Source organism: Paenibacillus sp. FSL L8-0638 (assembly GCF_038593075.1).
In the GTDB taxonomy this organism is placed as follows: Bacteria; Bacillota; Bacilli; order Paenibacillales; family Paenibacillaceae; genus Paenibacillus; species Paenibacillus polymyxa_D.
Window position 1 is genome coordinate 1,914,084 of the sequence record NZ_CP151960.1, and the last position, 461,373, is coordinate 2,375,456.

425 protein-coding genes, 1 tRNA gene, 1 other RNA gene, 10 pseudogenes, 3 CRISPR repeat arrays and 2 other annotated features (2 of these 442 running past the window's edge) are annotated in these 461,373 nt (G+C 45.4%); of the genes and pseudogenes, 360 read left to right on the forward strand and 77 right to left on the reverse strand.

Annotated elements, in window-relative coordinates; genetic code table 11:
* Positions 1 to 106, forward strand: partial view of a DUF3906 family protein gene (locus MKY35_RS08730; protein WP_013309710.1) — the 3' portion only. 104 nt of this gene lie to the left of the window's left edge; the window shows 106 of its 210 coding nt (coding positions 105–210); the start codon falls outside the window, past its left edge; the stop codon is at positions 104 to 106.
* Here the strand turns inward: MKY35_RS08730 and MKY35_RS08735 are convergent.
* From MKY35_RS08735 to MKY35_RS08750, 4 genes are all read right to left on the reverse strand, one after another.
* Positions 103 to 1,473, reverse strand: coding sequence for an MATE family efflux transporter (locus MKY35_RS08735; protein WP_342446144.1), 1,371 nt, complete (start codon positions 1,471 to 1,473; stop codon positions 103 to 105). The genes MKY35_RS08730 and MKY35_RS08735 overlap by 4 nt on opposite strands.
* 196 nt (positions 1,474 to 1,669) lie before the next feature.
* Positions 1,670 to 2,848, reverse strand: a complete 1,179-nt coding sequence (locus tag MKY35_RS08740; protein WP_342446145.1) for a putative glycoside hydrolase — start codon at positions 2,846 to 2,848, stop codon at positions 1,670 to 1,672.
* Positions 2,849 to 3,064: 216 nt separating this feature from the next.
* Positions 3,065 to 3,253, reverse strand: coding sequence for a hypothetical protein (locus MKY35_RS08745; RefSeq protein WP_080658605.1), 189 nt, complete (start codon positions 3,251 to 3,253; stop codon positions 3,065 to 3,067).
* 172 nt (positions 3,254 to 3,425) lie between these two features.
* Entirely contained in the window at positions 3,426 to 4,247 is an 822-nt protein-coding gene (locus MKY35_RS08750; RefSeq protein WP_342446146.1) for a YitT family protein, read from the reverse strand.
* Between the two features lie 325 nt (positions 4,248 to 4,572).
* On the opposite strand from MKY35_RS08750, the gene MKY35_RS08755 reads away from it, so the two are divergent.
* The 4 genes from MKY35_RS08755 (at position 4,573) to MKY35_RS08770 (ending at position 8,003) form a co-directional block, all read left to right on the forward strand.
* Complete coding sequence (locus MKY35_RS08755) at positions 4,573 to 6,162, forward strand: DEAD/DEAH box helicase (protein ID WP_029516709.1); 1,590 nt, start codon at positions 4,573 to 4,575, stop codon at positions 6,160 to 6,162.
* Between the two features lie 223 nt (positions 6,163 to 6,385).
* Positions 6,386 to 7,147, forward strand: coding sequence for a DUF624 domain-containing protein (locus tag MKY35_RS08760; protein WP_342446147.1), 762 nt, complete (start codon positions 6,386 to 6,388; stop codon positions 7,145 to 7,147).
* Between the two features lie 58 nt (positions 7,148 to 7,205).
* Positions 7,206 to 7,400: non-coding RNA, 6S RNA (gene ssrS / locus MKY35_RS08765), on the forward strand.
* Positions 7,401 to 7,610: 210 nt separating this feature from the next.
* Positions 7,611 to 8,003 (forward strand): DUF1499 domain-containing protein, encoded by a 393-nt coding sequence (locus MKY35_RS08770; RefSeq protein ID WP_013309718.1) that lies wholly within the window; start codon positions 7,611 to 7,613, stop codon positions 8,001 to 8,003.
* Between the two features lie 92 nt (positions 8,004 to 8,095).
* Here MKY35_RS08770 and tpx read toward each other — a convergent pair whose 3' ends face one another.
* The gene (gene tpx, locus MKY35_RS08775; RefSeq protein WP_029516711.1) at positions 8,096 to 8,614 is read right to left on the reverse strand and encodes a thiol peroxidase; all 519 of its coding nucleotides are present in this window, start codon (positions 8,612 to 8,614) and stop codon (positions 8,096 to 8,098) included.
* Between the two features lie 119 nt (positions 8,615 to 8,733).
* Here tpx and MKY35_RS08780 point away from each other — a divergent pair, with 119 nt between their 5' ends.
* Together MKY35_RS08780 and MKY35_RS08785 are read left to right on the forward strand one after the other, a co-directional pair.
* Positions 8,734 to 9,357 (forward strand): rhomboid family intramembrane serine protease, encoded by a 624-nt coding sequence (locus tag MKY35_RS08780; RefSeq protein WP_029516712.1) that lies wholly within the window; start codon positions 8,734 to 8,736, stop codon positions 9,355 to 9,357.
* Positions 9,358 to 9,454: 97 nt separating this feature from the next.
* Positions 9,455 to 10,393, forward strand: a complete 939-nt coding sequence (locus MKY35_RS08785) for a LysR family transcriptional regulator (RefSeq protein WP_340955079.1) — start codon at positions 9,455 to 9,457, stop codon at positions 10,391 to 10,393.
* A gap of 88 nt (positions 10,394 to 10,481) precedes the next feature.
* On the opposite strand, the gene MKY35_RS08790 is transcribed toward MKY35_RS08785, so the two are convergent.
* The gene (locus MKY35_RS08790; protein WP_023988023.1) at positions 10,482 to 11,153 is read right to left on the reverse strand and encodes a zinc metallopeptidase; all 672 of its coding nucleotides are present in this window, start codon (positions 11,151 to 11,153) and stop codon (positions 10,482 to 10,484) included.
* Between the two features lie 42 nt (positions 11,154 to 11,195).
* On the reverse strand, positions 11,196 to 11,627 hold the full coding sequence (locus tag MKY35_RS08795) for a MerR family transcriptional regulator (protein ID WP_049816952.1): 432 nt from the start codon (positions 11,625 to 11,627) through the stop codon (positions 11,196 to 11,198).
* A gap of 295 nt (positions 11,628 to 11,922) precedes the next feature.
* On the opposite strand from MKY35_RS08795, the gene MKY35_RS08800 reads away from it, so the two are divergent.
* The 4 genes from MKY35_RS08800 (at position 11,923) to MKY35_RS08815 (ending at position 16,009) form a co-directional block, all read left to right on the forward strand.
* A complete protein-coding gene (locus MKY35_RS08800; protein ID WP_029516714.1) occupies positions 11,923 to 13,326 on the forward strand; it encodes an ammonium transporter in 1,404 nt (467 codons plus the stop codon).
* 48 nt (positions 13,327 to 13,374) lie between these two features.
* The gene (locus MKY35_RS08805) at positions 13,375 to 14,457 is read left to right on the forward strand and encodes a DUF294 nucleotidyltransferase-like domain-containing protein (protein WP_342446148.1); all 1,083 of its coding nucleotides are present in this window, start codon (positions 13,375 to 13,377) and stop codon (positions 14,455 to 14,457) included.
* The gene (locus MKY35_RS08810) at positions 14,454 to 15,191 is read left to right on the forward strand and encodes an exonuclease domain-containing protein (protein ID WP_342446149.1); all 738 of its coding nucleotides are present in this window, start codon (positions 14,454 to 14,456) and stop codon (positions 15,189 to 15,191) included. The genes MKY35_RS08805 and MKY35_RS08810 overlap by 4 nt, the downstream gene beginning before the upstream one ends.
* A 173-nt stretch (positions 15,192 to 15,364) precedes the next feature.
* Positions 15,365 to 16,009, forward strand: a complete 645-nt coding sequence (locus MKY35_RS08815; protein ID WP_342446150.1) for a TlpA disulfide reductase family protein — start codon at positions 15,365 to 15,367, stop codon at positions 16,007 to 16,009.
* A gap of 39 nt (positions 16,010 to 16,048) precedes the next feature.
* On the opposite strand, the gene cimA is transcribed toward MKY35_RS08815, so the two are convergent.
* Positions 16,049 to 17,665 carry a citramalate synthase gene (gene cimA, locus MKY35_RS08820; protein ID WP_069011086.1) on the reverse strand — a complete coding sequence of 539 codons (1,617 nt, stop codon included), beginning with the start codon at positions 17,663 to 17,665 and terminating at the stop codon, positions 16,049 to 16,051.
* 292 nt (positions 17,666 to 17,957) lie between these two features.
* On the opposite strand from cimA, the gene MKY35_RS08825 reads away from it, so the two are divergent.
* The 3 genes from MKY35_RS08825 (at position 17,958) to MKY35_RS08835 (ending at position 21,331) form a co-directional block, all read left to right on the forward strand.
* The gene (locus MKY35_RS08825; protein ID WP_029516719.1) at positions 17,958 to 19,238 is read left to right on the forward strand and encodes a DNA polymerase IV; all 1,281 of its coding nucleotides are present in this window, start codon (positions 17,958 to 17,960) and stop codon (positions 19,236 to 19,238) included.
* A 158-nt stretch (positions 19,239 to 19,396) separates the two neighbouring features.
* On the forward strand, positions 19,397 to 19,639 hold the full coding sequence (locus tag MKY35_RS08830) for a ferredoxin (RefSeq protein WP_013309730.1): 243 nt from the start codon (positions 19,397 to 19,399) through the stop codon (positions 19,637 to 19,639).
* Between the two features lie 267 nt (positions 19,640 to 19,906).
* Positions 19,907 to 21,331, forward strand: coding sequence for a L,D-transpeptidase (locus MKY35_RS08835; protein ID WP_342446151.1), 1,425 nt, complete (start codon positions 19,907 to 19,909; stop codon positions 21,329 to 21,331).
* A gap of 27 nt (positions 21,332 to 21,358) precedes the next feature.
* Here MKY35_RS08835 and MKY35_RS08840 read toward each other — a convergent pair whose 3' ends face one another.
* Complete coding sequence (locus MKY35_RS08840; RefSeq protein WP_023988033.1) at positions 21,359 to 21,505, reverse strand: hypothetical protein; 147 nt, start codon at positions 21,503 to 21,505, stop codon at positions 21,359 to 21,361.
* 218 nt (positions 21,506 to 21,723) lie between these two features.
* Here MKY35_RS08840 and MKY35_RS08845 point away from each other — a divergent pair, with 218 nt between their 5' ends.
* From MKY35_RS08845 to MKY35_RS08855, 3 genes are read left to right on the forward strand one after another with little or no spacing between them, the layout of a single operon-like run.
* Positions 21,724 to 22,818 carry a quinone-dependent dihydroorotate dehydrogenase gene (locus tag MKY35_RS08845; protein ID WP_029516721.1) on the forward strand — a complete coding sequence of 365 codons (1,095 nt, stop codon included), beginning with the start codon at positions 21,724 to 21,726 and terminating at the stop codon, positions 22,816 to 22,818.
* A 34-nt stretch (positions 22,819 to 22,852) separates the two neighbouring features.
* Positions 22,853 to 23,665: a GTP pyrophosphokinase family protein gene (locus MKY35_RS08850; RefSeq protein ID WP_023988035.1), complete on the forward strand. Its 813-nt coding sequence runs from the start codon at positions 22,853 to 22,855 to the stop codon at positions 23,663 to 23,665.
* Positions 23,666 to 24,235: a DUF309 domain-containing protein gene (locus MKY35_RS08855; RefSeq protein WP_039270022.1), complete on the forward strand. Its 570-nt coding sequence runs from the start codon at positions 23,666 to 23,668 to the stop codon at positions 24,233 to 24,235.
* 85 nt (positions 24,236 to 24,320) lie between these two features.
* Here MKY35_RS08855 and MKY35_RS08860 read toward each other — a convergent pair whose 3' ends face one another.
* Complete coding sequence (locus MKY35_RS08860; protein WP_039270024.1) at positions 24,321 to 24,848, reverse strand: thioredoxin family protein; 528 nt, start codon at positions 24,846 to 24,848, stop codon at positions 24,321 to 24,323.
* A 163-nt stretch (positions 24,849 to 25,011) separates the two neighbouring features.
* On the opposite strand from MKY35_RS08860, the gene MKY35_RS08865 reads away from it, so the two are divergent.
* Entirely contained in the window at positions 25,012 to 26,676 is a 1,665-nt protein-coding gene (locus tag MKY35_RS08865) for an RsmB/NOP family class I SAM-dependent RNA methyltransferase (RefSeq protein WP_342446626.1), read from the forward strand.
* Complete coding sequence (locus MKY35_RS08870; protein ID WP_069011089.1) at positions 26,673 to 27,455, forward strand: pseudouridine synthase; 783 nt, start codon at positions 26,673 to 26,675, stop codon at positions 27,453 to 27,455. Before MKY35_RS08865 ends, MKY35_RS08870 begins: the two co-directional genes overlap by 4 nt.
* Positions 27,456 to 27,580: 125 nt before the next feature.
* Here MKY35_RS08870 and MKY35_RS08875 read toward each other — a convergent pair whose 3' ends face one another.
* Complete coding sequence (locus MKY35_RS08875; protein WP_342446627.1) at positions 27,581 to 28,762, reverse strand: GGDEF domain-containing protein; 1,182 nt, start codon at positions 28,760 to 28,762, stop codon at positions 27,581 to 27,583.
* A 205-nt stretch (positions 28,763 to 28,967) separates the two neighbouring features.
* Between MKY35_RS08875 and MKY35_RS08880 the strand changes: the two genes are divergently transcribed.
* On the forward strand, positions 28,968 to 30,092 hold the full coding sequence (locus MKY35_RS08880) for a glycosyltransferase family 4 protein (protein ID WP_029516727.1): 1,125 nt from the start codon (positions 28,968 to 28,970) through the stop codon (positions 30,090 to 30,092).
* Here MKY35_RS08880 and MKY35_RS08885 read toward each other — a convergent pair.
* Positions 30,089 to 31,195 (reverse strand): membrane protein, encoded by a 1,107-nt coding sequence (locus MKY35_RS08885; RefSeq protein WP_029516728.1) that lies wholly within the window; start codon positions 31,193 to 31,195, stop codon positions 30,089 to 30,091. The genes MKY35_RS08880 and MKY35_RS08885 overlap by 4 nt on opposite strands.
* Positions 31,196 to 31,335: 140 nt before the next feature.
* On the opposite strand from MKY35_RS08885, the gene MKY35_RS08890 reads away from it, so the two are divergent.
* The 5 genes from MKY35_RS08890 to MKY35_RS08910 all read left to right on the forward strand — a co-directional run bounded on the left by MKY35_RS08890 (position 31,336) and on the right by MKY35_RS08910 (position 33,853).
* Positions 31,336 to 31,941: a DedA family protein gene (locus MKY35_RS08890; RefSeq protein ID WP_039270030.1), complete on the forward strand. Its 606-nt coding sequence runs from the start codon at positions 31,336 to 31,338 to the stop codon at positions 31,939 to 31,941.
* 84 nt (positions 31,942 to 32,025) lie between these two features.
* The gene (locus tag MKY35_RS08895; protein WP_039270032.1) at positions 32,026 to 32,598 is read left to right on the forward strand and encodes a xanthine phosphoribosyltransferase; all 573 of its coding nucleotides are present in this window, start codon (positions 32,026 to 32,028) and stop codon (positions 32,596 to 32,598) included.
* Positions 32,599 to 32,699: 101 nt separating this feature from the next.
* Positions 32,700 to 33,044 (forward strand): hypothetical protein, encoded by a 345-nt coding sequence (locus tag MKY35_RS08900; protein ID WP_007429850.1) that lies wholly within the window; start codon positions 32,700 to 32,702, stop codon positions 33,042 to 33,044.
* Between the two features lie 140 nt (positions 33,045 to 33,184).
* Positions 33,185 to 33,406 carry a hypothetical protein gene (locus MKY35_RS08905; protein WP_342446152.1) on the forward strand — a complete coding sequence of 74 codons (222 nt, stop codon included), beginning with the start codon at positions 33,185 to 33,187 and terminating at the stop codon, positions 33,404 to 33,406.
* 117 nt (positions 33,407 to 33,523) lie between these two features.
* Positions 33,524 to 33,853 (forward strand): carboxymuconolactone decarboxylase family protein, encoded by a 330-nt coding sequence (locus tag MKY35_RS08910; RefSeq protein WP_013309744.1) that lies wholly within the window; start codon positions 33,524 to 33,526, stop codon positions 33,851 to 33,853.
* A 141-nt stretch (positions 33,854 to 33,994) separates the two neighbouring features.
* On the opposite strand, the gene MKY35_RS08915 is transcribed toward MKY35_RS08910, so the two are convergent.
* Positions 33,995 to 34,531 carry a hypothetical protein gene (locus MKY35_RS08915; protein WP_342446153.1) on the reverse strand — a complete coding sequence of 179 codons (537 nt, stop codon included), beginning with the start codon at positions 34,529 to 34,531 and terminating at the stop codon, positions 33,995 to 33,997.
* 222 nt (positions 34,532 to 34,753) lie between these two features.
* Here MKY35_RS08915 and MKY35_RS08920 point away from each other — a divergent pair.
* From MKY35_RS08920 to MKY35_RS08930, 3 genes are all read left to right on the forward strand, one after another.
* A tRNA-Leu gene (locus tag MKY35_RS08920) sits at positions 34,754 to 34,838 on the forward strand.
* Between the two features lie 177 nt (positions 34,839 to 35,015).
* Positions 35,016 to 35,528, forward strand: a complete 513-nt coding sequence (msrA, locus tag MKY35_RS08925; protein ID WP_342446154.1) for a peptide-methionine (S)-S-oxide reductase MsrA — start codon at positions 35,016 to 35,018, stop codon at positions 35,526 to 35,528.
* 124 nt (positions 35,529 to 35,652) lie between these two features.
* Positions 35,653 to 36,588, forward strand: a complete 936-nt coding sequence (locus MKY35_RS08930) for a divergent polysaccharide deacetylase family protein (protein WP_342446155.1) — start codon at positions 35,653 to 35,655, stop codon at positions 36,586 to 36,588.
* Here the strand turns inward: MKY35_RS08930 and MKY35_RS08935 are convergent.
* On the reverse strand, positions 36,563 to 37,324 hold the full coding sequence (locus MKY35_RS08935; protein ID WP_340931893.1) for an N-acetylmuramoyl-L-alanine amidase: 762 nt from the start codon (positions 37,322 to 37,324) through the stop codon (positions 36,563 to 36,565). The two genes, MKY35_RS08930 and MKY35_RS08935, sit on opposite strands and share 26 nt — an antisense overlap.
* A 208-nt stretch (positions 37,325 to 37,532) precedes the next feature.
* On the opposite strand from MKY35_RS08935, the gene MKY35_RS08940 reads away from it, so the two are divergent.
* A complete protein-coding gene (locus tag MKY35_RS08940) occupies positions 37,533 to 37,724 on the forward strand; it encodes a YqzE family protein (protein WP_029516735.1) in 192 nt (63 codons plus the stop codon).
* 102 nt (positions 37,725 to 37,826) lie between these two features.
* On the opposite strand, the gene MKY35_RS08945 is transcribed toward MKY35_RS08940, so the two are convergent.
* The 4 genes from MKY35_RS08945 to MKY35_RS08960 all read right to left on the reverse strand — a co-directional run bounded on the left by MKY35_RS08945 (position 37,827) and on the right by MKY35_RS08960 (position 42,884).
* Positions 37,827 to 39,083: a hypothetical protein gene (locus MKY35_RS08945; RefSeq protein WP_342446156.1), complete on the reverse strand. Its 1,257-nt coding sequence runs from the start codon at positions 39,081 to 39,083 to the stop codon at positions 37,827 to 37,829.
* Between the two features lie 58 nt (positions 39,084 to 39,141).
* On the reverse strand, positions 39,142 to 40,092 hold the full coding sequence (locus tag MKY35_RS08950) for a YqhG family protein (RefSeq protein ID WP_342446157.1): 951 nt from the start codon (positions 40,090 to 40,092) through the stop codon (positions 39,142 to 39,144).
* A 1-nt stretch (position 40,093) separates the two neighbouring features.
* On the reverse strand, positions 40,094 to 41,908 hold the full coding sequence (locus tag MKY35_RS08955; protein ID WP_342446158.1) for an SNF2-related protein: 1,815 nt from the start codon (positions 41,906 to 41,908) through the stop codon (positions 40,094 to 40,096).
* Positions 41,909 to 42,044: 136 nt separating this feature from the next.
* Positions 42,045 to 42,884 carry a helix-turn-helix transcriptional regulator gene (locus MKY35_RS08960; RefSeq protein ID WP_023988057.1) on the reverse strand — a complete coding sequence of 280 codons (840 nt, stop codon included), beginning with the start codon at positions 42,882 to 42,884 and terminating at the stop codon, positions 42,045 to 42,047.
* Positions 42,885 to 43,047: 163 nt separating this feature from the next.
* Here MKY35_RS08960 and fabF (MKY35_RS08965) point away from each other — a divergent pair, with 163 nt between their 5' ends.
* The 3 genes from fabF (MKY35_RS08965) to MKY35_RS08975 all read left to right on the forward strand — a co-directional run bounded on the left by fabF (MKY35_RS08965) (position 43,048) and on the right by MKY35_RS08975 (position 46,382).
* On the forward strand, positions 43,048 to 44,286 hold the full coding sequence (fabF, locus tag MKY35_RS08965; RefSeq protein ID WP_029516739.1) for a beta-ketoacyl-ACP synthase II: 1,239 nt from the start codon (positions 43,048 to 43,050) through the stop codon (positions 44,284 to 44,286).
* Positions 44,287 to 44,579: 293 nt separating this feature from the next.
* Complete coding sequence (locus tag MKY35_RS08970) at positions 44,580 to 45,533, forward strand: YafY family protein (RefSeq protein WP_039270185.1); 954 nt, start codon at positions 44,580 to 44,582, stop codon at positions 45,531 to 45,533.
* Between the two features lie 108 nt (positions 45,534 to 45,641).
* Positions 45,642 to 46,382: a zinc ribbon domain-containing protein gene (locus MKY35_RS08975; RefSeq protein WP_342446159.1), complete on the forward strand. Its 741-nt coding sequence runs from the start codon at positions 45,642 to 45,644 to the stop codon at positions 46,380 to 46,382.
* 86 nt (positions 46,383 to 46,468) lie between these two features.
* Here the strand turns inward: MKY35_RS08975 and MKY35_RS08980 are convergent, their stop codons facing one another.
* Positions 46,469 to 47,704 carry an MFS transporter gene (locus tag MKY35_RS08980; RefSeq protein WP_342446160.1) on the reverse strand — a complete coding sequence of 412 codons (1,236 nt, stop codon included), beginning with the start codon at positions 47,702 to 47,704 and terminating at the stop codon, positions 46,469 to 46,471.
* Between the two features lie 195 nt (positions 47,705 to 47,899).
* On the opposite strand from MKY35_RS08980, the gene MKY35_RS08985 reads away from it, so the two are divergent.
* From MKY35_RS08985 to MKY35_RS09000, 4 genes are read left to right on the forward strand one after another with little or no spacing between them, the layout of a single operon-like run.
* On the forward strand, positions 47,900 to 48,487 hold the full coding sequence (locus MKY35_RS08985; RefSeq protein ID WP_342446161.1) for a TetR/AcrR family transcriptional regulator: 588 nt from the start codon (positions 47,900 to 47,902) through the stop codon (positions 48,485 to 48,487).
* A gap of 21 nt (positions 48,488 to 48,508) precedes the next feature.
* Positions 48,509 to 48,901 (forward strand): hypothetical protein, encoded by a 393-nt coding sequence (locus tag MKY35_RS08990; RefSeq protein ID WP_342446162.1) that lies wholly within the window; start codon positions 48,509 to 48,511, stop codon positions 48,899 to 48,901.
* A 32-nt stretch (positions 48,902 to 48,933) separates the two neighbouring features.
* Entirely contained in the window at positions 48,934 to 49,524 is a 591-nt protein-coding gene (locus MKY35_RS08995; RefSeq protein ID WP_342446163.1) for an O-acetyl-ADP-ribose deacetylase, read from the forward strand.
* Positions 49,525 to 49,543: 19 nt separating this feature from the next.
* Complete coding sequence (locus MKY35_RS09000) at positions 49,544 to 50,104, forward strand: GrpB family protein (RefSeq protein WP_342446164.1); 561 nt, start codon at positions 49,544 to 49,546, stop codon at positions 50,102 to 50,104.
* Positions 50,105 to 50,281: 177 nt separating this feature from the next.
* On the opposite strand, the gene MKY35_RS09005 is transcribed toward MKY35_RS09000, so the two are convergent.
* Positions 50,282 to 51,466, reverse strand: coding sequence for an aminotransferase class I/II-fold pyridoxal phosphate-dependent enzyme (locus MKY35_RS09005; RefSeq protein ID WP_342446165.1), 1,185 nt, complete (start codon positions 51,464 to 51,466; stop codon positions 50,282 to 50,284).
* A 43-nt stretch (positions 51,467 to 51,509) separates the two neighbouring features.
* Positions 51,510 to 51,748, reverse strand: a binding site (T-box leader).
* 189 nt (positions 51,749 to 51,937) lie between these two features.
* On the opposite strand from MKY35_RS09005, the gene MKY35_RS09010 reads away from it, so the two are divergent.
* Positions 51,938 to 52,546 (forward strand): DUF1349 domain-containing protein, encoded by a 609-nt coding sequence (locus MKY35_RS09010; RefSeq protein WP_342446166.1) that lies wholly within the window; start codon positions 51,938 to 51,940, stop codon positions 52,544 to 52,546.
* Positions 52,547 to 52,641: 95 nt separating this feature from the next.
* Positions 52,642 to 53,352: a DUF1361 domain-containing protein gene (locus tag MKY35_RS09015; RefSeq protein WP_342446167.1), complete on the forward strand. Its 711-nt coding sequence runs from the start codon at positions 52,642 to 52,644 to the stop codon at positions 53,350 to 53,352.
* A 56-nt stretch (positions 53,353 to 53,408) separates the two neighbouring features.
* On the opposite strand, the gene MKY35_RS09020 is transcribed toward MKY35_RS09015, so the two are convergent.
* Positions 53,409 to 54,338, reverse strand: coding sequence for an ArsR family transcriptional regulator (locus MKY35_RS09020; RefSeq protein ID WP_342446168.1), 930 nt, complete (start codon positions 54,336 to 54,338; stop codon positions 53,409 to 53,411).
* A gap of 508 nt (positions 54,339 to 54,846) precedes the next feature.
* Here MKY35_RS09020 and MKY35_RS09025 point away from each other — a divergent pair.
* From MKY35_RS09025 to MKY35_RS09075, 11 genes are all read left to right on the forward strand, one after another.
* The gene (locus tag MKY35_RS09025; RefSeq protein ID WP_029516750.1) at positions 54,847 to 56,190 is read left to right on the forward strand and encodes a sugar ABC transporter substrate-binding protein; all 1,344 of its coding nucleotides are present in this window, start codon (positions 54,847 to 54,849) and stop codon (positions 56,188 to 56,190) included.
* A 93-nt stretch (positions 56,191 to 56,283) separates the two neighbouring features.
* Complete coding sequence (locus MKY35_RS09030; RefSeq protein WP_013309768.1) at positions 56,284 to 57,174, forward strand: sugar ABC transporter permease; 891 nt, start codon at positions 56,284 to 56,286, stop codon at positions 57,172 to 57,174.
* Positions 57,175 to 57,201: 27 nt separating this feature from the next.
* Positions 57,202 to 58,044 carry a carbohydrate ABC transporter permease gene (locus MKY35_RS09035; protein ID WP_029516751.1) on the forward strand — a complete coding sequence of 281 codons (843 nt, stop codon included), beginning with the start codon at positions 57,202 to 57,204 and terminating at the stop codon, positions 58,042 to 58,044.
* Between the two features lie 80 nt (positions 58,045 to 58,124).
* A complete protein-coding gene (locus MKY35_RS09040) occupies positions 58,125 to 59,510 on the forward strand; it encodes an arabinan endo-1,5-alpha-L-arabinosidase (RefSeq protein ID WP_342446628.1) in 1,386 nt (461 codons plus the stop codon).
* A 40-nt stretch (positions 59,511 to 59,550) separates the two neighbouring features.
* Positions 59,551 to 60,522: a family 43 glycosylhydrolase gene (locus tag MKY35_RS09045; protein ID WP_342446169.1), complete on the forward strand. Its 972-nt coding sequence runs from the start codon at positions 59,551 to 59,553 to the stop codon at positions 60,520 to 60,522.
* Positions 60,523 to 60,757: 235 nt separating this feature from the next.
* The gene (locus MKY35_RS09050; RefSeq protein WP_342446170.1) at positions 60,758 to 61,102 is read left to right on the forward strand and encodes a DUF3024 domain-containing protein; all 345 of its coding nucleotides are present in this window, start codon (positions 60,758 to 60,760) and stop codon (positions 61,100 to 61,102) included.
* A 328-nt stretch (positions 61,103 to 61,430) separates the two neighbouring features.
* Positions 61,431 to 63,539, forward strand: coding sequence for a class I SAM-dependent methyltransferase (locus tag MKY35_RS09055; RefSeq protein WP_342446171.1), 2,109 nt, complete (start codon positions 61,431 to 61,433; stop codon positions 63,537 to 63,539).
* Positions 63,540 to 63,748: 209 nt separating this feature from the next.
* Complete coding sequence (locus MKY35_RS09060) at positions 63,749 to 64,399, forward strand: hypothetical protein (RefSeq protein WP_342446629.1); 651 nt, start codon at positions 63,749 to 63,751, stop codon at positions 64,397 to 64,399.
* Positions 64,400 to 64,490: 91 nt separating this feature from the next.
* Positions 64,491 to 64,916, forward strand: coding sequence for a VOC family protein (locus tag MKY35_RS09065; protein WP_342446172.1), 426 nt, complete (start codon positions 64,491 to 64,493; stop codon positions 64,914 to 64,916).
* A gap of 162 nt (positions 64,917 to 65,078) precedes the next feature.
* Positions 65,079 to 65,552, forward strand: coding sequence for a MarR family transcriptional regulator (locus MKY35_RS09070; protein ID WP_342446173.1), 474 nt, complete (start codon positions 65,079 to 65,081; stop codon positions 65,550 to 65,552).
* A gap of 156 nt (positions 65,553 to 65,708) precedes the next feature.
* Positions 65,709 to 66,950, forward strand: a complete 1,242-nt coding sequence (locus tag MKY35_RS09075; RefSeq protein ID WP_342446174.1) for an MFS transporter — start codon at positions 65,709 to 65,711, stop codon at positions 66,948 to 66,950.
* Positions 66,951 to 67,019: 69 nt separating this feature from the next.
* Here MKY35_RS09075 and nrdF read toward each other — a convergent pair whose 3' ends face one another.
* The 3 genes from nrdF to nrdI form a co-directional block, all read right to left on the reverse strand.
* Entirely contained in the window at positions 67,020 to 67,985 is a 966-nt protein-coding gene (gene nrdF, locus MKY35_RS09080) for a class 1b ribonucleoside-diphosphate reductase subunit beta (RefSeq protein WP_029516760.1), read from the reverse strand.
* Positions 67,986 to 68,204: 219 nt separating this feature from the next.
* Positions 68,205 to 70,289 carry a class 1b ribonucleoside-diphosphate reductase subunit alpha gene (gene nrdE, locus MKY35_RS09085; protein ID WP_342446175.1) on the reverse strand — a complete coding sequence of 695 codons (2,085 nt, stop codon included), beginning with the start codon at positions 70,287 to 70,289 and terminating at the stop codon, positions 68,205 to 68,207.
* On the reverse strand, positions 70,276 to 70,635 hold the full coding sequence (gene nrdI, locus MKY35_RS09090) for a class Ib ribonucleoside-diphosphate reductase assembly flavoprotein NrdI (protein ID WP_016819181.1): 360 nt from the start codon (positions 70,633 to 70,635) through the stop codon (positions 70,276 to 70,278). The genes nrdE and nrdI overlap by 14 nt, the downstream gene beginning before the upstream one ends.
* A 406-nt stretch (positions 70,636 to 71,041) precedes the next feature.
* On the opposite strand from nrdI, the gene MKY35_RS09095 reads away from it, so the two are divergent.
* From MKY35_RS09095 to MKY35_RS09105, 3 genes are read left to right on the forward strand one after another with little or no spacing between them, the layout of a single operon-like run.
* A complete protein-coding gene (locus tag MKY35_RS09095; protein ID WP_069011357.1) occupies positions 71,042 to 71,404 on the forward strand; it encodes a DUF2500 domain-containing protein in 363 nt (120 codons plus the stop codon).
* A gap of 39 nt (positions 71,405 to 71,443) precedes the next feature.
* Positions 71,444 to 72,004 carry a GNAT family protein gene (locus MKY35_RS09100; RefSeq protein WP_342446176.1) on the forward strand — a complete coding sequence of 187 codons (561 nt, stop codon included), beginning with the start codon at positions 71,444 to 71,446 and terminating at the stop codon, positions 72,002 to 72,004.
* Between the two features lie 2 nt (positions 72,005 to 72,006).
* Positions 72,007 to 73,230 (forward strand): MFS transporter, encoded by a 1,224-nt coding sequence (locus MKY35_RS09105; protein WP_342446177.1) that lies wholly within the window; start codon positions 72,007 to 72,009, stop codon positions 73,228 to 73,230.
* A gap of 71 nt (positions 73,231 to 73,301) precedes the next feature.
* Here the strand turns inward: MKY35_RS09105 and MKY35_RS09110 are convergent, their stop codons facing one another.
* Positions 73,302 to 74,993: an ABC transporter substrate-binding protein gene (locus MKY35_RS09110; protein ID WP_342446178.1), complete on the reverse strand. Its 1,692-nt coding sequence runs from the start codon at positions 74,991 to 74,993 to the stop codon at positions 73,302 to 73,304.
* Positions 74,994 to 75,273: 280 nt separating this feature from the next.
* Between MKY35_RS09110 and MKY35_RS09115 the strand changes: the two genes are divergently transcribed.
* The 6 genes and pseudogenes from MKY35_RS09115 to MKY35_RS09140 all read left to right on the forward strand — a co-directional run bounded on the left by MKY35_RS09115 (position 75,274) and on the right by MKY35_RS09140 (position 81,343).
* Entirely contained in the window at positions 75,274 to 76,341 is a 1,068-nt protein-coding gene (locus MKY35_RS09115; protein WP_039270191.1) for a LacI family DNA-binding transcriptional regulator, read from the forward strand.
* Between the two features lie 205 nt (positions 76,342 to 76,546).
* Positions 76,547 to 79,099 (forward strand): glycoside hydrolase family 2 protein, encoded by a 2,553-nt coding sequence (locus MKY35_RS09120; RefSeq protein ID WP_342446179.1) that lies wholly within the window; start codon positions 76,547 to 76,549, stop codon positions 79,097 to 79,099.
* Between the two features lie 199 nt (positions 79,100 to 79,298).
* A pseudogene (locus MKY35_RS09125) lies at positions 79,299 to 79,442 on the forward strand (sugar phosphate isomerase/epimerase); the annotation flags it as partial.
* Between the two features lie 235 nt (positions 79,443 to 79,677).
* The gene (locus MKY35_RS09130; RefSeq protein ID WP_342446180.1) at positions 79,678 to 80,418 is read left to right on the forward strand and encodes a DUF1361 domain-containing protein; all 741 of its coding nucleotides are present in this window, start codon (positions 79,678 to 79,680) and stop codon (positions 80,416 to 80,418) included.
* A 63-nt stretch (positions 80,419 to 80,481) separates the two neighbouring features.
* Positions 80,482 to 80,685 (forward strand): YwbE family protein, encoded by a 204-nt coding sequence (locus MKY35_RS09135; protein ID WP_013309792.1) that lies wholly within the window; start codon positions 80,482 to 80,484, stop codon positions 80,683 to 80,685.
* Positions 80,686 to 80,710: 25 nt separating this feature from the next.
* Positions 80,711 to 81,343 carry a DUF2238 domain-containing protein gene (locus MKY35_RS09140; RefSeq protein ID WP_029516769.1) on the forward strand — a complete coding sequence of 211 codons (633 nt, stop codon included), beginning with the start codon at positions 80,711 to 80,713 and terminating at the stop codon, positions 81,341 to 81,343.
* 135 nt (positions 81,344 to 81,478) lie between these two features.
* On the opposite strand, the gene MKY35_RS09145 is transcribed toward MKY35_RS09140, so the two are convergent.
* Both MKY35_RS09145 and MKY35_RS09150 read right to left on the reverse strand, forming a co-directional pair.
* Positions 81,479 to 82,648: a glycosyltransferase family 1 protein gene (locus tag MKY35_RS09145; RefSeq protein ID WP_342446181.1), complete on the reverse strand. Its 1,170-nt coding sequence runs from the start codon at positions 82,646 to 82,648 to the stop codon at positions 81,479 to 81,481.
* Between the two features lie 93 nt (positions 82,649 to 82,741).
* Complete coding sequence (locus MKY35_RS09150) at positions 82,742 to 84,046, reverse strand: MFS transporter (protein WP_342446630.1); 1,305 nt, start codon at positions 84,044 to 84,046, stop codon at positions 82,742 to 82,744.
* A gap of 205 nt (positions 84,047 to 84,251) precedes the next feature.
* Between MKY35_RS09150 and MKY35_RS09155 the strand changes: the two genes are divergently transcribed.
* From MKY35_RS09155 to MKY35_RS09175, 5 genes are all read left to right on the forward strand, one after another.
* Positions 84,252 to 85,283 (forward strand): aromatic acid exporter family protein, encoded by a 1,032-nt coding sequence (locus MKY35_RS09155; RefSeq protein ID WP_175405266.1) that lies wholly within the window; start codon positions 84,252 to 84,254, stop codon positions 85,281 to 85,283.
* Between the two features lie 356 nt (positions 85,284 to 85,639).
* Positions 85,640 to 88,018 (forward strand): RNA polymerase recycling motor HelD, encoded by a 2,379-nt coding sequence (gene helD / locus MKY35_RS09160; protein WP_342446182.1) that lies wholly within the window; start codon positions 85,640 to 85,642, stop codon positions 88,016 to 88,018.
* Between the two features lie 153 nt (positions 88,019 to 88,171).
* On the forward strand, positions 88,172 to 90,013 hold the full coding sequence (locus tag MKY35_RS09165; RefSeq protein ID WP_342446183.1) for an adenine deaminase C-terminal domain-containing protein: 1,842 nt from the start codon (positions 88,172 to 88,174) through the stop codon (positions 90,011 to 90,013).
* 125 nt (positions 90,014 to 90,138) lie between these two features.
* A complete protein-coding gene (locus tag MKY35_RS09170) occupies positions 90,139 to 90,720 on the forward strand; it encodes a Crp/Fnr family transcriptional regulator (RefSeq protein WP_342446184.1) in 582 nt (193 codons plus the stop codon).
* Positions 90,721 to 90,803: 83 nt separating this feature from the next.
* Positions 90,804 to 91,145, forward strand: a complete 342-nt coding sequence (locus MKY35_RS09175) for a darcynin family protein (RefSeq protein ID WP_342446185.1) — start codon at positions 90,804 to 90,806, stop codon at positions 91,143 to 91,145.
* A gap of 141 nt (positions 91,146 to 91,286) precedes the next feature.
* Here the strand turns inward: MKY35_RS09175 and MKY35_RS09180 are convergent, their stop codons facing one another.
* Entirely contained in the window at positions 91,287 to 92,135 is an 849-nt protein-coding gene (locus tag MKY35_RS09180) for a copper amine oxidase N-terminal domain-containing protein (RefSeq protein WP_342446186.1), read from the reverse strand.
* A 242-nt stretch (positions 92,136 to 92,377) separates the two neighbouring features.
* Here MKY35_RS09180 and MKY35_RS09185 point away from each other — a divergent pair, with 242 nt between their 5' ends.
* Both MKY35_RS09185 and MKY35_RS09190 read left to right on the forward strand, forming a co-directional pair.
* Positions 92,378 to 93,652 (forward strand): ABC transporter substrate-binding protein, encoded by a 1,275-nt coding sequence (locus tag MKY35_RS09185; RefSeq protein WP_029516777.1) that lies wholly within the window; start codon positions 92,378 to 92,380, stop codon positions 93,650 to 93,652.
* A 33-nt stretch (positions 93,653 to 93,685) separates the two neighbouring features.
* Positions 93,686 to 95,389, forward strand: a complete 1,704-nt coding sequence (locus tag MKY35_RS09190; RefSeq protein ID WP_342446187.1) for a methyl-accepting chemotaxis protein — start codon at positions 93,686 to 93,688, stop codon at positions 95,387 to 95,389.
* 94 nt (positions 95,390 to 95,483) lie between these two features.
* Here the strand turns inward: MKY35_RS09190 and MKY35_RS09195 are convergent, their stop codons facing one another.
* Positions 95,484 to 96,758, reverse strand: coding sequence for an oligosaccharide MFS transporter (locus tag MKY35_RS09195; RefSeq protein WP_342446188.1), 1,275 nt, complete (start codon positions 96,756 to 96,758; stop codon positions 95,484 to 95,486).
* 517 nt (positions 96,759 to 97,275) lie between these two features.
* Between MKY35_RS09195 and brnQ the strand changes: the two genes are divergently transcribed.
* Complete coding sequence (gene brnQ, locus MKY35_RS09200; RefSeq protein WP_165147695.1) at positions 97,276 to 98,634, forward strand: branched-chain amino acid transport system II carrier protein; 1,359 nt, start codon at positions 97,276 to 97,278, stop codon at positions 98,632 to 98,634.
* Positions 98,635 to 98,649: 15 nt separating this feature from the next.
* On the opposite strand, the gene MKY35_RS09205 is transcribed toward brnQ, so the two are convergent.
* Entirely contained in the window at positions 98,650 to 99,570 is a 921-nt protein-coding gene (locus MKY35_RS09205; protein WP_340955142.1) for an AraC family transcriptional regulator, read from the reverse strand.
* Between the two features lie 181 nt (positions 99,571 to 99,751).
* Between MKY35_RS09205 and yicI the strand changes: the two genes are divergently transcribed.
* A complete protein-coding gene (gene yicI, locus MKY35_RS09210) occupies positions 99,752 to 102,076 on the forward strand; it encodes an alpha-xylosidase (RefSeq protein ID WP_342446189.1) in 2,325 nt (774 codons plus the stop codon).
* A gap of 144 nt (positions 102,077 to 102,220) precedes the next feature.
* Here the strand turns inward: yicI and MKY35_RS09215 are convergent, their stop codons facing one another.
* The gene (locus tag MKY35_RS09215; protein ID WP_342446190.1) at positions 102,221 to 103,174 is read right to left on the reverse strand and encodes a serine hydrolase; all 954 of its coding nucleotides are present in this window, start codon (positions 103,172 to 103,174) and stop codon (positions 102,221 to 102,223) included.
* Positions 103,175 to 103,446: 272 nt separating this feature from the next.
* Here MKY35_RS09215 and MKY35_RS09220 point away from each other — a divergent pair, with 272 nt between their 5' ends.
* Positions 103,447 to 105,165, forward strand: coding sequence for a HAMP domain-containing methyl-accepting chemotaxis protein (locus MKY35_RS09220; protein WP_342446191.1), 1,719 nt, complete (start codon positions 103,447 to 103,449; stop codon positions 105,163 to 105,165).
* Between the two features lie 90 nt (positions 105,166 to 105,255).
* Complete coding sequence (locus MKY35_RS09225) at positions 105,256 to 106,566, forward strand: MFS transporter (protein WP_342446192.1); 1,311 nt, start codon at positions 105,256 to 105,258, stop codon at positions 106,564 to 106,566.
* A 93-nt stretch (positions 106,567 to 106,659) separates the two neighbouring features.
* Here the strand turns inward: MKY35_RS09225 and MKY35_RS09230 are convergent, their stop codons facing one another.
* From MKY35_RS09230 to fsa, 3 genes are all read right to left on the reverse strand, one after another.
* Entirely contained in the window at positions 106,660 to 107,859 is a 1,200-nt protein-coding gene (locus MKY35_RS09230) for an MFS transporter (protein ID WP_342446193.1), read from the reverse strand.
* A 1-nt stretch (position 107,860) separates the two neighbouring features.
* Positions 107,861 to 108,316, reverse strand: a complete 456-nt coding sequence (locus MKY35_RS09235; protein WP_340885056.1) for a MarR family transcriptional regulator — start codon at positions 108,314 to 108,316, stop codon at positions 107,861 to 107,863.
* Positions 108,317 to 108,516: 200 nt separating this feature from the next.
* A complete protein-coding gene (fsa, locus tag MKY35_RS09240) occupies positions 108,517 to 109,164 on the reverse strand; it encodes a fructose-6-phosphate aldolase (RefSeq protein WP_013309811.1) in 648 nt (215 codons plus the stop codon).
* Between the two features lie 218 nt (positions 109,165 to 109,382).
* Here fsa and MKY35_RS09245 point away from each other — a divergent pair, with 218 nt between their 5' ends.
* Entirely contained in the window at positions 109,383 to 110,060 is a 678-nt protein-coding gene (locus tag MKY35_RS09245; RefSeq protein WP_039274835.1) for a CBS domain-containing protein, read from the forward strand.
* Positions 110,061 to 110,082: 22 nt separating this feature from the next.
* Positions 110,083 to 110,703 (forward strand): TraX family protein, encoded by a 621-nt coding sequence (locus tag MKY35_RS09250; RefSeq protein WP_342446194.1) that lies wholly within the window; start codon positions 110,083 to 110,085, stop codon positions 110,701 to 110,703.
* A gap of 91 nt (positions 110,704 to 110,794) precedes the next feature.
* On the opposite strand, the gene MKY35_RS09255 is transcribed toward MKY35_RS09250, so the two are convergent.
* The 3 genes from MKY35_RS09255 to MKY35_RS09265 form a co-directional block, all read right to left on the reverse strand.
* A complete protein-coding gene (locus MKY35_RS09255) occupies positions 110,795 to 111,793 on the reverse strand; it encodes a polysaccharide deacetylase family protein (RefSeq protein WP_342446195.1) in 999 nt (332 codons plus the stop codon).
* A 119-nt stretch (positions 111,794 to 111,912) separates the two neighbouring features.
* The gene (locus MKY35_RS09260; protein ID WP_342446196.1) at positions 111,913 to 115,608 is read right to left on the reverse strand and encodes an amino acid adenylation domain-containing protein; all 3,696 of its coding nucleotides are present in this window, start codon (positions 115,606 to 115,608) and stop codon (positions 111,913 to 111,915) included.
* 147 nt (positions 115,609 to 115,755) lie between these two features.
* Positions 115,756 to 117,525 carry a methyl-accepting chemotaxis protein gene (locus tag MKY35_RS09265; RefSeq protein WP_342446197.1) on the reverse strand — a complete coding sequence of 590 codons (1,770 nt, stop codon included), beginning with the start codon at positions 117,523 to 117,525 and terminating at the stop codon, positions 115,756 to 115,758.
* Positions 117,526 to 117,993: 468 nt separating this feature from the next.
* Here MKY35_RS09265 and MKY35_RS09270 point away from each other — a divergent pair, with 468 nt between their 5' ends.
* The 10 genes from MKY35_RS09270 to MKY35_RS09315 all read left to right on the forward strand — a co-directional run bounded on the left by MKY35_RS09270 (position 117,994) and on the right by MKY35_RS09315 (position 126,390).
* Positions 117,994 to 118,464: a GNAT family N-acetyltransferase gene (locus tag MKY35_RS09270; protein ID WP_342446198.1), complete on the forward strand. Its 471-nt coding sequence runs from the start codon at positions 117,994 to 117,996 to the stop codon at positions 118,462 to 118,464.
* A gap of 60 nt (positions 118,465 to 118,524) precedes the next feature.
* Entirely contained in the window at positions 118,525 to 119,193 is a 669-nt protein-coding gene (rpiA, locus tag MKY35_RS09275) for a ribose-5-phosphate isomerase RpiA (RefSeq protein ID WP_039274825.1), read from the forward strand.
* The gene (locus MKY35_RS09280; protein WP_029514767.1) at positions 119,193 to 119,642 is read left to right on the forward strand and encodes a VanZ family protein; all 450 of its coding nucleotides are present in this window, start codon (positions 119,193 to 119,195) and stop codon (positions 119,640 to 119,642) included. The genes rpiA and MKY35_RS09280 overlap by 1 nt, the downstream gene beginning before the upstream one ends.
* A gap of 199 nt (positions 119,643 to 119,841) precedes the next feature.
* Positions 119,842 to 120,303: a MarR family transcriptional regulator gene (locus tag MKY35_RS09285; RefSeq protein WP_029514766.1), complete on the forward strand. Its 462-nt coding sequence runs from the start codon at positions 119,842 to 119,844 to the stop codon at positions 120,301 to 120,303.
* 192 nt (positions 120,304 to 120,495) lie between these two features.
* Complete coding sequence (locus tag MKY35_RS09290; protein WP_342446199.1) at positions 120,496 to 121,560, forward strand: cobalamin-dependent protein; 1,065 nt, start codon at positions 120,496 to 120,498, stop codon at positions 121,558 to 121,560.
* Positions 121,561 to 121,609: 49 nt separating this feature from the next.
* Positions 121,610 to 123,325 carry an ATP-binding protein gene (locus tag MKY35_RS09295; protein WP_342446200.1) on the forward strand — a complete coding sequence of 572 codons (1,716 nt, stop codon included), beginning with the start codon at positions 121,610 to 121,612 and terminating at the stop codon, positions 123,323 to 123,325.
* Positions 123,326 to 123,380: 55 nt separating this feature from the next.
* Positions 123,381 to 124,634, forward strand: a complete 1,254-nt coding sequence (locus MKY35_RS09300; RefSeq protein ID WP_342446201.1) for an MFS transporter — start codon at positions 123,381 to 123,383, stop codon at positions 124,632 to 124,634.
* A 19-nt stretch (positions 124,635 to 124,653) separates the two neighbouring features.
* A complete protein-coding gene (locus tag MKY35_RS09305; RefSeq protein WP_039274819.1) occupies positions 124,654 to 125,208 on the forward strand; it encodes a nucleotidyltransferase family protein in 555 nt (184 codons plus the stop codon).
* A 43-nt stretch (positions 125,209 to 125,251) separates the two neighbouring features.
* Positions 125,252 to 125,674, forward strand: coding sequence for a GNAT family N-acetyltransferase (locus MKY35_RS09310; RefSeq protein WP_342446202.1), 423 nt, complete (start codon positions 125,252 to 125,254; stop codon positions 125,672 to 125,674).
* Between the two features lie 71 nt (positions 125,675 to 125,745).
* Positions 125,746 to 126,390, forward strand: a complete 645-nt coding sequence (locus tag MKY35_RS09315) for a GDSL-type esterase/lipase family protein (protein ID WP_342446203.1) — start codon at positions 125,746 to 125,748, stop codon at positions 126,388 to 126,390.
* Between the two features lie 102 nt (positions 126,391 to 126,492).
* On the opposite strand, the gene MKY35_RS09320 is transcribed toward MKY35_RS09315, so the two are convergent.
* The 4 genes from MKY35_RS09320 to MKY35_RS09335 all read right to left on the reverse strand — a co-directional run bounded on the left by MKY35_RS09320 (position 126,493) and on the right by MKY35_RS09335 (position 129,792).
* Positions 126,493 to 127,170, reverse strand: coding sequence for a tetratricopeptide repeat protein (locus MKY35_RS09320; RefSeq protein ID WP_342446204.1), 678 nt, complete (start codon positions 127,168 to 127,170; stop codon positions 126,493 to 126,495).
* A gap of 172 nt (positions 127,171 to 127,342) precedes the next feature.
* A complete protein-coding gene (locus MKY35_RS09325) occupies positions 127,343 to 127,714 on the reverse strand; it encodes an iron chaperone (RefSeq protein WP_342446205.1) in 372 nt (123 codons plus the stop codon).
* 244 nt (positions 127,715 to 127,958) lie between these two features.
* Positions 127,959 to 128,489 (reverse strand): GNAT family protein, encoded by a 531-nt coding sequence (locus MKY35_RS09330; protein ID WP_342446206.1) that lies wholly within the window; start codon positions 128,487 to 128,489, stop codon positions 127,959 to 127,961.
* A 268-nt stretch (positions 128,490 to 128,757) separates the two neighbouring features.
* On the reverse strand, positions 128,758 to 129,792 hold the full coding sequence (locus MKY35_RS09335) for a stalk domain-containing protein (RefSeq protein WP_342446207.1): 1,035 nt from the start codon (positions 129,790 to 129,792) through the stop codon (positions 128,758 to 128,760).
* A gap of 253 nt (positions 129,793 to 130,045) precedes the next feature.
* Here MKY35_RS09335 and MKY35_RS09340 point away from each other — a divergent pair, with 253 nt between their 5' ends.
* A complete protein-coding gene (locus tag MKY35_RS09340; RefSeq protein ID WP_342446208.1) occupies positions 130,046 to 131,197 on the forward strand; it encodes an iron-containing alcohol dehydrogenase in 1,152 nt (383 codons plus the stop codon).
* Positions 131,198 to 131,292: 95 nt separating this feature from the next.
* On the opposite strand, the gene MKY35_RS09345 is transcribed toward MKY35_RS09340, so the two are convergent.
* Positions 131,293 to 131,958, reverse strand: a complete 666-nt coding sequence (locus MKY35_RS09345; RefSeq protein ID WP_342446209.1) for a TetR/AcrR family transcriptional regulator C-terminal domain-containing protein — start codon at positions 131,956 to 131,958, stop codon at positions 131,293 to 131,295.
* A 177-nt stretch (positions 131,959 to 132,135) separates the two neighbouring features.
* Between MKY35_RS09345 and MKY35_RS09350 the strand changes: the two genes are divergently transcribed.
* From MKY35_RS09350 to MKY35_RS09370, 5 genes are all read left to right on the forward strand, one after another.
* Positions 132,136 to 133,257 carry an NADH:flavin oxidoreductase gene (locus tag MKY35_RS09350; protein ID WP_342446210.1) on the forward strand — a complete coding sequence of 374 codons (1,122 nt, stop codon included), beginning with the start codon at positions 132,136 to 132,138 and terminating at the stop codon, positions 133,255 to 133,257.
* Between the two features lie 211 nt (positions 133,258 to 133,468).
* Positions 133,469 to 133,891: a MarR family transcriptional regulator gene (locus MKY35_RS09355; RefSeq protein WP_342446211.1), complete on the forward strand. Its 423-nt coding sequence runs from the start codon at positions 133,469 to 133,471 to the stop codon at positions 133,889 to 133,891.
* Between the two features lie 72 nt (positions 133,892 to 133,963).
* Positions 133,964 to 134,545, forward strand: a complete 582-nt coding sequence (locus MKY35_RS09360) for an NAD(P)H-dependent oxidoreductase (RefSeq protein ID WP_342446212.1) — start codon at positions 133,964 to 133,966, stop codon at positions 134,543 to 134,545.
* A 387-nt stretch (positions 134,546 to 134,932) separates the two neighbouring features.
* The gene (locus MKY35_RS09365; protein WP_029514750.1) at positions 134,933 to 135,370 is read left to right on the forward strand and encodes a winged helix DNA-binding protein; all 438 of its coding nucleotides are present in this window, start codon (positions 134,933 to 134,935) and stop codon (positions 135,368 to 135,370) included.
* 21 nt (positions 135,371 to 135,391) lie between these two features.
* Positions 135,392 to 136,222: a DegV family protein gene (locus MKY35_RS09370; protein ID WP_341039236.1), complete on the forward strand. Its 831-nt coding sequence runs from the start codon at positions 135,392 to 135,394 to the stop codon at positions 136,220 to 136,222.
* A 76-nt stretch (positions 136,223 to 136,298) separates the two neighbouring features.
* On the opposite strand, the gene MKY35_RS09375 is transcribed toward MKY35_RS09370, so the two are convergent.
* From MKY35_RS09375 to MKY35_RS09385, 3 genes are all read right to left on the reverse strand, one after another.
* Positions 136,299 to 136,934: a hypothetical protein gene (locus MKY35_RS09375; protein WP_342446213.1), complete on the reverse strand. Its 636-nt coding sequence runs from the start codon at positions 136,932 to 136,934 to the stop codon at positions 136,299 to 136,301.
* 211 nt (positions 136,935 to 137,145) lie between these two features.
* On the reverse strand, positions 137,146 to 138,372 hold the full coding sequence (locus MKY35_RS09380) for an MFS transporter (protein WP_342446214.1): 1,227 nt from the start codon (positions 138,370 to 138,372) through the stop codon (positions 137,146 to 137,148).
* A gap of 69 nt (positions 138,373 to 138,441) precedes the next feature.
* Entirely contained in the window at positions 138,442 to 140,469 is a 2,028-nt protein-coding gene (locus tag MKY35_RS09385) for a beta-galactosidase (protein WP_342446215.1), read from the reverse strand.
* Between the two features lie 138 nt (positions 140,470 to 140,607).
* On the opposite strand from MKY35_RS09385, the gene MKY35_RS09390 reads away from it, so the two are divergent.
* The 9 genes from MKY35_RS09390 (at position 140,608) to coaD (ending at position 147,620) form a co-directional block, all read left to right on the forward strand.
* A complete protein-coding gene (locus MKY35_RS09390; RefSeq protein ID WP_029514745.1) occupies positions 140,608 to 141,444 on the forward strand; it encodes an AraC family transcriptional regulator in 837 nt (278 codons plus the stop codon).
* Positions 141,445 to 141,637: 193 nt separating this feature from the next.
* On the forward strand, positions 141,638 to 143,455 hold the full coding sequence (locus MKY35_RS09395; protein WP_029514744.1) for an APC family permease: 1,818 nt from the start codon (positions 141,638 to 141,640) through the stop codon (positions 143,453 to 143,455).
* 138 nt (positions 143,456 to 143,593) lie between these two features.
* Positions 143,594 to 144,712 (forward strand): acyltransferase, encoded by a 1,119-nt coding sequence (locus tag MKY35_RS09400; RefSeq protein ID WP_342446216.1) that lies wholly within the window; start codon positions 143,594 to 143,596, stop codon positions 144,710 to 144,712.
* Between the two features lie 171 nt (positions 144,713 to 144,883).
* Positions 144,884 to 145,516, forward strand: coding sequence for a hypothetical protein (locus MKY35_RS09405; RefSeq protein ID WP_342446217.1), 633 nt, complete (start codon positions 144,884 to 144,886; stop codon positions 145,514 to 145,516).
* Entirely contained in the window at positions 145,509 to 146,024 is a 516-nt protein-coding gene (locus tag MKY35_RS09410; RefSeq protein ID WP_342446631.1) for an accessory gene regulator B family protein, read from the forward strand. Before MKY35_RS09405 ends, MKY35_RS09410 begins: the two co-directional genes overlap by 8 nt.
* Positions 146,025 to 146,029: 5 nt before the next feature.
* Positions 146,030 to 146,152: a cyclic lactone autoinducer peptide gene (locus MKY35_RS09415; RefSeq protein WP_023988155.1), complete on the forward strand. Its 123-nt coding sequence runs from the start codon at positions 146,030 to 146,032 to the stop codon at positions 146,150 to 146,152.
* A 57-nt stretch (positions 146,153 to 146,209) separates the two neighbouring features.
* Entirely contained in the window at positions 146,210 to 146,422 is a 213-nt protein-coding gene (locus MKY35_RS09420) for a hypothetical protein (RefSeq protein WP_134903519.1), read from the forward strand.
* A 42-nt stretch (positions 146,423 to 146,464) separates the two neighbouring features.
* Positions 146,465 to 147,106, forward strand: coding sequence for a 16S rRNA (guanine(966)-N(2))-methyltransferase RsmD (rsmD, locus tag MKY35_RS09425; RefSeq protein ID WP_029514740.1), 642 nt, complete (start codon positions 146,465 to 146,467; stop codon positions 147,104 to 147,106).
* Positions 147,099 to 147,620 (forward strand): pantetheine-phosphate adenylyltransferase, encoded by a 522-nt coding sequence (coaD, locus tag MKY35_RS09430; RefSeq protein ID WP_013309846.1) that lies wholly within the window; start codon positions 147,099 to 147,101, stop codon positions 147,618 to 147,620. The genes rsmD and coaD overlap by 8 nt, the downstream gene beginning before the upstream one ends.
* Here the strand turns inward: coaD and MKY35_RS09435 are convergent.
* Positions 147,583 to 148,866, reverse strand: coding sequence for a nucleoside recognition domain-containing protein (locus MKY35_RS09435; protein WP_342446218.1), 1,284 nt, complete (start codon positions 148,864 to 148,866; stop codon positions 147,583 to 147,585). The genes coaD and MKY35_RS09435 overlap by 38 nt on opposite strands.
* A 197-nt stretch (positions 148,867 to 149,063) precedes the next feature.
* Between MKY35_RS09435 and MKY35_RS09440 the strand changes: the two genes are divergently transcribed.
* Complete coding sequence (locus MKY35_RS09440; RefSeq protein WP_342446219.1) at positions 149,064 to 150,095, forward strand: S16 family serine protease; 1,032 nt, start codon at positions 149,064 to 149,066, stop codon at positions 150,093 to 150,095.
* Here MKY35_RS09440 and MKY35_RS09445 read toward each other — a convergent pair.
* Positions 150,085 to 151,320: a nucleotidyltransferase gene (locus tag MKY35_RS09445; RefSeq protein WP_342446220.1), complete on the reverse strand. Its 1,236-nt coding sequence runs from the start codon at positions 151,318 to 151,320 to the stop codon at positions 150,085 to 150,087. The two genes, MKY35_RS09440 and MKY35_RS09445, sit on opposite strands and share 11 nt — an antisense overlap.
* A gap of 356 nt (positions 151,321 to 151,676) precedes the next feature.
* Here MKY35_RS09445 and MKY35_RS09450 point away from each other — a divergent pair, with 356 nt between their 5' ends.
* From MKY35_RS09450 to MKY35_RS09595, 30 genes and pseudogenes are all read left to right on the forward strand, one after another.
* On the forward strand, positions 151,677 to 152,195 hold the full coding sequence (locus tag MKY35_RS09450) for a DUF177 domain-containing protein (RefSeq protein ID WP_342446221.1): 519 nt from the start codon (positions 151,677 to 151,679) through the stop codon (positions 152,193 to 152,195).
* 186 nt (positions 152,196 to 152,381) lie between these two features.
* Positions 152,382 to 152,555 (forward strand): 50S ribosomal protein L32, encoded by a 174-nt coding sequence (gene rpmF, locus MKY35_RS09455; RefSeq protein ID WP_007429979.1) that lies wholly within the window; start codon positions 152,382 to 152,384, stop codon positions 152,553 to 152,555.
* A gap of 281 nt (positions 152,556 to 152,836) precedes the next feature.
* Entirely contained in the window at positions 152,837 to 153,433 is a 597-nt protein-coding gene (fapR, locus tag MKY35_RS09460) for a transcription factor FapR (RefSeq protein WP_039274761.1), read from the forward strand.
* A complete protein-coding gene (gene plsX / locus MKY35_RS09465; protein ID WP_342446222.1) occupies positions 153,417 to 154,409 on the forward strand; it encodes a phosphate acyltransferase PlsX in 993 nt (330 codons plus the stop codon). Before fapR ends, plsX begins: the two co-directional genes overlap by 17 nt.
* 8 nt (positions 154,410 to 154,417) lie before the next feature.
* Positions 154,418 to 155,407, forward strand: coding sequence for a beta-ketoacyl-ACP synthase III (locus MKY35_RS09470; RefSeq protein WP_029515009.1), 990 nt, complete (start codon positions 154,418 to 154,420; stop codon positions 155,405 to 155,407).
* Between the two features lie 81 nt (positions 155,408 to 155,488).
* Positions 155,489 to 156,433: an ACP S-malonyltransferase gene (gene fabD, locus MKY35_RS09475; protein WP_029515007.1), complete on the forward strand. Its 945-nt coding sequence runs from the start codon at positions 155,489 to 155,491 to the stop codon at positions 156,431 to 156,433.
* Positions 156,434 to 156,483: 50 nt separating this feature from the next.
* Positions 156,484 to 157,233, forward strand: coding sequence for a 3-oxoacyl-[acyl-carrier-protein] reductase (fabG, locus tag MKY35_RS09480; RefSeq protein ID WP_039274753.1), 750 nt, complete (start codon positions 156,484 to 156,486; stop codon positions 157,231 to 157,233).
* A 108-nt stretch (positions 157,234 to 157,341) separates the two neighbouring features.
* Positions 157,342 to 157,575 carry an acyl carrier protein gene (locus tag MKY35_RS09485; protein WP_007429985.1) on the forward strand — a complete coding sequence of 78 codons (234 nt, stop codon included), beginning with the start codon at positions 157,342 to 157,344 and terminating at the stop codon, positions 157,573 to 157,575.
* Positions 157,576 to 157,803: 228 nt separating this feature from the next.
* Positions 157,804 to 159,042, forward strand: coding sequence for a beta-ketoacyl-ACP synthase II (gene fabF, locus MKY35_RS09490; RefSeq protein WP_342446223.1), 1,239 nt, complete (start codon positions 157,804 to 157,806; stop codon positions 159,040 to 159,042).
* 12 nt (positions 159,043 to 159,054) lie between these two features.
* A complete protein-coding gene (gene rnc, locus MKY35_RS09495; RefSeq protein WP_029515003.1) occupies positions 159,055 to 159,753 on the forward strand; it encodes a ribonuclease III in 699 nt (232 codons plus the stop codon).
* 255 nt (positions 159,754 to 160,008) lie between these two features.
* Positions 160,009 to 163,578 (forward strand): chromosome segregation protein SMC, encoded by a 3,570-nt coding sequence (gene smc, locus MKY35_RS09500; protein ID WP_322251966.1) that lies wholly within the window; start codon positions 160,009 to 160,011, stop codon positions 163,576 to 163,578.
* Between the two features lie 38 nt (positions 163,579 to 163,616).
* Positions 163,617 to 164,633 (forward strand): signal recognition particle-docking protein FtsY, encoded by a 1,017-nt coding sequence (gene ftsY, locus MKY35_RS09505; protein WP_025721714.1) that lies wholly within the window; start codon positions 163,617 to 163,619, stop codon positions 164,631 to 164,633.
* A gap of 165 nt (positions 164,634 to 164,798) precedes the next feature.
* Positions 164,799 to 165,449 carry a hemolysin III family protein gene (locus MKY35_RS09510; RefSeq protein WP_061832005.1) on the forward strand — a complete coding sequence of 217 codons (651 nt, stop codon included), beginning with the start codon at positions 164,799 to 164,801 and terminating at the stop codon, positions 165,447 to 165,449.
* Between the two features lie 166 nt (positions 165,450 to 165,615).
* The gene (locus tag MKY35_RS09515) at positions 165,616 to 165,984 is read left to right on the forward strand and encodes a putative DNA-binding protein (RefSeq protein ID WP_029514999.1); all 369 of its coding nucleotides are present in this window, start codon (positions 165,616 to 165,618) and stop codon (positions 165,982 to 165,984) included.
* Between the two features lie 51 nt (positions 165,985 to 166,035).
* Positions 166,036 to 167,412, forward strand: a complete 1,377-nt coding sequence (gene ffh, locus MKY35_RS09520; protein ID WP_069011393.1) for a signal recognition particle protein — start codon at positions 166,036 to 166,038, stop codon at positions 167,410 to 167,412.
* 66 nt (positions 167,413 to 167,478) lie between these two features.
* On the forward strand, positions 167,479 to 167,751 hold the full coding sequence (gene rpsP / locus MKY35_RS09525) for a 30S ribosomal protein S16 (RefSeq protein ID WP_013309862.1): 273 nt from the start codon (positions 167,479 to 167,481) through the stop codon (positions 167,749 to 167,751).
* 23 nt (positions 167,752 to 167,774) lie between these two features.
* Complete coding sequence (locus MKY35_RS09530; RefSeq protein WP_013309863.1) at positions 167,775 to 168,005, forward strand: KH domain-containing protein; 231 nt, start codon at positions 167,775 to 167,777, stop codon at positions 168,003 to 168,005.
* A 98-nt stretch (positions 168,006 to 168,103) separates the two neighbouring features.
* The gene (rimM, locus tag MKY35_RS09535; protein WP_013309864.1) at positions 168,104 to 168,619 is read left to right on the forward strand and encodes a ribosome maturation factor RimM; all 516 of its coding nucleotides are present in this window, start codon (positions 168,104 to 168,106) and stop codon (positions 168,617 to 168,619) included.
* Positions 168,619 to 169,437, forward strand: a complete 819-nt coding sequence (gene trmD, locus MKY35_RS09540; protein ID WP_340955197.1) for a tRNA (guanosine(37)-N1)-methyltransferase TrmD — start codon at positions 168,619 to 168,621, stop codon at positions 169,435 to 169,437. The genes rimM and trmD overlap by 1 nt, the downstream gene beginning before the upstream one ends.
* A 224-nt stretch (positions 169,438 to 169,661) precedes the next feature.
* Positions 169,662 to 170,006, forward strand: coding sequence for a 50S ribosomal protein L19 (rplS, locus tag MKY35_RS09545; protein ID WP_010346403.1), 345 nt, complete (start codon positions 169,662 to 169,664; stop codon positions 170,004 to 170,006).
* 101 nt (positions 170,007 to 170,107) lie between these two features.
* Positions 170,108 to 170,734, forward strand: a complete 627-nt coding sequence (lepB, locus tag MKY35_RS09550) for a signal peptidase I (protein WP_025721709.1) — start codon at positions 170,108 to 170,110, stop codon at positions 170,732 to 170,734.
* 86 nt (positions 170,735 to 170,820) lie between these two features.
* Positions 170,821 to 171,681 (forward strand): ribosome biogenesis GTPase YlqF, encoded by an 861-nt coding sequence (gene ylqF / locus MKY35_RS09555; protein WP_220027637.1) that lies wholly within the window; start codon positions 170,821 to 170,823, stop codon positions 171,679 to 171,681.
* A 209-nt stretch (positions 171,682 to 171,890) separates the two neighbouring features.
* Positions 171,891 to 172,538, forward strand: a complete 648-nt coding sequence (locus MKY35_RS09560; RefSeq protein ID WP_081112524.1) for a ribonuclease HII — start codon at positions 171,891 to 171,893, stop codon at positions 172,536 to 172,538.
* Between the two features lie 91 nt (positions 172,539 to 172,629).
* On the forward strand, positions 172,630 to 174,756 hold the full coding sequence (locus MKY35_RS09565) for a DNA ligase (RefSeq protein ID WP_342446224.1): 2,127 nt from the start codon (positions 172,630 to 172,632) through the stop codon (positions 174,754 to 174,756).
* Positions 174,753 to 175,052: an EscU/YscU/HrcU family type III secretion system export apparatus switch protein gene (locus tag MKY35_RS09570; RefSeq protein WP_023988176.1), complete on the forward strand. Its 300-nt coding sequence runs from the start codon at positions 174,753 to 174,755 to the stop codon at positions 175,050 to 175,052. The genes MKY35_RS09565 and MKY35_RS09570 overlap by 4 nt, the downstream gene beginning before the upstream one ends.
* Positions 175,052 to 175,435 (forward strand): YraN family protein, encoded by a 384-nt coding sequence (locus MKY35_RS09575; RefSeq protein WP_039274735.1) that lies wholly within the window; start codon positions 175,052 to 175,054, stop codon positions 175,433 to 175,435. Before MKY35_RS09570 ends, MKY35_RS09575 begins: the two co-directional genes overlap by 1 nt.
* Positions 175,436 to 175,590: 155 nt before the next feature.
* Positions 175,591 to 176,142 carry a nitroreductase gene (locus tag MKY35_RS09580; RefSeq protein WP_342446225.1) on the forward strand — a complete coding sequence of 184 codons (552 nt, stop codon included), beginning with the start codon at positions 175,591 to 175,593 and terminating at the stop codon, positions 176,140 to 176,142.
* Positions 176,143 to 176,478: 336 nt separating this feature from the next.
* Positions 176,479 to 176,667 carry an ATP-binding protein gene (locus MKY35_RS09585; protein ID WP_039274732.1) on the forward strand — a complete coding sequence of 63 codons (189 nt, stop codon included), beginning with the start codon at positions 176,479 to 176,481 and terminating at the stop codon, positions 176,665 to 176,667.
* Between the two features lie 1,155 nt (positions 176,668 to 177,822).
* Entirely contained in the window at positions 177,823 to 178,041 is a 219-nt protein-coding gene (locus MKY35_RS09590; protein WP_322252093.1) for an EscU/YscU/HrcU family type III secretion system export apparatus switch protein, read from the forward strand.
* A 160-nt stretch (positions 178,042 to 178,201) separates the two neighbouring features.
* Positions 178,202 to 179,839, forward strand: a pseudogene (locus MKY35_RS09595) (YifB family Mg chelatase-like AAA ATPase); the annotation flags it as partial.
* 279 nt (positions 179,840 to 180,118) lie between these two features.
* On the opposite strand, the gene MKY35_RS09600 reads toward MKY35_RS09595, so the two are convergent.
* Entirely contained in the window at positions 180,119 to 180,547 is a 429-nt protein-coding gene (locus tag MKY35_RS09600) for an organic hydroperoxide resistance protein (RefSeq protein ID WP_013370662.1), read from the reverse strand.
* A gap of 147 nt (positions 180,548 to 180,694) precedes the next feature.
* On the opposite strand from MKY35_RS09600, the gene MKY35_RS09605 reads away from it, so the two are divergent.
* The 103 genes from MKY35_RS09605 to MKY35_RS10115 all read left to right on the forward strand — a co-directional run bounded on the left by MKY35_RS09605 (position 180,695) and on the right by MKY35_RS10115 (position 286,793).
* The gene (locus MKY35_RS09605; protein ID WP_342446226.1) at positions 180,695 to 181,165 is read left to right on the forward strand and encodes a MarR family transcriptional regulator; all 471 of its coding nucleotides are present in this window, start codon (positions 180,695 to 180,697) and stop codon (positions 181,163 to 181,165) included.
* Positions 181,166 to 181,503: 338 nt separating this feature from the next.
* Positions 181,504 to 182,664, forward strand: coding sequence for an ADP-forming succinate--CoA ligase subunit beta (gene sucC / locus MKY35_RS09610; protein WP_029516982.1), 1,161 nt, complete (start codon positions 181,504 to 181,506; stop codon positions 182,662 to 182,664).
* A 49-nt stretch (positions 182,665 to 182,713) separates the two neighbouring features.
* Positions 182,714 to 183,643: a succinate--CoA ligase subunit alpha gene (sucD, locus tag MKY35_RS09615; RefSeq protein ID WP_342446227.1), complete on the forward strand. Its 930-nt coding sequence runs from the start codon at positions 182,714 to 182,716 to the stop codon at positions 183,641 to 183,643.
* Positions 183,644 to 183,870: 227 nt separating this feature from the next.
* Positions 183,871 to 184,989 (forward strand): DNA-processing protein DprA, encoded by a 1,119-nt coding sequence (gene dprA, locus MKY35_RS09620; RefSeq protein ID WP_342446228.1) that lies wholly within the window; start codon positions 183,871 to 183,873, stop codon positions 184,987 to 184,989.
* A 353-nt stretch (positions 184,990 to 185,342) separates the two neighbouring features.
* The gene (gene topA, locus MKY35_RS09625) at positions 185,343 to 187,445 is read left to right on the forward strand and encodes a type I DNA topoisomerase (RefSeq protein WP_039274721.1); all 2,103 of its coding nucleotides are present in this window, start codon (positions 185,343 to 185,345) and stop codon (positions 187,443 to 187,445) included.
* A gap of 27 nt (positions 187,446 to 187,472) precedes the next feature.
* Complete coding sequence (trmFO, locus tag MKY35_RS09630; protein ID WP_342446229.1) at positions 187,473 to 188,813, forward strand: FADH(2)-oxidizing methylenetetrahydrofolate--tRNA-(uracil(54)-C(5))-methyltransferase TrmFO; 1,341 nt, start codon at positions 187,473 to 187,475, stop codon at positions 188,811 to 188,813.
* A 26-nt stretch (positions 188,814 to 188,839) separates the two neighbouring features.
* On the forward strand, positions 188,840 to 189,382 hold the full coding sequence (gene hslV, locus MKY35_RS09635) for an ATP-dependent protease subunit HslV (protein ID WP_013309881.1): 543 nt from the start codon (positions 188,840 to 188,842) through the stop codon (positions 189,380 to 189,382).
* Between the two features lie 36 nt (positions 189,383 to 189,418).
* A complete protein-coding gene (hslU, locus tag MKY35_RS09640) occupies positions 189,419 to 190,819 on the forward strand; it encodes an ATP-dependent protease ATPase subunit HslU (protein WP_029516987.1) in 1,401 nt (466 codons plus the stop codon).
* Between the two features lie 409 nt (positions 190,820 to 191,228).
* Positions 191,229 to 191,636 (forward strand): flagellar basal body rod protein FlgB, encoded by a 408-nt coding sequence (gene flgB / locus MKY35_RS09645; RefSeq protein WP_013309883.1) that lies wholly within the window; start codon positions 191,229 to 191,231, stop codon positions 191,634 to 191,636.
* A gap of 6 nt (positions 191,637 to 191,642) precedes the next feature.
* The gene (gene flgC, locus MKY35_RS09650; RefSeq protein ID WP_029516988.1) at positions 191,643 to 192,095 is read left to right on the forward strand and encodes a flagellar basal body rod protein FlgC; all 453 of its coding nucleotides are present in this window, start codon (positions 191,643 to 191,645) and stop codon (positions 192,093 to 192,095) included.
* A 39-nt stretch (positions 192,096 to 192,134) separates the two neighbouring features.
* Positions 192,135 to 192,449, forward strand: a complete 315-nt coding sequence (fliE, locus tag MKY35_RS09655) for a flagellar hook-basal body complex protein FliE (RefSeq protein WP_029516989.1) — start codon at positions 192,135 to 192,137, stop codon at positions 192,447 to 192,449.
* A gap of 35 nt (positions 192,450 to 192,484) precedes the next feature.
* Positions 192,485 to 194,068 carry a flagellar basal-body MS-ring/collar protein FliF gene (gene fliF, locus MKY35_RS09660; RefSeq protein ID WP_023988187.1) on the forward strand — a complete coding sequence of 528 codons (1,584 nt, stop codon included), beginning with the start codon at positions 192,485 to 192,487 and terminating at the stop codon, positions 194,066 to 194,068.
* An 11-nt stretch (positions 194,069 to 194,079) separates the two neighbouring features.
* The gene (gene fliG / locus MKY35_RS09665; protein ID WP_013309887.1) at positions 194,080 to 195,096 is read left to right on the forward strand and encodes a flagellar motor switch protein FliG; all 1,017 of its coding nucleotides are present in this window, start codon (positions 194,080 to 194,082) and stop codon (positions 195,094 to 195,096) included.
* Positions 195,089 to 195,925 carry a FliH/SctL family protein gene (locus MKY35_RS09670; RefSeq protein WP_342446230.1) on the forward strand — a complete coding sequence of 279 codons (837 nt, stop codon included), beginning with the start codon at positions 195,089 to 195,091 and terminating at the stop codon, positions 195,923 to 195,925. Before fliG ends, MKY35_RS09670 begins: the two co-directional genes overlap by 8 nt.
* A complete protein-coding gene (gene fliI / locus MKY35_RS09675; protein ID WP_342446231.1) occupies positions 195,912 to 197,231 on the forward strand; it encodes a flagellar protein export ATPase FliI in 1,320 nt (439 codons plus the stop codon). The genes MKY35_RS09670 and fliI overlap by 14 nt, the downstream gene beginning before the upstream one ends.
* A 10-nt stretch (positions 197,232 to 197,241) precedes the next feature.
* On the forward strand, positions 197,242 to 197,685 hold the full coding sequence (gene fliJ / locus MKY35_RS09680; protein ID WP_029516992.1) for a flagellar export protein FliJ: 444 nt from the start codon (positions 197,242 to 197,244) through the stop codon (positions 197,683 to 197,685).
* 47 nt (positions 197,686 to 197,732) lie between these two features.
* Entirely contained in the window at positions 197,733 to 198,716 is a 984-nt protein-coding gene (locus MKY35_RS09685) for a kinesin (RefSeq protein ID WP_342446232.1), read from the forward strand.
* A 26-nt stretch (positions 198,717 to 198,742) separates the two neighbouring features.
* Positions 198,743 to 200,206 (forward strand): flagellar hook-length control protein FliK, encoded by a 1,464-nt coding sequence (locus tag MKY35_RS09690; RefSeq protein ID WP_342446233.1) that lies wholly within the window; start codon positions 198,743 to 198,745, stop codon positions 200,204 to 200,206.
* Positions 200,207 to 200,225: 19 nt separating this feature from the next.
* A complete protein-coding gene (locus MKY35_RS09695; protein ID WP_318626667.1) occupies positions 200,226 to 200,759 on the forward strand; it encodes a flagellar hook capping FlgD N-terminal domain-containing protein in 534 nt (177 codons plus the stop codon).
* Positions 200,756 to 201,136, forward strand: coding sequence for a TIGR02530 family flagellar biosynthesis protein (locus tag MKY35_RS09700; protein ID WP_039274704.1), 381 nt, complete (start codon positions 200,756 to 200,758; stop codon positions 201,134 to 201,136). Before MKY35_RS09695 ends, MKY35_RS09700 begins: the two co-directional genes overlap by 4 nt.
* A 103-nt stretch (positions 201,137 to 201,239) precedes the next feature.
* The gene (locus MKY35_RS09705; RefSeq protein WP_029516997.1) at positions 201,240 to 202,058 is read left to right on the forward strand and encodes a flagellar hook-basal body complex protein; all 819 of its coding nucleotides are present in this window, start codon (positions 201,240 to 201,242) and stop codon (positions 202,056 to 202,058) included.
* 60 nt (positions 202,059 to 202,118) lie between these two features.
* On the forward strand, positions 202,119 to 202,343 hold the full coding sequence (locus MKY35_RS09710; RefSeq protein ID WP_013309896.1) for a flagellar FlbD family protein: 225 nt from the start codon (positions 202,119 to 202,121) through the stop codon (positions 202,341 to 202,343).
* Positions 202,340 to 202,813, forward strand: coding sequence for a flagellar basal body-associated FliL family protein (locus MKY35_RS09715; protein ID WP_023988194.1), 474 nt, complete (start codon positions 202,340 to 202,342; stop codon positions 202,811 to 202,813). Before MKY35_RS09710 ends, MKY35_RS09715 begins: the two co-directional genes overlap by 4 nt.
* 43 nt (positions 202,814 to 202,856) lie before the next feature.
* Positions 202,857 to 203,855 (forward strand): flagellar motor switch protein FliM, encoded by a 999-nt coding sequence (gene fliM, locus MKY35_RS09720; protein WP_029516998.1) that lies wholly within the window; start codon positions 202,857 to 202,859, stop codon positions 203,853 to 203,855.
* Positions 203,845 to 205,155 (forward strand): flagellar motor switch phosphatase FliY, encoded by a 1,311-nt coding sequence (gene fliY, locus MKY35_RS09725; protein WP_165147592.1) that lies wholly within the window; start codon positions 203,845 to 203,847, stop codon positions 205,153 to 205,155. Before fliM ends, fliY begins: the two co-directional genes overlap by 11 nt.
* Before the next feature lie 29 nt (positions 205,156 to 205,184).
* Entirely contained in the window at positions 205,185 to 205,550 is a 366-nt protein-coding gene (locus MKY35_RS09730; RefSeq protein WP_010346372.1) for a response regulator, read from the forward strand.
* Positions 205,551 to 205,562: 12 nt separating this feature from the next.
* Complete coding sequence (locus MKY35_RS09735; protein ID WP_029517000.1) at positions 205,563 to 206,096, forward strand: flagellar biosynthetic protein FliO; 534 nt, start codon at positions 205,563 to 205,565, stop codon at positions 206,094 to 206,096.
* Positions 206,093 to 206,848, forward strand: a complete 756-nt coding sequence (gene fliP, locus MKY35_RS09740; RefSeq protein ID WP_013309901.1) for a flagellar type III secretion system pore protein FliP — start codon at positions 206,093 to 206,095, stop codon at positions 206,846 to 206,848. Before MKY35_RS09735 ends, fliP begins: the two co-directional genes overlap by 4 nt.
* 37 nt (positions 206,849 to 206,885) lie before the next feature.
* Positions 206,886 to 207,155: a flagellar biosynthesis protein FliQ gene (fliQ, locus tag MKY35_RS09745; RefSeq protein WP_007430038.1), complete on the forward strand. Its 270-nt coding sequence runs from the start codon at positions 206,886 to 206,888 to the stop codon at positions 207,153 to 207,155.
* 10 nt (positions 207,156 to 207,165) lie between these two features.
* A complete protein-coding gene (gene fliR, locus MKY35_RS09750; protein ID WP_342446234.1) occupies positions 207,166 to 207,951 on the forward strand; it encodes a flagellar biosynthetic protein FliR in 786 nt (261 codons plus the stop codon).
* A complete protein-coding gene (flhB, locus tag MKY35_RS09755; RefSeq protein WP_039274693.1) occupies positions 207,951 to 209,063 on the forward strand; it encodes a flagellar biosynthesis protein FlhB in 1,113 nt (370 codons plus the stop codon). The genes fliR and flhB overlap by 1 nt, the downstream gene beginning before the upstream one ends.
* A 23-nt stretch (positions 209,064 to 209,086) precedes the next feature.
* Entirely contained in the window at positions 209,087 to 211,120 is a 2,034-nt protein-coding gene (gene flhA / locus MKY35_RS09760) for a flagellar biosynthesis protein FlhA (protein WP_016820963.1), read from the forward strand.
* On the forward strand, positions 211,117 to 212,559 hold the full coding sequence (flhF, locus tag MKY35_RS09765; protein ID WP_342446235.1) for a flagellar biosynthesis protein FlhF: 1,443 nt from the start codon (positions 211,117 to 211,119) through the stop codon (positions 212,557 to 212,559). Before flhA ends, flhF begins: the two co-directional genes overlap by 4 nt.
* The gene (locus tag MKY35_RS09770) at positions 212,556 to 213,443 is read left to right on the forward strand and encodes a MinD/ParA family protein (protein ID WP_342446236.1); all 888 of its coding nucleotides are present in this window, start codon (positions 212,556 to 212,558) and stop codon (positions 213,441 to 213,443) included. Before flhF ends, MKY35_RS09770 begins: the two co-directional genes overlap by 4 nt.
* A 30-nt stretch (positions 213,444 to 213,473) precedes the next feature.
* Entirely contained in the window at positions 213,474 to 215,024 is a 1,551-nt protein-coding gene (locus MKY35_RS09775; protein ID WP_342446632.1) for a chemotaxis protein CheB, read from the forward strand.
* Between the two features lie 33 nt (positions 215,025 to 215,057).
* Positions 215,058 to 217,154 carry a chemotaxis protein CheA gene (locus MKY35_RS09780; RefSeq protein WP_342446237.1) on the forward strand — a complete coding sequence of 699 codons (2,097 nt, stop codon included), beginning with the start codon at positions 215,058 to 215,060 and terminating at the stop codon, positions 217,152 to 217,154.
* Positions 217,155 to 217,216: 62 nt separating this feature from the next.
* The gene (locus tag MKY35_RS09785; protein WP_007430046.1) at positions 217,217 to 217,678 is read left to right on the forward strand and encodes a chemotaxis protein CheW; all 462 of its coding nucleotides are present in this window, start codon (positions 217,217 to 217,219) and stop codon (positions 217,676 to 217,678) included.
* A 3-nt stretch (positions 217,679 to 217,681) separates the two neighbouring features.
* Positions 217,682 to 218,308: a chemotaxis protein CheC gene (locus MKY35_RS09790; RefSeq protein ID WP_029517007.1), complete on the forward strand. Its 627-nt coding sequence runs from the start codon at positions 217,682 to 217,684 to the stop codon at positions 218,306 to 218,308.
* Complete coding sequence (locus MKY35_RS09795; RefSeq protein WP_010346358.1) at positions 218,301 to 218,798, forward strand: chemotaxis protein CheD; 498 nt, start codon at positions 218,301 to 218,303, stop codon at positions 218,796 to 218,798. The genes MKY35_RS09790 and MKY35_RS09795 overlap by 8 nt, the downstream gene beginning before the upstream one ends.
* 2 nt (positions 218,799 to 218,800) lie before the next feature.
* Complete coding sequence (locus MKY35_RS09800) at positions 218,801 to 219,214, forward strand: hypothetical protein (protein ID WP_029517008.1); 414 nt, start codon at positions 218,801 to 218,803, stop codon at positions 219,212 to 219,214.
* A 14-nt stretch (positions 219,215 to 219,228) separates the two neighbouring features.
* Entirely contained in the window at positions 219,229 to 220,017 is a 789-nt protein-coding gene (locus MKY35_RS09805; protein ID WP_013309911.1) for a FliA/WhiG family RNA polymerase sigma factor, read from the forward strand.
* Positions 220,018 to 220,061: 44 nt separating this feature from the next.
* Positions 220,062 to 221,471, forward strand: coding sequence for a FapA family protein (locus MKY35_RS09810; RefSeq protein ID WP_342446238.1), 1,410 nt, complete (start codon positions 220,062 to 220,064; stop codon positions 221,469 to 221,471).
* An 82-nt stretch (positions 221,472 to 221,553) separates the two neighbouring features.
* Entirely contained in the window at positions 221,554 to 221,874 is a 321-nt protein-coding gene (locus tag MKY35_RS09815; RefSeq protein ID WP_342446633.1) for a hypothetical protein, read from the forward strand.
* A gap of 41 nt (positions 221,875 to 221,915) precedes the next feature.
* Positions 221,916 to 222,548, forward strand: coding sequence for a hypothetical protein (locus MKY35_RS09820; protein ID WP_342446239.1), 633 nt, complete (start codon positions 221,916 to 221,918; stop codon positions 222,546 to 222,548).
* Complete coding sequence (locus MKY35_RS09825) at positions 222,545 to 223,192, forward strand: endolytic transglycosylase MltG (protein WP_342446240.1); 648 nt, start codon at positions 222,545 to 222,547, stop codon at positions 223,190 to 223,192. Before MKY35_RS09820 ends, MKY35_RS09825 begins: the two co-directional genes overlap by 4 nt.
* Positions 223,193 to 223,445: 253 nt before the next feature.
* Positions 223,446 to 224,144, forward strand: a complete 699-nt coding sequence (rpsB, locus tag MKY35_RS09830) for a 30S ribosomal protein S2 (protein ID WP_013309916.1) — start codon at positions 223,446 to 223,448, stop codon at positions 224,142 to 224,144.
* Between the two features lie 130 nt (positions 224,145 to 224,274).
* Positions 224,275 to 224,925 (forward strand): translation elongation factor Ts, encoded by a 651-nt coding sequence (gene tsf, locus MKY35_RS09835; protein WP_013309917.1) that lies wholly within the window; start codon positions 224,275 to 224,277, stop codon positions 224,923 to 224,925.
* A 120-nt stretch (positions 224,926 to 225,045) separates the two neighbouring features.
* Positions 225,046 to 225,774: a UMP kinase gene (pyrH, locus tag MKY35_RS09840; RefSeq protein WP_013309918.1), complete on the forward strand. Its 729-nt coding sequence runs from the start codon at positions 225,046 to 225,048 to the stop codon at positions 225,772 to 225,774.
* Positions 225,774 to 226,328 carry a ribosome recycling factor gene (frr, locus tag MKY35_RS09845; protein ID WP_029517013.1) on the forward strand — a complete coding sequence of 185 codons (555 nt, stop codon included), beginning with the start codon at positions 225,774 to 225,776 and terminating at the stop codon, positions 226,326 to 226,328. Before pyrH ends, frr begins: the two co-directional genes overlap by 1 nt.
* A gap of 84 nt (positions 226,329 to 226,412) precedes the next feature.
* On the forward strand, positions 226,413 to 227,180 hold the full coding sequence (locus MKY35_RS09850; RefSeq protein ID WP_029517014.1) for an isoprenyl transferase: 768 nt from the start codon (positions 226,413 to 226,415) through the stop codon (positions 227,178 to 227,180).
* A 17-nt stretch (positions 227,181 to 227,197) separates the two neighbouring features.
* Positions 227,198 to 227,989: a phosphatidate cytidylyltransferase gene (locus tag MKY35_RS09855; protein ID WP_029517015.1), complete on the forward strand. Its 792-nt coding sequence runs from the start codon at positions 227,198 to 227,200 to the stop codon at positions 227,987 to 227,989.
* A 145-nt stretch (positions 227,990 to 228,134) separates the two neighbouring features.
* Positions 228,135 to 229,274: a 1-deoxy-D-xylulose-5-phosphate reductoisomerase gene (locus MKY35_RS09860; protein WP_342446241.1), complete on the forward strand. Its 1,140-nt coding sequence runs from the start codon at positions 228,135 to 228,137 to the stop codon at positions 229,272 to 229,274.
* Positions 229,275 to 229,380: 106 nt separating this feature from the next.
* Positions 229,381 to 230,652 (forward strand): RIP metalloprotease RseP, encoded by a 1,272-nt coding sequence (gene rseP, locus MKY35_RS09865; RefSeq protein WP_039274668.1) that lies wholly within the window; start codon positions 229,381 to 229,383, stop codon positions 230,650 to 230,652.
* A 51-nt stretch (positions 230,653 to 230,703) separates the two neighbouring features.
* On the forward strand, positions 230,704 to 232,152 hold the full coding sequence (proS, locus tag MKY35_RS09870; protein ID WP_029517018.1) for a proline--tRNA ligase: 1,449 nt from the start codon (positions 230,704 to 230,706) through the stop codon (positions 232,150 to 232,152).
* Positions 232,153 to 232,356: 204 nt separating this feature from the next.
* Positions 232,357 to 236,673, forward strand: coding sequence for a PolC-type DNA polymerase III (locus MKY35_RS09875; protein WP_342446242.1), 4,317 nt, complete (start codon positions 232,357 to 232,359; stop codon positions 236,671 to 236,673).
* A 311-nt stretch (positions 236,674 to 236,984) separates the two neighbouring features.
* Positions 236,985 to 237,446, forward strand: a complete 462-nt coding sequence (rimP, locus tag MKY35_RS09880) for a ribosome maturation factor RimP (RefSeq protein ID WP_029517020.1) — start codon at positions 236,985 to 236,987, stop codon at positions 237,444 to 237,446.
* A 101-nt stretch (positions 237,447 to 237,547) separates the two neighbouring features.
* Positions 237,548 to 238,645, forward strand: a complete 1,098-nt coding sequence (nusA, locus tag MKY35_RS09885) for a transcription termination factor NusA (RefSeq protein ID WP_013309927.1) — start codon at positions 237,548 to 237,550, stop codon at positions 238,643 to 238,645.
* A gap of 23 nt (positions 238,646 to 238,668) precedes the next feature.
* Positions 238,669 to 238,977, forward strand: a complete 309-nt coding sequence (locus MKY35_RS09890) for a YlxR family protein (protein WP_007430067.1) — start codon at positions 238,669 to 238,671, stop codon at positions 238,975 to 238,977.
* Entirely contained in the window at positions 238,970 to 239,293 is a 324-nt protein-coding gene (locus tag MKY35_RS09895; protein ID WP_322156797.1) for a ribosomal L7Ae/L30e/S12e/Gadd45 family protein, read from the forward strand. The genes MKY35_RS09890 and MKY35_RS09895 overlap by 8 nt, the downstream gene beginning before the upstream one ends.
* Positions 239,286 to 241,841 carry a translation initiation factor IF-2 gene (infB, locus tag MKY35_RS09900; protein WP_342446243.1) on the forward strand — a complete coding sequence of 852 codons (2,556 nt, stop codon included), beginning with the start codon at positions 239,286 to 239,288 and terminating at the stop codon, positions 241,839 to 241,841. Before MKY35_RS09895 ends, infB begins: the two co-directional genes overlap by 8 nt.
* 20 nt (positions 241,842 to 241,861) lie before the next feature.
* Positions 241,862 to 242,212 carry a 30S ribosome-binding factor RbfA gene (gene rbfA, locus MKY35_RS09905; RefSeq protein WP_010346342.1) on the forward strand — a complete coding sequence of 117 codons (351 nt, stop codon included), beginning with the start codon at positions 241,862 to 241,864 and terminating at the stop codon, positions 242,210 to 242,212.
* Positions 242,213 to 242,263: 51 nt separating this feature from the next.
* A complete protein-coding gene (locus tag MKY35_RS09910) occupies positions 242,264 to 243,241 on the forward strand; it encodes a bifunctional oligoribonuclease/PAP phosphatase NrnA (protein ID WP_342446244.1) in 978 nt (325 codons plus the stop codon).
* Positions 243,238 to 244,176 carry a tRNA pseudouridine(55) synthase TruB gene (truB, locus tag MKY35_RS09915; RefSeq protein WP_342446245.1) on the forward strand — a complete coding sequence of 313 codons (939 nt, stop codon included), beginning with the start codon at positions 243,238 to 243,240 and terminating at the stop codon, positions 244,174 to 244,176. Before MKY35_RS09910 ends, truB begins: the two co-directional genes overlap by 4 nt.
* Before the next feature lie 169 nt (positions 244,177 to 244,345).
* Positions 244,346 to 245,284, forward strand: a complete 939-nt coding sequence (locus MKY35_RS09920) for a bifunctional riboflavin kinase/FAD synthetase (protein WP_342446246.1) — start codon at positions 244,346 to 244,348, stop codon at positions 245,282 to 245,284.
* Positions 245,285 to 245,416: 132 nt separating this feature from the next.
* Positions 245,417 to 245,686 (forward strand): 30S ribosomal protein S15, encoded by a 270-nt coding sequence (gene rpsO / locus MKY35_RS09925; protein ID WP_007430074.1) that lies wholly within the window; start codon positions 245,417 to 245,419, stop codon positions 245,684 to 245,686.
* 214 nt (positions 245,687 to 245,900) lie between these two features.
* Positions 245,901 to 248,003 carry a polyribonucleotide nucleotidyltransferase gene (pnp, locus tag MKY35_RS09930; RefSeq protein ID WP_039274655.1) on the forward strand — a complete coding sequence of 701 codons (2,103 nt, stop codon included), beginning with the start codon at positions 245,901 to 245,903 and terminating at the stop codon, positions 248,001 to 248,003.
* Positions 248,004 to 248,232: 229 nt separating this feature from the next.
* Entirely contained in the window at positions 248,233 to 249,237 is a 1,005-nt protein-coding gene (locus MKY35_RS09935) for a polysaccharide deacetylase family protein (RefSeq protein WP_342446247.1), read from the forward strand.
* 66 nt (positions 249,238 to 249,303) lie between these two features.
* Positions 249,304 to 250,569 carry a pitrilysin family protein gene (locus tag MKY35_RS09940; protein WP_322251982.1) on the forward strand — a complete coding sequence of 422 codons (1,266 nt, stop codon included), beginning with the start codon at positions 249,304 to 249,306 and terminating at the stop codon, positions 250,567 to 250,569.
* Positions 250,547 to 250,993, forward strand: coding sequence for a dUTP diphosphatase (gene dut, locus MKY35_RS09945; RefSeq protein ID WP_013309936.1), 447 nt, complete (start codon positions 250,547 to 250,549; stop codon positions 250,991 to 250,993). Before MKY35_RS09940 ends, dut begins: the two co-directional genes overlap by 23 nt.
* Before the next feature lie 184 nt (positions 250,994 to 251,177).
* The gene (gene dpsA / locus MKY35_RS09950; RefSeq protein ID WP_029517030.1) at positions 251,178 to 252,077 is read left to right on the forward strand and encodes a dipicolinate synthase subunit DpsA; all 900 of its coding nucleotides are present in this window, start codon (positions 251,178 to 251,180) and stop codon (positions 252,075 to 252,077) included.
* Positions 252,074 to 252,667 (forward strand): dipicolinate synthase subunit B, encoded by a 594-nt coding sequence (locus MKY35_RS09955; RefSeq protein WP_029517031.1) that lies wholly within the window; start codon positions 252,074 to 252,076, stop codon positions 252,665 to 252,667. Before dpsA ends, MKY35_RS09955 begins: the two co-directional genes overlap by 4 nt.
* A 134-nt stretch (positions 252,668 to 252,801) precedes the next feature.
* The gene (locus MKY35_RS09960; protein ID WP_342446248.1) at positions 252,802 to 253,839 is read left to right on the forward strand and encodes an aspartate-semialdehyde dehydrogenase; all 1,038 of its coding nucleotides are present in this window, start codon (positions 252,802 to 252,804) and stop codon (positions 253,837 to 253,839) included.
* A gap of 23 nt (positions 253,840 to 253,862) precedes the next feature.
* Positions 253,863 to 255,080: an aspartate kinase gene (gene dapG, locus MKY35_RS09965; protein WP_039273594.1), complete on the forward strand. Its 1,218-nt coding sequence runs from the start codon at positions 253,863 to 253,865 to the stop codon at positions 255,078 to 255,080.
* A gap of 39 nt (positions 255,081 to 255,119) precedes the next feature.
* The gene (dapA, locus tag MKY35_RS09970) at positions 255,120 to 256,001 is read left to right on the forward strand and encodes a 4-hydroxy-tetrahydrodipicolinate synthase (protein WP_029517033.1); all 882 of its coding nucleotides are present in this window, start codon (positions 255,120 to 255,122) and stop codon (positions 255,999 to 256,001) included.
* Positions 256,002 to 256,350: 349 nt separating this feature from the next.
* Positions 256,351 to 258,030 carry a ribonuclease J gene (locus MKY35_RS09975; RefSeq protein WP_013309942.1) on the forward strand — a complete coding sequence of 560 codons (1,680 nt, stop codon included), beginning with the start codon at positions 256,351 to 256,353 and terminating at the stop codon, positions 258,028 to 258,030.
* Between the two features lie 229 nt (positions 258,031 to 258,259).
* Positions 258,260 to 259,108 (forward strand): ATP-dependent Clp protease proteolytic subunit, encoded by an 849-nt coding sequence (locus MKY35_RS09980; RefSeq protein WP_029517034.1) that lies wholly within the window; start codon positions 258,260 to 258,262, stop codon positions 259,106 to 259,108.
* The gene (locus tag MKY35_RS09985; protein ID WP_023988229.1) at positions 259,105 to 259,317 is read left to right on the forward strand and encodes a YlzJ-like family protein; all 213 of its coding nucleotides are present in this window, start codon (positions 259,105 to 259,107) and stop codon (positions 259,315 to 259,317) included. The genes MKY35_RS09980 and MKY35_RS09985 overlap by 4 nt, the downstream gene beginning before the upstream one ends.
* A 103-nt stretch (positions 259,318 to 259,420) precedes the next feature.
* Positions 259,421 to 262,099 carry a DNA translocase FtsK 4TM domain-containing protein gene (locus tag MKY35_RS09990; protein ID WP_342446249.1) on the forward strand — a complete coding sequence of 893 codons (2,679 nt, stop codon included), beginning with the start codon at positions 259,421 to 259,423 and terminating at the stop codon, positions 262,097 to 262,099.
* Positions 262,100 to 262,325: 226 nt separating this feature from the next.
* Positions 262,326 to 263,177, forward strand: a complete 852-nt coding sequence (sleB, locus tag MKY35_RS09995) for a spore cortex-lytic enzyme (protein ID WP_342446250.1) — start codon at positions 262,326 to 262,328, stop codon at positions 263,175 to 263,177.
* Between the two features lie 160 nt (positions 263,178 to 263,337).
* Positions 263,338 to 264,618 (forward strand): pitrilysin family protein, encoded by a 1,281-nt coding sequence (locus MKY35_RS10000; protein ID WP_342446251.1) that lies wholly within the window; start codon positions 263,338 to 263,340, stop codon positions 264,616 to 264,618.
* A 2-nt stretch (positions 264,619 to 264,620) separates the two neighbouring features.
* The gene (locus MKY35_RS10005; protein WP_165147547.1) at positions 264,621 to 265,901 is read left to right on the forward strand and encodes a pitrilysin family protein; all 1,281 of its coding nucleotides are present in this window, start codon (positions 264,621 to 264,623) and stop codon (positions 265,899 to 265,901) included.
* A gap of 20 nt (positions 265,902 to 265,921) precedes the next feature.
* Positions 265,922 to 266,689: a 3-oxoacyl-ACP reductase FabG gene (fabG, locus tag MKY35_RS10010; protein ID WP_029517039.1), complete on the forward strand. Its 768-nt coding sequence runs from the start codon at positions 265,922 to 265,924 to the stop codon at positions 266,687 to 266,689.
* A 102-nt stretch (positions 266,690 to 266,791) separates the two neighbouring features.
* Positions 266,792 to 267,046, forward strand: coding sequence for a DUF3243 domain-containing protein (locus MKY35_RS10015; RefSeq protein WP_013309950.1), 255 nt, complete (start codon positions 266,792 to 266,794; stop codon positions 267,044 to 267,046).
* Between the two features lie 227 nt (positions 267,047 to 267,273).
* On the forward strand, positions 267,274 to 268,047 hold the full coding sequence (locus MKY35_RS10020; RefSeq protein WP_013370747.1) for a DUF3388 domain-containing protein: 774 nt from the start codon (positions 267,274 to 267,276) through the stop codon (positions 268,045 to 268,047).
* A 30-nt stretch (positions 268,048 to 268,077) separates the two neighbouring features.
* Positions 268,078 to 269,154 carry a RodZ domain-containing protein gene (locus MKY35_RS10025; protein WP_342446252.1) on the forward strand — a complete coding sequence of 359 codons (1,077 nt, stop codon included), beginning with the start codon at positions 268,078 to 268,080 and terminating at the stop codon, positions 269,152 to 269,154.
* An 84-nt stretch (positions 269,155 to 269,238) separates the two neighbouring features.
* Complete coding sequence (locus tag MKY35_RS10030; RefSeq protein ID WP_342446253.1) at positions 269,239 to 269,403, forward strand: hypothetical protein; 165 nt, start codon at positions 269,239 to 269,241, stop codon at positions 269,401 to 269,403.
* 144 nt (positions 269,404 to 269,547) lie between these two features.
* Positions 269,548 to 270,039: a YajQ family cyclic di-GMP-binding protein gene (locus MKY35_RS10035; protein ID WP_013309953.1), complete on the forward strand. Its 492-nt coding sequence runs from the start codon at positions 269,548 to 269,550 to the stop codon at positions 270,037 to 270,039.
* A gap of 209 nt (positions 270,040 to 270,248) precedes the next feature.
* Entirely contained in the window at positions 270,249 to 270,836 is a 588-nt protein-coding gene (gene pgsA / locus MKY35_RS10040; protein WP_013309954.1) for a CDP-diacylglycerol--glycerol-3-phosphate 3-phosphatidyltransferase, read from the forward strand.
* 95 nt (positions 270,837 to 270,931) lie between these two features.
* On the forward strand, positions 270,932 to 272,200 hold the full coding sequence (locus tag MKY35_RS10045) for a competence/damage-inducible protein A (protein WP_342446254.1): 1,269 nt from the start codon (positions 270,932 to 270,934) through the stop codon (positions 272,198 to 272,200).
* Positions 272,201 to 272,442: 242 nt separating this feature from the next.
* On the forward strand, positions 272,443 to 273,504 hold the full coding sequence (recA, locus tag MKY35_RS10050; protein ID WP_023988239.1) for a recombinase RecA: 1,062 nt from the start codon (positions 272,443 to 272,445) through the stop codon (positions 273,502 to 273,504).
* A gap of 195 nt (positions 273,505 to 273,699) precedes the next feature.
* Positions 273,700 to 274,449: a RecX family transcriptional regulator gene (locus tag MKY35_RS10055; RefSeq protein WP_342446255.1), complete on the forward strand. Its 750-nt coding sequence runs from the start codon at positions 273,700 to 273,702 to the stop codon at positions 274,447 to 274,449.
* Between the two features lie 374 nt (positions 274,450 to 274,823).
* Positions 274,824 to 276,368 (forward strand): ribonuclease Y, encoded by a 1,545-nt coding sequence (gene rny / locus MKY35_RS10060; RefSeq protein ID WP_013309958.1) that lies wholly within the window; start codon positions 274,824 to 274,826, stop codon positions 276,366 to 276,368.
* Between the two features lie 77 nt (positions 276,369 to 276,445).
* Positions 276,446 to 277,240: a TIGR00282 family metallophosphoesterase gene (locus tag MKY35_RS10065; protein WP_013309959.1), complete on the forward strand. Its 795-nt coding sequence runs from the start codon at positions 276,446 to 276,448 to the stop codon at positions 277,238 to 277,240.
* Between the two features lie 129 nt (positions 277,241 to 277,369).
* The gene (locus MKY35_RS10070) at positions 277,370 to 277,630 is read left to right on the forward strand and encodes a stage V sporulation protein S (RefSeq protein ID WP_007430104.1); all 261 of its coding nucleotides are present in this window, start codon (positions 277,370 to 277,372) and stop codon (positions 277,628 to 277,630) included.
* A 122-nt stretch (positions 277,631 to 277,752) separates the two neighbouring features.
* Positions 277,753 to 278,820 (forward strand): membrane dipeptidase, encoded by a 1,068-nt coding sequence (locus tag MKY35_RS10075; protein WP_342446256.1) that lies wholly within the window; start codon positions 277,753 to 277,755, stop codon positions 278,818 to 278,820.
* 167 nt (positions 278,821 to 278,987) lie between these two features.
* Complete coding sequence (locus MKY35_RS10080; RefSeq protein WP_342446257.1) at positions 278,988 to 280,076, forward strand: low temperature requirement protein A; 1,089 nt, start codon at positions 278,988 to 278,990, stop codon at positions 280,074 to 280,076.
* Between the two features lie 142 nt (positions 280,077 to 280,218).
* The gene (locus tag MKY35_RS10085; protein WP_342446258.1) at positions 280,219 to 280,791 is read left to right on the forward strand and encodes a phosphate propanoyltransferase; all 573 of its coding nucleotides are present in this window, start codon (positions 280,219 to 280,221) and stop codon (positions 280,789 to 280,791) included.
* A 299-nt stretch (positions 280,792 to 281,090) separates the two neighbouring features.
* Complete coding sequence (gene miaB / locus MKY35_RS10090) at positions 281,091 to 282,644, forward strand: tRNA (N6-isopentenyl adenosine(37)-C2)-methylthiotransferase MiaB (protein ID WP_029517045.1); 1,554 nt, start codon at positions 281,091 to 281,093, stop codon at positions 282,642 to 282,644.
* A gap of 81 nt (positions 282,645 to 282,725) precedes the next feature.
* Positions 282,726 to 283,178 (forward strand): YlbF family regulator, encoded by a 453-nt coding sequence (locus tag MKY35_RS10095; protein WP_023988245.1) that lies wholly within the window; start codon positions 282,726 to 282,728, stop codon positions 283,176 to 283,178.
* A gap of 122 nt (positions 283,179 to 283,300) precedes the next feature.
* Entirely contained in the window at positions 283,301 to 283,723 is a 423-nt protein-coding gene (locus tag MKY35_RS10100) for a PaaI family thioesterase (protein WP_029517046.1), read from the forward strand.
* 65 nt (positions 283,724 to 283,788) lie between these two features.
* A complete protein-coding gene (locus MKY35_RS10105; protein ID WP_023988247.1) occupies positions 283,789 to 284,577 on the forward strand; it encodes an NUDIX hydrolase in 789 nt (262 codons plus the stop codon).
* Positions 284,578 to 284,644: 67 nt separating this feature from the next.
* Positions 284,645 to 285,211: an isochorismatase family cysteine hydrolase gene (locus tag MKY35_RS10110; RefSeq protein ID WP_029517047.1), complete on the forward strand. Its 567-nt coding sequence runs from the start codon at positions 284,645 to 284,647 to the stop codon at positions 285,209 to 285,211.
* A 118-nt stretch (positions 285,212 to 285,329) separates the two neighbouring features.
* Positions 285,330 to 286,793, forward strand: coding sequence for a nicotinate phosphoribosyltransferase (locus MKY35_RS10115; RefSeq protein ID WP_023988249.1), 1,464 nt, complete (start codon positions 285,330 to 285,332; stop codon positions 286,791 to 286,793).
* A gap of 66 nt (positions 286,794 to 286,859) precedes the next feature.
* Here MKY35_RS10115 and MKY35_RS10120 read toward each other — a convergent pair whose 3' ends face one another.
* Positions 286,860 to 287,375 (reverse strand): MogA/MoaB family molybdenum cofactor biosynthesis protein, encoded by a 516-nt coding sequence (locus tag MKY35_RS10120; RefSeq protein WP_342446259.1) that lies wholly within the window; start codon positions 287,373 to 287,375, stop codon positions 286,860 to 286,862.
* Between the two features lie 261 nt (positions 287,376 to 287,636).
* Here MKY35_RS10120 and MKY35_RS10125 point away from each other — a divergent pair, with 261 nt between their 5' ends.
* The 3 genes from MKY35_RS10125 (at position 287,637) to MKY35_RS10135 (ending at position 291,324) form a co-directional block, all read left to right on the forward strand.
* Positions 287,637 to 287,966 carry a four-helix bundle copper-binding protein gene (locus MKY35_RS10125; protein WP_342446260.1) on the forward strand — a complete coding sequence of 110 codons (330 nt, stop codon included), beginning with the start codon at positions 287,637 to 287,639 and terminating at the stop codon, positions 287,964 to 287,966.
* Positions 287,967 to 288,043: 77 nt separating this feature from the next.
* Positions 288,044 to 288,300 (forward strand) — a binding site (T-box leader).
* Between the two features lie 62 nt (positions 288,301 to 288,362).
* Positions 288,363 to 290,093: an arginine--tRNA ligase gene (argS, locus tag MKY35_RS10130; protein WP_342446261.1), complete on the forward strand. Its 1,731-nt coding sequence runs from the start codon at positions 288,363 to 288,365 to the stop codon at positions 290,091 to 290,093.
* Between the two features lie 262 nt (positions 290,094 to 290,355).
* Positions 290,356 to 291,324: an S-layer homology domain-containing protein gene (locus MKY35_RS10135; protein WP_322251991.1), complete on the forward strand. Its 969-nt coding sequence runs from the start codon at positions 290,356 to 290,358 to the stop codon at positions 291,322 to 291,324.
* Positions 291,325 to 291,448: 124 nt separating this feature from the next.
* Here the strand turns inward: MKY35_RS10135 and MKY35_RS10140 are convergent, their stop codons facing one another.
* Together MKY35_RS10140 and MKY35_RS10145 are read right to left on the reverse strand one after the other, a co-directional pair.
* A complete protein-coding gene (locus MKY35_RS10140) occupies positions 291,449 to 293,533 on the reverse strand; it encodes an ABC transporter ATP-binding protein (RefSeq protein ID WP_342446262.1) in 2,085 nt (694 codons plus the stop codon).
* Entirely contained in the window at positions 293,533 to 295,290 is a 1,758-nt protein-coding gene (locus MKY35_RS10145; RefSeq protein WP_342446263.1) for an ABC transporter transmembrane domain-containing protein, read from the reverse strand. The genes MKY35_RS10140 and MKY35_RS10145 overlap by 1 nt, the downstream gene beginning before the upstream one ends.
* A gap of 583 nt (positions 295,291 to 295,873) precedes the next feature.
* Between MKY35_RS10145 and MKY35_RS10150 the strand changes: the two genes are divergently transcribed.
* Positions 295,874 to 296,176, forward strand: a complete 303-nt coding sequence (locus MKY35_RS10150; protein WP_039273555.1) for a HesB/YadR/YfhF family protein — start codon at positions 295,874 to 295,876, stop codon at positions 296,174 to 296,176.
* A gap of 133 nt (positions 296,177 to 296,309) precedes the next feature.
* On the opposite strand, the gene MKY35_RS10155 is transcribed toward MKY35_RS10150, so the two are convergent.
* From MKY35_RS10155 to MKY35_RS10165, 3 genes are all read right to left on the reverse strand, one after another.
* The gene (locus MKY35_RS10155) at positions 296,310 to 296,822 is read right to left on the reverse strand and encodes an ADP-heptose synthase (protein WP_342446264.1); all 513 of its coding nucleotides are present in this window, start codon (positions 296,820 to 296,822) and stop codon (positions 296,310 to 296,312) included.
* 115 nt (positions 296,823 to 296,937) lie between these two features.
* On the reverse strand, positions 296,938 to 297,381 hold the full coding sequence (locus tag MKY35_RS10160) for a DUF441 domain-containing protein (RefSeq protein WP_039273550.1): 444 nt from the start codon (positions 297,379 to 297,381) through the stop codon (positions 296,938 to 296,940).
* Positions 297,382 to 297,403: 22 nt separating this feature from the next.
* On the reverse strand, positions 297,404 to 298,375 hold the full coding sequence (locus MKY35_RS10165; protein ID WP_342446265.1) for a YpdA family putative bacillithiol disulfide reductase: 972 nt from the start codon (positions 298,373 to 298,375) through the stop codon (positions 297,404 to 297,406).
* 294 nt (positions 298,376 to 298,669) lie between these two features.
* Here MKY35_RS10165 and MKY35_RS10170 point away from each other — a divergent pair, with 294 nt between their 5' ends.
* The 3 genes from MKY35_RS10170 (at position 298,670) to MKY35_RS10180 (ending at position 301,264) form a co-directional block, all read left to right on the forward strand.
* Positions 298,670 to 299,266 (forward strand): metalloregulator ArsR/SmtB family transcription factor, encoded by a 597-nt coding sequence (locus tag MKY35_RS10170; protein ID WP_342446266.1) that lies wholly within the window; start codon positions 298,670 to 298,672, stop codon positions 299,264 to 299,266.
* Positions 299,267 to 299,745: 479 nt separating this feature from the next.
* On the forward strand, positions 299,746 to 300,843 hold the full coding sequence (rsgA, locus tag MKY35_RS10175) for a ribosome small subunit-dependent GTPase A (RefSeq protein ID WP_342446267.1): 1,098 nt from the start codon (positions 299,746 to 299,748) through the stop codon (positions 300,841 to 300,843).
* Between the two features lie 82 nt (positions 300,844 to 300,925).
* Entirely contained in the window at positions 300,926 to 301,264 is a 339-nt protein-coding gene (locus MKY35_RS10180; protein ID WP_342446268.1) for a L,D-transpeptidase, read from the forward strand.
* Positions 301,265 to 301,382: 118 nt separating this feature from the next.
* On the opposite strand, the gene MKY35_RS10185 is transcribed toward MKY35_RS10180, so the two are convergent.
* The gene (locus MKY35_RS10185; RefSeq protein WP_342446269.1) at positions 301,383 to 302,402 is read right to left on the reverse strand and encodes a flagellar motor protein MotB; all 1,020 of its coding nucleotides are present in this window, start codon (positions 302,400 to 302,402) and stop codon (positions 301,383 to 301,385) included.
* A 216-nt stretch (positions 302,403 to 302,618) separates the two neighbouring features.
* Here MKY35_RS10185 and MKY35_RS10190 point away from each other — a divergent pair, with 216 nt between their 5' ends.
* Positions 302,619 to 302,768, forward strand: a complete 150-nt coding sequence (locus tag MKY35_RS10190) for a hypothetical protein (RefSeq protein ID WP_023988262.1) — start codon at positions 302,619 to 302,621, stop codon at positions 302,766 to 302,768.
* Positions 302,769 to 302,898: 130 nt separating this feature from the next.
* Here MKY35_RS10190 and MKY35_RS10195 read toward each other — a convergent pair whose 3' ends face one another.
* Positions 302,899 to 303,138, reverse strand: coding sequence for a hypothetical protein (locus MKY35_RS10195; protein ID WP_013370782.1), 240 nt, complete (start codon positions 303,136 to 303,138; stop codon positions 302,899 to 302,901).
* Between the two features lie 389 nt (positions 303,139 to 303,527).
* On the opposite strand from MKY35_RS10195, the gene MKY35_RS10200 reads away from it, so the two are divergent.
* From MKY35_RS10200 to cmr6, 18 genes are all read left to right on the forward strand, one after another.
* On the forward strand, positions 303,528 to 303,848 hold the full coding sequence (locus MKY35_RS10200; RefSeq protein WP_029517061.1) for a hypothetical protein: 321 nt from the start codon (positions 303,528 to 303,530) through the stop codon (positions 303,846 to 303,848).
* 67 nt (positions 303,849 to 303,915) lie between these two features.
* Positions 303,916 to 307,911 carry a type VII secretion protein EssC gene (essC, locus tag MKY35_RS10205; RefSeq protein WP_342446270.1) on the forward strand — a complete coding sequence of 1,332 codons (3,996 nt, stop codon included), beginning with the start codon at positions 303,916 to 303,918 and terminating at the stop codon, positions 307,909 to 307,911.
* 16 nt (positions 307,912 to 307,927) lie between these two features.
* A complete protein-coding gene (locus tag MKY35_RS10210; RefSeq protein ID WP_029517063.1) occupies positions 307,928 to 308,770 on the forward strand; it encodes a hypothetical protein in 843 nt (280 codons plus the stop codon).
* Between the two features lie 5 nt (positions 308,771 to 308,775).
* On the forward strand, positions 308,776 to 309,312 hold the full coding sequence (locus MKY35_RS10215; protein WP_029517064.1) for a WXG100 family type VII secretion target: 537 nt from the start codon (positions 308,776 to 308,778) through the stop codon (positions 309,310 to 309,312).
* A gap of 247 nt (positions 309,313 to 309,559) precedes the next feature.
* Complete coding sequence (locus MKY35_RS10220; RefSeq protein ID WP_013309990.1) at positions 309,560 to 309,835, forward strand: WXG100 family type VII secretion target; 276 nt, start codon at positions 309,560 to 309,562, stop codon at positions 309,833 to 309,835.
* A gap of 201 nt (positions 309,836 to 310,036) precedes the next feature.
* Positions 310,037 to 312,082 (forward strand): hypothetical protein, encoded by a 2,046-nt coding sequence (locus MKY35_RS10225; RefSeq protein WP_342446271.1) that lies wholly within the window; start codon positions 310,037 to 310,039, stop codon positions 312,080 to 312,082.
* 84 nt (positions 312,083 to 312,166) lie between these two features.
* Positions 312,167 to 312,919, forward strand: coding sequence for a vWA domain-containing protein (locus MKY35_RS10230; RefSeq protein ID WP_013309992.1), 753 nt, complete (start codon positions 312,167 to 312,169; stop codon positions 312,917 to 312,919).
* 12 nt (positions 312,920 to 312,931) lie between these two features.
* Positions 312,932 to 313,768 carry a hypothetical protein gene (locus MKY35_RS10235; RefSeq protein ID WP_342446272.1) on the forward strand — a complete coding sequence of 279 codons (837 nt, stop codon included), beginning with the start codon at positions 312,932 to 312,934 and terminating at the stop codon, positions 313,766 to 313,768.
* A gap of 257 nt (positions 313,769 to 314,025) precedes the next feature.
* A complete protein-coding gene (locus tag MKY35_RS10240; RefSeq protein ID WP_342446273.1) occupies positions 314,026 to 314,835 on the forward strand; it encodes an SDR family NAD(P)-dependent oxidoreductase in 810 nt (269 codons plus the stop codon).
* 245 nt (positions 314,836 to 315,080) lie between these two features.
* A CRISPR array of direct repeats spans positions 315,081 to 315,379; the repeat unit is 32 nt; unit sequence GTCGCACTCTATACGAGTGCGTGGATTGAAAT.
* Positions 315,380 to 315,499: 120 nt separating this feature from the next.
* The gene (locus MKY35_RS10245; RefSeq protein WP_342446274.1) at positions 315,500 to 315,685 is read left to right on the forward strand and encodes a hypothetical protein; all 186 of its coding nucleotides are present in this window, start codon (positions 315,500 to 315,502) and stop codon (positions 315,683 to 315,685) included.
* A gap of 11 nt (positions 315,686 to 315,696) precedes the next feature.
* A complete protein-coding gene (locus tag MKY35_RS10250; protein ID WP_342446634.1) occupies positions 315,697 to 316,023 on the forward strand; it encodes an ATP-binding cassette domain-containing protein in 327 nt (108 codons plus the stop codon).
* Positions 316,024 to 316,398: 375 nt separating this feature from the next.
* On the forward strand, positions 316,399 to 317,346 hold the full coding sequence (locus MKY35_RS10255; protein ID WP_342446275.1) for a DUF6602 domain-containing protein: 948 nt from the start codon (positions 316,399 to 316,401) through the stop codon (positions 317,344 to 317,346).
* A 38-nt stretch (positions 317,347 to 317,384) separates the two neighbouring features.
* Positions 317,385 to 318,320, forward strand: coding sequence for a type III-B CRISPR module RAMP protein Cmr1 (cmr1, locus tag MKY35_RS10260; protein ID WP_342446276.1), 936 nt, complete (start codon positions 317,385 to 317,387; stop codon positions 318,318 to 318,320).
* Positions 318,320 to 320,011, forward strand: a complete 1,692-nt coding sequence (gene cas10, locus MKY35_RS10265) for a type III-B CRISPR-associated protein Cas10/Cmr2 (protein ID WP_342446277.1) — start codon at positions 318,320 to 318,322, stop codon at positions 320,009 to 320,011. The genes cmr1 and cas10 overlap by 1 nt, the downstream gene beginning before the upstream one ends.
* On the forward strand, positions 319,998 to 321,152 hold the full coding sequence (locus tag MKY35_RS10270; RefSeq protein ID WP_342446278.1) for a type III-B CRISPR module-associated Cmr3 family protein: 1,155 nt from the start codon (positions 319,998 to 320,000) through the stop codon (positions 321,150 to 321,152). Before cas10 ends, MKY35_RS10270 begins: the two co-directional genes overlap by 14 nt.
* A 15-nt stretch (positions 321,153 to 321,167) precedes the next feature.
* Positions 321,168 to 322,154, forward strand: a complete 987-nt coding sequence (gene cmr4, locus MKY35_RS10275; protein WP_342446279.1) for a type III-B CRISPR module RAMP protein Cmr4 — start codon at positions 321,168 to 321,170, stop codon at positions 322,152 to 322,154.
* Positions 322,147 to 322,596 (forward strand): type III-B CRISPR module-associated protein Cmr5, encoded by a 450-nt coding sequence (gene cmr5 / locus MKY35_RS10280; protein ID WP_342446280.1) that lies wholly within the window; start codon positions 322,147 to 322,149, stop codon positions 322,594 to 322,596. The genes cmr4 and cmr5 overlap by 8 nt, the downstream gene beginning before the upstream one ends.
* A complete protein-coding gene (gene cmr6 / locus MKY35_RS10285) occupies positions 322,593 to 323,492 on the forward strand; it encodes a type III-B CRISPR module RAMP protein Cmr6 (protein WP_342446281.1) in 900 nt (299 codons plus the stop codon). Before cmr5 ends, cmr6 begins: the two co-directional genes overlap by 4 nt.
* Positions 323,493 to 323,912: 420 nt before the next feature.
* On the opposite strand, the gene cas6 is transcribed toward cmr6, so the two are convergent.
* A complete protein-coding gene (cas6, locus tag MKY35_RS10290; RefSeq protein ID WP_342446282.1) occupies positions 323,913 to 324,794 on the reverse strand; it encodes a CRISPR system precrRNA processing endoribonuclease RAMP protein Cas6 in 882 nt (293 codons plus the stop codon).
* A gap of 104 nt (positions 324,795 to 324,898) precedes the next feature.
* Positions 324,899 to 325,266: a CRISPR direct-repeat array (repeat unit 32 nt; unit sequence ATTTCAATCCACGCACTCATGTAGAGTGCGAC).
* Between the two features lie 287 nt (positions 325,267 to 325,553).
* Between cas6 and MKY35_RS10295 the strand changes: the two genes are divergently transcribed.
* The 7 genes and pseudogenes from MKY35_RS10295 (at position 325,554) to cas2 (MKY35_RS10325) (ending at position 335,025) form a co-directional block, all read left to right on the forward strand.
* The gene (locus MKY35_RS10295; RefSeq protein WP_342446283.1) at positions 325,554 to 326,633 is read left to right on the forward strand and encodes a Wadjet anti-phage system protein JetD domain-containing protein; all 1,080 of its coding nucleotides are present in this window, start codon (positions 325,554 to 325,556) and stop codon (positions 326,631 to 326,633) included.
* Positions 326,618 to 328,165: a replicative DNA helicase gene (locus MKY35_RS10300; RefSeq protein WP_342446284.1), complete on the forward strand. Its 1,548-nt coding sequence runs from the start codon at positions 326,618 to 326,620 to the stop codon at positions 328,163 to 328,165. Before MKY35_RS10295 ends, MKY35_RS10300 begins: the two co-directional genes overlap by 16 nt.
* Positions 328,152 to 328,916, forward strand: coding sequence for a DUF6063 family protein (locus tag MKY35_RS10305; protein ID WP_342446285.1), 765 nt, complete (start codon positions 328,152 to 328,154; stop codon positions 328,914 to 328,916). Before MKY35_RS10300 ends, MKY35_RS10305 begins: the two co-directional genes overlap by 14 nt.
* A complete protein-coding gene (locus MKY35_RS10310) occupies positions 328,894 to 333,324 on the forward strand; it encodes a chromosome segregation ATPase (protein WP_342446286.1) in 4,431 nt (1,476 codons plus the stop codon). Before MKY35_RS10305 ends, MKY35_RS10310 begins: the two co-directional genes overlap by 23 nt.
* Positions 333,325 to 333,916: 592 nt before the next feature.
* Positions 333,917 to 334,154 (forward strand): annotated as a pseudogene (gene cas2 / locus MKY35_RS10315) (CRISPR-associated endonuclease Cas2).
* Positions 334,155 to 334,478: 324 nt separating this feature from the next.
* Positions 334,479 to 334,724, forward strand: a pseudogene (locus MKY35_RS10320) (subtype I-C CRISPR-associated endonuclease Cas1); the annotation flags it as partial.
* Between the two features lie 10 nt (positions 334,725 to 334,734).
* Positions 334,735 to 335,025 (forward strand): CRISPR-associated endonuclease Cas2, encoded by a 291-nt coding sequence (gene cas2, locus MKY35_RS10325; protein ID WP_023988276.1) that lies wholly within the window; start codon positions 334,735 to 334,737, stop codon positions 335,023 to 335,025.
* A 587-nt stretch (positions 335,026 to 335,612) separates the two neighbouring features.
* Here cas2 (MKY35_RS10325) and MKY35_RS10330 read toward each other — a convergent pair.
* Positions 335,613 to 335,879 carry a hypothetical protein gene (locus MKY35_RS10330; protein ID WP_342446635.1) on the reverse strand — a complete coding sequence of 89 codons (267 nt, stop codon included), beginning with the start codon at positions 335,877 to 335,879 and terminating at the stop codon, positions 335,613 to 335,615.
* 284 nt (positions 335,880 to 336,163) lie between these two features.
* Between MKY35_RS10330 and MKY35_RS10335 the strand changes: the two genes are divergently transcribed.
* Positions 336,164 to 336,973 (forward strand): hypothetical protein, encoded by an 810-nt coding sequence (locus tag MKY35_RS10335; RefSeq protein WP_342446287.1) that lies wholly within the window; start codon positions 336,164 to 336,166, stop codon positions 336,971 to 336,973.
* A gap of 399 nt (positions 336,974 to 337,372) precedes the next feature.
* On the opposite strand, the gene MKY35_RS10340 is transcribed toward MKY35_RS10335, so the two are convergent.
* Positions 337,373 to 337,525: a hypothetical protein gene (locus MKY35_RS10340; RefSeq protein ID WP_342446288.1), complete on the reverse strand. Its 153-nt coding sequence runs from the start codon at positions 337,523 to 337,525 to the stop codon at positions 337,373 to 337,375.
* Between the two features lie 212 nt (positions 337,526 to 337,737).
* Here MKY35_RS10340 and MKY35_RS10345 point away from each other — a divergent pair.
* The 3 genes and pseudogenes from MKY35_RS10345 (at position 337,738) to MKY35_RS10355 (ending at position 341,445) form a co-directional block, all read left to right on the forward strand.
* Positions 337,738 to 339,221 (forward strand): annotated as a pseudogene (locus tag MKY35_RS10345) (PLP-dependent aminotransferase family protein).
* A 108-nt stretch (positions 339,222 to 339,329) separates the two neighbouring features.
* Positions 339,330 to 340,259, forward strand: a complete 930-nt coding sequence (locus tag MKY35_RS10350; RefSeq protein WP_342446636.1) for a D-alanine--D-alanine ligase — start codon at positions 339,330 to 339,332, stop codon at positions 340,257 to 340,259.
* Position 340,260: 1 nt separating this feature from the next.
* Complete coding sequence (locus MKY35_RS10355; protein WP_342446289.1) at positions 340,261 to 341,445, forward strand: aminotransferase class I/II-fold pyridoxal phosphate-dependent enzyme; 1,185 nt, start codon at positions 340,261 to 340,263, stop codon at positions 341,443 to 341,445.
* A gap of 482 nt (positions 341,446 to 341,927) precedes the next feature.
* A CRISPR array of direct repeats spans positions 341,928 to 342,361; the repeat unit is 32 nt; unit sequence GTCGCACTCTATATGAGTGCGTGGATTGAAAT.
* A gap of 360 nt (positions 342,362 to 342,721) precedes the next feature.
* On the opposite strand, the gene MKY35_RS10360 is transcribed toward MKY35_RS10355, so the two are convergent.
* The gene (locus MKY35_RS10360) at positions 342,722 to 343,558 is read right to left on the reverse strand and encodes a copper amine oxidase N-terminal domain-containing protein (protein WP_342446290.1); all 837 of its coding nucleotides are present in this window, start codon (positions 343,556 to 343,558) and stop codon (positions 342,722 to 342,724) included.
* A 334-nt stretch (positions 343,559 to 343,892) separates the two neighbouring features.
* On the opposite strand from MKY35_RS10360, the gene MKY35_RS10365 reads away from it, so the two are divergent.
* Positions 343,893 to 344,153 carry a MerR family DNA-binding protein gene (locus MKY35_RS10365; RefSeq protein ID WP_029517068.1) on the forward strand — a complete coding sequence of 87 codons (261 nt, stop codon included), beginning with the start codon at positions 343,893 to 343,895 and terminating at the stop codon, positions 344,151 to 344,153.
* 701 nt (positions 344,154 to 344,854) lie between these two features.
* Here MKY35_RS10365 and MKY35_RS10370 read toward each other — a convergent pair.
* On the reverse strand, positions 344,855 to 345,829 hold the full coding sequence (locus tag MKY35_RS10370; RefSeq protein ID WP_029517069.1) for a stalk domain-containing protein: 975 nt from the start codon (positions 345,827 to 345,829) through the stop codon (positions 344,855 to 344,857).
* A gap of 1,092 nt (positions 345,830 to 346,921) precedes the next feature.
* On the opposite strand from MKY35_RS10370, the gene MKY35_RS10375 reads away from it, so the two are divergent.
* Complete coding sequence (locus tag MKY35_RS10375; RefSeq protein ID WP_039273521.1) at positions 346,922 to 347,692, forward strand: SDR family oxidoreductase; 771 nt, start codon at positions 346,922 to 346,924, stop codon at positions 347,690 to 347,692.
* A gap of 136 nt (positions 347,693 to 347,828) precedes the next feature.
* On the opposite strand, the gene MKY35_RS10380 is transcribed toward MKY35_RS10375, so the two are convergent.
* Positions 347,829 to 349,037: a helix-turn-helix domain-containing protein gene (locus tag MKY35_RS10380; RefSeq protein ID WP_342446291.1), complete on the reverse strand. Its 1,209-nt coding sequence runs from the start codon at positions 349,035 to 349,037 to the stop codon at positions 347,829 to 347,831.
* A 610-nt stretch (positions 349,038 to 349,647) separates the two neighbouring features.
* Here MKY35_RS10380 and MKY35_RS10385 point away from each other — a divergent pair.
* Positions 349,648 to 350,223: a sigma-70 family RNA polymerase sigma factor gene (locus MKY35_RS10385; protein WP_342446292.1), complete on the forward strand. Its 576-nt coding sequence runs from the start codon at positions 349,648 to 349,650 to the stop codon at positions 350,221 to 350,223.
* The gene (locus tag MKY35_RS10390; protein WP_342446293.1) at positions 350,213 to 351,283 is read left to right on the forward strand and encodes a hypothetical protein; all 1,071 of its coding nucleotides are present in this window, start codon (positions 350,213 to 350,215) and stop codon (positions 351,281 to 351,283) included. The genes MKY35_RS10385 and MKY35_RS10390 overlap by 11 nt, the downstream gene beginning before the upstream one ends.
* Positions 351,284 to 351,697: 414 nt before the next feature.
* Here MKY35_RS10390 and MKY35_RS10395 read toward each other — a convergent pair whose 3' ends face one another.
* On the reverse strand, positions 351,698 to 351,886 hold the full coding sequence (locus tag MKY35_RS10395) for a hypothetical protein (protein WP_342446294.1): 189 nt from the start codon (positions 351,884 to 351,886) through the stop codon (positions 351,698 to 351,700).
* A gap of 1,556 nt (positions 351,887 to 353,442) precedes the next feature.
* Here MKY35_RS10395 and MKY35_RS10400 point away from each other — a divergent pair.
* The 10 genes from MKY35_RS10400 to MKY35_RS10445 all read left to right on the forward strand — a co-directional run bounded on the left by MKY35_RS10400 (position 353,443) and on the right by MKY35_RS10445 (position 363,413).
* Entirely contained in the window at positions 353,443 to 353,727 is a 285-nt protein-coding gene (locus tag MKY35_RS10400; RefSeq protein ID WP_322252000.1) for a hypothetical protein, read from the forward strand.
* Positions 353,728 to 354,200: 473 nt separating this feature from the next.
* Positions 354,201 to 355,085: a copper amine oxidase N-terminal domain-containing protein gene (locus MKY35_RS10405; RefSeq protein ID WP_342446295.1), complete on the forward strand. Its 885-nt coding sequence runs from the start codon at positions 354,201 to 354,203 to the stop codon at positions 355,083 to 355,085.
* A gap of 122 nt (positions 355,086 to 355,207) precedes the next feature.
* Positions 355,208 to 356,086: a copper amine oxidase N-terminal domain-containing protein gene (locus MKY35_RS10410; protein WP_342446296.1), complete on the forward strand. Its 879-nt coding sequence runs from the start codon at positions 355,208 to 355,210 to the stop codon at positions 356,084 to 356,086.
* A 969-nt stretch (positions 356,087 to 357,055) separates the two neighbouring features.
* On the forward strand, positions 357,056 to 357,946 hold the full coding sequence (locus MKY35_RS10415) for a copper amine oxidase N-terminal domain-containing protein (protein ID WP_342446297.1): 891 nt from the start codon (positions 357,056 to 357,058) through the stop codon (positions 357,944 to 357,946).
* An 86-nt stretch (positions 357,947 to 358,032) separates the two neighbouring features.
* The gene (locus MKY35_RS10420) at positions 358,033 to 358,947 is read left to right on the forward strand and encodes a copper amine oxidase N-terminal domain-containing protein (RefSeq protein WP_342446298.1); all 915 of its coding nucleotides are present in this window, start codon (positions 358,033 to 358,035) and stop codon (positions 358,945 to 358,947) included.
* A gap of 55 nt (positions 358,948 to 359,002) precedes the next feature.
* Positions 359,003 to 359,869: a protein tolB gene (locus MKY35_RS10425; protein ID WP_342446299.1), complete on the forward strand. Its 867-nt coding sequence runs from the start codon at positions 359,003 to 359,005 to the stop codon at positions 359,867 to 359,869.
* An 857-nt stretch (positions 359,870 to 360,726) separates the two neighbouring features.
* Positions 360,727 to 362,145: a helix-turn-helix domain-containing protein gene (locus MKY35_RS10430; RefSeq protein WP_342446300.1), complete on the forward strand. Its 1,419-nt coding sequence runs from the start codon at positions 360,727 to 360,729 to the stop codon at positions 362,143 to 362,145.
* A 303-nt stretch (positions 362,146 to 362,448) separates the two neighbouring features.
* Positions 362,449 to 362,616: an aspartyl-phosphate phosphatase Spo0E family protein gene (locus MKY35_RS10435; protein ID WP_318627071.1), complete on the forward strand. Its 168-nt coding sequence runs from the start codon at positions 362,449 to 362,451 to the stop codon at positions 362,614 to 362,616.
* Between the two features lie 112 nt (positions 362,617 to 362,728).
* Positions 362,729 to 362,923, forward strand: a complete 195-nt coding sequence (locus MKY35_RS10440; protein WP_322252094.1) for an XRE family transcriptional regulator — start codon at positions 362,729 to 362,731, stop codon at positions 362,921 to 362,923.
* 115 nt (positions 362,924 to 363,038) lie between these two features.
* Entirely contained in the window at positions 363,039 to 363,413 is a 375-nt protein-coding gene (locus MKY35_RS10445; protein WP_049827672.1) for a DnaJ family domain-containing protein, read from the forward strand.
* A 64-nt stretch (positions 363,414 to 363,477) separates the two neighbouring features.
* On the opposite strand, the gene gluQRS is transcribed toward MKY35_RS10445, so the two are convergent.
* Entirely contained in the window at positions 363,478 to 364,473 is a 996-nt protein-coding gene (gene gluQRS, locus MKY35_RS10450) for a tRNA glutamyl-Q(34) synthetase GluQRS (RefSeq protein ID WP_342446301.1), read from the reverse strand.
* A 313-nt stretch (positions 364,474 to 364,786) separates the two neighbouring features.
* Between gluQRS and hrpB the strand changes: the two genes are divergently transcribed.
* The 5 genes from hrpB to MKY35_RS10475 all read left to right on the forward strand — a co-directional run bounded on the left by hrpB (position 364,787) and on the right by MKY35_RS10475 (position 371,165).
* Positions 364,787 to 367,315 carry an ATP-dependent helicase HrpB gene (gene hrpB / locus MKY35_RS10455; RefSeq protein WP_342446302.1) on the forward strand — a complete coding sequence of 843 codons (2,529 nt, stop codon included), beginning with the start codon at positions 364,787 to 364,789 and terminating at the stop codon, positions 367,313 to 367,315.
* Positions 367,316 to 367,434: 119 nt separating this feature from the next.
* Positions 367,435 to 368,022: a general stress protein gene (locus MKY35_RS10460; protein WP_307350046.1), complete on the forward strand. Its 588-nt coding sequence runs from the start codon at positions 367,435 to 367,437 to the stop codon at positions 368,020 to 368,022.
* Positions 368,023 to 368,291: 269 nt separating this feature from the next.
* Positions 368,292 to 369,464: an acyltransferase gene (locus tag MKY35_RS10465; RefSeq protein ID WP_342446303.1), complete on the forward strand. Its 1,173-nt coding sequence runs from the start codon at positions 368,292 to 368,294 to the stop codon at positions 369,462 to 369,464.
* 315 nt (positions 369,465 to 369,779) lie between these two features.
* Complete coding sequence (locus tag MKY35_RS10470; protein ID WP_013310011.1) at positions 369,780 to 370,142, forward strand: helix-turn-helix transcriptional regulator; 363 nt, start codon at positions 369,780 to 369,782, stop codon at positions 370,140 to 370,142.
* Between the two features lie 18 nt (positions 370,143 to 370,160).
* The gene (locus MKY35_RS10475) at positions 370,161 to 371,165 is read left to right on the forward strand and encodes a Gfo/Idh/MocA family oxidoreductase (protein ID WP_029519037.1); all 1,005 of its coding nucleotides are present in this window, start codon (positions 370,161 to 370,163) and stop codon (positions 371,163 to 371,165) included.
* A 114-nt stretch (positions 371,166 to 371,279) separates the two neighbouring features.
* Here the strand turns inward: MKY35_RS10475 and MKY35_RS10480 are convergent, their stop codons facing one another.
* Entirely contained in the window at positions 371,280 to 371,849 is a 570-nt protein-coding gene (locus tag MKY35_RS10480; protein ID WP_342446304.1) for a TraR/DksA C4-type zinc finger protein, read from the reverse strand.
* A 144-nt stretch (positions 371,850 to 371,993) separates the two neighbouring features.
* On the opposite strand from MKY35_RS10480, the gene MKY35_RS10485 reads away from it, so the two are divergent.
* From MKY35_RS10485 to MKY35_RS10515, 7 genes are all read left to right on the forward strand, one after another.
* Positions 371,994 to 372,371, forward strand: coding sequence for a DivIVA domain-containing protein (locus tag MKY35_RS10485; protein ID WP_023988297.1), 378 nt, complete (start codon positions 371,994 to 371,996; stop codon positions 372,369 to 372,371).
* Positions 372,372 to 372,468: 97 nt separating this feature from the next.
* Complete coding sequence (locus MKY35_RS10490) at positions 372,469 to 372,903, forward strand: Rrf2 family transcriptional regulator (protein ID WP_342446305.1); 435 nt, start codon at positions 372,469 to 372,471, stop codon at positions 372,901 to 372,903.
* 24 nt (positions 372,904 to 372,927) lie between these two features.
* Positions 372,928 to 373,428 carry a metallophosphoesterase family protein gene (locus MKY35_RS10495; protein WP_342446306.1) on the forward strand — a complete coding sequence of 167 codons (501 nt, stop codon included), beginning with the start codon at positions 372,928 to 372,930 and terminating at the stop codon, positions 373,426 to 373,428.
* A gap of 35 nt (positions 373,429 to 373,463) precedes the next feature.
* Positions 373,464 to 373,790 (forward strand): (2Fe-2S) ferredoxin domain-containing protein, encoded by a 327-nt coding sequence (locus MKY35_RS10500; RefSeq protein ID WP_342446307.1) that lies wholly within the window; start codon positions 373,464 to 373,466, stop codon positions 373,788 to 373,790.
* Positions 373,791 to 373,920: 130 nt separating this feature from the next.
* Positions 373,921 to 374,199, forward strand: coding sequence for a hypothetical protein (locus MKY35_RS10505; RefSeq protein ID WP_342446308.1), 279 nt, complete (start codon positions 373,921 to 373,923; stop codon positions 374,197 to 374,199).
* A gap of 106 nt (positions 374,200 to 374,305) precedes the next feature.
* Positions 374,306 to 374,908 (forward strand): nitroreductase family protein, encoded by a 603-nt coding sequence (locus MKY35_RS10510; protein ID WP_029519044.1) that lies wholly within the window; start codon positions 374,306 to 374,308, stop codon positions 374,906 to 374,908.
* Between the two features lie 235 nt (positions 374,909 to 375,143).
* Positions 375,144 to 376,067 (forward strand): NAD(P)/FAD-dependent oxidoreductase, encoded by a 924-nt coding sequence (locus MKY35_RS10515; RefSeq protein WP_342446309.1) that lies wholly within the window; start codon positions 375,144 to 375,146, stop codon positions 376,065 to 376,067.
* 10 nt (positions 376,068 to 376,077) lie between these two features.
* On the opposite strand, the gene MKY35_RS10520 is transcribed toward MKY35_RS10515, so the two are convergent.
* Complete coding sequence (locus MKY35_RS10520; RefSeq protein ID WP_342446310.1) at positions 376,078 to 376,407, reverse strand: hypothetical protein; 330 nt, start codon at positions 376,405 to 376,407, stop codon at positions 376,078 to 376,080.
* 142 nt (positions 376,408 to 376,549) lie between these two features.
* Positions 376,550 to 376,870: a helix-turn-helix domain-containing protein gene (locus tag MKY35_RS10525; RefSeq protein WP_007430161.1), complete on the reverse strand. Its 321-nt coding sequence runs from the start codon at positions 376,868 to 376,870 to the stop codon at positions 376,550 to 376,552.
* Positions 376,871 to 377,160: 290 nt separating this feature from the next.
* Here MKY35_RS10525 and zwf point away from each other — a divergent pair, with 290 nt between their 5' ends.
* The 8 genes from zwf to MKY35_RS10565 all read left to right on the forward strand — a co-directional run bounded on the left by zwf (position 377,161) and on the right by MKY35_RS10565 (position 385,118).
* Positions 377,161 to 378,663 (forward strand): glucose-6-phosphate dehydrogenase, encoded by a 1,503-nt coding sequence (gene zwf, locus MKY35_RS10530; RefSeq protein WP_342446311.1) that lies wholly within the window; start codon positions 377,161 to 377,163, stop codon positions 378,661 to 378,663.
* A 54-nt stretch (positions 378,664 to 378,717) separates the two neighbouring features.
* Positions 378,718 to 379,611 carry a phosphogluconate dehydrogenase (NAD(+)-dependent, decarboxylating) gene (gene gnd / locus MKY35_RS10535; RefSeq protein ID WP_029519049.1) on the forward strand — a complete coding sequence of 298 codons (894 nt, stop codon included), beginning with the start codon at positions 378,718 to 378,720 and terminating at the stop codon, positions 379,609 to 379,611.
* A gap of 156 nt (positions 379,612 to 379,767) precedes the next feature.
* Complete coding sequence (locus MKY35_RS10540; protein WP_342446312.1) at positions 379,768 to 380,442, forward strand: SOS response-associated peptidase; 675 nt, start codon at positions 379,768 to 379,770, stop codon at positions 380,440 to 380,442.
* Between the two features lie 380 nt (positions 380,443 to 380,822).
* Positions 380,823 to 382,031, forward strand: coding sequence for an MFS transporter (locus tag MKY35_RS10545; RefSeq protein ID WP_342446313.1), 1,209 nt, complete (start codon positions 380,823 to 380,825; stop codon positions 382,029 to 382,031).
* Positions 382,032 to 382,086: 55 nt separating this feature from the next.
* Positions 382,087 to 382,533, forward strand: coding sequence for an OsmC family protein (locus tag MKY35_RS10550; protein WP_028542408.1), 447 nt, complete (start codon positions 382,087 to 382,089; stop codon positions 382,531 to 382,533).
* 69 nt (positions 382,534 to 382,602) lie between these two features.
* Positions 382,603 to 383,688: a lactonase family protein gene (locus MKY35_RS10555; protein ID WP_342428803.1), complete on the forward strand. Its 1,086-nt coding sequence runs from the start codon at positions 382,603 to 382,605 to the stop codon at positions 383,686 to 383,688.
* A 591-nt stretch (positions 383,689 to 384,279) separates the two neighbouring features.
* Complete coding sequence (locus MKY35_RS10560; RefSeq protein ID WP_023988309.1) at positions 384,280 to 384,435, forward strand: hypothetical protein; 156 nt, start codon at positions 384,280 to 384,282, stop codon at positions 384,433 to 384,435.
* A gap of 173 nt (positions 384,436 to 384,608) precedes the next feature.
* A complete protein-coding gene (locus MKY35_RS10565) occupies positions 384,609 to 385,118 on the forward strand; it encodes a hypothetical protein (protein ID WP_342446314.1) in 510 nt (169 codons plus the stop codon).
* 140 nt (positions 385,119 to 385,258) lie between these two features.
* Here the strand turns inward: MKY35_RS10565 and MKY35_RS10570 are convergent, their stop codons facing one another.
* A complete protein-coding gene (locus MKY35_RS10570) occupies positions 385,259 to 385,885 on the reverse strand; it encodes an FMN-dependent NADH-azoreductase (RefSeq protein ID WP_342446315.1) in 627 nt (208 codons plus the stop codon).
* A 291-nt stretch (positions 385,886 to 386,176) separates the two neighbouring features.
* On the opposite strand from MKY35_RS10570, the gene murI reads away from it, so the two are divergent.
* Positions 386,177 to 386,980, forward strand: coding sequence for a glutamate racemase (gene murI, locus MKY35_RS10575; protein ID WP_342446316.1), 804 nt, complete (start codon positions 386,177 to 386,179; stop codon positions 386,978 to 386,980).
* A 95-nt stretch (positions 386,981 to 387,075) separates the two neighbouring features.
* A complete protein-coding gene (locus tag MKY35_RS10580; protein ID WP_342446317.1) occupies positions 387,076 to 387,942 on the forward strand; it encodes an aminoglycoside phosphotransferase family protein in 867 nt (288 codons plus the stop codon).
* Between the two features lie 563 nt (positions 387,943 to 388,505).
* Here MKY35_RS10580 and MKY35_RS10585 read toward each other — a convergent pair.
* A complete protein-coding gene (locus tag MKY35_RS10585; RefSeq protein ID WP_342446318.1) occupies positions 388,506 to 389,519 on the reverse strand; it encodes a LacI family DNA-binding transcriptional regulator in 1,014 nt (337 codons plus the stop codon).
* 318 nt (positions 389,520 to 389,837) lie between these two features.
* On the opposite strand from MKY35_RS10585, the gene MKY35_RS10590 reads away from it, so the two are divergent.
* From MKY35_RS10590 to MKY35_RS10610, 5 genes and pseudogenes are all read left to right on the forward strand, one after another.
* The gene (locus MKY35_RS10590) at positions 389,838 to 391,226 is read left to right on the forward strand and encodes a glycoside-pentoside-hexuronide (GPH):cation symporter (RefSeq protein WP_342446319.1); all 1,389 of its coding nucleotides are present in this window, start codon (positions 389,838 to 389,840) and stop codon (positions 391,224 to 391,226) included.
* 432 nt (positions 391,227 to 391,658) lie between these two features.
* Positions 391,659 to 391,817: pseudogene (locus MKY35_RS10595) on the forward strand (metallothiol transferase FosB); the annotation flags it as partial.
* A gap of 77 nt (positions 391,818 to 391,894) precedes the next feature.
* Positions 391,895 to 393,289: an MATE family efflux transporter gene (locus MKY35_RS10600; RefSeq protein WP_342446320.1), complete on the forward strand. Its 1,395-nt coding sequence runs from the start codon at positions 391,895 to 391,897 to the stop codon at positions 393,287 to 393,289.
* Positions 393,290 to 393,482: 193 nt separating this feature from the next.
* A complete protein-coding gene (locus tag MKY35_RS10605; RefSeq protein WP_342446321.1) occupies positions 393,483 to 394,463 on the forward strand; it encodes a S8 family peptidase in 981 nt (326 codons plus the stop codon).
* A gap of 149 nt (positions 394,464 to 394,612) precedes the next feature.
* Entirely contained in the window at positions 394,613 to 395,098 is a 486-nt protein-coding gene (locus MKY35_RS10610; protein WP_039273453.1) for a tetratricopeptide repeat protein, read from the forward strand.
* A 156-nt stretch (positions 395,099 to 395,254) separates the two neighbouring features.
* On the opposite strand, the gene budA is transcribed toward MKY35_RS10610, so the two are convergent.
* Positions 395,255 to 396,001 (reverse strand): acetolactate decarboxylase, encoded by a 747-nt coding sequence (gene budA, locus MKY35_RS10615; RefSeq protein ID WP_029519072.1) that lies wholly within the window; start codon positions 395,999 to 396,001, stop codon positions 395,255 to 395,257.
* Between the two features lie 163 nt (positions 396,002 to 396,164).
* Entirely contained in the window at positions 396,165 to 397,874 is a 1,710-nt protein-coding gene (alsS, locus tag MKY35_RS10620) for an acetolactate synthase AlsS (protein ID WP_342446322.1), read from the reverse strand.
* Positions 397,875 to 398,393: 519 nt separating this feature from the next.
* Between alsS and uxaC the strand changes: the two genes are divergently transcribed.
* The 3 genes from uxaC to MKY35_RS10635 all read left to right on the forward strand — a co-directional run bounded on the left by uxaC (position 398,394) and on the right by MKY35_RS10635 (position 402,487).
* Positions 398,394 to 399,818 carry a glucuronate isomerase gene (gene uxaC, locus MKY35_RS10625; RefSeq protein WP_342446323.1) on the forward strand — a complete coding sequence of 475 codons (1,425 nt, stop codon included), beginning with the start codon at positions 398,394 to 398,396 and terminating at the stop codon, positions 399,816 to 399,818.
* Between the two features lie 176 nt (positions 399,819 to 399,994).
* Positions 399,995 to 401,395 (forward strand): MFS transporter, encoded by a 1,401-nt coding sequence (locus MKY35_RS10630; protein ID WP_029519077.1) that lies wholly within the window; start codon positions 399,995 to 399,997, stop codon positions 401,393 to 401,395.
* 87 nt (positions 401,396 to 401,482) lie between these two features.
* Positions 401,483 to 402,487 carry a LacI family DNA-binding transcriptional regulator gene (locus MKY35_RS10635; protein WP_029519078.1) on the forward strand — a complete coding sequence of 335 codons (1,005 nt, stop codon included), beginning with the start codon at positions 401,483 to 401,485 and terminating at the stop codon, positions 402,485 to 402,487.
* A gap of 99 nt (positions 402,488 to 402,586) precedes the next feature.
* Here MKY35_RS10635 and poxB read toward each other — a convergent pair.
* A pseudogene (gene poxB, locus MKY35_RS10640) lies at positions 402,587 to 404,310 on the reverse strand (ubiquinone-dependent pyruvate dehydrogenase).
* 314 nt (positions 404,311 to 404,624) lie between these two features.
* Here poxB and MKY35_RS10645 point away from each other — a divergent pair.
* The 4 genes from MKY35_RS10645 (at position 404,625) to MKY35_RS10660 (ending at position 409,246) form a co-directional block, all read left to right on the forward strand.
* Positions 404,625 to 406,118, forward strand: a complete 1,494-nt coding sequence (locus MKY35_RS10645) for a tagaturonate reductase (protein WP_342446324.1) — start codon at positions 404,625 to 404,627, stop codon at positions 406,116 to 406,118.
* Positions 406,119 to 406,135: 17 nt separating this feature from the next.
* Positions 406,136 to 407,635 (forward strand): altronate dehydratase family protein, encoded by a 1,500-nt coding sequence (locus MKY35_RS10650; RefSeq protein WP_342446325.1) that lies wholly within the window; start codon positions 406,136 to 406,138, stop codon positions 407,633 to 407,635.
* A 125-nt stretch (positions 407,636 to 407,760) separates the two neighbouring features.
* Positions 407,761 to 408,207, forward strand: coding sequence for an acetyltransferase (locus MKY35_RS10655; protein ID WP_342446326.1), 447 nt, complete (start codon positions 407,761 to 407,763; stop codon positions 408,205 to 408,207).
* 181 nt (positions 408,208 to 408,388) lie between these two features.
* Positions 408,389 to 409,246: a DNA-binding protein gene (locus MKY35_RS10660; protein WP_165147354.1), complete on the forward strand. Its 858-nt coding sequence runs from the start codon at positions 408,389 to 408,391 to the stop codon at positions 409,244 to 409,246.
* A 245-nt stretch (positions 409,247 to 409,491) separates the two neighbouring features.
* On the opposite strand, the gene MKY35_RS10665 is transcribed toward MKY35_RS10660, so the two are convergent.
* Positions 409,492 to 410,382, reverse strand: a complete 891-nt coding sequence (locus MKY35_RS10665; RefSeq protein WP_342446327.1) for a hypothetical protein — start codon at positions 410,380 to 410,382, stop codon at positions 409,492 to 409,494.
* A gap of 253 nt (positions 410,383 to 410,635) precedes the next feature.
* Here MKY35_RS10665 and MKY35_RS10670 point away from each other — a divergent pair, with 253 nt between their 5' ends.
* From MKY35_RS10670 to MKY35_RS10695, 6 genes are all read left to right on the forward strand, one after another.
* Positions 410,636 to 411,598 carry an ABC transporter permease subunit gene (locus MKY35_RS10670; protein WP_342446328.1) on the forward strand — a complete coding sequence of 321 codons (963 nt, stop codon included), beginning with the start codon at positions 410,636 to 410,638 and terminating at the stop codon, positions 411,596 to 411,598.
* Positions 411,599 to 411,612: 14 nt separating this feature from the next.
* Positions 411,613 to 412,500, forward strand: a complete 888-nt coding sequence (locus MKY35_RS10675) for a carbohydrate ABC transporter permease (RefSeq protein ID WP_029519089.1) — start codon at positions 411,613 to 411,615, stop codon at positions 412,498 to 412,500.
* A 26-nt stretch (positions 412,501 to 412,526) separates the two neighbouring features.
* Positions 412,527 to 414,173: an extracellular solute-binding protein gene (locus tag MKY35_RS10680; protein ID WP_029519090.1), complete on the forward strand. Its 1,647-nt coding sequence runs from the start codon at positions 412,527 to 412,529 to the stop codon at positions 414,171 to 414,173.
* A gap of 46 nt (positions 414,174 to 414,219) precedes the next feature.
* Positions 414,220 to 416,184 carry a sensor histidine kinase gene (locus MKY35_RS10685; RefSeq protein ID WP_342446329.1) on the forward strand — a complete coding sequence of 655 codons (1,965 nt, stop codon included), beginning with the start codon at positions 414,220 to 414,222 and terminating at the stop codon, positions 416,182 to 416,184.
* Positions 416,156 to 416,944, forward strand: a complete 789-nt coding sequence (locus MKY35_RS10690; protein ID WP_342446330.1) for a response regulator — start codon at positions 416,156 to 416,158, stop codon at positions 416,942 to 416,944. Before MKY35_RS10685 ends, MKY35_RS10690 begins: the two co-directional genes overlap by 29 nt.
* Positions 416,945 to 417,075: 131 nt before the next feature.
* On the forward strand, positions 417,076 to 417,888 hold the full coding sequence (locus MKY35_RS10695) for a DUF3891 family protein (protein ID WP_029519094.1): 813 nt from the start codon (positions 417,076 to 417,078) through the stop codon (positions 417,886 to 417,888).
* A 104-nt stretch (positions 417,889 to 417,992) separates the two neighbouring features.
* Here MKY35_RS10695 and MKY35_RS10700 read toward each other — a convergent pair whose 3' ends face one another.
* The gene (locus MKY35_RS10700; RefSeq protein ID WP_023988334.1) at positions 417,993 to 418,130 is read right to left on the reverse strand and encodes a hypothetical protein; all 138 of its coding nucleotides are present in this window, start codon (positions 418,128 to 418,130) and stop codon (positions 417,993 to 417,995) included.
* A 255-nt stretch (positions 418,131 to 418,385) separates the two neighbouring features.
* Here MKY35_RS10700 and MKY35_RS10705 point away from each other — a divergent pair, with 255 nt between their 5' ends.
* The 13 genes from MKY35_RS10705 to mnhG all read left to right on the forward strand — a co-directional run bounded on the left by MKY35_RS10705 (position 418,386) and on the right by mnhG (position 435,248).
* Positions 418,386 to 419,531 carry a glucose-1-phosphate adenylyltransferase gene (locus MKY35_RS10705; RefSeq protein WP_340885165.1) on the forward strand — a complete coding sequence of 382 codons (1,146 nt, stop codon included), beginning with the start codon at positions 418,386 to 418,388 and terminating at the stop codon, positions 419,529 to 419,531.
* A gap of 23 nt (positions 419,532 to 419,554) precedes the next feature.
* Entirely contained in the window at positions 419,555 to 420,658 is a 1,104-nt protein-coding gene (glgD, locus tag MKY35_RS10710; RefSeq protein ID WP_029519097.1) for a glucose-1-phosphate adenylyltransferase subunit GlgD, read from the forward strand.
* A gap of 45 nt (positions 420,659 to 420,703) precedes the next feature.
* Positions 420,704 to 423,157, forward strand: coding sequence for a glycogen/starch/alpha-glucan phosphorylase (locus tag MKY35_RS10715; protein WP_342446331.1), 2,454 nt, complete (start codon positions 420,704 to 420,706; stop codon positions 423,155 to 423,157).
* Positions 423,158 to 423,347: 190 nt separating this feature from the next.
* A complete protein-coding gene (locus tag MKY35_RS10720; protein WP_342446332.1) occupies positions 423,348 to 423,899 on the forward strand; it encodes a DUF2062 domain-containing protein in 552 nt (183 codons plus the stop codon).
* 210 nt (positions 423,900 to 424,109) lie between these two features.
* Positions 424,110 to 426,785 carry a YhgE/Pip domain-containing protein gene (locus MKY35_RS10725; RefSeq protein ID WP_342446333.1) on the forward strand — a complete coding sequence of 892 codons (2,676 nt, stop codon included), beginning with the start codon at positions 424,110 to 424,112 and terminating at the stop codon, positions 426,783 to 426,785.
* 407 nt (positions 426,786 to 427,192) lie between these two features.
* Entirely contained in the window at positions 427,193 to 428,167 is a 975-nt protein-coding gene (locus MKY35_RS10730) for an aldo/keto reductase (RefSeq protein WP_307350153.1), read from the forward strand.
* A gap of 596 nt (positions 428,168 to 428,763) precedes the next feature.
* Positions 428,764 to 429,405: a universal stress protein gene (locus MKY35_RS10735; protein ID WP_190299157.1), complete on the forward strand. Its 642-nt coding sequence runs from the start codon at positions 428,764 to 428,766 to the stop codon at positions 429,403 to 429,405.
* Between the two features lie 47 nt (positions 429,406 to 429,452).
* Entirely contained in the window at positions 429,453 to 432,311 is a 2,859-nt protein-coding gene (locus MKY35_RS10740; protein ID WP_342446334.1) for a Na+/H+ antiporter subunit A, read from the forward strand.
* Between the two features lies 1 nt (position 432,312).
* Positions 432,313 to 432,648, forward strand: a complete 336-nt coding sequence (locus tag MKY35_RS10745) for a Na(+)/H(+) antiporter subunit C (RefSeq protein ID WP_134902158.1) — start codon at positions 432,313 to 432,315, stop codon at positions 432,646 to 432,648.
* The gene (locus MKY35_RS10750) at positions 432,645 to 434,120 is read left to right on the forward strand and encodes a Na+/H+ antiporter subunit D (protein ID WP_342446335.1); all 1,476 of its coding nucleotides are present in this window, start codon (positions 432,645 to 432,647) and stop codon (positions 434,118 to 434,120) included. The genes MKY35_RS10745 and MKY35_RS10750 overlap by 4 nt, the downstream gene beginning before the upstream one ends.
* A gap of 6 nt (positions 434,121 to 434,126) precedes the next feature.
* A complete protein-coding gene (locus MKY35_RS10755) occupies positions 434,127 to 434,603 on the forward strand; it encodes a Na+/H+ antiporter subunit E (RefSeq protein ID WP_328802504.1) in 477 nt (158 codons plus the stop codon).
* On the forward strand, positions 434,603 to 434,896 hold the full coding sequence (locus MKY35_RS10760; protein ID WP_342446637.1) for a Na(+)/H(+) antiporter subunit F1: 294 nt from the start codon (positions 434,603 to 434,605) through the stop codon (positions 434,894 to 434,896). The genes MKY35_RS10755 and MKY35_RS10760 overlap by 1 nt, the downstream gene beginning before the upstream one ends.
* Complete coding sequence (gene mnhG / locus MKY35_RS10765; protein ID WP_342446638.1) at positions 434,880 to 435,248, forward strand: monovalent cation/H(+) antiporter subunit G; 369 nt, start codon at positions 434,880 to 434,882, stop codon at positions 435,246 to 435,248. Before MKY35_RS10760 ends, mnhG begins: the two co-directional genes overlap by 17 nt.
* 420 nt (positions 435,249 to 435,668) lie before the next feature.
* Here mnhG and MKY35_RS10770 read toward each other — a convergent pair.
* Positions 435,669 to 436,113, reverse strand: a pseudogene (locus MKY35_RS10770) (multidrug resistance efflux transporter family protein); the annotation flags it as partial.
* Between the two features lie 139 nt (positions 436,114 to 436,252).
* Here MKY35_RS10770 and MKY35_RS10775 point away from each other — a divergent pair.
* Positions 436,253 to 437,440 carry a GTP-binding protein gene (locus MKY35_RS10775; protein ID WP_322252036.1) on the forward strand — a complete coding sequence of 396 codons (1,188 nt, stop codon included), beginning with the start codon at positions 436,253 to 436,255 and terminating at the stop codon, positions 437,438 to 437,440.
* Between the two features lie 5 nt (positions 437,441 to 437,445).
* Here MKY35_RS10775 and MKY35_RS10780 read toward each other — a convergent pair whose 3' ends face one another.
* Complete coding sequence (locus MKY35_RS10780) at positions 437,446 to 438,306, reverse strand: LysR substrate-binding domain-containing protein (RefSeq protein WP_322252037.1); 861 nt, start codon at positions 438,304 to 438,306, stop codon at positions 437,446 to 437,448.
* Positions 438,307 to 438,438: 132 nt separating this feature from the next.
* Between MKY35_RS10780 and MKY35_RS10785 the strand changes: the two genes are divergently transcribed.
* The 5 genes from MKY35_RS10785 to MKY35_RS10805 all read left to right on the forward strand — a co-directional run bounded on the left by MKY35_RS10785 (position 438,439) and on the right by MKY35_RS10805 (position 442,535).
* Positions 438,439 to 438,768 (forward strand): antibiotic biosynthesis monooxygenase, encoded by a 330-nt coding sequence (locus tag MKY35_RS10785; RefSeq protein WP_013310063.1) that lies wholly within the window; start codon positions 438,439 to 438,441, stop codon positions 438,766 to 438,768.
* Positions 438,769 to 438,846: 78 nt separating this feature from the next.
* Complete coding sequence (locus tag MKY35_RS10790; protein ID WP_342446336.1) at positions 438,847 to 439,866, forward strand: ATP-binding cassette domain-containing protein; 1,020 nt, start codon at positions 438,847 to 438,849, stop codon at positions 439,864 to 439,866.
* Positions 439,863 to 440,678 (forward strand): ABC transporter permease, encoded by an 816-nt coding sequence (locus tag MKY35_RS10795; RefSeq protein ID WP_029519108.1) that lies wholly within the window; start codon positions 439,863 to 439,865, stop codon positions 440,676 to 440,678. Before MKY35_RS10790 ends, MKY35_RS10795 begins: the two co-directional genes overlap by 4 nt.
* A gap of 61 nt (positions 440,679 to 440,739) precedes the next feature.
* Positions 440,740 to 441,414 carry a response regulator transcription factor gene (locus MKY35_RS10800; protein ID WP_342446337.1) on the forward strand — a complete coding sequence of 225 codons (675 nt, stop codon included), beginning with the start codon at positions 440,740 to 440,742 and terminating at the stop codon, positions 441,412 to 441,414.
* Entirely contained in the window at positions 441,411 to 442,535 is a 1,125-nt protein-coding gene (locus MKY35_RS10805; protein WP_342446338.1) for a HAMP domain-containing sensor histidine kinase, read from the forward strand. The genes MKY35_RS10800 and MKY35_RS10805 overlap by 4 nt, the downstream gene beginning before the upstream one ends.
* Positions 442,536 to 442,623: 88 nt before the next feature.
* Here MKY35_RS10805 and MKY35_RS10810 read toward each other — a convergent pair whose 3' ends face one another.
* Positions 442,624 to 443,493, reverse strand: a complete 870-nt coding sequence (locus MKY35_RS10810; protein ID WP_322252041.1) for a DUF421 domain-containing protein — start codon at positions 443,491 to 443,493, stop codon at positions 442,624 to 442,626.
* A gap of 272 nt (positions 443,494 to 443,765) precedes the next feature.
* Here MKY35_RS10810 and MKY35_RS10815 point away from each other — a divergent pair, with 272 nt between their 5' ends.
* From MKY35_RS10815 to MKY35_RS10910, 20 genes and pseudogenes are all read left to right on the forward strand, one after another.
* Positions 443,766 to 444,035 (forward strand): glutaredoxin family protein, encoded by a 270-nt coding sequence (locus MKY35_RS10815; protein WP_029519113.1) that lies wholly within the window; start codon positions 443,766 to 443,768, stop codon positions 444,033 to 444,035.
* Positions 444,036 to 444,064: 29 nt separating this feature from the next.
* Positions 444,065 to 445,405, forward strand: coding sequence for an LLM class flavin-dependent oxidoreductase (locus MKY35_RS10820; RefSeq protein WP_342446339.1), 1,341 nt, complete (start codon positions 444,065 to 444,067; stop codon positions 445,403 to 445,405).
* Between the two features lie 17 nt (positions 445,406 to 445,422).
* Positions 445,423 to 445,953, forward strand: a complete 531-nt coding sequence (ssuE, locus tag MKY35_RS10825) for an NADPH-dependent FMN reductase (RefSeq protein ID WP_342446340.1) — start codon at positions 445,423 to 445,425, stop codon at positions 445,951 to 445,953.
* Positions 445,954 to 446,060: 107 nt separating this feature from the next.
* Positions 446,061 to 446,951, forward strand: a complete 891-nt coding sequence (locus MKY35_RS10830; RefSeq protein ID WP_342446341.1) for a LysR family transcriptional regulator — start codon at positions 446,061 to 446,063, stop codon at positions 446,949 to 446,951.
* 160 nt (positions 446,952 to 447,111) lie between these two features.
* Entirely contained in the window at positions 447,112 to 447,963 is an 852-nt protein-coding gene (locus MKY35_RS10835; protein ID WP_342446342.1) for a transporter substrate-binding domain-containing protein, read from the forward strand.
* 76 nt (positions 447,964 to 448,039) lie between these two features.
* Positions 448,040 to 448,819 carry an amino acid ABC transporter permease gene (locus MKY35_RS10840; RefSeq protein ID WP_342446343.1) on the forward strand — a complete coding sequence of 260 codons (780 nt, stop codon included), beginning with the start codon at positions 448,040 to 448,042 and terminating at the stop codon, positions 448,817 to 448,819.
* Complete coding sequence (locus MKY35_RS10845; protein WP_342446344.1) at positions 448,816 to 449,526, forward strand: amino acid ABC transporter permease; 711 nt, start codon at positions 448,816 to 448,818, stop codon at positions 449,524 to 449,526. Before MKY35_RS10840 ends, MKY35_RS10845 begins: the two co-directional genes overlap by 4 nt.
* Positions 449,523 to 450,275 carry an amino acid ABC transporter ATP-binding protein gene (locus MKY35_RS10850; RefSeq protein WP_342446345.1) on the forward strand — a complete coding sequence of 251 codons (753 nt, stop codon included), beginning with the start codon at positions 449,523 to 449,525 and terminating at the stop codon, positions 450,273 to 450,275. Before MKY35_RS10845 ends, MKY35_RS10850 begins: the two co-directional genes overlap by 4 nt.
* 15 nt (positions 450,276 to 450,290) lie before the next feature.
* Complete coding sequence (locus MKY35_RS10855) at positions 450,291 to 451,307, forward strand: LLM class flavin-dependent oxidoreductase (protein ID WP_342446346.1); 1,017 nt, start codon at positions 450,291 to 450,293, stop codon at positions 451,305 to 451,307.
* 56 nt (positions 451,308 to 451,363) lie between these two features.
* A complete protein-coding gene (locus MKY35_RS10860; RefSeq protein ID WP_342446347.1) occupies positions 451,364 to 452,521 on the forward strand; it encodes an amidohydrolase in 1,158 nt (385 codons plus the stop codon).
* Positions 452,521 to 452,664, forward strand: a pseudogene (locus tag MKY35_RS10865) (dockerin); the annotation flags it as partial. The gene MKY35_RS10860 and the pseudogene MKY35_RS10865, both read left to right, overlap by 1 nt.
* Before the next feature lie 160 nt (positions 452,665 to 452,824).
* A pseudogene (locus MKY35_RS10870) lies at positions 452,825 to 453,076 on the forward strand (hypothetical protein); the annotation flags it as partial.
* 250 nt (positions 453,077 to 453,326) lie between these two features.
* Positions 453,327 to 454,262: an ArsR family transcriptional regulator gene (locus MKY35_RS10875; RefSeq protein WP_342446348.1), complete on the forward strand. Its 936-nt coding sequence runs from the start codon at positions 453,327 to 453,329 to the stop codon at positions 454,260 to 454,262.
* A 198-nt stretch (positions 454,263 to 454,460) separates the two neighbouring features.
* Positions 454,461 to 456,185: an ABC transporter substrate-binding protein gene (locus tag MKY35_RS10880; protein ID WP_342446349.1), complete on the forward strand. Its 1,725-nt coding sequence runs from the start codon at positions 454,461 to 454,463 to the stop codon at positions 456,183 to 456,185.
* A 107-nt stretch (positions 456,186 to 456,292) separates the two neighbouring features.
* Entirely contained in the window at positions 456,293 to 457,246 is a 954-nt protein-coding gene (locus MKY35_RS10885) for an ABC transporter permease (protein WP_322252053.1), read from the forward strand.
* A 15-nt stretch (positions 457,247 to 457,261) separates the two neighbouring features.
* The gene (opp4C, locus tag MKY35_RS10890; protein ID WP_029519128.1) at positions 457,262 to 458,188 is read left to right on the forward strand and encodes an oligopeptide ABC transporter permease; all 927 of its coding nucleotides are present in this window, start codon (positions 457,262 to 457,264) and stop codon (positions 458,186 to 458,188) included.
* Positions 458,189 to 458,201: 13 nt separating this feature from the next.
* Positions 458,202 to 459,185 (forward strand): ABC transporter ATP-binding protein, encoded by a 984-nt coding sequence (locus MKY35_RS10895; protein ID WP_342446350.1) that lies wholly within the window; start codon positions 458,202 to 458,204, stop codon positions 459,183 to 459,185.
* Positions 459,178 to 460,146: an ABC transporter ATP-binding protein gene (locus MKY35_RS10900; protein WP_342446351.1), complete on the forward strand. Its 969-nt coding sequence runs from the start codon at positions 459,178 to 459,180 to the stop codon at positions 460,144 to 460,146. Before MKY35_RS10895 ends, MKY35_RS10900 begins: the two co-directional genes overlap by 8 nt.
* Positions 460,147 to 460,410: 264 nt before the next feature.
* Entirely contained in the window at positions 460,411 to 460,680 is a 270-nt protein-coding gene (gene rpsN, locus MKY35_RS10905) for a 30S ribosomal protein S14 (RefSeq protein WP_028542369.1), read from the forward strand.
* A gap of 246 nt (positions 460,681 to 460,926) precedes the next feature.
* Positions 460,927 to 461,373: the 5' end (the start) of a cation diffusion facilitator family transporter gene (locus MKY35_RS10910; protein ID WP_039273395.1), read on the forward strand. The gene runs 546 nt beyond the window's last position; only the first 447 of its 993 coding nucleotides appear in the window; it begins with the start codon at positions 460,927 to 460,929; its stop codon lies beyond the right edge, outside the window.

Genomic DNA, 461,373 nt, shown 5'->3' on the forward strand with positions numbered 1-461,373 from the left:
GGAGAGACACTTTCTATATCCTCCCAAGCTGAACGAAGTGGCTATTGTGGAGAAAAAACGAATAACTTTAGGCGCAGCATATGTAATCGAGACACGCAAAGGCTAAATAGCCTCTGCGTGTTGTTTTTTTTCGGAGAAACGACGTTGTACTTTCACCAAACGCCAGAGCAGTAAAATAGCGCCTACTGCCAACCCTGTAATCAAACCGATCCAGTAGCCGTAGGGCCCCAATGAAGTCCAGCGTGCCAGTATATATCCTACAGGAAGCCCAATGACCCAATAGGATAGGAATGTGAGCAAAAAGGCTGGATTAACGTCTTTATACCCGCGTAGCGCTCCTTGTGTAGGTGTAGCGACAGCATCAGATATCTGAAAGAAAATCGCATAGATTAGAAAATGCTGTGCCAATTGAATGACCTGCGGATCGGTGGAGTAAAGTCGAGCGACCTGTTCACCCCAGATAAACAGTACAATAGCTGTAATCAGTGATAGACCTACTGCGCTGCTGATGCCCATTACACTATAAGCTTTGGCATCCCGCGGCCGAGTAGCTCCTGTTTCATAGCCAACCAGAATCGTAAGTGCCATGCAAATGCTGAGTGGAATCATATACAACGTAGATGCAAAGTTCATCGCTGCCTGATGTGCGGCTATGGTAGCTGTATTATAGCTACTCATGAAGAGAGTGACGGCTGAAAAGACGGCAGTCTCAAAAAATATTGCAAATCCAATCGGTACTCCAATCTTGATGAGCTCTTTCAAAGCACTAGCAGCAATCCCGTATATTTTGCTGAAGATTCGGTATTCGGCAAATATTTTTCCCCGATGCGCAGTGATACCAGCGACCAGCATAATGATCCAGTAGGTGGTTGCCGTTGCCACCCCGGAGCCTACACCTCCCAGACGCGGAAAACCCCAGTTCCCATAAATAAGTAGATAGTTCAACAAGACATTGATGGGTAACGACATGAGCGTAATTAACATCGTAAAGCGGGTTTGTCCCAATGCATCCATAAAGCTTCGGAGCACCGTGTAGGCAAATAGAGGCACAATTCCGAAGGCCATGGCACAAAGGTAGTACAGAGCTACATTATGAACTCTCAATTCAAGATTCATACCATTTAGAATAGGCTTGACCAAAATGATGCCAACAATCAAAACGACCATGGATAGGGCAAGAGAGAGCCAAAGTGCTTGAATGACATAGTAGGAGACTTTATCTTTGCGCTGTGCTCCCACTAATTGAGATACAATAGGTGTGATAGCCATAAGTATTCCGTTAAGGCCTGTTTGTACAGGAATCCACAGACTTACTCCAATGGCTACTCCAGCCAGATCGGCAGGGGAAAAGTGTCCCGACATATTCGTATCGAAAAAAGTCATGGCAGATAGTGCAAGCTGGGTAATCAGGATAGGGAGCAAAATGTATAAAAGCTGCTTCCATTTCTGCCCCGTTGTTGAAGTCAATTGCATTTTTGTTTTCCTCATTTACTAGGGATTGAATATTCGTATGTATCATAACATGTAAGTATTTATTGTAAGGGATACCGCCACATTTGAACAGTAATAAAAAAGACTGCACCCGTTCGCCAAACAACGGGACAGCCTTCGGAAAAATTATATAATTTCTAAATTTCGTATTAGATAACGAGAAGTCCGGAGGGATAAATTATTTGTAAGTTACTCCGCTTGAATAGCGGTTTGTGGCATTCCAGAGTAAATATTCATCCACTTTCATATCCTTAAGCGCTCGAATTTGGTCCTCTACTTGAGTTTTTCCATACTTAGCATAATGTCCGCTTCCTAACCAACTTGCAGTAAAATCCTGGATCCAAGGACGAATAATTGGCTTTAGCTTGCCCGTCGGATCTAGCTTTTTGTGTGTATCGGCCATGGAGCCTTTAATCGTCTGGTAGGGATTCTTATCAGGGTCTTTTACACCGAACCAGCCTGTGGTGTAGTGACTTGGATAAACCATGGGTGAAATGACATCCACATTTTCGGAAATTTTAGTGAAATCCTGCCCGATTCCCTCCGCAGCAGGGACAGATGCAGCATATCCGAAAATATCTACGGATACTCGTACACCTAATGGAGCAAGCTCTCTGCGGGCATATTGTACGAATTCAGCGACTGCATCCGAGCGGGATTGATCTGATTTGGTATATTTCAGCTTGTCTGCTCTTTTCTCAAAGCCTTCGGGGAAACGTACATAGTCAAATTGAATTTCCTTAAAACCAAGTTTGGCTGCTTCCTTAGCGATGGCTATATTATAATCCCATACTTCTTTATTATAGGGATTGACGAACCCGTCTCCCTTGTCGTTTTTCCAGACAGAGCCGTCAGGATTACGGAAAGACATCTCGGGATTTTTGTTGGCCAGTACCGTATCTTTAAATACGACAATACGAGCAATCGGGTAAACATTATGCTTTTTCAATCGGTCCATCAAACCGGAAATATCCCGAATGAATTTTTGCGGCTTGCCCAATTTGAGCAGCTCGGGATTGGTCGTTGGATAAGTGATATAACCTGCATCGTCTTTAATATCAATAACCATGGAATTGAGCTCTGTCTTATCAAGCAGTTCAAGCAGCTGGGCCATACGCGAACCGCCTGCGCTATAAGCTGTGACATAGATGCCCTTGATAGCAGGAGTCGTCGGTTGTGGGTCAATTTTAACCGGAGGATTGGAGGCATCCACCTTCATCTTATTGTGCTGAGCCTGAATCATGGCGCTGCTAATTGTTGTTGCCACCGTATCTTTTACATTTGGAGCGTTGGCTGACTGGTCCCCGTTTCCGCCTATCCCCATCGCCAATAGCATAATTGCCCAAATCATATTCATTTCCTAACTCTCTCCCTTATGGATGTCACTTACCTGATTATACGTAAAGTTATGTATCGAAAAACAACACGCTTGTAACTTATACTGGAATCATCAGGCACAGTCTTACATGATTAACCCAACTTATGTTCATTGAATCCATAAAAATGCATAAATAATGCCGCTCTCTTCGCAGTTGTAGATGCAACCGGAAGAAGCGGCACTTGGTAAAGAAATTTATTGAAGATAATTATTGTCTTGATGCTCGCAAATACTGTACTGAATAATTTCTAGCGCATCCGTTGGCTTGAGTATGGACATCCCGTCCCGAAGCACAATCATCGAGTTCAGCTCATCCTTTTTGAGAGAAGGGAGCATTTCCGGGTACCATCTTAAGACAATGTCGGACAGTTTTACCGTTTCCATTTCCACAAAAATCACCCTTTCCTGCTCGGAATCATTCCAAAAGAATCATTCAATACGATTCGGAAAAGCAAAGTGCCTGTGAAATAGCAGGTAAAGCTGGTCTTTATATACTATGGGAACAGCGCACATATAGTGTACCACAGAAACTGTATTTTGACACTTGGGTTTGTGCTTATCTTCGGCGAAATGAACCCATCACCCCAACCGTTTCCACAATATTGACAAAAGCAGAAGGGTCCACCTCTTTAATGATCCGTTTTAATTCAACTAGCTCATAGCGTGTCGTGACAGTCATCAGCATGTCCTTTTCGGTATGTGAAAATGCGCCTTCAATTTTTATTTTGCTAACACCGCGTGGTGTGGTTAACATCCGCTCCAGTAGCTTGTCGGTGTGTTCTGTAATAATGTAGACGGTAATCTTCGTGTGACTGACATAGATTTGATCTAACACTTTGCCAGTCACAAAAATAGATAGCATCGACGCAAGTGCAATATTCCAATCATCGTTCAAATATCCTGCTGCAAGAATGACCAGTCCATTCATGCCAACAAGTACAGTTCCTACGGGGAAGTCACGATAACGAGTGACGATGGAACCGATAATGTCAAAACCGCCCGTAGACCCCCCTACCCGAAAGGAAATTCCTACTCCAACGCCGATCATCACTCCTCCAAAAACGGAGGCTAGCAGGGGGTCCGACACGACAGATCGCACCGGCACTAAGGCCAAAATCCATGTTGTAACGACAACGGATAAAATGCTCAGGCTAATAAAACGCTTGCCTAAAATAAACCAGCCTGCAATAAGCATCGGGATATTGATAATAAAATACATCGCGCTGATATCAAATTTTGTGAAGTAGCCGATTAACATGGAAAGCCCAGCTACTCCTCCGCTCAGCAAGTGGTGTGGCACGAGAAACAGATTAAAACCGCATGCAATGGCAGCGGCTCCAAGAATGACAGTTAAGCAGTTTAACACCATTTTTAACAACTTATTTTCACCTCATTTAAATTATACGAGAAGCAACTTGCTGGTATTCATGAATTGTTCTGTGCTATAATGCGATGTGGATATTCTTGAGTAGGGACCTATGTCCAGAGAAACACTTAAAATTTAAACTGTTTTAAAAAGGATAAATTCGTTTAAGATGTATCGGATAGGTTCCCCAAATTCATTACAGAAAGATGCAGTTATAGGTCTAAATAAACTGTCACTGTATTGGGGAAAACTTATACAATAATATCGCTACTTAAGAATACAGACAACATTGTGGATTGTCCACCACATCCACCATTAAGAAGGAGTTTGAATAAATTTGACGACATTTGCAGAATTTGATCTTGAACCGAAAGTAATTCAGGCGATTACAGAACTGGGTTTTGAAGAAGCAACACCAATTCAATCGCAATCCATCCCGATTGCACTACAAGGCAGAGACATGATTGGCCAAGCCCAAACAGGTACGGGTAAAACTGCTGCGTTTGGTATTCCGCTGATCAACAAAATTTCTAGAAGCGACGAAAAAATCAGAGCTCTGATCATGGCACCAACACGTGAGCTTGCTATCCAGGTAGCTGAAGAAATCGAAAAACTCTCCCGTTTCAAAGGTCTTCGTACTTTGCCAATCTATGGTGGACAAGATATCGTACGCCAGATTCGCGCTTTGAAAAAGAAACCTCAAATTATTATTGGTACGCCAGGACGCTTGCTTGACCATATTAATCGTAAAACCATCAAGCTGGAAGATGTAAACACAGTTGTTTTGGATGAAGCAGATGAAATGTTGGATATGGGTTTTATGGAAGATATTCAATCCATTCTGAAGCAAGTTCCAGACGAGCGTCAAACGATGCTTTTCTCGGCTACAATGCCTCCTAATATTAAAAGATTGGCTGAACAATTCCTCAAAAATCCTGAGCATGTTTCAGTTATTCCTAAACAAGTTAGTGCTCCACTGATTGATCAGGCCTATATCGAAGTTCCTGAGCGTCAAAAATTCGAAGCATTGAGCCGTTTGATCGACATGGAATCCCCAGAACTTGCTATCGTATTTGGCCGTACCAAGCGTCGGGTAGACGAGTTGGCTGAAGCTCTGCAAAAACGCGGATATTCTGCAGACGGTTTGCATGGTGACTTGTCTCAAAACCAGCGTGATGCTGTAATGCGTAAATTCCGTGACGGAAGCATCGATGTGCTCGTAGCGACTGATGTAGCTGCCCGCGGTTTGGACGTTTCCGGCGTAACTCACGTTGTGAACTTTGACCTTCCGCAAGATCCAGAAAGCTATGTTCACCGTATTGGACGTACTGGACGTGCAGGTAAAGAAGGGGAAGCTTGGTCTTTCGTAACGCCTCGTGAAATTGACCATTTGCACTTTATCGAACGTGTAACTCGTCACCGCATTCCACGCAAGCCGCTTCCAACGTTGGCTGAAGCTCTGGAAGGCAAACAACGTATCATTGCTGAACGTCTCCTAGAGGCTGTAGAAAGCGGCGAGCTGAACGAGTACAAAGGTTTGGCTATTCAAATGCTGGAACAATATGATTCTGTACAACTTCTCTCCGCAGCTCTGAAACTGATGACTGGTGAGAAGAGAGAAGCATCGATTGAGCTGACTCCAGAAGATCCGATCCGTGCAAAACGTCGTAAACCAGACGTGCGTTCTGGCGGTCGCAAGCCTTCCAACTACAGCGGTCGCAGCAACGGTGGTTACAATTCCAATCGTTCCGGTGGTAGCGGCGGTAGTGGCAGCAAAGGTGGATATGGCGGTTACAACCGTGGCAAAGAAGGCGGTGGCTACAACCGTGATTCCGGAAGCCGTTACAGTGGAGATCGCAAACCACGCCCGAGCAGCAATGGGGAAACTCGTCGTCCTGCAAGACGTGAAGATTCCTCTTCCGAATAAGAAATGAAATAATGAAAAGTCGAAGCAGATGAAGCTTCGGCTTTTTCGTTATGATTGAATCAGTATGTATGAACCTTTTAGCAATCTGCTTTAATGAGGCACTTATTGATTTCACTGGCGCATTAGGGCTGAAATACGGTATGATATAGCCAAGAGCCGGAATTTATAGGCATAGCAACATGAGTCTTGGAACTGCCAAGGCTTGCGGAGGGAGAGACTGACATTGGAGTTTAAAGGAGCTATGGGTGGTATTTACCGCCTGACCGAGTGGATTACCCGACTGGCGGCTACAAATTTGTTATGGGTGTTATGTTCGTCGCCTTTTGTATTCTGCCTCATACTGAAACTACTTGTAATGAATCAGAATTTGGCTAATGAATCTTTACAAATGAATTGGGCGATGGCTGTTTTGGCACCGCTTACTTTATTTCCAGCCACATCGGCTATGTTCACAGTGGTTCGCAAATGGGTAATGGGGGATACCGATACAGGCGTGTTTCGTACCTTTTTTAAAGGGTACAAAGAGAACTATAAGCAGAGTCTGATCGGGGGTATCTTTTACACGTTACTGTTTGTCATCATGTATGTGGATTATACCGTATATATGACACAACTCAGCAACTTGCAAATCGTGGGCGTAATTATGCTCATTCTTATCATTATTTTGCTTGTGTCTATGTTTAACTTCTTTTCGATGGTGGCTCATTATCATATGTCTACCGGACAAATTATCAAAAATGCGGTTTTACTGACACTGATTCGACCATTCCGTGTATTTTCCACCATGCTCGGTAGCGCCATTGTTATATTTATCGGAGTCAAATATCCTGTGCTTTTCTTATTCTTCATCGGTAGTGTAGTTGCCTGGTTCGCTTTCTTTAATTTTTATGGAACATTCCTTAAAATGCAGGATCAAATGGAAAAGATGAAGCAGAAAGATGAAGATACGGCAAGCATTGAAGACAAGAAAAGTGATAACCTCTAAAAATAAAACATATTTCTCCTAGCATTTACTTTCTGAGTGAGAAGCGCTATAATAAGGTCACATCCTGCGATGCACGTTACGGTCATTTGTTGTTTTGAACCAATGACAATGTCTAGGGAGATCTATACGGATGAATAGCTGAAAAGCCCTGTCAATTCCTGACAAGGGGACTTCAAAAGTTTATTCTGCGGTCACCCACCTGCTAAAGCAGGTTCAGAAGACGCTATGGTCGGACGGCATCGGCGGGTACTCCAAAGATAATGAATACACTCTGTTCATGCTTCTTGCAGAAACAGGGTGTTTTTTGTATGCAACAATGTTAAACTAAGACATGAGGTACTAAGGTCGCATACCACAGGTATGGTCGGTTAACTTTTTGTTGTTTAACGTTTTATAAAGCGCTTGCAGCAAAAAAACCGATGTGCTGCATTATGGCAACGATTATCGTGAAGGAGGAAATGTCTTGTCGTTGAAGAGGACTCTGGTAGGGATTGTGCGCAGCCAAGAAGGTACAAGCGACCGGGTCAAGGACCCCCAAATGAAGACACGCTATTATAACTTATCGAGAGACAAGGCTTGGGAAGAAGTATCATCTATTCTAAAAAAAATTCCTGGCTACAAGGTTCTTCATGAGGTAGCATCCGTAGGTGAAATTACGTTAGAGAAGCGAACGGCGTTCGGTAGAACCGTCGACATTACCGTTTCCATATTGTCTGTCTCACCAGTTCGGAGTGCGGTGGATATTTATTCTGCTTCACGCGGATCGCTAGGGGACTTGGGCGCGAATTACCGCATCATTTTGCAACTGTTCGCTGTGATTGACAAGAAGCTGTCTGCTCATAAGGTTGTGCAGTGATTGTAGATGTGTGAGCAGTGATGTGGCAGACAAACGTCAAAAAAAGCGAGGAAGGCAACCCTTCACTCGCTTTTTTAATATGCTGTCTTGATTTAGACAAGTTTTTTCACTGCTGCAATCGCTTGGTCATAGTCAGGGTGTTCGGACATTTCGCTCAAGTATTCTACGTAAGCAATTTTGTCATTTTGATCAATCACAAAAATAGCTCTATGATCCAAATGGAATTCCTTGATGAACACACCATAAGCTTCGCCAAAGGAATGATCCTTATAGTCGGACAGTGTCAATACGCGGTCAATACCGGCAGCACCGCACCAACGAGCTTGAGCGAAAGGCAGATCGACGCTGACAGTCAGCACCACGACTTGATCCCCAAGGGAATCAGCTTCCTGGTTAAAACGTCGAGTCTGTGCGTCACACACACCTGTATCCAAAGAAGGAACAACACTGATCAGTTTGACTTTGCCTGCAAAGTCTTGGAGCGTAGCTGCTTCTAACAGGTTTTTCTGTAATTTGAAATCAGGTGCCTGATCTCCAACCTTCAGTTCAGGACCTAAGAGTGTCAAAGCATTGCCTTTAAAAGTAGCAGCTCCTGTACGTTCTTGTGCCATATGTAATAGCCTCCTTGGTTTTTAGCATTGGTTATCGTTGCCGAAATCTATTATAATCTTTTATAAAAGACATTGTCCAATTTGAATAAGGTGGAGACACCCATGAAGGAAGGATTGCCTTGATTTTTTTACGTTATGAGAACTGGAAAAGTTATTTGCGGTTTTACCCAGTAACCTGTCTGATTTTGCTCATCAATATTGTGATGTTTATTGTACTCACCGTACAGGGTGGATCGGAAAATAGTTTGACGCTGATCCGATATGGAGCTTTGATTAATGAGGCGCCATTCACCGATCAACTGTGGCGATATGTATCAGCCATGTTTTTACATGCAGGGTTTGATCATCTTCTGTTCAATTCCTTTGCCATACTCGTCTTCGCTCCTCCGCTGGAGCGTTTGCTGGGGTCCTTCCGCTATGTGTTATTGTATCTGGTCACGGGTATTGTAGGGAACATACTGTCCATTGCCCATTACAACATGGTGGCGGAAACGACAGTCTCTGTAGGAGCCTCAGGAGCGATTTATGGCATCTATGGGGCGTTTCTGTACGTTGCCTTGTTCCAACGTTCCTTGATGGATGATGCTTCGCGCAAAACGCTGTACACGCTGCTTGGGTTTGGTATTTTGTTTTCTTTTGCTGTAGCGAACATTAATTGGACCGCTCACTTTGGGGGATTACTCAGTGGATTTTTCATGTATGGATTATTGATTAGATTGACTGGCCAGCGCAAACGCCACTAAAGACAGTTTTACCGTAAGTTAGCAGGGAAGAAAGAGGATGATGTTCGATTGACGTCTTCTTCCGGATGTTGAAAAACAGATTGGAGCGAATATCGGAGTGGAATTACGACAGTTACAATACTTCATGAAGGTAGCGCAAAAAGAACATGTCACTCAGGCAGCCGAGGAGCTACATGTGGCGCAATCTGCGGTAAGTCGGCAAATTCATCAGCTTGAAGAGGAGCTGGGAGTTAATCTTTTTATGCAAAAGGGTCGCAATTTGCAGCTTACGCCAGTGGGACAGCTATTTTGCAAACGGGTTGAGACGATTATAAAAGATCTAGAGCGAGCTGTTTTGGAGGTCCATGAGTTTTTGGATCCTGAGGGGGGCGAAATCCGCATCGGTTTTCCGCACAGTTTGGGGATTCATCTTATTCCTACGGTGGTGGCTGAATTCCGAAAGCGGTATCCCAATGTTAAATTTAGATTTAAACAGGGGATGTATCCGAGTTTAATTCGTGATGTGTTAGCGGGTGAGGTGGACTTGGCTTTTGTATCTCCTTTTCCGGATCGTCATGATCATGTGGAGGGGGATGTGGTGCTGACCGAGGAGCTGTTTGCTGTTCTCCCGCCCAATCATCCTTTAGCTACGGCCAAACATATCACGCTGAGTCAGCTTAAAGGAGAAAAATTCATCCTGTTCAGAGATGGATATTCGTTACGTCCGATTGTCTGGCAGGCTTGTCTGGAGGCAGGATTTACGCCGGATATCGCTTTTGAAGGTGAAGAGACAGATACGATTCGCGGATTAGTTGCGGCTGGTATGGGAGTCAGTCTTTTGCCTGAAATGGCGTTGTTTCAGACCAACCCGCTTCAACCTGCAAGAGTGTCAATTGTTGACCCAGAAGTCACGAGAACTATAGGCTTGATTCATCGCAAAGATGACAAGCTACCATTAGTTGCAAAGTCATTCCGGACTTTTTTGTTGCAATATTTTGGCCTTAAAGGTAGTGTTGCTACTCCGAGTGGAAGTGCAAAAGCGGATTTAGGACAGTGAGTATAGCTGATTGGTTTTAGATAAAGAAAAAAGGTTGTTCTCTACCGTTAACTTGGTAGAGGAACAACCTTTTTTGCAACACAAGCAATTAATCCCGGCTGTTGAAGATACCGATTAAGCGGATTAGTTCCAGCAAGGAAACAAGAGCTGCAGCCACATAAGTTAATGCAGCAGCATTTAATACTTTGGCTATACCCCGTTCTTCATCACTACGGATAAACCCTTCGGAAACCATAATTTCTCGGGCCCGGTTGGAAGCATTAAATTCAACCGGTAATGTAATTAATTGAAAAGCAACAGTAGCCGAGAAAAAGATAATACCCAAGCCAATCAGGTTCGTGTAGCTGAATAAGAAACCGGCAATCAGCAGAAACGGTGCAATCCCGGAAGCAAAGTTTACGATCGGAAAGATCCGGTGACGGAGTGCCAGCATGGGATAATGCTCTTTATGCTGAATGGCATGACCAACCTCGTGACAAGCTACGGCAACTGCGGAAATGGATTTTTCATAATAAACGGGCTCGGACAGCCGTACGACTCTTTGCATTGGATCATAATGGTCAGATAACGCACCAGGTACTGGTTCAATAGGCACATCATGCAAACCATTGCGATCTAGCATATGCCGAGCTGCATCATAACCGGTCAACCCATTTTCATTTGGGACATCAGACCATTTATTAAAAGTACCTTTTACACGGAATTGCGCCCATAAGGATAATCCGAACGCAAGAATAATCAATATATACATACCCATCATAAAGCAACCCTCCAATATTGTTCGTCATACTAGCCCGGGTATCTACATCATAGAACTATGCTCCAGCAGATACTTCAGAGCTTCGATACAAGCGGCGCTTTGTGGTAGTAGACCAGTAAGCAACTTGCGCGCTTGAACGGGCTTGAGCTGCCCCAAGAGAGGTTGTAGTTCATTGACTTCACGTTCTAGACGCTGCATGTGCATCTCCAGACTCGTTAGTTTGTCAGTGACGTGCTCTTCCCCCGCAACCGAGTTCCATTTAATCAGTGTCTGTCTGATTTCCTCTAGGCTATACTTCTCTTGTTTCATTTGGTTAATACGTTCAAGCCTGTTTAAGGTTTCATCATTATAGAGCCGATAATTTTTCAATGATCGTTCTTCAGGTGTGATCAAACCAAGCTTTGTGTAATAATCAATAGTTCGTTCGCTGACACCAGCCGTCTTGGCTAGCTCACCAATTCGATACAGCTTCATATCCCCATCTGTCTTCACCTCGCGCTCTTCGTTCAACCTTCAATATTAGCATTTGCAAACGGAGTGTTTATAAAGAATATTTTACATGATTCCCAACCATACAGTCAAACGTTATGCTTTTATTTGGACAGAAACAACCTACTTTTATAGTTAGTAAATATGACATGTAGTGTTTGAAACCCTATTTTTTTAACATAATAAAAAAAATCTTGTCAACTTTCATGTATTCTGATTATAATGACAATAAGAATTTCATGAAATGTAAAGAAACTTAACATTCGAGGGAGTGGGCTTCATGAGAAAAAAGTGGTTAGTTGTATTATTGGCCATGCTGACAGTATTAGCTTTTCCGGTAGGTGCGTTTGCTGCTGACGGTCCGACGAATATTCAACTTCAAGCCGGGCTAAACACGGCCTTTACGTTCTTGGCATTTATACTTGTATTTTTTATGCAAGCGGGATTTGCATTGCTGGAGGCAGGCTCGACACGAATGAAGAATGCGGGTCATGTCGCTGGTAAAACGATTCTCACCACGGGTGTTGCGGCTTTGTCCTTCTGGGCACTTGGATTTGGATTCGGCTTTGGTAATGATGGCGGAAACGGATTTATGGGACTGACGGGTTTCTTCATGAGTGGTACGGATGCGGCTGCATCGTTTGATGCTCTCTCAGGTCTGGATGTTCCGATTACAATTATGTTTTTGTTCCACTTTGCTTTCGCTGCGGTATCACTTTCTATCGCATGTGGAGGGATGGCAGAGCGTGCAAAATTAAGTGTATACATTATTTTCGGTATTTTGTTCTCCATCGTGATCTATCCGGTTGTAGCTCACTGGGTGTGGGGCGGTGGATGGCTTGGTAAGTTGGGGATGCAGGATTATGCCGGTTCGACAGTAGTCCATTTGACAGGCGCTACGGCAGCACTCGTCGCTACCCTACTGCTCAAACCGCGTCTGGGCAAGTTTAATAAAGATGGCAAGCCGAACATTATCCCTGGTCATAACCAGGTGTACTCTATCTTGGGTGTTATTATTCTCTGGTTTGGTTGGTTTGGGTTTAACCCGGGTAGTGCTGTATCGGCTATGAACGACGGATTCTTTGGATATGTGGCCTTGACAACCAATATTGCTGCTGCGGCAGGTGGGGTTTTCGCTTTGCTCGTATCCTGGATGGTATATGGAAAAGCAGATATTCCTGCTATGCTAAACGGTGTGCTGGCGGCTTTGGTTGCTATTACTGGTTCTTGTGCCTTTGTAGCACCTTGGGCGGCATTGGTCATTGGTGCAGTTGCAGGGATCGTTACTTTCTTCACAGCGCAATGGTTCGAGCGTGCAAGAGTAGACGACCCGGTATATGCTTTCTCCGTGCACGGTGTTGCAGGGATGTGGGGCGCGGTGTCCACAGGGTTCTTCGCTACTCCTGAGCTTGTAAAAATAACTGGTGTAGGTCAAGCGGGTCTGTTCTATGGTGGTGGATTTACCCAATTAGGAGTACAGCTGCTTGGACTGATTGGCACTTTGGCTTTCGTGTTCGTCATTTCCTTCATTATTCTGGGTGCGATGAAAGCGATTATGGGTATTCGCGTTACAGAAGAGGAAGAAACAATGGGATTGGATATCAGTGAACACGGTACGTACGGCTATCCTGAGCAAATGAAGTTGGTTGCTGAGGCTGAAAAGCGTTCTGGAATTGTGAACTAATATGTAAAATATAAAGAACCAGTATGGATGAGCGGAGGAGATGGAAGTATGGAACTGCAAAATATGGCCCCTTGGGTGAGTTCCGCCGAAGCGATTGATCATGCAGATACACCTGAATCGCTAAGGCAGGCCAGGGTCGACTCTCAAAAATGGCTGCTGGCTTCTCAAGCCTCCGCTCCGTTATCAGACTGGTTACAAACGGCGAATGAAATGCATGACCGCATCGCGGCCAGAGCTGTACAAATGTGCGAAAAAGGGATGGTTGAGGATGGCTTCGGCCCTCCTCCCGTCCCTTACGCATTTATAGCCTTCGGAAGCATGGGGCGCTCGGAATCAACGCTGTGGAGTGACCAGGATAACGGTATGATTATCAGTGACATAATATCTGCCGACAAAGAATTATATTTTAGAGAGTTTGGTCGCAAAGTGTCTGCGATGTTAGAGTATTTGGGATATCCCAAATGTGAGGGGAAAGTAATGTGCTCGGAGCCGTTGTGGCGTCAAACATTATCTGAATGGCAAAAACAGCTAACAAAATGGTCGGACGATTTTGCTTGGGAGCCGATCCGTTATCTGATTATCTCGTCTGATATGAGGCATATCGCTGGAGATGAACGACTATCTGCAAACTGGAAACGAAGTTTTTATGAATTGTTCCGAATACATCCTGATTTACCCTCGGCGGTACTTAGGAACACGGTGAGGCATAAAGCGACACTTAATATTTTAGGTCAGGTTGTTACCGAGCGCTTCGGTGAGCATGCGGGCGATTTTGATGTGAAATACGGGTTGTACATTCCGCTGGTGAACGCAGTCCGTTTTTTGGCGTTGCAACATGGTGTAGAGGAAACCTCCACCTTCAAAAGGCTCAGTCGTCTCGCATCACTGGAAGCGGCACCGTTGCCTTTACTCGATGCTTGCGAGCGTGCCTTTCGGATTGCGCTTCAGCTACGAATGGCTACACCAGTGAAGGAGAATGATGGATTGCTGGTCAGCAATGGCTACCTGGCTGTAAAGCCGCTGAAACAAGGTAAAGGCTGGCATGAGTTGCGCGAGGCGCTTTCGACGGTACGACGGCTGCATCGTGCGTTGCAAAGGCAGTTGCGATTTATGGAAGGGAGAAGGTCATGAAGGAACCAGCGCAGGGAAGTGGCTTCTGGAGCGCTCTCCGCAGAGGAGGAGTGCCGTCTGCGATCGCATCTGTAATGGGGGCTCCTACGGCTCAACAGATGGCGTTTATTCGCTCCTTAACCCGGGAGCAACGGCGCTCTGAAGTATTGCGGACCCCGCTGGATCGTTTGGAAACGGTAGTTTTTGATCTGGAGACAACGGGATTTTCAGCACAGCATGGAGATGAGATTTTATCGTTCGGGGCGATTCGGGTTGTCGGGGACATGATTATGGAAAAAGAGCAGTTTTATACGCTTGTTAATCCACGGACTGTGATTCCTGAGTACATTACCGAACTAACTGGGATTACCCGGGAAATGACGGATGAAGCTCCACCACTTATGAATGGACTGCACGACTTTATGTCCTTTGTAGGTGGGCGAGTACTTGTAGCACATGCTAGTGCTCATGATAAGGCCTTTTTGAATGCTGCGTTATGGAAAACATCTAAAGTTCAATTGACTCATCGTGTTCTGGATACGATGATGCTTGCCAAATGGCTTGAGCCACAGCAACATCAAACCTACAGTTTGGATGAATTGTTGACCTCCCAATCCATTCCGATTGAAGGGCGGCACCATGCGTTAGAGGATGCGAAAATGACGGCTAAGCTGTGGGTAGCTTATGTTCAGGAAATGTTGAAGCGTAATGTGACCAATTTGGCAGATGTCTACGCGCATTTAAGTCATGCCTGATTCAGTGCAAGGCATAGCATTCATATACACATCAAAACAGCAAGTTCGCGATTTCGTGGGTTTGCTGTTTTTTTTTGCGTCCTGTTCAGATTTAGAAGGTTAGAGCTGGGAACAGTATGGGCATCCTATGGAGAAGGTAAGGGCCATTCAGATGAAAGACAGGTGATAAGACTGTGAAAAAATTTCTTTTCATCAGAGCGATGATTATACTGGTTGTGGTTGGGGCTTCATGGGGAGTTATTGCAAACACAACTTATGCAGCAACCCTGTCCATGAAAAATGCACCCTTAAAAGAGGGGGATGGTAGAGAAAAACTTGAAGCTGAGAAAGAGGTAGAGGCTGAAACAGATGCGGTAGAGGTAATGAAAAAGATAAAGCCTGGTCAACGGCTTCCTTCTATGATTTTAAAGGGGTTAAACGGCAAGACCTACGATGTAGGGGCCACGCGCAATAAGGCTTTGGTTATTAGCTTTTGGGCTTCATGGTGCGATCCGTGCCGATTAGAAGCGCCTATGCTGAATGAGTTGTATAGTAAGTACAAAGATGATGTAGATGTGTATGGTATCAATGTAACTCGTTATGATCGATTGGAGGATGTACAGAAGTTTTCCCGCTCTTTGGATCTCCAGTTTCCCATTTTACTTGATGAGCAAGGAGTATTGTTTGAACGAGTTGGAGGGGTGGCTTTTCCAACTCATGTAATGGTTGATCCTCATGGACAGGTCAGCGAAATCATCATCGGCATGCTCAGTGAGCAGGAGTTGGAACGCAAAATAGAAACTCTTCAAAAAAAGAAGGTGTCTTTGGGAGCCGAGTAGACCGCCAAAGGCACCTTATAAGCTCATGCGAGCAACTGATTAATGATTAACTAATCCATGATGAGTAAGCTCTGACTGATCGTTTGTTGGAGTTGGTGCTTCCAACAATGCGTAACGGAAGCTGTCCAAGAGAGCTTCCCAGCTGGCTTCAATTACATTTTCGGATACGCCTACGTTACTCCAGACGTCCTCGTAATTTTTAGACTCAATGAGCACACGTACCTTGGCGGCGGTGGCATCCTTTTCGTCAAGCACACGTACCTTGTAGTCGGCCAAATGCATGTCCCGCAAAGCAGGGAAATATTGAGAAAGAGCCTTGCGGAGTGCGTTATCGAGCGCGTTGACAGGACCGTTGCCTTCAGCTGCCGTATAGACACTCGTCCCTGCGACATTCAGTTTCAAGAATGCCTCGGATACGACCGGGCGACCGGCTGTTTTCTCTACCAGCACTTTGAAGGACTCAAAAGAGAACATTTCCTTCACTTCACCACCTGCTTCACGAATGAGCAGTTCCAGCGAAGCGTCCGCGCCTTCAAACTGGTATCCCTGATGCTCCAGTTCCTTGATGCGGCTAATTACGCCACGTGCCTCATCACTGGATGGGTCAAGGGTGATGCCCAGCTCTTGCGCTTTGGATACCACGTTGCTTTGCCCGGCCAGTTCGGAGACCAAGACCCGCTGCTTGTTCCCCACAAGTTCAGGAGCGATGTGCTCATAAGTTCGCGAGTCGCGCAGAATGGCTGACACATGAATGCCCCCCTTATGGGCAAAAGCTGCATTGCCAACATAAGGCTGGTTCACAGGCATATTGACGTTGGCGACTTCACTCACAAAGCGGGCTGTATTGTGGAGTTGACTTAACTTCTCGGTATCTAGACAGTCGTAGCCCAGCTTAAGCTGCAAATTAGGAATGACGGAGCACAGGTTAGCGTTACCGCACCGTTCACCGTATCCGTTGATAGTACCCTGAACCTGCCTTGCGCCTGCTTGTACAGCACTTAGAGAGTTCGCTACTGCCAATTCGCAGTCATTGTGTGTATGAATACCCAACTGTGACCTCGTTATCTGGCTTTGCAGCATAGTGACAATTTCCTGAATCTCATGCGGCAGGGTACCGCCGTTTGTATCGCACATCACGAGCCAATCCGCGCCTGCTTCTTCAGCTTTTTTCATAACGGCCATTGCATACTCGGGATTGTTTTTATATCCGTCAAAAAAATGTTCGGCATCAAAAATAACCTCCATGCCCCCTTGCTTTAAAAAGGCGATGGAGTCATAAATCATAGACAGATTTTCCTCCAGTGTCGTCTGTAAGGCAGTGTGTACATGAAAATCCCATGATTTACCCACAAGTGTAGCAGCCTGAGCGCCGGATTCCAGAATTCGTTGCAGATTGACATCCTGTGCTGCGATGCTATCTTTGCGGCGCGTGCTGCCGAAGGCGACAATCTTTGCCCGAAGGCCCAGTTCTTGTACCCGTTTGAAAAATTCGATATCCTTGCTGTTGCTTCCGGGAATCCCGCCTTCAATATAATGAACACCGAGATCATCGAGTTTTTTGGCGATTTTCAATTTGTCATCAGCAGACAAGCTAATTCCTTCTCCTTGAGTGCCGTCTCGCAGCGTTGTGTCAAAGATAGAAATAGCGGTGGACATGAGGGACTCCTCCTTTGCGGATTGCTCAGATTGGTGATATTCTGCTTTTTTAAGCACATTAATTTAGTTGTTTAACGCTTAAAAACAGGAAAGCGTTAGTTTGTCGTGTTCGTATGTTAGTCGATTATATCAACTTATGACTTCAATTGTAATATATAATTATCATTTTTAGCCGCAAAACCTTTATTTTTTATGTAAAATAGAAATGGTACTTAAGGGTATCTCAAGTGTAAAATCAAAACACATATTCCCGCGATGACGGGTGAATTTACAGTTAAAAGAAGGGTTGAGCATGAAAGATGTCAGTGCTTATTATCCGGTTGGCGGGCGAGTTATTCTGCATGTGGATATGAACGCATTTTATTGTTCCGTTCATGCCGCGGAGGAGCCGGAGAAATATGAGGGACTACCTACCGCGGTGGCAGGCAGTAGTGAGTTGCGCAAAGGTGTAATTGTAACCTGCTCTTATGAAGCCCGACGATTGGGCATTTCAACAGGAATGGTCGTTCAGCAGGCTCGCCGGATCTGTCCACAGCTCATCGTAATACAGCCTGATTTTCACTTGTATCGTCGTTATTCCAAAGCATTTATGAGCATTGCATATTCGTATACGCCTATGCTGGAAGCAACTTCAATTGATGAGTGCTATCTGGATATTTCTGGATCCAAACAGTTTGGAACACCTATGGAAATTGCTGAGGAAATCCAGCGCAGAGTAGAAGACGAACTGGGTCTGCCCTGTTCCATTGGAGTTGCTCCCAACAAGTTGCTGGCCAAAATGGCCTCTGATCTGAAAAAACCGCGCGGGATTTCTGTTCTACGTTTGCGTGATGTACCCAACATTTTGTGGAACCTACCTTGTGGTCAATTGTTTGGTGTGGGCCGCAAAACGGCAGATAAGCTTCTACAAATGAACATTCGCACCATTGGGCAACTGGCTAAGGCTGATGAACATATGCTGGTTGGGGTATTCGGTGTGACGGGTTCGTGGTTAAAATTGGCTGCTAACGGGATTAATCATTCTCCAGTCAGCACTGAGCGGGAGCCAAACAAGTCTATCGGCCACACGACCACCCTACCTATGGATGTGGTCAAACTGGAAGAAGCCCAACGGGTACTTCTTAACATTAGTGATCAGGTAGCCCGGCGGCTTCGACGACACGGTATGCTGGCAGGAGGTATACAATTGACGATTCGGACGCCGGATATGAAGACCTTTACGCGTTCTCAAGTCAGGAGCACTCCTACGGAAAGTGCAGAGGACATATATAAGGAAGCTTGTGCGTTATATCGTCGCCATTGGGGAGAAGATAAGCCTGTGCGCTTGCTGGGGATTACGCTACAGCAGCTTATTCCAAAGGAGGAAGCGGCCGTTCAAATGGATCTATTTGAATACCAGGATCAGCCCAAGAAAGAAAGCTTATTGAAGACGATGGATGCACTTCGCGACAAGTTTGGCGAAAATGCAATTTTGACCGCTGGGATGCTGGGAGATGATCCTTCGGTACTTCTTCGCAACTCCAAGTTGCGCGGAACTTCGCTGCAAAAAGACAATCTACCAACTCCGGAGTGAACTTTTGGATAGATTAGTGCAAGCAGAAGCTTACGTTATAAGCATTTTTTACATGAAGGATAAAGGAAAATAATTTGTAATAATATTGGGTTTGTATTAATATGTGAATAGAATGCAAAAGCTGGTTTGTTTGATTGTATAGGAGGAAGAGAAAAGTTATGGCTAAATACACTTGGGTAGAAAAAGATACATGCATTGCTTGCGGAGCCTGTGGCGCTACAGCACCAGACATTTATGATTATGATGATGAAGGTTTGGCTGAAGTGATCTTTGAAGGGGATGCAAACCAAGGCATCAAGGCGATCTCAGAAGACCTGTTTGATGATATGCAGGATGCTTGTGACGGTTGCCCTACGGATTCCATTAAAGTAGCAGACGAGCCGTTCAATAAAGAAGGTTAAGCGTAGGCTTCTTTGATAGGCACAGCACCGACAGTTCCCTTCGCCGTATAACGGTGAAAGTAAGCTGTTGGTGCTGTTTTTTTAGGTTATAGAATGGTTCAGCGGAGCTGAACCATTCTATAACCGCAAGAAAAACTTCTGCCAAGCGCGGTCTGGCTTCTGTGAAAGTACGTCGATAGACGTTTTTCTTATGTGCTGTCCATCAAGTCTATTTTTACCGATATACATAATAGGAAGTATGCAAGATTACACGATCAGGAGGATCCGATGAACCATTCGCCTCATCTTAAATCGTATGTGAAAAAACACCCTGATAATAAAATGGCCTGGTATTTACTCGGCAAAGAGTATGAGAGCAGCGGTCAGGAGGGCAAAGCAAATTATTGCTTCAATCGCGCAGGAGAAGTGTTCGAAGCCTTCGAGCATAAACAGATTCCGGCAGACGTATGGATGGAATATCAGGATAAACTGGTTCAGATGTCCAAGGAGAAGGAGCGAAGAACGGCTCGAACACGTCACCTGTTAACTGCGTTAATGGTACTACTGCTCATATGGGTTCCTTCAGCTAATTCACCGAGACCTTCAAATGAGAATACATTTGATCCATTCGGAACTGAGCAGGCAGCAATTGATAATATTGAAGTTACGAAAGTGGCCACTGCTGACCCGAAGGAGATGGCCCAGATCGGTGTGGTTGGTGGTGTGTTTACGGCCCAAGCTCGAAAAGGGAGTGGTGCTGGAACGGGACTTACTGATATGTTGGCTAAGACTAGCCGACTGCCGTCCAAGACTACGGTGTTGGGCATGGAGCAAGGGGGCTCGTGGCTGCTCTGGAGAGAGGGCATGAAACCATTACTTAGTGTACAGAACAAAGGAAACGGTGGATTAGCTGTTCAGTCTTACGACGCTGCTGCGTGTGCTTGCAAGCCGCCAGACAGTGAAAATCTTCGCAAAGCAGGTCTAAAGTGGGCTGCTGGACAGGAGGAATTAGCTGTGCTGAATAGCTCCATGCGTGCTTTTCGCTCACAGCATCAACGTCTTCCCCAGAGTCTTGATGAACTGACTCGAGACTTTCCTGCTAACACGATGTATGGTACGACAGACGGGATGAAGAAGGCTTTTACACCTATGCGTAATTTACTTGCTTCACCAGGAAAGGGAACAGGGAAGCCAGTAGATTTAGACGCAGACTTGTCGGCCGAAAGCAGCCCACTACTGGCATCGTCATTGCACGGAAGACCTTTTCTGGGGCAACCGCTGCGAATTGTAGTGGACAAATCCAAGCATAGGCTCGCCCTGGTAAGTGGCAATGTACTTATTCGAAATTATCCTATCGGTTTGGGTGGAGAAAGAACACCAGAAGGGAAATTTGTGATTACCGATAAAGTAGTAAATCCGAACGGCAAATCCAACGGTGAGTTTGGCAGCCGTGGAATGCAACTGTCTGCAACGAATTATGCCATTCATGGCACGAACGAGCCGGACAGCATTGGCAAAAATGAGTCTTTGGGTTGCGTCCGAATGGGTAAAGAGGATGTGGAGGAATTGTTTGCACTCGTACCTTCGGGTACGGAGGTAGTCATTGGTAACGGCGGATTGCCTGATCAAGTGCTTGTGCCTGGTTCTCGATTTACAAGTGAGCCGCAGCATGACCAGACGAATCCCCGCAAAACCTATCACTGGCTAAATTAAAATTTTGATGCTATTGCTACTTGGTGTTTAACGATTTCCTGCTTGTGCTAAAACAATGACCAGAATAATTACAATGATGAGGAGAACAAAGCTGACGGCGGTCCATACAATCGCTTTCTTGTTCACCTCATCCTTTTTCTTTTGCAGACTGGGCGGCTTGCGCTTGGTCTTCATATCAGCAATCCCTCTTTTCTAACGAGCTAAGGTCTTGTCTTACTATGTCCATTGTAAATGGTTTGATTATACATTTTCAATGACATCTCCATGACAACTGAATTGTTCTGATGTTGCACCTCGCAAATTACTTTCTTTTTGGTATGGAAAAAGCTAAACTATTTTGTAGAGATGTTTTTTTAGGATTGTGCAAGGGCATAGAACGGAGTGGATGAATCGTGTTGTATCGAAGGATTGCGAAACCTGTTTTTTTTAAAATGAGTCCAGAAACGGCCCATCATGTAGTCATTGACGGTTTAAAACATGCGGGCTCACTTCCTGGTGGAGCAGCGACACTGCGAGGAATGTACGGAGTCAAGGAAACGGAGGATCTTGCCGTTGATCTGTTTGGCATTCATTTTCCCAACCCGATTGGACTGGCTGCAGGACTGGATAAAAATGCAGAAGCGGTTACTGGTTTTTCTTCCATCGGGTTTGGATTTATGGAAGTGGGAACGGTGACACCTGTGGGACAGCCCGGTAACGATCGGCCACGTTTGTTCCGACTGCCTCCCGATGAGGCATTAGTCAATCGGATGGGCTTTAACAATCTGGGTGCTGAGAGCATGGCGAAGCGTCTGGCTGCACTCAAACATCGACCTGTTCCGGTCGCAGTTAATATCGGCAAAAATAAAATCACGCCCAATGAGGATGCTCATAAGGACTATGAAAAGTGTATTTCCGCACTGTATCCGTATGCGGACTTCTTTGTAGTGAATATTAGCTCGCCGAATACGCCGGATTTACGAAAGCTCCAGCATGGTGATGAACTGAAGTCGTTATTGGAAGCGGTTCGGGCAGAGATGGGAGTCCAGGCGAAAAAGTATGGCAATGCCAAGTCTGTACTGGTTAAAATTGCGCCAGATGTATCGGATGAGGAATTGGAATATATGACAGATGCGATTGCTGCCAGTGGAGTAGACGGCATTATTGCGACCAATACAACGATATCCAGAGCTGGTTTGACGCACCGAAATGCGAGTGAAACAGGAGGGCTGAGTGGTAAGCCGCTGCGTGACCGTTCCACAGAGGTCATCGGACGGGTGTACCGCCAGACGGAAGGTAAGCTTCCTATTATCGGATCAGGCGGTATATTCACGAGTCGTGATGCCTATGACAAAATTAAAGCAGGCGCAAGTCTGATTGAAATTTATACAGCATTGATCTACGAAGGGCCGGAAGTAAATAGAGCTATACATGCTGGCCTGCGTGAGCTGCTTCGAAAGGACGGCTTTAGACACATTACCGAGGCTGTTGGTGCAGATCACAGATAAAAAAGTGTTGTCGGAAGAGACAGGAGGTACGGGGATGGACGGAAGAGACTGGGGAACATTTTTACTGCCATACGATCAGGCGGTGGAAGAGCTTAAGGTCAAGTTCAAAACAATGCGTGCGGAGCTGAAAAAGCGCGAAGAATACGCTCCTATCGAATTCGTAACCGGACGGGTTAAAAAAATATCAAGCATCCTCGATAAGGCGAAGAGATTACAGGTTCCTTCTGATCAGCTGGAGACGGGAATCGAGGATATTGCAGGCATTCGCATTATGTGTCAATTTGTAGAGGATATTCGGCGGGTGGCCGAATATATCAGAAGACGTAAGGATTTGACCGTACTGTATGAAAAGGACTATATCACCAATTATAAAGACAGTGGCTATCGCAGCTTTCATATGATTGTGGAGTATCCGGTTCAGACAGCAGTCGGGCTGAAAATCGTGCTGGCAGAAATTCAAATCCGTACTTTGGCTATGAATTTTTGGGCAACCATAGAGCATTCTCTTAGCTATAAGTATCGTGAAAGCTTGCCTGATAATATGCGCACACGGTTGAAAAAGGCAGCTGAGGCAGCCTTTGTATTGGATAATGAGATGTCTTCCATGCGTCTTGAAATATTGGAAGCGCAGAAAAAGTTCGAGGATGAAGCCAATATCGTATCCAAAGTGCTAACAGGCATGCATCGGCTGTATTTCTACCATAAGATCAGTGAAACGATTGATGCGCAGCGCAGATTTAATGAACTGTGGGAACGGCACGACATGGAAGGAATCAAGCTGCTTCACGATGAGGTCAAAGAGATGCTAGAAGCCTCTACCAAGGAAGAAGACAGGGATGAGTATTAAATGGCACACCTTTCCTACGAACCGCTGTACGTGACTTATTTGGTATACTTCAATCGGGATCGGGATTACTTTGAATGTCATGAGGTACTGGAAGAGCTGTGGCTTAAGCTGGACCGTGACCCTGTATATAAAGGTTTGCTGCAAGTTGCTGTAGGGCTGTATCATTTTCGGAATGGTAACTATCGTGGTGGACATATGATGCTGGATAGTGCGGTCCACCGGTTGGAGCATGCTCCTTCGCAGGCGCTGGGCATTAATATGGTGAAGCTGGTGGAAGAGGCGCGCATTTGCGCTCGTCAGCTTGCTGAAGCTGTTATGACCGGCACGGAAGAGCTTCAGCAACAACCGCCGGTTTATCGGGATATGACGATTGAAATCGTCGAGCCCGGGTTGCGCCGGGCCGTGGAGAAGGCATCGTCGTCTATTCCGGTCAACATTCCGCAGCAAAGAGGTCCTCGGCGTGGGGAAAAGCATGAGCAGCGTCAGCAGGCGCTGGAAGCTTCTATTAGGCGAAGACAGGCCGCTGGCGGCTCAGGTTCTGTCTCAGCGGAAACGAAGGATGCACCTTGAGTTTGAAGCGCATGATAAGCAAGCAGCCCGATCCGTTTCATGAGGATCGGGCTGCTTTATCGTTTTCAGGTGTGTGAAGGTTTGCCTAGGAGGTTACGTTCTTTTTATATTTCTCAAAGAAGGCTTTGAAATCGTCGAGTGTGTATCCATTGTCCGAAGGATTTTCCTTCAACCCGCCTACCATACGTTCCTTTTCCACGCCTTTTTCGTAATAAATGAGCGTAGGGGTATACTCAATCTTATACTTGTCCCAGCCATCCTCATACTCACGCAGGTTAAATTCGTGCATCGTGATGTTCTCCTGCTTGCTCAAAGGCAAGAGCTTGGGAGTAGTGGCGCGGCAATGCACACAGTCGGAGGCGAAATGATAGACGAAAAAGTTTTCCTTTTTGTCAATTTTGCTCTGTAAATCTTCCGGCTTAATAATTTGCTGATAGTTCGGGTCATTCAGCAGCTCTTGAGTAGCAGGATTTAACGAGGCTGTGGAAACGCCATACAGCTTGTTTTTAGTGCCTGAATTTAAAGCGAGCAGCACACCAATCAAAATGACCAGCACAACAAAAAAGCCGATGACAGGTATAAGCTTTTTTTTGTTGGATTTTTGTGCGTTCAATGCAATCTCTCCTATCAAAATTCAAAATATGCAGCTATGAATCTTATTATTATACAACATTACATCTTGTAGTGAAAGTTTGTAAATCACACGGATATTGCGGGATAACAGGTTGAATATGGTACAATAAAATTTATTTTAAAAGGACAGGATGATTACGATTATGGGTGTACAGCTCCCCACAGCATTTGTAAAGCGCATGGAGCAATTGCTCGGCGAAGAATTTGAAGCATTTATGACTGCCTATGACCACACGTCCCATGCCGGGATTCGCGTCAATACATTAAAAATTCCGGTAGAGGACTTTAAGAAACGTTCTCCGTTCGAACTGCGGCCGATTCCGTGGTGTGCCACGGGTTTTTATATTCCGCACGGTACAAAGCCGGGATTACACCCTTACTACCATGCGGGGCTGTACTATGTACAGGAACCGAGTGCAATGTCTCCGGTTGAGCTGCTCAATGTAGCTCAGGACGAAGCTGTATTGGACTTATGTGCTGCACCGGGCGGGAAATCGACCCAAATAGCTGCCAAACTACAAGGAAGCGGCGTATTGGTGACAAATGATATTAGCGCGGACCGAACCAAAGCGTTGGCTAAAAATGTGGAATTGTACGGTGTGCGTAATGCCGTGGTACTGAATGAAAGCCCGGATCGAATCGCCGATGCCTTTCCACATTTTTTTGACAAGATACTAATTGACGCACCTTGCTCGGGAGAAGGTATGTTCCGCAAGGATGAGGACATGGCAAAACAATGGGAAACGCATTCGGTAGATAAATGTGTAGTCATGCAACGGGACATTTTGCGTGTAGCGGCCTCAATGCTGAGCGCAGGAGGGAGAATTGTCTATTCGACCTGCACCTTTGCGCCAGAAGAAAATGAAGGAATGATCGCAGAATTTCTGGAGGCTCACCCCGATTTTGACGTAGTCCCTGTTTCATCAGAAGCAGGCTTTGCACCAGGCCACCCGGAATGGATGAGTGAAGAGGTCGCGTCAGCATACCCCGAGCTGCGGGGAACAGCACGCCTTTGGCCGCATCTCGTAGAGGGAGAAGGCCATTATATCGCTGTATTGCAGCATCAGGGGGGGCATGCCGCTGCGATAGAAGATCACACTGAATCGGAGGATTTGACTCCGTTTGAGGACAAAGATGATAGGGCATTGAACATAGATGCAGCGTATCCACGGAAGAAGCCGTTTTTGTCCGTCAGGGAAGCGCAGACGCCAAGCCGTCAAGGAAGACTTGGAACTGGTGAGCCTAAACGAAGTGGAAAAGGAATGGACGGGAAATCCGGTAAAGGAAAGTCCGCACGCGGCTTGGGTGGCAATAAGTCCCGTTCTGGCAAAGAAAATGTAAAATCCGCTGTACGCTCCCCACAGGATGTGCTGGAATCCTATCACCAATTTGTGAAGGAGCAGCTGGAAGTGTCTTTTACAGGCTATACGGTGGTTTATGGAGATCGCATTTATCAGTCGCCACTGGCATCACATCGTTTGGACGGCCTTAAAGTGGTGCGACCAGGCTGGTTTATGGGTACTGACAAGAATGGTCGCTTTGTGCCTTCACACCCGCTGGCGGTGGCATTACGCTCTTCAGAGGCGGTTAGAAGCATCAATCTCTCCAGTTCAGATGCTGAGGCCATCCGGTATTTAAAAGGTGAGACCTTGTCCATCCCCGTTGAGAGAATGGCACTGCGGAACGAAGTCCAGCCCAAAGGCCATACTCTCGTGTGCATTGATGGTTATTCGGCTGGGTGGGGCAAATGGCAGGATGGCATGCTCAAAAATGAATACCCTACAGGCTGGAGGTGGACATCGGTATGAGTGGAAAAGGGAGACAAACGCAACGTTTGGATAAAGTTTTAACCCATATGGGATATGGCACCCGTAGTGATATCAAGCGACAGGTGAAGCAAGGGATAATCACGGTAAACGGGAAGACCACCAAGGATAGTGGCTTACAGGTTCATCCATACCAGGATCAGATTGAAGTGAACGGGGAACGTGTTGTTTTTCGGGAGTATATTTATATCATGCTGCACAAGCCACCAGGTGTCATCTCTGCAACTGAAGATACAAGGGAGCGGACGGTACTGGATTTGCTGAGTGCGGAGGAACGACATTTTGAGCCTTTTCCAGTAGGACGTTTAGATAAAGATACAGAAGGACTATTGTTATTGACCAACGACGGTAAGCTAGCGCATGAGCTACTTTCTCCACGGCGGCATGTTCCTAAAACGTATGAAGCTACCGTGTCGGGTCATGTCACGGAGGAGGATATTCTTCAATTTACAGCAGGAGTGGAACTGGATGATGGGTATGTTACCCTTCCCGCACAGTTGACTATTCTTCGCCACGAACATCCGTACCAGGCAGATGGAGAAGTCATTTCCTATATTTCGCTTGTCATCCATGAGGGTAAATTTCATCAAGTGAAGCGTATGTTCGAGGCGGTTGGTAAAAAGGTGACCTATTTGAAAAGAACGGCCATGGGACCATTGAAGCTGGATGAACAGCTTCCACTGGGCAGCTATAGAGAGCTGACTAGTGAAGAGCTGGCATGGATCGGCCGGGATATAGCATCTGCAACGTCAGAAGTTTGACGGGTAGATTAAATATAAATGACGCACAGGCTCTTATGAGATTCCTGTGCGTCATTTTGTGGTATAGGCAACCAGACAGAGAATTATTCAAACTCAACTTTTTACAACGAATCGCAGTTTGCAATTTATTGTGCGCGTGCTGCCCGACTTTTTTTCACTTCGGCTGCTGTATAAGCTGTAACCTTGTTTTTACCTGTCGTTTTGGATATGTACATCGCTTGATCGGCCTGCTTGACCAGTTCATCCGGGTTCATTTCCTTCTTCACTGTACTGTGTCCGACACTGATTGTGACAATGCTTTCCTCCGCGACCCGCTCGCGGATACGTTCTGCGACATGTCCAACCTTGGCACGTCGATCCACAACCATTGCGACCAGTTCCTCGCCACCATATCGTCCGGTCAGTCCGATTTCATCCAGTTCATCCTCCATAATCTGTGCCACCTGTTTGAGTACTTCATCGGCACGAGCATGACCCTGCGTATCATTCAGCTTTTTGAAATTGTCAATATCGCAAAAAATGACCGACACGCGGATTCCTTGATCCATATATCGCCGTAGTCGTCCTGAAAAATATTTGCGGTTATATAGCCCTGTCAGGCCATCGGTGATGGAAGAACGGTAAATCCTTTGGAGCAGCTCCACAATCCGTTCAAACAGGATGAGGAATAACGTAGTGTAGTACAGCAATGGTAAAAATGACATATATAGGACTGTGTTTGACCTGCCAGCTTCTTCAGGGATATCATTTCGCAGCCACAAATAGCCGACCCAGAGCAAATACATGAATAAGCCCGCTAGATACTTCTTTGGCTGTCCGATTCGTGGGGTGATAAACACAAGGCTCAGTATAAGCACCAGTACTCGATAAAATAGAGTGAACCCAACCAGTTTCGCTGCGCTGATCCAAGCGGGCAACAAACCTGCTGTCCAGGCAGTAACAGGCAATATCAATAACGCACCCAGCAGTAGCAAGGTCCATGTCTGCACACGTTTTAGCTTCCGGTATAGTTGAAATACGGCGGCATTGATGAGTACGAAGGCAGACGCCTCCAGTACATTTTTCCACACGGTTCCTTGGAGTTGCATCTTGCCTCCGCCTGCTGAATAGAGATTCATGGCTTCATATGTCATAATAATAATAGCGGCAACTGAAAAAAGGATATAGGCTTTTTTTCGTTGTCTGCTATATATGATCACGCACATCAGTGCCATCATGAGTATAATATACAAACCGCAGGCTGCACTTACGGCCTCGGCCAGAGATGGGAAACCCAAGGTTCCCGATAAGGACAACAACGTCAACATCACCGACTCCATTTGCAAAAATAGTCAATCTATTGAACGGATGATATCGTTCCGATACAATAGACAGGATTTATCCCATTTAAAATGTTATAATTTTCTTTTGTGACTAACATTTATTCTCAATATATCATCTTTCAGAAAATCCGGAAACCTATACATACATCTGTGATCCGGGCAGTTTAATGCTTGAAAGGGGAAGCACGTCATGAAATTGCTACAGGCTCTCTTTTTCCCACCCGAGCAACCGGGAGGTGTTTCATCCATGATTCCATATCTGCAAGAGCGATTTACATCCCCCCGTTGGGAAATGGAGCTATTTTCAATCCCTAAACGGATTCGTAACAAGGGTAGGGACGAAGTAATTTTTGATACCTTTGACTGGACGAGATATGAACAATATCCAATCGTTCAAAAATATATTCAGACGTACCGTGACTATTTGTGGTGGACCCGGCTTCGTATTCAGAAGCCCTATGACCTCATTCATGCTCATCACCCCATTGCCGGGATTGCTATGAAAACTGTTTTTCCTGACATCCCGCTTGTACAGACGATTCACTCTTCCTATGAGAAGGAGTTAATCCTAAACGGGAAAATAGAGGAGAACGGGCCTGAACACCAATTCTTGGTATCACTGTACGGGGAAATGGAGCAGAAGGCGGATCGCCTGATAGCGGTATCTCATTCTTTTCAGCATTATTTAACTCCTTACGTTCAGAATCCGCAAGACATTGCAGTCATTCCGAATGGATATGATGAGAAGCGCTTCAAGCCCATTCCACACGAAAATGAAGTGACACAGCTCATAACCGTTTGCCGCCTTGTTCCGGCGAAAGGATTGGATATTTTATTGCGGGCCTGTGCTGAACTTAAAAAAAGAAATATGGAATTTGTGCTTCATATTATTGGAGATGGCCCGGTTCGCCCTGAGCTGGAAGAGATGGCGCGAGAGCTCGATATATACCATGAGACGATTTTTTATGGATATACCCTTCATCCAGAAGAGTTTATGCCTTTCTTTGATGTATTTGTTTTGCCTTCTCGAGCGGAGGCCTTTGGTTCGGTATTTGCGGAAGCAGCGTTGAGTTGTCTGGCATTGGTAGGCACAGAAGTGGGAGGAATACCGGAGCAGATTGAGGATGGGGTCAATGGTCTGCTCGTGCCACCCGACCATCCGAAGGCACTAGCAGACGCATTAGAAAAGGTCATCGCTGATCCTGCCTATCGTTATGAGTTGGCTAGATCTGCCTGCGATAAGGCTAAATCAAGCTATTCTTTGAGTCGAGCGGTTAACGAGTTGAAGAAAATGTATTTGAAATTTCCACACTAACCATGACGAGTATCACCTGGTTTGGGATCAGAATGCCGAAGGCTGGAGTGAGGACGTGAGGAACGGAAAGGTCTCCCGCGTCCTGCCATGATCAGTTTACTAACCCACATCAGACTGAGCATCCCGAAAATAGGATAAAGAACAGATAACAGTGAGCTAAAGCCGAACTGACTGATTAAAAAACAGGTGAGCATAATGAATAGTGTGATGAGCTTGGGCGAAATTTGGACATGCTGACGAATTTGCAGACTGACTCCGTAAATGTCGGCCACAAAGGTACTGAAGATTTCCATGAAAATGAGTAGAATGTATATGATTTCGACAAAGGCACCCAGACGGTAAGCAATGCTTCCCATAGGGATTTCAAATTGCTGAATACCCGGCATATGTGCTGACATGGCAAAGTGTGCAGCCATCAGCATAAACCCGACACCAACTCCGCCCAAAACTCCGCCCCAGCGGATGGTTCTTCGGGAAAAGGTTTGGCTGCCAAGTGGTACAAGCACGGCTTGGGCCATAGTTAGGTTGAAGGACGTGTACAGCAGTGGAGAGAGCAAGGTTCGAAATGTACTGTGATCTGTCGTATTCGTAATAAAACTCTGAGGATTGGGCATGGAGAGCGTGCTGTGAACGAGCAGAAGAGACATGATGATCATCAGAGGGACAACCACGGTGTTCATGTGTAAGATGGCTTTAATGCCTTTACTTAGCAGCAAATAAGTACCAATCAGTGTAATAAGCAGTCCGGTTTGGTAATGCAGGTGAAGGTGCTCTACAAAAACAGAGCCGGCTCCTGCCAGCATGACACTGTTTACGCCAATCAGCACGATGAGCGTGAACCAGCTAATCCATTTCCCGGCATTGGCGCCAAAAAGATGTTTGTTCAGGTCCTCGTAGGATTTGGCTGAAATATCATGAGCGATCAGCATCATTTTCGTACCCAACCATACAAATATGATTGTGGACAGCATAATAGTGAGAGTAGCCCAACGACCATACTGCGTAAAAAATTGCAGAATTTCTTGTCCGGTAGCAAATCCGGCACCGACGATTGTACCGATGTATGTAAAAGCAATCTGAAAAACATGAATATTACGTTTCATCCCCAGTCCCTCCTTGCCTGCTTGAATAACGCTGCAGCGAGCATATAATACAAACTATGTTCAACTGAAATAGGACATGACTGGATGAGACTGAAAATAATTAAAGTGAATTAATGAATAGCTTGACGGGAGCGTAATTTATGGGTCAAATCCTTGCATGGATACTGGAATACGGATATTTGGCAATGTTCGGCTTGCTTGCACTTGGAGTAGCAGGTATGCCGATACCCGACGAAGTGCTAATGATCGCCTTCGGCGGGCTCGTGTCTCAAGGGCACTACAACTTCATTGCTGCACTGGCAGTCACATTTTTCGGTAGTATGACGGGTATGATGCTTAGCTACACACTAGGGCGTCTGCTGGGAAAACCACTTTTGCATCGATACGGAAAATGGGTGAGGCTTACGCCTTCTAGGATTGCCTCTTCTGAAAATTGGTTTGGGCGCTATGGTACCTGGGGAATCCTGTTCGGATATTTTGTCCCCGGCTTGAGACATGTATCCTCATATCTGGCAGGTACAACCCGTCTAGGCGTTTTTCGCTATATCTGTTATGCATCAGCAGGAGCTTTGCTGTGGTGCGGTACATTTTTGGGGATTGGACATGCGGTGGGCATGCATTGGGAGCAGGTGGCGAAGCTAATGGAGAAGGTGACGCATCGGGTAGGGCTGGTCGTTATTCTTTTAATTGTTGTGGGAGGAATCACCGTATGGTTCTGGAACAAGCGTAAAAAAAATGTCACATGACCGCATGGAAAGCAGCTATAGCTTGAAAGCGGCGGGTGAAGTATGGTACTTTTACCGCATAGGAATGCCGTGGGAGGTCATGTAATGGAAGTATTAAAGGAACGAATTATAAATGAAGGCGTGATTGCATCAGATCAGGTACTGAAGCTGGATGGTTTGCTTAATCACCAAGTTGATCCAGAATTGACAATGGCAATGGGACGAGAGTTCGCAGCACGTTTCCGGGAAGAGAAGATTACCAGAGTAGTGACCGTGGAGTCCTCAGGTATTGCCATCGGGTTTGCGACAGCTTTGGAATTGGGTGTCCCGTTGGTATTCGCTCGTCGTAAAAAGACCCTACTAGCTGATCCAGACGCGCTGTGTGAACGCGTACCTTCGTTTACTAAAGGTATTGTTACGGATATTATGCTGTCTCGTCAATTTATTCACGAAGATGATCGTGTTCTTTTCATTGATGATATTATCGCTAATGGTGATGCGGCGCGAGGCATGGTTAAAATCATTCAACGCTCCGGAGCTGAGTTGGTTGGATTCGGTGTCGCGGTGGAAAAAAGCTTTCAGGCCGGAGCGAGAACCATCCGTGAGCAGGGTATTCGTGTAGAGTCATTGGTCAAAATTTCGTCGTTAGCGGACGGTAAGATTGAGTTTGCTGAATAGTAACAATTCAAAACTCCTGTTCCTTATTTCTAATAATAACCTTTGCATGAGCTTCAATTTCGCTTATAATATAGTTAAGGTTTTGGAGAGGAGGCAGCAACATGGGGAAAGAACAATTAACCGAACAGTTTTTTCTGGAAAAACTGGCAGCGGCTAAAGTACACTTTGAGCGTGCCTTGGATTGTAAGCATACGGAATTTGACGATTTGTATCCCTATATGATTGAACATCCTCAGTTTTTTTGGTATAAACGCTATGTGGCCTGGTCTGAGTTGTTGACGTTGGTTAACCTATGCGAAGAATTGTCCTTCTCTTGGAAAGAAGAATTTACTGCTCACCAAGTGGAGTATGTAGATCAGCGAGTGTTGTCTGCACAAGTGCTGGACTTCTGGTACGAGAAGAACGATACAAAAGAACATGATCACAGTGTAAATCAGTCGGGATAATTTGTCGCTCTGTTGGCAATCCATATAAGTAGTAAGTGAGAAGAGACCTAAATGATTCATTTAGGTCTCTTTTTAAACTTTTTCATGCATAGAATCATGGTCGCTGTGTTATTAAAAAAGTGTATAAGGAGGGGACAAGGATGATTATGGACGAAGAATTGGATGCTTATCGACTCTCCGGTGAAAAGGTGCGTGTCGTACGCGATGGATTGGAGACCAACGATGTTGTTGGCATTGTACTGGCATGGGATGATGAACAGGTGCTTATTCGCCGCCAGAATCGACGTGTGGTCAAATTGGATCGCAGCTATACATATCAGCCGTTCAGCGAGCCACGTCACAATTCGATAGATCTGGATTAGGAATGGGTTCCAAATGGGTGTTGGATAAAAATAACTGGGTGATTCATTAGGCATACAGAAACTCTAAATCGGACACAGTAATGAAGGAAAATCCAACAGAGAGGACGTGCTGTGTCAATGACGGTTATGGACGAAAAAGTACATGCATATAAGGATCAAATCAGCCATTTGGAAGATCAGTTGCCCGAGGTAGTTCATGCATATCATCGCTTTACCGGAGAGTGCTTTCAAGCCGGCAGCTTAGATGAGAAAACCAAGCAACTGATTGCACTAGGCATTGGCTTATTTGCCAACAATGAAGTATGCACGTTTTATCACGTAGACGAGGCGCGGTCCAAAGGAGCTAGTGATCAGGAAATTATGGAGACCATTGCTGTAGCCGCAGCGGTAGGTGGAGGACATGCTCTAAGTCAAGGGGTTACGCGTGTACAGAAGGCGTTGCAATAAAGCGAATCATTAATAGATATGCTTATGCTTCATCTTAGCGGTTATAGATCGATCTGGATATATGATGGATATGGAAAGGAGCTTCCGAGCACAGTTGGTGTCTGCGGAAGCTTTTTTTTTTGCGTGTTTATTGTGCGGGGATTATGCTCTTCTGCTTGCGGCAACAGCAGCGGGGCGAGACGTTTTACGCTTATAGGCCAAAGAGGATGTAACCAAACTTCGATCAACGATGCGTAGGGGGTTGGAAGTTGAATTGTTTGGTAATTCGGCGCGATGTTTCTCTAGTAAAGGAAGGGCAGCTGTATGGGGCATAGAGGTTGAGAGCCCCAGATATGCTCGCATCCGCTCATACATTTCTTTGCGGAATGCTGGCATTGCCATACTGAACTGCTCTTTATTGCCTTTACTTATATAGGTGGCGTGAACGCCGGAGGGGTTTTGTTGTATGTCCAGAACATGAATGTGATATTTATTAAATTCATGTTTTACTTCAGACAGTAGGATTCCGGTACGATCTACACCTGCGTTAACCATTTCGACATAAAGATCAGGGGTTTTCAGCATACCGCTTTCTTCAAGAATTAGGCTGTCCCGCTCAAATACTTTTTGAATAAAGGTAAGGAGCAGATAACTTTTCACAAGAGACCATTCATGCTGAGTAGTATCCAAAGAGGTCATTACCATTCACCGCCTTAGGAAAATGTGATGATAATTCATAAACAATTGAAGAAAAGGAACGTTTATTCCTGAGAACTTATGTTCTTATTTTAGTTTATTATTCCTTTTTTATCAAGAGGAAATTAACGAATATAAAAGGTTTGACATCTTGATATGTGCATGGTATGATCTATCTTGTCGCTAAGAAAGATTGATCTTTCGAGGATAAACGATAATTTATATGCGGTCGTGGCGGAATTGGCAGACGCGCACGGTTCAGGTCCGTGTGGGCTAACCCCCCGTGGAGGTTCGAGTCCTCTCGACCGCATCCATTAGAAAAGGTCTATAGAATTGCTCTCGTAGCAGTTTTAGAGACCTTTTTCTTATATTTCTGGGGATTTGCTCATAGTTTAAGCTGAACACGTTTCTTGTCTTCACGCAAACTATGGATTTCCAGATATGATAGAAAATTTTATGATGAAGTTATTGAAAGGTTGGATGTAAGATGGAGAAAGCAACTTTTGCAGGTGGGTGCTTCTGGTGTATGGTGACTCCGTTTGAAGAGCAGCCGGGCATTCATGGCATTGTGTCAGGATACACTGGAGGAACGATTCCCAATCCCACCTATGAGCAGGTTAAAACAGGAACTACAGGTCACTACGAGGTGGTGCAGATTACGTTTGAGCCTGAGCTGTTTCCTTATGAAAAGCTGCTCGAATTATATTGGCCACAAACAGACCCTACCGACGGGGAAGGTCAATTTCAGGACCGGGGCACACAGTATAAACCCGCAATTTTTTATCATACAGAGCAGCAACGTGAGCTTGCGCAACAGTCCAAGGAGCAGTTGGCACAAAGTGGACGCTTTGATAAGCCAATTGCAACGGAGATCCTTCCGGCTTCGATTTTTTATCCAGCAGAGGTTTATCATCAGGATTACCACAAGAAAAACGTGAAGCACTATAAGGAAGATCGGGCTCAATCGGGCCGTGATGAATTTATTGATAAGAACTGGTAAGCGGCTTTAACATACGTTTTTACGCACGATAAGGCAGATTAAGGAGTATTCCATGGTCTGCCTTATACATATTTAGACGAGGTTACTCACACAATGAAGGGACAGAGAAGGAGGCTGACCCGCAATGAGTACACGACGGAAGCTGCACATGAGAAATATAATAAAAAAGGCTTTAAAGGAATCTCGCGGTCGGAAAGAGCCAGCTTATGTACCTGTATTCCATTCAAGCTCCAAAATGCGAAGAACCGTAGTACTCTGTATTTCGGTATGCATGTTATTCATGGTCTGTAGTACTGGTGTTGCAGAAGCAATAGACAAACAGGACGAGTCGCAAAGGATGGTTGCTGTCATTATTGACGATCTGGGAAACAATATGAAAGGGACTGAGCGAATTTTAAATTTACCCGTTAAGATTACCGTTGCTGTGATGCCTTTCCTGCCTACTACCAAGCAGGACGCTATGGAAGCGCATAAGCGTGGTCATGACGTCATCGTTCATCTTCCAATGGAGCCAAAACAGGGAAAGCCCGAATGGCTTGGACCCGGAGCAATTAAGGCTAATATGACGGATGATGAAGTACGCGCTAAGGTGACAGCAGCCATTAAGGATGTTCCTTATGCGATAGGGATGAACAACCACATGGGTTCCAAAATTACTTCAGATAAGCGCATTATGTCCATAGTTCTTGATGTTTGTAAGGAGCATGGACTATTTTTTGTCGATAGCCGTACTAACTATTGGTCAGTGGTGCCTGAGCTTGCCGCTAAAAAGGGAATGCCACCGGTACGCAATGATGTTTTTCTGGATGATGTCCATACCCTCTCCCATGTGAATCGGCAACTTACAAAAGTGTTTGAATGGCTGGATGAGCACAACACCTGCGTAACGATTGGGCATGTCGGCGTGTCGGGCATATACACATCCTCCGCTCTTCATTCGTCGGTTCCCAAGCTAAAGGAGCAGGCCAAATTTGTGGGTATTAGCGATTTGGTGCGAGCTGTATGGGGATGGACGGGAGACCCAGCCACCAACACTACCAGGCCGTCAGATGCGCAATAATGCCTTCGGCAATAGCTCCTGCAATGCTTTTTTGACCACGATCCTCAGAAAGCATAGCTCTGTCCTGTTCGTTACTTATAAATCCGGTTTCCACAATGACAGCAGGGTGCTGGATTTTATTCAAAAGATAAAAGGGTTTTCCGTACACTGTTTTTCTATTCATGCAAAATAAGCGGTTTAATGAATGCTGAATCCGTTCAGCTAACAGATAGCTGCTGCCTTCATCCTGATACAGCACAATGGGTCCCCGTTTTTCGGCACGTTTGGTCCAATTGACATGCAGGCTTACAACCAAAGCGGTGGGCAGTTGTTCTGTTAGGCTTTTACGTTGGGCGAGGTCTTTAAGATGCCGGGATTTGGACTGTAGCCAACGGTTGTCGTCACTCAGTGCGTAATCCTTGTCCCGATTCAGAACAGCAGGATATCCCTGGGATCGTAAAATCAAGTACAGCTTTTGAGCAATGGCGAGATTGATGTCTTTTTCCAAAATTCCTTTGTGACTTGCTCCACCATCCACACCGCCATGGCCTACATCAATCAGGACAACGGGCTTAGCAAAAGCGTGATAGGACGAATGTACGTTGGGCGGAACATCTGTATACTTGTTCGGTTCGTTACTTTTATCGTCGGGCTGAGCAGCTATATAGGTAAATGGGGCAAATACAGCACTGCAAAGGATGCATAGACTCAATCCCAGCCTTGTCAGCCCTATCTTGTTTAGCTTTTTATTCCGCACGTTCTATTCCTCCAGTGGACGAATTAATTATTTACTGATTGAAGATAGTATGTTCCATTTAAGGGAAACCATGCATAGTTATTCCCACAGGGGTTAGACCTTTTGGAAAATGAGCAAGCTAGTTTTATCTGCACCTAACGTGTAAATCCGATATTTCCAAGCAACGTAAATGGAAAGGATGGGCGCAGATTGAAGGAGGTCATGGAGGATGGCGAAGAGTGACGAACTGGTGACGTATATTACGCAGCGGATTGTTCGCTATATGGAAACGCCGCGTGATGTTCGGCGCAGTCAAAAACAAGCCAGAGAGCCGTGGGGGAGTAAATGGTTTGGCATGTTGCCTCTCGCTCTGAAAATGTGGATGAAATCCACACGCAGAGGGCGAAGGGAGCGACATTAAACTCGCCAAAGAGACCACAAGAGGCATAGGGTATGCCATTTTGAGGTCTCTTTTTATGTTGTAGGGATTATTCCGAATCATTATCATGTTTCTTTATTATAACTAGGAGTCCAAACGATAGAATTCGCCAGCTGACAATAACTTTTTTAATGGTACAAATCGGGAAAGTCCATGATGGTAGGTTAACGCATATAAATTGGGTTGGGACGGATGATCTGGGGATGTCCAGGACTGATACCCACTAATGGATAAGGGACCTCCAAAGGCAAAATTGATACCTGTGGCAGAAAATATAATACGCGGCGAAATACTCAGTGTATCCATAAATTGGCCTGTGTTACGGACGGAAAGCTTTTGCTTGGGTTGAAGCCACCCCAGGTCGTCATAGGGATCGAAAGGAGCAGACGAGACCGTAACCGCCTGCGCCTGTGTTTTCAAAAAGGGAACAGATGAAGAGAATACGTTGTTCTGAAGCTTATGTTTCCAACTCCCATCTGTCACTTCTACAGGTAACGGATCGCCAGTCACAGCATCAATACATATTTCGCTGCCTGTAGAGGAACGGACCAGCCAGTAGGCTAGTAGTGGTTCCTCATACATAGGTGTGATTTGCAGCTTGTCGATAGATGAAAGATCAGTATCTGTGAACGACACCAGGGATTGACGAAGTACATCCATACTATAAGGCCCACCCGGGCCATTCCCGTATTCGTTGAGTTGATATAAGCCTTTTGAGTCTGATCCGATAATCAGATAGCCGATATATTCTCCCGCACGGTTTACTTGAACAAGCCAACTATGGGTTCCAGGTCCGAGCGGATGATAGCTAAGCTCAGCATCTTTCCACGAGGCAAAAGGGGGCTGCGAAGATAGGGATTGCACTGTGTTGTTCGCAGCCTGTTTTACGTCTGCGGGCACGCCTTGCTCCTCAGTAGGAAAACTTGCAGAAACGTCACCCGGGGAAGAGGTAACCGGACTCGTGGAGTTCAATGGAGGAACCCACGAGCTTTCGTTGTAGAGAGACACCGAGTTTAAATTGTTGCTTTGTGCGACTGAGGGAGCCGCATGAATGGAAGCGAACGGACAGACTGCGGACAGGCCGATCAGAACTGCTGCGATCATACCTATGCTATAGTGCCCGGAATGACTCTTCTTCAATGGTATCCACCTTTCTGTCGGCTTGATTGCCCGACGGAGGCATTCTTTTTTATCCAGCATACAGCCTGTCCCATAAAAAGACTGCTGCACCTTGTCGGCGTAAATGTCATATCCAGGTTCGCTTTTTGCTGTCGATACATAGGGGACATGTTTAACCAAACTTGTGGTTACAGCAGCGGAAACTGATGTAGGCTGAAGCAAGATGTTACAAGCTGACGATATTTCTGCAATTCTCCTGCGAAGGAGCGAGAGATATCGGTTACCGCAGATGAAATATCCCGCAGTTAATGGCGGATACGAGTACCTTTGGCTCATATTGCCATACCATTTCTTTACGGCGGGCTTGATGCTGCTCGGATATGGCTTCTTTTTTTTCCTCTTCCTCTTTCTGCTCCTTGATTAGATCTTCGTAGTAGTGGTCAATGACCTCCAATTCCTCGCGCAATCGTTCCTTCGCCTGCTCAGCCCAACCATAATCTTGCTGACGGAGTTGTTCAGTGAGGTAGCTTTCAAGCGAGGTGGAAGCTTCCGGGACAGATAGCTTGGCAGGCTGTACATGCATATTGCCCGCCAGAAGCGGGCTGAGCTGTCGGGTTTCGAGCATGGCGCCAAAATCGGTTACAATGGTGCCGCTTTTGAGCGAAATACCTAGCCAATGAAGTTCCTCACGCTTCAAATCGCAAGCGAATTCAATTTTATAGCAGATGCTGAGCCAAGCTTCATAGACTACGGGAGAGCGGGCAGACAACTGACGGGCATCAGGCTGCTCAAACAAATAAACATATTTTCCTCCATCTCGTGCGGCTTCAAAAATTTGGTGCAGCCGACGGCTTCCATATCGAAGCTCCTCCTGCAAAATACGTCCAGGTCCCAATTGTGGTAATGTCGGTACATGACCGAAGTAACGCCCCATGACCTGATCTTGTACTGCGTTGCCTGATACTGGAGTTGGTGGCGTATGATCTGCTAAACGTTCCTGTTCTGTGCGATAGGCTTCCGCATCAAAGATGAAAGTGAAGGACATCGTCTGCGCTGGAACGCCAGTACGCTCTACGTATCCCCAATAGTAGGGGCGGTTTGTTAAGGCTTTATCCGCTTCTGGAGAAAGCTTGACGGTTACATGGTGGGGTGACCTCTCAATGACACTGCATCCGGTAGCTTCCAGATAGGTGTGGACAAAACGCTGGACTTGCTCTGCATCCATGGTCAAACTAGCGACCTCCCTTCACACTGCGTCGAGCTTTACCCGGAGGAACCGTATTGCCTGCTAAGCCTAATAAATCCTCGGTGTTTGGCTGGTCTGTGCGCAGTTGTTCCATTTCCTGTTTGATGGAATCCAGCGAGTGGCCCAGCTTTTGCATTTTTTTGCGAATTTCATCATCGCTACTGGATTCAAGCATAATTTTATACAAACTTTTTTCAATGGATTCTTTCTTCTCAAACTTCTCCAGAATAACGTCCAATCCGCCAATGACCATCTCAAACATATTTATTTTTTCATGCAGCAGATGTAGGATATGCTCCTCAATCGTTCCGGTTGTGGACAAGTTGAAAATATTAACATCATGCGTCTGTCCAAGTCGATGCACCCGTCCGATCCGCTGCTCCACGCGCATGGGGTTCCACGGTAAATCGAAGTTAATCATATGGTGACAAAATTGCAGGTTAATGCCTTCACCACCCGCTTCGGTGGCAATCATGACCTGAATGCGCCCACGGAACAGATCCATCATCCAATCCTTGCGTCCACGGTTCATACCGCCTCGGTAAGGAACAGCAGATAGGCCACGGTCACGGAAATAGTTCAGCAAATACTCCTGTGTGGCTCTGTATTCTGTAAAAATGATCACCTTTTCGTTCATCTGACGGATAAGCTCGAGCGTCTTTTCTGCTTTGGAATTGGCCTTGATCGCTTTAATGTGTGCAACCAAATCCCAGACACGATCGCGTAGGGGAGAGTCTGGAGCCATTTTTTTAGACAAATTGACCAGCGTCACGAACACAGCGTCCCGGCTACTGCACACTTCCCGTTGAAGGGTAACGAGAGACAGCATGCTACTTAAATTTCCGCCATTCGCCTGGTATTGCTCTTTGACAAAAGAGGTTACCCCATCGTACAGCGCTTGCTCTTCCGGCGAAAGTTCCAAGTGAATATTGGAAACATTTCGTTTGGTGAATTGAACTGGGCCTTCTCCGCGACGATTGCGGATCATGACTTTAGACAGCTCATCCTTGAGCTGATCTTCATTTTTGGGCAGACGTTTATCTACAACAAAGTTGGCTGAAAAATCGCCATGTCTTCCCAATTGACCGGGCTTGAGCAGTGTAATCAGGTTAAACAGCTCAGACAGATCGTTTTGTACAGGTGTCGCTGTCAGGAGCAAACAATATTTTTTACGCAGCTTCATAATGAACTGGTAGTTGGATGTCTTTTTATTTTTCAGCTTATGGGCCTCGTCTATAATGAGCAGGTCATAATCGGTATCTAGCAGGATGTTACTATGGGGCTCTCGCTTGGCGGTATCCATAGAGGCCACGACAACCTCGGAAGACCAAGAATACGCTTTTTTCTGGGCGACAGCGGGAATACCGAATTTGCTGTTCAGCTCACGCACCCATTGTAGGACCAGGGATGCGGGTACAAGAATAAGCACTTTGGAAGCCAGCCCGCGAACCAGATATTCCTTTAGGATCATTCCAGCTTCGATCGTTTTGCCCAGGCCGACTTCATCGGCAAGAATAGCACGTCCGGACATTTGAAACAGTACCTTCCGAGCGGTATCCAGCTGATGGGGTAGTGGAGTGAGGTCTTGCAAATGCTGTAGACATTGAAGCTCATCGAAGTTCGGCACCAGTTTGACTTTTTCTGCCTCAATGGCCAGCTGATACAGATTCCAATCTCCCCAAGGGCCGCCTTTGCGTAGGCGTTGGTCCAACTCATCCTGCCAGCTTCGATCAAATTGCACCGGAACAGGCAGTGGCGCTTGATTGTGTATGTGCGGGGAACTTGTCGATTTGGCTTTCATGATGATTCCCTCCCTCCTGGTAGTAGCACAGTTGAAGCTCTTGGTTCTGTCACATATGTGGCATCTATTTTTGCACAGATCGTAGATGTAGTATGGACGGAAAATGATATCTTCATAACAGGAGGGATGAAATCCTTTAGCTGCCTTCCATTAACTTTTGGAGTTTGCTCTCCGTTGAGGTTTGCGCATTGGGGGTGTAGATGCTGCAACGGAGATCAACACTGCCTTGTACCTGAAGAGAAGTTAGGTCAAATAGCATTTTGCCAGCCTTCGCATGACGAAATTCAATGAGCACCTCCGGTGCAGAGCTTACTTCACTCTGATTCCAAAGCTCGTTAAACTCCGGGTAGGCCTGGCTCATATTTTGTATAAATTGTGCATACCAGGGATCTGTCACGTATTGCCCGTAATAAGCGCGGAAAATAGCAAGGAACCCCTTTACAAAGTGTTCCCAATTCACAGCTAGACTTTTAAACTCCTTTTTGGTGAATAGCAGTTCAATCATATTGCGTTGCTCATGTGGTAGCTCGGCAAAATCCATAAAAACATGAGCAGCAGCGGCGTTCCAGCCGACAATATGACAGCGCCGATCTGAAATAATAGCAGGGCAGTAGTGCAGCTCTTGTACGATCTTTTGCAGAGAGGGGGAAATGACGGCTTGCTCTGCAGGAGCAGGAAGGCTGTGAGACCCAGCCTCGATCGCCAAATCATACAAATATTTGCGCTCGTCTGTGTTCAACTGCAATGCGGCAGCAATAGCATCCAACACAGAGGCGGACACCTTAATATCTCGTCCTTGCTCCAGCCAGGTATACCAGGTCGTACTGACACCAGCCAGCTGAGCGACTTCTTCTCTGCGCAAGCCTGGTGTTCTGCGACGTGATCCTTGGGGGAGACCGACCATATGTGGGTGTAGGCGGGCTCTTTTTGTTTTTAGAAAAACAGATAGTGCTTCCAGACGTGCTTCCGTTTTCATAGGTATTTTCTCTCCATTCAATGAGTATATCCGAAGTGAGCCAATAAGGCGTGTACTATAGTAGTGTTCATTATACCAGGATAAACAAACACTTGTAATAGGATAAGACGAGGGTAAAATGAGGATTATAAGTAAGTCACCGAGCAGGAGGAATGAATAGCTTATGCAAAGAGTAGTGATAACAGGTATGGGTGTCGTTTCCCCACTGGGTAATGAAGTGGACACGTTGTGGAAGAATTTGCTGGAAGGCAATTCAGGTATACGTAAAATTGATACATTCGATGTGTCCGATTTGAAAGCACAAATTGCTGGACTGGTACAGGATTTTGATGCAGAAAAGCAATGGGGACGTAAAGATGCTAGACGAATGGATCGGTTTACTCAGTTTGCACTATATGCGGCAGAGCAAGCGCTCAAGGATTCCGGTCTGGAACTGGATCACACCGATTTGGAGCGTGTCGGTGTTTATGTGGGATCGGGAGTCGGCGGTTTGGATACGTTGGTGGACAATGTAGATGTACTGCTACAGCGTGGACCGGGCAGAGTTAGCCCGACGCTGGTACCCATGATGATCTCAAATATGGCTGCTGCTCAAATTAGTATCGCGTTTGGAGCGATGGGACCTACGCTTTCCCCCGTGACGGCTTGCTCTATTGGGAATACAGCAATTGGAGAGGCGTTTCGGACGATTCGTACAGGAGATGCGGATGTCATTTTTGCCGGTGGAGCTGAAGCAGCGGTGTCCCGATTGGCCTTGGCAAGTTTCGCTAATGCAACAGCCTTGTCAACACGTAACGAGGAGCCTTCGATAGCAAGCCGGCCGTTTGATCAAGATCGTGACGGTTTTGTCATGAGCGAAGGAGCAGGCATCCTAGTACTGGAGTCGCTGGAGCACGCTACCCGGCGGGGAGCGGAAATCTATGGTGAGGTCATCGGTTATGGAGCGAGTTCGGATGCTTATCACATGGTTGCACCGCATCCCGAAGGAACCGGAGCTTACTTGGCGATGAAAGCGGCCCTTCGTTCGGCTCACATCTCCCCGGAAGAAGTGGACGTGATCAGTGCCCACGCAACGAGTACAGCTGTAGGGGATACCGCTGAAACTTTGGCAATCCACAAACTGTTTGGCGACTATGCCTATCAGATTCCGGTTACTGCGAATAAGTCCATGCTGGGTCATATGCTGGGAGCTGCGGGCGGGGTCGAAGCGATTGCGCTTGTGCAAAGCCTACGGGAGGGCATCATTCCACCAACGATGCATCTGGACAATCCGGACCCGGCTTGCGATCTGGATTATGTGCCTCACGAAGCGCGCAAGGCTCTACTAAATATTGGGCTATCTAATTCTTTCGGTTTCGGTGGTCATAATGCGGTCATTGTGCTGAAGCGCTACGAATCATAATTTGTAAGGAGTTATTGAAACCTCAGGCATTCTATTCGGCTGGATAGAGTACCTGAGGTTATTTTAATTGAAGAATAACAGATTCATTTTAGATCCGGATTTTGCTAAATTCGATACTAGTCGCTCCGAAGTGCAAGATATAGACGAACTAAACCATTTCGATCTATATCTTGTTCATTGAAAGTCGCTCATTGGATTTTTGCTAAATCCCAAGATAAGAGATAGAGTAAGATGAAGGAATACGATGAGGAGTTCATGGCTTATTTTTATTAATGGTGAAAGGTTTTGAAAAAATGAAAATTGACCGATTGCTTTCTATCGTCATTTTGCTGCTAAAGAAAAATAGAATACAAGCGAAGGAACTGGCTGATTTATATGAGGTTTCGATCCGGACGATCTATAGAGATATTGAAGCGATTAGTATGGCAGGTATTCCGGTGGTGACTTATCAGGGAGCCAATGGGGGGATCGGCTTGATGGAAGGATACCGCCTGGATCGCAGTATGTTGACGGATCATGATGTCAAGGACATTGTAATGGGGCTGCAGAGTTTGTCCTCGTCGTTGGGCGGCCCGAATGTGTCGCGGTTACTTCATAAATTTGAAAGTATTATACCAGAGTCTGGGAAAGAGCAATTTAGTGTCCATACCACACAGTTTATCGTCGATCATTCGGGATGGGGAAATCGGGCTGCGCAGGAAGGCAAATTGATAAAGGTAAAAGAAGCAATGAGCCAAGCGCGCACTGTCGCCTTTACCTATCGAAATGCGGGGGGAGCCATTACAGAACGGAATGTTGAACCGCATACGCTCGTTCTGAAAGGACAACAATGGTTTGTATATGCATATTGTCCCGATAGGGAGCAGTTTCGTCTATTCAAGCTTTCCCGCATGAGTGACCCTGTGGTTACAGAGACCGTTTTTGCTCGCAGGGATCTTTCTTATGAAGTGTTGCCGTGGAATGAGGGGCGGATGGAGGTATCCAGGGCCGTACAACCATTTACGCTACAATTTAACCGTAACTCAAGGCATCTGGCGGAGGACTGGTTTGGCGTAGAAGCATTGACCGAGCAGGAGGAAGGGATCTATACGGTCTCGGTCCCGTTTCCTGAGGATGCATGGGCGTACGGATTTATTTTAAGCCTGGGACCGGATGTGGTTGTCAAAGAACCAGCCCATTTGCGGGACAAGATTCATAAGATGGCGCTGCGTATTGCGTCTAATTACGAAGAAGTTCGGGAATCATAAAGGAATTTCTTAGATTAAAGTAAAACAAACCTGACCCATAGTTGTCAGGTTTGTTTCGTTATACTGGTGGCATACCTGATATCAGATAGCGAAAGGGGATTTACGAGGATGGATAAAGCTTGTCAAAGTTGTGGGATGCCGCTGGAGCATGAGGACCAATATGGAACGGATGCACAACATCATAAAACGGATGAGTATTGCAAGTATTGTTACAAGGAAGGCGAATTTGTACAGCCTGAATTGACTATGGAGGGGATGATTCAGCAGTGTGTGCCTATCCTGGTAGAAGAGGGGATGCAGGCAGAAGAAGCGATTTCGATGCTGCGTAATTACCTACCGCATTTGAAAAGGTGGAGGTCTTTAGAGGATACAGAGCTTCAACTTGATGGACCCATTCGGGAGGAAAACCGAGGTGAAATCCATTTAATTGGACTAAAAGCACGTACAAATAATCAGAAGGAACAAACATCTCACGGGATCATTCCAAACATGTGGGAACGTTTTTGGAGCGAGGGTGTGCCAGGTCGGATCAGGGGGCATGAAGGATCTGCTTCCGTCTATGGTTGCTATACTGACTATGAAAATGGAGCTTTGGGTGAGTATACATTCTTTATCGGGAAGGAAGCGGCTGTTGATTTCCAAACTCCTGACGATCTTGAAGAACTTGTCATTCCGGCTGCGCGCTATGCTATTTTTCAGGCTACTCAGGAACCCTCTTCTGTCTTCCGTGTATGGCAGACGATTTGGGCGTGGGCTGCCGCGGGACAAGGGGAGCGGACATACACAGGTGATTTTGAAGTGTATGGCAGTCCTGATGAACCTGTTTTGATTTATATCGCAATCAAGTGATGATTTTGTCGTGACAGAAGAGAACCACCCGGTCATTGTCGTGGACCCGGCGGTTTTTTCTGATTCAATCAATAGCATTCTCCCCGTCAAGTTGAACGTCGGGTCACAGCCCAAAAGATGAGAGCCAGAGCACTGACACCAGCTCCTAATAGACACACCCCGTTCCATCCGGCATAGATGTACATATGAGTGGAAGCAATAGCCCCGGTGGCGCTACCGATGGAATAAAATATCATGTAGCCTGCGGTAAGTCGGCTTCGTGCCTCAGGGCGAACGTTGAAAATCAAGCTTTGGTTGGTGACATGTACAGCCTGTACGGCCAAATCCAAAAGTATTACGCCAAGAACTAAAGCAAACAAAGAATGCTCGGTGTAGCGGATAGGTAACCAGGACAGCAGCAATACAACTAGTGCGATACCTGTCGTCCGTTGTCCCAAGCCTTGATCAGCAAGACGCCCTGCTCGTGCTGCTGCTAATGCTCCGGCGACTCCAGCCAGGCCAAAGGCTCCGATGGCTGTATGTGAAAGAGATAGAGGCGGGGCACTGAGAGGTAACACAAGCGAAGTCCACAATATGCTGAATGCCATAAAAATGAGCAATGCAAGGACAGCGCGAATGCGTAGAATTCGTTCTTGCACGAACAACAAGATAACCGATCGGAGCAGCTGCGGATAGGAAAGTGTCGCACTCGTGGGTTCGTTCTTTGGCAACACCCGCAACAGAGCTACAGCCATAAACAGCGTAAGTATAGCAGAAACAAGGTAAACTGAACGCCAGCCTGCCAGATCAGTTAATACACCGGCCACGGTTCGTGCTAGCAGAATGCCGATAACGACTCCACTGGTCACCAGACCTACGACCTTCCCCCGTTCAGTCGGATTAGCCAAGGTAGAGGCGAAAGCCACGAGTGTTTGAGTAACTACAGCCAGCAGTCCAACCATTGCCATTCCCATAAGTAGTATTGTACGAGTAGGAGCAAAGCTAACCACGCTTAATGCCAGCACGGACAGTAGCATTTGCCCAGCAATCAGCCGCCGTCGATTCAAAAGATCGCCAAGCGGGACGAGCAGCAATAAACCCAATGCATAACAAATTTGCGTGATGGTAATGACCATGCCTACCGATGAGTGCGTAATGCCAAATTCATTTGCCAGCGCATCCAACAGTGGCTGTGCATAGTAAATGTTAGCGACAGCCAGCCCGCAGGCTATGGCAAATAGGAGTGCCACAGATCGGGACAGGGAGGGAATGGGGGCTGTTTCGGTAGCATTTGCTACTGTTTGATGAGGGAAGAGTACCGCTTTTTCTTCTGACGTCTTCATTTTCAAATACCACATCGCTTTCTATAAGTTACATACCGTTAAGTATAATATACCGATTGGTATGTAATTAATTTAGGTCAATATAACTCGTGCATATATGTTATGTCAAGAGTTTATCCTGTACATATTTGACAGTTCCTTTTCGTAATCATACAATCTTAATATACTGAACGATACGAAAAGAAGGAGCTGCTTATGGTTCGACCACGGGAATTTGATGAAGATCAAGCGTTGGATGCAGCGATGCAAATTTTTTGGGAAAAAGGATTCGAGGCTACCTCTTTAAGCGATTTAACCTTCAAAATGGGAATTCAGCGTCCTAGCATTTACGCTGCTTTTGGAGACAAGAAGCAATTATTCGAAGCCGCGCTGCGCAAATATACGCAATCTCATGCAGCTTGTGTAAGGGCTAAACTGCAAAATAGTTCATCTGTAAAAGAAGCATTTTACAATTTTTTTGGAGGAGTGGTGGCAGAAGAGTACGAGGAAGGACCCAATAAGGGATGCTTTTGCATCAACACGATGGTAGAATTAGCCCCTCATGATGAAAAATTCGAAATTTTAACTAGAGAACATCAAATGTATCTTTCTGCTGTCTTTCAGGAGACCCTCGAACGTGGTATTCAATCTGGGGAGCTTGAGGCGACTATGGATGCACGGGCTTTGGCGCATATGTTGGTCTCTTTGTTAATCGGGATTACCGTGATGATGAAATCACGCCCAGAGCGTTCTTTTGTGGATCATGCGGTTGCGACCGCACTTATGTTGCTGGATGGGAAATAGAGATGAAGGGAGGTAGCGTGGATGCCACAGATAAAGGCCGTTCAAACCCCGATTGGAGTATTGTATGGACGAGATGCGATCTATTTGGACCATGTGCATATGAATTATTCGAAGAAGGAGCTGATTTTAAAGGGAGAGATTAATGGGGGGCTGGCAACGGAAGCAGCAGATGATTTTGTGCCCTATGAACTGATATTTACAGAAGTCTACTACTTCAACATGATTGAATTGGACGTCGCTTTGCACATGTCTGAACGGGAATATACGCAGGGCAGCAGCTTTGATGAGCTTATAGATACGCCGTTATTAGCTACAATAGCAAGCGCACGGGGGGGAAATCTAAAGCACTATATGTTGAAAACCTATGACGATATAGTAGAAATTGCCTGTAGAGACTATAAGATGACTATATAAACGAGTTGATTTTTAGAAGAGGAAGAGGAGCAATGGATACCCAAATTGAACTATTAAACGTGACAATACGTGTGATGCAAGGGGATATTACCCGTTGTAAGGCGGATATTATTGTCAATGCAGCCAATACAAGCTTGCTGGGTGGCGGTGGCGTAGACGGCGCAATTCATAGGGCTGGCGGTCCGGCTATCTTAGAAGATTGTGTAAGTATCAGAAACAAGCAGGGTGGGTGTCCCGTAGGAGGCGCGGTCTATACAACAGCTGGCAAGCTGGATGCCCAATATGTTATTCATACCGTCGGCCCTGTGTGGAATGGTGGCGACCATCGGGAAGAGGAGCTATTGGCGAAATGCTACCATAATGCACTCCAATTAGCTTTAAAACTGAATGCACGAAGCATTTCCTTTCCGAATATCAGCACAGGCATCTACCGTTTCCCGAAAGAAAAGGCGGCGGATATTGCTATACAGGAAGTGACACGTTTTGTACGTGAACATTCGGCTTTGAATGAGATTATTTTTGTTTGTTTTGATGCGGAAAATGCTCAGTTATACAGCCGTAAGTTACAAGATGGTGTTAAGGATATTCAAAAAGATACAGTTGAAGAGAGAATACATGAATAGAAATTAGGGGGGATCATGAATGCATGAGGAGCAAAACCAGGAACATTGGCCGGTGTGGGCTACGGAGCCTGTAAAAATAGTGAATCCTGATCCTGCCTGGTCAGAGCAGGGCCTAAAGATCATTCACCAGTTGCGGGAGTTATTACTGCCGTTTAAGGTGACGGAAATCGAACATATAGGAAGCACGGCAATTCCCAATCTTTCCGCTAAGCCCATTATTGACATAATGGCAAAATTAGAATCTTGGGATCAACTGGAACAGATCGTGTCTACTTTACAACCAGCAGGCTGGAACTATGTTCCGCCTGAATTGGACGGTCGGGAATGGAGAAGATTTTTGGTTAAAGTGGAACAGGATCAAAGAAAGGGACATCTGCATCTCATACTGAAATCTGATGAGCATTGGGATCGGCAGCTATTGTTTCGGAACCGACTTCGTGAACAGCCTGAGCTGATTCAGCAATATGATGTATTAAAAAGGCGGCTGGCGATAGAAAATCAGCATGATCGTGAAGCGTACACGGATGCCAAGACTGATTTTGTGCAAAACGTTCTGAATACCGGACATCCTAAAGATTAGGACGACCGGACCTCCCGGGTACTTTCCGACCAAGCGCCGAAATCTCCGACATTTGTTATTGCCGTGTAGGGGAATGGCCGGAAGGCTTGCCAGCACACCAGAAAAAGCTTATTCAGAAGCTGTTACAGTAGGGTTCATTCAGTACTCATGTTCATTTCAAGATGGGAAAAATCGCATTTACAGGCGCTTCAAAAATGCGCTAATGCGCTCCAAAGCCATTTCCAACTGATCTCGCGATGATGCATACGAGCAGCGGATAAAGCCCTCGCCGCCTGGGCCAAATGCGGAACCGGGTACAGTAATGACTCCTTCTTCTTCCAGCAACCGCTTGGCAAACTGCTCTGAGTTTAACCCTGTGTGCATAATGGAGGGAAAAGCATAGAAGGCACCGTTTGGTTCGTGACATGGCAGTCCTGTCTGACATAGGCCTTCAACGAACCATTTTCTACGCAGATTGTAGGATTCCATCATACGATCTTTTTCCCCCAGCCCATTACGTAAGGATTCAATAGCGGCAATTTGCCCGATAATAGGAGCGCACATGGCGGTATATTGATGAATCTTCAGCATAGCTGAAATCAACTCTCTGGGGCCACACACATAGCCGACCCTCCAGCCTGTCATCGCAAATGCTTTGGAAAAGCCGCTGATGAGCAGAGTGCGCTCTTTCATGCCCGGCAGAGCAGCGAAGCTTACATGCTTCTGTCCATAGGTCAGTTCAGCATAAATTTCGTCTGATATGACGACAAGATTATGCTCCTCAACCAGGCGGGCAATCGGTAGCCAATCCTCATAGGTCATCACCCCACCCGTTGGATTATTCGGGTAACAGAGAATAAGCACTTTGGATCGTGGAGTCAGCTTGGCTTGAAGTGCCTCAGCTGTCAGCTTGAACTGCTGATCCGCAGAGGTTTCAACCGTTACGGTATGTCCTCCGTTCAGAAACGTGATGGGCGAATACGAAATATAACATGGAGCCGGAATGAGTATTTCATCGTGTGTTGAGATGAGGGCGCGTAATGCCAAATCTAGGGCTTCACTGCTGCCAATGGTAACCATGATTTCATCTGTCGGGTTGTAGGATGTGTTGAAGTTGCTCTCCAGATACCCGGCAATCTCCTCACGAAGCTCAGGAAGACCGGCATTTGGTGTGTAAGATGTTTTGCCATTTTCCAGTGCTGTGATACAGGCCTTTCTGACATGTTGAGGGGTTACAAAGTCGGGTTCACCGACACCAAGCGATACAATATCTTTTCTGCCTGTACTATATTCGAAAAACTTACGGATACCTGAAGGCGGCATTTCCCGTACAGCTGGAGTCAAAAAATCGGTTATAGATACTACTGTCGATACATTTGTCATGATGATTTCCTCCTTTTTGAAAAACAAAAAAACCCGCCCCTGTAAAAGGGACGAGTTTATACCCGTGTTACCACCCTAGTTTCATTCCATAGGAAATGACACTCTGTTCACGTATCCATCAATACGTGTTCCGGTTAACGCTGGAAAGGCGGCAGAGCTTACTTCAGGTTCAGCCCGCTTCTCAGAGATGGCGTTCGGCTACCCTCGGAATGTTGGCTTTCACCTGCCCCAACTCTCTGCAAATCCGCTGTATAGCTTACTCGTTCTCGTCATTGAAATTTGTTACCGTATCAAGTTAGGTGTAATTATAAGCACAACATTTCAGGATGGCAAGTCTTTTTTTCATAAACTTTAAAGACATATCATCATTATTGACGACTGGAAAATAACGTATATAGTGGTATCAAGGGGATTGTGCCCCAGATTTCAATGTGTTATATGACTATATTGCCAGAGAGGAATGGTATCCATATGAACGTATTTGAACGCTTTAGCGGTGAAGTTTTGCCGGCGGATTGGAGCTGGATCAATGAGCCGACAGAATGGAGATTTGATGATACCAAGTCTTTGCAAATTTTTGCACCTTCACAGGCAGATTTCTTTAGGGATCCGTCCGGCGTAGCGACTAAATCGTCCGCACCCTTTTTGCATACAACGCTTCAAGGTGATTTTACAATATGGACGAGGGTTCGTGTTGATATGAAGCAGCCTTATGATTCAGGATGTTTGATGATAATGGCGGATGATACCCGCTGGGCTAAGCTGTGTTTTGAATATTTCGAAAACACTCCATCTATTCTTAGTGTGGTCACTCGGGATACATCTGATGATTGTATATCTGGGGCGATGGACGTGTCCAATCCGTATTTACGAGTGGCACGAGCTGGAAATTGTTTTGCATTTCATTATTCATCAGACGGTCAGCATTGGAAGCTGGCGAGATATTTTGGTATGAATGTTCCTAACCAGCTAAAAGTCGGAGTTGTTGCTCAATCCCCGGTGGGGGAGGGCTGTGCTGTTACCTTTGATGCCTTGACGATAACAAACCATGTACCCGAGGACATACGAAACGTGGAGTAAACAGACAAAGGCCCTCTCTCTTAATATGAAAGCGTTATAAAATTAGGATTAGAAAAGACGTATATACGCAACTCAGGCAGGAGGTAGATGGAAACTTGCTGTTAAGAAGGAAGGGTTACAAGCTGCCCAGTTTGTTGGGAGTGCTGCTTGTAGCTACGTTGGGCTGTTTCGGACTCATTATGTATTTGCAGTCCACAAGCGGAACGAGGATATATCAATTTCTGTATTGGGATATATTCCTGGCCTGGGTTCCGGTCTTTATCACTCTCGGCATGATGGCTTTATCCAGACTGCGAAGTACAAAAGTGAGGAGTATTCTTTTATTTTTCTCTTCAATTGTATGGTTGTTTTTTCTGCCGAATGCTCTCTATTTGGTGACTGAGTTACTCCATGCGTTTCGTTTTTACGATGTGAATCCTGATACACGTTTTTGGTTGAACACTCAATTTTGGTTAATCTTATTTACGTCTTTTTCAGCAGCAGGGCTTGGCCTTTTTCTTACATGCCTTTGTGTATTGGTGATCCATCATATGCTAAGGAGGATTTGTTCAAAGGGGCTCGCATGGGCTGTAGTTTTGGTGTTGTTGTGGCTGGACAGCATAGGCGTATATATAGGCAGATTTGCTCGCTGGAATAGCTGGGATGTGTTGTTGCAGCCACTGGTGCTCCTTACGGATATTTGGAGATGGGGAGTATATGCAGGACCTAGACTTCATTTGCTGTCCTTTTGCTGGCTGGTGTTTGGGATAGCAGTCATTTTTTATTTATTGATCTATATCTCTTTAAGTGAGGATCAGGATGTTTAGGCCGAGGACATGTATTCCATGAATACAGGCTTCGGCCTATTTTTACATGTGGCGAGTCAGGAGTTGGCGCTGTCCTCCCCATGCACATCGTAAAGCACGCGCACAAGCAGATCCTGACTGAAATTCCCGAATCTTTTGCCAAAAATAGTGAGTCCTCCTTTGTTTTCTGATTCATCGGTTACAGATAAACGGAGTGTAATGTCGCTTTTATAGTTAAGGTTAATATCATCTATTGTGACCTCGGAAATGCGGCACCCGTCAATGAAGCTGCCTTGCTGATTGATGCGAATTAATTTGAGCATACCATATTGATTCAGATGCGGTGGCCACCAATCTGGATTGAGAACCCCCGGCACTTCTCCAAAATCTCCGGCGCTGGTCCAGTGCCCAATAGGGATACCGTTAATGTGAAAACAAATGTCGGAGGGATATTCCTCACAATAGCAGGGTGCTTCTGAGCCCAGTTCTGCGGAGAATTGAATTTCTTTAAAGGATTGATTCGCTTTCAGATAGTTGGGGATACGGTATTCCAAAAAGCCCTCAGCCATCCAGATCATTTCCGACTCCAGCCGCCCGGGATCTGCAAAATAGCGTGGATCATCAAAATCGCCGATAATGCTGTCTCGGGTCACCAATCCACAAGTGGGGGACGCTTGATAGTTACTATAATGACCTACGCGAATCTCAACCTCATACACATTTTTTTGTTCTCTAGTGCGCAAATCTACCATCAGCTTATCCTTGTTCAAATAGCACATTTTTCGGGTGCCGTGCTTGCCGCTCACGGTATTGATCTCCACAAGGCCGCATTCTTCCAATTTTCGAATATGCATTGTAATGGTACCGTTGCTCAAATTAAGTTTGTTAGCAATGTCATTCATACTTTGTCCCTGGTAGGCAAGTAACTCGAGAATTTGAATGCGGATTTCTGAACCCAGTGCTTTAAAAATATCTAATCCTGACATTAAGTCCTTAATATAAATCATAGCTATAGACCATCCTTATCTATAAAAATTGTGATGTAAGCGCTTATATATTTACTTTGATTTATGTTAAAATAAAATCAAAAAGAAGTAAACTGCTTTTTTGTAAATTTTTTTTACTAAATAAAGAGGGGAGCAAATTAAACTCCGAATTAAGAATTACTTCAAAAATAAATCGTATTTAAGCTTTATCACTGATTATTTCGATAAAAGTTAACTTAAATACGATTTAATTTTGCTTTCCATGTTACTCTAATCTATGTTTTATAATTATTTAAAAAGATTGAAAAATACATTGACGAACCGAGGAAAGGCATGCTATATTTTGTTTGTAAACGAATTCATTATTGATAAAGTAAAATGTTAATTATATGGCACATGAGAGGGATGATAATCACAGCGGCAATCAACAACGGGTTGTGTACCGCACAGTTAAAGATTAGGCCGAGTGGTATGAAGTTATTTTAACACTAAATGTATGCGGTTTCATTTAAATTTAGGAGGGGTCGCGTTGATAAAGAAAAAAGGTTTTGCAATAACAATGGTTGTTCTGTTGTTAATGGTGGCTGCACTGGCTGGTTGTAGTGGGGGAAGTTCCAGTAGTGATGGAAGTAAGGAACTGACATTCATGTTCCGTGGTGGCACAGATGAACAAAAGGCTTATAAGGAAGTAATCAAGAAATTTGAAGAGGAACATCCTGGCGTAAAAGTTAAAATGGTCGTGACGGCAGCGGATCAATATGCTACAAAGCTAAGAGCCGCGATCACAGGAAATAATCTTCCAGATATCTTTTACTTTGCCCCTGGAGATGTGAAAGCTTATGTAAACAGTGGGGTATTGAAGAATCTCACTCCTTACATTGAGAAGAACAAGGATATTAAACTGGATAACATCTGGAAATACGGTATAGATTTGTATCGCTATGACGGTAAAATGGCCGGTCAAGGAGATATTTACGGTATGCCGAAGGACTTAGGTCCATTCGCACTCGGCTACAACAAAACGATGTTCGAAAAAGCGGGCGTTCCATTGCCTGACAAAGACAAACCGTATACATGGGATGAATTTATCAAGGTTAGCCAAGAGTTGACCAAAGATACCAATGGTGACGGCAAGCCAGATCAATACGGTACAGGCTTTAACGTTCAGTGGGCATTGCAAGCATTTGTATGGAGTAATGGGGCTGATTGGCTGGATGAGAGCAAAACTAAAGTAACGATTGATGATCCGAAATTTGCGGAAGCGCTTCAGTACTTTGCTGACATGCAAAACAAATATAAAATCACACCTGGTATTGAACAATCACAAACATTGGACACATACCAACGTTGGATGAAGGGCGAAATGGCATTCTTCCCGGTAGGTCCTTGGGATATGAGTACATTTGAAAAACTGCCATTCGAATATGATTTACTGCCGTTCCCAGCCGGATCGACTGGCAAATCAGCAACATGGATCGGTTCTCTGGGTATCGGCGTTTCCTCTAAAACAAAATACCCGGATGAAGCTGTTGAACTGGTTAACTATCTGACGACTTCTAAAGAAGGAATGAAGCAGCTCGTAGATGCCAAGGTACAAATTCCGAATCTGCTGGACATGGCTGATGAATGGTCCAAAGATACGAAAACCAAGCCTAACAATAAACAAGAATTTATTGATATCGTAAATGACTATGGACGCTCATTACCAGGCAACTATACGTATAATGCAGAATGGTACGATATTTTCTTCACAGATATTCAACCTGTGCTGGATGGTAAAATTACGGCGGCAGATTATGTGAAACAAGAACAACCGAAGATGCAGAAACTGCTGGATAAAGCGGTGGAGCAAGAGAAAAAATCACAGAAATAATGCGTAAATAGAGGAAAAAAGGATGATGTTAGTGGCTGAATATCATGCTGCTAACATCATCTTCATTCCAAATTAGAAACAGAGGTGAGCCCTGTGATAACCAAATCTAATCTCTACCGCAAAGAGAAGGTATATGGATACTTATTTATTCTTCCACCTATTCTCGGTCTGCTAATCTTTACGTTATTCCCGTTTGTCTATTCATTATACGGCTCTTTTACAGACTGGGACGGATTGGGACAAATGAACTTTATTGGTCTCGACAATTTTAAAGATTTATTTAGCGATGAGCTCTTTTATAAATCGATGTACAATACTCTTTTCTTAATGCTAGGTATTCCAATCGGTCTTGTACTAGCTTTACTGCTGGCACTAGGTTTGAATCGCAAGATTCCAGGTACGACAACATTTCGTGTGATTTACTATATCCCGGTTATTTCTTCGTTGGCTGCCGTTTCTATTATGTGGAACTGGGCATACAACGGGGACTATGGTTTGGTGAACCAATTCCTCGAAATATTCGGTATTAAGGGTCCTAACTGGCTAATGGATAAGGATACGGTCAAACCGGCCTTGATTCTCATGACCGTCTGGAAGGGTCTCGGATATACGATGCTGCTATATTTGGCAGCCCTGCAAAGCGTATCTCGCTCTTATTATGAAGCAGCAGAGCTAGATGGAGCTAGCGGATTCCAAATGTTCCGCAATATTACATGGCCAATGGTGAAACCAGTAACTTTTTTCCTGGTCGTAACTAATATCATTGGTGGTTCGCAAATCTTTACTGAAATGAACATTATGACACCTACAGGGGGTCCGGAATACTCATCCGCCTCAATCGTCTTTTATATTTGGGATAAGGCATTTAAAAACCTGCAAATGGGATATGCCTCCGCGATGGCTATGATTCTCGGCATCTTCATTTTTATCGTAACTTTGATTCAATTCAAAATGAATGAAAAATCGTCCTTTGATGGGGATTGATTTTCGCGGAAAGGAGTGAGTCTGATTATGTCCCATAGTCAAAAAACGAAAGTTACCAATATCATTATCTTTATTGCACTAGCGATTGGAGCGATTGTGATGATCGCGCCGCTGCTTTGGATGCTGTCCACTTCAGTGAAAGAAAAGCAGGATGTCTTTGCTCTTCCACCAGTATGGATACCAGAGGTGTTCCAGTTTGGCAAGTATAAGGAAATTTGGGAAGCAGGGCCTTTGTTAAGCGGGATCAAGAACAGCGTGATTGTGGCTGTAAGTGTTACCGTTGTAGGTACCTTTACATCCAGTGTGGCCGCTTTTGCATTTGCTAAGCTGAGATTCCCTCATAAAAACAAACTGTTTTTGGCACTCATCGCATCCATGATGATTCCATATCCAACGGTTATGATTCCACAGTTTATGATGTTTTCCAAACTTGGCTGGGTCGATACACTTTTGCCTCTGATCGTTCCGGGTTTGTTCGGAAATGTAGTTATGATCTTTTTCCTGCGGCAGTACTTGCTTAGTGTACCGGATGCCATTATCGAAGCTGCGAAAATTGACGGAAGTTCTTATTTCCGACTCTATTCGTCGATTACGTTCCCGCTCATTAAGCCAGCAGTTGCGGCACAGCTTATTTTATGGTTCATGGGGATTTGGAACGATTATTTGGCACCGATAATTTACTTGAACTCACCAGAGACGCAGACACTGCAACTGGTTATCGCGAATTTCAATGCGACTTACGCCATTCAGACGGACTATCCGCTTATAATGGCAGCATCAATAATAGCCTTGTTACCTGTACTGATTATATTCTTGATCTTCCAGAAACAAATTATTGAATCGGTTGCTATTTCGGGTGTCAAAGGTTAATTGACACTTGGAGGGTACGCATGAATGATGTAAGGCAGTTACAATATGTAATGGGTAAAGGAAGGAGGAGAATAACAGTTATGGTTATGCTGCTCATGCTGGGTCTATCTGGCTGTGGGGATAACACTCCGGACCCTGTGTATCCGCAGGCTCCGCCTCCCGATCACTTGTATGATCAAAGTACGATTAACGATGAACAGCGCTGGACCATTAACAATGCACATGACCCGGCGATTATCAAAACAGATCAAGGCTATTATGTCTACTCAACGGATGTAAAGACAGGTGGAGAATTGAGACCCGGTGTCATGGTACGCAAATCGACTGACCTGATTCACTGGAACTGGGTTCAGTATGCACTCCCCGGCATTCCAAAGGAAGCAAAGGTGTGGTCATCGGCAACCAATCTGTGGGCACCGGACATCATCAAGATGGGTGATACCTATCGGATGTATTACTCTGCTTCTACCTTTGGTAGCACACGGTCTGCGATCGGATTGCAGACATCCAGCTCCCCGGAAGGCCCTTGGAAGGATGAAGGGCTGGTCGTTAAAACGGAAGAGCATGACAAGCTGAATGCGATTGATGCCAATCCGGTGCTGGATGCAGAGGGTAATCCATGGATGGTATACGGCTCTTTTTTCGGCGGTATTTATATTACACCGCTTGATCCCCAGACTGGAAAGCTCAAAGAATCTGGCTATGGTAAAAATATCGCTGCCAGAGATCGGGCAACTGAGGACGGTGCTGTAGAAGGACCTTACATTGTGTACAATCCAATGTTCCGTAAATACTACTTGTTCGTCTCGTATGATTCTTTGTTTGAGGACTACAATGTTCGCGTTGCCCGTTCAGATTCTATCACAGGCCCTTATGTGGACATGAATGGACATGATATGGCAGATACCAGCTATTTGCCTCAATACGAGATTGGAAACAAGGTATTGGGAGGTTATCGGTTCAGCGAAGGAGAAGGCTGGGTTGCGCCAGGTCACAATTCTGTCCTGAAGGACGGTGCGGATTATTATATTGTACATCATGCGCGAGGAGAAACGGACAAGAGCTGGCCGTACCTGCATGTACGCAAAATATTGTGGACGACAGAGGGCTGGCCGGTCGTCTCCCCAGAGCGCTATGCCGGCGAAAAGGAGCAGGATATACCCAAAAGGCTATTATCCGGCAACTGGGAGCGCATCGTGATAAAGCAGGAAATAGACGGCCAGGTGGAAGCTGAACCGCTCCGTCTAGAAGATGGAGGGCGGGCAACCAGCGGTTCTCTTGAAGGTCACTGGAGCTTTGATGGCAGGCGTACTCTAACAATAGATTGGAGCAATACATCCGAAGGAACTAAGGAAGAATTGTTATTGCTTCCTTCATGGGACTGGGAGCTCGGTCGCCATACTCTAATTTTCACGGGTATGAATGAAAAGGGAATTTCCATTTGGGGAAAGCGTATCAGCGATTAATTGTATGAACTACATATTACACATAGAGGAGAGAATAACCATGAATCAAACTGTACCCTTTAATAATCCGGTCATTGAGCAACGGGCAGACCCTTGGATTTACAAGCATAGTGACGGATACTATTATTTCACCGGATCTGTGCCAGAATATGACCGCATTGAGGTTCGACGAGCAAGTACTATTCAAGGCTTGAGTACAGCAGAGCCTGTCGCAGTGTGGCACAAATATGAAACGGGCCCGTTAAGTGCGAACATTTGGGCACCGGAAATTCATTATATAAACGACAAATGGTACATTTATTTTGCAGCAGCTCGTACAACAGAAACGAAGGAAGGCCTGTTCGACCACCGGATGTTCGTGCTTGAAAATGATTCAGCTAATCCTCTGGAAGGGGAATGGGTGGAAAAAGGACAGATCAAAACCCGTTGGGAGACGTTCGCTCTTGATGCGACAACCTTCCAGCATAATGGAGTTTTGTATTATGTGTGGGCTCAGAAGGACCCTGACATCGTCGGTAATTCCAATCTGTATATTTCCGAAATGAGCAATCCATGGACGTTGCGCGGTGAGCAGGTGATGATCTCCACTCCTGAATATGATTGGGAAATCATCGGTTTTAAGGTGAATGAAGGAGCAGCGGTTCTGAAACGGAACGGGCGGATCTTTATCAGTTATTCAGCTAGCGCCACAGACCACAATTATTGCATGGGTCTGTTGACGGCAGATGAGAATGCGGATTTACTTGATCCGAAATCATGGACGAAATCACCTGAGCCGGTATTCTGCACCCATGAGGAAACAGGACAATTCGGGCCAGGTCATAACAGTTTTACGGTTGCTGCTGACGGTAGTGATGTTATCGTATATCACGCCCGGAATTACAAGGAAATTACGGGCGACCCGCTGTATGATCCGAATCGTCATACACGTGTTCAGCCGTTCAACTGGAAGGAAGATGGAACACCTGATTTTGGTATTCCAGTACCAGATGGCGTTTCTGTTAATAAATAAGCGAAATCTATTATAGATGGTTAACGTGCCGCACAGCGGGACTGTAACTTTCTAGAAATCATAGGGGATTATGATTCGGCTGCATATAACAAGAGTAATAAGATATCTTCTGAGCCTTCAGGCTGGAGGATATCTTTTTGCTTTTGGGACGGCATGAAGGACTCTTTTCAAAAACTTCGATTTCTGCTATATTTAAATCGTAATATTTACGAATTGATCAAGGGGTGGAAATCTCGTGAACGAACGGATTGATCCGTTTACCGTTAAAAAGGTTGAATACCTGCTGAATGGCTATATTGCGCTAAAGGTGCCAGGCTACGTGCGTTCTGACGTGCGGCTCATTTATCAAATAGAGGATAACTGTTTGATCTTGACGGAGGAAAGGCCTTCTAATGAAACTGAGTTTTGGAATCGCACGGACATTGTCCAATTTCGCTGGGAAGAAAATCATTGGCATGTATATGCCCGGCAAGAAGCTGAAAGCTGGCAGCGTGTAAAAGAGATTGCACCTAATCCGTGCTTTGAAGAACAGCTCGAACAGGTAGAAATAGATCATGCAGGTATTTTTTGGACAGGTTAACGAAGTCTAGAATGATAAGTTTGGAAGATGGAGGTAGTGGGAGTCGTGTCGTTAAACTGTATATGGAAATAAACAGGCTGACCGTAATTCCTTATATGGAAGTTACGGTCATTTGTTTTGTCTGATGTGGCACTGTCTAGTGCACTTGAGGGTTATGTATGCGTTTGGAAAGTATGTCAAGCGGTTGATTGATACAAATGTTTAATATTTTCCACGAGGTGGAAGTTACAAATGTATGGTAAAGTGTAGTATATACAAGGTTTTAATCCAAATGTCTTATTCAAAGTCTCCTGTGCATACCGAATCCGAATCACACGAGGTGAGAAAAATGTTGCAATCGTTAAAAGCCATTGCTAATTACAGGAAAGAAAATGATCTGGCCTGGGATACACCGACTTGGTTAAAGCTGCTTGTTTCGGCTGAGGAGCGTATTGTAAATTTGGAACGCATTCGATCTATAGGTGAGTTAAAGGATGCCAATCCTGTACTGGATTACGTGGAGCGTACGTTGCTTATTTTGGACGGACTTCCATTGTCATTCTGGGTTAAAGAGCTACTGGAGGATGTATTGGTATGGTCTGAGACAGCCAAAGGAGGCACAGTCCGCGAACGGCTACGCTGGCAGCATGAGGGTATTAATTTATTTGTACATAATATCGGATCCTCCCAACTGTATGTCAGACAGGCCCAAGCGGAGTCCCCTGCTTACCCGCGCAATAGCATGACCCGAATTCTGATTGAGACGCATGGATTGATCGGGCAATATATACGGGGGGAAATTCCTTTTGCTGAAAATCGACTGCTGCTTGAAATTACTCGTAAGGGCTGGCTAAGCCCTGAGGAACTGGAGCTTGTTTTACGGGCCCTGAACGAGTGTATTATCGCCGGGGTGGAACCTGTATTATGGGATCAAGTACGCAGTGAAGTGGAGCAGCTGATCGGCTGGATTGCATGGGATAACGCACCTGTAGTCTGGAGTGTAAAGGAGCGACTGGAAAGATTACGGTCGGTTTCCATTCATGAAGGGGAGCCGTTCGAGCAGGCTTACACAGAACTAGAGCGGGAGTTGAATGTAGAGAAGGCGCTGGCTCCGTTGGAGAATCGGACACTTTGGTATGTAGAATCAGCTTTGCAGGATTTTTCACTTCAAGAACTGGTAAAGGTATTTTTACTCACATTAAGGGATGGCACAGGGCAGGAACAGCCTGCGACCGTTCGCCATATCAGTTTCGAATCGCTCATGAATACGATGTACTATGACTATCGTGGTGTCAAGAAAATTAACGTATATAAAAAACGAATGATAGAAAAATATTTAAGTGCACTGTCTTGGCAGGACATTTCAAAAGGAAAACGGAAGCATAATCCTCATTTGAGTGTGATCGTGGAGCATAAAGAGGAGCTGCCGAGTACTGTATTTTTTAATTTTGTATTTTCATCTGCGGCTGAGAAACTGATTGACTTTTGTATTGAGGCAGAAAAAACGCCTCTGTATGACAAAGCAGTCCTGCTGCTGTTCGATCTGTTCGGATTACGGCGCGATGCGTATGATCGCTTTCACAATGAGGAAACGTACCTTACAGATATGAACCAGACCGTAGATTACAAAAGGGTCATTTTATATTATGTGACTGGAACCCGCATACTGGATATTGGACCCGGCGGGGGCGTACTGCTGGATCTGATCGAACAGGAAAGACCAGATGCGAAGCCATTAGGTCTTGATATTTCTGTAAATGTCATTGAGGCACTTAAACGTAAAAAGCAATTGGAGCGCCATCGTTGGGATGTCATCAAAGGGGATGCGCTTCAGTTAGAGGAATATGTGGAAACGGGGAGTATGGACACGGTCATCTTCTCTTCGATTCTTCACGAGCTCTATTCCTACATTGAACGAGATGGGATTCGGTTCAATCCACAAACAGTGGAGGCAGCTCTGCAGAGCGCCTATCGTGTGCTTGCCCCCGGCGGGCGTATCATCATTCGTGACGGGATTATGACCGAACCAGTAGAGCAGCGCAGACGAATTCGATTCTTGGAGCCGGATGGAATGGAATGGCTGATACGGTATGCGCAAGATTTTGCAGGTCGCCACATTGAAATAGAGCGTGTGGGGGAGCATGAGGCTGTTTTACCAGTGAACGATGCGATGGAATTTCTCTATACCTATACATGGGGAGCGGAAGCCTATGTGCATGAAGTGCAGGAGCAGTTTGGTTATTTTACCCCGTCACAGTATGAAGAGTGTATTCGTAGCACACTTGGATCACAAGCGATTATCCGCGTGAGCCGCCACTATTTACAGGAGGGCTATGCCGAGGCGCTGTCCAGACGTGTTGAGTTCATGGATGAGCAGGGCCAGCAGGTTTCTTTGCCAGACAGCACCTGTCTGATCGTGATTGAGAAGCCGAATAATAGGGTTGGAGTTGCTGAATGATTTTTAAATTGAACAAGAGAATGCCTTCTGATTTGTGCCAAGCACGATTAGAAGGCATTTTTTAGAAAGCTATGCATTCAAATATGACCGTGCAGCGTATACCGAAGCCAAAGGACCATTCATTCGGCAGGTGGTTGAGCGAGCGAAGCTTGAAAGATATAGGTAGGGACAGATGAATTCTTAGTACGCATGAACAAAGTGGGGGAATGATGAAGAATATGATGCTTGATGCACAGCTAACGCCGAATGGTTTAAAAGACAGAATGCTACTACTGTCAGCGCTGGACATTATATTGTCTCCAGAAGATTGGTTACGCACGTATCGTATGCAGTCTGAATGGTCTGGTGATGTGTGCCTGGGTGAGGTAAACAATGGCGCTGGAGATACGATTCATATGCTATGGACGGGTGAAGGTGTGCTGCTGAAGGGGTTTGACCATGAATCCCCTGTAAGTCCTCATGCGAGAGACGAATATGAAGTCTGGCCGGGCATATATGACGGTGTGCCTGATGATATGATGGAGCTTTTGGAAGATGAAGCACTGGAGAAAGAGGACGTTACCTTTTGTATGTGGAGGGAAGCGGGAGATAAAGAGTGGCGTATGGGCAACGCGAACTTTCCTGAGGGATATGACGATGGCTCATCCTTTTTGTTGGGGAAAATTATAGTTACACCGGAGGAATATCAGGATTGGGCTGAGAGTTACTATGAGTTGCCGATCTCTCTAGGGGTGGTAAGCCAGATTTTCAACGGCGTTCCGATCACTGCACAGATGATCTCTGCGCTTTATCCACAGCGTAACGTTACGGAAGCGATAAAGGAGCTAAAGCAGCTTGGCGTTCAAGTGCATGAAAGCTAAGAATACAGATTTGTTTTTCTTGACAAGTTTTGTATATAATACAGGAGAAATGCTGGGTTAACCACCTCGAATTAAAGGAGCTGTGTTGAAGATGTCCAAACGTTTGATTCCTTACATCACGATGGATGGAAATGCAAAAGAAGCAATCGAATTTTATAAAGAGGCATTGGATGCTCAACTGCTTTTTATTCAAACCTTTGGGGAAATGCCGGAAAACCCCGATTTTCCCATTCCCGCAGAGGTCAAGGAACGTGTGGGACATGCTACCCTTAAAGTGGGTGAGACAGAGCTCATGTTTTCTGATACCTTTCCCGGGTCACCGTTTAGCCGCGGGAATCAGGTGAGCATCTGTATTACAACCGATAGTGTGGAGCAAGCTCAAAAAATGTTTGATGCTCTACAGCAAGGAGGACAGGTGGGAATGCCTTTGCAGGAAACCCATTTTAGTCCAGCTTATGGGAATGTAACAGACAAGTTTGGCGTCACTTTTCAAATGTTCACTGAGGCTCGGTCTTAAGAAATGTAAAACGGCTCGATTCCGCTACTTTAGCGATCTGGCCGTTTTTTTATTGCGTGTATGTCCTCGTGCTTAATTCAATAATTATTTAATATTGTTGAAATAGAAACAAAAATATACTATATTGTATTGTTAATGCACCAACGGGTGGGAGGACAGGCCATGAACAAAGAAGAACAGGTCATAGTGGGTTTCAGGGACTTATATAACAAGATGGTTTGGCTTAATAAAGATAAGATGGAAGACAGCCTTAAGGGTTATAAGCCTTCTGAAGTACATTGCATCGAATACATTGAAAGAAATGTAGATTCCAACGTAACAAAACTTGCGGAGTCCCTTTATATGACTACCGGTGCCATAAGTAAAATAACTAAGAAGCTTATAAAAAAAGGCATTATCGAAAGCTACCGGAAGCCGGATAACAAGAAAGAAGTCTATTTTAGGCTTACTGAGGAAGGGAAAGTAATCTATAACATCCATGAGGAACTGCACAAAGAGTTTCAAGAGCGGGATAAAGCCGTATTTGAGCAGGTAACCGAAGAACAATTTAACAGTATGATTAGCTTCTTGGAAAAGTATAGTAGGCATTTGGATGCAGAAATAAAGAAACAGGGTATAGATATTAAGACGGAATAAATTTGAATAATGAAAATCAAACCATAGGCAGCCGGGCTCTATTGAGAACGGGCTGCATTTTTTTTGTTATTATTTTGTTGCTGAGGAAGCAAAATTGTGATACGATGTTTTTGCTTCCGAGGAAGTAAAAAATAAACCTTTAAGGGGAGAAATGAAGTGTTCAAATGTAGATCACACAATGAACAGAACACAGAACAAACCATAGATAAACACGCTTTAATATTCGGCCTTATCTCTGTATTTCTTTGCGGAATAGGTTTCAGTATCATAACACCTGTCGTCCCATTCTTAGTGCAGCCTTATACAAGCAGTCCGGGAGAACAAGCTATAGTTGTTACGCTGCTGACCTCTGTTTATGCATTCTGCGTGTTTTTTGCGGCTCCCGTACTTGGAGCTTTGAGTGACAAATATGGCCGTCGTCCATTGCTCTTAGTATGCCTTTTGGGCTCCGCAATTGGGTACTTGGTTTTTGGCATAGGAGGAGCTCTATGGGTACTATTTGCTGGGCGCATCATAGAAGGGTTAACAGGCGGGAGCATAAGCACGATCTTCGCCTATTTTGCAGACATCATTCCTCCAGAAGAGAGAACCAAATACTTTGGATGGGTGAGTGCGGTTGTAGGTGTAGGCACTGTCATTGGGCCAACTCTAGGCGGATTACTTGCCAAGTTTGGTTATTCTGTACCCATGTATTTTGGAGCAATCATAACTTTATTGAACGTTGTTTATGGATTCTTTTTTATGCCTGAGAGCCTTGACAAGAAACATAGACTGAAAGAGATCACCTTTGTAAGACTGAATCCATTTACACAGCTTGCAAATCTGCTTTCCATGAAAAACTTAAATAGGCTACTTGTCTCTGCGTTCTTACTTTGGATACCCAACGGATCTTTACAGGCCGTTTTTTCACAATTTACAATGGATACTTTCAGTTGGAGGCCTGCACTAATCGGACTTATGTTCTCAATTATGGGTTTCCAAGACATCATTTCACAAGGTTTCATCATGCCCAAGCTTTTGATAAAACTTAATGATAAACAGATAGCCATTCTTGGAATGGTTTCGGAGATTATAGGTTACAGTCTTATTGCGCTATCTACTTTGTTCTCATTCTATCCTCTTTTTATCGCTGGAATGTTTATATTTGGTTTTGGTGATTCGATCTTTGGACCTTCATTCAACGGGATGCTCTCCAAGTCTGTCGATTCTAGTGAACAAGGAAGGATTCAAGGAGGTAGTCAATCTATTCAGGCTTTAGCAAGAATGATTGGGCCTATTATTGGAGGTCAAATCTATGTATCACTTGGTCATGGCGCACCCGCTTTTATGGGTATAATCCTTATAACAGCGGCAATACCCGTTTTATATAAGCGAACGCATGCTACCTACTTTCTTTAGGCAATAGGGTTTCAGAACTCAGGGACAAGTTCTGAAACCCTATTTGTTTACAGTTTCACGTAATTGTACTTATACGCCAAAATTAAAATCATCATCTGTCAGCGGCTCTACATTCATCGCCCGCACATAGCCGTTTCCTTTTTTAGAAAAGAAATCATGCTGCTTAGTATGGGTGCTGATGCCGTTGAATACAATGGGATTAACTTCTTCTTCTTCAAACAGTGGATCAAAGCCCAAGTTCATCATGGCCTTGTTGGCATTGTAGCGCAAAAAGACTTTCACATCGTCTACGAGTCCAATAGGGGTGTAAATTTGCTCGGTGTATTGTTCCTCGTTATTATGCAAGTAGCGCAGCAAACCTACCAGCGTCTGGTAAAGATCACGTTGTTCTTCCTCATCCAATTCTGCATAAATCTCCTGTGCCAGTACACCTACGTACACACCGTGAATACTTTCGTCCCGTAAGATCAAATCGATAATTTCTCCACTACATGTCAGCTTGCCCTGGCCCGCCAGATAAAGAGGATAGAAGAAGCCGCTATAAAACAAATAGCTTTCTAACAGCACCGACGCAGCCATCGCGAGATAGAGGTCTTTCGGTGTGTGGATATTCATATAATATTGACGAATGGTTTCTGCTTTGGTTTGGAGATGTGGATTTTCTTCCACCCAGCGGAATACACCGTCAATTTCTTCCGTGGAAGCTAGCGTTGTAAAGATGCTACTGTACGACTTGGCATGGATTTGTTCCATCATCGCCATAAAGCTTAGTACGGCTTTGCGTTGCAGTCCGTCCACATGCTCCATAATTTGCGGCATACCTACACCGCCTTGAATGGTATCCAGCAGTGTTAATCCGCCCAGCACCTTCATGTAGGCTTCTTTTTCGATATCACTGAGGGTTACCCAGGACATTTTATCGTCAGACAACGGGATTTCATCATCCGTCCAAAATTGCATGATGTTCTGGTTCCAGAACATCAGTGTAAAATCATCGTCCGAGCGATTCCAGTTTACGGCTTGTATACCTGTCATTGTTAGCATTCTCCCTTCAGCTTGCGAGATTCCCTAGAAACACACATTGAAATAGTGCAGGCGAATCATCGTATGCTTGACATACGGAAGCTGTATCCGCGAGGGTCTTGTCCAGTCCCGTAAAGGTCTGAACCACACGCTGGATACAGCTTCTAATGCAAAGCATCCATATCTATTTAAAATCTAATTTTTATACTACAACTTGTTATCACTTATGCTTTAGATGGAGCAGGTGAGGCACTCTTCCACAGACAGCTTTTTGGTGCGTGTGTAGTATAACGATTTAAGTCCTTTGTGTGCGGCGTACAGATAGCAACGTGCTAACTGACGCGTAGTCACGTCACTGTTCACATGAAGCACGGTCGAAATTCCTTGGTCCACATGCGGCTGGATTTCTGCAATCAGATCCAGCACTTTGAATTGGTCCATTTGATAAGCAGATTTATAGAAGAACAGGTTATCCTTTTGCAAATAAGGCATTGGATAGTAGGTCGTCGAATTGGCATAGGTACGGGTTTCAATCTGCTCAACAATCGGCATGACGCTGGATGTTGCATTTTGAATGTACGAAATGCTGGCAGTCGGCGCAATTGCCATACGATAGGCGTGGTACAGGCCATTTTTCATCACATCTGCTTTTAATTTGTCCCAGTCCGCTGTAGTCGGAACATAGATGCCCTTGAACAGCTCTTGCACACGTGCAGTTGTTGGACGATAATCCGTGTTCAGGTATCGGTCAAAATATACGCCTGTCGCATAATCCGATTCCTCAAATCCATAAAAGCTTTGTCCAGCCGCTTTCGCGATTTCCATACTCTTTTCGATAGAATGATAGTTCATCGTCATGAAGAAGGTACGGGCAAAGTCTTTTGCTTCATTGCTTTCATACGCAATTTTGTTCTTGGCAAGGTAGCCGTGCAGATTCATGACACCCAAACCAACGGAGTGCATTTCACGGTTCGCTTTCGCAACACCTGGCGCATTAGCTACTTGGGTCATATCGCTGACCGAGGTGAGCGCAATCATACCCTCGTGAACGGATTCGCGGATTTTGCCATGCTCCATCACATTTACAATGTTCAGAGAAGCCAGATTACAGCTCACATCCCGGCGGATGGTATCCTGTTGGCCGTAATCTGTAATTTCGGAAGTTTCCTGCAACTGAAAGATTTCCGTACATAGGTTCGACATCTTGACTTGACCCACGTTTTTAAGAGCATGTGCCTGGTTCGCGTTACTTTTGTTCATGATATATGGATAACCAGACTCCAACTGAATCATGGCAATTTTCGTCAGCATGTCACGTGCGCTCATCGCTATTTTTTTCTTCACCCGATCGTCGGCGAGCAGCGTGTCGTACATTTCATCCAAATCCATGTCGTCCAGATGTGTTCCATAGGCTTTGAACACACTGTAAGGAGCAAATACATGCAGCGGTTCATTATCTTGAGCCAGCTTGTAAAAACGGTTTGGCACCAGCAATCCAATCGAAAGTGTCTTGAGACGTACTCTTTCGTCAGCATTGATTTTTTTGCTATCCAGGAACTCAAGCACGTCCCATCCGAAAATGTTGTAATAGGCTGCCCCAGAGCCTTTACGTTGTCCCATTTGATCTGCGTAGGAGAAGCCGTCTTCCATCAGCTTCAGCACAGGCATAATGCCTTTTGCTGCGCCTTCTACGCCTTTAATCGCTTCGCCGCGTGCCCGCAGCTTCGACAGGTTAACGGCAACACCGCCGCCGATTTTGGACAACTGCATGCAAGTGTTTAGTACATAGTTGATCGAGTTCAGGGAGTCGTCCATTTCGAGCAAGAAGCAGGATACCAATTCCCCACGGCGGCTTTTGCCTGCATTCAGGAACGTTGGTGTCGCTGGCTGGAGACGTTGCTCCATCATCGAGCGGGACAACAGGCGTGCCGTATCCGCGTTACCGCGTCCCAAATGCAGGGCAACCGCGGCAACCCGATCAGGGTAATGTTCCAGATAGACTTTACGGTCATTACTCTTCATTGCATAATCGGTATAAAACTTGGATGCTGCCATATAGGAAGGGAATTTAAAATTATAGCTATGAGTGATATGGAAAATATCATTAATTTCGTCAGCCGTATAGCTGTTGTAGAAATTCTCATAATAATCATTCTCAATCATATACAGCACTTGAGCGGCTGTGTCAGCAAACTTCAAACTCCGTTCCTGAACTTCCTTCATAAATTCTGCTACAGCCTCTTGGTCCTTTTCCAATTGGAAAAAGCCGTCTGTATCGCGTTTCATCAACATGTTGTTCAATTCAATATGCCGCAACTCGGCTCACCTCCTGTTTAAAACGCTCTACATCTCCGAACGTTCCAGATAATTCAAATTTACTAATCACGGGGACATTATAGTGATCGGCAATCAAATCCGCACTTTTGGCAAATTTCTCACCCCAGTTACGGTTGCCACTTGCAGCTACACCAACAAGGTTTTGTGCATTTTTTTTCAAAAAGGAAGATACCCTCTCAGGTATCTGTCCAAACCCGGTTGTATATGTAATAAGTACGTAAGGTTCTTCTATAGTCATTTGCTCCTCAATCTGAACCGCTGGAAGCTTGAGCTTGTTTATAAATCTTTTTACATTGCCGGTCTTGGAATCATATGCAATCAGCATGGTATGTAACCTCCTTAAACAATTAACGAAAAAAGAAAACGGCATTGCCCGAGATCCATCATGATAGAATCCCTTGCTGGCTGCGCCATTTAAGATTTTTGACTCTATATTTACATGTATTTTCATACCTGTATCTTCAAGATATCGGTCATAAATACGTTTTTTACACTATATTTAGAGTACATTCTCTATTTTATATCTATATATAGTTTTGTCAATCGGTCTAGAGGGGATCAGAGGACCCAGATCGGGTAGAAGTCCAAGCGGGGTGCGGAAAAGAGCGAAAGAACTTTTTTTTCGTAAGTATGTTAAAAAAGTATTGGAGTTTTTGAGAGTGAAGATGTACGATTTGTCAATGGGCAATAGAATGGAAAATTTACATTTTACTGTAGAAAGGATGAAGTGAATGGGAAGTGATTCTATGGAAGTTCAATCGTTTAATACGATCTTTTTTATCGTATTTGGACTCATTGCTTTTGTAATGATTATGGGAATTGTCAAAACGATCGGAGCGGGCCTGTCCAATCAAGCAGCCGAACGGGTACAACGTTCATGTAAGGTTGTGGATAAACGGACGAGAGTGCGTGGGGGATCAGGCGATTTTTCAGCTTCGACCTATTATTATATCACCTTTGAGTTTGACGGGGGTGAGCGTAAGGAGCTGGAGGTGAAGGATAGGGACTTTGGTATGATTGTGATCGGGGATCGTGGGGAGCTTCATTATAAAGGTACACGTTTTCTGGAGTTTGTGAGAGTAATGGAAGCATAAAGGTGCTTAAACAAATACATAATCGGAGGGAAGATTACGATGCCGCATATCATTGGAAAACGAGTTGTATTGAGAGAATACCGTCAAGAGGATATACCAGATATCCGAAAATGGGTCAATGACCCGGAAATCACACGTGGTTTAAGCGACGTGTTTATCTATCCGCATTCACAGGTGAATAGTGAATCTTTTGTACAGATGATGATTGACGGCAACCCCGAGATCAAAGGTTTTGTCATTGCGCATAAAGACACCCTGGATTACATCGGACAACTGGACTTATTTAAAATCAACTGGGTGAATCGGCACGCCACCCTTGGAATTGTGATCGGGCGTGACGGTGATCTAGGCAAAGGTTATGGACGGGAAGCGATCCGGTTGTTACAAAAATTTGCATTTCATACGCTGAACCTGCATCGGCTGGAGCTGGAGGTCTATGCGTTCAATGAACGTGCACACCGTTGCTATTTGGCCAGCAGCTTCAAGGAGGAAGGGCGGCTGCGGGAAAAGCTATTCAGGGAAGGGCGATACTATGACATTATTCAGATGGGGATTTTGCGAAGTGAATATGAGGCTGCAGAGCAAGCGACGGAATCCTGAGAGTGCAACCTCATAAGCTATATTACTCCGTCAGCTTTCTTCAATTTTTTATGAGTGAAATCACGGGGACTACGCTCATCCTTTTTTTATTAGCTAAAGGACTTTCTTTGCAGAGTGCGAACTTCTTACTGGTTGTATTCTTTGTAAGTATTTTTCTGTTTGAGATACCCACTGGGGCTATTGCAGACAAGTATGGAAGAAAAATCTCTGTTATTTTGGGACTTTGTTGTTTTCTAGCCTATAGTGTATTGTTCGTTTCGACAGATCATATCGGGGTGCTTGTGTTTGCGCAAGTCTTTGGAGGTCTGGCTATATGTTTACAATCAGGTTCGTTGGAATCATGGGTTGTGGAAAATAGTGATAAGCCCATGGAAGTTCTTTTTACAACCTCTAACAGTATACAGTACATTTCGGGATTTATTTGTGGTCTGTTGGGGGCCTTCCTCGCAACTTTTAACTATTCACTTCCATGGGCGGCTAGTATTTTATCTATTATTGTATGCATTTTTCTATGTTTCTTTTATATGGATGAGGAGAATGTGGCACATCGAAAGACGTCTAATACTCGCATTAAAACGATTATCGGAGAAAGTGTCCGTATCGGTTTTGAAAATAAGTCTATCTGGATTGTGTTTATGATTGGCTTATTTATCAGCTTTTCGAACTCGGCGGGGAATACATTCCAACAGCCACGTCTGGTTGGCCTTTCTGAACAAGGGATTTGGATTATGGGGTTTATCAAGGCAGGGTATTCACTATGTATGACTTTGGGAAGTTACCTGGTTCGAAAGCTAGGCGCACGATTCAGTGATGTGCATATACTCATGTATGCTTGCGGTATGATTGGGATATGGCTCATTTTAGCCGGTGCATTCAACACATTTTATCCTGTACTGCTTACCTTTTTGATCTATGAAATGGGGCGCGGCATGTACCCGGTTGCCAAACAAATTTTTCTGAACAAAAGAATCTCTAATGAGTATCGTTCCACACTACTATCTCTGGATTCTGCGATTTCACAATTAGGCATGTGCATAGGTTTAATCGTGACAGGGACCATCAGTCGTAATTTTACGGATTTGTCTTCCGATCAAACACCTATTCAAATATCTTGGGTGATGTGTGGCGGGATTGCGTTGATTCCTATCATTTTATTGTTTTACGTCAATCGTGTATCAGGGAAAAGTAATTCTTGGAAAGAAAAAGAAACCAAACAGAATATGTAATAATAGTTAATGTAGAAGGGCTGAACAGCATGGTCTGTCAGCCCTGTAATATTTCATTAAAAAGGCAAACCCTATTTTTCGCCGTACCACAGTTTCAGCCGATTTTGAATTAGGCCAGTGTAGATTTCTTCAGCCTTTGGCACACCCGCCTGATCCAGCTCTTGGAGCATGCGGTCATACACAGCGTCGAACTGATCTGGCTTGGCGAGTACGGCCTCAGGAATGCGTTTGCGTACAATGTCCTGCGACTTTTGATAAATAACATTGTAATTCGTATTGGTCGGAACAGGCATGTTGTAGGCAGCCCCCCACTCTTTTACCGGAAAATCTTTTTCGTTCGGGAACAGGTCTTTCCACGTATGGGCTTTGTATGCCTGAAGGGACTCTTTCTCGGCTTGACTATAATTTTCGGTAATCATCTCCGGATAATTGGTTGTGTAATAATTGCCCGAAGGGTCCTTCACGCTATCGCCGTAATGTGGCCCCCATATCCAGTACAAACCGATACCTGACTCTCTGCTAAAAGAAGCGTTATCGGTGTTCTTACGTTGTTGCACATCCGCCGGAATGACTCGTTTGCCATTCTCTACGTTGTAATGCTGGCCTTCAATTCCCCAATTACGTAAAATTTGTCCTTCGTCGGAGGCCAGAAAATCCAGAAACTTGATAGCTCGCACCGGATTTTCACATGAGGTTGTAATTCCGATCCCGGATGCGGTATCGAAGCCGATGGGCTGGAGGGAATGGTCCTCGTATTTCTCATTTAAAGTGACTGGAAAATGGGCGTAAGTGAATTCATCCTTACCTGCTGCTTTGAGCGCATTTTCGGCATCTTGATAGTTCCATTCCTGATCAATGAGTCCGATGACACGGCCTGCGGCAATTTTGGACTTGTACTGATCACTTTTTTGCACAAAAGTATCCTTATCCAACAGTCCTTCATTGTACATATGGTTCAACCAACGGAAATATTCACGTTCTTCTGGGCGCTTGTAGTGAAGAATAGCTTTGTGTGTTTTAGGATCAATATAATATTCGCCATCGTCGGGTCCACCTGTAGCAGTAACAGCCGGGTTTGTCACTGTAATTTGAATTTTCCAGTCCTCGGCATCGAGTGATAGGGGGATGGTTCGCTGTCCATTGGTGGTTGGATATTTGGCGACATAATCTTTAAGTGCTTTTTCAAAATCTTGAACGGTGCGGATTTTAGGGTATCCAAGCTTCTTAAGTGCCTGGTGCTGGATTTCGAAGCCGGCTTGTGCATCAAACGCAATGTGATCCACACCCAGATTGGTCGGGATCGTGTAGATGGCTGGATCTTCACTACTATATTTAATACGATTAAAATAGTCTCCATACACTTTCTTAATGTTAGGGCCGTATTTGTCAATGAGGTCGGTTAAGTCAATGAGTGCCCCGGCATCGACTAACTTGCCAATGTCTGATTTAGGGTACACGAGATCTGGATACTCTCCGCTCGCTGCCATTAAAGCAAACTTTTCCTCGCCTCGACCATTGACAGCATGTTCGGCATTTAGCGTAACGCCCGTTTTCTTGATAATTTCCTGTCCGACAACATCCTTCATGTTGTTCCAGTTAGAGCTGGAATCACCGCCAAAGAAAGTAAATGTAATGGGACTGGTGTCATTAGGATCTTCCTTTTCTGCCTTACCGTCTGTTCCATTCGCACAGCCTGTTGTAACGAGCAGCAGCAAAGACAGGAGTAGAATAGAGCTCTGTCGTACCGACCTGTTCATGAACATTTGCAAATCCCCCTTAATAAGTATGATTTACATAATGTAAGTGCTTTCAATAGTAAATTGTAGGAAATAAAGAACCTCACGTCAAGTTATTTATAATTGTTTGTTATGCAGTTTGTTTTTTTATTAAGCAAACATATTTTAATGAAAAGTGTGGATTTGTGTAAATCCATCGTTTGATGATCTAAAACAAAGTATGCTACGATGGTACCAGTTTATAGGCATACCTGTATATTTAGAAGACTAAGGTAGAAAAAGATTTCGAATAGGGTTGGGTGAGGAGATGCGTGGAAAAGTAACATTGCAGGAAATTGCGGATGCGGCGGGTGTTTCAAAGTTTGCTGTTTCGCGTGCACTGTCAGGCAAACCCGGTGTAAGTGAAGAGACGAGGGCGCTGCTGGTTAAGCTTGCTGCCCAGATGGGCTATTTTCGCAGTCATCCCAAAATGACTGGGATAGAGCCTCGGGACACAGATGCCAGAGAATGGTCGGGTACGGTGCTGGTGTTATTTCCAAATATTCGGCACCAGAACAGGGAATCCAGGTACTGGGGACCTGTATTTGAAGGGATTTCCGAGCGTCTGAACCGTAAGGGGATGGATATGATCACGTTAACGGAGCCCTCGACTGAGGATATGTTTTCTCTACTGAACCCAGAGGCGATTAAAGGGATTATCACAGTAGGGACAATTTCAACTTCGTTGTTGCTGAACATTTATCGGATGGGTATTCCGGTCGTCATGGTAGATCATTGGGATTCTGCATTTTTAAGTGATACGGTGTTTACAGATAATCGCACATGCATGAGTGAATTAATGAAGGATTTGCTGTGCAGGGGCTATACCCGCTTTCAGTTTGTGGGTCATATTGATGACGCTCACAGTTTCTACGAACGCTGGGAAGCTTGTCGTTCTACACTGGAAATGAGCGGAGTAGAATTGCGACAAAATAAAGCCCTTCTTCACGGAGGAGCGCAGGCGCTTGCTGAGGAAATGGACAAGTTGTCTGAGGACAAACTGCCTGAGGTTTTTGTGTGTGCTAATGATGTGACTGCTGCGCAGGTCGTGGATGTGCTGAAAGAAAAGGGGATTGACGTTCCGAGGCGTTGCGGAGTGACCGGGTTTGACGATACGAATGAACAAATGCCAATTTATGCCACGGTGAGAGTGGATAAGGAATTGCTGGGAATGCGTGCAGTGGACCAATTGTTGTGGCGCATAACGAACCCGAACTCGCCTGTCGAGAAAAAGTTGCTACATGCTGAGCTATTCATACGGGAAGTTCATGCACCCCGGATCAGTCGGGAAAATGATGACCGTGAGCGTCCCATCAGCACAATCACATATAGTTAATGTCCAGATACGTGTGTGACACCATACATCGTGAAGACAAAGGAGGTCGCTTTTAGCCTGTTTGGGGCAGAGGGCGACTTTTATTTTGTATTTTGCCACTTGTTCCAAAAAAACAATTGACTACTTTGTTAGCTTAATGTTATTTTTGTTATGTTACTGACGAATCCAGATGTTCCCAATCATGCTTATAGGGAGGCTTGTGACGATGGTTAATGTGATAGGGTTGGATGGCTGGAGGTTTAGAGAAGCACAAAGTGATGAGTGGCTCAGCGCGAAAGTGCCGGGTTGTGTGCACACCGATCTTTTACGACATGGCAAAATTCCTGATCCGTTTATGGGTATGAACGAGATGGAGGTACAGTGGATTGATAAGCAGGATTGGATATATGAAGCCCATTTTGAGATAAATGCAGATCAGCTTCAATGTCAATGTGTAGAGTTGGTGTTGGAAGGTCTGGACACATACGCAGATGTAAAAGTGAATGATCAATCTGTCTTGTCAGCCAATAATATGTTTCGAGTATGGAGACAGGATGTGAAGGCATTGGTTCAGCAAGGGGAAAATCGGCTAGAAATCAGTTTTCGTTCTCCGATTGCTGAAGATGTACCCAAGCTGGAAAGCTTAGGTTATGGACTCCCTGCACCCAATGATCAGTCCGAAATAGGTGGTTTGTCCGATAAAAAGGTAAGCGTTTTCGCACGTAAAGCTCCTTACCACTATGGTTGGGATTGGGGACCGAGGCTGGTGACGAGCGGTATCTGGAGAGAGGTTCGGATCGAGGCTTGGTCCGGTCTGCTCGTGAGAGACTTGTTTATTCGACAGGACGAAGTGAGTTCGGCAGGGGCTAAACTCATGGCAGTGGTAGAGATCGAAAATGCAGATGAGATTAGAGATGCCGAGTTGCGTATTTCTGCTGACGGCAAAGTGTGGTCCAAGCCAGTTCGGCTGCTGAAGGGGAAGCAGACAGTGGAGCTGGAGCTGGAGATGAAGAAGCCCAAACTGTGGTGGTGCCGTGGACTGGGGGAGCCGCATCTATATACGTTTGTGGCCGAATTAGTGGAACAAGAACAAGGAGCTGTAATCGCGGAAAAATCAGTAAAAACGGGACTGCGTTCCATCCGTCTTGTACGGGAACGGGATGCAGCAGGAGAGAGCTTTTATTTTGAGCTGAACGGAATTCCGGTGTTTGCAAAAGGGGCTAACCATATTCCGAATGACAGCTTTGTCACTGAAGTTACGATGGAACGATATCGGTATGAAATTGCCAGCGCAGCCGCCTCGAATATGAATATGTTGCGAGTGTGGGGTGGCGGTATTTATGAACAAGACGTATTTTATGAGCTTTGTGATGAATACGGTTTGCTCGTGTGGCAAGATTTTATGTTCGCTTGCAGCATGTACCCAGGGGATGAGGATTTTATAGACAATGTGGCACAGGAAGCCGAGGACAATATCAAGCGGCTGCGTAATCATCCCTGTATTTCCTTATGGTGCGGCAACAATGAGATCGATTCTGCGTGGGCGCATTATGAAGAGAATGGAGGCTGGGGCTGGAAAAAGAACTACACACCTGAGCAACGGGAACGCCTGTGGGATGATTATGAAATGCTCTTTCATCGGATTCTACCGGAGGCGGTACGCACCTGGTCAGCGCAGACAGCATATTGGCCCTCCTCCCCGCTAATTGACCTGACGAGAGATCGGAATCAGCATGCCCATCGGTCTTCAACTGCAGGTGATGTTCATTATTGGGGTGTATGGCACGCGTCTGAGCCGTTTGAGAATTATCATGTACATGTGGGCCGTTTTATGAGTGAATATGGTTTTCAGTCTTTTCCTGAATACAAGTCCGTTCGTACTTATGCGGAAGAGAAGGATTTGGAACTGGAATCTGCGGTGATGCTGGCACATCAGAAGAACGGTGCGGGCAATCGTCTGATTAAAGAATATATGGAGCGGTACATGCGAGAACCAAAGGATTTTACAAGTTTTCTTCCCATGAGCCAAATTTTACAGGCAGAAGCAATGAAAGCAGCTATAGAGGCGCATCGTCGTCACAAGCCTTATTGCATGGGAACATTATACTGGCAAATGAATGATTGCTGGCCCGTTGCCTCCTGGTCGAGTATGGACTATTTTGGTCGTTGGAAAGCGCTCCAATATACGGCTAAGCGTAGCTTTGCCGATGTGTTGTTGAGTGCAACAGATACAGAACAGGGGAATAAGGCACTACATCTGGTCAACGATACACTAGAGCCGATATCAGGTACGTTGCGGCTGACGCTTTTGCATATCCGAAGCAGCCAGGCTGTTCGTGAAGAGAATGTTAAGGTAAAGCAACCAGCAGGTGGTGCAGGAATTGTACATATACTGCCTATCGACAAATGGCTGAGTGGCCTGAACCGTGCGGAGCATATGCTGGTTGCGCGTCTGACGCAGAATGGTGAACAGGTGACCTCCAGTGAAATTTATTTTGCAGACACGAAAGAGATGGATTTACCGCAGGCAAAAATTGAAGTGACAGAGATTCAGGGAAGCGAGGCTAGCAGATTCATGCTGTGTTCGGATGTACTTGCCAGACACGTGTGGCTATCGGCAGAGCAGGAAGGTATTTTCAGCGACAACCATCTGGATCTAGCTCCCGGTATTCCAAAAACAGTGGAATTTTTGGCTTTGCACAACGGTCCATCGGCATTTGTGGCAGCTGCGCCGGGTACATTGGCAGTACATTCATTAGTCAATTGGATACAAGGTTAGACAACAGTAAAAGCTTATCCGTCTTTAAGTAGATGATGGATAGGCTTTTTTTATAATATAAATTTATTTTTGTGATATGTGGAGCGATTTCATAATGTTCATATACATAACAAAAAAAGGCTTGGGAGCTGAGTGATAACAGATCATTTGTAAGAAATTTATCTATTCAGCATCTAACTGTTGGAATATAAAAAAACATATGGGCGGCCGAGAACTTGTAGAGGAAATCCGTCAGTTGGGCTTTAGCAGGGTGGAGCTGAATTATAACATTGCCCGGGAAATGCTAACGACGATTGAGCCTATGATTGAGCGGGGGAAAATCGGCATATCGAGTGTGTACAATACGAATATTAAAACTACCGGAGCTACGCCTTTACCTGTGAGTGAAGTCTAAACCACAGTAAGCATCTATTTTTCGGATGGGGTCGATTCCCAAAGAATAGATGTTTTTTATGTTCATTTATACAGAGGTGGAGCGCTTCCATTGAGCTTGAAGCCATTGTGGTGTACACTGTCCAGAACAGGTGTAAATTGGAACGTCAGGAAGGCAGGACGGTTACAAGGAGGGAAAGACACGTATGTATGCCCGTTTAAGATCGTTAAATTATCCAGTAAAACTTTATATTTTTTTAACACTGGCCTTATGCTCCGTAATCAGTACATTGTGGATCATTAACGTGCGACTGCCCTCAGGGGGCCGCCCTTATCTTTTTATTTGGTGGAATATGATGCTGGCCTGGATTCCTATGCTGTTGACGCTGCTGCTTGATGTAATGTATAGCTCGTGGAGGCGAGGAACGAGGACTTTTTTACTCTGGGTCACGGGGGCGGCATGGCTTTTCTTTTATCCCAATACACCCTATTTGATCACAGATTTGCTGCATGTATTCGCCAGATATCCGTTTCTCGGGGAGCAACGTTTCTGGGGAAATCCGTACTTTTGGAATCATGTATTGGGGATGCTGCTGGTAGCCATACTTGGCCTGACAATGGGATTTGTATCACTCGAATCCGTACGACAGTTGGTACAACGTGCACGTGGTGGGCTTGTTAGTTGGCTGTTTATGATGGCGGTACTCTTGTTGAGCAGCCTGGGTATTTATATTGGCCGTTTCTTTCGAGGGAACACATGGGATATTGTTTCTGCGCCTTCTCAACTGTATGCACAGGTATCTTCCATATGGGCAGACTCCTTGCAACGTACTCATTTTGTGGAGTTTAGCGGGATGGTATTCGTTATTTTGCTCGTCAGCTATGTATCCACGATGTGCGTAGTCTGGATGGGGAACAGCCGCCAGGACGAATGGCGGCGTTGGTGATTTTGTTGTAACTGAGTGGCTGAATATCATCATAAATATAAAAGCAAAGGAGGAATAGCAACAATGAACGGACAGAATCGATCCGACATCCGCGCTGGTCTTCAGGTAGATATTGTACTTAAAAAGGATCAGCCTACCGGTAAGTTGACGCGAGGAACGGTGAAAGATATTTTGACCAATTCCCCACGTCATCCGCATGGAATCAAAGTGCGTTTGGCAGACGGACAGGTTGGGCGTGTCAAACATATCGTAACGAACGAAGGCTAGAGCTTTGGGCTGAGGAGGAATGACGATGAACCAGGCAACGGCATGGTCTAAAAATGATCGCTACCCGCTTGTTTTACTTGTATTGCTGGCGCTTGCCCTAATTTGGTCTTTGATTCGCCCGGCGGATTATTTTACATGGGTACTGGAAGTTCTCCCAGCGGTTTTGGGAGCTGTACTGCTGGCGGCTCTGTACCGAAGATTTCGGTTTACCAATCTGGTATATACCCTAATCTGGCTGCACGCATTGATCCTGATTGTGGGCGGACATTATACCTATGCCGAAATGCCACTGTTCAACTGGATTCGGGACACGTTCGGACTGGAACGCAATTATTATGATCGACTTGGGCACTTTGTACAAGGTTTTGTACCTGCACTCATTGTCAGGGAAGTGCTGCTGCGGAAAACGCCCTTGGGAAGCGGGAGCTGGCTCACTTTCCTCACGGTTAGTGTGTGTCTTGCGATCAGCGCTGTATACGAGCTGATTGAGTTTGCTGTAGCCAAGGCAACGGGAACAGCAGCAGAAGCTTTTCTGGGCACGCAGGGAGATGTATGGGACACCCAATGGGATATGCTTCTTGCGTTCATCGGCGCCTTGACCGCAGTGATTTTGCTGAGTGGGGTACATAACAAGCTGCTGAAACAATTAAGGTATTAGCAAAGGCTTTTCTTCTTTTATCTGCAATTGTAGTTAGACGGGGAAATAGTTAAGCTGATGAAGGGTGGTTACAGAATGCGTGAAGGAGCATTTTCTAACCACCCTTTAGCATCTGTAGCTATGAAGTCCTCAGAGTTACATTCGCGTCATGGGATGGCTGTCAAGATGGAGGGTCGCTGCGTCCATGTAGCTGTCCAGTAGCCGTTCAAAAATACGGTCCCATGTCTGCTCCAGACTGTAGGCTCTACCAGTTCTGGATATAGCATCGCGAAGTGAGGCATCCTCATACAACAGGTGTACAGCTTTGGCAAAGGCAGAGGCGTCCCCAGCAGGACACAATAGCCCCGTTTTTCCATGGATTAGATTATCTTTTACCCCGCCTTCATTGGCACCGACCACAGGTGTACCGCTCGCCATAGCCTCCAGTACTACGTTGCCGAAGGTTTCCGTGGTGGAAGGGAAGAGAAATACGTCGGCTGCGGCGTAGAGTTCAGCTAATTCCGGCCCTTTCACAAAACCAAGCCAGTGGAGTGCATGCTCCGGCATCCCTATATCCGCTGCAGTTTTGATCTTATATAATGGACCATCTCCTGCAATGACCAGCACAGAGGCTGCGCGGACGTCGTCAGGTAACTGGAGGTAGGAATCCAGTAACGTGTCTATCCCCTTTTCTGGTGCAAGCCTGCCCACATACAAAATAACAAATGCATCTGCATGAACGTCCCATTTCTTCCATACTGCATGACGGTCCACCTTTGGTTGAAATCGGTCGGTATCAATGCCTCTGCTCCAGATTTCGAGCTGCCCCATTCCTTTATTGCGCAACAATTCCATGGTTGATTGAGAGGGGACATATACCCTTTCGCAATGTCTGTGAAACCAGAGCATGTATTTCCATAACGCAGGTTCAAGCCAGCGAAGCTTGTAATATTCAAGGTATTTATCAAAGTGGGTGTGATATGAGGCAACGAGTGGAATATGGTGTTTGGCTGCGTAGCTTGTTCCATACAGGCCAAGGTTAAACGGAGTAGCGACATGAATCAAATGCGGGGAAAAGGCTGACAGACGCTCGTTGATCTGTTTGGCGTTGGGGATCGCAAGTCTGCATTCCCGGTACAACAAAAAGGGAATACTTCGAAATCGCTCTACACCCGGCCCAGAGGGCAGATGATGGTCTGCCTCCGGTGCGAAGACGAGCGTAGATACTCCATGTGTCTCCAGATAGCCAATCCATCGTTCCAGGGTCAGAGCAGCGCCATTCACGTCAGGCGTATACGTGTCCGTAAATAATGCAACTCGAAGCATGCCTTCATTCCTCCTCCGCCATTCTCATTTATCCTATGACGTTCCAAGGGAGTCCGCTTGGAGGCTCCGGCTTTTATTGTGTCATGATTTTGTTTACGGGCCTGCCGGGTTTTGTAAAAGCTGGTTCGCGGACGGACGCTTTTCTCGAAACATCCTGTAATAGACGAGGGAGGACAAAATATAGAAAACACCTGTCATGCTAAATGTGATGGCATAGCCCCAGTAGTTGCCATAAGTTGTAACCAGATAGGCTTGTACAGGTCCCATACCTGCGGTGCCTAGCATCCAGGTCGTCTGGAGAATGGAGTTGGCAATGCCACGATTTTTATCTGACACACGTTCGACGAGAATGGCGGTTTGCAGCGGATTAGCTGCATTCATGAGCGCTTGCCTGAATAGAAAGCTGATGGAAGCGATCCATAGCACGTTTGTAAAGCCTGTAATGAGAAGGAACGGTAGCGAAAGCAGTTGGAAGCCAACTACAGCTCTGACTAGACCAATTCGGCTGCCGAGGGTAGGTCCGATCAACATGGAGAGGATGGTCATGAGCTGGCCGAGTGCAATCAGTAAACTCATTGCGCTGAGCGATACGGAGAAGCGGTTCGTAAAATACAAATTAAGATACGGGATGACCAGACCTGAACCCAGTCCAAGAAAAAACTGGGCCAGAACAAATTGTCCAATAACCCGGCGATCAGAAGCAGCAGTAGGTGTCTCCGAGGCAGGGATATCGGATGTACTGTGCGGCGTCTGTACTTGTTCTGTTTGAGATGAAGATTCGGCAGGAGCTAGTGCTTCTACGGTTGCCGTAGTTTTTGTGATGAACAATAGAGGAATAAAAGCAGTCAATGTTGCCATTCCTCCAAGGAACAGAGCAACCCGCAGACTGGATAGCGGTGTGATTCCCCACGTCTGCAGCCCATCTGCGAGTACGCCACCCCCGAAGCTGCCCAGGACTTGGGCTGCCAGTACAAGAGCTGAGTAATAGCTGAATATTTTTAAACGTTGGGCTTTGCTTATGCTTTCTGCTAAAAAAGGCACGGCCAGCACCTGAATAAAGGCGGCGAATACACCTGAGATTACGGCAAATACCAACATGCTTCCGCTGGTATCTGTAAAGGTACGGGCGAGAAAGGCCAGGCCGCTGAATAATGCACCGATGACCAGCATATTTTTGCGGCTTGTGCGATCCCCCAAAAATCCGACCGGAATGAACAGCAACGCCGTCGCTAACGCCTGCATGCTGACCACCCGGCCGTTCATATCATCATCAAAGCCAAGCCCTTGGATATACAGGTTATACAGCACAGAAAACATTCCTGTACCCATCTGGTACAGCAGATTGGCCATAAAAAACAATCGGATATTGCGTGGCCACTTTCGGGGCTCTTCTAACATTTTGCTAATCCATGACACGATGAGTTCCTCCTGTGACGTTGTTGCAAATAAGTTAATTCTGTTGATATGTATTCTATCAGGAACTGTACATTTCATAAATATTCCTGATCTTCGCTTGTTTTGGGTAATAATAAAGCATGGACTTTACATTGAATTTTCATTATAGTAATTCGGTATGAATAAATTTGAAAGGTAAGCAGGAGGGATGGCTTTGGCTTTTGGAGCACGGGTGTTGAAAACGGGAATTGCAGTGACGCTCGCCCTTTTTCTGAGCACGCTTTTGAACACCCATTCGCCTGTGGGGGCAGCGATAGCCGCTATTTTTGCCATGCAACCGTCGATATATAGGTCGTGGCGTTATTTTCTGGATCAACTCCAAACAAGCACACTAGGTGCAATCATGGCATTGCTGGGCGGAATGGTATTTTCGAATGAGCCGATTGCAGTCGGACTCGTATGTGTATTGGTACTTATGATATGTCTGAAAATAAATATGGCTGATACGGTTGGATTGACACTCGTGACCGTTGTTTCTGTAATGGAAGCCTCAGGGGACTGGAAATTTGCGGTGACCCGCTTTGCGCTCACTTTGATTGGGATTGTGTCTGCTTTTGTCATCAATGTTAGCGTTTTTCCCCCGAAACCGAAAAGGCAGTTTATTAATCAGATTCAAAATGTTTTTAACAGCATGTCCTTGCTGCTGCGTACTGCCATTTCCGATGAGATTAAGGAGTCTGTCTTTAAAGAGGAAAAAGGAAATCTAGAGGGAGCCATTAAATCGCTGTCGGACAAATATCATTTGTTCGAGGAAGAGCAGAAGAAGCTCAAGCGCTCCAAGTTTAGTCAAACGAGACAAATGGTAGTATACAAACAAATGCTCGGAAGTTTACACAAAGGATATGAGGTACTGGATGCGGTGGAAAGGCACTACTTCCAGTCTTTACGGCCAAAGGGAACGGATGCTTTTTTTGACAGTCACCTGGAGTTGCTGATTCGTTTTCACGAGCACGCTCTACTGAAATTCGAAAATAAGCTAAAACCGAATGAGGACGAAAGTGAATTGTTCCAGCAGGCGAACGGCGAATTTATGAAGCATGCGATTACACGTTTTGACCATTGTCAGGAAGGAATGCTGCGGCTTTCTATTGTGGCTGCGGCGATGTACGACTATGGTCATCAGCTGGAGAGGTTGAGCAGATTGGCCGATCATATTCATCCTGTGGAAGAGAGCAGATAGGCGAATTTCCTAAAAGAAAAGCGACCGCATTCATCAATCAGATGAACGGTCGCTTTTTTATGTAATGAATTCAAGTATGTCAGAACAGGTTAATAGAAGGTTGCCAGAACGCACAAAAAAAGCCCGCTGGTTGCGAACAGGGACTGAACTTGCTACAATAGAGAATGCTCTGTTTTATGGTAAAACCATATGCATAAATTGTGAATTACATTTCTTGTTACATTATAGCATGCTTCAAAGGATTAGTCAATTTTCCCGGATCAGGGGGATGCCGCGGGTATGTCCGGGTCCATAATAGAGCATAGTTTGTACGCAAGGGAGCCCTGCGTGGAGCAGGAGGAAACGGAACAGGAGCGATGCCAGTGACTACTGAACAACAATGGAATGAAGAACAACGAAGAGTAGAAGATGTGACCGCAGTAATTAGCGGGCGTATTCGGAAGCTAGAGACAGAGGTTGGTTCTGTGCGCGGAGATGTCGTCGATATGCGTAAAGACTTCTGGGATGAGGTAACGATCAATTTCAGTGAGGCGGATGATGTGGGCGAGACGTCCACTAGTTTGCGTCAGCAGTCTGAGATTTTGTCTGAGCGGGAACGAAGACACAAGCATTCCACAGAGGCGTTAGGTCGTTTGAAAAAGTTGCTTGATTCACCGTATTTTGCACGCATTGATTTTGCTGAGGAAGGGCAGACTGCGGAACGTGTTTATCTGGGGATTGCCTCCCTGCTTGATAATCAAGATGAGGAATTTCTGATCTATGACTGGCGTGCGCCTATTTCCAATCTTTATTACGATAACATGCCGGGTCCCGCTTCTTATAAAACTCCGGCAGGGGAGATGGATGGGGAGCTCACGCTTAAGCGTCAATTCTCGATTCGTGATGGACAGATCCGTTTTATGTTCGATACAGGGGTGACGATTGGAGACGAACTTCTTCAAGCAGTATTGAGCCGCAGCTCGGATGCGCAAATGAAAAGTATTGTCGCTACCATCCAAAGGGAGCAGAATCGCATTATCCGTGATGATCGAAGCCGGATGCTCATTGTTCAGGGGGCGGCAGGAAGTGGCAAAACCTCTGCTGCGCTTCAGAGAGTAGCGTATTTGCTGTATAAGTACCGGGATCGCTTACGAGCGGATCAGGTCGTGTTATTTTCGCCTAACCCGATGTTTAACAGTTATGTATCGACAGTATTGCCTGAATTGGGTGAGGAAAATATGCTTCAGGCCACGTTTCAGGAATATTTGGAGCGGCGTTTGGGCCGGGAGTTTCAGTTAGAAGATCCCTTTGAACAGCTGGAATATGTGCTTTCAGCGTCGTTACTGCCTGGGTATGAAGCCAGGATGGAAGGTATCCGTTTTAAATCGTCTAAGACGTTCTTACATGTGATTACAGGCTACAAGGCGTATTTGGAGCAGGAGGGCATGCGTTTTAAACCCATCCGCTTTCAGGGACGTGAGGTGGTTTCAGTAGAGCAGATGGCACGCAAGTTTTATGAATTCGACTCTACGGTGCGACTGGCGAATCGATTGGAACTGCTGCGGGATTGGATGCTTAAAGAGCTGGCCCGCTTTGGTAAGGAAGAATGCTCCGCCCCATGGGTGGATCAACAGATGGATCTGATGGAGCCGGAGGATTATCAGCGTGCCTATAACCGTATGCGCCGTAAATCCAAGAATAAGGGCGATACTTTCGACGATTTTGCACGTGAAAGAGAAATATTGGCGCGTATGGTGGTCAGTGACCGCTTAAAGCCTCTGCGCAAATGGATTAAGGCGCTTCGCTTCGTAGATACGACCCGGCTCTACAGCGAGCTGTTTATGAACGAGACGCTGTTGAGCCAACTGGCGAATGATGCAGAGCTGCCCGTCAGCTGGAGTGAAATTAGTCGGCAAACCCTGCAACGAATTCAGGCTGGGGAGTTAGCATATGAGGATGTAACCCCCTTTTTATATTTGCGTGAGCTGATGCTGGGCTTCCGTTCCAATAGCAACATCCGTCACGTGTTTATTGATGAGGCACAGGACTATTCCCCATTCCAACTGGCGTTCTTCAAGCGTTTATTTCCACAGGCTAAAATGACGGCACTGGGTGATTTTAATCAGGCCATCTATGCCCATGCATCGGTGCTTCAGGATGCAGAGCCATTGTATGACTTGTATGGGGCAGATCAGACCGAGATGATTTCCCTGACACGCAGCTATCGCTCAACACAGGAGATTGTGGAATTTACCCGGGGGATGGTCGCTGGGGGAGAGCACATTGTACCGTTTAACCGTAAGGGTGAGAAGCCTCTGGTAACCGAGGTGCGTTCACGTGAAAAGTTGCATCAACGGATAGCTGGGAATGTCACTGAATTGTTGGCAGAAGGCTATGAGTCCATCGCGGTGATCTGTAAAAATGTTGACGAAAGCGCGGCAGCCTACGAAGCGCTGGAAGGACAGCTGTCAGTGAAGCCAAAATTAATTAAGAAAACAACCCCCGCTTTTGAAAAGGGGATTCATATCATTCCAGCCTACCTGGCAAAAGGCGTGGAATTCGATGCGGTCCTGATTTATGACGGATCAGCGAAACAATACCAGCGTGAGAGTGAGCGCAAGCTGTTCTATACCGCATGTACGCGAGCGATGCATCTGCTGCATATTTATAGCATAGGGGAGATTACGCCATTCGTGAGTTTACGGGATTCGGATACGTATACCCGCAAAGTGGAAGAAAGTGATCGTGTTTTATAGAGAGGACATTGATAATCAGCTGGGGACAAATGCCTTAGAAACCGTTGCGATGTTTGAATAGATATAGAGTTGGCTGGCATTATGGAGCGTATTCCAGTAACATAAGCAAATAAGCAAAACAGGTAAGAAGCATAAACGGAGGTTACAAACGTAATGGACATGAAGAGTGTATTTCAACGCCCGCCACTGGCGGAGTGTGTACCCGAGTTAGTAGCTACAGCTAGAGGGGAGCGCAAGGCATCACTGGTGATCCGCGGAGGAACACTGGTCAATGTGGTATCGGGCGAGTTGCTGCCGGGCATGTCTATTGCTGTGCAAGGTTCTCGTATCGCTTACGTCGGTAGGGACGTCAGTCATACGATTGGAGAAGACACCATAATCATTGAAGCGGAAGGCCGCTATATGGCACCAGGGTTACTGGACGGACATTGTCACATCGAAAGCACGCAGCTTACGGTAACTGAGTTTGCTAAGGCTGTACTGCCGCTGGGAGTGACGGGTGGTTTTTTTGACCCGCATGAAATTTCCAATGTATTGGGTCTAAAAGGGCTTCGTCTGATGTTGGACGAAGCCCGCACGACACCGCTGGCAGCTTACATGCAGGTGGCTTCTTGCGTGCCGTCCACAGGTCCGGAGCTGGAAACGACGGGTGCCTCCTTCGGCCCGGCGGAAGTCGCAGAAGCGTTAAGCTGGGGCCCGGATATGATCGGGCTGGGCGAAGTCATGAATTTCCCTGGTGTCGTCTATGGAGACGATGTGATGATCGGGGAAATTCAGGCCACGCTGCGCGCGGGCAAGGTGGCGGATGGCCATTTTACATGGGCCTCCGATGATTGGCGGCTGCCGGTCTATGCAGCCGCGGGAATTTCGGGCGACCACGAGTGTGTCACGCCCGAGGATGTAGCCGAGCGTATCCGGCTCGGCATGTATGCCAAGATGCGGCAAGGTTCCGCATGGCATGATGTGGCCGAGACGATCCGCGCCAGCACGGAAATGGGTCTCGACACGCGCCGCATGATGCTGGTAACGGATGACCGCAGCGCAGAATCCTTGCTCCATGAAGGGCAGATGGACTTCGTTGTGCGTCATGCCATTGCACAGGGCGTCAAGCCCGTAACCGCGTTTCAGATGGCTACGCTGAATACGGCAGAGCGCTTCGGCGTGGCACGGGACATCGGCTTGATCATTCCGGGTGCGATTGCCGACATTATTTTGCTTGATGGCCGATTGGCCGAAGTGAATGTGACGGCTACCATCGCAGCGGGCCAGCTGGTGGCCGAGCACGGTCAAATGGTCGCCGATTGGGACGGATTCGTTTATCCTGCGGAAGTAATGGACACGGTCCATCTGGGACGAGAGCTGAGTGCAGCAGATTTCCGCATTGCGGCTCCAGTACAGGAGGGGAACGTACCCGTACGGGTGATTCGTGTTACGGAAAATCACGTGGACACGAAGGAAGTGCGGATGACCGTTCCGGTGCGTGATGGTGAAGTTGCATCAGATCCTGCGCAGGATTTGTGCAAAATCGCCGTTTTCGAGCGACATCATGCCAGTGGCAGTCACGCGGTCGCACTTGTGACCGGTGTCGGCTTCACCGAGCCGGCTGCGATTGCCATGACCGTCGCGCATGATAGTCACAACCTGCTCGTCATTGGTAATGATGACGAGCTCATGACCCAGGCGGCGAAGCAGGCTGTTGCCCTGCGTGGTGGCGTGGTCGTCGTATCCGCCTCGGGTGAGACGCGCTTCCCACTGCCTATCGCCGGGCTGATGTCCCCAGCTCCGTTTGCGGAGGTAGCTGCGCAGTCCGAAAGTATCAGCCGGGCGCTTCAGCAATCCGGCTGCATGCTGAACAACGCGCTGATGACACTGTCACTGCTCGCACTGGTCGTTATCCCTGAAATCCGTCTGTCGGATCAGGGGCTTGTCGTGATCGGAGCGGATGGCATCCGCAAGGTATCTCTTTTTGTGGAAGAGGATGCTGCGGAAGTCTGATAGAACACGTCGCTGGGGGTTGTCCTGCAGGTCTGTCCAGATCTGAGGGATAACCCCTGTTTTTCATACACGAAGTCAAAAAAATATCTTCGATTTCTTTATAAAAGTCAAGGAGCGGTGGGCAGATGTATCCCTATTATCGTTCACTAGAAAAAATGGCTCATCATGCCTCGATTATAGAGCAGGATTGGAACAGGTTTGTAGAGCAAACCCGTGTGAAGCATGTTCAGCAGGGAACGGTTCTCATTGAAACGGGTGAGCCTGTGAAACATGCCTATTTTTGTTCAGAGGGATTATTCCGTTTATTTTATACATTAGCAGATGGCAGAGAATATAATGTCGGTTTTTCGCCAGAAGATGATTACGTAACCTCTTATGGGGCTATGATCCAAGGAGAACCATCCACTTTTTCGATTGAGGCAATGGAAGATTCGGTTGTCATTGAAATTCCATATCACGTATTAGAGGAGCTTATGGATACAAGCCATATGTGGGAAAGATTCGTCCGTAAAAGTGTAGAAAGACTTTATATTCGAAAGGAGGAACGGGAGCGCGAATTATTGTATCTTTCCGCTAAGGAGCGTTATCATGCTTTTCTTCTCAAATACCCCGGATTGGACAAACGAGTTGCCCAATATCATATAGCTTCGTACATAGGCGTCTCCCCTGTATCACTTAGTCGTTTGCTGCGTAGTGATCCGCGTTAACCTATGTTAATGCGACTTTGTAGTCAAGCAACGTACAATAACGATAAATCATTCAAGCTTCAACAAAAAAGGAGATAAGGCATATGCGTTATATGATGATTGTATTATTGGAGTTCTACCCTACCTGGTTGGCTCTACCTCGGGAGGAACGTCGAAAACATGCGGGGGCCTTGCAGGCTACCATTCAAAAATATAGCGAACATGTTCAGGTTCGTTTTTTTGATGCAGAAGCACTGCCTGGAAAGGACTACACCGATTTCGTAGTATGCGAAACGGAGGACATGAAGCAATATCACTATATGTGGGAAGAAATTCGGGATTCGGAGCCGTATACCAAAGGATACATGAAGATTAAAGATGTAGTGATGGGTATGGAAAATGCTTTTCAGTCCTATGAGTCAGAAATGTTACAGATGGAAAAATAACCGTCATTCCACTTTCTATGTAAAATGAAGAGTTCAGCTTATATGCGGTTAAAAAAGGCGAATTCCTGTGCTGCTTATGTTCAGCTGGGAATTCGCCTTTTATCTTTCGGAGACGAAAAAGTGTAGTAAGAAAAAATCACATTATACAACTGTGTTACTTATAATCTTCAGAAAACCGTTCTTCCCAGCGGTATCCATTAACTGATTAATGGATTTTCTTGCGGTATCGTTAAACAAATACCACTCATCTTTCGATACGTCATGAATCAAAATCTCTGGATATTCTGTTGAAAGTTCAGATGGAACAGGACTAATTAAAGAATAAATATCAAAACGAACTAAGCTTTTCCCTTTTTGGTCTAAAAAATCGTATTGTGCATTTTTATAATAAGATCCAGGTGTGTCAATAGTGAAGCTCCAAGAATAGTTTTCAGGTGCTTCGACCTTTTCACCTTTGTTTTTTGTGAAAATATTATAAATGGTTTTGTTATATGAATTGCCATGAATTTGCTGAACTACGCCGCCCAAAGTCATATGGTATTCCTGTTGAAGCGCCTTTACTTGTACACCGTTGATGAGCAATGGTTTAGTATCCACAGTCACTGTAAAGTTGCTGTAATTGACATTGCAGCCAAACGCCTCTGCTAAAAAACGAAGTGGAACATATATGCGATTATTTTTCGTATATGGTTTTACATCTAGCAGTATCTTTTTACCGTTTTTCTCCGCTGTGCTTTTGTTTATTGCTAACTTTACTTTCACATCACTCTTAGCGAGAATAACCTCGGAATCGGACCATTCGACGTTAGCCCCCAAACTTTCGCTAATAACACGTAGAGGCACCATGGCGCGCTTATTTTTCATTTCGGGCGTCACATCGGATGTAACCGTCACACCGTCAACTTTGATTTGATTTTCTGCTGCATAAGTAGTGGATGATGAAATAAATAAAAAGATTGCAAGAAAAACCCAACAGAATGCTTTGTTCATAAATGATTGTCCCTTTTTTGATTAAATTTGTTGTGAAGTAACTTTTCCCCATATTAAGACGCGATTGGATAAAATTTGTTGTGCTGTCATGTCTGTTAACTTAACGTAACAACCTGTTTGTACTATTATTTAACTTCCGATATTTACCAACGAAAAACTTCTAACCTTCGCGAAGGATTATGTCGATAACATTGAATATTGTTCATAAATTTTATGAAAGCAAATCCTTAGGGGGGAAGTTAATGAGAAAACAGCTAAAAGTTGCGATTTCTCTAGCATGTTTAATTATGTTTATAGGTTGTTCAGCTTCACCATTATCACAGCAGACGACCAAGATTACACTTTTGAATTCTAAATCTGAAATAAAAACCCAGTTAGAGGAAGTAGCAAAACAATACAATCAAGAGCACCCTGAAGTATCTTTAGAGATTATAACCGCTCCTGAGGGGACGTCTGCATATCAAAAGCTGATGTCGATGTATGGCTCAGGAAGTCCAGCTACCATGTCGATGCTTGATCCAGGCGACACGCAGACATTCTTGGATAAAGCTATTGATTTAAGTAAAGAGAAGTGGGTAGCCGATACGATAGAAAATGGACTTGACACCGTCAAGAAAAATGATGCTGTGCTGGGGTTTCCATTTGCAGTAGAAGGCTACGGATTAATTTACAATAAGAAAGTACTGGACAAAGCAACAGGGGGGGCTTTTGATGTTTCCTCGGTAAAAAGTAGAAGTAGCCTGAATTCATTAATGGCTAAAATTCAGAAGTCGGGAGTAGCACCGGACATGCTTTCACCAATGGACTGGTCTCTCGGCTCTCATCTTTTAGCTCTGTCTTATTCTGTTCAACCTGGGGGTTTTCCGGAGTTTGTTAAAGGTATGCAGAATAACTCCATTGATATGTCCCAGAACAATGTAATGTCTGGATGGGTACAAACTTTAGATCTGCTCAAGGATAACAACATCAATAAGCACTTGCCTTTGGACAGTACGTATGAAGATGGAGCCAAAGCTTTGGGAGAGGGCAAGGTAGGGCTTTGGTTTATGGGCAACTGGGCTTGGAATGGAATAAAGAGCAATGATACGGCAAATGAGGAATACGGTTTCTTGCCTCTTCCGCTAAACGATAATACGGATGATCCTAACAATGCTAAGATCACAGTCGGTGTGACAAAGTATATATTCATCGACTCCACAACTACCACACCTCAGCAGCAAGAGGAAGCAAAGAAGTTTTTGAACTGGCTGGTATATGAAAAATCCGGACAAGAACTTTTGGTTAACAAGGCCAATGTTATACCGGCGTTCAAGAATATTGACATGGTGCCTTCCGATCCTTTGAGTAAATCGATCAAGTCATATATGTCGAGCGGAAAGACGCTGCCGTTCATGGCAACCCTTCCACCTGATCATGGGGGCATCACAGGAGCATCTATCCAAAGCTACATCAGTGGAAAGATAGATAAGGCAGAGCTGTTGCGCCAAATACGTATATATTGGAAAGCTCAGCAGTGATGATACGAGACCAGTCACGGGAGGAAGATAAGGGTGTTTAAATTAACGTTAAAGAAAAAGATAATTAGTGCAGCGCTCATACTGGTGATCGTGCTGTCCCTTTCAAGTGTTATAGGCGTCATTAAGATGTCGGAAATGGGGGAGGCTTCTGATAAGGTAAATAACAGGTCTTTACCTGCGGTCATTCTTCTTCAAGGTATGGATAAGCAGATTACAGAAATCGATAGGCTCACCGTTCGAATGATACTCGAAGAGGATGCAGCCGTCCGCAGCACTTATCAAGAAGAACTAACCCAAGCTACAGCGTCAATGGATAAGAGTGTAAATAAATATCAAAGTTTAGCCTCCACGGCAGAGGAAAAAGAACTATTCACCGACTTTTATGGTCAGTGGGCAATGTATCTCCGCCATCTAAAGGTGGTTTCCGCGGCCATGGAAGAAAACGACAAGGTGATGGCCTACATGATCATCCATGGGAATTCTTCTATTTATAAGGCAGCCTTGGACGATGTGAATAAACTGAAGCTGCTTAATGAGCAGTACGCTACTGATGCCGCTAATCAATCGAGTCAATCTTACCATTCAGGTAGACTTTTGATGATTTCTCTGACTATCATATGTACGATCCTTGGAATTATCGGTTCTTTTTTACTGGCTCAATCGTTCACTAAGCCCATATTAAAGATAGCGGAACAGATAAAGCTGGTAACGAGAGGGGACCTGCAAGTGGAACCCCTTAGTATCCGATCCAAAGATGAGGTCGGGGAGCTGGCATCCGATTTTAATGAAATGTGCGATTCACTTCGCAATCTTTTAAAGGAAGTTGTGGATAATTCCTTACTGGTTGCCTCTACGGCTGAACAGTTAACGGCTAGTGCGGAACAGACAAGCATTGCTACCGAGCAGATAGCTATAAGTGCCACTCAGGTTGCGGAGGGATCTCAGACACAGCTTGTAGACATAGCTGAAACGCTGAATTACACGGTAGACGTTTCTAAAAGTGTAGAGAACATAACCAATCGCTTTGTGAATGTGGCAAATCTCACAACCCAAGCACAAGAAAAAGCAAACAACGGAAAAACCCAAATGTCTTCGACTGTTTCTCAAATAAGAGATGTGCATACCAAGGTAACTCAATCCGCTGAAGTAGTAAATATTCTAGGAGAAAAGTCTGCGGAGATCAGACAGATCACAGCTATGATCCGTGATATAGCAGCTCGAACCAATTTGCTTTCACTAAATGCAAGTATAGAAGCTGCGAGGGCGGGAGAGCAGGGAAAAGGGTTTGCGGTTGTTGCTTTTGAAGTACGCAATCTGTCGGCACAAGCAAGTGAAGCAACAGGCAAGATCTCTTCTCTGGTTAACGAAATTGCCTTAAGAACAGATGAAGTTGTGATTTCAATGAATGAAGGTGTTCAATCTCTGAATGAAGGCATGATGCTTGTCGAAGGCGTAGGTAACGTTTTTTCTGAGATTGTAGGTGCCGTTGAAGAAGTGAGCGGTGAGGTGGACACTGCGGCTGTAGAAGCAAGATCCGTAAATGAAGGGACCGTTTCTATGGTGGAATCGATGAAGAAAATTGCTGAAATCTCCGAACGTGCAGCAGATTCTACTCAAACAGTCGCAAGCGTAGTCGAGGAAACTACTGCATCCATGCAGGAAGTGTCTGCGGGTGCTAACATGCTTGCCAAGAGGGCGGAAGAGATGAATCAGACGGTGTCGGTATTCAAGATTTAAAATAAGCTTCAAATCAACTGGAGTTAAGAGCGGCAGCCTTGGACGAGAAGAAAGTCCTAGACTGCCGCTGTTCTGTTAAGCTTAAACCATTAGATTACGAATGAACTGCTTCAGCTTTTTTGGTTGCTCTTTTCAGATACTGTTTACGGCGTTCTTCCAGATACCGCTCTCCATTCTTCTTGTCTGCTGTCAGTGTAAAACAGGATATGATGGTGAATAGACCTGCAATGGAACCCAGAATTACATAAGTAATCGGGAAATTTAATACTTCATACATATGCCCGACAATGGGTGAAAAAATGGAAACCACCAGGGAGCCCATAAACAAATACAGCAGGTACATGGTGGAGGACAAGCGCTGGTCAAAGTTAACGGTAATGTACTTGAAGATGGCTACCAGAATAAGCGGTTTCTCCAGGGAGTGAATCATCTTCATCGCAGCCACCCATATAGAACCGAATGGCAGCGAAGAGCCGATAATACGCAAAGACATAATCGACCCGGCAATAATTAATGCCCATTTGGCGGTCGTTTTGTTCACAAACCAAGGGGTAACGAAAAGGAACACAAATTCCAGAAAAACCTGCACAGCGCTCAAATCGCCAAGGAATTGATTTCCTTCTGCTTTGGAACTGAACTGCGATACGAAGTATGTGGCAAACTGTTGGTCATATACCTCATAAATTTGGGTCACGCCAACCATGAATAGCATAAGAAACCAGAACTTTGTGGTACGTACGAGATGCAGCACATCAATGAGCTTCAACGATTCTGTTTTCTGCTGCTCCTGTCCAGAAATTTCGACTTTGGTCAGGAAGATGCAGATCATGGCAACAACGGCAGATACGGAGGCAATCCAGAAGGTCAGATTTACATTGATATTGATGACCCGTCCCGCAACAAAAGTAGCCGCCGCCCACCCGAGTGAACCCCACATACGAACCCGTCCGTATTCAAAGCCATATTTACGCGAAACTTTGTCCATATACGAATCGACGACACCGTTACCTGCATTAAATACCAGGCCGATAAATAGCGCACCAACAATGGCACCAATGACGAACTGCGTTTGAAGCAATGGACCGTATACATAGATAAAAAAGGGCCCGACGAGCAAAAGGATTGTAAAGAGTATGTACAGCAGGTGTTTTCTCAAGCCCAGCTTGTCAGATAAGTAACCGAACAAAGGCTGCATGATCAAGGCGACGATTGAATTAGCCGCGTATAGAAATCCCGTGTAGGTTTCTGAAATTTCCAGGCTTTGTCCCAGCCAAATGACAAAAAAAGACATGGCGGCAGACCATGTAAATAGATAAGCGAAGTTAAAAATACTCAGAGACCAATAGTTGCGTTTTGCCAAATTCGTCATGTTTAAGCACCCCTTCAATTGTAGCCGCTCAAATTGTATTCAACGTTAATATGCATTGTTGTACTATTAATTGTAAGGATTATTCACTTGCTTCCATAGGGCATTTTCCCAAGATTTCCTGTGCTTATTACAATCAGTTGATGATTCGATTAAACCGCAGATTATGTAGTAATTTAAAACTTTTACGAGACCTACCGGGTGTGTGTAACTACATCTATGTCTTGTAAGAAATAAGTCCTACGTGTAAAATTCTCTTATAGTTCATTAAGCTCACTAAGTAGGAGGAGAAATATAGGGTAGCCTCATAATTGCAAAAGCAAGGGGATGAAATGATTCATTTTTGCAAGTACAAAGTTACTTGAAACGATGATCGTATATAGAGTAACATACTCTAGGCAATCAGATGCCGTTCTTTGAATGCAACAATTGGCTACGTTCCTATTAACATATAGTATACAAAATTAAAAGAAAACGAATAAAAACAAAATGTTGTGAGTTCGTGGTTGGAGGATTTATTATGTCTAAAAGTGTTTCTACGTCCTTTATTATCATTATAGGATCAATGCTATTTGCCTTATTTTTTGGTGCAGGGAATCTAATCTTTCCACCTATGCTTGGGCAAATGGCCGGAAAGAATGTATGGATAGCCAATGCGGGTTTCTTGGTTACCGGTGTCGGCTTACCATTACTAGCCGTCACAGCCTTTGTTTTTTCGGGCAAAAGCAATTTGCAAACTTTAGCGAGTCGTGTACATCCTGTATTCGGTCTTGTCTTTACAACAATCCTTTATCTAGCCATCGGGCCTTTGTATGCAATTCCTAGAACCGGTAGTGTGTCATTTGAAATTGGAGTAAAGCCTTTTTTTTCAGACAATGCAGATCATCCTGTCGCACTTTTTGTATTTACTATCCTTTTTTTTGCAGTTGCATGTTTGTTGTCACTTAATCCTACAAAAATTATTGATGTCATCGGAAAGTTCCTAACACCCATTAAATTGACATTCATTGGATTACTTGTGATTGTAGCTATTATTCACCCAATAGGAAAATTCCAAGAACCTGCGGAGGGTTATACATCCAATGTCTTTTTTAAAGGCTTTCAAGAGGGTTATTTAACATTGGACGCTCTTGTAGCCTTTATTTTTGGAATTATCATTGTGAATGCGATTAAGGATAGAGGGGTTACTACAAAAAAAGAGCTGATGATCATTTGTGGCAAAGCGATAGCAATTGCGGTTATACTCTTAGCTTTTATCTATACGTCTCTTTCATACATGGGAGCTTCTAGTGTTGAAAAACTGGGCATTTTAGGAAATGGTGCTGAGGTGTTAGCTAAGGTTTCCTCCTATTATTTTGGATCTTATGGATCTATTCTATTAGGCTTAATGATTACAGTAGCGTGTTTAACGACAAGTGTGGGGCTTATCACTTCCTGCTCTTCCTTTTTTCATGGATTATTTCCAAAAGTCTCTTACAAAAGAGTCGCTCTCATGTTATCTATATTTAGTACCCTTGTAGCCAACATAGGTTTAACACAGCTCATTAAGGTTTCAACGCCAGTATTAATGGCAATATATCCTATTGCTATTTCTCTAATATTTTTAACTTTTTTACATCCCGTATTTAAAGGAAAGTCAGAAGTATATCAAGGCAGTTTGATATTAACCTTTATCATTAGTTTATTTGATGGCTTGAATGCTGCTGGAATAAAAATTAATGTAATTAATGATTTTTTCACCCATTTTCTCCCATTATATAATGTAGGGTTAGGGTGGTTAATTCCCTCTGTTTTAGGAGGTGTAGCTGGCTACATATTTACTAAATTAAGAGGAAGAAAAATAATTTTAGTACTTATGAAGCCCAAAAAAAACAAATAATTTATCCTATGCATATCAGTCTGTTATATAAGGGACAGCAAGCGCCTGATCTGCTTCGTGCTGCTTACGGTACTGCGAAGGGGTCAGGCCTTTCCACTTTTTAAAGGTCGCAATAAAGTAGCTTAGATTGTCAAATCCAACATCCAGCGCAATATCAACCACTTTGCGATCACTTTGCTCCAGCAACCTGCAAGCCTTTTGAATCCGATGATAGTTGATATATTCTACCGGGCTTTTCTGAACCATCTGCTTAAAAAAACGGCAGAAATGTCCCTCGCTCATTCCAATCTCATCTGCGATTTCCCGTAAACGTATAGGCTCATGAGCATGACTGTTGATATACGCCAACGCTTTTTTGATCCGTTCAACTTTGTTGCGTTGACCCGCCATAATCACATCCTCTCCGTTAGCGGGGGTCATGTGTGGGTACAGGCAGGCGATCATGCTATAGAGCTGTGCCTTGGTCGCCAGTTCACGGGCAGGCGCATTCTGTTCATGGCTGGTGATAATGTATCGCAATGCAGCCAGCACCTCTTGCTCCCAGAGCTGCACGCCGCGAATGTGGGGGGGAGGGACAAGCTTTTTACTGATAAATGGGTCAATAAACTGCGTCTGCACCGTATCCTGCGTGCGGCTGTGCAGTATGTCGGGGTGAAACACCACCGCAGAAAATACACAGCGAGGACTTTTTTGTAAATAACCGGCGTGAAGCTCGCCGCTATTGACAAAAAGGGCTTCACCTTCGCTAACCTCCGTATAGACCATATCCGTCTGAAATACAGCGGTCCCTTGTTCCACTACGATAAACTCCATTTCCTCATGCCAATGGGACTCCAATATACTATTTCCGTTCAATTGCTCTACGCTCGGATATACGCTGACTGGATACATGGGATTGCCGTGAATGCGGTTTTCTCGTAACATTTCCCTTTGCATTTCAATGATTCCTTTCTGCAAACTGATTTATATAGAAAACATCAAAATATTGATACAATACGTCAAAATAAAAGAAGTAAACCCTTACATAAATCAATATTATTATAGTAAGGATTTCGAAAAAATCCAATAAGCGATTTGGGAACAAGGAATATAAAAGTCGAGACGGAGGAAGAGATAGATGAAATTTACTGATGGCTATTGGTTGGTTCGCAAGGGCTATGAAATACAAAATCCTGCTGAAATCCGTGATATCGTGACGGACGATGCTTCCATGACGGTATATGCAGCAACCCACCGGATCGAGCATAAAGGAGATACACTGAACGGAGCGTTGCTGAAAGCGACCTACAGCTCGCCTATGCCGAATGTCATTCGGGTACGTCTAAACCACCATAAGGGACGGGTGCATCAGGGACCGGATTTTGAAATTCACACCTTGCCAACAGAGGTAGGCATTACGGTGGATGAGGACGCAGCGGTACTGAAAAGCGGCGATCTGAGTGTGCGAGTCGGTCGTGGAAAGAGCTGGGACGTAGGCTTTTATGTCGAGGATCGCAAAGTCACAGGTAGCGGACATCGGGGACCAGGCTATATTACAGACCCGCAGGATCAGCCTTTTTTTCGGGAACAGCTGGAGCTGGGCATCGGTGAGTACGTATACGGACTCGGAGAGCGTTTCACTCCGTTCGTAAAAAATGGCCAAGTGGTCGATATCTGGAATGAAGATGGCGGGACCAGCAGTGAGCAGGCCTATAAAAACATTCCATTTTATCTATCTAATAAAGGGTATGGTGTGTTCGTCAACCATCCGGAAAAGGTATCCTATGAGATTGCATCGGAAAATGTATCAAAGGTTCAGTTTAGCATCTCCGGCGAATCGTTAGAGTATTTCATTATTGGTGGAGCTAACCCTAAAGAGGTACTGGACAATTACACCAAGCTGACGGGTAAGCCTGCATTACCACCAGCCTGGACCTTTGGTTTGTGGCTGACCACTTCGTTCACAACAGATTACGATGAAGCCACAGTGAATCATTTTGTGGACGGGATGGCTGAGCGAGATCTGCCGCTCTCGGTATTCCATTTTGACTGCTTCTGGATGAAGGAATACCAATGGTGCGATTTCCAGTGGGATCAAGACATGTTCCCAGACCCGGAAGGCATGCTGCAAAGATTGAAGGCAAAGGGTCTCAAAATTTGTGCATGGATCAATCCGTATATTGCTGAAAAATCCATTTTGTTTGATGAAGGCATGGAGAATGGTTATCTGGTCAAAACCGCCGATGGTGGCGTGTGGCAATGGGATATGTGGCAGGCGGGGATGGGGCTGGTTGACTTCACGAATCCGGCTGCAGTCGCCTGGTACCAGGATAAGCTGAAGGTGTTGGTAGATCAGGGGGTAGATTGCTTCAAAACTGATTTTGGCGAGCGCATCCCTACCCATGTGGTATATCATGACGGATCTGATCCAATGAAGATGCATAACTATTATACGCATTTGTACAATAAGGCTGTATTTGATGTGCTGGAGGAAAAGCTGGGTAAAAATGAAGCCGCGTTATTTGCACGTTCCGCTACAGCCGGAGGGCAACAGTTCCCGGTTCACTGGGGAGGAGACTGCTCGTCGACGTATGAGTCGATGGCGGAATCCTTACGAGGCGGTTTGTCGCTTGGTTTGAGCGGCTTCGGCTTCTGGAGCCATGATATTAGCGGCTTTGAGTTAACGGCTGCGCCGGACGTATACAAACGGTGGGTACAATTTGGACTTCTGTCCTCCCATAGCCGTCTGCACGGAAACGAATCCTATCGCGTGCCTTGGCTATTTGACGAAGAATCAGTGGATGTGGTGCGTAGCTTTACGAAACTAAAATGCTCGCTAATGCCATACCTGTATCCTTCTGCTGTGGAATCCTCGGTAAAGGGACTGCCGATGATGCGGGCTATGGTATTGGAATTCCCGCAGGACCCAACCTGCGCAACACTGGATCTGCAATACATGCTGGGGGATTCCATTTTGGTAGCCCCAATCTTTAATAAAGAAGGCAATGTACAGTATTATGTACCAGAGGGTCAGTGGACAAATTTACTTACGAATGAGAGCGTGTCAGGTGGTCGTTGGGTCAACGAGCATTATGATTTTACAACTTTGCCTGTGCTCGTGAAGCCGAACACACTGTTGGCAATCGGTCATGAGGACAGTCGTCCGGATTATGATTATGCTGATCAAGTGGCGCTTCATTTGTTTGAGCTTGGTGAGGGGCAACAGGCTCGAACGGTTATCGTGAATACGTCAGGGGAAGAAGAGCTAACGGTTACTGCTAGCCGCAAGGATTCTATCATTACGGTGAAGGCAGAAGGTGCTGTTAAACCATGGTCGATCGTCCTGCGCGGTATCCATGAGGCTGTTCAAGTGGAGCAAGGCAGCAGCCAGTCGGGAGAACAGGGTGTAATTATTACACCAGCTTCCAGTGGACAGCAAGAGCTTACGATTCACTTGGGCTAGGTAAGGCGCTAGAAAGTGGATGAAGTATGTCACAATGTAGCGATTATATGTAAAGAAAGGGCTTGCCTGATCCAACAGGCAAGCCCTTTTTGATGCAGATTTTTGATAAAACCAGTTGCAACTTTTAGCATTGGGTATCTACTCCTATCCATTCTGCTGGAGTAGCAACGGTACAATATACTGCCGGAAAATATCCACAGGAGTCCGTTTCTTTTTGAATTTATCGGCGGTAACGACAACAACCATGTCATACGACGGGACGACAACAATATATTGCCCACCAAAGCCGAGAGCGTAAAAATAGTCCGTTTCACTTCCTGTATCTGTTCCATCTGAAAAGGAAGAAGTCCACCAGTGCCATCCGTAAAATGCTTTTTGTGGTTTGGCAGCAGGGAGAAACGGACGGGTTGAATATCGGACCGTCTCTGCTTGGATGATCTGCCGCCCTTCCCAGCCTCCTTCATTCAGGTAAAGCTGCCCGAATTTGAGCATGTCCATTGGCCTGAGATGCAGTCCGAAGCCTCCCGTATGAGTGCCCTGAGGATCGGTTTCCCAATGGTAGCTTTCGATACCGAGCGGTTGGAATAATTGCTGTTCGGCAAATTCAGCAACTGTTTGTCCAGAAACATGACGTAGTACGGTGGCCAAAAGTTGAGAACAGCCAGAACTGTACTCCATTCGCGTGCCTGGCACATCCGATAATGGCTGTGAAAGTACAAATTGCACCCAGTCTGACGTTTTGCTCATGGTAGGAAAAGAGTTTTGTCCGCCAAACTCCGTCCAGCTAAAGCCTGCGGACATCGTCAGCAGCTGTTCAATCGTAATATCATGTTTTCGAGAATCACTATCTGTGGCCAACTGGGGAAAGAATTCGAGGATCGGCGTCTCCGGTTTCGGTCCCTGTTGCTGGTTCATAGCGATACTAACTAATGCAGAAATCACGCTTTTGGTGCAGGAATTTATTTTATAGAGTTCGTTAGCAATTTGAGGTTCACGATAGTAATTCAAGATCATGTTACCCTGCTGCTCAATAAGGCAGCTGCGGGTTTCCAACTCGTTAAGCACGTGAATAAGCGGTTTGAGCTCCAGACTGTTCATGCAGATCCTCCTTGAGGCTTATGCCATACCAATACATAGTATATCATTTTAATAGTCTGAAATTCGAAGAGTACAAACTGAAAACAGTTCATTTACCTAATTTTGAATTTTTTTGTTTTTTGATATTAAAAAAGATATATATGTTCACTGAATAGACATAAATATATTTAAAAATCTATACACTATTTTCTATTTCATTCAAAAAAACAATCGAATAAAACGATATATAGTAAGTTGGACATTTTATTCAGAAATAACTGGGGGACCGATTCATGAATTTAACGATTAAGGCCAAAATGATTATTAGCGCGATACTGATCCCGAGTGTGATTGCAGCAATGCTGCTGACCAATTACATTTTAAGCGTACATAGTGAGAATGAGTACAAGGATATTATGAATCGTGAAGAGGCTATTGCGTATAACTCGAAGTCTCTTCAATTTTTGTTAAACGGCATATCTAATGATGAGCGGGCATATTTGCTAACTCGTGACGAACAGTATGGGAAAGAGATCGGAAACAAGCAAAGTGAAGTTGCAAAGTTGCTACAGGAGACAGAAGCTCTGCTTAGTACAGGCAATGAGGATTCTAGTAAAAAGATGACTGATCTCAAGACGGGGATTAATACCTATATGAATCAAGTTCATCGTTTACTGACTACAGCGGGGTATCAGAGTACAAGAGATGACGCTTTCCCGCCATTTTCTGATTTGCTCGATGATTTTGAAAACGAACGGGTGTTGCGCAAGCAACTTGATACCAAGGTAATAGCCTTCGTCAAAGCTCAAGAGGATATGGTGACGGTGAAAGTACAGCAAGCGCACCAAACGATGACGAATACATCCTTGATTACGAGTATTGTAGGACTTCTAGTTATCATTTACAGTATTTTTCAATCCATCGTTCTGATTCGTTCAATTCGTCCATTACACCATATGAATGAGCAGCTGTTGGAAATGTCTGAAGGTGAGGGAGATTTGCGTAGCCGACTGGATATTACGTCCAAAGACGAAATCGGTATGATTGCAAGCTCCTACAACAAGCTTATTGAGGGATTCCGCAGTATTATAGTGGATGCTCAGGATACAGCGCGTACATTAACCGTAACCGCAGAACGGGTTAGCGTAAGTACAGAGGAGATGAATCAGGCCAATCGTCATACTTCCGGTGTAATGGAAGAATTAGCGGCTGGTATGGAGCATCAGGTCGATGATATTACACAAACTACAGATACCGTGAAAGAGCTTGCCCACGAACTGGAGCATATTGCAGCTACGAGCCAGCAGGTATATGAGTTGTCTGATACAGCCGCTAAAGATGCAGAAGCAGGGGAACAATCTATAGGTCAGGCTATGCGTCAGATGGAGAAGGTAAGCGAAAGTGTAGACAGCTCTGCACGTGCTGTACGTTCACTTAGTGAACAGGCCGAACAGATTGGCATGATTGGAGCTGTTATTACTGGAATTGCTAAACAGACAGGAATGCTGGCGCTCAACGCGTCGATTGAAGCGGCAAGAGCCGGAGAGCAGGGCAAAGGATTTGCAGTTGTAGCCTCTGAGGTAAGAAGATTGGCCGAGCAGGTATCGGTTTCAGCAGCAGAAATCACACAATTTGTGCAAAATATTCAGGAGCATGTTGGAAATGTCGCTTCCAGTATGCAGACAGGGACGGTTGAAGTGCAGTCTGGCGTAAAGGTCATGCAATCCGCAGAAACCGCATTTCGTCAGATTGGAAGTTCCATTCAACAGGTCAGCGAACAGATTCACAGTGTAAATCGGTCCGTAGAACAAATGTCCGGCGGATCAGAGCGAATGGTGGAAGCAGTAGAACGTATTCGTGAAGTAGCAGAGCAGTCGGCAGGGGGAACCCAGAGCGTCAGTGCGGCGGCTGAAGAGCAACTGGCTTCCATGGAGGAAATTGCATCATCTATTCATACACTGGCGGATATGTCGCAACTGCTGAATGCAAGGGTCGGTGGATTTAAAGTGTAGCCGTATAAATCCCCACCAATGTAAACACAATAACATCTGTTGAACAAATCTGAACAGCTGTGTTATTACTTTTGCAAAGGTGGTAACGGGATGCAACAAAATAAAGGGAATCTGCTTGCGTTAGGTTCCATCCCGCTGATGATGACGCTGGGTAATTCCATGCTGATTCCTGTGTTACCGGAAATCGGACGTAAGCTACATGTAAGCTCTTTTCGGATTAGCATGTTGATCACAGTGTATGCGGTGGTGGCCATTTTACTGATACCGATTGCGGGCTATCTCTCCGACCGATTTGGCCGTAAGGCGGTGATTGTTCCCTGTCTGATTCTGACGGTGATTGGTGGGGGGATTTCTGCAGCGGGAGCATGGCTGCTTCATGATTCGGGAGCATACTGGACCATTATTGCAGGCCGTCTACTTCAGGGTGCGGGAGCGGCAGGGGCTTTTCCTATAGTCATTCCGCTTGTCGGTGATCTGTACGAGAATGAGGATGAGGCCAGTAAGAACCTGGGGGTCGTCGAGACTTACAACACATTTGGCAAAGTGCTAAGTCCGATACTCGGTGCCGCATTGGGAGCTGTTCTATGGTTTTTGCCACTGGCCGTAATTCCAGGCCTCTGTCTGATTTCGCTCATTTTGGTGCTTTGGCTGATCCATGTGCCTAAGCGTAAGAACCAACCGATTATGTTTCGGGAGTTTGTGGGAAATGTGAAGCGGGTGCTTGCCGAAAAAGGACGTTGGCTCTATGCTATTTTCGCTATGGGCGGCATTTGTATGTTTGTCATTTTTGGCGTCTTGTTCTACTTATCCGACATCTTGGAAAGTCGTTACAACCTCCATGGAGTGTGGAAAGGTTTTGTGTTAGCCATTCCGCTGATTTCCCTCTGTCTATGCTCTTATGTAGGAGGCAAGATCATCGGCAAGCACAAAAAGCGCATGAAGTGGATCGGTTTTAGTGGTTTGGCCATATTGACGATCAGTTTTGCCATTCTCGGATTTATCCAAAATATTTATGCGGTGATCGGACTGTTTACGTTAGGGGGCGGCGGAATTGGGCTTGCGCTGCCTTGTTTGGATTCTCTCATTACAAAGGGAATTGAAAAAGAGGAACGCGGAACCATTACTGCCCTCTATAGCAGCATGCGCTTTGTCGGGGTGTCACTAGGCCCTCCGGTTGTATCCCTGCTGCTGGGTAGCAGTGGACATGGTCTGCTCTTTGGCGTGATGGCCGCGGTGGGAGGCATTGCAGCTCTGCTGATGCTGTTTGCGGTCAGACCCAAGCAGGATGAACCGACAGATGACAAATCCACGGACCGTATGAGTGTAAATGAGGAGCAAACAAGCGTGTCCCGAGAAAAGCCTCTTTCTCCCAAGCTAAGACGCAAAACTCCTGCGAAATAAATGAAAAAGCACCCATTGTCCATGAAACCATGGCAACGGGTGTTTTTGATAACTAAGCAAATAAAAGCTAATATTCAATTGTAAAATATAGTCTTACCCTTCTAGAGGGAGATGCGTCTTAGGCTTGCGGCTCGTGACGATTTGTATGACATAGATCAGTAAGAACAGTACAACAAACAGCGAGGAAAGACGGTACATCCACGCATAATCACTTGCTTTGGCGATAATGCCAAGTATAAGCGCTCCGGCTGCAACCCCGAAATCGAGGGAATTGAGAAACATACCGTTTGCCATGCCCCTCTGTTTAGGAGACACGATCTGAATCATCCAGGTTTGCAGGGTCGGCTGCATGACACCAAACCCGATACCGTAGCAAAGAGCAGACATATACATGAAGACATCACTGTGTGCGTAGGAAAGCAGGATCAGACCGCCAATTAAAAACAGGGAGCCGGGGATGAGTAGTGCTTTTGCCCCTTTTTTGTCATAAATACGGCCCGAGAAGGGACGCACGATCAGCACGGATACCGCATTAAACAGGAAAAAGTAGGCCGGATGTGCCAGATTTGCTTCATCCCCGTAAAGCGCCATAAAGCCGAGTAATCCACCATATGTGATAGACATCAGCATGTTCAACAAGGCGGGAACCCACAATTTACGGTTAAATGCCGGTTTTCGCCCTTCTTCCAAAGGAACCATAGGTGGTTCGATGTGCCCTTTGGGTAGTGTACGAATCAGCCAGTAAGCCAACGGGAATATCACAACAATTACAGCTGCTGTCGTATAGGCAAGCAGGTTGAAACTCCCGTATTGAAGCATCGAAATGCCGATGGTCGGCCCAATCGACATCGCTAGACTAGTGGACAGACTAAAGAAGCCCATTCCTTCACCGAGACGTTTGGGCGGGATGACGTCAGAGGCCATCGTTGGAAAGGCCGTGCTACTCATACCGAAGCCAATCCCAAATAACATCCGCATGAGCAGAAGCACTGTAATCGTTGGCGAAACACTGTACCCCAGCGTTCCTGCCAATGCAAACAGCAGTCCCACGAAGATCAGGGTACTGCGATGTCCTTTTTCCAGCATACGGGCTGAAAAGAGTCGTGCTGCAATCGCACTTAAAGCGAATAAGGTGGTAACGAGACTCACCTGAACGGAACTAGCGTGGAATGTATTTTTCACATAAGAAGGAATGGAAGATAGGATCATCTGTAATTCCAAAAACAAAAATAAATTGGAAACCGTAAGAACGATAAATTCCTTGGTCCAAAGAGGTTGCTTGCCTTGTTGCATATTAATCGTTCTCTCCTTGTTTTTCTGATTCGGTCATGTTGGCGTGAATTTGTAAAAGAGTCCGGCGGAATTGCTTCAGATCGGCCGAGGAAATTCCTTTTACAAAATCGTGATTGGTATCAAGTTCGACAGGAAGAGTCTTCTCCACAAGCTGTCGGCCTGTTTCAGTCAGATGAAGCAAATAGGCCCGACGATCCTGTGGACTATTCACACGCCGTACCCAGCCCTTCTTGTCCAACAAATCAATAATCCGAGTCGTGGTAGGCTGGTCCTTTACGGCCTTAGCTGCAATTTCTTTCTGATTTAAACCCTCAGCCTGATAGATTTGGTACAGAACCGACCATTGCTCTGGGGAAATATCATAAGGTTTGAGACGCTGCAGGAGCTGCTGACTCATTTTGCGGTGAGTAATCCCGAGCAACATCCCAATGGAACAATCGGGAGGCAAGTTATTCATAGGTACTCCTTTCCGTTTCCCGTACATAAATTACTTCGAAATTAATTAGTTGTTATAACAATTATATGAACAACAAGTTATTTTGTCAAAAAAAGTTGTTCAGCGTTTTGGGTTCTGCTATCACTACAGCAAAACAAAAAACAGCCCGTATTTTACGGGCTGTTTGGGTTGATATAATATCGTTTGCCATGACTGGCGAATTAAGCTTTAGGTACGGTTTCCCAGTCCTTCAGGAAGCGTTCGATACCACTGTCTGTCAGCGGGTGTTTCCACAGAGAAGGGAGCAAGGAACCTGGAATGGTGGCAATATGTGCACCAGACAGAGCAGCATCTTCTACATGCTTAATATTGCGGATGGATGCGGCGATGATTTCGGATTTCAGACCATGAATGTCCAAAATTTGTCTCAGTTCACGAATCAGCTTCATACCATCAACAGCGATATCATCCAGACGTCCTACGAACGGGCTGATAAAAGTAGCGCCAGCTTTGGCTGCCATCAAACCTTGAGCCGCGGAGAAAATCAGTGTTACATTCGTTTTGATTCCGTTCTTGGTCAGCTCGTTACAAGCGTACAAGCCATCTTCAGTCATAGGAAGCTTGATAACCACGTTCGGTGCCCACTTGGCGATATCATAAGCTTCTTTGAGCATGTCTTCAGCCTTCAGACCAATAACCTCAGCACTTACGGGACCTTCAACGATACTGCAAATCTCCTGAATGACTTCCTTGAACACTCGACCTTCCTTAGCGATCAGTGAAGGGTTCGTTGTTACACCATCAACCAGACCCAAACGTTCAATACGCTTGATTTCTTCAATGTTACCAGTATCCAAGAAAAATTTCATTTGATTTCCTCCTCAGGTTTATATAATACATAATACATATCACATGCGATGTACAATAGTTCATTATAAATGTAGCATATTGCACACGTTAAACTTATAATTAGTATGTATTACATTCTTAATTGTGACACATTTTAAATTTGAAAACAAGCGGTGTATGATTAAAATTTTATGAATTGTCGGAAGATGCTGAAATTTACCGATCTATGCTCTTTATAATGTATTCTACCCCACTCCATAAGGAGGTAATCATTATTCAACTGTCTGAAAGACAGCGGGAAATTGTTGATATTGTCCGGCGTCTGGCACCTGTTACGGGGGATAAAATTGCTGAAACACTGGGATTGACGCGTCCGACTCTCCGTTCTGACCTTGCTCTGCTCGTTATGCTCGGACTGGTGGATGCCAAGCCGAAGGTAGGCTACCTGCCAGGGCGTCACCCTAAATATGATAGTCATATCGGCAACATGCTCAAAAAGCTGACGGTGGCGGATATACTTAGTGATCCGATTTTGATTTCCGGTGACACCACCGCCTATGATGCGGTGCTGATGCTGTTTCAGCAAAATACAGGCACCCTGATGGTCACAGGAGAGGAGCAGGAGCTCATTGGAATTGTTACCCGCAAGGATTTGCTGAAGGTCATGCTGGGGCATACCGATCTTCACACCGTCCCGGTGACCATGGCAATGACGCGCCGGGCCCAAATGACGACGCTTGCTCCAGAAGACACTTTACTGGAAGCGATATCGAAACTGATTCGGCATCAGGTCAATTGTCTTCCAGTTTTGGACGAGCAATGTAGCTCTTCAACTCCAATTCGGGAGTTGGTAGGGCGGGTTACGAAAACGGACATCATGAACGCCATTCTGAGCTTGACAGAAGATAAAACGTAAAACATAAATAAGGGGGCCTTGTATGTACTGGTTGGCCATGCTGACGATGCTGATTGACCATGTCGGACTTGTGTTTTTTCCGACGGATCCGGCTTGGAGAATTGCTGGCAGGCTTGCTTTTCCAATCTACGCGTACGCGCTGTATGCGGGATATACTCATACCCGAGACATGCGGAGCTACATGCTTCGTCTACTCGGACTGGCTCTGATTTCTCAGGTGCCCTATATGCTGGCGTTTGATGTGCTTAGACCGAACGTAATCTGGACGCTATTGGCCTCGTTGCTTGCTTTGGCTGCTGCATCCCGCTTAAAGCATTGGACGGCTGTAACGTGCCTGTACGTCGTCTCAGCTCTGGTTATGGAGCTCAGCCAGATGGATTACGGAGCCTATGGACTGCTGTTGGTTCTGATTTATCGATACACCCGTTCATATATGATGATTGCAGCCCATTTTGTTTTGAACGTAGTGTATGATATGGTGCATCACGCGAATCTTCAGCACTTTAGTCTGCTGTCCAGTATTCTGATCGTATGTTTTGCAACTGGAGAAAGCGGATTTTATAGTCGGGTACCGCGTTGGTTGTGGCGTAGCTTTTACCCGGTACATCTGGCTGTTATCGCGGCAATTCGCATCTGGCCCTAATCTACATCTCATACATTAAAAAAACCTTTAAAACCACGACATAAAATGGTTTTAAAGGTTCTTTTTTATCCTTCAATAAGCTAGCCAACGTTTAGGATACCTTGTTGGGACCTTGAGCAAAAGGAAGTGGGCGAAGGGGAGCACCTTCCTTCATGTATTGCACCAATACTTCGGGAATATTGTGTATTCCACCTGCATTGACGCGATAGCCGTTCGTTTGCCCTGGCGAGTTAATCCCGCGTTTCACCGTAAACGTAACGTCAATACCCAAGGAACGGCAAATTTCCATCGTCTCCTTGGTATACCCACCATAAGGGAAGGCAAGTACATTCTGATCATTGTGTAGATGCTTGAACAGCTTCTTGTCAGCCATGTCCAAATCGGTATAAACTCGCTGTTTGAACTCATCCTCGGTTTCCATTCGCCCCAGCTTTTTCGAATACACTGGAGCCATCAGAAGCGGCTTTTGTTGGGTGCGCGCTGTGTTGGAGTATCCGTAAGCATGCTGGTCATTCGTATGATTGTAAAAATCAATGCCCTCAGCATGCATCTGATGAATTTGATCCCATGTCAGCTTTGGAATACCAATATGTTTGGGATTGCTGATCGTGGACGTGATGAGAAAATTGGTTGCCGGTACTTGGTACTTTTTCAACACAGGAAAAGTGTCCGTATAAAAGGACTCGTAGCCATCGTCGAATGTCATAAGTACCGCATTATCAGGAACCTTGGCTTTATGTAAAATAAAATCCGTATACTCTTTCATCGTGATCCAGTGGAAGCCGTTAGCTTTCATTTCGTCCAACTGCCTCGTTAAATTACTAAGCTTGAGAGCACCGGGATCAGGTGGAGTCTTGGTCACCTCATGATACATCAGGACAATTACTTTGTTTTGGTAATATACTTTATCTGGTGTAGGCGTCAGTGAAAATAAATGGCGTACCAGTCGATCTGCATTAGCTGTGCGTGTACGATGAGTCCCTTTAACTGTAGGTGTGTGGTATATGCTACGTGCTTCATACACCAAAATTCCTAAAATAGCCAACAAACTTATGATCAGCAACGTTCTTTTAAAAAAAGTGTGTTTCATTGAATGACATCCCCCGCATGCAAAAAAATTCTGAAAGTATAGAGGTTTATACTAGATATGAAACTAGCAAAATCTAGTCTATCATACCGAAAACACGCGGGGGAAATATCACAACTTTGTTACCTCTGTGTAGCTTTTACAGATACCGGTGAAGAGGTCGGGAAGTAACCGATCTCGACGGCATGCTGGATCATGTTCCGAATAAAATTCAGGTCGGTTGCCGGGCATTGAACGCCAGCTTGTTCCAGCAGAGCTGTGGTTACAGAGCATCCGTAACGGTAAGCTGAATCCTTGGCTCCGTCACCTTCTAGTTGTCCCATAGCAAGGTGAAGTGCATCCTCCTGAATGCCGGAAGACGGATTTAGCAACCAGGCGCTGTAATCGTCAAAAGGCAGGGTTTCTACTGCGTAACCGAGTTGGTTTACCATAGCGATCAGTTCATCATATGGCAGTGGGTTCGGATTGCAGATATGGAAAATACGGTTTGCGCTTTTTTGATGAACAGACAGCTCTACGATAGCACGGCTGGCGTAATCAATCGGTGTGAAGTCCGTATGCCAATCGGCTTGTGGCGCTTTGCCCAGCAGCAGCATCGCCTTCATCATACGATAATAAGCATTGCTATCAATATTTCGCTGGAAGCGTCCGTTGGCCGAATGGGCTGTCAAATTACCCGCGCGATAGATCGAGACAGGCGTACCGGCCTGAGCTGCTTGGAACAACAGCTTCTCCGCCGCGAGTTTACTGTTCGTGTACAGGTTGTCCACGTTCAATTCATCTGGGAAGGCAGAAAGCTCCAATGCCGACTCCCATTTTCCTTCGTTAGCAAGATCCTCCGGTATTCCCATAGTGGAGACATGATGGAAGGATACTCCCGGCTTGGCTTGGGCGATTTTCAGCAGTTCCAGTGTTCCGGTCACATTCGTGCGATCGAAGGCTGCCGAATCACCAAAATGGCGTACGTCAGCGGCGCTGTGAATAATGCCGTCGATTTGGTGCTCCAGCATATGGCGGTCGACATAAGAGAGACCCAGATCAGCTTGCTCCAGATCCCCATAGACAGCCTTCACTCGTCCTTCGATCAAGCTGGAGATATCATGTCCAAAATATCCCGTCAATACGGACTGAATACGCTCGATACCAGATGGACCGTCCTGAGAAGGGCGTACCATCGCGTATATTTTGGCTTCTGTCCGTTGAAGCAGGTCATACAAAATGTGCGAGCCCAGATAGCCTGTAGCTCCGGTCAACAAAATCACGCGCAAGTCGCGGACTTCAGCTAAGTCAGAAGCATCAGACAGCTCAATAGGATGCTCATTCAAATCCATTTTTTCTTGAGGAATCGCGAGTAGCTTGCGTTGCTGCGTTTGTTCCGTACCTAATTGTTCTACGTATTCAGCAAGCTCACGAACGGTTTTGTAGCGGAAAAAATCTCCGATGCGCAACGCGCCATAACGTGGCTTCAGAATAGCCAGCACATGAATGACACGAAGCGAGTCGCCCCCGATCAGGAAGAAATCATCGGTAGCGCCAATGTTATTTTTACCAAGCACTTGAGTCCATGCTTCGGCAATGAGTGTTTCGGTTCCTTCGCGAAGAGGTTCCCCGCCAAATGAAAGATCAGACGCTTCCGGCAGTGGCCGCAGGGTCAGCTTTTTGCGATCGATCTTGCCAGTTGGTGAAATTGGCATAGCTTCCAAATGAACGACATGGCTCGGTACAAAATAAGAAGGTAGCTTGCCCCCAATATAAGACTGAATAACGTCCTGTGGAATGGATTGTCCATCCGAAGTGGTGAAATAGCCAACTAGCATGTTCTGATCTGTGTGATCTTTGACGGCTACCACAGCAACGTCCTGAACACCTGGATGTTTGGAAAAATGGTCTTCAATTTCTCCGATTTCAATCCGATTTCCCCGAATTTTGAGCTGCGAATCCTTGCGGCTTACGTATTCAATCGTACCGTCTGGCAGCAGCTTGGCGATATCACCCGAGCGGTACATTTTTTCACCCGGAACAAAAGGATTGTCCACGAACGATTGCGCTGTACGTTCTGGCTGATGGAGATAACCATGGGCCAATGCAGGCGTAGCAATACATACTTCACCCGGAATATTGACAGGGCAGAGCTTGTTATCATCGTTAACGATATACACTTTGTAATTGTAAATCGGCTTGCCGATCGGGATATTGACGACATGCTCAGGCACGGCACCACGGACCCGATGGGTCGTTGTCGCTACGGTGCATTCGGTCGGTCCGTATACGTTTACGATGTCGGTATCTGTACCGAATTTGCTTTGGAACGCTCGAACTTGGGAGCCGTACAGCGCTTCGCCTGCTACAGTAACAATCCGTACCTTAGCGAGTTTGCGATAGCCTTCGTCTGACAAGTACGTAGATAGCTGATTAAAGAATACGGTCGGCAAAATGGTAATAATCGTCGTGCCTGTACGTGCAATGGCTTCAGCAAATTCTTCAACAGATACACGTTCTTCGGAAGACAGCAAGTACAATTTTGCACCGTAAAACAAGGCTCCAATGGTATCCCAAACGGATGCATCGAAGCTGTAGGTCGCAAATTGGGTCAATACATCCTGAGGTGTAATGTCGCAATCGCGTTGCACGACAGCTCCTAGGTTAACAACACCGCGGTGAGCGATCAGGGCACCTTTCGGTTTGCCTGTAGAGCCGGATGTATAGATGACATAAGCTAGATCATCCGGACTTACACGAACGTTCGGATTGCTTGCAGCATAGCCTGCCAGCGGCCCGTTAATAGCTAAAATTTCTTTTACCGTCTCAATAGAACCGCACAGTTCAGTCGCTTGTTCCATAAGTGCGGAAGTTGTTAAGACAAAAGGAGAACGCGTGTCTTCGACAATGTAGCTACTCCGGTCAGCGGGGTGGGCGGGATCAACAGGTACATATACGCCTCCGGCTTTCAGGATACCAAGCAGTGAAATAACGGTCTCTAAGCTCCGTTCCATGAAGATGGTCACGAATTCACCTTTGGTAAGACCTTTGGATAACAAGACCCGTGCGACTTGGTTAGCACGTTCGTTCAGCTCACGGTACGTGTACTCCCCAGTGTGGGAAGCAATAGCCGGACGATCAGGGTATTGTGAAGCCGCCTCCTCAAACATTCCATGAATGGTTTGATGCTCAGGATATTTCACGACTGTATTATTTAGAGCTTCGTGAGCAGCTCGATCTGCATCCGATAATATATCAATTGAATTCACAAGTGCATGGCTGTTGGTTAGCGCGCCACGCAAAAGGGTTTCAAAGTATTCTGCGTATCGGACAACCGTTGTTTCCAGCAAGAGTGATTGATCATATCGTATCTGTATTTGATAAGCGCCATTGTGTTCACTGACAGCCCAATCCATAATACGGGATTCTACACCGCTGTCCGTAGGCAGATTTGTCGAAAATGAAGTATCGGCTTGTGGTTCCGCAAGGTATGCACTTGGCTCACGGAGCATCTCCTGAAATAAGTCTGCTAGTTCATGAAAAGTCGTTTCCTTTTCGACTGTCAGCGAAGCTGTAAGCAGACCAGTTTGTGGCACGAAAGTAGAAAAAGAAACTTCTTCTTCTGCGGAAAGGCGATATACCCATGCAGTATATGCTGATAAGAGCAACGCTTGTTTGTCTCCCGCAGTTTTTTGCTGATTTAATTGTTCCGAGATGGACGCTTCTAACTCTACTTGATAAGTAGAGGATGTATGCTTGCGTTGTATACGTGCATAATCCAAGGGAACTAGGAATGGGGAAGGGGTTGTCTGTGTACTGTTTTGTAGTAATGAAGCCATTACGCTAACCTCCTGAATGTATGATGTCTCAATATAAATGGTAAACTCAGTAAATGCCTCCGATCCCTTCAAATGCATGAACAGGAGGGAGGCATTACCGAATGAATGATTTACTTATGAAATTAACTTTAAGTCGATAAATGGTTATTATGATTTGCTACGGTTGGTGTCTGCAATTTTGAAATAAGATGTAATTTCTTGAAGCTCTTCAGACATGGATGTCAATTTATGGGATGAATCAATAATCGAATCCAAAGAAGCTTTTTGTTCCTCCACCGTTTGCACAATGTGAACACTGTTATTGGCTGTTTTGGTTACAGTGGAAGAAAGATCGTCTGCTGTCGCTGTCATTTCCTGTGTACCCGCAGATATTTGCTCAGTAGCGCTGGATACTTCTTGGATTTGCCATGCTACATTTTTAGTTGCTTGAAGAATATCATTGAACAGCACGCCTGCTTGTCCAGCAACGACGATTCCGTTTTGAACTTCAACGTTTCCTTGCTCCATCGACTTCACAGCTTGTCCGATTTCATTTTGAATTTCTTCAATCAGTGATGTAATCTGTTTGGTTGCCTCCGCAGATTGTTCTGCCAGCTTACGTACTTCACTGGCAACGACGGCAAAGCCTTTACCTTCTTCACCAACGCGCGCAGCTTCAATAGAAGCGTTCAGAGCGAGCAGGTTGGTTTGACTGGAGATGCCTGAAATGGTACTGATGATATTGCCAATTTCCTGCGAACGACTGTCCAGCAACTTGATGATACGGGAAGTATTGGTTACTGTATCGGTAATCAAGTGCATTTGGGATGACACCTTACTTACAATCTCGTTGCCTTCGTTAGAGCGTTTCTCTACCGAATTGGCTTCTTCCGCAACATTAGAAGAACTCGTGGCAATATTTTGAATGACCGAAGCCATTTCAGCCATGGCACGTGCACTATCGCCTGTTGCTTTTTCCTGCGAACGGATATTCTGCGTGATTTCACTGATGTTTTGATTGATGATGTTGGAATTGATTCCGTTTTGTTCGCAGATTGCGAGCAATTCTTTGGCAGATTCATTGACTTCATCAGTTGTCTGCTTCACTTTAGTCATAATGCTGTTAATATGACTTACCATATCGTTGAAATTCTGATTTACGAGTCCCAAATCATCATGACCTGCATGAATTTGAACATCCAGATTTCCTCTGCTTACTTCGCTGATACCGTACATCAATTGCTTAATCGGGGACAGCGTACGTTTCACAACCCAATATTGAAGCGCCAGGCAGATCAGTAGGAAAATCACTAAAATGGTAGCGCCGCTAATGAGCAGCTTGGTCAATCCTGCAGGTACGGCACCGGCATCTGCATCGACTGCAAAATATGCAAAGATTTTGCCACTTGGATCTTTAATCGGAGTCATCAAAGTCGTCCATGTACCAAAAGTATCATCGTAGAAGCTGGTGAATGTTGGTTTGCCACTGTCCAGCATACCGGTTACGCCTACTGCCACGACATTGGGTTGCTCATACATAGAGCCAACGAGCATCTTATCTTTTTCAAATGCTTCTCTGAGATCCGTTGGCATCGCCACAATAGATGTCAGATTGCCATTTTCGAGCTCCGTCCCGAAAATATAGGCATGAGAGATATTCGGATTCGTCGCCATGATGTTATCTAGGTACGCGCGGAGTTTGGTTTGAATAGGTCCATCATAATTTTTCTCTTGAACCGCTTGGGTTACTTCATCGGAATTAATGCCCTGGGCCCACTTCAATGTGATTTTTTCCACTTGTCCATGCAATTGGTCTATCAAAATCGTACGTTGGATCAAATAGCTGGACACAATAAGAACTAGCCCAATCAATACGATGTTGAAGAAGGATAATAATAGGTTTTTGGTGAAGAATGATAAGCTACTCCACTTTTTCAAAATGTTCCACTCCCTGGTTGTATTTTTTGTATATGGTGTTGAACCGCTTATCGAATGAGATAATCAAGTCCCCCTTACAAACAAAATAATCGAGATCATAGACCCTTGAATTTTATGTAATAGGTCTTAAGTCCTTTTACAGACAAGTATGATATCCCTATATATATGTCGTACGAAAAGCCCTTGAAATGAATACCTTACACAATAAAAAATTAATTTTTAATAGGTAAACGCTGTCTGTGTTTCAGTATATTCCAATTTATACTTCAACTTGAAATTTGAATTCATTACAGTCCATAAGCAACTATTCAACAGAAACCATCATACTTTATAATAGAGTCAAATGCACTTATCAATTTGGGACATTTTTCATATTTAACGTTGGAAATGCTTGATTTATCGCGGTTTTTGTGAATTGTTTGCGAAATGAGTCCTTATATCTATGCAAAGAGAAGAGGGATAAGAAGAATGTCCAAGCTTACGATTTTAAAGGTTGAGAGTAATCACGAGGATCTGCATGAGTTGATTCAAAGGCTGGATGAGGATTTGCTGGAAAGGTATTCTGCCGACGAAATTTACTTGGTTGATTTTTCCAATCCGAAAGTTAAAGAGATGGTTTTCGCTGTTGTGTATGTGGACGAAAAACCGGTGGCTTGTGGAGGGCTTAGGCCTATAGGTACGGAAGAAATGGAGCTTAAAAGATTTTATGTCGATTCCTCTTATCGCAGACAAGGAATTGCGGTGAGCCTATTATCTTTTTTGGAAGAGGAAGCCAGCAAACGGGGAGTTGTAAGGATTAAACTGGAGACCGGAGCGGCTCAACCTGAAGCGATTGCTCTCTATACCAAGCGGGGATACGAACCTATTGAACGATTTGGGGAGTATGAACACGATGAAAACAGCCTTTGTTATGGTAAAAAGCTGTCTCTGTTAATATAAAGCGTTCTCTTATAAAATGGATGATGATCAATACTAGCCTATATAGCGGGAGAGATGATAATGAATTTAAAGCAAAAAGCGGCCGAAAAAGCAGTTGAGGCGATTCAGGACGGTATGAAAGTAGGACTTGGTACAGGCTCGACAGCCTTTTGGGCTATTCAAAAAATCGGTGAGCGTGTAGCGCAAGGATTACATATACAGGCTGTAGCTACATCCCAAGCCTCGGAGGATCAGGCCAGGGAGCTGGGAATTCCCATCATTCCGTTTGATCAGATTGGAAGGCTTGACGTTACCATCGACGGTGCAGATGAGGTGAATGAGCAGCTGGTGCTGGTGAAAGGTGGAGGCGGAGCCCTACTGAGAGAGAAAATTGTGGAAAGCAATAGCGACCGATTAATTATTATTGTCGATGAGTCCAAGGATGTGAAGGTGCTGGGTGCATTTCCTTTACCTGTTGAGGTCGTACCCTTTGCCAGTGAATGGACGTTGGAGGCCTTGCGGCAGACGGGCTGTAAAGCGGAGTGGCGTATGAAAGACGGCGAGCGCTACCTTACGGATAACGGTAATTATATTGCCGATTGTCGCTATGGTACGATTGAGAATCCGCAGGAGTTGGAAATCCGCTTGAACCAAATTCCGGGAGTAGTCGATAACGGACTGTTCATTAATATGGCGGACCAGGTGATTATCGCACGGGCCAATGGACAGATCGACGTCCGTAACAAGTAATGTCTAGGACCCGTCTGCTTCATCATGTGGCATTGGTGTTATTGATTTTATATACAGGACTTCTATTATATTGGATGTTTCTCGGTTTTGGTCGTACATTACGGCCAGGACCCCCGTATTCGTATAATATTGTGCCGTTTGATACGATCAGGCAATACTGGCGGGCAATGGAGTCGTTTCCTTTTCGGGTATGGGGTATTAATTTGCTCGGTAATATTGGCGTATTCATTCCCTTCGGTATCCTTGTGCCTATCATTTGGGTGTCCATGCGAAGTATAGGCAGTCTGTTGTTAACGATAGTGATCGCACTGGTCATTCTTGAGGTGTCCCAAATGCTGCTGGGCGCAGGTACAATGGATGTGGATGACATCATACTGAATGTTCTGGGAGTATTATGCGGCCGTATTGCCTACGTATTTTTACGTAAGAAGTTAGGGATTGCAATATAATCGTCCTACTCTCTGGATCAGTGTGTTAAGACTGGCTGAGAGCGGGCTTTTTTTACATAATGAACTGTAATCTTCACATAATAGACGACAATTCCTCCATTTTTAGGCCGTAGGAGTAGGGGGAGGAACGCTTAAACTTGACAAAAGCGCACAATTAAGATATCTTGGAATAAAGATATGAGTAACGGAGGCTGTTAATATGTCTGTAAAACCAGATGATCAGGACCTAGCACTTAACTTGTTCGTTGTTCTGGCTCGTGCTTATAATTCGGTCACGTCTCGTACGAATCGGGACATTCATAGTCATGGATTAAATACAACAGAATTTGGTGTGCTTGATCTGCTGTATTATCGGGGGCCACAGCCTTTACAGAAAATTGGAGAAAAGGTACTAATCTCTAGTGGGAATATTACGTACGTGGTCGATAAACTTCAGAAGAAAAACTTGCTTACCCGTCGTGCTTCGCAAGATGATCGGCGTGTGATTTATGCAGAATTGACTGATGAGGGACGTCACTTCTTTGAGCAAATATTCCCGCAGCATCATCGTGTCATTATGGAGACCGTGGATGGCTTATCTGTGGAAGAGAAGGAGCAGGCTATTCATCTGTTAAAAAAGCTTGGACTAACGGCTGAGGGGCAGAAGAGTAACGGATCATAAATGGTGCATGTACAGGTTAAATCTGCTTTAGATAAAATACCGACTTTTCGGTATTTTATTTTTTTGTCGTATTATGGGGGAGTAGGGTTAATGTAGGGACGCAAATCAGGTATAATTGTCTAATAGTTACGTCCGGAACAAATCCCCAGTACCTGTTCCAAATACAAAACCTTGTCGGGGAAGGAGCTGTACATGAGTATACAGCAATATACCGCAGGTGAATCGCTATTGATGCAAGCAGGAGCTTTGGCTGAATTAGTTACCCATAAGCAATACGAATTACAGCCCGATCTTTTGCAGCGTTTTGGGGATAACGGTAAAATAAAGACAAAACAAGATTCCATATATAGTTTGAACTATTTGGCTGAAAGTGTAATCATGAACAGCCCTATTTTATTTACACAGTATGTTTCCTGGTTAAAAAAGCTTCTGGAGGGTTTCGGCATAACCCAAGAAGATTTGAGCATTAATTTCAGATTAATTCAGGAGACGTTGGTAGAGCACTTCGACCATACGGATAAAACCATGGTGCTGGAGCATCTGGATTTGGGGATACAGCAAATTGGAAAGAAAGAGGAGTATGCCTCTTTTATTACAGGTGATAATCCCTATGCTACTGACGTGGCTCAGTATTTGGAGTATTTACTCTCAGGTAATCGCAGACAGGCTTTGGATTGGATCGTTCGCTTGTTGGATGAGGGTATCTCTATTCAACATACTTATAAATATATTTTTCAAATTTCGCAATATGAAATAGGCCGTCTATGGCATGAAGGCAAAATCACCGTCGGTCAAGAGCATTTTTGCACTGCCGTGACTCAATTTATTATTTCCAGCCTGTACCCTAGATGGATGGGGAGTGGAAGTAAGGAACGCTGCCTGGTGGCGGCGTGTGTAGGCAGCGAGCAGCATGAAATTGGAGTGCGTATGCTGGCTGATATATTTGAAATGGATGGTTGGGATACGTATTATTTAGGCGCCAATGTACCAAATCGGAGTCTGCTTCAGGCCATTGTGAGTTACAAGGCGAATGTAGTGGCTATCTCAGCTACCATGGCTTACCATGTCCATCTAGTGAAAGAGTTGATTGCTCTCATTCGGCAAGACCCAACGACTAGCCATGTGAAAATTATGGTCGGAGGCTTGCCTTTTAATCTCGATTCCCTCTTGTGGCAAGAAGTAGGGGCGGACGGATACGCGCCAGGTGCGGAAGAAGCGCTGGAGGTTGCGGGTGACTTACTTTCGCTCAGGAAATAAGGTTAGTTTTGTGAACCTGTAAGTCATTTTGTAAAGGGGGCCTTTTAATATGAAGGAACCGACAGCAGAAATGGCTGTCCTGCGGAAAACAGTCGAACAATTAACGGATGAGATTGTGAAAGGCAAGGCTGAGGAAGAAAAGCTGCTGAATGAATTTTCATCAATGAACAACGAGCTGGTCAATCTGCAGCGTCAGCTTGCCAAAAGCAATGCGGAATTATCACGGACGAAGGAAGAAGCGGTACGGGCTAATGACCTAAAGAGCACTTTTCTGGCTGTGGTTAGTCATGAATTCAGAACGCCAATGAACGGAATACTTGGAATGATCGAAATGTTAGGTTCATCCAAACTTTCCCCAGATCAACGGCAGGCCATCGGTGTGATACGTGAGTCAGCCTCCCTGTTGTTGAACATGATTAATAATCTGCTTGATATATCCAAAGTGGAAGCAGGACAGATGGAACTGGAGATCGGAAACGTTAGAGTTGAGGCGATTATGGGCCATGTTGCTCAGTTGTTGGAGCCGCAAATCTATCAGATGGGTAACCGTTTGAGTATAGAGACCGATACCGATGTGGCAGAGCATCTGGAGGGAGATTCGGCAAGGATCATGCAGATCTTGCTCAATCTGTTGAACAATGCGAATAAATTTACGAGTGAAGGATTGCTCATCGTTCGAACAAAATTAGTGGAAGAAACAAAAGATTCCCAACGTGTTCGGTTTGAGGTGCAGGATTCGGGTATTGGGATTTCACCGGAGGATCAGAATAAGCTGTTTCAGCCTTATGTACAAGCCGGTGAAGGCAGTGCCTCCCAATATGGAGGAACGGGTCTGGGGCTATGGATATGCAGTTCATTTGTGGAACTCATGCAGGGAGAAATTGGGGTCATCAGTGAAGAAGGCCAAGGCTCTACGTTCTGGTTTGAAATTCCCTTCATGAAAGGATCGGGGCAGGCAGACGAAATGGAGAAGCATGAAAATGGTGATTTAAAGGTATTTAGCGAGTTGCTGCGTGAGCATAGTCATTCTCAAACTATTTTGGTGGCTGAGGATAATCGGGTGAATCGTCAGGTGGTGCAATTACAGCTTAACCATTTGGGATTCCAGCATATTGATTTTGCTGAGGATGGACTAGCTGCTGTAAAAGCGGCCTCCGAACAATCCTACGCTTGTATTCTAATGGATCATTACATGCCTCTGCTAAATGGTCATGATGCGGCAAAAGCGATCCGCCAGAGGGAAGCAGAAAACCAGCAACCACCTGTACCGATCATTTCTTTGACCGGAAATGTGTCTGAGGAGGATCAGGCACGGGGCCGGGAGATTGGAGTGAACGATTACTTGATAAAGCCAGTAACGATTGAAAAGCTCTCTGAAAAGCTTGTCAAATGGCTTCCAAAGCCGGAAACCGAGCCGATTTTGGATGAGGAAGTTATACGTGAAATTATGCTGCTGGACGAGGATGGCAGCACGGGACTACTGGAGTCATTGGTCGAAATGTATACAAGTGATGCACCTGCCAAAATCAATAAGTTAAGAGAACTGGCTGCTGCGGGCGAAGCCACAAAAGTAGTAGAGGCTGCTCATGAGTTGAAATCAGGCAGCGTGAGTCTGGGTGTCGGGCGTTTGTCCTCGTTGCTGTCGGATATTGAACAGCTTGCACGGGAGAACCGACTCGAGAATGCGAAAGCGAAGTTGTCTGCGCTCCAATCTGTCTATCAAGCAACGTGTTTAGAACTGGAACGCTATATTCACCAGTGCTAGACCGTTTTCCCCCCTTATTAGACTTGCACGCGGAAGGAGAGCGTAAGAGGCATATATGAAAGAACAGTTGCGTTCCATTCACCCGCTGGCCTGGACGATTATTGTCGGTACTATTTTCGGGCGGATGGCGACATCCATGAGTATCCCGTTTTTGTCAATTTACCTTACCACCCGTTTAGGGGTGTCCCCCTTTCATACGGGGGTGATCGTGTCGGTAAGCTCGTTGGTCGGCATTTTTGCCAGCTTTTACGGTGGATATATTTCAGATCGAATCGGACGGCGTAAGGTGATGTTGGTGTCCATTGCGAGCTGGGCGCTTGTATTCGTTGCTTTTGCGTTGGCGGAAGCGGCCTGGGCCTTTTTTGTCATTAATGCTCTAAATGGACTATGCAGGTCCTTGTTCGAGCCAACCTCGCGGGCGCTGTTATCAGATGTAACCCCCAAGGAGAAAAGACTGCTTATCTATAATATGAGATATGCGGCCATTAATGTTGGGGTAGTGGCAGGGCCGTTGCTTGGTTTGATGTTAGGATCTGCATCCAATGGTACGCCGTTCATGGTAGCTGCTGGTGTGTACGCACTATACGGAGTACTGTTGTTGATCCAATTTGCCCGTTATGCATCGGATCTGCATATAGGTACAACGGCGAGAGAGGCTCCACTGCGAATGGCTGAGGCATTCCGTACAGCCAGCCGTGATCCGGTGTTTATGCCGATTTTGCTGGGAACGGTATTTTGTGTGATGGGCTATGCGCATTCCAATTCCACAATGCCTCAATTCTTGTCCTTATCCTTCGCGGAAGGAACTCGATGGTTTACATATATGCTGACGGTCAACGCGGTTTGTGTATTGGCATTTCAATATCCGCTGGTGCGGCTGGCAAGCCGATTTTCCCCGGTGAATTCCCTGATTGCAGGGAATATATGTATTGCGGTCAGCCTGTTGCTGTGCGGTATGCTAAACTCAGGATGGATGTTTATACTGGATATGGTGCTGTTTACGGTTGGTGAAGTGTTATTGTTCACGATGCTGGACGTATTGATTGACCAAATTGCAGATGCTCAATATAAAGGGACCTACTTCGGTACAATCGGCTTTAATAATTTGGGAAGCGTGCTGGCTCCTTTATTTGGTGGCTGGTTGCTGGATATCTATGGTCAAACGGCGCCGCTTGCTGTTTTTGTTCCGGTTGCCCTGTCGGTTGTGATTGGCATTCCGTTCCTTCTGGTCGCACGCCGCCGTCTGGTGCAGCGTACAGTACGGCTCGCAGCGCAAGGAGGAGAATCGGTGCAGCGACTGTCATCATAATAAGGGAGTTGAGTGCAGGATGAAGTCGGAAGAAGATGTGCTACGAGTCATACAATATATGAATGATCCGCAGGTACTGGAAGACTTGCGCTATGTGCGAGAGCTGAAGTTGCCGCAAGGATGTATTGCCGCAGGCTATGTACGTAACCGCGTTTGGGACAAGCTCCATGGGTATACAACGGCTACACCTTTAAACGATATAGATGTTATCTATTTTGACCCGAAAAACACGCTAGAGGAACGAGATGAGTATCTAGAGTTGTCCTTGAACCGTAAGCAGGCCGGACGTAACTGGTCTGTCAAAAATCAGGCTAGGATGCATTTTCGCAACGGGGAGGCTCCTTATTCCTCGGTAGAGGATGCGATGAGCCGCTGGCCAGAGACGGCAACGGCGGTGGCGGTTAGATTGAATGACAAGGATCAAATAGAGGTCATTTGTCCGCATGGATTGGAAGATCTGCTGGATATGCGGGTACGACAAAGCCCTTTGTTTCGTCACACAACGGCTTATCGTCAGCGTGTATTTGAGAAGCAATGGCTTGATAACTGGCCGTTGCTTATTATGGAGAATTAGAGTGAAATCCTAATTTTAGGATATTAAGGAGAGACGACAAACAATGTTTAAAAATATAAAAATAGATTCAGATCGTGAGGAAGTTCTGGAGCTGTTAACCTACGCCGTGCTGGATCACCCTGAACGCGGAGAAGCAGCTTTACGTATCTATCAAGCCTCGGATGACTGGAAGCTGTTCGGTGTAGAAGATGAAGGACTTATTGTAGGTATTGTCGGCTTTGAGGACCAGGAGGATGGAACAACTGTAATTCGCCATCTGGCCGTGTTGCCTGAAAACCGTCATAGAGGATATGCCAGAGGTATGCTACTTACGCTCATTCAGGAGCGTAATCCAAAACGGCTTACTGTGGACACGGATGCGGAGGGGGCAGATTTTTTCCGCAACGTGGGCTTTGCCGTGTATGGATCAGAGGATTTGCCGGATGGTGGGCAATTCCATTGTGTATATGAAATAGACGAAGAATAAGCGAATCTCCGGGTCCCGCGTCCCTCTTTCTACATAAGATATGTTATGCAGAAAGAGGGAGGTGGGTTTCATTGGCGTACCACTACACAGCGATTGGAGATTCTTTAACAACAGGTGCAGGGACGTTGCTGAGCGGCGGATTTGTACCTATCTATCGGCGAATGGCAGAAAGACATCTGCGTACGCCAGTCAGTTACGAGAATCTGGGAATTAACGGGCTGACATCGCAGGAGTTGCTGTCCATGGTCCGCAACAATCCACTTTTTCGGTCGGCGATCAGCCGGGCTGAACTTATAACGGTAACGATCGGCGGGAATGATCTGCGCCCATACATCAGCGCCCTTGCTGGAGGGTCCGGCTTGTCGGGTTCTTCCATTCCACAAGCGTTGAATCACACAAAAGAACATGTACGCCAAATTGTACATGCTCTGCATCAGATAAAGTCCGGTCAGCGTGAGCCATTTATCATTCGAATGGTGGGATTATATAATCCTTTTCCAGAAGTAAGGGAGGCGGGAGTATATGTGCGTCAGTACAACTCGTTTCTCTATACATTAGGCGGACCGAATTACCGGGTGGCGAATATTTATCCCGCATTTGAGGGCTATGAACGGGCACTACTTTCGTTAGACCGGGTGCATCCGAACAGTCGTGGTTATCGCGTGATTGCGGAAGAGTTGAATCGGCTTGGTTATGCGCCATTAAGGCGAGCGTGAGAGGATGCTTTGGATCAGACAAAGTATATTAAAGAAAGAGCTTCATGATGACAGTAGAAGCTGACCATTATGAACCTCTTTGTTTGCGTTAGTAGGCGCTGTTTAGCCGATTGATTTACGAAATAAGCTACGCGCAGCCCACTTGCGCTCACTTCGTTTGCGGTATTTGGGTAGAGAGCGATAGACGGCAATGGACTGGTTAAAGGCTATAGTGGCTTCATCCTTGCGTCCCAGCATACGGTACATCAAGCCTGTCAGATAATAACCCTCGCTGGAAGAAGACTGAATCTCCTGAAATTGCTGCAGATAATGAAGTGACTTATTTACATCACGTTCTTTGAAAGCAGCGGCTAAATGCAAATAGGGCTCACCGTATTGCACCCGCGGGTTAATGTCCAGTGCTTTCAGTAAATCCTGTTCTCCATGCTCCAGATGGTTTGTGTGTACTTCAGCCGTTCCACGTGCGTTCCAATAGTCCGCTGAATCTTCATAACGGGATTGAATTTCCAATAGAAGTTCCAAAGCCTGATGGTATTTCTTGCTTTCGATCCAAATACGAGCCAAATCGAACTTGGCAGCCACATCGTTGGTGTTTAGCGCAATCTGTTGGCGCAATCGAGCGGCATTGCGTCTTCTTTTCCATGGTTTGCTGATGCTGGGCAATACACCGACAAAGCTACGATCCAATATATAGATCACGATTAAGAGTACGAGCAGTGCCAAAAACGGGTTGCCGAGCAAACTCCATAGTAGAGAGAAAATTAAAAATTTCCCAATCATTTTTCTCCAATCCTCCTGTGCATGTAACAATCCATACTTTCCACATTATAGCATAAAGCCACTTTAAGGGGCATTAGCCTGATGAGATTTCGAAGGATGGTAGAGGGGGTGAGAAGAAAAACACTTATTTGTGATGCTCGGTGTATAGTTTTACGAGAAAAGGAACCTTTTTTTATTCCCGCCAAAAGGTTGAACAGTCTGCCTTATCCAAAATATTAAACTCGATCATTTTCTCAAGTAATGAGAAATCAACTGGACTATCCCACTGGATACGTACCAACTGCTTGGTGTAATCATAGCCAGCCTGCACAATTAACTCAGAAAAATGATTAATCCCTGCCTTTTCAGGGGCAACGGCCAAATGATGTTTGGCTACGCTAAAGCCAATAATAAATGTGCTGTGATCCGTAAACATAGGCTGATTCCACGCAATTTTTGGCGTTAAATTTGGAAATTTCTTGGTTACCCAAGCCAATACCTCTTGCGTTCGGGCCCGATGTTGAGGGTTATCAATATGCGCTAAAAATTCTGCAAAAGCTTCCATGTTGTTCTCTCCTTAATTAAAAATTGTATCGTTCAGAGAAGTTCCTCGAACCTATTTGTCGTTAAAACTCCTCACAGAATGGCTCAGACACGTTCTTAACAACACCTATTTCCAACGATATATATTTTCAAACTAGATAGTCAAAATGGTTTAACTATCAATTTATCGCAGCAACCTGTTTCTCAAAGAGTAATTGTCAGTTGAAATATACAAAATATATTTTAGATATGAAAAAAAGTACCTTTTATGTCCTGTTATATTCCTCAGAAAGAATAGAGTACAAATATGAATCGTGAAATTCGCCTTTGTAGTACCAGTGTTCTCGCATTATACCTTCACGTTGCATTCCGATCTGTTGCATAATCTTCTCAGAAGCCTTATTTTCTGGACGACATGTTGCATAAATACGATGGACATCAAGTGTGCTAAATCCAAAGCCTAGCAGGGCTCGTGCCGCTTCTGTTGCATAACCCTTTCCTTGATAATCTGGGTTTAAAATATAGCCCATTTCTGCATTAGTATCTTTGACATGAATACCAACACCGCCGATCAGGATTCCAGTGTTTTTCAGACATATGGCTAGTTCGTAGTCTTGTCGTGGCTTTTCCTGCTGTGAGGTTAGAACTTGTTCTATATATGCCTTTGTATCTTCTTCTGTATTGGGTCCCCATGCTGTGTGCCTAGTAACTTCAGGCAATGACGTGTAGGTATGTATACTTCCCCAATCGGATGTACAAATATCACGAATGATGAGCCGTTTTGTCTCAAATTGCATAACGATTCCTCCTGTCTATAATTAGCATACATATTCGTGTTTTCTGCACAATCTATTAAACCTATTTAAGCAGATTTTATGGGGAAGATCCAAGATTTTGAGAGAAAGTGCTAGAGAAGAGGATTGAATTACGTGTTGAACAATGGGAAAATCAATACCTTTTGCCGCCTGAACGCAAACCACAAGGGAGGCGTCCGGCAAAAATGCAAACAGAAAATATTGAATGTGGTACTGGAATAGCCCGCTATTATTGGCTATCTGGTTCGTCCTAAAACAGCCTGCGCGCTGTTACGAAACGATTCTGCCATTTACCATCAAGCGTGTCAAAATGAACGCCACGTTCTTTGGAGAATGTATGCAACAAATTGTTGTTCCCTGCATAAATAGCCACATGGCCGATCTCCAGGCCGCGTGCGCTGAAGAACAGCAGGTCGCCTTTACGTAGCTCGTTTAGCCCGACCTTCTGGCCTTCTTTAGCCTGATCGTAAGAGACACGGGGGAGGTCGATGGAGAGCGTATGTCGGAACACTTCCCCCACAAAAGAAGAACAATCAAAGGTCGATGTCTGGCCGCTTGCTGCGCCGAATTCATAAGGAGTACCAAGGAATTTCTCTCCGTAGGCGATGAGTTCATCTCCCTGCCGTTCCACCAGGGATGAGCTGGTATAATCGCTGTATTTGGGTTTAGCCGATATGTATCCGGTCAGGTTGTCTTTAGTGCGCACTTCCAGCCAGAGGGCATTGACCTCACGGATGACATGAACCTTTTCGTCGGCTGGAATAAGCCGCAGGGAAGGGGAAGCTCCCGACGAATCCGGTTTGCTGCGCAGGTTGACTCCCGAAAGAACCGTTGTAAAAAAATCGTTACTGGAGACAATCCGAATCGCTCGGGTCAGGGCATCCCACTTCACTGTGCTCCCAAGTGCCTCGCTCACAAAACGCAGTGGAATCATTGTGTTGCCCTCAACAATCTGCCCGGGAACATTCAGAGACAGCGTTTTGCTGTTAAGGGTCGCAGCGACTTCTCCAATGCGATAGGTCAGCACCATGTCATTTTTGGTTGCTGTTACGGTTTTGCTGGATTCGTTCCAGGAAAGCTCGGCTCCTTGTGCCTCAAACAACTGGCGCATGGGGACGAGCGCTGTTCCTTCTAGCAACAGCGGCTGGGCAGTAAGCTGAAGCGGGCGGTCATCTACATAAACGGTCGTCACCGGAGTCAGCGGTACCGACTTCGCATACGACGGGTTTGCTTGGAGCAGTGATACCGCTAGCAGAGCTAGCAATGCTTTCTTGTTGATTGTCATGCTGTCATCACCTCATTGTGAATATGTTCATCTAAGTTGTACGAGGCTTCCTCCGATTAGTTGTGTACCAAATATTGGACTGATTCGAAAAACGTAAACAAACAAAAATAAAACCAATAAATATCTGTGTTTAATTGTTGACAACAAAATAAAATAAAGATAACATTATACATGTGAAATATTTCACTTTTGAGAAATACCCTTATATTTAGCGAGGCAACAAGAAGTGAATCCTTTAGGAGGCCGATTTTATATGAGCGCACATGTATTTTTTGTACCATCTATCAATCTTATGGGAACAGGCTGTTTGCAAGAAGTTGGGCCGTATATAAAAGAACAGAATTTAAACAAAGCTCTAGTCGTGACGGATAAATTTTTGATGAAGAGTGGTATTGCAGGCAAGGTTACATCTTTGCTGGATGATATTGGATTGAACTATGCGGTATACGATGAAGTAAAACCAAATCCGACCTGTAAAAATGTACATGATGGTGTTCAGTTTCTGCAAGAAAATGAATGTGACTTTTTAATTTCGATTGGCGGAGGATCACCACAGGATACGGCTAAGGGAATCGGCATTATTGCCACCAATGGGGGACATATAACCGAGTATGAGGGCGTTCATAAATCCAAGCATAAATCGCTTCCTATTGTCGCCATTAATACCACAGCAGGAACATCTGCTGAAATCACGATCAATTATGTCATTACGGACGAAGAGCGCAAGGTCAAGATGGTTATGGTTGATAAGAATAGTGTAGCTACGATTTCAGTTAATGATCCTGAACTGATGGTAGACAAACCGGCCGCGTTAACGGCAGCTACAGGACTAGATGCTTTGACCCATGCCATTGAAGCTTTGGTTACGCCAGGTTCCTATCCTGTAACGGATACGACTGCCTTGGCAGCAGTAGAAATTATTTTTAATCATTTGGCTCGTACAGTGAGAGACGGTCATGATATAGAAGCACGTGAGCAAATGGTATACGCTATTTTCCTGGGAGGACTTGCATTTAATAATGCCGGATTGGGTTACGTTCATGCGATGGCGCATCAGCTTGGCGGCGTTTACGATTTGCCTCATGGTGTTTGTAATGCCATGCTGCTGCCGATTGTGGAGGAGGAGAATGCCAAGCATGTACCGGAGAAGTTTCGTGCCATCGCTAAGGTCATCGGTTTTGAAGATAAGGGGAAAACGGATAAGGAATGCGCAGACTATGTAATCCAAAGAATCAAAGACCTGTCGAAGGAAGTAGGGATTCCTTCCAAACTTTCTGAACTAGGTGTAAATGAAGTGGATTTGGATCTGCTTGCCGAGAACTCAATGAAGGATGCTTGCGCTCCGGGCAATCCGTTTATACCTAGCAAAGAACAAGTTATCGAGATGTTTAAGAAAATTCTTTAAATAAAAGATGCAATTATTTTACTAAATACTATAAGGGCTGTCCAAGGAACTGATCGAAGTATACTGGGAACGGCCCTTTTTATTCGCATTTTCTGCTAAGAGATTTGTGAGACTAGAGATAAGACAACCCCATTGAAGATTAAAGGCACAGCTCTCTCGGCTAAATCTGTAGGAGACTCTTTTTTTCCTTCCACATTCCAGCGAAAGGTTACACCATAAATGGACCAGCTTAAAATGGTCGCGGCAAGTTCTAACGTTCTTTGGTCTGTATTATTGGCTTCTCTTGTTATGAGTTGAAGTATGAATTGCTGTAATTGATTCTTAATATGTTCTTCCAGGATCGGTGCCACTGAATTATATTTATGAACGCATTGGTTACTTGAGTCGTGATAGTCACATAACGAAAGAATAAGTTTCTGAATGATCTCCTCCGACAAACGTGCCTCAGCATCAATCCTCTTGATAACATACTCCAAAAATGCATCTGACAAAAGGGTTTCAAGCAGTGCATATTTATCTTGAAAATGTGCATAGAACGTGGCGCGGTTAATGGTGGCTTTTTGGGTAATGTCATTGATCGTAATCGTGTAGAAGTCTTTCTTATTTAATTGGTCAACGAATGCGTCGAGAATTAATCTACGTGTTCGAATGACGCGAGGATCGTTTGGGTTGGGTGAAGTTACACCAGGCATCCTGAAGACACTCCTTTCAGGTAAATCAAATGATTCCCCCATTATAAACATGTGTTGTTTTGTCAACAAGTGAATTTAGATATACAACAATTTCATAACCCTTTTGGTTAAGCAACAGAATGAACATTTTGTCGGTTGAATGATAAATTAAACATTGCTAACATTTCACTTGCACCCCGTTTGATGATGCACGAGCCTTATATATAATCCTTTAAAAGAATAAAAGAAAATGAGGAGGTACAATCCTTGAGTAATCAACCGCAAAATGTTCATTCAACAGAAGCTTTATTTCAACCTTATACCATTCATAATCTAACCCTACAGACTCGTATTGTAATGCCGTCAATGGGCCGCGCTTTTTCACCAAATGGTGTGCCAGGACCGGATGTAGCCGCTTATTATCGCCGTCGCGCAGAGAATGATGTAGGTCTTATTATTACTGAAGGCGCAGTGATTGACCATCCGGCTGGAACAAGTGAGCCGAGGATACCTAATTTTTATGGGGAAGCGGCTTTAAACGGTTGGGCTGAAGTGGTCAGACAGGTTCATGAAGCTGGTAGTAAAATTTTCCCACAGCTTTGGCATATGGGGATGGCTCGTCCTTTGAGATCTCAGCCGAATCCCGAAGCGCTATCGATTGGTCCATCAGGGCTGGACCTGGAAGGAAAAAAAGTAACCGAGCCGATGACAGAAGAAGAAATCGTCAAGGTCATTGGGGCCTATGTCGATGCAGCTGCGAATGCAAAACGACTAGGCTTTGACGGCGTTGAAATTCACGGAGCACACGGCTATCTGGTTGATCAATTCTTTTGGGAGAGAACGAACCAACGCACGGATCGCTATGGTGGCGATATCATAAAACGTGCTCAATTCGCCATTGAGCTTGTGGAAGCTATTCGTGCTGAGGTTGGCCCTGACTACCCTATTGCCATGCGCCTATCCCAATGGAAAATGAATGATTACAACGCAAAACCGTTCGATACACCGGATAAACTGGGGCAATTCCTGAATGTGTTGGTACAAGCGGGCGTGGACATTTTCCATTGCTCGACACGTCGCTTTTGGGTACCTGAATTTGAAGGCTCCGATTTGAGCTTTGCCGGATGGGTGAAGAAGCTGACTGGAAAAACTACGATTACGGTTGGCTCTGTAGGTCTGGATGAGGATTTTGTAAGTTATATCGAAGGGAAAGGGGCAGGACACCAAGATATTAATGAACTTCTGGAACGGCTCGACAACAATGAATTTGATCTGGTAGCTGTTGGGCGTGCGCTTCTGGGCGATCCTGCATGGGCTACGAAAATACGTGAAGGCCGAATTCATGATCTTCAAACCTTTACACCTGAGGTACTTCAAACGCTCAACTAAAACATATTATACTTCGAATACCTCTTTATTTCATAAATAAACACTGTAAGCCAAAATACTCAAAGTCAGGTAAGGAACTTTGGTGTTTTGGCTTTTTATGCGTCTGCGATAGTAGTCCACCATGAACCATTTTAGTTTAAGTCATATTTGCTTTTAGTTCAGACTGACATCAATACTTGATATATATAGATGTCTATGTAATAATGCTTGTATGTTAAAAAATAATGCAGCTGCACTGATAGGAACCATTAGAGACTCGATCAATAAATTGATTGTGTCTGAGCTCGAATCGAATGGAATTGAAGGGATTGTTCCTACTCATGGCGGAATCCTAATGTTCCTTTATCAAAACGACGGGCTTTCCATTAAGGAATTGACGCAAAAAATTTCTCGTCAGCAACCCACGGTCACTGTTTTGATCGACAAGCTAGTGAAGTTGGGATATGTCGAAAGAAAAAAAGAAAGGGAGGATAGCCGAGTTACCCTGATATTTCTGACCGATAAGGGAAGAGAGATAGAGCCTGTATTTGAGATGATCTCCAATAGATTACAAGAAACCATCTATGGTGGTCTCAAAAATGAAGAAAAAGAACAACTGGAATATTTGCTGGAGCATGTCAAAAACAGATTATAAATTTTTTTAAGTAAATGTATAGATATCTATATTAATATCAAAATAACAATAAAACATCTGGAGGTTATTAAAATGAAACATCTTATTATCTATGCTCACTCAAACGCAGAAAGCTTCAATCACGCGATACTCGAAACGGTTGTAAATACTCTGAAAGAAAAAGGTGATGAAGTCGTTGTACGCGATCTGTATGCCCTTAATTTTCAACCTGTATTAAAACCTGAGGATACTGCCGCTATGAGAGCAGGGCAAACCCCGGCTGATATCAAAGTCGAGCAGGAATACATCTCACAATCGGATACGATTACTTTTATTTCTCCCATTTGGTGGACAGGTCTTCCGGCTATCCTGAAAGGTTACGTTGATCGTGTATTTGCATACGGCTTTGCATATACGGCTGGTGCGGAAGGGATTAATAAGCTGCTTACAGGTAAAAAAGGTTTTATCGTGAATACACATGGTACTCCCAACGCAATCTACGATGAAATCGGTATGACCGCAGGAATGAAGCTCACATCCGATACGGGAATTTTTGATTTCGTTGGAATTGAATCCGTCGGTCACTTGCTGCTTGGAAGTATCGGCTACCTTGATGAAGATGGCTATAAAGGGCTGCTAAAGCAAGTCCAAGACACAGTTAAAACGGTGCTGTAAAGTCAGTTCATATTCTTTTAGAAACGTAAGACATTCTTTAAATGATGAGGCCAACCCGTATTTAGTGGTTGGCCTTTTCTTGTAAATGTTAATACTTCTCTAATATAGTCCAAACAACAATCTCATTTGGAGCTGCTCAAATCCCCCTTTTCCTTGAAATTCTATGATATAACACATTTCCAGAACCTCATAAAATAAAACCCTCCTTGTTGTCTCCTATGGGTGTCTCACAGTCCACGGTATAAAACCTCCTGTTCCTGGACATTCAAGGGGGGGATAAAGTATAAAAATTCACAAATATTTCATTGTTATTATCGTGGGCAATTCATTATAGTACATAGTATTAATAGTTAACTGTATGTATTATGTGTGTTGCGGAGGTTCACTATGAAAGATTATGAACTACGGGACGAATTGAGAGAATCCGTTAACCGGATTTATGACATGGAATTATTCAGTAGCCTGACGGAGCTTGTTCAGGGGGAAAACCATGTGCTTCAATATTTAGTTCAGCATCGGGATGATGAAATTAATCCTTCCTTGCTCAGCGATGATCTGCATGTATCCAGATCAAGAATTACGGCAGCGCTTACGGGATTAAGGAAAAAAGGCTATGTGACTATGGAAATGTCTGAGCATGACAGACGACGAATGTGTGTAAGGCTCACAGTAAATGGTGAATCCTTGATCAGACAGAAGCAAGAGAGAATTGAAGGTTATTTTGAAGCGCTTGTAGTAGGTTTGGGTGAGAAGAATGTGAAGGAATTTATACGGTTAATTGAGCTTTCTTTGAGTATTATGAATGCGCGTTCTATTGAAAAATAACATAATGTGAGGGTGTACCGGGTGAGATATAAAATAATAGCAGATAGTTGCTGTGATTTAACGAGAGAGCTTAGAGAAGAGATGCAGATTACTACGATCCCGTTAAATATGACGCTGGGAGATAAATGCTTCGTAGATGATGACACATTGGACTTACCTCAGTTTATGGAAGAAATGAAAGCCTGTACAACCAAAATTGGATCCGCATCACCGTCACCTATGCTATATAAGGAAGCCTTTCAAGGTGCGCATACTTCTTTTGCCATTACATTATCCAGCAACCTGTCCAGTTCGTATTCCAGTGCATTGGTAGGAAAAGATATGGCGGAAGAAGAGGGGGCGGATGTTCATGTATTTGATTCGAAAAGCGCTTCGGCTGGACAGCTCTTGTTAGCTCTAAAACTGCGCAAGTTGATTGACGAAGGATATCATAAAAGTGAAATTATTTCTTCCTTAGAGAGCTTTATCAGCAAGATGAAAACCTACTTTGTTTTAGAAAATCTGGATAATCTGGTTAAAAATGGGCGGATGAATAAAATCACTGGAAAGATACTTTCACTCTTGCATATCAGGCCTATTTTAGGCTCGGATGGTGACGGTAATATCGCATTTTTTACTCAAGCACGCGGCCAGAATCAAATTATCGAAAAGTTGGCAGATACTATTGAAAAAAGTGGCCGGGCTACCGAAGGAGAGAGCATTGTCATTACTCACTGCAATAATCCTGGGCTGGCGGAAAAATTAATGAATGCGCTGAGGAAACGCTATCAATTTAAAGATATTCATATTGTGTCCACCAGAGGGATTAGTTCAATGTATGCCAATGACAAAGGGATCATTATGGCCTTTTAAAATATTCAGGGTTTATCCTCGCTGTATGGATAAACCCTTTTTAGTACACTTACTGAGGCTTTGTGGGAGTTCAAGCCTATCTCAATTTTCTAATGAGGACAGAAGCGTTTATGCTGGCTTGAGTTCCTCCGGCTTGTGTTTGCAGGGTAACAGCAGTAGTAGAGCTATGGTTTCGCAGAGTAAGGACGTCACCGCATGCCAGAGCAAGGATGGCTTGCCCTGTGTTCTGTTGTGTCCCGGCTCCTGAGCCGTATACAGTTCCCACAGCCAGCGCGCCATTAATAAAGATGGCGAATTGGTTAGGTTCCACACCTGACACCGAAAAGTGAACTTCATATTTTCCAGTATCGGATACAGCAATCTGTGTAGTTCCTGGAACATGAGCAATTCCAGGAGTAAGTATACCGTTCGTATCCCAAATGACATCCCCTTCAATTGGAACAACTTGGGGCTTCACATTGTAAATATAACCGAACTGCGCTAAATCACCTATGGTTCCAGAATCCCCTTCAGGTCCCAAAGCACCATGATTAATATTCACACTTACAAGTTGCTTTTTGACGATGATGTCTTTCCCAAACCCTTTCCGTTTCGAGCGGCTCTTTCTCTTTGGGGGCTTCTCCTCAAACTTTTTTTCTAACTTATCAAACCAGGCACGGACAAAAACATTTTTTTTACGGCCTTTTTTTCGTTTTAATTCAGGATGACCCAATACAAACACCTCCATATGGTTTGTTGTATACTACTCCATTCATCTAGAGGAGGCATGGATATCTGTCCTGTCATTCATAGGAAACGATCTATTTTGACTAAAAACAGGCTACTGTACAAGGTACATTCGTCTAGTATGTAAAAAAAGCACCTTTGAATGTGCACTTGGATGACAACCAAGGAACAGACAAAGGCACCAGTAGAGTTGTATATCATGATGAGGCGGTTTGAAGCCGCTTTTTGCGCACATATAGGGCGTACAAGATGCCCCCAAGCAGGCACAGGATACATGTGAAGCCTGCCAGCAACCACGCCGATGAGACTGCTCCACCACGATCCATGCTATTTCCGAGCCATAAAGGCAGCAGAGCTCCCCCAACTCCACCTGCGCCTATAAGCAGGCTGGTGGTAGATTCTTCGGTGCCTGGCATCATTTTGCTAGCAAAAACAAGTGCGATGGAAAAAATGCCCGACATGCCCAGCCCCAGCAGTGTGATAAGGACAAAGGCAACGGTAGTTCCCTTGATCAGCGGGAACACGCATAGCAGCACGGTCGCCGCCAGCGAGCTTAGGGCTACAAAGACACCATAGCCGTACCGATCAGCAATACTTCCTGCGAACAACCGTCCGGTAGCCATTGCTAGCCAGAAGCAGGTAACACTGAGTGCTGCCTCCGCTTGAGTGAGGCCCAGCCGTTCGATGAACATGGAGGGCAGGAAATTAGCTAGGCTCATCTCTGTTCCTACATAGATAAAGAAAAAGATGATAAATAGTGTAAGTAGCTTCCGATTGCCAATAGGGCTACCTTCAGAAGCCTTCTCCGTGGGTGACTTCAGTGAATTAGTCGAACGCTTAAGGCTGTTATCTCGGTGTTCCTGTGGGTCCAATACAGCGTCCAGCGGGCCGAAGGACCCGCGCAACCAAGCTATAATGGTCACGGCTGCAGACATGGAAATGATGGGAAAGGCCAATCGCCACCAACCGAGAGCGATAAGTTGGCTGGCGATAGCGGGCATAGCCAAAGCGCCAATCCCAAAAAAGACTTCCAGACGGCTCATCGCCGCGCCCGTTCCTTGAGTAATACCGCTGATAATAATAGTGCCAATGAGTGTTTCTACCATGCCGAAGCCAAACCCCGCTGCTGCCCCGACGACATATAGCCAATCCCAAGGCAGCAGCAATGAGTATAGCACTTCAGCCGCGCACAGCAAGAGCAGGGCGAATACCAGACTTCGGCGTTTGCCGAAACTTCGGGCAAGCCACGGTGACAGCAGGACTCCAACCAGAAAACCGGAAAATTGAGCGAAGATTAGACTACCGCCATCCGTATAGTTTCTACCGTAATGCTCTAACAACACAGGCAGTAGGGAGCCTACAACCACGTGTGCCAGGCCGATTAAAAAATAAGACAAGCTGCCGATCCATAGCAGTCGTTTCATGATGAACTCCTTTGATACCTAGATTATACTCATGCAGCAAAGTGAACTGTATGTGTCAAATCTGAGTGATTATGATAGCTCCAGTACCTGAAAGCCGTAGCCTTCAATAGAAATATCTCCTTCCAGGTATTTACCGCTGATTAGCTCATTCCCTTTCTGATCATCCAGATGATATTGCTGCGTCTGGGCGTTATGATTCAGAATGAACAGATATGATTTTCCATCTTTGGTCCGTACAGTGGCTTCTACACCCGCAGGAGCGCGCAGCAGGGAAGGAATCCCTTTTTGCTCACAAATGTAGCCCAACAGGCCATCAAGGAAAGTCTCTTCAGGATCTGAAGCAACGTACCATGCCTCGCCTTGACCGAAACGATTGCGTGTCAGCACTGGCATGCCCTGATAGAAATCATCGCCGTATTCCGCCAGCACCTCGGCACCTTCGCTATGCAACAAGTCGCAGAGCAGGCCACATTGATATTCACCTTGTAATACGCCCACCTTTTCTTTTAATACAATGCGATTGTATGATTCCGGCAGAAGCGCGTCAATTTCCTCCACCCAGATCCCGAGCAAGTTACGCAGTTTACCAGGATATCCTCCGGTTGTGACCAAATCGTTTTCATTTACAATGCCACTGAAAAAGGTCGTTACGAAGGTGCCTCCATGCTCTGTGAATTGTTCCAGCTTCTCGGCGGTACCTGGCTTGACCATATAGAGTACAGGCGCGATAATGAGATCATATTTCTGGAAATTTGCATCAACGGAAATCAGGTCTATCTGTACGTTACGCCGGAAGAGGGTCGCATAATACTTATGCACCTGATCCACATATTTCAAGGCGACAGAAGGACCGCTTGATTTTTCCAATGCCCACCAATTATCCCAATCAAACAAAATGGCTACTTTGGCATTGACGGTCGCGTCAAGTAGCGTGTTGCCTAATGCGCCAAGCTCACTGCCAAGCTGTGCCACCTCGCGAAATACACGTGTGTTCTCATGCCCGGCATGCTCAATGACAGCCCCGTGGAATTTCTCACATGCGCCGATTGAGCGGCGAAGCTGGAAGAACATGACCGTGTCCGCGCCATGCGCGACTGCCTGATAACTCCATAACCGCATAACGCCGGGCCGTTTAAGCGAATTATACGCCTGCCAGTTCTGCTGGCTCGGTGTTTGCTCCATCAGCATAAAGGGTTGCCCATCCTTCAAGCCGCGCATCAGATCGTGTGCCATCGCGGTATAGCTTGGCGGGGTATTAGCCGCAGGATAACTATCCCAAGATACAATATCCATGTGCTTAGCCCATTTAAAATAGTCCAGTTGTTTGAAAAATCCCATCAGATTGGTCGTTATCACGGCATGGGGAATATGTTTTTTAATCGCGTTGTATTCCAGCAGATAGCAATCCAGCATACTGTCTGAATTAAAACGTGCATAATCGAGGGATATGCCCTGAAAGGAGGAGTGATTTTCTCCCCAATGCTCGCTCAAATTATTTGGTGGCACGATTTCATCCCAATCATAGAAGGTATGACCCCAGAAGGAAGTATTCCACACCCGGTTTAGCTCTTCCAGTGATCCGTATTTTTGCTTGAGCCACACCCGGAATGCGGCCGCGCAGTTATCACAATAGCAATCCCCGCCGTACTCATTGGACACGTGCCACACGAGGATCGCGGGATGGTTTTTGTATCGTTCCGCAAGTTGGCCAGCCATCTGCTCCGCAAATTTTCGATACGTAGGACTGTTCGGACAAGAATTGTGGCGGCCACCGAACTTCCGCTTCCGTCCGTCAGCGTCCACCCGGAGAACGTCGGGGTAGCGAGTAGCCATCCAAGCAGGATGCGCTGCCGTGCTAGTAGCTAGACAAACGAAGATATCGCTTTCATAAAGACTGTCAATCAATTGATCCAGCCATTCAAAATGATATGTGATTTCGTCGGATTGAATTTTGGCCCATGAGAATACGTTGACCGTGGCGATATCAATCCCTGCCTGCCTGAACATCCGTAAATCTTCCTGATGCGTGGCCTCATCCCATTGCTCGGGATTATAATCTCCACCGTAAAATACTTTAGGTAGTTTACTGCTTATCATGCCAATCACCTCTGTATATAAGAATAATTCTATCTTATAATACAAATAACTGCTTTTAAATATAATAAAATGAACGTGTATATAACAATATGGATCTACATGAGAAATACATACCCGCATACGCCGGAGGTGCTTTTTATGATTTTAACTCCCCATCATTTGCGATTTTTCCTGACTACGCGTGAGCACTCTTTACCCCTTTTTATTGAAAGTATCGGATTTAACAGCAGGCAGGAGGATGTGTCCCGTCCAGAGGGCTATCCGTGCTTTCACTGGATTCAGACGGTGTCTGGTGAAGGGATGTTTACATTTAAAGGGGGGACCTTCCGTCTGGGGGAGCAGTCTGGAGTTCTGCTGCTACCTGGGGAATCCCATGCATACAGACGGGCGACCAAGGTATGGCGAACGTTATACATTACATTTGACGGCCCCATCGCCGCTGCTGTATTGACTGCACTGGGGTTGAAGCATACGCGTGGGTATCATTGGGACCCGGATAGCGAGCTGCACAGTTTTGGGGAAACGATGCTTCATTCCATGGTTAGTGAACGTGATTTGTCTGGATTAGATGCTTCGGCCAATATGTATCGTTTTCTGACTCTGCTGCGTAAACATGGACAACATAGCTCGATGCCTTCCCTATCCCATAATGTGGAACGATTAACCCCTGTACTGGCCTTTATGGAGCAAAATTATGCCAGTCCAGATGTGGGCCTAGGTGATATGGCAGTTATGATGAATGTCAGCTCCCGTCATTTAAATACATTATTTAAGCAAGCGTTTGGTGTGACTTCGTATGCTTATCTGATTGTGATTCGGCTGCGGAAGGCCAAGGAAATGATGGCGGAATATCCGCAATTAACAGTAAAGGAGATTTCGGAGCGAGTGGGCTTCCGAGATACCAGTCATTTTGTGGCAACTTTTCGCCGAGCTGAAGGAATTACCCCGGAAAGGTTCAAATTACTGTATACATAAAGGTATTTTATCGAAATGCTCTTTCTTACTCGGGAATGCTCTTTTTAGGGAGCATTCCTTATTGTTTTTTTCAGGAAGAGGGAGTATAAAATAATAGTTCATTTGTTTCATCAATCTGATGTGCAGGTGACATAATAAACATAAGATCCATAATTCTTTTGCAAAACCCTCATCCAAAGAAGGAGTCAACGAAATGCTGAGCAAAGTCAAAAGATTATTAATCGGTCGTCCGCGAAAGTCGACGGCCCTTGAAGATGAGAAGCTGAATAAGCTCAAGGCACTGGCCATTCTGTCCTCAGATGCCTTATCCTCTGTAGCTTATGGAACGGAGCAAATTCTGCTGGTTTTAATTACAGCCGGCTTTGCTGCCCTATGGTATTCCATTCCTATATCCATTGCGGTATTGGGTTTGCTGATCATTCTGATCCTGTCTTATAGACAGACCATTTTTTCCTATCCTGGTGGCGGAGGAGCATACATTGTTGCACAGGACAATTTGGGAAAGAGTCCGAGTCTGATTGCAGGCGGTTCTTTGCTGGTCGATTATATTCTGACGGTAGCAGTTAGCTCATCAGCAGGTACAGATGCCATTACATCGGCGTTCCCATCGTTACATGATCATCGGATCGCCATTGCTCTAATTATGATTATCTTTTTGACGATTATGAACTTGCGCGGAGTAACAGAATCTGCCTCAGTGCTGGCTGTACCGATTTACTTATTTGTTGTTGCCATTTTTGTTTTGATTATTAGCGGTATCATTCATTACGTGGCAGGGGGAGCTCATGCTGCAGCACCGCAATTTGGAGCTACGGTATCCAACGTCAGCCTGTTCCTGTTACTGAAGGCGTTCAGCTCGGGTTGCTCGGCGTTAACTGGGGTAGAAGCTGTCTCGAATGCCATTCCGAACTTCCGCAAGCCAGCTGCCAAAAATGCAGCAACTACACTAATGATGATGGGTTTGATTCTCGGGTGTATGTTTATCGGAATCAGTTTGCTGGCTTATTGGTACGGTGTTCGTCCTAATCCGCATGAAACGGTCATTTCGCAAATTGCGAACGCCACTTTCGGGCGCGGTGTGATGTATTACATCATTCAGGGCGTGACGGCGCTCATCTTGTTTTTGGCGGCGAATACAGCCTATTCGGCCTTTCCATTGCTTGCTTTTATGCTCGCGAAGGACAAATACATGCCGCACATGTTCATGGTTCGTGGAGATCGGCTCGGATACTCTAATGGTATTTTGTTTCTGAGTATCTTCTCGGCATTGCTGGTCATCGTATTTGGCGGCAACACAGAAAATCTGATCCCGCTTTATGCGGTAGGGGTATTTATCCCGTTTACCCTTTCACAGCTTGGTATGATGATTCGCTGGATCAAGCTCAAACCGCCAGGCTGGATCGTCAAACTTGCTATTAATACGGTTGGGATGCTGACCACGCTGTCGATTACGCTCATCTTTATCTTCACCAAGTTTAGCCAGGTGTGGGTAGTCTTTATCTTCCTGCCTTTGGTTCTGTATTTCTTTATGAAGATCAACAGGCATTACAAAAATACGGCTGAACAACTGCGCATTGATATTACCAAGGATAAACCTATGGTGAAAGGCAATACGATTATTATTCCGGTGGCAGGCATTACGCGAGTCGTCATGAATACGATCAGCTATGCCAAAACCTTGTCGGACAATGTGGTAGCCGTATATGTGGGTGTGGATGATGATGCAATTCGCAAAATGGAACAGAAATGGGAAGAATGGGATGTCGGTATACGTTTGGTCGTACTGAAATCCCGTTATCGCAGCATTATTAATCCGCTTCGCAAGTTCATCGATACAGTAGAGTGGAAAAAAGCAGACGAGGACCATATCACTGTTCTCATTCCACAATTCATCACCAAGCACTGGTGGGAAAATATTCTACACAATCAGACCAGCTTACTGATGAGAGCTTATTTAATTAATTATAAAGATGTGATCGTAACGACCGTACCTTTTCATTTAAACAAATGACAAAATGAACATCTTTTGGCCGCATTTCTTTGCGGTCGGAAGGTGTTTTTTTGCATAACGAGGATATTTACTTTATTGATACATTTTGTGTATTATAGATACGAAATGTATCATTTGAGGCTGTTATGGAGGGATACGATGCCCGAAGCTAAGGGGAAAATGGAAGATGAAAAGCTGCAATTTGTAGATACGCTAAGGGCGCTGGCTATTATTGGAGTTTTACTTATGCATGTCAGCCAGCATGTGGACGGATTAAACGGATGGTTGCAAAAAGGCTTGAGTATAGGAGCCAAAGGTGTCGCTTTGTTTTATATGGCCAGCGCTTTTACGCTATTTTTGTCCTTAAGCAGACGTTCGGGTAACAAGAGGGAAAGAATTTCAGCTTACCTGATGCGTCGTTTTTTTCGGATTGCTCCTTTGTATTACGTGGTGTTAGGAATCTATTTAGTTGTGAACGGGACAGGTCCACGATTTTGGCTTGGGGATCAGGAGGGAGTCACTGCCGCCAATATCGCAGCTCATGTCCTGTTTTTGAATGGTCTGAATCCGTACTGGATCAACAGCATTATCGGTGTGGAATGGTCCATTGCGGTGGAATGTATGTTTTATCTGTTGATCCCCCTATTATTTAAGCTGATCCGATCCGTCCGCCATGCGACCTGGTTTGTCGTGATGGCGCTTGTGGTAAGCTTGGGGCTAAATACGTTATTTGCTCAATATCCATGGATTAGTGATCACTCTTTATGGGGGCACTATCTGTATTTATGGTTTCCGAATCAATTGCCTGCCTTTGGGCTAGGTATATTGTTGTTTTTCATTTGGAAAGACGAGCGGCATTGGAAAAGTATAGACCGAGTCAGTGGAGGTTTGCTGCTTGTTTCTGTGCTATTTTCATTTTTAGAAGGCATGACCGATGTTCTCATAGGTGTCGGGTTGCTGCTGGGAGCGTATGCTTTGTATCACTGGCAGCCGATATGGCTGCTTAATCGGGTATGGTCATGGATCGGCCGCCTTAGCTACAGCATGTATTTGACGCATATGCTGGCTCTGGGACTAATCGTACAGGTTAAAATACCTTTTGCTCCCCTAGTCAGCCTCACACTTATGTTTATCATGACGTTGCTAGTCACCATCGGACTATCTTGGTTTACCTACTCGTGGATTGAACAGCCCGGCATCCGTTGGGGGAAAAAGCTTATATCACGTATGAAGCCTGTGCGTAAGCAGGGAGATTCGGTCAAAGAAAGTGTTGCCTAAGCTACAACTTGAAGCAGCATCCGATAACATTTGGTTGAAGTGCTTGAATAAATCTATGAAATAATTGAAAAGACCTCTTGAAAAGTAGCTCCCAGCCCTTTATATTCGATGTACATCCAAGTTTTTGAATACACCGATGAGGTTTGTTGGAATTGTAAAGGAGATGCACGCATGCTTTTGAAGCCAATCGGCTTTTTGCTTTTCTCCACACTTGAGGGAGTCGCTGTTTTTGCGCTTATTTTGAGTATTTTTAAAGTTAAAATGACCCCTTATCTATGGCAGGCCATTTTTGTTAACCTGATTATGAATATGCAAAGTTATATGCTTCGAGAGGAGTTTTCCCTTTCGTATTTGGTGCCTGTCGTAAATATGCTGCTTTTTATTTTTTTACTCGCTACGGTCGTGAAGATTCCGATTGTGTGGTCCGGTATTATGACGGTTACAGGTTATTTTGCATATGCCGTTGTTCAGTCGGTATTCTTAAAAGTCATGTTCGGCAATCTTCCGGTTTCTGAGCTGCAGGATGGGTCCTTGAAGGGCTATCTGCTACAAGTGGTAAGCGCGGCAGTAGGACTGCTTATTTCATTGATGTTGTCTCGAAAAGGGATCGGCTTTTCCCCTAATTTCAAGAAGCTTAAGTTCAAAGAGGAATATGGCATTGTCATCACGCTGATTATCCTGTCTCTCATTTCAACTTCTATTGTGCTCTACTATAACGAGGTATGGTTAAGTATGATATTTTTTGCACTGGTTTCGGGATTTTTCATCTATTATGCAATCGGAAAGGAATACCGTGATGATTGAAGCGATGGCTTTCAAACTTGCTAACCAGATCAAACGTACTGTGCCTGATCATCCGGCCTCTGTCGCGGTACTTAAATACGCACTTGCTCTCATTCTGAATGCGTCCCTGATCATTGTGTTGACACTATTCGCCTCATTCTTCACGGGGCGTATGGTAGAGGCTGTAACGATTCTCGTCGCTTTCGCCCTACTGCGCCAAATGTCAGGAGGCATTCATTTGAAAACGGGCATGACATGTGTGTTGGTGACCTCAGCAGCTTTTACTTACATATCCTGCATTGCCTTAAATAGTTGGTGGACAAACCTGTTTACCGGAATAGCTCTCATTTTCGTTTTATGTTTTGCCCCGTCCAGAATTGAAAAGCAGTCGCGCATTCCAGTACGGTTTTATCCCTTCTTGCGGCTGTTATCCTCCTTGCTTGTATGTACTAATTTTGTAATCGGTTCCTCTGTAGTGGCTGTTGCTTTTTTGGTCCAAAGCCTAACATTGATCCGGGGAAGGAGGTGAGTGGAATGATGAGAAAAATGGTATATGGGTTAGCCACATCGTTGTCTATGTTTGCTACATTTGCTGTATCAGTGGCGAGTTACGTGTATGTTTATCAAGGGGATACACCCGAGGAACTACTGAAATAAACAAAATGCCGAAATAGAAAAATGATACATAGAGCTGCTCTTAAGCAGCTTCTTTTTATGCAAAAAAAATCAGGCGCTCCATTAAAGAGCGCCCGAATGGGAGAGGAGAAACCGGACGAAGAGCTTATGGGGAAACGTAAGTCTTCTCCGCGGTTGTCTACGACATTGGTTGAATGCCGATATCCTAAGGATGCCCAGGGAATGGTTTTTTATACCTGCCTCATCCTAAGTTTTTCAAACGGCGGTGCATGTGGTACGATAGCGTCATAATCTATGGTTATGAACACATATAGAAAATAGGTGAGTTTCAGCGTGAGAGTGGTATCGGGTAGTGCCAAAGGAAGGCCGTTAAAGGCAGTTCCCGGCACAGGGACGCGGCCAACCACGGATAAGGTCAAGGAAGCGCTATTTAGCATGATAGGTCCTTATTTTGATGGGGGAGTCGCACTTGATCTGTTTGCTGGCAGTGGTGGCCTGGGTATAGAGGCGCTTAGCCGGGGGATGGACAAGGCTGTTTTTATTGATATGGAATCCAAAAGCATTGATGTCATTAAAGAAAATTTGCGAAAAACTGGATTGGAAGGACAGGCTGAAGTGTTCCGCAATGATGCCGGACGAGCGCTCAAGGCGCTGGCAAAACGTGGAGCTCTTTTTGATGCTGTTTTTCTGGATCCGCCCTATCGTCTCAAACACGGAGATGAATTGATGAGCCGTATGGTTGAATTGAACTTGCTTCGTTCAGATGCAATCATCGTGCTGGAGTATGAATCGGGACATGAATATCCGGAAAGCTTCGGGCCGTTCGAACAGGTTAGAAAAGCAGTCTATGGGGAAACGGCGTTATCCATTTATCATTTTGCAGCCGATGCTTTATCGGATGTCGAAGAACATACAGAAGCCGGAGTGGTCAAGTTCGGCATCATCGAATCAGACGGGGAGGACCATCATGATTGAGCACAAACCACGTATTGCCGTATATCCGGGAACCTTTGATCCTGTGACAATGGGGCACCAGGATATTATTCAAAGAGCAGCCAGACAGTTTGATCTATTGATTGTCGCGGTTCTTAACAATATTAGTAAAAATCCGCTGTTTTCACTTGAGGAACGAATGGAGCTGCTGCGAACGGTAACTCGCGATATCCCGAACGTTGAAGTGGACAGCTTCCGTGATTTGACAGCTAATTATGTACGTCAAAAAGGGGCCCAAGTTATTGTCAGAGGAATCCGGTCGGTGACTGATTTTGAATATGAGCTGCAATTAGCCTCTACAAATCATAAGCTGAACCCGGATGCGGAAACGATCTTTATGATGACCAATCCGGCTTATTCATATCTGAGTTCCAGTATGGTGAAGGAAATTGCGCATTTTGATGGCAAGGTTGTAGATCTGGTGGCACCGGAGGTGGAAGACGCGCTGCGTGCAAAGGTCAACGCAAATCGCGGCGGCTCCACCATGAAGTCATAAAGGAAAAGGCCAGCAGGGTAACTATAATTGTACCCAGCAGCGCAATGGACAGTACGGTTAGTTGCCAGGGGTACATAGATGTTCCTTCTATTTGTGTTAGTAAGCTGCTGGCTTCGGCCATGACAGGATGCGTGGCGGATTCATTTACGCTTTCCGCAAAAGAAGACACAGAACTGCGACTGACGTAAGCGGGAATTGTATTGCTGACGATGCGGTTAAGCGGGACCCATGTCGCCAAGGTAAGTCCAAAAGCAATGATCCCATGGAGCACTCGTGACAAGGTGAAGGTGATACCCTTGTCGGAAGGTCTGGTGACGGCGGTAATTTGAAGCCAGCCGCACAGGCCGCCCCAGCCCAACACAGCACTGATCAGCGCTGCTTGTGTACGGAGATCGTAGGGCAGACGGCTGGTTTCATAGGAACCCAGATGGATTTCCATCCAAGCAGGCCATATGAAAGAAAGCGATCCTTGGCCTGTGTATATGGACAGCAGTCGAATCAGTACGGAAAAGAAAATAATGAATCCACCTGTCACCATCAGCGTCTGTACAGCATGGGATACGGTTTCGCCCAACAGTTTTCCGAAGCTGCGGCCGTCCCGTTCTCTGGCAGAACGGGTAGCTTCCCATGCGGATCGGATCAGGGAGGGAGAAGTACGGGAAACTGAGGTGCGCCGAAGGGCAGCTGGCGTTTCCCGTTTTTGCAATTCTTTGGACGATACAGGTAGTCTGGCGGTGATCCAGCCTGCCAGCAGCCCGGAAATCCAGTGAACGGCAAGTAACATCACGCCTACGGCAGCATTGTGCAGTAGCCCTGTCCCGATGACGAGCAGGATGGTAATCGGATTGCAGAAATGAGCGATGGCGGTTAGACGTCGAAGCTGAAGCGCGGTCATATCTTCCTGTTGTGACCATTGGCGTACTGCTTCCGCAGCAGCCGGGAATCCCGCGGTCAGGCCGAGGGCCAACACCCAGCCACTTCGTCCGGGTAGACGGAACCAGAATCGCATAAACGGCTCCAGCAGGACACCTAGTCCATGTACTAGACCAAAGGCGATGAGCATTTCGGACAGCATCAAAAAAGGTAGCATAGCTGGGAAAATAATACTCCACCATAGCTTAAGGCCTTGAGTAGAGGCTTGAAATACTTTTTCTGGTGAGGCGACAACAGCCAGTACAAGCAAAATGGCTCCGAGGCCAAGCAGTACGGTTGTCCAATAAGGAGCGGAATGGGCTTCCTTTTGCATCAAAAAATTCACCTCTCATAAATATGCTAAGGAGAGTCGGATGCTATCTCCAGCGTTTATTCACGTTCGTTGTCTTGGGATAGGTTGTTCGTATACGTTGTCGTAAACAATGTATGCTTTTTTGAAAGGCTTGAGAACAGGTGCACAGAGGCACTTGGATAAGATGGGAGAAGTTAGGCTGGAAGGGGGGAGAAGCAATGAAACGAATAAACCGGAAAAGAGCTTTTTTTACAACCGGTTATGTCTTAATGCTGGCTGCAATGGTCTACGTGCTGGTCTATATGCCAACCCCTTATCTGATCTACGGACCAGGTGGGGCAAATGAGATCAAACCGATGGTTAGAGTCCGGGAGGGTGACAGCATCGAACGGGGGGCCTTTATGATGACGACGGTATCGGCGCGTTATGCCAATGTTATCATGTTGGGTCTGTCCAAGTTGGACCGCAATTCGGAGATTCAGCGCAAAGAGGATCGTCTGCATGGAAGAAGTGAAGACGAATATGCGGCAGAACAGGTATGGTATATGGGGGATTCCCAATCTTCCGCGATGGAGGCTGCCTACACCCGTGCCCATGTCCCCTATCGCATTGTGCCGGATTACGTGTATGTATTTAAGGTCCCGGGATCGAGCAGCGTGTTTGACCCCGGGGATGAAATATTGGAGCTGAACGGCATGAGGGTGACCGATAATCGTTCCATTCGGAAAGCTTTGGAGGACGAAAAACCGGGAATAATGGCTAAAGTGAAGCTAAAGCGCGATGGAAAGTTGCTGACCGTGCAAGCTCCTTTAACGACCATTACGGACAGTGAGACGGGCAAGCAACGTTCCGGATTTGGCGTCAGTATTGCCACGGTACAGAAGGTAGAGCCGAAGGATGGACGTAAAACGATTCATTTTACATCTACGGATGTTGGTGGTCCTTCGGCAGGTTTGATGTTTACCATGGAAATCTATAACCAACTGACACCAGGTGATTTGAGTAAGGGATATCGTGTAGCCGGTACGGGTACCATTGATAAGGACGGTCAGGTTGGAGCGATTGGTGGTGCAAAGTATAAAATAGTTGCTGCTGACCGTCAGGGTGCGGATTTGTTTTTCGTCCCTGCGGATAATTATAAAGAGGCCAAGACCAAAGCTGAGCAAATTGGAACCCGGATGAAGCTTGTTCCGGTTCGCAAGCTTGGCGATGCGCTGAATTATATGGAAAAGCTGCCCATCAAACCATAATGGGCGGTCGCAAGTAATCAGCATACATGTCGCGGATGGCGGGGCGTGGCATCCCGGCTGCATGTATGGCGGCTGCGGCGGTATCCCAGTCCAGATGAGGATGTGATCCGGCAGACAGCTTGACCCATACCGGAAGGGTAGCTGTCTGCTTCATACGTGCAAGCAGTTCGCGTCCAGCCCTGTTAAAGCCAAGCACGCGGATATAGCCCGGACCTTTCGCCAGCTCAGCCGGAGTCATATCGGCTTTGGCATGATTTAGCAAAATATGTGCACACATCCGCTGAAGCTTCGTACGAGTATAGCGCCTTGTCTTGATCGCGGCGAGCAGGGCCTCCACAGAGGGCTGGGACAGCGTGTACAGCGATTGTCGCAGACGATGCTCCAGCCCTTCGGTGACCTCGTGCAGCTCCGCCAGCTGCTGCGAGCTACGTGTGATCAGGGCGTTCAGCAGCGGCTGGCTGAACGCTTCCCAATGCAGCGGAGCGCGTTCGGCTTGCCACTCGCGCCGCAAAATCTCCAGTGTCGCCGCAGGTATGTATGGCGACGCGGCCTCCGGCCCGCCGTCCAGCAGCAGACGGCGAATGGCCGTGGCACTGGCGATGACTCCGTCTGCAGGGGCCACGGCTTCATGGTAGCCCGATCCCGTGCGGGCTACCGTGAAGGGCTTGATTGTGCTGCCCAGCCGTTCCAGCGCAATCAAGTAATGCAGCCCCAACGTATTGTTGGGCTGCTGCATGAGGGTGGCGAGCGCAGCGCCGTCCGCTCCTTCGGCCGCGAGCGCGGCTACGGCTCCCGCGTAGGCAGCGGGATAGCTTGCGCCGCTGCTCAGGCGCTGCGCGATGCCGGCCTTGAGCTCGGCCGGCTCTGCCGCCAGCACGCGGGCCAGCGCGCGCAGCGGGGCGATGTCTCCGCTCTCGCTGCCGAAGCAGAGCGCGTCGACGATGCCCGTCGCATGGAGCAGGGCGACTGCTCCGCGGGCAAACCATTCTGCAGGCTGAACGGCATAGGCCACAGGCAGCTCCAATACCAGGTCCACACCCATGGCGAGTGCCATTTCGGTGCGGGACCATTTGTCTGTAATCGCGGGTTCACCTCGCTGAAGGAAAGGACCACTCATCACAGCCACTGTGCGCTGTGCACCAGTGATGCGAAGAGATTCCTCCCAGTGATGGACATGTCCGTTATGCAGGGGATTGTACTCTACAATCATACCGAGTGTTTTCAAGACCGTATGTCGGCTCCTTTCTTATAGTAGCTTATTGGATAACTATTTTGACAATAATGGTTAAGTACCCGTGAATGATTGTTTTCAGGGCAGCTATACTGATTTTTCAGCATCGGCATGAACAAGACCATTGAGACCTGGACGAAAAAGCTTTATACTCGCATTATTGTACACGAAGAGTGGCGGGGGTACGAATACTCATCGGTACATGTTTAGCACAATGCATTTTTGCTTCTGCATAAAACTTGTCGAACCATTGGAAAACCGGTGGATTTGTGAGTGGTGTAAAGTGAAAGGTGTTGACAAACGACACGATCAGTCGGTATAATAATTTTTGTTTGTTTGGAGTGATAGTGATGCAACTATTTTTTCGCAAAGTAGCAACAAGTGACGGTCCTTTTCCTATCCGTGAATCTCTTAATGTGAGTGAATTGGTGGATGATCGTGCTGATGTTACGGCCGTTTCCCCGCTGGAGACCGACTTGGTCGCCGTTAGTCTGGGTCAAGGCTTGATGAGCGTGGAAGGCACGTTGACCGCAGGTCTGGACATGCTGTGCTCACGCTGTTTAAGCCCGATGCACGAGGATTTAAAAATTGAATTCCGTGAACGGTTCAAGCAAACCTCTTCGAGTGTTGAAGAGGAGGATGAAGATGGCGATTTTATCGCAGTGACGGAGGACTCCTTCGACACTGCACCGTATTGTGAAGAACTGTTTGTACTGCATGTGCCGTTTGCGCCTTTGTGCAGTGAGGATTGTCAGGGAATCGCACCAAAGACCGGACAAAACTGGAGTATTGGCTCCGATGACAGTAGCGATGGCGATACGGAAAAGATTGATCCGCGTCTGGCAGGGCTTAAGGATTTTTTTAAATGAGAATTGAGTTCAATTCTGAAAAATCATCATCCGATTGTGCCGGAGAGTTACAGAACCGATGCGTGGATGTTGCAGGCTTGATTCACCGGCTGTAAGATAATTGCTTCTGGCATTTTCTTCAGTCTTGAATGAGATAAGAAGTCATACCCGTTATGCGGGGTTGATCTGGTTAAGGAGGTGGGAATAATGGCAGTACCTCAACGGAGAACATCCAAAACTCGTCGCGACAAACGTCGTACTCACTTTAAACTGGCAGTACCAGGTATGGTGAAATGCTCCGAATGCGGCGAATTGAAACTTGCTCACCATGTGTGCAAAGTTTGCGGAACGTACAAAGCTAGAGAGATCATCTCTCAATAATGTCCGATAAGCGGATTCTTTGGAATCTTCGCAGAAAAAGTAGCGCTTCACTTCAGTGAGGCGCTACTTTTTTTGTCTGCATGCTTCCTTTTTACGTCAGCATGCTATATACTGTTTTAGTACCAGGTTCTAAGAAAGAAGGGCCGAAGGGGTTCCTTTATACATACAAGAAGACAAATCGGCTTGAAGTTTCGCCGTTAGAAAGTGAAGTAAAGTAACCCGAACTGTCGTCTGAACGATGGTTTATTGTAGGGAAAGGAGGCGTCACTGACATCGAACGTTTGCCGAAGAGACAGAGACAGCAGCGGCTGACTCAATTAATTGATGATAATCCATTCGTAACGGATCAGGAATTGACAAGACAGCTGAAGGTGAGTATTCAGACTATTCGGCTGGACCGGATGGAGCTGGGAATCCCGGAATTGCGGGAACGGCTAAAGCTGATGGCTGAGCGCTCCTACGACCAGGTTCGTTCCTTGCCTTTGCATGAAGTGATCGGGGATATCGTTGATCTGCAGTTGGATCGAAGCGGTATTTCGATCTTTGAGATTAAAGAGGAACATGTTTTTTCGCGTACTGGCATTGCGCGGGGGCATTATGTATTTGCTCAGGCCAATTCATTGGCCGTTGCTGTGATTAATGATGAGATAGCATTGACTGCATCAGCGGATATACGCTTTGTCCGCCCGGTTCATTTAGGTGAGAAGTGCATTGCCAAGGCATATGTACGTTCAAATCCAGAACAAAAAGGGAAGGCTAAAGTGGAAGTTTTCGCCTACGTAGGAGAAGAAATGGTGTTCCAAGGCAACTTTGTCATTTATCGCTCCACGGAGGAAGAGTATAGCGAAGGAGGAAGTCAGCATGCGGATCGCCATTGATGCCATGGGGGGAGATAATGCTCCTGAGGCGACAGTAGAGGGCGCGCTATCTGCGGCGGCGGAATGGAAGGATACGGACATTACGCTGGTTGGTGACCGGGAACGAATTCAATCGGTTCTGAACGGTAGAGCGTTGCCGACGAACCTCAGCATTCGCCATGCATCCGAAACGATAGATGCGCAGGACGAGCCTGTAAAGGCAGTGCGCCGCAAAAAGGATGCTTCAATGGTCGTAGCTGGTCGAATGGTCAGAGAAGGCGAAGCGGATGCCATGATATCTGCAGGTAATACAGGCGCGCTAATGACCACGGGGTTGCTGGTGGTTGGAAGAATGGAGGGCATTGAACGTCCGGCTCTCGCGCCGATGATACCGACGATTGACGATCTGGGTATTCTGGCGCTTGACTTGGGAGCCAATATGGATGCCAAGCCTGAGCATCTTGCCCAGTATGCACTGATGGGGAGCTTGTATCGTCAGAAAGTTCACGGTGTGGCTTCTCCAAGGGTGGGTCTGCTGAATGTGGGGACCGAAGCTGGGAAGGGCAATGAACTGACGAAGTTGGCATTTCCACTTATTGAGCAGTTACCTGTCCATTTTGTGGGTAATGTTGAATCGAGAGATGTGTTAACTGGGAATTGCGATGTACTGGTGTGTGATGGATTTGCTGGAAATATCATGCTAAAATCACTAGAGGGTACAGCGGGGGCCATATTTTCTCTCTTAAAAGAGCAATTCACCAAATCCTTGAAGACCAAGCTTGCGGCAGCCTTGATTATGCCTGAGCTCCGCAGTCTGAAAGGTAAATTGGATTATAAAGAGCATGGCGGGGCTCCTTTGCTGGGTTTGAGTGGACTCGTTCTGAAAAGTCACGGTTCGTCTGACGGCGTTGCCGTCAAAAATGCGGTAAGGCAGGCTCGTACGGCCTTGCAAAACCGGTTGGTGGAAAGTATATCCAAGGAAATTAGCAGGAAGTGAGTGACGATATGAATAAATTACGGCCGGTTGGTGTTATCGGAACAGGGAAATACGTACCTGAGAAAATTCTGACCAATAAAGATTTGGAAGCAATCGTAGAAACAAGTGATGAATGGATTGTCAGCCGTACAGGGATTCAGGAGCGCCATATTGCAGCTCCAGAGCAGGCTACATCTGATTTAGCTTATGAAGCAGCAATTAAGGCGTTGGAGTCCGCGGGTATGACGGCACAGGATCTGGATTTAATTATTGTAGCTACGGTTACACCGGATATGGCGTTTCCGTCAACTGCCTGCATTCTTCAGGACAAACTGGGAGCCAAAGGCGCAGCGGCTTTCGATTTGTCTGCGGCATGCTCGGGTTTTGTATACGGACTGGCTACGGCAACGAGCTTCATTAAGACAGGTATTTATAATAATGCGTTAATCATTGGGGCAGACTGTCTTTCTCGGATTACAGATTATACCGACCGCAATACCTGTGTCCTATTCGGAGATGGTGCAGGAGCTGTAGTGATTGGCGAAGTGCCTGAAGGCAGAGGATTCCAATCCTTTGATCTCGGGGCTGAAGGCGCAGGTGGAACCTTGCTTAAGCTGGAAGCTGGTGGCTCGCGTTTGCCTGCGAGTGCAGACACACTGGAGAATAAACAGCACTATATTTACATGAACGGACGCGAAGTGTTCAAGTTCGCGGTTCGTGTTATGGGAACGGCAACGGTTGATGTGTTGGAAAAAGCAGGGCTGTCCAAAGATGATATTGATCTGTTCGTTCCACATCAAGCCAATGTTCGCATCATCCAATCGGCGATGCAACGTCTGGATTTGCCAGAGGAAAAGGTAGTTGTTAATGTTCATAAATATGCGAATACATCCGCAGCATCAATCCCTCTCGCCCTAGTGGAAGCAGCTGAGGAAGGCCGCATGAAGGAAGGCGACCGTGTATTAATGGTGGGCTTTGGCGGTGGCTTGACCTGGGGAGCGTCGGTTCTTGTCTGGTAATAAGATGGAATTTTTGATATAATATTGAATTTGTGTAGTGTTTTACAGGACAAGCATTGGATATAGAGAGGTGCATACACGATGGGCAAAACGGCATTTATATTCCCCGGTCAGGGTTCACAAGCTGTAGGTATGGCTAAAGATGCTTATGAAGCAGTTCCAGCTGCAACAGAAGTATTTCGCCAAGCGGACGAACGGTTAGGGTTCGCACTAAGCACACTGGTTTTTGAAGGGCCAGACACAGCTTTGAAGCAAACATCCAATACGCAGCCTGCACTGTTAACGGCGAGCATTGCACTGTATGAAGCGTTCAAGGAAAAAATGGACATTCATCCCGATTATGTAGCTGGGCACAGTCTAGGAGAGTACAGCGCGCTAGTTGCTTCAGGTGTCCTTGCATTTGCGGATGCGGTTGAGACTGTTCGTGCACGTGGTCAGTTTATGGAACAGGCTATTCCTGATGGACAAGGCGGTATGGCTGCTGTGTTGGGAGCTGATCGTGAAGCATTGGCAGCATTGTGCCGTGATATTACGGAGTCTGGTCAACTGGTCGAACTAGCCAACATCAATTGTCCCGGACAGATTGTCGTATCTGGTACGAAGGAGGGCGTAGCTGCTGTCGCTGAACGTGTGAAGGAAGCAGGCGGCAAGCGTGCTATTACTTTGGAGGTTAGCGGTCCTTTCCACTCGTCATTGATGAAGGAAGCAGCGACCAAGCTCTCAGACAAGTTGGGGACTGTAACTTTCTCTGAAGCTCAGATTCCGGTGGTGGCCAATGTAACAGCTAAACCTGTACGTGAGGGGAATGAAATCCGCCAACTGTTGGTGGATCAGGTCTATTCTCCGGTACTGTGGGAAGACAGTGTAGCATGGCTACTGGAACAAGGTGTTGACACTTTTGTTGAGTTTGGACCCGGAAGTGTTTTGACTGGACTGGTTAAAAAAATCGACAAAACGGTTAAGCTGTATAATATAAGTAGCCTGGAGTCGATTGCTTCTGTAACGGAAGCCTTGGAGGCCCGTTAAAAGTATAATCATTGCCTTAACGGGTTATATACTTGCAAGGGAGGACTATGATGTCTAAGCCATTAAGTGGAAAAACGGCGCTCGTTACGGGAGCGTCGCGCGGAATTGGCCGTAGTATCGCGCTGGCGCTGGCTGATGCAGGCGCTAATGTGGCGGTAAACTATGCTGGCAGTGAAGCGGCTGCGACTGAGGTAGCTGAGCAGATTCGTGCCAAAGGTGTGGAGGCTATTACAGTTCAGGCTAATGTCGGTCGCGCTGACGAAGCAGATCAGTTGATCAAGGATGTGATTGGCGCTTGGGGCAAGATTGACATCCTGGTGAATAATGCCGGCATAACAAGAGATAATTTAATCATGCGCATGAAGGAAGAGGAATTCGATCAGGTGATCGAAACGAATCTGAAGGGTGTGTTTAATTGTCTTAAGGCGGCAACACGTCCAATGATGAAACAGCGTTCTGGCCGAATTATCAATATCTCCTCCGTGGTTGGTGTCCTTGGCAACGCAGGACAAGCCAACTACGTTGCTGCTAAAGCAGGGGTGATTGGTCTTACCAAATCCTCTGCTCGAGAGCTTGCATCGAGAGGTATTACAGTGAACTGTGTAGCTCCCGGATTCATCGATACTGAGATGACACAGGTACTGGCTGATGATTTGCGTGACAATATGCTTAGCGGTATTCCGCTGGCCCGTCTTGGACGGCCTGAGGAAATTGCTGACGTGGTGCTGTTCTTGGCCTCGGATGCTTCCTCATATATGACGGGCCAGACTTTGCATGTGGATGGCGGCATGTATATGTAGTAGCATGTTGCCAATCTGCATGCCCCGATGAAGAGTTGTCAAAGAAAACTCTCTTCTATGGCATTTTAATTGTAATTTTCGTATAATACCTAAGAGGAGGTGAGCCGGATGTCCGATGTATTGGAGCGCGTAAAACGCATTGTCGTTGACCGTTTGGGAGCCGACGAAGCCGAAGTTACACTTGAAGCATCTTTTAAAGATGATTTAGGCGCTGATTCTCTCGATGTAGTTGAATTGGTAATGGAATTGGAAGATGAGTTTGATATGGAAATCTCTGATGAAGATGCAGAGAAAATTACAACTGTAGGTGAAGTTGTGAAGTACATACAATCTCATACCTAATTCATGTCATCAAAAGTCCCGTTCTGTTACAGGCGGGACTTTCTCCTAATTATACAGATTGAACTAAAGGCGGAATTGCTGCGTGTTTTTGAGTTTGGTTCAGCTTAACTTAGTCAAAGGCTGAGAAGTATGCGGCATTACTAACTTTAGTTGATTCTATATTATTTTTACGCACAAGAGTGTGCGGTCTTAAAATACAATATGCAGTAGACATAGAGGTGATTATCTTTGAAACAACGTGTTGTCATAACAGGAATGGGTGTAATCACTTCGCTGGGACAGGATTTGAACACACTATGGGATAATCTGATGGCCGGAAAATCCGGCGTCAGTGAAATCGAAGCTTTCGATACAAGTGAGTACACTACGAAAATAGCCGCTTCCATTAAAGATTTTAATCCAGAGGATTATATTGAACGTAAGGATGCGCGTAAAATGGACCGCTTTGTGCAGTTTGCGGTTGCTGCTAGTAAATTGGCGCTTGAGAACAGCGGACTTGTAATCGGAGAAAATGCTGAAGCTGAGCGTGTTGGTGTATCTGTCGGTTCCGGTATTGGCGGATTGGGAACTTGGGAAGATCAGCACAACGCACTGATTGAAAAAGGACCTAAACGCGTAAGCCCTTTCTTCATCCCGATGATGATTGCTAATATGGGTTCCGGTCAAGTGTCGATTTCGCTCGGTGCTAAAGGCCCAAATACATCACCAGTTACGGCTTGTGCCACGGGCAGTCATGCTATTGGCGATTCCTTCCGCATGATTCAGCGCGGTGACGCAGACGCCATGATTTGCGGAGGAGCTGAGGCGACTATCCGTCCGATTGGTATGGCTGGATTTTGTTCCATGCGAGCGATGTCCACGCGTAACGACGAGCCTGAAAAGGCAAGCCGCCCTTTTGATACCGAAAGAGACGGGTTTGTTATGGGCGAAGGCTCTGGTGTTCTTATTCTGGAATCGTTGGATCATGCTTTGAAGCGTGGTGCGCGTATTTACGGTGAAGTGATTGGCTACGGTCTTTCTGGCGATGCTCATCACATGACAGAGCCTGATCCAGAGGGAGCAGCACGCTGCATTAGAATGGCTATCCGTGACGCTGGATTGAATCCTGAAGAGATTGATTATATCAATGCACATGGTACGTCTACGCCAGTCGGTGATAAATCCGAAACGGAAGCAGTTAAGAAAACGCTTGGAGATCATGCCTATAAGGTAGCGATCAGCTCAACTAAGTCGATGACAGGGCATTTATTGGGTGCAGCGGGCGGCGTTGAAGCCGTGATCTGTGGTCTCGCCCTTCAGCATCAGACGATTCCGCCAACGATTAATTTGGATAATCAAGACCCGGCATGCGATCTTGATTATGTACCTAATAAGCCGAGAAAAGCGGAACTGAATGTGGTTATGTCCAATTCCTTTGGTTTTGGCGGTCACAATGCTACGGTTATTCTAAAAAAATATGAAGCATAAGGGGTCAGTTCGTTGAGTGGAGACTTGAAGCAATTACAGCAGAAACTTCATATTCAATTCAACAATCGGCAGCTTCTGAAGCAGGCCTTTACGCACGCTTCCTACGTAAACGAACATCGGTTCAGTCAGCATGCAGACAATGAGCGTCTTGAATTTTTAGGTGACGCTGTTCTGGAATTGACGGTGTCCGAGCAATTGTACAATCAGTACCCTAACCGACCCGAAGGCGAACTCACCAAGCTGCGTGCAGCTATTGTCTGTGAGCCTTCTCTGGTGAAGTTTGCTGTCGGGCTTGAGTTCGGGCAATATGTGCTGCTTGGAAAAGGTGAAGAGTTGACAGGTGGACGTACTCGTCCGGCTCTGTTGGCTGATGTATTCGAAGCGTTCGTAGGTGCGCTTTATTTGGATCAGGGTCTGGAGGCCGTCCGTTCGTTTCTGGAACATTATATTTTTCCTCAAATTGTATTAAATGGTAAACTTCAGATGAGTGATTTCAAAACAGAGCTTCAGGAACTGACACAGCATCATAACATGGGGATGCTTGAATACAAGATTGTAGAGGAGCGCGGACCAGCCCATGAGCGCGAGTTTGTAGCCGAGGTATATATGGACAGCGAACGGCTAGGGGCAGGTACGGGGCGCTCCAAAAAAGAAGCAGAGCAGCAAGCGGCGGCAGTAGCTTTAAACCGTTTGAAGCTGGCAGAATCGTAATCGGTACCTGAGCAGCCCGGACGGGTTACGCAAGCAGGGGGCACAAAGTAAGAGCAAAGGGCAGTCCGCGGGGAGTCCCGGCCCGTAATGGCGAATGGACTGCGTTTTGCTCTTTTTTCGTGGCTTGCTGGTGTAATGTGAGTGTTGGTACTGTGCTTTAAACAAGCTAGTTTATGCTACAATAGGGATAATTCATATCAATCAGGTAAACGGTGTTGTACAAGCATATTTGAAATGTTAGAGGTGAGATTGAGCATGTTTTTAAAGCGCATTGAGCTGGCGGGCTTCAAATCGTTTGCAGATAAAACGGAAATGGAATTTGTCCGCGGCATTACGGCAGTCGTCGGACCCAACGGAAGCGGAAAAAGTAATATTTCGGACGGGATTCGTTGGGTGCTGGGCGAACAGAGTGCCAAATCACTGCGTGGCGGCAAAATGGAGGACATTATTTTTGCAGGTAGTGATGCTCGTAAGGCTGTTAATTACGGTGAAGTATCGCTTACGTTGGATAATGAAGATCAGGCGTTGCCTCTGGATTTTGGTGAAGTTACGGTAACGCGACGTGTACATCGAAGTGGGGATAGTGAATATTTCATTAATCGGCAATCATGCAGACTCCGAGATATTACAGAGCTGTTTATGGATACAGGGATTGGTAAAGAAGCTTATTCCATTATTGGGCAGGGACGCATTGAAGAAATCCTAAGTACTCGATCTGAGGATCGTCGAGGTATTTTTGAGGAAGCCTCGGGTATCGTAAAATATAAATCCCGTAAAAAAGATGCGGTTCGCAAGCTGGATGAGACGGAGCAAAATTTGCTGCGTATTCACGATTTAGTTAGTGAACTGGAGGATCAGATTGGACCGCTTAAGGAGCAGTCTGAAAAGGCGATTCATTTTAAAGAGCTACGCGGTGAATTGAAATCAAAAGAAATCTCTATGTACGTCCATCAAATTGAACAAATTCATACTTCGTGGAGCGATGCGACTTCCAAATTAGCTTTGCTGCAGCAGGAGCAACTTCAGTTGTCCACGGTGGTATCCCGCCATGATGCGATGCTGGAAAGCGACCGCAACGAATTACGCCAGCTGGAAGAGCAAGTAGAACAGTTGCAAAGGGATCTGCTGCAATACAGTGAAGCGACGGAGAAAAGTGAAGGCTACGGCGAATTGCTCAAAGAGCGCACACGCAATCTGGCGGCTAATCGGGAACAACTGATCTTATCACTTAGTACAAGCGAATCACGGCATTCCGAGCGCAAGAGTGAACTGGATCAGCTGAACGAAAAGCTGTCTGCACTGAATGTAGAGCTTGACGAGTTGCGTGCGCGGCTGTCTGACGAAGAGGCCAAACTGATTGGAGTTACAGGCGGAATCAGCCAGGAGCAGGAAGAAAGTCTAAAGGGTGGTCTGCTGGAGCTGATGAATCAGATGGCGCAGGCGCGTAACGAAATCCGTTATACAGACCAACAGAAGGAAGCATTGGAACGGCGTGTGACTCGCGTAAGTGACGAATCCGGCAAATGGGAAGCCCAGAAAGTACAACTTGAACAGCGCAAAAAGGGATTGGAAGCTGCGGTTCAGAAGCTGGGGCAGGAAATCAGTAGTTTGCGTAGTGGCTATATTCAGGGAAGTGAAAAGTACCAGGCCCTGCAAAAACTTTTGGAAGAAAACCAGGGTACAGTTCGTAAATGGGAACAAAAACGTGAGGCTCAAATTTCACGGCGAGATACAATGAAGGAAATGCAGGATGACTTTGACGGCTTCATGCTTGGAGTTAAAGAGGTATTGAAGGCTGCACGAAAGGAAACCTTGCACGGTGTGCATGGAGCGGTAGCAGAGCTGATTCGGGTGCCTGAGCATTTAGAGCAGGCGATGGAAACCGCTTTGGGTGCTTCAGTTCAGCATATTGTGATGGAAAATGAATCCGTATCCAGACAGGCGATCAGTTTTCTAAAGCAACGTCAACTGGGCAGAGCAACATTTTTGCCTATGGATGTTATCCGCCCGCGTCAAATCGGCGCAGGGGAACGCCAAATTGCAGAAGGAGCTGAGGGCTTTGTCGGGATCGGTGCTGATCTTGTTCAGTACGATGATCGATATGCTGGAATTGTAGGCAGTTTGTTGGGGAATGTGGTCATTGCCCGTACATTGGAAGATGCAAACCGTATTGCTGCCCGTTGCCAATATAGATACCGCGTTGTCACTTTGGAAGGCGATGTAGTCAATGCAGGGGGTTCCATGACTGGGGGAAGCCAGTTCAAGAAAAATGCTAATCTGCTTGGACGCAAACGCCAGCTGGATCAGTTGGATCAAGACATTATAGATACAGAGCAGCAAATTGCAAGGTTGCGTCAGAGTGCAATAGATACCAAACGCCAGTTGGAGGAGACACAGACCCGTCTGGACGAGCTGCGTCAGGGCGGCGATGTGAAGCGCGGTGAAGAGCAACAGATGGCAATGGAACTCAAGCAACTGGAGCATGAACTTCGTCATGTTCTGGAGCAGGTCGCTGCGTCTGGTCAGGAGAAAAAGGGCTTTGATCAGGAAATCAAGGAGCTGGAAACTTCCCGTGAAGAAGCGTTGGTAAAGTTGGCTGCGCTGGAGGAAGAAGAAAAGAAAACGCATCAAGCTATTCACGCTGCCGAATTTGCCCGTAAAGCCAACGAATCTGCCAAAGAGCAGTTGCAGGGAGAGCTCACGAATCTCAAAGTAAGAGAAGGAAAGCTGGACCAGGAACGCTTTTCATTGGAAGAGCAGTTGCGCAGATTGCGTGGGGATTATGATACTCTTGGTAAGGATTCAAGACAAAACAAAACGTTGCTTGCTTCCATCGAAGCAGATTTGCTGACCAATGAGCAGGAGACCGTGAAACAGATTGAAAATCTCAATCAATACCGTTTGAAAAAGGAAGAAGCCGCACAGCAACTGGAATTCAAGCGGGCTGCACGCAGCAGCTTGTCCAAAAAGCTTGAAGTGGCTGAAAACGATACAAAAGAACAGCGAATTCAGCTCAAGTCAGTGGAGGAGTTGCTTCGTCAAACGGAAATTGGAGTAAATCGACTTGATGTGGAACTGGAAAACGTTCTGAAAAAATTAAGTGATGATTATGAACTCAGCTATGAGTTAGCCAAGCAGCGTTACCCTATACCGGAAGATATTGAAGGTACGCAGAGCGAGGTGGAAAGGCTCAAACGTGGTATTTCCGCGTTGGGTGAGGTGAACCTGGGCGCCATTGATGAATACCAGCGTGTGCATGAGCGTTATACGTTTCTTGATGAGCAAAAGTCTGATTTGGTGGAGGCCAAGACAACACTTTATCAGGTTATTCGTGAAATGGATGAAGAAATGTCCAAACGCTTTAAGACTACGTTCGATGCTATTCGGCGCGAATTTGGAACGGTATTCTCCAAGCTGTTCGGAGGCGGACGTGCTGATCTCGTGTTACTTGACCCGGAACGCTTATTGGAGACGGGAATTGACATCGTAGCTCAGCCACCGGGCAAAAAACTGCAAAATTTGCAGCTACTGTCGGGCGGTGAGCGTGCGTTAACAGCGATGGCGTTACTATTTGCCATTTTACACGTTAAACCTGTTCCATTCTGTGTACTCGATGAAGTAGAGGCTGCATTGGACGAAGCAAACGTGGTGCGTTTTGCCCAGTATTTACGAGAATTCTCGGAGCAGACACAGTTCATTGTAGTCACACACCGCAAGGGCACAATGGAAGAATCTGATGTGCTGTACGGGGTTACCATGGAGGAAGGCGGGGTTTCCAAACTCGTATCTGTCAAGCTGGACAACGATGAAGCTGAGATTGCCTGACATTAAATAACATACTTTCAGACCAACGGAGGGAATCCATGAGTTTCTTTAGGAAATTGAAGGAAAGCATTGCAAACAAAACTGAATCGGTCACAAAACAGTTCAAAGATGGATTGGAAAAAACACGTAAAGGTTTTGTTGAAAAAGTAACGGACTTGATGATTCGCCGTAAAAAGATTGATGAGGAATTTTATGAGGAACTGGAAGAAATTCTGATCGGAGCGGACGTAGGCGTCAACACGGTTATGAACCTCATTGAAGACCTGCGAGAAGAAGTGAAAAAGCGCAAAATTGAGGATGCATCCGAATTACAGCCTGTATTGTCGGAAAAGCTGTCCGAGTTGCTGCGGGGGAATGACAACAGTCAGCTCAAAATGAGTCCTGACGGAATTACAGTCATTCTATTCGTGGGAGTCAATGGCGTCGGCAAAACGACAACCATTGGCAAGTTAGCTCATCGTTTTAAACAAGAGGGGAAAAAAGTATTATTGGCTGCCGGAGATACGTTCCGGGCGGGTGCGATCGAACAGTTGGAGGTATGGGGCGAGCGGGCAGGTGTAGAGGTTATTAAGCAGCAATCCGGTTCCGATCCGGCTGCAGTTATGTTTGATGCCGTACAGGCTGCCAAGCAGCGACAAGTGGATGTTTTGTTATGTGATACCGCAGGACGTCTTCAGAATAAAAGCAATCTGATGGAGGAACTGAACAAAATTTTCCGTGTGATTCAACGCGAAATTCCAGATGCTCCTCATGAAGTGTTGTTGGTACTTGATGCGACGACTGGACAAAATGCACTTAACCAAGCCAAGCTGTTTGGTGAGAAAAGCGGTGTAACCGGGCTGGTACTAACGAAGTTGGATGGTACAGCGAAGGGCGGGATTGTTGTGGCCATCCGTCAGGAGCTGAATTTGCCTGTTAAGCTGGTGGGCTTAGGTGAAAAAGTGAATGATCTTCAACCGTTTGATTCCGAGCAATTCGTTCATGCGTTGTTCGCGGGGTTGATTCAGGAAGAGACGGTCGAAGCAACTGCTACAGGCGAGGAAGAACAGAACTGATACGTTTAAAGTGGGCTTTCATGCTACGTTTGGGATAACTAAGTAGCCATCCTGTTGCTGTTCAAGTTTGCCCAGATGTATAATGAAAGCAAGAGGTCTGTCGATGTCGTATATGTAATGTATCTTGTATGTAAAATATAAATCAGGAAGCCGGGTGAAAAACCGATGGCAAACACCTATACCTACTCCCGACGGGAAGAAGTAGCCAACGCCATTACACATGGAATTGGAGCCGTTTTAAGCGTGGCAGCGCTTGTGTTGCTTATTGTTTTTGCTAGCATGAAAGGAACCGCTTGGCATGTCGTCAGCTTTACGATTTACGGGATTACGATGCTGCTGTTGTACACCAATTCAACGTTGCTTCATAGCCTGCGTGAAGGAAAAATGAAGGATTTGTTCGAAATATTCGATCATTCTTGCATTTACCTGTTCATTGCAGGTAGCTACACCCCGTTTATGCTCGTTGCACTGCGAGGTACTCTGGGATGGACACTGTTTGGAGTGATTTGGGGGATTGCACTGTTCGGTGTGTTGTTCAAGGCGTTCTTCACCAAGCGCTTCCTGTTTATGTCTACCGTGTTTTACATTGTGATGGGCTGGCTCATCACCATTGCCTGGAATCCTCTGGTTGCGACTGTTCCCGCCGGAGGGATGACGTTATTGTTCGTAGGTGGCCTTATGTATACGTTGGGCACGATTTTCTATGTGTGGCGGGCATTTCCATATCACCATGCGATCTGGCATCTGTTTGTTCTGGCAGGCAGCATACTTCATTTTCTGGCTGTTCTGCTGTATCTTACTCCGGTAAGGGTTTAAGTAACAATGGGTAAAAAGTCGATCCGTACTTCCGTTTAAGGACAGTGGATCGGCTTTTTTTTGTATGACAAGGGATAACGCTTGACATCTTCTTTTCTTTTAGGTATCATAAGGAACGTTGAAAAGAACTGTAAAGTGTTTTTCCTTGACGATGGAGGTATACAAGATGAGTCAGGAGAATCGGCTGGAAAAGACAAACCGGATTAACCGACTGTTTGACTTCTATGAACCTCTGCTTACAGAGAAGCAACAGATGTTTTTAAAATATTACTTCCATGATGATTTTTCTTTAGGGGAAATTGCATCGGAATTTCAAATTAGCCGTCAGGCAGTATATGAACATATTAAACGTGCTGAACAGGTATTGGAAATGTACGAGGAAAAGCTTGGTTTGCTAAGTAAGTATGAGCGCAGAATCCAAGATCTCGATGAATTAAATAAGACGTTGTATGAGGCATTCGGTAAAATCAGTGAGTCCGATGAAGGCACTCTGCAACATGTCCATCAAATTGTAAATCGCCTGCAGGAACTGTAGGACATATAGATTAAGAACAAACAACCCTGGTAGACAAGGAGGTGCGAAAGTATGGCATTTGAAGGATTATCGACTCGCTTGCAAAATGTATTCAGTAAACTGCGCGGTAAAGGAAAAGTGTCTGAGGATGATGTAGCTCAGGCGATGCGCGAAGTACGATTAGCTTTGCTTGAGGCGGACGTTAACTTCAAGGTTGTAAAGGACTTTATTGCCAAGGTAAAGGAGAAATCCGTTGGTAAGGAAGTGATGGACAGCTTTACGCCAGGCATGGTCATCATCGACATCGTGAACAAGGAACTGACCGAGTTGATGGGTGGCAGTCAGGCCAAGCTTGCCAAAGCAAACAAACCGCCTACGGTCATTATGATGGTGGGTCTCCAGGGCGCAGGTAAAACGACGACATCTGGTAAACTGGCGAAATTGCTGCAAAAGCAAAATCATCGCCCATTGCTTGTAGCTGGTGATATTTATAGACCAGCCGCGATCAAGCAGCTTCAGGTTCTTGGGGAGCAGATTAATACTCCTGTATTTACTCTGGGAGATCAGACAAGCCCAGTGGAAATCGCAAAACAGGGTTTGCAGCATGCTAAGGATAATGGAAATGACTACGTTATTATAGATACTGCCGGTCGTCTTCATGTTGATGAAGAGCTCATGGAAGAGTTGCGCCAGATTCATACCAACGTCAACCCGGATGAAGTTTTACTGGTTGTAGATAGCATGACGGGGCAGGACGCGGTTAACGTTGCGGAGCACTTTAATACTAGCCTAGAGTTAACGGGAGTTGTACTGACGAAGCTGGATGGCGACACTCGTGGTGGTGCAGCTTTATCGGTTAAAGCTGTAACGGGATGTCCGATCAAGTTTGCTACATTGGGTGAAAAGCTGGATGCGATGGAGCCGTTTCATCCTGAACGGATGGCTTCACGGATTTTAGGTATGGGTGACATGTTGTCCCTGATTGAAAAAGCGCAGTCCAATATCGACGCCGATAAGGCGAAGGAAATGGAACGGAAAATGCGTAATGCCGAGTTTACTTTCGAAGATTTTCTGGAGCAAATGGATCAAGTTAAGAAGCTTGGCCCAATCGACCAGATTCTTGATATGATTCCCGGTATGGGCAACATGAAGCAAATGAAAGATATCAAAGTGGATGACAAACAGATGGGCCGAATTGAGGCTATCGTTCATTCTATGACCACACAGGAGAAGCAAAACCCAGACATGATTAATCATAGCCGTCGCAAACGTATTTCTGTAGGCAGTGGAACATCACTGGCTGAGGTAAATCGTCTGATAAAGCAATTTGACGAAATGCGTCGCATGATGAAGCAGTTCTCAGATATGATGGGACCTAAGGGTGGCAAAAACAAGGCTATGAAGCAGTTGAAGAGTATGGGTAAAGGTATGAAGTTTCCTTTCCGCTAAGGCCAATAGGTCCTTGGAATTATGGATAACAATATACAGTCTACTTTTTGAAGGAGGTGAATTTTCGTGGCAGTTCGTATTCGTCTGAAACGTATGGGTGCACATAAAGCTCCTTTCTATCGCGTCGTGGTATCTGATTCTCGTTCCCCGCGTGACGGTCGTTTTATCGAAGAAATCGGTTACTACAACCCAATCACAGTACCAGCGGTTGTAAAAATTGATGAAGATAAAGCGCTGAAATGGTTGCAAGATGGTGCACAAGCATCCGACACAGTCCGTAACTTGCTTAGCAAAGCGGGCGTAATGAAAAAGTTTCATGAGTCTAAACTACAGAAATAAGGTGCTGATACGGAGGGTCAACCATGGAAGAATTAGTGATAATCATTGCTAAGGCTTTAGTCGATCATCCGGAAGATGTAACCGTGAAGACCTTGGAGAAGGATCGGCTTGTTGTGTATGAGCTTAGTGTGCATCCTGAGGATGTAGGCAAGATCATTGGTAAGCAGGGTCGTATCGCCAAGGCGCTTCGCACTGTGGTTGCATCAGCAGCCGTTAAGATGGATAAACGGGTTACCGTAGACATCATATCTTAAAGATATACGAAAGTGGGTTAGGATGTATGTCCTAACCCTTTTTCGTACATGATGAAGATGTATATGGAGCGGGACCGATTACAAGCAGGAGGAACACGATGCAACAATTGTTTAATGTCGGAAAAATTGTGAACACCCATGGAATCCGTGGGGAGCTAAAAATATTAACGACGACAGATTTTCCAGAGGATCGCTTTGCAAAAGGCAGTGAGCTTTTGATTGTTCCGGCTGAAGGTAAAGCACCGATCCCCGTAACTGTTGAAACAGCGCGTTTTCAAAAAAATATGGTTGTCGCTAAATTTAAGGAATATCACAATATTAATGAAGTTGAAAAATATAAAGGTACATTGTTGAAGGTATCTGCTGAGCGGTTAGGCGAATTGGAAGAAAATGAATTCTATTTTCATGAAGTAGTCGGCATGGAAGTGGTGACCGAGGACGGAAATGAGCTCGGCGTGGTCAAGGAAATTTTGACTCCGGGAGCCAATGACGTATGGGTAGTCAAAATGCCTAAAGGCAAGGAACTGCTATTGCCGTATATAGAAGATGTTATTTTGGATGTAAACGTGCGTGAAAAACGGGTTACGGTACGGTTAATGGAAGGTCTGCTGTAATGCGGGTGGATGTGCTGACCCTGTTTCCAGAGATGTTTGATGGAGTATTTAATGCAAGCATTCTGGGAAAAGCAAGGGATAAGGGAATTGTATCACTGCAAGCGGTTAATTTTCGTCAGTATGCCGGCAACAAACACGGACAAGTGGATGATACGCCCTATGGCGGTGGGGGCGGCATGGTTTTGAAGCCTGACCCTATTTTTGCTGCTGTGGAAGCGCTGTTGGATAAATCAGAGCAACCAACATTAGAGACTGCCGATGAAGTTAACCAACTTGAAGGGGTAGAACGTAACACAGACATAAAATCTCCGCGTATCATTTTGATGTGTCCACAAGGTGAGACTTTTACGCAAAAGAAAGCGGAAGAGCTGGCCAAAGAGGACCATCTTATTTTTATATGTGGGCATTACGAGGGTTATGATGAGCGTATTCGAGAGCACTTGGTGACGGATGAGCTTTCTATCGGAGATTATGTATTGACTGGTGGTGAGCTTCCAGCCATGACCGTCATTGACAGTGTGACACGATTGCTACCAGGAGTTCTGGGGAACGAAACGAGTGCGGTAACGGACTCGTTTAGTACGGGGCTGCTGGAGTACCCCCATTATACCCGGCCTGCGGAGTTTCGGGGCTGGAAAGTACCCGATGTACTCCTGTCAGGGCATCACGTCAATATTGATTCTTGGAGACGACAAGAGGCGTTACGTCGCACGATGGAACGCCGACCGGATCTATTGGTACAAGCTGAACTGACAGGCAAGGAGCGCGTGTGGATTGAGGAGCAACGCAAAGCTGACTTTTTGGAAGACAAGCATTAAAACGCTTTAAACATGAGTGGATTTGAAAGCAGGCAGTGACCTGTTCTATAATAAAGTCAATTAAATAATGTTTGGTCAAATCCCTTTTTGTTGTTGCAATGCGGTATCCTCCATGATACAATACATCTGTTGTGTGTAATACGGTGGTCCTCTGTGGATGATGAAGGAAACGGTTGTGTTTCCAGAAGAAGCATGAACACCTGTACGGAAGGAGGGAGTCATAGATGAATATCGTCCAAGCGATCACTGAAGAACAACTGCGTAAAGATTTGCCTAACTTTCGTCCTGGTGACACTTTGAAAGTGCACGTGAAAGTTATTGAGGGAACTCGTGAGCGTATCCAGTTGTTTGAAGGTGTTGTAATTAAACGCCGTGGTGGTGGAATCAGTGAGACTTTTACAGTTCGTAAAATTTCTTACGGTGTAGGTGTGGAAAGAACTTTCCCGCTTCATTCCCCGAAAATCGATAAAATCGACGTGGCTCGCCGTGGTAAAGTGCGTCGTGCGAAGCTTTATTATCTTCGTGAACTGCGCGGTAAAGCAGCGAGAATTAAAGAAATTCGTCGTTAATACAACGAATAACGAAAGGGGCTTGGTTACAAGCTCCTTTCGTTTTTTCTACGTACATAGGGAACTGTGGATTATTGACCGTAAAGAGAGGACAGTGAGCTATGGAGCAAGAAGTAGGACAAGGAGCTGTACAGCAGCCAACTGATCAGGATGGTACGCCCAAGCGTAAACCAAAAAATGAGATTTTTGAGTGGCTCAAGGCCATCATTATTGCGTTAGTGCTTGTCTTTTTAATCCGCTGGCTTCTCTTTAAGCCGTTTATTGTGGATGGCCCGTCGATGCAGCCTAACTTTCATACCGGAGAACGCGTCATTGTGAATGAGATTTTGTATGATTTCCGTGCCCCTAAACCAGGCGAAGTGATCGTGTTTCATGTGCCGGAGGAAGGAAGAGACTTTATCAAACGCGTCATTGCCGTTGAAGGAGATACGGTCAAGGTAGAAGGTGACACAATTACAGTAAATGGCAAGCCGATTCAGGAATCTTACCTGAAAGCTCCTTTGGAAGAAGCGCATCAAAATGGCGAGCTTTACAACAAGTTTACAAATTTTCCAAATGAGAAGTTTAAGGATGGAAAAGTTCCGGCTGGGCATATTTTTGTAATGGGAGATAACCGTTCCAATAGTACAGACAGTCGGATGATCGGATATATTGATTTGAAAGAAGTCGTGGGTCGGGCTGACGTTATTTTCTGGCCGGCGAAAGATATGCAGTGGATTAACCACTAGAATAACTAATAAGCAGCATAGCTGCCGTAATCCTAACTATGATCCTAAGGGTGAAAGTAGGAGTTACGCTCAATGGGGTGATGACGGTGACGATTCAATGGTTTCCTGGTCACATGACCAGAGCGCGCCGCCAAATTGAAGCAAAATTAAAGCTGATTGATTTGGTTATTGAGCTGATTGATGCTCGGTTGCCGCTTTCCAGCCGAAATCCAATGATTGATGATATTTTGCAAGGCAAGCCGCGAATGATTATATTGAATAAAGCAGATTTGGCGGACCCCGTAGTATCACAGCAATGGATTGCCTACTTTAAGGAGCAGGGGCATGTGGCCTTACCAGTGGATGCCACAACTGGAACGGGGCTAAAAGAAATCCCGATTCAGGCTAAGCTGTTGCTTAAGGAAAAGATAGATCGGCAGATTCGGAAGGGAATGAACCCGCGTCCTATGCGTGGGTTGATTGTTGGTATTCCGAATGTTGGTAAATCGACATTGATCAACCGAATGGCGGGACGTAATATTGCAGCTACGGGTGACCGTCCAGGGGTAACGAAGGCACAGCAGTGGATCAAGATCGGTGAAATTGAATTGCTGGATACACCAGGTATTCTATGGCCCAAATTCGAGGATCAGAATGTAGGCTATCGTCTGGCTGTTACAGGTGCGATCAAGGAAGAAATTCTGAATGTCGAGGATATTGCTTTTTTTGCGACTAAATATTTGGTCCAGTACTATTGGGATGCAATGGCAGAGCGCTTTGAGCTCACCGAACGTCCTGAAGATACAGAAAATCCTGATGAAATTGTCAACGTCATGGAAGCGATCGGACGTAAACGCGGCTGTATTGTTAGCGGCGGACGTGTGGATCTCGAAAAGGCGTCAAAAATCATTTTGCGTGAGCTGCGTGCAGGGAAGCTGGGACGGTTCAGTCTGGAAGCTCCTTACTGATTTTACTGGTACACCGATACAGAACATAGCACTTTGTGGCAAGGAAGAACCTTCCCCATCTCTCCGGAGAGGAGGAAGGTTTTTTTGGTATTTGAAGGCAGTTAGAAAAGGGTTTTGGACGATGAAGGTCTGTGGTAAGCTGAATTCAATCGCTAGAGCTACGGCATGAATGACGCGTTAAACTACATATAGATGGGCAGGTATTGAATATGGAAGATAAAGAGATTGTAGTGAAGGACATGCTACATTATGAAAAAAAATGCTGGGAGCAGTCTTGTGAGCGGATTGCAGGAATTGACGAGGTAGGTCGCGGATGTCTGTTTGGTGATGTTGTGGCCGCAGCAGTCATTTTACCAGTGGGTGAGTTACTGGAAGGTGTGGATGATTCCAAAAAATTGACGGATAAGAAGAGAGAAGCGTACTACGAGCTGATTATGGAGAAGGCCATTGCTGTAGGAGTTGGCTATGTAGATGCGCAGACGATTGATGATATCAATATTAAGCAAGCAGCTCGTTTGGCTATGAAGCAGGCTATTGAGGCTTTACATGTGTCTCCTGATTATTTACTGGTGGATGCAGAAAAGGTAGATGTGCCTATTCCTCAGCTCTCTATTATTAAAGGAGATGCGAACAGTCAGTCTATTGCGGCGGCCTCTATCATCGCCAAGGTAACCCGTGATCGGCTATGCAAAGGTGAATGGGATGCGAAGTATCCGGAATATGGGATCGGTATACATAAAGGTTACGCTACCAAGTTGCATAGGGAACAAATTTTGGCGCTAGGACCTACAAAGATGCATAGACGCAGCTTTCTGGGCAATCTGTTGACGGAGCAACCGACGTTGTTTGATCTGTAGATACTTATTATGAATCAGGACAATACCGATATAAAGTATATCTAATATTACAGACCCTTTTGAGTAGGGGAAGAGTGAGAGGAGGGGCGATATGAACATCGGATCTGTATTTCGTGGATTACTTGGAGATGTGAAGGCTGGAGAGGCTAAAAAGCTTGATATGCAGCCAGGTCAGGTCGTACGAGGAGTCGTGCTAAAGGTGTCTGAGGACGGCGGCGAGGCTGTATTGCAAATACAAGGTTCTCAGGTCAGGGCAAAGCTGGAGACCCCTCTTCAACCTGGGCAGACTACAACGTTTCAGGTACAACCGGCTTCTTCCAGCGGAATGACTGTGCTTAAGCCTCTGAATGATGCTGCCAATGTGCCACAGCAAACCGTAGCGCTGACAGACATATTGGAATCGGTGGGACTGCCGGATACAGCTCAAAACAGGGAGCTTATACAGGCAATGCAAAAGAATGGTGTGCCGTTGACATCGGAAAATGCGGCTTCTTTGCAAGAAGCCTTGTCGAAGCAAAGCGGCAATGTACAATTGGGAACGTTTGTGCAGGCAGCGGCAGTTGCCTTTCAGCGGGGACTTCCATTAACGGCCGAAAGCATAAATGGATTGCGTCAAACGATGTTTGGGCCTCCTTTAAATGATTTGTTGTCATCGTTGGAGCAAGAACTTGAAGCGGTGTTAAAGCAGCAAGGACAGGGAACGCCTACTGACCGTTCAGTAGGGGAAGCAACCACAATAAAAAGCACTGACCGAACGTCAGTTAGTCCAACAGGCACTTCTTCTGTGGTGATTGCAGATGGACAGGAAGGCCAAGCTTTAACATTGTCCAAGGATGCTTCTGCCCCTGCTGCTACAAAACAGGCAGAAACAGGACAACAAGTCACAGGCGGCAAGGAATTGTTAAAAGGGACTCAGGCAGCCAATCTCGCTGCTACAGTAAGCGAAGCGAGTGTTTTGGCTACAGATTCGGATACTTCGGCGGGATCTACTGCATTTGCATCCAACGGGACTGCTTCAGAAGAACCGCAAGCAGTTAGCGGGCGAGGAGCGACAGTGGTATTGGATGCTGGTGCCAATGCGCCTGAATCGGGCGCTGCTGATGCATTAAACGGCTCCCGCGTCAAAGCGGAGCAACAACAGCAAGCTACTGCGGCAGGTACGCAGCTTAAGGATGCCGATGGTGCTCCAACTCCGGCCACGGCAGAGCCTACGGGGACGAAGTCTGCCTTAAACGCAGTCATGGCAGACCGTCCTTCCGCACAGCAAGCCGCTGGCTCTACGCTACCATCCGCGGCGAACAACGTTACTGCGCCAGAGGCGCCGCTCCAGCGGCTGCGCCTCCTGCTGCAAGAGCTACGCGCGGTGGTGCCGCCCGCACTGAGCACGGCTGCGCCAGAGCAGCCCCCAACGGAAGTGGCGCAGCCAATGGCTGGCGCTTTGCGGGCCGCAGACGCCACTGCATCGCAGCCTGCGGCATCCAGCCCGCAGCTCACCCCCACGGAAGACCCGTGGGTAGGCCGTGTGCTGAAGCTGCTTGGTGCAGAGCATGAGCAGCAGGTACACCGCTCGACTGCGCAACTCGCGCAAGGGGCGGCGGCACGTACGGAGCCGCCCGGGGGAGTGTCGCAGACGCTGCCGGGTTTAGCGGCTACCTCAGACAACTCCGTGTCAGCGGCCGCAGACACCGTTAAAGGGGCGCTGCTCCAGTTAATGAGCAGCGACGACCTGCCGCCCGCTTTGAAAGAGGCGGCTCAGCAGGTTGTACAGCACCTGACAGGTCAGCAGTTGCTGCTCAATACAGACCGAACGGCGCCTTTTGCACAAGTACACATGTTTATACCGTTCGTTGGACCGGACGGTCGTGAAACAGCTACGATCCAGATTCAGTCTCGCCGCGGCAAACGGGGAGAACTGGACGCCTCCAACTGTCGTCTTTGGTTTGATTTGGACATGAAGGGGCTTGGACCGACCCTGGTAGATGTCCAGGTTGTAGATCGGATTGTAAGTGTCAAGCTCCATAATGATCATGAATGGGCGGCATCGTTGTTAACCAGTGGGCGTGAGTCCATTCACACAGCATTGGAGTCACTAGGATACCAACTTCTATCGCTTCGTACCGAGCCCATGCCTATAAGGACTGAACAGAACAGCCTCGTCTCTTCTGAAGTACAAAGCTATGTACCTCAGCCGTATAAAGGAGTCGATCTTAAAATATGAAAGAGCCGTTGGAGCCTCCTTCTCCTTCCATAAAGAAGGCGGTCGCCCTTAAATATACGCCTGGTGAGAGCGAAGCACCGATTGTCGTTGCCAAAGGGAGCGGCCGTATTGCGGATAGCATTTTAGAAAAAGCTAAAGAACATGGTGTTCCGGTACAGGAGGACGCTGCGCTGGTTGAAGTACTATCCAAACTTGATTTGGACGAACAAATCCCTGCTGAGCTCTATCAGTTGGTGGCAGAGGTGCTTACCTATATTTATCAAATGGATCGACTTGCATCAAGGGATGACTGGTGATGAGGAATGAGATGAAGGCTGGAGGCAAGGATCAACGGAAAGCCAAAGGAGCGATGGGCGAAGAGGCAGCGGCTTTGTTTTTAGAAAACTTGGGTTACCGTATCATAGAGCGTAATTGGCGATGCCGCAGTGGTGAAATAGATCTGATTGCCAAGCAGGAGCATACATTCGTGTTTATTGAGGTACGTAGTCGTAGTAGCTCTAAATATGGAACGCCAGCAGAATCAGTTACTGCGCGTAAAATAGCCCAAGTTCGCCAAACAGCTGCTGTATATTTGCATATGAATGGGATTGGAGATGCTCCAATCCGCTTTGACATGATTTCTGTACAATTAACTGACGAAAAGGCAGTTGTTACGGACCATTTAATAGGTGCATTTTAAAAGAGTAAGAGCTTTCGCGAAGGTAAGAGTGCGGGACTGAATTCAAATGTGCAGGTTGACAGGAAGGAAAGCTACAGGTATATTTTATTGAGAATAGTTATCATTTTCATCTTAAAATGAATATCGAGAAGTTGTACCTGTGAAGGAGGATTTACGTGACAAAGCATACCTTTAGTGAACATGTCATAGATGTAATTCAGGAACGTCGAACGATTAAACGATTTAAATCCGACTCCATTCCGGTAGAAACGATCAAAGAACTGTTGGACGTCGCTGTGTGGGCTCCTAATCATAAAATGCGTGAACCGTGGCGTTTTTTATTGTTTGCTGGCGAAGGACGGAAAAAGCTTGCAAAAGCAATTGCAGCCGATATCGGTAAGGACAACAAGTTTGAGAGTGGAATTCTGCACAACCCGATTCAGCTTTTAGTGGTGATGGAAGAAGATCCGCGTCAAGCGGTTTGGGATGAGGATTTTGCAGCAGTCAGCGCGCTTGTACAAAACTTTATGCTTGCCGCATGGAGCAAAGGAATCGGAACGTTTTGGGTGACAAAGCCATTTTTATACTCGCCTAAGTTCCGTGAACATTTGGGAATTCAACCGGGTGAGAAGGTAATAGGGATGATATATGCAGGCTATCCTGACGTTATCCCGGAATCAAGGCCACGTACTCCGGCAGCCGATAAGCTGACCTTGTTTGACAAATAATCTTTCGTTAGATAAACTCAGTCAAGAATTTTGAAAGCATGTTCGGAGCTAAAATTACGAACATTACATTTGCAAAGAATGAAAATTTGGAAGCACCTTTTTTCATATATGCAATGATTCCCGAGAGGGACATTTCAATATGAGGAGAGGTGCTTTTTTGATATGTATGGAAAATTACATGGAGCTCGTCTATATGGATAGATGGCGTTCTGACCGGACGGCCAAGCGACCAATCAAAATTGTACTGCCAGTGAACAAGTCATAATCCATTCCTATGACCATTACCCCAAGCAGAGCATATACTGTTGCGTGAGCAAGAAGCGCTGATCAGTAATAATGGAGGATTACAGCGATGTATTGGGTCAGCTACACGCCAAACGTGCGTTAGTTATCGCTGCAGCAGGAATGCATAATATTCTGCTGATCCATAAAAGCGTCAAATTTACGGTCAGCGGATCTTCTCTAATCGTGCAGCTCTCGGTAATTCTATTCGTTCTCACGGAGTTCCTTGATCTTCATTTGTAGCGTGGCAATCCGCTTGAGCAGCTCTCCGTCGTTTTTCGTTCGCTCACTTCAATCAAGTTTTAGACCATAGCCCTGACATCGCGGGGCTTTTTTTATTGCCTAGTGATAAAGATAGTCACTTTTTCCAATCCGTTTGTCTGTTTCGATTCTATAAAAACTAGCATATTCTATATTATCAAAAAAGAAGGGAAGTTGATTCGAATGGGAAAAGTAAATTCTTCTAGAAAAATTCTGAAACCTACGCGTCGCCTAAGAACTAAAGCAGGTACCGCATTCATTTTTAGTCTCAACAATGTAGGTCCGAATTTGTTCCAAAGTCGCTTGAACCTGGCTGGGTTTGTTAATTCCTCAAGTAGGGTACTTGTCTCGATCACGGAAATTGGTATTTTTGGCGGTCAAGTTAAGCCGTTTCAAGGAGCTGCTACCATGACGATCCATAACGTCGTTCCGCATGACGACGGTATAGTAATTGTACGTGGGAATACTGGCTGGGGTAGTCCCCTCAATATACGACTTTCAGTCGTGGTTTTCTAATCGTTCAGACCTGCTGAACGCACTTCTCACGGGTGAAAACTGAAAACTCCCACCACTACGCGGAAATAAAATGTCGAATTCGGGCAGCGCACAGAGCAAAAAAAGTCCTGACATCTCAGGGTTTTTTTTGTTCCTTCAATTTCTCATCAGACTTATCTATCGGCGATCCCAGTTATCCATGATGATTCATCCTTTAGTTAGGATAAAGAATATCAATAAAGAATGGAAAGCGCACTCCCGCTTACGACGGCAATAGGAAACGCTCGCCAAGCCTTCGGCTTCTCCTCTTCACGCCGACCTAAAGGGAGACGGCTTACTTGTCTTCTTTTTAGAGTTACATCATCGTGGAAAGTAAACTCGCCAATACATCGCTCCTGATAAATTTTAAATTGATAGTATTTATGAAATTATAAAAAAATCGCAAATGTGTTTAATAGAGCCTACAAGAAAAAAAGCGATCTCCCGCCGAAAGAAAAACCGCTTAGTATTGTCAAACCCTTGATATTACTTGGTTTTTCAATGCGTGACAATGTATCATAATATCCTTCTTATGGGACCGCCGGGTGTTGGAAAAAACGATGCTCATCCGCAGGAGAGCCCTTGCCACCTTCTTCTCCTTCCATGAAGAAGGCGGTCGCCCTTAAATATACGCCTGGTGAGAGCGAAGCGCCGATCGTCGTTGCCAAGGGGAGCGGCCGCATTGCGGATAGCATTTTAGAAAAAGCCAAAGAACATGGTGTTCCTGTTCAGGAGGATGCTGCGCTAGTTGAAGTGCTGTCCAAACTTGATTTGGGCGAGCCCCGGAATCAAGACCACGTACTCCAGCAGTCGATAAGCTAACCTTAATTGACAAATAATCTGTTGTTAGATAAGCTTAGTTGAGGATTTGAAATTAGGGTTGAGAGCTAAAATTAGAACATTATATTTGCAATAAATGAAAATTTGGAAGCACCTTTTTTCATATAGGCAATGATTCCCGAGAGGGACATTTCAATATGAGGAGAGGTGCTTTTTTGATATGTATGGAAAATTACATGGAGCTTGTCTATATGGGATAGATGGCGTTCTGATCGAAGTTGAGACTGATTTGTCCAATGGCTTGCCTCAGACCGCAATTATCGGATTGCCAGATTCAGCGATTCGAGAGGCAGTAGAGCGTGTGAGAGCAGCAATCAAAAACTGCGGTTTCAAATATCCGTCCCAGCGTGTCACGATTAACTTAGCTCCTGCAGATTTGCGTAAGGAAGGCTCAACTTTTGATCTTGCTATCGCTTTAGGCTTGCTGACAACCAGCGGACAGGTTGTTTTACCAGTAGGAGAACGAACGCTGTTTATTGGCGAGCTGGCACTGGATGGCAGCATTCGTCCTGTAAATGGGGTGTTGTCTATGGTTGATCTGGCCAAGCGAGAAGGGTTCGATTCCGTGCTGCTTCCTCAAGAAAACGCAAGCGAGGCTCGTCTAATTGGGGATATACGTATTTACGCTATACGCCATCTGGTGGATCTTATCCCGGTTAATGAGCATGCACAAGGCACCCCGGACGGCCAAGTGACCAATCAAAATTGTACTGCCAGTAAACAAGTTATAATCCATTCCTATGACCATTTATCCCAAGCAGAGCATATAGCGTTGTGCGAGCAAGAGGAACTAGCCAGTAATATGGAGGATTACAGCGATGTGCTGGGTCAGCTACACGCCAAACGTGCGTTAGTTATTGCTGCAGCAGGAATGCATAATATTTTGCTTATGGGGCCGCCGGGTGCTGGAAAAACGATGCTCATCCGCAGATTGTCCTCTATCCTGCCGCCTTTGACTGAAAAGGAGTCGCTAGAAGTGACCAAGGTATACAGCGCAGCAGGAAAATGGAAGGAGTCATCGCCCCATCTCATGCATGTTCGTCCCTTCCGTTCGCCTCATCATACGATCTCTGCTGCTGGATTGGTAGGCGGAGGAGGCATACCCAAACCAGGAGAAATCAGTCTTGCACACCGAGGGATTTTATTTCTGGATGAGCTGCCTGAGTTTAGCCGTCATGTGCTAGAAGTGCTGCGGCAGCCTCTGGAAGACCACCATGTTACAATCAGTCGTTCACGTGCAGTGTTTAAGTATCCGGCGCATTTTTTACTTGCAGCTTCTTTGAATCCGTGTCACTGTGGCTTTTTCGGCAATAACACGGAACATCAGCGCTGTACCTGTTCACCTGCAGCAGTCGCTCGATACCGCTCACGTATTTCCGGTCCATTGCTGGATCGAATTGATCTTCAGCTTGAGGTATCACAACCGAAGGATTGGCGGGAGGAAAAAGAATCACTGTCGTCTGCTGATATGAGAAAGCAGGTGTTGGCTGCTCGAGCAATACAAATCCGCAGATACAGCAAGCTTCCTTTTTCATGGAATAGTGAGCTGTCCGGTCAGCTGCTGCGTAAATATGCGGTATTAGAACAAAATGCAGCGGAGTTGCTTGACCAGACGATGGATGCACTTGGTTTAAGCATGCGTGCGTATGATCGAATTCTCAAGCTGTCCCGCACCATTGCAGACTTACATGAGTCAGAGAAAATTACGACTTCACATGTGGCTGAAGCTATTCAATACCGCCAGATGGATAGAGCAAATTCCAATTTTCCCGAAATGTAAAAAGGCGATAAAATTAGCAGATACAGCACGATCATTTTTATGAAAAAGTTTTTCCGAAGGGTATGTATACGAGAGAAAACGGAAATAAGGACAAAAAAAGCTCCAGGCAAAAAGACCTGGAGAAGCAAAAAAGATTATGACAATAGTGATTATACTATGAGTATATCAATTTCGTATATACGATTATGCATCATCTCCCATGTTACTTGATGGAAAAACAACAAGCCCCTCGACCAATACGGTTCAGGGGCTTGTTGTGAAATTCATTCTAACTCTATGTTACAAAACGTTCAGCTTCACTTCAATATTACCGCGGGTAGCGCGGGAGTATGGACATTGTTCATGTGCGCCTTCCACCAGTTTTACCGCAGTTTCATGATCAACGCCTTTGACCAGAACGTCGAGGTTTACTCCGATTCCGAAGCCGCCGTCTTCGACTTTGCCAAAATGGACCGTAGCTGTGACTTCGGTACCTTCATGTTTAACACGTTGCATGCGAGCGACCATATTTAAAGCACTGTCAAAGCAAGCAGAATAACCTGCAGCGAATAGCTGCTCTGGATTCGTACCTGTACCGCCGGCGCCACCCATTTCTTTTGGAGTATCAATATCTAGACGAAGTTCAGGGGAAGAAGACTCGATATAACCGTTACGTCCACCAACTGCTTTTACTGTTGTTTCATACATTTTTTGTTGAATGGTCATCATAATCCAATCACTGCCTCTCGCTCAATTCATATTTTACACAATTTAATTTATCAAAATAATTATTGTTTGTAAAGTATTTTATGCAATTAGAATGTACTTTGCTATATAATGTGCTAAAATAATGACGAAAGTAGGTGACTAGACAGTATGGAAAATAATTCTAATGAACACGCAGCGTTGAAACTTGATAATCAGTTATGCTTTGCCATATATGCATGCTCCAGAGAGATTACGAAGCTATACCAGCCTTATCTGGAAAAGCTCGGTGTGACGTACTCACAATATTTGGTGCTAATCGTGCTCTGGGAGCGTGAAGAATGTACAGTGAAGGAATTGGGTGAAGCGTTGTACTTGGATTCCGGCACACTGACTCCGCTATTAAAGAGATTGCAAAACGCCGGATTGATTGATCGCAAGCGTTCGACTCAGGATGAGCGAAAAGTGCTGATTTCTTTAACGGCAGAGGGAAGCGCATTGCGAGAAAAAGCTCTATCTGTACCAAGATGCATTCGGGAAAAAACAGGTATGACCCACGATCAATTTGGCTCGCTTCTGCTGCAGTTCAATGATCTGCTGGATCGTGTACATCAAGCTAATGTACAAATCGAAAAATCATAAGGTATTTTCAGTTGCTCTTGCGAATCTTATGGCATGAGTTGTTCTCAGCTGGAAAGAAAAAATACCTAATCATGCTTGAAGAATTAAAGTGCCTCTTAATGTGGATTAGTAATCCCATATTGTAGAGGTGCTTTTTTTTTGTGAATTTGTATTAGGAGTAGTATCCAATAATATCCAAACATTCGATTTTGGGAATGATAATGATATCAAAATACTGTAATTCAGGAGGTTAAATTATAAGGAAAGCGTTTTAAAAACATGTTACAATGATGTAGGTTTAGTATAGATTTCCTTGTGAACCGCCCTTGTTGCAGTCATGTTGATAGGAGGATTCCAGAATGAATATCCATGAATATCAGGGTAAAGAAGTATTGAAACAGTACGGAGTGGCTGTACCGAACGGTAAGGTTGCCTATACGGTGGAGGAAGCCGTTGCTGCGGCAGAATCGCTTGGGAGCGCTGTTACGGTGGTAAAAGCACAAATTCATGCTGGTGGACGCGGTAAAGCGGGTGGCGTGAAAGTTGCCAAAGGTTTGGATGAGGTGCGGACTTTTGCTGCTGAAATTTTGGGTAAGGTGCTGGTGACGCATCAGACCGGACCTGAAGGTAAAGAGGTCAAACGCCTTTTGGTTGAGGAAGGCTGCGATATTCGTAAAGAATATTACGTCGGTGTTGTCGTAGATCGTGCGACTGGACGTATCGTAATGATGGCCTCAGAAGAAGGCGGTACGGAAATCGAAGAGGTGGCTGCAGCTACTCCGGAGAAGATTTTTAAAGCGGTTGTTGATCCAGCGATTGGGCTTCAGGTGTATCAGGCCCGTAAGTTGGCGTATGACATTAATATTCCTAATGAACTGGTAAACAAAGCGGTTAAGTTTATGTTGGCGCTATACGAAGCTTTTGTGGACAAGGACTGTTCGATTGCAGAAATCAATCCCTTAGTCGTTACGGGTGATGGGAATGTACTGGCGTTGGATGCCAAACTGAATTTTGATTCTAATGCATTGTTCCGTCACAAGGATATTTTGGAACTGCGTGATTTGGATGAAGAGGATGAGAAGGAAATTGAGGCATCTAAATACGATCTAAGCTATATCGCTCTGGACGGAAATATTGGTTGTATGGTCAATGGTGCGGGTTTGGCGATGGCAACCATGGATATTATCAAATATTACGGTGGCGATCCGGCCAACTTCCTGGACGTGGGGGGCGGTGCGACGACGGAAAAGGTAACCGAAGCGTTTAAAATCATTTTGTCCGATCCGAAGGTAGAAGGTATTTTCGTGAACATTTTCGGCGGAATTATGCAGTGTGACATCATTGCGAACGGCGTCGTGGAGGCTGCCAAACAGTTGGGGCTGACTCGTCCGCTTGTTGTCCGTCTTGAAGGGACGAATGTTGGGCTCGGTAAACAGATTTTAGCGGAATCCGGTTTGAATATCGTGGCAGCCGATTCTATGGCGGATGGCGCCCAAAAAATCGTCGAACTTGTTCAATAGCCTGTTTGCATTCCGATATGCCGAATAAACGATAGGGGATGTGAAGATCGTGAGTATTTTGGTCGATAAGCATACAAAGGTGATTACACAGGGGATTACGGGAAAAACGGCGTTGTTTCATGCCAAGGGTGCACTTGATTACGGTACACAAATGGTAGGTGGCACCTCTCCAGGTAAGGGGGGCACCGAGGTAGAAATTACACTGGAGAACGGACAACAGGTCAAATTGCCAGTGTTTAACACAGTGAGCGAAGCCAAGGAAGCTACTGGCGCAACAGCGAGCGTGATTTACGTGCCACCGGCTTTTGCAGCAGATTCCATTTTGGAGGCTGTAGATGCGGATTTAGATCTCGTGATTTGTATCACGGAGGGTATTCCGGTGCTTGATATGATCAGGGTCAAACGTTTTATGGAAGGTAAAAAGACCGTTCTGATTGGCCCTAACTGTCCAGGTGTTATTACACCAGGAGAATGTAAAATCGGTATTATGCCAGGTTACATTCATCTACCAGGTCATGTAGGCGTTGTGTCACGTAGTGGAACTTTGACCTATGAAGCAGTGCATCAGTTAACGACCCGGGGTATAGGGCAATCTTCCGCTGTTGGTATTGGCGGTGACCCCGTTAAGGGTTCGGAATTCATTGATATTTTGCAACGTTTCAATGAGGACCCCAACACTCACGCTGTCATTATGATTGGAGAAATTGGGGGTACAGCCGAGGAAGAGGCTGCTGAGTGGATCAAGGACAATATGACGAAGCCGGTGGTTGGTTTTATCGGCGGTGTGACTGCGCCTCCGGGCAAACGGATGGGGCATGCAGGCGCCATTATTTCTGGCGGAAAAGGAACGGCTAAAGAGAAAATCGCCACGCTTGAAGCCTGCGGGATCAAGGTGGCACCGACTCCTTCCGAAATGGGCTCGACACTGGTAAGTGTGCTGGAAGCACGTGGTATTTTGAATTTGTGCACGACACATTAAATCGTGTTCCTTCATTAATATACAGGCCATAAAACTGCATCGAAATTTGCCGCAGGCTAGTGTATAATGTAAGAAAGGTAAGCAACCTTTTTATCTTCTGAAACAGGGGATGAAAAGGTTGCTTTTTTTGCGTTAAGACAGGCTTATCAGGGAAACGCTTGCAAAATGATTCATTGTGCCACAAAATAAGGGAGGGTTCACTCTTCCGTGAATGGGGGGACCATAGTTTGGAAGAAAGATGGCTTTTGTTAGGCTTACATGAGTTAGAGGGAATCGGAAGAAAAACAATCCAGCGTATTTGGTCGAGTGACTATCAATTGCATGAGCTACTGCATTTTAGCGAACAAAAATGGATTGAGATAGGGTTAAGCCCTGCTCAGGCACGCATTGCGGCCCAGTGTTACGATGAAGAATGGGTGCATGAACGATATCAGCGAGTCCAATCCGGTGATATTGGAACGGTAACTTATGTGGACGAGGATTATCCCCTATTAATGAAGGAAACAGTTGATCCACCCTGGGTAATGTATACGAAAGGGGATAAATCACTTTTGCATACTTGTTCTGTAGCCATTGTAGGAACTCGCGTTCCCACCGCTTATGGACGTAGAGCAGCGGAGATACTAACAGAGGGATTATGTAATGCAGGGATTACAATAGTTAGCGGATTGGCGAGAGGGATTGACAGTATTTGTCACGAAACAGCCTTGCGCCGGGGAAGAAACACGATTGGTGTACTGGGAACAGCGATCGATCAAATTTATCCTCCCCAAAATGCGTCTTTATTTGCAGAGATGGCTAGCAAAGGCTTGATCGTATCAGAGTATCCTCCGGGCACAAGGTCGCATCCGGGAATGTTTCCACAACGTAATCGGATTATAGCCGGCCTAACGAAGGGGACGCTTGTCGTCGAAGCAGATGCAAGAAGCGGTTCCTTGATTACAGCTGATGCTGCGCTAGAGGCAAATCGAGATGTGTTTGCTGTTCCCGGACCCATTACGTCACCGAAGAGTAGAGGCACGCTGAGCTTGATTAAGCAAGGAGCCAAAACAGTCACTGAAGCTTCGGATATTATTGAGGAGTATGAAGCGGATTTGCGTACAAGGGAGGTTTCTTCATACAATAGAGAGCAGAGTCCTAATCTGAAGGAGGTCTCCAAATTGCCAGAAAGTGAGACTTCTGAGGAAAACCGTGTCATACTGTTGCTCGAACAGGGAACCATGACTCTGGATGAACTGCTCGATGCTACGGCATGGGATTTTGGACTTTTACACGCAGTTCTGTTATCGTTAATCATAAAAAAAAGGATCGCCCAGCTAGCGGGCACAAAATACAAGCTTATTTAGTAGTTGTTTTTGCAAAGTCCTTAGTAAATGCACAAATTCAATTTTAAACATCAGGTGGAGGGCAGTATGGCATTTATCCGCGCCGCGGATTCCTACTCCTTCCCCACTTCCTGAAATGTGTTGAATTTATAGCTCGTACTAGTGAAGCGTTGGATTTGAACTTGGAAAAGCGACAGCGTTCGCCTTTGTAATGGAATTCTAACTTTTTCGAAGGTTTTATAAAATCTAAGAATTCCGTTACAAACAGCAATTGTAAGATCAATTCCATCGTGTAGCTTCTCTACGAACTATAGCTCACCACATTTCAGGAAGTCTATCATACTCATGTGTGTAATTGAGAGGAGGAAGAGCCTATGGCGGATTCACTCGTCATCGTGGAATCGCCTTCCAAGGCGAAGACGATCGGCAAATACTTAGGCAGCAAATATATCGTCAAGGCTTCCATGGGTCATATCAGGGATTTACCGAAGAGTCAGATCGGCGTAGAGGTCGAAAATGATTTTAATCCCAAATACATTACCATTCGAGGTAAAGGCTCAATTCTAAAAGAATTAAAGGATGCCCGAAAAAAAGTAAAAAAAGTATATCTGGCGGCTGACCCGGATCGCGAAGGTGAGGCTATTGCCTGGCATCTAGCGCATGCGCTGGAACTGGACGATACGGCAGATTGCCGTGTGGTATTTAATGAAATTACAAAGCAGGCTGTCAAAGATGCTTTTAAAACACCCCGTAAAATCAATATGGATTTGGTCAATGCTCAACAGGCACGACGGATACTGGATCGACTTGTAGGCTACAAAATCAGTCCGTTGCTCTGGAAAAAGGTGAAAAAGGGCCTATCCGCTGGGCGTGTGCAGTCGGTTGCGGTGAAAATTATCCTGGACCGGGAAAACGAGATCAGTGAGTTTGTACCGGAAGAATACTGGACGATTACAGCTAAACTAGCTATTAAAGACAGCACCTTTGAAGCGAAATTTCATAAGCTGCGCGGTGAAAAGAAAGAACTCTCCAGCGAAGCGGATGTACAAGAAGTGTTGGAAGCTATCGGAAAATCGTCTTACAAGGTGCGCGATGTGAAAGAGAAAGAGCGTTTACGCAATCCTTCTCCTCCATTCACAACAAGTTCCTTGCAGCAGGAGGCAGCTCGGAAGCTCAACTTCCGTGCTTCTAAAACGATGTCTGTAGCTCAGCAGCTATATGAGGGTGTGGATTTAGGTAAAGAAGGGACCGTGGGTCTAATTACGTATATGCGTACGGATTCCACACGGATCGCCGCTTCAGCTCAAGAGGAAGCGAAAGAATTAATTATTCAAAAATATGGCGAAGCTTTTGTACCTGAAACTCCTCGTCAATATTCAAAAAAAGCGGCCAACGCCCAAGATGCGCATGAAGCGATTCGCCCAACCTCTGCGTTACGCGAACCGGAAACAGTTAAACCGTTTATGAGTCGGGATCAGTTCCGTTTGTACAAATTGGTATGGGAACGTTTCATGGCCAGCCAGATGGCTTCTGCTATTATGGATACTTTGTCCGTAGATATTGAAGCGGGTGAGACGATATTCCGGGCAGCAGGTTCGAAGGTTCGTTTTCCAGGTTTCATGAAAGTGTATGTAGAGGGAAATGACGACGGTAAAACCGAAGAAGATAAACTGCTGCCACCACTTCAACCAGGCGATAAATTAAAAAAAGAAGCAGTTGAGCCGAAGCAGCATTTTACACAACCGCCTCCCCGTTATACGGAAGCGCGACTGGTTAAGACGCTGGAAGAACTGGGTATAGGACGTCCAAGTACGTATGCGCCGACGCTGGAAACCATTCAGAAACGTGGGTACGTTGCTATTGAAGAGAAGAAGTTTTTCCCTACAGAGCTGGGCGAATTGGTCATCGAACAGATGGAGGAGTTCTTTCCAGAGATTTTGAATGTGGAGTTTACAGCTCATATGGAAGGTGATCTTGACCACGTCGAAGAAGGCGAAGGTAATTGGGTCAAGGTGTTGAGTGACTTTTACGAGTCATTCGAGAAGCGACTTGAAGTGGCTGAAGAAGAAATGAAAGAAATTGAAATAAAAGATGAAGTATCCGATGTCATTTGTGATAAGTGTGGCAGCCAAATGGTCTATAAGCTTGGCCGATTTGGTAAATTCCTGGCCTGTTCTGCTTTTCCAGATTGCCGTAACACAAAGCCAATTGTTAAGGATATCGGGATTAATTGTCCTACATGCGGTGAGGGACATGTTGTCGAACGACGAAGTAAAAAGGGACGTATCTTTTACGGATGTGACCGCTACCCGGAATGTGATTTTGTATCCTGGGATAAACCGTCCATTAAGCCTTGCCCAAGTTGCAGTAGCCTAATGGTTGAAAAACGTACGAAACAAGGAACGAAGCTCAACTGTACTGTCTGCGATCACAGCGAAATGCTGGAAGAGAGCGATGAGAGTGTAGAGACTTCTTAAGAACAACATTAGCAGGGGGATTTAAACGTGAGTGAACTACAAAAGGTAACGGTCATCGGAGCAGGCTTGGCGGGCAGCGAAGCTGCCTGGCAAATTGCAAGCCGTGGAGTGCCAGTCAAGTTATATGAAATGAGGCCGGTTGTAAAAACACCAGCACATCATACAGATAAATTTGCCGAACTGGTATGCAGTAATTCCTTGAGGGCAAACGGCCTAACGAATGCAGTAGGCGTACTGAAGGAAGAGATGAGAATACTGAACTCCTTGATTCTGAGCGCAGCAGATCGTCATGCTGTTCCGGCTGGCGGTGCATTGGCAGTGGATCGTGACGGATTTTCCGGTCATATTACTGATACGCTTCATCAACATCCTTTGATCGAGGTTGTTAATGAAGAGCTTCAGGAAATCCCACAGGACGGTATTGTGGTTATTGCGACGGGGCCTTTAACTTCTCCAGCTTTGTCGGAACAGATTAAATCACTGATGGGAGAGGAGTATTTTTATTTTTACGATGCGGCAGCCCCGATTGTAGAAAAGGACTCTATCGACATGAGCAAGGTTTATCTGGCTTCCCGTTATGATAAGGGAGAAGCAGCGTACTTGAATTGTCCGATGAACGAAGCGGAATTTGATGCTTTTTATGAGGCTCTGATTACGGCTGAGGTAGCGCAAGTCAAGGAATTCGAAAAAGAAATTTATTTTGAAGGCTGTATGCCCATCGAAGTGATGATGCAACGTGGGAAACAAACGGCATTGTTCGGACCTATGAAACCTGTGGGTCTCGTAAATCCGCATACAGGTGAACTGCCCCACGCAGTTGTTCAGCTTCGGCAGGACAACGCTGCAGGAACGCTGTATAATCTGGTTGGTTTCCAGACTCACCTCAAATGGGGGGAGCAAAAGCGTGTATTTTCAATGATTCCGGGTCTTGAAGAGGCAGAGTTTGTACGTTACGGTGTGATGCATCGCAATACCTTTATTAATTCACCGCAGCAACTTCATCCAACCTATCAGTTCAAGGGAAGAAGTAATCTATTCTTTGCCGGACAAATGACCGGTGTAGAGGGATATGTGGAGTCGGCAGCTTCTGGTCTGCTGGCCGGGATGAATGCGGCACGAGCAGCACGTGGACAGGAAATGTTTGTATTTCCTGCAGAAACGACATTAGGCAGCATGGCGCGGTATATTACGACCGCTGATTTTAAACATTTTCAACCGATGAATGCAAACTTTGGTTTGCTTCCAAAGTTGGAAAAACGGATTCGTAACAAAAAGGAAAAGAATGAAGCTCTCGCTAGTCGCGCGTTGGAAAGTTTGCGCGGTTATATCAATGAAACGGGAGTTATGTCAGCTGAAGTACAGGCATAGGGATGAAGGAAAAGGAGGAGCGCGTTATGGATATGTCCTTTCATGCTACCACCATCTGCGCTGTACGCCACAATGGCAAAGGAGCTATTGCGGGTGATGGACAGGTAACGTTCGGTAACAGTGTTGTAATGAAGCAGACGGCAAAAAAAGTGCGCAGATTGTATCGTGGTCAGGTCGTTGCAGGATTTGCGGGTTCGGTGGCCGATGCTATCACGTTATTTGAAAAGTTTGAAAATAAGCTAGAGGAACACCACGGAAATCTTCAAAGAGCAGCCGTGGAACTGGCCAAGGACTGGCGTCAGGATCGTATCCTGCGTAAGCTGGAAGCGCTTATGATTGTGATGGACTCTTCCGGGATGCTGCTCATTTCTGGAGGCGGCGAAATTATCGAGCCGGATGATGATGTGCTTGCCATTGGCTCAGGTGGCAATTTTGCATTGGCGGCTGCCCGTGCTTTCAAACGCCATGGCTCTGGCATGGAAGCAAAGGACATGGCACGGGAAGCGCTAGAGGTTGCTTCGGAAATATGTGTGTATACGAACAATCAGATTATCGTGGAAGAACTGTAAATCGGCTCTGAGTATTCAAGGGTGGAGGAGTGCAAAATGAATAATCAATCGTTGACGCCCAGACAAGTGGTATCCGAGCTGGATAAGTATATTGTCGGACAAAAGGAAGCTAAAAAATCTGTTGCTGTTGCCTTGCGCAACCGCTATCGGCGTAGCAAGCTGCCGGATGACATCCGGGATGAAATTGTGCCTAAAAATATTTTGATGATCGGACCGACTGGTGTGGGTAAAACTGAAATTGCACGTAGACTTGCACGGCTCGTGGGGGCTCCTTTTGTCAAGGTAGAGGCGACCAAATTTACAGAAGTGGGCTACGTCGGTCGTGATGTGGAATCCATGGTGCGTGATCTGATGGAAACCTCCATTCGCATCGTCAAGTCGGAACGAACAGAGAATGTGAAGGACAAAGCGGAGGACATGGCAAATGAACGGATTGTCAGCATCCTTGTACCTGCAGAAAAGTCAAACAAATCGCAACGTAATCCCTTTGAAATGCTGTTTGGCAATAACACGGGAACTTCGGTAGAAGAAGAACCACCACAACAGGATGGATCTTTGGCAGAAAAGCGCCGTAAGGTTAAATTCGATCTGTTGTCTGGTAAGCTTGAGGATGATGTCATAGAGATTGATGTGGAGGATACTGCACCCAATATGCTCGATATGTTTGCTGGGCAAGGGAATGAACAAATGGGTATGAATATGCAGGAGATGTTCGGAAGTTTTCTGCCCAAGCGGACGAAGAAGCGCAAGCTGCCAGTCAAGGAAGCTCGCAAGGTGTTGATCCAAGATGAAGCCGCCAAATTGATCGATATGGATGATGTGATTCAGGAGTCTGTGAAGCGTGCTGAGCAATCGGGTATTATTTTTATCGATGAAATAGATAAGATTGCCAGCCAGGGTAAGGGGAGTGGCCCCGATGTGTCGAGAGAAGGCGTCCAGCGCGATATTTTACCTATTGTCGAGGGATCTACCATCATGACCAAATACGGTCCGGTAAGAACAGATTACATTCTGTTTATTGCTGCAGGAGCTTTTCATGTTGCAAAACCATCTGACCTGATCCCTGAGCTTCAGGGCCGTTTTCCAATTCGTGTGGAATTAAGTAGCCTGACTTTGGATGAGTTTGTGTCGATACTGACGGAGCCTAAAAATGCGCTGACCAAGCAATACACTGATCTACTCCGTACCGAGGAGATTGAAGTCGAATTTTCTGCGGAAGCGATTCGTGAGATTGCCAGTATTGCTGAGTCTGTAAATCGCAACACCGAAAATATTGGCGCACGCCGTTTGCATACCATTCTAGAAAAGCTGCTGGAGGATCTGTCGTTTGAAGCACCAGAGCTTACATTGGATCGTATGATCATTACCCCGGAATATGTACGTGAGAAGCTGGGAGATATTGCCCAAAACAGGGACCTTAGTCAGTATATTTTATGAATAGGGTTTGCTAAAAATAGGGTGTGTGGTCCAGAATAACACTATCTTGCACCGTCATTTAGACCTAGATAATGGTCAAGTTGATGATTTTTCTGTCTATTCCAAAAGTAGGACGTATAATCTTTTACAGGTGTAAAGTGCTAAGAAAACATTCATTTTCTTGAAAAAAACCTGAAAAATTTAACAATTTATGCATCTAAAGCCCTCTTTTTTTAAAAAGATAGGGCTTTTTTCTTATTGTAATTAGGTCCCAACTCTACGAAACTTAGAATATATGACAGAAAGTTATTATTTTCTACTTAAGACCTAAAAGAAATGTATAATTATGAAATTTTATTGTCGAAAAAAAGTGAAAAATCTTGTTTTATTGAATCTTACTTTGGAGTAGACGCTGGGAGGGAGGAGCTAAATGAATCTGCTGGGTGATATGAGCTTTCAAAAGCTTCAGGCAGGTGTACAGGCGGCAAATACGAGACAACGTGTGATGGCTGACAACATTTCCAATGCGGATACCCCGTATTTTAAGCGTTCGGAGGTTTCATTTGAAGAACTGCTTCAGCAGCAAATGGACGGGGATGTCACACCATTACGTGGAAAAGTAACCAATTCAAGACATTTTCAAATAGGACCTGTGAACTCCATTCCAGATGCCACGGTCACCAAAGATGGGTACTCAGTCATGAATAACAATATGAACAACGTAGATATCGACAGAGAAATGAGTCTTATGGCTGAAAATCAACTAAGATATAATACCTACATCCAAGAAATTAATGAGCGCATCAAGATGATGAGAACAGCGGTAGAAGGGAGATAGGAATAGGTGAAGATTAACAACGGCTTTGATATTAGTGCGTCTGCTCTTACGGCCCAACGGTTGCGGATGGACGTTATATCTAGCAACATTGCCAACGCAGAGACAACTCGGGCGAAAGTAGAGAATGGACAAGCAGTTCCATATCGGAGAAAAACGGTTGTTTTGGAGCCGAACCAATCTGGCTTTGCCGATGTTTTGAAGGCTCAAATGGAAGGAAGTAGAACTAGCGCTGCTGGCGTTAAGGTTTCGCAAATTCAGGAAGATCAGTCACCTTTGAAGCCTGTGTACAATCCGGGTCACCCGGACGCTGATAAAGATGGCTATGTATATATGCCTAATGTAGACATTATGAAAGAAATGGTCGACATGATTTCCGCAACACGCTCATACGAAGCCAATGTAACAGCTCTGAATGCATCAAAGGCTATGGTTTCCAAAGCGCTTGAAATCGGTCGCTAAGCTCTAGGACTACTAATTACTTAATAGGGAGAGTAAAACATGATTCAGAACGCCATGTTTAATGTACAGACACCGGTAATACAGCAGATTCAATCGCCTAACAATGAGTTGGCGAAAGCGACGCCTTCCGAATCCTTGAAGGACTTTGGTTCCTTCCTAAAGGATGCTCTCAATGAAGTAGGGCAGCAGGAAGCCGCTACGCACCAGATGTCCGACCAATTCATGGCAGGCAAAGTTGATGTAGATCAGGTCATGATCACTTCCCAACAAGCGCTGCTTTCCCTGCAGCTTACTACACAGGTCCGAAACAAAGCGATCGAAGCCTATCAGGAGATCATGCGTACACAGATGTAAAGAGGGTTTAGCAAAGTTTCGGATGGGGTGACGGAGTGAACGAGAGAATCGCCCAATATCGGGATAAGATTTCCGGGTATTGGAATAATTTTAGCAAAAAACAGAAGATATTACTTGTTTCGACATTAGCATTCATCATTATCGCTGTTGTAGTGCTAACGATGCAGTTTACCAAAACCGAGTATGAAGTGGCTTTCCGAGATTTAAATGCTAACGATGCTGCCGGAGTCATTAAATATCTCGATTCTGCGGGTATACCGTATCAACTTAATGCTGGTGGGACACAAATCTCAGTCCCAACCGCTAATGCGGATAAGGCGAAGGTAGATGTTGGGTCTCAAGGCCTGATTCAGAAGGGTTCAATCGGCATGAGCGCTTTTGACCAGTCCTCCTCTGCCATTGGCATGACGGAGAACGAGTTCAATGTGAAGTACAATAATGCATTGAACGGCGAAATACAGCAACTGTTGGAACGGATGGATGGTGTCCAAAGCTCCAAAGCTGTCATTAATATGCCAAAGGAAAACATTTTTGCCGGACTTGAGGAAAAGGACAAAGCCTCCGCTTCGATTCAAATGGAATTCGAGCCTGGCTTTACTCCAAATCAGCAGGCGATCGATGGATACTTTAATCTGGTAAAAACGGCCGTACCGAATCTTCCAGTGGAAAACATTACGATCACTAATAAGGAATATGAGTTGATTCCAACGGCCAAGGGCGGCCAAGGTGGGCTCACTAGTGGTGTTCAAGAAAACATGGCTCTACAGAAGAAGTTTGAGAGCGATGTAAGGAATAATGTTCAACAATTTTTGTCGAAAATTGTTGGAGACGACAAGGTAAATGTGCTGGTGATGTCCCAACTAAATTTCGACAAAGTAACATCAAAGGAACAAATGGTCACACCTGTTGACCAAACGAAAATGAAGGGTATTGAAATTAGCGCCCAACAAATTCAGGAAAGCTATACAGGTAGTAGTGGACAAACCGGAGGAGTTGCAGGAACAGGAACACAGGATGTTCCGGGCTACCCCGGAGGAGCTAATTCCGGCAATACCAGCTCAGATAAGAGCTCAAGTACGATTAACTACGAAGTTAACCGAATTGCAAGGGATATTATCCAAAGTCCGTACACTGTAAAAGATTTAACCATTAATGTAGCAGTTGAACCACCAACAGGTCAGCAAACGTTGGATACTGCAACTCAGACAGCAATTCAAAATATTTTGGTTAATATCGTAAGAGCGTCGTTGGCGAATTCTGGTACTACAATTACAGACGCTGATTTGGCTAAGAAGGTTTCGGTGTTCTCACAAGCTGTTCCGGCGCCTGCGAGCACGAATACATTCTTCTCAGCTTCCAACCCTTGGCTATGGGGCATTGGAGCTGCTGTTCTGGCACTGCTGGCGGGTGTAATCTTCCTCATCGTACGCGGTCGTCGTAATCAGGAAGAAGAGTTGGATGAAGAATTGCAACTTATGCCAACGCCGACGGAGTTCCCGTCTATTACCATGGAAAGTGTGACAAATGAAAGTCAAGTGCGTAAACAGCTTGAAAGTCTGGCGAAAAAGAAACCCGACGAATTCGTCAATCTGCTTCGTACATGGCTGGCTGACGAATAGAGGTGAGTTCATTGGCAAAGGCAAGCAGTCAAGGTTTAACGGGAAGACAGAAAGCGGCTATACTTCTGATCACAATGGGACCAGAGGTATCTGCTCAAATATTCAAGCATTTGCGTGATGAGGAGATCGAGCAACTTACATTGGAAATTGCCAATGTGCGGAAGGTCGATGCCATTGAGAAGGACTCCATCATGGCCGAGTTTCATCAAATTTGTTTGGCTCAGGAGTACATTTCCCAAGGCGGTATTAATTACGCTAAAGAAATATTGGAAAAAGCACTCGGATCGCAAAAAGCAGTTGAGGTCATTAACCGTCTAACAGCGACGTTACAGGTAAGACCCTTCGATTTTGCCCGCAAAGCTGATCCAAACCAGATATTGAATTTTATACAGAATGAGAATCCGCAAACGATTGCTCTCGTGCTTTCGTACTTGCAATTCGAGCAGGCGGCTGCAATTCTGTCGTCTCTGCCACAGGAAAAGCAGGCAGATGTGGCCCGGCGTGTCGCTGTCATGGACAGTACATCTCCGGAAGTTATTTCCCAGGTGGAACGAGTGTTGGAGCAAAAGCTGTCTGCAACCGCGACACAGGATTATACGAATGCAGGTGGTATCGAGTCCATTGTTCAGATTTTGAATGGCGTAGACCGCGGAACCGAACGTACGATTCTCGACTCGCTTGAAATTCAAGATCCAGAACTGGCTGAGGAAATTAAGAAAAGAATGTTCGTGTTCGAGGATATCGTCAATGTGGACAACCGTTCCATTCAGCGCATTGTCCGCGATATCGACAATGCAGATTTGCAATTGGCGCTTAAAGTATCCAGTGAAGAAGTACGTGATGTGATTTTCCGAAATATGTCGAAACGTATGGCAGAAACCTTCAAAGAGGAAATGGAGTACATGGGACCGGTGCGGTTGCGTGATGTGGAAGAAGCACAGACACGTATCGTATCGACGATCCGCAGATTGGAAGAGGCCGGTGAGATTATAATCGCACGCGGCGGAGGAGATGACATCATTGTCTAACTTGATCAAATCTTTCCAATATGTTCCTGTAGGGGCTTTGAAAACAATTGATGTGGCACATACGTATGCGCCAGAAACGACGGACGAAGAAATCACAACTGAATATACGGAGCCGGAGCCTCAGCGAGATCATGAGGCTGAACGGCTACGGGATGAAATGCTGAAAGATGCTAAGGATTTTGCCGAACGTCAGGTTCGCGAAGCAGCTGAAGAAGCGGAACGGATGCTTCAGGAGGCGCAGCAGCAGATTGAAGCCTGGTGGCAGGAGCGACGCGAGCATGACGATCAGCTGACTCAGTCGTTAAAAGCTGATGGGTTTCAGCAAGGATATGAAGAAGGTCAGAAGCTGGCTGAGGCCGAGCTTCAGACGAAATCAGAGCAGATGATGGAAGAAGCACAGGATATTCTACGTCAGGCCTATGAGATAAAGGAACAACTAATTCAGGAAGCTGAGCCTTTTCTGGTTGAACTGAGTAGTGCTATTGCTGAGAAGGTCATTGAGAAACAGCTTAGCCTTGAGCCGGACTACACGATTGAATTAATTCGTAAAAATTTGGCTCGTAAGCGGGAAAAAGGAACCATTACATTGTGTGTGTCGCCTCAGCATTTCGCATTTGTGCAAGGTGCACGAGAAGAATTGTCATTAACTGTCGATTCGCAGGCAGAACTGCAAATTATTCCTGATGGTACCGTGAAAGATCGCGGTTGTGTTATCCGTTCTTCTTTTGGGAGCGTGGATGCGCGGATTGATACGCAATTAGCTGAGATCAAAAAGGAACTACTGCGTCTGGCACATGAGAATGAGGAGCGAAGACATGAAGGGGCTTAATACGCAGCGCTACATGGATCATTTGCGCCAGATGGACCCGGTTCGGGTAAATGGCAAGGTTACGCAGGTTATCGGCCTGATGGTTGAATCGGAAGGTCCGGATGCCAGTATCGGGGATGTTTGTTACATTTATCCGGGTAAAACGGCAAAGCCGTTGCAAGCGGAGGTTGTAGGCTTCAGGGACAATAAAGTGCTTCTAATGCCACTTGGAGAACTGCAATCCATTGGTCCCGGTTGTGACGTAGTAGGAACAGGGAAGCCGTTGAATGTGCAGGTCGGGTCGGAACTGTTAGGCAAGGTGCTGGACGGCTTGGGTCAGCCTCTGGATGGCTCATTGATTCCCTCGCGAATGGCGAGATATTCAACCTTCAATATTCCGTCCAATCCGCTGAATCGTCCGCGTGTGCAGGAACCAATCAGTATCGGGGTGCGCGCTATTGACGGGTTGCTTACTATCGGTAAAGGACAACGGGTTGGTATTTTTGCAGGTTCGGGTGTAGGTAAAAGTACCTTGATGGGAATGATTGCCCGTAATACGGAAGCTGATGTGAATGTAATCGCCTTGATCGGGGAACGTGGACGCGAGGTGCTGGACTTTATTGAACGGGATTTAGGTCCGGAGGGACTAGAACGTTCCGTGGTCATTGTGGCAACTTCCGACCAACCTGCGTTAATCCGTATTAAGGGTGCACTTATTGCAACGACGATCGCGGAATATTTTCGGGACCGCGGGTTGAATGTCATGCTGATGATGGATTCAGTTACCCGGTATGCGATGGCCCAACGTGAAGTCGGCCTAGCCGTAGGGGAGCCACCGGCAATGAGAGGGTACACACCTTCCGTGTTTGCTAGTCTACCTAAGCTTCTAGAACGTGCAGGGACAGGCCCTACTGGCTCCATAACCGCTTTCTATACGGTACTGGTCGATGGTGATGATATGAACGAGCCCATCGCGGATGCGGTGCGCGGGATTTTGGATGGACACATTGTCTTGAATCGTGGGATTGCGAACAAAGGACATTTTCCGGCAATCGATGTGTTAGCGAGTATTAGCCGGGTTATGAAGGATATCGCACCACGAGATCAGATAGACGCTGCCGAGAACATTAAGCGCTTGATGGCCATTTACAAAGATTCGGAGGACCTGATTAATATTGGGGCCTATCAGCAGGGTTCAAATGCAGAAATTGACGAATCCATGGAGCGTATACGGGATATATGGGATTTTACAAGACAAAGAACAGATGAAAAGGCTGAGCTGGACGAGGTAAGAGAGCGTTTGATTTCTGAATTTACGAGGAGATGAAGGTTGAACGATGAGATTTCAGTATTCCTTTCAGAAAGTTGTAGACTTGAAAACCAACGAAAAGTCACAGGCCGAATGGTTGCTTTCCAGTGCTGTTGGACAATTGCAGGCTGAGGAGCAGACATTAACACAGCTTGTAGGCGAAAGGAATCGAGTCATATCAGCCATTCAAAAGGCTGCCGAGGATTGCGCACCACTCTCTACCATTCAGGAATTACAGGCTTATGTTAATCATCTGGACCAATGTATTACACGCAAGCATAGGGATGTTCAATATGCGCAGCAAAATGTGCAAAGCAAACAAACCGTTTTGACCGATAAAATGCTGGATGAACAGGTTTGGCTGAAAGCGAGAGAGAAGGCCAACGTGAAATTCCAACAGGAAGTGCTCCTGCGCGAGCAGAACGAGCTGGATGAAATGGCTTCCGTGCGATTTGCCATGAAAGCCCGGTAAGCGGAAAGTCATAGGATACGCATATCAGCTGCCTGAGGAGGAAGACGATGGCACAGAAGTTAGCAGAAAATGAACTGGATATGGATTTAGGAAAAGAATCAGGCGGGGGATTTGAACGGTTTATGTTTTTCCTGATTCCGATTGTGTTCACAATCGTTCTGGTCGGGGTCCTGCTTACATTGTTCAATATGGACTTCAGAAGCGAAATGATTTCATTAGGGAACAAAATACCAGTTGTTAAAAATTGGGTACCTGAACCGAAAGATAAGGCTACACAGACGAAAGAGGCAGATCAAAAGGCTCAGTCCGAAAGTTCTGAAGCAACCATTCAGCAGTTAAAGGCAGATCTAGCCAAGCAGACGGAGGAGCTTAAAAAGGCTACCGCTGCTAAGACGACACAAGATAAAAAGGTTACTGAACTGCAGAATCAGGTCAATACGCTCCAAACGCAACAGGAACAGCAGCCACAGGCCAACCAGCAGGGACAGGCCGGTACGCAAACGACAGGTGGAACAACAAATGAAGATCCTTATGTAAAACAGGCCAGAGATCTTGCTAGCATGTATGAAGGAATGACAGCTAGTAAAGCGGCACCGATTATGGAGAATCTGACTACGGAAGAGACTGTGCAGCTGCTAAGCTACATGGACCCTGCCAACAGTGCGAAGATTTTGCAAAAGATGGACGCTAAAAAAGCAGCCGATATTACTATGGCTCTGAAAAACGTAACGCCGTCTACAGATTTGTCAGTTGCTGCATTGCAGTCTCGTCTGAAAAAGGATCAAGGTACCGCAGCTGGAACGACGAGTAAGAGTTTGCAAAGCACTCAAATCAGTAGCACATTTGCTTCCATGGACAAGAAGAGCGGTGCCGAACTTATTTTGCAAACTTACAAAATCAGTCCAGACAAGGCATTAAACATATTAAATACAGTAGATGATTCGACACGTGGTTCTTTACTACAAAATATGTCTGCCAAGGATGCGGCTCAGACCGCAAAAATTTTGAACAAACTGATGGGCAGTAAGTAATTTAAATGAAGGGAGGTGAAAAATAAATGACCCTTATTTCTCAAAGTGTATCGGTCAGCTCAAGTCAAACAGCTAGCAGTACGACAGCCTCAACAGCGAGTACAGCCACAGCTGCCGGTGCAACTACGGGTGCTTTTAATCAAACACTTACGCAAATGATGACAGGCGGGCAAACGGGCTCAGCAGGCACAGATGCGAATGGTTCTCCATTAGTAATGGTACTTCCGCTTATTGCGACTGGAGAATCCACGGAAGCTCCAACCGAGCCGCTGGTCGAAACACTGGCTCCTTTGCTGCAAAATCTCGAAAAGCTGGATGATCAGGTAGCTGCCGATCCTGCTCTGCTTGCAACTCTGCAAGCTTGGATTCAGCAAGTACAACAGTTCTTGCAAGGCGACGGAACAAATCAACAGTTAAACGGTGGAGAAACGACAGAGGCGACAGGCTTAACAGTCTTGGCAGCCAATCCGGCTACTCTTCGATTTGCATTGCAGGACGCTTTGTCACAACTAGCCAATGTAGCAGAGCAGGCTTCTGGAGACCAAAAGTCCCAGGTGACGAAGTTGCTACAATCGCTCCAAAGCGCAATGGCAGGGACGGGAGCTATTTCCGATGAGCAGTGGAATGGTGTAATGAAAGCTGTGGAACTTGCTGATGGTGGGGATTCACAAGCGGTTCAGCCTTCTGCAAATCGAGCAAATGGTACTCAGACCGTAGCTACAGCTACTACAGACAAACAGGTTGTTGTTTCTCAGCAGCAAGCAAGTCAGGGCGAAACTAATCAGCAAGGTTCAGAAGGGCAACGTTCATCAACTAATATTCTCGTTCAGTCTACAGTTAAGACGACTGGAGCGGATGAAGCGAGTGCATTCGTAGATGCAACTGAGCAAGCGGATTCGACAGCAACTGACAATCAGACTCCAGTGATCACGACTGCGGGACAGCTTTCGGTACAAACGCAAGGAACAACACCTTCGGCTCCGGCTCAACCAGTCGTACATGTGCGGCAATTTGCCAAGGAGATGACCGAATTTGTAGTGCAGAAACTTGACATTGTAAAACACACTGGCTTGACGGAAGCGACTATCATGCTTCGTCCAGATCATCTGGGCCAGCTGGAGGTTAAGCTGACAATGCAAAATGGTCATCTGGTTGCCCAGTTCATGACTGAGCATAGCGGAGCGAAGGATTTGCTGGAACAGCAAATGTCGCAGCTGCGTTCGAGTCTCCAGAGCCAAGGTATCCAGGTGGATAAGGTAGAAGTCACGCACAATGAGTCGCTTTCCTCCCATATGTATCAGGATGGACGCGGATCTGGAGCTAATCAGCAGCAGCAGCAGCAATCCAATCAACGTTCCAAAGCTCGTGGTAGAGAAGAGAGCGAAGATGCTATCAAGGTAGCTGAAATGGCAGAGGAACTCCGTAACTGGACAGCAGAACAACGTGCAGATGATATAAATCGGACAGGCTCCTTTACAGCACAAGCGTAATGATGGAGGTGAGAACACAATGACGACGACAGACAACAATGTATCCACCAGCAACGTCTGGCCGAATTACAATGTGAACAATGTCAAAACGGCGAGTGCTAAGGATACTAAGACTATGGGTAAAGATCAATTTCTGAAAATTTTGATCACCCAGCTACAAAATCAGGATCCGATGCAGCCTTTGGAGGATAAAGAATTTATCGCTCAAATGGCCCAGTTTTCCTCAGTGGAACAACTGATGAACATTTCTACGCAGTTGAATGCATTGGGACAGTCTTTGGGTACGGCTTCCGGTTTGATAGGAAAAGAAGTCAGCTGGATTGAGGCAGGTAAAAAAGACTCCATCACAGGTGAAACAGGTGCGGGTACCGTAAAAAGTGGAATCGTGGATTCCATCGTTATTCGCGACGGTGTGCAGTATGCCAAAATGGGAGCGGCTGAGGTGGCATTAAAAGATGTAACATCAGTGAGTCAGGCTAATACAACGACTCCCGCTACAAATACATCGGATACTTCATCTTCTTCCTCTACTGGAAGCGGTGAGAACTCATGAATGATAGAATGACGGTCGGACGCCTTTTTCCCGCCAACGTGCCCCCGGCAGCAATCTCACAAAACCGAGTAAATTCGGTATCCAAGGATGCCAGACCGTTCGGTCAGGTGTTGCAGGAACAGGTGCTCAAGCTGAGCAACCATGCAGCCAAGCGTCTGGAGCAGCGGGGAATAGAGTTGAGAAGTGACCAAATGGCGAAAATTAACTCTGCTGTGGATAAAGCAGCTGCCAAAGGCGCCAAAGAATCATTGATTTTAATGCAGGATATGGCTTTGATTGTAAGTGTACCTAATCGAACAGTTGTTACCGCGATGGATAAGAAGTCCATGGAGGATAACGTATTTACGCAGATAGATAGTGCTGTAATTATTTCATAAAAATGTATATGAAGTGGCTGGCCCGAATAGGAAAGCCATGAAAAAGCCGCGGATCGACTGATGCGGTCAACTAAGCAACCAATCAGAGGAGGATTTATACTCAATGTTGAGATCAATGTATTCAGGTGTATCGGGCATGAAGGGCTTTCAAACAAAGCTGGACGTTATCGGCAACAACATTGCAAACGTAAATACTACAGGCTTCAAGTCCAGCCGAGTGATGTTCAAGGATATCTTGAGCCAAACGAGTTCAGGTGCAAGTGCGTCTGGAGAAGAAACGGCAGGAAGTAACGCAAAGCAAATTGGATTGGGTTCGACTGTGGCTTCCATTGACACGCTTCATTTACCAGGAAGTGCCATGACAACGAATAATCCAACAGATTTACGCCTTAATGGTGATGGTTTCTTTTTGGTTAAAATGAATGCGGATCAAGAAGCTCCATACTTGACTAGAGCAGGAGATTTTCACATTGACGGAAATAGGCATTTGGTAACTTCGGACGGTTTTTTTGTTGCTGATTCAGGTGGTGGAGTTCCCATTACGTTAGCAGATGATGTTACTGCTTTCTCAATCTCTCAGGATGGAACCATTGTACAAACTTTGGCATCTGGTGGAACAGATAATGCTACTAAAATTGGAGTAACTAAAGTAATCAATCCTGAAGGATTAGAAAAAATCGGGGGTAGTCTGTATCGTGCTACAGTTAACTCTGGAAACGAGGGTGAAATCACTGCTATGGAAGCAAACAGCACTGATGATGGCACCGGTGCTATTATCTCAGGTCAGCTGGAAATGTCTAACGTTGATCTGACAGGCGAATTTACCGAAATGATCGTAGCTCAGCGCGGATTCCAAGCGAACTCGCGTATCATTACGACCTCGGATGAAGTGCTTCAGGAAGTTGTAAACTTGAAACGATAATCTCATTTAAACGCGGAGGAGTAGAGGCTCCTCCGCTCCTATCAGGAGGTTGGTATTACGATGATCCCGTTAACGCGGCTGAACGGCTCGCCTATGTGGCTTAATGCGCTGCTCATTGAGACTGTGGAGGAAACACCGGATACATACGTCACTTTGGTGACGGGGAAACGGTTGATTGTATTGGAAAAAGCGGCAGATGTCGTCTCCTTGATCAAGGGTTACAGCCGTGAAATCGGCATGCATGCCGCCACGATAAAAGTGCAACAAATGGAGGAAGACGAATGAAGAAGATGCTGCCATGGCTCATTACAATTTTACTCGCGATTACTTTGATTGCAGGCGCGGCCTTTGTACTTATACCAGCGCTTAGCGGGAAGAAGTCGGAAGTCATACCGAATGCGCAAGCTGCTCAGGCAGAACAACTTCCAAGATTGTCAGCAGATGAATTGGTGGAAGTGAGTTCTGAAATTACCGGTATCAAAACAAATCTGGCAGACGCAGATTACATTGTTCAGATGAACCTATCTTTTCAATTGAACGATGCCAAAGCAAAAGAATCTTTTGAAAAAATCAAAGACATCAGTATTAAGCCCATCGTTATTCAATTACTTGCAGACACCAAACCTGATGAGCTCAGAACGGCTAAAGGCCGGGACCAGTTCAGTGACAAGCTGACGGATCTCATCAACAAGTCGCTCCCTGAAGGTCACCTGGGGAACGCCAAAATTACAGACTTTTTGCTGGCAGCCATTTGATTCCAGGTGAACTTGTCAGGAACACGTAAGGGGGTGAATAACATTGGTGGATGTACTGTCACAAGGGGAAATTGATGCCCTTTTAGCAGCTCTTTCGTCCGGTGAAATGGATGCGGAAGAACTTAAAAAGGAAGATACCCAAAAGAAAGTTCGCGCTTATGATTTCAAAAGAGCGCTTAGGTTTTCCAAGGATCACATACGGAGTCTGACGCGGATACACGAGAACTTTGCACGGTATCTGACCACATATTTTTCAGCGCAGCTTCGTACTTTTGTCCAAATTAATGTCGTTCAGGTGGAGCAACTTCCTTATGATGAATTCATTCGCTCCATTCCGAAAATGACCATTCTAAACATTTTTGAAGCTGAACCGCTGGAAGGCCGTATGGTGCTTGAGGTTCACCCGAACGTTGCTTATGCCATGTTGGACAGGCTTCTCGGAGGAACAGGTTCGGCACCGTCAAAGGTTACTGCGTTGACCGAAATCGAGACGACGATTATGGAGCGAATTTTCAGTCGTACCTTTGATAGCCTGCAAGAGGCTTGGAAAACGGTACTGGACATTGAACCGCGCCTAGAGGCGATGGAAACAAATCCGCAGTTCATGCAGATTGTCTCGCCGAATGAAACGATTGCTCTGATTTCGCTTAGTACCAAAATTGGTGATACCACAGGGATGATTAACCTCTGTATCCCGCATGTGGTATTGGAACCCATTATGGCTAGACTGTCCACGCACCAGTGGTTTACATCCGAAAAGAAATCAAGGGCGCCCGAAGAGATTGACGCCTTGAGATTACGGGTCACCAAAGCAGAGCTCCCTATTATTGCCGAGTTGGGTGAATCCCGGATAAATGTAGCCGAGTTTCTGGGTCTTTCGGTCGGGGATGTCATTTCATTGAACAAACCTGTCAAAGAAGGACTATCCATCCGGGTAGGCGAGAAATTGAAGTTTATGGGAAGTCCCGGCATGGTAAGAGATCGTGTTGCCGTACAAATTGATGAAATTGTCAACGAAGGAGTTGAAGAAATTGACGAGTAAAGACTATTTGTCCCAGGAGGAAATCGATGCCTTGCTGAAACAGTCTGAAGCGGGGACGGATTCTACTCCCGCAGGCAAGACCGTTGACGATTTTCTGACTCCTCTGGAGCAGGATGCTCTCGGGGAAATCGGTAATATAACGTTCGGCAGCGCAGCTACGGCTCTTTCCACACTGCTCGGTCAAAAGGTGGATATTACGACACCTAAAGTTTCAATTATTACCCGTTCTGAATTTGAAACTGCATTTCCAAAGCCACACGTAGCTGTACATGTAAATTATGTCGATGGATTCGAGGGTATTAACTCACTCGTAATCAAAAAGCGTGATGCACAAGTGATAGCGGACTTAATGCTTGGTGGTGAAGGAAACCCAGCAGATGAAGAATTGAATGAAATCCACATTAGTGCTGTGCAGGAAGCGATGAACCAGATGATGGGATCGTCGGCGACCTCAATGTCTACTATGTTTAATCGTTTTGTTAATATCTCTCCACCGGGGATTGATATTTTGGATCCTATGCACGGTGATGGAGTATCCAGTCTGCCGGATGAAGAGACGCTCATCACAGTATCCTTCCGGTTATTGATCGGGGATCTTATTGACTCTACGCTGATGCAACTGTTACCTGTTAATTTCGCCAAAAAAATGGTGAGCATCCTAATGAATGGCGGAGAGGATGAGGAACAACCGCAAGCGTCCGCACAGCAGGTAGCTGCAACAGCTGCTCCCGAAGCGCCGCAACAAGCTAGCGTTCCGCAGCAACCGCCTGCACCAGCCTATCAACAGCCACCTGCAGCCGCGCAGGCGCCGCAAGACGCAGGCTATGGGCAACAACCGCCAATGTATCCTCAAGACCCGGGATATGGGCAGCAGGGCGCTCCAGGCTATGGAACACCGGGTTATGGAATGCCAGCTGGTGTACCGCCGCAAGCTCCTTACGGAACGCCTCATCACTACGGTGCAGTACCGGGACGTAATGTAAATGTACAACCTGTACAATTTTCTAACTTGCAGTCCGGTGCATTTGCGCAAGTGGATGAAAACAATTTAAATTTATTGATGGACATTCCCCTTAGAGTCACCGTAGAATTAGGAAGGACCCAAAAGCAAATTAAAGATATTCTGGAGCTCTCACAAGGTTCAATTATTGAACTAGACAAGCTTGCTGGGGAGCCGGTGGACATTTTGGTTAACAACAAACTGATTGCCAAGGGCGAGGTTGTCGTAATCGACGAGAACTTTGGTGTGCGCGTAACAGATATTGTAAGTCAATGGGACCGTATTCAAAAATTACAATAAAAGCATAATTTAGGGAGGATTTATTTCAGATGGCAAACCGTATTTTGATCGTGGACGATGCTGCATTTATGAGAATGATGATTCGGGACATCCTGTCCAAAAATGGATTTGAGGTAGTAGGAGAGGCCCAAGATGGATCACAGGCCATTGAAAAATTCAAGGAGCTTCGTCCGGACCTGATTACGATGGATATCACGATGCCTGAAATGGACGGCATTGCCGCTCTGAAGGAAATCAAACAAATTGACGCGAATGCAAAGGTTATCATGTGTTCCGCGATGGGTCAGCAAGCAATGGTTATTGATGCCATTCAAGCTGGCGCCAAAGATTTTATCGTTAAGCCTTTCCAATCGGATCGGGTTATCGAAGCCATCAACAAAACACTGGGTGTCTAAGGCGCACCCAGTATGGATACACAACAGGGTGCCTCTGACGCATTGAGTACATCCAGCAATATAGGCAACATTGCCTGGGTCCTTTTCGTGCTAATCTTTATCATCGTACTGATCGTGTACTTGATACGGTTTTTGAGTAAAAGAAATCAGAGCTGGTTCAGCAACCGCTCCGTTCGCATACTGGGAGGCGTGGGACTGGGTCCCAATAAATCCCTTCAGCTTGTTGAAGTAGGTAGCAGTGTGTACCTCATTGGTGTGGGAGAAGATATCCAGCTTGTTGACAAAGTATCCGATCCTGAAGAAGTGGAGCAAATTTTGGCCGCACTGGAGCAAGAAGCTTCTCTGCAGCGCGGCCCGATTGCCCCGCTATTCGCTAAAATTGCGGATAAGCTTCGCCGGAACAACGCGGCACAGCAGCAGCCTGAAGAGGAGACATCTTTTCACGAGATGTTTGAATCCAAGCTTCGGCAAATGCCGAATCGCAAGGATAAACTTGAAAAGCTGCGCAATGAGGAGAATACTACAGATCGGTCGGGAGATTCATGAGAAAAAAGATTATACTTGCATGTTTGCTGCTTGTCTTGTTCAGCTTCATTTCGGTGACGGCGGCCTCTGCGGAACCGATTCCGAACATTGATATTCAAGTCGGCAATTCGGACAAAGGACAGCCCGGTGCCACCTCGCTGTCTATTATTTTACTTATTACTGTCATTAGTGTAGCGCCCGCGTTGCTTGTACTTATGACAAGTTTTACGCGAATTGTGATTGTGCTTGGCTTTGTGCGAACTTCGCTGGGAACCCAGCAGATGCCGCCTAATCAGGTGCTTGTTGGACTGGCTTTGTTTCTCACTTTATTCATTATGGCACCGACGTTCTCAGCTATGAATGAAACTGCGCTTCAGCCGTATCTCAAGGGGGATATAACACAGTCTCAGGCGCTGGACAAGGCATCGGTACCGATCAAGACCTTTATGTTCTCTCATACACGTGAGAAGGATCTACTGCTCTTTATGAAATACACCAAGATGGAAAAACCAAAGAATTATCAGGATATTCCACTAACGGTGATGGTTCCGGCTTATGCAATCAGTGAGTTGAAAACGGCTTTTCAGATGGGCTTTATGATTTTCATACCATTTTTAGTTATAGACATTGTAGTGTCGAGTACACTCATGGCTATGGGGATGATGATGCTACCACCGGTAATGATTTCACTTCCTTTTAAAATACTGCTCTTTGTACTTGTAGATGGTTGGTATTTGGTAGTCAAATCGTTGCTTCTAAGTTTTAACACATGAGTACTTCATGCAAGGACAGCAATCAAGGAGGACGGCAATGACTTCGGAGTTTATTATTTCCCTGGCTGGGCAAGCGGTGTACATTGTACTCAAGGTGAGCGCTCCGATGCTGATTTTGGGGCTAGTCGTGGGTTTGATTATCAGCATTTTTCAGGCGACAACCCAAATTCAGGAGCAGACACTGGCCTTTGTTCCGAAGATTGTCGCCGTATTGCTGGCATTGCTTTTGTTCGGGCCTTGGATATTGACCACATTAGTGGACTTTACGTATAACATTCTGGACAATTTGTACAAATATATAGGTTAGGCTGAATGTTATGAACATATTGTTACAAAATCTTCCTGTTTTTTTGCTGATTTTTTGTCGGATTACCTCATTTTTTGTAGTAGCGCCTATTTTTTCGACCCGAGGTGTACCTAATATCTTTAAGGTCGGAATTTCAGGATTTCTAGCTTTGGTCGTGTATCTTACATATGGTACGCATCAACAGGTACCGACCGATGTAGCGTATGTGCTGTTAGTGGGCCGTGAAGTGCTGATTGGGTTGTTATTGGGATTTACTGCATATCTGTTCATGACAGCGATCCAAACCGCAGGTTCATTTATAGATTTACAGGTGGGGTTCGGAATGGCGAGTGTGTTTGATCCCATGACAGGGGCTTCAACGCCTTTAACAGGGAATTTTAAGTTTGCCATAGCTGTATTGTTCTTTTTAAGTATAAATGGGCACCATCATCTGCTAAATGCTATCTTATACAGCTATGATTGGGTACCGTTGACAAATGATTTTTTTGTAAAGCTGTATGGTGGCAGTGTAACTGAATTCCTGGTACGTTCTTTTGCGGAATCATTTATGCTGGCCTTTCAAATTGCTGCCCCCATTGTAGTAGCTACCTTTTTAACGGATGTGGGACTCGGTTTTTTAGCTAAAACAGCGCCACAATTCAACATTTTTGTCATTGGTGTACCTCTTAAAATTATTGTGGGACTGTTCATGTTACTGCTTCTCATGCCAAGTTTTGCTTTTATATTCGAAAGATTGTTTTCTGTGATGTTCGAATCCATGCGCAACTTGTTGGATATTATGGGTAATCGTCCTTAATGTCTGGTCTGGAGGAACGTAGTTTGTCATTTAAATATGCTATGAACCTGCAGTTGTTCTCAGGGGAAAAAACGGAAAAAGCTACACCCAAAAAGAAACAGGATGCAAGACAAAAAGGGCAGGTTGCCAAAAGTATGGAGTTGCCCGCCGCTGGTGTCCTGCTGGTTACGTTTTTTTGCCTCATGATTTTCGGCGGGTATTTTAAGGACCATGCGGTTCGACTATTTCGAGATATTTTTGTGAATCGGCTTTCTATGGAGGTAACGCCGAACACAACGCTGCTGATGATGGGCGAATATGGCGTGCAAATCTTGATTATGCTGGCACCTATTTTTATTGGGGCCATTGTCATTGGGATAGCAGCGAATTACATGCAGATCGGTTTTTTATTAACCGGAGAGGGCATTACGCCCAAGTTTAGCAAGATTGATCCGATTAAAGGATTCAAAAATATTTTTTCCATGAGGTCATTGGTTGAATTCCTGAAATCTGTTTTAAAGATGACCGTAATTGGTTATCTGGTGTACAGCGTACTCTGGAAAACAAAGGCTGACCTACCTAAACTGGCTGAAATGTCCGGCGATCAGATGTTGAGCTTTACAGCTTCATTAACGATGGAACTGGGGCTCAAAATTGGTGTGGTGCTGTTCGTTTTAGCGGTATTGGACTATATGTATCAACGTTATGAGCATGAGAAAAACCTGAAAATGTCCAAACAGGACATCAAGGATGAATACAAGAAAATGGAGGGTGACCCGCTGATCAAAGGGAAAATTCGCGAGCGTCAGCGCCGTATGGCTATGCAGCGTATGATGCAGGAGGTTCCTAATGCAGATGTCATCATTACCAACCCTACGCACTTTGCTGTGGCTTTGAAATATGACGGTTCGGAGATGGAAGCGCCGCAGATTATTGCGAAAGGGCAAGATTACGTTGCGCTCCGAATTAAAGAAATTGCCAAGCAAAACGGCGTTATAACGATGGAAAACAAGCCGCTGGCGCGGGCGCTGTTTCAAAGAGCCGAAATCGGGGATGCGATACCAGCTGATCTGTTCCAGGCCGTTGCCGAAGTGCTGGCGTATGTATATAAATTAAAAGGTAAAGTGAAATAAAGGGATCGGAGGGCTAGAGACCCGTGAAAATAAAAGAAATAACTGTCCTTGCAGGCGTCATCGGTATCGTTCTTATGATGATTCTCCCGATCCCATCATGGCTGCTGGATATCCTACTCGTCATTAATATTTCTATTGCTTTAATGATTCTACTCGTTTCTATGAATACGAAGGAAGCTTTACAGTTCTCTATTTTCCCTTCATTGCTGCTCATTACAACGTTATTTCGTTTGGCACTTAATATCTCTACAACCAAACTTATTTTAGGTGAGGGCCATGCAGGGGAAGTAGTTGCTACGTTTGGTAGTTGGATTGCAGGAGGGCAAATTGCCGTCGGTTTTGTTGTCTTTCTCATTCTCGTGGTCGTACAGTTCATTGTTATCACCAAGGGATCTGAGCGGGTTGCTGAGGTAGGCGCACGGTTTACATTGGATGCAATGCCGGGTAAACAAATGAGTATTGATGCGGATCTGAATGCAGGTTTGATCAATGAGCAGCAAGCCCGTGAACGACGCAGTAAAATCGAACGGGAAGCAGATTTTTACGGAGCGATGGATGGTGCGAGTAAATTCGTTAAAGGTGATGCCATTGCTAGTATTATCATTTTGATCATTAACTTGGTCGGTGGCTTTATTATCGGTATGGCCGTTCAGGGAAAAGGATTTCAAGAGGCGCTGTCGACTTATTCTGTCCTCACCATCGGTGACGGACTGGTCAGTCAGATTCCCGCACTGCTCATATCCACGGCGTCAGGCTTGATTGTTACGCGGGCCACGTCAGATGGCAACTTGGCAGAGGATTTAACTGGACAACTCTTTTCTTATCCAAAACTGATCTACATTGTGGCTGCCACAATTGCATTATTAGGGCTTTTCACACCTATTCATATCATTACAACTCTTCCACTGGCGATTCTGCTGTTTTTTGCGGCTCGAAGAATGCAGGGCAATATGGAGCGCAAGCAGATAGCCGATGAACAGCTGGAAGAGGAGCAACAAATTGAAGAAGTCCGTAGTCCGGAAAGTGTCATTAATTTGCTTCAGGTAGATCCAATTGAATTTGAATTTGGATACGGGTTAATTCCGCTGGCGGATACACAGCAGGGCGGGGATTTATTAGATCGGATTATTATGATCCGTCGTCAATGTGCTTTGGAACTGGGTTTGGTTGTACCGGTCATTCGTATTCGAGACAACATTCAGCTCAAACCTAACGAGTATGTAATTAAAATTAAAGGTAATACCGTGGGCGGCGGAGAGCTTCTGTTAAATCATTACCTGGCTATGAGTCCAGGATACGACGATGATTCTATTACAGGAATTGAAACGACGGAACCGGCCTTCGGATTGCCTGCGCTCTGGATTGATGAGAACACCAAGGATGTTGCGGAATTATCTGGTTATACCGTAGTTGATCCACCTTCAGTTGTAGCTACTCATCTTACGGAGACGATCAAGAAACATGCTCATGAGTTGCTTGGCAGACAGGAGACACGTTCGCTGGTCGACAATCTCAAAGAGAATTATCCAGTGCTGGTGGACGACCTTATTCCTTCTGTGCTTGCGATTGGGGATGTACAAAAAGTGTTAGCCAAGCTGTTGAAAGAAAAAATCTCCATTCGCGATATGGTGACTATTTTCGAAACACTAGCTGACTACGGTACTTATACAAAAGATCCCGACGTGCTGACTGAATATGTCCGTCAGGCGTTGTCCCGCCAGATTACGCAGCAATTTGCCCAACAAGGGGAGACGTTACGCGTTATTACAGTGGGACCAGGATTGGAAAAGAAAATTGCTGAAAGCGTGCAACAGTCGGAGCAAGGTAGCTATTTGGCTCTTGACCCGGTGTCTACGCAAACGGTGTATCAAAGGATGATGGAGCAAATCAACCGCCTTATTCAATCTGGACAGCAGCCTATTGTATTAACGTCACCGACAATTCGTATGTATTTGCGGCAAGTGATGGAGCGGACGATGCAGGATGTCCCGGTGCTGTCGTACAGTGAGCTGGAGCCGAACGTTGAAATTCAAAGTGTCGGGGTGGTGAACTTATGAGAGTAAAACGATATGTAGTGGATACCATGCCAGAAGCCATGCTGCAAATCAGGGGTGACTTAGGAACAGACGCCGTCATTTTAAGTACAAAGGAAATGAAGGTCGGCGGTTTCATGGGAATGTTCAGTAAAAAGAAAATCGAAGTGGTTGCAGCGGTAGAGGAGAAGCAACCTCAAAAGCCACGACGGTTTGGACCATCTTCACAAGAGCTTGCCCGGGCGGCTTCACCTCAAATGAACGCTCCTGAACAGCCAGAAAAATCATTTATGCCTGTGGTTCCCAGACAAGCTGCTCCAGAAGCTTACCGGCGGGTAACGCAGATGACGGGTGGTTCCAAAGAAGAACAAGCTGAATTAATGATCGATGCAGAACAAGCAGCTTCAGCAACTGAGCATTTGTCATCTAGGTCTGCTAATAATCTGGAGACTATGTCTCAAGCACTTGATCATGAAGCATTACTTTCGAACATGAAATCATCCAGTGAACTGTTTAAACAGCCCATTGAAGCAAGCGTTCCAGACAAGAGCGGAGCGGAGGAAAATCAGGCTCTGCTTAATGAATTGCGGGAAATGAAAGCTATGATGACTCGGTTTTCCCGAAACTCTTCAATGGAAAGTACTTGGCCGGAGCCGCTGCAAGAGATTTGTGAGCGTGTGCTGGAACAGGAAGTGGAACGTGATTTACTGGAGTATTGGCTCGAACAGGTATATGTGCGTCGGAGTGAGCACCCTTTTGCGCCTGAAACTTTCGATTGGGAACAAGCCTTTCGTGAGGAAGTGGCCAGTTTTATTCAGACAAGACTGGACAAAGGGATCTCCAAAGATACCAAAATTGTGTATGTGGCAGGTCCTACCGGAGTAGGGAAAACAACAACCATTGCCAAGTTAGCAGCAGAACAGTTGTTTAAGCATCATCGCAAAGTTGGATTTATTACTTCTGACACGTACCGGATTTCTGCCGTCGAGCAACTGCGTACATATGCTACGATTTTGAATGTACCGCTTGAAGTTGTGCAATCTCCCGGTGACGTTCACAGAGCCATTCAACGTCTGGAACATTGTGACCTGATCCTCATGGATACGGCAGGACGAAATTATCGAAATGAATTACTTGTTTCGGAACTGCAAAGTCTGCTTTCGCCTATTAATGAAAGTGAGACGTATCTGGTACTCAGCCTAACATCCAAAAGCAAAGATATGCTCAATATAACTGGACATTTCAGCAAGTTTGGTCTCGGTAAGGTTGTGTTTACTAAAATGGACGAGACAGGTAGCTGCGGTGGAATGTTTAATCTTTTGCATCAATTTCCGATGCAGCTGGCCTATATTACCAATGGACAAAATGTTCCTGATGACCTGCTTCATCCCGATACAGAAATGGTGACAAACATGCTGCTTGGACCCAAAACATCAACAGGAGTTAACGGAGATTCCATATGAGTGACCAAGCCCAATCACTTAGACAAATGGCTTCCTCCTTGGATAAATATCGATTGCCCCCACGTAATCGTCAAGCAAAAATTATAACGATCACCAGTGGTAAAGGCGGGGTGGGCAAATCCAATTTCACGCTGAACTTTGCTCTTGCTCTGCAATCCCTTGGTCGAAGGGTACTTGTGTTTGATGCTGATATAGGTATGGCCAATATTGATGTATTAATGGGAGCCAATTCACAATACAACCTTTTTCACCTGCTAAAACGTGAGAAATCAATTGATGAAATTATTCAAACGGGTGTAGGTGGTTTGCCTTATATTGCTGGAGGATCGGGTTTGAGCGAATTGTTTACGTTATCGGATGACGATCTGAATTATTTTGCCGAAGAAGTAGAGAAAATGGCGGCAGATATGGATTATATTCTATTTGATACAGGTGCAGGTTTATCCAAAGAAAACCTTAAATTCATCACTTCAGCTGACGAATGCCTGGTTGTAACTACACCGGAACCGACGTCCTTAACAGATGCGTATGCGCTAATTAAAGTCGTCAGCGGTTCGCAAAAGGATACGGTATTCAAAATTATAGTCAATCGTGCCGATAACGATAATGAGGCCCGTCAAGTTGCCGATAAGATCGCACTGGTTGCGAAACGCTTTTTGGAGATCGATATCCCGTTGCTTGGACATATCAGTGATGATACTCATGTCATGCAAGCAGTCAAAAGGCAAGTACCATTTATGGTTGCTTTTCCGGGATGTGCGGCTTCAAGAGATGTATTGAATCTGGCACACCGTTTTGCAGCAATGCCACTGATTCCGCAATCAGGTGCATTGAGTGGAATTAAAGGGTTTATGCAAAAATGGTTGCGGCGTTCTGTACATTGATTTTGATGAGAGGAAACAGAGGTGTTTAACATGTGTGCTTACCGGGTGCTGGTTGTAGATGATTCGGCCTTTATGCGCAAAATTATTACAGATTTAATTGTAAGGGATGAGTCGTTCAACATCGTAGGTACAGCCGCCAATGGCAAAGAGGCTGTAGAGAAAGTGAAGGAATTGCAGCCCGATTTGGTCACCATGGATGTCGAGATGCCTGAAATGAATGGTCTTGAAGCATTGCCATTGATTATGGCAGCCCATCCGCTACCTGTTATTATGCTGTCAGGCATTAATGAACAAGGCATGAAGGAGACCATCATGGCTCTGGAGGCAGGAGCTTTCGATTTTATAAGAAAGCCTTCCATCGCTCATGCGCAAGATATTGAGCAAGTGAGCAAGGCGCTGCTGGAACAGATGCACACTGCTATGCAAGCAGTGCGGAGCCGTCTGGAGCGCAAGGAAGCTAATGAGCGCAAAGCTGCATTGGAACAAGCAAAAAAAACGCCACAGCAAAAGCCTCCAGGACAGACTGTGACTGAGAAGCGAGCAGGCAGTCAAGCTTCGACAGACAAGCCTCCTGTTGTTCCGCTTGCTCCTTCACCTGCTGTATCAGCTCAGCCGAAGCGTGATGTTGGCAAGTCCGCCCCGGCAGTAGCCAAGCAGGAAACCAAACGACAACAGTCTGGAACATCTGTTACAGCGGGGCGCATAGAACAGCAGCCAGCTGCTCAGCCAAGCAATAAGTCAGTCCAAGCACCTACTGTTCAGAAGAAGGAAGATTTGTCCAAGGGGATAGGACGAACACCAGGGCAACTAAACAGTACTACTACGGCCGCTGGCAAATCGCTGCATGGTAAGGATAAAGCAGGCTCGGTTAAGCCGGAGTCCCATAAGACGGTGATTTCATCAGCTACTCGTACTCCTGCGGCTGCTACACCTCCAGTAGCGGCACCTACAGTTCCTGCCGCACCTAAGGGATTGTCACTTAAAAAAGGTGTGCACACGTCCAACTTTCGCAAACTAGTGGCGGTGGGATGTTCTACGGGCGGTCCGCGGGCGCTTAAGACGCTGTTGGAACGCATTCCTGGTGATTTTCCTGCTCCAATCGTTATCGTTCAGCATATGCCGCCAAACTTCACTCGTTCGCTGGCACAACGCTTAAACACGTTAAGTCCACTTCGAGTTGTGGAGGCTGAGCAGGGGATGACGCTGGAGACTGGAACGGCCTACATTGCCCCAGGGGGATATCAACTAAGAATTGTACCAGGAGCCGGTGGTAAATACACTGTGTCACTGAAGACGGAGGAAGCTCGCAATGGTCACCGTCCTTCCGTAGATACGATGTTTGAATCGTTGCTCTCGTTAACCTCGTTGGAGCGGCATCTAGTATTGCTCACTGGAATGGGGAGCGACGGGGCCAAAATGATGAAGAAGCTTTATGATGCTGGGGTACAATCCACATTTGCTGAAAATGAGGAAACTTGTGTAGTGTACGGAATGCCCCGCTCAGCAGTAGAGTTAAAATGTGTGCGTCACCTTCTGCCAATGCAGGAGATCGCCCCCAAGCTTGTACAAGTTGTGAAATAATCGGAGTGTAACTCATGGAGGAGGTGTCTCACAATGGACATGAACCAATATTTAAACATGTTTATTGATGAGTCGAATGATCATCTGCAATCTCTTAACGAAAAAATGCTTCAACTGGAAAGCAATCCAACTGATCTAGGTATCGTTCAGGTGATTTTCCGTTCTGCCCATACCCTCAAGGGAATGGCTGCTACGATGGGGTTTGAAGACCTAGCATCGCTTACCCACCAAATGGAAAACGTTCTTGATCTTGTACGTAACAACAAGCTGGCGATGCATGAATTTATATTCGATACCTTATTTAAGGGATTGGATGCTCTGGAGTCCATGGTGCAGCACATTACAGAGGGAGGCGACGGAAAAGCGGATGTCTCCTCTATTGTATCTTCACTACAATCCATCGTGAGCGGGGATTTCCAAAAGACCGGCGCAAATGCTGCGACTGAGGAGTCTCCATCTAAAAAAGTGGGCAAAAACGATAGTGCTGGGCTTGTTTTGGATCAGTTCCAGTATTCTGTATTGGAGCAATCTATTTCTGAAGGACATCGTGTTCACTATATACAGGTAACAATCAGCTCAGAGAGCCAGTTAAAGGCGGCGCGTGCTTTTATGGTGTTTAATACACTGGAAAACTCTGGTGAAATCGTCAAGGCCTATCCGTCGGTACAGGATATTGAACAGGAGAAATTCGAGCAAAGCTTCTCGTTATATTACATAACGCAGAAAGAAGTTGGGGAGCTGGAAAAGGAAATCGCGGGCATCTCTGAAATTGACACTGTCTCAGTGGTACAACTAGATCAGGAATCGCTTAAACAAATGAGCGAAGTTACTGCTGGACTGGCTGAGACTGCTGCGGTACAGGAAGCTCCTGTTGCCGTGCAATCACCTGCTCCATCCCAGCCGCAGTCTTCAGCTGCGGCCTCTGTGGCTAAGCCAGCTGCAGGTAAGGCGCCAGCAGCTAAGGCAGCTGCCCCTACGCATAACCGTACGATTCGTGTAGATATTGAACGTCTGGATGTACTTATGAACTTATTTAGCGAGTTGCTCATTGACCGCGTGCGGTTAGAGCAGTTGGCAAGTGAAGCTTCCAATCCAGCACTGACAGAAACGGTAGAGCACATGAGTCGTGTGAGCAGCGATTTACAAAACGTCGTTCTTAAATTGCGGATGGTACCAGTAGACACTGTTTTCAATCGTTTTCCGCGTATGGTGCGCGATCTGGCCAAATCGCTGGATAAAAAACTTGATTTGGTTATTACTGGAGCAGAGACTGAAATGGACCGCACTGTTATCGACGAAATTGGCGATCCTCTGGTGCATTTGCTTCGTAACTCCGTGGATCATGGCATTGAGTCGGTAGCCGATCGGATTGCAGCTGGTAAACCTGAGACAGGAACGGTTAACTTGCGTGCTTTTCATAGCGGAAATAACGTATTCATCGAGATTGAAGATGACGGAAATGGTATTAATCGCGATAAGGTACTAAACAGTGCTATTTCTAAAGGGATTTTGACAGCAGAGCAAGCAGCGGTCATGACCGACGAGGAAGCTTATCAGGTATTGTTTGCTCCAGGCTTTAGCACAGCTGCAGTCATTTCAGACGTATCAGGACGCGGTGTCGGTTTGGACGTTGTTAAATCCAAAATCACTGCTTTGGGTGGCAATGTTACGGTTCACTCTACACTGGGCCAAGGCACTAATTTCTCTGTGCAATTGCCGCTCACCCTATCCATTATTGCAGCCATGATGATACAGATCGGTTCTGAAAAATATGCGATCCCATTGTCCTCCATTGTGGAGACTGCGATTGTCAAAAGGACACAGATTCGTTCTGTACATGGCAATAAAATGATTGCTTTCCGCGATTCTCATATCCCGCTCATCTCCTTGAGTCAGCTGTTTGAGGTACCGGACTTCAATGAAGATGAAGAAGAAGAGACAGAGGTCGTGGTCATCCGCAAGGGAGACCGTTTGGCAGCTCTTTCTGTACAGGACTTTTTGGGACAAAGTGAAATTGTCCTTAAAAATCTGGGCAAATACCTTCCAAATATCCAAGGAATTTCAGGTGCCACGATTCTGGGTGACGGTCAGGTTGCGTTGATCATTGACCCGAATGTTTTCATTAAATAATGTCTTCATCAGAAATGAAAGAAATGTGAAGTTGCTGACATCAATAAGGAGGGTTTTTAGACATGGGAGAAGAAATTAAAGTTATCGTATTTAAGCTTGGTGAAGAGGAATACGGTGTTGAAGTAGAAAAAGTCCAATCTATTGAACGCATGGTGCCGATTACACGGGTTCCAAGAACTTACGATTTTGTAAAAGGTGTATTCAACATGAGAGGCGTAGTCATTCCGGTTATTGATCTTCGTGGCCGATTTGGATTGCCTGAAGCTGAATATACCGATCAAACCCGCATCATTATCGTTGCAGTGGGCGAAATGCAAGTCGGCTTTATCGTTGATTCAGCGAATGACGTTATTGACCTGAATACTGACAATATCGAGACACCACCGGAAGTGATTGGCGGAGTTAAGGCTAAATATCTTCGCGGAGTTGCTAAAATTGGTGAAGAGCGCTTGTTGATTATGCTGAACTTGTCCGAAGTCCTGAATCGTAGCGAAATGAACCAACTGGAAGGCTTAGAGGATTAACATATGGAGAATCTTGGGAATCTTGAAGACTTCAAGTTGGATGTGTTGAAAGAAGTCGGCAACATTGGCTCGGGGAACGCTGCTACAGCGCTCTCCCGGCTTCTCAATAAACCGGTCGACATGGGTGTGCCCAAAGTACAAATGCTGCCTTTTGAGGAAATTGCCGATAAAGTCGGTGGAAATGAGCAACTTGTTGTTGCAATATTTTTTAGGGTAGAAGGGGAAGCCCCCGGCAATCTATTCTTCATATTGCAGCCTCAGGCGGCAAAAGGCTTACTTTCCCGTTTAGCGAATATTCCTTCAGATGACGAGGACAGTTTTAACGAAATGGAGCACTCAGCCCTGTCGGAGATCGGAAACATTTTAGCGGGCTCTTACCTGTCTTCGCTGGCCGATTTCACACGTTTATCCATGTATCCAACAGTCCCTGCGCTGGCGTTGGACATGGCAGGAGCAATTCTTAGCTACGGACTGCTGCAGTTTGGGCAGATGGGAGATGCTGCATTATTGATTGACACATCGTTTCTGGAAGGGCAGAATCAGATAGAGGGTCAATTTTTCCTGATTCCTGATCCAGAATCGTTCGGGAAAATCTTTAGGTCGTTAGGAGTCCCGATGAACGATGATTGAGGATAAAAGCATCATTAAAGTCGGCATGGCAGATTTAAATGTTACCAGCAATCCGAACTCGATTCGTACGACAGGACTTGGCTCCTGCGTCGGATTGACCCTCTATGATCCTCATTTGAAACTGGCAGGCATGGCACATGTGATGCTACCGTCCTCAGATATTGCGCGTGAAGGGCAGCTGAATATAGCCAAATATGCGGATACGGCGCTGCCCGAGTTATTTGAGAGGATGCTGAAATTGGGTGCAGAACGACGCAGACTAATTGCCAAAATGGCAGGGGGAGCGCAGATGTTCGCCTTTGCTGGTAGTGGAGACACCATGCGGATTGGTCCACGTAATGTAGAATCATGCAAGGAAATGCTCGTAGATCTCGGCATTCCTTTGATTGCGGAGGACACAGGCGGCAATTATGGACGAACGATTGAGTTGGACTCTGAAACTGGCGTTTTGAATATTCGAAGCGTACAAAAAGGTGTAAAGGAATTATAAACATGTTATTTGGCAGCTTACGCATTAATCTTTGGTCTGGAGTAGTCGGATTTATTCTGACTTTTGTGTTGTCCGTTGGCAGCAATCTGCTGACCACGAGCTTAATTCGTGGCTTGATCGCCTTCGTTTTTTGGTTCCTACTTGCATTTGTGCTGCGCTGGACACTAGGTGTTGTAGCGCGGCCAGATCTGGGGAATGCCCAAAGCCGGGCAAGCTCTCAGGTAGATGGCGTAGGGGGGAATCTGGACCTGACGACACCAGACGAAAATGAAGACCTGAATGAATTGCTGAAACCGAAACCAGAGCAGACGGACGAGGGGGATAATGGTTTTGCACCTTTAAACCCACCTAAGCTGGTTTCCAACAAGGACCCTGAAGAATTGGCCAAGGCCGTTCGTCACCTGACAGACAAATAAGGAGGGTGAAGCCGATGAACGAGCGAAAAGCCGCTCATTTAAACCATTCCGAACTATGGGAACAATGGAAAGAACACGGTGACAAGGAAGCAAAAAAACAGTTAATTGAAAAGTATCTCCATATTGTAGAGTATGTGTCAGGCCGTCTTGCAGTAGGCTTGCCTAAAAATGTATCCAAGGATGATCTGGCGAGTAACGGCGTTATGGGTTTGATTGACGCTTTAGAGAAATTTGACTATGAGCGTGGTTTGCAGTTTGAGACTTATGCTTCTTGGCGTGTTCGTGGAGCGATTTTGGATGGTCTTCGTCAAGGGGATTGGGTTCCTCGTTCAGTTAGGGAAAAAGCGAAAAAAATCGAGGATGCATACCAGCATTTGGAACAAAGATATCTACGCACGGTCAGCGACGAAGAGATGAGTCATTATTTGGACGTTTCTGAGAAAGAGTTTCAAAATATGATCCAAGAGGTCGCTGTTATGTCGATTGTCTCACTGGAGGATCCGATCCGCGAAGAGGAATCGGAAACACGGCTTTCCCTTTTGGTGGACGAGAAGGCGAAAAATCCGGATCATAAGGTCAATGAATTTACACTTCGTGATGCCCTTGCACAAGGCATTGATAAATTGACTGAAAAAGAACGTATCGTTGTTTCTTTATTGTATTACGAGGATTTGTCACTTAGCGAAATCGCTGAGGTCATGTCGCTATCTCCATCGCGAATTTCACAGTTGCATTCCAAAGCAATATTACGTCTGAGAGCGACATTGGACAAACAACGGGATTTGCTAATGCGTAAAGATTAACGTACGGGAGGTTACAGTAACAGTTAGACGGAAGGAGCACCCTTGTGGAGAAGCAATATGCTTTGGACCAGTTTTTAAAAGTGGTTGTCTCACCTGACAAACAAACCGCCTACTTGGAGTTTGCCAAACGTGAAGAAGGCTTTGCCTGTTCTGTGGAAGAATTAGAGCGTTTTCTAAGCAACCAAAAAATATCCTACGGTTTAATAACCGATGCAATTCGCGTATTTGCGGCAAGTCCAGAAGATCATTTCTTCGGAAAATTACTGATTGCTCAGGGAAAGCAGCCGATCCATGGTACAGACGGAAAAATTAATCTGGCTGATATTGTGACTGGCGAAGATGCACATAAGCCGCTTGAAACCGTGGATGGACGGGTGGATTATAAAGAACTAACTCGTTTAAGAAATGTAAAACGTGGTCAACTGATTGCCGAACGGGTTGATCCTCTGCCAGGTGTACCGGGGATTGCTGTAACCGGAGAGGAAATTCCTTTTCTTCCAGGTAAAGAGGCGCGTTTTAAAGTTGGAAAAAATGTAGTGATCCATCCAGAAGGTGTTGCGATGTATGCGGCTATTGACGGACTGGTAACTACGACTGAAAAGGGCAAACTTAATGTGTTCCCCGTATATGAAGTTAACGGGGACGTCGATTATAGTGTCGGCAACATTGATTTTGTTGGAACCGTCGTCATTCGTGGGAATGTTTTGACAGGTTTCCGGGTTCGGGCGGCTGGCGACATTCGTGTCATCGGTGGTGTGGAAGGGGCCGAAATTGTGGCGGAAGGTTCAGTGGAAATCACTGGCGGTATTATCGGATACCATAAGGGGTTCGTGAAAGCTGCACAAAATGTGAAATGCTCGTTTATACAAGATGGTAGCGTGATTGCGGGAGGCGATGTACTTGTATCCCAGAGTATTATGCATTCCCAGATCAAAGCGAGTAATAATGTAATCTGCGAAGGAACAAAAGGGCTTATCGTAGGTGGCAGTGTACAAGCTGGTAAAAAGGTAGTGGCTCGTACCGTCGGTAATACGATGTCCACAGCTACCAATATCGAAGTGGGTGTACTTCCCGAACTGCGCGATGAACTGACAGAACTCCGCGCACGTTTGAAGCAGCAGACAGACAGCCAGGATAAAACGAATAAGGCCCTTACCATATTGGATCAGCTTGCCGCCGCCGGACAGCTTGCACCTGAAAGAATGGCTATGCGAATCAAGCTGACATCTACTAAAAAATCTAATGAACAGGAGCTTTTGGAAACCAAGTCCAGAATGCTTGAAATTGAACGAACATTAGAGGATACAAGCCGCGCACGGGTAGAAGTGAAAAATGTGATTTACGGTGGCTCTAAAATAGTTATCGGCAGATATACAAAATTTATTAAAGATTCAGTGGAAAGAATGGCGTTTTATTATCATGAAGGAGACATCAGCATGTCCTCCTACGTGTAATTCGGCACACTGATAAACAACATTCAACATTGTATTCCTTGGAAGACAGATACGGATGCCCAATCGGAAAGGCTGTGGTCCAATGAGCTTGAAGGCTGTTGAATTGCAAATTGCCGTACCTCGCACCAGCGAAGCTGGAAAATACCAAAGTGAGTCCCAGCAGCGGCCGATGAATGATCAAGCATTGCTTGGACAAAAGGCCGCGCTGGAGACGGAGAACCTGCGTCAGCGAAGCAATGCTGTAGATCAGTCTGCGGAAACATTCGTCGGCGAGCGGCAAACAGGGGGGCAGAGCAGAGATTCTTCCCAGCAGAGCCGCTCCCGGCCAGATGAGGCTGAACTGCCTAAGGAGCATCCGGCAGAGCATCCGTTCAAGGGACACCATATTGATTTTTCGCTCTGATCCGACAGGTGGAGAAGCGTTATTAAAGGAGACGATGGGCAGTGGATCAACCATGGATTTATATTGTTCTGCTGGGCGCTGCAGCTGTTGTCTACGCCTGGCTACAGCCTAAGCGTCAGCCAGGCCGGGGAACAGAAGAGGCCGTCGTCCAAAAGGTCGAGGCCACATTAGAGCAATATATGGCCGATATTGAAAACGATAATGACGAGTTGATTGAGCTCGTTTCTGGTATGAAGCAGGAGCATACAGTGAAACAGGCGGCATTACAGGAGCAAGTAGCTGAGCTTCGGAGCCGTATCGTGGAGCTTGAGCGCCAGGCTATGTTTGCAACTGTGTCTATGCAAACCGAGCCTGTACCTAAGGAAATACAACATACAGCTGCTTCTCATCAGGCAGCGGTTGCATACGGTCAATTTCAAAGTCCGCGACCTGAAATGTCTGTGCAGGAAGGCTACTCTGGTTCAGAAGCTCCCCTCATAACTACGGAGGAGCAGACGGCATTACAAGATCCTGAAACTGAGCAGGAAGCAGAGTCCATCCGTGATCGTTATCAAGAGTTGTTTGCGCTGCATGAGCAAGGCAAGTCGGTGGACTATATAGCCAAGCAATCAGGCATTCAACGGGGTGAAGTACAGCTTATTTTGCAACTCGCGGAGCGGGAGGATGTAACGTGATCAAAAACCGTTCATTTATGCTAGGCATGGGTACTGGTCTTATAACGGGGGCATTGCTATTGCAACTGGCATTGATCGGTCAGGGGCAATCGCAGCAATCTTCCACAGACCCGAAAAACATGACGCGAGAGCAATTAGAAAAGGCAGCAGCCGGATTAAATCTCCAGGTCAGTGACAGCTCTGACCCGAAAATGACAGAAGAGGAATGGCGTAATAAGGTGATCAAGGAAGGTAATAAAACTCCCGTTGCACCCCAAAAAGCTAAACCAGCTCAAACGCCAGCAACACCAAAGGCACCTGCAAACAGCATATCCTCGGCTGGTTCTAAACCTTCGACCAGCACATCGGTTCCACAAAGTCCGAATAAGCCGCAAACTCAAAGTTCTGGCACTACAGCGACTCCCAATATCCCCAAGCAGCCTGCCACCCCACAAGTGCAGTATAGCATTGCATCGGGAAGCAATTTGAGAAGTGTGGCATCAGGATTGCAACGGGCAGGGGTCGTATCGGATGCTAGTGCATTTGAGGCAGCAGCTAAGGCTAAAAAAATCAATACCAAAATTCGTACCGGTACCTATCAGTTTGCTAAAGGTGAGGATTTCAGTTCTATCATTACTAAAATTACGAAAAAGCCGTCCAACTGACCAGACTGGGAAGTGGACGGCTTTTATTCTTGCTGAAAAGTTCAATGAGAGGCGTAAAACGTCACATTTTGCGTTGTTCTAACTATTGTCGAAAAGTTGGTTGCAACGATGCAAGTGTTATGGTATATTAATTAACGGTGTTAAAAACGCACGTCGGTTAATTTTATAAAGGGTGCTTTCCAATGGAAAGTCTTTATGAGAAATGATGTCGGCGGAGGACACACAAAAAACCAAACTTAGGAGGTGCGTGAAGATGGCAGTAATCTCCATGAAACAGCTTTTGGAAGCTGGGGTTCACTTTGGTCACCAAACACGTCGCTGGAACCCGAAAATGGATCGTTATATCTTCACTGAAAGAAACGGTATTTACATCATTGACTTGCAAAAGACAGTGAAAAAGGTTGAGGAAGCTTACAACTTTGTAAAAAGCATTGCAGCTGAGAATGGTACAATTCTGTTCGTAGGCACGAAGAAACAAGCACAAGATTCCGTTAAAGAAGAAGCAGCACGCGCTGGTCAATTCTACATTAACCAACGTTGGTTGGGTGGTACGCTGACTAACTTCCAAACGATTCAAAAACGTATTGACCGTTTGAAACAACTGGAAGCTTGGGAAGAAGACGGTACATTCGCAGTTCTTCCTAAAAAAGAAGTTATCATTCTTCGCAAAGAAAAAGATCGTCTTGAAAAATTCTTGGGCGGTATCAAAAACATGAAGGGCCTTCCAAGTGCTCTGTTCATCATTGATCCACGCAAAGAACGTATCGCGGTTGCTGAAGCTCGCAAATTGGGCATCCCAATCGTAGGTATCGTTGATACAAACTGCGATCCAGACGAAATCGACTATGTTATCCCGGGTAATGACGACGCAATTCGCGCTGTTAAATTGCTGACAGGTAAAATGGCTGATGCAGTTATGGAAGCAAACCAAGGCGAAGAAACTACAGCATAACATTTCCATTAGGAAATAACTATATGAATTAAATGAAAAGGGTGGTTGGCAGGTGTATAACCTCTCACTACCCTTTTTTTAAGGAATAAGCACGGTATACCATTGAAAATCAAATTTGGAGGGAAATAATATGGCAGTTAATGCTAGCGCAGTAAAAGAGCTTCGTGAAAAAACAGGCGCAGGAATGCTGGATTGTAAAAAAGCGCTTGAAGAAGCAAACGGTGATTTGACAAAAGCGGTTGAAGTTCTGCGCGAAAAAGGACTTGCAGCTGCAGCCAACAAAGCAGGTCGTATTGCTACTGAAGGTGTTGTTGAATCCTACATTCATGCTGGCGGCCGTATCGGCGTACTGGTAGAAGTAAACTGCGAAACAGACTTCGTAGCTAAAACAGACCAGTTCAGAGATTTTGTACGCGACATTGCAATGCATATCGCTGCATCGAACCCTCGTTATGTTCGTCGTGAAGAAGTGCCACAGGAAGAGATCGAAAAAGAAAAAGAAATCCTGAAAGCACAAGCGCTGAACGAAGGTAAACCAGAAAAAATTGTTGAAAAAATGGTTGAAGGCCGTATTGGTAAGTTCTATGAAGAGTTCTGTTTGTTGGAGCAATCTTTCATCAAAGATCCAGACAAAACAATCTCCACGCTTATCAACGAAAAAATCAGTACGATTGGCGAAAACATCTCCCTGCGTCGCTTTGTTCGTTTTGAACTGGGTGAAGGTCTGGAGAAAAAAGAAGACAACTTCTACGAAGAAGTTATGTCTCAAGTGAAACAATAATTACCAACGAACGGTAATCGCATATGGAAAAATGGAAATGGGACACATCAGTGTTCCATTTCTTGCAACAGGACACCTATCCTGTTACATAAAGTATAAATGATATTGGAGGGTGATCATTTGGAAAAACCTGTGTTTAAGCGTGTTGTCCTGAAAGTTAGTGGTGAATCGCTGTCAGGTCCTAACGGTTACGGTATTGACGCGGATACGATTGCATCCATTGCCGAACAAGTCAAAGACGTAGTGGAACTGGGAGTAGAAGTTGCTATCGTGTGTGGTGGCGGTAACATCTGGCGCGGTATTGCTGGAAGTGCCAACGGAATTGACCGGGCCACGGCAGATTACATGGGTATGCTGGCAACGGTGATGAACTCACTGGCCTTACAGGATGCTTTGGAACAGATTGAGGTACCTACCCGTGTACAAACATCCATTGCGATGCAACAGATTGCAGAACCTTACATTCGTCGTAGAGCTATCCGTCATTTAGAAAAGGGTCGGGTTGTTATTTTTGCAGCAGGTACAGGTAATCCGTTCTTCTCGACTGATACTACAGCTGCACTGCGTGCCGCTGAGATCGAAGCGGAAGTGATTCTGATGGCTAAAAATAAAGTGGATGGCGTATATTCTGCTGATCCGTTTAAAGATAGCACAGCTGAGAAATATGAGCAGCTTACGTATTTGGATGTGCTCAACAAAAATCTCGGTGTCATGGATTCTACTGCTTCCTCGTTGTGCATGGATAACAATATTCCGTTGATTGTCTTTGCTATTACAGAGCAAGGTAACATTAAACGTGTCGTGCTGGGTGAGAAAATTGGTACGATCGTCAAAGGGAGTGTAAATTAATGCCACAATCCGTGAAAAAGAGTGCTGAGGAGCGCATGCAAAAAGCAATCCAGGCATTGCAACGTGATCTTGCATCTTTGCGTGCAGGACGGGCGACACCAGCTTTGCTGGACCGTGTACAGGTAGAGTATTATGGTGCAATGACTCCAGTCAACCAACTGGCGAATATCAATACACCTGACAGCCGAACCTTGATGATTCAGCCTTGGGACAAATCTTCCTTGGCCGATATCGAGCGCGCTATACAAAAATCCGATTTAGGTTTGACACCTTCGAATGATGGTAACACCATTCGTCTAAGCATTCCTGCTTTGACGGAGGAGCGCAGAACTGACTTGGTGAAGTTGACAAAGAAGAACGGTGAAGAAGCGAAGATCGCTATTCGTAACATTCGTCGTGATGCAAATGATGACATCAAAAAATTGGAGAAAAGTGATATTTCCGAGGACGAATCTCGTAAACATCAGGAAGATATCCAGAAAACAACTGATAAGTTTATCGCTGAAGTGGATAAAGTTTTAGCTGCAAAAGAAAAAGAAATTATGGAAGTCTAAAAGATTGGCAGCCCCTCCCTTACGGTGGGGTTTGTCTCTTTTCAAGCCTGAGGCACATTTTCAGAGAATGCTGGAGGAACTGGAATGATCAAACGGGTTCGGTCTTGGTGGAACGGGGAACAAAAACAGCAAACACCGGCCATTTCAAAAGACAATATTCCGCAGCATGTTGCTGTCATCATGGATGGGAACGGCAGATGGGCCAAACGGATTGGAATGCCGCGGATTGTAGGGCACCAAAATGGAATGAAGGCAGTGAAACGCACAGCAATTGCGGCGGATGAACTGGGTATTAAGTATTTGACTTTGTTTGCATTTTCAACTGAAAATTGGACGCGTCCAAAGGACGAAGTTGATTTTCTAATGCGCTTACCGCAAGAATTTCTGGCTATTGAGCTAGATGAGTTGATTGAAAAAAATGTGCAAGTACGTATGATGGGCAATAAAGAACATTTACCTTCCCATACCGTTGAAGCGCTGACTGAAGCGACTCGACGAACTGAAAATAATACCGGACTTGTTCTTAATTTTGCATTAAATTATGGAAGTCGGTTGGAAATCACCGAATGCATGCAAACATTGGGCCGTCAAATTGCGGATGGGAAGCTTAAATCGGAAGATATAACATCTGAGCTGATCGGTAGTACGTTGCTTTCTAGCGGTATGCCAGACCCTGATTTACTGATTCGAACAAGCGGTGAGCTTAGACTTAGTAATTTTATGCTCTGGCAGCTTGCCTACAGTGAGTTGTGGTTTACTGATATTTATTGGCCTGAGTTTAAGAAAGAACACTTATACGAAGCAGTGATCGAATATCAGCAAAGAACACGACGGTATGGCGGACTGAAGTAAATGGAGGATGAAAGCCGTTGAGACAGAGATTAATTACCGGTATTCTGGCAGGCATATTCTTTTTGGCGATGGTCCTGTGGGGCGGCTTGGCCTACCATTTGCTTATATTGGCGATGGCCCTAATCGGATTTTATGAGTTCGCACGAATGACGCAGGTATCTCCTTTTGGAGGTACAGCAATACTTGGATACGTAAGCATATTAGCTTTTGTATTCCCGTATGAACCTTTTGGTTTGCACTCACCCTTACCCTTTGCCAGTATGCTTTGGCTGGTAATGATAGCTTTTATGATCATCACGGTAGGAACAAAAAATAAAATCCCGATTCAAACGGTAGCTATATTATTTCTTGGTACCGTTTATATAGGGTTTGGATTTTCGTATATTGCGGAATCACGTCATATGGAACATGGACTATTATGGACATTTTTATTATTGGCTTGTATTTGGGCAAGTGATGCAGGGGCATATTTTGTAGGCAAAATGGCAGGAAAGACGAAATTATGGCCTGCGATCAGTCCGAACAAAACGGTCGAAGGATCCATTGGCGGCATCGTTTTAGCGTTGGTTATAGCTCTTGTATTCGCTGGATTATCGGGTGGACTGCTGCCATGGGGCAAAGCCATCGGCATCGGTTTGTCATGTGCAGTTGTGGGACAACTGGGCGATTTGGTACAATCTGCATACAAACGAGTGTACGGCATTAAAGATTCCGGTAATCTGCTGCCAGGGCACGGTGGTATACTAGACCGTTGCGACAGCTGGATTGTCGTTTTTCCATTTGTACATATGCTGATGCTGCTTCCATGAGTCTATTGATTACAGTTTATGCTCAGGCTAATCTCTATGCTGCTCACTCTGCGCTACTAGAAGGTTGGAACCAGTAGCATAGCTGCCTGAATAATAATCAATGAGCTCCTGGATAAAAGTGATTTTCAGGATAGGAAGGTGCATCATGAAAAGAATTACGGTACTTGGTTCAACCGGTTCTATTGGAACTCAAACGCTGGATGTAGTGTCCATGCACCCGGATCAGTTTACTGTTGAGGCTTTAGCAGGTGGTTCTAATATAAAGTTACTTGCTGAGCAGGCGCATCTTTATAAACCCCAAAAGGTGTCTGTGGGTACTCGGCAGTTGGCGGATGAAATTCGTCCTTTACTGCCTTCTGGAATGGAACTGTATTGGGGAAATGAAGGACTCGTTGAGCTTGCTGCGAACACGGAGGCGGATATGGTTGTGACGGCTGTAATGGGCAGTGTCGGATTGCACTCCACGCTGGCCGCGATTGAAGCTGGAAAACAGATCGGTTTGGCCAATAAGGAAACACTGGTTACTGCTGGTCATCTGGTCACAGCGCGGGCTCGGGCGAAAGGAGTGCCGTTGCTGCCGATTGACAGTGAGCATTCAGCTATTTTCCAATGCTTGAATGGTGAGCGTATGAAAGATGTGGCACATATTACCCTCACAGCATCAGGGGGTTCTTTTCGAGATTTGACAAGAGAACAGTTGCGTGAAGTTACAGTGGAAGATGCACTCAAGCATCCCAATTGGTCAATGGGGGCCAAAATTACGATTGATTCAGCAACGATGGTAAACAAGGGGCTGGAAGTCATTGAGGCGCATTGGCTATTCGGACTTGATTATGAGCACATTCATGTGTTGCTTCATCCGGAAAGCATTATTCATTCCTATGTTGAGTTTCAGGATACAAGCATTGTTGCTCAACTTGGGAATCCGGACATGAGAGTACCTATTCAATATGCATTGACTTACCCTGAGCGTATGAAGTCCCCGGCGAAGCCGTTGTCACTGGCTGAAGTGGGTAAACTCCATTTTAAGGAAATGGATTATAATCGTTTTCCTTGTTTAAGGCTTGCCTTCGAATGTGGTAAAATGGGTGGTACAGCACCGACCGCATTTAATGCAGCTAATGAAATTGCAGTTGCCCGTTTCCTGCGTGGAGAAATTTCTTTTCTGCATATTGAAGCTATTATTGAACGTGTGCTGGAGCGGCATGTCAATGTGGCTAATCCTGATCTTTCTGCAATTGAAGCCTGTGACGAAGAGACTCGTAGCATATCTTCGGGGTTGTAGGCTAATGTTGGGTTAGAAACGAAATGTGATTCTCTTGTGCGGGATCGGAGAATAATGATAATCTAGGAAGACAAACTCGATCTCATTGAAAGGGGAACGGAAACGATTGGAAACGATTCAAATAGTGTTGATGACGGTGCTCATGTTTTTCGTCATAGTGACGGTGCATGAATGGGGGCATTATTATTTTGCCAAACGCGCCGGGATTCTGGTACGGGAGTTTGCGATCGGTTTCGGTCCGAAACTGTTTTCTTATAAAAGAAACGAGACGCGATTTACGTTGCGTTTGTTGCCGTTCGGTGGCTTTGCCCGCATGGCGGGAGAGGATCCGGAGGTCAATGAAATTGAGGCCGGACAAACGATTGCTGTACGCGTAACGGATGACGTCGTTAAAACCATCTATCTAGATCAACTGGATAATCGTAAGAATGTGGTGCGCGGCGAAGTGTTGGATATTGATCTGGAACAGTCATTAACTTTAAAATTGGATGTGGATGGCGAAGATCAGCAATACACTGTACATCCGCAAGCGATGATGGTAACCAAAGGTCAATCCATTCAGATTGCACCCAAGGATCGGCAGTACGGGAGTAAAACAGTAGGACAGCGTGCGATGGCTATTTTTGCTGGACCACTGATGAATTTTATTCTTGCCTTTATTTTGTTTGGTCTGCATATTCAGATGGTCGGCATACAAGTGGATAACCCGACTTATGTCCAAATTAGTGAAATTACAGCAGGTATGCCTGCTGCTGAAGCTGATTTGCATAAGGGAGATATCATCGAATCGGTGAATGGAATAGCCATTGGTGCAAATGTTGAAAACATGATCAAACTGATTGCGGATTCTCAAGACAAGCCGATGAAGTGGACGGTTCGCCGTGATAGTAAGACCTTTGAGCTTACTATTACACCTCGTGCTATGGAAGGACAAAAGGGTGGCAAGGTGGGTATTGTACCCGAACTTCCAAAACGCCAAGCAGGTGTGGGGGAAACGTTCAAATTTGCCGGCCAATCTATGGTCAGAACGACCGATATTATTTTCCAAGGATTTAGCCAGCTCATCCAACGTTTTTCTATCAATGACCTGGGAGGCCCGGTACGTACTTTTGAAGTGACAGGGCAAATTGCCAAGCAGGGGATTGAGCAGTTGACGTATTGGACTGCTATAATGAGTCTTTACTTGGGGATATTTAATTTATTGCCTATTCCGGCGCTGGATGGAAGCAGACTTGTTTTCCTTGGTGTGGAGGCGGTAAGAGGACGTCCCGTTGATCCGAGTAGGGAAGGTATGGTCCATTTCGTTGGTTTTGCTATGCTATTCCTGCTTATGATTGCGGTCACGTATAACGATATTTTACGCTTAATTAATGGTTAATTAGAGACGGACTTATATAAAAACGGTCTGTATGGGAGGACATGCATTTCTATGTCGAACGATAAACAGTTTGTCGAGGAAATTACGCCGCAGAGTGAAGATTTTTCCCGATGGTATATTGATGTTATTAAAAAAGCAGAACTGATGGATTATTCCCCTGTTCGCGGATGTATTGTATTCCGCCCCGATGGTTTTGAAATTTGGGAGCATATCAAGGAAGCCATGGATGTGCGCTTCAGAGAAACAGGTCACCGTAATGCCTATTTTCCAATGTTCATTCCAGAAAGCTTTTTTCAAAAGGAAAAAGAGCATGTTGAAGGGTTTAATCCTGAACTGCCTTGGGTAACCGAGGCTGGCGGGGAAAAGCTGGAAGAGCGTCTTGCAATTCGTCCGACTTCGGAAACCATGATTGGTCATATGTACTCCAAATGGATTCAATCCTATCGTGATCTACCCGTGCTTATTAACCAATGGGCTAATGTAGTGCGTTGGGAAAAACGCACGCTGCCTTTCTTGCGCACAAGTGAATTTTTGTGGCAAGAAGGTCACACGGCCCATGAAACAGAAGAAGAAGCACGTGAAGAAACGATGAAAATGCTGGAAGTATACCGTGAGGTTATTGAGGAAGTTCTGGCTATTCCGGTTATTACTGGACAGAAAACACCTTCTGAAAAGTTTGCAGGTGCGAAGGATACATTTTCACTGGAAGCGATGATGAAGGATGGACGGGCAGTACAAGCTGGAACTTCCCACTATATGGGGACTAATTTTGCAGTTGCATTTGATATCAAATATTTGAGTCGTGAAAACAACCTGGAATTCGCGCATACGACTTCATGGGGAACAAGTACACGTTTGATCGGCGCACTTATTATGGTCCATGGAGATGACCGTGGTCTGGCATTGCCTCCTAAAGTTGCGCCTACGCAGGTTATTATGGTTCCAATTGGGCCACCTAAGAAGCGTGATGCCGTTATCGCTCGTGCAGATGAACTATTTGCTGAGTTGAAACAAGCTGGAGTGCGTGTTAAAATGGACGACCGCAGCGATGTAAGCCCAGGCTGGAAATTTAATGAATATGAAATGCGCGGTGTGCCGGTTCGTCTGGAAATCGGGCCTCGTGATATGGAAAACGGTGTCTGTGTGCTCGTATCCCGTATCAGCGGTGAGAAAAAAATCGTGCAGCAGGATAATCTGGTTGAGGAAGTACACGCGATGCTCGCACAGGTACAGCAGGAGATGTTTGATCGTGCGAAAAATTTCATGGAAGAAAACTTCTATTCCGTTGATACGCTGGACGAAATGAAGACTCTCATGGAAGAAAAACGCGGCTTTACTTTGGCAGGCTGGTGCGGATCTGAAGAATGTGAAGACAAAGTTAAAGAAGTGACAGGTGCTACAAGCCGTAATATACCGTTTAAAACAAACGAGCAAAAGTCCACATGTTTGTGCTGTGGCAAACCTGCCAAGCATACAGTAGTGTTCGCACGGGCGTACTAATATAGAAGTAGGGCAATACCACTATACTCACTTCATTCTCTTCGCTGACATGGTAGCTGTTACGGGACAATGTCCCGAAGGATCTATGTGTCGTTGTGAAGAGGGTTGAAGAGGGCTACGAAAAGCTTTTGCGGTCGGAGATGTTTTTGACGCAGAAGCTTTTCATGTTTTCAGAATGGTAGATTTGAAATTGGGGGGAGAGCCATGGGCGGAGCTGAAGAAAAGAGAAAGCGGCTGGAACTGCTAATGAAGCAAGTTGGGATGCCGGCGGGAGTGGTTGAACCTTATTTTTTGGACGGTTGGATTGACCAAGTGGAGATTAGCCGAACCAATAAGGATTGGAACATCACCATTGCCAAGGAGACATTGGTCCCCGCTCAGGTGTATCGTACGTTCTGTATTCAAGTACAGGAAAAAATGAGTCACATTGCAAAAATTACGTTCCGTTTTCAGTACAGTGAGCAGATTCAGCCTAGTGATATCATCAGTGAATACTGGAAACTTTTTCTAGAGTGGGTACATCGTGAGATTCCATCGGTTAACGGTTGGATGAATCGGGCTGTGCATGAGTGGGACGACGGTCTATTATTGCTAACGATGAGCGACGGTATGTCGTTGGAACTGGCGCGTAAAAAGCAGATAGATCAAGCTATCATCAAATTTTACGATAAATATTTCGGGCTTTCTATGCGCATTAAAGTCCAGGTGGGTGAAAGTAACCAGGAGGCGTTACAGCAATTCCAAGAGAAAAAAATGCAGGAAGAACGCGAAGTCATTCAGCAGATGATGGAGAGTATGGAATCCGAAATGCCGCCTTTGGATGAAGAAGAAGGAGACGTACGGCTTCAATTCGGTTATGACATCAAAGAACCGGCTGTTCCGATGCAAGATATTCAGGACGAAGAGAAGAAAGTCACTTTACAAGGAACAATCTTCGGTTTGGATAGTAAAGAATTGCGCAATGGCAGTACGTTGTTTACGTATTATTTGACCGACTTTAGTGATTCCCTGCAAATGAAAATGTTTGCTAAAACTAAAGAAGATCTGAAGATCCTCAGCTTGTTGGCTAACGGGAAATGGGTCAAAGTGCGAGGTCGAGTTGAATATGATCGTTTTATGCAAATTCCCGAGCTGGTTATGATTCCCTCTGATCTAGTTGAAGTACAGGCTCCACCCACACGTAAGGATAAAGCAGAGGAAAAACGGGTCGAGTTCCATCTCCATACAAAGATGAGCGCAATGGATGCTGTTGCCTCTATTGATCAATACGTTAAAACAGCCGCCAAATGGGGGCACAAGGCGATTGCAGTCACCGATCATGGCGGAGTGCAGTGCTACCCTGATGCTGCTAAGGCTGCAAAGAAAAACGGCATTAAAATGATCTACGGTGTTGAGGCCAATGTGGTTAATGATGCCGTTGAGGTTGTAATGCAGGCACAGCCATTAAATTTGAAAACAGCGACTTATGTCGTTTTTGATATTGAAACCACCGGTTTATCGGTTACACAGAATAAAATCATTGAGATTGCAGCTGTGAAAATGCATGATGGCAAAGAAATTGATCGTTATGCTACCTTTGTCAATCCGCATGAGCGCATTCCATATAATATACAGCAACTGACCAACATTAACGATGAAATGGTCAAGGACGCGCCGGATGTAGAACCTGTTATGAAGGAGTTTGTAGCTTTTGCTGGCGATGCTGTATTGGTTGCTCATAATGCGCGTTTTGATGTCGGTTTTATCCAGGCCACCCTTCGAAATATGGGTTTGCCTGAAATAACCAATCCGGTACTGGATACGCTCGAACTGGCTCGTTTACTGTTTCCAACAATGAAAAACCATCGTCTGAATACGCTGACGACCAAATATAAAGTGGCGCTCGAAAGCCATCACCGAGCCATTGACGATACAGTCGCACTGACTGAAGTGCTGAATGGCTTGCTGAATGATGCGGAACAAATTAAGGGTTTAAAAATGCTCGATCGTCTGAATGATTATGTGGGTAAGGACTTATCGACCGTTCGTCCATTTCACTGTTGTATTTATGCCCTCAATCCGATTGGTAAAAAAAATCTGTACAAGCTGGTTTCGATGTCTCATACCGAATATTTCAAGCGTGTGCCTTGCATTCCTAAATCAAAATTGTCAGAAATGAGAGACGGACTGCTTATTATTTCTGGCTGCGAAAAAGGAGAGTTCTTCGAGGCTGTGTTGAACAAGTCCGAGGAAGAAGCCGAGGAAATAGCACAGTTTTATGATGTGTTGGAGATTCAACCTTTGACGATGTATATGCATTTAGTAGAAAAACAACTGGTAAGCGGGCCTGATGCTCTGAAAACGGCAATACGCAAAGTATGCGAAATTGGGCGGCGACTTGATAAGCCCGTAATTGCCACAGGCAATGTTCACTATTTGGAAACGCGCGATAAGTTGTACCGTGATATTACGATACATGGCATTACGGGATTTAGTCCGCTAAAAGATATTCGTAAGCCTGATGCGCATTTACGCACCACAGACGAAATGCTGGCAGAATTCGAGTTTTTGGGCGAGGAGAAAGCCTATGAAGTCGTTGTGAAGAATACCAGTGAGTTGGCGGATCGATTTGAGGAGCTGGAGTTGTTCCCTGACAAGCTGTTTACACCTTTGCTGGATGGGGCGGACGAGGAAATCCGCAACACTTGCTATGAGACGGCTAAATCTATCTATGGTGAGGAATTGCCCGAGGTGGTTGTAGCTCGCCTTGAAAAAGAACTGGAGCCGATTATTAAATACGGTTTCTCTGCCAACTATCTTATTTCCGAGCGCTTGGTTAAAAAGTCTAATAAAGATGGATATCTGGTAGGTTCACGGGGGTCTGTTGGATCTTCTGTGGTCGCTACCTTCCTCGGTATTTCCGAGGTTAATCCACTGCCTGCACATTATATTTGCGGTAATCCTGAATGCAGACATAGCGAATGGATTTTGGACGGTAGTGTGCCGAGTGGATTTGACTTGCCAGACAAAAATTGTCCGAATTGCGGCGGCAAACTGAAGGGTGAGGGACAGGATATTCCGTTTGAAACGTTTCTTGGGTTTAAGGGAGATAAAGTTCCCGATATTGACTTGAACTTCTCTGGCGAATATCAGCCTGTCGCACATAACTATACGAAAGTACTGTTTGGTGAGAAAAGTGTATTCCGTGCTGGAACCATCGGTACCGTTGCCGAGAAGACAGCCTTTGGCTTTGCCAAGAAATATGAAGAGGCGCATCATAAAAAATGGCGTGGGGCTGAGCTGAATAGGCTGGCTTCGGGCTGTACAGGGGTCAAACGCAGTACCGGGCAACATCCAGGCGGAATTGTCGTTGTTCCCGATTATATTGAGGTCGAGGATATTACGCCGGTACAGTACCCCGCCGATGATACAAGCTCGGAATGGAAAACAACGCATTTTGATTATCACGCTTTTGATGCGAATTTACTCAAACTCGATATTCTGGGTCATGATGATCCGACCATGATGAGGATGCTTCAGGATTTGACTGGTGTCGATCCTACGACCATTCCAATGAATGATCCTAAGGTGATGAGCATGTTCAACTCCACGGAGGCGCTCGGTGTTACACCCCAGCAAATCCGCACGCCTGTAGCAACCTATGGTGTACCAGAGATGGGGACGAAGTTTGTGCGCCAAATGCTAGTAGAGTCGCAGCCAAGTTCTTTTGCCGATTTACTGCAAATATCCGGACTGTCTCACGGCACGGGCGTATGGCTAGGGAACGCACAGGAACTGATTAAGAATAATACTTGTAACATCAAGACTGTAATTGGTTGTCGTGATGACATCATGCTGTTTTTGATTTACAAGGCAGGCATGGACGCAGGTCTGGCCTTTAAAATTACGGAGAGCGTACGTAAAGGTAAGGGGCTTAGTGCTGAATGGATTGAGGAAATGAAAAAATGCAAGGTGCCACAGTGGTACATTGATTCTTGTCTGAAAATCCAGTACATGTTTCCGAAGGCGCATGCTGCAGCGTATGTTATTTCAGCAGTGCGCACAGCGTACTTTAAGCTGTATCATCCGATTGAATATTATGCGACTTACTTTTCAGTACGTGCAGCCGATTTTGATATTGAGCTGTGCTGTCAGGGATATGATGCAATCGCGCGGAAGATTGTCGAAATCGAGCAACTCGGTTTTCAGGCACCTCCCAAAGAAAAAGGGATGCTTCCGATCCTGGAAATGGCTCTGGAAATGACGGCTCGCGGGTTTAGTTTTAAATCCATTGATTTGTACCGTTCCGAAGCTACACGCTTCAAGGTGGATGGAGATTCACTCATTCCGCCATTCGGAGCTCTTCAGGGAATTGGAGACAACGCGGCACGTAACATCGCAGCCTCCCGTGAACATGGTGAATTTTTGTCTGTCGAGGATTTTCAACAAAAATCGAAGGCTAGTAAAACCATTGTTGAAATGCTGTCTCAGATGGGTTGCTTTCGAGGTCTTCCAGAGAGTAATCAGCTGTCTCTGTTTTAATCCGAACCACAGTAGTCAAGCTCTGGCACTTGTCACATAACTACGGTTATGTTATAATTTTTTTGGTAATCATGGAGATAAAACCGTTGCTAAAAGAGTGGGGAAACCCACTCTTTACTGTTTGATATACAGTTACAACGTGAAAAGGTTGTTTTTGGGCACGAAACCGGTACGCCGGTTTATTTGCAGTGAGCCCGAAATGAACATTACATCAAATGAAAATGAAAATGCCGGTGATGGAGAAGCATTGTCCATGCAATAGGGCATCTTTTTTTCAACACAGGAAAGTTCACTTTTGGAGGTTATAATCTTTGAGCACACCAAAGATCAAATCAGTAGTAGAAGAAATGGCCCAACCTTACCTCGAAGAGCATGGTTTTGAACTGGTCGATGTCGAGTATGTCAAAGAGGGCAGTAATTGGTTTCTTCGCGTTTTTGTAGACAAAGACGGAGGAATTGATCTGGACGACTGCAGTATGATCAGTGAATATTTGGGTCAAAAGTTGGATGAAAATGACCCTGTTTCTACAGCATATTTTCTGGAAGTGTCTTCACCAGGCGCCGAAAGACCGCTAAAAAAAGCGGAGGACGTTACTAAAGCGGTAGGCAAAAACGTATTCGTTACTACATACGAGCCGATCAACGGCCTGAAGGAATTTGAAGGTCGTTTGCTTTCTTTTGAAGATGGGGAACTCACCGTTCAAAGCGGACAAAAGAAGCATGCTATACCTTATGACAAGGTAGCTGGTGCAAGGCTCGCGATCATATTTTAATTCAGATTTGACTGTTGCTGTTTGACATGTACTACATGTTTTTTTGCCTCGTGTGCCGACCAGTACGCAGGTGCATCATTTGAAAGGGGGAGCAGTAATCCATGAGTATGGATTTTATTGAAGCAATGAACGAGTTGGAAAGAGAAAAGGGGATCAGCAAGGATGTGCTGTTTGAGGCCATTGAAGCAGCCTTGATTTCTAGTTACAAACGGAATTTCAACACCGCACAAAACGTGCGTGTTGATATGAACCGCAACTCGGGAGTCATTAAGGTATATGCCCGCAAGCTGATCGTTGAGGAGGTATTGGATCCTCGCACCGAGATTTCATTGCCTGCGGCTCGTGAGATTAACCCGCATTTTCAGTTGGAAGATATCGCTGAAATTGAAGTTACACCACGTGATTTTGGACGGATTGCTGCACAAACTGCGAAGCAGGTCGTGACCCAGCGTATCCGCGAAGCGGAACGGGGACTGATCTACAACAAGTTTGTGGACAAGGAAGAAGATATTGTAACAGGAACTGTACAGCGCCAAGACCCACGTAACATTTATATTGATCTTGGTAAGGTGGAAGCGGTTCTCCCGTTAGGCGAATTGATGCCTAATGAGAAATTTAGCCATCTGGATCGAATTAAGGCTTATATTACCAAAGTAGAAAACACAACCAAAGGACCGCAAATTATGCTGTCCCGATCACATCCGGGTCTGCTTAAGCGTTTGTTCGAACTCGAAGTGCCTGAAATTTTTGATGGTGTTGTAGAGATTCGTTCCGTAGCGCGTGAAGCAGGCTTCCGTTCTAAAATCGCGGTTCATTCCCGTAACGCCGAGGTGGATCCGGTCGGCTCTTGTGTGGGTCCTAGAGGAACACGTGTACAGACTATTGTGAATGAGCTGCGTGGCGAAAAAATCGACATTGTACGTTATTCCGATAATGTTGATGAATACGTGGCTAATGCGCTGAGTCCATCCAAGGTGCTCGAAGTGCAGGTGTTTGAAGAAGAGAAAATGGCGCGTGTTATTGTGCCTGATTATCAGCTTTCTCTTGCTATTGGTATCAAAGGACAAAATGCTCGCCTTGCTGCTAAGCTTACGGGTTGGAAAATTGATATTAAGAGTGAAACACAGGCGGAGGAAGAACTCGGCAGACCGAGAACATCCACCGATGAAATGCATCAGGATTCCGTTTCTGTAGATTAAGCGGAGTGTAGGGGGGTTAATGCATGAAACAGAGAAAGATACCTTTGCGCAAATGTGTGGCCTGTCATGAAATGATGCCAAAGAAGCAGTTGATCCGTGTCGTCAAAACCCCTGAAGACGAAGTGTTGATTGACTTGACTGGCAAAAAGTCGGGACGCGGCGCTTACTTGTGCGGCAAAGCCGCCTGCTTCAAGCTGGCTCAAAAGAGCAAGGCACTGGATCGAGCATTGAAGCACTCGGTTCATCCTGATATTTATGAGCAGCTAAGTCGTGATTTTGCTGCCGTCGAGGAAGAATTCCTGGCGGCACAAGGCAGCGTGCAGGATGAATAAGGCGCTGTCTGGATTGGGTCTTGCCATGAGAGCTGGCAAGCTGCTAACAGGTGATGAGATCGTTTATAAAGCGATCAGGTCTTCAGAAGCCAAGCTGGTCATTCTTGCGAAAGATGCTTCAATGAATACTCAAAAGAAATTCCGCGACAAATGCGGGACGTACAAAATCCCCTTAATGATAGGATTTGACCGGGAAAGCTTGGGAAGCAGTATCGGCAAACCTGAACGGGTTGTGCTGGCTGTGACGGATCAAGGATTCGCGAAATTGATCAAGAAACATGCGGGGATAATGTCGGAGGTGGAGTATATTGAGTAAACAAGAAAACAAAGACAAAGTGCGGGTATACGAATACGCCAAATCGTTGAACATGAGCAGCAAAGAAATTATCACCATTCTTAAACGGCTGGATATTCCCGTGAACAACCATATGAGCGTCATGGAACATGATGCCGTAGGTAAAGTGGAAAGTTTTTTTAAGAATATTAAATCCAATGCTGCGGCCAAGCAAGGCGGAGCAGGTACGGTGCAAGTAAGCTCGAATCAGGCCGGTTCAAGCCAGAATAGTAATCATTCAACTGAGCAAACCAAAAATCAACAGGAAAAGCAGGTAAGTATGAATAGGACAAACAACAACCAAAACAGTAACCGAAGCAGCGCTCCAAAAGCGCAAAGCAGTCAGCAGGGCGGTCAAAACCGCAGTCAACAAAGTACTAGCAGACCTACTGGTCAGCAAAGTACACAAAACCGCAGTAATAGTCAACAACAGGGAGGACAACAGCGTCCAGGTGGCAACACAGGTTCGCGTCCTCAAGGTAGCCAAAGCACTAACTCACGCCCTCAGGGAAGTAGTCAGGGTGGTACGGCTGTAAGAACATCATCCTCCACAGGTAGCAACAATGCGAACCGTAGTGGTGGCAACCGTACAGGCAGTAACTCCAACAACGGTGGTAACCGTTCCGGTCAAGGACGTTTTGACGATAACCGTCAAGGCGGCGGACGCGGTGGTAACGGTGGTCGTGGAGGCAATAATCGCGGTGGTAGCAATCGTGGCGGGAAATTTAACAATCGTGGTAAAGGTCAACAACAGGAACGTCGCGAGAAAATCGACAACACGCCAAAGAAAATTATTGTTCGTGGTGAGATGACCGTAGGCGAAACAGCCAAGCTTCTTCACAAGGATGCGTCAGAAGTCATCAAAAAGCTGATTATGCTCGGAACGATGGCGACCATTAACCAGGAACTGGATATGGATACTATCCTCTTGCTTGCCGGAGACTTTGGTGTCGAGGTAGAAGTGAAAATTCCGGTCGAAGAAGATCGTTTTGAAACGGTGGAAGAAAATGATGATCCTGCGGATCTGAAAACACGTCCACCCGTTGTAACGATTATGGGTCACGTCGATCATGGTAAAACAACTTTGCTGGATGCCATTCGCTCGACTAATGTAACCGGTGGCGAAGCTGGCGGTATTACACAGCATATTGGCGCATACCAAGTTGAAATTAATAGCAAAAAAATCACTTTCCTGGATACACCGGGTCACGAAGCTTTTACCGCTATGCGTGCACGTGGTGCTCAAGTGACAGATATGACGATTATCGTGGTTGCAGCTGACGACGGTGTTATGCCACAGACAGTCGAAGCTATTAACCATGCGAAGGCGGCAGGTCTGCCAATTATCGTAGCTGTGAACAAGATCGACAAACCAGATGCCAACCCGGATAAAGTGAAGCAAGAACTCACTGAATATGAATTGGTACCTGAGGAGTGGGGCGGCGATACGATTTTCGTCAACGTTTCCGCGAAACAAAGAATGGGTCTGGAAGACCTGCTGGAAATGATTCTGCTCGTAGCTGAAGTGAATGAGTACAAAGCGAACCCGAACAAACGGGCACGTGGTACCATCATCGAGGCAGAACTGGATAAAGGCCGCGGTTCTGTTGCTCGTATCCTCGTTCAGAATGGTACACTGAAAGTTGGCGATGCTTTCGTAGCGGGTAACTGCTTCGGACGTGTGCGTGCCATGGTCAACGATAAAGGTCGTCGTCTTAAGGAAGCAGGTCCTTCCACTCCAGTTGAAATTACTGGTTTGACAGAAGTTCCACTTGCTGGCGATCCATTCATGGTGTTTGAGGATGAGCGGAAAGCACGGGCTATTGCTGACAGACGTGCGATCACACAACGCCAATCTGATCTGGGCAGTAATACACGCGTAACACTGGATGACCTGTTCCAACACATCAAGGATGGGGAAATGAAGGATCTGAACGTCATTATTAAAGGTGACGTGCAAGGTTCCGTCGAAGCGTTGAAAGGTTCCTTGAACAAGATTGAAGTCGAAGGTGTGCGCGTTAAAATTCTTCACAGTGGTGCAGGAGCAATCACCGAATCCGATATTATTTTGGCAGCAGCTTCCAATGCTATTGTCATTGGTTTTAATGTTCGTCCGGATAACCAGGCGAAATCTACAGCGGAAGCTGAAAAAGTGGACATTCGTCTACACCGTGTCATTTACAATGTCATTGAAGAAATAGAGCAAGCCATGAAGGGCATGCTGGATCCTGAATATAAAGAAAATGTGATTGGGCATGCTGAAGTACGTAACGTGTTCAAAGTTACTAAAGTCGGTACGATCGCTGGTTGTATGGTGACATCCGGTAAAATTACCCGTTCAGCAGAAGCACGCCTGATTCGTGATGGCATCGTCATTTTTGAAGGTAAAATCGACTCACTGAAACGCTTTAAGGACGACGCAAAAGAAGTTGCCCAAGGTTACGAATGCGGTATTACCCTTGATGGCTATAATGATGTTAAGGAACTCGACATTATTGAAGCGTTCGTCATGGAAACAGTGGAGCGCTAACGGCAGAGAGGTGAGCATCCATGGCTAAAATACGTACAGGTCGGGTTGGCGAGCAGATCAAGAAGGAGCTAAGCCAACTCATCCAAACTGAATTAAAAGACCCCCGCATCGGTTTTATCACGGTAACGGGTGTCGATCTTACAAATGATTTGTCCCAAGCGAAAATATACTTGAGCGTGCTCGGGGATGAAGAACAAAAAAATTCTTCCCTAAAAGCATTGGACAAAGCGAACGGTTATCTTCGTTCTGAACTCGGCAAACGGATACGGCTGCGCCATATTCCTGAGTTGATTTTCAAAATTGACGAATCTATTGCTTACGGCAGTCGAATTGAAAAACTGCTGAGTGATATCGACAAGGATGAAAAATAAAACTTTTAGTTTGTCTGAAGGAACCATGAACTGAATGTAAAGGAGAAGGCAATGCATACCTATGAACAGGCGCTTCAACAAGCGAAGGAATTTATTCTGGAGCATGATGATTACCTGATCGTATCGCATGTACAGCCGGACGGAGACGCAGTCAGCTCCACCGTAACGGTGGGCTGGCTTCTCTCATGTCTGGGGAAGAAATTTACCATGCTGAATGAGGGACCTATTCCCAAGCGCATGGATTTTTTATGGCATGCCGATGAGATTATGGATATGAGCCAGCAACCGCCAGAACGGAAATACAATCGGATCATTTGTGTAGATTGTGCGGATTACCGTCGTGTTGGTTTGACAGAGCAGTTTTTTACGGAAGATGCCATTATCCTGAATATTGATCATCATCCAACAAATGATGCTTATGGTACAGTTAATGTGATTAAGTCGGATGCTGCGGCAACAGCGGAAATTCTTTTTGATCTACTGGAAGAGTTTGCAGTAACCTGGGACGTCGAAGTAGCAACGGCTGTATATACAGGGTTGCTGACGGATACAGGAGGTTTCCGCTACTCCAACACTTCACCGAAAGTAATATCTACGGTGTCACAGCTACTTACTTACGGTGTAGATGGTCCCTCTTTATCCGAGAAATTGCTCGAAGAGATGACCTTTCCACAAATGAAGGTGCTGACAAAAGCATTGCAAACGCTCACGATGTCGGAGGATGGAAAAGTCGCTTGGGTCGTTGTATCACCTGACGATATGACAGAATGTGGCGCTGTAAATGAGGACTTGGAAGGCATCGTGAATTACCCAAGAAATATTCGTGGTGTTGAGGTAGGCATTTTCTTTAAGGTTATTAATGAACAAGCGGTCAAGGCCAGCTTGAGATCGGCAGGGAATGTAGATGTAGCCGCGCTGGCTCAATCATTTGGAGGCGGTGGACATGTGCGTGCGGCTGGCTGTCGGCTAGAGGGTAAACTGGAAGATATCATTAAGACAGTTGTAGGGCGGGTGAAGTCTGAGCTATGAACCCGATAAAGAAGGAACAGGCAACTTGGGAAGGCGTCCTACCAGTCTATAAACCTGCTGGATTTACCTCTCATGATGTGGTGGCCAAGGCTCGCCGTTTATTAGGTATGAAGCGAATCGGACACACTGGAACGCTTGATCCGCAAGTAACCGGTGTTTTGCCCTTGTGTCTGGGACGTGCCACCCGCGTGGTGGAATACATGCAAGAGCGGCCCAAGGAATATCGGGCTACACTGCGATTAGGCATTGCCACGGATACCGAGGACCTGACTGGGGAAATTACGGAAGAAAGTGAACGTCCAGTAGAGGTGACGGAAGTGGAAGTCAAAGCGGTTCTGAAGCATTTTGTTGGTACGATCTCCCAAGTGCCTCCAATGTACTCCGCGCTAAAAGTGGACGGCAAGCGTCTATATGAGCTGGCTCGAGAAGGCAAAACTGTTGAGCGCCAAAGCCGTGAAGTAAGCATTTATGAGTTGGAGATGACGGGATTCGCGGAGACGGGGGCGTATGTGGATATTTCTTTTCGGGCCTTATGCTCCAAAGGTACTTATATCCGTACACTATGTGTTGATATTGGCCGTGAATTAGGATATCCTTCAACGATGGTTAAGCTGGAGCGAACTATGTCGGCGGGAATTTCTGCGGAACGTTGTCTGACTTTCGAAGAGATAGAGCGTTTCGTAGCGGATGGCAGTCTTGGAGAGCGGCTTATTACAACGGATCAGGCGATTGACTATATGCCTGAGCATATTGTGGCTGAAGCCAAGGTAACTGCGGCTCTGCAAGGCCAACGCCTGTCGCTGAATATGATTTCACCACCTGTGACGGACAACCAGCCCTTCCGTTTGTATAAAGAGGATAAAACGTTTTTAGGCATATTTGGTCGGGATGAATCAGACGCGATTGCTCCCATTAAAGTTTTTTTAAGATTATAGAATTTATAAATTTTCAGGGGAGCTGAACAATTCTATAATCGCAAGAAAAACTTCCGCTAGGCGTGGTCTGGCTTCCGTGAATTACGTCGATAGACGTTTTTCTTACCTTGAATTGTGCTATAATTTTGACGAAGTTAGTCAAATGATGTGAAATGCAGGTGAATTAATAATGATTACCGTATCGTTATCTTATCCATTGAGTGATGAGCTTTTGCAGCAATGGGCACGTCCACAGGTCACGGCGATCGGTCAGTTTGATGGTCTTCATCTTGGACACGCAAGCGTGATACGGGAGGCCGTTGCGCTGGCTCGTGAACAGCAAATGCCGGTATCTGTCATGACATTTTACCCTCATCCGAAGGAAGTCATGAAAAAAGGCGATTATGAAGGTTATTTAACACCGCTTGCGGACAAGCAGACTATTCTGGCTGATATGGGTGTGGATGTACTTTATATTTTGAGTTTTAACGAAGAATTTTCCAAGGTCAGCCCTGAGGCGTTTATGAGTGACGTGCTGCTTCCATTGAAAATTCGAACAGCGGTAGTAGGCTTTGATTTTCGGTTTGGCCACCGGGGAGCCGGGCATGAGGATACACTTCGGAAGCTGGGAAAAGAGCTGATGTCTGTGCACACCTTACCACCGTTCGAACTGGATGGGGACAAGGTGAGCAGCTCTGGAATTCGCCGTGCTTTACAGACTGGGGATCTAGCGCATGCCTCTCGCTGGTTGGGACGTCCTTATCGTATCCAGGGTACTGTAATGGATGGGGAGAAGCGTGGACGTACGATCGGTTTTCCGACCGCTAATCTCAAACTGAATGATACTTACGTGATTCCGATCAAGGGTGTATACGCTGTACGGGCACTAGTAGGTGATCGTTGGATAAACGGTGTAATGAATGTAGGGGTTAAGCCTACTTTCCATGAAGGTGTGCTGAATCCGTCGTTTGAGGTACATCTATTTGATTTTAATCAGCAAATTTATGGAGAGTCTGTACTTGTGGAGCTTCACCACTACATCCGTCCTGAACGCAAATTCTCTTCGGTGGATGAGCTGATCAACCAAATTGGCAATGACGCACAAACGGCTAAAAAGCTGTTAGGCTAATTTATTTACATAAGACAGGCGCTGTGTTATACTGACTTATGTTGTGTAAACAACGATGAACCTTAGCTTGGTTGTCCGCTTTCACCGGCGGCTACGAGGCTAATGGCGATTATAATGAAGGAGGTGAACAGGATGGCATTGACTCAAGAGCGTAAACAGCAATTGATCGAGGAGTACAAAACTCATGAATCCGATACAGGATCACCAGAGGTACAAATCGCTATCCTTACTGAAAACATCGTCAACTTGCAAAGTCACTTTCGTTCGCACAAGAAAGACCATCACTCCCGCCGCGGGTTGTTGAAAATGGTCGGTCAGCGTCGTAAACTTTTGGCTTACCTGAAGAAGACTGATGTTAAACGTTACAGTGCGTTGATCGAGCGTCTCGGACTGCGTCGTTAATTTTCAGACATGTAATGAGAAAAGAAGCCTGGTTGTTCACCGCTTGTCCCTGCTAAGGCGACGGCGGACAGCAGCCGGGTTCTTTTTTGAAATGAGGAATCTTTTTTTGAATTACATATCCTGATTTGCTTGCGAGCTTCTTATGAATAAGACCTGCGCAGGAAATACTGAATATGTATAGAACTTTTACAATGAAATGAAATGGAGGGATACCATGGAGCAACGCGTAGAAATGCAGCTCGGCGGAAGAAAGCTGGTGCTGGAAACAGGACGTCTTGCGAAACAAGCCAATGCGGCAGTTAAAGTGAGCTACGGAGAAACAGTTGTGCTTTGTACCGTGACCGCTTCTCGTGAACCCAAAGATTTGGACTTTTTTCCACTGACCGTAAACTATGAGGAAAGATTGTATGCTGTGGGGAAAATTCCTGGCGGATTTATTAAACGTGAAGGACGTCCGAGTCAAAAAGCGATTTTGTCCAGCCGTTTGACTGACCGTCCAATTCGCCCATTGTTCCCGGAAGGTTTCCGGAATGATGTACAGGTGTTGAACCTGGTTATGAGTGTCGATCAGGATTGCGAACCTGAAATTGCAGCAATGATCGGAACCTCGGCAGCACTTAGCATTTCGGATGTACCTTTTAATGGGCCAATCGGTGGAGTCGCTGTAGGACGTGTAGACGGACAATTTGTGATTAACCCGGATATTGCACAGCAGAATGCAAGCGACATGTACCTGGTTGTAGCCGGAACGAAAGATGCCATCATGATGGTAGAAGCCGAAGGCAATGAGATTCCAGAGGAAGTTATGCTGGAAGCCATTATGTTCGGTCATGATGAGATTAAGAACATTGTGGCAGTCATTGAACAATTGGTGCAAGTAGCAGGTAAAGAGAAAATGCAGGTTAAACTGCATGCTGTTGATGAAAAAGTGAACAGTGAAGTACGTGCTTATGCAGCTGAACGTTTAATGGAAGCTGTTAAAATTGCAGAAAAACATGCCCGTCAAGAGGCGATTGATGCAGTCAACGAAGAGACAGTTGCCCATTTTGAAGCACAATACATAGAGACACCAGAGCTTTTGAGCGACGTGAGCGAAGTTCTCTATGATATCGTCAAGGAAGAAGTACGTCGTCTGATCACGCATGATAAAGTGCGTCCTGATGGTCGTAAGCTTGACGAAATTCGTCCGATTGAAAGCGACACTAGCATCTTGCCGCGTACTCATGGTTCGGGCTTATTTACACGCGGTCAAACGCAAGCACTTAGCATTTGTACACTTGGTGCATTGGGTGATGTGCAAATTTTGGACGGTATTGATTTGGAAGAAACAAAACGCTTCATGCATCATTACAATTTCCCGCCATTCAGCGTAGGGGAGGCTCGTCCTTTGCGTGCGCCAGGTCGTCGTGAAATCGGACATGGTGCTCTTGGTGAACGTGCGCTTTCCAAAGTAATTCCTTCCGAAACTGAATTTCCATACACCATCCGTCTGGTTTCCGAGGTACTGGAATCGAATGGTTCGACTTCACAAGCTAGTATTTGTGCAAGTACACTGGCTATGATGGATGCAGGTGTACCAATTAAAGCTCCGGTTGCAGGTGTAGCGATGGGATTGATCAAGGATGGAGATCATGTCTCCGTATTGACTGATATCCAAGGTATGGAAGATCACCTGGGCGATATGGACTTTAAAGTTGCTGGTACTGCGGAAGGCGTAACTGCCATTCAAATGGATATTAAAATTAACGGTATTGACCGCCAGATTTTACAGGATGCGCTCAAGCAAGCTAAAGAAGGACGCTTGTTCATTCTTAGCAAAATGATGGAAGCGATCCAGAAGCCACGTGAGCAGTTGTCTCCGTATGCTCCAAAAATTATGACGATGCACATTAACCCGGACAAAATCCGTGATGTTATTGGAGCTGGTGGTAAAATCATCAACAAAATCATCGAAGAAACCGGCGTGAAAATCGATATTGAACAAGATGGTCGTGTGTTCATCGCTTCCACAAATCAAGAGATGAATGAAAAAGCACGTTCCATTATTGAGGGTATCGTAAAGGAAGTCGTGGTCGGTGAGATTTACATCGGTACAGTAAAACGGATTGAGAAATTCGGTGCATTTGTTGAAATTTTACCAGGTAAAGATGGTCTGGTTCATATTTCTCAACTGTCTACTGAGCGTGTAGCCAAAGTTGAAGATGTAATTGCTATTGGGGATACAATTACGGTGAAAGTAACCGAAATTGATCAACAAGGACGTGTCAATCTGTCCCGTAAGGCTGTTCTGACAGCAGAAGCACCTGCAAAATCCTAGGACCTGCATGTTGCAGACTAGAAAGACAGGAGTAGCTTTTCGTATTAACAGTACAAGGGATTTGAATAGCATTGTTTAAGCTTTTGGAAAGAGGCAGAGCTACGTTTCTGGCTCTTTTTTCATACATATGCACAAGCTGCGCCAAAGTGGGCTTCTAGAGGCTACTGCGTCATAGTTCTTTTCCTCTCCGCATACAATGTGGACAAACGGGCGGGAGGCTGAAGGAATCATGAGTAGGACAAAAAGAGCAGTGTGGGTGGTAGCCAGTTTAGCCATCACACTGGTAATCGGACAGTTTAGCGGGGTTCGTGACTTCGCTGATCAATTACGCAATGGAGACGTTACAGGAGTTGGGGAGCCTAAAGTTGAAACAACGATGGCGATGGCGGCTTTACCCGATAATGCGCTTATGCAGCGACTAAGAACAGAAGCAGCCCGTCAGCGGCGGGAGCCAGTTGATGCCAAGATCGACAGGGTATGGAAGGCTATTCCAGGCTATAACGGGCTGGAGATGGATTTGGATGCTACCTATCGCAAAGCGATTGCATCTCCGGATCGACCCATTCAATATGTATATCGGCAATTGGCACCTAAAATACATTTAAATCAGCTCGGTAATGTTCCAATATACAGGGGGAATCCCGAAAAGCCGATGGTATCCTTCATGATCAATGTAGCATGGGGGAATGAATTTATCCTGCCGATACTGAACACGTTGGATCAGGAAAAGATCAAGGCTACATTTTTTCTTGATGGAAGTTGGTTGAAAAAAAATCCAGATCTCGCCAAGGAGATTCAAAAAAGAGGGCATGAGCTTTCGAATCATGCTTACTCTCATCCGAATATGAGCCGTCTGAGTCGGGCCAGAGCCACACAAGAAATTGAAAAGACTCAAGTGCTTCTTCAAGAAACTTTGGGTATCAAAAATTACTGGTTTGCCCCTCCTTCGGGTGATTTTAATCAGCAAACGGTGGATATAGCAGCAGAAAGTGGGCTCAAAACAGTGTTGTGGACATTGGACACAGTAGATTGGAAACATCCGTCACCGGAATCGGTGATTAACAAAATCAGTAGTAAGGTTGAATCAGGCTCCCTGATATTAATGCACCCAACAGATTCCTCAGCGGCTGCTCTCAAAGGCATGATCCATGCCATTCGTAGTAAGGGACTTGTGCTCGGAACTGTCAGTCAGACGCTTTCCCCTGATCGGCAACTACCTGTTCCGGTTGAGTGAACGTCTTTTTTCTGTTAGGATTGAACATTATGGCTAAGTATGCAATTCAGTTTAGGAGGGCCAATCGTGGAAAGAATTCAACTCAAAAACGGCCTAAGAGTGGTCATTGAAAAAATTCCAACCGTGCGTTCAGTTTCTTTCGGCATCTGGGTTAAAACTGGCTCCCGGAATGAAACGCCGGACAATAGCGGTATCTCTCATTTTATCGAACACATGCTTTTCAAAGGAACAGAGCGTTTTAACGCTAAGGAAATCGCTGAGCAATTCGATGCCATCGGAGGAAATGTTAATGCTTTTACTTCGAAGGAATATACATGCTATTATGCCAAAGTGTTGGATGAGCATCTACCGATCGCAGTTGATGTGCTGTCTGATATGTTTTTTAATTCCAAACTAGATCAGGAAGAATTGGCAAAAGAGAAGAATGTGATTTTGGAGGAAATCTCCATGTATGAGGATACACCGGATGATATGGTGCATGATCTTGTATCTCGCGCCGCCTATGGTGAACATCCACTAGCTTATCCGATTCTCGGAACCGAAGATCACCTGCTTGCTATGGATAGCTCACATCTCAGCCAGTATATGAGGGAACATTATACAATTGACAATACGGTTATCAGTGTGGCTGGTAATGTTGACGATCGCTTGGTAGAATTGTTGGAGCGACATTTTGGACATTTTGACAATCATGGAACCGTTTCGCCGCTGACAGTACCTGCGTTTAACGGTGAACTGTTGTATCATGAGAAAGCAACGGAGCAAAATCATATTTGTTTATCCCTACCTGGATTTGCAACGGGTGACGACCTCCAGTATGCTATGGTTTTGCTGAATAACGCGATCGGCGGCGGCATGAGTTCACGTTTGTTTCAAGAAATTCGGGAAAAGCGTGGGCTTGCTTATTCGGTCTATTCCTATCATAGCTCCCATGCGGACAGTGGCATGTTCACGATCTATGCAGGTACGGCTCCTAAACAAACAAAGGACGTGCTGGATTTGACGCTGGAGCTTTTACGAGATGTGGCTGTCAACGGTTTAGACGCTAATGAGCTTCGTAAAGGTAAGGAGCAATTAAAAGGAAGTTTGATTTTAAGCCTTGAAAGTACAGGTAGCCGGATGAATCGGCTTGGAAAAAATGAATTAATGCTTGGTCAGCATTATACGCTGGATCAAATGATCGAACATATCGAGCAAGTGACGGCGAATGATGTGAACAAAGTGCTGGATCGGATGTTCTCGGAGCCGTTTGCCCTGTCGATGGTGGGAGCGAGTGATTCAGCGGTAAAGGATATGAGGAGGGACTATTTTGTTAACTTACGTGGAAATTAACAGACTCGCGGGCAATGAAGATATTGAGCTGCCCCGCAAAATGTCAGAGCTTGCATCAGGGTTTGACTTGTATGCAGCAGTACAGGAAAATCTGGTACTGGAACCCGGCAAGCGTTGCCTCGTTCCAACCGGATTTGCAATAGCTATGCCGGCGGGATTGGAGGCACAGATCCGTCCGCGAAGTGGACTGGCTCTTAAGCATGGTATTACTTGTCTCAATACACCGGGAACAATTGATGCGGATTATCGTGGGGAGATTAAGGTACTTCTTATTAATTTGGGCGAGGAATCATTCACGATTACGCGCAATGAGCGAATTGCACAAATGGTATTTCAAGTTGTACCTGAGGTAGAGCTGAAACAAGTAGACCAATTATCTGAAACAGTGCGTGGTGCTGGAGGCTTTGGTCATACAGGACGCTGAGGCGATGGTTGGTTTAAAATGTACGAATATCTATTTTGTAAAAGCTTCGTATTTACTTGCTTAAGAGTATGTATGCATTTAAAGGTCGCCTCATAAAGAGGCGGCTTTTTTTGTGTTTTTTCACCCCTTTCCGGGCACTCGCATAGACTAAAAGCATATCGTGTCTCGGAAAGGAGTGATCCGGATGCTAACAGGAATACGCGTCGTTGTTTTGGGTGGCGATGCGAGGCAGCTTGAGGTAATCCGTAAATGTGTGGACATGGATGCTACCGTCAGTGTGGTCGGTTTTGACAAGCTTGAAGTACCACTCAAAGGAGTGACACTAGAACCACTGTCTGTCAAGCTGCTGGAATCGTCAGATGCATTGATTTTGCCGGTGGTGGGATGCGATGAGGAAGGCAACGTAAATGCACTTTTCGGAGCACAGAAGCTTCAGTTCCTGAATGAGCATGCTGCTGCTCTTCCACCTCATTGTATTGTATATACAGGAATGGCGCGGACGTACTTAAAAGAAATTTGTACCAGACATGAGTTAAAGCTGGTAGAGCTGCTGGAGCGAGATGATGTGGCCATATACAACTCTATACCTACGGCCGAAGGCGCACTGATGATGGCCATTCAGCATACTGATTTTACGATTCACGGTGCAGATTGTATGGTTCTAGGCATGGGACGGACTGGATTTACCATGGCAAGGGCACTACAGGGATTGGGAGCTAGAGTGAAGGTTGGAGTACGGCGGGCAGAGGATGCAGCGAGAGCCGTGGAAATGGGTTGGAAGCCTTTTATGACAAGGGATTTAGCACATGAGACAAAGGGAGTTGACTTGATTTTTAATACGATACCCTCTATGATTATCACAGCGCAAATCCTGTCTAAATTACCATTGAGCACCGTGATTATAGATCTTGCTTCCGCCCCGGGCGGATGTGATTTCCGTTATGCGGAAAAGCGTGGAATCAAGGCTATGCTTGCCCCTGGTCTTCCCGGTATTGTTGCTCCCAAAACTGCTGGTGCCATTATAGCGAATACGCTGGTGCAGTTGTTAATGGAAGATAATCCTGATCGGGGGGATGCACAATGAGTTGGCAAGGGAAAACAGTAGGTTATGCAATTACAGGCTCACATTGCACATTTGAAGAGGTAATGCCTGTTATACAGCGCTTTGTTGATGAGGGTGCAAAGGTCGTCCCTATTATATCCAATACAGTGCTAACAACGGATACTCGCTTTGGTACTTCGCAAAGTTGGCAAAAACAGTTGAAAGATATAACAGGGAATGATATCATTTCTACAATTGTGGAGGCTGAGCCACTGGGTCCCTCCCAAATACTCGATGTGCTGGTGATTGCACCTTTGACGGGGAATTCGATGAGTAAGTTAGCGAATGCGATGACAGACAGTCCGGTTTTGATGGCTGCCAAGGCGCAATTGCGCAACGGCCGTCCACTTCTTTTAGCCATATCTACTAATGATGGACTGGGTCTAAATGCTGCCAATATCGCCAAATTACTCGTAGCCAAAAATATCTTTTTTGTACCGTTCGGACAGGACAATCCAGTTAAAAAGCCGAACTCGCTTGTAGCTAACATGGAGTTGATTCCGGAGGCTGCTTATGAAGCATTGCAGGGCAAACAGCTTCAGCCGATGATTGTGGAACGCAAGACCCCATGAAGTATTATAGTTAACTGCTGAGCATCCCTCGCCTAGAAGATGATTCGATATTGTATCGGGTCTAATTTCTTGTTGGCGGTGGATGCTTTCAGAATAAAAAATGGTTTTTTAGTCGAGAAGGGGAGATATACCAGATGAGCAATAGAATGTTTAATGTAGCTGTCGTTGGAGCGACAGGCGCTGTAGGAGAACAGATCGTAAATCTGCTGGAAAAACGGGATTTTCCTGTGGACAAAATCAAATTTCTTTCTTCGCCTCGTTCTGCCGGCACGTTAATTAGCTTTAAAGGTCAGCAAATTCCAGTAGAGATTGCTACCCCCGACAGCTTTGAGGGAATCGACATTGCTTTGTTTAGTGCAGGTGGAGACGTAAGTAAGGAATTGGCGCCGCATGCTGTTCGTCATGGGGCAGTTTGCATTGACAACACCAATGCATTCCGAATGGATCCGACAGCTCCTCTTGTAGTGCCTGAGGTGAACAGCGACAAAATTGCCGAGCATCAAGGCATTATTGCGAACCCGAACTGCTCCACCATTCAGATGGTAGCTGCTTTGAAACCATTATATGATCAGTATGGCATTTCTCGTATCATAGTATCCACATACCAGGCCGTTTCCGGGGCTGGAAGCCGAGCTATTGATGAATTGAATCGTCAAAGCGCAGCGATTCTTAACGGTGATGAAGTTCAGCCTGATCTGTTGCCAGTAGGCTCGTTGCCAGTAAAACATCAGATTGCTTTCAATGCTATTCCGCAAATTGATAAATTCCAGGACAATGGTTATACACTGGAAGAAATGAAAATGGTACGTGAAACGAAAAAAATACTGGGTGACGAATCTGTGGACGTAACAGCAACGTGTGTACGTATTCCTGTTGTATATGGTCACTCGGAATCTGTATATGTAGAACTTAAAAAAGATTATGATTTAGAAGAAATCCGTAATTTGCTGGCTTCAGCACCGGGAGTAACGCTAGTGGACGATCCTGCTGCTCAGCTTTATCCACTGGCATCTGAAGCTGCAGGAAAACCTGACGTATTTGTGGGGCGTGTACGCCGTGATTTGGGCAATAGCCGTGGATTGAATTTGTGGGTCGTATCCGACAATCTGCTCAAAGGAGCGGCATGGAACGCGGTGCAAATCGCGGAAATTATTGCTGCAAACGCGGAGTAACGTTCCAATATGGGGGAAAAATAATGGGTATTTTGGTGCAAAAATTTGGAGGAACCTCGCTTTCCACACCTGAAGCACGTAAACTTGTGTTGGCACATGTGAAGAGGGAGCTGGAACAAAATCTTCAATTGGTTGTTGTTGTGTCGGCCATGGGGAGAAAAGGAGAGCCTTATGCCACCGACACGCTGCTGGATTGGGCGGTGTCTAACGGCGACAGTCTTCCGAAGCGCGAACGGGATTTATTGCTGTGCTGTGGTGAAATTATTTCTGCTGCTACATTATGCAGCCTGATGGAGAAGGAAGGTATTCCTGCTACAGTGCTAACTGGGGCACAGGCGGGCTTTATTACGGATGATCAATACGGCAATGCTCGTATTTTGGATATAAAGCCAGACCGTGTTGTTGAAGAGTTGAACCAAGGCAGAGTTGTCATTGTGACAGGTTTTCAGGGACAAACAGCAGACGGTGATATGACTACCTTGGGTCGGGGAGGCAGCGATACGTCAGCTACTGCTCTAGGTTCTGCTCTACATGCGGATATGGTTGATATTTATACGGATGTGAATGGTATATTGACCGCCGATCCGCGCATTGTGGAAAACGCAAAGCCGCTTACACATGTTAGCTATACGGAGATTTGTAATATGGCTCATCAGGGAGCAAAGGTTATCCATCCTCGTGCTGTTGAAATCGCCATGCAGGCTAATATCCCGGTCCGTGTTCGCTCTACCTTCTCCGAAGGAGAAGGTACGTTAGTTACCCATCCGGAAGGCTTTAAAGACGTGCAGGCAGACATCGTAGACCGTTTCGTGACCGGTATTGCGTATGTTGGCAATGTCACTCAGATTAATGTTGAATTAAAGCCGGGTATGGAGCACTTGCAATTACAAGTGTTCAAATCTATGGCTGAACATGGAATCAGCGTTGATTTTATTAATGTAACGCCATCGGGGGCAGTTTATACTGTGTTCGATTATGATGGAAGCAAAGCGGTTGAAGTATTGAACGGTTTGGGTCTAGAACCTAAGATACTGGCCGGATGTGCTAAAGTTTCTGTCATAGGCGGTGGTATCAACGGGGTACCGGGCATTATGGCGACGATTGTGGAGGCATTGGCAGAATCAGACGTACAGATCCTTCAATCCGCAGATTCCAACACGACGATCTGGGTACTTGTTAAAAAAGAAGATATGGTGCAGGCTGTACGCGCATTGCATAATAAATTTGAACTCCATCAATAGGTGCATGGTCCGGGCTCGGACTTGCAAAAAGGAGGCAGCATGGTGAACTTCGGCAGATTGATTACCGCAATGGTGACACCTTTTGATCAGCAAGGAGAGATTGACTGGACTGCATTGTCCTCGTTGATTGATTATTTAATAGAAGAACAGCATTCAGAGTCACTTGTTGTATCTGGAACAACAGGAGAGTCTCCTACCCTGAGCGATGATGAGAAAATCAAGTTGTTTGCTTTTGTTGTAGAAAAAGCAGCTGGACGATGTAAAATTATTGCCGGGACTGGCAGCAACAATACGCGTCACTCCATTCATCTAACCCGTGCCGCGGAGCAGGCAGGAGCAGATGGTGTTCTACTGGTAGTGCCATATTATAATAAACCGAATCAGGAAGGGATGTATCAGCATTTCGAAAGTATTGCAAACTCCACATCCCTTCCAGCTATACTGTATAATGTTCCAAGCCGTACTGGAGCGAGTCTAACAGCTGAAACAACGCTGCGTCTTGCACAAATTCCAAATATTGTGGGAACCAAAGAATGTGCATCACTTGCGCAGGTTACACAGATTGCAGCGGCAGCGCCAGAGGGTTTTCTGGTTTATTCCGGGGATGATGCTTCTGGGTTGCCTGCTATGGCTGTAGGTGCTTATGGTATTATCAGCGTAGCGAGCCATGTGGTAGGTGCTGAAATGAAGCAGATGATCGATTCACTTGTAGGAGGACACTCGCAGGAGGCAGCAAAGTTGCATCAGCAGTTGTTCCCGATTTTCAAGGGTTTGTTTGGCTGTCCTCATCCTCTGCCTAATCCAGTGGCAGTAAAATATGCATTGGAATTACGGGGGATTAGGGTTGGTTCGGTTCGGTTGCCGCTCATTCCTCCAACTGAGGATGAAGCGGAATTTATTAAGAAATTATTTACCCGCTAAAGACAAATAGGAATGTAGGATATTAATTAATACTAAGGAGTAACCTTGTTAAGGGCAGTCGGTAGGTACAAAACCGATAGAGTTTATTGTCTGACAAGGTCCTCCAGCATGAAGGGCGTTCTTATAGGACGTCCTTTTTGCTGTGCTTTTAACCATGCATGTAGATAAAATGACAGATACTAATGGTTTGAGACAGCAATGGGAAACCTAGCGTAACGAACAGGATGACTTGTTTTTTCGTATTTTAATCATGTATAATGGGGTCAAGTGACTGGGTGCGGTATTTTTTTGAAAATTAAATAACAAATCAAGGTACGACGTCCAACTACCATAGGAGGTTTAGATTCATTTGTCTAAAAAAACAAACAACGATAAATTGATGATTTTCGCTTTGGGCGGCGTCGGTGAAATCGGGAAAAATATGTATGTCGTTCAATACGGCAATGACATTGTCGTGGTGGATTCCGGTCTGAAATTCCCGGAAGAGGACATGCTGGGCATTGATATCGTTATTCCTGATATTTCCTACCTTACAGAGAACCGCGACAAAGTAAGAGGCATTGTGCTGACTCATGGTCACGAGGACCATATCGGCGGTTTGCCTTACGTGTTGAAACATTTGAATGTACCAGTATATGGTACCAAATTGACGCTGGGATTGGTGGAAAACAAGCTGAAGGAAGCGAATTTGCTTGGTGAAACCAAACGTATTTTGATCAATGCTGATTCCGAAATCAAGCTGGGTTCCACACTAAAAGCAACCTTCTTCAGAACCAACCATAGTATTCCGGATTCTGTAGGTGTATGTATTGATACTCCTGAAGGCGCTGTTGTTCATACAGGTGACTTCAAATTTGACCATACTCCGGTGAACGGACAATATGCAGATTTGCAGCGTATGGCTGAAATTGGCACACGTGGCGTACTGGCTCTTTTGTCAGACAGTACGAATGCCGAGAAACCGGGCTTTACACCTTCGGAAAAGAGCGTTGGTATTGTGCTGGAAGACATTTTCCGCAAGTCGAGACAGCGTGTGGTCGTAGCCACCTTTGCTTCTAACGTACATCGTATTCAGCAGGTAATTAATGCTGCTGAAGCAACGGGACGTAAAGTAACAGTTATTGGTCGAAGCATGGTTAATGTCGTAGGCATTGCTTCGGACTTGGGCTATTTGGAAATTCCGGATGGAATGCTGATTGAGCCTGAAGAAGTTGGCAAAATGTCAGCGGACCGTGTAGTAATTCTCTGCACAGGCAGTCAGGGCGAACCGATGTCCGCTTTGACAAGAATGGCTCGTTCCACACATCGAAAGGTTGACATTCTTCCAGGGGATTCAGTCATCATTGCAGCTACTCCGGTACCGGGTAATGAAAAATACGTTGGACGCACAATTGATGAACTGTTCCGTCTGGGTGCCAATGTATATTACAGCGCAGCTAATCCAGGTATCCACGTTTCTGGACACGGAAGCCAGGAAGAACTTAAACTGATGCTGAATCTGATGAAACCAAAGTTCTTCTTGCCAATTCATGGTGAGTTCAGAATGCAACGTCGTCACGCCCTTCTTGCTGAAGGCGTAGGTATTGAGCCTGAAAATATCTTCATCACGGATATCGGTGAAGTCATTGAAATTCAGAATGGCGGAGCACGCAGAGCTGGTAAAGTTACAGCAGGTAACGTACTGATTGATGGACTAGGCGTAGGGGATGTAGGAAATATCGTATTGCGCGACCGTAAATTGCTGTCACAGGACGGTATTTTGGTGGTGGTTGTCACGCTGAGCAAGCAAGACGGAACGATTAAATCGGGTCCAGATATCATTTCCCGCGGTTTCGTTTATGTCCGTGAATCGGAAGGTTTGCTCGATGAAGCGAATCGTATTGTCTCAAGTACACTGCATAAGCTCATGAGTGAAAATGTAAATGAATGGGCTTCCCTCAAGACAAATGTCAAGGATGCACTGGGTCGCTTCTTGTATGAGCAAACTCGTCGCAGACCGATGATCCTGCCAATTATAATGGAAGTGTGATTCAATTGAAATTTGTTCAAAAACCTGAATTAAAAACTTAAGTCACAGGCACACAGTCGCCTCTCTTCCCGCAGGAAATATTGGACGGTTTCCGCGGGAGGAGAGGCTTTTTTGATTTTCTAGGGCAAGGAAAAGAATGGGGGTAGGTATAAAATATTCCATTTACAACCCATACTATAGGGTGACTACGGGTCATATAGATGCGTAAAGCGAAAGGAAGATCACCCATATGGAACAATACAGCAATCTATCATCTGGCAACGAGGAAACGGAAACGCCAGATCAACCAGAAATTGGGCAAAGACCCGCGTTACCTGCTATGGAGGCTTTGCAGCAACTGGGTCAAACCTCCATGCCTGGAGGCGAGTCCAATATTTTTTGCATGACGATTATCGGTCAGATTGAAGGGCATCTCATTTTACCGCCTCAAAACAAAACGACAAAATATGAGCACATTATTCCCCAACTGGTAGCGGCAGAACAAAATCCTCGTATCGAAGGATTAATGATTTTGCTGAATACAGTTGGTGGTGATGTAGAGGCAGGACTGGCTATTGCTGAAATGATCGCATCGATGAGTAAACCAACGGTGACCATTGTGATAGGCGGGGGGCATAGCATCGGTGTGCCGATTGCTGTGTCTTCCACTTATTCCTACATTGCGGAGAGTGCGACGATGACCATTCATCCTATTCGTATGAGCGGCCTGGTCATTGGAGTCCCACAGACTTTTGAATATATGGAAAAAATGCAGGAGCGTGTCGTACGCTTTGTCGTTTCTCATTCTCGTATTACAGAAGAGCAGTTTAAGGAATTGATGTTTAAAACCGGTGAGTTAAACCGCGATATTGGTACAGCGGTTGGGGGAGCCGATGCAGTGAAGTATGGATTGATGGACGCGGTTGGAGGGATCGGAGAGGCTTTAAAACAGCTGAACACCATTATTGAAACGCGGCGTCAGCAAAACGGGAACGCTGGGATCCAACAGCAGGCTCCGTATGCTCCTTTTATTCCCAGTGCCACAGGAACTCCTACAGAGACACTGTCAGGGGAGCATAGCGGGGAGCTATCTCAATGACATTATATACTGTAATGCCAATGGAAATGGTGTGGCAAGGGATGTGGAAAGAGGCTGAGGAGCTTGCAGAGGTTCGAGTAGACGGTCTACTTATGCAGGTACAGCCGCTTGAAAGTCGTCGGGGGATCATTGTACGGTTGTTGGACTGCCCGCTGGAAGCCTACCTGAATCCGCGTTATGGACCCGGTCAAGTCATCGAATGGTCGTAGAAGGTGTCGAATAGTATAGAAATCGGTCATTTACTGCTGAAAAAGAACATATGTGCGGATACCGGGTGACGTGGTATAATATTCTTCTGGGGGGTGACCTTGTATGTCCAGAAGAAGAAAAAGAAAAAAGAAAGCCGCATTTGGCGGAGTTCTAAAATTTGAAATTTACGGCATTGTGCTGATTACATTAGCGGTCATTGCGTTGTCGGGTGAAGCGGCAGTTGGTCGGTCGCTATCCAAGATGTTTGGGCTCGTATTGGGGAAATTCTATTTTGTTATCCCTCTGATTGGCATTTATTATGGTCTGATGGTGATGATTCACCGCAAGTGGCCGAACCAGTGGAACTCGCGTAAAACGGGTTTGCTCCTGTTGGTATTTGCCTTTACACTTATGAGTTCTATTTCATCTATGGAGCAGCGTTTGGGGCCGATCAACGCGCTTCAGCCAGGCGGGGTGATGACCCAGATACATATAGATATGCGCGAGCAGTTGCTGTCGCCTGATCAGCAGGGCCATTCCTCAATGCTGAACAAGGATATCAGCGGGGGTTACGTAGGCGCGTTGCAGCTTACTGTTCTGTTGTGGCTGTTTGGTCTCACGGGAGCTAAACTGATCATGATTGTTATGTTCGTCATTTGTTTCATGCTGATGACCCAACTGTCCTATGTGGATTTGGTGCGGATTGTAAAGACCAAGCTGCTAGCAGCTGGGGGAAGTGTGCGCAAAAAATGGACTGGTAAAGCTACTCCGCTTTCGGCATCTAGCAAAGGTAATGGAAATAGAAAGATCAAGTCTGAGCCGATTCCTGCCTATGAGGAAGACATGGATGATGACTTTGACGAAATGCAGCCTCCTGCACGCAAACAACCGATTTTCTTTCAGTTGTTTGGTCTTAAGAATTCAGATAAAGCGGACAAGGAAGAGCATTCCGTCGATACGGATGAGGATGATCATGATCTTCCATATGAAGCTGAGGACGCGCAGGCTCAGTGGAGAAACGGCAACCAGAGTGAAGAGCTGTCTGACATAGTCGAACACGCTGAGCAGGAAGCTGCAATTCCGGTAAAAAGGTCGCCGATTATTAGGGATTTCTTCGAACAAGTAAAGCATGAGGAAAGAAGACCGGAAGCTGAATTTGGAGAGTCCCTGACAGGGGCAGAGCAGGCAACTTCCATTATTGGCGAATCCCTGGATGATGACTTTGTGGGTGCCAATGCGAATACGGATATGGATGATTCGACTACGATTCAGGGGAGATTAGAAGGTGCCCAGGGACAAGCTCAGACGATTGCAACTGGGGTGGCAGGCGAAGAGGTTGAAGGTACCCATACAGCTATCCCGGCTCCGCCGCCGCCTAAACCGTACAAGCTACCATCGTTTCGTTTGCTTGCTAAACCACAAAATGCAGGCAAAGGTATGGGACAAAAGGATTACATGCAAACGGCACGCAAACTGGAAGCAACGCTGGAAAGCTTCGGTGTGCGGGCGAAGGTGCTGGAGGTTGTCCGTGGCCCTGCCGTAACACGTTATGAAATTCAGCCGGACATTGGAGTGAAGGTCAGCCGTATTGTGAGTCTGACGGATGACATTGCGCTTGCGCTTGCTGCCAAAGATATCCGTATGGAGGCTCCGATTCCTGGCAAATCTGCTATCGGAATTGAGGTTCCGAATAATGAAGTTTCCATTGTAACGATGCGTGAGGTAATGGAGACAACCGTTTTCCAGGAGTCAGCTTCCAGCTTGTCTATTGCATTCGGACGTGATATTGCAGGACAGACGATTGTCGGTAATTTGGCCAAGATGCCCCATCTTCTTGTAGCTGGGGCAACAGGTTCGGGTAAATCAGTGTGTATCAATGGGATCATCACGAGTATTTTGTACAAAGCAAAGCCGGATGAGGTCAAATTTTTGATGGTCGATCCTAAAATGGTGGAGTTGAACGTGTACAACGGAATCCCACATTTGTTGGCTCCGGTCGTGACTGATCCAAAGCGTGCCTCACTTGCATTGAAGAAAATTGTAGTCGAAATGGAAAAAAGGTATGAGTTATTTTCCAAATCAGGAACCCGTAATATTGAGGGATACAATAATTTGATGAAAGATAACCCGGATGCATTTCTGCCTTACATCGTCGTTATTGTGGACGAGTTGGCAGATTTAATGATGGTAGCTGCGGGAGATGTGGAGGATGCGATTGCACGACTTGCCCAAATGGCGCGTGCAGCAGGCATCCACCTTATCATTGCAACGCAAAGACCTTCGGTTGACGTAATTACCGGGGTAATTAAAGCCAATATTCCTTCACGTATTGCCTTCGGCGTTTCCTCGCAGGTAGATTCCCGTACTATATTGGATATGGGTGGAGCCGAGAAGCTGCTCGGACGTGGTGATATGCTGTTCATGCCAATGGGTGCTTCTAAACCAGTCCGCGTTCAGGGAGCGTTCATGAGCGATCAAGAAGTCGAAAATATTGTTAACTACGTACGTGAACAGGGTGAAGCGCAGTATGATGAAACGCTAGTGCCGGAGGTGGAAGAGGTATCGGCTGATGCAGATGAAATGCTGGATGAACTGTACGATCAGGCTGTCAACATCATTTTAGAGGCTAAACAAGCTTCCGTTTCGCTCCTTCAGCGCCGTATGCGGATCGGTTATACACGTGCTGCTCGACTGATTGACTCCATGGAAGCTCGCGGAGTCATCGGCCCTTACGAGGGCAGCAAGCCCCGTGAGGTTCTTATCTCAATGGAACAATATCAGCAAAATAAAGTTAGTTCCTAAGCATTATCTCTATCCAGCACTACATTAAAACGCTGTTCGTTCGCAAGGTAGTTGTTCCAAAATGACAACTCCAAGTGCACAAACAGCGTTTTTTTGTGATGTTTTTTTGAGGTGTGGCGACTACCTGCTGAAAGAAGATTAAAAGGGTGAATAGCTTTAAGCGGAGCTTGTCATAATAAACGTAGCCATCCTGTTAATCCCACAAAAGAAAGGTAGAGCGCAGCATATGAAAAAGACAATGGTCTGGATTTGCACGGGTATCCTCGCAGCCTCGGCTATTACGTACACAGGACTTTTTAAAAATGACTCTGCACAGCAGCAAGCAGAGTCGCTCAGCACACAGCAGAAAGTACAAGCGGCGCAACCATCCGAGCCGACATTCAGCTCGGGAGCGGTTGATTTTGGATCTTACGGTCAGGATGTATATGAGTTGCAATCACGTTTGAAATTGCTGGGTTTTTTTGGCGGGAAAGTGAACAGCCATTTTGGCAGCAGTACACTAAAAGCTGTTAAAGGTTTTCAAAAGGAATTTGGTATCCGTCCCGATGGAGTGGTCGGAGCAAAGACGAAATTAAAGCTGGTGAATGCTACTCCTAACTGGAAACCAACGGAAACTCCTATGCATCGTAACAATCAAGGTTCCGCTCAGGGACAGACAGCGGACAATAATGATAAAGCGGATCAAAATGATGAAACAATGGGATCGGCCAACACCATGGGACTATCTGCAAACGATCTTAAGATTTTGGCTAATGCGGTCTACGGTGAATCCCGTGGCGAGCCCTTTGAAGGGCAGGTTGCCGTGGCGGCGGTTATTTTGAACAGGGTTAAATCACCTAGTTTTCCAAATACACCATCTGGAGTGGTTTTCCAGCCGGGGGCCTTTACAGCTGTAGCAGACGGACAAATCTGGCTTACGCCGAATGAAACTGCACAGAAGGCAGTACGACAGGCGCTGAACGGCTGGGACCCAAGCGGAGGATGTCTCTATTATTTTAATCCAAAAACAGCCACCTCCAAATGGATTTGGACCCGTCCGCAGGTGAAAACCATCGGGGAACATATTTTTTGCATGTAAAACGCCGAAGCAGCCGGGAGCTTGTCTCCGGTTGCTTCTTGGCTTTTGCATGGTTAGAATAAAGATTGGTACACTTTACCTCTTTACAGGAGGACGATTTACAGCAGCTAATGCTAATCAAAGGCTAGACGCCAATTGACGTCACAAAGGAGTTTTGGACTTGAACAAAACAGGTTTCGAGCGTGGCACACGCAGACAACTGAGGATTCATGTACTGCCGACCAAGCGCTTTAAGACGTTTGCTATATCATTGTATGTAGGCACTCCGCTACGGGAGGAAACCGTAACTCGAGTGGGGCTGGTACCTTTCGTTCTGCGCCGGGGTACAGAATCGTATCCGCAGACTACACAATTCAGAGAACAGTTAGAGCAATTGTATGGCGCAGGTTTCGGATTCGATGTGTATAAACGTGGAGATTATCAGATCGTGCAATTTCGCATGGATACGATTAATGACAGCTTTGTAAACAGTCCGGATAGTTTGCTGGATCGTTCGTTTGCTTTCCTTGGAGAAGTGCTGACGAAGCCTGCATTGGAAAATGATGCATTTCAAACTGGATACGTCCAGCAGGAACGAGAAAATGTGCGCAAGAAGCTGGAATCTATAGTTAACGATAAAATACGTTATGCTGGTGAGCGCTGCATGGAGGAAATGTGCAAAGATGAGCCTTATCGTCTGCACCCTCTTGGTCAACGATCTGATCTGGACAGCATAGATGCACAGAGCTTGTATGAGGCTTATGGAGAATGGCTGAATCATGCCAGCATGGATTTATACGTTGTGGGAGATACGACGCTAGAAGAAGTTGAGAAGTTTGTTGATCGCTATTTTCAATTGAACCGTTCAGCGGAAGCAGGGTATGTTCCGGAACAGTCCAAGTCGGTAGAGCGTGATGTTCAAACTGTTGTAGAACGTCTTGATGTGAACCAGGGCAAGCTCAACATGGGATTGCGGACCCCTATTACGTATGGTGACGATCGCTATGCATCCGCTCTGATGTACAATGGCATTCTGGGCGGGTATCCGCATTCAAAGCTGTTCGTTAATGTAAGGGAAAAGGAAAGTTTGGCGTATTACGCTTCATCGCGGTATGACGGGCATAAAGGGATTGGTACGATTCAATCTGGTATTGAAATTCCTAATTATGAAAAAGCGGTTACTATTATCCGCAAGCAACTGGAAGATACGCAAAACGGAGCGATTACTGAGCTGGAAATGACCCAAACGCAGGCGATGATTCGCAACTTGCTGAAGGAGATGCAGGATTCCGCTTTTGAGATGATCGCCTATGATTTTAACAGACAGCTTTCCGGTAAAGAGCGGACGGTAGATGAGCTGCTGAGTCAGGTGGAGGCAGTCAAGGTGCAGGATGTTCAGGATGCCGCCCGGACGTTCCGACTGGACACTATTTATTTCTTGAGAGACCAGAAAGGGGAATAACGGTGGAGCATATACCTTATGAGCATTTGCAGGAAACGCTGTACTATGAAGTAATGGATAACGGCTTACACGTTTATGTGTTGCCCAAACCGGGTTTTCAGAAGACGTACGCCACATTTGCGACTAAATACGGCTCGGTTGATAATCATTTCCGCGTAGAAGGTCAACAGCCCGTAAAGGTGCCGGATGGCATAGCCCATTTTTTGGAGCATAAAATGTTTGAAGAGCCTGAAGGAGATATTTTTGCTACCTTTTCCTCTAATGGTGCATCGGCGAACGCATTTACGAGCTTTGATCAAACCGTATATCTGTTTTCGGCAACTGAGCGTATTCAAGAAAATTTGACCACGCTGGTCAATTTTGTTCAACATCCTTACTTTACAGATGAAAATGTAGAGAAGGAAAAAGGCATTATTGGCCAGGAAATCAATATGTATGAAGATAACCCCGATTGGCGGAGTTACTTTGGTCTGATCGAGGCGTTGTACAAGGTCCATCCGGTGCATATTGATATCGCAGGTACGATTCAATCCATCAGTACGATTACAAAGGAAACGCTGTACAGTTGCTATGAAGCTTTCTACCACCCAAGCAATATGATTCTTTTTGTAGTGGGAGGAGTGGATCCAGCTGAAGTAATAGAGCTGGTACGTAACAATCAGGCCAAAAAGGACTATAAGCCGCAGGGAGAGATTGAGCGGATTTTCGACGATGAACCCACTACAGTTGCAGAACCACGTCGTGAGGTGAAGCTGGCCGTTTCTCTGCCAAAGCTACTGTTTGGATTCAAGGAGGCTGAAGTAGGCTTAACGGGTGAAGAATTGCTTCGTCATGATCTGGAAACCAAGCTGATGCTTGATCTCCTATTTGGTTCCAGTACACAACTGTATCAAAAGCTCTACGATGAGGATCTGATTTCGGACAGTTTTGGCCATGAGTACAATAGTACGCAGCAATATGCATTTTCCGCAATCGGTGGAGATACCAAAGACCCGGATCGGCTGTTGGCGAGAATACGTGAAGAGGTGGAGTCCATCCAGAAGCAGGGCTTCGCAGCAGAACATTTTGAACGGGCACGCAAAAAGAAAATCGGTGGTTATCTGCGTACACTCAATTCACCAGAAAATATTGCGCATGAATTTACAAGACATCGCTTCCGGGGCAGTGATTTTTTCCAACTGCTTCCGGTTTATGAAAGTATTACGCTTGAGGATGTAAATCGCCGTCTGAAAGATCATATCCAGTGGGATCAACTCGCAATATCACTAGTGGTGAGTCCGTAATGTCCAGGGAGAGGGAAACGATGACCACTGAGGGCGGAGAATTAAAAGCGATTGGCGATACAACTGTGCTGATTACAGGAGCGAGTGGCGGAATTGGTGCGGCTATTGCTGAGCGTTTTGCAGCTGTAGGGATGAATGTGGTCATTCACTACATGAAGTCCCATGAAAAAGCAAATGAAGTTGCCCGTCGTTGCATGGCTTATTCGGGCAAGGTTATGACCGTGTCAGCGGATCTGCGGAGCAAGGAGCAGATCGAACGCATGCGGGAAAAGCTGGATAATCACGGGATGAAGCCGGATATTCTTGTGAACAACGCCGGATTATCTCATTATGGGCTGTTGACAGATGTTTCGGAAGAGGAATGGGACGAAGTGATGGCAGTCAATGTTAAGGGAACCTTTCTGTGTACGCAGGTTTTTATGCCACATATGATTTCCCAACGCTATGGCCGCATTGTGAATGTTTCCTCCGTGTGGGGGATATGTGGCGCTTCGTGCGAGGTGTTGTATTCCACCACGAAGGGAGGCATTAACGCTTTCACTAAAGCGCTGGCTCAAGAAGTAGCACCTTCCGGGGTGACAGTGAATGCAGTAGCTCCAGGTGCAGTGAATACGTCGATGCTGGATCATTTAGATGAAGGCGAAATTACCAGTTTGGAAGAAGAAATTCCTGCCGGACGATTGGCTCGACCTGATGAGATATCATCCCTGGTTTATTTTCTTGCGCTTCCTGAGTCAGGTTATATTAATGGCCAGGTCATAAGTCCTAACGGAGGATGGGTGACTTAAGGGAAATAGCGCTTGGAGGAATCCACCAGTATAGTAAGCGTCTGAGAAGAGCATATTACAACTGTTGATTTTAAATCTGAATCATCTAAGGAGGATTTAAGTATGTCAACAGTTGTTCAGAATTTTGATGTTTGGAAAAAGTTCCTCGGTCAGCGTGTAGAGCAAGCGGAGAAGCTGGGAATCAGCCAAGATACCATTTCAGAGCTTGCTTATGAAATCGGTGATTTTCTGGATGAGAAGGTCGATCCAGCCAACCACTCCAACCGCGCATTGAAAGAACTGTGGGGAGTTGCCGATGAGGACGAGCGTCACACCATCGCCCGGCTAATGGTTAAATTGGCCAAGAGCAACGCATAAGTAAGAACCAACATGAAAAGCTCCCTTTTGGGGGCTTTTCTGTAATGGTTACAGAGCTGTTCTTGTAATTCCATTGTAATTTATATATCATAAACGTGATTGAGGCTTACAACACAATGCAGCCTATCAAATTTCAATAATTGGTTTTGTCGAAAGATGTTATTTTATGATACAATAATGCTTTGATTTGGAGTTGTTGACGGTTTGAATGTGAATGAGGTGCTAACGTGACGGAAGAAACGAAACAGTGGTACATGGAGTACAAGATACATAAAAATCGACCCGGACTGCTGGGAGACATTGCTTCCATGCTTGGTATTCTGGGGGTTAATATACTGACGATCAACGGTGTTGAAGGTGAAAGACGGGGGATGTTGCTTGAAACAGACGATGATGAGAAGATACGTATTCTCGGAGACACGTTAAAAAAAGCGAGCAATATTACAGTCACGGCCTTACGTGCTCCGAGGCTGGTTGATATATTGGCAGTAAGACATGGCCGTTACATCGATCGGGATTCGGATGATCGTAAAACATTTCGCTTTACACGCGATGAGCTTGGGTTGCTGGTCGATTTTTTGGGTGAAGTATTAAAGAGGGACGGCAATCAGGTGATCGGTCTTCGCGGGATGCCACGTGTGGGCAAAACGGAATCCATTATTGCCAGTAGTGTATGCGCAATGAAGCGTTGGACTTTTGTATCTTCGACGCTACTACGACAGACGGTACGCAGTCAGCTCTCTGAAGAAGAAATGAACCCAAACAATGTGTTTATTATTGATGGTATTGTGAGTACAATTCGGTCAAATGAAAGACATTATCACCTGCTTCAGGAAATTATGAGCATGCCAAGTACTAAAGTGATTGAGCATCCTGATGTATTTGTACGTGAGTCGGGATACAGCTTTGACGATTTCAATATCATTATTGAACTTCGCAATAATCCGGCTGAGGAAATTATTTATGATACCTTTACAGCCAGTTATACAGAAGATCTTTAAATAAGCGTAATTACACAAGGAGATGATGACATGTCAGAACTGGGTCAGCAATTAAAGGAGGCCCGGCTGCAAAAAGGATTGAGCCTTGACGATGTTCAGGAAATGACGAAGATACGCAAACGTTATCTGGAAGCCATTGAGACGGGCGATTACAAAGTGCTGCCGGGAAGCTTTTATGTCAGAGCTTTTATTAAAACATACGCTGAAACGGTCGGGTTGAATCCTGATGAGATTCTGGAAGGGCATCAAAGCAATGTGCCTGAACCTGAACCGGAAGCAGTCATGGAGCCTGTTACACAGAAACGCTCCAGCCGTCCCGCCACGATTGGTAATCTTAAATGGTTGCCTACAGCGTTAATGTGGCTTTTTCTAGTTCTCATTGTTGGGGTTATTTATGCTTATTGGGTGAGCAACAACCATTCAACTCCAAAAACAGCAGAAAACACAACACCGATTACTACACCAAATACAACACCGAGTACAACACCAAACACGTCTACTCCTGATACCACTACGACACAGCCGAACAATGGTCAAACGACGGCTCCAAATGGTGCTGGTGGGCAGACTCCTGGTGCGGGGCAAACCGGGCAAACTCAGCCAAATGGTACGGGGAATACGGATGCTACTACTCCAAATACTGGACAGCAGCCGGATACGACTACTCCACAACAAGGTGTAACTGTGGCACAGGACGGCAAGCAAGGCAAGACGACGATTTTTAAAGTTTCCAGTGCAACGGGAGCCACAGCCAAGGTTGATATTAAAGCTACGGGTGAAAGCTGGCTTGAAGTGTACAAGGGAGAAAATTCCCGTGGAGAAAAGCTGAGTTATGGTATGACTAAAAGTGGAGATGCCATGTCTTTCGATATTGGTCCAGAAGGTTTATATATCAAATCAGGGCGGTCTTCTGCCACAGATATTTCTGTAGCAGGTCAACCGATAACAGATAATAAATCGACTACTCGTGTACTGATACAGCAAGGAGAAGCCTCTTCGACCGGAACGAGTGCAGGGGTGACGGGTTTACCTGCAGATTCTACGACAGGTAGCAGTACGGATTCAGCACAAAGTGGTACAGATTCTACAACTACTAATGGTGAATAAACGCCTTGGTGCGAGGAAATACTAATGACTGTAATTCCTGGAAAGGCAGTCATTTCATTTTCCGCAAAGTGAGGTGTATACGTTATGACCGTCAGCTGGATTGTGACTGGGCTCGGTATAATTGTCAGTTTACTGGGCTATTATCTGATACCGAATGCATGGGGCTATGGCATACTGGGCTTTGGTCTTGCTCACATTGTGCTTGGACTTTTGGATATGTTCCGAACTCCAACACGAAGCCATAATTAGATATTTTGACCGTAAATGAAATAAAGGCGTTTTTGTCAGGAAAACTGGCAAGAACGCCTTTTTAGTCAACCGATTATTGGATTTTTGTAAATGACTAGCCTATAATTAGATATTGAACTTTGTTGTGGAAAGGAAAGTGAAACGATGGCTTCAGAAAATTCATTTGATATCGTCTCCAAAATGGATATGCAGGAGTTAACAAATGCGGTTCATCAGACGGAGCGTGAAATTGAAACACGATTTGATTTCAAGGATAGCAAAAGTAGCCTCAAGCTTGAGAAAGAAGCTCTTACGATTGCATCGGAAGACGAATATAAGCTGAATGCGGTGATTGATATTTTGCAATCTAAAATGGCCAAACGAGGTCTGTCCCTCAAAAATGTGGAGTATGGCAAATTGGAACCCGCTTCTCTAGGTTCAGTGCGTCAGCGTCTTTCGCTGAAGCAGGGAATTGATCAGGATAATGCCAAGAAAATTAACATTCTTATTCGGGACTCCAAGCTAAAAGTTAAAAGTCAGATTCAAGGTGATCAAATCCGGGTGACCGGGAAAAACAGGGATGATTTACAGGCGATCATTCAATTGCTACGTAAAGCTGATTTGCCATTGGAGCTTCAATTTACAAACATGAAATAAAGACGTTTTCCCTCATATATTTTGCAGGAAAAACGTTGCTTGATGTGCGGCAGGTTATTTTGACATGCGTTTTGCGCCATATTATACTTGTAACGAAAATGCAGACAATTCAGGTGTATAGCGCTCGCCGAAAGCGATTTACATAGGATTGAATTTAATCCGAAAACTGCCATTTGTAATCAAGTACGATAATCAGGGGAGAGTGTGTTGTGAATTTACCCAACAGAATTACAATAACGCGGATTTGCCTTATCCCGGTGATGATGCTGGCTTTGCTGGTGGACTTTGATTTTTATCCGCCACCGATTGAGATCGGAGCTTTCAAGCTGCCGTATAATCAGCTGATTGCGGCTATCATTTTCCTTGTAGCAGCCAGCACGGACGGTCTTGACGGGTATTTGGCACGTAAAAATAATATGGTCACCAATTTGGGCAAGCTGTTGGACCCCCTTGCTGATAAGCTTTTGGTAACCGCCATTTTGGTTTCCTTGGTAGAAATGGGGAAAATTGATTCGTGGATTGTTGTTGTGATTGTTAGCCGTGAGTTTGCGGTTACGGGGCTGCGTCAGATTGCCTTGCTGGATGGGTCTGTGGTTGCTGCAAGCAATTGGGGCAAATTAAAGACGATCATTCAGATTGTTGCTATAGTAGCGCTGCTCATTAATAATTTCCCGTTTGTTTTTCTTGGTATACCGTTTGATTTAATAGCGATATGGGCAGCGGTGTTGATCACCATTTATTCGGGTATTGATTATTTCGTGAAAAATATCCATTTGCTGAGCTCCTCCAAGGTTTAACAGTATAAATTTTATGGAAACAGCAATAGGGACTAAACTTATTGCTGTTTCTTTATATAATTCCCATCATATTCGCAGTACAGGAGGAAGAATTGATGAAAGCTGAAATAATTGCGGTAGGAACAGAGTTATTGCTCGGACAAATAGTGAATACAAATGCTCAATATTTGTCACAAGAGTTGGCTACAATTGGAATCGATGTATATTTTCAGACTGTGGTTGGCGATAACATAGATCGGCTTCAGGAAGCCATAAGAATTGCTCAGAAGCGTGCGGATATTATTTTATTTTCTGGCGGTCTGGGACCGACCCAGGATGATTTGACGAAAGATGCGATAGCGTCTGTATTGGGGCGAAAATTGCACATAGATCGTCTTGCAATGGACAAGCTAGATCAATTTTTTCGTAACCGTGGGGTAGAAATAACCGAAAATAACCGCCGGCAGGCGCTTTCTATTGAAGGTGCTACTCCGCTTGAAAATGAGACAGGGCTAGCTGTGGGCGACGCAATTGCACAGGATGGTAAATTTTATGTAGTTTTGCCTGGACCTCCTAAGGAACTCAAACCGATGTTTGCAAACCAGGCCAAACCTTGGTTGCTTCAGCAGGCATTGAGCGGTGAGGAAATGCCAATTTATTCAAAAATGCTAAAATTTGCAGGGATTGGTGAGTCAGCTCTTGAAACCCGTTTGTTAGATCTGATCCAATCCCAGACAGACCCCACGATTGCTCCTTATGCCAAGGAAGGGGAAGTCACGATCCGTATATCCACCAAGGCGGCCAGCGAAAGTGAAGCATTGATTAAGCTGACGGCTACGGAAGTAGAAATTCAGCAGCGTCTTTCGGAATTTATGTATGCAAGCGAAGATGTTACGCTGGAGAAGGTTATCGTAGATCTAATGGCCAATCGCGGACTCACTGTGAGTGCGGCAGAAAGCTGTACAGGTGGAATGCTGATGGAACACCTCACTTCTATACCTGGCAGTGCTACTATGTTTCAAGGTGGCATCGTGTGCTATTCCAATGAAATGAAGATGAAATTACTCAACGTGCCTTGTGATTATTTGGAAGGGGATCAAGCGCCAGGTGCAGTGAGTAAGGAAGTGGCCCTTGTGCTTGCAGAGCAGGCGAGAATGATCATGGACAGCGATTTTGGACTTTCAGTTACTGGTGTAGCCGGACCTGGGTATTCCGAACGGAAGCCAGTCGGTCTAGTGTATATTGGCATTGCTGAACGCGACAAGGAAACGGAAGTACATGAACTGAGACTGAGTGGTAACCGCGAAACAATCCGACTGCGATCAGTCAAAGCGATTCTGTACAGATTGTGGCGCAGGCTGGTAGAGAACGAGAAACTCTCTTAATCATTTATGTACAGTGTGGGTCGTAGAGTTGTTTTAGATAGATATTCATGATATAATCACCTTATCGGAAGAACCGTTGCAAAGCCTTTTGCCAGCGGTTCTTTTTTTGTTTTAAGAGACAGGTGTAATTACAGAAGAGAGCTGTGTGAATAAAAAAAACGAATGTATGTTCGAAAAAATGCTTGGCAAGCGTGTCAAAACAAGGTATTATTAAAGTACAAACAATGAAGGATGTGAGTTTATTGTCAGATCGTCGTGCTGCGCTGGATATGGCGCTCCGTCAAATAGAAAAGCAATTTGGTAAAGGTTCCATTATGAAGTTGGGTGAGTCTACCCACATGCAAGTGGAAACGATCCCCAGTGGTTCGATTGCTTTGGATATTGCGTTAGGAACGGGCGGCTTTCCAAGAGGCCGGGTTATTGAAATATACGGACCGGAATCATCCGGTAAAACGACAGTAGCTCTTCACGCTATCGCAGAGGTGCAAAAAACAGGCGGACAAGCCGCCTTTATCGACGCCGAGCATGCGCTTGATCCGTCGTATGCAAGCAAGCTGGGTGTCAATATTGATGAGTTGTTACTATCGCAACCAGATACAGGAGAGCAGGCGCTTGAGATTGCCGAAGCCCTTGTACGTAGTGGAGCAGTAGACATTGTAGTTGTTGACTCCGTAGCGGCACTTGTGCCGAAGGCAGAGATTGAAGGCGAAATGGGAGATTCCCACGTCGGTCTTCAAGCACGTCTGATGTCGCAGGCATTGCGTAAGCTGTCTGGAGCCATTAACAAATCGAAAACTATTGCTATTTTTATTAACCAGCTACGTGAAAAAGTAGGTGTTATGTTCGGTAACCCTGAAACAACACCAGGTGGACGTGCCTTGAAGTTTTACTCTACGGTACGTTTGGATGTTCGTCGTATTGAAAGTTTGAAAATGGGTAACGACATTGTGGGTAACCGCACACGTATTAAAGTCGTGAAGAATAAAGTTGCCCCTCCATTCCGTCAGGCTGAAGTGGACATTATGTACGGTGAGGGCATTTCCAAAGAAGGTAGCTTGATTGATATCGGTACGGAGCATGACATTGTCGACAAGAGTGGAGCTTGGTATTCCTACGAAGGTGAGCGCCTTGGTCAGGGACGTGAGAATGCGAAGCAATTTTTGAAGGAAAATCCGAACATTGCTAGTACGATCGAGCAAAAAATTCGGGTGGCAAGCAATTTGATTACGACGGTTGCTCCGCCTACAGAAGAAGAGTTGGCACAGCAAGCCAAGGAAGAACAGGAATTGTTGGAGCTTGAATAAAGCTTGGTGAATCCTGATTTGTGAACTGGAGCCAGGGTTATGGCACAATCCGGTTGAATAGCATGATTCTGATGCCCTGCACAGTTGTGCAGGGCATTTTTGCATCAATTAAAGCTGCTTTGTCAGCGGAATCTAACTTTTGCGTAGCAGTTGTCCAAAGACTGCTTTCGTGAATTTCAAAGTGAGGGAAACATATTGCAGTTGGACGATGAAGATGAATATTCTGCGGAAGCAAATAAGCAACAAGAGATTTCTCTTTTTCCGGATCATGAGGAATTGATGATTACTAGGGTAGAGCAGGGACAGGGACGCAAACGTGGACGCTATATCATTCATTTTGGCCCGTATTCATTGTCTGTATTAGAAGATGTAATGATCAAGTACAATATGTTCAAAGGAACGTCATTCGTCAAAAAAGAACTGGAAGATATTGTTCTGGCAGATGAAAAGCAACAGGCCTATGTACTCGCGCTTCGATATTTGGGGCGAAAGCCTCGCACACGTCAGGAAATTGCCCAGCGTTTGGTGCAAAAAGAACTGGATCAGTCTGTTATTGACGAAGTAATGGTCCGACTGGAAAGGGAGCAACTCGTGGATGATGATTTGTACGCCCGCCAATGGGCAAGGCAGCGTATAACTAGCCAACGTAAGGGGAAGATGTGGGTTAGGCAAGAACTCCGTCAGAAAGGCATCTCTAAAGCCTCTATTGGGGAAGCGTTAGGTGAAATCACCGATAATGAGGAGTGGGAGAGTGCTTTGACGGTCGGACGTAAGAAATGGAATCAGGTACGTGGTGATATAATGGAGAAAAAAAGGAAAACCTACCCTTTTCTCATGAGACGCGGATATTCGGGGGATATGACACGCCGAGTGGTCAATCATCTCACTGCGGCCGAGCATGACGCTGCTTCAGATGACGAGGAATTGTTGCAGTGGGAGGAATAATTGCCAAACGGCTGCTGAACCTTGGGCTAGTATGAACGGATAGGATGAGCTAGTTATTACATGGAAAGCTGCATGGTACTCTACTAATGTTTGCATTCCCTTGACAATGCCATTTGTCAAATAATAAAATATATATGAAACGATACTTGTGGAACGCCCTTTTTCCTTCCAAAAAAGCGGAATCCACCGGTGAGTTCTCATCGCCAAATAACAAGTGATGCCGCTATGCCAGGCGGAATTGTACATGTGAAAGCATGTGCATATGAAATGAAACGACCTTGTGTCGTTATCTTAGTTTGACGATCAAAGTAAATGTGACAATTGCAAAAAGTCCCAAGGAATGCCTTGGAGGAACCAACGGGGAGGTGAACAGTATGATGACTGCGATCTGGTTCGTTCTCGTTGCTGTAGCCGCGTTATTCTTTGGGTTCGGGATTGGTTATTTTATTCGCAAATCTATTGCAGAAGCTAAGATCTCCAGTGCGGAAGAAGCTGCCGCGCAAATCGTGGAGAACGCGAAAAAAGAGGCAGAAGCGCTGAAGAAGGAAACGGTATTGGAAGCGAAAGATGAAATTCACCGCATCCGTGCCGAAGCTGAAAAAGAAACTCGTGAACGTCGCAATGAAATTCAACGACAGGAACGAAGATTGCTGCAAAAAGAAGAATCGCTGGATAAAAAATTGGAATCGCTGGAACGCAAAGAAGAACAGGTGGCCAACAAAGAGAAACGAATCGATGAAACCCAGCAGCAAATTGATTTGATTTACAAGAGTCAGGTAACTGAGTTGGAGCGTATTTCCAATCTGACGATGGAGGATGCAAGAAGTATTATTCTGACCAACGTAGAGCAGGAAGTTCGTCATGAAACAGCTCAGATGATTAAAGAAATTGAACAGCAGGCCAAAGAAGAAGCGGACAAAAAGTCTCGTGAAATCATCACACTGGCCATCCAACGCTGTGCGGCAGATCATGTAGCAGAAACGACGGTTTCTGTTGTCACATTGCCGAACGAAGAAATGAAAGGCCGGATTATCGGGCGCGAAGGCCGTAATATCCGTGCACTTGAAACCCTTACAGGAATTGACCTCATTATTGATGATACGCCGGAAGCTGTTATATTGTCCGGATTTGATCCGATTCGTAGAGAGATTGCGCGTACTGCGCTTGAAAAGCTCGTAGCGGACGGACGGATACATCCGGCTCGTATTGAAGAGATGGTGGAAAAATCCCGTAAAGAGGTGGACGAACGAATCCGTGAATATGGTGAGCAGGCCACCTTTGAGGTGGGCGTGCATAGCTTGCATCCGGATTTGATCAAGATCTTGGGACGTCTTAAGTTCCGTACGAGTTACGGACAGAACGTATTAAAGCACTCGATGGAAGTTGCATACTTGACAGGTCTAATGGCCGGGGAACTGGGCGAAGACGTTGTACTGGCAAGACGGGCAGGATTGCTGCATGACATCGGGAAGGCGCTGGATCACGAAGTGGAAGGATCGCACGTTGAAATTGGCGTGGAACTGGCGAAGAAGTACAAGGAACACCCGGTCGTCATCAACAGCATTGCTTCACATCACGGCGACTGCGAAGCGACTTCAGTGATCGCCATGCTGGTTGGGGCGGCAGATGCTCTATCAGCAGCAAGACCGGGAGCGCGGCGTGAAACGCTAGAGACGTACATCCGTCGTCTTGAGAAGCTGGAACGCATCTCCGAATCTTTTGAAGGCGTTGAAAAATCATACGCGATTCAAGCCGGACGCGAAGTTCGTGTCATGGTACAGCCAGAGAAAATTGATGATGCGGAAGCATTCCGACTGGCCCGCGATATTACGAAAACGATTGAGAATGAACTGGACTATCCGGGACATATCAAAGTTACTGTTATTCGCGAGACCCGTGCGGTAGAATACGCAAAATAAAAGCATTTCAATGAAAAGTGGCCGCTGTTTGTAGGGCCACTTTTCATTTATGTAAGGCAGACTAGGGAGGGCTTTCTATCAACGTATTATTTATTGGAGACATCGTCGGCAGTGTAGGCAGAAAGGCACTGAGGGAAAATCTTCCTTCGCTCAAATCAAAATACAATCCGCATGTTATTATCGTGAACGGAGAAAATGCAGCTTCGGGAAGAGGCATAACCCCTGCTATCGCCAGAGAGTTTTTTGATTGGGGCGTCCATGGGATTACGATGGGAAATCATACTTGGGACAATAAGGAAATATTTGATTTTATAGATGATGAGCCACGGATCATTCGCCCGGCTAACTTTCCACCAGGAACACCGGGCCGAGGTTATACCGTTGTAAAGGGTGGAGGTAAGGAGCTGGCTATTGTTAATCTGCAAGGTAGAACCTTTTTGCCAGCTATTGACGATCCATTCCGTGCAGCAGATGAAATTGTCGATGAGTTGCGCAAAAAACATAAACATATCCTAGTTGATTTTCACGCCGAAGCAACCTCGGAAAAAATCGCTATGGGTTGGCATTTGGATGGACGTGCTTCAATCGTGGTAGGTACGCACACACATGTACAGAGCAATGACGATACAATTTTGCCACAAGGAACTGCGTATCAGACAGATGCGGGAATGGTAGGTCCTTATGAGGGAGTGCTTGGAATGCAGAAAGAGGCTGTGTTACAGAAATTCCAGACCCAGCTTCCGGTACGTTTTCAAGTGGACATGGGCAAATGGCATTTCCATGCCATCAGCGTAGAGCTGAATGATAACGATGGAAAAGCCCGCAAAATTCAGAAAATCAGACTCAAAGAAGATGAATGGCGGATGGATTAACTTTTTTGTGAGCTGCTTAAGGAAAGAATAAGGAAAACTGTCACCAAAAAGCAGGAATTTTTTGCTGACCCTCGAATAACATCTAATAGTGGAATCAAACCATCATCATTCCCAGGGGAGGTACTTACTATGGATGTATTAAAAGTATCAGCAAAATCCAATCCTAATTCAGTTGCAGGCGCACTCGCAGGAGTACTGCGTGAACGCGGAAATGCAGAATTACAGGCGATTGGAGCGGGTGCACTAAACCAAGCCATTAAAGCGGTAGCCATTGCCCGGGGATTTGTCGCACCAAGCGGAGTGGATTTGATTTGTATTCCTGCTTTTACAGACATTGTTATTGATGGAGAAGATCGGACTGCGATCAAATTGATTGTAGAGCCAAGATAATAAATGTAAGTTGCCTGAGCCTGTTTACGATTTGTAAACGGGCTTTTTTGCATTGTGAGTTTGTTACTATGATTTTTAAAATAAATTTGTGGTGCTTCAATCTATAAATGGAGGTAAGATGCATGAATGATAAGCTAAAAGTGAATTGGCCAGTTGTTGACTTTCATTGTGATGTGTTATGTAAAATGCAGCTCGATGCGCAGATCGATTTCAGTCATCCATCGCTTGATGTCACAAAAGAACGTTTGCTAGAAGGTAACGTGCAGTTGCAAACGTTTGCTATATATATTTCACAGGTATTAGGCACACCAAGATTTGAGCATGTGGTACGTCAAATTGAGCTGTTCAGGCAGCATGTTACCTCTATCTCCGGTGGGTTGAGACCATTGCTGTGGAAGGAAGACTTGGCAATGTGGAAAAATGCGTCCGCAGTGCATCAGGAAGAGCAAGTAAAGCAGGCAGGAGAAGAGAAGCGCACGGAAAAGATAACGTATTTGGATGGTAATGGGACGGATCATACATGGGCACCTTGGGCTTTGCTCTCACTGGAGGGGGTAGATGCGCTGGAAGGGAACCCTTTTTATGCAGAATTGTGCTATGCCATGGGAATACGATTGATTGGGCTGACATGGAATTATGCGAACTGGGCAGCTGACGGCATTATGGAACATAGAGGTGGCGGGCTGACTAGCAAGGGGCGCGATTTGGTCAATCGCTGTAATGACCTGGGACTGCTGTTAGATGTGTCGCATCTGTCCGTACAGGGCTTCTGGGAGGTGCTGGAGGAGGCTACTCTACCGCCCATCGCCTCGCATTCGAATGTCTTTGCGAGATGTGCTCATCCTCGTAATCTGCGGGATGAACAGATTCGTGCACTGATCGCCCGTAACGGACGGATTGGTTTGACCTTCGTCACCATGTTTCTCAAAGAGCAGGGTACAGTAACCGCTGAGGATCTGCTACCGCATATTGAGCATATTTGTTCATTAGGCGGAGAAAGGCATTTGATGTTTGGCTCTGATTTTGACGGTATCGAGCACCATGTGCAAGGCTTGGAACACTCGGGGAAATATCCGGCTTTTGCAGAACTGCTGCTGAAGCATTACCCTGAGGAGCTAGTCAAGGGATGGCTGGGAGGCCATGCGCTGGAATATCTGCAAACGAATTTGCCTTCCAAAATGTCTTCTTAAATAGCTATTTAAGGAGATGTTTTGGCTGCGAACACTCTTGACAAAGCGAGAACGATTACGAAATAATGAGAAGTATCTTAGAATTTAAATAATATTTGCAGAAATACGGCAGACAATGGAGCGAGACTGATGCTGCACCGCTATACCAGAGGGGGCTCCATTACACAATGTTAATAAAAAAGGTTACCTGGCTTGAGCTCTTTTATGACTTACTATTCGTAGCTGCTGTCTCTAAGGCCACTCATGTTTTACTACATGTTGAGCATGGTAGTATCTCGTGGGAACATATGGAGAAGTTCATTATGATTTTTATCCCGATATGGTGGGCTTGGGTGGGGCAAACTGTCTACAACAACCGTTTTGGTCAAGACAGTATAACGCATCGAATCTTTATGATCCTGCAATTGTTTTTCGTGTTAATCATGACTGCCAGTTTGAATATAGATTTTGATGCGTATTATGTATCTTTTTTTGTTGGCTATATTGGGTTAAGAGGTTTAACTGTCGTTCAATATTTACTTTCGGCACCCAAAGAAACGGCTCATAAACAGGAAACAGCTCGTTTTTTCGGAACCTATTTTTGGATTGGAATAGTCATCTCTAGTTTCTCCCTTTTCTTTGACTCTTGGGTTCGATATTTGATTTTATATACCGGTATAGCTGTTGATATCCTCGTTCCTTTGATTGGTCGTAAAAAGTTGGTGATCACACCAATCCATACGGAGCATCTTTTAGAACGATTTGCACAGTTCACCTTAATTCTGCTTGGCGAATCTGTGATAAGTATGCTTTCTGTTTTACAATCCGATCATTTTACGGTTTCTTCTGTTGTATTTGCTGCTTTGGCTTTTGTATTAGTCATCGCAATCTGGTGGCAATATTTTGAGAATATGGAGAAGCGCGTTGATAAATCAAAACAATCAGCAGGGCAGACTATTATTTATGGTCATTTGTTTATTTATCTTTCCCTTAGCATGCTAGCTGCTTCGATTCAGCTCTTGTTTTTGGGACAAGTAGACTATATCTTTGTGCTTTGCTTTACCTTTGCTTCTGTTTTTATTTACTTTTTGTCGGTTTTACTGGTATTTCATCAGTACCGATTAAGTCATCTTAAATCTCGTCTAAGAGTCATTTTTTTCTTAACTGCAATACTCTGTGTCCTGTTTATCCTTAATATATTTATTGTCGTCCCCCCTCATCTCATTGTAGCTGAAATCATGCTTTTCTTTCTCCTGTTCGCTAAAACGACGGTTTGATCTGATTTATAGGGATGATATTTAGCGCTGATTGGGGCGAAAAAGGGAACTTTATACGCTCTTCTTTTCTTTCTTGGCAAAATAGGAGTATAATAGCATGGATGTGTAAAGTATTGTATAGAGAAAAAGGAGTGACCACACGATGAGTAAAATCGTACCTGTCGGCGTTTCCGCCCGTCATATTCACCTGACTCAAGAGCATATTGAAATTTTGTTCGGAGCAGGCTATCAATTAACCGAATTTAAACCTTTGTCCCAACCAGGACAATTTGCCGCAAATGAAACGGTAGCTGTAATTGGTTCTAAGGGCCAATTTGATAAGGTTCGCATTTTGGGACCTGCTCGTCCCGCTTCCCAGTTGGAAATTTCTCGCACTGATTCCTTTGCTATTGGTGTAAAAGCACCTGTACGCGAATCGGGTAGCATTGATGGTACACCAGGAATCACAGTAAAAGGACCAGCTGGTGAAGTGGAACTGCAAGAAGGTGTGATTGTAGCAGCCCGCCATATTCATTTCCATACATCTGATGCAGCTAAATGGGACATTAAGGACAAGCAGTTGCTGAATGTACGTGTTGGTGGCGAACGTGGTCTTGTATTTGAAAATGTTCTTGCACGTGTGTCCGATTCTTTTGCTTTGGATATGCACATTGATACAGATGAAGCGAACGGTGCCGGTGTGAAAAACGGTGACAACGCTGAAATCGTAGACTAATATACACGATTTAAATGCCGGAAGGCTTAAAGAGTCCGATTCTTGCAAAAGAATCGGGCTTTTTACATACTATATAATTCACAAATACTTCACTTATGTACAAAAAGAACATGAGTTCACTTTGCACTCAATGGTATCTGCGGTTGATCTATGGCGATGGCCTATAAATCATGCTATAATTTAGTGTAATGCCTTTTTTAAAGGTTTTTTAGAACTTAAAATAAATTTACCCATGCCTAAAGATACAGTAAAATCACAAATTAGCTCGTGAAATAGATGGTGTAAGGAGTGACTAAGGAATGGAAAAGAAAACAAAAGATTACTCCAAATATTTTGATTTCTCGGATGCGAAGATTATTTCTGAAGATGAGCATAGCAAAAAGATCCGTATTCGCGGACGTGAAATCAACATTATGGCGGAGCCGAACCATAGAAAAGAAAAGCAACGCGGTAAAGAGGATGTACAGGTATTATATGATAACGCAGTCCCGGATGAGCTAAAGCATATCGGTGAGGGAAAGCATTACATCGTATACACATTTGGTTGCCAAATGAACGAGCATGATTCCGAAACCATAAAAGGTTTGCTGGAGCAAATGGGCTACCAATCAACCGAGGATCGGAAGGAAGCAGACATCATTTTACTAAACACTTGTGCTATCCGTGAAAATGCGGAGGATAAAGTGTTTGGCGAGCTGGGTCACCTCAAGCATCTCAAAACAGAAAAGCCAGGACTGCTGCTCGGCGTGTGTGGCTGCATGTCACAGGAAGAGAACGTCGTTAACCGGATTATGCAAAAACACGGTTTTGTCGATATGATTTTTGGTACCCATAATATTCATCGTCTGCCTCAGCTCGTCAAGGAAGCACTCTTTAGCAAAGAAATGGTGGTCGAAGTGTGGTCTAAGGAAGGCGACATTATCGAAAACTTGCCGAAGAAGCGCGAGGGTATGCGGGCTTGGGTGAACATTATGTACGGCTGTGATAAATTTTGCACCTATTGCATTGTTCCCTTTACACGTGGTAAGGAAAGAAGCCGTCGTCCAGAGGATGTTATCGCTGAAGTACGGGATTTGGCACGTCAAGGTTTTAAAGAAATCACCTTACTGGGGCAGAATGTTAACGCTTATGGCAAGGATTTGAAAGATTTGAATTACAGATTCGGGGATCTGATGGATGATATGCGCAAAATCAATATCCCGCGTGTACGTTTTACAACATCACATCCACGTGATTTTGATGACCATTTGGTAGAAGTGCTCGGTAAGGGTGGTAATTTGGTGGAGCATATCCATCTGCCTGTTCAATCCGGTAATACGGATATATTGAAGAAAATGAACCGAAAATATACTCGTGAGCGTGTTCTGGAACTGGCAGCGAAGATTAAAGCAGCTGTTCCGCATGTTTCTCTGACAACAGATATCATTGTAGGTTTCCCGGGTGAAACCGACGAACAGTTCGAAGATACTCTATCTTTGGTGCGTGAAGTGGGCTATGACTTTGCCTACACATTCATTTATTCACCACGTGAAGGTACGCCAGCTGCTTCGATGGAAGATAATGTGCCTATGTCGGTCAAAAAAGAGCGTCTCCGGCGTCTGAACATTGCGGTGAACCAAAACAGCCTTCGCTTTAATAGTCGATTGCGTGGCGAAGTGGTTGAAGTGCTGGTGGAAGGCGAGAGCAAAAATGACAGCAAAGTGCTTGCCGGTCGGACCCGTTCCAATAAGCTTGTACATTTTGAGGGTTCTCAGGACCTGATTGGTTCCTTTGTTCAAGTGAAAATTACGGAACCTATGACCTTTTACATCAAAGGTGATCTGGTTGAAACGGCTGTAGCAGTTAACGGATAAAAGAATATTTTAGCGGGTTGCGTGCGGTCTGGTAAAGGGCTGTGTGCGAGGCCGTCTAAGTGAGAAAAGGAGCGATGGACAATGACAGAGGAGCGGTTGCAACAAACAGAACTTCAATCGGCGGCGCGCCAGCATGATCATTTGGTCAATCGCGAAATGATATTGGCAAAAGCCAAAGAATTAGCAGGTATTTTGGGTAGCAGTGAGGAAGTACAGGTATTCCGGAAAGCAGAAGAAAAGATTCAGGATCATGGGCGAATCCAGCAGCTGATTGCAACGATGAAAAAGAAGCAAAAGGAAATTGTTGCATTTGAATCCTTAAAAAATCAAAAAATGATTGCCAAAATAGAGGCCGAGCTACAGGAGCTACAGGAAGAACTTGACGGTATTCCAATTGTAACGGAGTTCCAGCAGAGTCAGGTGGAAATTAATGAGCTACTGCAAATGGTGATCATGGCGATCCGTGATACCGTTGCTGAGAAGGTGAACGTTGAAGAGGGAAAAAGCACTTCCTCGTCGAATTGCAGTGATTAGAATGAAATTTATGGTGTGGAGGCGTAGCTTCCACGCCTTTTTTTCGAAAGCAATTTGCCATCGTATATGTTTATAAGACATCAAGAGAAATGGGACAACATAGAAGGGATGGAAGCAAGGGAATGGATAAGTTCGGTAAGATGCTAGAGGGCGAAAATAATACTTTTTGGGAGTATTTAGGGTGTGAGCTGATTGCAGCTGATGCAAACGAGGTACAGATCGCTTTGGAAGCCAAACAAGAGCATACCAATGTGATGGGTATTGTCCATGGGGGTGTGCTTACTTCATTGATGGATCAGGCGATGGGGATGGTCAGTATGGCTTCACGAAATATGGATCCATGTGTAACGACGAACCTAAATGTTCATTTCTTGTCAGCCATGAGGCAAGGCCGACTGGAGGTTAGGGCGCGGATTCTTCATCAGGGAGGTCGGACTATAACCACTGAGGCGGAAGTAAGGGATAGTGAAGGCACACTCGGGTCTACATCTACAGCAACCTTCCGAGTATTACGTACACAAGCAAGTGATTCAGGCAAGGCCTGATGCTTGACAAAAATTTTTATTATGTCATAATGAATTTATCAAAACGATATAATATGGTGATGCCAATGGATAGCAATCGTATAAACGAAGAGGCGCAAAAGGCGTCGTATAACATTAAGAAATACCGCACTCCAGATGGAGCTCCGGCGGATATCGTTATGTTTACCTTAACGAAGCGGGAGCGCAAGACGGTAACAAAGACATTGCCGATTCGGGAGCTGAAAGTGATGCTCATCAAGCGCCGCAGTTGGCCGTTTGCAGGACGCTGGGCGTTGCCTGGAGGGTTTTGTCAGGAAGATGAATCCATGTATGGAGCTGCCAAGCGGGAACTGTTAGAGGAAACGGGTGTGGACGGCGGGCATCTGGAGTATTTGGGTGTATATAGTGGACCGGGACGTGATCCGCGCGGCTGGATCATATCACATGCGTTTTTTGCGCTGGTTGAAGAATGGATGTTGGAACAGCGTCAGGCGGCCGATGATGCTTCCGAGGTGGGGCTATTCACAATCCGCGAAGCGTTGGAGGAATTGGAGCTGGCATTTGATCACCGGGATATCATAGTAGATGCTTATCGCAAAATTCAGTTGCAGATGCTTCAGACGACGATCGCCAAACAGTTTTTACCGCTACATTTTACACTGGGTGAATTATATCAGGTGATACAGAGTGTCGTACCGGACTTCGAAGAGCCAAACTTTATTCGCAAAATAACATCGACTCGTAGCAGACAGGGAATTCTGGAAGAGGTGCGTGATGAGAACGGCAAACCGCTCAGTTCCAACCAGTATTCACAAAGACCGGCACAGTTGTACCGTTTTAGTGACAGAGTACCGCGTTTATCTATCTACACGTAACGTCTAATGTAATAGGTTACGCATAGAACGTACAATTTCACTTTGAGGATAAGGAGCTGACCGTACGATGCAGGCACTAATTGTGATTGATTACACGAAAGATTTTGTGGACGGTAGTTTGCCTGTAGGACAACCTGCGATTGAGTTGGATGAACGGATCGCAGCAATTACGCAGGCATATGTAGATCAAGGGGACTTTGTCGTCATGGCTGTGGATTTGCATGAAGAGAACGACCTTTATCACCCGGAGAGCAAGCTGTTTCCTCCACATAATATACGTGGAACCAACGGACGACATTTGTATGGCAAGCTCCATAGCCTCTATGAGCAACAAAGTGATCTTATCTACTGGTTGGATAAAACACGGTACAGTGCTTTTGCGGGCACAGATCTGGAACTCAGGCTGCGTGAACGTGGTATTGTGGAAGTTCATCTGATTGGTGTGTGTACGGATATATGTGTACTGCATACGGCTGTAGATGCTTATAACAAAGGTTTTGCTATTACTGTATACAAGGACGCTGTGGCGAGCTTTAATCAAGCTGGACATGATTGGGCTTTGGGTCATTTTGAGGGAAGTCTTGGAGCCGCGGTACGATCGGCTGAGGATACGGTTTTACGCCAGAAGAAGTAAAATAACTTAACGATTGTGTACCAATGTCCGATAACAAAATGGAGCCGGATATTGCTGAATCTGGGCAGATGAGGCGGTAGCGCCACAAACCTGGAGACAGTCAGAGAGGATGATTACAATGCAGTCAACGAGCCTCGCATTACATACAGATAAATATCAGATTAATATGATGTACGCCCACTGGGTGAACGGAAGTCACCAGCGTAAAGCTGTGTTCGAGGCGTATTTTCGTAAACTCCCTTTTGGTAATGGATATGCCGTGTTCGCGGGTCTGGAACGCATTGTGAATTATATTGCAAATTTGCGGTTTACAGAAGAGGACATTCGCTACCTGTCTGAACAGGAGGAGAAGTACGATCCCATGTTCATGGAGGCGCTTCGCCAGTTTAAGTTTGGTGGAACGGTCCATTCGATGAAAGAAGGGGCCCTTGTTTTTCCCAACGAGCCTTTGGTACGTGTTGAAGGAACGATTATGGAAACGCAGCTTGTCGAAACGGCATTGCTGAATTTTATGAACTACCAGACGCTTATTGCGACAAAGGCATCGCGCATCAAGCAGGTGGCAAGTGATGATACACTGCTCGAATTTGGAACACGGCGTGCGCAGGAAGCAGATGCAGCGATTTGGGGAGCACGAGCAGCTTATGTGGCTGGTTTTGACGCGACTTCTAATATGCTGGCAGGCGAGCACTTTGGAATCCCGACGAAGGGGACACATGCCCATTCATGGGTGCAGACCTTTATGACGGAGCAGGAGGCGTTTGACGTCTATGCGAAGGTTTTGCCAGACCAGGTTACACTGCTGGTAGACACCTTTGATACGCTGGAAAGCGGTGTTCCTCATGCGATTCGGACAGCAAAAATGCTAGAGAGTCAGGGCAAGCGTATGAATGCAATTCGTCTGGATAGCGGTGACTTGGCTTATCTATCCATTCAGGCGCGGGAAATGCTCGATGCTGAAGGCTTAGATTACGTACAAATTGTAGCTTCCAATGATTTGGATGAAAATACGATTTTTAACCTGAAAGCCCAAGGGGCACGTATTGATGTATGGGGTGTAGGAACACAGCTTATTACGGCTTCGGATCAACCATCGCTCGGCGGGGTGTACAAGCTGGTTGAGCGTGAAGTAGATGGCGAAATGCTGCCGACGATTAAGATCTCGGGGAACCCAGAAAAAGTATCCACACCAGGCAAAAAGGATGTATATCGCATTGTGGATAAGAAGAAAGGGAGAGCTGTAGCCGATTATATTTCTTTTCCGGATGAAGAGCGTCCGCGTAATGGTAAGCGCCTGAAGCTGTTTAACCCTTTGCATCCGTATATGAAGAAGTATGTAGAAAATTACGAAGCCGTGCCGATGCTTGAGCCTATTTTTATAAATGGACAGAAGGTATATGAGCTTCCCGAGCTGGATGAAATTCGTGCCTACCATACTTCACAGTTGAAACTGTTCTGGCCAGAATATTTGCGGAAGCTGAACCCTGAAATTTATCGTGTAAATCTGAGCGAGAAGGTATGGGAGCTAAAGCAAAAGCTGATCGACAGTTATATGCAGCCCGAAGTTGAAGAAAAAGAATAGTTGGAAGAGGCACCTCATGAATGCATGGGGTGCCTCTTTGTGTTGGAGCATGTAGGAAATAGGAGCTTATTTATAAATTTCTCTCATCACATGTCGTAGCTCAGGGACAATAATGCGTTCCATTGCCAAACGAACGGCTCCGCGTGAGCCAGGCATAGAAAATACAGCTGTCTGGCCCACAGTGCCAGCTACAGCCCGGCTTAAGATAGCTGCTGAACCAATGTCCTCAGCAAAGCTTAAATAACGGAAGATTTCCCCAAAGCCAGGTAGTTCCTTATCCAGTAGAGAAGAGACAGCTTCATATGTAGTATCACGTGGAGAAATACCGGTACCACCTGTCAAAAGAACAGCCTCGATGTCATCCTGTGCCGCTGCTTCGGATACTAACTGCAGAATACCTTCGTAGTCATCCTTGACGATGACATATCGAACAACTGTATATCCATTGGTTTCTAGTAGATCCATGAGCAGTCGTCCCCCAGTATCTGTTTCCACGGTGCGTGTGTCCGAGACAGTCACGACCATGCAATTCACTTGTTGGGGAGATTCCTGACGGTGTTCCTCTACAGAAGACATATTCATTAAAATGTTCACTCCTTGATCGGTGGTTAGACATACACTTTTTACAATAGAGCAATGACTGAGCGTATGCAAGTCAGAAACAGGGGCTAAAAATCCATGTGATTAATATCCTTGCATTTGCACACTGGAATATAGTACACTTCCTTACATAAGTCGGGATTATATTGTTTTGTTTTATTGAAAGCGCGCACATCAAATGATTAACCTCAAGGGACAGCGGGTAATAGTACAGCAGGGTCAACAACTGGGAGGTAATGTAATATGAATCATTCATACCAACAATGCGTGGATGCTTGCCTGGAATGTATGAACGCTTGCAATGTATGTTACGTAGCGAGTTTGAAGGAATATGATTTAGCTATGCTGCGTGAATGTATTCGAGTGAGTAGGGAATGTGCAGAAATATGCGGATTTGCTGCTCAAATGCTGCAGCGCGGAACGGATTTTGCCGAGGAAATTTGCGAGCTGTGCGCCAAGGCCTGTGAGGTATGTGCTGCTGAATGCAGCAAGCATTCCCATGATCATTGCAAACATTGTGCAGAAGCCTGCCGTCGTTGCGTTCAGGCCTGCCGCCAATTGGTGGCAGTATAATTACATATATGGAACTAGTGCCTGAAGAGGAAATAAAAGGTTGCCTTCTACTGAATAGGTTTGTATAATGATTGAAATTAACGTCATGGAACGGGAGAGTAGCAGCGAAGCTATATCATTACAGCGAGCCGGAAGAGGTGGAAGCCGGTATGAGATCCGATGTGAAGCGCACCCGGGAGACGGTTGATCCAACGAGCAGAACTTCTAGTAGATCAACCCGGCAGACACCGTTATTTGTCATTGAGTGAAATCGCGATTAGTGTAAGTTAGTTTTAGCTGCACAACCGATTTACGAAGAGTGGTACCGCGGGATATTGAAGTTCTCGTCTCTTGAATGATTTCAAGAGGCGGGGGCTTTTTTTGTTAGATTCTATAAAAAGAAGGAGAGAGATCATCATGTTAATGAGGATTGCTGCTCAAGCGATATTAGCCCATACGGGCTTGGAGGAGAAAGAAATTTTATCTTTATTTGGGGTGCCTCCGCAGCCTGAATGGGGAGATATGGCGTTTCCGTGTTTTGTGCTGGCTAAAAAGTTTCGAAAGTCTCCGCAGCACATTGCACTGGAATTGGCGGAACTAGTAGGCCATAAAGAAGGTTTAACCGCTTCAGCATCGGGTGCCTATGTAAACATAACCTTGGATCGATCGGTTCATATTCCGCTTATGCTTGCTGAATTGAGCAAGGCTGATTTCCTCAGGCCTAATATCGGGAACGGGCAGCGGGTAGTTATTGATATGTCCTCGCCTAATATTGCCAAACCGTTTAGTATCGGTCATCTTCGCTCTACGGTTATCGGTGCTGCCTTGTATCGCATACTTGGTGAAACAGGTTATGTACCTATTAGTGTGAATCATCTTGGGGATTGGGGAACACAGTTTGGTAAGCAAATTGCGGCCTATAAAAGATGGGGAAATGAGGAGCAGTTACAACATGATCCGATTGGTGAATCGCTAAAGCTATATGTGCGTTTTCATCAGGAGGCCGATCATGATCCGACTTTGGAGGATGAAGGGCGCGAGTGGTTCCGACGTTTGGAACATGGGGATGCTGAGGCTCAACAACTATGGGAGTTTTTTGTTAAAATCAGTCTGGGTGAATTTGATCGTATGTACCAGCGTCTAAACATTACATTTGACCATGTGCTGGGAGAAAGTTTTTACAATGATAAGATGCAGGCAGTTATTGATCAATTAAGAGCAAAAGGATTGTTGGAGGAAAGTGATGGAGCGCTCGTAGTTCGCCTGGAAGACGAGGAACTGCCTCCGTGTCTTATTCTGAAAAAGGATGGAACCACCATTTATCCGACACGTGATCTGGCAACAGCGATTTATCGTCATGAAGTGATGAAGGCTGATCGGTTGCTGTACGTCGTTGGTGGAGAACAGAAGTTGCATTTCCAGCAGGTGTTTGCGGTGCTGAAGCATGCAGGGGAGGCATGGGCGGAGCAATGTGAGCATGTGCCGTTTGGATTAATGCGGTTTGCGGGTAAGAAAATGTCCACAAGACGTGGCAAGGTTGTGAAGCTGGAGGAGGTGCTGGATGAAGCTGTAGCGCGTGCTCAAGGCATCATTACTCAGAAAAACCCTGGTTTACAGGAACAACAGGCAATAGCGGAGGACGTTGGCATCGGGGCGATTATTTTTGGTGATTTAAAAAACAACCGACTGAATGAAGTGGACTTTTCGTTGGAGGAGGCGCTGACCTTTGAAGGCGAGACCGGGCCTTATGTGCAGTATACTCATGCGCGCATACGCAGCCTTCTGGAGAAAGCTCACGCTCGCGCCGATGTTGATGTTAATACTAACCCTAGCGACAATGACCTTTTCCAAGATAGCCATTCTCATGATTTGAATGACGTATCGGATGAAATATTGGGTGACGCAGGTTGGGCGCTGCTTAAGCAATTGGGTCGCTATCACGGTCAACTGATACGAGCGGCTCGCCAACTAGAGCCTTCGGTAATTGCGAGATTTGCATTGGATACGGCCCAGGCGTTTAACCGGTTTTACGCCAAGGAAAGGATTGTCGATGGTGGACAATGGCGTATTCAGTTGGCGGAACAAACTGCCGATATTCTGGCATGCGCGCTGCAACTTCTTGGTCTGAAAGCACCGAATCGGATGTAAGCAAAGCGAACGAAGGGAGCGAGTTTTTGCTGGCGGGATGACTGCTACCCATACCTGGCTCTTCCAAAGGAATACTGTAAAAGATTAATCTGTTGCAGCCACTTTTGGGTATGCATAAATGTTGTGAGCAGAAAAGAGTTAGACGGGTACACTAATCGCAGGGATTCCACTGTTTTGCAACCAATTTGTGTATATTTGAAACATTTGATGCTTTTATTGCGTCGGTAAGTGTAGAAGCAAAGTAAACATGGAGGTGTATCTCATGAAAAAGAACAAAAGCGTGACAGCTGCCCTGCTTGTCATCTGCTCATTGGCAGTAGCAACGTCGGCCTCTGCTTTTCGTGATATAAAGGGAGCTGAACAGGAGAAGATCGTAAACTCACTTCAGGACAAAGGAATTATTCAAGGAATAACCAAGGATAAATTTGCACCGGATCAAACGCTCACGTATGCACAAGGAGTACACTTGGTTGTTCGTGCAATGGATCTTCAGGTGATGCCTGATTTCACAACGGGTTCCTTTGCAAACATTCCGGCTTCCGCATGGTATGCTCAGTCCTATCGGATTGCAGCCCAACACCAAATCCCTTTGTCACCAGATATTGATCCAAGCACTCGTATGACAAGAGAACAATTTGCGAATATTTTGTATAAAGCAGTGAGTGCAACGGGTGAATATCCAACTGTTCGTATGTACATTAATGTAGCGGATGGCAAAAAACTAGACCAGGAATCTAACGCAGCAGTTCAATTCTTGCTATTGACCAAAATTGCAAAATTGGACGAACAGAGCAACTTTAACCCGGATCGTAAAGTAACGCGGATGGAGGCAGCAGAAATGGTCTATAACGCATCCGAATTTGTGCAAAATCATAAACCAGTTGAATCCACTCCTGAAAATCCGGTTGAGCCTGCAGATCCGGTTCACCAAAGTAACATTAGTATGAGTATAGAGAAGGCGAATGACCAGCAGAACAAAGTGACAATTACTCGTTTGCAGGCACCTAATCCAGGTTACGGCATTGAAGTGGATCACATCGACTATGTAGATGATACAAATGCAATAATTTACTACAAGTTGACTAGTCCAAAGCCAGGGGAAATGAATATTCAGGTCATTACGGATACCCACACAAGTACAATGGTAGACAGTAAGTATAAGGTTACGCTTAAAGCGGTAGATGGAACAGTGCTTCCGCCCACGGGAACAGGCAATTCTGCAGCTAAATAAAATTACAAGCCATATGTTATAGATATAAATAAAACCAGCGAGCCTCCAATTTGTGGGGGAGACTTGCTGGTTTTTTCATGCCAAATGTTCACCAATAGCCCTAAGCAATAGGGCTATTCAAGCTTTAAATGCTGACTTTGCCAGTAAGTAAGTCATTTTGCGCAGGAGGCGTAGCAGAGATTGAATCGGATTCTGTTGCAACTGTTCCCGACTGGAGCTGATACATTTGGAAGTAACGCCCGCCTTGGGCCATAAGCTCGTCATGGCTACCCCGTTCAACAATTTCACCCCGATGCAGCACCAAAATTTGGTCCGCACTACGAATGGTGGACAAACGGTGAGCAATGATAAAGGTCGTACGTCCCTTCTTAAGTACCTCAAGAGCGGATTGGATGAGCGCTTCTGTTTCGGTGTCAATATTGGCAGTAGCTTCATCCAGAATTAAAATTGCGGGATCAAAGGCTAGTGCACGAGCGAAGGAAATAAGCTGGCGTTGTCCGGCTGATAAGGTGCTACCTTTCTCAATAACGGGCTCATCGAATCCTTGCGGCAAATGGGCCAGCAATTTGTCAGCTCCAACATCATGCAGCGCTTTATTCACCTGTTCTCTCGTGATTCGGCTGTCTCCGAGACTGACATTGGAGGCTACCGTACCTGTGAACAAATATGGATCTTGAAGAACAATACCCATATGATGGCGAAGCCATTGCTTAGGGATGTCTTTGACAGACGTTCCGTCAATGGTGATCGTTCCTTTTTGCGGATCATAGAACCGGAATAGCAGGTTGATAATCGAACTTTTGCCTGATCCGGTATGTCCGACAAGGGCAACTGTTTGCCCGGGGTGTGCTGTAAAGGAAATATGTTTAAGTACATCATCCTTTTTGTAAGCAAAGGAAACGTCATTAAACTCTACCTGGCCTTTGTAGCGCGGCATTGTGCCGTCCGTCACCGGCTCTCCAGTTTCGTCCATCAACTCAAATACGCGTCCTGAGGATACGATGGAAGTATCCAGTACAGCGAGTTGGTTGACCATACCCGTCATAGGTTGGAACAGTCGACCCAGCACATCGACGAAGGCATACAATACGCCTAGTGAAACAGCACTACCTGTAGTGCCAAGCGCCTCAGATCCGAAATACCACAACACGACGGCAAAGGCGAGATTTCTCAACACGTTGACTAAATTGTGCGAAGTGAAGGCGTTCAAATTCAACATTTTATTCTGATGCTTCATGTAGTCATCATTCAATTCTTCAAACTCTTGCTGCGTTTGTTTCTGGTGCCGGAATACGCGAATAATGGACATCCCTTGAATCGATTCATTGATAATCGCATTAATCTCACTGAGTCTGGACCGAATGATCGTATTATAGCGGGTGGCGACCTTGCGGTACAATACAATCCACAAGATCAGTAACGGTACAATAAACAGTGAGATAAGACCCAGTCTGAAGTCCAGCAGAAAGAGTGCAACATATACCCCTGCCATCGTTACAATCCCTGAAGTGAAATTTGACAGCACAGCCACAAACAAATCTTTGACTGCCTCAGTGTCATTCGTAACACGGGATACGACTTTGCCTGCAGGCAGGTTATCAAAAAAGTAAACTGGCAACCGCTGGATGTGCGCGTAGAGATCAAGCCGAAGCTTTTGAATGACCTTGTTCGCCGAGGATTGCAGCCAGTATGTTTTGCCGAATTCAGCAAAAATAGAAATAACCAGGAAGAAGCAATACCAACCAATCAGTTGAAAGATACCGGGCATTTCCGGTTTGTAAAAGCTATACAGTTCATCAGCTGTCAAAGTCTTGGCTTCATAGCGAAAGGTGTCGGAGCCGCGTGTCACAGTCAGCGTTCCGTTCGTAAAGGAGCGATTACCGTCAGCCACTTGAACCGAGCCATCCACAAATACGAAAGATTTTCCAACTTGTAAAATCCTCGCTTCGCGACCTTTAGTCTCCCCGGACTCAAAGCGATCTTCACGCTTAAAGTGGGTTCCCGCATAGCTTACAGTGCCGTCCACACGAGTTGTTTCATAAAATGGTTTTTCAATAGCGAGCATATGGTCGTCGATCATCGTTTTGGCGATGAAGGGACCAGCCAGCTCGGCGGCTACTCCGATAGCCAAAGCGATGAGAGCGGCGATAAAACCTGCTTTGCTCGTCAGCGCGTACTGGAATAGCCTTTTGCCGATATTGGGTTTCATTAGGATACCTCCCCTGAGGTCAGATCAGATTCCACTTGTTGCCGTTCATACTGTTGTCGGTACCATCCGTCAGTCTGAAGCAGCTCGCTGTGGGTTCCTTCCTCAATAATGCGTCCTTGCTCCAACACGACGATCCGGTCTGCATGTTCTACAGCGGAGAGGCGGTGGGTGGAGATCAGAGTCGTTTTACCTGAGCGCTTGCGTCGGATATTGTCAATAATTCTAGCTTCCGTCCGGGCATCTACTGCAGACAGTGCATCGTCGAGCAATAGAATATCCGGGTCACCGATAAAGGCGCGTGCCAGCGAAACGCGCTGCTTCTGGCCGCCAGACAGGGCGATACCTTTTTCTCCGACCAGTGTATCCAGCCCGTCAGACAGGGTACCTAAATCCTGATCGAAGGCAGCAGTACGGATTGCTTCCATAATGTCGTCATCATCTGCATGAGGTTTCCCGAATTGAATGTTCTCGCGCACTGATTTGGAAAACAAAATTTGCTCTTGCGGCACGTAGCCGATCCAGCTGTGTAGTTGTTCTACTGCAATGTCCTCCAAACGTATGCCGGAGATTAAAATATCACCGCTACCCGTCGGATATTCATGCAGTAACTGTTTGAGCAGAGTGGATTTTCCGCTGCCGGTCCTACCGACGACGCCTAGCGTTTCTCCGCGTTTGAGATCCAGACTCACATGTGACAGATTGTCAATAGTAGAGGTAGGGTAACGGAAGGTAACATCTTTCATCCTGATGGATTCGAGGCGGTCTACTGGAACAGGTTGAGCGGCATCCTGAACGTCTGGCTGGACATCGAGCGTTTCATTGACCCGGTCCAGTGAAGCGCTACCGCGCTGCATAATGTTAATCAGCTCTCCAATGGCAAACATCGGCCAAATCATCATTCCTAGATACATATTAAAGGAGACCAATTCGCCTAGCGTGATATCGTTATGAAATACCAGATAAATACCATACCCGAGTCCAATGACGTAGCTAAGTCCTACACATAAACGGATTGTTGGTTCAAAGAGGGCATCCATCCGGGCGACAGCCAGATTTTTACGAAATACATTGTCAGTAATATCAGCGAAACGCTTTTCGTCCATTCGCTCTTGCACATAGGCGCGAATGACCCGGATACCAGCCACGGATTCCAACACCTGATCGTTCATATCACCAAATGCATCTTGTGCCAGTGTGTAACGCTCATGAACGGCTTTACCGTAAATGCTCATAGCCAGTGCAATAAAAGGTAGGGGCAGGATAGCTGCCAGTGTCAGCTTCCAACTGATTAGGGTGCCCATGGCAACTAATACCACGCTCAGATAGACCGTAGAGTCTGTCAGTGTCAGCATGCCGAAGCCCGCTGTACTTGCTACGGAGCGAAGGTCGTTCGTAGCACGAGCCATCAGATCGCCAGTGCGATTACGTTCAAAAAATGGAGGGGTCATCCGCAGCAGATGATTCATAAAGCGTGTGCGCAGTAAGCGCTCCACCAGATTGGCACCACCAAACAACTTGTGCATCCATATGTACGTAATGTAGTAGATGACGGCTAGAATGCCTATGATGTACATAATATAATGCCAAAGTGAGGACCAGGAAATCGAACCGCGCACAATTTCATCAATGGCACTACCTAGCAGCCGAGGTGGAGCAAGCTCCAGTACACCAACAGCTATCAGCAAAAACAGTCCAATGGAGTATCGGCTTCGTTCTCTTTTAAAAAACCAGCTTAAATTTTTAAGTACTGAAAACAAGAGGAATCCCATCCTTTCATGACAAGTTCATTCGAGAGTTGTGTACCATTTTGAAGAAACAACAGGGCTTGCTGCCATAAGTATGATCCGACAACAGGCGCAAAAAAGGCATACCGTCCGCAGACGATATGCCTTAAATCTCAATATCATATGGCGCGCAGGTATTTTCAGCACACTCACCACTGAAAAACTGCTCAAACGCAGGCAGCCACTCGTATTAAACCATACAACGTGAATGGCCCAATTTTGAAGGATGCGACAGGGGAGATGCTCCGGTATGAAGTTGTTGTGTTTGTAGATGTGGGTAAAATGCAATAGGAAATTTTAGCACCGGTAACACTCCTTTCTTCCTCAAAATGGGTTCATTCTAACATGAGTAATCGTTCAAATTGGTAATAAATTTCAAAATGGATCTCGTATGGTTGAATCTTAACACCCTTTTTTGCGAGTTGTCAAACCTTTTTCAAAAAAATGTATATGACTTGTCCAAGAAGCTCGCTGCGTTGGGACGGTTGGTGGTCATTCTAAAAGATGCTATGATATAGTTGGCAGACGTCATTGTATAAGGAGATGAGAATAGCGTATGAGCATACAGGTAACTGAACCTGCGGCACAGTGGTACATTAAGGAGCTTGGTTTGAAACGTGGAGATTCGATCCGTTTTTTTGTTCGCTATAGCTCTGGCGGTGGGTTGCATCCAGGCTTTTCTCTGGGAATTGCCGTAGAGCCTCCGCAGCACCCCGTATTACAGCATGAAGCGGCTGGCATTACGTTTTATATGGAGGACCAGGATTACTGGTATCTCAAGGGCCATCATCTGGAAGTTAAGTATTTGGAGGAACATGATGACATTATTTATACCTATGTTGAGGATGGACAAGCTTAGTGCTTCACTGTCAATCATAGCGTGCAAATAGTTGTTCTTGGACATGAAAAGCGGCGGAGTATCGTGTTTCAGGAGATGAACCTGTACATGATGCTCCGCCGCTTTTTTGTGGTTAAGGCAGGTATGTCGTATGTTAAGGGTTGTTAAGTATAGGGCCATCGAGTGCAAAATCAAAATCATCAATGTCGTACACATGTACGGGTACGGAAGCTTCGATAATGCGGTGAATCCAGTCTAATTGATCCGTCAGAATAGGTAATGATTCACGCTGAGCTGTCAACACCAGTTCAGTCTCAATTGGATCAAAATATTCTCCGTAATGTGCTGTATCAACAGCATTAATGATAATGAGTGATGTATTGGCATCGAATAGAATAGGCAAGCTCTTGGCCCAAGGCATTTGAAGGGCACGCCGAATTTTTTTCTGATTCAACGGTTCTTCAAAATAACTGATCAACTCGCCTACCTTCCGCTTCACATGTTGATCGTCCATAGGATTATCCATGAGCGGCTCTGCGCTATCCTGGAATTCGTATAGCTCTAGCAGTGATGTGTAAGGCACTATATATTCCACAGGGGCGGTAGATGTAAGTAGTTGGCCGTATATAGCCACCATTACAGCTTCCGTTACAAATTGTCGAGACATCGGTCAAGCCTCCTGCATTTACCAAATTATGCGATATGAGTATACCACAAAGCGGGACTGAATTCAGCCCGACATGCAGATTGCTATCATTTATTCCTATATTTGTTGGACGAATTTAGCTGCGGCCGATTAACAAGGAAAGCAATCCGGCGGCAATTAGAGGTCCAACAGGAACTCCTTTAAAGAAGGCAACGCCAATGACGGTTCCGATCAGTAGACCTGTCACAATAATGGGCTGTCCAGACATCAAAGTTACTCCGCGGCCGCCAAGGTAGGCTACCAGAATTCCGATACCAATCGCGAGCAGTGATTTCCAGTGCAGGAAGGACTCCATCACCTGATTGATGCTGATTTTACCGCTGGCTAGCGGGGTCATGACCCCAATCGTCAAAATAATAATTCCGATCGTCAGGCCATACTTTTCGAGCCAGGGGAAAGCAGAATGAAAGCTGGTTACCCGCAGCAGCAGTAATACAACCATGGCAATAGTCACGGTAGAGTTGCCACTAACAATCCCAAGACCAGCCAATACCAGTAAGATAAGTGAGCTGTAATCCATACAGATGTTCTCCTTCGTTTATTTAGCTTTGGATATGCTCCGCGATTTGACGCCCGTGCCAGCGGCCTGTTTCAATAAACACTTCATTGGCATTGCTGCCTGAAGCGATGACCCCCGCGACATATATACCTGGGATGTTCGTTTCCATCGTGGCAGGATTAAATTCTGGTTTGTCCAGATCTTCAGCCATATGAACGCCGACAGACTCCAGTAGTTTTCGTTCCGGGTGAAATCCAGTCAGTGCCAGTACAAAATCATTTTCGAGTCGGAATGCTTCAGTGTCCAGCGGAGTGACTACGACATGGTCTGGATGAATTTCGGTAATGCGTGCGCCTAAATGCAGCGTGATCTTCCCTTTTTGTACCATACTGTCAAACAGTGGACGAACCCACGGCTTGATGTATTGGGACAACTCGCTTCGACGATATACCATATCAATCGTAGCTCCGACCCGCACCAATTCCATCGCAGCATCTACCGCAGAGTTACTGCCACCGATAACTGCAACCCGGGTTCCTGTGTAGGGATGGGCTTCGCTGAAATAGTGAGTGACTTTATCCAATTGTTCCCCGGGAATGCCCAAATAGTTCGGATGATCAAAATATCCTGTAGCCACAACGACATAGCGTGACGAATACGTTTTGGTTATTTCTCCTTTGCTCAGGGTGTGTACCGTAAATGTACCGTCTTCCTGGCGATGAATGGACTGGGCCTCCTCATAATGCTGAATGTTCAAGTTATAATGAGTGGCTACCTTACGATAGTACGCCAGTGCTTCATGACGAAAAGGTTTGTCATTAGGGGTACTGAATGGAATATCACCGATTTCAAGTAGTTCAGCGGTGCTAAAAAACTGCATGTTCGTCGGATACAGAAAAATGGAGTGAACGATGTTGCTTTTTTCAATAATGACAGTTTGCAAACCTCTGCGGCTGCATTCGATTGCAGCAGATAGTCCGCAGGGTCCGCCACCGATAATGATTACGTCGTGCATTTGGTTGAACCTCCAGTTGTATTGGTTTATTACGCCAGTTTTGTAGGGTTAACATTATTTTGACGATTAAAAACGGATCTCGGGATTGAAGCAAATCGCTCAGTATGTGAGAAGTTTTCAAATAATAATCCTACCGCAATGCGAACACAATATCCAGCCGTTTTCAGAAAAGATGACAGACGGTGAAGATTGACAGCCACATTTAGTGAACATATAATTAGATATATATCTAATTTATGTGATTGAATTCGTTTGCATAGCAAGTATGTACTAGTGAAAAGAGGTGCAATAACGATGCAACTGGATAAAATGGTCAATTATCATAAAGCACTTGCTGATCCAACGCGAATGCGGATACTACTTCTTTTGTCCCGTGGGGAGATGCATGGCCAAGCTTTGGCGAAAAAGCTGAATTTGTCCCAACCGACTGTTACGCATCATGCTTCCAAACTTCGTGAAACTGGGTTGATTAAGGAACGACGTGATAAAAACACGGTGTATTTTACACTGAATCCAGAATTGATCCGGCAGCATGCCGAGGCGACGGTGCGATTTATTTTCGAAAAAGGAGAGGGGGAGGAAGAGATGTCAGAGTTGAATGAAACGCTGGAGGCATCGGTCTTACGCAATTTTTTTTCCAAGGAAGGCAAGTTGCGCCAAATCCCTGCGCAGTATAAGAAAAAATTGATCGTACTTCAGATGCTGGCAGAAAAGCTGGAGCCAGGCCGCATGTATCCTGAACGTGAATTAAACGAGTGGATCAAGCAATACCATGAGGATTTTGCAACGATTCGGCGTGAGCTGATTATGCATCAGTTTATGTACAGGGAACGGGAAATGTACGAATTGAACCCGCGTGAGATGTGGACGCGCTGGGATCAGGTACGCTAAACGAAACTTGACAAAGATTTCAAAAAAGTTTCGTAGCTGCCTTGACAGACAATTGATGGACTTGTATGATAAAGGAAATTTTAGGAGGAGGCGATGTTATATGCGTACGAACATGAATGGATGGGTTCAGCAGCAGAATGACTTGTCTCCCGCACGGACAATGCACGGTTAAAGACTGTATAGATCTATAGTCTTGGCTTAGCAGTTGGTTGGACAGTAGAACCAACGAAATCCGCAGGGAGTGATTCCCTGTGGATTTTTTATGGTTAGGCGTCTTGTTATCCAGTTGTTGGTTCTGGGGAGTGGTCTGTGAGAGACTGCTTGCTTAAGTGAACGAACGGATCGCATCGACCTGAATCGTATACCCTCCGCAGGGAAACCCCTGCGGATTTTTCGCGTTGTTCGCATGCGGGGAGAAAATGTACACCTATCAAATAACATTACGATCAAAAATGAACAATGAATTCAGGAGGAAAACAATGAGTATACATGAATACGGTTGGTCTGATTACTGGAACGGTTTTTGGGACCAATGGAAGCAAAGCTTTGAGGAACGCGAAGGAAATACACAGGTACGTCCTGCTCGCTTGATTGCCGATTATGGACAAAAGGTGAAGCTTATCACAATGGATGGAGAACGCTGGGGAGCGGCTTCAGGTAAGCTACGACATGCTATTGTCGATCCGGCGGAAATGCCTGCCGTAGGGGACTGGCTAGCAATCACTACGCCAGATGAAGTGTCGGATGCAGTCATCCATGCCGTCTTGCCGCGGAAAAGTCGAATATCTAGACAGGCCGCGGGCTTTGAGACGAGGGAGCAGCTGATCGCTACCAATGTGGATACGCTGTTCCTTGTTAATGCGCTGAATCATGATTTTAATATGCGCAGACTGGAACGGTATTTAATTATGGCTTGGAACAGCGGGGTAAACCCGGTTGTCGTTTTGAGTAAGAGTGACCTTTGTGAAGATGTCGAACAACGGGTTGCTGAAGCGGAGGGAGTTGCCCCTGGTGTACCTGTTATCGTTATTTCTGCTTTGCAGAATGAAGGCAGAGAGCAACTGGAGACGTTTCTTCAGCCTGGCTCTACAGTTGCTTTGACAGGCTCTTCCGGTAGTGGCAAATCCACGATAGTAAACTGGCTCTCCGGGTCTGAGGTTCAACTGACACAGGATGTGAGGGAGGAAGACAGTCGGGGCAGGCACACAACCACTCACCGACAGCTTTTTCCTATCGCAAAGCAAGCCGTTTTGCTGGATACACCTGGTATGCGCGAGCTTAATCTATGGGATGATTCCATGGGTGTCGCTCATACCTTCACGGATATTATGGAAACGGCGCAGCAGTGCCGTTTTGCAGATTGCAAGCATAAGGGCGAAGCTGGATGTGCAGTGGAGGAAGCTATAGAGAGAGGGGAATTGTCGGAATCCAGAGTGAACAATTATCGCAAAATGCAGCGGGAACTGGAATATCAGGCGCGTAAGGAAGCAGACCGGCGCAGGAAAGATAGCCGTTCAAGCACAACCCCGGGGCGTAGGGATCAGCGAAGTGGCTGGCGACGTGATGTGGAGTGGTGAGCCGAACTGCAGTGAAGTATCAAATGTAAAAATATACGAAAATCTATGTTGTAGTCGGCATATGGTATAAAGGGGTGAATATATGCCGAACTACAGCATTGTGGTGGATTTATCGGATCGTCGTTTATATTTGAAGGATGGAGATCAGATTGTTCTTAATTATCCAGTCGGTATTGGCAAGCTGGCTACACAGACACCGCATGGGCAATTTACGATTATTAACAAACAACCTAATCCGGGCGGACCTTTCGGAGCGTTCTGGATGGGGCTGTCCAAGCCGCATTATGGCATTCACGGCACCAATGAGCCATGGTCCATTGGCAAGATGGTGTCACATGGCTGCATTCGAATGCAGAATAAGGATGTGCTTGAGCTTCAGGAGAAGGTAAGTATAGGCACGCCAGTCACGATACAGCCGTAGCGGTTAGACGACATGAGACTCTGTATCTACTCATACGTGGAAACCGCGTCATAGACTGTATCTGTGAAGCGTATTTCATGGCGAACGGCCGTAACTTTAAGTTAGATGCTGCGTTTAGTTACGATTTGGGTTGGATAGGGATACGGGCTTCAATCTGTTTGGAGCCCTCTTTTTCGTCTGCAGATTTGACTAACGGTCCCGAAAGACGTTCTCCTTGTGTACCATACGCCTGTTTGGCGTTGGTCCACATATCTTCGTTTGGTTCGAAACTTATGACTATGATGTAGCGGTTGGCAAGGCTCGGCTTTTTGACCCTCATGCTGAAGGAGCCGTCAGGCATAACTTTGGTTTGATCATCGTAGCCAAACTGCCATCGTCCCGGAAAATCAATCTTGAGTTTGACGTCCGACCCTTCCAGCAAATTGCTGCGCGCATATACATGATAATAGTTACCTTCTTGCTTCACGTCAGGCTTAATCCACACTTGAGGGCTACCGTAGTCCTTAGGTTTGTTCCAGACGGGCTTAACTAAAGGGGTATTGCGTTCTTGCTCAGGATCAAATTCAGCCCCGATCCGAACTTCATGCAGAAGCTGTTTGTTTTCTTCGTATTGATATACATAAGGACCTTCCAATTTGTTGCCACCGCTGCCATACAGATTTCGTATTTCATTGTCTTGGTCATCTGGACGGAACAGAACAGTCAGATCCATACTGCCCTGTATTCCGGGGCGTTGTACCTGGAGTACAAAACTTCCGTCCTTTTGAACGGTTGTCTCATCCGTGTACCCAGTTAACAGGGAGTTTCTGACTGCAAGATTCCCTTTGATCCGTGCTCCGGCCGGGAGGTTGGAATGTCCTGTAACCTTCACGGTATTTTTATCAATGCTGACGCCACCTGATATTTCGACATAGCTGCTGCCTTGCTGATGGACAGGTGTATGATTGGCAGCTCGTTCATCAAGGGATGATGCACCTTGGTTGGGATTACCCGTTACGGTGTAGGCACGTGCTTCAGCTTCATGTTGGGCTATACTCCGGGTTGAAGCTTTTTCCCTGCTGCATGCAGCCAGCATCGTTAGAATTAAGAATGCGAATAAAAGGTTGCAGACTATTTTGGTAATCATGTGTTTACTCATGGTTTTTGTTCGCTCCTTGTCCATAGCTTCCAGGCTTAACGTGATAAAATTTTCGAAACTTTATGTATTTACCCTTATTAAAGGGTATGTAATCCCGCCTGCTTTATCCTATAAGGAACGTACCTGTTTAAACAACAGGCAGAATGGTTAAAAATGGATAGCCTGATCATCCCCTTGAAAAGCAGGGGCAGCTTGCTGTAAAGGAGCCTGAGTCATATGTCCATTGACCGTTTTATCTTAAAAAAGCTGGACAACTGCCGGGAAGAGCATACACGCGCTAATTTACTAGAACTGTTTAGAATACGGATTGAGAAGGCGCAGAATAAGGAACGAGGCGGTAAAAAAGGTTATCGCAGAATACTTTAAATAAAGTCTGATCAATGCATAAGCTGCGGTAAGTCCCATGTATCAAATTTTTAAAGCTGCTGATATGGAGAGGGTGTTGAAATGTCCCTCTCTTTTTTGTGTGTCTAAAGTGGACAAAAAAAAGTCCCTCTTAATAGAGGGACAATGCCAATGAATCATTTTCACTAACACTATGCAGGATGGCTTCACAACCGACAATCTCTATACTGATCAAAGAGTTAAGGCATTTTTGAAGGGCACGCTTGCCGCTGGAGATTTTATTCTCCAAAGTGTTACTTAGAAGTTTTAATGTTTTTTGTACTGGTTGCTTATTTTCTTGATTGAAGTATACGGGAATACGTTTGTTTTGAAATGTAATTAATGTTCTCACAAAAATCACCTCGCCTGAGTTATTTCATGGCTTAATTGTAGTGCCCGTTTCTTAAAATTACCTTAAAAACACCTTATAAAAACATAAAGGTCTGAAAAATTTACAAAGTGTTCACAACAATCTAGGTAACAATCGAATTTAGTTCTAACTAATCGACAAAATGACGTATATACCCATATTAGAACCGATCCAATACATATTATTGATACCAATGACTCTACTAATATGAGAAAATATGACCAAAGTCACTGTTTTATTTTTGGAGTGGGTATTTTGTAACAAATTGACAGTCTAATAGTCGGATGCTACAGTTACGATAGCCATATTTCCGTGGAAATAGGCTTTTTGCGTGAACTTTGCTATATATTAAGGATCGGGAGGGATGACAGATGATCCTGACCGTGCTTTCAGGACGACAGGAAACAGAGTGGTTTGACATCGAGGTAGCTGATGAATACTCGGTGGAACATTTAAAGCTGATGCTGGGTGTGCGCATTTTCGGCGAGCCTCCGGCGGAAGGCATGCAATATATTATGGAAGCAAAGTTCCCGGAAGGGCTCTGGTTCAGGGTGGGAGATAACCAGCTACTTACAGGATCCGGCTTGCGGGAAGGCTGTACTGTGCGTATTCAGCGCGCTTTTTCGACAACTCAGGACGAAGCGCCTGTGTATGGAAGGCGTTCTCTGTTTCAAAATGAAAAAAATGGGTAAATACACACATGAAATTATATGAAACCTTGGTAAAATGAAATAGTAAGCGAAAAGGGGGACTTTTGTCTTGAATGCATTATACCAGCGATCCCCGAGATTAAGGCCGGCGCTCCGAGAGGAGAAGCTGGAGATTTTACGGCCTCCGGCTGAGCCGAGCAAGCCGTCTTTTTCTATTATATCTATACTTATTCCGTTAATGATGACGTTGGTGACTATAGGCTTTTACGTATATATGAGCAAAACAGGCAAGATGGGCAACAGTAACTATTTGATGTTCCAAATGGTCACTGTGGTCATGATGCTTACATCTTATACGATTCCTTTTTTTGTCTATCTAAATAATAAGAAGGAATACAAGCGCAAGCTGGAGGAACGGGACCGCATGTACCGGGAACAGCTCCAAAAGCATCGTGAAGAACTTGAAATGAAACGCGAGGAGCAAATTCGCACACTATATGAAATTCACGGTGACCCGCAAATATGCACTCAAATTGTCAAAAACCGCAACAGTTCACTTTGGGAACGATCACCGGAGGATGAGGACTTTTTGCAGGTGCGTATTGGAACTGGACAAGTTCCCTTTCATATAAAATTGCAAATTCCACGCCCAGACGGTTATGACCGAGATCCTTTGTTGGGAGCTGCGGATGAACTGGAAGAAGAATTTCGTCTGGTAGACGCTGCTTCCATTGCATTACCGCTGTTTCAATCCAAAGTGGTTGGATTGGTCGGCGATCGGGAACATACCCTTGCTGCGTTAAGAGTCATTTTGGCACAAGTGACGGTTCGTCACTCGCCAGATGAAGTGAAAATTGCTTCCTTCTATGACGAGCGAGAGGAAAGTGAATGGACTTGGATGCGCTGGCTTCCACATGTGTGGGATGATGACCGAATCCAGAGAATGATGTCAGACCGCAGTAGTAGTGCACATCAATTAGCAGATTTTCTGTTTGCCAGACTGAACCGCCGTAAAAATAATCGTAATGATCGTCAAGGCAAAGGGATGGAAGTCCCTTGTTATGTCGTTGTTTTATCTGACACCCAGCTGATTGAGGAAGAACCGTTGCTGCCGTTGTTATTGGAAGACGGCCGAGCCATTGATGCGTGTACGATTGTGCTGGCTTCTCGTAAAGAGGCTTTGCCGATGCAGTGTCAGCTGATTGTGGAGGCTTCCAAAGAGCAGGGCGTATATGCCCGTAAATCAGAGTCGGCGGAGGTTGAACAGCAAAGTTTTAAACCGGATCGTTTGTCAAAAGAGGAAGCCGATGCATTAGCGCGGTACATGGCTCCTATTCGCTTGAAGCGTTCCTCTGCTTCTGATATTCCCGCTGTGCTGCCTCTGTTTGATATGATGAGTGTAGCAAGTGTGGAAGAACTGGATGTGGCAGATCGGTGGCGACGTAACCGCCATCCTGATACCTTACCTGTGCCAATGGGCGTGCGAGCAGGCGGCAAGAAGATTATGATTAACCTGCATGATAAGATAGAGCGTCAAGGGCATGGTCCCCATGGCTTGATCGCCGGTACAACGGGTTCAGGAAAGAGTGAGGTTATCCAGTCCATCGTAGCCTCGCTTGCTGCCGAGTTTCATCCGCATGATCTTGCTTTTATGCTGATCGATTACAAGGGTGGAGGCATGTCCAACACGTTCGTTAACTTGCCGCATGTTGTGGGTACGATCACGAACTTGGACAATAATTTGATTGAACGTGCCAAAATATCTCTTAAAGCAGAACTGGTTCGTCGGCAGAAGATATTGAACGATGCAGGCAATTTACAGCATATTGATGAATATTACAGACTACTCCGGCAGCGGCAGGAACAACCGCTGCCTCATCTGGTTATTATTATTGATGAATTTGCACAATTAAAGCGGGATCAGCCAGAGTTTATGGACGAGCTAATCAGTATTGCTGCGATTGGGCGGACACTAGGTGTGCATTTGATTTTGGCGACGCAAAAGCCCGCAGGTGTCGTGGATGACAAGATTTGGAGTAACTCCAGATTCCGCATCTGCTTACGGGTGCAAAGCGAAGGCGATAGCCGTGACATGTTGAAAATACCGAATGCCGCGTGGATTACGAAGCCGGGACGAGGATATTTCCAAGTGGGTAGTGACGAAGTATTTGAAGAGATGCAGTTTGCTTGGAGCGGTGCGCCGTATATAGGCAACAGCGATATTTCTTCTGCACTACCTGTACATGAAGTGAGACTGAACGGAAAACGTGAAGCGCTACTGACGGGCGGCGAACGGGCAAGCTCAGGCTTAAAAGGAGAAGAAGCCCCTAAACAGCTTCAAGTATTTATTGATTATATTGCGAATGAGGCTGCTAAGGCAGGGATCGAACGGCTTCAGGGACCGTGGCTTCCGCCGCTGCCTGAGTTGCTGGATTTAACAAATTTGCCGGCATGCACCGAAATAGATAGTACATCATCACCTTTGGAGCTGAAGGCTCTTATTGGTCTAGTGGATGATTTGCCGAATCAGCGACAGGAGCCAATTTATGCATCGCTAGATCATGGTCATTGGGCTGTGTATGGCATGCCCGGCATGGGGAAAACAACCTTTTTGCATACGTTGCTGATGTCCACGGCTCAGCGATTTGCTGCGAATCATTGGAACGGTTATATCATTGACATGGGTCGAACGATGCGCGACTTTGGGGAACTTCCCCAAATCGGGGCTGTTATGATGGCTGAGGAGGATGACCGGATCAAGCGATTGTTCCGTTATCTGTTCAAGATGGTGGCCGTACGCAAGGAAATGCTTTCCGAGGCTGGAGTCAAAACAATAAGCTCTTATCGACGTTCTGCTGTCGAGGATATTCCGCAAATTGTCGTAGTTATTGATGGATATCTTAATTTCCGTAATGCTTATCCAGATGAAAATGAACTGCTGGAATCTCTTTTGCGAGAAGGGGGTAGTCTAGGCATCACGTTTATCATTACAGCGAACCGGATTACCGATGTGTTTGAGAAATTCCGCAGTAACATACCGAATGCTGTTTCTTTTGAAATGTCCGACCCGAGTGACTATTACTATGCGGTAGGGCGACCAGCCAAAACGCCAGGACCGTTAATTCCAGGTCGCGCTCTGGTTAAAGGGCATGTTCCTCCGCTGGAGTTCCAGACGGCACTGCCTTCACCAGGAGAAGATGAGGCGGAGCGATCAGCACGGCTACGCCGCAATATTGCTGGCATTGTGCAGGAATGGAAAGGCAAGCACGCACCAGCTATCCTACCATTACCTGAGCGGATTCCACTATCGGAACTGCTTCAGCAGTGGGATCGGACGAGTGGACCATCGGGCGCACTACCTTACGAAGTACCTGTAGGCCTACAGAGTGACGATCTTGAGCCTTTTCTCCTGAATCTGAAAGAAGGGCCCAATTTTATTGTGGGTAGTCCAATGGAGGGTGGAAAAACCTCCTTTCTAATGAGCTGGATTATATCGCTGGCTTATTACACATCACCCGACCAATTGGAAGTCTATACGATTGATACACGCTATGGAGGCGGGGGGCTATCTAGATTACGACATCTTCCTCATGTTAAGGCTGCTGCCGAAAGTGAGGAAGAAATGGGACCTCTGGTACAGCAAGTGTATGACATTGTTCAACAACGGAACAAGGAGGGGAATGATCCCGAATTGCTCCTGGTCATTGATGATGCGGATATGTTAAGCAAGCAACTGAACGATTTTATGATAAAGGATCAGCTCTCCGCCATTGTACGGTTGGGACGTGATCGCAATGTGCATGTCGTGCTCTCGGGTGTGCCATCTGATTTCCCTACTTTTGGTGTGGACTGGTTTAATGATGTCAAGGCAAGCCAAAGCGGTATGCTATTTGGAACACTAGATTCGAATGATCTATCGTTCTTTCGTATCCCTTATTCGGAGGCGAACGCCGCTACTGGTGGACTAAAAGTCCTGCCACCTGGGCAGGGGTACTACGTACGGCGCAAATTTACCAGGATAAAAGCGGCAATTCCCTTCTCAGAGCAAGTGAGCTGTGAGGATTGGATAACGAAAATTCGTGACCGATGGCATGTTGTAGTTTGAAGGGAGGTGGCTCATAATGTTAACGTTTCAAGCTTCCAAGCAGAAGTTAATAACCCTCAAGGCGAAGGAACTGTTTTTTCTGGCAGGCGTATTGGGTTCTGACAGACTGCTTGGGGTGGAAGATCCGTTTAAGGGCTATCTAGCAGAGGAGTTGGCGGAAGAGTGGGAGCAAGTAAAAGCTACTCTTTTGGAAAAGGGTTATCTAAAGCGGGTAGATAAGGGCAAAGAGCTAGCAATGCCTCCTACTGTTTTTTCAAGAGTTGCTATCGCGGGATTATCCAACAGGGCTTGCCGTATACGCTATGTGCGGGGAGGTAAGCAATTTGAAGGCTATCTCCATTGCACGAACGAGCGTGTAGTGGAACTCGTGAAATCCGCTGATGAACCCGATGAGTATCGATTGTACGATCTGGGTAATGTGGAAAAGGCTTGCGAGACATTGATTGATAAAATGGGTTGGGTAGATCGACTTGTGCCTGAATCCCCCGCACTAATGTTCTCCAAGCAGGCGTTTAATAAAATTTACGAGCAGTCGGCAGGAGAAAGTGTGTCTTTGATCAGCAGTAAACTGACCGAGGCTAGCGGAGATGCAGAGGGGTCTGCAAGACTGGCTCAGTCTTTGAGTTCCCGTGTAGCTGAGGGAGAACTGCAATTGCTTGTTTGGAACGGCAGGGAGTGGGAATCACAACGGGCAGCCTTTGTCCTGTGTCCTGCAATGAACTGGATATTTCGGATGAGCTCTAGTGGTAACGGGGACTGGCTGATTGCAGCTATGGCTTCAAGAGATCAGTTTGTGGATTTATTATTAAATTGGTTGAAACAGTCGGCAGTGAATGAAGAAGTGACAGAAGAAGGGTGATGGATATGCGCATTCGAGTTGAACCGGATGTGCTTCGGGGGCTTAGCGGGCAGCTACAGCATGCGGCGGAGCAAATTCAACAGTTAACAGCAGGTTTGGAGCAGGCGTTACAATCGCTGGATTGGGATGTATCTGCACGCGAGGCGATCTTGAATCATTGGATGCAGGCCAAGCGGATGTCAGAACAGATCCATGCTTACCTCCATACATCAGGTACACAACTGAACCGAAAGGCAGAGCAGTTTCAGTCTGTTGACCACAACTATCAAACGATACTGTCATTTGCCAGCCAACCATTGGGACGACCCGTCACGATGCTCGATTGGTCGAATCAGCAATCACCGTCTATTCTGCCTGGGCAAGCTTCGGAAGGAAGCAGCCTGATTTCTAACCCGCAGTCTGTCGTACATGCCATTTCTGGTGTACAGTCTTCGGATGTAGAAACGTTGCATCAGGATATTCTGATGCAGGCGTCTTCTAGCAGTCCGCAGGATTGGTATTTTACTGATCCGTCTACAGTAAGAGATCAGCCTGTCGCTTAGTTGGGATCGCGTTCCGGGACAATCTGGATCGATTGCAAAATTACTTGAGCTCGTTCCACAATTCCCGGCTTTATGGGACTTATTAGGTGTTTTTTTGTTAATATTATACTGTTAGGTGCTGTTTTATAGTTAAAAAGTGGGATTGTTACAATTAGGTCCTTTGCCTTTTGTAGGGAATTTAATAGCCATAGTACAATTTGAACCAGATAAACAAAAACATTATTTATCATCAAGGAGGACTCAAAAAATGGCAGGACGCATTTTAATTACCCCAGAACAGGTTGATCAGGTGGCTAACCAATTTAAACAAAGTGGTGAGCAAAGCCAGCAGATCGTTTCCAGTTTGACACAGTCCATCTCAGGTATGGAAGGTCAATGGGAAGGTATGACTAAACAACGCTTCTTCCAAGAGTTTCAGGAAGCTAGCAAACAAATGCAAGCTTTCGTAACGACTTTGAACAGCATCAGTCAAGAATTGACAGCTATCGCTAACAAATTCCGCACGGTTGACCAAACGAAATAAGTTGTCTTGCCTGATAGGCATTAACTTATCATATACCACTCTATTAAGAAGCAATATGTGAGCCATTCCTCACGGTTTGGCACAGGATGTTCAGGAAAAACCGGGCGATCTTCGGATACCCGGTTTTCTTGCCATCCATAGATGTATATAATAAGGTGAGGAAAACTAGCATACTGAATGATGTAAGGAGAGGGATGTTTCATGTCTTTTCAACCGAATCCGGGAGACGAATTGATCATAAACGGCACAGCTTATGTGGTTGGACGACATCCCGCTGCACCCGGTTTAGCCTATGCTCAAGCAGGGCGTCAGGGAATTGTATACCAGCTAAATGCCAAAAACGGAGCGCCACATGAGGCAAAAGCTCTTAAGGTGTTTTTTCCGAAGTTCCGCATCCCGGCTATGGTTTATCAATCTGAGCATATGGAAGCATACGGGGATATTCCCGGTTTGCAGGTATGCAAGCGTGATGTGCTCACTCCAGAAAGAAACGGAAGTCTGATTGCCGAGCAGCCTGATTTGCTGTATGCGGTACTGATGCCATGGGTTCACGGTATGACATGGTTCGATTGTCTCACAGATCAGCGTCAGCTTGAGGCTTCCGATAGTCTGGCTTTAGCCAGAGCATTGGCAGGGATCGGTTCAGCTATGGAGCAAAAAGGATTGGCGCACTGTGATTTATCGGCGCCGAATGTGATGCTTCCGTTTTTTTCTGAAGTGGAACTGCCTGAAGGCACGTCAGCTGTGGAATTGGTGGACGTGGAACAAATGTATAGTACTAAAATGGATCGTCCAGACGCTCTATTGGCAGGTTCGCCAGGGTATGCCGCCCATCGTACCGTCCACAGCGGGTTGTGGAGTGCGTATGCAGACCGTTTTGCAGGGGCAATCATTATAGGAGAAATGTTAGGCTGGTCTGACCGTGTAGTAGTCGACAAAGCGTGGGGCGAAAGTTATTTTGATCAGCATGAAATGCAGACGCCTTGCGAACGTTATTTTATTTTACGAAAATCGCTGGAATCTCGTTGGGGCAGCAAGGTGGTAGAATTGTTCAGCCGTGCTTGGGATAGTCAGGATTTAAGCAGTTGCCCTACTTTTGGCGAATGGCTGGTTGTACTTAATGCGGTTACTGAGCAGGAAATTTCAGTTGAGGCTATAGAACCGGAACCTGCTGCGACAGAAACAATAGAATCGGCAGCGGTGGGTGGCCTTTCCAGTGAAGCTGCATCCTCTTTGTCAGCGCCTGCACCGCTCAAGACTGAACAGGCTGCACTGCTAAATCAGGCCGCCCTGGAGCAAGGAGAGCGTGGGGTAACGGACAAGCTGTTCCGACAGGCACGTGATTTGGAGCAGCAAAACAAACCTGCTGCAGCGCTGGAAGTATACCGGTCGTTGTATCATTTTGTAGAAGACGGCAGTCCTTTGCATGTGGAGGTGTCAGCTGCGATCACAGGACTAGAGGAGCAGTTGAATCCCATGACGCCAGAGCAACCTGAAAAAACAAAAGCCTGGTATCGCTCCAAAGCGTTTATCGTGACAACTGCGGCCGCAGTCGTTCTATTGGCAGCTGGAATCCCAGCCGTGAATATTCTTGCAGATCAGTCCAATCAGCGGCAAATCGAGGCAGCCAAGCAGGAAGAGGCAGCGAAGGCTGCAAAGGCGGCCGAGGAAAAGCTGGCAGCCGAGCAGAAAGCGGCTCAAAAATTGCTGACGGAGAAACAACGACAGGAAGCGGAACAGCAGGCCAAACAACAGGCACTTGCTGCTCAAAAGCAACAGGAAGAGCAGAAGAAACAGCAAGCCCTTATCGCTCAACAGGTTAAATATGAAGCTTATCTCGCTCAAAAGGAACAAAATAAGCAGGCGGCTGCCAAGTTGGCGAAGCAAAAAGCGTATGATCAACAGGCAAAGTATGAAAAATACTTGGCTTTGAAAAAAGAGCAGGAAGCCCGCGCCGCCCAGGAAGAGGCAGCTCGTAAGGCAGCAGCCGAGGCGGAACAAAAGCAAAAAGAGTCCATGCATGCGCGAAACAAGGAGAACGTTCTTCAGCTTATTTCCCTGTACAACAAGGCGTATGCCTCTCAGGAAGGTGGCAGCGCTGCGAAGGCAAAGAGCTTTGCGAAGCGTTTTAGATCACTATATGATAGTAATCCTTCTTATTATCGTTCGGTAGGTGAAGTAGGATATCGGGCCTCCTCTATTTATAATTTTTTAGGAGATACGAATTTTAGACTGCCTAAAATTTAATATTTCATATGTTTATATATAGGCGGAATGATAGATACGAAACAGATGGAGATAGAAGGTAACTGAGGGGAGCATGTACAAACCATGAATTATACAATACAGGCTTCACAACGCACTCCCGCCCTGATCATTTACCTGATTGACATCAGCGCGTCGATGAACATGCTGATGGAGGGGCGGCGGCGTATTGACGTTGTATATGAAGCTATATCGTTGGCGATCCGGCAGATGGTTTTCCGATCAACCAAAGGAAATCGGCTGACAGCGCGCTATCGGATTGCGATTTTGGCTTATAGTGACGACGTGTATGACCTGCTGAATGGTGTCAAGGGAATTGATGAAATCGCGGCCATTGGTTCGTTGCCCGATTTGACGCCCAAACGGTTTTCAGATTCAGCAAAGGCCTTCTTGCAAGCTGAGCGTATTTTGCAAGCGGAATTACCAGGGATGCAGGACTGTCCTGCACCTTTGGTCTGTCATATGACAGATGGAGTTTCCACAGGTGATGATCCGGAACCGATTGCGAAGCGTATTATGAGCATGAGCGTACCGGACGGTAATGTACTGGTGGAAAATATATTTTTATCCGACAGGTTGCTGGAAACGCCTATTCAGGACCCCCGTCGCTGGAAAGGTCTAACACATAATACGCCGTTGCAGGATGAACATGCTGTGAAATTGCGTGATATGTCTTCTGTGCTGCCTGAAAGCTATCGGGAAATGCTATTTGAGGCAGATTATCAGTTAGGTGAAGGAGCCATTATGATGCTACCCGGAACCTGTGCGGAACTGGTGTCCATTGGGTTCCAAATGTCGGCCGCAACGCCTGTACGGTAAGGAGGTAAAAGCATGAATCCACTGCTGTCCCTGCTCCCCGCGAGCAAAAAAAAGGGAATGAATGCAAAGCTGACTCAGCAATTTGCTTACATAAGCTCTCAGACAGGCGATCAGCCTTTATCATCTCATCACAGTCGTTTTATGTGTCGTTATGGCTATGGAAGGTCTGCCGAATCTGCCAGTATGGGAGAAAGCGGACAGGATTTCGCCGCAGTACGTATTCATAAATCCGTCTGTTGTTTTGTCTTGTGTGATGGTGTCGGGCTCAGTTACCGAGGAGATTTTGCGGCCCGCTATCTGGGTTCTTCTTTACTGGATTGGTTGGAACGGGGACAAGATCTGTCTGCTGATCAATTGAGAGTGTACCTTGAAGGTTTGGCAGGTACAGCGGCAGAGGAACTGGATCGGCAGCCATTGGATCACGAATCAGGCTTAATGCGTTCGGTATTGGAAGATAAACGTCGTCAGGGTAGCCAGTCCATGTATATTTGCGGTAAAATCGAACTGCCGAAGCGTGGTAGCCGTGGCCGTCTCCGACTTGCCTGGCAAGGGGATTCACGTTTGCGACTATGGAACGGTGCCGAAGAAATCAGCGAGCTGTTCGATCATACCTTCTCTACAGCGGAGCGCTGGTCCACAAGTCGTGGGCCGATTGGAGGGAAGCCTCATTGGTATGAAAGAAGCATTCCCGCAGATATGCCGATGAGATTACAGGTATATACGGACGGTTTATCCGATTTGGACCCCATTCGCGAGCCTGTCCCTGATGAGCAGATACAGGTACTGCTGGATGCATCCCATACCGGGGGACTTGATGATGATGCTGCATTTATTGAGCTGCAGTGGTAAATAAAAGGACGTTATACAACCATGGATATGGATGTATACGTCCTTTTTTTGGTGAATACATAGAACATTACGATTCGTTAAGATATTTATAGAATGTAACGAGGAGGAGAAGGAAAGAGGCGCTAAAGTGCGTAATATTCGTCCTTTTCTTAAATATCGCAAAGGAATAGCAAAAAATGCGCAAAAATGGTGATTATAAAGTATATCCTTTTGGGTAATCTTGTGATTATACAGATTACTGAAAGGGAGCGATACATATGAGCTACACATATGCAGGAGGCGCACGCTTTGAAGGCAAAACGGCTCTAATCACGGGAGCTGGTTCTGGCATTGGCAAGGCAACAGCCATTCAAATGGCTAGAGAAGGAGCAAATGTCGCTCTTTTTGACGTAAGTAGTGAGCGTATTTTGGAGACGGAAAGAGAAATTAATGCTATACGTGAAGGGTCAGCGAGGGCTTTTGACGTGGACATTGCCGATCCGGTGCGCGTGGAAAAAGCAGTTCTGGAAGCGGTTGAATTATTTGGCGGGCTGCATATTATTTTTGCCAATGCGGGAATTAACGGGGTCGTCGGACCGATTGAGGATCTGAGCATTGAGGATTGGCGGCAAACGTTGTCCACGAATCTGGATGGTACCTTCCTGACGGTGAAGTATACAATACCACATTTGAAAAAGAACGGTGGCGGCAGCATTATTATTACCAGCTCCATTAATGGAAATCAGCGCTTTACCAGCTTTGGGATGTCAGCCTACAGTACATCGAAGGCGGGTCAAACCGGTTTTGCTAAAATGGCTGCACTGGAGCTGGCTAAGTTCCGTATTCGTGTGAATGTCATCTATCCGGGTGCCATTTCGACGAATATTGATGAAACCACGGAGAAATCGGAAGGGTTAAAGCAAATTACCATCCCCGTCAAGTTTCCTGAAGGAGGGCAACCGTTGGCAGATGGACCGGGTCAACCCGAGCAGGTAGCTGATTTGGTAACATTTTTGGCCTCAGATCATTCGCGTCACATTACTGGCGCACAAATTGTCATTGACGGGGCAGAGTCGTTATTGTTTTAGAAATAGAGCATTGTCTGGGACAGAGAAATGTTTTGTGGTATCCTGAGTGTATTGTCTTGGTTACGGTGCGAATGTGAAGCTCACATAAAAAACCTGGATCCTTCGCACCTCGAAATTTGTCGGATGCATGTCGAATGTGAACAAAATATGAACTTGTGAAGTGTGCAAATTCATTTTTCGACATCAATTGTTAAAATTTATGCTAAAATAGGGCTGCATAAGATTGAATTTCCCCACTTTTCGCTGTCGCACTCTATATGAGTGCGTGGATTGAAATAATCGGATGAAAGATGAGATCGCCAAGCCGCCTGTGTCGCACTCTATACGAGTGCGTGGATTGAAATTCTTGGTCTCCATATCTATATGGTCATTATCGAGGTCGCACTCTATACGAGTGTGTGGATTGAAATCCTGTCGTCCCACCCTCCCCGAAGCGGCTCTTTTGGTCGCACTCTATACGAGTGCGTGGATTGAAATAGTTAGTGTAGCTCCTACTTGAATTCTTTTGTACTGTCGCACTCTATACGAGTGCGTGGAGATAATACATCTTTCAACAACAAATAAATGCAATATGAGTTGTAGTTATTTTTTTGCAATACCTTTAATTATGAGTCGGATTCTGAACAAGAAGAAACACGCTTTCCACAGCGCACTATGTTTTTTAATGTTGCGAAAGAAGCCGTTGAAAAAGCAATTCAAACGGTTAAAAGTAACTACCTTGCCCTCGACAGAAGCTATGGATTACCATGATGAACAGCAAAGCAATGGGCTGAGAATTCGTGGTTTACAGGTAGGATATGAGGCAAGCCATCCCGTTATATCGGGCTTAGAGCTTACACTGGAACCCTAGAACGGTTATTAATTACTGGGAGGACAGGCAGTGGCAAATCTACGCTATTGTATTGCTTGACTGGGCTCATGCATTATGAAGGGGAAATATGGATAGGGGGACGGAATATTCGGACTCTTACTCCTCAAGAGCTGTCACGAACCAGTGTAACCATAACCCAACGTCCTATTCTGTATCAAGGAACCCGAAAAGCCGATCTGTACCAGCTCATTGCAGACGAGCTACCAGGTACGCTCGTGATCGGCATTTCACACAAGGCGACTCATGGAGATTTCTATCAGTATGTACTAAACATGGAGACGTTGCAGGTATCCCGACTTGAAGGGGTTACTTATTAGAGGGGCTATAGAAATTCATAAATTCACACAACGGTAAATATGTTGCCGCTGTGTGGATTTTTTTGATTTTCAAATGATGATTGGATGCTGAGGTGATGTATTTTGATGTATCGACCGGTGCATCTACTAGGACAAGACTAGGCAGTTTCATGGAAATATTAATTTTTCTTTAAAAAGAAGGAATTTGTAAATAATTGACGAATTATGTATATGGGACTTTAGACCTCGATTTGTTCTTCACTGATAAAATAGCAATGGTTCTAAAGTTCTATATAAAAGTTGTATGAATTAAGCTGATCTAGTATCTGGTTCAATTGGAAAAAAAGACAATTTGCCATCTTTATCACAAAACTATTTTGTGGGAGGAAAATGAAGATGAATAGTAATCCACTTCAGCTTATTGCTGATAATTACATTGAAGTTAACAAAATGATGGTTAGAGAGATTGAGTTGGCAACAGCGCATCCGAGTCTAACCGGGAACTATCGTGAGGAGATGTGGAGAAAATTCTTTCGTAGTTTAATCCCTCTTAAGTTTTCACTTGTCCACGGTGCGATGATTATTGATTCAGATGGGGGAATATCCAATGAAGTTGATATCGCAGTGATAGACGAACAGTACACCCCCTATATTTTCCAGTATAATATGTTAAAACTTATTCCAATTGAAGCAGTCTCTATGGTAATTGAGTGTAAAAGTAAAGATTTATCTAAAGATAAATTGGAGGGAATAACAAAGTGGGCAGAAAGTATTGAAGCCCTTCAATCTAAGAATACAGGTATTGCTAGAATGGCATCAGGATATTGTACAGGAATCACTAATAACACTCAGTCTAAAACACAACCTATTAAAGTATTGGTAAGTCTCAAAGACTCTGTTAAAGATTCCACTCTTGAAAAATTAAAAGAATACTTAGGCAACCATTTTGATTTTATTATTCAGGAGCAGGCTGATGTCACAGATCAGCAAAAAATGTTCCAAGTGCTAGTTAAAAATGAACATAAAACATTAGGCTGGTGGGGTGAGCGACTGAATAAGGGAATAGATTGCAAGAATGAACAATTAGGATTAAAAATCTCTAGTCCAAACAAATGGTCTGAAGAGCAGTTGCAGTCTGTTAAAGATTCCAACCTTATAATTAAGGAAGAGACGGTCATAACAAATACTTTGGGGGATTTACGTATTGAGGGGAACCCGTGGCTAACCTTGAATTTGCAACTGAATCAATTGCTTATGCTAATTAATAACCCTATGTTGTTCCCGCATTTTGCATATGCCACAGCATTTAAAAAGTTACAAAGCGAACAAAGCGAACCTGAATAAATACAATGGGTGCTGATTTAATCAATGGAGGCTAGAACATGGCAGCAGATTTATTTAATGGATTGATGAACCAATCCGCTGTATTACAAAGAGAATATGTAGTTCAGCTAATTACTCCAATGGCGGTTCATGGAGCTGATAAAAATGTGGCGGATTTTCGTATTTCTAGTTTTCGTGGGATAACGAGATATTGGTGGCGAGTAATACAAGCGGAGACCGACATGAAAGCATTATTAGAGAGAGAGGAAACTTACTTCGGTGGAGTTACAAAGCAGGAAAGTGGGGGGAAATCTCCAATCCGTTTTTCCTGGGATCACAGTAAATTGAATCCTAGTTCAACTCAAATGCTTCCTCATAGACGACTTCTACAAAATGAAACTAGAGATGAAAAGTATTTAAGAGGTAGTAAGAGTCAAGCATTGAATGCTGGTCAAAGCATTTCGCTCAGTTCTTCTGTGACAAAAACCAACAAAAATGACTATCATAATATATTAGAATTCACATTTATGCTTGCCAGCATGGGACAGAGGTCACGAAGAGGATTTGGAGCTATGCAGTGGGAGCAACATAGCTTTGACACGGTTCAAGAGTATATTCAACATTTAAAAGCATTGCTACTACAACTAGGCTGCGAATCGAGCATAAATGGCAACCAACTGGGTCTAACTACACTACTTGAAGTAGGACGGCGTCCTGTCCTGAAGGCGGTTTGGGTTGGAGCAGCATACGATTGTTATGAATCAGTGTTGAAAGACTACGGGTTATCATCTCATGAGAGAATAGGTGACAGAAGTCTTGGTGGGGTAGAAGGCCGTAAATTTAGATTTGCTTCTCCACTATGGGGGACTGTTCGGAAGATTAATGGAAAATACTATCCTATTATCTCTGAATTGCAATCTCAACAAGCTTTAGGATCAAACAGTTATGAACAAGTGAGAAATAAATTTTTGAAGCGCATGGGGGTGAAACTGTGATGAATAGACAATATGCTATCTTTGCAATTGGACCCGTGCAATCGTTTATAGCAGCCTCACGTAAGCTTGAGGATTTATGGGGAGGTAGTTATTTACTATCCTTTCTGATTAAGAAGGCATTAATGCACCTTGAGGAAATTTGTAAAGAGAAAAAAACAAGTTGCGATCTGATCTATCCACACTATAGTCCCAAAGAACAACAAGAACAACTAAATAGTAAATCACTAGCTGTTGCTAACTATCCCAATCGGATCACCTTTACTCTGTGTGCGGATGCGGAGACTTCTCAGAACATTCTAATTGAATTAGAGAAAAAGGTACGTGAAGAGTTGCAGAGAATTGCTGATTGGGCAGTGAATCGGGTGTTTAATAACAATACCCAGGAGGCTAAGCAACGTGTTATTACATTACAAGAACAGGCACGTAATCAAGTAGATGCTTTTTTGGAAGTCAATTGGATTGCTTATTCTTTTCAAGAAGATGAAGGGCAGGGGCGTCAGGAGGCTGAACGTTTATTTCATGCATTGAAAGGTCAGCGACAAATGCACTATATTCCAGAGAAAGGATTAGCATGTACGGTATATCAACGCATGGATGCCCTCTGCTATGAACAGCCTAAGCCAACTGACCGCTATGCAGATTTGAAAAGAGAGCTTCATAATACATGGAGTAAACGCAACCGGAGCTATCAGCCTTCCTCAAAGGATGATGAAAATGCACGGATACGGAACAATGAATATTTATGTGCTATTAGTCTGGTTCGCAGAGTGGCAAGAGACTTTTTTCAGGAAGAGTACGGAGTTGGTTCCGAAATATTCAGAAAGTATGAGTCCGTCGTTACAATTAGACCGAAAGACACTACTCCTGTAGATGGTTCCCATGATAGTTATTATGCGGTGTTATTAATGGACGGAGATAACATGGGACAATTCTTTAATGTTGCTGAACAAGAAGTACGCAATACAAGTCAACAGTTGAGTATTTTTGCCAGTGAAGCCGTACCTAGAATTGTAGAAGAACACAGTGGTGTGCTTCTGTATGCCGGAGGAGATGATGTGCTAGCATTGTTTCCTGTTCAGACGGTGCTCTCAGCTGCGTATTCACTACGTTCGGCATTTGGTGACGAAGAAAATGGTCTGAAGGGAGCCACTGCATCGACAGGTATTGCGATTGGTCACAAGAGAACCCCTCTTCAGCAGATGTTGAACCAGGCGAGAGCTTTAGAGAAAGAAGCAAAGTCTTATCCCAGCACCAGCAACCCTCAGAAAAATGCATTTGCCCTTTCAGTGCTACCACGTTCCGGAGAATTTTTGGGGCCAACCGTTCTGCCATGGGAATGTGAAGGAAGCATTCTCACTGAGGAATTAAGTAAGCTTGTTAAGCTTCTAAGCAATGTTATGTCTACATCCTTCATATACCAATTCTCATCAACTTTTCAAAGCATGATTGATGCTAAGGAGCAGCATAACCCTGAATTCTTGGCAGAAATGGTGATGCTTGAATGTCGACGTTTAATTGATAGATCCGTTTATGATAAATCCAAACTAAGTGATTTAAGAGTAGAATTGTCTAGCTTAGACATGCTGTACCATCATTTGCAATTAGAAGGATTAATTGATTTATTTAAAATTTTGGCGTTTTTCAATAGAAAGGAAGATACAAGTGCGAGTATTGACGTTGACGCCAGCTGATTCCTTTTTCTTCAAAGGTCATATGATGTCTGAAATGGGTACACCATCTCAGTGGTCATCCTGTTTCCCACCACGGCCCAACACTGTTTATGGCGCTCTTAGATCAGCATATATTCATAGATACAGCAATTTTGATGAATTCCGGTTGGAGAGTGATCCGCATACCAAGGAATGGATGGGTAGCCCGACAACATTTGGCACATTCAGACAGATGGCAGTTTTAATAAAGCAGGGTGAGGATATTTTGCTGCCTATACCCATGGATTACAGGATTAAGCATTCAATGGAGAATGGTAAGGAAATCTTACAGGCTACTTCACTGAAGCTAATAGAAAATAATGTAATGTCCAATGCCAACGCCAAATATACTTTGGTAAAAAATAATGATTCTGAACGTGAGGGTAAGGATGTAGACCGTAGCGGTAAGTTCACGTCATTACAGGAATGGCGTAGAAACGTAATGAATCAGGAGCAAATCACTCAAATTCATTCGTTGAAAGAAATCGTAGATACCTACACGAAGACAGGGATTAAAATTAATCAATTTACTAGAAAAGCTGAAGATTCTCATTTTTTTCAAATGAATATGATGAATATGCAAGAGGATTGTTCATTGGTATCATTGGTTCCAGAATCCCCGGATTTTTCCGATGTTCCTTATGTCAGTCTAGGAGCGGAAAATAGACCATGGTTTGTAAAACAGGATCAAATGGAGTGGAGCATATGGACTGATGAACAGTTGTTGGAACTGGAAGAAATGCTCTTGCTAACTGGAATAGCTAGAATTATTCTACTGACGCCACTTGTTCTGCCTGAAAATTGCTCGCTAATAAACCCGAGTTTACATGATGATTGTACATGGTCAATGACTCCCGGGGTAGATGTTGAACTTCTAACATGGGTAACAGAACGCTCTGAGCTATACGGGGGATGGGATATTGTTGGACATCGCCCCAAACCAAGAGTGTTGATGTTACCTGCTGGCACCGTGTTTTATGTGCGTGTACAGCCGCAGGATATTTCCAAAATAGTGGCATTAGCGAATGGATTTACTTTATTTCCTGGTGAAACCGAGGGTAGAGATATTGAGGGATTTGGCTTCGCCGTAATCGTAGGTATGAAGCACATGGATAATAATTAATTAGGAGGAACTCATTTGTTTACTATTAACAAGCCGTTTTTATTACACGCCATTACTTCGGTGCATGCAGGCAGCGGGAGTGAAATTGGCAATGTTGACCTTCCCATTCAAAGGGAAAAACATACTGCTTATCCCAAAGTTGAAAGTTCGAGCTTAAAAGGCTCTCTTCGTCAAAATATAGCATCTAGTGTGGGCAACGATCCTGTAGCTCATGCTGATTTTTCAGTCGTATTTGGTTCGGCTCCCAAAGATACGGATAGTAATGAATCTGTGGCCAGTGCGCTTTCTTTTTTGGATGCTCGTATTCTCCTTTTCCCAGTTAAATCTTTGAAAGGGACGTTTGCCTGGATTACTTGTCCTCATGTATTGCAGCGTTTTAACCGAGAAATGACGCTTCTGAACCCTATAAGTGCTGATAAATTAGGTCATCTGCTACTTGAAGTAGGAGAGCCCGGTACAGTATCTGGCTCTGCACTTGTCGCTCATCATAAAGAGAAAAATGGGGACGAAGAGAAGTTAATTGTCCTTGAGGAATATACATTTAAAGTAAGACAATCCGACAAAGCAGAGCAATTGGCCCGGAAATTGGAAGATTGGGTATTGGAAAATGAAACTCCAATCGGGATTACAGAGCGGCTTGTTATTTTATCAGATGATGAGTTTGCTAATTTCGTTAAGCTATCAACTGAAGTAAATGCTAGAATTCGTGTTGAGGATAATGGACAAGTAGATGGTGGATTATGGTATGAGGAGAACGTTCCTCCTGAAACTATTTTTTATAGTGCAATATTAATTGGGCAGGTACGTGCTCCTCAGAAGTCTAGTAAAGCATCCAGAGATGGGAATAATGATATGAACAGAAGCGAGCTTAAGTCTGCTCAAGATGTTCAGAATTATGTGAATGAGCACTTCCCTACTGTTTTTCAATTAGGGGGTTCCAATACCATTGGCAGGGGGATTATGCGTAATATTTGGATTAAGGGTGGGAATTCACATGAGTAATACACAGGTATCCATGCAACAAATTGAAGGCGGTCGTGCAAGTTTTGCATTCCAAGAAGTTAAACATTCTACTACTGCCTTGAATGACAAGGATAAGGTGAAGCTGTATTCCTCCTATCTCAAGCGATTGCCCAGCATGATTCAGGTCAATGGATTGGGGCAAGCGATAGCGTTCTACTACTCCAAGAAGAATAAAGGGAATGAGTACGAATTAATCTATCAATCTATTGGTAAATGGCTACAGGGCAACCCAGTGAATATGTTGGATACTAACAAAGAACTTGTAGAAGCAATTGTAGAATTGAATAGTGAAGAATATCGGAGAGTTACTGTAGAAGTATTGGCTCTGCTGAATTGGATGCGGAAATTTGCAACGGGGAAGCATGCTGAATGGGAGGATGAAGCAACTGAAGGTAGTAAGAAGGAGAGAGGTAATTCATGAGCAATCCGTTAGTCATTTATCATCCTGCGGATACATCAAAAATTTTTGAAAACAAAAATTTAAAACCAGACCATCTGTGGTATCTAATTCACTATAATCAAAATGCCTTATATGGAAAAGAAAAGCAAGGTTTTGGCAAAGAAAAGAAAAAAATTAGAAATGAATTTTTAAGTTTTGTAATTGAGGCAGGTAAAAAAGCGTATCAACGAAGATTCCGTGCATTACAGTCTATGGAAGCTCAATGTCTTGTAAAAGTATTTAAGCTGAGTGGTGACTCTTTAATAGTTCATGGATTAGGTGCATCCCATGTAACGGAAAATAGTCTCACAATCCATCCAGTGTATGGAATCCCATTTGTCCCAGCATCAAGCGTCAAGGGGATTGTACGTCGGTGGTTTATTGATGCCGTACTGGAAGGGAAAGCGGAAAATCTAAAAGCAATGGATGACAATAAAGCAGTAATTGGTCGGTCCTTATTTGGAACTAATGAATCAGAAGGAATCATTCAATTTTACGATATTTTAATGTATGAGGGATTAGAGATTACAGTAGATATTCTGAACCCTCATTTCTCAAATTATTATTCTAGTAAACAAGAACCAGAAGATACGCTGTTTCCAATACCGAATACATTTTATGCTGTGAAAATTTCATCAGCAAACCTCACGTTAACCGTTGATAAGTGTAAGCTTGCTGAATGGTTATCTGTAATAAATTTGAACGAAGTCGAGGTTATGACTCTGATATCCAGATGGGTTGCATTAGCTTTTCAAGAGCTAGGGGTAGGTGGAAAGACTTCATCAGGATACGGACATTTCTCAAATATAGAGGAAGTGTACGATGCCTTCACTCAACAACAAATAAAGATGGAAGAGGATGAAAAAAAGAAAATATAGGAAATGGTTGCGGCAATGTCACCAGAAGAATTATTGATCTATCAAATTGAGTAGCTAACATCTTCTTTCGATGATATTGAACTTAAGTTTTAAAAAAACAATATCCCAAATGTATTTTGCTCAATGAATTATCTCAAAAAAATGGAGAATAAGCTTTGTTCTCCTGAGCTAAGAAAGAGTCCAATAAGCCCAACTTGCAATGTTAAATCGCAGGTTGGGCTTATTTACAAAAGCTAAATAACAAGGACTACCAAACAAACTTACAGATCACGTAGAAGTTCTTCTATCCAATCCCTAGTCTCTTACTGGCATTCAACATGTCCAAAAAATATTAGCGTGTCAATTAGACTGACCCTCATCCAGCGAGATATTCAGGCTTCGCATTAGTCAATATATTCATCACTCAGATCAAAGTCCTATTCAAGTATAGACCACGTCAACTTGTCCGCAGCCAAGAGTAGAGTTCCTGCCGATATGTAATATACGAGCAGCATTCAGCCAAGGTGTAAAGGGAGAAAGATCCCCTTCAAATGTTAGTGCCCCCAGCATGCCACTCCAATCAATGGATTCTCTTTTTCGATTCGAGTACCGATGCATTTGGTTCAAATACAACGAAGTAGACATATTGCGAACATGGGTTGCAAGCTCACAAGTCTTCGTGGATATTTCCGAGTTCATGTAGCCTCCATACCGCTCCGTCAACGTCGAAATACGCCTTGTAATACTCCGAATGATGGTGGGAAAATCAATCTCCTGCACCAGCGCCCCACCTCGCCGAATTCGCACCGGGGTCAGCATATGGACGGAGCACCAGGAGGCATGATCTTGCAGGGCATGAACGGAAATGTTTTCCAGTGTAGCTACGTTCATATTTAATTGTCCTGATTGCCAAATCAATCCATGCTGATTACCATGCAAAATGTCTTCCAACTCAAAAATTTTTCGTTCCGCTCCAATTCCAAATCTTTGTACTTGAGCTAACGAAGTCACTATATGCTGGGCATAACGAATCGAGTCTCCTAGCAAGATTAATTTGAAGCACAACTGGTCCCCTGCGTAATAAACAGACTTTGGCCTGGGTGGCTCAATTATATAAGGGTTAACGATGTCCTGATTAGCTCCACCTAATCGGCGATTCTCGAATAAGTACGCATATGATTCTGAATGCTGAAGCAGCGCCCATCCGGTCACACCATGAAGCGTTGAGCCGAGAAATGCAGGTAAACGTGTCGTTTCCTTACATGTAAGTCGAATGAGTAATGGGAGGTATTCCAACGAAAAAATAGGTGTTTGTCTATTCATGTAATACTCCAATCAAGTTAGTTAAACAAGGTGTGGCTGAACTTATACAATACTCTTATACACCTGATTCAAGATGGCGTTCAAAATTATTGAGCTAGTCCATCATTTGAATCCACGCACTCGTGTAGAGTGCGACGGAATAGGCGAGATTTGATGCGAGAGGTTAACGGATTTCAATCCACGCACTCATGTAGAGTGCGACTTGCTGCATAGAAAGGAGGGCTTTTGTTGGCTTTTATTTCAATCCACGCACTCATGTAGAGTGCGACCCGAATAAAATCACAGCCCCTAAAGGGCAAGGAGAGATTTCAATCCACGCACTCATGTAGAGTGCGACGATTTTCCGGTATTGAAGAGGTCACTCTCATGTTTATTTCAATCCACGCACTCATGTAGAGTGCGACCTGACCCGTAACAGTCGTTACATTGCCGTAGTAGGGATTCCAATCCACGCACTCATGTAGAGTGCGACAGCGAAAAACAACGCAAACAAGTTATTTCCAGTTCCTATTTTAACGTACTTCATAATAAATCAAAAGGTAAAAAGAATAATTCTTTGTGATTCGTTCACAATTCATTCATATTCGACATGGATTCGACAAAATCTGAGGTGCGAATCCCCCGGGGATTTCATGGGAGCTTGGGGTTCGCACCTGAGTGTGGGCAATATTTTATCTACCGTAATACATCCCTTCACTCTAATGATATAATATTCCTGAATTAGTCTATGACAGTTGTATTCCCAAGCAAGGAGGGCCTATGGGACCGGAAGAGATTAGCAAGTTATTACGGGAGCATATTCAGCAGTACAAAAAAGTGACAATTCATCTGGAGCAACTGGAGGTCTGGTTACGTGGACAATCTGTGGACTATCTTTCCTTTGCCGATGCGGTTTTGCGGCTAGAGCAACAACAAATCCTGAACATGGTGAAGTCACATGGCAGAAACGGCAAGAATCCGGCACTCGCTTATCAATATAAAATACGCAGGCAATGGATGAAGCAGGAGCATCTGAAGATCATCCAACCGAGGACAGCACAGTTCCATCGGAGCATGAATCTGGATTGGTATTACGGAGTGAGTGAAGCAGAATGGAGTAGGGACCTGCCGTATCTTGAGATGATTGACCAATTCCTGAAGCAATTTGGTCTGCCACAAAGTGAAGCTCCAGCCCCCGAACGCAGTTTCCAGCTAACAGGGGATGAGAAATGGATCACCGAAGGTGGTGGTAGAAGGTTACTCGAACGGCTTGGATTGTGGGACAAGTTGATGGTTATCCCCGTGAGTGATCCGCTGATGCTGGCAGTGAACCCATCCCGCTCCTTTGGTTTACATGCCCAGGTTTTTCCAGGTTCTTCGCCCCACCGCTCCTGTCAATCCCACCTGATCGTAGAGAACAAGACGACTTTTCAAGGGCTATTAACGGGACTGAACGAGCTACCTTTTGCTACCTTAATTTATGGGTGTGGACGCAAGATTGTTGGTAATCTGGAGATGTTCCATCTACAGTACCCGTTGCCTGATGTGGAGCATACGTTTTATTATTTTGGAGATATCGACTGGGAAGGCATACGAATCTGGCATAACCTGCAGACCCGGCACCCGGTGAAGCTGGCGGTACCTTTTTATATAGCTTGTCTGGAGCAGAAGGGCGTGCCTGGGAAGCTGAATCAGGCGCGTAGTGAGGCTGCACTGGCTGCTTTTCGGAACCATCTGCCGGAGCAGACGAGCGTTAATCTGGAGAACATGCTACGGGAGGGTTATTATATTCCTCAGGAGGTATTGAACCGGGAACAACTTCTTGCGATAGGGAGAGCAGATGTATGGAACGTTCTGTAACAGGTACTGTGGATGTAGACGAAATAACGAGTGGATTTGCCGGACGAATGAGCAAAATTGCGCTCTTCGATCCTTTATTTGAGCTGAGGCGACAGCGCAAGGTAGACCGGAATGGTAAGCAGATTGCGATGATGGAGCTGGGTCTGCTGACGCTACTCTTTTTCTTCGAGAAAAAGCTGCTACGCAGTCGCAAGACGAGTACGAAGGATTACATACAGTTTTTATCAGAAACGGTGGCACGACATTATGTGCTGGAGCAGACCGAAGTGGATGATCTGGGTCGCAAAATTCTACATGTGTTCCGTCCAGCCAACGGGCGCAAGCGAGAGATGCCGTTCTACAATCTGGGCTCGGGTCAAGATGAGTTCTTGGAAACCTCCATCTTACGTACTGACAATTACGATGCCCAGACTCAGGCTCAGTATTATACGCTTGATGAGGATGGACTGGAGCTGGTATTTGCGACCAAGGAGTTTTATCTGGAATTCCAACTATCAATTCATCAGCTACTGCTGCGTAAGCAGTTGGAAAAAGGAGAATTCCAGGGCGCACTGCGACAGATTGATGAGATGCATGTGGATGTAGAGACGCTACAGGAGCGCATTCGTCGGGTAGAGTATGAGGTGAAGCGCAATATTGTATCGGAGGAGACGTTTCAGCGTTATCGCTCATTGCTTGAAGATATTCATCTGCGCTTGAAGCGTGAGAATGAGGAATTCGGTGAATTGCGTGAATTTGTGCGTGAGACTCGTGACCGAATCTATGCCGATCGGGAGCAAGCGAGGTACAAGCGCCCTTATGAATTCATTATCCGCATTGCGGTTCAGTTGGAAAAGGTTCACAGCGAGCATACCAAGCTGCTCCAGCAGAGTATAGAGCTGGAATCGCAGGCTCTGCGTGCCGCCAAGGAGTCCTTGTATTATACAGGCATGAGTTCATTTAACTTCGAGCAGGATATTGCTGCCCTGATTGTAGGGACACCTCTTTCTCAGGAGGCCTTGCGAGGTGTAATCTCTCCTTTCCTCAAGGTAGAACGTATTGAACTATGGTCACTTCTAACGGTATTCGATAAACAGCAGATGACGAATAAGGAAGGCGATTCCGGACAGACGGAAGGTTTCCTGGAAATAGATGCCAGAGAAGATGATCCATATCGGCAACGACGCAAACAAGGAATGAAGCAATTGCTAACCCTGGTCATAGAATTCGCAGTGGGAGAAGATCGCCGTACATTTCGTTTACGTGACTTCATCTCCTATCTCCAGACCTGCGGGCAGGGAGATTTACTGGCAAGAAGGGATTTCTATGATTACTGGATGATACTTCACCAGCGTAGCCCCATTTCGGCGCAAGCACGTGAGCAACAGGAGACAGAAGAGAACAGTCTGGGATTGTATGAGGTCATGACCGAAGTGCTTTATGGCTATGTACTTAACATATTCGAGGCGCCAGAACGACTGCGAGTCAACGAACGTTATGCAATTCAGGACATGATGATTGAATTGGTGGGGGTTAACGATGCAATATTTTGAAGAAGAGGTTATTCAGGCGTTCCGAATCTATACCTTGCTGGCTCAAACGGGCGAAGCCGATGCGGACAGTCTCCAGCTCTATGAGACAGATGATAAGGTGCGTGGACTGGTGGATCAATTTGCCGCTGAGGTGGAATGCGCTGCGCTTACTGCCGGGGGACAGTTGTATCTGATCCCACTGGCTAGGTTGTCGCCCTTTCACATGAGCAATGACACGCTCAAGAAGACCTATCTGCGGGGCAGCGCTGTAAATGCTGATCTTTACCTGATGTATCTGGCGGTAATGATCCTCATCGGTGCTTTCTATGACAGCTATCAGACGACAGAGCCGACTCGGAACTTCCTGACCATGAATGACTGGTTACTACAGGTGCAGGAGCGAGTGGGTGTGCTACAGGAGCATGGGAATGAGCAGTTGGAGCGCTTGAGCAAGGAGTTCTCCTACCGCTGGAGCGAGATAGTGGAACGTTGGAATGCGATGGACGATATCAAGGAGAATGCCAAACGCCAGAGTGGGCAGACGATTAGTCGGATCAGCTTCCTGGACACAGTCAGACGTTTCTTGTTAGACCAGCGGCTTGTGAGTCAGGTAGGGCCGGATGAGCTTGATATTACAGAGAAGACGAAGATTATTGTGCAGCGTTACTTTATGGAAGCAGAGTATAACCGGGGAATTTTGGAGTTCTTATATGCCTTCAAATTGCCTGAGGATGAGGAGGAGAAAACTCATGCCAGCGATCTCCAAGATTAGGTTCACGAATGTGGTCTACGAGTCCGGGGCCAAACGCTATACTGATTCGATCTTTTATCTGGATGGTCATAATAGTGCCTTGGTCCTCGAAAATGGAGGAGGTAAAACCGTTTTTATCCAGACAGCTCTTCAGGCGGTGATACCGCATACGGATCTTGCTGGGCGTAGGGTGAGGGAGAGTCTTGCACTGGAAAATGGCCCTGCACACATTGCCATAGAATGGTTGCTGGCAGAGAAGCCCAAACGCCGATACGCTGTTACCTGTGTAAGTTTATTTATGGATCATAACGGTCTGAATTCCTATCGTTATGTGCATGAGTACGGGGAGGGGGACGAGCACGGAATTCAGCAGCTTCCTTTTACCCAAAGACAAGGCAAGCGTGAACGGGTCAGTGATCGAGGCGAGATACATGATTATTATCTGTCCATGCAACAGAAATTCTCCTTAACCTCGAAACTGTTCGATGTGATTCGCGAGTATAGGGCCTATCTGGAGGAACAGTTCCATATTATCGCCACAGAATGGGATGCCATTGTCAAGATTAACTCCAACGAAGGTGGAATTGAAGACTTTTTCGATGATTGCAAAACCACATCCCAACTGGTGGATCGTCTCTTGATTCCTACGATTGAGCAGTCGATGGAGGGGTATGAGAAGGGAACCTTTATTGAGCTATTTCAAGCCAGACGGGACAGCTTCAAGCAGTACAAGGAGCTGAAGGAGAAGATTGACACCAACCGACAGGTCTTGCTCCGACTCCAAACCTATGTGGAGGGCTACCAGCATTACGATCAGCAGCAGAAGCAATATCTTGTGTTACGACAGGAAGCAAGCACGGCCTGGAAATATCTACAGAGACTACATGCACAGACGAGTACAGAGCTACAGCGTATGGATGAGCAGCAGGCAGTGCTGAGAGAGCGAGAGGAATTATGGAATAAGCGGGCAGATTCCTTGAAAATCGCTCAAGCCGAGGAAGCACAAGCTGCGCTGGAGACGGTCTATTTTGAGGTGCAAGATGAATATGAAGCTCAGCAGGAGTGTACGGATGCAGAGGAAAGACAATATTACTCCATTAAGTATGCAGAGCATCGGGAAAGAGAGCAGTCAACCACAGGAAGGCTTGAGTATGTGAATCGTCAGCTCGAGCAATTGGAGCAGTCGGTTGATGAGCAGGAGCTTCAAGCCCAGTGGGAGCGTAACGGCAGGCATCTGCGAGCTTATTATGTACAAGAGGAGCACAGACAGTCTGGCATCATCAGAGAGATAGAAGCACAAGCCAAGCAAATAGAACTGCAACGGGCAGATTGGGCACGAAGTGAACGTGCTGAGAATCAGGAGCGGGAGCGATTGATGCTTGAGGAGAGCAGACTGGTTACCCAGCAGAATGGACATAAGGTTAGGGGGCAAGAGATTGCTAAGAAGATCCTGAGCAACGTCCAGACGCAAACGGTGGAACAGGAAATGCCTCGCTGGCAGGAAGAATACAGCAGATTGCAAGCTGCAATTGTAGCCTCTGTACAGACCTTCCACGAGATGGAGCTGAAGAAGGAACGGCTGCAAGGTCTGCAAAGGGATACGAGAGATCAACTATCTGTTGTAAGGGAAGAGTTAGGTAGTCTTCAGGCGCAACTCCGTAATTATGATCGGGAGCATGAGCAAATGGCTCAGGTGCTGTCCACGGTACATCCGGCTTGGGGACGGTTATCTTCACTGCATACACAGAGTGATTCCATCCATAATCGACTGCGGCGAGGGATTGAACAGCAAGAGATAGAGAAGCAACATCTTTTATATCAAGAACGGCTAACCTTTCGCCATGTCGATGATTATGCAGAACAGGAAATATTTTTCGCAGATCCTTATGTGGCAGAGATTCTATATGAGTGGAGCAATGAGTTCTCCATGCTTCAATTAGGTACCCAGTATGTACAGCAACGTGAGCATGCGGATGCACAGCCGTTATGGGCCGTTACATTAATTACCACATCCCATGAGAAGGAGAAGCTGCACAAAAGGTTAAGCCAATCCGCAAGCAAGCTACAGTATCCGATTCGAGTCCTGTCCACCGACGATGTGAAGTCCATTGAAATGCAGGAGGAACAATCGTCTGGTGCCGGGAGAGACACTTGGATACAACCGGGGTTGTGGGGGAGCGTGCAGGGTGCTCAAGATTTTAACCAGTGGAAGAAGCAAGCCAAAGATCGTGCAGATCAAGCCGCACGTGAACGGAGACAGAAGGAAAGTGAGCTAGAGCATTGGCGTGATGTGCTGAGGCAGGTTGAACGTTTTTTTGTCCAATACAGGATTGAGCATATCCATGAGTCCCAGCGCAGCGTGGAGGAGTTGTCAGATCGTTGGCATACTTGGCAGAATCGCCTAGTTGACTGGGATAAGGACATGAAGCAACTGGATCAGCGGAAGGATGAGTTACAGCAACAGAACAGATTGGACGAGCAGCAAGTGCAGGAGCTGGAGCGCCGTATGAGCCAAGGTCAGGAATGGCTGGGCATCATGCAAAAGTATGAACAGGGTGAGCAGGAGCTCATCTCCACCCGAGGACAACTTACACAGAAGAGGAAGTCCGTTGAAAGGCTACAGCAGCAGGGAGTTGAGCTGGACAATCAGCACATGGAAATTGAGAAACAGATTGTAGAATTACAGGCTCAGCTTCGCTATCTGCAAGCGGACGAACTCTATAAGGCGGTTAAGGGCTATATTCCGCTGGAGCATTCTTATGCATTTCAAAGGTTAAGAGCGGAGCATGAGGACTTGAAAATGAGACGTCATCAGCTACTGGCCACTCGTACTGATCTGGAAGGCAAACGAGGGCAGTTGCTCCAGGAACAGGAACGTGCCGTGCAGGACATGTCCTCCTTACGCAAGGAGCATCCTCATATCGCATTGGATATCGAGCTGCCACCTCATGTGGAGTTCAGGCTAGAAGAGATTTGGCAGAAATATGAACAACTTAAAGAGGATCTTGCCAAGTTGGCGACGGAACGGGGACGCAGAGAGCAGGAGTATACCGAGCAGAAAGGTGTAATCCGCCAACTGATGAACCACTATGCACAACGCTATTCGAACGAGCAGCCTGTGTCCTTCGATGAGCCACTCACGCAGGTACAAGACCGATTGAAGCAAGAATATCAACAATGGCAGACACAATTCCGGGAACTAGAGAAAATCATTCAGGCGAAGGCGAAGCAACGACGGAAATTCGAGCAGGTTCTGCATGAATGGAATCAGGTCATTAAGCTGTATCGACTGGACGAGACTCCGTTGGCTGAAAGAGAGCTTACTCAGGAGCAGCAAGCCGACTGGTTATATCACGCTGAACAGCATAGTGGACGTGTCATAAAGGAACTGGAGCATCGTGAAAAGCGGCTAGGTCAGGAGAAACGAAAGGTCGAAGATCACAAGCAGGATTTTCTTCGATTCTGTGATCGGCATGTTCTCGATCCGAAGCAGCGTGAAATGGCGAAGAACGGGATTCATAATAAGAGTGATACGCTTGAAGAATTGTTGGATTTTGAATCGCTATTGCGACAGAGCATTGTCCGAACGAATCAAATAGCTGAGCTACATTTACAGACAGAAGACCAGAAGCTACAGCAATATATTACGCATATCCACATGCATCTGAGACAGATCGCACAGGAGCTGCGGGATCTGCCCAAGAAGACCCGTGTGAGAACAGCAAGTGGAGTGAAGGAAATCTATATTTTCAAAGTTCCAGACTGGGAGGAAGCTGAGGGGAGACAGCGAATTCATGCCTATATTGAATGGATCGTTGAACAACTGGATGGAAGCAAGTATCAATCGGAGCAGCATGACAATTCAGCAGGACGTGTACGTAAGGATTTGGAGAAATGGTTGGATTCCAGACAGCTCCTGCAAAAAGTGCTGAAGCATGAGACTATCCACATTAGTTGCCGCAAGGTAACCAACGATCAGCAGGTGAGCAGTGCCAAATATTCGTGGGAGACCTCCAATGCCTGGTCAGGCGGGGAACGATGGAGCAAGAATATGACTCTTTTTCTTGGCTTGCTGAACTATGTAGCAGAGAGAAAACAGCATATTCAAGGACAGATGAAGCGACACCGGGTTGTCATTCTGGATAATCCATTTGGGAAGGCATCCAGTGACCATGTTCTAAGCCCCGTGTTCTACATTGCAGAGCAGCTCGGCTTTCAGATTATTGCCCTCACCGCTCATGCAGAAGGCAAGTTCTTGCAGAACTACTTCCCCATTATGTACAGCTGTCGATTGCGGGGAGCCGCTGGCGAATCTGGCAAGCAGATCATTGATCCGCAGCAAGAAATGAATCAAGCCTATTTCCGGGATCATGAACCTGATTCGATAGCCTATCTGGGTGAAGTGAAGCAATTAGAATTTTTCGATTAAAAATCTGGATTAAAAGCAAAATACGAGGTTGCTACTTGAGATGGAAGCCGCTGTGGCTTCCGAGGATTCTTGCGATCGTTCTTAAAACTCAATAACGCTAATCTGAGGTGCGAATGCCAAGCGCACATGTTTTTCCCGGGGGATTCGCACCTCAGATTTTGTCGAAATCATGTCGAATGTGAACAAAAAGTGAACAAAAGATATGACTTTCAACTTTGTTAATGTTATTTTCACTGATGTGAGCTAAAATAGTAAAGAAATACACCATTTTAAACCATTTTCGCTGTCGCACTCTACATGAGTGCGTGGATTGAAACATCCAACCAATCGTGACACGCCGTACATAAATGTAGTCGCACTCTACATGAGTGCGTGGATTGAAATTTCATCTCTTGCTGAATAGCCTTGTTTGCATTTTGTAAGTCACTCTCCGTGTGAGTGTATGGATGATATGAAAAAGGCTTGTTTTTGACTCGGTCAGAAGTGGATAGGAGCAACTTTCTATTGATCACCGCAACCACATTAGGAAAACAATAGTAGGTACTTATCGGTTACCTCATGTTTCTTGGAAATTGTGAATCCATAGTTATTTCTGAGTCAATTAAAAATAAATACAAATAGAAGGCTGTCCAGAGTAGCCAAGAAATGTGTAGATCATGGACGAAGATTTCAGAATTCCGTATTTGAATGTGTACTGGACGCAACTCGGCCTGTTTGATAAACAGACCGATGGTCTGCGTTTCTACAATCTCGGAAACAATTACAAAAATAAAGTAGAGCATACCGGAGCCAAAACGGCTTATGATATGAAAAGGTCGTTGGTTCTGTAGTGTATAGATGAGGGGTCTAAGCCATGAGGTGCGACGAATGCCAAGCTCACATGATTTCCTGGGGAATTCGCACTTCGAAATTTGTCGAAAACATGTCGAATGTGAAAGAAATGTGAACGCGACATTCGGGATTTAGGCTATAATAATTTTGTGGGTACGGATATACATTGAAATGAAGTTATAAAGGAACTTATTTACGTATTTTTCGTTGTCACACTCTATACGAGTGTGTGGATTGAAATACTAGAACCTCGTTCACTACTAAGTAGACGTGTGTCGCACTCTATATGAGTGCGTGGATGGAAATTCGAAGGTCTTAATTACATTAATTAACAAAAAAAGATTCATGGGAAAGGATTTTACAAAAAAGAAAACAGGGCTGTGATGATGGACGATGATACGAGAAAAATCGTATTGAAGGCATGGCAAGAACGGAAACAGGAAAAAATGATTCATCCTTATTTGAATGAGAAAATGTTTTGGGGACTGGTGCCCTATTCACAGGCTTTGCTCTTGGCTAGATATATTCGGGGAGATTTGGACGAGTACCCTCCATTTTTGTGGAAGTAGGTGTGAACACTTGCTCATTTTGATCACGTATGATGTAAGCACAGTAGACAGAGAAGGTAGAAAAAGACTGGCAAAGGTTGCGAAAAAGTGCGTAGATCACGGACAAAGGGTGCAAAATTCTGTGTTTGAATGTATTTTGGACTCGACCCAGTTCCGCAGCTTAAAGTATGAACTCGAAGAATTAATAGACCCAAAAGAAGACAGCTTGCGCTTCTACAACTTAGGAGATAACTACAAGAAGAAAGTAGAGCATATAGGTGCAAAGGAAGCTTACGATATGGAAAGCCCACTAATTTTGTAAGGTGCGAATGTGAAGCTCACATAAAAACCCCGGGTCCTTCGCACCTCGAAATTTGTCGAAAAGCATTAAGAATGCTATCTATGAGAAAAAGTCAATAGTTGACACAAGCCTTTTTGGCATCAGTTTTTGCGACAATGTGTGGAATTGATATCATTAGGGTATGAATTACTGCATTTTCGCTGTCGCACTCTGTATGGAGTGCGTGGATTGAAATTTCTTGCTCTGCTGGGGTTTCAGCGATGGGAACGTCGCACTCTGTATGGAGTGCGTGGATTGAAATACGATGTATTTTGCTGCTTGGCATGGTACGAATCCCCGTCGCACTCTGTATGGAGTGCGTGGATTGAAATTCCTTCTCGTGCCTGCTGCCAGTGCTTATCCTGGGGTCGCACTCCATGTGGCTGCGTGGATTGAAATTTCACAAGTACCGCTCACATCGAAATGAATAGAAGACACGTTGCGGAATTGAACCGCGCAAGGGTTCTGACCAGGCTGTTATTGTTTCCGTTGATTGACTGGTTCCTTGCCGTCTGCACGTGCCATAAAGCCCCGGAATAACTCGGGAAGTGCCTCTGGATATTGCTGAATTACAGGAGCTCTGCTGCGATCTGTTTGAGCACTGGCGGTGTTGGGATGAGTTGGCCGTCACCTTTGTTGCCCTTGATGTAGGCTTTATCCTCGTGGGAATAATATACATCGCCTTGGCCCTCAACGACCGGGTAGCCGATCCCATCATTAGTTAAAGATGTTTGCACGTGTTTGCCATGTTGTGCGGCGTGCTCCTTATCATGCAAGCGCAGGATGCCATCCTTACTTAAAAATGCGAAACGTGGTTGTGTAGTAGACACAATCATGTCCTCCTGAAATGATTTTTTTGAGAAATCAAAAAGGCCGACACATTGGCCGACCTGATTCACCGAGGCTGAAAAGCTGCGATGTGTTCCTTATTTGATTTTCAATGATACAAATTTACCATATGAAAAGTCCAGTGGTGGGCCACTTCAAGGACCAAATTTAGGACAATTATAGGCCACAGAAAAACTTTCCTGCGAAAATAGGTTATATTTGTCATTCATGTATGATAGTATTGTATTCAGCTGGCCGGCTACCAATTTTATGTAATCTGGAGGATGAATGAATGAAAAAGCTGTCTGCAACCTTGCTGACACTCATTTTTTTATTGGTATTTTCCATCCCTGTATCCGCAAATCCAGCAGAGTCAGACTCACACGGCTTAGAACCCTTTAAAGATGCTAGTACAAAAAGCGAATCGGAAATTGACGGTTATTTAAAACAAATGGGCTTTACTGACGAAGAATTAGGTTTCACTCCATTGGAATTAAAAAAGGACATTGCGAGTAACGGTGGCACTAAGATAAAAATTGAAGAGTTAGACCCTGAAGTTGTTATTAAAGATGAAAATGGCAAAACAGTCGCACCATCTGATAAAATTTCTACTCAAGATGTAAAAGATGGAATCTTCAAAATGTACGGATATGCATTTAAACTCGAATCTCCGAACAGTAAAGAAAATGCCTACCATGTTTATGCTTCTTATAACTGGGAAAGAGGTCCTTTGGCTTATTACACTGATACATTGGCAATGGCTTGGCAAAGTAAAGTCACTCCTTTTCGTCATCCATATAGTGTCCATAACTTGAGAAGCGGGTCGCACCTTTATCAATATGAAAACAAACTACAGAAACAACAAATTGAGGGTGACGCCTTCGAGGTAGATGTTTTAGGATATCCAGATCCGCAAGATGGATTTGCCAGACAAGAAGTAAGAGCTCCTAAATCACTTACTGGCCAAACAGGCGCAGTGGAGATTGCTTATGCTCACAAGACTATTCCTGGTGTGGCATTGGCGATACTTAACTATTTCAGCATAGACTTCTCTGGAGCAGGACAACAAGAGTACCAAGACAGATTCAATTTTACTTACTAAAATAATTCACAAAAAAATAAAGGTACCGGGATAATCTTTGCCCGGTACCTTTAAATAAGTTGGAGGTAATAAAAATGGTCTATCTATATATGCTTGTCAGCCTCGTAGTGTTTTATCTCGTAGTTTTCATTCTATCTCTGTTCAATATTCATATAATTAAAGGTGATGAGACTACCTATATTTTACTGGTCCTCATAATCGGAATCCTTCTTCACAATTCTGAAAACCAAAAAAGATAAGTAGTCGTACACCAATAAATTCGGCTATATAACCTCTCTACATACCCCACCTCATATACTTTGCCTCCAGTTCTGCCTCCTTGTCCACGTTGTATGTGGCGATTTCCTCCGTCTGCTTGCTGATCGCATTTGTAGATTGATGTTCTCTATATGAATACGCCTAAGTGGTTGCTGCTTCCCGACGAACAGAACCGATCTGACGATACTGCCGAACTGTCTCCAAATATTCCTCCACCGCAAGGCGGGTGGCTTTTTCGTCGACCAGCAGAATATTGAAAGTTAATTGTAAGTTGTTTTTTCTTTTTTTCCCCAATGTAATCCCCTCACCGTGTTATAATTTGGTGAAGGTTTGAAACTACTGACCCCCGCGGGCCCGGCCAAGGAATGCAGGGGAATGAGGCAAGAATATGAGGGCGTACCGGGGATAAAATGCGGAAGAACCACCGAAGGATGAAAAATCCAGTGCGGTGGTTCTTTTTTTTCACTCGTCTTGTATGTCATCATTATAGGGGGAGGCGATGAAGGATGTTCCAGGATTTCAAGCTCGTCAGTGACCGCCCGGTCTCGATACAAGTAAAAGAATACGTCAATCGTTTAATTATAAAAGGGGCGCTTCAGGCGGATCAGAAGCTGCCTTCCACACGAGAAATGAGCGTTCTGCTTAAGGTGAGCCGCAATACAGTCATTGCAGCCTATGAAGGCTTGGAGGATGACGGGTTTACGTATGCGATTCCCGGAAAGGGTAGTTATGTGGCCGCCATGTTGGACCAGTCGGCCGTAGATAACGGAGGATCTGACGGCTCTGCCACCTGGGAGATCGACTGGAAGGCAAGAATGAACGAGTATGCTGTATCGGCTGTTGATCTGGATATGATGAAGCAGGGCATTCGTGCCCAAAAGGGAACCATCTCGTTCACAAGCATCGCTCCGGATGAGCAGCTGTTTGATCTGGGGGATGTAAAGCGAGCTTTTATGGATCGGATGGCAATCGAAGGGCAGGTGCTGCTCAACTACGGCTATGCCAAGGGCTACAAGCCGCTGATTGATTACCTGATGCATTATATGGAGAACAAGGGCGTCGATATAATTGGCAAGGATATGCTGATTACAGGCGGGTTTACAGAAGGCTTTGACATTGTTCTGGCGGCTTTACGCCCTTCTGCACGCCGCGGAGCGGCAATTTGTGAAAATCCGACCCATCACACAGCGATCAAAAATTTGAAGTTGCAAGGATTTGAGATTACCGGCATTCCGATGGAGTGTGACGGTATTGATGTGGAGCGGCTAGAGGAGGTACTGCAGACCAATAGCTTCGATTTGGCCTATTTGACTCCTTCCTATCACAATCGACAGGCATCGTCATGTCGCCGGCAAAGCGCAGCGCTGTTATGAAATTAATGGCGCGCCATCAGATTCCGGTGATCGAGGATGGATTCAATGAGGAGCTGCGCTACTCGGGAGCGCATGTTGCGCCCTTAATAGCGACAGCAGGGCAAGGGAACGGAGTAATCTATATTGGCAGCTTCTCCAAGGTGCTGTTCCCTGGCTTGCGAGTAGGCTGGGTGCTTGGAGACCGAGCACTGATTGACACTCTGGAAAGCATTAAGCGTGCGCGCACCATTCATACCTCAACAATCGATCAATCGATTTTATACCAATATATGCTTAACGGAAATTTCGATAAACATGTAAAAAAAGCACGTACAGAGTATAAGCGCAAATATGAGCTGACAAAGGCATGCTGTGAAGCACATCTTCCTGAGGCGCAGGTGTCTGGCGACGGGGGCTTGCATTTGTTCCTTACCTTCCCGACAGGCGTAAATACACGCCAGCTGCTAGAAGCTTGCACAGAACAGGGCGTCATTTTTACACCGGGAGACAGGTTTTTTATTCAAGAAGGCGAAGGGACGAATACATTGCGGCTTGGGTTTTCACGAGTAACGGATGAAAATATCGAACGGGGTATTCAAATAATCGGCAAACAGACGCGTAAATTTCTTAAGGCATAAGGATTAAGAAAAGAGCTATAGAGACGGAATATTGTTCTGGAGAAGCACCAGCGATCAAAAAAACAATCCGTAACCACATAAAGATTTTGAGAAAAATGAGGTGTCATGATGAAAATTGGCGTTATTATGGGTGGTATTTCCTCTGAGCGTGAGATTTCTTTGCAGACAGGTCAAGAGATGATCAATCATTTGGATCGCAGCCGTTATGAAGTGGTTCCAATGGTGATCGAGCAGCGAGCGGATTTAATCGCGCAGGTCCAGCAGGCAGGCATTGATATCGCGCTGTTGGCACTGCATGGTCAGTATGGCGAGGACGGCACAGTGCAGGGAGCGCTGGAGACGCTGGGCATTCCCTACACAGGCAGCGGTGTCCTGGCAAGCAGCTTATGCATGAATAAGCAGTTATCCAAGATGCTGTTGAAGGCAGCGGGTGTGCATACGCCTGCAGGCCTTTACTGGCAGGGGATGGACGATTATGATCCGCAGGTGGTGGAGCATTTGGGCTACCCGGTTATTGTTAAGCCGAGTACGGGGGGATCCAGCATCGGCATCCAGCTTGTACAAAATGAGAAGGAACTGCTGCCGGCTGTTCAGGGGGCTTGCAGCTTGGATCAAGCGATCTTAATTGAGCCCTATTATGAAGGGACGGAGATTACCTGCTCCATCGTAGATGGCGAGGTATTGCCGATTATTGGTATTAGCTCCGCTCGTTCGAAGTGGTTCGACTACAAAGCTAAATATGAGGTCGGTGGCGCTAAGGAGGAGGTGATCGATCTTCCTCCCGCTATTGAGCAGCGTGTGCGCGAGGCGGCACTGGCCAGCTACCGACTGCTGCAATGCAAGGTCTATGCAAGGGTTGATATGATTTTGTGTCAGGATAGGCCTTACGTGCTGGAAGTGAACACATTACCGGGAATGACCGCCAACAGCCTGCTTCCGAAAAGTGCGGCAGCTGCGGGTATAACTTTTACACAGCTGCTGGACCATATTATTGCCAGCTCGCTCCATGAGCGGAAAAAGGAATGGGGGATGGCGTAATATGTTTAGTGAAAAGGGGACAGGGCGGTTTGTATCCTCGCGTGTACGGGATATTCGGCCATCGGGAATTCGCGCTTTTTTTGATCTGAATGCAGCAGGAGGAGATACAATCGCCCTTGGGGTCGGAGAGCCTGATTTCGTTACACCAGAAAAGGTACGTGAAGCTTGCATTCAGGCATTGCGTGAAGGGCAGACGAAATATACTTCGAATGCTGGCTTGATGGAGCTTCGGGAGGAGATATCTGCTTATTTTTCCGGCAGCTTCGCGCTTTCCTATGATCCTAAGCACGAAATGATCGTGACGGTGGGGAGCAGTGAAGCCGTCGACCTGGCGCTACGAGCAGTGATCGATCCGGGTGACGAGGTGCTGATTCCGGAACCAAGCTATATTGCCTATGAACCCATTACCCATCTGTATGGCGGTAAAATTGTAGAGGTGGCGGCTACGGCAGAGGAGCAATTCAAGCTGACCCCGCAAGCGCTGCAAGCGGCAATTACACCTCATTCAAAGGTTTTAATGATCAATTATCCCTGTAATCCGACTGGAACAGTTATGACGAAGCAGGATTGGCTACCGATTACAGAGCTCATTATCAAGCATAATCTGGTCGTCATTTCGGATGAAGTGTATGCCGAACTGACTTACGGGAGAAAGCATGTCAGTATCGCCTCTTTACCGGGCATGAAGGAGCGTACGATTGTCATCAGTGGTTTTTCCAAAGCATTTGCGATGACAGGCTGGCGGGTAGGCTATGCGTGCGGACCGCATGAGCTGATTGCCGGCATGCTGAAAATCCACCAGTACACAGCCATGTGTGCACCCACCATTGCACAGATTGCCGCGCTGGAATCATTGCGCCATGGCTTGGTTGCCAAGGATGAGATGATGGCGAGCTACAATGACCGCCGCAAGCTGTTTGTGGCCGGCTTGAATGCAATCGGGCTTGCTTGTCATGAGCCTGAGGGGGCTTTTTATGCCTTCCCTTCAATTACTTCTACTGGCATGTCATCTGAGCAGTTTGCACTTCGTATGCTGAAGGAAGCGAAGGTGGCGGTCGTACCGGGACATGTATTCGGATCAGGCGGAGAGGGCTTTATTCGCTGCTCATATGCAGCCTCGCTCGTCGATTTGGAGAAGGCGCTGGGACGGATGGGAAGGTTTATGCGGGTAATGCAGCCGGTATGATGAACAGGGTTAATAACTCAACTTTTGCCGAATGTTTTCATAAAATATTTTACAAATACCTTTATGATTTTCGAAACATAAAGGTATTTTCTGATCAATGTAGTGGATATTTTCGGATGTATTTACCCAAAGCCAGAACGTTCAGCTTGGGTGTTAACGGGTGGAACCCTGCTTTTAAATGCGCTATCGATGAATTAAATATATTCGAATGTGCGCTTCCTCCTTCACAGGTGGCAGAACTGGCAGAGGTGAAATAAGTCCAGGCAGGTATTTGTTGCTAAGCCAAAAAGCGAGTCTGTTCAGGTGCGAATGTGAAGCTCACATGAATTCTCCGAGAGATTCGCACCTCAGATTTTGTCGAATTATATCGAATGTGAACAAGTTTTAAACGATCGCAAGAGGATGAGGTAATATTAGATGCGTTTTTGCCAAAATAACGCTAGAATGTTATTTAAATAGGGGGCATTTGACCCATTTTCGCTGTCGCACTCTATATGAGTGCGTGGATTGAAATTCTCTTAGTTACATGAAAATCTGGTGATGGCAGTGTCGCACTCTATATGAGTGCGTGGATTGAAATCTATAAATATGCGCGCAAGCTTAATCCAATTGCGGTCGCACTCTATATGAGTGCGTGGATTGAAATATACAACGACAACGACGACCGAGTTCTCCGTGGAGGTCGCACTCTATATGAGTGCGTGGATTGAAATAGACTGGCGAACTGGCTGCCATCGTCGGCAAATCAGTCGCACTCTATATGAGTGCGTGGATTGAAATTTAACGTCATCGAACACGAACGCGATTTTACTCTTAAGTCGCACTCTATATGAGTGCGTGGATTGAAATATTCGGTAGTTCAGGATCGGTCCGAGAATATGATCGTCGCACTCTACATGAGTGCGTGGATTGCGAATTTGTTGGCTGGTAAAAGGTTTGGTTTAGAACAAGTCGTGGTTCAGTACAGTCAGCATTTTTATTTTATAAACGAAGATTTGCACGAGGAGGATTATATGAATAAAAATGATGATCGTCATGATAACACCCCAGAATAAAGAAGGCAGTCGAAAATATAGACATACTCTTGATAAACTTTCTAATACATAAATAATCAGTCAAGTAAAAACGCCGTTGGGAACGGAGGAAGTAATCACTGTTTATCAAGTTTGTCCTTAATTGACAATGGAGTAGGTTGGGGTATTTTTATGAACGTAAGGAATTTGAAATTCACAAATCTACTATTTACCCATTTCACTCTACAAGTAAAAGTACTTTTTTACTTGTGAGTCTTTAGCGTTCTGCCCTTAAAGAGAATATACGACAGCTCATGTTTGATAATTTTATTATTCTCTATTGTTTTCACAGAATCTATGTCATCTTCGCGAGTTACAATTTCATCCTTATCTATACTGGGTCTTTTACGATTTCTATTTTCCCGGGCCGTGCTATTGTCAGAAAAAATAAAAGTAACATTTAAATCTTCAATGCCCTCATTAATCTTTTTCCCTGTCATATTCTTAACTGTAATGGCCAGATGTATTTTTTCTCCCATGGTCAATTTGTACGATAACAACTGGAATGCATTTTCATTATCCACTTGTTCTCTAAAATGATCCAAATCTTCTACATTCTCCATCATAGGTGTCTTCATTAATTCTTTCCCAGAGAGAGAATACAGTTTATTTTGCTGATCCCATTCCTGGTGTATGTCTAAGTACTTAGTAAGAACCCCCAAAGGGACAAACATCGCATTTTTATAAAGCACAGGAACGGTATCCATTATGGATGTGTTCGAGTCGGTAATAATCTCGGTGGAGTTCATTTTAAACTCAACCTTGTGTGTTCCAAACTTAATTGTAGCCGTATTAGAAGTTGGGTTAAACGTAGTCTGTCCTCCCAACAAATCATTTATGGATCTCAAAGGTACCATATAGCGATTGTTCTGATCAATATAAGGTGCCTTAGGAGCTGTGAACAAGACATAGTAATTGTTAATCTTCAAAAATGGAGAACTTGGAGCTATACTCTGAGCTGACATTTTTCCTGTATAGGGTTGAGAAAAGCAAAGAAACAATGCGCCTATAAGAATGACTCTTAACAACATCTTTCCCATAAAATATCCTCCTTAAAAGAGAGAGGCTACCACAGCCCCTCACGGAATTTCAATCTAAAAATATACTGTCTATTTCCTCTCCTCCATGCACGTAATCCACTTCAACTTTACTCCGTGGCATAGAACAATAATCATAGGTTTGACTGTTTCGCCAAGGGTTATGATCTTCAGAATCTTTACCAATATAGGATGTAGCTCAACGAACTCTTCTGATGTAAGAACCATCGTTATAGTCTTGTCGATCTTGTAGTCAGAAGGGACATAAAATTTCATTTGTACTTCTTGATCAGGCTCAAAGCGTGGCTTAAAAGTATAAGGCTCTTTTACACTTTCAATGAGCATGAAAGGAGCCCAGTCATTATATTCTGTACTATGCTGCAAACCAACATCAACCGCCAGCCTGGAAGAAATAAGGGACGTTATTGATCTCTATTTCATTGACCCTAGTGGAGTACAACCTAAGCAGAAAGTCCTCTCTATCCTGCGGCAGCATCTCGCAGAGGCTGATCAGAAGATCGGTGGGTTACCGCAATTCCGCGCTGATTTACAGGCCAATATCGAACGCTTCGAGCGCTGGTTCGAGGAAAGAGAGTAGCATTAATTTTTTCCTAGTTGCTCAGGGCGCACAGCTGGCGTCCCGGCCGGTTGAGACAGTAATGAGCGGGTGAATTGTTGCAACCATTTTATGGGATGATGCATCTGTCGAAAGCGTCGTCATGAACGAAGGCTTATTAGAGAAGCTTGGAACAGGCGTTGTTCACATCTCGATGACAAGTGGACTCGCCCGTTCCTATGTCAAGTCTATTATACGATCTTTTGAGCATTGAGCAGAGACAAGACTAACATCAAAATCCGGTGCGCGTTCATGAGATGATACCCGCTTTTATTAAGCAATTCTAGTCTACAGATGTTAAGAAATTCATAGTACGGGGACAACCTGTTCGAAACCTGAGAAAAGACTAAGCTAACAGAGAACGTTAGTTCAACTTCGAAGAGGCTGCGCCACACGGTAGCCCCAACTTATTTTTTATCCGAAAAAATCATGTTAAACGCCAAGACTCACTGGTCTATTCAGTTAATTCTCCGATGCTCCTGACGGATGTGTCGGAGGAAAAGAACATATTACGTATCGGGTTCACGGATTTCGTGGATTTTTGTTTTTTTCGTGATACATGTTCTTTCCCAAGACATGTATCGGTATCCGAAAAGGACAAGAACTTATAATCCTATCCCATCCCTTTTTGCCTACTGGCGCCTCCTGATAGAAGCAATAGACTTGAACATCCGTTGAGGCTGTTAATTTTGCGGGATGGGAACGACCTCCTTGCGCACCTCGTCCGGCTGCGTCACGGTTAGCTTTCCAGACGAGTCGGTCACGGAACCGCCGACTGTATGCTCGAAGCCGATCCGGGTGACCTTCCCGTCCAGTCCGATCAGGCCGCTTTCCTCCGTGCTGGAATCTCCGGCAATGCCTCTGCTATAGAATACCAGCGGCTTGTCGATTTTCGGCGTCGGACCCGTACGGTCCTTCAGCTTTTCCTCCAGTAGCAGTTGAAAGCTATCTCCAATGCTTCCGTCAAAATGGGCCTGCCATGTCGCGACAAGGAAATCGTCCTTGTATTCGTAATAGGTCGCCGTCTCATTGCCCTCGATGGTGAAGAAGCGGAGTGCCTCTCCTTCGGGAAAGAGGAAGGCGGTGCTGTAGTCCTCGGATTCGTGGAGCGTCCGCAGTGGCGTATGCTCGTAATGGGTTCCAGAGAACATCGCTTCCATGACCAGATTCCTGCTTGCGGCCAGATCGCCGGTATAGAGCGCGTCCCGCTGCTTATCGGAGAGTGGCGACTCGATGGCGACAGTGTTGTTTTTCCATTCCACCTTGTAGCCGTACTGCTCGGAGACGAAGCGCAGAGGCACATAGACGCGATTATGGACGGCCTTCGCTGGCACGTCGAGCGAAATCGGACCCGACGAGGACGAGTTATTCCCAAACGTCTCGGTCGCGGCCGTCTTCTTCCCGACGGTCAGCTTAATCGTCTGCGACCATTTTCGGACGACCACGGTGTCCGTTTTCGCATCCCAATCGACGGCGGCGCCCAGTGCTTCGGAGACAGCTCGGATCGGCACGAGCACCCGTCCCTGATCGTAGATGGGCGGACTGTCGGTCGCGATCGGCTTGCTCCTCACCGTAATGCCAATATCCACGGTGGCGAACGCGGTTGTACCGACGGATAATGCACCGATGACGGCGAATGTGCATAGAAGCTTTTTCATAGTATCCACTCCTGTTCTCATGACGGCAGCGTTTTTTCCGAATGCATACCAGCAATCTCTATTCGTATGTTAGACGCGGGTGAACTTGAAAAAGTTTCCATACATAGATTGGCTGACCACAGACTCATGGATCAGCTGCCTTGTTGCGCTAAACATTCCTGTAGAGCTTAAGATTCTTCTCTATACAAAAAAGACCACTTCAAGGTTGAAGTGGTCTGGTGTTCTGATCCCATTTACTCTGCAAGTGACTCAATCAATTTTGGAAAAGAGCCTCCAGCTCCTTTAGTAATTTTTCAGTTCTAAAATTGGTTGCGGCCATGTCCATTACACTCCAACAGATTTATATACAAAATTATACGTTTGTATACAAATGTGTGCGAGGTGAAGATAAGTAGCCCCTGCATTGCCTGCAGGAGCTACTTTTTGTTGGTGTATTGAATTTGTTCAATTATTGACGATTGCGGCGTTCCTAAAAGCATGCTTATAATATAAGTTTTTGTACTTGTAGTAGTGGCAGGATAAGATAATCGCATGAAATCAATTGTTCATGTGAGCCGGGCAAGCCGCCGGGATGATCCAAAAGATTCCTGGATTTTCCCGGCGACTGGTCCGTGATAAGAGACGTAGCCAACTTAATATTTGGTGCTGATAGTGTGTACATACAATAAAGTTGTGTACTAAATTCCATAATTTCAGATTTATTCATTAGAAAAAATAGTACTCATCCTGCGTTACTCCACAAATGCGCCCGATTGTGGTATAAGGGATGACTCTAGGTATTGCATTTACATCGTTAAGCACAAAAATAAGATTTTAAAAACAGGAGTATTATTGATTGTTTCCAAACTGGATTTTACTTTTCCATTACGAATTGCACTTTCAATTGTCTTACGTAACCCTGATAAAATAAATTAAATATTTTGAAATAACAAAAAGTAAACACCCTATAAATCCTTATAAAAATCTTTAAAAATGCATATTTTACACTAAAAAATTTGCTTAAAATGAAACCGTACTACAAATCTTTGTTGTTGACTAACAGGCTACTTCATCGATTCTAAAGCAATTGTTAGCAAAGAAGGAGAAGACATTATGAACAAAATAGTTGGAAAAGTTGCTGTTATTACTGGAGCAAGTGGCGGATTAGGTAAATATATTGCACTTCGTTTTGCAGAAGAAGGTGCTAAACTGGCATTATGTGATATCAATGCAGAAGGGCTTAACGAAACTACTGAATTATGTAAAAGCAAAGGTGCAGATGTATTTGCAAAAGCATTTGATGCTACTGATCTTAAAGAGTCAACAGCATTTATTTCGGATACGGTTGCACAATATCAAACTGTAGATATTTTAGTAAATTTAGCGATGGCGATTGAGCCACCTCATTCGTTCTTAGATCATACACGGGAGACTCTAGAACGAAGCTACCAGACGGGTCTTGTTACAACATGGGACTTTATGAAACTTTGCTATCCATACCTGAAAGAAAATGGTGGTAAAATCATTAACTTTGGCTCTGGAAGTGGGAATGAAGGACAAGAAGGCTATGCAGCATATGCAGCGATTAAAGAAGCAATTCGTGGTCTTTCGAGAGTAGCTGCGCGTGAATGGGGACCTGACAATATTAATGTAAATGTCGTAAACCCAGGTGCCATTACAGATGCGATTCAAGCATATTTAGACCAAATGCCTGAAGGTCAACGAGATCCACTTTATTTAGGTTTCTCACAAACTGCTATAAGAAGATTTGGCACGCCTTACGAGGATATTGCACCTGTCGTACTGTTTTTAGCGAGTGAAGACTCTAGACACATTACGGGACAAACAATCAATGTAGATGGCGGTGTCATTATTAACGCTTAATACCTTAAATGAAATAGATGGTGCATATTGCGATCTATGCTATTAATAGGTATAGGTTAATGGAGAGATAGACGCATCTAATAAGAAAAAACTGCTAATCTGCAATGGATTAGCAGTTTTTTTCGTGAACAATCAATTAATGATTGAGTGTATTTTTTCGGTACTGATTTGGTGTTACACCCGTAAATTTTTTAAATAGGCTTGAAAAGTGGCTTTGGTTATTGAAATGAAGCAACATACAAATGCCGGCTACAGAATAGTCCGTTTGGATCAATAATTTTTGTGCCTCTTTTATTTTTTCTTCTTGGATATATTTTCCAATAGGTTTGTTTGTTTCTTTTTTAAAGAGCTGCGATAAATAAACTGGATTTAAATGGACGAGGTCTGCTAAATCCTTTATCGAAATTTGTTCAAATATATGATTGAATATATAGTTTTTACAAGTATTCACAGCCTTAGAATGTGCACTTTCCCTATTTTCATTCATACGGTCAACTAATGAAAATAATAAGTTATCACCAATTAATAAAACTTTTTGTAGGTCAAACGTTTCTTCAACTTTTTGAATGCTAATATCGCTCATTGTATAGGCAATTTCAGGATAAAGACCGCCTTCAATAGCTGCCCTCGTCGCAAGTGCAATATAAGTGATGATTTGATTTTTAATGTTACGAAGGTGGCTTTTTTTCGAAAGTTGACTCAATCCCTCCATTTCAATTGATTCTAAATGCTGTAACAGCTTTTCCTTCTTGCCTTCTTTCACATATTGCCATATTTTCTGCTCAGTTTTATGGTCTAAATGAAAAGACGTTTCCAGACGAAGATGCCGTATTGCTTGTTCAATATGAGTGGGTTCAATTTCGTCAAAATTCATTAATTGAGATCTCACTATTTCTTCATCCATAGGCTCTTGGTAGATTAAAAAATACGTGAGTGAACAAAGCGATACAATTTGTTTTTGGTTTAACAGCTCTAATTGACTGTAATAATGGCATAACTCTTGCTGATAACTAGAGGATATTTGATGATCATGCATAATACCATTTACGGTGTTCTCGTTAACCTCAAAGGAAGTGAAAGGTCCGATTATTATCGTTTCTGTGGAAAATGAATGAAATACAATGAACGTTTCTAGATAGTTTGTTATTCTAATCAAAGGAACGTTTTGTTGATCGCCAGGTTGAATGAGCCTGTTTATAAATGTTTCTATTGAATCAAAAAGAGGATGTCTTAGCTGTTTTCCACTTCTAGTAATACGATGACTTTTATTCTTGAAAATAAAAAGAGGAATATTATATGTGTCATAGATCAATTGAGAGATATATTCTAAGTTTTGTTTCACCATTATTGCCACTCCTAAATTGATTAAGTAACCTGTCAGTCAATAACTAAGATTTATAGTATAACCTCATTATTGCTATAGACCATGAGTTTCTATGATTGACGTGGAAGTACCCATAACATCGATCACTTTTTCTTTTGGAGATCCTAGAGTAAAAAAATTGGTGTTTTCTTCTGTAACCCTCTACGGACAATAAAGTAGAGTTCTTGGTCTCACAAAATCATCATTTTCATTCGAGCATATACAATAATATTGAGTTTTGAGTTAATTACCAATTACCTTTATTGCTCTAAAAGAGTTCTTATGATGTAAGCTATCGTCGGGTCTCTTTAATTTTGAGAACACAACTTTATTGTATTTTTTTCAGTTAGAACTCAACTTTATTGTTCAGAACTCATCTTTATTGGGTTTGATCAGATAGCTCCTGCAAAGGCCCAATTCTTTGAGCTCACCGTGCAGTCTGACGGAAGAACAACATGTCTTCCACGCTTTCATGCCGCTGCTCGCCTTCCCACAATCCATAGGCTCCCAACCGAAAACATAAAAAACCGAACCTTTTTTCCATCGAGCGACAATATAGGGTGTAAGCTGCTTACTCAGGAGGGCCCTCTGAATGCAAAGTGAATCTATGTACCACGTGCTCACAAAAATGATAGAAGGAGATCAGCAGGCGTTTCATACGTTGTATGATGCCACCTATAAGGATGTCTACCGGACCGTCTCTTTTCTGGTGGATCATCCGCAGGATCGCGAAGATATTATGAATGAGATCTACATGCAAATGTGGACCTCGCTTCCCAACTACGATCCGAATCGTCCTTTCCACTTCTGGCTGCACGGCTTGGTCATCCGACAAGTGCAAAGATTCCGGGTGAAAAGCTGGAGGAGATTCCGAATTTTCGAACGCATCCGTGTCTTTTCTCGGGAAGAGTATCATTGGGATCAGCCCACGTTGAGGACGGATGGGACAGACCCCGAGATATCGAGGGCCATGCACAAGCTGACCGATAAACAGCGAACGGTGATCATCCTCCGCTTTTATCACGATTATACGCTGGAGGAGATTGCGACATTACTCGATATTCCGCTGGGTACAGTCAAGTCCAGATATCATGCCGGTCTGCAGTCGCTTCGAAAACAATTGGGAAATCTCCCATTGGAAAGGATGGATAAAAACAATGCCTATTGAAAGACAAATCAGCGAGTACCTGCACCAAGAGGCAGAGACCATGGAATGTCCCCCGGCTGTTTCCAAACGAATCGAACAATCCTATTCTCAATACGTACAACGGCAAAGGAGCAAAAAAACGATGAAAAAACGATTGATCGGCGGCATTGTTGCTGCAGTAATTATGATTCCAACCGCGGCATTCGCGGCCCCTCCCCTGATTGAAATGATTACGAGGACACCGATGACAGCCCAACAGATCAAGATGGATGCGGTTGGCCAAGCAGCGCTTGAAAAGTTGTATCGCTCTTATCCGGAAACCAAGTCGTTTGAAATTATCGACGCCAGCCAGATTGGAGGAGACCCCGCGAATACAAGTCAGGGGAAAGCCATTCAAACAAGCATCGTGCTGCAGGAAAAGGGAGCTCACGGCAAAAAGGTCCGACTTGATTTGAACGGTATCACGGGTGAAATCGAACAAGTGAACCAAGAGAATTGGGAGCCTCAGGAGAAGCCGGTCATCTCCTTAACCGATCAAGAAATCAAATCGAAAGTAGATGACCTCATTAACAAACTGTACGGCAGCTCCAGTAAGTACGAATGTAACATGGAGCCGATGCAGAACCCGGACCAAAAAACATTTATATTGAACTACACCGAAAAGGGATCAACAACGCCTTTTTATCAGGCATTCGTTCAAGGGAATACGATCAGCGTTTCTCTGATCGGAGGCAGCCCTGCTCCATCCGTGGAAGGCTTTTTCATGACTAACGGCAAGCCTGACTATACTGCAGATGCCTTTTTAAACGATGAAGAGCTCTTTTCTTTACTTCACATGAGTCCAGCAGACTTGAAACAAGAATTGGCAAAGGGGGCATCTGTCGTCGAGATCGCAGCATCTAAAAAGATTTCCAAACAACAAGTCATGGACGTAATCGCAAGTACGCAGGCAAAAAAACAAATCCAAGCCGATCCGTATGGTGGAGCTACTGTGGACGATCATACGCTGGAACTATTGAAACGGATTGTTGAACCCAAAGTATTGCAAATGATTGAACACAAAACGGAAACGCCTTGGTAGGAAGATAATACAGGCGCCAGAAATGGCGCCTGTATTTTATTTTTTAGATATTCTTACATTGCATTCGAAATGCAATAATGGCTTCTTTACAGTCAAAAAATAGGGCATGGGTTGGTTGTTTATGGTCATCATTGATACAGAAGGGAAAGTTCATTTTGAGTCAATTTGAAGACGAAGAAATGCCGGCAGAATAGGCAAAAATCCGACTGCCGAGTGATTGGGACAACGTGCTGAAGCTTTTGGAGAAGTAAACGTCCATGAGCCGCCGAAGGATAAGGCCGAATAAGGCCGTTTTTGCGATCGTGGGAGGGGCAGACATGTGCACAAAATGTTGGGTTTTATACATATGCCAGCTAAAACAATATGCGATAACGCTGTAGTGTGTGAATGAAAATAAGTCCATGAGATCCGGACTCATTTTAGAGTGTGTTTATTTTTTACGCACTTTTTTATTAAATGTACAGCCAAGAAGCCTAGTGCTACTATACCTGCGCTTAAAAAGCAAACTAATAAACCATTTAGTTCTACCTTTCCATTAAGTATATATATAGTCAATATTCCAGTAAAAAATCCAACGACCAAGATTGTTGCGATATTCTTCAAAATTGAAAACTCCTTCTAAAAAAAGTGTGCCAAAGTGGTATATATGTATTCTATGTATCGTTATTACAATTATATACTATTTTCAGGAGGTGGGTGGTAAAATGAGGAATTCGTATCAGCCTGGATGGCATCCATTATGCTAATGCTTGTTATCAGCAGTACAGTAGCAACGCCAAATGAAGTACAGGGAGAATTCGCAATATCCGGAGGAACTTTTACCGGTATTTTTTCGTTTTTGGGTGTACAGGTTGGGGAGTAAGCATTGTAAAAGGTGCTACCATTGTTTATTCGGATAATAGCAGAGGGGGTTACTTTGATGTATTTTGGGCTGTGGACCCTGCTAGCCAGGCAGTAAACTTCGTCACAGCTAAAGTGTATGGGGGCTTGATACTGTTAAGTAAAACGCGATAAACGAAACATGGGTGCGAAATATCCCCTCATTATCACATAATCAGTTGAAAACGCTGATATACCAAGGGAAGCTGGTACATAACTTTTCTGATGAGATCAGGGAGCGACGGACAGGAAAATTAACTGAATATATATAAATGAATGTTAAAGAGCGATAAAAATCGCTCTTTTTTACGTGATTATGTATTCTACTATGTTACTGATTGATTATCTTCTTTTGAAAAATCTATCGTATATCACTAAAGCGACGACTATGGTAAACACCTGGATTAGAAACTGTGGTACAAAGATCAAAAATCCCATGTAAATTCCTCCCTGAAAAAAATATACGAGATTATAATTGTTGAAAAATCAAGTTGTCATGGGGAAGGTGAAACTTCCTAAATTACGCATTTAACAAAAAAAAGTACTATATACTCAATTCCGGAATATTCGCTATTGATTAATTGAATACGTTGGAAAAACTATCAAGTTACCTGTATAATTAACATGAATATTCCAAAAAACATAAAAAATTAGTTGTAAATTACAAAAAAAGATTAGTAACTATTTGCATACAAAGATTATACATCAATAGAATAAAAATTAAAGGATGGAGGGAATTGCAAATGAAGAAAACATGGTTTACTATGCTTGCTACACTTACAATGGTTGCTGCTTTAGGTGCTTCTGTATCCGCCGCTAGCAAATAACTAAAGATCAAGCGACTCCTTCTGTCGAAGTTCTGCCAGTAGGAACTGGAAGTAACGAAAAAGCGGCAGATAAAATTGGTATTGTAGATAATATGAATAAACCAGTTATAGATATACCATTACTGCATATGAATTAGGCAGTAATAACGCTGTGTCCAGTTCCACTTTTAAAACAGGTGAGCGCATTTTTGTACGCATTTACAATTTAAATAAAAATAAAAATTATTTCTTTGGTGTTACATATAACAGTGCTAATACCATAAGCGGGGCCTTATCCATCGACCACAGCTAATTGTATAAACGATAAAACACGGATCCAACAAAAAGGAACCTGTGTTTTTCTTTATGTTACGCAGGCAATGTGTAAGGTTGGATAATAGAAAACTTCGGAAAATGGTGCTGTACATTTTCCAAATCTTTTCTACATAAATGAATTATTATGGAGGTAGATAAATGGCTTTTCTAGAGGATAGTTCTAAAAAAGAAGAAATCCGAGAACGTTATGAGCAATTATGGAGTGAACTTTTAGTTAGAGATGAGGAAGAAGCAGAACATGTTATAAAGAAATTAGAATATGAGTTGTTGCCTACCCGTCAGAGAATCCTAAGACGATGCGGGGAAATCCTGTCTCCATTAAAAAAACGTTTTATCTGGATTATCCTTTTTAGTGTGATTGGGTTCTTCCTTTTAGCTTACGTATTATTTATATATGCATCTTTGTGGGTTGAAGATTATTAAGGACGTTTCTGGGAAACCGGAAGAGTCTTTTTTTATGAGCCGGTTGAAACCCTAAATGCTGGTTTTAACCAGCCGGGGCATCTATAAAAAATAGACTCGCTGATCGGCAAGTAAGGGAGCGAGCAGGACAAGAGTGGGGAAGCTGGCTCATGCTACTGGCTCTAAGGCGGCAAGAGCGTCCGCCTAAGAGCCAGTACGCACCGCTGGTCCGGCTACTCTCGACGATAACAAGAGCGTCTAAGGCCGGGTGAGAGTACCCCGGCCAAGGCACTCTACGTTCCTGTCGTTCGTTTCACGCAGCCCACGGAGCGTAAGAGCCTTGAACGGGGGGCCAGGGAGGGCGAAAAACACCATGAACACTCCATTTCGATCATCATCTCAAAACATTGAATTTTGTGGTATAGATTAGAAACTTTCGAATTATTACATACGTCTTATGTAAGGGTGCTTATTGAAAAAGGAGGTAATTTATCTTGAAAAAGGTTATTGTGTTTTTCTTCGTACTTATGTTTCAATCCTGGGCGATTGCTGATGCTGCCAATCCGATATCCGTTAACGCGGTGAATGTGAATGGGAAGTTTATAGCAACCGATGTTTCACCTGTTATTAAGGACGGGCGTGTTTTGGTCCCTATACGCACGCTTGCTTCACTGGGGGTAACCTATCACTGGGATAGTAAAAGTCAATCTGCTTTCATCACAAAGGGCACAGATCAAATTAAGTTGACGGCCAACAAAAAAGAAGCATTTAAAAATAACAAAACGGTTCAGGTAGATGTTCCTGTCCAAGTAACTCAGGGAAGGATATTGGTTCCTATTCGTTTTGTGTCGGAGAATTTTGGCTATAAGGCAAGCTATGAGAAGCTTCGGTCTATTCTATTTATTCAAGACGGTAATTATAAGGTAGACCAAGAGAACTTACAGGCAGAAGATTTACAAGCAGCGCGTGAGGCAGCTATATCGTTGCCGATTCAATTTTCCTTCAAATCAATTTCTGCTTTGGAAAAACCGGGGGCTAATCAAGGCTATTTTTATGCTTTTCCGAGAGGGGATTCGTCCAGATACATGTATTTTAACAATGTTGGTAATACGGTAGTTGAGATTAAAGATGGAGTAGCTAAGGCGGTTTGGCAATTTACCTCAGGAAATGGTATGGATGATATTGTATCCAGTGCTGGCCAAAGACCAAGTTATAATTACGTCGGATGGGTAACAGACATTACAATGGGTAATGATAGAGATGGAAATTTCAAGATTATATACAAAGATGATAAAGGTCAACAGAAAGATTTCACTGTAAAAGCTGAATCCTATAAAGATGTTATCCAACCTATTCCTAATGAGACGAGAAAACAATAGTTACTGAATCAGTTTATTAAGGATATCCTTAGCAAGGGATGTTCTTTATTTTGCTTATGAATTCAAATTCTAAGCAGCAATGGGTTTTTAGTGAATTACAAATTATTGGAGGTTAGTTGGGTATGAAAAAAATCTTTCTTTCATCTATGCTTACTTTAGGTATGCTTTTAACATGTGCTATTCCGCTTTCTGCTGCACCATCCATTCAATTGGTGATCAATAGTGAGGCTAATTCAGATGCTCCACCTGTTTCCGTTGCAGGAAGGACTATGCTCTCTTTAGCTTCCTTAAAGCCGCTAAAGCTTAATTTAGTCTGGAACGCGGACAAGAAGACGGTGACTGTCAATGCTCCTGGGGTGAAAGAGAAACTTGTGCTTACGATCGGCAAAAAAGAAGCTTCTTATGGAGAAAAAACACTTACTTTGGATGTGCCTGCTCAATTAAACAAGAATCGCGTTGTTGTGCCTTTGCGCTTCATCAGCGAAGCCTTTAAAGCAGAGGTGGAGTGGAAAGCGGACAAAAATACTGTCATTATCCGGAGTGCTGACCAAGTAGAAACATATAAGAAGCTGTATCAAGGTACGGATTTGGTGGCGGCACGTAAAATCGCTGTAAATCTTCCTTCTAAGGATGAAAATGCGCTTCATAATACCGAGGAGGGTGTTTATTATCAGTATATCTTTCCTGAAGGAGAAGCATTGAGATATTATTATGTTGTTGGGAATTTATATACTTACTATGAAATTAAGGATGATGTTAAACATCTAGTTTGGGAAGGTGTAGAAGAAGATTCGAGGAAGAAAATGAAAGAAAAAGGAAAGCGTCCATCGGAAGACAAAACACAATATTATTTTTTACAAGAACGTGTGGATCATAGTGTCACATATGGTAAAGTGGGGACCGAGAAGCCAGTAACGCAAGCTTTGCCTAAAAATACTACGGGATTAGCAGATATTATTGTACCTATTTCCGGCGAAGTAAGGAAAGATCAAATTAAATAGATTTTTCACTTCATTTTGGACGTTCTGAGCAATAAGGGACGTCCTTTATCTATGCTTTCTTTTTAAGTTTTCTGATCCGAGCTTCAGGAAGTCGATAGGCTAAAAAAAACAATTAGTAGGTGGCTAGAGAAATCTAGGAGCACCCCTTTTTTCTGATTTTGATAAGATTAACGCACACACCAATAAGTAAATATAGCTCTGCAAGCAGAAAAATTAATTGATCTGACCATAAAAAGTCTTTAGTTGAAAATATGGATATGATAACTCCAAATGAAATGAGAAGCATAAATAATTCTACAACCCAATCAGTTATCCTACTGGTCTTTCCATTTTTCTGATATGTTGCATGAATAGCGCGTACAATTAAACGGATTATTAATGATGCTAACAACCAGTTATAAAGAGTGTTCGGATAATTATATGAAATTCGCAAAACTAGACTAGCTATGAGCCATACCAAAAGAACAAAAGTTAAATAATAAGGATTTTTTAGCATCGTTCTCTCCCCTCACCTAGTTTACAGTTATACAATTATTATACAGTTTTTGCGTGCAAGTTTACAAAAATGAGCATAATTCGTAAAGGAAAGTAATTTCGGAAAAGGTCATTGTTTAGAAAAGGTGTTTTTGGAGGAATCCAAGAGCGTTCTTTTTTAATGGCCGGTTGTAACCCTAAAGGCTGGTTTGAACCAGCCTGGATACTGTAGCAAGCGGCTGGCTTCCAGATCGGTGAGCAGGAGAGTAGGCAGGATAAGACAGGGAAGCAGGCTCATTGCTACTGGCTCTAAGGTGGCAAGACCCACGGAGCGAAGGACCTTGAAAAGGGATTAGGGAGGGCAAAAAACACCATGAACGCTACATTTCGCTCATCATCTCAAAACATATGAATTTTGTGGTATAGATTAGAAACTTTCGAATTATTACATACGTCTTATGTAAGAGTACTTATTGAAAAAGGAGGTAATTTATCTTGAAAAAGGTTATTGTGTTTGTGTTTTTCTTCGTGCTTACGTTTCAATCCTGGGCGATTGCTGATGCTGCCAATCCGATATCCGTTAGCGCGGTGAATGTGAATGGAAAGTTTATAGCAACCAATGTTTCACCTATTATTAAGGACGGGCGTGTTTTGGTCCCTATACGCACGCTTGCTTCACTTGGGGTAACCTATCAATGGGATAGTAAAAGTCAATCTGCCCTCATCACAAAAGGTAAAGATCAAATTAAGTTGACGGCCAACAAAAAAGAAGCATTTAAAAATAACAAAACGGTTCAGGTAGATGTTCCTGTCCAAGTAACTCAGGGAAGGATATTGGTTCCTATTCGTTTTGTGTCGGAGAATTTTGGCTATAAGGCAAGCTATGAGAAGCTTCGGTCTATTCTATTTATTCAAGACGGTAATTATAAGGTGGACCAAGAGAGCTTACAGGCAGAAGATTTACAAACCGCTCGTCAGGCTGCTATATCGCTGCCGGTTCAATTTTCTTTCAAATCGCTTTCTTCTTTAGAAAAACCTGGGGCTAATAAAGAATACAATTACATTTTCCCAAGAGGGGATTCTTCCAGATACATGTATGGAAACAATGTTGGTAATACGGTAGTTGAAGTTAAAGATGGAGTGGCCAAGGCAGTCTGGCAGTTTACTGTATCCAGGGGTCTGGAAGATATTGCATCAAGTGCTGGAAAGAGACCTAGCTATAATTACGTTCAATGGGTGACTGATATCTTGATGTTTAATGATGAGCATGGAAATATCAAAGCTGTATACAAAGATGATAAAGGTCAACAAAAAGATCTCACTGCAAAGGCGAAATCCTATACAGATATTATCCAACCTATTCCTAATGAGACGAGAAAACACTAGCTAATACTGAATCGATGTATTAATACTACTAAGCTCAATTTAGTTTGAAATGCTGACAAGAAGACACTATTGAGGTGAATATAATTATGAATACATTTTTCAAAGCGGCTCTTGCATCAACAATATCTTTTAGTATGCTTGCTAGCGGTGTTTCTGGCGCTTCTGGAGCAGCTTCCAAGTCCATTATTGTGCAAGTGAATAACGTACCCATGCCAGGGGATGTAGACCCCTATGTTCAGAATGGTTCCACATTAGTAGCATTGAATATGATAAGACCGATTCCTGGTGTAACGATCAACTGGAACAACATTTCTAAAAAGGTAAATATAGATAATAACGGAACAAAATCAACATTATTGACTGGTAAAAGAGAAGCCATGGTAGGTGATAAAAAAGTAACGATGCCTACCTCTCCTGTAATGAAAAATGGTCGTGTTATGGTACCGCTGCGTTTCATTGCAGATGCGTCCGGTTCTCAAGTGTACTGGAATGCCCCAGATCGTACAGTTTACGTAGCTAAGCCGACAGAAGAGATGCTGAAAGAAATTCAATCTAGCGATATTTCTATAGCTCGTCATGGTGCATACAGTCTTCCACGTATTGCCAAAGTTAATGTACTGTCAGGTAAAGAAGGGGATAGTATGGCTTATATTCGCTACTTCCCAAAAAACCAATCCAGTGAATTTTTTGAACAACACATGGACATTGTGAATTACTATCGTATCATTGACACGCATGTAGAGCTGCTCTGGTCTGCAAGGCTGAATCTGCAACAGGAAGCTAAAAATGCAAACCTGCCGTTCCTCACCAACAAAATTGTTGAACAAAGCGGCAAAATGCCAACGATCCAAAAGGGCGTAGTTTATTATAATTATAGCGTTCCGGGTGGCACCACGTTTGGGACTATTGATAAAGCTGGCAAAAAAACTCGTCTGGGGGAAGCGACTGAAGATCAGGCGAAGCAAATGTTTTTCTCTATTCCAGAAGAAGAACAGCTATAAAAGGGAACTTAGGGAACCGACTCTTAAGGAGGAAACTATGAAATTCGTGTAGATTATGTCTGTAGGTGCGATAGTGATGTTAGTGATTTCAGGGTGTAGTGGTAAGGCAAGCTCAAATCATCAACTACCTCAGACCGAAGTGAATAATACCGGGGTAAACAGCACAAAGGAAGGTGTAAAAAAAGTAGACGAAAAAGCAACTGTAGAAACATCTAGAGCAACTGTTAAAAAGGTGAATACCTTAGATTATTCTCAGTATGATAATAACCAAGACAAATCTAAGGTTGTAGTTTCGGGGAAACAGATTGTATGGAAAAATAAAGACGTTACTTTTACAGCAAAATTAACTAACGCTAAAGGGGAAGAAGCCGCCGAAGCCAATGAAGTTGTGGATTCTATGAAAATAAAAGGTAAGCGTGGAGAGCAACTCGTTAAGCTCAACCCACGACCTTTGAGAGTTAACTCACTTTCCTTATCTAAAAGCAACCAGGTAGCTCTTCATGTAAGCGATCACGAGGGGAGTAGACTTATTTTAATTAATTTATCCGATGGGACTCAAACTATTGTAAACATGTTTGACATGAATAGTGACGGAGCCGGGAGCGAAAAGATTGATGCCTATAACTGGTCGCCTGATGGAAAAAAGATTGCGTTTGGAATCGGTGATCTAGGTTCAAGTTATATCGGACTATACAATGTTGAGCGTAACAGCTATATGCATGTGTCCGATAAGGACTTTACATTAATTTCATCTATAGTTTGGCATAAAGATGGGAAAAGTTTTGACTTTGTGAGTAAAGGTGACGATTCTCCACAAGCAGTACTCTATACTTACTCAGAAACAAAAAAATCAATTTTAAAGAAGGGTTCTTTAACTAAGAATGATGAGCAGAAGATATCTCAATTAACACCGAAATCTTGATTGACATATACAGAGAGAGTATTTTTGAAACCGTATCATCTATATAGTCATAATTTTAAACTCCACTTTTTTCGACTTTAATGCACTCTATCAACATTATAGATTTATTTTTGAATATTTAATGATTGCTTGTGGGCAACAAAGGGCTGAAAGAGAATGTTGCTACGTTATGCTTATATGCGACCTCTTCAACCAAAAAATGATCGTTTTAAAGCGATCCAAGGAAGACGGCGTCGCTCTTGTACAAACCGAACAAAATCTTATGTTGTTCAGTTTGTGTTGATAATTGATACCAGACTTTTACAATGATTGAAGTATAAAATTTACCGGGGAGTTGCTTATGAGCATTTTCATGAGTAAGTTTCTAAGGCGTTATGCAGCGATTTTATTGAGCTACGCAATAGGTATAGGCTTATTTTACGCTTTGGGATATCAGATGAGCGCTATGGGAATGTATGTAATTTTGACAGGAATTGTGACTGGAGAAATAATCAACTTCGCATTATCAAAGCGAGAGAAATGAACCTTTGTATCCCTTGATTGCATCCAACATCAGGGGGGTTTTCATGTAATTAAAAGGTCCAACAGAGTTTCTGCATGGGACCTCTATATCATTTACTGGTGAGAATGCACATAGGGAAATGATATAGTCATGTCAACATTGTGAAACCTTTTACTTGGAACCATCCAATCATTTCAGGATGTCGTTCGTCCAATATGTCTCAATATGTGTAAGTTATGCTGAATTTTCGTTATAAACATTAGTTGCATAATATATTGACAGATGGTTAATTATGGAGAAGAATAGAGGGTGATTTTTAAAATAATGGAATTTTTATGTGAAGGGTGGTTATGACTTGAAGCATACACCTACGATTTCAGCGGAGTTTGAGGAATATCTAAAACAAAATGATATGACGTTGAGTCAATTTGCCCAATATTCAGGGGTTCATCAAAGAACGCTTAGTAATTGGATTACTCAGCATCGTCCTGTTTCTGTACAGCAGCTAGACCGAATTACTGCGGCTATGGATTTGCCAGAAGGCTATTTTTACGATCTATACATAGAAAATTACATCATTGACCTTTCTCCGAATTTTAGGCGAATCGAGCCATTATTGTATCGTTGTGCGGAGCTGGACAAGCTGGATGCAATCCGTCGAATGGTTGGACATATCATGGATAATCCGATGTATGCGACTAGGCTATTTGATGTTGCAGAAGCATTATTTGAACAGGGACGACATGCTGCTGCGCTGCCTCTCTATGAGAATGTCGCAGAAGTGGAGAAATATCAGCATTCTGAACGCTTGGCCACCTGCCAATATCGTATATTCTCGATTCAAGTTGGAGACGACCAAAGCCGTAATCTCAAGGCAGCAACGCTATTTGAACCCTTCGTGGAACGCCTGGATGAAATAGACCAACTTGATGCGCTAAAAGATTTGGCGAATGTGTATCGTTCTTTGCGTTTATGGGATCGGCTTGATGTGACTGCTCGAAAAATGAGAGATAAAGCGGAAATCCAATATACATTAGAGCATCAGCAGAAAAAACGAAAGCCTGCGGAAATTGAAAAGAGGCTGAGCCGTCCATTGTTTGTGTACATTACATATTCTGATTTACTGTGTGCCAGTGTATATGAGGCCAAAGGCGATTATGAGCAGGCATTAGAATATACATACGCCTATGCTAATTTAGATTGGGTCAAAGAGACTGACGAGGATACTCTGCATTGGATTAAACAGTTTCAAGATTGGGCAGAAGGTAATATCTACACCTATAAACTATTATCTGGAGATATAAGTGTACTAAACAATTATGTTGAATATATTGCTGCATCGCCAGATGCTTCTGAAAAAGAAATGGTTACAAAAGTGTTGAATGTTATGTCGGCGGCAAACCAGTATAGTATAGATGTAGATCATATACTTCGAAGGTTTAAAAAGAAAATTGACTTATTTGCCCAACACAATCCGTCATCTGATATGTATACCCAACAAGTGATACCAGAACAGTTTGCACGTCTTGGATACGAGTTAGCTTATTACTATTTGCATCAAGGGAGGTATAACGATGGTTTTAAACACTTGATGTATGCAATGCTAAAGTCACATATAATAAATAATGAAACTTATTTTATAAACTGCATGGGATTATTCTTACATTTCAGAATGAATGCAGCACATGAAACAAAGACGCAGTTTTTAAATTTCATTGAAAAGGTGTGGTTAGACAATGTTAAGAAAAATGGTTCTTCTGATCGTCGCAGCTAGCTTTTTATTTATCGTGGCTGTACCTAATCATGATTATAACCAACACCATATTATTCAGCTTAACGATACTATTGGAGGTGCTTAAAGGTAAAATAAGAATTAACATTCACTAAACTTTTTTGTTAATGGGTGGTGTTGTTGATTGAAACTACCCTGTGAACAACTTGAAACCAACTAAAAATAAACATATACCGACAAAAAGTGCCTCTGGAATATTCCAGAAGCACTTTTTTTGTTAAGCGTATTTTAAAAAAAACCAAAAATTTACGTTTTGCATTAGGATATTACACAGAAGGGGGAATCATGCTGATGAATCCAGGTGTGACTTTACTTCGTGTCGAACGGGCCAGAAAAAGACTGTACCAAGTCCAGAAGAAATACGGATTTTTAACGCATCCCAAAGTGATTGAACAATCCATAAAACTGGATAAACTATTGAATCAATACCAAACCTGCAAAATGAAATCTTAGCTAATATGTATGCTTGACGCGCTTTTAAAAGAAGAAGACGAACTCCAATCTCCAAACCCCAAACCCCGATAAAAATTCTAAATCCTATACTATAGAAGAGGTGATAACGTTGCTGAACAAACGAAATCCTGTAACCCCTTTCGGCTGGAAAATCAAACAAAAGCTAGTTGAAATTCAAATGGATCAGAGAACTTTTTGTGACACCTATCGTATTCCTGCTAGCCGCTTGTCCAATCTCATTCATGGAACACGCAAGGCAAAAAAGTATAGAGAACAAGTATGCCAATTGCTTGGGATCGAAGAATGACCAGCTCTCTCCTACAGGAATACAAGACATCCTAATGATATGTAAGCTACAGTGGCAAAGAACTCCGGGTTTATTTAATATAGATTATACATAGGATGCTTAATACAAGGAGTGGATGGAAATGTTCTCCAGAATGGCAGAGCAGAAGATTGCCGAGGCGATGGCCAAAGGTGAGTTTGATCATCTACCGGGAGCGGGCAAGCCACTGGTCATCGAGGATTTGTCACATGTTCCAGAGGAGCTGCGGATGTCGTACAAGCTGTTGAAGAATGCAGGCATTTTACCGGAAGAGCTTCAGCTGCAAAAGGAATGTGTCCAGCTACGTGATTTGCTTCACGCTTGTCATGAGGCGGGAGAGCAAGAGCGGATCAGTCGCAGGCTGACTGAAAAATCACTTCGTCTCCGTATGCTGCTGGAGGAAAGAGGGCTGAATACGTCGTCTGTATTTTATGAATATGAGTCCGCCATGCGTAAGCGACTGGAGGAATAGAAGCGAGAGGAGCGAAGGGCGGAAGGCCCTTGCCCGTACAATTTAATTTCTACGCTTTACCTCATTACTGTTGCAGTGCAGATAATCTCGTGAGGCATTGCTTCGTCAGGATGACGGATTCTTTGGGCAGTTTGTCTAAATGAAAGTCATCGATTAAATCTACTGCCTTCACAGGCTCGGGTGAATCCAGCAGCCCTGAAAAATAGGCGAGCCAGCCAATGACTGCTTCCGGTGAGACCCCTTGTCGACGCATGGCTCGGAGTGCTACGCCACCATGTCGTTTGGCCAGCCTTCGTCCATCAGGGCCTAGGACAAGGGGAACGTGTGCGAAACGTGGCGGCTGCAAGCCCAAAGCTTGGTACAGCAATAGCTGACGGGGCGTTGAATCGAGAAGATCATACCCGCGGAGTACGTCGGTCATATGCATATCCGCATCATCGACAACGACAGCCAGCTGATAGGAAAACATGCCGTCCGCTCGTTTGACGATAAAATCGCCGCCTTCTACCGCACCGAAGGTCACATGACCTGCTACCTGATCATGAAACGAAATAACGGCATCTGGACTTTGCGGTACTTTAAAGCGAAGTGAAGGGAGTTTATGCTGTGCTTTGGCTACGGCATCTTGAGAGCTAAGGTTACGACATGCCCCTGAATATGCGGGTCCTTCACCAGACAGTCCATGTGGAGCATGAGCGGCAGCCAGAATGTCAGCCCGACTGCAAAAACAAGGATAAAGCAAATCATGCTCCTGTAGCTTCTCCAATGCAGATTGGAAGCGATCCAGCCGCTGGCTTTGAGTGTAGGGACCGTAGGAACCGCCTACGTCGGGTCCTTCGTCCCAGTTCAGACCGATCCAGCGCAAATCTTCCATTATCCCTTGCGCCAACTGGCTGCGAGCTCGCGTCATATCAATATCTTCTATGCGCAAAATATAGGTTCCGCCCAGGGAACGAACGTGCAGCCAGGATAATAAGGCAGTACGAGCATTTCCTAAGTGTATCCATCCCGATGGTGTTGGGGCAAATCGCCCTCTGATGGGTTGGGCCTGTAATTCCATACGAAAGTGACCTCGATTCTATGTTCCGTCCTTCAGCAATCCATATCAACTATATTATAAAAAGATCTTGCCGTGAGTGCATCCCGATAGGTAAGAAGCTAAAGACGAAGCATACATAGCCGCGATGATCAGACGGGAAATTTAAATATCTGTATAATAGATTTAGAAGAATTATGTATGACAGACCGAGGAGAAGTTCCAGAGGGCAGCTTAACCTTTTCTATTCAATAATTACAGGTAATGAAAAATTCACAATAATAAAAGAATTAAAACTTAGATTCTACGCATCAAGCGTATCATTGGAGAGATTTCATTGAAAGATAAACAACTGCCTATTATGCAAGTGATCCCCGAGCTTAAACATACACTGCAATCTCATTCGGCGGCGGTACTGATTGCACAGCCGGGAGCGGGGAAAACGACGGTAACACCGCTGGAGCTACTGAATGAGCCGTGGCTGGCAGGGCAAAAGATAATTATGCTGGAGCCGAGGCGTTTAGCAGCGCGTGCAGCAGCAGCGCAAATGGCGAAAGCGCTGGGAGAGCCCACCGGAAAGACGGTGGGCTACCGGGTTCGCATGGATACAAAAGTAGGGCCAAACACGCGGATTGAGGTGGTTACGGAAGGCGTACTCACCCGGATGTTGCAACATGATCAGGCGTTGGAGGGAGTCGGGCTGATTATGTTTGATGAGTTTCATGAGCGCAGCCTGCATGCAGACTTGGGATTGGCACTTGCCCTGCAAAGCCAGGCGCTGCTGCGACCGGATTTGAAGATATTGATCATGTCTGCCACCTTGGAGGCAGAGCCTGTATGTAGACTATTAGGGGATGCGCCATTACTGGAATGTCCAGGCACCGTATTTCCGGTAGAAACCTTCCATATGTCCAAGCTTTCGTCAACCTCATTAGAGTCCTTTACGGCTGAGACAGTAGAAAAGGCGCTTCATGCTCATGAAGGCGATCTATTGGTGTTTTTACCAGGGGCCAGAGAAATTCATAGAACGGAACGAGAATTGGCTTCAAAGCATTTACCAGCACACGTCAAGATCATTCCGCTGTACGGCAGCATGAAGCTGGAGCAGCAGGATGAGGCAATACGCCCGTCGGCTTCGGGCAGTCGAAAAGTGGTATTGGCCACCTCGATTGCCGAGTCCAGTTTGACCATCGCCGGGATCACGGTGGTGATCGATAGCGGACTGTCGCGGGAATCGGTATTTTCCGCGCGAACTGGCATGAGTCGTTTGACCACCGTCAAGGTGTCCAAGGCCTCCGCTGACCAGCGGCGCGGACGGGCGGGGCGCCTCCAGCCGGGCGTATGCTACCGGCTGTGGAGCGCGCAGGAGCACGCCGCGCTCCCCGATGCCAGCCGCCCGGAAATCGCGGCAGCGGATCTGGCGCCGCTCGCGCTGGAGCTGGCGGCCTGGGGTGTGCGCGAGCCCGCCGAGCTGGCCTGGCTGGATGCCCCGCCTGAGGCCGCGTACGGCCAGGCCACAGGTCTGCTGCACCAGCTCGGCTGTCTGGATGAAGCAGCCGATGGCACTACAGGCGTCATCACCGCGCATGGGCGCGAGGTGTCCGCCCTGGGCACGCACCCGCGCCTCGGGCACATGCTGTTGCGTGCAGCAGCCCTTGGCCTGGCCCCGACTGCCAGCCGTCTGGCTGCGCTGCTGCAAGAGCGGGACCCGTTCCGCGCTCATGGCGGAACGGATTTGCGCCCGCGGCTGGATGCCCTGCGCGAGGCGGCCTATGCCCGCAGCACGCACAGCCTGCTGCGGGCAGCAGACGATACGGTGATTCGCCGTATCGTGCAAGAGAGCCGACAGCTGCTAGCCACGCTGCCGACAGCTGCCGCATCGCAGGACGAGCCTGACGGCTCCGCGGCCTGCGGGCTGCTGCTGGCCTTCGCGTATCCGGACCGGATTGCGCAGGGCCGGGGGGATGGCCGCTTTTTGCTTAGCGGCGGCCGAGGGGCGCGACTCCGACAAGTGGAGTGGATGTCGCGTTCATCCTATCTCGTCGCCGCCGAAGTGGACGACGAGGGAGCAGATGGTGCCATTCAGTTGGCGGCACCGGTTGAACTGCAAGAGCTGACCCAGCATTGCAGCGATTTGTTGCTGGAACAAGCCAGCGTATACTGGGATAGCTCCGCCTCAGCAGTGAGAGCCCGCAAGGTACTGCGACTGGGCTCACTCGTCTTAAAGGAAACGTCTTATGAGCGACCTCCGGCAGAGGAAGTTGCTGCCGCCTTGATGCAGGGTGTCCGTGAACGCGGTCTGAAGCTGTTGTCATGGAATCGGCAAACCCTCCAGTTGCAGGCTCGTTTGATTTTTATGCACTTCTCAGCGCCTGAAGACTGGCCGGACTGCACGGAATTGGCATTGCTGGATTCACTGGAATCGTGGCTGTTGCCTTTTGCTCTAGGAGCCAAAAACGTATCCGATCTGCAACGGCTGGACAGTGCTGCATTGCTGCTTGGCAGGCTGGACTGGGAACAGCGGCAGCAGCTTGATCAGGAAGCGCCGACGCATATCCGTGTACCCAGCGGTTCCCGCATTCCTGTCGATTATTCGAATCCTGAGGCACCAGCGCTGGCCGTACGACTACAAGAATTGTTCGGTATGAGGGATACGCCTCGTATTGGACGCGGACGTGTGCCCATTGTATTGCATTTACTGTCACCTGCCCAGCGACCTGTCCAAGTAACGTCCGACTTGTCCAGCTTCTGGAGCGAGGCTTACTTTGAAGTCAAAAAGGACCTGAAAGGCAGATATCCTAAGCATTATTGGCCTGAAGATCCACTAGAAGCTGTGGCGACCAACAGAGCAAAGCGCAAGCAATAATATAAAAGCTGTTTTATGCTAATAGACTTTTTAAATTTTTGTAAAATCGTTTAAACGTCATAATAGCGGGGTAATGAAAAACGAACCACTCAACACCAAAATATTGGGAGGTAACTATCATGGCTAATAACTTAAACGATTATAATGAAAAGAAGATTGTTGGTGTTTTTGATACAGAGCAGGAAGCATCTCGTGCGATAGGACAATTGCAGAGCAAAGGAATCCCAAGCAGTGAAATTTCTGTGATCACCCGTGACCGTGACGAGCTGAGGACGATTAGTGAAGAGACAGGTACCAAAGCACCGGAAGGTGTAGCGACGGGTGCGGCTACCGGCGGCGTTGTAGGCGGCGTTGCTGGGTTGCTGGCGGGCATCGGGGCCTTGGCTATTCCAGGTATCGGACCAATCCTCGCTGCTGGACCTATCGCGGCTACCCTTACCGGAGCAGCTGTCGGAGCGGGAGCAGGTGGCTTGGTCGGTGGACTGGTCGGGCTGGGTATTCCAGAAGATGATGCACGTCAATATGAGACTTACGTCGATCAGGGCAAGATTTTAGTGCTGGTGGATTCCGCTGACCATAACAGGGATGTTTATGATATTTTCCGCACCAACCGTTCGCTGAATGCGGATCGTTACAGAACGTATGATGATACGATGGCAGACACGCCGCGTACAGATGCATACACAGATACGAGAAGGAACCTGTAAACACCTAACGGCTAGTTGAGAACGTGATTTAACAGGCTTTCCTATCTCCTTTGTATATGAGTTGTTTCTACAGCAGCAGTCTCCCCGAGAGGGAGGACTGCTGCTTTTACATATTTGTGGATCATAGAATAAATCTGAGATAAATGATGCTAAGCTTGCCGTTGGCACGTTTAACCTTCTATATATTTTTACAGAATTGTCGTTATAATAGATTGAGGATTTTGAAAAATCCTGGATTTATAAATTGCTAGATGTAACAGGAGAGTGACATGAGTCAAAAAGAGAGAATTTCCGAAGTCGCTTTGCTGAGAGGGCTGGCTTTTGCGGCCGTTGTTCTTCAGCATTCCGTCGCACATTATGCGGTTGCGCAGGGGGCGCGCATCCAGGACGGGGTTTTGATGACACTTTTACTGCTGTGTTCCAAATTTGCAGTTCCTGTGTTTGTGTTTATCACGGGAATGGTGCTATTTTACAATTATGACGGGGTCTTAAAGTACGGAACGTTTTTGCGTAAAAGATTCCTGGACATCATTGTTCCTTATATCATATGGTCTCTTTTATACGAATTGGGAAATCAGCTTACCCAAAGTGGAGGATATATTCACCTGCTGGATTTTTTCCAGAAGCTGTTGAACGGGAAAAGTAGCTATCATCTGTGGTACATCGTAATGATTATCCAATGTTATGTGTTATTTCCTGTGTTTCGTTATGCTGTCCGTCGTTTGTCTGCGCTACTGCCATCAAAATGGCGACCCGCTGCATTGGCTGTATTCGGCGTGCTATATATTTTGCTCATGTTCGCCGTTGGACCCGTATACCAAGCGATGGATAAGCTCCAGCTTCCGGTCATTACCTCTTGGTTTACCCTGTACGCTGACCGGAATGTGATCTACTTTTTCTTTTATTTTGTGCTGGGAGCGGCAGCCGGGATGAACGTCAAGCGTTGGAATGCATGGGTAACCAAAGCACAAATGATATACTGGCCGTTGTTTATCGTAATTACTGGCTACTTGCTGTATGAGATGATCGGTCAGTTCCAGACACCGCAAGGTACAGTTCTTTCCTTTAACTATTTGTCTCTGCTGCGTCCGGTCATGGCTGTATATTGCGTCGCGTCTATTTTTGTAGCTTATCGGGTAGCGACGTGGATTGCTCATAAGGGGGGACGTGCGGCGAGTATGCTGACGGCCATCGGAACGTTGTCCTATGGAGCGTATCTTATGCATGCCTTTATGCTGCGTGTGACCTATTATTTTGACGAGACGTTGTTTGCAGACTGGAGCCACGTTCTTCGTACGCTGGCTTCATTCGCTCTTTGTATGATCTTTTCCGTTGCCGGAACATGGCTGCTGGCACGTTTGCCTCTGGGCAAATGGATCGTGGGGCTTCGGGTTCGTCCTCGCCCGACTGGGAGTCCACCAGCCGTACAAAAGCAAGCTTGATTTGATAACCCAATCACATATATTCACAAGAGTATCCCAAAGCCAAGAAATAAGGCCAAGGGATACTTTTTTAACTGATATTATATTATTTCAACATATGAAAAATTCATAATAGCAAATCATAAAATCATTTCTCAGCGCTTCGCACACTACTCTATATCGCCTCATTCTATATCTCTCGCCATCTTAAAACAGGTCACAAGGGATGGAGAGTTCTCATAAACTCTTATCTCATCAAAGGAAATAGTGTATGGACGCAGAGTGGTTTATAATGGAAGATAAGGTGCACGAATAAGGTGTGGAGGAGGCTGTAAAATGGCGTTTATGATATCCCAGCGGGCTTTTATCAAAATTTATCTGATCACAATGGTGGAGAGGCATCGCGGTTATGGATATCAGATGCTCGAATCGATGAAGGATGAGTTTAGTGGCTTTGGATATGTTCCGCCTCAGAGCGAGGTTTATCGGGCGCTGCATGAGCTGGTACAGGAAGGCGTTTTTTACCGTACCAAGCGATTGAAAGGAACAGACCCGCGCGTGGATTTTCAGGAGATTGTACTCTATCACTTTACAGATGATGGGGAGGAGAAAGCCCGACTGTACAAGAAGCAGGTCAAAGCCGATTTGGACCGTTGCTTAGGTATGCTGCATAAAGCGGAACAAGACAATTATTCCTAACACGAAAGGATGAGAATGATGGGTAGAAAGCTGAAATGGGGAATTTTAGGCACTGCGGAGATCGCCCAAATCGCTGTAATTCCTGCGATTCAGCAATCCGAACGCGGAGAAGTGCTTGGGATTGCTAGCCGTAATGCGGATAAAGCCGCTGAGGCCGCCCGGGAGTTCGATATTCCGAAAAGTTATGGAAGCTATGATGAACTGTTGGCTGATCCCGAAATCGGAGCGGTGTACATTCCGTTGCCGAACCATCTGCATGAAGAGTGGACCATTCGGGCAGCAGAGGCCGGGAAGCACGTTTTGTGTGAAAAACCATCTTCTCTTAGCTCGGCCGGAACAAGCCGCATGATTGAAGCATGTCAACGTGCAGGAGTGATCTTTGCAGAGGCTTTTATGTATCGCTATCATCCCAAACATCGAAGAATTAAGGAAATTATCAATAGTGGGGAAATTGGTGACATTCGCGGCATCCATTGCACGTTTACGTTTAACAATACCGATCAGGCAGATAATGTGCGCTTTAATAAAAACATGGGCGGCGGCTCGCTATATGATGTGGGTGTCTATCCGATATCAGCCGCTCGTATGTATTTGGATCGGGAGCCGGAGGCAGTGACGGTACATGCCTTATTTTCCCCGGAGCATGACAACGTCGATATGATGGCTTCCGGCTTGCTGGAATTTCCGGGTGGAATCAATCTTACTTTCGATTGTGGCATGTGGGCAGCCAATCGTTCCAACATGGAAATTCTCGGTAGCAAGGGTACGATTGCGATGCCCAAAATGTTCGGCTGGGAAAGAACGTCTGTGGTACCGCAAATTTTCGTCCACGTCGGTTCGGTTACGCGTGAGGAACGTCTGAAAGGTTTTAATTCTTTTGAACTGCAAGCGGATGCTTTTGCTAAAGCAGTGCTTGACGGTGTCCCGTTGCCGTATGAGCCGGAAGATGCGGTGAGCAATATGAAGGTGATCGATGCTTGTATTGAGTCAGCTCGCAGTCGGAAACGGATAGAAATTGGATAAGCGGTGTACCGTATTCCTAGAAGATCTAAAAAAGCAGCCTTGTCAAAAGGACAAGCTGCTTTTTTAGATGACAAATACATAGGTATTTTCAATAAGTCTTTGGGCATTCGAGCATCACATATTTTCATCATAATCTGTGACATCACGCTTGGCGGCAGTTGCAGGTGAGTTCGATGTACCGTATTTTTCCACGGCGTCCCATGCGCCCGCATCATCAAATCGTCCTGCATTCCGTTGGCGAACCTCACCTGCACCCTTGGGCGGCGGAGTCATGACCTGTTCCTCTACCGGACGGTCATTAGATAATTCTCGAGTTGGCGTGTGCTCGACGGTATAGGCTGTATATGGAATGGCTTGTAACCGTTCAAAAGGAATTTCTTCCCCGCTCTCCACACAAATTCCATACGTCCCATCCTTTATCCGCTGAAGGGCTGCATTGACTTGCTCCAGCTCGTCTTGCAGCGAATCATTAATCGCCAGATCACGGGACCGTTCAAAGGTTTCTGTCCCTATATCAGCGGGGTGGTTGTCATAGGACGAGAGCTCACCTGTGGAAACTGTCAGTGTTTCTCCCAATTGAGCGTTTGCATGACCGTTTTGTTCAAAATGCTTTTCTAAATCCTTTTTCTGCTCCAACAACATATGTTTCAGCTCTGCAAGCTGCGAATCGTTCAAATGATTCATGATCATCTCTCCCCTTCGTGGTCTGTATAAGTGACACGTATGCTCTTTTATACCCGTTCATAGGGCCGGGCAATCAGCAGAGACTTTTATTCCCAGCCTAGAATGTGATATAAAAAGAATAGTGTGTTAAGGAGGGAATAACCGATGGATGAACATATGAAGCGTCGTCTGGATAAGCAAAAGCAGTTGTTTAAACAACTGGGCATTCAGCTGGACGCGCTCTCCATTCATGAGAAACAGTTTAAGAATAAAATGCGCGGCTATGATCCGGACGAGGTAGATGCCTTTCTGGATGAAGTGATCAAGGACTATGAACGCTTTTATGCGAATATAGCCGACCTGATGGACAAGTGGCAGGAGCAGCAGGCAACCATACGTGATTTGAAAAATGCACCCAAGCCAGCGGCCGACCTTAATGGACTTGACCGTCGTCAACTGGAGGATATCGTAAAACAGTTGGAATATAGTGTGCGCCAATTAAAGGTGCGAGTACGTCCTGAAAATGACTATTTTCCGGAGTAAGGTGCAGTTAGCACTGTGTTGGTGCCTCTATTGTGGTATGATGGAAACAAGTATTTTATCAAACATTTAATGAGGCACACACATAAAGGTGGTTAACATGAGTACCCATTTTTCCGTTAGTATCCATTGTCTGCTTCTTCTGGCTGAAGGGGCACCGGAGCGAATGACATCGTCACTTATAGCTTCCAGCATCAATACAAACCCGGTAGTTGTGAGAAGGATCATGAGCCGACTCAAGCAAGCGGGTTTGGTTGATTCATCGCCTGGAGCACGCGGCTTTCGTCTAAGCATGTCCAGTTCAAACATCAATCTGAAAATGATCTATGAAGCGACTAAGGATGAAGGTCCGTTGTTCGCCATCCACGCCGATAGCAATCTTAATTGTGAGGTAGGTAGGAACATAGACGCATTGTTGGATGGTTTATATACCGTGGCAGAGCAGAAAATACAGGCGTTTTTCGAGACCGTTACGCTGCGAGATTTGGAGCAGGCACTTCAGCAGCGCGTGGGGCAACAAAATTCATCTGTGTAAAGACGCTGGTAAGGAGCAATTGATATGAAAATCATCGTACTTTCAGACACCCATATGCCGCATAGAAGCAAAACGTTGCCTAGTCGGCTTGTACAGGAGTTAAAAGGCAGTGACCTCATTCTCCATGCCGGAGACTGGACGGATTGGTTCGTATATGAACGTCTAGCTGAATTTGCGCCTGTGCAAGGCATTGCCGGAAACAATGATGGAGTGGACATCGTGGAGCGTCTAGGCTATCAGCGAATCGTTGAAGCCCAAGGCAAGCGAATCGGCATGGTTCACGGTCACGGCTGGCGAGGCACGACAGAAAATATCGCATTGAATACGTTTAAGGGAGAAACGCTGGATTGCCTGATTTATGGACATTCTCATATTCCGGTGCTCAAAACGATTGACGGTCAGCTTGTCCTTAATCCGGGGTCTCCGACGGACAAACGCGGCCAAGACGAATATTCATTTATCGTGCTGACGATTGAAGCTGGTCAGATGGAAGCACAGCTTGTTCTTTATCCAGATAAACATTGATTTAAAACCAACAACTGTTGATTAAAGGGGAAGCTATGGCTATTTTTGAATTAGAACCAATGAAGCATCATGTATTGATTTGCAATGGAGGCACATGTATGCGACATGAGGGTGAAGAAGTTACACAGGCAATTCGGGATGAAATTCGTAAACAAAATGCAGAGGCATATATTCACACGACCAGAACTCGCTGTAATGGGCGTTGCCATGATGCTGCGGTTGTGATCGTCTATCCTCAAGGGGACTGGTATGGTCAAATGACCCCCGACTCGGGGACTCAACTGGTACAGAAGCTCGTAACAGGAGAGAAGCTGGAACCTCATCTTTTTTATGAGTGTACAGGTGAATCCAGCTCGGAATAATCCAATCGACCATCTATAAGAACATGAGTAGAGAAAATCTTTGTAGAGATTTTCTCTTTTTTGCGTTTAATCCCCGATGTGAAAGGTAAAAGTATACTGTGGACACCAATCCGATAGGGAGGGAAGTAAAATGGCCCCATTTGAAGATAACCTGCACGATCAGAATGAGCAGAAAGGACAGACGGGGAAAGGAACAACGAAGTCTCAACATCAGGAACAGTCGATCAATCGAGATCATGCAGAGCAGTATCCAACAGAGCAGGAAAGCTTGTTCGACCGTTTTGAGATCGAGCAGACAGTAGACGCCATTCCTGTAGAGGATTTGAAGATGGAAAGACAGGAGGAGAGAGACAAGGATGCAACCAAGCACACCTCTTCCAGTGAGAAAAAATACAATGGTGGCGTATAATCATCAACTAACTGGTAATATTTAAAAAGAAAACTCTTGACTTTAAGATATATGCAATGTATATTAAGTTACGAAAAGTAATTGATTTTTCTCAGGAGGTAACAAAATGACTAAAGATTTCTTCACAGCTCTGAAAGACAGACGCTCCTATTATGGTATTAGCAAAGAACAGGTCATTTCTGACCAACGAATTCAAGAGATTGTAGAGGAAGCTGTAAAGTACACACCTACCTCGTTCAACTCCCAAACTTCACGTGCTGTAGTGTTGCTTGGAGAACATCATGACAAACTGTGGAATATTACAGAAGATATTTTGCGGGAAGTGGTAGGCAATGAAGAACAATTCAAATCTACTGCTGAGAAAATGAACGGTTTCCGCAGTGGTTACGGAACAGTCTTGTTCTTTGAAGACAATAACGTGATAGCTGGTCTGCAACAACAATTCGAAGCCTATGCGGACAATTTTCCAATCTGGGCTAACCAATCTAATGGTATGCTACAATTGGTTGTATGGACAGCTCTGGAACAAGAAGGATTGGGCGCATCCCTTCAGCATTACAACCCTTTGATTGATGAAAAAGTGAAAAACGAATGGAACATTCCTGAGCATTGGAAACTGATTGCTGAAATGCCATTTGGTAAACCGACATTCCAACCAGGTGAAAAAGAATTCCAGCCTATTGAAGAACGTGTAAAAACATTTAAATAATTTTCACGATAAAGTGACGTTTCAAGTTCAGCCTGATTAGAGCACTGTGGGTATCTACAGTGCTCTTTGCCATTCCATTTTTAAGATATGTAAGCTTTGATATATACAGACACAGCGGTTAATTCATCCGTTAGTGGGTGATATTATGTTTAAAATTGGATGAGAAGTTTACATAGATGTGATTGCGGTTTTATGCAGCTATCTAGGATAACGCGCATTCAAAGGAGGAAAAGTGATGAACTATGATTGCATTATTGTTGGCGGGGGAATTGCCGGTTTGCAAGCAGCCATTCAATTGGGAAGATACAGCAGTCATCGGGTGCTGGTAATAGATTCCGGCTATGGTCGGTCTACGCTGTGTCATCAATATCATAATATTTTGGGCTTTCCTGACGGAATTTCTGGTGAAGAGCTACGACGGCGTGGACATAGTGAGGCTACGAAACTAGGCACTGAGTTTGTTGAAGGAAAGGCGGTCAAAGCCGTCAAAAGGGATGAGCTTTTTGACATTCAAGTGGAGGAAGGCTCCGTGTATTCGTCAAAGACGCTGCTGTTGGCGACAGGGCTAACGGACCGTTTTCCAAAACTGGATGGGTTACAAGCCTGCTTGGGCAACAGTGTATATGTGTGCCCGGACTGTGACGGTTATGAGGTTCAGGATCGCAGTACGGTCGTCATGGGGGCAGGCAAAGCAGGAGCTTCCATGGCTCTGATTTTATCAGCGCGCACCGATCAACTTGTATATGTCAATCATGAGCGTTCAGAGGTGCCGGACGAGCTGAGCGAAAAGCTGCGGGAAAAAGGGATTGGCTATAAGGAAGCTGCTATTTCTGAGATTATAACCGGAGAACCGGGCTGTTTTGAAGGAGTGCGGCTGGCCGATGGACAAGTAGTTCGAGCAGAGCGGGGCTTTTTAGCTTTTGGCAGCAATCATGTTCATTCAGAGCTGGCAGAGCAACTGGGTGTACATCTGCTGCATAATAAGCACATTGAAACTCATCCTCGCAGCAAAATGACAAATGTGGAAAATGTATGGGTAGCCGGGGACTTAGGGGCTCATGCCGAACAAGCGACTGTAGCGATGGGAGAAGGAGCTATGTCAGCGATTTGGATACACAAGGTATTAACTGGTATGAAAACAAAAGTACCGCAGCTCTGAGAGCTGCGGTTTAGAACGATGGGCGTGTACTCGTTGGGAGATGAAGTTCAAAGCGTTTTAATTGATCGCTCATGCCGTACTTACGTAAAATTTCTGTCTGTTTGTTGCCGATAAGATCAAAATGCGGATAGGGCTGACGTTGATGAATATATTGGGGGTCCAATCCGTTATGGTTGCACCATAAGCGCAGCTTGTCCAAATTAGAACATCCCACCTTGGTGACGGTTGTAATGCCTGGAAAGCGATCATCCAGCCAGTAATGTGTCAGAAAAGCAATTTCACCACGACTGACCTCTCTTTTCCAGGCCATAAGCTCCTGCCGGGTAATGCCAAATGCCATCGTTCTCTTCCCTCCTTGGCTCAGACTGAAATCATGAGCTGCTGCGTGGTTGTTCCATTATTTTCGTACTGTAGTCTGTATTATGATCCACATGGGGTAACACAATAACAGGAGACCATGTGTGACGATCTCCTGTTAGAAGTTAAAGCCATCTCTCGGCCCAGCTCTCCACACCATTCAATGCATCACCTAGCTCTTTACCCTTGCGTGTCAGCGAATACTCGGTACGCACAGGCCGCTCTGTGATGACATTGCGAAGGATCAGGCCGGAAAGCTCTAGTTCCTTGATGCGTTCGTTCAGCATGCGTTTGCTAAGATCGGGTATGGAGACGTGAATTTCACTAAATCGTTTGGGATGTTCCATCAAAGTATGAATGATGAGAGCGGTCCATTTTTTGCTGATGATCTGAAAGGACTGTTCCACCTTACCGCACAAAAGCTTAGGCTGCCTGTCGTCGCTCATCTGAATCCCCTCAATTTCATTGTTGTTTTAAACAGTATACTAAAAGTAACTCTGTATACCAATAGTAACTATAACGCTTTGTGTCAACTGTGACATATTTAACATTTTTTTCTCTTTCCTTTCGTCAATCATACCACAGAAAACGTTATCATTACAGGATATATCGAATGTTCACGATTTCGCTAAAATTTGATTGACTTGCCCCTTATTTTGGGTGTATTATGGGTTACGTTAATTCCTCAGGTAACTTTTAATAACCTCATCTTTATAATGGGAAGAAGGAATATTTCATGGATTCAATGACATTTGTCTTATTTGGAGCGACAGGGGATTTGGCTAAACGCAAAATTTACCCTGCCTTGTATAATTTGTTTGTAGAAGGTAAAATTCCGGCTTCCTTTTCTGTAATTGGGATGGGGCGTCGTGAAGTGGCGGACGAGCAATTTCAAAGTAATGTAGAGCAATCCATTAAGGATTTTTCCAGACACGTGAATGAAGACCGTGCACAGATGGATCAGTTCTTAAGTGCTTTCCGTTACAGCGCATTGAACGTCAACCACCCGGAAGATTATAAAAAGCTGCTACAGCTTGCTGAGCAACGTGAAAATGACTTGGGAATTCCGGGGAACCGCATGTTTTACTTATCGGTGGCACCGGAATTTTTTGATGTGATTGCCCTCAATATTCGGGAGAGTGGTTTAGCTGAAACAAAGGGTTGGAAACGGCTCATTATCGAAAAACCATTTGGGCACGATCTGGAATCCGCACGTGAGTTGAATGATCGCCTGAGCAGAACCTTTGCTGAGGATGAGATTTATCGTATTGACCATTACTTAGGCAAGCCCATGGTTCAAAACCTTGAAGCCTTAAAATTCGCTAATCCGTTGCTTCAAGGAATATGGAACAATCAGTACATCGCCAATGTGCAAATTACCGCTTCTGAGACTGTAGGAGTAGAGGAGCGAGCAGGATATTATGATCACTCCGGCGCTATTCGTGATATGGTACAAAATCACATGCTGCAGGTATTGATGATGGCGGCTATGAACAAGCCGGGACATGTCACGGCTGACCAGGTGCGTGACGAAAAAAGCAAGGTTATGGACGCGCTTCGTGCACTTGATCCTTCTGATATTGCTTCCAACGTGGTTAGAGGCCAATATACCAACGGTGAGATCAACGGAAAAGCAGTTCCTTCCTATAAAGAAGAGCCGGATATCGGACCTGATTCGCAAAATGATACTTTCATTTCAGCTCGCCTATGGATTGACAACGAACAATGGTCGGGTGTGCCGTTCTATATTCGTACCGGCAAACGCATGAAAGAAAAATCTACTCGTATCGTCGTGGAATTCAAAAAGGACAGCACTGATCCTTATGCCGCTCAAGGGCAACCGACTGACCCGAACCTGCTGATCATCCATGTTAACCCGGATGAAAAGGTAACGCTGCGTTTGAACAGCAGAGATCCGCTAAACGCTGGTCAACTGGAAACGGTTCTGATGAATTATCATTCCGAGGCCAAGGATGTACCAGAAGCCTATGAACGCCTCATCTTTGATGCACTGCGCGGCGATTCCACCTTTTTTGCTCATTGGAACGAAGTTGAGCTTTCATGGGTGTGGGTTCAACCTGTACTGGAAGCTTTTGCTCGTGGTGAGGTTCCACTACACACGTATGCAGCAGGCTCTTACGGTCCAGAAGCTTCAGATCAAATGTTAGAGGAGCAAGGCTTTACATGGTGGCTGGATGAAAAAACGGAAAGTTCTGAGAAAGCAGTCGTTCGTTCTTAACAGTAACAAGAAAGTATATCCAAAATATGTTTGCTACGGCAGGAGGCCTTTACTATGCAAGTAGGATTAATTGGTTTGGGAAAAATGGGTTTGAATCTCGGGAAAAATTTGATTGATCATAAGCATGAACTTGTCGCTTACGACGTTAATGCAGCCGCAATCCAAGAAATGAAGGATTATGGAGCTAAAGGTGCTTCTACATTGGAAGAGCTTGTACAGGCAACTCAATCCCCTAGAGTATTATGGATCATGGTTCCTCACCAAATTGTTGATTCTGTGCTGGATCAGCTTCAACCGATGTTGTCCAAAGGGGACATCATTATTGAAGGTGGTAATTCTCATTACAAAGAGTCTATTGCTCGTCATGCCCGTCTAAAAGAACATGGGATCAGCTTCATGGATGCTGGAACTTCAGGCGGGATGGAAGGTGCACGCAATGGCGCTTGTTATATGATCGGTGGCGATCCGGAAGCTTGGGCGGTTGTTGAGCCTGTTTTCCGCGACACAGCAGTGGAAAATGGATATTTGTACGCAGGTAAATCCGGAAGCGGACATTTTCTGAAAATGGTTCATAACGGTGTGGAATACGGCATGATGGCTTCCATCGGTGAAGGATTTGAAGTGCTGGAAAAAAGCAACTTTGACTTTGATTATGAACAAGTAGCGCGTGTGTGGAACAACGGTTCTGTTATCCGCTCTTGGTTGATGGGCTTAACTGAACGTGCATTCTCCAAAGATGCAAACCTGGACGAAATCCGTGGGGTTATGCACTCTTCTGGTGAAGGAAAATGGACGGTTGAAGAAGCGTTGGACATTCAGGCTGCTACACCAGTTATTGCTTTGTCCCTGCTGATGCGCTACCGGTCTCTTGATGCGGACACGTTCAACGGGAAAGTGGTTGCTGCACTGCGTAATGAATTTGGCGGTCACGCGGTAGAAAAGAAGTAATAACAATATAAGTTAGTATCTATCCCCGTAGCTTCACAACTGCGGGGATATTGCTATATGTTTTGGCGTTTATTGGATTTTTGCATAACCTGCATATGCATATTTTTCCTTGTATATCCGCACAATAGGTGAAAAAGGCGGAAGGGTGAATAGCATATGTGCAAAAGGTTTTCGTTATCGGCTGATTTAGATGAGGTAAGGAATCACTTTGGTATACAACGGGTGATGTATTATTACAAAACACGCTATAACATGAGTCCTACTCAGCATGTTCCAATTGTGCTGCATCAGGATGGAGAGCGGGTACTTGATGAATTTCGTTGGGGATTTATTCCCTACTGGGGCAAGGATTGTGTCAATGCAGACTTAAATACGGTTCGGGTAAATCCGAGTTATCGCAAGATGGCGGAAACCCGACGCTGTATCATTCCATGCAATGGATTTTATTATTGGCGAAAATTAGGCAAACGCATGTGTGCTGTAAGGGTGGTACTGCCGGAACAGAAGATGTTTGCGGTCGCGGGGCTATATGAAGTATGGCATGATAGTCGTAAGGAGCCTTTACGCACCTGTACGATGATGACAGTTCATGCTAATACGGATATACGTGAATTCGATACCCGCATGCCAGCTATTTTGGAAGCTGATCATATAGATTCATGGCTGGATCCGTCTGTCCAGAACATAGATGAGCTGCTGCCTCTATTGCGCACGTATGAGCAAGGCGACATGAACATCTATCCAGTGACCCCGCTGGTGGCCAATGATGAACATGATAACCGTGAATGTATTCAGGAAATGGATTTGCAGTGGTCCTGGATTAAACCTTAAACGTATGGAGATTTTCATCCATTATTGATCATAAGCTTCCCGCCACCTGCATAGGTATGTATTGGGGAACAAGCGTCATGATCCGGGGAGAGGGGAAACGGCCGAAGGAGTATCTCATATGGGATGGAGGCGATTGGAATGAGTAACGATACACTCATCCAGCTGCTGGTGCTCATGGTGACGATCATCGGTCTGGTCCAAAACCGGTAAGTGGCAGGTTCCAGAAGGCGGGAGAATTGCCGTAGGCAATCTTCCGTTTTTTTCTGTGTTAAAAAGCTCGCAGATTAAGGAAGCTTACGGTACAATAGATGCTAGGCTACAGGTGACAAGACACCTGAATATACGTCTACATACGATATATTTTTAAGGGAGAGCGAATCATGAGTGACTTAACTTCATTACCACCAGCCAAAAAAAGAAAATTGCTGTTCAGCGCAGGGCTTAGCTGGCTGTTTGATGCTATGGATGTGGGGCTGCTTTCATTTATAGTCGCAGCGTTGGCAAAGGAGTGGCATCTGGGATCTGAGCAAATTGGACTGCTGACTGCAATGAATTCGATAGGTATGGTGTTCGGAGCCGCTTTGGCGGGGATTTTGGCTGATCGTTACGGCAGACGCGCCATATTAGTGTGGACATTGTTGATCTTTTCTATTGCCAGCGGCTTATCAGCTTTGGCGACAGGCCTCGGAATGCTGCTGGTGCTGCGTTTTATTGCTGGTGCAGGCTTGGGCGGGGAATTGCCGGTTGCTTCGACGCTGGTGTCAGAATCAGTGCCTGTGAAAGAACGAGGGAGAGCGGTTGTGCTGCTGGAAAGCTTCTGGGCGGCAGGCTGGATCCTTTCGGCTCTTATTGCTTATTTTGTTATTCCAAAGTATGGTTGGCAAATGGCATTTATTCTCGGCGCAGTACCTGCGCTGTACGCTCTTTATCTGCGTAGAGCTATTGATGATTCACCGCGTTACAAGCTGCAAAGCGTTAAACTTCCGCTGCGTGCACGATTGGCTTCGATTTGGTCGGGACCTAATCGCAAGTCTACGCTGATGCTGTGGATTTTATGGTTCACAGTTGTATTTTCATACTACGGCATGTTCCTGTGGTTACCGAGCATTATGTTTATGAAAGGCTTCGAACTGGTTAAAAGCTTTGAATATGTGCTGATCATGACGCTTGCCCAACTCCCAGGTTACTTTACCGCCGCCTATCTAATTGAAAAGCTGGGCCGCAAATTCGTACTGATCATCTACTTGCTGCTCACAGCCGTGTCTGCCATTTGGTTTGGCACCTCGGAAACGGCGGGAATGCTGCTAGCTGCTGGTATCTGCTTGTCCTTTTTTAATCTCGGTGCATGGGGAGCCATGTACGCCTATACACCAGAATTGTACCCGACAGCCGTCCGTTCAACCGGTGTGGGTATGGCGGCTGCGTTTGGTCGTATTGGAGGCGTTATCGGGCCTTTTGCAGTCGGTATACTCGTAGGACAGGGCGTAGCGTTACCATCTATCTTTGTGATTTTCTTCGTAGCTATCTTGATCGGAGCAGCGGCTGTATGGTTGCTGGGTACGGAAACCAAAAATCAGGAGATTGACTAACCTTTACATTCACCTGTGTGAAGATTCATAATATAAGAGAGAGGAGTGACCTGAAATGGAGCATACCTTTCTGCTCAAGGCAGACTGGAACGGGGGGCGCAACAGTGACGGTCGTATTGAGGCTGGACAGTTGCGGACTGCAATTTCGATCCCGGCCGAGATGGGAGGCCCTGGTGTGGGCACCAATCCAGATGAAATGCTGCTCGGTGCCGCCGCTACCTGCTATTTGATTACTTTGGCGGCGATGATGGAGCGCGCGAGTCTCCCGGTGGCGTCACTGGCGCTGGAATCCGAAGGGATTGTCGATGTAACGAACAATATTTTTACATATCGCCGAATTGTGCATCGTCCGCAAGTTCAATTGGCCGCCGATGCGACAGAATCGCAGATCGAACAAGCATTGCGACTGGCAGAGCAGGCAGAAACCTCATGCATGATCTCGCGTGCTGTAGCGGGAAATGTGACGTTGTCCACAGAGCCCGTGGTGGAGCGCGCCTCTTAAAGCGATATCTGTAACAGGAGCAATCATTCTAATTGCCCATCATTTTTTTAATCCAAGGAGGACACAACCATGACAGCGCAACAAAAATTGCTCGTATTCGCAGGCTCTTACGCCGAATTGGAAGGTAACGGAGTTTATTCGTATACTTTTAATGAACAGACAGGAGCACTTACACTACAGGATGAGTTCTCCGGCTTGAAAAATCCTACATTCCTGAATGTGGACGTCAAAAATCGGAAGCTGTATTCCATTGGGGAGACGACTTCTGCTGCAGGAGCAAAAGTAGGCGAAGCTTCTGCTTTCGAAATTGATCCAGTTAAAGGAACATTTACATTGCTGAATCGTGCGGAAAACGTGGGTGCAACAACTTGCCACATTCAGCGTGATCCATCTGATCGTTACCTTATTGTAGTCAGCTACCACGGAGGTATGGTGGGACTGGTGTCTCTGACTGAGGACGGACGTATTGGTGAGTTGCTGGATGTTAAACAGCACGAGGGCAAAGGAGCGCACCCTGAACGTCAGGATCGTCCACATCCACATTCCAGTTTCTTTAGTCCAGATGGTCGCTTCCTGTTCGTACAAGATCTCGGTCTGGATCTGATCCGTGTTTATACCATTGATGACAGCAAAGGACAACTGGTGCTTCATGGTGAAACGAAAACCCATGCAGGTGCAGGTCCACGTCATTTGACGTTCCACCCAAATGGTAAATTTGCTTTTGTCATTAACGAAGTGGATTCTTCCATTACTTCTTTTGCATATGATGCAGAGGCTGGTAAGCTCACTGAGCTTGAGAGCGTACCGACATTGCCGTCTGACTTTACAGGTGAAAACACAACTGCTGAAGTTGCAATTTCGGAGGATGGAGCTTATCTGTACGGTTCCAACCGCGGGCATGACAGCATTGTGGTATACGCTGTAGACGGAGCAACTGGCAAGCTGAGCTTGGTGGAGCATGTATCTGCCGAAGGAGAGCATCCACGCCATTTTGCTTTGACTCCAAATGGTGACCATATGCTCGTGGCCAACCGCGACACCAATAACATCGTTACGTTCAAAGTGGACAAGGCAAGTGGACGCTTAACCTACACCGGGCAACAAGTAACCGTGTCCAAGCCAGTATGCGTACAGCCTTTTTACTTTTCTGTATAAAAATTAGGAAAACATTAGGGGTAACTAAGTAACGGTATGCGACTTGTGAACGCTACGAGAACGGATCATTCTTCCGATCGCTGTTGCCCCCAGATTTCTTGTTTGTATGTTCAAGGGTAGAAATCCAGGGGCAAAGGCGAACGCTCCGCTTCTTCAGAACGATTCCGTTCTCTCCGCTGCTTTAATGCTTTGACAGCCATTGAATATGTATATGTTGATGGTACTAATAGATTAACCAAGCATAGAAAAATTGTTAGTGAAAAACGGCTTGTAGGATAACCTACAGCCGTTTTTATTTTAGGGCTTAGTCATTTCTAAAGAAGTCACTAACTACGAAAATAAACTAAAATTTTAAGGTTACAAATAAGATACGAATAATATCGGTAGGAAAAGGGTACATATGTTATAAGCGGGACAAGAAGCCCTCAAGCACTCCGATAATGTAAATCTAGGACAAGCATTGTGAGTTCCATATAAGAGGTAGAGGCTTTAAATAAAAGTATTATATTTGACCTACCATCTGTTCGCGTAGTGGGCCACACAAATCGACAGCGTTGGATTGCATTCATTTCTACAGGAGGAGGAATTCTCATGAAAATTATCATTACACAAAAGGAAGCCGTCGACAAAGGAATATGGACAGAGATCATGGGGATGTTTGCTGTAACCAAAGAGGACGAAGTATGGCAAAATGAAGAGTTTATTCTCACCGAAGAACAGGCACGTCAGGTCGGGTTGTTAAGATAGCAAAGATAAATAGGACATGTTATCAAGTTTTAAGACCAAGTCTTAAAAAATCGTAACTTCTTTTTTATGTATCTGATACACTTTTTAACCGTGCAACGTTTATGATAAGTACACAAGGGTAATGAAGCTTACAGACACCGTGTACATACCCAAACGGCAAGGAGAGATCAGACATGATGAAACTAGCTTCGAAATGGACTGTATTGGCTTTAATGATGATGCTGATTACGACGGCAGGGGCAACAGCCCAAGGCTACACGCCTGTCGCAACTGCTGAAAATCAGGAGACCATATATATAAACCAAATGGAGATTCGTGACGGACAAATTTATTTGTCGGCAGACCCGATTGAATGGTATGAAGGCGCGGCGGCAGACAAAGCATTTGTGGAGCATGAAGGAAATACAGGATTGGATGGAGCGCCGGATGGCTACTACATCGTAAACAATTCCGTACAAAATGACGTGTATCAGGTTGCACCAGATGCTTCTGTAGAGGTGCAGATTTATGATCACACGGGTAACATAGAAGATACAGACGTGCAATGGAACGAATCGATTCCGCTGGCACAGTTTGAGAAAGATTTTGCAAAAAAGGACGTTCTGGACCTCAGTCAATTTCCATACCATGTTACGCTTCGTGACGGTAAAGTTGTAAAAATCGTGCAGCAATTTATTCCTTAAAATAGAAGTAATCTTATCACAAACACGTGCTTTCACTTGATTACAGATCAGGGGAGCACGTGTTTTTATATTTTGTAACAAAGAAGAGGATATCCAGCCCATATAGGGCGCGGATATCCTCTTCTCTTCATAATATATGATTAGAACGATTTTGCTGTGTCTACTGCACGTTGTACAGCAGAAGCAACGATTTCTTGTGCTTGGTCTGGAGCTTGGTTATGTCCTTCCAGTACAACCTTCACGATGTCTTTCACTCCGAAGAAGGATAAGATGTTGCTCATGAAGTTCAAAGACATTTCAGCTGCAGCAGCTGGTCCTTCGGAATAAACGTCGCCTCTTGCATTCAACAGGGCTACTTTAGTTTCAGTTACGAGACCCACAGGACCCTCAGCAGTGTATTTGAATGTTTTACCAGCTTGGTTCAGGTAGTCAATGTACGTATGCAGTACAGCTGGAATCGTCATGTTCCAGAGCGGGAAAGCAAATACGACTTTGTCTGCTGCCAGGAATTGATCCAGGTAGCCATTAGCGATGTTTGCCAGGCGAGCTTCTTCTGCGTTCAGCTCCATGCCTCTAGCGGATTTGAACGTGCCGTTGATCATGTTAGCGTTCAAATAAGGAAGCTCGACGGAGAACAGGTCCAGTTCAGTGATTTCATCAGATGGGTGGGAAGATTTGTAGCTTTCCACGAATGCATTATACAATTTAACTGTTGCAGATTCTTCAGCTGTACGATCATTAGCTTTGACAAATAATACTTTAGACATAATTTATTTCCCCCTAAGTAAGTTGAATAAGTAAGTTAAGTTAGTAAGTTACCACGTAATATTACAATATAAAGATAATATCTGTCAACGCTTTTATATTAAATTTACTTTGAAAAGCTACTTTATTTTTTACACTGTAAAATTTAAGTGTTTCTTTTGCAAAATATCAGTTTTGCGGTAAAATTTAAATGTAAAGTCTAATGAAGAGAATAGTTTAAGTAGGCGAAGAAGGAAATGAACATGGTGCCAGCAAGATTTGGCACCATAGTTGAATGAAAAAAGGTGAGTAGCTTGAAGATAGGTTTTTTTGATTCAGGATTGGGTGGAATTACAGTATTGTCCGAGGCACTAAGACGTTTGCCAAACGAAAATTTTGTATACATGGCGGATACCCTTCATGTGCCTTACGGGACGAAAACACCCCAAGAGGTGCTTGGTTATGTCAAGGCTTCAGTGCAAACGATTCTAAAAGAAGATGTTAAGGCACTGGTGATTGCCTGTAATACGGCTACAAGTATCGCGGTTGCGGAGCTAAGGAAGGAATATCCTATTCCGATTATTGGTATGGAGCCAGCTGTGAAGCCAGCGGTCGAGATGAACCGGGCTAATGGTAAAAGAGTTCTGGTGTTAGCCACACCATTGACGTTGAAACAATCTTGTTATGCAGCACTGGTATCCAGAGTTGACGATCATGGGAGCGTGGACTCACTACCTCTGCCGGAGCTAGTACATTATTGCGAACAGTTGAATTTTGACCGGGCAGAAATGTCCGAATATTTTAACCGTGAGCTGTCTTCGTTCAATCTCGACATATATGGTACGGTGGTATTGGGATGTACTCATTATCCTTTTTATAAGGAAATTCTAAGGGAACTACTGCCTTCTCATATTCAGTTAATTGACGGGAGCCAGGGAACAGTTAGACGGTTGAAACAGGTGTTGTCTGAGCGTAATTTGCTGGAACCTTCGCCAAAATCCAGTCCATCGCAGGCGGGACACATTACATTTCTATGTTCTAGTCAGGATGAGGCCTATGTGCGTAAGATGGAGCGGGCGCTTGAAATATATACGGAGCATGAAAAGATTTATTTTTAAAAGAAGAGCGGCTGGCGAACGTGTGGGATTATCTTAATGAAATTATCCAAATCGCCAGCCGCATTGTGGATCAGACGCACGGAGGGAGGCGTGAAATGGACGTTCAACTCATCCTGAATGAGCTTTATGCAGCAGGCGTGCTTGAAGGCCATATGCAAAATCTCAAACCGCTGACCGGCGGTACTTCGAGCGAAGTGGTTGTTGTCATGGATGGTACCAGGCCTCGATATGTGATTAAGCAAAATGATCCTGCGATTGTAAAAGCCGAGGCGGAGTTTTTACATACCTATGTACAGATTGAGAAACTATCGCGTTTGGTTTATGTAGATCCGTTGCACCGTTATTTGGTATACACGTTCAGGTCAGGGCTCATACAGTGTCATGGACGAAACAAAAGCGATTTGTTGCTTCATCTGGCGACGGAGGTGATCTCGCACTATAAGCCTTTTGGTGAGGAACGTCATTATGGTTATCCGGACCACCCGTTTGTGGAATGGAAAGATTTTCTGCTGCACAGAACGAAGGAATCTGGAAAGATCATACAAGACATTTTACCCCGTGAGGATCATCGTTTCGTTCATACCCTTGTGGCTGGATCGCCGCAACGGAATATTAAATATTTGCTTCATGGCGACTGTGGAGTACATAATTTTGTGTTTAACGAAAATGGCACATTGACGGGTATTATTGATCCTGATCCCGTGGTGGGAGAACCCCTATATGATCTGATATACGCCTTTTGTTCTTCACCAGATAGGCTGACCATCGATACCATTTTGCCTTCCTTAGAGAAGCTTGAGCCGGAGATGACAGGGGAATACGAGCTAAACAGGGAAGTGTTACTGGGACTATACTTTCGTATAGCTACCTGCATTCGTCATCATCCGGAAGATCTCGATCAATATACAGAAGCGTGGACCTATTGGCTTAACAGGATTCGCTGTAAGGAAGAGGGAATATGAGTATACAAGGATGGAATCATATTTTCTTTTCGGTACCAGATTTGGAGAAATCGATACATTTTATCAAAAAGTACTAGAGAATATCAAAAAACTTGATTTTTAACCCAATGCAGATAGATGCAAGCACAGAAATAATACTCCACTCCAGGTAATCAGGTGTGTTCCCATCTGTGATAGAAACCATCCGCCTAAGGTGGTGCCAATCGTGACACCTAAATTTGCAAAGAATACAAACAAGCTATTAGCAAATTCAGGTGCTTCTGAGGCCTCCGAAGTTAACCAAGTTTGACTTACAATCAGACCGCCGGTAAAAACAGCCCCCCCATATAATTATTATTATAATCATGGGAATGTAGTAACTCCCGATATAATATATCAGAAAATAGATGGACCCAAGAACAAGGGAAAAAATAATTGTTTTTACCATGTTTCTGCGTATCGCCAATCATGCCCTTTTGGGAAAAACTTTGTAAGAGAACGTTTCCATTATTCAGCGTCGGAGCTGACAAAATCCATCCCAGCGGGTCAAGCACTTCCAGCAACCGCGTAGGAACATGCAAAGATTAGGATATCCCATGTTTTACACTGCTGTCCCGAATTTCTAACTGATGCGATATGGACCAGTGGACAGCCGCCAATTCCTCTCCTTTAATAAGCTTAATGAGATTGCGGGCGGCGACCATGCCCAGTTCGGATGCTGAATATCGGACAGTTGACAATTTAGGCCGGATTATTGTAGCCATATCAATGTCGTCAAATCCCAAGAAAGAGACCTGTTCAGGTATTTTCACCCCATTCTCGGCCAGAAAGTTCATAGCGCCTATGGCAATTCGGTCCGTCGCGCAGAACACCGCACTGGGCAATGGGCCTGAATGATAAAGTTTTCTCATAGAGGTTACGCCGTCTTCAACTGAAAAGCCGCTTTCCAACACACGTTCAGGACGTACTGGCAGGTGAGCGGCCTTCAATGCCTGTTCATAGCCCAAAAAACGCTGACTGCCCACTGAAATATCTCCCGCAGCTCCCCGCAGCATCGCGATATCCTGATGTCCCTGCTGAATTAGATAAGTTACCGCTTCAAAAGCAGCCGTTATGTTGTCAACATGTACGGAAGGAATGGATTTGTCTCGAAAATCCCGTCCGACAAGGATGCAGGGAATTCCCGCCGCTTCAATGAGCGCGTATAGCGCATCCCGAATTCCGTCTACCGATATGATAATTCCGCTCGCCTGCATTTCACGGAACATATTGTAATAGTGTATTTCAGAGTCCGCGTCCCCCCCTGACAAGGCGATTATGACATCGAAGCCGTATAGATGCGCTACTTGATTGATGCCTTCAACCATGTTATCAAAGACATTGTTTTTAATCTCGGGCAGAAGTACTCCAATCAGAGATGTATTATTCTTTACCAGTGTCCGTGCTATGGCATTTGGACGGAATTGAGTGGCTTCAAGGACATCTAGAACTCGTTTGCGTATTTCACTGTTCACCGTCTGGCTGTTATTGATCACTCTGGAAACCGTTGAAATGGAGACATTGGCCATTCGAGCCACATCTTTTATAGTCATTTTCATTGTACACACCGACTTTCAAGCAAGTATTTATTTAGAAAAAGGTTCTCAAAGTGAATTGAATTTATTATATCAGTTTATTGAATTGTTTATTGAGTTTAACAAAGATTCCAGAGCAAAGAAAGCGCTTGACCTTGGTTTATAGGGGGAGTATAATCAACTCCGGAAAACGTTTTCTAGTATTTTCTGGACATAAATGATTGTTTTTACCAAATAACTAGCTGAATTCAAGGTATTTCGGCTTGTTTTTTTGATTATCAAGAAAACGTTTTCCTTATGGCTTGGGATTGTAGAGAATAACAAGGGAAAAGGAGCATGAGCATGAGAAGTTCGAGCGATATTGTTGTAATGGGAAATGAGGCTTCAAAGCAAACCGGTTCAAATATTACGCTGAAAGAAAAGATGGGTTATGGATTCGGTGATTTTGCCAGCCAGTTGCTGTTTGCCGCCGCAATGACTTTTCTGTCCTACTTTTACACAGATGTAATCGGGATCAGCGCCGGGGTCATTGGTACTTTAATGCTAGTTGCGCGTGTACTGGATGCGTTTATTGATGTCGCGATTGGGGCTTTGATCGATAAAACGAAGAGCAGACACGGGAAAGCCCGTCCTTGGTTACTGTGGATGTCCGGGCCATTTGCGTTGTCTGGAATTCTCTTGTTCACGGTTCCAAGTGGAAATATGACGATCACTATTCTATACATTTACGTTACCTATCTGCTGATGAACATTATCTATTCCAGCATTAATGTCCCTTATGGTGTGCTTAATTCCATGATAACGCAGGATTCTTACCAGCGCTCTCTTCTTAATATTTTTCGTATGTCTCTGGCGAATATTGGTGCCTTGTTAATTAATTATTTCACCCTTCCGTTAGTGAAGTCGTTCGGCGGCGGTCAAAAGGGGTGGATTTTCACCTTTATTCTGTTTGGTTTGCTCGGAACCTTCTTATTTCTCGTTACCTTTTTCAGTACCAAGGAAAGGGTTACTCCATCTGTTGTACAGAAGCCAATTCCGTTTGGACGTGCTTTTGGAGCGCTGATGCGTAATAAGTATTGGAAATTGATTCTTGGGTTTGCTGTGGTCTATTTCATAAATAACTCACTGGGCACAGGTATGAATATTTACTACGCACGTTATGTGTTAAAAGACGCCAATCTGATTGGGGTGCTCGGCATATCCTTACTCCTTCCTTCCCTGCTTGGTTATTTGTTATTGCCTCCCGTCGTCAAGCGGATCGGGAAACGAAATTCATCCATTATCGGAAGTATCCTCCTGATTGTGGGATCGCTTGTTATTGCCGTCAGTCCCGCAAGTCTTATGGCGGTCTGCCTGGGACTCGTTATTAAAGCGCTTGGACATGCCGCTATTCTCGGAACCTTCTTTGCCATGTTGTCAGATACCATTGAGTATGGCGAATGGAAGACAGGGATGCGCACCGAAGGACTGGTGTACAGTGCGGGTAGTTTCGGCACAAAAGCGGGAGGCGGTTTCGGAGCGGCACTCATCGGTTGGGGACTGGCATTGGGAGGATATGCTGGTGGACAAGCTACAATCAGTGCCACAGCGCTAGCGTCTATTCATTTCATGTTTATCTACGTTCCAATTATCTTGGCTGCCCTGCAAATTGTATTGCTGGCATTTTACAACCTAGATAAATTATTTCCCGGTATTGTCAAAGAGCTTGAATTCTTAAAAAACGCTAAATAAGGAGAGGAAAGCAAATGGAGAAGAAATGGTGGAAAGAAGCCGTATTCAAACCATTATCCACTAAAATTCTTCCTGAATTCTTTACTTCCTTTTCAGTTTCTATTCTTTGAATCTCATATTTATCAGAACTACAAGGTAGGTCAACTAAGTTTATGAAGCTCAATGTCTGAGAAGCCCCTACTTTAGGCTTAGGAAACGTTAGCTGAATTAAAGAGCGGTAGTCTAGAATTTTAACTATGAAAACCAAGATGTTTTTTTCTTGACCAGTTTTAAAAAAAGGACTATACATCAATCTTGATGATGTTATAGTCTTTTTTTGATAAGAAATTATTATTTTAACGAGGTCTACCTGAACGAAAACCACAAGAAGGACGTTCTGCAATGGACAATCGAATCATGTTGAATACCACGCTTATCAAGCTGAGAACTTTTAATGTCATCATTTTGCCCGGACGAGAACGGAATGAACAGGACAAAAGGTCAGTCTATTTTACAGATCCAGACGGACATAAGTATGAATTCCACACAGGACAATTGCGGGACCGCCTGGAATATTATAAAATGAAAAAGCATATGACTTTTTTTGAATGAGTAATTGTTATCGATATAAATGATATAAGTAATAAGTAAGTAATGATTGGGTTCGCATTTAGGAGGAATACGAAAGGATGTCACTGTCTCAGGAAAACGCTTCCAAGCAAGCGCAAGTCGTTAAAACGATGACGGTTTTTGCAATCACTTGGCCGATCTTTATAGAGATGTTGTTTCACATTTTGATGGGTAGCGTGGATACGTTCATGCTAAGCCATGTTTCTGATGAGGTTGTATCGGCTGTGGGTGTGTCCAGACAGTTGATTGAATTTACGATTATACTTTTCAATCTGCTTGGTCTTGGTGTAGGTGTGATCATTGCTCAGCTATTGGGGGCGCAAAAGCATGTCGATGCAAGCCGTGTTACGGCTTCGGCACTAACCTTTAATCTGGTGTTTGGTCTGGCATTGAGCTTGATGTTTATTGTCAGTCGGGATTTTTTGCTATCCTTTTACCATATTACCCCGACGATTAAGGAAAATGCAGAGATTTATATGATGCTGGCAGGGGGTTCGCTGTTTCTGGAAGCGCTCATGCTAACCGCAGGTCCGGTTATTCGATCGCATGGTTTTACCAAAGATACGATGATCGTGGGCATTGGTATGAATATTTTACATATTGTAGGAAATGCATTGCTCATTTATGGCTGGTTTGGTCTGCCGCAGATGGGAGTGGCGGGAGCAGCGATTTCAACGGTTATTAGCCGTGTTGTAGCATGTGTCTGGATTTTTCTACTGCTGTACAAGCGTGTAAGTGCGCCGATCCGCATCCGGTATTATGTACAGCTACAATGGAGTAAGCTGGTAGCCATTCTGAAGATTGGTATTCCTGCCGGGCTGGAATGGTTGTCTTATCAGCTTAGCCAAATGATGGTGACCCGGTTTGTCAGCTTTATGGGTACAACGGCAATCGCAACCCATTTTTATTCGAATACAATTGTGTACTTTTTTATGGTATTTGGAATGGCTGTAGGGGAGGGGACGGAAATTATTGTTGCCCGCCTGATTGGAGCAGGAGACAAGGAAAAAGCCTATCATCAACTTTTACGGAGCCTGAAATGGTCTTTGATCATTACGATTGCTGTAATCGTGGTAGTATCCTTTTTCCGATATGAAGTGATGGCGATCTTTACAGATGAGCCGGCGATCATTCAATTAGGGGCAGCGATTTTGCTTTTCTGTATATTGCTGGAGCCGGGCCGAGTGTTTAATCATGTTGTCATTAACTCCTTGCGAGCAGCGGGAGATGTTCGGTTCCCGTTAATGATGGCCATAATTTCAATGTGGGGGATTAAAATCCCGTTAGCATATGTGCTGGGCATTCATATGGGATATGGAGTGCTGGGTGTGTGGATTGCACATGCCTGCGATGAGTGGGTACGAGGCATTTTCCACTATTTACGCTGGAAGGGCCGGAAATGGCAGCACAAATCGCTGTTATCCAAGGCTGAACTTCAGGCGGAATCCGTCTAAGGCTGATAGAGAACCTACAACAGACATTCTCCAAGCGAATTGGGGGATGTCTGTTTTTTTACAAAAATAAGCAAAATGGGGATGTTCAAAGTTTTCAAAAATTGCTAGAATATAGTAACCTCGAATGTAGTAGAGGTTTTCAAAGTTTCAAAGACGGGTGGTTTCCGATTGAATCCATGAAGGAGGGAATAGGATGGAACGTAAAGTGCATATCATTCCTTACCAAGTGATCAAGCAGGAGCAACAAGTGAATGAAATACCGCGAGGTGTAGAGCTGATTCAGGCTCCTGCGGTATGGAACCAGACTCGAGGCCAAGGCGTGAAGGTGGCGGTGCTGGACACGGGCTGTGATTCGGACCATCCTGATTTGAAGGCGCGCATTATTGGCGGACGGAATTTCACGGATGATGATCAAGGTGATCCGGAAATTTTCAAGGATTATAACGGTCATGGCACGCATGTGGCAGGAACCATTGCGGCAGCAGAAAATGCGGATGGTGTCGTGGGTGTTGCTCCAGAGGCAGACCTGCTCATCATCAAAGTGCTAAACAAGCAGGGCTCCGGTCAATATGACTGGATTATTCAAGGCATCTATTATGCGATTGAGCAAAAGGCAGATATCATATCGATGTCACTTGGCGGTCCTGAAGATGTGCCAGAGCTGCATGAAGCAGTAAAAAAGGCTGTAGCTAGCCAAATCTTGGTCATCTGTGCAGCTGGAAATGAGGGAGACGGTGACGACAGAACGGACGAGCTCGGCTACCCCGGCTGCTATAATGAAGTGATTAGCGTAGGCGCTATCAATTTTGACAGGCACGCCTCAGAATTCAGTAATTCTAATAATGAGGTGGATTTGGTTGCACCCGGAGAAGATATTTTGTCCACCGTTCCGGGCGGCAAATATGCGACTTTTAGCGGAACTTCGATGGCTACTCCGCACGTAGCAGGTGCATTGGCGTTGATTAAGCAGCTGGCAAGTGCGAGCTTTGAGCGTGATCTCACCGAACCGGAATTATATGCACAACTCATCAAACGCACGATTCCACTTGGCAATTCTCCTAAGCTGGAAGGCAACGGTCTATTGTACTTGACGGCAGTGGAGGAGCTCTCGCGTATTTTCGACGCACAGCGTGTAGTAGGAATACTAACTGCAGGATCATTGAAGGTTAAATAAACCGTAACTTCGGATATATAGCGGCTCTCCTAAAGGGAGGGTCGTTTTTTTGGATTTTAAATCTTAGGAAAAACTCCATTTACATTGCATTCAAATGTCGGGTAACATATATCTCAAAGATAGGCATGAGTCAGAAGTGGAGGATTAATATGAACGATATCATGGCGCAAGCTGGCGAGCTTAGACGAACAGGGCAAGCAGAGGAAGCACGAAAACTTCTTTTGAAGGCATTAGAACAGCAGCAAAATGATGCAGAATTATGGTATCAGACCGCTTGGACACATGATTCATTGGGCTTAGAGAGGGAAGCAGTACCCTATTATGAAAAAAGCCTGGGTATGGCATTATCCGCAGAATCAAGGAAAGGAGCCATCCTGGGATTAAGCAGTACATATCGTGTATTGGGGGATTATGCCAAGGCGAAAGCATGGTTGGACACAGGAATGGACGAATTTCCGGATTACAGACCGTTTCGGGTATTTTACGCGATGGTATTATATAATCTGGGGGAATTCGGGAAAGCCATGCAGGAGCTACTAATGGAGGTGGCTGAGACGACCTCGGATTTATCTACACAGGAGTACTCACGTGCCATTCAATATTATGCAGATAAACTGGATCAGATCGAGACATAGGTGGACCGGAGTGAGAGCATAAGCAGTAATGTATATATACGCTCGTACATAAAAAGATCACAGTCAGAGAGCAGTAATTCTCTTTCCTGACTGTGATCTTTTGCTGTTTATTGTTTGGCTATAGGGTCTGTAAATTGATGAGTTAAATAGCTGCGATTACTGCGCACCTTCAGTAACGGCGATTTCCTTCTCCAGGTTTTCTCTGGACAGGTTGGCCTTCAAGTAATCCGGAGTATCGGGCAGGACCAGGTGCAGATTGGATTTCTGACAAATGCGGATGGTGCACTTTTCGACGATAAAATCAAAGACATGCCCACCCCCAGTGCGTTCATCGTTAATAAAATGCAGATGAAATCCGGCTACCCCAATACCTTGAGCATAGGCAGGTGTCCAAAAACCTGTAATCACCCCAGAAGCGTCGTTAAAAGAGAACGTAGGCTGAGATTTGGTCGCTTCGATAAAAGGTTTGTAAGGCTTCACCTGGTGAGGGACGGTACGTGTCTTTACTTCACGAAAAGTGCCATCCATACGGAAGGCATAGAACAGATTACGGCTTGGAAACAACTTTAACAGCAGAGCTTCCAGCTCTTCACGATGCATGGGACGGTCAATAGTATATGTGAAATCTTCATGGAAAAAGGTGACGGTGGAAAAAGGTGTGGTTTCTTCCGGTTTTACGCGATGGGCCGTACCGTCTGGAAGCAAGTGATAGAATTCACCATCGAACGCGATCATCTCGCCATTCAGTTGATCAAAGGTACCAATCCCAAAATCCCCGTGCTTTTGCAACTCCTCAAAGGCAACAACTCCGTCATAAAGACCATCTAATAGAGCGAGCATAGTGGACGTTTGGTAAATATCATGGTCAGTTTCTTGCTTGGTTTCCAGTCCTGCAACGGTCATGGTAATACACTTCCTTTTGTAATTGTATGCATTTATTTTCTTTCTTTTTCAATAATAAACGTAAATTTTCAGTAAATAACGAGAATAACTCAAAAAAATCATAAAAAATAACGTTTTGCTCCATAATTGTCACGAAACCGTCACGAGTAAGTCTTGGTAAAGGTTAGTTTAATTGATTTGGCAGCAGTTTACGTCCCAACTGGATATTATCTTGATAATTAATCGGGATATCAACAACCACAGGACCATCCGTATGAAGTGCCTGCTGCAATACACTTTCCAGTTCTTCAGGAGAGTGCACGCGTAATCCGGTGGCCCCGAAGCTTTCAGCATATTTCACTACATCAACATCTCCAAATTTTACACCGGAAGTTCTGCCATATTTAATCTGTTGTTGAAATGCGACCATGTCATAGGTACCATCTCTCCATACGATATGCACTAGCGGAGAGTTAAGACGTACAGCGGTTTCGAGCTCCATGGATGAAAACAGAAATCCTCCGTCTCCAGAAATAGAAACGACTTTTTGACCGGGGTTGACGAGTGTGGCAGCAATCCCCCAAGGCAGTGCTACGCCCAACGTCTGCATTCCGTTGCTGAATAGAAGGCGCCGCGGTTCATACGAACGGAAATATCGTGCCATCCAAATGTAGTGTGAACCAACATCACAGGTGACAGTGACATTATCGTCGATCAGGCTGCGCAGTGTACGAATAAATTGTAATGGATGAATCAGATAATCGTGACTGTGTACAGGAACAGCTTCTTGCTCGTTTAGATCATGACGAAGACGATTTAATTGGTCGCAGGAGGCTTTAGGTAGCTTTAAGGTAGGCAATTCTTCTGCAAGGCCACTCACAATCAGGGCTATATTCCCGATAAGCTCGTGATCAGGTTGATAATCATGATCAATATCTGCTTGATGATCATCCAGATGAATAAGGGTTCGGTTCGCAGGAATATTCCAGTTTTTTGGATCATATTCAATAGGATCATAGCCAATCGTCAGTACCAGATCTGCCGCTCCAAGAAGCATGTCACCCGGCTGATTATGGAACAGACCGACTCTCCCAAAATAGTGGCTTTCCAGCTCCCGGGAAATGGCTCCAGCGGCCTGAAAGGTTTCAACCACAGGCAAATCCGTGTTTCGAATCAGTGCACGGATGGCTGCTGTAGCTTCGGGTGTGCTGGCTTTCATACCGAGAAGGAGTACGGGCAGCTTGGCTTTTTTGATTTGGCCTGCAACTTGTTTGATGAGCTCGGCGGGTGCAGTTCCAAGCTGGGGAAGGAAAACCTTCTCAATGGCGGTTACTTCGGATGACGAAGTCAACACGTCCTGCGGCAGACTGACAAATGTGGCTCCAGGCTGGGCTGAGGTCGCAATCCGAAATGCATTAGTAATTGCTTCCGGTACACTATCAGGATGTTCTACTTCTACACTGTACTTGGTGATGGGTTCGAAAAGTCCGGCGTTATCCATAGATTGATGCGTGCGTTTCAGGCGTTCTGATCTTGGGACTGCACCAGCAATGGCGACGACAGGATCACTCTCTGCATTAGCGGTGACGAGTCCTGTCGCCAAGTTAGACGCGCCTGGACCGGAAGTAACAATGCATACGCCCGGTTTACCTGTTAAACGACCGACCGCTGCTGCCATAAAGGCGGCATTTTGTTCATGACGGCATATGATCAATTCTGGACCCCGATCTTGAAGAACATCAAAAACAGAATCGATCTTGGCACCTGGAATGCCAAAAATATGCGTAACCCCTTGCTTGATCAAACAATCGACAACAAGGTCGGCTCCTTTTGTATCGGATTTGGTTTTAGTTTTAGTTTGAACAGCTTGAACTTTGGTACTCAATGCTACCACCTCTTCTTTTCATCTTTGAAATAAACCAATGAAATACTTTCAATGTAAAACAATGGATGTATATTACAATTATAATGCAATAACTGGTATTTTCAAGAAAGAAATTTTCTGAAAAAAAGAGAAAAACACATAAAACGTTTTCAAAGTTTGATTTATCGGGGAAAATTAAAAATTGTAGAATTTTCTTTTGGTATCAGCTATCGGGAAAATATAGAACAGATCTGCTCCAAATGGCAGTAGGCCATTTTTTTTATTCGCTCACATGATAAAAATCACTTTCGTCTACAAAGGATAGCGGTTACAATGTAATTGTTGTTAACGTAAACATTAAATTTAAAGTGAAGTAATCCGGCTTGAAATGATGTGCAGGTATCGTATTACAGCTATATCATCTTGCCTAATCACGAGATCTGCTATGTGGTGGAGAATGCTATTATTGAAAAACGAGTACAGTACAAGAATTTTTGTTAACGTTAACAATTTGTTGAGAAACACGATTATAGAAGGGATGAGAAAGTAATGACTAAAGCGTTTTTAGACGAAAACTTTTTGTTGAGCAATCCAACGGCTGAAATCTTGTATCATCAGTACGCCAAGGATATGCCGATTATTGACTATCATTGTCATTTAAGTCCACAAGAAATTTATGAAAATAAAGCGTTCAAGAATATTACGGAAGCTTGGTTGTACGGAGATCATTACAAGTGGAGACTTATGCGGGCCAATGGGGTTGAGGAACGCCTGATTACGGGGGATGGCGAAGATTATGACAAGTTTATGGCTTGGGCCAAAACCGTACCTACACTAATCGGCAATCCGCTGTACCATTGGACGCATTTGGAGCTTCAACGCTTTTTTGGTGTCTTTGAGCTGCTGAATGAACAGAACGCACCAGTGATCTGGGAAAAGGTAAACCAAAAGCTGCAGGGAAAAGGCTTTGGCGCACGTGATCTGATTGTGAACTCGAAGGTAACTGTGGTGTGCACCACGGATGATCCGACAGACCATCTCGAATACCACAAACAAATCAGCAAGCTGACCGATTTCCCAGTCGCAGTGTTGCCAAGCTTCCGTCCCGACAAGGCTTTGGAGATAAATCGCGAAACTTTCCGGCCTTGGGTGGCTCGGTTGGGTGAAGTCAGCGGACTGGATGTTTCTGGCCTGGAAGGATTTTTGAATGCGCTGGCGAGCCGGGTGCGCCATTTCCATGCTGCCGGAGGCCGAGTATCTGATCATGCGCTGGATACTGTAGTCTATGAAGAAACGACACGGGAGGAAGCTGCAGCCATATTCAATAAGGCGCTGGAGGAAGGCCATGTGACTCCTTTAGAGGAGGCGAAATATAAATCGTACGTTCTGGTTTTCCTTGGCAAACAGTATGCAGAACATGGCTGGGCTATGCAATACCACATCCACGCGCTGCGTAACAACAACACTGCTATGTTCCGTCAATTGGGACCGGATACAGGCTACGATGCCGTAAATGATGGCTCTATCGCTCGTCCATTGGCGGCATTGCTGGACGCACAGGAGCTGGCAGGAGGATTACCGAGAACCATTTTGTATTCGCTTAATTCGGTTGATTATCCAGTACTGGCAAGTCTCGCGGGTTGTTTCCAATCCGGTGGAAATGTGGGGAAAATCCAGTTTGGCACGGCATGGTGGTATAACGACCATATCGAAGGTATGCAGGAGCAGATGAAGTTGCTGGCTAACTACGGGGTGCTGTCCCGCTTTATTGGTATGCTGACGGATTCCCGCAGCTTCCTCTCCTACACACGCCATGAATATTTCCGCCGTATACTCTGTGACTTAATTGGAACGTGGGTTCAGGAGGGTAAGGCGCCTGAGGATCTGGAGCTGCTCGGAGCCATGGTACAAAACATTTGCTACAACAACGCCGAGCAATATTTTAATTTCCCAACGGTTGTTCATAGTAAGTGAAACTACGCCCTAAGGCGAGGACTCACTAACTTCATAAGAAAGGGCTCTTGCCGGGAGCTTGTTTCAAAACTCCCGGTAAGAGCAATTAAAAATAAAATAGTTATCAACTGAGGATTTTGCAAAAATCCTGAACTAATTATGTGAAATTAATTACAAACATAGAGGAGTGTGTAGGTATGGGAGTGCCTATCGTGCAGGAGAACGTCCAAACTGACAACAAGACAGGCGAGCATATTAGCCTGAAAGAAAAGATTTCGTATGGTATGGGTGACTTTGGAAACGGATTCATGTTTGATTTGGGGCAGTTGTATTTGCTGAAATTTTTTACAGATGTAGCAGGGGTTTCTGCAGGAGCCGCCGCAGGCATTTTCTTGGTCAGCAAGCTATTTGCCGCCGTCTGTGATCCCATTGTCGGGTCCTTTGTTGATTATCGCAAACATATCGGTACACGTGGAAAATTTAGACCTTTTCTTATTGTTGGAAGCGTTATCCTTGCAATTCTTACGGTTCTAACCTTTATATCGCCGAATATTTCACCCACAGGAAAACTCATTTACGCCTATGCGTCCTATATGATCTGGGGGATCGGCTACTCTATTGTAAATATTCCATACGGCTCGCTAGGTGCCGCTATTACACAGGATACTCATCAGCGTGCTTCATTGTCATCTTTCCGTCAGGCGGGATCGCTGGGCGCATTATTCGTCACCAGTGTCGTTGTCATGCCGCTTATTTTACTATTTCCTAACCACCATGTTGGCTATCCGGTTGTGATGGGGATTATGTCACTCATTGGTGTGATCGCTTTCATCATATGTTACCGAGGAACGAAAGAACGTATTATTAGCCAGTCCGGGCCAAAAGAGAAGCTATCTATAGGCGTTATTGTGCATACTTTTACGAATAACAAGCCTTTGCTGGTGCTCGTTTTGATGACGATTTTCACTATATCCGCGTACAATATTAAGTCCGCTCTGCTGATCTATTTTGCCGAATATAACTTGGGGCACGTAGAGTTAATGGCTTATATGAATTTTATTATTATCGGTTCGTCGCTACTGGGTGTATTGTTCCTGCCCAAGCTGGTACGGCGTTTCGGTAAACGAAAAACAGCCATACTGGGGATGCTGGTTAGTGTCATTGCCGACTCCATTAACTTTTTTATGCCTTCAAATGTATACATTTTCACAATCCTGGCCAGTATTTCGTTCATTGGTATTAGTATTCCTAACGGGGTGACCTGGGCATTCGTGTCCGATATTATTGATTATGGCGAATGGTCATCCGGGGAGCGTAAGGAAGGGATTACTTACTCGTTATTTAACTTTTCACGTAAGTTGGCTCAATCCTTGTCTGGCTTTCTATCGGGTATTGGACTAGCGCTCATCGGGTATGTTCCGAATGTGGTTCAGTCCTCTGGAACGCTGCTTGGGATCAAAGCATTACTTTGTCTCTATCCGGCTGTTGCCCTGGCTTTAGCCATGCTGGTCATCGGTAAAATGTATAAGCTGACGGACAGCAGACATGCAGAAATGGTTCAAGAATTACAGCGTCGACATGCGGACAACCGCGTATAATTTGTGAAAGTCTTCTTTTCCGGGCGGCTCCTGTGGTATGGTGGGTATATAATTTTTTTAGAGCCTCACTAAGGAAAGGATACGTATATGGCAGCTACCATTAAAGACATTGCCAAATTGGCTAATGTTTCCCATACAACCGTTTCCCGGGCGCTCAATAACAGCCCGCTGATTAAAGAAGATACGAAACGCAAAATTATGGAGTTGGCAGAGCAACTCAATTACATTCCAAATTTTAATGCCAAAAGCCTGGTTCTCCAGCGCTCGCATACGATTGGCCTGTTTTTCACCAGCATTTCAGAAGGCACCAGCTCCAGTTTTTTTGCCGATACCATCCGCGGTGTTAATCATGTCATTGGGGTAGATTACAATCTGTTTGTGCGAGGAATTGACGATTACGCTGATTTTTCGGCCATACACCGCAAGCGTTTTGATGGTATCATTCTGATGAGCCAGAGCGAGGCGGACAACCCTTTTATTTATCATGTGCTCGGTCAAGGCATTCCGCTTGTTGTTCTGAATCGGCAGGTGTCCGGGGCGGGGATTGTAAACGTGATTTCTAATGATAAAGAAGGGTCCTATGAAGCGGTCTCCTTTCTCGTTGAAAGTGGGCATGAACGCATTGCGATCATCGAAGGGGTAGAAGGCTTCAAGTCTACCCAGCAACGCCGCGAGGGTTTTATGAATGCGTTGATTGATAGTGGTAAGCCCATTCGACATGAATATATCGTGCAAGGTCATTATGATACTGAAAGTGGTAGCCAGGCAATGAAGCAATTGCTTTCCTTGCAGGAGCCGCCGACAGCGGTATTTTGCTCTAACGATGATATGGCTATTGGGGCAATGAATGCGGTATTCGAAAACGGCTTGAAGGTACCAGAGGATATCTCTGTCATTGGTTTTGACGATATCGGGTTCTCAATGTATACGACTCCACCGTTAACAACAGTCAAAAGACCGATTGAGCAGATTAGCGAGCGCGGAGCCGCCTGCATTCTGGAACGAATTCAGTCACCGTCCAATGAGGGCGAGCTTATATTTATGGAGACCGCGCTCATGAAGCGGAAATCAACGGCAGGCAGACCACACTAAGTTTCGTTTGATTAACAGGCAGGCCAAAGGGGCAGAAACCATGCTAGATATATGGTTTCTGCCCCTTTTAGGCTGAAATGCGTTCTGCTTCGTCTATATTTAACGAAAGAGATTGGTTTTAGCCAGTTCTACAATCTCGTCACCACGTCCGTTTAGCATCGCTTTCATCATCCACAGTGTAAATCCTTCTGCTTGTTTAAGATTAATTTTGGGTGGCATGGATAGCTCCTGGCGGTTCACCACCACGTCTACCACAACAGGGCCATCATGAGCCAATGCTTGCTGAATGGCATCTTCCAGCATGGTCGGATCTTCAACCCGGATGCCCTTGAGTCCCATGGCTTGCGCTACAGCACCAAAATCAGGATTCACCAGTTCAGTACCGTTTTCCAGAAATCCGGCCGCTTTCATTTCCAGCTCGACAAAACCGAGAGCGCCATTATTGAAAACAATGACTTTGATAGGCAGCTGATGCTGCTTCAGGGTGAGCAGGTCGCCCATCAGCATCGTGAGTCCGCCATCGCCTGAGAGGGCAATCACTTGTCGGTCAGGCTCAGTGGCCTGTGCTCCAATCGCTTGTGGTAACGCATTTGCCATCGTGCCATGGTTGAACGAGCCGAGAAGCCGGCGCTGACCGTTCATCTGCAAATAACGCGCCGCCCATACAGTGGGAGTACCGACATCACAGGTGAAAATAGCATTTTCCTGCGCGGCGTCACTGATGACCTTGGCGAGATATTGCGGATGGATCGGCGTATGACCTGGTTTACCGACAGCAAGGTCATCCAACTCCTGGCGTACCTTGGTATAGTGGGAGACGGTTTTCTCTAGATGCTTGGAATCATGCTCTGACGTTAAATGCGGTAGCAGCATTTCCAACGTGGCTTTTACATCCCCGCATAAACCATACGTCAACGGAGTACGTCTGCCCAGATGGGCTGGCTCTATATCTACCTGTAGGACAATCGCATCTTCAGGGTAAAATTGTCTGTAAGGGAAGTCTGTTCCGAGCATAAGCAGGGCGTCACAATCCATCATCGCATGGTACCCGGAAGAATACCCGATCAGTCCCGTTAATCCAGCATAATAAGGGTTGTCATACTCCAGATATTCCTTGCCTCGCAGAGCGGATACCATGGGGGATTTTAACTTGTCACATAGCTGCATGAGCAATTCATGAGATTGTGAACAGCCGGCGCCGCATAGTAGCGTAATTCGTTTGCCTTGATTCAAATATTCGGCCAGTCGGGAAATTTCGGAAGCTGACGGATGCACTACAGGTGTAGTGGGATGGTAGACATGTTCAGGGACGGGTACCTTTTCCGCCCCCAATGCTGCTACATCACCGGGAAGAACAATGACGGAGACACCTGAACGTGAAATTGCCTGTTGAATGGCCATGGTCACCGTTCTGGGAATTTGACGCGGTGTCGTAATAACTTCACAGAAGTGACTGCATTCTCCGAAAAGATGCTCAGGATGCGTCGCTTGAAAATATTCACTTCCGATTTCGTCGCTTGGAATGTGAGCGGCAATAGCCAGTACAGGCACACGATTGCGGTGACAATCATATAAACCATTAATCAGATGCAAATTTCCGGGACCACTGCTTCCGGCACATACAGCAATGCTGCCACTAAGGTCAGCATCCGCTCCGGCTGCAAAGGCAGCCACTTCTTCGTGCCTTACATGAATCCATTCGATTTGACCATTGCTGCGAATGGATCCACCATATTATTTAGAGAATCTCCAACAATGCCATAAATCCGCTTGACCCCTGCATTGACCAAAACTTGTACAATAGTATCTGCAATTGTCTTCATAGATGTTCCTCCTGCCTAGTAAGTAGTGTTAGCCTGCCCGTGCCTTCTTGCGTCTATTCTTCTGAATTGTATATAAGGACAAGGTCTCGGATAGGGTGATAGTTAGCCTTAACCGTCTTGGCTCAGCAGCGAAACAACAGAAAGAGGTTCATATACTTGCCAGTTGTTATGCAAAACTCTTATGTTAACGTGTTCATATTATTGTCATTATTATTTTTCTGAAGTAAAAATGTTGAGAAAACTATTTTGTTAACGTGTGCATTGTGCTAAAATAACGTTGAAATCATTATGGTAATAGTGGGAGGATACTCCGGATGAAAAAAGTAGATGAATTAGACCAATTAAACAGAAAAAGCTTTATCGTTACAGACCCGCATCCTGTGAGGGTGCTGCAATTCGGGGAAGGGAACTTTCTGCGTGCTTTTGTAGACTGGCAATTTGACAAAATGAATAAGCTGGCAGAATGGAATACGGGAGTTGTGATTGTACAACCGCAGCCAGGAGGCCTCGTGGAGAAGCTTAACGAGCAGGATGGCCTGTATACGGTTATTCTTGAAGGGATTAAGGATGGGAAGGCCATGAAGGAGCATACCGTTGTGGAGTGCGTCTCTCGTGGGATTAATCCGTACGGCTCAGATTTTTTGGAGTATGAAGCACTATCCCAAAAGCCGGAGCTGCGTTTTGTTGTGTCGAATACGACGGAAGCGGGGATCGCTTATGCCCCAGACGATCAGCTAGAAGATCGTCCGCAAAAGAGCTTCCCGGGCAAACTGGCTGCCTTTCTGTATAAGCGCTTTCAATTTTTTGGGGGCGATCAGAGCAAGGGACTGGTCATCATTCCGTGCGAACTCATCGAGCGTAATGGAGACGCTCTCAAGGAAATCGTGCTGAAATATGCGAACCAATGGGAGCTTGGGGCTGAGTTTATTGCATGGATAGAGGAAGCAAATACGTTCTGCAACAGTTTGGTGGATCGAATTGTACCAGGTTATCCCAAAGACCGAATTCATGAAATCCAAGCGGAATTGGGTTACAAGGACGATTTGGTTGTTGTGGGCGAACAGTATCATTTATGGGTTATTGAAGGTCCACAGTGGCTTAAAGAGGAATTACCTACTCATTTGGCTGGATTGAATGTCCTGATTGTCGACGATATGGCGCCATATCGTACACGGAAAGTGCGCATTTTGAATGGAGCACATACGGCGCTTACACCTGTAGCTTATTTATATGGCCTGGACACGGTGGGGCAGGCGGTTGAGCATGATATTATGGGCAATTTTATCCAGTCGCTGATTCGAGAAGAAATTATACCGACGCTGGATTCGCCAGAAGCGGAATTGAATGTATACGCCGACGATGTTATTGAGCGGTTCCGTAATCCATATGTAAATCATTATGTTATGAGTATCGCACTGAATTCAGTGTCCAAGTTCAAGACACGGAACTTGCCATCCTTGCTCCAGTATGTGGAACAACGTAAGGAGCTGCCTGCCAAAATCGTGTTTTCACTGGCGTCCTTACTCGTATTTTACCGGGGTGATAGAAATGGCGAGTCGATTGCGTTGGCAGACGAAGCTGAAGTGTTGAGCACGTTTGGTGAACTGTGGAGTAAATATGACGGTACTCTCGCCGGGGCGAAGCAATTGACTGAGCGGGTACTCGGCAAGCAAACATGGTGGGGTCAAGATTTGAACCAGATCGAAGGGCTGGCTGAACAAACTGCACAGCACGTGTATGAAATTACAAGCAGAGGAATGAAGGAGACGCTCGATTCTCTAACCGGGAACAGCGTGCCCAGAGCATAAGCAAGGAGGAAACCGGAATGCTGGAATTCATTCAAATTCATAATCAAGATAACGTGGCTGTCGCCTTGCGTGATTACAAGCAGGGAGAAACACTGGCATGGGGAGCACAAGAAGAACAACGGGTGGAGCTAGCCGAGGATGTAGCACGTGGGCATAAAATCGCCTTGCAGGATATACCTGTAGGTGGGCATGTTCTGAAATACGGATATCCCATCGGTCATGCCATTCAGCCCATTCAGGCAGGTCAGCATGTGCATACGCATAATACGAAGACGAACCTGACAGGCGTAGAAGAGTACACTTATAAGCCTAAGCCAGCTCCTCATTTATATGAACAGGAGAGTCGTACGTTTCAAGGTTTTCGGCGAAAGGACGGTCGTGTGGGGATTCGCAATGAGTTGTGGATTGTGCCGACGGTCGGCTGTGTGAACGGGATCGCTGAACTTATTTTAAACCGTTTCAAGCAGGAAGTAGGAGATATTTCACCTTTTGAAAATGCACTTGTGCTCAAGCATAACTATGGTTGTTCTCAGTTGGGTGACGATCATGCACATACGCGCACGATTTTGATCGATGCCGTGAAACATGCGAACGCAGGTGGCGTACTTGTACTGGGTTTGGGCTGTGAAAACAATGAAATGAAAGAATTTAAAGAAGCTATCGGGGAATATGATTCGGAGCGGGTAAAGTTTTTGCTTTCCCAAGATGTGTCGGATGAAGTAGAGGAAGGGGTAAGGTTGCTTCATGAAATTTTTGCGGCTGTGCAAGAAGATCAGCGGGAACCTGTACCATTGTCTGAGCTGAACATCGGCTTGAAATGCGGTGGATCTGATGGCTTATCGGGTATTACTGCCAACCCACTACTCGGACGATTGTCGGATTATATGGCAGCGCAAGGTGGAACAACGGTATTGACAGAAGTACCTGAAATGTTCGGCGCGGAAACGATTTTAATGGAGCGCGCTGCCGATGAGCAAGTATTTGGTAAGATCGTACATCTGATTAACGATTTCAAACAATATTTTCTGGATTACAAGCAGCCAGTATACGAAAATCCGTCACCGGGCAATAAAGCAGGGGGCATTACGACGCTGGAGGATAAATCACTGGGCTGTACGCAAAAATCCGGGTCTTCCACGGTCACTGATGTCATTCAGTACGGGGAACGTCTCAAGACCAAGGGACTCAACCTGCTCAGCGCGCCGGGCAACGATCTAGTGGCATCTTCAGCTCTCGCCGCAGCGGGCTGCCAACTCGTCATTTTCACAACTGGACGCGGTACGCCGTTTGGCTCCTTTGTTCCGACGATGAAGGTATCAACCAACTCGCCGTTATATAAGGCTAAACCTCATTGGATCGACTATAACGCCGGTTCATTGGTGGAGGATGTCAGTATGGAAGATGCGCTCCGCAACTTTGTCGATTACATCGTCGATGTAGCCAGCGGAACATGGGTGAACAATGAGAAAAACAATTTCAGGGAGCTCGCTATTTTTAAAAACGGTGTTACGTTGTAAAAGGCTGTAGTCTAAGGGAGGCGGAATTACTCCGCTTCCTTTTTTGTGTTTGTATGCTTCTAAATAGGCATGTTAGACTTACTGCAAAACATGCAATATCGATATTTAAATAAGGGGGAAGTACCGTGCAAAATGAAATTATTGCTTATCGGGAAGAAAATCATGATCAACTCGTTGATATTTGGCAGCGGGCTGTACGCCGGACGCACACATTTTTGGCGGAAGAGGACATTCAATTTTATCATCATATCGTACGCAATGGTGTTTTAAGAGAACTTGAAGTTTGGATGGAATGGAATACAAGTCAAGAACCAACAGGTTTTATCGGGCTGGACGGATTAAAAATAGAGATGCTGTTTGTGGACCCTGAACACCATGGGCAGGGCATAGGCAGCCGACTCATCCAGCATGCTGAAAAAATAAAAGGGAAACACCTCAAAGTGGACGTGAATGAGCAGAACGAGAAAGCGTATGCTTTCTACAGACATTACGGCTTTGTACAAACGGCGCGATCTGCACTGGATGGATCAGGTAGGGCATTTCCTTTGCTTCACATGGAATTGAACAAGTGAACGATCTACTTTCGTTAGTATTTTAAAAATGGAATATATTATCATAATGCACTTGTCATATGTTTGAATTCATGGTATAACTTAATTACGTAATAAATACGTAATTAAGTTATTTTTAGTTGGGATTTAGAGCTTACTTTTGTTTGGTGAATATAAAAAGTCAGACAAGGAGGCGGGAATAGTGGATGATCTTGTTCACTCCGACATCACAGATCTAGACACACTTGTCAACATGATTAAGCTGTCTTTTTCATTTGCGGACGGTGCCAATATGATTGCTTTATGCGACCGGCTGTATAGCCATGTCAACCAAAAGTATCAGGAATTGCAGCTCTACAAAGCGCGCAAGAAACCTATACAACCCATACATACCAAACGGCCGCTAGTCTACTACTACGGCTACAGTCATCTCATGAAAGGCATGGCTTTCCAAAAACAGGGCAAGTATGAGGCCGCTCGCGATTGCATCGAAAAATATGCAGAATTGGGCTGGTTTAATGGTCTTGATCAATATGGGGAAGCAGAGGTGGAATATTACCGCTATGCTGCCAGAGCTAATTTGTATGCCCTTGATATTTTGTCAGGCCATGCCGAAGTGTTGCAGGAATATATCCAATTTCTTCGTAACAATCCGGAAGAGCTGTTACCGGGGCTTCTTTCCATCGTTGAGGGAGCGTCGAGATACGACTATTCTTTAGAGGCTGTGCTAGAATCATTTGCCGAACAAATTGAAGGTTTTAAATATTTTGAAGAGCCTGTGAATGTATCTTATTATTTTCGCTTCTGCTATCAACTGGCTCTTTACTATATCAAGCAACAACAGTTTACGGTTGCGTTGGGCTATATCCTGCAATCTCTCATGCTGTCCGATACCCTGGGTATGGAACATGAACATGAGTTTAGGAAATGTACCGCTGTATTTGAAATTTTCAGATCCCAAGCTACAGCAACACAGCAAGACCAATATATAACTATTTTAAAAGGAGTGTTAAAGGATGAAAAAATTGATTTCACGCCCTCTGTCGCTCAGTCTGTTTAGTTTGCTAGTGTTTGTTACAAGTCATGATCTCATCACGGTGTTTTATCATGGAGCCAATCATTAAGAAGGCAGAAGTACAGTAGGAAATTAGTTGTTTTAGCAGGTAGGCAGTTGATTGGAAAATATGATGTGGAAGTACACCCAATAGCAAGTAAGCTCATTAAGGTCAGGGCTTACTTGCTATTTGGCGTATGATGAAGACCGATCATACCGTATATATAACGCGGTACATGTCCCAACAATATTTAAGCTGTCGTAGGTTTATGTAGTAAACCCTGTTCTGATGGATGCAATGAAATCCTTGTCTGTTGGTAAACCGGGAATGGTTCTTCTGTACTGTATGATCTGCTTTTTAACGCTGTATCCAGTGCCCGTAGCAAGGAACCTATGAATTGCTCTGGAGAAAAGAAAATACTTTTTCCGACCATATGAATGTGAAGCTCGTTATGGTCACGGTTGCTTACGGACAGCAATATACCTTGACCTTGAAAACCCGTACCGATGGCGCGTATTTTGTTTATACCCGAGAGTAACATTTCCGTCTTCACCGCACGCCCCTGTTCCTCCACAAATACAGAAATCAGGCGTTTGTCTGTAACGATAACAATTTGGTTACCCCGAAATGTATGACTCAGGTGTAGAAAATCTTTATATACACCAATAGTCTGCTCATGCGGAGAAACAATCCCCATCCGTACAAACTCCTCCAGCTCAGTGACATCGGGTTCCTGATGATTTTTAATTCGTTTTTTGATACTGAACTGAATAGTCAGGATACCCAAGATAGCAATGAGGAAAGCACTAAGTCGGACGTTAAATATAAAGAACATCAGGACAATAAGGCCGCCTACTAACCACTGTCCCCAAGTTAGATAGCGCAGCTTTTGTTGTACCGTACGGCGATAATAACCGTAGCCCTTTCCCGGTTGATACTCTTTAGTAAACTTCGTCATACCACGCATCATGGTTAACCCATAGATTGATAAGACTGTCATCCCGAGTGACAAGAGCGTCATAAGCCATTCCTGAGCTGCAATGCCAACTAAAGTACACAGACCAAACATGATGAGCCCCGCCCAGCAAGCAAACTTTTTAATTCGAACCTGTTTCTGAATCGAACGAACCAATTCTTCCATTATTAATCCTCCTGATCTAGGTATATAGGTAATGATTGGAATCATATATAGTCTTATCGTACCATCTGATAGTCTTTTTCGTAAATTAATAGATGTAAAAATCCAAAGTATGGAAGAAAATTATCGCCTATAGTCAGATCCCCACCTGAACTTTAGATACCAAAATCAAAAAATCCAGTACTACTCATACGAAGCAGAAGCCTTTAAAATAATAAATGTAAGTGCTTACATTGCAAAGAAAGGAGGTCTTCGTATGAGTACAGGAGGGAAGAATCTGCAGCCACAGCGGCCGGTTCGATCGGGAAGAGGAGCATCACTAGCGCGCAAATGGGTTCAACAAAGACATTTGCAGACTATGGCGCTGCTTGGGGTGGTATGGATGATTATTTTCCATTACATTCCGATGTACGGTATTTTAATTGCGTTCAAACATTTTGACATCATTGGAACCATATCAAGCGCACCTTGGGCAGGGTTAGAGCATTTTCGGGCCTTTTTGGAGGATGATAACTTTTGGTACATTGTCAAAAACACACTGGGCATTAGCCTGCTCAAGCTGGCGATCGGGTTTCCGTTACCTATTGTATTTGCTCTGTTTCTGAATGAGATTCGGTCTACACGGTTCAAAAAATCTATTCAGACCATTTCGTACCTTCCGCACTTTTTATCTTGGGTCATTCTTGGCGGGATCTTAACGACGTGGCTGGCAGATACCGGGATGATCAATCAACTGTTGCTAGCCTGGGGGTGGATTGACCAGCCGATCAGTTATTTGGCAGAGCCGAGCTATTTTTGGGCTATCGTCGTTAGCTCGGATATCTGGAAAGAGCTTGGATGGTCAGCTATTATCTATTTGGCAGCCATGGCGGGGGTATCTACGGACATGTACGAAGCGGCCACCATTGACGGGGCCGGACGGTTTCAGAAAATGTGGTACGTCACACTTCCCGCTATCAAGGGGACCATATCCATTTTGTTTATTTTGGCGGTCAGCGGCATATTGAACTCCAACTTCGATCAAATTCTCGTCCTGCGTAACTCGCTGAATGAAAGTGCAAGTAATGTAGTTGATATTTATGTATATCAGGTGGGTATTCAGCAGGGCCGTTTCTCTTATTCTACCGCAGTGGGTTTGCTAAAATCGGTTCTTGCTCTCATTTTGCTGCTAATTGCCAATTCGGTGACCAAACGGGTGAATAATACATCCCTATTTTGAAGGAGGACGGGTGCATGCAGCTATTGCAACGTAGAACAGCAGGCGAAGCGATATTCGATTTCATGAACAACGTCTTCATGCTGATCATTTGTTTTGTGACATTGTATCCCGTGTGGTATGTGCTGGTGAACTCCTTTAACGAAGGAGCAGACGCTATGCGGGGTGGCATTTACTGGTGGCCGAGAGTCTTCAGTCTGGGCAGCTATCAGGCCGTATTTGCTAACAACGGTATTATGACTGCGATGGGAGTGACTATTGCCAAGACGCTTATCGGCACGATTGTTCATGTGTTTTTTACCGCTATGATTGCATATGCATATTCCCGTAAGGAGCTGATCGGGCGCAAGCTGTATATGCTGATTGGTACCATTACCCTGTTTTTCGGTGGGGGATTGATTCCAACGTATTTGCTGATTCGTGATCTCGGACTGCTGGACAGCTTTTGGGTGTACATCATTCCTGCGATGTTCAGCTTTTTTGATCTTATTATTTTTATGGCTTTTTTCCGAGAACTGCCGGATGCACTGGAAGAGGCGGCGAAAATAGACGGTGCGAATGATTTCGGTATCTTCTGCCGAATCGTGCTCCCTGTATCCATGCCGGTAGTAGCGACGATTGCGTTGTTTCATGGGGTATACCAGTGGAACGATTATTTTACCGGAATGATCTATATTAATAATACGGATCTTCAGCCGATTCAGACGTATTTGTACCGGGTTGTTGCCCAATCCAGCTCTAATCAAATGATGGCTGCTGCACCGGGGGGCGTTGCCCAGTCCGTCACTTCGCAATCGATCAAGCTGGCGACGATGGTCGTGACGACATTGCCCATTGTACTGGTATATCCTTTTCTGCAGAAGTATTTCGTCAAGGGTCTGATGATCGGATCGATCAAGGGTTAGCACATCATCCAAGGGGGAGATTTATGATGAACATTCGCAAATGGCAGAAAGGGCTGTTGGCCGTCGTGCTGCTGATAGGACCGCTCGCGGGGTGTACGTCCGGTGGAAGTGGCGCTGTCACGGAATTGAAGGACGAGAAAACTAAGGCTTCGGCAGATACGCCAGGCTGGAAGGCGGATACAGAGCCGATTACGTTTGACTGGTATTTGAATTTTTCCTGGTTCCCGAACAAGTGGGGAACGGATATGACCTCGAAGTATGTTACGCAAAAGACTGGGGTCAGCGTCAATTTTATCGTACCCGCAGGGAATGAAAATGAAAAGCTCAATACCATGTTGGCCTCCGGCAAACTGCCTGATTTTGTCACGCTCAGTTGGGGGGAAGATGCAATCAAAAAAATGATCGAGGGTAAGATGGTGCTCCCACTTAACAAGTTGGCCGAGAAATATGATCCATATCTGATTAAAGTGGCAGACCCGGCTAAAATGTCATGGTATCGTCAAACGGACGGGAATGTATATGGGTATCCTAACGCGTCCTCTTCACCGCAAGATTACCAAAAATACGGCCAAAATTTTGTCTCCAATCAAACGTTTATGGTTCGGAAGGATATGTACGAGGCGATTGGCAAGCCGGATATGAGAACACCGGAGGGATTTTTGAAAGCGCTTCAAAAAGCAAAGGAGAAATTCCCGGAGATAAACGGTCAACCGCTGATCCCGATAGGGTTCCACGAATTTACGGATAACGGAAATTATTCTTTTGAAGACTATTTACTTAATTTTTTAGCCGTTCCACATGAGAAGGACGGAAAGCTGTACGACCGTCGATCGGACGAAGAGTACATTCGCTGGCTCAAAACATTCCGTCAAGCCAATGAGCAGGGTCTGATCGCCAAGGACGTATTTATCGACAAACGTCCGCAAATGGAGGAGAAGGTGGCACAGGGACGGTATTTTGCCATGCTATATCAGCGCTCTGATTTTGCTACACAACAGGTGACGTTGCATGCGAAAGATCCCAACTCCGTCTACATTGCGGTGGATGGACCTTCCAACAGTAAGCTGGACCCGCCGACGCTGGCCGGGCCGGGCATTTCCGGGTGGACGGTGACGCTTATTTCGAAGGATGTCAAAGACAAGGAGCGGGCTATTGAATTTCTGACTTATCTGATTAGCGAGGAAGGGAATCGCGACCTGTATCTGGGGGAGCAGGGAAAGCTGTGGGACACAGTTAACGGTAAGCCAGCCTTCAAGCCGGAAGTACTGGAGCTACTGAACAAGGATCGGTCTGCATTTGACAAAAAGTATGGCGCCTCCTTCACTTTCTGGATGCTGATGGATACAAATATGAATTTGCAGTGGGCGCCGCCCAGTGTCGAGCCGTATAAGCAGCCTGAAGATTGGACGAAAGGCAAGACCCACAGCTTCTCTCAATATGAGAATATCAAACCGACCGGAACCTCGGCAGAAGGCATTGCGTCAGGCCAGATAGACAAAATTTGGGGCAAGGCATTACCGAAACTGTTGCTGGCTTCCTCGGATGAGGAGTTCGATCGGCTGTTTGCCCGCTTTTTGGAAGACCGCAGAAAAGCAGGCTATGACAAGGTATTGGCTTATCAGCAAAAAGCCTATGAGGAAAACCTTAAGAAAATTGAACAGTTCACCAAATGATTTAATTCAATAACTTAATCTATTGAACCCCTAAGGATGTGATTTCATGCCAGGCCGTGCACGTTCACAGATAAAGAGCCTGCTGCGCGGCACAATATGGCAGTGGCTGACGGGAACGGCCGATCGGCTTGGCGGTTGCTCCCTTCAAGTTAAGCTCATTGTCGCGTATATCGGCGTCATTTTAATCCCAGTGGTATTGTTCTCGCTATATACCTTTCACCAACTGTACGAGAATACAATGAAAGACATTACCGTACAAAATCAGTATGTGTTGGATACAGAGCTGGCCCATATTCATAGCAATATGGAAATTATGGAGCGAACCGCACAGCTTGCAATCTCAGATCGCAACGTGCTTCATTATCTAACCGAGGAACGTGAAATAAGCAGCGATGAACTAGTCCAATTCAACTTGAATGTGTTTCCAAATTTACAGCACTTGCTGTACAGTAATCCCAATGTAGAGAACATTCGACTGTATACCAATAATCCCCAGACGCATGAAATATGGCCGATGATTTTCAAAGAATCACGATTGCCTAAGGCTTCCTGGCTGAAAGCGGCTCAACTCCGACAAGGGAAAATATGGTGGGATATGTACAAGGGGCCGAAAAGCTTACTTGGGGGACAATCCCGCCAGGAAAGTGAGACAGTGCAGTATATGGCACTGCTGCGTGAAATTCAGTCTACTGGAGGAAGACACGCGGGGTTGGTAGAAACAAATATGAGGCTGGAGCTATTTTCACCTAGGGTATTTGGAATCCCGCAACGTAATCGCGCATGGCAAATGTTCATTCTGGACGGCGACGATTACAGCTCAAGGAACGCTGACAAACCAATGTATTCTACCGAAATAGCTACAGCTTCCTTTCAACCTGATCCCATTCCGATCCCTCTGTCCCATGTGCACCATCTGTTACAGTCCCGCGTTCAGGGACAGGGTGGTGTTTTTGACTTTACCTATGGGAATAAGCCTTATCTTGGTTTGTACCGTTATATAGAAGGGTTGGACGCCTACCTGCTAAATGTGGTGGCGCTGGACGGTCCGCTGGGTGATCTCCGTCAGAAACGCAATGCCATGCTGCTCATTATTAGTATGCTGATTTTGTTTATGTCCGTCATTTCCTATACCTTGCATGCCTTCATACTCAAGCAGCTACATACCCTGCGTGAATCCATGAAAAAAGTAGAGCAGGAGGGTGACTTTCAGCTTAAGATTCCAGTATATGGACGGGGAGAAGTGGCTGAGCTGGCTTTATATTTTCGCAGTCTGCTGAGTCGAATTAACGGGCTCATTGCCGAGGCAGTACACAAGCAGGCCACTGCTCAAGAAGCTGAGCTGCTAGCGCTCAAGCATCAGATTGATTCCCACTTTCTCTATAATACATTGGAAAATTTAAAAATGATGGCGGAGATAGAACGGCAGTATCCGCTGTCGGATGCCCTTACCTCCCTTGGCTCGATGATGCGTTATAATCTCCAATGGTCCGGGTCGTGTGTTGCGTTGCGGGATGAAATCCGACATATCCAGCATTACGTGGCCATCATGAACATTCGCCACGATAACCAAATTGGATTGGAAATTCATCTATCGTCGGCGTTTATGGAACTGGAGATGCTGAAAATGTCGCTGCAGCCTGTAGTCGAAAATGCTATCAAGCACGGGTGGAGTACATTGCAAAGCCCATTCAGCATCACGATTGAAGCCTGCTCTAAGCAGGATATCATAGAATTGCGTATACAGGATAACGGAGTGGGGATCTCTGAAGAAAGAAAAAACGCCATCATGGCTGGTCTAGCGCGAACGGATATGGATTCCCACGAGCCCGGGATGAATGGGGGAATCGGTTTGTATAATGTGCATCGCCGTTTAAGTATGCAGTATGGCGCAGAGTATGGCATAAGACTGGACAGCATCCACGGACAATCGACGACAGTGACCCTGATTTTGCCTAGACGTTACATGATGAGGGGGACGGACCATGACGACCAAGCTGTTGATTGCGGATGACGAGAAAAATATTCGAATGGGACTTCAAGCTATGATCGAACGGGAATTTTCCGGTCTCTATGAATGTGTACTGGTCAAGGACGGAAGGGAGGCCTGGCAGCATGTGAAGCAGTTTTTGCCCGAGTTGGTGATAACGGATATCCGTATGCCTGTTATGGATGGCATTATGCTGATGCAGCATATTCGCGAGCTGGAGCCGGAACGCAGACCGTTGGTGATCATTCTCAGTGGATATGACGAGTTCCAGTATGCGCGCGAAGCGATTCGCTGTGGGGCACGGGAGTATTTGCTCAAGCCGATTGTAAGGGAGGAACTGTTCGGTGCACTGGCAGTTTTGAATGAGGAATTGAAGCAGAGGAACCCCCTCACATACGATAGTGTTGTCGGCGTAGAGAAAGATAGACTAGCTGGCGCGAGTGCCAACGTCGATAGAAGTGGTAGTATGACACGTGCTATCCAATATATCCACGCTCATTACAGCGAGGATTTGAATATGGCAGTAGTATCCAACTCAGTATCCTTGAATTATACGTATTTTAGTCAGGCGTTCAAAGCTTATACAGGCCTCAGCTTTGTTCAATATGTAAAAAGGCTGCGCATTACAGAAGCCAAAAAACTACTGGAGTGTCAAGGGGGCAGGATCTATGAAATTGCGGCTAACGTGGGCTTTGACAATGCAAAGCACTTTAACAAAGTGTTTCGTGAGCTGGAGGGGATGAGCCCGCAGCAGTTTCGAGTGCAGAATCAAAGGGGTAATTAGATATAAAGAGGGGGAAAACTCCACTGCCTTTTTACCCTTATCCTGATATAATAAACGTATGCATAACCATGACCTTCAATCAGAGAGTTTGTACACAATCACACGAATCGCCGAACGGAAGGGGAGAGCATATGGTTATTTATGAAACGGACCAAGCTTATATCATGACGACGCAGCATGACCATGCCCATATTTCAGGTGAGTTGGCTTTACAATGGGAAGAGAGTGCCTTCAAGAATAGACGTCATAAGCAGGATTTTGTATATGCAGCAAGGGAGCATGATCGGGGTTGGATACAGTTAGACGCTGCTCCTTTCTGGAATGATCATATGTCAGTACCTTATACATTTATTGATTTTCCGCTCAGTCCACGTTTTGTTTTCTATCGTCTTGGGATTGATGAAGTCGAACAAGGAAACACGTATGCTGCGTTGCTGTGTAGCTTGATGTACAAGGAGCTAGTCGGGCGGACCGAGCATCAAAATGCTCAGGACAAGCAGATTACGCATGCTTATCAGGAAGCGGAGGAACAGCGTCGTCTGAGGCTCAAACAGGAGCTGGCATGTGGCGTAACCTTCGACCATCAAGTGCGGACGGATGTACGGAGAATGTTGTTTTGCGACGAATTGAGTCTGTTTTTGTGCAGTCGAGAGCCGGGTACGCCTACAGTAGAATATGAATGGTTTGCTGAAGGTTTGAGCTTCCCGGCTGTTCGTCATGAAAGCGGGCGAGTTTGGGCCGAGTGGCTATCGGATCAGACTGTAGGTCTCTCCTTTTTTCCTTTCAAGGGCAAGGTAGGGATTACTCATACCTTTAAGAAGGTGGACAAGGAGAAAATTCGTACCTTCGGTCTCCTAGAGGCTTACCGTTCTTCCGAATGGACGCATCGAACCTTTACCGTTGAACATATCATGGAAGTAGAAGAACATAAGGAGAATGCCTGACCGTCTACGGATACAGCCTCGAACAATAATTTGTTTGTAGACGCAGAGAAAAGCCTCCCTGAACCATGATTCAGAGAGGCTCGCTTTTTTCTAGCTTTAACATTTTACGATTTTGCAGAGGTTTTCGCACGATTGACAATAGTCTGTACCTTATTCAATACCTTATCGCGTGCCCCTTTATTTTTCATCAGATACGTCACACCCATTCCCAATGCTGCTACCACCCATTTCTTATTCTTCATAAAGTACGCCTCCTTATGATCATGTTGTCATACCCAAATGCTTAAAAGCATCCAAAATGTGAAAAGATGAACGGGATTTTACGATTTAGTGATTCCTTGCACTCGTTCCGCATAACTATGATTTACCCTTCTCCATCACATCTTACCCGTTCCTTCGCCAATGAAACGATTACGACTGTCTTTTCATGTTTAATGGATATTATCAAATATCCCGCCACAATGGCTTCAGACGCACATGACAGGGAGGTCTTTGTTATGAGAAAAAAGGAAGTGGTTGCCATGCTGCTCGCCGGCGGACAAGGCAAAAGACTCAAAGGACTTACCCGTACACTAGCCAAACCGGCAGTATTTTTTGGGGGAACTTACCGCATTATTGATTTCCCTCTCAGCAATTGCACTCATTCTGGTATAGACACTGTAGGTGTATTGACCCAATACGAGCCGTTGGTGCTCCATTCCTATATCGGCGTAGGCAGCGACTGGGATTTGGATCGCCTGGATGGAGGAGTGTTCGTTTTACCTCCGCACGAGAAAGAAGATGGAAACAACTGGTACAGGGGCACGGCGGATGCAATATATCGAAACCTGCATTTCTTGGACCAGTATGACCCGGAGCATGTACTCATTCTGTCAGGGGATCACATTTATAAAATGGACTACAGTCGAATGCTCCACTATCACAAGGAGAAGGGAGCAGACTGCACCATTTCTGTGATCAATGTCACGATTCAGGAAGCCAAACGATTTGGAATCCTGAACGCTGACGATGATCTGAAAATATATGACTTTGAGGAGAAGCCTGAACAGCCGAAAAGTACATTGGCCTCCATGGGTATTTATTTGTTCAAATGGGAGGTGTTGCGTCGCTATTTACTGGAAAGCGCAAGCGATTCTGAATCCTCACATGATTTTGGTAAGGATATCATTCCATTGTTGCTTCAGCATGGCCGGTCGCTGTATGCGTACCCGTTTGCTGGGTACTGGAAGGATGTAGGTACCATTCAGAGCTTGTGGGAGTCCAACATGGATCTTCTGGTTCAGGATCCGCCTTTGGATCTGAATGATCCTTTCTGGCGCATCTATACTCGCAGCCCCAATCAACCGGCCCAGTATATAACCCAACGGGCGATCCTCAAAAACAGCATTGTAAATGAAGGTTGCATGGTGGATGGAGAAGTAAGGCATTCTGTACTATTTTATGGGGTCGAAGTAGGTGAAGGGAGCGTCATTACCGATTCTGTCATCATGCCGAACGTAAAAATTGGGCGCAATGTACGTATTCACCGGGCTATCGTGAATGAGAACATCGTTATTGAAGACAACGCGTTTATTGGACCTGAAGATAGTTCTGATGAGATTATTTTGTTCGATCAGGAAAGCCAGCTTCATGCACGAATTTAACCCGGATAAGGACGGTGTCTGCTATGAGTCGACTCATTGGAGTTATCAACCTGGATCACGAACTGGATCAGTTGAAGGAGTTGACCTATTTCCGGTGCGGGGCCGCAGTCCCCTTTGCTAGTCGATATCGGCTCATTGATTTTACCTTATCCAATATGATGCATGCAGGGGTGCATGATATTGCACTGTTTATCCGCCGCAAATACCGTTCGCTGCTGGATCATCTGGGCGAAGGTCGGCCTTGGGATTTAGACCGCAGACGGGGCGGGTTGTTTATTTTGCCACCGGACTGGAATGATCCGACGGATGCATCGCGTGGAGATTTGCAGCATGTGCACAACAATCTGGATTTTTTTCATCGCTCATCGGGGCAAACCATTATTCACGCAGGAACTCAGCATGTCAATAAGGTGGATATCGAGGATGTATACCGTTATCATCAGGAGAAAAATGCAGATGTTACCCTTGTATATAAACCCATAGACCAGCTAGAATCTGAGCATGATCCTTGTGCACGACTGGAGATTGATGAGAACGGACGAGTGACGGGTATTCATCAGGAGCAGGATCATCATAACATTTATTTGGAAATGTTTGTGATGGACAAAGACTTGTATCTGGATCAGGTGAAGCATTGCATTGCCCATCAGGATAATCATTTCTTTCGTGATGCCATCCAGAAAAACCCAAGTGGACTGCGTATTTATGCGTATCGTTATGAAGGTTATCATGCGGTTATTAATTCTATTGAGAGCTACTATAAAAATAGCATGAAGCTGTTGGATCAGCAGCAGTATCAAGCCCTGTTTCAGAATCAGCCGGTGCACACCAAAATCAAGTATGAAGCCCCGACCCGCTATACGCACAGCGCCGAGGTGGATCATTCACTTGTTGCCAATGGCTGCACCATTGGAGGCAAGGTCGAGAATAGTATTCTTTTCCGTGGAGTGCGGGTGGAGGAGGGCGCGCGGGTAAGCAACTCGATTATTATGCAAAAATGTGTCATCCGTAAAGGGGCAGTTGTGGAGAATGTGGTTTTAGATAAAGATGTACAGCTTTCACCAGATCGAACTCTGATTGGAGACATTAGAGTTCCCTATGTCATTGCCAAGAATAGCGTAATTTAAAGGATATACTTAGCCATTAAAACGGAAATAACAGGAGGTACAACTTTGTTCAGCAATAAAGAAGCATTTAAGCAGGCTTTTCGAGAGCAACTGGTCGGAAGGCTGGGCAAACCGATGCAGGAGGCTCAGTCGGAAGACGTATATAAGGTTTTGGGTGGCATGATTCGTGAACAAGTCGGCAAGAATTGGGCAGAAACGAACCAAGCCTATAAAGAAGGACAAGAGAAGCAGATTTATTATTTTTCCCTGGAATTTTTGATAGGTCGTCTACTGGGCAGTAATCTGCTGAATTTGGGCGTACTGGATATGGTTCGGCAGGCATTGGGTGAACTGGGCTGGGATCTGGAGGAAATTGAAGAACAGGAGGCGGACGCGGGGCTAGGCAATGGGGGTCTCGGCCGTCTGGCGGCTTGCTTCATGGACTCGCTGGCATCCCTTGGCTATGCAGGACATGGCTGCGGCATCCGGTATAAATATGGTCTGTTTGAACAGCGTATTGTGGACGGCAATCAGGTTGAACTGCCGGATTACTGGCTACAGAAAGGGAATGTCTGGGAGGAACGTCGTCCTGATAAAAAGGTCGAGGTTCATTTTTGGGGAAGAGTGGAAACCCATGAACAGGAGGGACGTCTTGTATTCGAAACAAAGGATGCTGAAACGGTCTGGGCTGTCCCTTACGATATTCCGCTGGTAGGCTATGGTCATACACAGGTGAATACGCTGCGGATTTGGAGTGCGGAATCAGCGCTTGATCCCGTTCGAGGACCGATTCGAGGCGAGGGCGGTTATTACCGCTTTCTCGACTACAATCGATCGGTGGAATCTATCTCCGCATTTCTATATCCGGACGACTCCAATTATGAGGGAAAGCTGCTTCGCTTGAAGCAGCAGTATTTCCTGTGCTCGGCCGGATTACAAAGTATTTTGCGTACGTTTGAGAAGCTTCGTTTACCTTATAGCCATTTGCCCGATAAAATAGCACTGCACATTAACGATACACATCCGACCCTAGTTATTCCGGAACTGATGCGTATTCTGATGGACGTGAAGGGCTTGGGCTGGGACGAAGCATGGGATATTACGACGCGAACCGTTTCATATACGAATCATACGATATTAAGTGAGGCGTTGGAACAATGGCCTGTTAATATGGTACGGGAGCTGCTTCCTCGTATTTCTTTAATCATTGAAGAAATTAACAAACGTTATTGCGCTATGCTACTGGAGCGTTACCCAGGCCAGGACATCAAAATTGGTGAAATGGCAATTATTCACGGTGAACAAATCCGTATGGCCCACTTGGCAATCGTCGGCAGCTACAGCGTTAATGGGGTGGCTGCGCTGCATACGCAAATATTAAAGGAACGAGAGATGAAGTCGTTTCACGAGCTGTACCCTGACCGTTTTAACAATAAAACAAACGGGATTGCCCATCGCCGCTGGCTGATGCACGCCAACCCGGAGCTGGCAAGCTTGTACGATGAGACGATCGGCACACGCTGGAGGACCCGTCCAAGGGAGCTCATCGACCTGCTTCGTTACAGTGGGGACGAGACGTTCAAAGAACGGATACAGGCGATTAAGCGAAATAATAAAGTCAGGCTTGCTGAGCATGTTTTTGCAAAACAGGGCGTGCGATTGGATACGTCCTCCATTTTTGATGTACAGGTCAAACGGTTGCATGGTTATAAGCGACAGCTGCTCAATATTTTGCATGTAATGCATCTATACAGCCAGCTTAAAAGTAATCCGGGCCTGGATGTGACGCCACGCACATTTATCTTTGGAGCCAAAGCCGCCCCCGGTTATTTTCTCGCCAAACAGACGATCAAGCTCATTAATAACGTGGCGGACACGATCAATCGAGATGTGGAAGTCAAGGACAAGCTGAAAGTCGTTTTCCTTGAAAATTATTCGGTCTCACTGGCGGAGCTGATTATTCCTGCGGCGGATGTCAGTGAGCAGATTTCCACGGCAGGCAAAGAAGCTTCAGGCACAGGCAATATGAAATTTATGATGAACGGTGCGCTCACAATAGGTACATTGGACGGAGCCAATGTTGAAATGCATGAAATGGTAGGCGATGCCAACATGTTCATTTTTGGATTGAAGGTGGATCAGATCGAGGCATATTACCGGGACGGCCAGTATTCGGCGCGCAAAACAGCCAACAGTGACGAAAGACTGCGTGAAGTGCTGGATCAACTCGTGAACGATGCTCCTTTTACGCGGCATGAACGGGAATTTGAGGCCATTTATCAATCCCTGATTGATCATAATGATGAATACTTTGTGCTCAAGGACTTCGCAGCCTATGTGGATACGCAGGTTCATATTGAACAGGTGTATCGGAATCCCTCGGAGTGGGCTCGGCGTGCTATTGTCAATATGGCACACTCCGGTAAATTTTCTAGTGATTGTACGATTCAGCAATACGCGGCTGAGATTTGGGACATTGTACCTCTCCAGAACGATGTCTACAAGCGAATTCTGTCCTAAAACGGCGAAACAGGCGGAATAGCATTGCTTTTCGAACGCTGAGGGTTATAATGACAGTATAGACATAAGTAAGGATGGGAGCTGTAAATACTCATTCCTGAACTTGAATTGTACTGTTGAAGGAGTCCTCCTATTGATAAAGCTCAATCCGAAAAGGCTCAAACCTCATAAATCGAAGAAGAACTATAATATGTTTCAAAATATAGGGCGTGCGATTCGGCTGAATTTCATCAAGCTGTTGCGCGCCCCTGGAGGAGTTAAAAAGATCTCCTTGGGCTTCGCCATTGGCTTTGCGCTGGAGATGATTGTGATTTCCACGGCTTCTCTGGTATACCTTGTTTTTTATCCGATTGTTCGTCTCTCTGGCGGCTCGCTGCCTGCGGCCATCGTGGGTAACGTTGTAGGTAAGCTGACCTTTTTACCAATTGTACTGATGCCATTCGCCAAGCAAGTGGGGGCTTGGATTTATCCATCTCATTATCCGGTACATGTCAGGGGCGGACGACTTCACGAGCATTCTTTTATGGAGCTGTTTCACGGCAACTGGTCTGTATTCAGAGACTTGTTGCACGGAGGCTTGCACATTCTGATCGGCATGTCGATTTTCGGTCTGGTGCTGGGCATTATCTCGTATTTTGTCATTCAGGTTCTGTATAATCGTTCGCTGCACAAAAGGTTGGAGAAGCGGAAGTTGCGTCATGGCGCAGCATTTTCGGCGGCCAGACTGCTGAAGAATGGATAACTATGTATAAGGAAGAAGCTCTTCGAGCCTATTTATTAGGTCTGAAGGGCTTCTTTGAGTTGGGGCAAGAAAAAGCCTATGATCTCTATAAGACCCATACGCTTTTGGCATATATTGTAACAGGATTGGCTTCATTCGCTCGAATCGTTTACAATACGTGTGCATACAACAATGGACGACAGGTTAATGTACATACAAGGAGTGATGAAGTTGCGGAAGATATGGCAAATCTACTTAACAGACTGGAGAAATGTATTCAAAGTATCGACCGGGACTTTATTAGTCATTGGCATCATTCTTTTGCCTTCCGTCTATGCATGGGTGAATTTGAAAGCGATGTGGGATCCATATGCGAATACATCTGGAATTAAAATTGCAGTAACCAGCCAAGATCAGGGTGCAGAAGTGAATGGTAAGAAGATTAATATCGGCGATGAGGTTTTGCATAACCTTCAAAATAACAAGAAGCTGGGTTGGACTTTTGTCAATGAAGCGGAAGCACGGAAAGGTGTGTTGAATGGTGATTATTATGCCAGCCTGCTGATCCCGAAAGACTTTTCAGAGAAAATTACGAGTGTGCTGACGGAAAATCCGCAAAAGCCGGAAATTGATTACGCCGTAAATGAAAAAATTAATGCAGTAGCTCCGAAAATTACATCTTCGGGGGCAACCTCTCTGACGAACCAGATTAGCCAAAACTTTATTGAAACTGCCAGCCAGGCGGTATTGACGAAGTTGAAGGAAGCTGGAGTAAAGTTGGAGGAGGAACTCCCGACAATTCGTAACATTGAAAACCGGGTGTTGGAGCTAAATAATCGACTACCGGATATCGATAGGTTGGGCAAACAGGCCTTGGAGCTGGAGCAAAATTTGCCGAAAATTAAGGCGCAGGGACAAAAGATTATTGCATTGAAGGAGAAAATTCCTGAAATTAACCACGCCGGTGACCTGGTGCTCAAAATTGACAAAAACATGCCTGAGCTGGACAAGGTAGCCGCTGTTATTTTAGATATCCAAAAAAGACTACCTGATATTCAAAAGGCTGGTGATCGAATTGTTGAACTGGATCAAAATTTTAGCAAGGTAGAAAGCGCACTGACCACCGCCCTGGAGGATACGCAAACGGCTCTTAAAGTTATTAATGCTGCCCAGAAGGCACTGCCAGAAGTACAGCAGATAGCGGACACAGGCAAGGACTTTACAACCGGTTTACTTGAATTTCTGGACAAAAATGAGGGTGCGCTTGATTCGATAGGTACAGTAGTTAAAGAAGATTTACAACTGGTACAACAAATTGCGAATGAGGTTTCTCAGATTACAGACATCATTCGTGGTGTGGATTTTGATCCTAAAGCAGCACAAGCTGCGGTGAATCGTGTCAGTGGTAGGCTGACAACTGCCGTGGGGGTGCTGGATCATATTTCTCAATTGCTGAACCGTGTGAACGGATACTTGCCAAGTCAACCTCTGGATTCACTTATTTCCCGTGTGAGCGGGATGGAGGATCGTTTCCGCCGTCTGAATAGCACAGTAACTAGTATCGGGAATGCCATCCAGCGCGGTGAAAAGCCTGCGCAAAATCTGCTGGATGACACTGATCGCCTTGCTGGAGAAATCAGTAGCGGAATTGACAGCATTTTGGGCAATTATGATACGGAGTATGCACCCGCCATTCAAAAGGCGCTAGATCAGATCAAATCCGTTGCCCGCAATTCTGCCAATGTGCTGACTACAGCTCAAGAGCAGCTACCGAATATTGAAAAGCTATTAAATGACGCACAGGCTGCAGCAGAATTCGGCCAGCAAGAGCTAACACGTCTCCAGCAGGATCTGCCACAATACCGTCAGAAACTGCATGAAGCGGCGACAACGATTCAGGGACGTATGGGCGAGTTTACGAATGCTGTGAACAAAGCAGCAGACTTCGTAAATAACGATTTGCCGACGGTTAAAAGTAAAATTCATCAGGCGGCAGATTTTGTGCGTAATGATTTGCCCAAAGCGGAACAACAGTTTGTCAAAATGGCTGACTTAATTGAAAATAAATTTCCTGAAGCGGAAAAAGCGGTGCACCAAGTAGCCAATTTTGTAAGGACCGATCTTCCAGCTGCCGAGGATTCCATACGTCAGGCTGCAGACACCATTCGCAAGCTTAAGGGCGAAAATGCACTCGGACGCGCTATTGCATTGCTCAAGGGGGATGTGAAAAAGGAAAGTGAGTTTCTCGGCAGTCCGGTATCGTTGAAGCAGGAACGGATATATCCAATCCCTAACTATGGTTCTGCGATGTCACCTTTTTACACTACATTGTCGATTTGGGTAGGTGCGATGCTACTGGTATCAATGTTCAGGGTAGATGTGGATGACCCGGAAGGACAATTTAAAAGCTACCAAGTGTATTTCGGACGGCTGATGACATTCTCCACAATTGGTATTTTTCAGGCGCTGAGCGTATCTCTCGGTGACTTGTTCCTGCTCGGGGCGTATGTGGATGCCAAAGTAGCCTTTGTACTATCCTCTATGCTGATCAGTCTGGTGTTTACGGCGATGACCTATACACTAGTTTCTGTGTTCGGCAATATCGGCAAGGGACTGGCGGTCATCCTGCTGGTGCTTCAATTCTCCAGTTCAGGAGGGACGTTCCCGATTGCGACGAGTACACCATTCTTTCAGGCGCTGAATCCATTTGTACCATTTACCTATGCGGTTAGTCTGTTACGAGAGACAGTAGGAGGGATGTTGCCTTCAACGGTGATACGGGATGTGGTGATGCTGTTTGTATTTATCGGTGTTTGCTTCCTGTTTGGATTGGTGTTGAAGAAGCCGCTCAGCAAGCATACGAAAAAAATGGCTGAGCGAGCGAAAGAAACGAAATTAATTCCTTGATTGTTAAAAGAAGAATGAGTTACGGGGGCTGAAGTGAGCCGCTCCGCGAAGGATTTGATCTTACGATCGCTGTTGCCACGGGATTCTTTGGATTAGATAGACATGAAAAGGTAAGAATCCCGTGGCAAAGGCGAACGCTCCGCTTCTCCAGATTCAAATCCTCCGCTCTGCTGGCATCCGCCGTAAAGTCACCTTCTTTTAATATTCGGCGGGTAGTACGGGGAGGTGGCCTCCGCATGTTATGCTTCGGCATGGTGCGGAGGCCTTTTTGCATGCGCTCTCCAAACTTTAAATTGCATTTGGGGGTGTTTCAAAGTGGTTTATTCTGGTGAATAAACGGAGTATGGTCTTTTTTGGCATGTAATTTTGCGGAATTTTAAAATCCTTAGGCAAAGGCGGGAGGTAGTATGGAGTATTCATACTTAGGAAAGTCAGGCTTAAAGGTTAGTCGGTTATGTCTGGGGACGATGAATTTCGGACCAGAAACCGAAGAAAAGGATGCGTTTAAAATTATGGATGCCGCGCTGGATGCGGGCATTAACTTTTTTGATACGGCTAATGTATATGGCCATGACCGTAAAGGTTGGACAGAGGAAATTATCGGACGTTGGTTCCAGCAGGGCGGCGGAAGACGCGAGAAGGTCGTGTTGGCAACGAAGGTATACGGAGATATGAAAAATGAACATGACGGACCCAATGCAGGATCAGGCTTGTCTGCTTACAAAATTCGCCGCCATTTGGATGCGTCTCTGAAACGTCTGCAGACCGACCATGTAGAGCTATACCAAATGCATCACATTGACCGAAACGTGTCATGGGATGAGTTGTGGGGCGTATTCGAGTCCGTGGTGGATCGGGGACAAGTTGGTTATATCGGTTCCAGTAATTTTGCGGGCTGGCATATTGCGGTGGCGCAGGCCGAAGCGAAGGCACGGCGTTTTCTGGGGCTTGTATCCGAGCAGCATTTGTACAACTTGAACGAACGTTCCGCCGAGCTTGAAGTATTACCGGCAGCTCAGGAGCTGGGGCTGGGTGTGATTCCATGGAGCCCGTTGGCGGGCGGACTGCTGGGACGGAATGCGTTAGCAGGTACTGGTTCTCGCAGCGCACGCGCCAAGGAAAAGGTAGAGCAGAATCGTGCGAAGCTGGAGCAATTTGCAGCATTGTCCCGCGAGCTGGGTGAAAAGGAAGACGTGATTGCACTGGCTTGGGTACTTTCCCATCCGGCTGTAACGGCTCCAATTATCGGACCACGGACCTTAGAACAGTTAGAGGATGCTCTACGGGTACCTGAGGTCAAATTGAGCGAAGATGTGCTTGCCAAGCTGAATGAGATTTTTCCCGGTCCGGGAAAACCTGCGCCAGAAGCCTACGCTTGGTAATAATACTTTGTGCTCGTCATAAAGCATCACTCTTTGTGAGAAATTATCGGCAAAAAGCAGCAGATCGGGAATAGTCTCCTTGATCTGCTGTTTTTGTACTAGTCTCCCATCCTAAATCGTGGTTGGTAAAACGGCTATAGTCAAGGGCTTATATTAAAGCTAATCGGAAAAGCTAACAACTATTTGCTAATCTTTCGTATTATCCGTACATACTCCCGGGGGAGAAAGGGAATGCTTATTAGAACAGGTTCAGCAAAATTGGCTGATCGGAATTTGTAACTTTCATTTGCTGATAACTTTTGGTTGCTCTTAACTGCTTTTTCATGAATATTATATTCAAGTCTCCAACCCACGACAAGCAACAGGATAAAGAGACTGGTGCAGATCATCACTTTGCGCATCAACATGTGAACCCCTCCTTTGTATGAAGATTCTCCATTTATACTAGGTGCTATACGCAAAAGGATTTACCTTTACAATCTCCCCGGTAAACTATATAATTAAAACTAATTGTATATTGGTTTACCCGGAGGAGCCTGCCAACAGCGGGCTCTTTTTGTGTTTTTTTCGTAAATTGGAAACAGGAGGCAGAGAAAATGATGGCGGAGATGAACAATGAGAGCATTATGGTGTGTGTCCATTATGGTCCGCACGGACAGCGGTTAATTCAAAGAGGCAGCGAGTTGTCCCGGTTTCTCGGGGCTCCTTTATATGTGCTTACAGTGGATGCAACCACAGATCATGAATACAACCAAAACAAGGAACAATACCTCTCGGGATGGGAAGAGCAGACTAAAGATGCTGGAGGAGCGTTTCTGATTCGTAAATGCAATGGGAAAAAGACATCTGAGGTGATTGTGGAGACAGCCCAGGAAAAAAAGGTTACTCAAATCATCATCGGCCAGTCCAGTCAAACGCTATGGCAAGAGATTACCCGTGGTAATTTTGTCAACGATTTGATTGAACAACTGGGTCCTATTGATCTTCATATTGTGGCTGTACAGCGTTATCCCGAGCTTTTAGAGCACTCACATGAGAAGGGATTTTCCGCTTATTTGGTGAAGCAGGATGGAAGTTATGTACTGAGTGAAGAGCCTGGTGGAGAAGATACGATAAAAGGGATATTTTTTCGTGAGCTGGATACTGATTTCAACAGTGGTCTATTCAAAATCGTTAGAAATGGCGAAGCCCAGTATTTGAGAATTCTACAAAGTGAATGGGTAAAGCCGCATTCCTAGAAGTTCATATACAAAAAAATAAGTTTATATAGGGGGAGTGCTCGACTGTGTTGCATGCTGCAATTTTGATTCCATTTCTGCTGGCTGTTCTAATCCCGTTGACCAAGGGCATTTCGCGCTTTCATACAGGTTGGACAGTCTTGCCCGTACCCACAGCTCTTTTCCTGTATTTCCTGACAAGGATATCGAACATTCAGGCTGGAAATGATACGATGTCAACTATATCTTGGATGCATTCGCTTGGGATTGATATTACGTTGCATCTGGATGGACTCAGCCTGCTGTTTGCTCTGTTGATTACGGGGATGGGTGCGCTGGTGATCTTGTATTCCATTTATTATCTTAATAAGCGGACGGAAGCGATTCGCCATTTCTACATCTATTTGCTCATGTTTATGGGAGCAATGCTTGGTGTCGTTTTGTCCGACAATTTGATGGTTCTATATGGATTCTGGGAGTTAACCAGTATTACTTCATTCCTGCTGATCGCCTTTTGGCACCGACGGGAAAGATCCCGTTATGGAGCGCTGAAGTCGATGCTAATCACCGTCTTTGGCGGGCTGGCGATGTTCGCGGGGTTCAATCTGCTCTACGTAATGAGTGGAACGTACAGCATTCGGGAGATTATAGCCCAAGTCGGCTTATTGACCGAGTCCCCGTTGTTTATTCCGGCGATGCTGCTGATTCTACTGGGGGCATTCACTAAGTCCGCACAATTTCCTTTTCACATCTGGCTGCCCGATGCCATGGAGGCACCGACACCTGTCAGTGCTTATCTGCATTCAGCTACAATGGTTAAGGCGGGGTTATACCTTGTGGCGCGTCTTAGCCCCGTATTCGCTGGTCAGTCCGAATGGTTCTGGTTGGTCTCACTTTCCGGTCTGGTCACGCTTTTTTATGGATCGTTTAAAGCGATTAAACAAACAGATCTTAAAGCTCTGCTTGCCTATTCCACCATTAGTCAGCTCGGTCTGATTATGTGTTTGCTCGGGCTGGGATCGGCTTCTGCCTTTTTTTTCGGTACAGAGGAGTCGTTATTCTATACGACGGCTACTGCGGCGGCCATCTTTCATCTGATCAACCATGCCGTCTTTAAAGGCTCTCTTTTTATGGTGGTTGGTATTGTCGACCACGAGGTGAACACTCGGGATCTGCGCAAGCTTGGCGGTTTAATGTCCTTAATGCCAGTCACCTTTTCTGTGGCGTTGATGGGGGCTTTCTCCATGGCAGGGTTACCACCATTCAGCGGTTTTCTGAGTAAAGAAATGTTCTTTACCGCTGTGTTGAATATTCGAGAGTTGGATGTTCTGAATACACAGTCGTGGATGATTCTAATTCCGGTGATTGCATGGATTGCCAGTGTACTCACTTTTGTTTACAGTATGATTCTCGTATTTGAGACTTTTACTGGTAAACTCCAGTCGGAGAAGCTCGATAAAATACCGCATGAAGCGCCACTGGGTCTGTTAATTTCCCCAGTCCTGCTGGTTTCACTCGCTGTGGTATTCGGCTTATTTCCTGATCTCTTGTCTTATTCTCTGATTGAGCCGGCTATGGGCTCGATCTATAACGAGCTATTGTCGCCAGTGGAAACCTTCGGTGTCTCCATTCATTTCTGGCATGGTTGGACACCTGAGATATTCATGACACTGGGTGTTATCGCTGCCGGGACACTTCTCTATAGAAGATACAGCCGACTGCGGATTCTGGATCGGGGATGGAACGGTAGCAATTTTCTTAATCTCTTGTATGACGGATCTCTTCAAGTGCTGGAGCGTGGATCGAACCGCTTCACAAATCTCTATATGACGGGATCAAACAGACACTATTTGCTTTATATATTTGGCTTTTTCGTCATTGCCTTGGGAAGTGTGATGCTTGGGACGCAAGGGATATCGCTGGGTATGAGCCACTATGCTCCATTAGCCTTTTATGAGGCTGTCATTGTTGTTGTAATGCTTCTAGCAGCATTTGCCGTACCCTTTGCTAAGTCGCGGGTCAACGCGATTTTGTTCACCGGTGCAGTCGGGTACATGGTGACCCTGCTGTTTGTTATCTTCCGCGCACCGGATCTTGCGTTAACACAAATGATCGTGGAGACAGTATCCGTCATTCTGTTCCTTCTGTGCTTTAAGTATCTTCCAAAGTTAAAGAAGGAGAAGGAGCGTCTGAGCTTTAGATTGCCGAATTTGATTATCGCTGTAGGTGTAGGAATTACGATGACACTCATTGCGCTGGCAGCCATGGGCAGTAGTCCATTCGCTCCCATTTCGGAGTTTTTCCTTAAAGAAAGCTATTCCTTGGCCGGGGGGAAAAACGTAGTCAATGTCATTCTCGTTGACTTCCGGGGATTCGATACTTTATTCGAAATTATGGTTCTGGCTATTGCATCCCTCGGCATTTATGCCTTGATTAACTTGAAAATGGAGCCTGGTATTTCACCCGCCAACAAAAATAAGAAGGGGGGAAGAATTGCCTTTCCGCTCCGGAGTAATGATGTGATCCTGCGAACCCTGTCCAAGGTTATCATAATCGTGATTCTCACCTTCTCAATGTATTTGTTCTTTGCCGGACACAATAATCCGGGAGGTGGCTTTATCGGAGCGCTGATGACTTCAGCTGCGCTTATTTTGATGGCGATCTCTTTCGGAATGGACACGGTTCGTAAAGTCCTTCCGGTGAATTACCGCATGATCACGGCGGTGGGGCTGCTCATTGCAATTCTAACTGCGTCTGGCTCGTTTGTTTTCGGAGCCCCTTTTCTCAGCCATGCTTTTGGTCACTTTGATCTGCCTATTATGGGTGATACCGAGCTGGCTACAGCAGTCCTCTTTGATCTGGGGGTATACCTGGCTGTAGTAGGTGTGACCATGAGTATTATTTTTACCATAGGGGGGGATGAGTGAAATGGAACTGATTATGGCTGTAGCAGTCGGTATTCTATTTACAATTGGAGTGTACCTGATTCTATCTAAGAGTCTTCTTCGTATTGTTTTGGGTACTTCCTTGCTAACACATGGCGTTCATCTGCTGCTACTGACGATGGCCGGACTAAAGACAGGAGCTGCTCCAGTATTAGGAGGTAAAGCGGAAACTTATGTGGACCCTTTACCGCAGGCGTTAATTCTGACCTCTATCGTTATCAGTTTTGGAGTCACTGCCTTTTTCTTCGTGCTTGCTTACCGCTCATACCAGACGTTGGGCACCGATGAAATCGACAGTGTTAAGGGGGAAGAACAATGACCAATCTCTTGGCACTACCGATTTTAATTCCCTTGTGTACCGCCGTTATATTGATTTTTCTGAAGGAGAAGATTCTGCTTCAGCGGCTCATTAGTACAGTTAGCGCCATTTTGAATATTATAATTGCTCTTGTGCTGATTTACCGCATTCATAGCGGGGGGATACAAACTTTGCAAATGGGGGGATGGGTGCCGCCGTATGGCATTGTGTTCGTGGGGGACATGTTTGCGGCTCTGCTTGTGCTGACCGCTTCAGTGGTAAGCTTGGGTATTCTCCTCTACTCCTTCCGCAGTATAGGGGCAGAACGGGAGCGTTTTTATTACTATACCTTTTTTCACTTCCTGCTTGTAGGTGTCTATGGATCATTTCTTACAGGAGATATGTTCAATTTGTTCGTTTTCTTCGAGGTTATGCTGATTTCCTCCTATGCCTTGATTTCACTGGGGGGAACGAAGCTCCAGCTTCGGGAAACGTCCAAATATTTGCTTATTAACATTGTGTCTTCCACACTCTTTGTGGCGGCAGTTGCTTATCTATATGCGGCTGTAGGCACCCTGAATATGGCTCATTTGTCTCAGCGGGTTGCTGAAGCGGGGCAGGGCGGCGTACTCAATGTGATCGCTGTTCTGTTCCTGATTGTGTTCGCATTGAAGGCGGGGTTATTCCTCTTTTTCTGGCTGCCGGGTTCTTACAGTTCGCCGCCGTCTGCTATTAGAGCCTTGTTCGGTGCGTTACTGACAAAAGTGGGACTGTATGCAATCATTCGGACCTTTACTCTTATTTTTGTGAATGATCCCGGACTCACGCATACGTGGATCGCCTGGATGGCGGCGGCTACGATGATTCTGGGAGGACTGGGAGCGGTAGCTTATAATGATATTCCCCGTATTTTTAATTACAACGTCATTATCAGTGTAGGTTTTGTGGCCTTCGGTCTGGCTGCAGCGACACCAGATGCATTGAATGGGGCGGTTTTCTATTTGCTGCACGATATGCTGGCGAAAGGATTAATGTTTATTCTTGGGGGCATCATTATCACTGCAGCGGGAACGGACCAATTAAAAGATATGGGGGGCCTCATCAAACGCTATCCCTTAATCGGCTGGATGTTCTTTACACTGGCCCTTGCACTTGTAGGTATTCCGCCGCTTAGCGGGTTTGCTGGTAAAGTGTTGATCACTCGGGGCGGACTAGATGCCGGAATGCTGACATTATCCTTGATTGGGCTAGGCTCGAGTTTCCTTGTACTGTATTCGCTGATCAAAGTATTCAGGCTTACATTTTGGGGGAATGAACCCGAAGGCGACTTGCCGAAGATAGGGCTAAAAAGTGTGAATGCTGTGGCGGCCGGTTTGCTCGTCCTGGTTATATTGATGGGCATCGGGGCGGATTGGGTCTATTCCTATGTTGCACAAGCCGGGGATGTGCTAGCTCATCCCGCGCTATACATCGAAGCTGTAATAAAGGAGTAGATGAAGATGGTCTTTCAAATATTATTAAATCTGATGATTGCGTTGCTGTGGATGCTACTTAACAACGACTGGTCAGGGTCGCGGTTCACCATCGGCATTCTGCTAGGGATAGCCATATTGCTTGTTTTGCGTAAATTCCGTCCAGAACCTTTCTACCTGAAGCGTATATGGGCCATCCTAAAGCTGCTACTTCTGTTTATGCGCGAGCTGATCGTTTCCAGCTTTGCGGTTATCCATCATATTCTCCGCCCGAAGCTGACGATCCGCCCAGGCATTTTTGCATATGAGACCGCCCTAAAGTCAGATTGGGAGATCACTATTTTATCGTGCCTCATTTGTCTGACACCAGGAACGCTCACTCTAGAAGTATCTGGAGAAGGTCAAATGCTGTATATTCATGCCATGGACATACAGGACGCGACACTGCTTTCTGAGCAAATTAGAGGGACATTTGAAAAAGCGATCATGGAGGTGACACAGTGATAGTTTTGGCACTTTTGACTGCATCACTGGCTATTCTCTCCTTAGCCATATTAGGTTGCTTGTACCGTTTGATTAAAGGACCGACACGTCCGGATAGGGTAGCAGCGCTGGACACGATAGGTATAAATCTGCTAGCTATGATTGCTGTGATCTGCATGCAGCTGAGGACACAGGATTTTATTGAGATTGTTCTTGTTATAGGAATACTGACGTTCATAGGAACAACGGCATTGGCGAGATATATAGAAAGAGACGCCGTCATAGATACTGGGGGTGATGAACTTGATCGGTGAGTTGCTTATTGCGATCCTTGTTTTATTCGGTGCTCTGTTCTGTGGATTGAGCGCGTTTGGATTGATGCGGCTGCCAGATGTTTATTTACGTTCTCACGCCGCAACCAAAAGTGCAACGCTTGGCGTGCTTTGCGTATTAACAGGAGCCTTTCTTAATTTTTTGTTTTATGTAGACGTGGTCAGTATCAAATTACTGCTTGCCATTGTATTTGTCTTTATCACTTCTCCAGTAGCTGGACATCTAAATGGAAGAGCTGCCTACCGTTCGGGAGTCCCTTTATGGGAAAACAGTGTTCAGGATGATCTGGCGCCGGTATTGGAACAAAATACATCTTTAAAACAACCAAAATGAAAGCAACCCATAGTGCAGGATTTGCGTCATGTCCGTCTGGATTGATAATAAATGTGGAGGGATCATGTGCACAATATTATTTCAGTCCAGCCGTATTACAAAGCGGAAAGGATCGTAACTCCGTTAAAACAGGAAACAGTCATTCATCGTCGAGTTTTACACTTGTATACAACTAAAATTGTATCAGCGTACCGGGAGTTTTCTCTCAATGAGGTATATGATATATCGTTTAAAAGTATCGGGCAGGGTCATGGTGTTCTTTATTTGCATACGAAACAAGGTGTATTTCCTTATACTGTAGAATCAGATCCTAAAGACTTTATAATCGAATTCAAAAAAATTGTAGAAAAGTAAGATCGTTCGATATAAGAAATTTAAAAAGACCGCATCTATTTTGCGGTCTTTTTCTAATGCCTGAAGTTACATAAAGCTTTTAGCATGTGTTACATAACTGCGCAGAATCATGCCGAGGATGACGATGAACATACCCATCCATGATAAAGGAGATGGAATTGGAATAGACAGAAAGATTAATTCTCCCATTAATGCAAAAAGCACTCCATCATTTTGCGATTACCTAATGGATAGACGAAAGAGGCGAGTATGACAGGCAGAATTCCGAAAATAAAGGGACAAGCAAAGAACCAGAAATAATGGTAATTTTCCAGGTTCCCGCAATCAACCAACCCGGTAAATAAGCCGATGCGAAGCATAGCGGAGCATAAAATAAGCCAAATCCGATAAAGCTTCACCACAACCACGTTCCTGGTTGTTTCTTCATGACTTTCCAAAGAGACTTAAGCTTTTGTTGGGTCATCACAATGACGACTAGAATAGGAACCATAAACAGATATCGCAACGAAGCAACTTTAGATCATTCATTTCAAGAGTTTCTTCACAGTTGACAAGGCAAAAGGGATGCTGTATATTACTGAAAGTTGTTGTTAATAGTAATTATTACGATTTAAAAATGAAAAGCCGATATTCAAGGGAGCGTACCAGCGATGAATAAGAAAGCAATACCGGTAACAGTGTTGAGCGGATATTTGGGTGCAGGAAAAACAACGATTTTGAATCATGTATTAAACAATCGGGACGGAATGAAAGTGGCAGTCATCGTCAATGACATGAGTGAAGTGAATATAGATGCTGAGCTGGTTAAAAAAGAGGGCGGCTTGTCCAGAACAGAAGAGAAACTGGTCGAGTTGTCTAATGGTTGTATTTGCTGTACATTGCGTGAAGATTTATTGTTGGAGGTCAAGAAGCTGACGGAACAAGGCGAGTTTGATTATATTTTAATCGAATCTACAGGCATCAGTGAACCTGTGCCAATCGCTCAAACCTTTACGTACGCCGATGAAGGAACTGGCATTGATTTGGCATCGCTGGCAAAACTGGATTGCATGGTGACCGTAGTCGATGCGAACCGTTTCTGGCATGATTTTGAATCAGGAGAAACGCTACTGGATCGCAGGCAGGCTACTGGTGAAGACGACACGCGTGATATCTCGGATTTGCTGATTGACCAGATTGAAACCTGTGATGTATTGATTCTGAATAAGTGCGATCTGGTTCAGTCTGCCGAGCTGGACAAGCTGGAGGGTGTGCTGCGGAGATTACAGCCTGAAGCCCGAATCATTCGTACTTCCAAGGGAAAGGTCGCTCCTTCGGACATTTTGAATACAGGGCTGTTTAATTTTGACAAGGCTAGTCAATCCGCTGGATGGATTCGGGAGCTAGAGCTTGAAAGCCATACACCGGAAACAGACGAATATGGGATTCATTCCTTTGTATATCGCCGTAGAAGACCATTTCACCCTGCAAGATTGGCTGAATTTATGAACTATTGGCCGGAGGAGATCGTTCGCGCCAAAGGTTTGGCCTGGATTGCCACACCGCAGGATTGGGCAGCGAGTATTAGCCAGGCAGGACCCTCTATTCAATTTGGCCCTGCGGGAAGCTGGCTTGCTGCGTTGTCTGAAGAAGAACGGCAAGAGATCGTCGCAGCGGACCCCGAGGCTCTGGACCATTGGGATGAACAATGGGGCGATCGCATGAACGAAATCGTTATGATCGGTATCGGAATGAATCGACCGGACTTGGAAGAAGAGCTAGATGAATGTCTGCTGAACGATAATGAAATGGATATGGACTGGTCCAGTTTTGAAAATCCGCTTCCTTGGCCGACATGATGAAGCTAGTTGATCCATTCAGTAATAAAGTCCATACATTTTTTAGCTGCTGGAGAAACATTTTTTAAGGAAGCGGTAGCGATACCGATAGTACGGGAATGCCTTTCATCCAAAGGTCGAATAGAGATGTCGTAAGGAATGTGAGACAGGATCATTTCAGGAAGAATACTCACGCCTAGGCCATTCTGCACCATAGCCATAATCGCATGGTCATCTTCTAATTCATATTTGATTTTAGGTGACATATTATACTGTGAAAAAATATTCCTTACATCGGTGTCACAGCCTGCAACAGGCATAATAAAAGGCTCATCTCTGAGCTGTTCTACTCGAATGGAGGCTTGCTTTCCCAGAATATGATCGGAAGGAAGTAGACAAAGCATGCTTTCTTCTTTTAAGGGCAACGCCTCTAATGTGTCTAACGTGGGTAGGTTCACAAAGCCGAAATCAGCCTCCCCACTGATTATCCAGCTCTCAATTTCATGGTAGTTCCCATCGAGCAGTTTTATTTCAATAAGAGGAAACTGCTCATTGAATTTTTTTAGAATACGGGGCAGCCAATGAATAGAGACGCTTGAAAATGTGCCGATCTTTACGGTTCCGATTTCCAATCCTTTAATTAGAGCCACCTCTTGGTAGAGCTTTTCGTCCATTTGTACGATCTCTCTAAATTGCTTCATCAATCTTTCTCCGTTATTGGTCAATCTGATGCCTGAACGACCTCGGATCAGAAGAGTCAACCCTAATTCATGTTCCAATCCAGAGATCGCATGGCTGATTGCTGATTGTGTAAGATTTAAAACTTCCCCGGCCTTTGTGAAACTTCCCATTTCAACTACGCAAAGAAAAATCTTATATTTAAACAAATTCGTGTTCACTCCTATTTTTTATGAAATATATTCATGTATCATATCAGATATATTCATTTTTTTTATTTAATATTTATGATTATAATCAAATGAAAGAAAGGTTATATATTTTTGTTTTAGGAGGAACATATGAACTCAATTGCTAAAACTCCTCGGCCACCCTATTATGCGGCTATCTTTACTTCTGAACGTACGGAAGGAGATGGCGGATACGGAGTGATGGGAGACAAAATGGTGGAACTGGCTGCCGAGCAGCCTGGTTTTCTAGGTGTGGAAAGTGTTCGTGATCACAATGGAGTAGGCATCACAGTTTCCTATTGGGAGTCTCTAGACGCTATAAAAAATTGGAAACATAACGAGCTGCACAAGGTAGCGCAGGAAAAAGGGAAATCCGAATGGTATAAAACATTTGGTTTAAGAGTGAGCAAGGTAGAACGAGATTATTTTTTTACAGTGTAAATAGGTTCAATATCTTTCTATTCATATTCAGTTCATAAACGTGGTTTATCCTCGCTATAGAAACCGTATAGGGAGGATATGAATGTGGATTATACAGACAAAAAAGAGACCTTGGCCATTGAAGCAAGGGGACTCGTTAAAACTTTTGGTGATAAGCATGCGGTTGACGGTGTCGATTTGAATGTCCATGCTGGCACGATCTACGGTGTGCTCGGCCCTAATGGAGCAGGTAAGACGACTACCATCCGAATGCTGTCAACGTTATTGCGACCTGATGGTGGATCAGCGCGTATCTTCGGGCACGATGTAGTAAAGGAGCCGCAGGTTGTGCGTCAATTGATCGGGGTAACAGGCCAATACGCATCGGTCGATGAGTCGCTTAGCGCTACTGAGAACCTGATCATCTTCTCTAGACTGCTTGGACTGGGACGTGCCGAGGCGCGTCATAAGGCAGCGGAGCTGTTGGAGGAATTTGGCTTGGCCGAAGCAGCCAAGCGACCGTTAAAAAAATTTTCGGGAGGCATGCGCCGCCGACTGGACTTGGCCGCCAGTCTCATTGCTAAGCCGCCGCTGATCTTCCTGGATGAGCCGACTACCGGACTAGACCCGCGCACGCGTGTCCAGATGTGGGACACGATCCGGCGTCTGGTCAAGACCGGTTCCACCGTACTGCTCACTACCCAGTACCTCGACGAGGCGGATCAACTTGCTGACCGAATCGCGGTGATCGATCATGGCCGGGTAGTCGCTGAGGGTACGGTGGATGAACTGAAAGCGGCAGTGGGGGCGTCGACTCTGCAACTCAAAGTGCAAAATCAACAGGACATTGAGAGAGCTGTTCAGATCGTTGAACAGGTGCTTTCAGTCAAGTCCAGCGTGTCAGTGGAAGTTGGAAAGATTATTTCTCCGATGGCCAATGCAGATCGGGTAACGGACCTGCTGATTGCCCTCCGTACTGGAGAGATTCGTCTAGCAGAAATGAGTGTGCAAAAGCCGACGCTTGACGAGGTGTTTTTGTCCATTACTGGTCATGGGGCACAAGTAAACGAGCAGCAGACGTCCCAAGGAGCGCATGCTGGGGAGGGGGCGAGAGTATGAAGAGCACTACGGTTATGACAGGTTTTGATCGCACTTTGAAGAAGTCTGTGAGTTTCAGACAGGCGTTCTTCAATTCCATGACGATGGCCTACCGGGGCATTCTGAAGATCCGGCATACTCCCGAGCAATTGTTTGATGTCACGCTCCAGCCGATCATTTTCACACTTATGTTTACCTATATCTTTGGTGGCGCCATCTCAGGAGACGTGCAGCATTATTTGCCGGTTATTATTCCAGGCATCCTCGTGCAGACTGTGATCTCGACCTCCGTCGTTACCGGCGTCCAACTACGTGAGGATATGGACAAAGGAGTGTTCGACAGATTCAAGTCACTCCCAATCGCACGTATTGCGCCTTTGGCTGGAGCTCTGCTGGCTGACAGTATCCGGTATACTATTGCGACTGTACTTACCTTCGCCATGGGGTATATTTTGGGGTATCGGCCAGAGGGAGGACTGCTGAGTGTTGCTATCGCCGCGCTTTTGGTCATCGTGTGTTCCTGGGCAGTCAGCTGGATTTTCGCCTTCTTTGGCGTGATTGCCCGCACTGCTTCCAGTGTACAGGGCATCTCCATGATTGTTCTGTTTCCGCTCACTTTTGTTTCCAACGCATTTGTGCCTGTGGACACAATGCCTGGTTGGCTACAGTGGTTTGTGAACGTTAACCCGATTTCACATCTTGTGAACGCAGTCAGGGAGCTTGCGAATACGGGAACGATTGGCGGGGAACTGGCGATCTCCCTGCTTGGCGCTACAGTCATTGTGGCGATTTTCGCGCCGCTTACGGTGCGTGCATATATGCGTAAAGCATAAGATGGCAGTCTTCTTGACGAGGATGAGAGATTTAAGGCAGAACTAGTTAGGGGGGATTGAAATGGCGCGTGTATTGGTCGTTGATGATGATCCGCATATTCGCGAACTGGTCGGACACTTTTTGAGGATGGAAGGTCTGGATGTAGTCGAGGCGGTGGATGGATTGGACGCGATGCGCATTTTTGATCAAATCAAAGTCGATTTACTTGTTCTTGATATCATGATGCCGGGAATGGATGGTTGGGAGTTGTGTCGTAAGCTGAGAGAGCAAACCGACCTGCCGCTGCTTATGCTTACAGCTAAAGGCGAGACGTCACAGATCGTGAAAGGTTTCGCGCTCGGAACGGACGACTATCTTGTCAAGCCATTCGACCCCATGGTGCTTGTTGCACGCGTGAAGGCTTTATTAAAACGCTATCGTATCATGGCTTCCAAATCAGTGACTGTCGGAGATCTTGTCCTGCGCAGTGATACATTTGAATGCTGGGCTGAAAAGAAGGAGTTTACTCTGCCGCGCAAGGAATTTGAGCTGCTCTTCAAGCTGGCCAGCTATCCTGGCAAAACCTTTACCCGCGACCAGTTGATCGAACAGATCTGGGGTTATGATTATGAGGGAGACGAAAGAACGGTTGATGTCCATATCAAACGCCTTCGGGAACGGTTTCCGGAGGCAAGCCACTCCTTCCGGATCAGTACGATCCGAGGATTGGGTTATCGGCTGGAGGTAAGGCAATGAAACGAGAACCGGGATTCCTCCATATCCTTGCGAGACTCATGCTGGTGTTATTGGTGCTGTATCTCAGCTGGACTGCCGCGTTCTTTATTATGGAGGCGATCTATTCGCACATGTCATGGGCTCCCCATGGTTTGTTCGTCTTTCTTATGAATACGACGCTTGGCTTTTTCTTCTTCGGTATTATCAGTATGACGGTAAGGCGCTTCTTCCAGCCTAGAGAACAGCACGCTTTTACCGAAATGATCGATGCTTTAAAACGTATTTCGCAAGGAGACTTTCACATTAATCTGAATTGGGATCTCGGCGGGAGGAACGGAAAACATCGGAGGCCGCATCCTTATGTACAGTTGGTGGACAGTATCAATGATATGGCTGCAAATCTGAAGGCTATGGAAAAGCTGCGGGAGGAGTTTATTTCAAACGTATCCCATGAAATCGGCTCACCGCTGACCTCGATAATCGGATTCGCCAAGGCGCTCAAGGACGAGAATCTGGATCGTGAGCAGCGAGACCGGTATTTGACGATCATCGAGACGGAGTGTATTCGTCTATCCAAGCTAAGCGATAATCTCATGAAGCTGGCGATTCTGGATTCGGAGCGGCATCCGTTTCGTCCGTCCCTTTATCGGCTGGACAAGCAGCTAATTTCGCTTATTCTCGCCTGCGAACCGCAATGGGAGGCTAAAAAAATCGAGATGACTGTTGAGGTGGATATCGTTGAGATCAACGCGGACGAGGATCTGATGGGCCAGGTTTGGGTAAATCTCCTTCACAATGCCATTAAATTTACACCACAGGGTGGAAGCATATCTGTTTCTCTTTCAAGTAACGGTGAACAGGCGATTATCCGCATTGCGGATACGGGGCAGGGCATCAACGAACAGGATCAGCAACGCATTTTTGAACGATTTTATAAAGCAGACCAGTCACGGGCTCGATCCGCAGGTGGCAGCGGCTTGGGACTTTCCATTGCCTATAAAATAACAGAGATGCATACCGGCTCTATCTCTGTATCCAGCAAGGTGGGAGAAGGAACGGTATTTACAGTTATGCTGCCGCTGCGCCAAAAAGTAATGAAAGACAGCAGCAACTGTGAAATGTACACCGGCACAGTAATATAAAAAGGAGCGTCTTCTAAAGCCATAAACGGCTGAAGGACGCTCCTTTTTAGTTCCCATACTTATACTCTTATGGCATATGCGTATGTGCTCAGGACTTAGATGTATTTATCGGCTGCATCTCCTGTATAGCTTCTTTCAAGCTTTGTGAGCATTGCTCATACAGCTGTTTTCTTTGTTGCTCACTGGAACCAGATGCGAGTTTTTGCAACTCCGTTGTGCATTGCTCCAGCAAAGTCAGCACGGCCTGATTCGAATCCTGCACCTTGCTTAGCTGTACATTATCGCTGTATGGGTCAATATATAGCTCCCCTTGCGTGTCTACCTGGGCAAAAAACACATCTTTGACCGTTAGACTCTTTTCCTTTAGCTTGGCATCCAGCCATTGTTGAGTGATCCCCATATATGCCATTTGTTGCTGCATAAGTTGTCCATCCATAATGACTGCTGTGGGTTCTTTTTCCGGTAATTGCAGCATATTCAGATCCTTAAGCGTCACCGGCTGCTTGTCTTTGGTTAACAGCACATTGACTTCGCCACTGGTTTCCATAAGAGCAAATTCCACGTCAGCTACTTTGAATACATTCTTGCTTCGAAGCTGCTCCATGAGTTCATCCAGGGTGAGCCGTTCTTTTCTCAGATTATCCTCTAAAATTTTGCCGTCTTTGATCAGGATTGTTGTCCTTCCATCTGTTATATCTCTGATTTTTTTGCTTTTAATTTGCAAATATTCAATGCCAAGGGTTGTCAGTACCCATACTGACAAGGCTATGAGGCCTAGATACCAGGTGGATTCACGCTCCATAGGAATGGTAGCAGCCAGGTTACCTATCGTGATTCCTGTTATATATTCGAACAAGGAGAGCTGGGATACCTGACGTTTTCCAAGAATTTTGGTGATTAAAAATAATATAGCGACAGCCATTAATGTGCGTATAGCAACCTCGGCCCAATCCTGCATTTGCTCAACCTCATTTCATTTCGCCACAAGGGCGCTACTATTCCAAGGATATCCGCGTCAAGGCACATTTAAACTCCAATTCCCCTAAATTTAAATAACTGAGCTGCCAATAAACCGATTGATTACAGTATAAAATTAAAATTTTCTATCGTTGAATTGTCAATGTCTATTACACAAGCGATTGACGGAAAAGGGTCGGCAGGATACATTATAAATATAATTCTTATTTAATTCATCGGAATTATAAACATTAAGCTCGCGGAGGTATGTATATGTCGTCCAAACCTAAAGTTGTATTGTGGAGTAAAACCGGCTGTCATTTTTGTGGAGAGATCAAATCGTACCTGGAATCCCAAAATCAGCCGTATGAAAATATCCAAGTGGACGGAAATGATGCGCTGCGTGACGTGCTGGAAACCAAATATGGTGTTCGTTATGTTCCTGTCGTCGAAGTAGGCGGGGATAACAAATATGAAGCCCTGCTCAACCCGGATCTGGAAGAGTTGGGTAAAGTGCTGGAAAGTTACAATCAAGTGGTATAACAATCATGTTCAAGAGAGGTGGAAGAGTTATGGCTAAGAATAGACAAATTAAATTTGGTGCGATTATTCACGGCGTTGGGGGAAGCATGACGACTTGGCGTCACCCTGAAGTACCTGCGGACGCGAGTGTTAACTTTGAATTTTATAAAACGCAGGCGCAAAAGGCAGAGGAAGGAAAGTTCGACCTCGTATTTATCGCAGATGGCCTGTTCATTAACGAAAAATCCATTCCTCACTTTCTGAACCGTTTTGAGCCAATTACGATTTTGTCTGCTTTGGCTGGAGTGACGAAGCATATCGGACTGGTTGGCACATTGTCGACTTCCTATAGCGAACCGTTCACGGTAGCACGCCAGTTTTCTTCCATTGATCATATTAGCGGAGGTCGGGCAGGCTGGAATGTGGTGACTTCCCCGCTGGAAGGCTCTGCCCTTAACTTTAGCAAAGGCGAGCACCCGTCGCATCCGCAGCGCTATAAAATTGCAGAGGAATATTTACAGGTTACGAAAGGACTGTGGGACTCGTGGGAAGCGGATGCGTTCGTTCGTGATAAGGAAGCTGGAGTATTTTTTGATCCTGAAAAGCTGCATACATTGAACCATAAAGGTGAGTTTTTCTCTGTGCAGGGTCCGCTGAACATTGGACGATCCAAGCAGGGACAGCCGGTTATTTTCCAGGCAGGTTCCTCGGAGGATGGCAAAAACCTGGCCGCCAAGGAAGCGGATGCTGTATTTACAGGACATGAAACGTTAGAGGAAGCGCAGCAGTTTTATCGTGATGTGAAAGAACGTGCGGTACGCTATGGTAGATCCGAAGAGGATATTGTCATTTTGCCGGGCATATCGCCGATTATTGGCAATACAACGGAGGAAGCGGAACGTAAGTATGAAGAGATCACTAATCTGGTGACGATTGAGGCTGCGCTAAAATATTTGGGACGTTTCTTCGATCATCATGATTTCTCACAATATCCGCTGGATGAGCCATTCCCTGAGCTTGATGGTATTGGCAGCAATGCGTTCCGCAGCGGTACAGATAAAATCAAACGAGTAGCCAAGGAACAAAACTTGACCTTACGCGAGGTTGCGTTGCGTTCAGCTACGCCGAGAACCTCTTTTATCGGAACCGCTGAGCAGGTGGCGGATCGAGTGCAGGAGTGGTTCGATAGAAAAGGAGCAGATGGATTCATTATTGGTTCTGATGTACCATCGGGTCTGCATGACTTCGTCAATCTGGTTGTGCCTATTTTGCAGGAACGCGGTATTTATCGTCAGGATTATGAATTTAGCACACTGCGTGAAAACCTGGGCGTGCCTATACCTGAGAACCGCTACACAGCGGCCAGATCTAAAGTGAAGGTTGACGCATAACAGAAGGAGGAAAAAATATGTCCAAGGTTGTCATCCTATCAGGCAGTCCGTCTACACAATCCCGTTTATACGGCTTGATTCACTATACAACGGAGCAGTTGCAGCAGGCTGGAGCGGAGGTCAAACTGCTGAATGTGGTCGACTTGCCAGCGGAGGATCTAGTCACAGCTAACTTTAACAGCCCTGATATCACAGCATCACTTGCGCTGATTGCAGCAGCGGATGCCGTCATTGTGGCTTCTCCAGTCTATAAGGCGTCCTATTCAGGACTATTGAAAATATTCCTGGATTTGGTTCCGCAGGAGGGACTAAGAGGGAAACCTGTCTTGCCTTTATTTATCGGAGGCACACTGGCTCACCTGCTGGTCATTGACTATGCATTGAAGCCGGTTATTAATGCACTGGGCGGAAGACATATTCTTGGCGGGGTGTATGCAGTGGATCAGTGGGTCGAACGTCTGCCGGATGGAGCGTACGGGGTGTCCGAAGAATTGGTTGCACGGTTGGAACGTTCTGTTAAAGAACTAAATGGGCTATTAAAATTATAGATATTTTCAATATGTCCATTGACAGGTCGTTCAGTGAGTTTTATGATACAAAAAACCAAGTTAACATATTGGATAAGTGTATATAAAACTTACTGGGGGACTTGCGTATGAATATCGAGAATATGGAAGCCTTTGTATACGTGAATCATTATGGGAGCTTTAATAAGGCGGCAGAAGCCTTGTTCTTGTCCCAGCCCTCTGTTACAGCCCGGATTCAGACGCTAGAGCGCGAGCTAGAATGCAAGCTGTTCGACCGTCAAAGCAAGCAAACGGTTCTGACAGAGGATGGACGAAAGTTTCTTCCTTATGCGGAGCAGATGCTTCAGGTGCTGCAAAAAGGGAAGCAAAAGCTCCAACAGCGTAAGAAAGCCCCTCAACAAATTCGAATTGGCTGCACGATATCGGTGTCGAACTACATTATTCCAGAGATATTAAAGCAGCTTCGTGCCCGTTATCCAGAGGTTAGCTACAAAATTGTGACGGCAACGACGGATCAACTGGTACATAAACTGTTGAACCGTGAGGTAGACATTAGTTTTGTCCGTAAAGTGATGCATCCGGCTATCCGTACGCTTGCTTTTTATGAAGATCCGATTTCCCTGTATGTATACGACGGCCATCCGTTTATGAAGACAGGAAAGGCCAGCATACAGGATATTCAACGTGAAACACTGGTGTTTTTTGAATGCGGATCACTAGATTGGATGAGGATTCATCGCGCTTTTGAATCACTGGAGCAGCCACCAGACATTGCTTTTCAGGTAGACAATGTGGTCACGGCCAAAAAGCTGGTATTGGAAGAAGCGGGTATTGCCTTCTTGCCAGATGTCTGTGTAAACCGTGAAGTGAAAGATCAGAAACTGTTCCGTATCCATGTTCCAGAGATAGCTGGGGTGTCGATGCAGATTAGCATAATTGTGACCAAAGAGGACTGTGCAGTGACCTCGGATTTTGCAGATGCACTGACAGAAGGTTTCCGGGGTGCTGTTCTGTTATAGAAAAGTTCTATAGCTTGGTGGATTGACGTATAGGTATCCAGGTGTTAAATTAATCACATCCTAAAACCGATTAAATTTATAGGAATTATGTATAATTGAGTATTATAGCTACCATGTATGTCGCAAACTGCTGATATACAAAGAGATGAGGGGGATTCATATGAAAAAGTGGTTTGCAATATTGTCTGTTATGGCAATCATCCTGGTGTTGGCAGGCTGCAGTTCCTCAGATAACGCGTCTAGCGCGTCAGGTTCAAGCGGAGACGTGAAGAAAATTATCGTAGGCACAGGTACTCAATTCAAAAATGTATGCTTTATTGACGAAAACGGAAATTTAACAGGTTTTGATGTGGAGCTGATTAAGGAGCTGGACAAGCGCCTACCTCAATACGAATTTGAATTCAAAACGATGGACTTTGGAAATTTGCTGCTAAGTCTCGATGCCGGCAAGATTGATCTGGTATCGCATCAAATGGAAAAAAACCCGGAGCGTGAAGCCAAGTATCTGTTCAACAAAAATCCATATAGCATTTTTCTGAACAGAGTCGCTGTAGCGAAGGATAACAATACCATTCACTCCATTGATGATTTGAAAGGGAAAAAGGTACTCACCAGCCCAACCAGTAATGCGGCGTATGTGCTAAAAGAATATAACAAAAACCATGGAGATGCCCTGAATATCGTTTATACGAGTGGTGCGGCCAATGATACGGTGCAACAAATTACGAGTGGCCGTATAGATGCTACCGTTACGACAGACTTTGCGAACCGTTTTAACACCGATGAAAAAGGAGAAGTAGCTCTGAAAACCGTTGGTGATCCTTTGACTCAATCGGATGTACTGTATGTACTGAACAAAAATGAGCAAGGGTTGGCGGATGACCTTGACAAAGCCATTCAGGAAGTGAAGGACGACGGTACGCTGTCGAAGCTGAGCATTAAATGGCTTGGAGAGGATTTCACGAAGTCTCTGGAAGATGTAAAAAAAGAAGGTAGCAGCAGTAAAAAGTAAGGATAGACTTGGACATTTCAGCGGTCAGGGTACTCTATGTATTCTGACCGCTGATGTATAGAAAGGGGGCAGGCATATGAGCAGAGAGTTCAATATTGACTATGTTTTTAGCTTTATCCCGAAAATGCTGTCTTACTTACACATCACCTTGTTTATTGTAGCAAGCTCGCTTGTATTGGGGCTTATCATTGGTCTGTTGGTTGCGCTGCCTCGCATGTATAACATTCCATTTCTCAAACGTGTTTCTCAGGTGTATGTTTCCTTTTTTCGCGGAACACCTATTCTAATCCAATTGTTTCTGGTGTATTACGGCCTGCCAGAGCTACTAAAGCTGGTGGATATCAATTCCTCCAGATGGGATGTGCTGTGGTTTGCTGTAGCGACCTACGGACTCAATAGTGGAGCCTTTATTTCCGAAATTATCAGGTCAGGAGTAGAGGCAGTAGACCGAGGACAAATCGAGGCTGCACAGTCCGTCGGCATGTCAGGCTATCAGACCTTTACACGTATCATAATGCCGCAAGCGCTGGCTGTGGTGGTTCCGGTATTTTCCAATCTGGTGATTGGCAATCTAAAGGATACTTCGCTGGCATTTACGATCGGAGCGATGGAGATGACAGGGAAATCACAGACATTAGGGTCGGCTACCCAGCATTTTGTTGAAACCTATATCGCGTTATCCCTTATCTATCTGGTGATCAGTCTGATTTTACAAAAATTGTTCAAGGTGCTGGAAGATATGCTTCTCCGGCATGAGCATCGGGATGAAGTGCAGAAAGAACCCGAAAAACGAAAAAGTTTTGTGGTGCGCTACCTGAGAAGTCCCCGTCTTAGTAAAGGAGGTAAAGGCATATGAGTCTGGATTTTGGATTTATATATACTGCCTTTTTAGGGTTGTTCTCCGCGCTGCCCAATACCTTAATTATTACGGTAGTTTCCGTACTGGCAGGTTTGGTCATCGGTATGATAACGGCGCTGGCGCGAATCTATAAGGTTCCTGTGTTGTCCCAGATTTCTCACGGTTACGTTACCTTTATCCGTGGTACACCGATGCTGATGCATTTGCTGCTTATTTATTTCAGTTTGCCTTTGTTGATTGATGCGGGAGTGAAGCATTTCGGCTGGTCGTTACAATCCAAAGATGTCCCTTATATGGTATTTGCACTCATTTCATTTTCCATTACTAGTGGCGCGTATATGTCTGAGGTCGTCCGTTCTGGAATTCAATCGGTCAATAAGGGGCAGATCGAGGCGGCATATGCCGTCGGTATGACGACGTGGCAAGTGCTGAGACGGATTGTATTTCCGCAGGCGTTCGTGGTGAGTTTGCCAAACCTGACGAATTCCGTTATTGGGATGCTTCATGGCTCTACCTTGGCCTTCACGGTTTCGGTCACAGAAATCCAGGCACAGGCTGAAATTCTGGCATCTACCAACTGGAAATATTTGGAGGTATATATCGCAGCTGCACTGCTATTTTGGGGCTTGACGGTATTGATTGAGCGAATATCTGGGTTGGTGGAGAAAAAAATCAATGTGTTTAATGGAGGTCGAGCATCATGATCCGTCTGCAAAATATTACGAAGTCGTTCGGCAAACATGAAGTGCTCAAAGGCATTGATTTGACTGTGAACAAAGGCGAGGTCGTCGTTATTTTAGGCCCGAGCGGTTCAGGAAAAACGACTCTGCTACGCTGCATTAATTATCTGGAAAAGCCGAATGATGGGGAAGTCAGCATTGGCGATTTTACAGTGAACTGCAAGCGACCTGCGAAGAAGGATGTTTTGGCTTTGCGTCAAAAGACGGCTATGGTTTTCCAGCAATACAATTTGTTCAAGCATAAAACAGCACTGGAAAATGTCATGGAGGGACTTGTCGTTGTTCGTAAGGTCAAGCAGGAGGAAGCGAAGAAAATCAGCATTGAAGTGCTGGAAAAGGTCGGTCTGGGTGAAAAGCTAAATCATTATCCAAGCCAGTTATCCGGCGGGCAGCAGCAGCGTGTCGGCATAGCGCGTGCTTTGGCGCTGAACCCGGAAGTGATTTTATTTGATGAGCCGACTTCGGCGCTGGACCCTGAGTTGGTGGGTGAGGTGCTGTCGGTGATCCGCAAGATTGCGAAGGAAGGCATTACCATGATTGTCGTTACACATGAAATGGGCTTTGCGCGCGATGTTTCAAATCATGTGGTATTTATGGATGGCGGTAATATTATCGAGGAAGGCACACCGGAAGACATTTTTAACCACCCCAAAGAGGAACGTACCAAACAATTCCTGAAACGGATTACACCGGAATATAACTATTCAATTTAGACGGGAGAGGGAGAAATGAGTATTAAAATCGGAGTATTGGATCAAAGCCCTATACACGAGGGGGAAACGGCAGCGCAGGCCCTTCGTAATACGATTAAGCTAGCACAGCGTGTAGAGGAATTGGGATTTACGCGCTTCTGGGTATCAGAGCATCACGATTCCGAGCAGGTTGCGGGCTCTTCGCCAGAGGTACTCATTTCCCACTTGCTGGCACGCACTGAGCGTATTAAAGTCGGTTCTGGTGGAGTGATGCTTCAGCATTACAGCCCTTATAAAGTAGCTGAAAACTTTAATGTACTATCCTCTCTTGCACCGGGTCGCGTAGATTTGGGAATCGGACGCGCGCCGGGCGGGCTGCCGAAATCCACACAGGCGTTACAACGAAACGTTCATGACGCGCCTTCTCTCGAAGAAAAAATTGATGAAGTAAGTCGCTATATTCATAATATTCCGTCTGAAGAAGGACCGTTAGCCGGGTTACAGGCGAATCCGATTCCAGAAATACCAGCGGATATTTACGTTTTGGGTACAAGTACAGACAGTGCTGGAATTGCTGCGCGTTTGGGGTTGCCCTACGTTTTCTCGCAATTTATCAATAGTAATGAGCAGGTTGCATTGGACTCATTCCGTACGTATCGGGCGTCTTTCGATTATAGTTATGGACGTGAGCCGAAAGCTCTTTTTGCGCTTTCAGTCATCGTAGCGGACACTTCCGAGGAAGCTGCAGAGTTAGCAGGGGAGCACAAGCTGTACAAAATTCATCTGGCCAGTGGCAAGACGGCTACGGTGGGCACGTTGGAAAGTGCAGAAGAGTTCGGCAAGCAATCGGGTGAAGAATATACAATTGAAGCTACACAAGCGCAAATTAACAAAGGGAATAAAGACGAAATTTATGCTGTCCTGACGGAAATTCAAGCGAAGTATCAGGTCGATGAGCTGATCGTTACGACAGGAATAAGAGATATACACAAGCGCGTGCGCTCGTTCGAGTTGTTGCATGAAGCTTTTGCCGGATTGCCTGTGCAGTCCTAGAAATTGTTGGTCTGAGAGAATTGTAACTATTTTGGGTTCACGAAGGAGGAATAGGGATGAGTGGATCAACCGGGACGAAGGAGCAGGTTTTGGAGCAGCAGCTGGTGGATATTCGCCGCCATCTGCATCGAAATCCCGAGCTATCTAACGAGGAGGTTGAAACTACCGCCTTTATCCGACGTCTGTTGGAAGAACAGAACATAACGATTCTGGATGTGCCGCTGCGTACCGGATTAGTAGCGGAAATTGGCGGACGGCAGGAGGGACCAACTGTCGCGCTTCGTGCAGACATTGATGCGTTGCCTATTCAGGAGGAGACGGGATTGCCTTATGCTTCGGTGCATCCGGGCAAGATGCATGCTTGTGGGCATGATTTTCATACCGCGTCCTTGTTAGGAGCAGCCATACTCCTGAAGCAGCGGGAGCAGGAGCTGAAAGGCACGGTTCGGCTGGTGTTCCAGCCAGCTGAGGAAAAGGCCAAAGGCGCTGTCCAAGTGCTGGACAGTGGTGCGTTGGCAGGGGTGCAGGCCATATTTGGCCTGCATAACAAGCCAGACCTGCCCGTAGGTACGGTCGGCATCAAAGAAGGTCCGCTAATGGCAGCGGCGGATGGTTTCTACATCGAGGTGGAGGGTCTGAGCACACATGCTGCAGTGCCGCATGCAGGGATTGACCCCATCGTGGTATCGTCACATATCATTACGGCGCTGCAATCTATTGTGAGTCGGAGCGTTAATCCGCTGGATAGCGCGGTCATTAGCGTCACGAAGCTGCACAGTGGCAACGCCTGGAACATCATTCCTGACCGCGCCCATTTGGACGGAACAATCCGCACATTTGACGAGAATGTTCGCGCTCAGGTGACTGAACGCTTCGAGCAGGTCGTAAAAGGTGTTGCCGATGCTTTTGGCACGAAAGCGACCATCCGCTGGATTGAGGGCCCGCCACCTGTTCTGAATGACGGTAAGTTGGCCGCCATCGCGGAAGAGGCGGCGGAAGCGGTCGGTCTGGATGTCGTTCGTCCCATATCATCCTCGGCGAGCGAAGATTTTGGGTTTTATCAGAAGAACATCCCAGGTGTATTTGTCTTTGTCGGCACTGCGGGAAGCCAGGAATGGCATCATCCTGCCTTTGATTTGGACGAACGTGCGTTGCCGGGAACAGCGAAGCTACTGGCTTCACTGGCTGAATCGGCATTGAAATCCATAGAGTAGAGCATGAGCCTAGCGGTGGTTTTCCTGTGCCAACTATTATGTGGGCCGGAACTTCTCCCAAAATAACAGAGTGGGATACCTGGATGTTGCGTTATACCTGGAGCCGGGTTAAGAAGGATACCTCTCGTTTTCCTACCCGCTAAAAAATTACTAGAGTAGTGTGAAAAAGCTTATAAATAGAGCCGTTTGTTCCAAAATCAAATTCTGTGATGGAATTGATTCAGTGAATAAACGGTTTTTTCATTTTGGCCTGAGACAGGTACACAATGGGTCCAATATGATTTTGATCAAGAATATACGGTATCCCAAACGGATGTCTATTGGTTTAAAGATGGCGGTGGCATTGATGTTCCTAAGTCTTACAAGATTAAGTATTGGAATGGTCGCAGCTGGTCCAATGTCAAGCAGGCTAATGGATTGGGTACTTCGGCAGACCAGTATAATACAACTACTTTTACGCCTGTAAAAACAACGAAATTAAGAATTGAAATGGTATCCAAAGGTTCAGCATCCACAGGAATTTTAGAGTGGAAAGTAGCAGTTAACAAACTTTAAACATTATACTATTTGACCCAAGGTTGTCTCCTGCGATATTTGTGGGAGACAACCTTTTTGAATTCATAGCTGAACAGTTAAAGTCTGGTGAGATCAGGCTTTTTTTGCGCCTTGATTATGACGCTTATTACGTTCATATTTGTATCTGTGTTTTGCTAAATTCTCGTACGAATGGCTCACAAAGAATGAACAGGTGTACGATAGTATGTATAATGGACATCAGATATGATAGAAAAGAGGACAGAAAGCGATGAGTCACGACGTGAATGCTCCTTACGATGTACATGTAGCATATGGACCGGTGTTTGAGCTGCTCAGCAGCTTACACACCTTTATTTGCCGCAAGGCTTACAAGAAGACCGACTTATCAGCCGGGTGGGCGGAGCAAGTGCGTGGAACGCTGTCACCAGGTTTGTCCGAATTGCTGGAGTCCATGGAAATCAATGCAGATTGGAAGGTTATTTATGGACTTGTCTGTATGCTTTCTGATCAGGGGGGCGTTGAAGAGGTCGTAGACCATCTGGAGAATCGGACTTTACAGGAATTAAAACAACAGGCATCAGCCTATGGGATTCCGCTGCCTGACGACATGGAGAAGCTTCGCAAACTTGCTTTGCAACTGCTATCTGGCTGGGACGAAGAGTATTTTCGCCATGTGGATATAAGTATTCTAAGCGGTCTGGAACAGGAAGCTGAACGAAGAAATAAGGAGAAGGGCGTATATAGCTCTATGGAGTGGGTGGATCGTACCACTAATGGCTTCCGGTTCGAGCCTTCCGAGGGACTGACGCGCGTGTTGCTGGTGCCTCAATACCATTTTCAGCCGATAAATATTATTTATCGATTTGGGTCGCTCCTGTTGTGCCATTACTCGGCAGGAATTTATGTTCAGGAGGAAGATTTTTTATCCCCACAGGAATATCGAATGATCCGAAGCTTGGGGGAGAAGAGCAGGCTTAGGATTTTAAAATATTTGTATCAAAGCCAGTCTCCACGAACCTTTATTGAGATTGTCCGTCATCTCAAGCTGTCCAAGGGAATCACGCACGACCATATTTTTAAGCTCCGGGCCTCCGGCTTCATCCATGCACATTTTGATGGCGAAACATTACTCGGATATAGCGCACGGCTTTCGGCTGTGGATGAAATGCATCGGAGCATTTTTGGCTATATGGAGCGAAATTAGGCTGCACGCACCCGTCAGACTTTAACACTTTAAACAAATAGACGTCGATCATTTGGAATCCGGATGAGTTTACGTCTTTTTTTTACATAAAAAATGTAGTTCTCCCTTTACAGAACCCCAATAAATTCCTATAATGAGGTTTATCTTCTTAATCACAACTTGTTCTATCGGAATTTAATAATTTAACTCGGGGGGATTATGTTGAAAAAGAGTATTATTTTACTTAGCAGTCTACTTCTGGCGAGCTCTACCTTGCTGTTTGCTTGCTCTAACGGTGGATCGGACAGCTCCAACAATGCTACTGCCCAAAATAATGGGGACACACAGACAACTACTACAGCGCAGCCATTAACAAGTTTGGTAAAGGCTTCTGATATGTCCAAATTGCCGGAAGTATCCAAAAAAAGAAACGACACCATTATTGTGGGTCTGACTGACCCGGCCGGGGTATTCACTCCGTATTTTAACCAAAGCGGCTATGACGGCAACGTGATTTCGCAATTGTGGACTCCGCTGGTTACGGTAGACGAGAAGGGGCTTCCGCTGCCCAATCTGGCGAAGAGCTGGGATATTTCTAAAGATAATCTAACGTATACATTTCATCTGGTTCCCGGTACTAAATTCAGTGATGGCTCCCCTTTGACAGCAGAAGATGTCGCTTTTACCTGGACGTTGATCTATGACAAAGCCTATCCTGGCGACAGTCAAATCCGAAAGCTGAACATTAAAGGCGGCAACGCCTATACGGAAGGCAAGGCCAAACAAATTGAAGGAATCAAGGTGATTGATGCGCAGACCATTTCTGCGACGTTGGAAAAACCAAACGCGCTGGCTCTGCCGATTTTGGGTGACAATGTACTGTCCAAAGCCTACTACGGCAAGGATTATAAGTTTGGACAGCTGGATTATTTTAAGAATCTACATAGTAGTCCTCTGGGGAATGGGGCTTATAAGCTGGAAAAATTCATTCCGGGGCAAGAAGTTCGTCTGGAGGCGAATGATCACTTTTTCAAAGGAAAACCGAAAACACAGCATTTCATTTACAAAACAGCGGAAGGCGATGCTTGGCAGTTTATTGAAACGGGCGATACCGACTTTGCATCCTTCACCGCAACTCAGGAAAATATTGACAAACTGAAAGGGCTTGGCTTTTTAAACATTTTGCCGTATACCCCTAGCACTTACGGATATTTGCAAGTAAATCTTGAAAATGAAAAGCTTAAGGATAAAAAGGTTCGTCAAGCATTGACCTATGGACTGGATCGGAAAAGCATTTATGTCGATGCAGCTCAGGGAGCAGGGGCGGTCGCAAACATTCCAGCTTCCCCAATATTCTGGTCTTACACGACCGATGGAATCAATCCATACAACTACGACCCGGAGCAAGCGAAAAAGCTGCTGGATGAAGCGGGTTGGGTAGAAGGTAGTGACGGTATCCGTGAGAAAAACGGTCAGAAGCTGACCATTCACCTGCTGACCTCTAAACGTCCAGAAACAGACACCTTTATTGCGCTTGCGGCTGAAAATTACAAAGCGATTGGTGTTGACCTTCAGCCGGAAATCTTTGCAGACTTTAATGCAATGGTAGCCAAAGTAGAAGGTAAAGATTATGATCTCGCCGCCTTCTCGACAGGCATGCTGACAGATCCATCGGATGGAATCGAGCAATTCGTCAATGGAGAAGTCAAGGGATATAACAATCCAAAGGTAAAAGAGCTATATGAAAAAGGCTTGTCTACGACGAATATGGAAGAACGCAAGAAAATATATAAAGAATTATATGCGCTGCTAAACGATGAACTGCCCGTTATTTTTACCAACTATAAGAAGACGGTGTATGCCTACAATGGTCGGATGGAACATGTAAAGGTCAGTCCGTTCATTGGCTTGTCTGGTAATCTGTTCGAATGGTCCCTTAAATAAGCCACATTTGCGGGCCCCTTGTGAAGAACATCAGGTTCGGATCAAGGGGCCTCCCAAATGGGGGAAACGTAATGAGTAGCCTGACCTTGAATTGAAAGGAGTCTGTCATGAGCTCGTTTTTAACGAAAAGACTGACGTATATGGTTATTATTTTGTTGGCCGCATCGATGATGATTTTTTTCCTGTATGCCATGACACCGGGAGATTTCATTAGCGGCAATCTGAAGCTGTCGCCAGAGAGAAAGGCGGAGCTGAGGGAAATTTACGGCCTAAATAAGCCTATTCTTGAACGCTATGGAAATTGGCTAGGCAATGCGCTGCATGGCAATTTTGGCTATTCGCTTGCCCAGCAGAAGCCGGTGCTGACCTTATTTAATGAATATATCTGGAACTCGTTTTTGCTGGCCGTTATATCGACCTTCCTGACCTGGTTTATCGCGGTCATTATTGGTGTGGTTGCTGCTTATAAGCAGTATTCATGGTTTGATACGTTGGTAATGGTAGTGATTTTCGCTGCCATGTCTGTGCCCTCTTTTTTTATCGGGCTGTATCTGATTAAAATCGCAGCGGTTGACCTGAAGTGGTTGCCACCCGGTGGCATGCTCAATACGGGCAGTAACGCTACAGGTATGGAGTATGTGAAGGAGGTTCTCCAGCATATGACCTTGCCAGTGATCGTTATGACGCTGCTGGGACTGGGTTCGCTGACCCGCTACTTCCGTAGCAATATGATCGACGTGATCCAGCAGGATTATATACGCACAGCCCGTGCAAAGGGCTTAAAGGAAAGAAAGGTACTTTTTACGCACGCATTGAGAAATGCATTACTGCCTGCCATTACGCTCGTTGGCTTCGAATTACCTGCACTGTTTGGCGGGTCCCTGATTATTGAAAAGATTTTTAATTGGCCGGGAATCGGTCAGTTGTACATGCAATCCTTTTCGCTCCGGGATTATCCGCTACTTATGGGCTTTACGATGCTAATTGCCATATTGAGCGTGATCGGGACACTATTGTCCGATATTTTATATCGCATCGCGGACCCGCGTGTGAAAGTGTAAGAAGGGGGCTAAGGAATGTCATCCGTGAGCAGTAATTTGAGCAAGAGCAACGGCAGACTGCAAGCAACTGTTAAATCTTCAATGTGGCAGCAAGCGCTCCGGCAGCTGTTCAGAAACAAGCTTGCTATGGCTGGTCTGCTCGTCGTGGTATTTATGTTTTTGCTCTGTTTTATCGGCCCGCTATTTTCTCCTTATTCCGATAATAAAACAAATATATTAATGATGAACAAGGCGCCAAATATCCATCACTGGTTAGGAACAGACAAGCTGGGACGGGATGTGCTGACACGTGTGATGCAGGCAGGTCAAATTTCTCTTACCGTGGGTTTGGCTTCCATGGTATTGTCAGTCTTTTTGGGGGCTACACTGGGGGTCATATCCGCATATTTTCGCGGGATTGCAGATCAGATTATTATGCGCGTTGCTGATTTGCTGCTGACAATTCCCAGTTTGCCCCTGCTATTTATTATGGGCGCGCTGCTATCTGACTGGAAGGTTCCACCCGATCAACGGATGTATATTGTCATGCTGATGCTTAGTCTGGTCAACTGGCCGGGGATTGCACGGATGGTGAGGGGCCAGATGCTTAGTTTGCGGGAACGTGAATTTATGCAAGCCGCGACGGTACTGGGACTCTCGAATCGTCGAAAGCTGTTCAAGCATCTGCTGCCGAATATTTTGCCGTTGTTGATCGTTATCGCTACATTGAATATTGGTGGAGCTATCTTGAGTGAATCTGTACTCAGCTTCTTTGGCCTTGGCGTGCTGCCCACGACACCAACTTGGGGCAATATGATCGATGCCGCTAACAATGTGCTGGATTTTCAGCAACGACCGTGGTTGTGGATACCGCCAGGACTGTCTATTTTTGCTACAGTTATCGCTATTAATATTTTTGGTGACGGGCTGCGGGATGTACTTGACCCGAAACATAAGAGGTAGGTGATCATACACCATGGACAATTTACTTTCCATTGAACATTTAAGCACTCATTTTTATACAGAAGGAGGAACGGTCAAAGCGGTGGATGATATCAGCTTCCGTGTGAAGCCGGGGGAAACGGTATGCATTGTCGGTGAATCGGGCTGCGGCAAAAGTATTACCGCGATGTCGATCATGGGTCTCATCCAGAGTCCTGGTGGTAAAGTGGTAGGCGGAAGCATCCGTTTTGAGGAAACCGATCTGCTAGAGCTTAGCAGAAATGAGATGCGCACGATTCGCGGGCATGAAATATCCATGATCTTTCAGGAGCCGATGTCTTCATTGAATCCAGTCATGACCATTGGTGAACAGCTATCCGAACCACTGATTGAACATTTGAAAATGGGCCGTAAGGAAGCTCGTAAGCGAGCACTGGAACTGATTGAACAGGTCGGCATATCCCGACCGGAGCAGATATTAAAAAGCTATCCGCATGAACTGAGCGGAGGAATGCTGCAGCGCATTATGATTGCCATTGCTGTTTCTTGCAGTCCCAAGCTGCTTATTGCGGATGAGCCGACCACGGCATTGGATGTAACAATTCAAGCACAGATTCTCGACATGCTGCGTGAATTTAAAGCCCAATCCAATATGTCGCTCATGCTAATCACCCATGATCTGGGTGTTGTCGCCGAAATGGCTGATTACGTCATAGTGATGTATGCAGGCAAGATCGTCGAGGAAGGCGAAGTGGTACAGCTGTTCAATCATCCCAAGCATCCTTATACACAGGGGTTACTAAAGTCCAAACCGGTGCTTAATCAGCGCCAAGAGGAACTGTATTCCATCCCCGGGCAGGTCCCTAATCCGCTGGAGCTGACGACTTCCTGTTATTTTCACGACCGCTGTGGGTATTGCATGGACATTTGCCGTATAAAAGAGCCTACATTAAAAGAAGTTTCAGCTCAGCAGAAAGCATCCTGCTGGCTATATGAGGAGGCGGTTGTTCATGGCTGAGCCATTGTTGGAAATAGACCGCTTAAAAACATACTTTCCGGTGAAGTCCGGGTTTATGAACCGTACTTCAGGACATGTGCGGGCGGTAGACGATATCAGCTTTACGATCCGTCAGGGGGAAACCTTTGGATTGGTAGGGGAATCGGGGAGCGGTAAAAGCACGGTGGGCCGCACGATTGTTAGATTGACGGATAAAACGGACGGTACCATAAAATACAAAGGGGTGGATCTGCACAGCTTGTCTGCCAAAGGGATGCAGGAACTTCGTCCTAAAATTCAGCTGATCTTTCAAGACCCGTATAGCTCGCTGAATCCCCGTGTACGGATTGGTGATGCCATTGGTGAGGCGCTACTGGATCACGGTATAGCAACGAAGGAGGAGGTCCGGCAGATTGTGCTGGACGTGCTCAAGCTATGTGGATTGTCAGAGTATCATATCGACCGTTTTCCCCATGAATTTTCGGGAGGTCAACGTCAACGGATCGGCATTGCCCGAGCGTTGGCGCTTCAGCCGGATCTAATTATCGCTGATGAGCCGGTATCGGCGCTGGATGTGTCCATACAGGCGCAGATTATTAACCTATTCGCCAAATTGCAGGCCGAACGGGGTCTGACATACTTGTTCATCTCGCATGATTTGAGCGTGGTGGAACATTTGTGTTCCCGTATTGGCGTAATGTATCTAGGCTCCATGGTCGAAACGGCTTCGCGTGACGAGCTATTCGGGAATCCGTTGCATCCGTATACGAAGGCGTTGCTGTCGGCTGTGCCTATTCCGGTGCCGAAGTTGAAAAGAGAACGCATTTTGCTCAAGGGGGATATTCCAAGTCCGGTGAATCCGCCTTCGGGTTGCAAGTTTCATACTCGCTGCCCCTTTGCAATCGATCGTTGCTCCAAAGAGATTCCACTCTATCGTGAGGCTCGTCCAGATCACTGGGTAGCTTGCCATTTGGCTGAATAAACGGAGTCAGTCAGCAAATTTTAAAGCCGTTGAAACGGCAGACCGTTCACAAGAGTGAAGAGGTCTACTGTTTCAACGGCTTTTTAATGTTGTTGTGATTCAAACCGCTTGGGTTGACAACACGCTTGGAGCAGCGTTATATTAAATAGTAATCGTAATGATTACTATTATGGTGTGAAATCATGTTCATATCCGTGTTCATCAATCTCGTGGTAGTGATGGTGAACCTTCATGATTGGCATATATCACAAGGAGGAGCTTTACATGGCCAAGAAGTCAAAAGTCGTAAAAGAGAAGAAACGCCAGGAAATTGTAGCTAAATATGCGGATCTGAGACGTGAATTGAAAGCAAAAGGGGACTACGAAGCTTTGCAAAAGCTTCCGCGTGACTCATCTCCAACACGCCTGAAAAGCCGTTGTGAGCTGACAGGAAGACCCAGAGGATACTTGCGCAAATTCAAGCTGTCTCGTATCGCGTTCCGCGAGTTGGCACATAAAGGCCAAATTCCAGGCATTACGAAATCAAGCTGGTAAACAGGCACTTATGTCGATCGCCAGCGCATGTAGATTATCTGTGTTAACTTGAGGGTATGTCTGATAGAAGGCTGTAACGGGAATGCTTCATGTCGTAGGGTGACATGGGGCATTCCTTTTCCATGGAAAATATTATCGTTTGTATTGATTCTCCTCAGTTGGTTAGGTAGAATATGGACGGGTTAAAAATAATACATAACAAACGATGATATAACAGATTATGTATACCTCAGGAGGAGCTACAAGATGGAAGTGAAACAGAAAGAGGACTCCTTTTGGAGTATGGTCAAAAAAGGAAACAAATCTTCGGGCTCGGCGGCGTTAGGTAATACTGGTATTGCCTTGATTAAGGGGATTGCTTTTGCCTTGACAGGTAGTGGTTCTATGTTTGCTACGATGATGCATTCCATTGCGGATGCAGTGAATCAAATGTTTGTGTTCGCCGGCAGTGTACTGGCAGAGAAAAAACCGACAAAACGCTTTCCTACCGGCTTTGGACGGGTGATTAACCTGTTCTGTATGGTTGCCGTTATTGTCGTAACGATCATGGCCTATGAAACCGCATTGGAAGGCATTCATTTGCTTCAGCATCCGGCTGAATCTACACATGGATTTTGGATTAATGTAGTAGTGCTGATTTTGTCACTAGTGGTGGACGGATTTGTATGGAGCAAAGCGATGAAAGAAGTGCTG

What these genes read in the sequence shown, in the direction of transcription:
- MKY35_RS09690 (WP_342446233.1), top strand. Translation starts at nt 198,743, where the DNA reads ATGACCCTTATTTCTCAAAGTGTATCGGTCAGCTCAAGTCAAACAGCT.
- fliJ (WP_029516992.1), top strand. Translation starts at nt 197,242, where the DNA reads ATGAGATTTCAGTATTCCTTTCAGAAAGTTGTAGACTTGAAAACCAAC.
- MKY35_RS09100 (WP_342446176.1), top strand. Translation starts at nt 71,444, where the DNA reads ATGCCGCATATCATTGGAAAACGAGTTGTATTGAGAGAATACCGTCAA.
- MKY35_RS10385 (WP_342446292.1), top strand. Translation starts at nt 349,648, where the DNA reads ATGCAAAGTGAATCTATGTACCACGTGCTCACAAAAATGATAGAAGGA.
- MKY35_RS10295 (WP_342446283.1), top strand. Translation starts at nt 325,554, where the DNA reads ATGGGACCGGAAGAGATTAGCAAGTTATTACGGGAGCATATTCAGCAG.
- MKY35_RS10830 (WP_342446341.1), top strand. Translation starts at nt 446,061, where the DNA reads ATGAATATCGAGAATATGGAAGCCTTTGTATACGTGAATCATTATGGG.
- MKY35_RS08990 (WP_342446162.1), top strand. Translation starts at nt 48,509, where the DNA reads ATGCCACAGATAAAGGCCGTTCAAACCCCGATTGGAGTATTGTATGGA.
- MKY35_RS10475 (WP_029519037.1), top strand. Translation starts at nt 370,161, where the DNA reads ATGGGTAGAAAGCTGAAATGGGGAATTTTAGGCACTGCGGAGATCGCC.
- MKY35_RS08905 (WP_342446152.1), top strand. Translation starts at nt 33,185, where the DNA reads ATGATTATGGACGAAGAATTGGATGCTTATCGACTCTCCGGTGAAAAG.
- argS (WP_342446261.1), top strand. Translation starts at nt 288,363, where the DNA reads ATGTTAATGAGGATTGCTGCTCAAGCGATATTAGCCCATACGGGCTTG.
- MKY35_RS08975 (WP_342446159.1), top strand. Translation starts at nt 45,642, where the DNA reads ATGGATAAAGCTTGTCAAAGTTGTGGGATGCCGCTGGAGCATGAGGAC.
- rbfA (WP_010346342.1), top strand. Translation starts at nt 241,862, where the DNA reads ATGGCTAAAATACGTACAGGTCGGGTTGGCGAGCAGATCAAGAAGGAG.
- MKY35_RS10240 (WP_342446273.1), top strand. Translation starts at nt 314,026, where the DNA reads ATGAGCTACACATATGCAGGAGGCGCACGCTTTGAAGGCAAAACGGCT.
- MKY35_RS09250 (WP_342446194.1), top strand. Translation starts at nt 110,083, where the DNA reads ATGTACTGGTTGGCCATGCTGACGATGCTGATTGACCATGTCGGACTT.
- MKY35_RS09685 (WP_342446232.1), top strand. Translation starts at nt 197,733, where the DNA reads ATGGCACAGAAGTTAGCAGAAAATGAACTGGATATGGATTTAGGAAAA.
- MKY35_RS09890 (WP_007430067.1), top strand. Translation starts at nt 238,669, where the DNA reads ATGAAACAGAGAAAGATACCTTTGCGCAAATGTGTGGCCTGTCATGAA.
- MKY35_RS08795 (WP_049816952.1), bottom strand. Translation starts at nt 11,627, where the DNA reads ATGAAGCTGTATCGAATTGGTGAGCTAGCCAAGACGGCTGGTGTCAGC.
- MKY35_RS10110 (WP_029517047.1), top strand. Translation starts at nt 284,645, where the DNA reads ATGCAGGCACTAATTGTGATTGATTACACGAAAGATTTTGTGGACGGT.
- MKY35_RS10445 (WP_049827672.1), top strand. Translation starts at nt 363,039, where the DNA reads ATGGAAATGTTCTCCAGAATGGCAGAGCAGAAGATTGCCGAGGCGATG.
- MKY35_RS10860 (WP_342446347.1), top strand. Translation starts at nt 451,364, where the DNA reads ATGAGTGGATCAACCGGGACGAAGGAGCAGGTTTTGGAGCAGCAGCTG.
- fliE (WP_029516989.1), top strand. Translation starts at nt 192,135, where the DNA reads ATGATTCAGAACGCCATGTTTAATGTACAGACACCGGTAATACAGCAG.
- MKY35_RS10540 (WP_342446312.1), top strand. Translation starts at nt 379,768, where the DNA reads ATGTGCAAAAGGTTTTCGTTATCGGCTGATTTAGATGAGGTAAGGAAT.
- MKY35_RS10220 (WP_013309990.1), top strand. Translation starts at nt 309,560, where the DNA reads ATGGCAGGACGCATTTTAATTACCCCAGAACAGGTTGATCAGGTGGCT.
- topA (WP_039274721.1), top strand. Translation starts at nt 185,343, where the DNA reads ATGGCGGATTCACTCGTCATCGTGGAATCGCCTTCCAAGGCGAAGACG.
- MKY35_RS09605 (WP_342446226.1), top strand. Translation starts at nt 180,695, where the DNA reads ATGGAAAATAATTCTAATGAACACGCAGCGTTGAAACTTGATAATCAG.
- MKY35_RS09420 (WP_134903519.1), top strand. Translation starts at nt 146,210, where the DNA reads ATGCAAAAAAAATCAGGCGCTCCATTAAAGAGCGCCCGAATGGGAGAG.
- MKY35_RS09575 (WP_039274735.1), top strand. Translation starts at nt 175,052, where the DNA reads ATGAGGAATGAGATGAAGGCTGGAGGCAAGGATCAACGGAAAGCCAAA.
- MKY35_RS09045 (WP_342446169.1), top strand. Translation starts at nt 59,551, where the DNA reads ATGAATCAAACTGTACCCTTTAATAATCCGGTCATTGAGCAACGGGCA.
- MKY35_RS10845 (WP_342446344.1), top strand. Translation starts at nt 448,816, where the DNA reads ATGAGTCTGGATTTTGGATTTATATATACTGCCTTTTTAGGGTTGTTC.
- MKY35_RS09395 (WP_029514744.1), top strand. Translation starts at nt 141,638, where the DNA reads ATGCTGAGCAAAGTCAAAAGATTATTAATCGGTCGTCCGCGAAAGTCG.
- MKY35_RS09180 (WP_342446186.1), bottom strand. Translation starts at nt 92,135, where the DNA reads ATGAACAAAGCATTCTGTTGGGTTTTTCTTGCAATCTTTTTATTTATT.
- MKY35_RS10875 (WP_342446348.1), top strand. Translation starts at nt 453,327, where the DNA reads ATGAGTCACGACGTGAATGCTCCTTACGATGTACATGTAGCATATGGA.
- rpmF (WP_007429979.1), top strand. Translation starts at nt 152,382, where the DNA reads ATGGCAGTACCTCAACGGAGAACATCCAAAACTCGTCGCGACAAACGT.
- MKY35_RS09585 (WP_039274732.1), top strand. Translation starts at nt 176,479, where the DNA reads ATGGAGGATTACAGCGATGTATTGGGTCAGCTACACGCCAAACGTGCG.
- MKY35_RS10105 (WP_023988247.1), top strand. Translation starts at nt 283,789, where the DNA reads ATGGATAGCAATCGTATAAACGAAGAGGCGCAAAAGGCGTCGTATAAC.
- MKY35_RS09710 (WP_013309896.1), top strand. Translation starts at nt 202,119, where the DNA reads ATGATCCCGTTAACGCGGCTGAACGGCTCGCCTATGTGGCTTAATGCG.
- MKY35_RS10025 (WP_342446252.1), top strand. Translation starts at nt 268,078, where the DNA reads ATGTCAGAACTGGGTCAGCAATTAAAGGAGGCCCGGCTGCAAAAAGGA.
- MKY35_RS09055 (WP_342446171.1), top strand. Translation starts at nt 61,431, where the DNA reads ATGTTGCAATCGTTAAAAGCCATTGCTAATTACAGGAAAGAAAATGAT.
- MKY35_RS08855 (WP_039270022.1), top strand. Translation starts at nt 23,666, where the DNA reads ATGGCACACCTTTCCTACGAACCGCTGTACGTGACTTATTTGGTATAC.
- MKY35_RS08745 (WP_080658605.1), bottom strand. Translation starts at nt 3,253, where the DNA reads ATGGAAACGGTAAAACTGTCCGACATTGTCTTAAGATGGTACCCGGAA.
- nrdF (WP_029516760.1), bottom strand. Translation starts at nt 67,985, where the DNA reads ATGACAGGTATACAAGCCGTAAACTGGAATCGCTCGGACGATGATTTT.
- MKY35_RS10650 (WP_342446325.1), top strand. Translation starts at nt 406,136, where the DNA reads ATGCTGGAATTCATTCAAATTCATAATCAAGATAACGTGGCTGTCGCC.
- MKY35_RS10150 (WP_039273555.1), top strand. Translation starts at nt 295,874, where the DNA reads ATGAGCATACAGGTAACTGAACCTGCGGCACAGTGGTACATTAAGGAG.
- MKY35_RS09800 (WP_029517008.1), top strand. Translation starts at nt 218,801, where the DNA reads ATGTTATTTGGCAGCTTACGCATTAATCTTTGGTCTGGAGTAGTCGGA.
- MKY35_RS08840 (WP_023988033.1), bottom strand. Translation starts at nt 21,505, where the DNA reads ATGAAGACCAAGCGCAAGCCGCCCAGTCTGCAAAAGAAAAAGGATGAG.
- MKY35_RS10080 (WP_342446257.1), top strand. Translation starts at nt 278,988, where the DNA reads ATGTTAATAAAAAAGGTTACCTGGCTTGAGCTCTTTTATGACTTACTA.
- MKY35_RS10355 (WP_342446289.1), top strand. Translation starts at nt 340,261, where the DNA reads ATGTTTAGTGAAAAGGGGACAGGGCGGTTTGTATCCTCGCGTGTACGG.
- MKY35_RS09115 (WP_039270191.1), top strand. Translation starts at nt 75,274, where the DNA reads ATGCGTGGAAAAGTAACATTGCAGGAAATTGCGGATGCGGCGGGTGTT.
- MKY35_RS09730 (WP_010346372.1), top strand. Translation starts at nt 205,185, where the DNA reads ATGGCAAACCGTATTTTGATCGTGGACGATGCTGCATTTATGAGAATG.
- fliP (WP_013309901.1), top strand. Translation starts at nt 206,093, where the DNA reads ATGAGAAAAAAGATTATACTTGCATGTTTGCTGCTTGTCTTGTTCAGC.
- MKY35_RS09715 (WP_023988194.1), top strand. Translation starts at nt 202,340, where the DNA reads ATGAAGAAGATGCTGCCATGGCTCATTACAATTTTACTCGCGATTACT.
- MKY35_RS09735 (WP_029517000.1), top strand. Translation starts at nt 205,563, where the DNA reads ATGGATACACAACAGGGTGCCTCTGACGCATTGAGTACATCCAGCAAT.
- MKY35_RS09320 (WP_342446204.1), bottom strand. Translation starts at nt 127,170, where the DNA reads ATGATTGGGAAATTTTTAATTTTCTCTCTACTATGGAGTTTGCTCGGC.
- MKY35_RS10550 (WP_028542408.1), top strand. Translation starts at nt 382,087, where the DNA reads ATGGAGCATACCTTTCTGCTCAAGGCAGACTGGAACGGGGGGCGCAAC.
- MKY35_RS09300 (WP_342446201.1), top strand. Translation starts at nt 123,381, where the DNA reads ATGAAAGAACAGTTGCGTTCCATTCACCCGCTGGCCTGGACGATTATT.
- hslU (WP_029516987.1), top strand. Translation starts at nt 189,419, where the DNA reads ATGAATAATCAATCGTTGACGCCCAGACAAGTGGTATCCGAGCTGGAT.
- MKY35_RS09260 (WP_342446196.1), bottom strand. Translation starts at nt 115,608, where the DNA reads ATGGCTTCATTACTACAAAACAGTACACAGACAACCCCTTCCCCATTC.
- MKY35_RS08985 (WP_342446161.1), top strand. Translation starts at nt 47,900, where the DNA reads ATGGTTCGACCACGGGAATTTGATGAAGATCAAGCGTTGGATGCAGCG.
- MKY35_RS08895 (WP_039270032.1), top strand. Translation starts at nt 32,026, where the DNA reads ATGGAAGTATTAAAGGAACGAATTATAAATGAAGGCGTGATTGCATCA.
- dpsA (WP_029517030.1), top strand. Translation starts at nt 251,178, where the DNA reads ATGCTAACAGGAATACGCGTCGTTGTTTTGGGTGGCGATGCGAGGCAG.
- rpsO (WP_007430074.1), top strand. Translation starts at nt 245,417, where the DNA reads ATGGCATTGACTCAAGAGCGTAAACAGCAATTGATCGAGGAGTACAAA.
- gnd (WP_029519049.1), top strand. Translation starts at nt 378,718, where the DNA reads ATGCAAGTAGGATTAATTGGTTTGGGAAAAATGGGTTTGAATCTCGGG.
- MKY35_RS09175 (WP_342446185.1), top strand. Translation starts at nt 90,804, where the DNA reads ATGCGTTATATGATGATTGTATTATTGGAGTTCTACCCTACCTGGTTG.
- fsa (WP_013309811.1), bottom strand. Translation starts at nt 109,164, where the DNA reads ATGAAATTTTTCTTGGATACTGGTAACATTGAAGAAATCAAGCGTATT.
- MKY35_RS09440 (WP_342446219.1), top strand. Translation starts at nt 149,064, where the DNA reads ATGAAACGAATAAACCGGAAAAGAGCTTTTTTTACAACCGGTTATGTC.
- MKY35_RS10610 (WP_039273453.1), top strand. Translation starts at nt 394,613, where the DNA reads ATGAACGATATCATGGCGCAAGCTGGCGAGCTTAGACGAACAGGGCAA.
- MKY35_RS10185 (WP_342446269.1), bottom strand. Translation starts at nt 302,402, where the DNA reads ATGAGTAAACACATGATTACCAAAATAGTCTGCAACCTTTTATTCGCA.
- fabD (WP_029515007.1), top strand. Translation starts at nt 155,489, where the DNA reads ATGGGCAAAACGGCATTTATATTCCCCGGTCAGGGTTCACAAGCTGTA.
- MKY35_RS09150 (WP_342446630.1), bottom strand. Translation starts at nt 84,046, where the DNA reads ATGTTAGAAGAGCCCCGAAAGTGGCCACGCAATATCCGATTGTTTTTT.
- MKY35_RS09895 (WP_322156797.1), top strand. Translation starts at nt 238,970, where the DNA reads ATGAATAAGGCGCTGTCTGGATTGGGTCTTGCCATGAGAGCTGGCAAG.
- MKY35_RS09785 (WP_007430046.1), top strand. Translation starts at nt 217,217, where the DNA reads ATGGGAGAAGAAATTAAAGTTATCGTATTTAAGCTTGGTGAAGAGGAA.
- MKY35_RS10850 (WP_342446345.1), top strand. Translation starts at nt 449,523, where the DNA reads ATGATCCGTCTGCAAAATATTACGAAGTCGTTCGGCAAACATGAAGTG.
- MKY35_RS10365 (WP_029517068.1), top strand. Translation starts at nt 343,893, where the DNA reads ATGAGCATGAAAGGAGCCCAGTCATTATATTCTGTACTATGCTGCAAA.
- budA (WP_029519072.1), bottom strand. Translation starts at nt 396,001, where the DNA reads ATGACCGTTGCAGGACTGGAAACCAAGCAAGAAACTGACCATGATATT.
- smc (WP_322251966.1), top strand. Translation starts at nt 160,009, where the DNA reads ATGTTTTTAAAGCGCATTGAGCTGGCGGGCTTCAAATCGTTTGCAGAT.
- MKY35_RS10235 (WP_342446272.1), top strand. Translation starts at nt 312,932, where the DNA reads ATGAATCCACTGCTGTCCCTGCTCCCCGCGAGCAAAAAAAAGGGAATG.
- zwf (WP_342446311.1), top strand. Translation starts at nt 377,161, where the DNA reads ATGGATTCAATGACATTTGTCTTATTTGGAGCGACAGGGGATTTGGCT.
- MKY35_RS09270 (WP_342446198.1), top strand. Translation starts at nt 117,994, where the DNA reads ATGTCCAAGCTTACGATTTTAAAGGTTGAGAGTAATCACGAGGATCTG.
- MKY35_RS10805 (WP_342446338.1), top strand. Translation starts at nt 441,411, where the DNA reads ATGAAACGAGAACCGGGATTCCTCCATATCCTTGCGAGACTCATGCTG.
- MKY35_RS10815 (WP_029519113.1), top strand. Translation starts at nt 443,766, where the DNA reads ATGTCGTCCAAACCTAAAGTTGTATTGTGGAGTAAAACCGGCTGTCAT.
- MKY35_RS09120 (WP_342446179.1), top strand. Translation starts at nt 76,547, where the DNA reads ATGGTTAATGTGATAGGGTTGGATGGCTGGAGGTTTAGAGAAGCACAA.
- MKY35_RS10665 (WP_342446327.1), bottom strand. Translation starts at nt 410,382, where the DNA reads ATGGAAGAATTGGTTCGTTCGATTCAGAAACAGGTTCGAATTAAAAAG.
- MKY35_RS09590 (WP_322252093.1), top strand. Translation starts at nt 177,823, where the DNA reads ATGAAGAAGGCGGTCGCCCTTAAATATACGCCTGGTGAGAGCGAAGCG.
- MKY35_RS10115 (WP_023988249.1), top strand. Translation starts at nt 285,330, where the DNA reads ATGCAGTCAACGAGCCTCGCATTACATACAGATAAATATCAGATTAAT.
- MKY35_RS09290 (WP_342446199.1), top strand. Translation starts at nt 120,496, where the DNA reads ATGAGTATACAGCAATATACCGCAGGTGAATCGCTATTGATGCAAGCA.
- MKY35_RS09390 (WP_029514745.1), top strand. Translation starts at nt 140,608, where the DNA reads ATGATTTTAACTCCCCATCATTTGCGATTTTTCCTGACTACGCGTGAG.
- MKY35_RS10200 (WP_029517061.1), top strand. Translation starts at nt 303,528, where the DNA reads ATGATCCTGACCGTGCTTTCAGGACGACAGGAAACAGAGTGGTTTGAC.
- MKY35_RS10015 (WP_013309950.1), top strand. Translation starts at nt 266,792, where the DNA reads ATGTCAACAGTTGTTCAGAATTTTGATGTTTGGAAAAAGTTCCTCGGT.
- MKY35_RS10885 (WP_322252053.1), top strand. Translation starts at nt 456,293, where the DNA reads ATGAGCTCGTTTTTAACGAAAAGACTGACGTATATGGTTATTATTTTG.
- sucC (WP_029516982.1), top strand. Translation starts at nt 181,504, where the DNA reads ATGAATATCCATGAATATCAGGGTAAAGAAGTATTGAAACAGTACGGA.
- MKY35_RS10030 (WP_342446253.1), top strand. Translation starts at nt 269,239, where the DNA reads ATGACCGTCAGCTGGATTGTGACTGGGCTCGGTATAATTGTCAGTTTA.
- ssuE (WP_342446340.1), top strand. Translation starts at nt 445,423, where the DNA reads ATGTCCAAGGTTGTCATCCTATCAGGCAGTCCGTCTACACAATCCCGT.
- MKY35_RS10460 (WP_307350046.1), top strand. Translation starts at nt 367,435, where the DNA reads ATGGCTAATAACTTAAACGATTATAATGAAAAGAAGATTGTTGGTGTT.
- MKY35_RS08740 (WP_342446145.1), bottom strand. Translation starts at nt 2,848, where the DNA reads ATGAATATGATTTGGGCAATTATGCTATTGGCGATGGGGATAGGCGGA.
- MKY35_RS10580 (WP_342446317.1), top strand. Translation starts at nt 387,076, where the DNA reads ATGGACGTTCAACTCATCCTGAATGAGCTTTATGCAGCAGGCGTGCTT.
- MKY35_RS08850 (WP_023988035.1), top strand. Translation starts at nt 22,853, where the DNA reads ATGGACGGAAGAGACTGGGGAACATTTTTACTGCCATACGATCAGGCG.
- trmD (WP_340955197.1), top strand. Translation starts at nt 168,619, where the DNA reads ATGCGGGTGGATGTGCTGACCCTGTTTCCAGAGATGTTTGATGGAGTA.
- MKY35_RS09060 (WP_342446629.1), top strand. Translation starts at nt 63,749, where the DNA reads ATGAAGAATATGATGCTTGATGCACAGCTAACGCCGAATGGTTTAAAA.
- nrdI (WP_016819181.1), bottom strand. Translation starts at nt 70,635, where the DNA reads ATGCTGATTGCATATGATTCCAAGACCGGCAATGTAAAAAGATTTATA.
- MKY35_RS10730 (WP_307350153.1), top strand. Translation starts at nt 427,193, where the DNA reads ATGGAGTATTCATACTTAGGAAAGTCAGGCTTAAAGGTTAGTCGGTTA.
- MKY35_RS10685 (WP_342446329.1), top strand. Translation starts at nt 414,220, where the DNA reads ATGCCAGGCCGTGCACGTTCACAGATAAAGAGCCTGCTGCGCGGCACA.
- MKY35_RS08940 (WP_029516735.1), top strand. Translation starts at nt 37,533, where the DNA reads ATGGCGAAGAGTGACGAACTGGTGACGTATATTACGCAGCGGATTGTT.
- MKY35_RS10555 (WP_342428803.1), top strand. Translation starts at nt 382,603, where the DNA reads ATGACAGCGCAACAAAAATTGCTCGTATTCGCAGGCTCTTACGCCGAA.
- MKY35_RS10635 (WP_029519078.1), top strand. Translation starts at nt 401,483, where the DNA reads ATGGCAGCTACCATTAAAGACATTGCCAAATTGGCTAATGTTTCCCAT.
- MKY35_RS10035 (WP_013309953.1), top strand. Translation starts at nt 269,548, where the DNA reads ATGGCTTCAGAAAATTCATTTGATATCGTCTCCAAAATGGATATGCAG.
- MKY35_RS10515 (WP_342446309.1), top strand. Translation starts at nt 375,144, where the DNA reads ATGAACTATGATTGCATTATTGTTGGCGGGGGAATTGCCGGTTTGCAA.
- MKY35_RS10700 (WP_023988334.1), bottom strand. Translation starts at nt 418,130, where the DNA reads ATGAAGAATAAGAAATGGGTGGTAGCAGCATTGGGAATGGGTGTGACG.
- MKY35_RS09360 (WP_342446212.1), top strand. Translation starts at nt 133,964, where the DNA reads ATGAAACATCTTATTATCTATGCTCACTCAAACGCAGAAAGCTTCAAT.
- MKY35_RS08910 (WP_013309744.1), top strand. Translation starts at nt 33,524, where the DNA reads ATGACGGTTATGGACGAAAAAGTACATGCATATAAGGATCAAATCAGC.
- MKY35_RS08810 (WP_342446149.1), top strand. Translation starts at nt 14,454, where the DNA reads ATGAAGGAACCAGCGCAGGGAAGTGGCTTCTGGAGCGCTCTCCGCAGA.
- MKY35_RS08915 (WP_342446153.1), bottom strand. Translation starts at nt 34,531, where the DNA reads ATGACCTCTTTGGATACTACTCAGCATGAATGGTCTCTTGTGAAAAGT.
- pnp (WP_039274655.1), top strand. Translation starts at nt 245,901, where the DNA reads ATGGAGCAACGCGTAGAAATGCAGCTCGGCGGAAGAAAGCTGGTGCTG.
- MKY35_RS09400 (WP_342446216.1), top strand. Translation starts at nt 143,594, where the DNA reads ATGCCCGAAGCTAAGGGGAAAATGGAAGATGAAAAGCTGCAATTTGTA.
- MKY35_RS10510 (WP_029519044.1), top strand. Translation starts at nt 374,306, where the DNA reads ATGACTAAAGATTTCTTCACAGCTCTGAAAGACAGACGCTCCTATTAT.
- flgB (WP_013309883.1), top strand. Translation starts at nt 191,229, where the DNA reads ATGAATCTGCTGGGTGATATGAGCTTTCAAAAGCTTCAGGCAGGTGTA.
- MKY35_RS10255 (WP_342446275.1), top strand. Translation starts at nt 316,399, where the DNA reads ATGAATAGTAATCCACTTCAGCTTATTGCTGATAATTACATTGAAGTT.
- MKY35_RS10420 (WP_342446298.1), top strand. Translation starts at nt 358,033, where the DNA reads ATGAATACATTTTTCAAAGCGGCTCTTGCATCAACAATATCTTTTAGT.
- MKY35_RS10775 (WP_322252036.1), top strand. Translation starts at nt 436,253, where the DNA reads ATGAATAAGAAAGCAATACCGGTAACAGTGTTGAGCGGATATTTGGGT.
- MKY35_RS09220 (WP_342446191.1), top strand. Translation starts at nt 103,447, where the DNA reads ATGAATTTAACGATTAAGGCCAAAATGATTATTAGCGCGATACTGATC.
- MKY35_RS09815 (WP_342446633.1), top strand. Translation starts at nt 221,554, where the DNA reads ATGAGCTTGAAGGCTGTTGAATTGCAAATTGCCGTACCTCGCACCAGC.
- MKY35_RS10390 (WP_342446293.1), top strand. Translation starts at nt 350,213, where the DNA reads ATGCCTATTGAAAGACAAATCAGCGAGTACCTGCACCAAGAGGCAGAG.
- MKY35_RS09875 (WP_342446242.1), top strand. Translation starts at nt 232,357, where the DNA reads ATGGGCGGAGCTGAAGAAAAGAGAAAGCGGCTGGAACTGCTAATGAAG.
- MKY35_RS10880 (WP_342446349.1), top strand. Translation starts at nt 454,461, where the DNA reads ATGTTGAAAAAGAGTATTATTTTACTTAGCAGTCTACTTCTGGCGAGC.
- MKY35_RS08980 (WP_342446160.1), bottom strand. Translation starts at nt 47,704, where the DNA reads ATGAAGACGTCAGAAGAAAAAGCGGTACTCTTCCCTCATCAAACAGTA.
- fliI (WP_342446231.1), top strand. Translation starts at nt 195,912, where the DNA reads ATGAAGGGGCTTAATACGCAGCGCTACATGGATCATTTGCGCCAGATG.
- MKY35_RS09510 (WP_061832005.1), top strand. Translation starts at nt 164,799, where the DNA reads ATGGCAAACACCTATACCTACTCCCGACGGGAAGAAGTAGCCAACGCC.
- MKY35_RS10645 (WP_342446324.1), top strand. Translation starts at nt 404,625, where the DNA reads ATGAAAAAAGTAGATGAATTAGACCAATTAAACAGAAAAAGCTTTATC.
- brnQ (WP_165147695.1), top strand. Translation starts at nt 97,276, where the DNA reads ATGTCTAAAAGTGTTTCTACGTCCTTTATTATCATTATAGGATCAATG.
- MKY35_RS09600 (WP_013370662.1), bottom strand. Translation starts at nt 180,547, where the DNA reads ATGATGACCATTCAACAAAAAATGTATGAAACAACAGTAAAAGCAGTT.
- MKY35_RS08800 (WP_029516714.1), top strand. Translation starts at nt 11,923, where the DNA reads ATGAGAAAAAAGTGGTTAGTTGTATTATTGGCCATGCTGACAGTATTA.
- cas10 (WP_342446277.1), top strand. Translation starts at nt 318,320, where the DNA reads ATGAATAGACAATATGCTATCTTTGCAATTGGACCCGTGCAATCGTTT.
- MKY35_RS08825 (WP_029516719.1), top strand. Translation starts at nt 17,958, where the DNA reads ATGAAAGATGTCAGTGCTTATTATCCGGTTGGCGGGCGAGTTATTCTG.
- MKY35_RS09935 (WP_342446247.1), top strand. Translation starts at nt 248,233, where the DNA reads ATGAGTAGGACAAAAAGAGCAGTGTGGGTGGTAGCCAGTTTAGCCATC.
- MKY35_RS10075 (WP_342446256.1), top strand. Translation starts at nt 277,753, where the DNA reads ATGAATGATAAGCTAAAAGTGAATTGGCCAGTTGTTGACTTTCATTGT.
- MKY35_RS10570 (WP_342446315.1), bottom strand. Translation starts at nt 385,885, where the DNA reads ATGTCTAAAGTATTATTTGTCAAAGCTAATGATCGTACAGCTGAAGAA.
- MKY35_RS10735 (WP_190299157.1), top strand. Translation starts at nt 428,764, where the DNA reads ATGATGGCGGAGATGAACAATGAGAGCATTATGGTGTGTGTCCATTAT.
- MKY35_RS09340 (WP_342446208.1), top strand. Translation starts at nt 130,046, where the DNA reads ATGAGCGCACATGTATTTTTTGTACCATCTATCAATCTTATGGGAACA.
- MKY35_RS09770 (WP_342446236.1), top strand. Translation starts at nt 212,556, where the DNA reads ATGAGTGACCAAGCCCAATCACTTAGACAAATGGCTTCCTCCTTGGAT.
- MKY35_RS09435 (WP_342446218.1), bottom strand. Translation starts at nt 148,866, where the DNA reads ATGCAAAAGGAAGCCCATTCCGCTCCTTATTGGACAACCGTACTGCTT.
- MKY35_RS09415 (WP_023988155.1), top strand. Translation starts at nt 146,030, where the DNA reads ATGATGAGAAAAATGGTATATGGGTTAGCCACATCGTTGTCTATGTTT.
- MKY35_RS10750 (WP_342446335.1), top strand. Translation starts at nt 432,645, where the DNA reads ATGACCAATCTCTTGGCACTACCGATTTTAATTCCCTTGTGTACCGCC.
- MKY35_RS10490 (WP_342446305.1), top strand. Translation starts at nt 372,469, where the DNA reads ATGAGTACCCATTTTTCCGTTAGTATCCATTGTCTGCTTCTTCTGGCT.
- cimA (WP_069011086.1), bottom strand. Translation starts at nt 17,665, where the DNA reads ATGTCCACCGCTATTTCTATCTTTGACACAACGCTGCGAGACGGCACT.
- MKY35_RS09330 (WP_342446206.1), bottom strand. Translation starts at nt 128,489, where the DNA reads ATGCAATTTGAGACAAAACGGCTCATCATTCGTGATATTTGTACATCC.
- MKY35_RS10360 (WP_342446290.1), bottom strand. Translation starts at nt 343,558, where the DNA reads ATGGGAAAGATGTTGTTAAGAGTCATTCTTATAGGCGCATTGTTTCTT.
- MKY35_RS09485 (WP_007429985.1), top strand. Translation starts at nt 157,342, where the DNA reads ATGTCCGATGTATTGGAGCGCGTAAAACGCATTGTCGTTGACCGTTTG.
- MKY35_RS10140 (WP_342446262.1), bottom strand. Translation starts at nt 293,533, where the DNA reads ATGAAACCCAATATCGGCAAAAGGCTATTCCAGTACGCGCTGACGAGC.
- MKY35_RS10785 (WP_013310063.1), top strand. Translation starts at nt 438,439, where the DNA reads ATGAACTCAATTGCTAAAACTCCTCGGCCACCCTATTATGCGGCTATC.
- MKY35_RS10810 (WP_322252041.1), bottom strand. Translation starts at nt 443,493, where the DNA reads ATGCAGGATTGGGCCGAGGTTGCTATACGCACATTAATGGCTGTCGCT.
- MKY35_RS08885 (WP_029516728.1), bottom strand. Translation starts at nt 31,195, where the DNA reads ATGAAACGTAATATTCATGTTTTTCAGATTGCTTTTACATACATCGGT.
- fliQ (WP_007430038.1), top strand. Translation starts at nt 206,886, where the DNA reads ATGACTTCGGAGTTTATTATTTCCCTGGCTGGGCAAGCGGTGTACATT.
- MKY35_RS09775 (WP_342446632.1), top strand. Translation starts at nt 213,474, where the DNA reads ATGTGTGCTTACCGGGTGCTGGTTGTAGATGATTCGGCCTTTATGCGC.
- uxaC (WP_342446323.1), top strand. Translation starts at nt 398,394, where the DNA reads ATGACTAAAGCGTTTTTAGACGAAAACTTTTTGTTGAGCAATCCAACG.
- MKY35_RS10380 (WP_342446291.1), bottom strand. Translation starts at nt 349,037, where the DNA reads ATGGTGAAACAAAACTTAGAATATATCTCTCAATTGATCTATGACACA.
- coaD (WP_013309846.1), top strand. Translation starts at nt 147,099, where the DNA reads ATGATTGAGCACAAACCACGTATTGCCGTATATCCGGGAACCTTTGAT.
- MKY35_RS09255 (WP_342446195.1), bottom strand. Translation starts at nt 111,793, where the DNA reads ATGAAACACACTTTTTTTAAAAGAACGTTGCTGATCATAAGTTTGTTG.
- MKY35_RS10375 (WP_039273521.1), top strand. Translation starts at nt 346,922, where the DNA reads ATGAACAAAATAGTTGGAAAAGTTGCTGTTATTACTGGAGCAAGTGGC.
- ffh (WP_069011393.1), top strand. Translation starts at nt 166,036, where the DNA reads ATGGCATTTGAAGGATTATCGACTCGCTTGCAAAATGTATTCAGTAAA.
- MKY35_RS10425 (WP_342446299.1), top strand. Translation starts at nt 359,003, where the DNA reads ATGTCTGTAGGTGCGATAGTGATGTTAGTGATTTCAGGGTGTAGTGGT.
- MKY35_RS10170 (WP_342446266.1), top strand. Translation starts at nt 298,670, where the DNA reads ATGCAACTGGATAAAATGGTCAATTATCATAAAGCACTTGCTGATCCA.
- MKY35_RS09005 (WP_342446165.1), bottom strand. Translation starts at nt 51,466, where the DNA reads ATGACAAATGTATCGACAGTAGTATCTATAACCGATTTTTTGACTCCA.
- MKY35_RS08830 (WP_013309730.1), top strand. Translation starts at nt 19,397, where the DNA reads ATGGCTAAATACACTTGGGTAGAAAAAGATACATGCATTGCTTGCGGA.
- MKY35_RS10630 (WP_029519077.1), top strand. Translation starts at nt 399,995, where the DNA reads ATGGGAGTGCCTATCGTGCAGGAGAACGTCCAAACTGACAACAAGACA.
- MKY35_RS10370 (WP_029517069.1), bottom strand. Translation starts at nt 345,829, where the DNA reads ATGAAAAAGCTTCTATGCACATTCGCCGTCATCGGTGCATTATCCGTC.
- MKY35_RS10155 (WP_342446264.1), bottom strand. Translation starts at nt 296,822, where the DNA reads ATGTCTCGACAATTTGTAACGGAAGCTGTAATGGTGGCTATATACGGC.
- MKY35_RS08835 (WP_342446151.1), top strand. Translation starts at nt 19,907, where the DNA reads ATGAACCATTCGCCTCATCTTAAATCGTATGTGAAAAAACACCCTGAT.
- MKY35_RS09225 (WP_342446192.1), top strand. Translation starts at nt 105,256, where the DNA reads ATGCAACAAAATAAAGGGAATCTGCTTGCGTTAGGTTCCATCCCGCTG.
- MKY35_RS10125 (WP_342446260.1), top strand. Translation starts at nt 287,637, where the DNA reads ATGAATCATTCATACCAACAATGCGTGGATGCTTGCCTGGAATGTATG.
- MKY35_RS09795 (WP_010346358.1), top strand. Translation starts at nt 218,301, where the DNA reads ATGATTGAGGATAAAAGCATCATTAAAGTCGGCATGGCAGATTTAAAT.
- MKY35_RS10400 (WP_322252000.1), top strand. Translation starts at nt 353,443, where the DNA reads ATGGCTTTTCTAGAGGATAGTTCTAAAAAAGAAGAAATCCGAGAACGT.
- MKY35_RS10215 (WP_029517064.1), top strand. Translation starts at nt 308,776, where the DNA reads ATGCGCATTCGAGTTGAACCGGATGTGCTTCGGGGGCTTAGCGGGCAG.
- MKY35_RS09355 (WP_342446211.1), top strand. Translation starts at nt 133,469, where the DNA reads ATGTTAAAAAATAATGCAGCTGCACTGATAGGAACCATTAGAGACTCG.
- MKY35_RS10690 (WP_342446330.1), top strand. Translation starts at nt 416,156, where the DNA reads ATGACGACCAAGCTGTTGATTGCGGATGACGAGAAAAATATTCGAATG.
- MKY35_RS10495 (WP_342446306.1), top strand. Translation starts at nt 372,928, where the DNA reads ATGAAAATCATCGTACTTTCAGACACCCATATGCCGCATAGAAGCAAA.
- MKY35_RS10900 (WP_342446351.1), top strand. Translation starts at nt 459,178, where the DNA reads ATGGCTGAGCCATTGTTGGAAATAGACCGCTTAAAAACATACTTTCCG.
- MKY35_RS09170 (WP_342446184.1), top strand. Translation starts at nt 90,139, where the DNA reads ATGTATCCCTATTATCGTTCACTAGAAAAAATGGCTCATCATGCCTCG.
- MKY35_RS09990 (WP_342446249.1), top strand. Translation starts at nt 259,421, where the DNA reads ATGTCCAGAAGAAGAAAAAGAAAAAAGAAAGCCGCATTTGGCGGAGTT.
- MKY35_RS10545 (WP_342446313.1), top strand. Translation starts at nt 380,823, where the DNA reads ATGAGTGACTTAACTTCATTACCACCAGCCAAAAAAAGAAAATTGCTG.
- flhB (WP_039274693.1), top strand. Translation starts at nt 207,951, where the DNA reads ATGTCTGGTCTGGAGGAACGTAGTTTGTCATTTAAATATGCTATGAAC.
- MKY35_RS09705 (WP_029516997.1), top strand. Translation starts at nt 201,240, where the DNA reads ATGTTGAGATCAATGTATTCAGGTGTATCGGGCATGAAGGGCTTTCAA.
- MKY35_RS09155 (WP_175405266.1), top strand. Translation starts at nt 84,252, where the DNA reads ATGGCTTTGGCTTTTGGAGCACGGGTGTTGAAAACGGGAATTGCAGTG.
- MKY35_RS10745 (WP_134902158.1), top strand. Translation starts at nt 432,313, where the DNA reads ATGGAACTGATTATGGCTGTAGCAGTCGGTATTCTATTTACAATTGGA.
- MKY35_RS09195 (WP_342446188.1), bottom strand. Translation starts at nt 96,758, where the DNA reads ATGACGAATTTGGCAAAACGCAACTATTGGTCTCTGAGTATTTTTAAC.
- MKY35_RS09920 (WP_342446246.1), top strand. Translation starts at nt 244,346, where the DNA reads ATGATTACCGTATCGTTATCTTATCCATTGAGTGATGAGCTTTTGCAG.
- MKY35_RS09470 (WP_029515009.1), top strand. Translation starts at nt 154,418, where the DNA reads ATGAATAAATTACGGCCGGTTGGTGTTATCGGAACAGGGAAATACGTA.
- MKY35_RS08930 (WP_342446155.1), top strand. Translation starts at nt 35,653, where the DNA reads ATGAGTACACGACGGAAGCTGCACATGAGAAATATAATAAAAAAGGCT.
- MKY35_RS09245 (WP_039274835.1), top strand. Translation starts at nt 109,383, where the DNA reads ATGTATTCTACCCCACTCCATAAGGAGGTAATCATTATTCAACTGTCT.
- MKY35_RS09065 (WP_342446172.1), top strand. Translation starts at nt 64,491, where the DNA reads ATGTCCAAACGTTTGATTCCTTACATCACGATGGATGGAAATGCAAAA.
- helD (WP_342446182.1), top strand. Translation starts at nt 85,640, where the DNA reads ATGCCAGTGACTACTGAACAACAATGGAATGAAGAACAACGAAGAGTA.
- MKY35_RS10135 (WP_322251991.1), top strand. Translation starts at nt 290,356, where the DNA reads ATGAAAAAGAACAAAAGCGTGACAGCTGCCCTGCTTGTCATCTGCTCA.
- MKY35_RS09070 (WP_342446173.1), top strand. Translation starts at nt 65,079, where the DNA reads ATGAACAAAGAAGAACAGGTCATAGTGGGTTTCAGGGACTTATATAAC.
- rny (WP_013309958.1), top strand. Translation starts at nt 274,824, where the DNA reads ATGATGACTGCGATCTGGTTCGTTCTCGTTGCTGTAGCCGCGTTATTC.
- hslV (WP_013309881.1), top strand. Translation starts at nt 188,840, where the DNA reads ATGGATATGTCCTTTCATGCTACCACCATCTGCGCTGTACGCCACAAT.
- opp4C (WP_029519128.1), top strand. Translation starts at nt 457,262, where the DNA reads ATGTCATCCGTGAGCAGTAATTTGAGCAAGAGCAACGGCAGACTGCAA.
- rpsB (WP_013309916.1), top strand. Translation starts at nt 223,446, where the DNA reads ATGGCAGTAATCTCCATGAAACAGCTTTTGGAAGCTGGGGTTCACTTT.
- cmr6 (WP_342446281.1), top strand. Translation starts at nt 322,593, where the DNA reads ATGAGCAATCCGTTAGTCATTTATCATCCTGCGGATACATCAAAAATT.
- MKY35_RS10305 (WP_342446285.1), top strand. Translation starts at nt 328,152, where the DNA reads ATGCAATATTTTGAAGAAGAGGTTATTCAGGCGTTCCGAATCTATACC.
- MKY35_RS08735 (WP_342446144.1), bottom strand. Translation starts at nt 1,473, where the DNA reads ATGCAATTGACTTCAACAACGGGGCAGAAATGGAAGCAGCTTTTATAC.
- MKY35_RS10565 (WP_342446314.1), top strand. Translation starts at nt 384,609, where the DNA reads ATGATGAAACTAGCTTCGAAATGGACTGTATTGGCTTTAATGATGATG.
- frr (WP_029517013.1), top strand. Translation starts at nt 225,774, where the DNA reads ATGCCACAATCCGTGAAAAAGAGTGCTGAGGAGCGCATGCAAAAAGCA.
- MKY35_RS09135 (WP_013309792.1), top strand. Translation starts at nt 80,482, where the DNA reads ATGAACGGACAGAATCGATCCGACATCCGCGCTGGTCTTCAGGTAGAT.
- MKY35_RS09530 (WP_013309863.1), top strand. Translation starts at nt 167,775, where the DNA reads ATGGAAGAATTAGTGATAATCATTGCTAAGGCTTTAGTCGATCATCCG.
- MKY35_RS10525 (WP_007430161.1), bottom strand. Translation starts at nt 376,870, where the DNA reads ATGAGCGACGACAGGCAGCCTAAGCTTTTGTGCGGTAAGGTGGAACAG.
- MKY35_RS09215 (WP_342446190.1), bottom strand. Translation starts at nt 103,174, where the DNA reads ATGAACAGTCTGGAGCTCAAACCGCTTATTCACGTGCTTAACGAGTTG.
- dapA (WP_029517033.1), top strand. Translation starts at nt 255,120, where the DNA reads ATGGTGAACTTCGGCAGATTGATTACCGCAATGGTGACACCTTTTGAT.
- cmr1 (WP_342446276.1), top strand. Translation starts at nt 317,385, where the DNA reads ATGGCAGCAGATTTATTTAATGGATTGATGAACCAATCCGCTGTATTA.
- MKY35_RS08870 (WP_069011089.1), top strand. Translation starts at nt 26,673, where the DNA reads ATGAGTGGAAAAGGGAGACAAACGCAACGTTTGGATAAAGTTTTAACC.
- MKY35_RS10705 (WP_340885165.1), top strand. Translation starts at nt 418,386, where the DNA reads ATGAGAAAAAAGGAAGTGGTTGCCATGCTGCTCGCCGGCGGACAAGGC.
- MKY35_RS09980 (WP_029517034.1), top strand. Translation starts at nt 258,260, where the DNA reads ATGGAACAATACAGCAATCTATCATCTGGCAACGAGGAAACGGAAACG.
- MKY35_RS10085 (WP_342446258.1), top strand. Translation starts at nt 280,219, where the DNA reads ATGAGTAAAATCGTACCTGTCGGCGTTTCCGCCCGTCATATTCACCTG.
- fabG (WP_039274753.1), top strand. Translation starts at nt 156,484, where the DNA reads ATGTCTAAGCCATTAAGTGGAAAAACGGCGCTCGTTACGGGAGCGTCG.
- MKY35_RS10820 (WP_342446339.1), top strand. Translation starts at nt 444,065, where the DNA reads ATGGCTAAGAATAGACAAATTAAATTTGGTGCGATTATTCACGGCGTT.
- yicI (WP_342446189.1), top strand. Translation starts at nt 99,752, where the DNA reads ATGAAATTTACTGATGGCTATTGGTTGGTTCGCAAGGGCTATGAAATA.
- MKY35_RS09960 (WP_342446248.1), top strand. Translation starts at nt 252,802, where the DNA reads ATGAGCAATAGAATGTTTAATGTAGCTGTCGTTGGAGCGACAGGCGCT.
- MKY35_RS08955 (WP_342446158.1), bottom strand. Translation starts at nt 41,908, where the DNA reads ATGAAAGCCAAATCGACAAGTTCCCCGCACATACACAATCAAGCGCCA.
- tpx (WP_029516711.1), bottom strand. Translation starts at nt 8,614, where the DNA reads ATGGCACAAGAACGTACAGGAGCTGCTACTTTTAAAGGCAATGCTTTG.
- MKY35_RS10855 (WP_342446346.1), top strand. Translation starts at nt 450,291, where the DNA reads ATGAGTATTAAAATCGGAGTATTGGATCAAAGCCCTATACACGAGGGG.
- nusA (WP_013309927.1), top strand. Translation starts at nt 237,548, where the DNA reads ATGAGTATGGATTTTATTGAAGCAATGAACGAGTTGGAAAGAGAAAAG.
- MKY35_RS10720 (WP_342446332.1), top strand. Translation starts at nt 423,348, where the DNA reads ATGTTTCAAAATATAGGGCGTGCGATTCGGCTGAATTTCATCAAGCTG.
- MKY35_RS10070 (WP_007430104.1), top strand. Translation starts at nt 277,370, where the DNA reads ATGGATGTATTAAAAGTATCAGCAAAATCCAATCCTAATTCAGTTGCA.
- MKY35_RS10680 (WP_029519090.1), top strand. Translation starts at nt 412,527, where the DNA reads ATGAACATTCGCAAATGGCAGAAAGGGCTGTTGGCCGTCGTGCTGCTG.
- MKY35_RS09780 (WP_342446237.1), top strand. Translation starts at nt 215,058, where the DNA reads ATGGACATGAACCAATATTTAAACATGTTTATTGATGAGTCGAATGAT.
- gluQRS (WP_342446301.1), bottom strand. Translation starts at nt 364,473, where the DNA reads ATGGAATTACAGGCCCAACCCATCAGAGGGCGATTTGCCCCAACACCA.
- MKY35_RS10245 (WP_342446274.1), top strand. Translation starts at nt 315,500, where the DNA reads ATGTTGCGAAAGAAGCCGTTGAAAAAGCAATTCAAACGGTTAAAAGTA.
- MKY35_RS08900 (WP_007429850.1), top strand. Translation starts at nt 32,700, where the DNA reads ATGGGGAAAGAACAATTAACCGAACAGTTTTTTCTGGAAAAACTGGCA.
- MKY35_RS09235 (WP_340885056.1), bottom strand. Translation starts at nt 108,316, where the DNA reads ATGAATAACTTGCCTCCCGATTGTTCCATTGGGATGTTGCTCGGGATT.
- MKY35_RS09560 (WP_081112524.1), top strand. Translation starts at nt 171,891, where the DNA reads ATGGAAGATAAAGAGATTGTAGTGAAGGACATGCTACATTATGAAAAA.
- MKY35_RS10600 (WP_342446320.1), top strand. Translation starts at nt 391,895, where the DNA reads ATGTCACTGTCTCAGGAAAACGCTTCCAAGCAAGCGCAAGTCGTTAAA.
- MKY35_RS10470 (WP_013310011.1), top strand. Translation starts at nt 369,780, where the DNA reads ATGGCGTTTATGATATCCCAGCGGGCTTTTATCAAAATTTATCTGATC.
- MKY35_RS09280 (WP_029514767.1), top strand. Translation starts at nt 119,193, where the DNA reads ATGTCTAGGACCCGTCTGCTTCATCATGTGGCATTGGTGTTATTGATT.
- MKY35_RS10095 (WP_023988245.1), top strand. Translation starts at nt 282,726, where the DNA reads ATGACAGAGGAGCGGTTGCAACAAACAGAACTTCAATCGGCGGCGCGC.
- fabF (WP_029516739.1), top strand. Translation starts at nt 43,048, where the DNA reads ATGCAAAGAGTAGTGATAACAGGTATGGGTGTCGTTTCCCCACTGGGT.
- MKY35_RS08805 (WP_342446148.1), top strand. Translation starts at nt 13,375, where the DNA reads ATGGAACTGCAAAATATGGCCCCTTGGGTGAGTTCCGCCGAAGCGATT.
- truB (WP_342446245.1), top strand. Translation starts at nt 243,238, where the DNA reads ATGAACCCGATAAAGAAGGAACAGGCAACTTGGGAAGGCGTCCTACCA.
- MKY35_RS10795 (WP_029519108.1), top strand. Translation starts at nt 439,863, where the DNA reads ATGAAGAGCACTACGGTTATGACAGGTTTTGATCGCACTTTGAAGAAG.
- MKY35_RS09410 (WP_342446631.1), top strand. Translation starts at nt 145,509, where the DNA reads ATGATTGAAGCGATGGCTTTCAAACTTGCTAACCAGATCAAACGTACT.
- MKY35_RS09910 (WP_342446244.1), top strand. Translation starts at nt 242,264, where the DNA reads ATGCATACCTATGAACAGGCGCTTCAACAAGCGAAGGAATTTATTCTG.
- MKY35_RS10590 (WP_342446319.1), top strand. Translation starts at nt 389,838, where the DNA reads ATGAGAAGTTCGAGCGATATTGTTGTAATGGGAAATGAGGCTTCAAAG.
- MKY35_RS10695 (WP_029519094.1), top strand. Translation starts at nt 417,076, where the DNA reads ATGGTTATTTATGAAACGGACCAAGCTTATATCATGACGACGCAGCAT.
- flhF (WP_342446235.1), top strand. Translation starts at nt 211,117, where the DNA reads ATGAGAGTAAAACGATATGTAGTGGATACCATGCCAGAAGCCATGCTG.
- MKY35_RS09955 (WP_029517031.1), top strand. Translation starts at nt 252,074, where the DNA reads ATGAGTTGGCAAGGGAAAACAGTAGGTTATGCAATTACAGGCTCACAT.
- MKY35_RS08875 (WP_342446627.1), bottom strand. Translation starts at nt 28,762, where the DNA reads ATGTTGACGTTGTTGTCCTTATCGGGAACCTTGGGTTTCCCATCTCTG.
- MKY35_RS09790 (WP_029517007.1), top strand. Translation starts at nt 217,682, where the DNA reads ATGGAGAATCTTGGGAATCTTGAAGACTTCAAGTTGGATGTGTTGAAA.
- MKY35_RS09850 (WP_029517014.1), top strand. Translation starts at nt 226,413, where the DNA reads ATGATCAAACGGGTTCGGTCTTGGTGGAACGGGGAACAAAAACAGCAA.
- MKY35_RS09010 (WP_342446166.1), top strand. Translation starts at nt 51,938, where the DNA reads ATGAACGTATTTGAACGCTTTAGCGGTGAAGTTTTGCCGGCGGATTGG.
- MKY35_RS10675 (WP_029519089.1), top strand. Translation starts at nt 411,613, where the DNA reads ATGCAGCTATTGCAACGTAGAACAGCAGGCGAAGCGATATTCGATTTC.
- fabG (WP_029517039.1), top strand. Translation starts at nt 265,922, where the DNA reads ATGACCACTGAGGGCGGAGAATTAAAAGCGATTGGCGATACAACTGTG.
- mnhG (WP_342446638.1), top strand. Translation starts at nt 434,880, where the DNA reads ATGAACTTGATCGGTGAGTTGCTTATTGCGATCCTTGTTTTATTCGGT.
- MKY35_RS10585 (WP_342446318.1), bottom strand. Translation starts at nt 389,519, where the DNA reads ATGAAAATGACTATAAAAGATGTGGCTCGAATGGCCAATGTCTCCATT.
- msrA (WP_342446154.1), top strand. Translation starts at nt 35,016, where the DNA reads ATGGAGAAAGCAACTTTTGCAGGTGGGTGCTTCTGGTGTATGGTGACT.
- fliR (WP_342446234.1), top strand. Translation starts at nt 207,166, where the DNA reads ATGAACATATTGTTACAAAATCTTCCTGTTTTTTTGCTGATTTTTTGT.
- MKY35_RS09185 (WP_029516777.1), top strand. Translation starts at nt 92,378, where the DNA reads ATGAGAAAACAGCTAAAAGTTGCGATTTCTCTAGCATGTTTAATTATG.
- proS (WP_029517018.1), top strand. Translation starts at nt 230,704, where the DNA reads ATGTCGAACGATAAACAGTTTGTCGAGGAAATTACGCCGCAGAGTGAA.
- MKY35_RS09035 (WP_029516751.1), top strand. Translation starts at nt 57,202, where the DNA reads ATGTCCCATAGTCAAAAAACGAAAGTTACCAATATCATTATCTTTATT.
- MKY35_RS09040 (WP_342446628.1), top strand. Translation starts at nt 58,125, where the DNA reads ATGGTTATGCTGCTCATGCTGGGTCTATCTGGCTGTGGGGATAACACT.
- rpiA (WP_039274825.1), top strand. Translation starts at nt 118,525, where the DNA reads ATGAATTTAAAGCAAAAAGCGGCCGAAAAAGCAGTTGAGGCGATTCAG.
- MKY35_RS09515 (WP_029514999.1), top strand. Translation starts at nt 165,616, where the DNA reads ATGAGTCAGGAGAATCGGCTGGAAAAGACAAACCGGATTAACCGACTG.
- MKY35_RS10670 (WP_342446328.1), top strand. Translation starts at nt 410,636, where the DNA reads ATGAGTACAGGAGGGAAGAATCTGCAGCCACAGCGGCCGGTTCGATCG.
- MKY35_RS10210 (WP_029517063.1), top strand. Translation starts at nt 307,928, where the DNA reads ATGTTAACGTTTCAAGCTTCCAAGCAGAAGTTAATAACCCTCAAGGCG.
- MKY35_RS10310 (WP_342446286.1), top strand. Translation starts at nt 328,894, where the DNA reads ATGCCAGCGATCTCCAAGATTAGGTTCACGAATGTGGTCTACGAGTCC.
- MKY35_RS10335 (WP_342446287.1), top strand. Translation starts at nt 336,164, where the DNA reads ATGAAAAAGCTGTCTGCAACCTTGCTGACACTCATTTTTTTATTGGTA.
- MKY35_RS09140 (WP_029516769.1), top strand. Translation starts at nt 80,711, where the DNA reads ATGAACCAGGCAACGGCATGGTCTAAAAATGATCGCTACCCGCTTGTT.
- MKY35_RS10435 (WP_318627071.1), top strand. Translation starts at nt 362,449, where the DNA reads ATGCTGATGAATCCAGGTGTGACTTTACTTCGTGTCGAACGGGCCAGA.
- MKY35_RS09205 (WP_340955142.1), bottom strand. Translation starts at nt 99,570, where the DNA reads ATGCAAAGGGAAATGTTACGAGAAAACCGCATTCACGGCAATCCCATG.
- rpsN (WP_028542369.1), top strand. Translation starts at nt 460,411, where the DNA reads ATGGCCAAGAAGTCAAAAGTCGTAAAAGAGAAGAAACGCCAGGAAATT.
- MKY35_RS10160 (WP_039273550.1), bottom strand. Translation starts at nt 297,381, where the DNA reads ATGGATTACAGCTCACTTATCTTACTGGTATTGGCTGGTCTTGGGATT.
- MKY35_RS09860 (WP_342446241.1), top strand. Translation starts at nt 228,135, where the DNA reads ATGAAAAGAATTACGGTACTTGGTTCAACCGGTTCTATTGGAACTCAA.
- cas6 (WP_342446282.1), bottom strand. Translation starts at nt 324,794, where the DNA reads ATGAATAGACAAACACCTATTTTTTCGTTGGAATACCTCCCATTACTC.
- dapG (WP_039273594.1), top strand. Translation starts at nt 253,863, where the DNA reads ATGGGTATTTTGGTGCAAAAATTTGGAGGAACCTCGCTTTCCACACCT.
- MKY35_RS10560 (WP_023988309.1), top strand. Translation starts at nt 384,280, where the DNA reads ATGAAAATTATCATTACACAAAAGGAAGCCGTCGACAAAGGAATATGG.
- MKY35_RS10165 (WP_342446265.1), bottom strand. Translation starts at nt 298,375, where the DNA reads ATGCACGACGTAATCATTATCGGTGGCGGACCCTGCGGACTATCTGCT.
- MKY35_RS08865 (WP_342446626.1), top strand. Translation starts at nt 25,012, where the DNA reads ATGGGTGTACAGCTCCCCACAGCATTTGTAAAGCGCATGGAGCAATTG.
- MKY35_RS10895 (WP_342446350.1), top strand. Translation starts at nt 458,202, where the DNA reads ATGGACAATTTACTTTCCATTGAACATTTAAGCACTCATTTTTATACA.
- ftsY (WP_025721714.1), top strand. Translation starts at nt 163,617, where the DNA reads ATGAGTTTCTTTAGGAAATTGAAGGAAAGCATTGCAAACAAAACTGAA.
- MKY35_RS10840 (WP_342446343.1), top strand. Translation starts at nt 448,040, where the DNA reads ATGAGCAGAGAGTTCAATATTGACTATGTTTTTAGCTTTATCCCGAAA.
- MKY35_RS09450 (WP_342446221.1), top strand. Translation starts at nt 151,677, where the DNA reads ATGCAACTATTTTTTCGCAAAGTAGCAACAAGTGACGGTCCTTTTCCT.
- MKY35_RS09020 (WP_342446168.1), bottom strand. Translation starts at nt 54,338, where the DNA reads ATGATTTATATTAAGGACTTAATGTCAGGATTAGATATTTTTAAAGCA.
- miaB (WP_029517045.1), top strand. Translation starts at nt 281,091, where the DNA reads ATGGAAAAGAAAACAAAAGATTACTCCAAATATTTTGATTTCTCGGAT.
- cmr5 (WP_342446280.1), top strand. Translation starts at nt 322,147, where the DNA reads ATGAGTAATACACAGGTATCCATGCAACAAATTGAAGGCGGTCGTGCA.
- MKY35_RS10120 (WP_342446259.1), bottom strand. Translation starts at nt 287,375, where the DNA reads ATGAATATGTCTTCTGTAGAGGAACACCGTCAGGAATCTCCCCAACAA.
- MKY35_RS10190 (WP_023988262.1), top strand. Translation starts at nt 302,619, where the DNA reads ATGTCCATTGACCGTTTTATCTTAAAAAAGCTGGACAACTGCCGGGAA.
- MKY35_RS08970 (WP_039270185.1), top strand. Translation starts at nt 44,580, where the DNA reads ATGAAAATTGACCGATTGCTTTCTATCGTCATTTTGCTGCTAAAGAAA.
- MKY35_RS08790 (WP_023988023.1), bottom strand. Translation starts at nt 11,153, where the DNA reads ATGATGGGTATGTATATATTGATTATTCTTGCGTTCGGATTATCCTTA.
- MKY35_RS10230 (WP_013309992.1), top strand. Translation starts at nt 312,167, where the DNA reads ATGAATTATACAATACAGGCTTCACAACGCACTCCCGCCCTGATCATT.
- MKY35_RS09165 (WP_342446183.1), top strand. Translation starts at nt 88,172, where the DNA reads ATGGACATGAAGAGTGTATTTCAACGCCCGCCACTGGCGGAGTGTGTA.
- MKY35_RS09310 (WP_342446202.1), top strand. Translation starts at nt 125,252, where the DNA reads ATGTTTAAAAATATAAAAATAGATTCAGATCGTGAGGAAGTTCTGGAG.
- MKY35_RS09570 (WP_023988176.1), top strand. Translation starts at nt 174,753, where the DNA reads ATGAAAGAGCCGTTGGAGCCTCCTTCTCCTTCCATAAAGAAGGCGGTC.
- MKY35_RS10520 (WP_342446310.1), bottom strand. Translation starts at nt 376,407, where the DNA reads ATGGCATTTGGCATTACCCGGCAGGAGCTTATGGCCTGGAAAAGAGAG.
- MKY35_RS09335 (WP_342446207.1), bottom strand. Translation starts at nt 129,792, where the DNA reads ATGACAATCAACAAGAAAGCATTGCTAGCTCTGCTAGCGGTATCACTG.
- MKY35_RS10835 (WP_342446342.1), top strand. Translation starts at nt 447,112, where the DNA reads ATGAAAAAGTGGTTTGCAATATTGTCTGTTATGGCAATCATCCTGGTG.
- MKY35_RS10410 (WP_342446296.1), top strand. Translation starts at nt 355,208, where the DNA reads ATGAAAAAAATCTTTCTTTCATCTATGCTTACTTTAGGTATGCTTTTA.
- MKY35_RS09145 (WP_342446181.1), bottom strand. Translation starts at nt 82,648, where the DNA reads ATGCTTCGAGTTGCATTATTTACGGACACGTATACGCCTGACGTGAAT.
- rplS (WP_010346403.1), top strand. Translation starts at nt 169,662, where the DNA reads ATGAATATCGTCCAAGCGATCACTGAAGAACAACTGCGTAAAGATTTG.
- MKY35_RS09295 (WP_342446200.1), top strand. Translation starts at nt 121,610, where the DNA reads ATGAAGGAACCGACAGCAGAAATGGCTGTCCTGCGGAAAACAGTCGAA.
- MKY35_RS10465 (WP_342446303.1), top strand. Translation starts at nt 368,292, where the DNA reads ATGAGTCAAAAAGAGAGAATTTCCGAAGTCGCTTTGCTGAGAGGGCTG.
- MKY35_RS09325 (WP_342446205.1), bottom strand. Translation starts at nt 127,714, where the DNA reads ATGGAAGCTTTTGCAGAATTTTTAGCGCATATTGATAACCCTCAACAT.
- MKY35_RS10045 (WP_342446254.1), top strand. Translation starts at nt 270,932, where the DNA reads ATGAAAGCTGAAATAATTGCGGTAGGAACAGAGTTATTGCTCGGACAA.
- MKY35_RS09700 (WP_039274704.1), top strand. Translation starts at nt 200,756, where the DNA reads ATGAATGATAGAATGACGGTCGGACGCCTTTTTCCCGCCAACGTGCCC.
- MKY35_RS09305 (WP_039274819.1), top strand. Translation starts at nt 124,654, where the DNA reads ATGAAGTCGGAAGAAGATGTGCTACGAGTCATACAATATATGAATGAT.
- MKY35_RS09000 (WP_342446164.1), top strand. Translation starts at nt 49,544, where the DNA reads ATGCATGAGGAGCAAAACCAGGAACATTGGCCGGTGTGGGCTACGGAG.
- MKY35_RS10500 (WP_342446307.1), top strand. Translation starts at nt 373,464, where the DNA reads ATGGCTATTTTTGAATTAGAACCAATGAAGCATCATGTATTGATTTGC.
- MKY35_RS10485 (WP_023988297.1), top strand. Translation starts at nt 371,994, where the DNA reads ATGGATGAACATATGAAGCGTCGTCTGGATAAGCAAAAGCAGTTGTTT.
- rsgA (WP_342446267.1), top strand. Translation starts at nt 299,746, where the DNA reads ATGAGTATACATGAATACGGTTGGTCTGATTACTGGAACGGTTTTTGG.
- tsf (WP_013309917.1), top strand. Translation starts at nt 224,275, where the DNA reads ATGGCAGTTAATGCTAGCGCAGTAAAAGAGCTTCGTGAAAAAACAGGC.
- MKY35_RS08890 (WP_039270030.1), top strand. Translation starts at nt 31,336, where the DNA reads ATGGGTCAAATCCTTGCATGGATACTGGAATACGGATATTTGGCAATG.
- MKY35_RS10180 (WP_342446268.1), top strand. Translation starts at nt 300,926, where the DNA reads ATGCCGAACTACAGCATTGTGGTGGATTTATCGGATCGTCGTTTATAT.
- glgD (WP_029519097.1), top strand. Translation starts at nt 419,555, where the DNA reads ATGAGTCGACTCATTGGAGTTATCAACCTGGATCACGAACTGGATCAG.
- MKY35_RS09695 (WP_318626667.1), top strand. Translation starts at nt 200,226, where the DNA reads ATGACGACGACAGACAACAATGTATCCACCAGCAACGTCTGGCCGAAT.
- MKY35_RS08960 (WP_023988057.1), bottom strand. Translation starts at nt 42,884, where the DNA reads ATGAAAACGGAAGCACGTCTGGAAGCACTATCTGTTTTTCTAAAAACA.
- MKY35_RS09230 (WP_342446193.1), bottom strand. Translation starts at nt 107,859, where the DNA reads ATGCAACAAGGCAAGCAACCTCTTTGGACCAAGGAATTTATCGTTCTT.
- MKY35_RS10330 (WP_342446635.1), bottom strand. Translation starts at nt 335,879, where the DNA reads ATGATTGTGTCTACTACACAACCACGTTTCGCATTTTTAAGTAAGGAT.
- MKY35_RS09110 (WP_342446178.1), bottom strand. Translation starts at nt 74,993, where the DNA reads ATGTTCATGAACAGGTCGGTACGACAGAGCTCTATTCTACTCCTGTCT.
- MKY35_RS10505 (WP_342446308.1), top strand. Translation starts at nt 373,921, where the DNA reads ATGGCCCCATTTGAAGATAACCTGCACGATCAGAATGAGCAGAAAGGA.
- MKY35_RS09405 (WP_342446217.1), top strand. Translation starts at nt 144,884, where the DNA reads ATGCTTTTGAAGCCAATCGGCTTTTTGCTTTTCTCCACACTTGAGGGA.
- MKY35_RS09565 (WP_342446224.1), top strand. Translation starts at nt 172,630, where the DNA reads ATGAACATCGGATCTGTATTTCGTGGATTACTTGGAGATGTGAAGGCT.
- MKY35_RS09365 (WP_029514750.1), top strand. Translation starts at nt 134,933, where the DNA reads ATGAAAGATTATGAACTACGGGACGAATTGAGAGAATCCGTTAACCGG.
- rimM (WP_013309864.1), top strand. Translation starts at nt 168,104, where the DNA reads ATGCAACAATTGTTTAATGTCGGAAAAATTGTGAACACCCATGGAATC.
- MKY35_RS10800 (WP_342446337.1), top strand. Translation starts at nt 440,740, where the DNA reads ATGGCGCGTGTATTGGTCGTTGATGATGATCCGCATATTCGCGAACTG.
- MKY35_RS10100 (WP_029517046.1), top strand. Translation starts at nt 283,301, where the DNA reads ATGGATAAGTTCGGTAAGATGCTAGAGGGCGAAAATAATACTTTTTGG.
- plsX (WP_342446222.1), top strand. Translation starts at nt 153,417, where the DNA reads ATGCGGATCGCCATTGATGCCATGGGGGGAGATAATGCTCCTGAGGCG.
- MKY35_RS10300 (WP_342446284.1), top strand. Translation starts at nt 326,618, where the DNA reads ATGGAACGTTCTGTAACAGGTACTGTGGATGTAGACGAAATAACGAGT.
- MKY35_RS10790 (WP_342446336.1), top strand. Translation starts at nt 438,847, where the DNA reads ATGAATGTGGATTATACAGACAAAAAAGAGACCTTGGCCATTGAAGCA.
- MKY35_RS10225 (WP_342446271.1), top strand. Translation starts at nt 310,037, where the DNA reads ATGTCTTTTCAACCGAATCCGGGAGACGAATTGATCATAAACGGCACA.
- MKY35_RS09985 (WP_023988229.1), top strand. Translation starts at nt 259,105, where the DNA reads ATGACATTATATACTGTAATGCCAATGGAAATGGTGTGGCAAGGGATG.
- MKY35_RS08995 (WP_342446163.1), top strand. Translation starts at nt 48,934, where the DNA reads ATGGATACCCAAATTGAACTATTAAACGTGACAATACGTGTGATGCAA.
- MKY35_RS08880 (WP_029516727.1), top strand. Translation starts at nt 28,968, where the DNA reads ATGAAATTGCTACAGGCTCTCTTTTTCCCACCCGAGCAACCGGGAGGT.
- lepB (WP_025721709.1), top strand. Translation starts at nt 170,108, where the DNA reads ATGGAGCAAGAAGTAGGACAAGGAGCTGTACAGCAGCCAACTGATCAG.
- MKY35_RS10480 (WP_342446304.1), bottom strand. Translation starts at nt 371,849, where the DNA reads ATGAATCATTTGAACGATTCGCAGCTTGCAGAGCTGAAACATATGTTG.
- MKY35_RS10755 (WP_328802504.1), top strand. Translation starts at nt 434,127, where the DNA reads ATGGTCTTTCAAATATTATTAAATCTGATGATTGCGTTGCTGTGGATG.
- MKY35_RS09095 (WP_069011357.1), top strand. Translation starts at nt 71,042, where the DNA reads ATGGGAAGTGATTCTATGGAAGTTCAATCGTTTAATACGATCTTTTTT.
- MKY35_RS09805 (WP_013309911.1), top strand. Translation starts at nt 219,229, where the DNA reads ATGAACGAGCGAAAAGCCGCTCATTTAAACCATTCCGAACTATGGGAA.
- MKY35_RS09380 (WP_342446214.1), bottom strand. Translation starts at nt 138,372, where the DNA reads ATGAAACGACTGCTATGGATCGGCAGCTTGTCTTATTTTTTAATCGGC.
- MKY35_RS09130 (WP_342446180.1), top strand. Translation starts at nt 79,678, where the DNA reads ATGTATGCCCGTTTAAGATCGTTAAATTATCCAGTAAAACTTTATATT.
- MKY35_RS10605 (WP_342446321.1), top strand. Translation starts at nt 393,483, where the DNA reads ATGGAACGTAAAGTGCATATCATTCCTTACCAAGTGATCAAGCAGGAG.
- sleB (WP_342446250.1), top strand. Translation starts at nt 262,326, where the DNA reads ATGAAAAAGACAATGGTCTGGATTTGCACGGGTATCCTCGCAGCCTCG.
- MKY35_RS10350 (WP_342446636.1), top strand. Translation starts at nt 339,330, where the DNA reads ATGAAAATTGGCGTTATTATGGGTGGTATTTCCTCTGAGCGTGAGATT.
- MKY35_RS09385 (WP_342446215.1), bottom strand. Translation starts at nt 140,469, where the DNA reads ATGATAAGCAGTAAACTACCTAAAGTATTTTACGGTGGAGATTATAAT.
- MKY35_RS09285 (WP_029514766.1), top strand. Translation starts at nt 119,842, where the DNA reads ATGTCTGTAAAACCAGATGATCAGGACCTAGCACTTAACTTGTTCGTT.